This is a genomic window from Alkalicaulis satelles, from assembly GCF_008630495.1.
GTDB lineage: Bacteria > Pseudomonadota > Alphaproteobacteria > Caulobacterales > Maricaulaceae > Oceanicaulis > Oceanicaulis satelles.
Genome location: NZ_VWOJ01000001.1, coordinates 111,784 through 561,233, shown reverse-complemented (window position 1 = coordinate 561,233; position 449,450 = coordinate 111,784). Strand labels below are relative to the sequence as shown.

General features: G+C 67.3%; 433 protein-coding genes, 7 tRNA genes and 1 other RNA gene (1 of these 441 running past the window's edge). 217 read left to right on the top strand and 224 right to left on the bottom strand.

Annotated features, from left to right (window positions below; all coding sequences use genetic code 11):
* Nucleotides 1-13 precede the first annotated feature (13 nt).
* Genes F1654_RS02735 through F1654_RS02720 form a run of 4 tightly spaced genes read left to right on the top strand, consistent with a single transcriptional unit; the run spans nt 14 to nt 4,566 of the window.
* Nucleotides 14-751 (top strand): TVP38/TMEM64 family protein, encoded by a 738-nt coding sequence (locus F1654_RS02735; protein ID WP_199200428.1) that lies wholly within the window; start codon nt 14-16, stop codon nt 749-751.
* On the top strand, nt 748-2,169 hold the full coding sequence (locus tag F1654_RS02730) for a dihydrolipoyl dehydrogenase family protein (RefSeq protein ID WP_150021961.1): 1,422 nt from the start codon (nt 748-750) through the stop codon (nt 2,167-2,169). Before F1654_RS02735 ends, F1654_RS02730 begins: the two co-directional genes overlap by 4 nt.
* A gap of 19 nt (nt 2,170-2,188) precedes the next feature.
* Complete coding sequence (locus F1654_RS02725) at nt 2,189-3,676, top strand: sensor histidine kinase (protein WP_150021960.1); 1,488 nt, start codon at nt 2,189-2,191, stop codon at nt 3,674-3,676.
* Nucleotides 3,673-4,566 (top strand): 23S rRNA (adenine(2030)-N(6))-methyltransferase RlmJ, encoded by an 894-nt coding sequence (locus tag F1654_RS02720; RefSeq protein WP_150021959.1) that lies wholly within the window; start codon nt 3,673-3,675, stop codon nt 4,564-4,566. Before F1654_RS02725 ends, F1654_RS02720 begins: the two co-directional genes overlap by 4 nt.
* A 15-nt stretch (nt 4,567-4,581) precedes the next feature.
* On the opposite strand, the gene F1654_RS02715 is transcribed toward F1654_RS02720, so the two are convergent.
* Together F1654_RS02715 and F1654_RS02710 are read right to left on the bottom strand one after the other, a co-directional pair.
* Entirely contained in the window at nt 4,582-5,826 is a 1,245-nt protein-coding gene (locus tag F1654_RS02715) for a multidrug effflux MFS transporter (RefSeq protein ID WP_233205080.1), read from the bottom strand.
* Between the two features lie 96 nt (nt 5,827-5,922).
* Nucleotides 5,923-6,798, bottom strand: a complete 876-nt coding sequence (locus tag F1654_RS02710; protein WP_150021958.1) for an enoyl-CoA hydratase-related protein — start codon at nt 6,796-6,798, stop codon at nt 5,923-5,925.
* A 255-nt stretch (nt 6,799-7,053) separates the two neighbouring features.
* On the opposite strand from F1654_RS02710, the gene gatC reads away from it, so the two are divergent.
* From gatC to F1654_RS02620, 19 genes are all read left to right on the top strand, one after another.
* Complete coding sequence (gene gatC / locus F1654_RS02705; protein WP_150021957.1) at nt 7,054-7,341, top strand: Asp-tRNA(Asn)/Glu-tRNA(Gln) amidotransferase subunit GatC; 288 nt, start codon at nt 7,054-7,056, stop codon at nt 7,339-7,341.
* A gap of 5 nt (nt 7,342-7,346) precedes the next feature.
* Complete coding sequence (locus F1654_RS02700; protein ID WP_150021956.1) at nt 7,347-7,670, top strand: hypothetical protein; 324 nt, start codon at nt 7,347-7,349, stop codon at nt 7,668-7,670.
* Between the two features lies 1 nt (nt 7,671).
* Nucleotides 7,672-9,150: an Asp-tRNA(Asn)/Glu-tRNA(Gln) amidotransferase subunit GatA gene (gene gatA / locus F1654_RS02695; RefSeq protein ID WP_150021955.1), complete on the top strand. Its 1,479-nt coding sequence runs from the start codon at nt 7,672-7,674 to the stop codon at nt 9,148-9,150.
* A 71-nt stretch (nt 9,151-9,221) separates the two neighbouring features.
* A complete protein-coding gene (locus F1654_RS02690) occupies nt 9,222-9,479 on the top strand; it encodes a hypothetical protein (protein ID WP_150021954.1) in 258 nt (85 codons plus the stop codon).
* Nucleotides 9,476-9,685 carry a hypothetical protein gene (locus tag F1654_RS02685; RefSeq protein WP_150021953.1) on the top strand — a complete coding sequence of 70 codons (210 nt, stop codon included), beginning with the start codon at nt 9,476-9,478 and terminating at the stop codon, nt 9,683-9,685. The genes F1654_RS02690 and F1654_RS02685 overlap by 4 nt, the downstream gene beginning before the upstream one ends.
* Nucleotides 9,682-9,846: a hypothetical protein gene (locus tag F1654_RS13840; protein ID WP_199200427.1), complete on the top strand. Its 165-nt coding sequence runs from the start codon at nt 9,682-9,684 to the stop codon at nt 9,844-9,846. Before F1654_RS02685 ends, F1654_RS13840 begins: the two co-directional genes overlap by 4 nt.
* Nucleotides 9,843-10,436, top strand: a complete 594-nt coding sequence (locus tag F1654_RS02680; RefSeq protein WP_150021952.1) for a hypothetical protein — start codon at nt 9,843-9,845, stop codon at nt 10,434-10,436. Before F1654_RS13840 ends, F1654_RS02680 begins: the two co-directional genes overlap by 4 nt.
* Complete coding sequence (locus tag F1654_RS02675) at nt 10,433-10,687, top strand: hypothetical protein (protein WP_150021951.1); 255 nt, start codon at nt 10,433-10,435, stop codon at nt 10,685-10,687. Before F1654_RS02680 ends, F1654_RS02675 begins: the two co-directional genes overlap by 4 nt.
* The gene (locus F1654_RS02670) at nt 10,684-11,259 is read left to right on the top strand and encodes a hypothetical protein (protein ID WP_150021950.1); all 576 of its coding nucleotides are present in this window, start codon (nt 10,684-10,686) and stop codon (nt 11,257-11,259) included. The genes F1654_RS02675 and F1654_RS02670 overlap by 4 nt, the downstream gene beginning before the upstream one ends.
* Nucleotides 11,256-11,468 (top strand): hypothetical protein, encoded by a 213-nt coding sequence (locus F1654_RS02665; protein WP_150021949.1) that lies wholly within the window; start codon nt 11,256-11,258, stop codon nt 11,466-11,468. The genes F1654_RS02670 and F1654_RS02665 overlap by 4 nt, the downstream gene beginning before the upstream one ends.
* A 103-nt stretch (nt 11,469-11,571) precedes the next feature.
* The gene (gene proS / locus F1654_RS02660; protein ID WP_150021948.1) at nt 11,572-12,903 is read left to right on the top strand and encodes a proline--tRNA ligase; all 1,332 of its coding nucleotides are present in this window, start codon (nt 11,572-11,574) and stop codon (nt 12,901-12,903) included.
* Nucleotides 12,900-14,231: a lipoprotein-releasing ABC transporter permease subunit gene (locus F1654_RS02655; protein WP_150021947.1), complete on the top strand. Its 1,332-nt coding sequence runs from the start codon at nt 12,900-12,902 to the stop codon at nt 14,229-14,231. Before proS ends, F1654_RS02655 begins: the two co-directional genes overlap by 4 nt.
* A complete protein-coding gene (locus F1654_RS02650; RefSeq protein WP_150021946.1) occupies nt 14,224-14,916 on the top strand; it encodes an ABC transporter ATP-binding protein in 693 nt (230 codons plus the stop codon). The genes F1654_RS02655 and F1654_RS02650 overlap by 8 nt, the downstream gene beginning before the upstream one ends.
* Nucleotides 14,917-15,248: 332 nt before the next feature.
* Nucleotides 15,249-18,692, top strand: coding sequence for a DNA polymerase III subunit alpha (dnaE, locus tag F1654_RS02645; protein ID WP_150021945.1), 3,444 nt, complete (start codon nt 15,249-15,251; stop codon nt 18,690-18,692).
* 100 nt (nt 18,693-18,792) lie between these two features.
* A complete protein-coding gene (locus tag F1654_RS02640; protein WP_150022532.1) occupies nt 18,793-19,659 on the top strand; it encodes an ABC transporter permease in 867 nt (288 codons plus the stop codon).
* Between the two features lie 49 nt (nt 19,660-19,708).
* Nucleotides 19,709-20,890, top strand: a complete 1,182-nt coding sequence (locus F1654_RS02635; protein WP_150021944.1) for an aspartate aminotransferase family protein — start codon at nt 19,709-19,711, stop codon at nt 20,888-20,890.
* Entirely contained in the window at nt 20,887-21,864 is a 978-nt protein-coding gene (locus tag F1654_RS02630; RefSeq protein ID WP_150021943.1) for an Hsp33 family molecular chaperone HslO, read from the top strand. Before F1654_RS02635 ends, F1654_RS02630 begins: the two co-directional genes overlap by 4 nt.
* Before the next feature lie 168 nt (nt 21,865-22,032).
* Entirely contained in the window at nt 22,033-22,275 is a 243-nt protein-coding gene (locus F1654_RS02625; protein WP_150021942.1) for an AbrB/MazE/SpoVT family DNA-binding domain-containing protein, read from the top strand.
* Nucleotides 22,272-22,634 (top strand): type II toxin-antitoxin system PemK/MazF family toxin, encoded by a 363-nt coding sequence (locus F1654_RS02620; protein WP_199200426.1) that lies wholly within the window; start codon nt 22,272-22,274, stop codon nt 22,632-22,634. Before F1654_RS02625 ends, F1654_RS02620 begins: the two co-directional genes overlap by 4 nt.
* A 4-nt stretch (nt 22,635-22,638) precedes the next feature.
* Here F1654_RS02620 and F1654_RS02615 read toward each other — a convergent pair whose 3' ends face one another.
* Nucleotides 22,639-23,445 (bottom strand): SDR family NAD(P)-dependent oxidoreductase, encoded by an 807-nt coding sequence (locus F1654_RS02615; protein ID WP_150021940.1) that lies wholly within the window; start codon nt 23,443-23,445, stop codon nt 22,639-22,641.
* Nucleotides 23,446-23,673: 228 nt separating this feature from the next.
* Here F1654_RS02615 and F1654_RS02610 point away from each other — a divergent pair, with 228 nt between their 5' ends.
* Complete coding sequence (locus F1654_RS02610) at nt 23,674-24,618, top strand: oxidoreductase (protein ID WP_150021939.1); 945 nt, start codon at nt 23,674-23,676, stop codon at nt 24,616-24,618.
* Here the strand turns inward: F1654_RS02610 and F1654_RS02605 are convergent.
* Complete coding sequence (locus F1654_RS02605) at nt 24,615-26,615, bottom strand: alpha/beta hydrolase family protein (protein WP_199200425.1); 2,001 nt, start codon at nt 26,613-26,615, stop codon at nt 24,615-24,617. The two genes, F1654_RS02610 and F1654_RS02605, sit on opposite strands and share 4 nt — an antisense overlap.
* Before the next feature lie 220 nt (nt 26,616-26,835).
* Here F1654_RS02605 and F1654_RS02600 point away from each other — a divergent pair, with 220 nt between their 5' ends.
* The 4 genes from F1654_RS02600 to F1654_RS02585 are packed head-to-tail and all read left to right on the top strand — an operon-like array spanning nt 26,836 to nt 30,537.
* On the top strand, nt 26,836-27,483 hold the full coding sequence (locus tag F1654_RS02600; RefSeq protein ID WP_199200424.1) for a cupin domain-containing protein: 648 nt from the start codon (nt 26,836-26,838) through the stop codon (nt 27,481-27,483).
* A 44-nt stretch (nt 27,484-27,527) separates the two neighbouring features.
* Nucleotides 27,528-28,211, top strand: coding sequence for a DUF6134 family protein (locus F1654_RS02595; protein ID WP_150021937.1), 684 nt, complete (start codon nt 27,528-27,530; stop codon nt 28,209-28,211).
* Nucleotides 28,211-29,755, top strand: coding sequence for a cryptochrome/photolyase family protein (locus F1654_RS02590; RefSeq protein WP_150021936.1), 1,545 nt, complete (start codon nt 28,211-28,213; stop codon nt 29,753-29,755). The genes F1654_RS02595 and F1654_RS02590 overlap by 1 nt, the downstream gene beginning before the upstream one ends.
* Nucleotides 29,752-30,537 carry an SDR family NAD(P)-dependent oxidoreductase gene (locus tag F1654_RS02585; protein ID WP_150021935.1) on the top strand — a complete coding sequence of 262 codons (786 nt, stop codon included), beginning with the start codon at nt 29,752-29,754 and terminating at the stop codon, nt 30,535-30,537. Before F1654_RS02590 ends, F1654_RS02585 begins: the two co-directional genes overlap by 4 nt.
* A 27-nt stretch (nt 30,538-30,564) precedes the next feature.
* On the opposite strand, the gene F1654_RS02580 is transcribed toward F1654_RS02585, so the two are convergent.
* Complete coding sequence (locus tag F1654_RS02580) at nt 30,565-31,701, bottom strand: trans-sulfuration enzyme family protein (RefSeq protein ID WP_150021934.1); 1,137 nt, start codon at nt 31,699-31,701, stop codon at nt 30,565-30,567.
* A complete protein-coding gene (hemB, locus tag F1654_RS02575; RefSeq protein ID WP_150021933.1) occupies nt 31,694-32,680 on the bottom strand; it encodes a porphobilinogen synthase in 987 nt (328 codons plus the stop codon). The genes F1654_RS02580 and hemB overlap by 8 nt, the downstream gene beginning before the upstream one ends.
* 81 nt (nt 32,681-32,761) lie before the next feature.
* On the opposite strand from hemB, the gene F1654_RS02570 reads away from it, so the two are divergent.
* Nucleotides 32,762-33,898: an isobutyryl-CoA dehydrogenase gene (locus F1654_RS02570; protein ID WP_150021932.1), complete on the top strand. Its 1,137-nt coding sequence runs from the start codon at nt 32,762-32,764 to the stop codon at nt 33,896-33,898.
* Between the two features lie 51 nt (nt 33,899-33,949).
* Here the strand turns inward: F1654_RS02570 and F1654_RS02565 are convergent, their stop codons facing one another.
* Together F1654_RS02565 and F1654_RS02560 are read right to left on the bottom strand one after the other, a co-directional pair.
* The gene (locus tag F1654_RS02565) at nt 33,950-34,372 is read right to left on the bottom strand and encodes a type II toxin-antitoxin system VapC family toxin (RefSeq protein ID WP_150021931.1); all 423 of its coding nucleotides are present in this window, start codon (nt 34,370-34,372) and stop codon (nt 33,950-33,952) included.
* Between the two features lie 12 nt (nt 34,373-34,384).
* On the bottom strand, nt 34,385-34,639 hold the full coding sequence (locus tag F1654_RS02560) for a FitA-like ribbon-helix-helix domain-containing protein (RefSeq protein ID WP_150021930.1): 255 nt from the start codon (nt 34,637-34,639) through the stop codon (nt 34,385-34,387).
* A gap of 228 nt (nt 34,640-34,867) precedes the next feature.
* Between F1654_RS02560 and F1654_RS02555 the strand changes: the two genes are divergently transcribed.
* The 8 genes from F1654_RS02555 to F1654_RS02520 all read left to right on the top strand — a co-directional run bounded on the left by F1654_RS02555 (nt 34,868) and on the right by F1654_RS02520 (nt 41,389).
* Nucleotides 34,868-35,314, top strand: a complete 447-nt coding sequence (locus F1654_RS02555; RefSeq protein ID WP_150021929.1) for a type II toxin-antitoxin system Phd/YefM family antitoxin — start codon at nt 34,868-34,870, stop codon at nt 35,312-35,314.
* The gene (locus F1654_RS02550; RefSeq protein ID WP_150021928.1) at nt 35,311-35,733 is read left to right on the top strand and encodes a PIN domain-containing protein; all 423 of its coding nucleotides are present in this window, start codon (nt 35,311-35,313) and stop codon (nt 35,731-35,733) included. The genes F1654_RS02555 and F1654_RS02550 overlap by 4 nt, the downstream gene beginning before the upstream one ends.
* 17 nt (nt 35,734-35,750) lie before the next feature.
* Nucleotides 35,751-36,797 (top strand): enoyl-CoA hydratase/isomerase family protein, encoded by a 1,047-nt coding sequence (locus F1654_RS02545; protein WP_150021927.1) that lies wholly within the window; start codon nt 35,751-35,753, stop codon nt 36,795-36,797.
* A 69-nt stretch (nt 36,798-36,866) separates the two neighbouring features.
* Nucleotides 36,867-37,448, top strand: coding sequence for an NAD(P)H-dependent oxidoreductase (locus tag F1654_RS02540; protein ID WP_150021926.1), 582 nt, complete (start codon nt 36,867-36,869; stop codon nt 37,446-37,448).
* Between the two features lie 75 nt (nt 37,449-37,523).
* Nucleotides 37,524-37,841, top strand: coding sequence for a hypothetical protein (locus tag F1654_RS02535; protein ID WP_150021925.1), 318 nt, complete (start codon nt 37,524-37,526; stop codon nt 37,839-37,841).
* A 165-nt stretch (nt 37,842-38,006) separates the two neighbouring features.
* Nucleotides 38,007-38,384, top strand: coding sequence for a hypothetical protein (locus F1654_RS02530; protein ID WP_150021924.1), 378 nt, complete (start codon nt 38,007-38,009; stop codon nt 38,382-38,384).
* 138 nt (nt 38,385-38,522) lie between these two features.
* On the top strand, nt 38,523-39,320 hold the full coding sequence (locus tag F1654_RS02525; protein WP_150021923.1) for an enoyl-CoA hydratase-related protein: 798 nt from the start codon (nt 38,523-38,525) through the stop codon (nt 39,318-39,320).
* Between the two features lie 80 nt (nt 39,321-39,400).
* Nucleotides 39,401-41,389: an acetyl/propionyl/methylcrotonyl-CoA carboxylase subunit alpha gene (locus F1654_RS02520; protein WP_150021922.1), complete on the top strand. Its 1,989-nt coding sequence runs from the start codon at nt 39,401-39,403 to the stop codon at nt 41,387-41,389.
* A 19-nt stretch (nt 41,390-41,408) separates the two neighbouring features.
* On the opposite strand, the gene F1654_RS02515 is transcribed toward F1654_RS02520, so the two are convergent.
* The 3 genes from F1654_RS02515 to uvrC form a co-directional block, all read right to left on the bottom strand.
* Complete coding sequence (locus F1654_RS02515) at nt 41,409-41,624, bottom strand: hypothetical protein (RefSeq protein ID WP_150021921.1); 216 nt, start codon at nt 41,622-41,624, stop codon at nt 41,409-41,411.
* 151 nt (nt 41,625-41,775) lie between these two features.
* Entirely contained in the window at nt 41,776-42,387 is a 612-nt protein-coding gene (locus tag F1654_RS02510) for a CDP-alcohol phosphatidyltransferase family protein (protein ID WP_150021920.1), read from the bottom strand.
* A complete protein-coding gene (gene uvrC / locus F1654_RS02505) occupies nt 42,368-44,278 on the bottom strand; it encodes an excinuclease ABC subunit UvrC (protein ID WP_150021919.1) in 1,911 nt (636 codons plus the stop codon). Before uvrC ends, F1654_RS02510 begins: the two co-directional genes overlap by 20 nt.
* A 167-nt stretch (nt 44,279-44,445) precedes the next feature.
* Between uvrC and F1654_RS02500 the strand changes: the two genes are divergently transcribed.
* Nucleotides 44,446-45,366 carry a phytanoyl-CoA dioxygenase family protein gene (locus F1654_RS02500; protein ID WP_150021918.1) on the top strand — a complete coding sequence of 307 codons (921 nt, stop codon included), beginning with the start codon at nt 44,446-44,448 and terminating at the stop codon, nt 45,364-45,366.
* 11 nt (nt 45,367-45,377) lie between these two features.
* Nucleotides 45,378-46,160 (top strand): TylF/MycF/NovP-related O-methyltransferase, encoded by a 783-nt coding sequence (locus F1654_RS02495; protein WP_150021917.1) that lies wholly within the window; start codon nt 45,378-45,380, stop codon nt 46,158-46,160.
* A 1-nt stretch (nt 46,161) separates the two neighbouring features.
* On the opposite strand, the gene F1654_RS13980 is transcribed toward F1654_RS02495, so the two are convergent.
* The 3 genes from F1654_RS13980 to folB all read right to left on the bottom strand — a co-directional run bounded on the left by F1654_RS13980 (nt 46,162) and on the right by folB (nt 47,529).
* The gene (locus F1654_RS13980; protein ID WP_233205079.1) at nt 46,162-46,410 is read right to left on the bottom strand and encodes a hypothetical protein; all 249 of its coding nucleotides are present in this window, start codon (nt 46,408-46,410) and stop codon (nt 46,162-46,164) included.
* Nucleotides 46,411-47,049: a sterol desaturase family protein gene (locus F1654_RS02490; RefSeq protein WP_233205077.1), complete on the bottom strand. Its 639-nt coding sequence runs from the start codon at nt 47,047-47,049 to the stop codon at nt 46,411-46,413.
* 66 nt (nt 47,050-47,115) lie between these two features.
* Entirely contained in the window at nt 47,116-47,529 is a 414-nt protein-coding gene (gene folB, locus F1654_RS02485) for a dihydroneopterin aldolase (RefSeq protein ID WP_150021916.1), read from the bottom strand.
* A gap of 88 nt (nt 47,530-47,617) precedes the next feature.
* On the opposite strand from folB, the gene F1654_RS02480 reads away from it, so the two are divergent.
* On the top strand, nt 47,618-48,388 hold the full coding sequence (locus F1654_RS02480) for an SDR family oxidoreductase (RefSeq protein ID WP_150021915.1): 771 nt from the start codon (nt 47,618-47,620) through the stop codon (nt 48,386-48,388).
* A 6-nt stretch (nt 48,389-48,394) separates the two neighbouring features.
* On the opposite strand, the gene F1654_RS02475 is transcribed toward F1654_RS02480, so the two are convergent.
* The 4 genes from F1654_RS02475 to brnA form a co-directional block, all read right to left on the bottom strand.
* A complete protein-coding gene (locus tag F1654_RS02475) occupies nt 48,395-48,706 on the bottom strand; it encodes an FtsB family cell division protein (protein ID WP_233205076.1) in 312 nt (103 codons plus the stop codon).
* Nucleotides 48,707-48,968: 262 nt separating this feature from the next.
* Nucleotides 48,969-49,292, bottom strand: a complete 324-nt coding sequence (locus tag F1654_RS02470; protein WP_150021913.1) for an FAD assembly factor SdhE — start codon at nt 49,290-49,292, stop codon at nt 48,969-48,971.
* Nucleotides 49,293-49,334: 42 nt separating this feature from the next.
* A complete protein-coding gene (locus F1654_RS02465; protein ID WP_150021912.1) occupies nt 49,335-49,685 on the bottom strand; it encodes a hypothetical protein in 351 nt (116 codons plus the stop codon).
* Nucleotides 49,673-49,888 carry a type II toxin-antitoxin system BrnA family antitoxin gene (gene brnA / locus F1654_RS02460; protein WP_150021911.1) on the bottom strand — a complete coding sequence of 72 codons (216 nt, stop codon included), beginning with the start codon at nt 49,886-49,888 and terminating at the stop codon, nt 49,673-49,675. The genes F1654_RS02465 and brnA overlap by 13 nt, the downstream gene beginning before the upstream one ends.
* Before the next feature lie 125 nt (nt 49,889-50,013).
* Between brnA and recG the strand changes: the two genes are divergently transcribed.
* The 4 genes from recG (at nt 50,014) to F1654_RS02440 (ending at nt 56,534) form a co-directional block, all read left to right on the top strand.
* Nucleotides 50,014-52,104 (top strand): ATP-dependent DNA helicase RecG, encoded by a 2,091-nt coding sequence (gene recG / locus F1654_RS02455; protein WP_150021910.1) that lies wholly within the window; start codon nt 50,014-50,016, stop codon nt 52,102-52,104.
* Between the two features lie 547 nt (nt 52,105-52,651).
* A complete protein-coding gene (gene pdhA, locus F1654_RS02450) occupies nt 52,652-53,686 on the top strand; it encodes a pyruvate dehydrogenase (acetyl-transferring) E1 component subunit alpha (protein WP_150021909.1) in 1,035 nt (344 codons plus the stop codon).
* Between the two features lie 4 nt (nt 53,687-53,690).
* Nucleotides 53,691-55,139, top strand: a complete 1,449-nt coding sequence (locus F1654_RS02445) for a pyruvate dehydrogenase complex E1 component subunit beta (protein ID WP_150021908.1) — start codon at nt 53,691-53,693, stop codon at nt 55,137-55,139.
* A gap of 6 nt (nt 55,140-55,145) precedes the next feature.
* Nucleotides 55,146-56,534 carry a pyruvate dehydrogenase complex dihydrolipoamide acetyltransferase gene (locus F1654_RS02440; protein WP_150021907.1) on the top strand — a complete coding sequence of 463 codons (1,389 nt, stop codon included), beginning with the start codon at nt 55,146-55,148 and terminating at the stop codon, nt 56,532-56,534.
* A 47-nt stretch (nt 56,535-56,581) separates the two neighbouring features.
* On the opposite strand, the gene recO is transcribed toward F1654_RS02440, so the two are convergent.
* From recO to folK, 10 genes are all read right to left on the bottom strand, one after another.
* A complete protein-coding gene (gene recO, locus F1654_RS02435) occupies nt 56,582-57,310 on the bottom strand; it encodes a DNA repair protein RecO (protein ID WP_150021906.1) in 729 nt (242 codons plus the stop codon).
* Nucleotides 57,310-58,230 carry a GTPase Era gene (era, locus tag F1654_RS02430; protein WP_150021905.1) on the bottom strand — a complete coding sequence of 307 codons (921 nt, stop codon included), beginning with the start codon at nt 58,228-58,230 and terminating at the stop codon, nt 57,310-57,312. The genes recO and era overlap by 1 nt, the downstream gene beginning before the upstream one ends.
* Nucleotides 58,227-58,907 carry a ribonuclease III gene (gene rnc / locus F1654_RS02425; protein ID WP_150021904.1) on the bottom strand — a complete coding sequence of 227 codons (681 nt, stop codon included), beginning with the start codon at nt 58,905-58,907 and terminating at the stop codon, nt 58,227-58,229. Before rnc ends, era begins: the two co-directional genes overlap by 4 nt.
* Nucleotides 58,904-59,704 carry a signal peptidase I gene (gene lepB, locus F1654_RS02420; RefSeq protein ID WP_233205074.1) on the bottom strand — a complete coding sequence of 267 codons (801 nt, stop codon included), beginning with the start codon at nt 59,702-59,704 and terminating at the stop codon, nt 58,904-58,906. Before lepB ends, rnc begins: the two co-directional genes overlap by 4 nt.
* The gene (gene acpS, locus F1654_RS02415; protein ID WP_150021903.1) at nt 59,701-60,117 is read right to left on the bottom strand and encodes a holo-ACP synthase; all 417 of its coding nucleotides are present in this window, start codon (nt 60,115-60,117) and stop codon (nt 59,701-59,703) included. The genes lepB and acpS overlap by 4 nt, the downstream gene beginning before the upstream one ends.
* On the bottom strand, nt 60,114-60,872 hold the full coding sequence (locus F1654_RS02410) for a pyridoxine 5'-phosphate synthase (protein WP_150021902.1): 759 nt from the start codon (nt 60,870-60,872) through the stop codon (nt 60,114-60,116). The genes acpS and F1654_RS02410 overlap by 4 nt, the downstream gene beginning before the upstream one ends.
* A complete protein-coding gene (gene pyrE, locus F1654_RS02405; protein ID WP_150021901.1) occupies nt 60,869-61,456 on the bottom strand; it encodes an orotate phosphoribosyltransferase in 588 nt (195 codons plus the stop codon). Before pyrE ends, F1654_RS02410 begins: the two co-directional genes overlap by 4 nt.
* Nucleotides 61,453-63,711: a RelA/SpoT family protein gene (locus F1654_RS02400; protein ID WP_150021900.1), complete on the bottom strand. Its 2,259-nt coding sequence runs from the start codon at nt 63,709-63,711 to the stop codon at nt 61,453-61,455. Before F1654_RS02400 ends, pyrE begins: the two co-directional genes overlap by 4 nt.
* Nucleotides 63,712-63,716: 5 nt before the next feature.
* Nucleotides 63,717-64,082, bottom strand: coding sequence for a DNA-directed RNA polymerase subunit omega (rpoZ, locus tag F1654_RS14155; protein WP_150021899.1), 366 nt, complete (start codon nt 64,080-64,082; stop codon nt 63,717-63,719).
* A 72-nt stretch (nt 64,083-64,154) separates the two neighbouring features.
* Nucleotides 64,155-64,715, bottom strand: a complete 561-nt coding sequence (gene folK, locus F1654_RS02390) for a 2-amino-4-hydroxy-6-hydroxymethyldihydropteridine diphosphokinase (RefSeq protein WP_233205073.1) — start codon at nt 64,713-64,715, stop codon at nt 64,155-64,157.
* A gap of 3 nt (nt 64,716-64,718) precedes the next feature.
* On the opposite strand from folK, the gene F1654_RS02385 reads away from it, so the two are divergent.
* Together F1654_RS02385 and F1654_RS02380 are read left to right on the top strand one after the other, a co-directional pair.
* Nucleotides 64,719-65,303: a LabA-like NYN domain-containing protein gene (locus F1654_RS02385; protein WP_150021898.1), complete on the top strand. Its 585-nt coding sequence runs from the start codon at nt 64,719-64,721 to the stop codon at nt 65,301-65,303.
* The gene (locus tag F1654_RS02380) at nt 65,284-65,949 is read left to right on the top strand and encodes a uracil-DNA glycosylase (protein ID WP_233205072.1); all 666 of its coding nucleotides are present in this window, start codon (nt 65,284-65,286) and stop codon (nt 65,947-65,949) included. The genes F1654_RS02385 and F1654_RS02380 overlap by 20 nt, the downstream gene beginning before the upstream one ends.
* Here the strand turns inward: F1654_RS02380 and F1654_RS02375 are convergent, their stop codons facing one another.
* Nucleotides 65,950-68,001, bottom strand: a complete 2,052-nt coding sequence (locus tag F1654_RS02375; protein WP_233205071.1) for a lytic transglycosylase domain-containing protein — start codon at nt 67,999-68,001, stop codon at nt 65,950-65,952.
* A gap of 244 nt (nt 68,002-68,245) precedes the next feature.
* On the opposite strand from F1654_RS02375, the gene dapA reads away from it, so the two are divergent.
* Nucleotides 68,246-69,118, top strand: coding sequence for a 4-hydroxy-tetrahydrodipicolinate synthase (gene dapA / locus F1654_RS02370; RefSeq protein ID WP_150021895.1), 873 nt, complete (start codon nt 68,246-68,248; stop codon nt 69,116-69,118).
* Entirely contained in the window at nt 69,115-69,585 is a 471-nt protein-coding gene (gene smpB, locus F1654_RS02365; RefSeq protein WP_150021894.1) for an SsrA-binding protein SmpB, read from the top strand. Before dapA ends, smpB begins: the two co-directional genes overlap by 4 nt.
* 63 nt (nt 69,586-69,648) lie before the next feature.
* Here the strand turns inward: smpB and F1654_RS02360 are convergent, their stop codons facing one another.
* The 3 genes from F1654_RS02360 to F1654_RS02350 are packed head-to-tail and all read right to left on the bottom strand — an operon-like array spanning nt 69,649 to nt 71,488.
* Complete coding sequence (locus tag F1654_RS02360) at nt 69,649-70,236, bottom strand: phage tail protein (RefSeq protein WP_150021893.1); 588 nt, start codon at nt 70,234-70,236, stop codon at nt 69,649-69,651.
* Nucleotides 70,237-70,250: 14 nt separating this feature from the next.
* Nucleotides 70,251-70,856, bottom strand: a complete 606-nt coding sequence (locus F1654_RS02355; protein ID WP_199200423.1) for a phage tail protein — start codon at nt 70,854-70,856, stop codon at nt 70,251-70,253.
* A 23-nt stretch (nt 70,857-70,879) separates the two neighbouring features.
* Nucleotides 70,880-71,488: a phage tail protein gene (locus F1654_RS02350; RefSeq protein WP_150021891.1), complete on the bottom strand. Its 609-nt coding sequence runs from the start codon at nt 71,486-71,488 to the stop codon at nt 70,880-70,882.
* 171 nt (nt 71,489-71,659) lie between these two features.
* Here F1654_RS02350 and lpdA point away from each other — a divergent pair, with 171 nt between their 5' ends.
* From lpdA to F1654_RS02330, 4 genes are all read left to right on the top strand, one after another.
* Nucleotides 71,660-73,075 (top strand): dihydrolipoyl dehydrogenase, encoded by a 1,416-nt coding sequence (gene lpdA / locus F1654_RS02345; RefSeq protein WP_150021890.1) that lies wholly within the window; start codon nt 71,660-71,662, stop codon nt 73,073-73,075.
* A 198-nt stretch (nt 73,076-73,273) separates the two neighbouring features.
* Nucleotides 73,274-74,530, top strand: a complete 1,257-nt coding sequence (locus F1654_RS02340) for a bactofilin family protein (RefSeq protein ID WP_150021889.1) — start codon at nt 73,274-73,276, stop codon at nt 74,528-74,530.
* A 71-nt stretch (nt 74,531-74,601) separates the two neighbouring features.
* Entirely contained in the window at nt 74,602-75,570 is a 969-nt protein-coding gene (gene lipA / locus F1654_RS02335) for a lipoyl synthase (RefSeq protein WP_150021888.1), read from the top strand.
* Between the two features lie 2 nt (nt 75,571-75,572).
* Nucleotides 75,573-76,085: a type II toxin-antitoxin system RatA family toxin gene (locus tag F1654_RS02330; protein WP_150021887.1), complete on the top strand. Its 513-nt coding sequence runs from the start codon at nt 75,573-75,575 to the stop codon at nt 76,083-76,085.
* 99 nt (nt 76,086-76,184) lie between these two features.
* Here the strand turns inward: F1654_RS02330 and F1654_RS02325 are convergent, their stop codons facing one another.
* Nucleotides 76,185-77,399, bottom strand: coding sequence for a DUF3089 domain-containing protein (locus F1654_RS02325; RefSeq protein ID WP_150021886.1), 1,215 nt, complete (start codon nt 77,397-77,399; stop codon nt 76,185-76,187).
* A 110-nt stretch (nt 77,400-77,509) separates the two neighbouring features.
* On the opposite strand from F1654_RS02325, the gene F1654_RS02320 reads away from it, so the two are divergent.
* Nucleotides 77,510-78,196, top strand: a complete 687-nt coding sequence (locus F1654_RS02320) for a DUF502 domain-containing protein (RefSeq protein WP_150021885.1) — start codon at nt 77,510-77,512, stop codon at nt 78,194-78,196.
* On the opposite strand, the gene F1654_RS02315 is transcribed toward F1654_RS02320, so the two are convergent.
* Nucleotides 78,193-79,017, bottom strand: coding sequence for a tetratricopeptide repeat protein (locus tag F1654_RS02315; RefSeq protein ID WP_199200422.1), 825 nt, complete (start codon nt 79,015-79,017; stop codon nt 78,193-78,195). The two genes, F1654_RS02320 and F1654_RS02315, sit on opposite strands and share 4 nt — an antisense overlap.
* 128 nt (nt 79,018-79,145) lie before the next feature.
* Between F1654_RS02315 and F1654_RS02310 the strand changes: the two genes are divergently transcribed.
* From F1654_RS02310 to F1654_RS02270, 9 genes are all read left to right on the top strand, one after another.
* On the top strand, nt 79,146-80,522 hold the full coding sequence (locus F1654_RS02310) for a leucyl aminopeptidase family protein (RefSeq protein ID WP_150021884.1): 1,377 nt from the start codon (nt 79,146-79,148) through the stop codon (nt 80,520-80,522).
* 2 nt (nt 80,523-80,524) lie between these two features.
* On the top strand, nt 80,525-81,292 hold the full coding sequence (locus F1654_RS02305) for a C40 family peptidase (protein ID WP_150021883.1): 768 nt from the start codon (nt 80,525-80,527) through the stop codon (nt 81,290-81,292).
* Nucleotides 81,293-81,331: 39 nt separating this feature from the next.
* Nucleotides 81,332-81,619, top strand: a complete 288-nt coding sequence (locus F1654_RS02300; protein ID WP_150021882.1) for a type II toxin-antitoxin system RelE/ParE family toxin — start codon at nt 81,332-81,334, stop codon at nt 81,617-81,619.
* A complete protein-coding gene (locus F1654_RS02295; RefSeq protein WP_233205069.1) occupies nt 81,603-81,914 on the top strand; it encodes a HigA family addiction module antitoxin in 312 nt (103 codons plus the stop codon). Before F1654_RS02300 ends, F1654_RS02295 begins: the two co-directional genes overlap by 17 nt.
* Nucleotides 81,915-82,001: 87 nt before the next feature.
* Nucleotides 82,002-83,192 (top strand): LL-diaminopimelate aminotransferase, encoded by a 1,191-nt coding sequence (locus F1654_RS02290; protein ID WP_150021880.1) that lies wholly within the window; start codon nt 82,002-82,004, stop codon nt 83,190-83,192.
* A gap of 63 nt (nt 83,193-83,255) precedes the next feature.
* On the top strand, nt 83,256-85,358 hold the full coding sequence (locus tag F1654_RS02285) for a ComEC/Rec2 family competence protein (RefSeq protein ID WP_150021879.1): 2,103 nt from the start codon (nt 83,256-83,258) through the stop codon (nt 85,356-85,358).
* 76 nt (nt 85,359-85,434) lie between these two features.
* Nucleotides 85,435-87,678: a DNA topoisomerase IV subunit A gene (gene parC / locus F1654_RS02280; protein ID WP_150021878.1), complete on the top strand. Its 2,244-nt coding sequence runs from the start codon at nt 85,435-85,437 to the stop codon at nt 87,676-87,678.
* A gap of 121 nt (nt 87,679-87,799) precedes the next feature.
* Entirely contained in the window at nt 87,800-88,348 is a 549-nt protein-coding gene (locus tag F1654_RS02275; RefSeq protein ID WP_150021877.1) for a LemA family protein, read from the top strand.
* A gap of 67 nt (nt 88,349-88,415) precedes the next feature.
* Nucleotides 88,416-89,381 carry a M48 family metallopeptidase gene (locus F1654_RS02270; protein WP_150021876.1) on the top strand — a complete coding sequence of 322 codons (966 nt, stop codon included), beginning with the start codon at nt 88,416-88,418 and terminating at the stop codon, nt 89,379-89,381.
* Here the strand turns inward: F1654_RS02270 and F1654_RS02265 are convergent.
* The 8 genes from F1654_RS02265 to F1654_RS02230 all read right to left on the bottom strand — a co-directional run bounded on the left by F1654_RS02265 (nt 89,360) and on the right by F1654_RS02230 (nt 100,171).
* A complete protein-coding gene (locus tag F1654_RS02265) occupies nt 89,360-90,472 on the bottom strand; it encodes an AI-2E family transporter (RefSeq protein ID WP_150021875.1) in 1,113 nt (370 codons plus the stop codon). The two genes, F1654_RS02270 and F1654_RS02265, sit on opposite strands and share 22 nt — an antisense overlap.
* Nucleotides 90,465-92,039, bottom strand: coding sequence for a TRAP transporter large permease (locus F1654_RS02260; RefSeq protein ID WP_150021874.1), 1,575 nt, complete (start codon nt 92,037-92,039; stop codon nt 90,465-90,467). Before F1654_RS02260 ends, F1654_RS02265 begins: the two co-directional genes overlap by 8 nt.
* A 3-nt stretch (nt 92,040-92,042) precedes the next feature.
* Nucleotides 92,043-92,825 (bottom strand): TRAP transporter small permease subunit, encoded by a 783-nt coding sequence (locus F1654_RS02255; protein ID WP_150021873.1) that lies wholly within the window; start codon nt 92,823-92,825, stop codon nt 92,043-92,045.
* A gap of 5 nt (nt 92,826-92,830) precedes the next feature.
* Nucleotides 92,831-93,952, bottom strand: coding sequence for a TRAP transporter substrate-binding protein (locus F1654_RS02250; RefSeq protein ID WP_150021872.1), 1,122 nt, complete (start codon nt 93,950-93,952; stop codon nt 92,831-92,833).
* Between the two features lie 50 nt (nt 93,953-94,002).
* Nucleotides 94,003-94,767, bottom strand: a complete 765-nt coding sequence (locus tag F1654_RS02245; RefSeq protein ID WP_150021871.1) for an arginyltransferase — start codon at nt 94,765-94,767, stop codon at nt 94,003-94,005.
* A gap of 78 nt (nt 94,768-94,845) precedes the next feature.
* Nucleotides 94,846-96,651 carry an SLC13 family permease gene (locus F1654_RS02240; protein WP_150021870.1) on the bottom strand — a complete coding sequence of 602 codons (1,806 nt, stop codon included), beginning with the start codon at nt 96,649-96,651 and terminating at the stop codon, nt 94,846-94,848.
* Nucleotides 96,652-96,742: 91 nt separating this feature from the next.
* A complete protein-coding gene (gene trpE / locus F1654_RS02235) occupies nt 96,743-98,251 on the bottom strand; it encodes an anthranilate synthase component I (RefSeq protein WP_150021869.1) in 1,509 nt (502 codons plus the stop codon).
* A gap of 6 nt (nt 98,252-98,257) precedes the next feature.
* The gene (locus F1654_RS02230) at nt 98,258-100,171 is read right to left on the bottom strand and encodes a peptidylprolyl isomerase (RefSeq protein ID WP_150021868.1); all 1,914 of its coding nucleotides are present in this window, start codon (nt 100,169-100,171) and stop codon (nt 98,258-98,260) included.
* 151 nt (nt 100,172-100,322) lie between these two features.
* On the opposite strand from F1654_RS02230, the gene tpiA reads away from it, so the two are divergent.
* From tpiA to der, 7 genes are all read left to right on the top strand, one after another.
* Nucleotides 100,323-101,054, top strand: a complete 732-nt coding sequence (gene tpiA / locus F1654_RS02225) for a triose-phosphate isomerase (RefSeq protein ID WP_150021867.1) — start codon at nt 100,323-100,325, stop codon at nt 101,052-101,054.
* 73 nt (nt 101,055-101,127) lie between these two features.
* A complete protein-coding gene (locus F1654_RS02220) occupies nt 101,128-102,132 on the top strand; it encodes a response regulator (protein WP_150021866.1) in 1,005 nt (334 codons plus the stop codon).
* Nucleotides 102,133-102,179: 47 nt separating this feature from the next.
* A complete protein-coding gene (secG, locus tag F1654_RS02215) occupies nt 102,180-102,563 on the top strand; it encodes a preprotein translocase subunit SecG (protein WP_150021865.1) in 384 nt (127 codons plus the stop codon).
* 50 nt (nt 102,564-102,613) lie between these two features.
* Nucleotides 102,614-103,441: a 3-methyl-2-oxobutanoate hydroxymethyltransferase gene (gene panB / locus F1654_RS02210; protein ID WP_150021864.1), complete on the top strand. Its 828-nt coding sequence runs from the start codon at nt 102,614-102,616 to the stop codon at nt 103,439-103,441.
* Nucleotides 103,442-103,543: 102 nt separating this feature from the next.
* Nucleotides 103,544-104,428 carry a tetratricopeptide repeat protein gene (locus F1654_RS02205; protein ID WP_150021863.1) on the top strand — a complete coding sequence of 295 codons (885 nt, stop codon included), beginning with the start codon at nt 103,544-103,546 and terminating at the stop codon, nt 104,426-104,428.
* Nucleotides 104,425-105,828: an outer membrane protein assembly factor BamB family protein gene (locus F1654_RS02200; protein WP_150021862.1), complete on the top strand. Its 1,404-nt coding sequence runs from the start codon at nt 104,425-104,427 to the stop codon at nt 105,826-105,828. The genes F1654_RS02205 and F1654_RS02200 overlap by 4 nt, the downstream gene beginning before the upstream one ends.
* A gap of 30 nt (nt 105,829-105,858) precedes the next feature.
* Nucleotides 105,859-107,277: a ribosome biogenesis GTPase Der gene (gene der, locus F1654_RS02195; protein ID WP_233205068.1), complete on the top strand. Its 1,419-nt coding sequence runs from the start codon at nt 105,859-105,861 to the stop codon at nt 107,275-107,277.
* A gap of 62 nt (nt 107,278-107,339) precedes the next feature.
* On the opposite strand, the gene F1654_RS02190 is transcribed toward der, so the two are convergent.
* Both F1654_RS02190 and F1654_RS02185 read right to left on the bottom strand, forming a co-directional pair.
* The gene (locus F1654_RS02190) at nt 107,340-108,068 is read right to left on the bottom strand and encodes an RlmE family RNA methyltransferase (RefSeq protein ID WP_150021861.1); all 729 of its coding nucleotides are present in this window, start codon (nt 108,066-108,068) and stop codon (nt 107,340-107,342) included.
* Nucleotides 108,065-109,177 (bottom strand): Ppx/GppA phosphatase family protein, encoded by a 1,113-nt coding sequence (locus F1654_RS02185; protein ID WP_150021860.1) that lies wholly within the window; start codon nt 109,175-109,177, stop codon nt 108,065-108,067. The genes F1654_RS02190 and F1654_RS02185 overlap by 4 nt, the downstream gene beginning before the upstream one ends.
* A 215-nt stretch (nt 109,178-109,392) precedes the next feature.
* Here F1654_RS02185 and hspQ point away from each other — a divergent pair, with 215 nt between their 5' ends.
* Nucleotides 109,393-109,743 carry a heat shock protein HspQ gene (gene hspQ, locus F1654_RS02180; protein WP_150021859.1) on the top strand — a complete coding sequence of 117 codons (351 nt, stop codon included), beginning with the start codon at nt 109,393-109,395 and terminating at the stop codon, nt 109,741-109,743.
* 16 nt (nt 109,744-109,759) lie between these two features.
* Here the strand turns inward: hspQ and F1654_RS02175 are convergent, their stop codons facing one another.
* The 7 genes from F1654_RS02175 to F1654_RS02145 all read right to left on the bottom strand — a co-directional run bounded on the left by F1654_RS02175 (nt 109,760) and on the right by F1654_RS02145 (nt 117,545).
* The gene (locus F1654_RS02175) at nt 109,760-112,327 is read right to left on the bottom strand and encodes a PAS domain-containing sensor histidine kinase (RefSeq protein ID WP_233205067.1); all 2,568 of its coding nucleotides are present in this window, start codon (nt 112,325-112,327) and stop codon (nt 109,760-109,762) included.
* A 28-nt stretch (nt 112,328-112,355) separates the two neighbouring features.
* Nucleotides 112,356-112,871: a response regulator gene (locus tag F1654_RS02170; RefSeq protein ID WP_150021858.1), complete on the bottom strand. Its 516-nt coding sequence runs from the start codon at nt 112,869-112,871 to the stop codon at nt 112,356-112,358.
* Nucleotides 112,872-112,934: 63 nt separating this feature from the next.
* Complete coding sequence (locus F1654_RS02165; protein WP_150021857.1) at nt 112,935-113,495, bottom strand: hypothetical protein; 561 nt, start codon at nt 113,493-113,495, stop codon at nt 112,935-112,937.
* Between the two features lie 71 nt (nt 113,496-113,566).
* Nucleotides 113,567-114,697 (bottom strand): DNA-processing protein DprA, encoded by a 1,131-nt coding sequence (dprA, locus tag F1654_RS02160; protein ID WP_150021856.1) that lies wholly within the window; start codon nt 114,695-114,697, stop codon nt 113,567-113,569.
* A complete protein-coding gene (plsY, locus tag F1654_RS02155) occupies nt 114,694-115,293 on the bottom strand; it encodes a glycerol-3-phosphate 1-O-acyltransferase PlsY (RefSeq protein WP_150021855.1) in 600 nt (199 codons plus the stop codon). The genes dprA and plsY overlap by 4 nt, the downstream gene beginning before the upstream one ends.
* A 3-nt stretch (nt 115,294-115,296) precedes the next feature.
* Nucleotides 115,297-116,565 carry a dihydroorotase gene (locus tag F1654_RS02150; protein ID WP_150021854.1) on the bottom strand — a complete coding sequence of 423 codons (1,269 nt, stop codon included), beginning with the start codon at nt 116,563-116,565 and terminating at the stop codon, nt 115,297-115,299.
* On the bottom strand, nt 116,565-117,545 hold the full coding sequence (locus F1654_RS02145; protein WP_150021853.1) for an aspartate carbamoyltransferase catalytic subunit: 981 nt from the start codon (nt 117,543-117,545) through the stop codon (nt 116,565-116,567). The genes F1654_RS02150 and F1654_RS02145 overlap by 1 nt, the downstream gene beginning before the upstream one ends.
* Nucleotides 117,546-117,693: 148 nt before the next feature.
* Between F1654_RS02145 and F1654_RS02140 the strand changes: the two genes are divergently transcribed.
* From F1654_RS02140 to F1654_RS02130, 3 genes are read left to right on the top strand one after another with little or no spacing between them, the layout of a single operon-like run.
* Nucleotides 117,694-118,824 (top strand): homogentisate 1,2-dioxygenase, encoded by a 1,131-nt coding sequence (locus F1654_RS02140; protein ID WP_150021852.1) that lies wholly within the window; start codon nt 117,694-117,696, stop codon nt 118,822-118,824.
* 7 nt (nt 118,825-118,831) lie between these two features.
* A complete protein-coding gene (locus tag F1654_RS02135; RefSeq protein WP_150021851.1) occupies nt 118,832-119,494 on the top strand; it encodes a carbonic anhydrase in 663 nt (220 codons plus the stop codon).
* Nucleotides 119,491-120,504, top strand: a complete 1,014-nt coding sequence (locus tag F1654_RS02130; protein WP_150021850.1) for a fumarylacetoacetate hydrolase family protein — start codon at nt 119,491-119,493, stop codon at nt 120,502-120,504. The genes F1654_RS02135 and F1654_RS02130 overlap by 4 nt, the downstream gene beginning before the upstream one ends.
* A gap of 12 nt (nt 120,505-120,516) precedes the next feature.
* Here F1654_RS02130 and F1654_RS02125 read toward each other — a convergent pair whose 3' ends face one another.
* Nucleotides 120,517-120,708, bottom strand: a complete 192-nt coding sequence (locus F1654_RS02125; RefSeq protein ID WP_150021849.1) for a (2Fe-2S)-binding protein — start codon at nt 120,706-120,708, stop codon at nt 120,517-120,519.
* A 196-nt stretch (nt 120,709-120,904) separates the two neighbouring features.
* Between F1654_RS02125 and F1654_RS02120 the strand changes: the two genes are divergently transcribed.
* Together F1654_RS02120 and F1654_RS02115 are read left to right on the top strand one after the other, a co-directional pair.
* A complete protein-coding gene (locus F1654_RS02120) occupies nt 120,905-121,957 on the top strand; it encodes a strictosidine synthase family protein (protein WP_150021848.1) in 1,053 nt (350 codons plus the stop codon).
* A gap of 22 nt (nt 121,958-121,979) precedes the next feature.
* The gene (locus tag F1654_RS02115) at nt 121,980-122,756 is read left to right on the top strand and encodes an enoyl-CoA hydratase (RefSeq protein WP_150021847.1); all 777 of its coding nucleotides are present in this window, start codon (nt 121,980-121,982) and stop codon (nt 122,754-122,756) included.
* On the opposite strand, the gene F1654_RS02110 is transcribed toward F1654_RS02115, so the two are convergent.
* The 7 genes from F1654_RS02110 to F1654_RS02080 all read right to left on the bottom strand — a co-directional run bounded on the left by F1654_RS02110 (nt 122,742) and on the right by F1654_RS02080 (nt 127,480).
* Entirely contained in the window at nt 122,742-123,014 is a 273-nt protein-coding gene (locus tag F1654_RS02110; RefSeq protein ID WP_150021846.1) for a DUF2442 domain-containing protein, read from the bottom strand. The genes F1654_RS02115 and F1654_RS02110 overlap by 15 nt on opposite strands.
* Nucleotides 122,995-123,153: a DUF4160 domain-containing protein gene (locus F1654_RS02105; RefSeq protein ID WP_233205149.1), complete on the bottom strand. Its 159-nt coding sequence runs from the start codon at nt 123,151-123,153 to the stop codon at nt 122,995-122,997. The genes F1654_RS02110 and F1654_RS02105 overlap by 20 nt, the downstream gene beginning before the upstream one ends.
* 79 nt (nt 123,154-123,232) lie before the next feature.
* Nucleotides 123,233-124,699 carry a hypothetical protein gene (locus tag F1654_RS02100; protein WP_150021844.1) on the bottom strand — a complete coding sequence of 489 codons (1,467 nt, stop codon included), beginning with the start codon at nt 124,697-124,699 and terminating at the stop codon, nt 123,233-123,235.
* Nucleotides 124,696-125,925 (bottom strand): CCA tRNA nucleotidyltransferase, encoded by a 1,230-nt coding sequence (locus F1654_RS02095; RefSeq protein WP_150021843.1) that lies wholly within the window; start codon nt 125,923-125,925, stop codon nt 124,696-124,698. The genes F1654_RS02100 and F1654_RS02095 overlap by 4 nt, the downstream gene beginning before the upstream one ends.
* 9 nt (nt 125,926-125,934) lie before the next feature.
* Nucleotides 125,935-126,258 (bottom strand): hypothetical protein, encoded by a 324-nt coding sequence (locus tag F1654_RS02090; RefSeq protein WP_150021842.1) that lies wholly within the window; start codon nt 126,256-126,258, stop codon nt 125,935-125,937.
* Complete coding sequence (locus tag F1654_RS02085) at nt 126,255-126,929, bottom strand: NUDIX hydrolase (RefSeq protein ID WP_150021841.1); 675 nt, start codon at nt 126,927-126,929, stop codon at nt 126,255-126,257. Before F1654_RS02085 ends, F1654_RS02090 begins: the two co-directional genes overlap by 4 nt.
* Nucleotides 126,926-127,480, bottom strand: a complete 555-nt coding sequence (locus tag F1654_RS02080; RefSeq protein ID WP_150022525.1) for a DUF1285 domain-containing protein — start codon at nt 127,478-127,480, stop codon at nt 126,926-126,928. Before F1654_RS02080 ends, F1654_RS02085 begins: the two co-directional genes overlap by 4 nt.
* A 93-nt stretch (nt 127,481-127,573) precedes the next feature.
* On the opposite strand from F1654_RS02080, the gene F1654_RS02075 reads away from it, so the two are divergent.
* The 6 genes from F1654_RS02075 to F1654_RS02050 all read left to right on the top strand — a co-directional run bounded on the left by F1654_RS02075 (nt 127,574) and on the right by F1654_RS02050 (nt 137,109).
* Complete coding sequence (locus tag F1654_RS02075; protein WP_150021840.1) at nt 127,574-128,572, top strand: AAA family ATPase; 999 nt, start codon at nt 127,574-127,576, stop codon at nt 128,570-128,572.
* A 27-nt stretch (nt 128,573-128,599) separates the two neighbouring features.
* Nucleotides 128,600-129,487, top strand: a complete 888-nt coding sequence (locus tag F1654_RS02070; RefSeq protein ID WP_150021839.1) for a DUF58 domain-containing protein — start codon at nt 128,600-128,602, stop codon at nt 129,485-129,487.
* Entirely contained in the window at nt 129,484-132,204 is a 2,721-nt protein-coding gene (locus F1654_RS02065) for a DUF4159 domain-containing protein (protein ID WP_150021838.1), read from the top strand. The genes F1654_RS02070 and F1654_RS02065 overlap by 4 nt, the downstream gene beginning before the upstream one ends.
* Nucleotides 132,204-134,249 (top strand): hypothetical protein, encoded by a 2,046-nt coding sequence (locus tag F1654_RS02060; protein WP_150021837.1) that lies wholly within the window; start codon nt 132,204-132,206, stop codon nt 134,247-134,249. Before F1654_RS02065 ends, F1654_RS02060 begins: the two co-directional genes overlap by 1 nt.
* A gap of 68 nt (nt 134,250-134,317) precedes the next feature.
* The gene (locus F1654_RS02055; protein WP_150021836.1) at nt 134,318-135,997 is read left to right on the top strand and encodes an amidohydrolase; all 1,680 of its coding nucleotides are present in this window, start codon (nt 134,318-134,320) and stop codon (nt 135,995-135,997) included.
* 53 nt (nt 135,998-136,050) lie between these two features.
* Nucleotides 136,051-137,109, top strand: coding sequence for a phosphotransferase (locus F1654_RS02050; RefSeq protein ID WP_150021835.1), 1,059 nt, complete (start codon nt 136,051-136,053; stop codon nt 137,107-137,109).
* Nucleotides 137,110-137,112: 3 nt separating this feature from the next.
* Here F1654_RS02050 and eno read toward each other — a convergent pair whose 3' ends face one another.
* Complete coding sequence (gene eno / locus F1654_RS02045; RefSeq protein ID WP_150021834.1) at nt 137,113-138,390, bottom strand: phosphopyruvate hydratase; 1,278 nt, start codon at nt 138,388-138,390, stop codon at nt 137,113-137,115.
* A 904-nt stretch (nt 138,391-139,294) separates the two neighbouring features.
* A complete protein-coding gene (locus F1654_RS02040; protein WP_150021833.1) occupies nt 139,295-140,938 on the bottom strand; it encodes a thiamine pyrophosphate-dependent enzyme in 1,644 nt (547 codons plus the stop codon).
* Nucleotides 140,939-141,129: 191 nt separating this feature from the next.
* On the opposite strand from F1654_RS02040, the gene F1654_RS02035 reads away from it, so the two are divergent.
* Both F1654_RS02035 and F1654_RS02030 read left to right on the top strand, forming a co-directional pair.
* Complete coding sequence (locus F1654_RS02035) at nt 141,130-142,539, top strand: amidohydrolase (protein ID WP_150021832.1); 1,410 nt, start codon at nt 141,130-141,132, stop codon at nt 142,537-142,539.
* On the top strand, nt 142,539-143,825 hold the full coding sequence (locus F1654_RS02030) for an amidohydrolase family protein (RefSeq protein ID WP_233205066.1): 1,287 nt from the start codon (nt 142,539-142,541) through the stop codon (nt 143,823-143,825). The genes F1654_RS02035 and F1654_RS02030 overlap by 1 nt, the downstream gene beginning before the upstream one ends.
* A 13-nt stretch (nt 143,826-143,838) precedes the next feature.
* On the opposite strand, the gene F1654_RS02025 is transcribed toward F1654_RS02030, so the two are convergent.
* The 4 genes from F1654_RS02025 to ffs all read right to left on the bottom strand — a co-directional run bounded on the left by F1654_RS02025 (nt 143,839) and on the right by ffs (nt 146,674).
* Nucleotides 143,839-144,261, bottom strand: coding sequence for a hypothetical protein (locus tag F1654_RS02025; RefSeq protein ID WP_150021831.1), 423 nt, complete (start codon nt 144,259-144,261; stop codon nt 143,839-143,841).
* Between the two features lie 74 nt (nt 144,262-144,335).
* The gene (locus F1654_RS02020; protein ID WP_150021830.1) at nt 144,336-144,677 is read right to left on the bottom strand and encodes a YbaB/EbfC family nucleoid-associated protein; all 342 of its coding nucleotides are present in this window, start codon (nt 144,675-144,677) and stop codon (nt 144,336-144,338) included.
* Complete coding sequence (locus F1654_RS02015) at nt 144,674-146,512, bottom strand: DNA polymerase III subunit gamma/tau (RefSeq protein ID WP_150021829.1); 1,839 nt, start codon at nt 146,510-146,512, stop codon at nt 144,674-144,676. The genes F1654_RS02020 and F1654_RS02015 overlap by 4 nt, the downstream gene beginning before the upstream one ends.
* A 63-nt stretch (nt 146,513-146,575) precedes the next feature.
* An RNA gene (gene ffs / locus F1654_RS02010) (signal recognition particle sRNA small type) lies at nt 146,576-146,674 on the bottom strand.
* 317 nt (nt 146,675-146,991) lie between these two features.
* On the opposite strand from ffs, the gene F1654_RS02005 reads away from it, so the two are divergent.
* Both F1654_RS02005 and F1654_RS02000 read left to right on the top strand, forming a co-directional pair.
* Complete coding sequence (locus F1654_RS02005; RefSeq protein WP_150021828.1) at nt 146,992-147,324, top strand: hypothetical protein; 333 nt, start codon at nt 146,992-146,994, stop codon at nt 147,322-147,324.
* Between the two features lie 152 nt (nt 147,325-147,476).
* Nucleotides 147,477-148,346, top strand: a complete 870-nt coding sequence (locus tag F1654_RS02000; RefSeq protein ID WP_150021827.1) for a 50S ribosomal protein L11 methyltransferase — start codon at nt 147,477-147,479, stop codon at nt 148,344-148,346.
* 83 nt (nt 148,347-148,429) lie between these two features.
* On the opposite strand, the gene F1654_RS01995 is transcribed toward F1654_RS02000, so the two are convergent.
* On the bottom strand, nt 148,430-149,128 hold the full coding sequence (locus tag F1654_RS01995; RefSeq protein ID WP_150021826.1) for a c-type cytochrome: 699 nt from the start codon (nt 149,126-149,128) through the stop codon (nt 148,430-148,432).
* Between the two features lie 133 nt (nt 149,129-149,261).
* Nucleotides 149,262-150,128, bottom strand: a complete 867-nt coding sequence (gene nudC / locus F1654_RS01990; RefSeq protein ID WP_150021825.1) for an NAD(+) diphosphatase — start codon at nt 150,126-150,128, stop codon at nt 149,262-149,264.
* Between the two features lie 294 nt (nt 150,129-150,422).
* On the opposite strand from nudC, the gene F1654_RS01985 reads away from it, so the two are divergent.
* From F1654_RS01985 to mfd, 4 genes are all read left to right on the top strand, one after another.
* On the top strand, nt 150,423-150,935 hold the full coding sequence (locus F1654_RS01985) for a porin family protein (protein WP_150021824.1): 513 nt from the start codon (nt 150,423-150,425) through the stop codon (nt 150,933-150,935).
* A gap of 195 nt (nt 150,936-151,130) precedes the next feature.
* Nucleotides 151,131-151,598: a porin family protein gene (locus tag F1654_RS01980; RefSeq protein WP_233205065.1), complete on the top strand. Its 468-nt coding sequence runs from the start codon at nt 151,131-151,133 to the stop codon at nt 151,596-151,598.
* A gap of 139 nt (nt 151,599-151,737) precedes the next feature.
* Entirely contained in the window at nt 151,738-151,956 is a 219-nt protein-coding gene (locus F1654_RS01975; RefSeq protein ID WP_150021823.1) for a hypothetical protein, read from the top strand.
* Between the two features lie 110 nt (nt 151,957-152,066).
* Nucleotides 152,067-155,549: a transcription-repair coupling factor gene (gene mfd / locus F1654_RS01970; protein WP_150021822.1), complete on the top strand. Its 3,483-nt coding sequence runs from the start codon at nt 152,067-152,069 to the stop codon at nt 155,547-155,549.
* On the opposite strand, the gene F1654_RS01965 is transcribed toward mfd, so the two are convergent.
* Together F1654_RS01965 and F1654_RS01960 are read right to left on the bottom strand one after the other, a co-directional pair.
* Nucleotides 155,546-156,025, bottom strand: coding sequence for a CinA family protein (locus F1654_RS01965; RefSeq protein ID WP_150021821.1), 480 nt, complete (start codon nt 156,023-156,025; stop codon nt 155,546-155,548). The genes mfd and F1654_RS01965 overlap by 4 nt on opposite strands.
* A complete protein-coding gene (locus tag F1654_RS01960) occupies nt 156,022-157,167 on the bottom strand; it encodes a bifunctional 2-C-methyl-D-erythritol 4-phosphate cytidylyltransferase/2-C-methyl-D-erythritol 2,4-cyclodiphosphate synthase (protein ID WP_150021820.1) in 1,146 nt (381 codons plus the stop codon). Before F1654_RS01960 ends, F1654_RS01965 begins: the two co-directional genes overlap by 4 nt.
* An 84-nt stretch (nt 157,168-157,251) precedes the next feature.
* On the opposite strand from F1654_RS01960, the gene dusB reads away from it, so the two are divergent.
* The 9 genes from dusB (at nt 157,252) to hflX (ending at nt 168,787) form a co-directional block, all read left to right on the top strand.
* Nucleotides 157,252-158,274, top strand: coding sequence for a tRNA dihydrouridine synthase DusB (gene dusB / locus F1654_RS01955; protein WP_150021819.1), 1,023 nt, complete (start codon nt 157,252-157,254; stop codon nt 158,272-158,274).
* On the top strand, nt 158,271-159,320 hold the full coding sequence (locus tag F1654_RS01950; protein WP_150021818.1) for a two-component system sensor histidine kinase NtrB: 1,050 nt from the start codon (nt 158,271-158,273) through the stop codon (nt 159,318-159,320). The genes dusB and F1654_RS01950 overlap by 4 nt, the downstream gene beginning before the upstream one ends.
* On the top strand, nt 159,317-160,582 hold the full coding sequence (locus F1654_RS01945) for a response regulator (protein ID WP_150021817.1): 1,266 nt from the start codon (nt 159,317-159,319) through the stop codon (nt 160,580-160,582). Before F1654_RS01950 ends, F1654_RS01945 begins: the two co-directional genes overlap by 4 nt.
* Before the next feature lie 86 nt (nt 160,583-160,668).
* Nucleotides 160,669-162,891, top strand: a complete 2,223-nt coding sequence (locus F1654_RS01940) for a sensor histidine kinase (RefSeq protein ID WP_233205064.1) — start codon at nt 160,669-160,671, stop codon at nt 162,889-162,891.
* Nucleotides 162,892-162,896: 5 nt separating this feature from the next.
* On the top strand, nt 162,897-164,309 hold the full coding sequence (gene ntrX, locus F1654_RS01935; protein WP_150021816.1) for a nitrogen assimilation response regulator NtrX: 1,413 nt from the start codon (nt 162,897-162,899) through the stop codon (nt 164,307-164,309).
* Nucleotides 164,306-165,679: a Trk system potassium transporter TrkA gene (trkA, locus tag F1654_RS01930; RefSeq protein WP_150021815.1), complete on the top strand. Its 1,374-nt coding sequence runs from the start codon at nt 164,306-164,308 to the stop codon at nt 165,677-165,679. The genes ntrX and trkA overlap by 4 nt, the downstream gene beginning before the upstream one ends.
* 18 nt (nt 165,680-165,697) lie before the next feature.
* A complete protein-coding gene (locus F1654_RS01925) occupies nt 165,698-167,092 on the top strand; it encodes a potassium transporter TrkG (protein WP_150021814.1) in 1,395 nt (464 codons plus the stop codon).
* A 106-nt stretch (nt 167,093-167,198) separates the two neighbouring features.
* Entirely contained in the window at nt 167,199-167,456 is a 258-nt protein-coding gene (gene hfq / locus F1654_RS01920) for an RNA chaperone Hfq (RefSeq protein WP_150021813.1), read from the top strand.
* Nucleotides 167,453-168,787 carry a GTPase HflX gene (gene hflX / locus F1654_RS01915; RefSeq protein ID WP_150021812.1) on the top strand — a complete coding sequence of 445 codons (1,335 nt, stop codon included), beginning with the start codon at nt 167,453-167,455 and terminating at the stop codon, nt 168,785-168,787. The genes hfq and hflX overlap by 4 nt, the downstream gene beginning before the upstream one ends.
* A gap of 8 nt (nt 168,788-168,795) precedes the next feature.
* On the opposite strand, the gene mazG is transcribed toward hflX, so the two are convergent.
* From mazG to bcmE, 3 genes are all read right to left on the bottom strand, one after another.
* Nucleotides 168,796-169,578, bottom strand: coding sequence for a nucleoside triphosphate pyrophosphohydrolase (gene mazG, locus F1654_RS01910; protein WP_150022521.1), 783 nt, complete (start codon nt 169,576-169,578; stop codon nt 168,796-168,798).
* Between the two features lie 351 nt (nt 169,579-169,929).
* Nucleotides 169,930-170,019, bottom strand: a tRNA-Ser gene (locus tag F1654_RS01905).
* 78 nt (nt 170,020-170,097) lie between these two features.
* Nucleotides 170,098-171,621, bottom strand: coding sequence for a thiamine pyridinylase (bcmE, locus tag F1654_RS01900; protein WP_150021811.1), 1,524 nt, complete (start codon nt 171,619-171,621; stop codon nt 170,098-170,100).
* A gap of 217 nt (nt 171,622-171,838) precedes the next feature.
* Here bcmE and F1654_RS14080 point away from each other — a divergent pair, with 217 nt between their 5' ends.
* From F1654_RS14080 to F1654_RS01865, 7 genes are all read left to right on the top strand, one after another.
* Nucleotides 171,839-172,390 (top strand): septal ring lytic transglycosylase RlpA family protein, encoded by a 552-nt coding sequence (locus tag F1654_RS14080; protein ID WP_269844596.1) that lies wholly within the window; start codon nt 171,839-171,841, stop codon nt 172,388-172,390.
* 95 nt (nt 172,391-172,485) lie between these two features.
* On the top strand, nt 172,486-173,655 hold the full coding sequence (locus F1654_RS01890) for a D-alanyl-D-alanine carboxypeptidase family protein (RefSeq protein WP_233205062.1): 1,170 nt from the start codon (nt 172,486-172,488) through the stop codon (nt 173,653-173,655).
* 7 nt (nt 173,656-173,662) lie between these two features.
* Nucleotides 173,663-174,295: a dTMP kinase gene (gene tmk, locus F1654_RS01885; RefSeq protein ID WP_150021809.1), complete on the top strand. Its 633-nt coding sequence runs from the start codon at nt 173,663-173,665 to the stop codon at nt 174,293-174,295.
* Nucleotides 174,292-175,317: a DNA polymerase III subunit delta' gene (locus F1654_RS01880; protein ID WP_150021808.1), complete on the top strand. Its 1,026-nt coding sequence runs from the start codon at nt 174,292-174,294 to the stop codon at nt 175,315-175,317. The genes tmk and F1654_RS01880 overlap by 4 nt, the downstream gene beginning before the upstream one ends.
* 6 nt (nt 175,318-175,323) lie before the next feature.
* The gene (locus F1654_RS01875) at nt 175,324-176,109 is read left to right on the top strand and encodes a TatD family hydrolase (RefSeq protein ID WP_150021807.1); all 786 of its coding nucleotides are present in this window, start codon (nt 175,324-175,326) and stop codon (nt 176,107-176,109) included.
* On the top strand, nt 176,106-176,957 hold the full coding sequence (locus F1654_RS01870) for an MBL fold metallo-hydrolase (protein WP_150021806.1): 852 nt from the start codon (nt 176,106-176,108) through the stop codon (nt 176,955-176,957). The genes F1654_RS01875 and F1654_RS01870 overlap by 4 nt, the downstream gene beginning before the upstream one ends.
* Nucleotides 176,958-177,333: 376 nt before the next feature.
* A complete protein-coding gene (locus tag F1654_RS01865; protein WP_233205061.1) occupies nt 177,334-177,585 on the top strand; it encodes a helix-turn-helix domain-containing protein in 252 nt (83 codons plus the stop codon).
* Nucleotides 177,586-177,674: 89 nt separating this feature from the next.
* Here the strand turns inward: F1654_RS01865 and F1654_RS01860 are convergent, their stop codons facing one another.
* From F1654_RS01860 to F1654_RS01840, 5 genes are all read right to left on the bottom strand, one after another.
* Nucleotides 177,675-178,244, bottom strand: a complete 570-nt coding sequence (locus F1654_RS01860; protein ID WP_150021804.1) for a hypothetical protein — start codon at nt 178,242-178,244, stop codon at nt 177,675-177,677.
* A gap of 121 nt (nt 178,245-178,365) precedes the next feature.
* Nucleotides 178,366-178,839 (bottom strand): cupin domain-containing protein, encoded by a 474-nt coding sequence (locus F1654_RS01855; protein WP_150021803.1) that lies wholly within the window; start codon nt 178,837-178,839, stop codon nt 178,366-178,368.
* 150 nt (nt 178,840-178,989) lie between these two features.
* The gene (locus tag F1654_RS01850) at nt 178,990-179,430 is read right to left on the bottom strand and encodes an SRPBCC family protein (protein WP_150021802.1); all 441 of its coding nucleotides are present in this window, start codon (nt 179,428-179,430) and stop codon (nt 178,990-178,992) included.
* Between the two features lie 7 nt (nt 179,431-179,437).
* Complete coding sequence (locus F1654_RS01845; protein WP_150021801.1) at nt 179,438-180,151, bottom strand: DUF1428 domain-containing protein; 714 nt, start codon at nt 180,149-180,151, stop codon at nt 179,438-179,440.
* A 44-nt stretch (nt 180,152-180,195) separates the two neighbouring features.
* Nucleotides 180,196-180,543: a DUF1801 domain-containing protein gene (locus tag F1654_RS01840; RefSeq protein ID WP_150022519.1), complete on the bottom strand. Its 348-nt coding sequence runs from the start codon at nt 180,541-180,543 to the stop codon at nt 180,196-180,198.
* A 112-nt stretch (nt 180,544-180,655) separates the two neighbouring features.
* Here F1654_RS01840 and F1654_RS01835 point away from each other — a divergent pair, with 112 nt between their 5' ends.
* Nucleotides 180,656-181,111, top strand: coding sequence for a MarR family winged helix-turn-helix transcriptional regulator (locus F1654_RS01835; protein WP_150021800.1), 456 nt, complete (start codon nt 180,656-180,658; stop codon nt 181,109-181,111).
* A 4-nt stretch (nt 181,112-181,115) separates the two neighbouring features.
* Here the strand turns inward: F1654_RS01835 and F1654_RS01830 are convergent, their stop codons facing one another.
* From F1654_RS01830 to F1654_RS01790, 9 genes are all read right to left on the bottom strand, one after another.
* On the bottom strand, nt 181,116-181,370 hold the full coding sequence (locus F1654_RS01830; protein WP_150021799.1) for a GlsB/YeaQ/YmgE family stress response membrane protein: 255 nt from the start codon (nt 181,368-181,370) through the stop codon (nt 181,116-181,118).
* Nucleotides 181,371-181,521: 151 nt separating this feature from the next.
* Nucleotides 181,522-182,142: a bifunctional phosphoribosyl-AMP cyclohydrolase/phosphoribosyl-ATP diphosphatase HisIE gene (gene hisIE, locus F1654_RS01825; protein ID WP_150021798.1), complete on the bottom strand. Its 621-nt coding sequence runs from the start codon at nt 182,140-182,142 to the stop codon at nt 181,522-181,524.
* Nucleotides 182,139-182,906, bottom strand: a complete 768-nt coding sequence (hisF, locus tag F1654_RS01820) for an imidazole glycerol phosphate synthase subunit HisF (RefSeq protein ID WP_150021797.1) — start codon at nt 182,904-182,906, stop codon at nt 182,139-182,141. The genes hisIE and hisF overlap by 4 nt, the downstream gene beginning before the upstream one ends.
* Complete coding sequence (locus F1654_RS01815; protein ID WP_150021796.1) at nt 182,900-183,622, bottom strand: 1-(5-phosphoribosyl)-5-[(5-phosphoribosylamino)methylideneamino]imidazole-4-carboxamide isomerase; 723 nt, start codon at nt 183,620-183,622, stop codon at nt 182,900-182,902. Before F1654_RS01815 ends, hisF begins: the two co-directional genes overlap by 7 nt.
* A complete protein-coding gene (hisH, locus tag F1654_RS01810) occupies nt 183,619-184,215 on the bottom strand; it encodes an imidazole glycerol phosphate synthase subunit HisH (protein ID WP_150021795.1) in 597 nt (198 codons plus the stop codon). Before hisH ends, F1654_RS01815 begins: the two co-directional genes overlap by 4 nt.
* A complete protein-coding gene (gene hisB, locus F1654_RS14075) occupies nt 184,216-185,358 on the bottom strand; it encodes an imidazoleglycerol-phosphate dehydratase HisB (protein ID WP_150021794.1) in 1,143 nt (380 codons plus the stop codon).
* Nucleotides 185,355-186,653, bottom strand: coding sequence for a histidinol dehydrogenase (gene hisD / locus F1654_RS01800; RefSeq protein ID WP_199200420.1), 1,299 nt, complete (start codon nt 186,651-186,653; stop codon nt 185,355-185,357). Before hisD ends, hisB begins: the two co-directional genes overlap by 4 nt.
* A 1-nt stretch (nt 186,654) precedes the next feature.
* The gene (gene hisG, locus F1654_RS01795; RefSeq protein WP_150021793.1) at nt 186,655-187,539 is read right to left on the bottom strand and encodes an ATP phosphoribosyltransferase; all 885 of its coding nucleotides are present in this window, start codon (nt 187,537-187,539) and stop codon (nt 186,655-186,657) included.
* On the bottom strand, nt 187,536-187,856 hold the full coding sequence (locus F1654_RS01790) for a YerC/YecD family TrpR-related protein (protein WP_150021792.1): 321 nt from the start codon (nt 187,854-187,856) through the stop codon (nt 187,536-187,538). The genes hisG and F1654_RS01790 overlap by 4 nt, the downstream gene beginning before the upstream one ends.
* A 138-nt stretch (nt 187,857-187,994) precedes the next feature.
* On the opposite strand from F1654_RS01790, the gene F1654_RS01785 reads away from it, so the two are divergent.
* A complete protein-coding gene (locus tag F1654_RS01785; protein ID WP_150021791.1) occupies nt 187,995-188,765 on the top strand; it encodes an EAL domain-containing protein in 771 nt (256 codons plus the stop codon).
* Nucleotides 188,766-188,777: 12 nt separating this feature from the next.
* On the opposite strand, the gene F1654_RS01780 is transcribed toward F1654_RS01785, so the two are convergent.
* From F1654_RS01780 to F1654_RS01770, 3 genes are read right to left on the bottom strand one after another with little or no spacing between them, the layout of a single operon-like run.
* Nucleotides 188,778-189,974: an osmoprotectant NAGGN system M42 family peptidase gene (locus tag F1654_RS01780; protein WP_150021790.1), complete on the bottom strand. Its 1,197-nt coding sequence runs from the start codon at nt 189,972-189,974 to the stop codon at nt 188,778-188,780.
* A gap of 19 nt (nt 189,975-189,993) precedes the next feature.
* Nucleotides 189,994-191,781, bottom strand: a complete 1,788-nt coding sequence (ngg, locus tag F1654_RS01775) for an N-acetylglutaminylglutamine synthetase (protein ID WP_150021789.1) — start codon at nt 191,779-191,781, stop codon at nt 189,994-189,996.
* Nucleotides 191,782-191,800: 19 nt separating this feature from the next.
* Nucleotides 191,801-193,576 (bottom strand): N-acetylglutaminylglutamine amidotransferase, encoded by a 1,776-nt coding sequence (locus F1654_RS01770; protein ID WP_150021788.1) that lies wholly within the window; start codon nt 193,574-193,576, stop codon nt 191,801-191,803.
* 260 nt (nt 193,577-193,836) lie between these two features.
* On the opposite strand from F1654_RS01770, the gene F1654_RS01765 reads away from it, so the two are divergent.
* Nucleotides 193,837-194,382: a DJ-1/PfpI family protein gene (locus tag F1654_RS01765; protein WP_199200419.1), complete on the top strand. Its 546-nt coding sequence runs from the start codon at nt 193,837-193,839 to the stop codon at nt 194,380-194,382.
* Nucleotides 194,383-194,472: 90 nt separating this feature from the next.
* Here F1654_RS01765 and F1654_RS01760 read toward each other — a convergent pair whose 3' ends face one another.
* Both F1654_RS01760 and F1654_RS01755 read right to left on the bottom strand, forming a co-directional pair.
* Nucleotides 194,473-195,861, bottom strand: a complete 1,389-nt coding sequence (locus F1654_RS01760) for a spinster family MFS transporter (RefSeq protein WP_150021786.1) — start codon at nt 195,859-195,861, stop codon at nt 194,473-194,475.
* Between the two features lie 141 nt (nt 195,862-196,002).
* Nucleotides 196,003-198,285, bottom strand: coding sequence for a TonB-dependent receptor (locus F1654_RS01755; RefSeq protein WP_150021785.1), 2,283 nt, complete (start codon nt 198,283-198,285; stop codon nt 196,003-196,005).
* A 195-nt stretch (nt 198,286-198,480) separates the two neighbouring features.
* Between F1654_RS01755 and F1654_RS01750 the strand changes: the two genes are divergently transcribed.
* From F1654_RS01750 to F1654_RS01740, 3 genes are read left to right on the top strand one after another with little or no spacing between them, the layout of a single operon-like run.
* Nucleotides 198,481-199,188, top strand: a complete 708-nt coding sequence (locus F1654_RS01750) for a TetR/AcrR family transcriptional regulator (RefSeq protein ID WP_150021784.1) — start codon at nt 198,481-198,483, stop codon at nt 199,186-199,188.
* Nucleotides 199,185-200,048: an alpha/beta fold hydrolase gene (locus F1654_RS01745; protein ID WP_150021783.1), complete on the top strand. Its 864-nt coding sequence runs from the start codon at nt 199,185-199,187 to the stop codon at nt 200,046-200,048. Before F1654_RS01750 ends, F1654_RS01745 begins: the two co-directional genes overlap by 4 nt.
* A 28-nt stretch (nt 200,049-200,076) precedes the next feature.
* Entirely contained in the window at nt 200,077-201,018 is a 942-nt protein-coding gene (locus F1654_RS01740; protein ID WP_150021782.1) for an alpha/beta fold hydrolase, read from the top strand.
* Here F1654_RS01740 and F1654_RS01735 read toward each other — a convergent pair.
* Nucleotides 201,015-202,373, bottom strand: a complete 1,359-nt coding sequence (locus tag F1654_RS01735) for a mechanosensitive ion channel family protein (protein ID WP_150021781.1) — start codon at nt 202,371-202,373, stop codon at nt 201,015-201,017. The genes F1654_RS01740 and F1654_RS01735 overlap by 4 nt on opposite strands.
* A gap of 79 nt (nt 202,374-202,452) precedes the next feature.
* Complete coding sequence (locus tag F1654_RS01730) at nt 202,453-202,875, bottom strand: DUF1761 domain-containing protein (protein WP_150021780.1); 423 nt, start codon at nt 202,873-202,875, stop codon at nt 202,453-202,455.
* Nucleotides 202,876-203,064: 189 nt separating this feature from the next.
* Between F1654_RS01730 and metG the strand changes: the two genes are divergently transcribed.
* On the top strand, nt 203,065-204,774 hold the full coding sequence (gene metG, locus F1654_RS01725; protein WP_150021779.1) for a methionine--tRNA ligase: 1,710 nt from the start codon (nt 203,065-203,067) through the stop codon (nt 204,772-204,774).
* On the opposite strand, the gene F1654_RS01720 is transcribed toward metG, so the two are convergent.
* The 6 genes from F1654_RS01720 to F1654_RS01695 all read right to left on the bottom strand — a co-directional run bounded on the left by F1654_RS01720 (nt 204,771) and on the right by F1654_RS01695 (nt 209,782).
* Nucleotides 204,771-205,139 carry an Mth938-like domain-containing protein gene (locus F1654_RS01720; RefSeq protein ID WP_150021778.1) on the bottom strand — a complete coding sequence of 123 codons (369 nt, stop codon included), beginning with the start codon at nt 205,137-205,139 and terminating at the stop codon, nt 204,771-204,773. The genes metG and F1654_RS01720 overlap by 4 nt on opposite strands.
* Entirely contained in the window at nt 205,129-206,118 is a 990-nt protein-coding gene (secF, locus tag F1654_RS01715) for a protein translocase subunit SecF (protein WP_150021777.1), read from the bottom strand. Before secF ends, F1654_RS01720 begins: the two co-directional genes overlap by 11 nt.
* A gap of 10 nt (nt 206,119-206,128) precedes the next feature.
* The gene (gene secD, locus F1654_RS01710; protein ID WP_150021776.1) at nt 206,129-207,760 is read right to left on the bottom strand and encodes a protein translocase subunit SecD; all 1,632 of its coding nucleotides are present in this window, start codon (nt 207,758-207,760) and stop codon (nt 206,129-206,131) included.
* A 59-nt stretch (nt 207,761-207,819) separates the two neighbouring features.
* On the bottom strand, nt 207,820-208,302 hold the full coding sequence (yajC, locus tag F1654_RS01705) for a preprotein translocase subunit YajC (RefSeq protein WP_150021775.1): 483 nt from the start codon (nt 208,300-208,302) through the stop codon (nt 207,820-207,822).
* Between the two features lie 94 nt (nt 208,303-208,396).
* Nucleotides 208,397-209,176: a M23 family metallopeptidase gene (locus tag F1654_RS01700; protein WP_199200418.1), complete on the bottom strand. Its 780-nt coding sequence runs from the start codon at nt 209,174-209,176 to the stop codon at nt 208,397-208,399.
* 189 nt (nt 209,177-209,365) lie between these two features.
* On the bottom strand, nt 209,366-209,782 hold the full coding sequence (locus tag F1654_RS01695) for a hypothetical protein (protein WP_150021773.1): 417 nt from the start codon (nt 209,780-209,782) through the stop codon (nt 209,366-209,368).
* A 208-nt stretch (nt 209,783-209,990) separates the two neighbouring features.
* Here F1654_RS01695 and F1654_RS01690 point away from each other — a divergent pair, with 208 nt between their 5' ends.
* A complete protein-coding gene (locus F1654_RS01690) occupies nt 209,991-210,503 on the top strand; it encodes a pentapeptide repeat-containing protein (protein ID WP_150021772.1) in 513 nt (170 codons plus the stop codon).
* A gap of 37 nt (nt 210,504-210,540) precedes the next feature.
* A complete protein-coding gene (locus tag F1654_RS01685) occupies nt 210,541-211,752 on the top strand; it encodes a pentapeptide repeat-containing protein (RefSeq protein ID WP_150021771.1) in 1,212 nt (403 codons plus the stop codon).
* Between the two features lie 15 nt (nt 211,753-211,767).
* Here F1654_RS01685 and aspS read toward each other — a convergent pair whose 3' ends face one another.
* Nucleotides 211,768-213,582, bottom strand: coding sequence for an aspartate--tRNA ligase (gene aspS / locus F1654_RS01680; RefSeq protein WP_150021770.1), 1,815 nt, complete (start codon nt 213,580-213,582; stop codon nt 211,768-211,770).
* A 133-nt stretch (nt 213,583-213,715) separates the two neighbouring features.
* Here aspS and F1654_RS01675 point away from each other — a divergent pair, with 133 nt between their 5' ends.
* Nucleotides 213,716-214,435 carry a lysophospholipid acyltransferase family protein gene (locus tag F1654_RS01675; RefSeq protein WP_150021769.1) on the top strand — a complete coding sequence of 240 codons (720 nt, stop codon included), beginning with the start codon at nt 213,716-213,718 and terminating at the stop codon, nt 214,433-214,435.
* Here the strand turns inward: F1654_RS01675 and F1654_RS01670 are convergent.
* Nucleotides 214,432-214,869 (bottom strand): DUF1036 domain-containing protein, encoded by a 438-nt coding sequence (locus F1654_RS01670; protein WP_199200417.1) that lies wholly within the window; start codon nt 214,867-214,869, stop codon nt 214,432-214,434. The two genes, F1654_RS01675 and F1654_RS01670, sit on opposite strands and share 4 nt — an antisense overlap.
* Nucleotides 214,870-215,160: 291 nt before the next feature.
* On the opposite strand from F1654_RS01670, the gene F1654_RS01665 reads away from it, so the two are divergent.
* The 5 genes from F1654_RS01665 (at nt 215,161) to F1654_RS01645 (ending at nt 219,598) form a co-directional block, all read left to right on the top strand.
* Nucleotides 215,161-215,796, top strand: a complete 636-nt coding sequence (locus F1654_RS01665; protein WP_150021767.1) for a TetR/AcrR family transcriptional regulator — start codon at nt 215,161-215,163, stop codon at nt 215,794-215,796.
* A gap of 28 nt (nt 215,797-215,824) precedes the next feature.
* Complete coding sequence (locus F1654_RS01660; protein ID WP_150021766.1) at nt 215,825-216,538, top strand: lysophospholipid acyltransferase family protein; 714 nt, start codon at nt 215,825-215,827, stop codon at nt 216,536-216,538.
* Nucleotides 216,535-217,836 (top strand): MFS transporter, encoded by a 1,302-nt coding sequence (locus F1654_RS01655; RefSeq protein WP_150021765.1) that lies wholly within the window; start codon nt 216,535-216,537, stop codon nt 217,834-217,836. The genes F1654_RS01660 and F1654_RS01655 overlap by 4 nt, the downstream gene beginning before the upstream one ends.
* A gap of 61 nt (nt 217,837-217,897) precedes the next feature.
* On the top strand, nt 217,898-219,052 hold the full coding sequence (gene rnd, locus F1654_RS01650) for a ribonuclease D (RefSeq protein WP_150021764.1): 1,155 nt from the start codon (nt 217,898-217,900) through the stop codon (nt 219,050-219,052).
* Nucleotides 219,053-219,085: 33 nt separating this feature from the next.
* Nucleotides 219,086-219,598, top strand: coding sequence for a paraquat-inducible protein A (locus tag F1654_RS01645; RefSeq protein ID WP_150021763.1), 513 nt, complete (start codon nt 219,086-219,088; stop codon nt 219,596-219,598).
* Nucleotides 219,599-219,611: 13 nt separating this feature from the next.
* Here F1654_RS01645 and F1654_RS01640 read toward each other — a convergent pair.
* From F1654_RS01640 to F1654_RS01615, 6 genes are all read right to left on the bottom strand, one after another.
* Nucleotides 219,612-219,689 (bottom strand) — tRNA-Pro (locus F1654_RS01640).
* Nucleotides 219,690-219,799: 110 nt separating this feature from the next.
* On the bottom strand, nt 219,800-220,309 hold the full coding sequence (locus F1654_RS01635) for a MerR family transcriptional regulator (RefSeq protein ID WP_150021762.1): 510 nt from the start codon (nt 220,307-220,309) through the stop codon (nt 219,800-219,802).
* Between the two features lie 12 nt (nt 220,310-220,321).
* Nucleotides 220,322-220,624: an integration host factor subunit alpha gene (locus tag F1654_RS01630; protein ID WP_150021761.1), complete on the bottom strand. Its 303-nt coding sequence runs from the start codon at nt 220,622-220,624 to the stop codon at nt 220,322-220,324.
* An 80-nt stretch (nt 220,625-220,704) separates the two neighbouring features.
* The gene (locus F1654_RS01625; protein ID WP_150021760.1) at nt 220,705-221,679 is read right to left on the bottom strand and encodes a beta-ketoacyl-ACP synthase III; all 975 of its coding nucleotides are present in this window, start codon (nt 221,677-221,679) and stop codon (nt 220,705-220,707) included.
* Nucleotides 221,676-222,749, bottom strand: a complete 1,074-nt coding sequence (plsX, locus tag F1654_RS01620) for a phosphate acyltransferase PlsX (protein ID WP_150021759.1) — start codon at nt 222,747-222,749, stop codon at nt 221,676-221,678. Before plsX ends, F1654_RS01625 begins: the two co-directional genes overlap by 4 nt.
* Before the next feature lie 92 nt (nt 222,750-222,841).
* Nucleotides 222,842-223,384: a ubiquinol-cytochrome C chaperone family protein gene (locus F1654_RS01615; RefSeq protein WP_150021758.1), complete on the bottom strand. Its 543-nt coding sequence runs from the start codon at nt 223,382-223,384 to the stop codon at nt 222,842-222,844.
* A gap of 112 nt (nt 223,385-223,496) precedes the next feature.
* Between F1654_RS01615 and F1654_RS01610 the strand changes: the two genes are divergently transcribed.
* The 4 genes from F1654_RS01610 (at nt 223,497) to F1654_RS01595 (ending at nt 227,046) form a co-directional block, all read left to right on the top strand.
* A complete protein-coding gene (locus tag F1654_RS01610; RefSeq protein ID WP_150021757.1) occupies nt 223,497-223,991 on the top strand; it encodes an outer membrane protein assembly factor BamE in 495 nt (164 codons plus the stop codon).
* 11 nt (nt 223,992-224,002) lie between these two features.
* A complete protein-coding gene (locus F1654_RS01605) occupies nt 224,003-224,689 on the top strand; it encodes a fumarylacetoacetate hydrolase family protein (protein ID WP_150021756.1) in 687 nt (228 codons plus the stop codon).
* Between the two features lie 98 nt (nt 224,690-224,787).
* Complete coding sequence (kynA, locus tag F1654_RS01600) at nt 224,788-225,636, top strand: tryptophan 2,3-dioxygenase (protein ID WP_150021755.1); 849 nt, start codon at nt 224,788-224,790, stop codon at nt 225,634-225,636.
* Between the two features lie 27 nt (nt 225,637-225,663).
* Complete coding sequence (locus F1654_RS01595; RefSeq protein WP_150021754.1) at nt 225,664-227,046, top strand: L-serine ammonia-lyase; 1,383 nt, start codon at nt 225,664-225,666, stop codon at nt 227,044-227,046.
* Nucleotides 227,047-227,050: 4 nt separating this feature from the next.
* On the opposite strand, the gene F1654_RS01590 is transcribed toward F1654_RS01595, so the two are convergent.
* Both F1654_RS01590 and F1654_RS01585 read right to left on the bottom strand, forming a co-directional pair.
* Entirely contained in the window at nt 227,051-227,968 is a 918-nt protein-coding gene (locus F1654_RS01590; protein WP_150021753.1) for a hypothetical protein, read from the bottom strand.
* Nucleotides 227,969-228,040: 72 nt separating this feature from the next.
* Nucleotides 228,041-228,448, bottom strand: coding sequence for a MerR family transcriptional regulator (locus tag F1654_RS01585; RefSeq protein WP_150021752.1), 408 nt, complete (start codon nt 228,446-228,448; stop codon nt 228,041-228,043).
* 95 nt (nt 228,449-228,543) lie between these two features.
* Between F1654_RS01585 and F1654_RS01580 the strand changes: the two genes are divergently transcribed.
* Nucleotides 228,544-230,598: a TonB-dependent receptor plug domain-containing protein gene (locus tag F1654_RS01580; RefSeq protein ID WP_150021751.1), complete on the top strand. Its 2,055-nt coding sequence runs from the start codon at nt 228,544-228,546 to the stop codon at nt 230,596-230,598.
* Here F1654_RS01580 and F1654_RS01575 read toward each other — a convergent pair.
* From F1654_RS01575 to F1654_RS01550, 6 genes are all read right to left on the bottom strand, one after another.
* Nucleotides 230,525-231,562: a CPBP family intramembrane glutamic endopeptidase gene (locus F1654_RS01575; RefSeq protein ID WP_199200416.1), complete on the bottom strand. Its 1,038-nt coding sequence runs from the start codon at nt 231,560-231,562 to the stop codon at nt 230,525-230,527. The genes F1654_RS01580 and F1654_RS01575 overlap by 74 nt on opposite strands.
* The gene (locus F1654_RS01570) at nt 231,559-232,542 is read right to left on the bottom strand and encodes a hypothetical protein (protein WP_150021749.1); all 984 of its coding nucleotides are present in this window, start codon (nt 232,540-232,542) and stop codon (nt 231,559-231,561) included. Before F1654_RS01570 ends, F1654_RS01575 begins: the two co-directional genes overlap by 4 nt.
* Nucleotides 232,539-233,522: a hypothetical protein gene (locus tag F1654_RS01565; protein ID WP_150021748.1), complete on the bottom strand. Its 984-nt coding sequence runs from the start codon at nt 233,520-233,522 to the stop codon at nt 232,539-232,541. Before F1654_RS01565 ends, F1654_RS01570 begins: the two co-directional genes overlap by 4 nt.
* Before the next feature lie 70 nt (nt 233,523-233,592).
* Nucleotides 233,593-234,444, bottom strand: a complete 852-nt coding sequence (locus F1654_RS01560) for a hypothetical protein (RefSeq protein ID WP_150021747.1) — start codon at nt 234,442-234,444, stop codon at nt 233,593-233,595.
* A 48-nt stretch (nt 234,445-234,492) separates the two neighbouring features.
* Complete coding sequence (locus F1654_RS01555) at nt 234,493-235,197, bottom strand: hypothetical protein (protein WP_150021746.1); 705 nt, start codon at nt 235,195-235,197, stop codon at nt 234,493-234,495.
* Nucleotides 235,198-235,202: 5 nt separating this feature from the next.
* A complete protein-coding gene (locus tag F1654_RS01550; protein WP_150021745.1) occupies nt 235,203-236,414 on the bottom strand; it encodes an energy transducer TonB in 1,212 nt (403 codons plus the stop codon).
* A 123-nt stretch (nt 236,415-236,537) separates the two neighbouring features.
* Here F1654_RS01550 and trmFO point away from each other — a divergent pair, with 123 nt between their 5' ends.
* The gene (gene trmFO / locus F1654_RS01545; RefSeq protein WP_150021744.1) at nt 236,538-237,935 is read left to right on the top strand and encodes a methylenetetrahydrofolate--tRNA-(uracil(54)-C(5))-methyltransferase (FADH(2)-oxidizing) TrmFO; all 1,398 of its coding nucleotides are present in this window, start codon (nt 236,538-236,540) and stop codon (nt 237,933-237,935) included.
* Nucleotide 237,936: 1 nt separating this feature from the next.
* Here the strand turns inward: trmFO and F1654_RS01540 are convergent, their stop codons facing one another.
* The 5 genes from F1654_RS01540 to F1654_RS01520 all read right to left on the bottom strand — a co-directional run bounded on the left by F1654_RS01540 (nt 237,937) and on the right by F1654_RS01520 (nt 242,278).
* Nucleotides 237,937-238,584, bottom strand: coding sequence for a CoA transferase subunit B (locus F1654_RS01540; protein WP_150021743.1), 648 nt, complete (start codon nt 238,582-238,584; stop codon nt 237,937-237,939).
* A gap of 128 nt (nt 238,585-238,712) precedes the next feature.
* Nucleotides 238,713-239,204 carry a hypothetical protein gene (locus F1654_RS01535; RefSeq protein ID WP_150021742.1) on the bottom strand — a complete coding sequence of 164 codons (492 nt, stop codon included), beginning with the start codon at nt 239,202-239,204 and terminating at the stop codon, nt 238,713-238,715.
* A gap of 113 nt (nt 239,205-239,317) precedes the next feature.
* Nucleotides 239,318-240,013, bottom strand: a complete 696-nt coding sequence (locus F1654_RS01530; protein WP_150021741.1) for a CoA transferase subunit A — start codon at nt 240,011-240,013, stop codon at nt 239,318-239,320.
* A gap of 137 nt (nt 240,014-240,150) precedes the next feature.
* Nucleotides 240,151-241,047: a YihY/virulence factor BrkB family protein gene (locus F1654_RS01525; RefSeq protein ID WP_233205057.1), complete on the bottom strand. Its 897-nt coding sequence runs from the start codon at nt 241,045-241,047 to the stop codon at nt 240,151-240,153.
* A 73-nt stretch (nt 241,048-241,120) separates the two neighbouring features.
* Nucleotides 241,121-242,278, bottom strand: coding sequence for a CaiB/BaiF CoA transferase family protein (locus F1654_RS01520; protein ID WP_150021740.1), 1,158 nt, complete (start codon nt 242,276-242,278; stop codon nt 241,121-241,123).
* A 91-nt stretch (nt 242,279-242,369) separates the two neighbouring features.
* On the opposite strand from F1654_RS01520, the gene F1654_RS01515 reads away from it, so the two are divergent.
* Nucleotides 242,370-243,620: a diguanylate cyclase domain-containing protein gene (locus F1654_RS01515; protein WP_150021739.1), complete on the top strand. Its 1,251-nt coding sequence runs from the start codon at nt 242,370-242,372 to the stop codon at nt 243,618-243,620.
* 18 nt (nt 243,621-243,638) lie between these two features.
* On the opposite strand, the gene F1654_RS01510 is transcribed toward F1654_RS01515, so the two are convergent.
* Nucleotides 243,639-244,745 carry a glycoside hydrolase family 5 protein gene (locus F1654_RS01510; protein ID WP_150021738.1) on the bottom strand — a complete coding sequence of 369 codons (1,107 nt, stop codon included), beginning with the start codon at nt 244,743-244,745 and terminating at the stop codon, nt 243,639-243,641.
* A complete protein-coding gene (locus F1654_RS01505) occupies nt 244,742-245,824 on the bottom strand; it encodes a GNAT family N-acetyltransferase (RefSeq protein WP_150021737.1) in 1,083 nt (360 codons plus the stop codon). The genes F1654_RS01510 and F1654_RS01505 overlap by 4 nt, the downstream gene beginning before the upstream one ends.
* Before the next feature lie 134 nt (nt 245,825-245,958).
* Between F1654_RS01505 and F1654_RS01500 the strand changes: the two genes are divergently transcribed.
* From F1654_RS01500 to F1654_RS01485, 4 genes are read left to right on the top strand one after another with little or no spacing between them, the layout of a single operon-like run.
* The gene (locus tag F1654_RS01500; protein WP_199200415.1) at nt 245,959-247,410 is read left to right on the top strand and encodes an oligosaccharide flippase family protein; all 1,452 of its coding nucleotides are present in this window, start codon (nt 245,959-245,961) and stop codon (nt 247,408-247,410) included.
* Entirely contained in the window at nt 247,407-248,357 is a 951-nt protein-coding gene (locus F1654_RS01495; RefSeq protein WP_150021735.1) for a glycosyltransferase family 2 protein, read from the top strand. Before F1654_RS01500 ends, F1654_RS01495 begins: the two co-directional genes overlap by 4 nt.
* Complete coding sequence (locus F1654_RS01490; protein WP_150021734.1) at nt 248,354-249,130, top strand: polysaccharide deacetylase family protein; 777 nt, start codon at nt 248,354-248,356, stop codon at nt 249,128-249,130. The genes F1654_RS01495 and F1654_RS01490 overlap by 4 nt, the downstream gene beginning before the upstream one ends.
* Nucleotides 249,127-250,035, top strand: coding sequence for a glycosyltransferase family 2 protein (locus F1654_RS01485; protein WP_150021733.1), 909 nt, complete (start codon nt 249,127-249,129; stop codon nt 250,033-250,035). The genes F1654_RS01490 and F1654_RS01485 overlap by 4 nt, the downstream gene beginning before the upstream one ends.
* Here the strand turns inward: F1654_RS01485 and F1654_RS01480 are convergent.
* Genes F1654_RS01480 through F1654_RS01470 form a run of 3 tightly spaced genes read right to left on the bottom strand, consistent with a single transcriptional unit; the run spans nt 250,032 to nt 253,447 of the window.
* Nucleotides 250,032-251,285: an O-antigen ligase family protein gene (locus F1654_RS01480; RefSeq protein ID WP_150021732.1), complete on the bottom strand. Its 1,254-nt coding sequence runs from the start codon at nt 251,283-251,285 to the stop codon at nt 250,032-250,034. The genes F1654_RS01485 and F1654_RS01480 overlap by 4 nt on opposite strands.
* Nucleotides 251,282-251,896, bottom strand: a complete 615-nt coding sequence (locus F1654_RS01475) for a P-loop NTPase family protein (RefSeq protein ID WP_150021731.1) — start codon at nt 251,894-251,896, stop codon at nt 251,282-251,284. The genes F1654_RS01480 and F1654_RS01475 overlap by 4 nt, the downstream gene beginning before the upstream one ends.
* Before the next feature lie 42 nt (nt 251,897-251,938).
* A complete protein-coding gene (locus F1654_RS01470; protein ID WP_150021730.1) occupies nt 251,939-253,447 on the bottom strand; it encodes a GumC family protein in 1,509 nt (502 codons plus the stop codon).
* Nucleotides 253,448-253,537: 90 nt separating this feature from the next.
* On the opposite strand from F1654_RS01470, the gene F1654_RS01465 reads away from it, so the two are divergent.
* Nucleotides 253,538-254,269, top strand: coding sequence for a polysaccharide biosynthesis/export family protein (locus F1654_RS01465; protein WP_233205055.1), 732 nt, complete (start codon nt 253,538-253,540; stop codon nt 254,267-254,269).
* Nucleotides 254,270-254,278: 9 nt separating this feature from the next.
* On the opposite strand, the gene F1654_RS01460 is transcribed toward F1654_RS01465, so the two are convergent.
* The 3 genes from F1654_RS01460 to F1654_RS01450 form a co-directional block, all read right to left on the bottom strand.
* Complete coding sequence (locus F1654_RS01460) at nt 254,279-254,551, bottom strand: SEL1-like repeat protein (RefSeq protein ID WP_150021729.1); 273 nt, start codon at nt 254,549-254,551, stop codon at nt 254,279-254,281.
* Between the two features lie 182 nt (nt 254,552-254,733).
* A complete protein-coding gene (locus F1654_RS01455; protein ID WP_150021728.1) occupies nt 254,734-256,215 on the bottom strand; it encodes a hypothetical protein in 1,482 nt (493 codons plus the stop codon).
* A gap of 65 nt (nt 256,216-256,280) precedes the next feature.
* Nucleotides 256,281-257,003 carry a glutathione S-transferase N-terminal domain-containing protein gene (locus F1654_RS01450; RefSeq protein WP_150021727.1) on the bottom strand — a complete coding sequence of 241 codons (723 nt, stop codon included), beginning with the start codon at nt 257,001-257,003 and terminating at the stop codon, nt 256,281-256,283.
* A 108-nt stretch (nt 257,004-257,111) separates the two neighbouring features.
* Between F1654_RS01450 and F1654_RS01445 the strand changes: the two genes are divergently transcribed.
* Together F1654_RS01445 and F1654_RS01440 are read left to right on the top strand one after the other, a co-directional pair.
* Nucleotides 257,112-258,062 carry an isopenicillin N synthase family dioxygenase gene (locus F1654_RS01445; protein ID WP_150021726.1) on the top strand — a complete coding sequence of 317 codons (951 nt, stop codon included), beginning with the start codon at nt 257,112-257,114 and terminating at the stop codon, nt 258,060-258,062.
* A complete protein-coding gene (locus F1654_RS01440) occupies nt 258,059-258,478 on the top strand; it encodes a hypothetical protein (protein ID WP_150021725.1) in 420 nt (139 codons plus the stop codon). The genes F1654_RS01445 and F1654_RS01440 overlap by 4 nt, the downstream gene beginning before the upstream one ends.
* A gap of 62 nt (nt 258,479-258,540) precedes the next feature.
* Here the strand turns inward: F1654_RS01440 and typA are convergent, their stop codons facing one another.
* Complete coding sequence (typA, locus tag F1654_RS01435) at nt 258,541-260,367, bottom strand: translational GTPase TypA (protein ID WP_150021724.1); 1,827 nt, start codon at nt 260,365-260,367, stop codon at nt 258,541-258,543.
* A 159-nt stretch (nt 260,368-260,526) separates the two neighbouring features.
* Between typA and F1654_RS01430 the strand changes: the two genes are divergently transcribed.
* Nucleotides 260,527-263,124: a M14 family zinc carboxypeptidase gene (locus tag F1654_RS01430; RefSeq protein WP_150021723.1), complete on the top strand. Its 2,598-nt coding sequence runs from the start codon at nt 260,527-260,529 to the stop codon at nt 263,122-263,124.
* Here F1654_RS01430 and F1654_RS01425 read toward each other — a convergent pair.
* Nucleotides 263,121-263,753, bottom strand: coding sequence for a trimeric intracellular cation channel family protein (locus F1654_RS01425; protein ID WP_150021722.1), 633 nt, complete (start codon nt 263,751-263,753; stop codon nt 263,121-263,123). The genes F1654_RS01430 and F1654_RS01425 overlap by 4 nt on opposite strands.
* 170 nt (nt 263,754-263,923) lie before the next feature.
* On the opposite strand from F1654_RS01425, the gene F1654_RS14070 reads away from it, so the two are divergent.
* Both F1654_RS14070 and F1654_RS01415 read left to right on the top strand, forming a co-directional pair.
* On the top strand, nt 263,924-264,991 hold the full coding sequence (locus tag F1654_RS14070) for a bifunctional transcriptional activator/DNA repair enzyme AdaA (RefSeq protein ID WP_150021721.1): 1,068 nt from the start codon (nt 263,924-263,926) through the stop codon (nt 264,989-264,991).
* Nucleotides 264,988-265,752 carry an isocitrate lyase/PEP mutase family protein gene (locus F1654_RS01415; protein WP_150021720.1) on the top strand — a complete coding sequence of 255 codons (765 nt, stop codon included), beginning with the start codon at nt 264,988-264,990 and terminating at the stop codon, nt 265,750-265,752. The genes F1654_RS14070 and F1654_RS01415 overlap by 4 nt, the downstream gene beginning before the upstream one ends.
* A 15-nt stretch (nt 265,753-265,767) precedes the next feature.
* On the opposite strand, the gene guaB is transcribed toward F1654_RS01415, so the two are convergent.
* The 10 genes from guaB to F1654_RS13835 form a co-directional block, all read right to left on the bottom strand.
* Nucleotides 265,768-267,240: an IMP dehydrogenase gene (gene guaB / locus F1654_RS01410; RefSeq protein WP_150021719.1), complete on the bottom strand. Its 1,473-nt coding sequence runs from the start codon at nt 267,238-267,240 to the stop codon at nt 265,768-265,770.
* Between the two features lie 67 nt (nt 267,241-267,307).
* Nucleotides 267,308-267,505, bottom strand: coding sequence for a DNA gyrase inhibitor YacG (locus F1654_RS01405; protein WP_150021718.1), 198 nt, complete (start codon nt 267,503-267,505; stop codon nt 267,308-267,310).
* Nucleotides 267,502-268,566 carry a ribonuclease E/G gene (locus F1654_RS01400; protein ID WP_233205054.1) on the bottom strand — a complete coding sequence of 355 codons (1,065 nt, stop codon included), beginning with the start codon at nt 268,564-268,566 and terminating at the stop codon, nt 267,502-267,504. Before F1654_RS01400 ends, F1654_RS01405 begins: the two co-directional genes overlap by 4 nt.
* Nucleotides 268,563-269,141 (bottom strand): Maf family protein, encoded by a 579-nt coding sequence (locus F1654_RS01395; RefSeq protein ID WP_150021717.1) that lies wholly within the window; start codon nt 269,139-269,141, stop codon nt 268,563-268,565. Before F1654_RS01395 ends, F1654_RS01400 begins: the two co-directional genes overlap by 4 nt.
* Before the next feature lie 4 nt (nt 269,142-269,145).
* Nucleotides 269,146-269,364 carry a translation initiation factor IF-1 gene (gene infA / locus F1654_RS01390; protein WP_150021716.1) on the bottom strand — a complete coding sequence of 73 codons (219 nt, stop codon included), beginning with the start codon at nt 269,362-269,364 and terminating at the stop codon, nt 269,146-269,148.
* 96 nt (nt 269,365-269,460) lie between these two features.
* A complete protein-coding gene (locus tag F1654_RS01385) occupies nt 269,461-269,895 on the bottom strand; it encodes an arsenate-mycothiol transferase ArsC (RefSeq protein ID WP_233205053.1) in 435 nt (144 codons plus the stop codon).
* The gene (locus F1654_RS01380) at nt 269,892-270,365 is read right to left on the bottom strand and encodes a UPF0262 family protein (RefSeq protein WP_150021715.1); all 474 of its coding nucleotides are present in this window, start codon (nt 270,363-270,365) and stop codon (nt 269,892-269,894) included. The genes F1654_RS01385 and F1654_RS01380 overlap by 4 nt, the downstream gene beginning before the upstream one ends.
* A complete protein-coding gene (locus tag F1654_RS01375; RefSeq protein WP_150021714.1) occupies nt 270,362-270,823 on the bottom strand; it encodes a DUF2948 family protein in 462 nt (153 codons plus the stop codon). Before F1654_RS01375 ends, F1654_RS01380 begins: the two co-directional genes overlap by 4 nt.
* Nucleotides 270,824-272,092, bottom strand: a complete 1,269-nt coding sequence (murA, locus tag F1654_RS01370) for a UDP-N-acetylglucosamine 1-carboxyvinyltransferase (RefSeq protein ID WP_150021713.1) — start codon at nt 272,090-272,092, stop codon at nt 270,824-270,826.
* Nucleotides 272,093-272,179: 87 nt separating this feature from the next.
* Nucleotides 272,180-272,350 (bottom strand): hypothetical protein, encoded by a 171-nt coding sequence (locus tag F1654_RS13835; protein WP_199200414.1) that lies wholly within the window; start codon nt 272,348-272,350, stop codon nt 272,180-272,182.
* Nucleotides 272,351-272,453: 103 nt separating this feature from the next.
* Between F1654_RS13835 and F1654_RS01365 the strand changes: the two genes are divergently transcribed.
* A tRNA-Thr gene (locus tag F1654_RS01365) sits at nt 272,454-272,528 on the top strand.
* Between the two features lie 36 nt (nt 272,529-272,564).
* On the opposite strand, the gene F1654_RS01360 is transcribed toward F1654_RS01365, so the two are convergent.
* Nucleotides 272,565-274,553: a polysaccharide biosynthesis protein gene (locus tag F1654_RS01360; protein WP_150021712.1), complete on the bottom strand. Its 1,989-nt coding sequence runs from the start codon at nt 274,551-274,553 to the stop codon at nt 272,565-272,567.
* Nucleotides 274,554-274,735: 182 nt separating this feature from the next.
* On the opposite strand from F1654_RS01360, the gene F1654_RS01355 reads away from it, so the two are divergent.
* Nucleotides 274,736-275,098 (top strand): hypothetical protein, encoded by a 363-nt coding sequence (locus tag F1654_RS01355; protein ID WP_150021711.1) that lies wholly within the window; start codon nt 274,736-274,738, stop codon nt 275,096-275,098.
* A 7-nt stretch (nt 275,099-275,105) separates the two neighbouring features.
* Here the strand turns inward: F1654_RS01355 and F1654_RS01350 are convergent, their stop codons facing one another.
* The 3 genes from F1654_RS01350 to F1654_RS01340 form a co-directional block, all read right to left on the bottom strand.
* Entirely contained in the window at nt 275,106-276,956 is a 1,851-nt protein-coding gene (locus F1654_RS01350; protein WP_150021710.1) for an SLC13 family permease, read from the bottom strand.
* 102 nt (nt 276,957-277,058) lie between these two features.
* Complete coding sequence (locus tag F1654_RS01345; RefSeq protein WP_150021709.1) at nt 277,059-277,241, bottom strand: hypothetical protein; 183 nt, start codon at nt 277,239-277,241, stop codon at nt 277,059-277,061.
* Nucleotides 277,242-277,244: 3 nt separating this feature from the next.
* Complete coding sequence (locus F1654_RS01340) at nt 277,245-278,852, bottom strand: DUF2793 domain-containing protein (RefSeq protein WP_150021708.1); 1,608 nt, start codon at nt 278,850-278,852, stop codon at nt 277,245-277,247.
* Nucleotides 278,853-279,010: 158 nt separating this feature from the next.
* On the opposite strand from F1654_RS01340, the gene F1654_RS01335 reads away from it, so the two are divergent.
* Nucleotides 279,011-280,834 (top strand): methylmalonyl-CoA mutase family protein, encoded by a 1,824-nt coding sequence (locus tag F1654_RS01335; RefSeq protein ID WP_150021707.1) that lies wholly within the window; start codon nt 279,011-279,013, stop codon nt 280,832-280,834.
* Nucleotides 280,831-282,960: a methylmalonyl-CoA mutase gene (scpA, locus tag F1654_RS01330; protein ID WP_150021706.1), complete on the top strand. Its 2,130-nt coding sequence runs from the start codon at nt 280,831-280,833 to the stop codon at nt 282,958-282,960. Before F1654_RS01335 ends, scpA begins: the two co-directional genes overlap by 4 nt.
* A gap of 3 nt (nt 282,961-282,963) precedes the next feature.
* On the opposite strand, the gene F1654_RS01325 is transcribed toward scpA, so the two are convergent.
* Both F1654_RS01325 and F1654_RS01320 read right to left on the bottom strand, forming a co-directional pair.
* A complete protein-coding gene (locus tag F1654_RS01325; protein WP_150021705.1) occupies nt 282,964-283,812 on the bottom strand; it encodes an HAD family hydrolase in 849 nt (282 codons plus the stop codon).
* Nucleotides 283,809-284,384 (bottom strand): hypothetical protein, encoded by a 576-nt coding sequence (locus F1654_RS01320; RefSeq protein WP_150021704.1) that lies wholly within the window; start codon nt 284,382-284,384, stop codon nt 283,809-283,811. Before F1654_RS01320 ends, F1654_RS01325 begins: the two co-directional genes overlap by 4 nt.
* A 755-nt stretch (nt 284,385-285,139) precedes the next feature.
* Between F1654_RS01320 and F1654_RS01315 the strand changes: the two genes are divergently transcribed.
* A complete protein-coding gene (locus F1654_RS01315; protein ID WP_150021703.1) occupies nt 285,140-286,381 on the top strand; it encodes a M23 family metallopeptidase in 1,242 nt (413 codons plus the stop codon).
* A 61-nt stretch (nt 286,382-286,442) separates the two neighbouring features.
* The gene (locus F1654_RS01310) at nt 286,443-286,931 is read left to right on the top strand and encodes a bactofilin family protein (RefSeq protein ID WP_233205052.1); all 489 of its coding nucleotides are present in this window, start codon (nt 286,443-286,445) and stop codon (nt 286,929-286,931) included.
* 106 nt (nt 286,932-287,037) lie between these two features.
* Here the strand turns inward: F1654_RS01310 and prfB are convergent.
* The 3 genes from prfB to F1654_RS01295 form a co-directional block, all read right to left on the bottom strand.
* Nucleotides 287,038-288,157, bottom strand: a protein-coding gene (gene prfB / locus F1654_RS01305; RefSeq protein ID WP_150021701.1) for a peptide chain release factor 2 whose coding sequence is annotated in 2 segments (ribosomal slippage) — nt 287,038-288,087 and nt 288,089-288,157 — 1,119 coding nt in all. Because the reading frame shifts where the segments join, the coding sequence is not laid out codon by codon here.
* A 70-nt stretch (nt 288,158-288,227) separates the two neighbouring features.
* Nucleotides 288,228-290,747, bottom strand: coding sequence for a penicillin-binding protein 1A (locus F1654_RS01300; RefSeq protein ID WP_150021700.1), 2,520 nt, complete (start codon nt 290,745-290,747; stop codon nt 288,228-288,230).
* 103 nt (nt 290,748-290,850) lie between these two features.
* Complete coding sequence (locus F1654_RS01295) at nt 290,851-292,080, bottom strand: N-acetylmuramoyl-L-alanine amidase (RefSeq protein WP_150021699.1); 1,230 nt, start codon at nt 292,078-292,080, stop codon at nt 290,851-290,853.
* Nucleotides 292,081-292,593: 513 nt separating this feature from the next.
* Here F1654_RS01295 and F1654_RS01290 point away from each other — a divergent pair.
* The 3 genes from F1654_RS01290 to F1654_RS01280 all read left to right on the top strand — a co-directional run bounded on the left by F1654_RS01290 (nt 292,594) and on the right by F1654_RS01280 (nt 297,509).
* On the top strand, nt 292,594-295,215 hold the full coding sequence (locus tag F1654_RS01290) for an Rne/Rng family ribonuclease (RefSeq protein ID WP_150021698.1): 2,622 nt from the start codon (nt 292,594-292,596) through the stop codon (nt 295,213-295,215).
* A gap of 116 nt (nt 295,216-295,331) precedes the next feature.
* Nucleotides 295,332-296,738 carry a M48 family metalloprotease gene (locus F1654_RS01285; protein WP_150022513.1) on the top strand — a complete coding sequence of 469 codons (1,407 nt, stop codon included), beginning with the start codon at nt 295,332-295,334 and terminating at the stop codon, nt 296,736-296,738.
* 30 nt (nt 296,739-296,768) lie between these two features.
* Entirely contained in the window at nt 296,769-297,509 is a 741-nt protein-coding gene (locus F1654_RS01280) for a DsbA family protein (RefSeq protein ID WP_150021697.1), read from the top strand.
* Nucleotides 297,510-297,521: 12 nt separating this feature from the next.
* On the opposite strand, the gene F1654_RS01275 is transcribed toward F1654_RS01280, so the two are convergent.
* Nucleotides 297,522-298,154, bottom strand: a complete 633-nt coding sequence (locus F1654_RS01275) for a glutathione S-transferase family protein (protein WP_233205050.1) — start codon at nt 298,152-298,154, stop codon at nt 297,522-297,524.
* Between the two features lie 17 nt (nt 298,155-298,171).
* Entirely contained in the window at nt 298,172-299,902 is a 1,731-nt protein-coding gene (locus F1654_RS01270) for an amidase (RefSeq protein ID WP_150021696.1), read from the bottom strand.
* A gap of 224 nt (nt 299,903-300,126) precedes the next feature.
* On the opposite strand from F1654_RS01270, the gene F1654_RS01265 reads away from it, so the two are divergent.
* The 5 genes from F1654_RS01265 to F1654_RS01245 all read left to right on the top strand — a co-directional run bounded on the left by F1654_RS01265 (nt 300,127) and on the right by F1654_RS01245 (nt 305,354).
* Nucleotides 300,127-301,098: a hypothetical protein gene (locus F1654_RS01265; protein WP_150021695.1), complete on the top strand. Its 972-nt coding sequence runs from the start codon at nt 300,127-300,129 to the stop codon at nt 301,096-301,098.
* Between the two features lie 92 nt (nt 301,099-301,190).
* Nucleotides 301,191-301,982 carry a hypothetical protein gene (locus F1654_RS01260; protein ID WP_150021694.1) on the top strand — a complete coding sequence of 264 codons (792 nt, stop codon included), beginning with the start codon at nt 301,191-301,193 and terminating at the stop codon, nt 301,980-301,982.
* Nucleotides 301,983-302,850: 868 nt separating this feature from the next.
* Nucleotides 302,851-303,855, top strand: coding sequence for an MDR family NADP-dependent oxidoreductase (locus F1654_RS01255; protein WP_233205049.1), 1,005 nt, complete (start codon nt 302,851-302,853; stop codon nt 303,853-303,855).
* 46 nt (nt 303,856-303,901) lie between these two features.
* Complete coding sequence (locus F1654_RS01250; RefSeq protein ID WP_150021693.1) at nt 303,902-304,267, top strand: hypothetical protein; 366 nt, start codon at nt 303,902-303,904, stop codon at nt 304,265-304,267.
* 4 nt (nt 304,268-304,271) lie between these two features.
* Nucleotides 304,272-305,354 carry an alpha/beta hydrolase gene (locus F1654_RS01245; RefSeq protein ID WP_150021692.1) on the top strand — a complete coding sequence of 361 codons (1,083 nt, stop codon included), beginning with the start codon at nt 304,272-304,274 and terminating at the stop codon, nt 305,352-305,354.
* Nucleotides 305,355-305,357: 3 nt separating this feature from the next.
* Here the strand turns inward: F1654_RS01245 and F1654_RS01240 are convergent, their stop codons facing one another.
* Nucleotides 305,358-306,470, bottom strand: coding sequence for a DUF2891 domain-containing protein (locus tag F1654_RS01240; RefSeq protein ID WP_150021691.1), 1,113 nt, complete (start codon nt 306,468-306,470; stop codon nt 305,358-305,360).
* 185 nt (nt 306,471-306,655) lie between these two features.
* Between F1654_RS01240 and F1654_RS01235 the strand changes: the two genes are divergently transcribed.
* A complete protein-coding gene (locus tag F1654_RS01235) occupies nt 306,656-308,269 on the top strand; it encodes a phosphoenolpyruvate carboxykinase (protein WP_150021690.1) in 1,614 nt (537 codons plus the stop codon).
* 1 nt (nt 308,270) lies between these two features.
* Nucleotides 308,271-308,735, top strand: a complete 465-nt coding sequence (locus F1654_RS01230) for a GNAT family N-acetyltransferase (RefSeq protein WP_150021689.1) — start codon at nt 308,271-308,273, stop codon at nt 308,733-308,735.
* Between the two features lie 511 nt (nt 308,736-309,246).
* Here F1654_RS01230 and F1654_RS01225 read toward each other — a convergent pair.
* Nucleotides 309,247-310,989 (bottom strand): sensor histidine kinase, encoded by a 1,743-nt coding sequence (locus F1654_RS01225; RefSeq protein WP_150021688.1) that lies wholly within the window; start codon nt 310,987-310,989, stop codon nt 309,247-309,249.
* A gap of 182 nt (nt 310,990-311,171) precedes the next feature.
* Between F1654_RS01225 and F1654_RS01220 the strand changes: the two genes are divergently transcribed.
* Nucleotides 311,172-312,212, top strand: a complete 1,041-nt coding sequence (locus F1654_RS01220; RefSeq protein WP_150021687.1) for a hypothetical protein — start codon at nt 311,172-311,174, stop codon at nt 312,210-312,212.
* Nucleotides 312,213-312,394: 182 nt separating this feature from the next.
* A complete protein-coding gene (locus F1654_RS01215) occupies nt 312,395-312,766 on the top strand; it encodes a hypothetical protein (RefSeq protein WP_150021686.1) in 372 nt (123 codons plus the stop codon).
* A gap of 63 nt (nt 312,767-312,829) precedes the next feature.
* Here the strand turns inward: F1654_RS01215 and F1654_RS01210 are convergent, their stop codons facing one another.
* From F1654_RS01210 to hppD, 3 genes are all read right to left on the bottom strand, one after another.
* A complete protein-coding gene (locus tag F1654_RS01210) occupies nt 312,830-313,492 on the bottom strand; it encodes an alternative oxidase (protein ID WP_150022510.1) in 663 nt (220 codons plus the stop codon).
* A gap of 130 nt (nt 313,493-313,622) precedes the next feature.
* Nucleotides 313,623-314,111 carry a MarR family winged helix-turn-helix transcriptional regulator gene (locus tag F1654_RS01205; protein ID WP_150021685.1) on the bottom strand — a complete coding sequence of 163 codons (489 nt, stop codon included), beginning with the start codon at nt 314,109-314,111 and terminating at the stop codon, nt 313,623-313,625.
* Nucleotides 314,112-314,125: 14 nt separating this feature from the next.
* Complete coding sequence (gene hppD / locus F1654_RS01200; RefSeq protein WP_150021684.1) at nt 314,126-315,193, bottom strand: 4-hydroxyphenylpyruvate dioxygenase; 1,068 nt, start codon at nt 315,191-315,193, stop codon at nt 314,126-314,128.
* 138 nt (nt 315,194-315,331) lie between these two features.
* Between hppD and maiA the strand changes: the two genes are divergently transcribed.
* The gene (gene maiA, locus F1654_RS01195; RefSeq protein WP_150021683.1) at nt 315,332-315,976 is read left to right on the top strand and encodes a maleylacetoacetate isomerase; all 645 of its coding nucleotides are present in this window, start codon (nt 315,332-315,334) and stop codon (nt 315,974-315,976) included.
* Nucleotides 315,977-315,980: 4 nt separating this feature from the next.
* Here the strand turns inward: maiA and F1654_RS01190 are convergent, their stop codons facing one another.
* On the bottom strand, nt 315,981-316,379 hold the full coding sequence (locus tag F1654_RS01190) for a gamma-glutamylcyclotransferase family protein (protein WP_199200412.1): 399 nt from the start codon (nt 316,377-316,379) through the stop codon (nt 315,981-315,983).
* The gene (locus tag F1654_RS01185) at nt 316,376-317,593 is read right to left on the bottom strand and encodes a DUF418 domain-containing protein (RefSeq protein ID WP_150021681.1); all 1,218 of its coding nucleotides are present in this window, start codon (nt 317,591-317,593) and stop codon (nt 316,376-316,378) included. Before F1654_RS01185 ends, F1654_RS01190 begins: the two co-directional genes overlap by 4 nt.
* Before the next feature lie 182 nt (nt 317,594-317,775).
* On the opposite strand from F1654_RS01185, the gene F1654_RS01180 reads away from it, so the two are divergent.
* The 4 genes from F1654_RS01180 (at nt 317,776) to msrB (ending at nt 322,724) form a co-directional block, all read left to right on the top strand.
* Nucleotides 317,776-318,024: a hypothetical protein gene (locus F1654_RS01180; RefSeq protein WP_150021680.1), complete on the top strand. Its 249-nt coding sequence runs from the start codon at nt 317,776-317,778 to the stop codon at nt 318,022-318,024.
* Nucleotides 318,025-318,125: 101 nt separating this feature from the next.
* On the top strand, nt 318,126-320,162 hold the full coding sequence (locus tag F1654_RS01175) for a hypothetical protein (RefSeq protein WP_150021679.1): 2,037 nt from the start codon (nt 318,126-318,128) through the stop codon (nt 320,160-320,162).
* Between the two features lie 570 nt (nt 320,163-320,732).
* Nucleotides 320,733-322,106, top strand: a complete 1,374-nt coding sequence (locus F1654_RS01170) for an alpha/beta hydrolase family protein (protein ID WP_199200411.1) — start codon at nt 320,733-320,735, stop codon at nt 322,104-322,106.
* A gap of 90 nt (nt 322,107-322,196) precedes the next feature.
* On the top strand, nt 322,197-322,724 hold the full coding sequence (gene msrB / locus F1654_RS01165; protein WP_150021677.1) for a peptide-methionine (R)-S-oxide reductase MsrB: 528 nt from the start codon (nt 322,197-322,199) through the stop codon (nt 322,722-322,724).
* Here the strand turns inward: msrB and F1654_RS01160 are convergent.
* From F1654_RS01160 to F1654_RS01150, 3 genes are all read right to left on the bottom strand, one after another.
* Nucleotides 322,721-323,101, bottom strand: coding sequence for a DUF5615 family PIN-like protein (locus tag F1654_RS01160; protein ID WP_150021676.1), 381 nt, complete (start codon nt 323,099-323,101; stop codon nt 322,721-322,723). The genes msrB and F1654_RS01160 overlap by 4 nt on opposite strands.
* Before the next feature lie 16 nt (nt 323,102-323,117).
* On the bottom strand, nt 323,118-323,702 hold the full coding sequence (locus F1654_RS01155) for a DUF433 domain-containing protein (protein WP_150021675.1): 585 nt from the start codon (nt 323,700-323,702) through the stop codon (nt 323,118-323,120).
* Nucleotides 323,703-323,767: 65 nt separating this feature from the next.
* A complete protein-coding gene (locus tag F1654_RS01150) occupies nt 323,768-324,649 on the bottom strand; it encodes a VOC family protein (RefSeq protein ID WP_150021674.1) in 882 nt (293 codons plus the stop codon).
* Nucleotides 324,650-324,806: 157 nt separating this feature from the next.
* Here F1654_RS01150 and F1654_RS01145 point away from each other — a divergent pair, with 157 nt between their 5' ends.
* Entirely contained in the window at nt 324,807-325,550 is a 744-nt protein-coding gene (locus tag F1654_RS01145; protein WP_150021673.1) for a hypothetical protein, read from the top strand.
* A gap of 3 nt (nt 325,551-325,553) precedes the next feature.
* Here the strand turns inward: F1654_RS01145 and F1654_RS01140 are convergent, their stop codons facing one another.
* Nucleotides 325,554-326,180 carry a S24 family peptidase gene (locus F1654_RS01140; protein ID WP_150021672.1) on the bottom strand — a complete coding sequence of 209 codons (627 nt, stop codon included), beginning with the start codon at nt 326,178-326,180 and terminating at the stop codon, nt 325,554-325,556.
* Between the two features lie 150 nt (nt 326,181-326,330).
* Here F1654_RS01140 and F1654_RS01135 point away from each other — a divergent pair, with 150 nt between their 5' ends.
* The 8 genes from F1654_RS01135 (at nt 326,331) to F1654_RS01100 (ending at nt 335,546) form a co-directional block, all read left to right on the top strand.
* Nucleotides 326,331-326,681: a DUF952 domain-containing protein gene (locus F1654_RS01135; RefSeq protein WP_150021671.1), complete on the top strand. Its 351-nt coding sequence runs from the start codon at nt 326,331-326,333 to the stop codon at nt 326,679-326,681.
* Nucleotides 326,678-327,712, top strand: a complete 1,035-nt coding sequence (locus F1654_RS01130; RefSeq protein ID WP_150021670.1) for a quinone-dependent dihydroorotate dehydrogenase — start codon at nt 326,678-326,680, stop codon at nt 327,710-327,712. The genes F1654_RS01135 and F1654_RS01130 overlap by 4 nt, the downstream gene beginning before the upstream one ends.
* The gene (locus F1654_RS01125) at nt 327,713-327,898 is read left to right on the top strand and encodes a hypothetical protein (protein ID WP_150021669.1); all 186 of its coding nucleotides are present in this window, start codon (nt 327,713-327,715) and stop codon (nt 327,896-327,898) included.
* Nucleotides 327,899-327,970: 72 nt separating this feature from the next.
* On the top strand, nt 327,971-328,852 hold the full coding sequence (locus F1654_RS01120; protein ID WP_150021668.1) for a glycine--tRNA ligase subunit alpha: 882 nt from the start codon (nt 327,971-327,973) through the stop codon (nt 328,850-328,852).
* The gene (locus F1654_RS01115; protein ID WP_233205047.1) at nt 328,852-329,448 is read left to right on the top strand and encodes a glutathione S-transferase family protein; all 597 of its coding nucleotides are present in this window, start codon (nt 328,852-328,854) and stop codon (nt 329,446-329,448) included. The genes F1654_RS01120 and F1654_RS01115 overlap by 1 nt, the downstream gene beginning before the upstream one ends.
* Before the next feature lie 12 nt (nt 329,449-329,460).
* Nucleotides 329,461-331,854, top strand: a complete 2,394-nt coding sequence (gene glyS / locus F1654_RS01110) for a glycine--tRNA ligase subunit beta (protein ID WP_150021666.1) — start codon at nt 329,461-329,463, stop codon at nt 331,852-331,854.
* A gap of 41 nt (nt 331,855-331,895) precedes the next feature.
* The gene (ppdK, locus tag F1654_RS01105) at nt 331,896-334,562 is read left to right on the top strand and encodes a pyruvate, phosphate dikinase (RefSeq protein WP_150021665.1); all 2,667 of its coding nucleotides are present in this window, start codon (nt 331,896-331,898) and stop codon (nt 334,560-334,562) included.
* Between the two features lie 231 nt (nt 334,563-334,793).
* The gene (locus F1654_RS01100; protein WP_233205046.1) at nt 334,794-335,546 is read left to right on the top strand and encodes a cell wall hydrolase; all 753 of its coding nucleotides are present in this window, start codon (nt 334,794-334,796) and stop codon (nt 335,544-335,546) included.
* Nucleotides 335,547-335,622: 76 nt separating this feature from the next.
* Here the strand turns inward: F1654_RS01100 and F1654_RS01095 are convergent, their stop codons facing one another.
* From F1654_RS01095 to F1654_RS01025, 15 genes are all read right to left on the bottom strand, one after another.
* Nucleotides 335,623-336,996, bottom strand: coding sequence for a sodium-dependent transporter (locus tag F1654_RS01095; protein WP_150021664.1), 1,374 nt, complete (start codon nt 336,994-336,996; stop codon nt 335,623-335,625).
* A 145-nt stretch (nt 336,997-337,141) separates the two neighbouring features.
* The gene (gene rodA / locus F1654_RS01090; protein ID WP_150021663.1) at nt 337,142-338,287 is read right to left on the bottom strand and encodes a rod shape-determining protein RodA; all 1,146 of its coding nucleotides are present in this window, start codon (nt 338,285-338,287) and stop codon (nt 337,142-337,144) included.
* Between the two features lie 3 nt (nt 338,288-338,290).
* Nucleotides 338,291-340,168 carry a penicillin-binding protein 2 gene (mrdA, locus tag F1654_RS01085; protein ID WP_150021662.1) on the bottom strand — a complete coding sequence of 626 codons (1,878 nt, stop codon included), beginning with the start codon at nt 340,166-340,168 and terminating at the stop codon, nt 338,291-338,293.
* Nucleotides 340,169-340,211: 43 nt separating this feature from the next.
* On the bottom strand, nt 340,212-340,739 hold the full coding sequence (mreD, locus tag F1654_RS01080; RefSeq protein ID WP_150021661.1) for a rod shape-determining protein MreD: 528 nt from the start codon (nt 340,737-340,739) through the stop codon (nt 340,212-340,214).
* On the bottom strand, nt 340,736-341,680 hold the full coding sequence (gene mreC, locus F1654_RS01075) for a rod shape-determining protein MreC (protein WP_233205045.1): 945 nt from the start codon (nt 341,678-341,680) through the stop codon (nt 340,736-340,738). Before mreC ends, mreD begins: the two co-directional genes overlap by 4 nt.
* 29 nt (nt 341,681-341,709) lie before the next feature.
* Nucleotides 341,710-342,750, bottom strand: a complete 1,041-nt coding sequence (locus tag F1654_RS01070) for a rod shape-determining protein (RefSeq protein ID WP_150021660.1) — start codon at nt 342,748-342,750, stop codon at nt 341,710-341,712.
* 57 nt (nt 342,751-342,807) lie between these two features.
* The gene (locus F1654_RS01065; protein WP_150021659.1) at nt 342,808-343,569 is read right to left on the bottom strand and encodes a TVP38/TMEM64 family protein; all 762 of its coding nucleotides are present in this window, start codon (nt 343,567-343,569) and stop codon (nt 342,808-342,810) included.
* 48 nt (nt 343,570-343,617) lie between these two features.
* On the bottom strand, nt 343,618-344,610 hold the full coding sequence (gene ilvC, locus F1654_RS01060; protein WP_150021658.1) for a ketol-acid reductoisomerase: 993 nt from the start codon (nt 344,608-344,610) through the stop codon (nt 343,618-343,620).
* On the bottom strand, nt 344,607-345,536 hold the full coding sequence (gene miaA / locus F1654_RS01055) for a tRNA (adenosine(37)-N6)-dimethylallyltransferase MiaA (RefSeq protein ID WP_199200471.1): 930 nt from the start codon (nt 345,534-345,536) through the stop codon (nt 344,607-344,609). The genes ilvC and miaA overlap by 4 nt, the downstream gene beginning before the upstream one ends.
* 14 nt (nt 345,537-345,550) lie before the next feature.
* Nucleotides 345,551-346,948, bottom strand: a complete 1,398-nt coding sequence (locus F1654_RS01050; RefSeq protein WP_233205044.1) for a trypsin-like peptidase domain-containing protein — start codon at nt 346,946-346,948, stop codon at nt 345,551-345,553.
* 69 nt (nt 346,949-347,017) lie between these two features.
* Nucleotides 347,018-347,209: a DUF2065 domain-containing protein gene (locus tag F1654_RS01045; protein WP_150021656.1), complete on the bottom strand. Its 192-nt coding sequence runs from the start codon at nt 347,207-347,209 to the stop codon at nt 347,018-347,020.
* Nucleotides 347,210-347,279: 70 nt separating this feature from the next.
* On the bottom strand, nt 347,280-348,188 hold the full coding sequence (hflC, locus tag F1654_RS01040) for a protease modulator HflC (protein ID WP_150021655.1): 909 nt from the start codon (nt 348,186-348,188) through the stop codon (nt 347,280-347,282).
* Between the two features lie 6 nt (nt 348,189-348,194).
* Nucleotides 348,195-349,343 carry an FtsH protease activity modulator HflK gene (gene hflK, locus F1654_RS01035; protein WP_150021654.1) on the bottom strand — a complete coding sequence of 383 codons (1,149 nt, stop codon included), beginning with the start codon at nt 349,341-349,343 and terminating at the stop codon, nt 348,195-348,197.
* Between the two features lie 135 nt (nt 349,344-349,478).
* Complete coding sequence (locus F1654_RS01030) at nt 349,479-349,985, bottom strand: dihydrofolate reductase (protein WP_150021653.1); 507 nt, start codon at nt 349,983-349,985, stop codon at nt 349,479-349,481.
* Entirely contained in the window at nt 349,982-350,824 is an 843-nt protein-coding gene (locus F1654_RS01025) for a thymidylate synthase (protein WP_150021652.1), read from the bottom strand. Before F1654_RS01025 ends, F1654_RS01030 begins: the two co-directional genes overlap by 4 nt.
* A 167-nt stretch (nt 350,825-350,991) precedes the next feature.
* On the opposite strand from F1654_RS01025, the gene F1654_RS01020 reads away from it, so the two are divergent.
* The 5 genes from F1654_RS01020 (at nt 350,992) to F1654_RS01000 (ending at nt 355,037) form a co-directional block, all read left to right on the top strand.
* A complete protein-coding gene (locus F1654_RS01020; RefSeq protein ID WP_150021651.1) occupies nt 350,992-351,990 on the top strand; it encodes a DUF6624 domain-containing protein in 999 nt (332 codons plus the stop codon).
* A gap of 75 nt (nt 351,991-352,065) precedes the next feature.
* Nucleotides 352,066-352,455, top strand: a complete 390-nt coding sequence (locus F1654_RS01015) for a VOC family protein (RefSeq protein WP_150021650.1) — start codon at nt 352,066-352,068, stop codon at nt 352,453-352,455.
* Nucleotides 352,456-352,571: 116 nt separating this feature from the next.
* Entirely contained in the window at nt 352,572-353,417 is an 846-nt protein-coding gene (locus F1654_RS01010; RefSeq protein WP_150021649.1) for an AAA family ATPase, read from the top strand.
* 18 nt (nt 353,418-353,435) lie between these two features.
* Nucleotides 353,436-354,611, top strand: coding sequence for a vWA domain-containing protein (locus tag F1654_RS01005; protein WP_150021648.1), 1,176 nt, complete (start codon nt 353,436-353,438; stop codon nt 354,609-354,611).
* Between the two features lie 75 nt (nt 354,612-354,686).
* Nucleotides 354,687-355,037, top strand: coding sequence for a chorismate mutase (locus F1654_RS01000; protein ID WP_150021647.1), 351 nt, complete (start codon nt 354,687-354,689; stop codon nt 355,035-355,037).
* A gap of 7 nt (nt 355,038-355,044) precedes the next feature.
* Here the strand turns inward: F1654_RS01000 and F1654_RS00995 are convergent, their stop codons facing one another.
* Nucleotides 355,045-355,377, bottom strand: a complete 333-nt coding sequence (locus F1654_RS00995; RefSeq protein ID WP_233205041.1) for an Hpt domain-containing protein — start codon at nt 355,375-355,377, stop codon at nt 355,045-355,047.
* 123 nt (nt 355,378-355,500) lie between these two features.
* On the opposite strand from F1654_RS00995, the gene F1654_RS00990 reads away from it, so the two are divergent.
* Nucleotides 355,501-355,953: a MaoC family dehydratase gene (locus F1654_RS00990; RefSeq protein ID WP_150021645.1), complete on the top strand. Its 453-nt coding sequence runs from the start codon at nt 355,501-355,503 to the stop codon at nt 355,951-355,953.
* Between the two features lie 80 nt (nt 355,954-356,033).
* On the opposite strand, the gene F1654_RS00985 is transcribed toward F1654_RS00990, so the two are convergent.
* From F1654_RS00985 to F1654_RS00975, 3 genes are all read right to left on the bottom strand, one after another.
* Nucleotides 356,034-356,693: a DUF2497 domain-containing protein gene (locus F1654_RS00985; protein ID WP_150021644.1), complete on the bottom strand. Its 660-nt coding sequence runs from the start codon at nt 356,691-356,693 to the stop codon at nt 356,034-356,036.
* A 92-nt stretch (nt 356,694-356,785) separates the two neighbouring features.
* Entirely contained in the window at nt 356,786-358,132 is a 1,347-nt protein-coding gene (locus F1654_RS00980) for a TolC family outer membrane protein (RefSeq protein ID WP_150021643.1), read from the bottom strand.
* Between the two features lie 139 nt (nt 358,133-358,271).
* Entirely contained in the window at nt 358,272-358,925 is a 654-nt protein-coding gene (locus F1654_RS00975) for a protein-L-isoaspartate O-methyltransferase family protein (RefSeq protein ID WP_150021642.1), read from the bottom strand.
* A 171-nt stretch (nt 358,926-359,096) separates the two neighbouring features.
* Between F1654_RS00975 and F1654_RS00970 the strand changes: the two genes are divergently transcribed.
* A tRNA-Cys gene (locus F1654_RS00970) sits at nt 359,097-359,170 on the top strand.
* 25 nt (nt 359,171-359,195) lie between these two features.
* On the opposite strand, the gene F1654_RS00965 is transcribed toward F1654_RS00970, so the two are convergent.
* The gene (locus F1654_RS00965) at nt 359,196-359,552 is read right to left on the bottom strand and encodes a DUF962 domain-containing protein (protein WP_150021641.1); all 357 of its coding nucleotides are present in this window, start codon (nt 359,550-359,552) and stop codon (nt 359,196-359,198) included.
* A 327-nt stretch (nt 359,553-359,879) separates the two neighbouring features.
* Here F1654_RS00965 and F1654_RS00960 point away from each other — a divergent pair.
* Nucleotides 359,880-359,955 (top strand) — tRNA-Asn (locus F1654_RS00960).
* A 53-nt stretch (nt 359,956-360,008) separates the two neighbouring features.
* Here the strand turns inward: F1654_RS00960 and F1654_RS00955 are convergent.
* The 4 genes from F1654_RS00955 to F1654_RS00940 form a co-directional block, all read right to left on the bottom strand.
* Nucleotides 360,009-363,179, bottom strand: coding sequence for an efflux RND transporter permease subunit (locus F1654_RS00955; protein WP_150021640.1), 3,171 nt, complete (start codon nt 363,177-363,179; stop codon nt 360,009-360,011).
* Complete coding sequence (locus tag F1654_RS00950; protein ID WP_150022506.1) at nt 363,179-364,198, bottom strand: efflux RND transporter periplasmic adaptor subunit; 1,020 nt, start codon at nt 364,196-364,198, stop codon at nt 363,179-363,181. The genes F1654_RS00955 and F1654_RS00950 overlap by 1 nt, the downstream gene beginning before the upstream one ends.
* A 126-nt stretch (nt 364,199-364,324) precedes the next feature.
* Nucleotides 364,325-366,190 carry an ABCB family ABC transporter ATP-binding protein/permease gene (locus F1654_RS00945; RefSeq protein ID WP_150021639.1) on the bottom strand — a complete coding sequence of 622 codons (1,866 nt, stop codon included), beginning with the start codon at nt 366,188-366,190 and terminating at the stop codon, nt 364,325-364,327.
* Nucleotides 366,191-366,232: 42 nt separating this feature from the next.
* Nucleotides 366,233-367,207 carry an Ig-like domain-containing protein gene (locus F1654_RS00940; protein WP_150021638.1) on the bottom strand — a complete coding sequence of 325 codons (975 nt, stop codon included), beginning with the start codon at nt 367,205-367,207 and terminating at the stop codon, nt 366,233-366,235.
* Nucleotides 367,208-367,345: 138 nt separating this feature from the next.
* Here F1654_RS00940 and F1654_RS00935 point away from each other — a divergent pair, with 138 nt between their 5' ends.
* Entirely contained in the window at nt 367,346-367,924 is a 579-nt protein-coding gene (locus F1654_RS00935) for an LOG family protein (RefSeq protein ID WP_150021637.1), read from the top strand.
* Between the two features lie 51 nt (nt 367,925-367,975).
* Here F1654_RS00935 and F1654_RS00930 read toward each other — a convergent pair whose 3' ends face one another.
* The 5 genes from F1654_RS00930 to queF form a co-directional block, all read right to left on the bottom strand.
* Nucleotides 367,976-368,467, bottom strand: a complete 492-nt coding sequence (locus F1654_RS00930; protein WP_150021636.1) for a hypothetical protein — start codon at nt 368,465-368,467, stop codon at nt 367,976-367,978.
* Nucleotides 368,468-368,575: 108 nt separating this feature from the next.
* Nucleotides 368,576-369,088, bottom strand: a complete 513-nt coding sequence (locus F1654_RS00925) for a curlin-associated protein (protein WP_150021635.1) — start codon at nt 369,086-369,088, stop codon at nt 368,576-368,578.
* Between the two features lie 144 nt (nt 369,089-369,232).
* On the bottom strand, nt 369,233-369,427 hold the full coding sequence (locus tag F1654_RS00920) for a helix-turn-helix transcriptional regulator (RefSeq protein ID WP_150021634.1): 195 nt from the start codon (nt 369,425-369,427) through the stop codon (nt 369,233-369,235).
* Nucleotides 369,424-369,810, bottom strand: a complete 387-nt coding sequence (locus tag F1654_RS00915; protein WP_150021633.1) for a hypothetical protein — start codon at nt 369,808-369,810, stop codon at nt 369,424-369,426. The genes F1654_RS00920 and F1654_RS00915 overlap by 4 nt, the downstream gene beginning before the upstream one ends.
* A gap of 197 nt (nt 369,811-370,007) precedes the next feature.
* Nucleotides 370,008-370,472: a preQ(1) synthase gene (queF, locus tag F1654_RS00910; RefSeq protein WP_150021632.1), complete on the bottom strand. Its 465-nt coding sequence runs from the start codon at nt 370,470-370,472 to the stop codon at nt 370,008-370,010.
* Nucleotides 370,473-370,581: 109 nt separating this feature from the next.
* On the opposite strand from queF, the gene F1654_RS00905 reads away from it, so the two are divergent.
* Nucleotides 370,582-372,291, top strand: a complete 1,710-nt coding sequence (locus tag F1654_RS00905; protein ID WP_199200410.1) for a cation:proton antiporter domain-containing protein — start codon at nt 370,582-370,584, stop codon at nt 372,289-372,291.
* Here F1654_RS00905 and radC read toward each other — a convergent pair.
* A complete protein-coding gene (radC, locus tag F1654_RS00900) occupies nt 372,269-372,967 on the bottom strand; it encodes a RadC family protein (protein ID WP_150021630.1) in 699 nt (232 codons plus the stop codon). The genes F1654_RS00905 and radC overlap by 23 nt on opposite strands.
* 140 nt (nt 372,968-373,107) lie before the next feature.
* Here radC and F1654_RS00895 point away from each other — a divergent pair.
* From F1654_RS00895 to purB, 4 genes are all read left to right on the top strand, one after another.
* Nucleotides 373,108-373,196: transfer RNA gene (locus F1654_RS00895), tRNA-Leu, on the top strand.
* A gap of 381 nt (nt 373,197-373,577) precedes the next feature.
* Entirely contained in the window at nt 373,578-374,921 is a 1,344-nt protein-coding gene (locus F1654_RS00890) for a hypothetical protein (RefSeq protein WP_150021629.1), read from the top strand.
* Between the two features lie 97 nt (nt 374,922-375,018).
* Nucleotides 375,019-376,305, top strand: a complete 1,287-nt coding sequence (locus F1654_RS00885) for a spinster family MFS transporter (protein WP_150021628.1) — start codon at nt 375,019-375,021, stop codon at nt 376,303-376,305.
* Nucleotides 376,306-376,387: 82 nt separating this feature from the next.
* Nucleotides 376,388-377,692, top strand: a complete 1,305-nt coding sequence (purB, locus tag F1654_RS00880; protein WP_150021627.1) for an adenylosuccinate lyase — start codon at nt 376,388-376,390, stop codon at nt 377,690-377,692.
* 5 nt (nt 377,693-377,697) lie between these two features.
* On the opposite strand, the gene F1654_RS00875 is transcribed toward purB, so the two are convergent.
* The 3 genes from F1654_RS00875 to serS form a co-directional block, all read right to left on the bottom strand.
* A complete protein-coding gene (locus tag F1654_RS00875; RefSeq protein WP_150021626.1) occupies nt 377,698-378,345 on the bottom strand; it encodes a protein-L-isoaspartate(D-aspartate) O-methyltransferase in 648 nt (215 codons plus the stop codon).
* Nucleotides 378,342-379,118 (bottom strand): 5'/3'-nucleotidase SurE, encoded by a 777-nt coding sequence (gene surE, locus F1654_RS00870; RefSeq protein WP_150021625.1) that lies wholly within the window; start codon nt 379,116-379,118, stop codon nt 378,342-378,344. The genes F1654_RS00875 and surE overlap by 4 nt, the downstream gene beginning before the upstream one ends.
* Nucleotides 379,119-379,301: 183 nt before the next feature.
* Complete coding sequence (serS, locus tag F1654_RS00865; protein WP_150021624.1) at nt 379,302-380,576, bottom strand: serine--tRNA ligase; 1,275 nt, start codon at nt 380,574-380,576, stop codon at nt 379,302-379,304.
* Nucleotides 380,577-380,710: 134 nt separating this feature from the next.
* On the opposite strand from serS, the gene F1654_RS00860 reads away from it, so the two are divergent.
* Nucleotides 380,711-382,033 (top strand): MFS transporter, encoded by a 1,323-nt coding sequence (locus F1654_RS00860; protein ID WP_150021623.1) that lies wholly within the window; start codon nt 380,711-380,713, stop codon nt 382,031-382,033.
* Nucleotides 382,034-382,038: 5 nt separating this feature from the next.
* A complete protein-coding gene (arfB, locus tag F1654_RS00855) occupies nt 382,039-382,452 on the top strand; it encodes an alternative ribosome rescue aminoacyl-tRNA hydrolase ArfB (RefSeq protein WP_150021622.1) in 414 nt (137 codons plus the stop codon).
* A 6-nt stretch (nt 382,453-382,458) separates the two neighbouring features.
* On the opposite strand, the gene F1654_RS00850 is transcribed toward arfB, so the two are convergent.
* Nucleotides 382,459-383,478 (bottom strand): 2'-deoxycytidine 5'-triphosphate deaminase domain-containing protein, encoded by a 1,020-nt coding sequence (locus tag F1654_RS00850; RefSeq protein ID WP_150021621.1) that lies wholly within the window; start codon nt 383,476-383,478, stop codon nt 382,459-382,461.
* 157 nt (nt 383,479-383,635) lie between these two features.
* Here F1654_RS00850 and apaG point away from each other — a divergent pair, with 157 nt between their 5' ends.
* Genes apaG through F1654_RS00835 form a run of 3 tightly spaced genes read left to right on the top strand, consistent with a single transcriptional unit; the run spans nt 383,636 to nt 385,958 of the window.
* Nucleotides 383,636-384,028, top strand: coding sequence for a Co2+/Mg2+ efflux protein ApaG (apaG, locus tag F1654_RS00845; protein ID WP_150021620.1), 393 nt, complete (start codon nt 383,636-383,638; stop codon nt 384,026-384,028).
* Between the two features lie 31 nt (nt 384,029-384,059).
* Nucleotides 384,060-385,520, top strand: coding sequence for a TrkH family potassium uptake protein (locus F1654_RS00840; protein WP_150021619.1), 1,461 nt, complete (start codon nt 384,060-384,062; stop codon nt 385,518-385,520).
* 60 nt (nt 385,521-385,580) lie between these two features.
* Nucleotides 385,581-385,958 (top strand): TIGR02301 family protein, encoded by a 378-nt coding sequence (locus F1654_RS00835; protein ID WP_150021618.1) that lies wholly within the window; start codon nt 385,581-385,583, stop codon nt 385,956-385,958.
* On the opposite strand, the gene F1654_RS00830 is transcribed toward F1654_RS00835, so the two are convergent.
* Both F1654_RS00830 and F1654_RS00825 read right to left on the bottom strand, forming a co-directional pair.
* Entirely contained in the window at nt 385,955-387,292 is a 1,338-nt protein-coding gene (locus F1654_RS00830) for a dihydroorotase (RefSeq protein WP_150021617.1), read from the bottom strand. The genes F1654_RS00835 and F1654_RS00830 overlap by 4 nt on opposite strands.
* On the bottom strand, nt 387,289-388,248 hold the full coding sequence (locus F1654_RS00825; RefSeq protein ID WP_150021616.1) for a glycosyltransferase family 9 protein: 960 nt from the start codon (nt 388,246-388,248) through the stop codon (nt 387,289-387,291). Before F1654_RS00825 ends, F1654_RS00830 begins: the two co-directional genes overlap by 4 nt.
* Here F1654_RS00825 and ygfZ point away from each other — a divergent pair.
* Entirely contained in the window at nt 388,247-389,155 is a 909-nt protein-coding gene (gene ygfZ, locus F1654_RS00820; protein ID WP_199200409.1) for a CAF17-like 4Fe-4S cluster assembly/insertion protein YgfZ, read from the top strand. The two genes, F1654_RS00825 and ygfZ, sit on opposite strands and share 2 nt — an antisense overlap.
* Nucleotides 389,156-389,165: 10 nt before the next feature.
* Here the strand turns inward: ygfZ and F1654_RS00815 are convergent, their stop codons facing one another.
* Nucleotides 389,166-391,163: a PhoX family protein gene (locus tag F1654_RS00815; protein ID WP_150021614.1), complete on the bottom strand. Its 1,998-nt coding sequence runs from the start codon at nt 391,161-391,163 to the stop codon at nt 389,166-389,168.
* Between the two features lie 136 nt (nt 391,164-391,299).
* Here F1654_RS00815 and F1654_RS00810 point away from each other — a divergent pair, with 136 nt between their 5' ends.
* Both F1654_RS00810 and F1654_RS00805 read left to right on the top strand, forming a co-directional pair.
* Entirely contained in the window at nt 391,300-392,265 is a 966-nt protein-coding gene (locus F1654_RS00810) for an L-threonylcarbamoyladenylate synthase (protein ID WP_150021613.1), read from the top strand.
* 43 nt (nt 392,266-392,308) lie between these two features.
* Nucleotides 392,309-392,632 carry a GrlR family regulatory protein gene (locus F1654_RS00805; protein ID WP_150021612.1) on the top strand — a complete coding sequence of 108 codons (324 nt, stop codon included), beginning with the start codon at nt 392,309-392,311 and terminating at the stop codon, nt 392,630-392,632.
* 4 nt (nt 392,633-392,636) lie between these two features.
* Here F1654_RS00805 and F1654_RS00800 read toward each other — a convergent pair whose 3' ends face one another.
* From F1654_RS00800 to F1654_RS00785, 4 genes are read right to left on the bottom strand one after another with little or no spacing between them, the layout of a single operon-like run.
* Nucleotides 392,637-394,157 (bottom strand): Ppx/GppA phosphatase family protein, encoded by a 1,521-nt coding sequence (locus F1654_RS00800; protein WP_150021611.1) that lies wholly within the window; start codon nt 394,155-394,157, stop codon nt 392,637-392,639.
* Complete coding sequence (locus tag F1654_RS00795) at nt 394,157-396,340, bottom strand: RNA degradosome polyphosphate kinase (protein WP_233205039.1); 2,184 nt, start codon at nt 396,338-396,340, stop codon at nt 394,157-394,159. The genes F1654_RS00800 and F1654_RS00795 overlap by 1 nt, the downstream gene beginning before the upstream one ends.
* The gene (locus F1654_RS00790) at nt 396,337-397,008 is read right to left on the bottom strand and encodes an AAA family ATPase (RefSeq protein ID WP_150021610.1); all 672 of its coding nucleotides are present in this window, start codon (nt 397,006-397,008) and stop codon (nt 396,337-396,339) included. Before F1654_RS00790 ends, F1654_RS00795 begins: the two co-directional genes overlap by 4 nt.
* The gene (locus tag F1654_RS00785) at nt 397,005-398,090 is read right to left on the bottom strand and encodes a DUF2066 domain-containing protein (RefSeq protein ID WP_150021609.1); all 1,086 of its coding nucleotides are present in this window, start codon (nt 398,088-398,090) and stop codon (nt 397,005-397,007) included. Before F1654_RS00785 ends, F1654_RS00790 begins: the two co-directional genes overlap by 4 nt.
* Nucleotides 398,091-398,252: 162 nt before the next feature.
* On the opposite strand from F1654_RS00785, the gene purM reads away from it, so the two are divergent.
* Together purM and purN are read left to right on the top strand one after the other, a co-directional pair.
* A complete protein-coding gene (gene purM, locus F1654_RS00780; protein WP_150021608.1) occupies nt 398,253-399,287 on the top strand; it encodes a phosphoribosylformylglycinamidine cyclo-ligase in 1,035 nt (344 codons plus the stop codon).
* Between the two features lie 3 nt (nt 399,288-399,290).
* Complete coding sequence (purN, locus tag F1654_RS00775; protein ID WP_150021607.1) at nt 399,291-399,944, top strand: phosphoribosylglycinamide formyltransferase; 654 nt, start codon at nt 399,291-399,293, stop codon at nt 399,942-399,944.
* A gap of 4 nt (nt 399,945-399,948) precedes the next feature.
* On the opposite strand, the gene F1654_RS00770 is transcribed toward purN, so the two are convergent.
* Together F1654_RS00770 and F1654_RS00765 are read right to left on the bottom strand one after the other, a co-directional pair.
* Nucleotides 399,949-400,263, bottom strand: a complete 315-nt coding sequence (locus F1654_RS00770) for a hypothetical protein (protein ID WP_150021606.1) — start codon at nt 400,261-400,263, stop codon at nt 399,949-399,951.
* Complete coding sequence (locus F1654_RS00765; protein ID WP_150021605.1) at nt 400,260-401,504, bottom strand: Y-family DNA polymerase; 1,245 nt, start codon at nt 401,502-401,504, stop codon at nt 400,260-400,262. The genes F1654_RS00770 and F1654_RS00765 overlap by 4 nt, the downstream gene beginning before the upstream one ends.
* 284 nt (nt 401,505-401,788) lie before the next feature.
* Between F1654_RS00765 and F1654_RS00760 the strand changes: the two genes are divergently transcribed.
* The 4 genes from F1654_RS00760 (at nt 401,789) to F1654_RS00745 (ending at nt 407,007) form a co-directional block, all read left to right on the top strand.
* Entirely contained in the window at nt 401,789-403,027 is a 1,239-nt protein-coding gene (locus tag F1654_RS00760; protein ID WP_150021604.1) for a hypothetical protein, read from the top strand.
* A gap of 26 nt (nt 403,028-403,053) precedes the next feature.
* Nucleotides 403,054-403,569 (top strand): hypothetical protein, encoded by a 516-nt coding sequence (locus F1654_RS00755; RefSeq protein ID WP_150021603.1) that lies wholly within the window; start codon nt 403,054-403,056, stop codon nt 403,567-403,569.
* A gap of 122 nt (nt 403,570-403,691) precedes the next feature.
* Nucleotides 403,692-405,356 carry an energy-dependent translational throttle protein EttA gene (ettA, locus tag F1654_RS00750; RefSeq protein WP_150021602.1) on the top strand — a complete coding sequence of 555 codons (1,665 nt, stop codon included), beginning with the start codon at nt 403,692-403,694 and terminating at the stop codon, nt 405,354-405,356.
* A gap of 106 nt (nt 405,357-405,462) precedes the next feature.
* Nucleotides 405,463-407,007, top strand: a complete 1,545-nt coding sequence (locus F1654_RS00745; protein ID WP_150021601.1) for a carbon-nitrogen hydrolase family protein — start codon at nt 405,463-405,465, stop codon at nt 407,005-407,007.
* A 37-nt stretch (nt 407,008-407,044) separates the two neighbouring features.
* On the opposite strand, the gene lexA is transcribed toward F1654_RS00745, so the two are convergent.
* From lexA to F1654_RS00725, 4 genes are all read right to left on the bottom strand, one after another.
* Entirely contained in the window at nt 407,045-407,710 is a 666-nt protein-coding gene (gene lexA / locus F1654_RS00740) for a transcriptional repressor LexA (RefSeq protein ID WP_150021600.1), read from the bottom strand.
* 82 nt (nt 407,711-407,792) lie between these two features.
* Nucleotides 407,793-408,584: an indole-3-glycerol phosphate synthase TrpC gene (gene trpC / locus F1654_RS00735; protein WP_150021599.1), complete on the bottom strand. Its 792-nt coding sequence runs from the start codon at nt 408,582-408,584 to the stop codon at nt 407,793-407,795.
* The gene (trpD, locus tag F1654_RS00730) at nt 408,581-409,603 is read right to left on the bottom strand and encodes an anthranilate phosphoribosyltransferase (RefSeq protein WP_150021598.1); all 1,023 of its coding nucleotides are present in this window, start codon (nt 409,601-409,603) and stop codon (nt 408,581-408,583) included. Before trpD ends, trpC begins: the two co-directional genes overlap by 4 nt.
* Nucleotides 409,603-410,187, bottom strand: coding sequence for an anthranilate synthase component II (locus F1654_RS00725; protein WP_150021597.1), 585 nt, complete (start codon nt 410,185-410,187; stop codon nt 409,603-409,605). Before F1654_RS00725 ends, trpD begins: the two co-directional genes overlap by 1 nt.
* A 90-nt stretch (nt 410,188-410,277) precedes the next feature.
* Between F1654_RS00725 and F1654_RS00720 the strand changes: the two genes are divergently transcribed.
* Complete coding sequence (locus F1654_RS00720; protein ID WP_150021596.1) at nt 410,278-411,228, top strand: divergent polysaccharide deacetylase family protein; 951 nt, start codon at nt 410,278-410,280, stop codon at nt 411,226-411,228.
* 3 nt (nt 411,229-411,231) lie between these two features.
* On the opposite strand, the gene F1654_RS00715 is transcribed toward F1654_RS00720, so the two are convergent.
* On the bottom strand, nt 411,232-412,137 hold the full coding sequence (locus tag F1654_RS00715; RefSeq protein WP_150021595.1) for a flagellar motor protein MotB: 906 nt from the start codon (nt 412,135-412,137) through the stop codon (nt 411,232-411,234).
* Nucleotides 412,138-412,226: 89 nt separating this feature from the next.
* Between F1654_RS00715 and F1654_RS00710 the strand changes: the two genes are divergently transcribed.
* Complete coding sequence (locus F1654_RS00710) at nt 412,227-412,697, top strand: flavin reductase family protein (protein ID WP_233205038.1); 471 nt, start codon at nt 412,227-412,229, stop codon at nt 412,695-412,697.
* A 3-nt stretch (nt 412,698-412,700) separates the two neighbouring features.
* Nucleotides 412,701-413,570 (top strand): NAD(P)-dependent oxidoreductase, encoded by an 870-nt coding sequence (locus tag F1654_RS00705; RefSeq protein ID WP_150021594.1) that lies wholly within the window; start codon nt 412,701-412,703, stop codon nt 413,568-413,570.
* A gap of 135 nt (nt 413,571-413,705) precedes the next feature.
* Here the strand turns inward: F1654_RS00705 and F1654_RS00700 are convergent, their stop codons facing one another.
* Together F1654_RS00700 and F1654_RS00695 are read right to left on the bottom strand one after the other, a co-directional pair.
* Nucleotides 413,706-414,026 carry a hypothetical protein gene (locus F1654_RS00700; RefSeq protein ID WP_150021593.1) on the bottom strand — a complete coding sequence of 107 codons (321 nt, stop codon included), beginning with the start codon at nt 414,024-414,026 and terminating at the stop codon, nt 413,706-413,708.
* 396 nt (nt 414,027-414,422) lie between these two features.
* Nucleotides 414,423-414,498, bottom strand: a tRNA-Lys gene (locus F1654_RS00695).
* Between the two features lie 128 nt (nt 414,499-414,626).
* Here F1654_RS00695 and F1654_RS00690 point away from each other — a divergent pair.
* Entirely contained in the window at nt 414,627-415,229 is a 603-nt protein-coding gene (locus F1654_RS00690) for a hypothetical protein (RefSeq protein WP_150021592.1), read from the top strand.
* Between the two features lie 83 nt (nt 415,230-415,312).
* Entirely contained in the window at nt 415,313-416,551 is a 1,239-nt protein-coding gene (locus F1654_RS00685; RefSeq protein WP_150021591.1) for a threonine synthase, read from the top strand.
* Here the strand turns inward: F1654_RS00685 and murD are convergent.
* From murD to pdxH, 3 genes are all read right to left on the bottom strand, one after another.
* On the bottom strand, nt 416,548-417,873 hold the full coding sequence (murD, locus tag F1654_RS00680) for a UDP-N-acetylmuramoyl-L-alanine--D-glutamate ligase (RefSeq protein ID WP_150021590.1): 1,326 nt from the start codon (nt 417,871-417,873) through the stop codon (nt 416,548-416,550). The two genes, F1654_RS00685 and murD, sit on opposite strands and share 4 nt — an antisense overlap.
* 73 nt (nt 417,874-417,946) lie before the next feature.
* Nucleotides 417,947-418,912, bottom strand: a complete 966-nt coding sequence (locus tag F1654_RS00675; RefSeq protein ID WP_150021589.1) for a DUF1499 domain-containing protein — start codon at nt 418,910-418,912, stop codon at nt 417,947-417,949.
* A 65-nt stretch (nt 418,913-418,977) separates the two neighbouring features.
* Entirely contained in the window at nt 418,978-419,643 is a 666-nt protein-coding gene (pdxH, locus tag F1654_RS00670; protein WP_150021588.1) for a pyridoxamine 5'-phosphate oxidase, read from the bottom strand.
* A 93-nt stretch (nt 419,644-419,736) separates the two neighbouring features.
* Here pdxH and F1654_RS00665 point away from each other — a divergent pair, with 93 nt between their 5' ends.
* The 4 genes from F1654_RS00665 to aroC are packed head-to-tail and all read left to right on the top strand — an operon-like array spanning nt 419,737 to nt 422,216.
* A complete protein-coding gene (locus F1654_RS00665; protein WP_150021587.1) occupies nt 419,737-420,306 on the top strand; it encodes a J domain-containing protein in 570 nt (189 codons plus the stop codon).
* Nucleotides 420,307-420,352: 46 nt separating this feature from the next.
* Nucleotides 420,353-420,529: a hypothetical protein gene (locus F1654_RS13830; RefSeq protein ID WP_199200408.1), complete on the top strand. Its 177-nt coding sequence runs from the start codon at nt 420,353-420,355 to the stop codon at nt 420,527-420,529.
* A gap of 3 nt (nt 420,530-420,532) precedes the next feature.
* Entirely contained in the window at nt 420,533-421,120 is a 588-nt protein-coding gene (locus F1654_RS00660) for a hypothetical protein (protein ID WP_150021586.1), read from the top strand.
* Nucleotides 421,121-421,124: 4 nt separating this feature from the next.
* The gene (aroC, locus tag F1654_RS00655; protein WP_150021585.1) at nt 421,125-422,216 is read left to right on the top strand and encodes a chorismate synthase; all 1,092 of its coding nucleotides are present in this window, start codon (nt 421,125-421,127) and stop codon (nt 422,214-422,216) included.
* A gap of 87 nt (nt 422,217-422,303) precedes the next feature.
* Here the strand turns inward: aroC and F1654_RS00650 are convergent, their stop codons facing one another.
* The 4 genes from F1654_RS00650 to F1654_RS00635 all read right to left on the bottom strand — a co-directional run bounded on the left by F1654_RS00650 (nt 422,304) and on the right by F1654_RS00635 (nt 427,979).
* Nucleotides 422,304-424,748 carry a TonB-dependent receptor gene (locus F1654_RS00650; RefSeq protein ID WP_233205037.1) on the bottom strand — a complete coding sequence of 815 codons (2,445 nt, stop codon included), beginning with the start codon at nt 424,746-424,748 and terminating at the stop codon, nt 422,304-422,306.
* Nucleotides 424,749-424,980: 232 nt separating this feature from the next.
* The gene (locus tag F1654_RS00645; protein ID WP_150021584.1) at nt 424,981-425,865 is read right to left on the bottom strand and encodes a DUF1838 family protein; all 885 of its coding nucleotides are present in this window, start codon (nt 425,863-425,865) and stop codon (nt 424,981-424,983) included.
* 108 nt (nt 425,866-425,973) lie between these two features.
* The gene (locus F1654_RS00640; RefSeq protein ID WP_150021583.1) at nt 425,974-426,720 is read right to left on the bottom strand and encodes a GntR family transcriptional regulator; all 747 of its coding nucleotides are present in this window, start codon (nt 426,718-426,720) and stop codon (nt 425,974-425,976) included.
* On the bottom strand, nt 426,717-427,979 hold the full coding sequence (locus F1654_RS00635) for an acetyl-CoA hydrolase/transferase family protein (protein WP_150021582.1): 1,263 nt from the start codon (nt 427,977-427,979) through the stop codon (nt 426,717-426,719). Before F1654_RS00635 ends, F1654_RS00640 begins: the two co-directional genes overlap by 4 nt.
* A 64-nt stretch (nt 427,980-428,043) precedes the next feature.
* Between F1654_RS00635 and F1654_RS00630 the strand changes: the two genes are divergently transcribed.
* The 6 genes from F1654_RS00630 (at nt 428,044) to F1654_RS00605 (ending at nt 437,115) form a co-directional block, all read left to right on the top strand.
* Nucleotides 428,044-429,423, top strand: coding sequence for an MmgE/PrpD family protein (locus F1654_RS00630; protein WP_150021581.1), 1,380 nt, complete (start codon nt 428,044-428,046; stop codon nt 429,421-429,423).
* A complete protein-coding gene (locus F1654_RS00625; RefSeq protein ID WP_150021580.1) occupies nt 429,420-430,799 on the top strand; it encodes an MmgE/PrpD family protein in 1,380 nt (459 codons plus the stop codon). The genes F1654_RS00630 and F1654_RS00625 overlap by 4 nt, the downstream gene beginning before the upstream one ends.
* A 14-nt stretch (nt 430,800-430,813) precedes the next feature.
* Complete coding sequence (locus tag F1654_RS00620; RefSeq protein ID WP_150021579.1) at nt 430,814-432,217, top strand: phenylacetate--CoA ligase family protein; 1,404 nt, start codon at nt 430,814-430,816, stop codon at nt 432,215-432,217.
* Nucleotides 432,217-433,587 (top strand): amidase, encoded by a 1,371-nt coding sequence (locus F1654_RS00615; protein ID WP_150021578.1) that lies wholly within the window; start codon nt 432,217-432,219, stop codon nt 433,585-433,587. Before F1654_RS00620 ends, F1654_RS00615 begins: the two co-directional genes overlap by 1 nt.
* Nucleotides 433,588-433,761: 174 nt before the next feature.
* Nucleotides 433,762-436,080: an ATP-dependent helicase gene (locus F1654_RS00610; protein ID WP_150021577.1), complete on the top strand. Its 2,319-nt coding sequence runs from the start codon at nt 433,762-433,764 to the stop codon at nt 436,078-436,080.
* A 102-nt stretch (nt 436,081-436,182) separates the two neighbouring features.
* Entirely contained in the window at nt 436,183-437,115 is a 933-nt protein-coding gene (locus F1654_RS00605; RefSeq protein ID WP_150021576.1) for a ribose-phosphate pyrophosphokinase, read from the top strand.
* Between the two features lie 25 nt (nt 437,116-437,140).
* Here F1654_RS00605 and F1654_RS00600 read toward each other — a convergent pair whose 3' ends face one another.
* On the bottom strand, nt 437,141-438,871 hold the full coding sequence (locus tag F1654_RS00600) for a cation:proton antiporter (protein ID WP_150021575.1): 1,731 nt from the start codon (nt 438,869-438,871) through the stop codon (nt 437,141-437,143).
* A gap of 182 nt (nt 438,872-439,053) precedes the next feature.
* Here F1654_RS00600 and F1654_RS00595 point away from each other — a divergent pair, with 182 nt between their 5' ends.
* The 5 genes from F1654_RS00595 to F1654_RS00575 all read left to right on the top strand — a co-directional run bounded on the left by F1654_RS00595 (nt 439,054) and on the right by F1654_RS00575 (nt 443,109).
* The gene (locus tag F1654_RS00595) at nt 439,054-440,052 is read left to right on the top strand and encodes a DUF3137 domain-containing protein (RefSeq protein ID WP_150021574.1); all 999 of its coding nucleotides are present in this window, start codon (nt 439,054-439,056) and stop codon (nt 440,050-440,052) included.
* Nucleotides 440,053-440,106: 54 nt separating this feature from the next.
* Entirely contained in the window at nt 440,107-440,325 is a 219-nt protein-coding gene (locus F1654_RS00590; protein ID WP_150021573.1) for a hypothetical protein, read from the top strand.
* Nucleotides 440,326-440,480: 155 nt separating this feature from the next.
* The gene (locus F1654_RS00585; protein ID WP_150021572.1) at nt 440,481-441,125 is read left to right on the top strand and encodes a 50S ribosomal protein L25/general stress protein Ctc; all 645 of its coding nucleotides are present in this window, start codon (nt 440,481-440,483) and stop codon (nt 441,123-441,125) included.
* A gap of 99 nt (nt 441,126-441,224) precedes the next feature.
* Complete coding sequence (gene pth, locus F1654_RS00580) at nt 441,225-441,821, top strand: aminoacyl-tRNA hydrolase (protein WP_150021571.1); 597 nt, start codon at nt 441,225-441,227, stop codon at nt 441,819-441,821.
* Nucleotides 441,822-441,882: 61 nt separating this feature from the next.
* A complete protein-coding gene (locus F1654_RS00575; protein ID WP_199200407.1) occupies nt 441,883-443,109 on the top strand; it encodes a Glu/Leu/Phe/Val family dehydrogenase in 1,227 nt (408 codons plus the stop codon).
* On the opposite strand, the gene F1654_RS00570 is transcribed toward F1654_RS00575, so the two are convergent.
* The 4 genes from F1654_RS00570 to F1654_RS00555 all read right to left on the bottom strand — a co-directional run.
* Entirely contained in the window at nt 443,102-443,989 is an 888-nt protein-coding gene (locus tag F1654_RS00570) for a hypothetical protein (RefSeq protein WP_150021569.1), read from the bottom strand. The two genes, F1654_RS00575 and F1654_RS00570, sit on opposite strands and share 8 nt — an antisense overlap.
* Nucleotides 443,990-444,059: 70 nt before the next feature.
* Nucleotides 444,060-446,723: an alanine--tRNA ligase gene (gene alaS, locus F1654_RS00565; RefSeq protein ID WP_150021568.1), complete on the bottom strand. Its 2,664-nt coding sequence runs from the start codon at nt 446,721-446,723 to the stop codon at nt 444,060-444,062.
* Between the two features lie 173 nt (nt 446,724-446,896).
* The gene (gene recA, locus F1654_RS00560; RefSeq protein WP_150021567.1) at nt 446,897-447,982 is read right to left on the bottom strand and encodes a recombinase RecA; all 1,086 of its coding nucleotides are present in this window, start codon (nt 447,980-447,982) and stop codon (nt 446,897-446,899) included.
* 142 nt (nt 447,983-448,124) lie between these two features.
* Nucleotides 448,125-449,450, bottom strand: the 3' portion of a protein-coding gene (locus tag F1654_RS00555) for a hybrid sensor histidine kinase/response regulator (protein ID WP_233205036.1). It continues 1,263 nt past the right edge of the window; 1,326 of the gene's 2,589 nt are visible here — the last part of the coding sequence; its start codon lies off the right edge, out of view; it ends in the stop codon at nt 448,125-448,127.

Below are 449,450 nucleotides of genomic sequence, written 5' to 3'. Positions count from 1 at the left end.
GGAGCCGCCCGACATGGCAGACACTGATAACATCGCGCCGCGCCAGACCCCGCTCTGGCGCCGGCTGGCGCCGCTGGGCGTGCTGGCCCTGGCGCTGGGCGTCTTTCTCCTGGCGGGGGGAGGACAATATCTCGATCCCGACCGCGCGCGGGCGCTTCTTGAGGCGCTGGACGGGTGGGTGAGCGACAATCTCCTGCTGGCAATCCTCGCCTACGGGGCGTTTTATGCGCTGGCGGTGTCCATCTCGGTGCCCGGCGCGGTGTGGTTCACCATCGGGGCCGGGTTTCTGTTCGGGCCCTATCTGGGAACCGGGGTGGCGGTGGTCAGCTCCACCATCGGCGCAACCATCATTTTCCTGGCCGCCCGCTATGCGCTGGCCGACTGGGTGAGGGCGCGCTTCCCGCAATATATCAGCAAGCTGCAGGACGGGTTTTCGCGCGACGCCTTCACCTATGTCCTGATCCTGCGCCTGATTCCGGTGCTGCCGTTTTTCGGCATCAATCTGGCCACGGCGCTGCTGAACGTGCCCTTGCGCGCCTATGTGCTGGCGACCCTGATCGGGGTGATTCCGGCGGCCTATGTATTCGCCACGCTGGGCGGAACCTTGTCCCGGGTGGCCGAAGAGGGGATACCGTCCTTCTGGTCGCTGCTGACCATCGAGGTGATCGTGGCCATCGCCGCCTTTGCAGCCCTGGCCCTGGCGCCCATGGCGCTCAGGCGCTTGCGGCGTTCGCCGGAGCAGGCGTCATGAGCCGCGACTCCATCCGCGCCGATCTCGCCGTCATCGGCGCGGGCGCCGCCGGTCTGGTCACCAGCGCGGGCGCGGCCATGCTGGGGCGCAAGGTGGTGCTGTTCGAGGCCGGCGAGATGGGCGGGGACTGCCTCAATTACGGCTGCGTGCCGTCCAAGGCCCTGCTCACCGCCGCCCACAAGGCCCATGAGGTGCGCCAGGCTGCGCGCTGGGGCGTTCAGGCCGAACTCAAGGCGATCGATTTCGCACAGGTGCGCAAGACCATAAGCGCGGCCATCGCCGCCATCGAGCCCAATGACAGCCAGGCGCGATTCGAGGGGCTGGGCGTGAAGGTGGTGCGCGAGCGCGCCCGCTTCACAGGTCCGCGCACGGTGGCGTCAGACAGCGTCTCGGTGACGGCCAGGCGCATCGTCATCGCCAGCGGCACGCGCGCGCGCATACCGGCCATTGAAGGATTGGATGCGCTCCCGGTTTTAACCAACGAATCAATCTGGTCGCTGGAAAGCCTGCCGCAGAGCCTGATCATACTGGGCGCCGGTCCTATCGGGGTGGAGCTGGGCCAGGCCTTCGCCCGGCTGGGCTCTCAAGTCACGATCATCGAGCCCGGCGAGCCGCTGGCGCGCTTCGAGCCGGAGCACGCCGCGCTGGTCCTGGAGACGCTCAAGGCCGATGGCGTGACGCTGATCACGGGCGAGGCGCCCATGCGCGCCTCGGGCGGGCCGGGCGCCGTGGAGATCACGCTGGCCGACGGGCGCAGCGTGACCGGCACGCATATCCTCGCCGCTGCGGGGCGCGAACCCGTGCTGGACGGGCTGGGTCTGGACGCGGCGGGCGTTCAGACCGACGCAGGCGGGCTGATCGTGGATGACCGGCTGCGCACCACCAACAAGCGCGTGCTGGCGGCGGGCGATATCGCAGGCAAGGGCGGGCTGACCCATCTGGCCGGCTGGCACGGCTCGGTAATCATCCGCAATCTCTATTTCGGCCTGCCCACGCGCCAGTCCAGTCAGCCCATTCCCCAGGCCGTGTATTGCGATCCGCCGCTGGCCAATGCAGGCCTGACGCAAGGCCAGGCGCGTGAGATTCACGGCGCCAAGGTGCAGGTCACCCGCTGGCCGTTCGCGGACAATGACCGCGCCATCGCCGAGGGCGATACGCGCGGCGGGGTGATCCTGGTCAGCGGCAAGGGCGCAAAGCTTCTGGGCGCCCATGCGGCCGGCGCGCGCGCCGATGATCTGATCCACCTGGCCAGCGCCGTTATGGCGCGCGGCGGCACGGTGCGCGATCTGACCAATATGGTCGCGGCCTATCCCACCCGCGCGGAAATTTTCAAAAGGGCGGGCGGAAAGTATTATGAATCAGCGGTATTCGGTCCGTTCGCCAGAACGCTGGCCGGGGTGTTGAACGCGTTTCACTGACGCCGGAAGGGGGCGCAGATTGAGCAGGGACCGCCAGCGCAGGGCCTCGCGCCCCGCCGCCTGGATGCAGGCGGCGGCGGGCCGCATTGCGGGCGCGGCGCGCTCCCTGCCGGGCAAGCTGCTGGCCTTCACCGTGCTGGTGGTGCTCATCGCCCAGGTGATGATCTTCATCCCGTCCGCGGCCGGCTTTCGCACCGAATGGCTCACCACCCGGGCGGAATCGGCCCATCTGGCTGCGCTGGCGGCTGAAACCGCCGAAGCCGAGGGTCTGAGCGAGGCGCGGGTGCGCGAGCTGCTGGCCGGGGCTGAGGCGGTGGCGGTGGCGCGGGTCTATGGCGGGGTCACCGAGCTGGTGCTGGGCGGCGATATCAGCGCGGCGGACATGATCGTGGCCGATCTCACCCGCGAAACCGTTATCCAGCGCCAGTTCGCCCTGTGGGGCACGGTGTTCGGGCCGGACGGGCGTTATATCCGCATCATCGCCTCGCCGCGCACCCGCCCTGACGAACAGATCAGCGTGATCGTGCCCGAAGCGGGCCTGCGCGAGGACCTGATCGCCTTTTCGGTGCGGATTTTCGGGATATCGCTGTTCATTGCCGGGGTGACCGGGGGGCTGCTCTATCTCTTGCTCTTGTTTGTTTTCGTGCGGCCCATGCGCCGGCTGGCCAAGGCGATCACGGCCTTCCAGCAGGATCCGGGCAATGCCTCCAACGCGTTCCGCCCCTCAGGCCGGCGCGACGAGATCGGCGAGGCGGAGACCGCCCTGGCCGCCATGCAGGACGAGGTGCGCGCCGCCTTCCGCCAGCGCGAGCGTCTGGCGGCGCTGGGCGGGGCGGTGGCGCGGATCAATCATGATCTCAGAAACGTGCTGGCCAGCGCCCATCTGGTCTCAGACCGTCTGGCCATGAGCCCGGATGCGCGCGTGGCCAATATGGGCGCGCGCCTGGTGCGCGCCGTCGACCGGGGCGTGCGCCTGTGTCAGGAGACGCTGCAATACGGGCGCGCCGAGGAGCGCGCGCCGGTGATGAGCCGGCTGATCCTGCGCGCGGCGCTCGATGACGCCGCCAGCGACGCCATGGCCGCCACGGGCCGGGCGGGGTGGGACAACAAGATTGACGAGGCGGTGGCGGTGGAGGCCGATCCCGACCATGTGCACCGGATATTCCTCAACCTGTTCCGCAATGCGATCCAGGCCATGGAGGGCGGGGGCCGCTTCACCGCTGCGCTGGACCGGCGCGAGGGCGGGTTTGTGGTGATTGCGGTGGCCGATACCGGTCCGGGCGTGCCGGACAAGGTGCGTGAAACCTTGTTCGAGCCTTTCGGGCGCAGCGGCGCGCCGGGCGGGGCGGGACTGGGCCTGTCCATCGCGCGCGAGCTGACCCGGGCCATGGGCGGGGATGTGACGCTGGCGCGCTCTGGTCCGCAGGGCGCGGTGTTCGAAGTGAGCCTGCGCGCCGTGCAAGGCGCTCCCCAAACGCGCGCCAAGGCGCTAAAGCCCGCATCATGAATTACCGCCACGCCTTCCATGCCGGCAATTTCGCCGACGTGCTCAAGCACGCCGTGCTGGCGCTGTGCCTCAATCACCTGATCCGCAAGGACAAGCCTGCGCGCTATATCGACACCCATGCCGGGACCGGGCGCTATGACCTGACCAGCGACGCCGCCCGGCGCAGTCCCGAATGGCAGGCGGGCGTGGCGCGCGTCATGGACGCGTCCCGCCCTGAAGCGGTGGAGGCGGCGCTGGCGCCCTGGCTGAAGACGGTGCGGGCGTGCAATCCGGACGGGGGTTTGAGCGCCTATCCCGGCTCGCCCGATATCGCCGCGGCGATACTGCGCGAGCAGGACCGCATCCATCTGTGCGAGTTGCACGAGGCCGACTGCCGCACGCTGGACCAGCGCTATGCCCGCGACGCCCGCATCAAGGCCGAGCAACGCGACGGCTACAAGGCGCTGGCCGCGCTCTTGCCCCCGCGCGAGCGGCGCGGCCTGGTGATGATCGATCCGCCGTTCGAACAGCGTGACGAGATGGCGGCCATGGCGCGCGCGGCCCGCGCCGGGCTGGAGCGCTGGCCCACCGGAACCTTCATCTTCTGGCGGCCCCTGAAGGATTTATGGGCCTGCGACCGCTTCGATGAGGGGCTGGCGCAATGGCTGTTGTTCGAAGAGGGCTTTGATCCGGAGAAGGTGCTGCGCGCCGATCTGTGGGTGCGTGATCTGGAAAGCGAGGGCAAGCTGGCGGGCGCGGGCGTGGTGGTGGTCAATCCGCCCCATACGCTGGAGGCCGATCTCCTCGCCCTGCTGCCCTGGCTGTGTGATGTGCTCAAGCAGGGCGAAGGCGCAGGCTGGCGCCTGGACGGCGCGCTGACCGAAGCCAGCGTGGACCTCGACACTCTCTAGGGCCGTCAGGCGCGATCAGCTCTCTTCATCGCCATAGGGCTCGCCGGCGCCGAACATCACGCCGCGCTCGGTCCAGATCACCACCGCGATCGCCAGCACGCCCATCACCACAAAGCCCAGGATCAGCGGCGCCACCGTGCCGTCATAGGCCAGCCCGATGAGGGCCCCCAGCACCGCGCCCGACATGGAGGTGACCGCGCCATAGAGCGCGGCCGTGGTCCCGGCGCGCTCCCCGGCGGGCTCCATGGCCAGCGCCGAGAAATTGGCGCCCACCATGGCGAACAGCATCAGGGCCAGGGTCAGAAGCGCGTAATAGAGCCAGAAGGGCGGGTGCATCATCAGCGCAATCGCCAGATGGATCAGATTGACCGCCGTGAACCCGGCCAGCGCGGCATGGGAGATGCGCCGCATGCCCAGCCGGCGCACGATGCGCGCATTGACAATGTTCGCCCCCGCCAGTCCCAGCGCCACCGCGCCGAACGCCACCGGGAACCAGGCCCCCAGGCCATAAAGCTCGGCCATCACCTGTTCGGAGCTGGCGATGAAGGCGAACAGGGCGCCGAAAATCAGCGAGGACGCAGTCATATAGCCCAGCGTCATGCGGTGGCTGGCGGCCAGCACGTAATTGCGCCAGGCCGACGCCGGATTGAGGCTGATGCGGTATTCCGGGCGCAGGGTTTCGGGCAGGCGCAGCGCCATCCACACCGTGAGCCCTGCGCTCATGACGAACAGCGCGCCGAAAATCGCCTGCCAGGGCGCGACGAACAGGATGAGCTGGCCCAGGCCCGGCGCCAGGATGGGCGCGATCATGAACACGGTCAGGGCAAACGACATGATCTCGGCCATGCGCCGGCCCGACACCAGATCGCGCACCAGGGCGATGGCCACCACACGCGTCGCGGCGGCGGCCACGCCCTGCAGGAAGCGCGCGATCACCATCAGCGTCATGTCCGGCGCCATGATGCACAGCGCTGTGGCGGCGAGATAGGCGATCAGCGCGCCCAGCAGCGTGCGCCGCCGGCCCAGCGAATCGGCCAGCGGGCCGAACAGGAGCTGGGCCGCGCCAAAGCCGAACAGATAGGCGGTGATGATCAGCTGGCGCTCATTGCCCGGGGCGCCCAGCGCCTCGCCCGTCACGCCCAGGGCCGGCAGCATGATGTCGATGGACAGGGCGTTCAACGCCATTAGCCCGCCCACCATGGCGATCAGCTCAACGGTCGTCAGGGACGGCCGTCTGGGGTCGGGCGAGGTCAGGCGCAAGGGCGCGAAATCTCCGGCGAGGGGCGGGACGCGTTGATCAAAACGCGTGGCGGTTTCGCCCCTTATGGCATGGATGCAGGGGGGTCAAGGCGCGGCTCAGTAGTCCGGGTCTTCATCCCAAGGCCAGCCAGGCGGGTAGCTTTCCGGCACAGTCCCGGGGAAGGCGGCGGGGCGCTTTTCCAGAAAGCTCATCACGCCTTCGGCCGCGTCCGGGCTCATGCCCCGGTGCAGGATGGCCCGGCTTTCCAGACGGTGCGCCTCCATGGGATGGGATGCGCCCAGCATGCGCCATAACAGGCGCCGGTTCATGGCCACGGACACCGGCGCGCCGCCGTCAATCAGGCGCCGGGCGCGCTCAAGCGCCAGCTCCATAACAGCGCCCGGCGTGTCGGCCAGGGCGCTGACAAGGCCCGCCTCATGGGCTTCCTCGGCCAGGAAGGTCCGGCCTGACAGGCCCCAGTCCAGGGCGGTCTCCACCCCCACCACGCGCGGCAGGAACCAGCTGGCGCAGCCGTCCCAGGCAATGCCGCGCTTGGTGAAGGGGTAGGCGAATTTGGCGCCTTTCAGGGCGATGCGCGCGTCCATGGGCAGGATCATGGTGGCGCCAATGCCCACCGAGGCGCCGTTGATGGCGGCCACGACAGGCTTGTGGGAATTGAAGATTCGCAGGTTCAGCCGCCCGCCGGAATCGCGCCATTGCGGGTCGCGGTCATCGAGCGTTCCGCTGGCCTGGGCCTGGGCGACGGCGTTGAAGGTTTCAGCCCCGGTGGACAGGTCGGCGCCCGCGCAGAACGCCTTGCCCGCGCCGGTGACGATGACGGCGCGCACGCTGCCGTCAGCGTCGGTCTCGTCAAAGGCGGCGCGCAGCTCAGCCCCCATCTCGAGGGTGAAAGCGTTCATCGCGTCCGGCCGGTTCAGCGTGATGACCGCCAGCGGTCCGTCGCGCTCCAGCGTGATGGTGGTGTAGCTCATGCGCCTCCCCGTCGTTTTTGTGTTGGTCGCCAGACTAGAGCCTCGTCACGGCGCAGCCTACCCGTCAGGCGCAGGCTTATCCCCCGGTCAGGCGGGCCGCTATCGTCCCGATTGCGTGTTGAAAACGGACTTTTGGGCGCCAGGGCGGTTCATCGCCCGCCGCCCGTTCGCCTTGCGCCGCAACACGGTGATTGCTACTCGACGCGCAAGCCTGTTCACTGATGTCCGACTTCGCTTTTTTCCGGAGACCTGCCCATGCCGGTGACCCCTGAGGATGTGCAGCGCATCGCGCGTCTGGCGCGCATCGCCGAGCCCGCCGACCGCCTCGACGCCCTGACCGGCGAACTCAACGGCATTCTCAAATGGGTTGAGCTGCTCAACGAGGTGGATGTGGCCGGCGTGGAGCCCATGACCACGGCGGTGCAGACGCCCTTGCCGCTGCGCGAGGATGCAGTCACCGACGGCGCCATGCGCGAGGCCGTGCTGAAAAACGCGCCCCGGTCCGAAGAGGGCTTCTTCGTAGCGCCCAAAAGCGTGGAGTAGGGGCCGTGGGGTGGCTCTTTCCAGTGATCGCCCTTCTGATTGCAGCCTTCGCCGGCGTTGTGGCGGCTTTAACCGCACGCCATATGCGCGAAACCTGGGGCGTTCCCACCCGTCACTGGCTGTCCTGGTATGTGTCGCTGGCCAGTTTTTGCGTGCTCTTCTTCTTGCAAGTTTACGGTACTTCGCCGGTCACTGAAAATTGGCGGATGGTCGAGCTGGACCGGGTTGATGGCTGGATGACCGCCGGGGCGATTCTGACCGGCCACGCCGCCGCCTACTGGTTCGTCAATTCAAGACCGCCCAAAGACAGCGGTACGAAAGAAGACTGAGATGACTGATTTCTCCTCCCTGACCTTGCATGAGGCCGCTGAAGGCCTGCGCGCCAAATCGTTTTCCGCTGTGGAGCTGGCTGAGGCGACCGTGGCGGCGGCGGAGGCCGCGCAAGGCGCGCTCAACTGCTTCACCTCCATCGATGGCGAGCGGGCGGTGGAGATGGCGCGCGCCAGCGATGCGCGTCTGGCCAAAGGCGAGGGCGGGGCGCTGGAAGGCGTGCCGGTGGCCATCAAGGATCTGTTCGCGGTCAAGGGCGTGGAGACCACGGCCTCGTCCAACATCCTCAAGGGCTTCAAACCCGAATACGAATCCACCGTCACGCAGAATCTCTGGGATGCGGGCGCGGTGTTCTTCGCCAAGACCTCCATGGACGAGTTCGCCATGGGCTCGTCCAACGAGACCGCCGCCACCGGCCCGGTGGTCAATCCGTGGCGGGCGAAAGGCTCTGAGGCGAAGCTGACGCCGGGCGGGTCGTCGGGCGGCTCGGCTGCTGCGCTGGCCGCCGGGATCAGCTATGGCGCCACGGGCACCGATACCGGCGGCTCCATCCGCCAGCCGGCGGCCTTTACCGGGCTGGTGGGGGTGAAGCCCACCTATGGGCGCTGCTCGCGCTGGGGCGTGGTGGCGTTTGCGAGCTCATTGGATCACCCCGGCCCGTTCGCCAAAACGGTGAAGGATGCGGCCCTGCTGACCCAGGTCATGGCGGGCCATGACCCCAAGGATTCCACCTCCTATCCCGGCGCGGTGCCGGACTTCGCCGCGTCCGCCGGGCGTTCGGTCAAGGGCCTGCGCATCGGCATCCCCAAGGAATACCGCGTCGACGGCATGCCCGGCGAGATCGAGACGCTGTGGCGCCAGGGCGCAAAATGGCTGGAAGAGCAGGGGGCCGAGATCGTCGACATCTCCCTGCCCATGACGAAATACGCCCTGCCGGCCTATTACATCATCGCGCCCGCCGAGGCGTCCTCGAACCTGGCGCGCTATGACGGCATTCGCTATGGCGCGCGGGTGGAGGGCGCCGACCTCATCGACACCTATGAGAAGACGCGCGCAGCCGGGTTCGGGCTGGAGGTGCAGCGCCGCATCATGATTGGCACCTATGTGCTCTCGGCGGGCTATTATGACGCGTATTATCTCAAGGCTCTGAAAGTGCGCCGGCGCATCTATGAGGACTTCACCGCCGCGTTCGGCCAGGTGGACGCCATCCTCACCCCCGCCACGCCCAGCGCCGCCTTCGAGATCGGCTCCAAGGCCAAGGCCGACCCGATCGAGATGTATCTCAACGACATTTTCACGGTGACCGCCAATATCGCCGGCATCCCGGCCATGAGCGTGCCCGCCGGCCTCGACAAGTCCGGCCTGCCGCTGGGCCTGCAGGTCATCGCCCCGGCGCTGGAGGAAGAGACCATGTTCGCCGTGGCCGGCGCGATCGAGCGCGCGGCGGGGTTTGGGGCGAAGGCGGAGACGTGGTGGTAGGGATGGGCTGTAGCGCCCATCCAGACGCGCGGCGGCTTCCCCTGAGGCGCGTATCGGTCTAGCTTGCGTCTATGGTCTGGCGCATCCTCATCCCTGCCGTTTTGAGTGCGATTACGGGCGCGCTGCTGATCGCCGGCGCCGTCTGGCTGCCGCACGCGTGGGATGAATTCGGCCTGCGCTTCGTGATGGGGTTTGCGGGCGTCTGGCTCTTCGGCCTTGCTCTGGTGACGCGCGGGCTGATGCGCCGCCCTCCACAGGCCTGGCGCTCGCGCTTCGAACAGAGCCGGGCGCGTGCGCGCCGCTCACGCCGGCAGCGACGCCCGTCATGATGGCGCCCCACGCCCAGCTCTTCCGCGACGCCTTCCACGCCCTGTCGCTGGGGTGTTTCGGGTTCGCCATGTTTGGCCAACCTGACGACTGGGTTGCGGTGGGCTATATTATGCTTGGCGTGGTGCTTCATGCTGGAGCGCACGCCGTGGTCAGGCTCAGTGCGATGATTGAACGCAACCGGGCGCACGCAGGAGGTTCGTCATGAACAATCTGGTCGAATGGATCATGCTTGCGGTCCTCCTGAGCTTCGCGGTGGCGGTGGTCTCGGGCTATGCGTGGCGCTTGCACAGGCTGAAGCTGGAACTGCGCCGCCGCGATGGCGCCGGCGCGGCGGACGGCGGCGGCGAGCCGAAGGCCACCACATGATCCTGCCAGCCTGGCGCTTTTTCACCCACCCCGCCGCGAAGGCGGGGGCGGTCTTCGCCGCTCTGGTCTTCGCCTATTACGTAATCACCGCCTTTGTTGAGTTGCTGACGCTCCTGACGCCCCAAACGGCTGAAATCGCAGGCCGCCCGATCCAGTTGAGCCGCCAGCTCTCCCTGTTCAATCTTGTCAGTCCGCTCTCATACGCCTTCATCATCCTGGCCTTCGCCCTGATGGTGGAGCTGGGCATGCGCATAGCCAGGCGCGCGCCCGCTGCGCTGCGCGCCGGACATCCGGGCCAGACTTCGGATCTGACCGGGAGGATGAAGCTCATGACCGCGCCCTCAGGCGTGATCATTGGGGCCGGGCTGGTGATTGTCGCGGCCTTTGTAATTGATTGCGCACTGTTTTTCGTCTTCCCCCAGAATGATGACTTCATCATTGGCTGGGGTCCGGTGTTCGAGGTTTCGCGTGAGGTCGGCATGCTGGATACGGGGCTATTGCTGATCGTTCTGGGGGTGATCATCGCCTATCTGGCGCGCATCGCGGCGCGGCTGCAGGTGTTGGCGGGCGGCGCGGAGGCAGAGCTGTGAGAGCCAATTTCTTCACCAGCGTCCATGCCCGCGCCGTGGCCTTTCTGGGCCTTCTGATCGTGGTGATCGCCGTGGGCGAGGCGGTCTACAAGATTGTGGAAGAGAATTCCGTATCGATCGGGTTCAGCTTCTTTATCCTGCCTCTGGCCGTGATCTTCCTGGCGCTCTCCCTGGTGATCGAATATCTGGCGCGCATCGCGGCCGCGCTGGACAGGCGCGCCGCGCCGGCCCGTCCGGAGGGCGGATCATGACCGCGTCGTCCTGGCGCTTCTTCACCCATCCGATTACACGTGCTGCGGCGATCATCGGCGTGGCGATGATGACCTTCCTGTTCGTCATCACGTTCGCCCAGGCGGTCGTCATGATCGTATCGCCGCCCTCTGATCCTAATTCTTTTCGTGACTCCCTGCTGGATGAAGGCGGCCAACAGCTGCGTCAGGCGCTGGCTATGCTCGGCGGCTCTGTCCTTTGGTCCCTGGCGCCAGGCCTGCTGGTTCTGTCCGGCGCCATTCTGATCGAATGGGCTGTGCGCGTCGCCCGGGCTGCAGGCGTGACGGGCAGGCCGGGCCTGTTCGGGTTCTTCACCCATGGCGTGGCGCGCCTCATGATGATCGCGGTCTTGCTTTACATAACAGTCTGGATCGCCCTCAACCTGCTTGCGGCCGTCATGGAAGGCAGGCCCGGCTTCATGTTTTTCATGCCGCTCATGATAACATTCGCCGCCCCGCTATTGATCCTCGCCGTCCTGATCGAATATCTGTCGCGCATCGCTCAAGCGCTCGAAAAGCCCGTCCGCGCAGATCGGCAGGATTCAGCCCCATGACTCTCGTCCGCCTGCTCATCCCCGTCTTCGGGCTCATCGCCATCCTGGGCGCGCTCATGGCGTCGGGGCGGTTTGGCGAGGCGGGCTGGCTGACCGCAGTGGGCATCACGCTGATCGTGGCCGGGGCGGTGGGCATCCTGAATGTGATCGTGTTCCGGCGCCTGAAGGCCAGCATCGACCGCATGGCCGAAGATGCGCGCAAGCGCTGAGAGGGAGGGGCGCCGCACAGCCCCGCCCGCCTTGTCCTGACGCGCGCGGCGGTCTAATGCTCGAAGGCTCAAACTCACCTCCAGCGCCCCGAGTGCCGACCCCATGCGTCTCAGCCGATTTCTGCTTCCCGTCCTGAAAGAAACCCCGGCTGACGCGCAGATCGTCTCGCACCGGCTGATGCTGCGCGCCGGGCTGATCCGCCAGGAGGCGGCGGGCATTTACGCCTGGCTGCCGCTGGGCCTCAAAGTGCTCAGGAAGATCGAGCAGATCGTGCGCGAGGAGCAGAACCGCGCCGGCGCCATCGAGATCCTGATGCCGACGCTCCAGCCGGCCGATCTGTGGCGCGAGAGCGGGCGCTATGACGCCTATGGCAAGGAGATGCTGCGCATCACCGACCGCCACAAGCGCGACCTGCTTTATGGCCCCACGAACGAGGAGATGGTGACCGCCATCTTCCGCAATTACTGCAAGTCCTACAAGGATTTGCCCAAGAACCTCTATCACATCCAGTGGAAGTTCCGCGACGAGATCCGGCCCCGCTTCGGGGTCATGCGCGGGCGCGAATTCCTGATGAAGGACGCCTATTCCTTCGATCTGGACGAGGCTTCGGCGCGCGCGGCCTATAACCGCATGTTCATCGCCTATCTCAACACCTTCGCCCGCATGGGGCTGAAAGCGGTGCCCATGCGCGCCGACACCGGCCCCATTGGCGGCGATCTCAGCCATGAATTCATCATCCTGGCCGAGACCGGCGAGAGCGAGGTGTTCTGCGACAGCCAGCTCATCGATATGGGCGCGCCGGGCCCGGAGGTGGACTTTGACGGCGATCTGCAGCCGCTTGTGGACCAGCGCACCGCGCTCTACGCCGCCACCGAGGAAATGCACGATGCGGCCCGGTTCGAGGCCGAGACGCCTGCAGACCGGCGTCTGAGCGCGCGCGGCATCGAGGTGGGTCATATCTTCTATTTCGGGACCAAGTACTCAGCCCCGATGAAGGCTCATGTCACCCATCCCGACGGTCAGGACCGCCCGGTGCATATGGGCTCCTATGGCGTGGGCGTGTCGCGCCTGATGGGGGCCATTATCGAGGCCCATCATGATGACAACGGCATCATCTGGCCCGAGGCGGTGGCGCCGTTCGGGGCCGGGATCATCAATCTGAAAGCCGGCGATCCGGACACCGATGCGGCGTGTGCGCAGGCCTATGAGGCGCTGTCGCTGGCCGGGCTGGAGCCGCTGCTGGACGATACGCCCGAGCGGCCGGGGGCGAAATTCGCCACCATGGACCTGATTGGTCTGCCCTGGCAGCTGGTGATCGGCCCGCGCGGGATCAAGGAGGGCAAGGTGGAGCTCAAGCGCCGCGCGACGGCTGAGCGCGAGGAGCTGAGCCTGGCCGACGCGGTGGCGCGCATCATCGCCGGGCGCACGCCATGAGCGCTTCGCCGCCCAAGCAAGCCGTGGCTGGCGGCGCCGGGCCGTTCAGCGGCTTTGAGTTCATGCTGGCCTTGCGTTACTTGCGCGCCCGGCGCCAGCAGGCCGGCGTCACCCTGGTGGCCGTGATCTCCTTTGTCGGCATCATGCTGGCGGTGACGGCGCTGATCGCGGTGATGTCGATCATGAACGGCTTCCGCCACGAGCTGCTGACCCGGCTTCTGGGCGCGCAGCCCCATGTCTATGTGCAGCTGCCTCATGACATGAACGCCCAGACCAGCGATCTGGCCGACGCCATCGCCGCCCTGCCGGGCGTGCGCCAGGCCGGTCCGGTGACGCTGGGCCAGGCGCTGGTCACGTCTGCGCGCGGCCAGGCGGCGTTTGCGCAGGTCAATGGCGTGCGCGCCTCGGACTTCGTCAATTTCGACATCGTCACCGGCGAGGGCGGCGTGCGCGAGGCGGGCGGGGGCATTATTTACGGCTCGGCGGAAGGCTTCGGCGAGGGCCGCCATGGCGGCGACATCATCGTCATCGGCACGGCCATGGCCGCGCGCCTGGGCGTGACGGCAGGCGACGAGGTGACGCTGGTCACCCCGCGCGGCGCCCAGACGGCGCTGGGCGTGGCGCCGCGCTCCAAGACCTATCTGGTGGGCGGGGTGCTGACCGTGGGGGTGCAGGATCTCGACGCGATCCTGGTCTATATGCCCATCGAGCAGGCCGCCCTGTTCTTCAACCGCTCCTCGGCGGGCGATTATATCGATGTGCGCCTGACCCATCCCGACGCGCCCGAGACGGTGATGAACCGGATCAACGCCATGGCGCCGCCGGGCACGGTGGTGTTCGACTGGCGCGCGGAGAACGCCGCCTTCTGGAACGCCCTGCAGGTGGAGCGCATCGCCATGCGCCTGATCCTGTCCATCATCGTGGCCATCGCTGCGCTGAACATCATTTCGGGCGTGGTCATGCTGGTGAAGAACAAGACCCGCGACATCGCCGTATTGCGCACCATGGGCGCCACGCGCGGGGCGGTGATGCGCATCTTCCTGATCTCGGGCGCGGCCATCGGCTCGTTCGGCACCGCCTGCGGCATCGTGCTGGGGCTGTTATTCGTGGCCTTTATCGGCCCGATCCAGGACGCCATCGCGCTGACGACGGGCGTCAATATCTTCGATCCCACCGTCTACAAGCTCTACCGCCTGCCCGCGCGGGTGGACTGGGCGGAGGTGGTGTTCGTGTCCGCCTGGGGCTTCGCCATGGCGCTGCTGGCCACGCTTCTGCCCAGCTGGCGTGCGGGCCGCATCGATCCGGTGGAGGCGCTGCGCAATGAGTGAGCCGGTTCTGTCCATCCGCGCCCTGCGCCGCGTCTATCAGAGCGGCGCCGAAGAGCTCGAAGTGCTCGACGGCGCCGAGCTTGACCTCTATCCCGGCGAGCTGGTCGGGCTGGTGGGGCCGTCCGGGTCGGGCAAATCCTCGCTGCTGCACGCTGCGGCCCTGCTGGAGACGCCCACTGCGGGCCAGGTGATCATCGCCGGTCAGGACGGGCTGGCGCTGGGCGAGCGCGCGCGCACGGCGCTGCGCCGGCGCGAGATCGGTTTCGTCTACCAGTTCCACCACCTTCTGCCCGAGCTCAGCGCGCTGGAGAACGCCGCCCTGCCGCTGCGTATCGCCGGGCGCGGCGCGGGCGCGGCGCGCGAGGCGGCGAAGGCGAAGCTGGAGGCGCTGGGCATGGGCGGGCGTCTGGACCACCGCCCGGGCCAGCTCTCGGGCGGCGAGCAGCAGCGCGTGGCCATCGCCCGCGCCCTGGTGAACAATCCGCGCGTGGTGCTGGCCGACGAACCCACCGGCAATCTCGATCCGGCTCATTCCGACCAGGTGTTCGAGGCGCTGGCCTCGGCCTGCCGCGAGGCGGGGGCGGCGGCCCTGATCGCCACCCATAATCTGGCGCTGGCCGAACGCATGGACCGGGTGCTGACGGTGGAGCAGGGGCGTCTGACCCCTTGGACCCCGGACGCCTGAGCGCCGGCGACCCAGTGTTCATTGTCGCGGAAATCACCTGCCTGGCAGGTGATTCGTTTTTCGCTTGACGGGCGGAACAAAAGGCGAATAGGGTGTGGGGAACAAAACAGGAATAGCCGCGTCGGGCGGCGTCAGACCTAGGGAGTTCCGCCATGCGCAGCCTCATCGAAGATATCGCCTCGGCCGCCGTCATCGCCGGTTTCGTCACTCTGGCCCTGACGGTTTCAGCCGCCATGGCCGCCTGAAGCGGCCACACGCGGGTGACCGGCCCGCCCGGCCTCGTCTAGGGTAGGGGCCGTCCCGATTCCCGCCCCTCTCGCGGAGCTCGCCCCATGAGCCAGCGCCCCTTTGTCCATCTGCGTGTGCGCTCGCCCTATTCGCTGCTGGAGGGTGCGCTGCGCATCGGCGAGATCGCCGAGCTGTGCCGCACCCATGACATGCCCGCCGCAGCGCTGACCGACACCAATAATCTGTTCGGCGCGCTGGAATATTCCGAATATCTGGCCGGGGCGGGCGTGCAGCCCATCATTGGCTGCACCCTGTCGGTGGAGCTTGAAAACGCGCGGGCCGGCGAGCGCGGCGGGCCGGACGGCACGCTGGTGCTGCTGGCCCAGAACCAGGCCGGATACGCCAATCTGATGGCGCTGTCCTCCGCGGCATGGCTTGATATCGACCCGGCCGAGCCCGCCCATGTGAGCCTGGAGGCGGTGCTGGCGCGCGCGGACGGCCTCATCTGCCTGACCGGCGGGCATGACGGATTGATCAACCGGCTGGTCTGCGCAGGGCGCACGGGACCGGCCGATGCGCTGCTGGACCAGCTCGGCGCAGCCTTCGGCGACCGGCTCTATCTCGAGCTCCAGCGCCATGGCCGTCCCGATGACCTGACCGCTGAAGACTATCTCATCGACCGCGCCTATGCGCGCGGCCTGCCGCTTGTGGCCACCAATGAGCCGTTTTTCGCCCGGCCTGACCAGCATGGCGCCCATGATGCGCTCCTGTGCATCGCCCAGGGCAGCTATGTCAGCCAGTCGGACCGGCGCACCGTCACGCCGGAGCATTATTTCAAGTCCGGCGAGGAGATGGCGGCGCGTTTCGCCGACCTGCCCGAAGCCCTCGACGCCACGCTGGAGATCGCCCGGCGCTGCGCGGTGCGCGTGCACACCGCCGCGCCCATCCTGCCGCGCTTTCCCACCGAGGGCGGGCGCGATGAGGCTGAGGAATTGCGCGCGCGTGCGCGAGAGGGGCTCGACGCGCGGCTGGCGCGCATCGAGCTGGCCGCGCCGCGCGAGACGTATGAATCCCGGCTCGACTTCGAGCTCTCGGTCATCGAGACCATGGGCTTTCCGGGCTATTTCCTGATCGTGTCGGACTTCATCCAGTGGTCCAAGGCCCAGAATATTCCCGTCGGGCCGGGCCGGGGCTCAGGCGCGGGCTCGGTGGTGGCCTGGGCGCTCACCATCACCGATCTTGATCCCTTGCGCTTCGGCCTGCTGTTCGAGCGGTTTCTGAATCCCGAGCGGGTGTCCATGCCCGACTTCGATATCGATTTCTGCCAGGACCGGCGCGGGGAGGTGATCCGCTATGTCCAGCAGCGCTACGGCGCGGACCGGGTGGCCCAGATCATCACGTTTGGCACCCTGCAGGCGCGCGCCGTGGTGCGCGATGTGGGCCGGGTGCTGCAGCTGCCCTTCGGGCTGGTGGACCGCATCGCCAAGCTGGTGCCCGCCAATCCGGCCGCGCCGGTGACTTTGGCCCAGGCGCTGGAAAGCGAAAGCCGGCTGCAGGACTTGCGCGACAGCGACCCCATGGTGGCGCGGCTGATCGAGGTGGCGCTGCAGCTTGAGGGGCTCAACCGCAACGCCTCCACCCACGCCGCCGGCGTGGTGATCGGCGACCGCCCGCTCACCGAGCTGGTACCGCTCTATCAGGACCCGCGCGCCGATCTGCCCGCCACCCAGTTCAACATGAAATGGGTCGAGCCTGCGGGACTGGTGAAGTTCGACTTCCTGGGCCTGAAAACCCTGACCGTCATCCAGCGCGCGCTGGACTATATTCAATCATCCGGCGCCGAGCGCCCGGACCTTGATGCGCTGACCTTTGACGACCCGGCCAGCTATGAGCTTCTGGCCTCGGGCGCGTCCATCGGGGTGTTCCAGCTGGAAAGCACGGGGATGCGCGACACCCTGCGCAAGGTCAAGCCCGACACCATCGAGGACGTGATCGCGCTGATCTCGCTCTACCGGCCCGGGCCGATGAAGAACATCGACACCTATGTGGAGCGCAAGTCCGGGCGCGCCGAGCCGGACTATCTCCACCCCGATCTCGAACCGGTCCTGAAAGAGACCTACGGCGTCATCATCTACCAGGAACAGGTGATGCAGATCGCCCAGATCCTGTCGGGCTATTCGCTGGGCGAGGCCGATCTGTTGCGCCGGGCCATGGGCAAGAAGAAGAAAGAGGAGATGGACCAGCAGCGCGTGCGCTTTCTGGACGGCGCCGAACAGCGCGGCGTGCCGCGCGCGCGCGCCAATTTCATCTTCGACCTGGTCAATGAGTTCGCCGGCTACGGCTTCAACAAGTCCCACGCCGCCGCCTACGCCGCCATCGCCTACCAGACCGCCTGGCTGAAGGCCAATCATCCCGTGGCCTTCATGGCCGCGCTGATGAGCCTGGACCGGGCCAATACCGACAAGCTCGCCGTGTTCTTCCAGGAAGCCCGGCGCATGGGCATCACCGTTCTGCCGCCTGATGTGAACGCGTCCCAGGCCGATTTTTCGGTGGAGGACGGCGCGGTGCGCTATGGCCTGGGCGCGGTGCGCAATGTGGGCTTTTCGGCCATGGAGCATGTCGCGCGGGTGCGCGGCGAGGGCGGGCCGTTCCGCGATCTGTTCGATTTCGCCGGGCGCGTCGATCCGCGTCAGGTCAACAAGCGCGCATTTGAAAATCTCGCCCGGGCCGGGGCGTTCGACGCGCTTGAGCCGGACCGGGCGCGCGCCCTGGCCGCCGCCGAGACCCTGCTGGCCTTCTCCCAGCACGCCCTGTCCGAGCGCGAAAGCGCGCAGGTCTCCCTGTTCGGCGGGGGCGGCGGCGGGCCGGGACTGCAACGCCCGCGCCTGCCCGAGGGGGAGTTCTGGGACCCGGTGCGCCGTCTGGACGAGGAATTGTCGGCGGTGGGATTCTATCTGTCCGGCCACCCCCTTGATGATCTGCGCGACGGGCTGGCCCGGCGCGGCGTGGTGCTGTTCGCCGATCTGCCCGCCCGGGCCGCCGAGGGCGCGCGCGCCGCGCGCATGGCCGCCATCGTGCGTGCGCGCCAGGAAAAGGTCTCGCGCCGCTCGGGCGAGAAATTCGCCTTCCTCACCCTGTCCGATCCGTCCGGCGAGTTCGAGGCGCTGGTCCCGCCCAAAATCCTGTTCGCCGTGCGCGACCGGCTGGAGCCGGGATCGGCGGTGATGGCGGTGATGAAGATCGAGGAACAGGAAGAGGGGCTGCGCCTGATCATGGAGAGCGCCGAAACCATCAACACCGCCGCCCTGGAGGCCGAGGGCCGCAGCCTGCGCATCCATCTCGACGGCCCTGGTCCGCTGGAGGGGGTGGCTGCGCGGCTGGCGCACGCCGCCGCCCGGCCCGGCCCGCGCGGGCAGGTGCATCTGGTGATGGCGCTGGCCGACGGGCGCCGGGCCGAGCTGCGCCTGCCGGGCGAGCACGCCCTTGATCCGGCTGCGCGCGCCGCGCTCAAGGGTCTCGATGGCGTGGCCGGGGTGGAGCTGGCGTGAGGCTCCGCCTGGCATGCGTGTGCAGCCTGGGGGCGCCGGGGCGCGCCTGCGCGTGCTAGACAGGAGCGCTCTCGAGCAAGGGCGGGCGAGGACCGTGACGATGGATGACCTGCAGGCCTCTGTGACCACTTCGCGCGATGGGCGCGCGCGCGGTGAAGCCGGCGCCGCCGCCCATGCCGGCCTCACCCCGCGCGCCTTCGGGCCGGTCAACTGGCTGGGCCTGTGGACGCTCTACAAGAAAGAGGTGCGCCGCTTCCTCAAGGTGCATTTCCAGACCGTGCTGGCGCCGGTGGTCACCTCGCTTTTGTTCATGATCGTGTTCTCCATCGCCATCGGCTCCCAGCGCGGGGAGATTCTGGGCGTGGCCTACGCCAGTTTCCTGGCGCCCGGCCTGGTGATGCTGGGCGTGCTCAACAATTCCTTCGCCAACGCCTCGTCCTCGCTGATCGGGGCGAAGATGCAGAACAACACCGTCGATTTCCTGATGCCGCCCCTGTCGCCGGGCGAGCTGGCGGCGGCCTTTATCGGCGGGGCGGTGACGCGCGGGGTGCTGGTGGGGCTGGCCACCGCGATCTGCATCGCGCCCTTCGTGGACGTGAGCGTGGCGCACTGGTGGGCGGTGATCTATTTCGGCCTGTCGGCGGCCCTCATGCTGGGCGTGATCGGGGTGATGGCCGGGCTGTGGGCGGAGAAATTCGATCATCTGGCCGTGGTGACCAATTTCGTCATCATGCCCTTGGCGTTCCTCTCGGGCACGTTCTACTCGGTGGAGATCCTGCCCGAGCCCTTCTACACCATCAGCCACATCAACCCGGTCTTCTTCCTGATCGACGGCTTCCGCTACGGCTTTATCGGGGCGGGCGACAGCCATCTCATGCTGGGCGTTGCGGTGATCGGCGCGCTCAATCTGGCGCTCATCACCGCATGCTATCTGCTATTGCGCTCCGGCTGGCGCTTGAAGAGCTGATCCAAAGGGGCCTAGATCAGGGTTTCACGCACACCGTTTGGGGGCACGCATGGCCAGACCGCTGATGGATACCTATTCGCCGCCCGATATCGATTTCGAGCGCGGCGAGGGGGCGTATCTGCATGCGCGCGGCGGCGCGCGCTATCTCGATTTCATTTCCGGGATCGCGGTCAACGGGCTGGGCCATTGTCATCCTGCGGCGGTCAAGGCGCTGCAGGACCAGGCCGGCAAGCTGTGGCATACCTCCAACATGTTCCGCGCGCCCGGCCAGATCGAACTGGCGGAGAAATACTGCCGCGACAGTTTCGCCGACCGGGTGTTCTTCACCAATTCGGGAACCGAGGCGGTGGAGTGCGCGCTGAAAACCGCGCGCCATTACCATTTCGCCCAGGGCCGCCCGGACCGTTACCGCGTCATCACCTTCACCGGGGCGTTTCACGGACGCACGTTCGGGGCCATCAATGCAGGCGGCAATCCGGCCTATCTCGAAGGCTTCGGGCCGCGCATGGAAGGCTTTGACCAGGTCGCGTTCGGCGATCACGAGGCGCTCAAAAGCGCCATCACCGAAGAAACCGCGGCCATCATCGTGGAGCCGGTCCAGGGCGAGGGCGGGGTGCGCGCGATCCCCGATGTCTGCCTGCGCGGCCTGCGCGAGCTGTGCGATGAGCACGGGCTGTTGCTGATCTATGACGAGGTGCAGTGCGGCGCCGGGCGCACCGGCAAGCTGTGGGCCCATGAATGGTCGGGCGCGGCGCCCGATATCATGGCCGTGGCTAAGGGCGTGGGCGGCGGCTTTCCCATGGGCGCGTGCCTGACCACTGAAGCGGCCGGCGCGCACATGAAAATCGGCACTCACGGTTCGACCTTCGGGGGCAATCCGCTGGCCATGGCGGTGGGGCATGCGGTGTATGACGCGCTCACCGCGCCCGGTTTCCTCGATCATGTCACCGATATCGCCAACACGCTGCGCCAGCAGCTCTCCGGACTTGTGGACGCCCATGCGGACAAGGTCGCCGAGCTGCGCGGGCGCGGGCTCCTGATCGGGCTGAAGCTGAAGGACGGCTATGTCAACAAGACGCTGGCCGCCCATGCGCGCGCCCAACACCTGCTGATGGGTGCGGCGGGCGATAATGTGGCGCGCCTGGCGCCGCCCCTGATCATCGACGAGACCCATGTGCGCGAAGCGGTGGCGGCGCTGGACGCCGCGCTGGGCGCGCTGGAGCCGCAATGACGCCCGCCGGCGCGCCTGGCGCGCCAGGCCTGACCGGCGCGGGTGATGACCGCGTGACCGGTTTCCAGCTGGAAGGCCGGCCCGTGCGCGGGCGCCTGGTCCGGCTGGGCGCGGCGGCTGATGCAATTCTGTCGGCCCATGACTATCCCGTCAGCGTGGCCCGCCTGGTGGGCGAGGCGGCGCTGCTGGCCGTGCTGATCGGGGATTCGCTCAAATTCGACGGCAAGCTGATCATCCAGGCCAGCGGTCCGGATTCAGGCGGGCGCCAGATCGAGGGCACGGGCGCGGTGGCCTTCGTGGTGGCCGATTTCGTGCCCGGCCAGGGCGTGCGCGCCTACGCCAAATATGATGGCGATGCGGTGGCGGCGCTGGAGGCGGCCAGCCGCACCGGCGCGCGCGACCTGTTGGGGGATGGCCATTTCGCCATGACCCTGGATCCCGGCCCGGGCAAGGAGCGCTATCAGGGCGTCACAGCCATCACCGGCGACACGCTGGCCGACAGCGCAGCGCATTATTTCGCCCAGTCCGAACAGACGCCCACGCGCCTGCGCCTGGCGGTGGGCCGCCAGATGCTGGACGGCGGCCATATGGTCTGGCGCGCCGGGGGCGCGCTGATCCAGCGCATCGCCGGGGATGAGGCGCGCGGCGAGACGCAGGATTCCTTCGAACACGCCCAGGTCCTGTTCGACACGCTGGGCGATGATGAATTGCTCGATCCGGCCCTCACCGCCGGCCAGGTGCTGTTCCGCCTGTTCCATGAGGACGGCGTGCGCGTGGAGGAGGGCCGCCCGGCGCCGCGCCGGTGCAGTTGCGAGCGCGCCTCGCTCGCCCGCCTGCTGGCGCGCTTTCCCAGCGATGACCGCGAGCATATGAGCGGCGCCGACGGCTCGGTGGCCATGACGTGCGAATACTGCAATCGCGAATGGCGCTTCACCGCCGGCGAGATCGACGCAGCAGCCCGCGCGAATGATTAGCGGGCGGGGCCAGCGCGCGCAGCTTCTCGCGCGCCTCATATTGAGACTCATGGATGACGCGCCTGGCGCAAGGCGCAATGCCTGCGGTTCCCATGAAGGCCGCCGGGATGGCGGCGGGCTCCGGCATCTGATATCTTGCGGATATCAGATGCCGCGCGGAGCCATGTGATGACCAAGGTGCAGATAGGCAAGTGGGGCCAGAGCGCAGGCGTGCGCATCCCCAAAGACCTTCTGGAGCGCACCGGCCTGGCGCCGGGCGATGCGGTTGAGCTGAGCTATGAGGGCGGGCGCCTTGTCATGACACCGGCCCGTCAGGCGCTGGACCGTGAAGCGCTGTTTGACGCGATGCGCGTTGAGGAGACACCGGAGCTCGAAGAGTGGGGCGCGCCAGTCGGCGCAGAGCCCTGGTGAGCGGTTCTGGCGTTTACGAGCCCGGTGATGTGATCTGGCTCGAACTGGACCCCGCGCGGGGGCGCGAACAGGCCGGACGCCGGCCCACCGTGGTGGTGTCGACCTATCGTTATAATGCAGGCTCCAGCCTGGTCTTGGTCTGTCCCGTGACTTCAAGTGAGCGGCCCTGGCCGTTCAAATTGGCGCTGGACGCCGAGGATCCGGTGGCGGGTTATATCCTGTGTGACCAGATCCGCACGATTGATCCTGAAGCTCGTCACGCCCGTCGGGCCGGGCAGGTCTGCGCGGACACGCGCCTTGCGCTGTTCCAGCGCATCGCCGCGATCCTGGACCTGCCCGACCCGACCCGCCCGGCTTGATCTCTTACTCCCCTTGCCCCGGCGCGGCTTCGGCGCCGGCCAGTATCCCGCCGTCGAGATCGAGACCGGTTCCGGTCATATAGCTGGACGCATCACCCGCCAGAAACACCGCCGCTTCAGCCACTTCCCGGGGCGTGCCGAACCGGCCCATGGGCACGCCTGCAGCGATCCCGGCCAGTATCGCATCGCGCTGCGCTCCATCGCCCAGCATGGCGTCCCACATGGGGGTGAGGATGGCGGCGGGCAGCAGCGCATTGCAGCGGATGGGATAGCCCATCTGCGCGCAATAGAGCGCCACCGTGCGGGTGTGATTGCGCACCGCCGCCTTGGACGCGGCGTAGGCCGCTGCGCCGGGAATGCCCACTACGCCCGAACGCGAGGACATGTTGATGATCGATCCGCCCTTGCGGTGCTTCATCAGGGCGATGGCGGCGCGGCAGCCCAGGGCCAGCCCGTCCAGATTGACCCGGTGCACGGCGCGCCAGCTCTCCAGCCTGAAATGCTCGGGATCATGGGGCCCTTCGGTCTCCAGAAACCCAGTGATGCCGGCATTATTGACCAGAATGTCCAGCCCGCCATGGCGGGTGGTCACGTGAGCCTGCACCTTAAGCCAGTCGCCTTCCTCGCCCACGTCCAGCGCCAGGCTTTCAGCGCGTTCGCCCAGTTCGGCGGCGAGGGTATCGGCGCTTTGTTGATCGATATCGGTGACGAGGACATGGGCGCCCTCGCGGTGAAAGGCGCGGGCGATGGCTTCGCCAATGCCGCGGCCTGCGCCGGTGACCAGCGCGATGCGATTATCCAGTGATGGCATGATGACAGTCCTGATGAACCGCGCCGGGAAGGCCCGGCGCTAATCCCGCCGCCCGTCAGGGGCGGCGGCGCGACGTAGTGGTCAGCGCGGCTGGTTCATCGGCGGGGTCCTCCCCAAGTGAGGCGCGCAGCACTAGCGCGGCGCGCGCGGGCGCGCAAGCGGCGTCTTGGCAAGGCGGGCGCGAGGGCGCAGGCTGCGCGCCCAATCGCGTTTCAGGAGCCGAAGCCCATGTCCATCGAGAACCAGCGCCGTGTCGACAGCCCGTATGGCGCGCGCTCCACCGCCGGTGAAATCGCCGCGAGCCATGATCTCAAGGGCCGTGTGGCGCTGGTGACAGGCGGGTATTCGGGCATCGGGCTGGAGACGGTGCGCGCGCTGGCCGGGGCGGGGGCGAAAGTGCTGGTTCCCGCCCGTGACAGCGCGAAAGCCGAAGCGGCGCTGGCGGGGCTGGGCCAGGTGGAGACGCTGGCGCTGGACCTGTCCGATCCGGCCAGCGCAGCGGCGTGTGCGCAGGCGGTGCGCGCGCGCACCGACGTGATCGATTACCTCATCTGCAATGCCGGCATCATGGCCTGTCCCGAACAGCGCACGGCGCAGGGGCGCGAGCTGCAGTTCGCCACCAATCATCTGGGCCATTTCGCGCTGGCCAACGCCTTGAGTGATCTCATGACCCGGCCCGGCGCGCGGCTGGTGGCGCTGTCCTCGGTGGCGCACATGATCGCGCCAGCGAACCTTGATGATCCCGATTTCGTCAAAACGCCATACGACAAATGGCAGGCCTATGGCCGCTCCAAGAGCGCCAATGCGCTGTTCGCGCTGGGCTTCAACGCCCGCCACGCCGCGCGCGGGGTGGAGGCGTTCTCGGTGCATCCCGGCGGCATCATGACCGCCCTGCAGCGCGACATGGACGAGGCGGAGATGCGCGCCATGGGCTGGATCCGCGAAGACGGCTCTCTGCACCCGGTGTTCAAGAGCGTGGAGGAGGGGGCGGCCACCACGGTATGGGCCGCGCTCTCGCCCTTGCTGACCGGGCGCGGGGGCGCTTATTGCGAGGACTGCAATATCGCCGAACCCGCGCAAGAGCGCGGCTGGTCGGGCGTGCGCCCCTATGCAGTGGACCCGGACGCCGCCGAAGGCCTGTGGGCGCTCAGCGAACGGCTCCTCAATCCTTAAGGCGCGCCCAGATGGGCGGTGAGGAAGGCGCCCAGCTCTTCCAGCATGGCCACGCGGGTTTCGGGCAAGCTCAGCCAGTGATCCTCGCCGTCCAGGCGCACCAGGCGCACATCCTTGCCCGCGCCGGCGAGCGCGCGTTGCATCAGCTCGCTCTGGCTGACGGGCACTACCGTGTCCTCCACCGGGTGGATCAGCAGCACCGGGGCCTGAACCTGCGCGGCGAAGCGGGCCGGTGAGCGCGCTTCCAGCATGGCCCGCTCGCGATTGGGATCGCCGATTGAATTGCGCCAGTAATCGCGCTGGCGGCTGCGCCGGCTGCTGCGCGCGCCGATATCGCCGGCGAACACCCACAAATCGCTCACCGGCGCGATGGCCGCGGCGCAGCGATAGAGATCGGGCGTGAACGCCGCCCCGGCCAACGCCGCATAGCCGCCATAGCTCGCTCCGGCGATGCACACGCGCGCCGGGTCCGCCGCGCCGGTCTCCACAAGATGGGTCAGGGCGTCGGTGACATCGTCCTGCATGCGTCCGCCCCATTCGGTCCAGCCCGCCCGTTCGAAGGCCCGGCCATAGCCGGTGGAGCCGCGGAAATTGGGCTGCACCACGCGATAGCCCAGCGCGGCGATGAAGCCGGCGATATAGTCAAATCCCACATCGTCCTGGGCGGCCGGTCCGCCATGGGGCAGCACCACCAGCGCCCGGCTCTCGTCCGGCCGTGCGCCGGGCGGATCTGTGATGACGGCTTCCAGCGTGACGCCGTCGCGGGTCTGGTAGGTGATCAGGCGGCGCGGGGCCACAAGCTCTTCATCGGCGACGGCCGGGCGCACGTCGCCAATCGGCGCGATCTCGCCGGAGGTGCGCTCGACCAGCAAATACGTGCCCGGTTCTCCCGGCGTCGCAATATGGACCAGGGCGCGGGTGCGCGCGGCGTTCCAGCTGCTGACATTAATGATCAGGCCCGGCGCGCGCGCGGCCACCAGGTCATGAATGGCGGCCAGGTCCGGGTCGATGAAGACCTGGCGCGGAGCGCCGTCCACATAGGTTCCACCCACCGGGGAACGCGTGACAGGGTCAATGATGACCCCTGACAGGTCCCGGCCCGGAGGGGCGCTGAGCGCGGTATGCGGCTCGCCGCCGTTCGCGGGATAGCGCGCCAGCGTCCGGAAACCGCCCGACCAGCGCAGGGAATAGAAGCCCGAGCCGTCGCCATCCACGCCCGCCACGCTGCCCGCGGGAGACTGATTGTCCCAGTGGGGATGGGCGCGCCAGCGATTGCCCTCGCTCAGCTCCAGCGTGGAGCGGTCATTGGCGTTGTCGAATCTCAGACGGGCGATTGCATTGCCTTGGGCGTCAGCGATCCAGTTCATGATGGGCGTTTCCGCCGATCGCTGGCGCTCGGTCACGAACACCCGGCCTGTGCCGCTGGACGGATCGACGCTGAACAGGGTGGATTCCAGCATGGGCCGCCCGCCGCCGCCGCCCAGACGGAAAGCGGGCATCAGCACCCGCCCGTCACGAACGCCCGACACACGCGAAAGCGAGCTTTGCGGCAGGAGGCTGGGTTCGCGGCCCAGCATCTGGACCGATTGCATGGTGCGGGTGTCCACAGCAAACAAGGTGAAATACTCGGTATCGGAGAGCCATTGGTCGAACAGATTGCGCCCCTGGCCCGCCACCTGGACATTGCCCGAATAGGTGCTGATCGTGGCCATCACGAACCGGTCGTCGATCCAGTACAGATCGCGGATCTTGTTGCCGGACACATCCATGGAGCGGGTATCGGGATCGCCTTCCAGCGACATCACCGCCAGCAAGGTGCGGCCCTGGCTGCGGGTGAGGAACGCCAGGCGGTCGCCGCTGCGCGACAGGGCGGGCAGCATGAGGTCAGCGTCCTCGCCGAACATCTGCGCCAGACGGGTGACGGGAACAGAAGCTTGGGCGCTGGCGCAGAAGGCGAGGACAGTCAGGGCGGCGGTCAGAGCACGCAAAAGATTCATGACGTTAGCTTTCACATGAGGGCGTGTGGGCACTCTGGCAGGCCCGCATGGGCCTGACAATCTGAAACTGAAACCTATATCCGTTTCGCCATTTTTTCGTGACAGGCCTGCAATGCCGGGCGCCCGCATAAGCCCCTGTCTGCTGCGGTCCGGCGCCCATGGTGATCCGCCTGACAGCGGGGTGCGTAAACAATTCAGAATAACAAAGACAAGCGGATTGATGACGATGCTTGATGATGGCTGGATTCTTGATTGCGCCACCGGCGCAGCGCCAGACGCTGTGCGCGTGCTGGCGGCCTGCCAGGGGGCCATGGCGCCGCGCGCGGCCCAGCGTCTGGCCGGAGTTGAAGCTGCGTTTGGCGCGATGCTGGAACGCGAGCCGGGGGTGGCGCTGGCGCCTGGCGCGCTCACGCGCGCGCTCGACCGGCTCGATGATGACGCCGTTGCGCCTGTTGCGCATGATCCGCGCCCCGGATTATTGCCGTCCCCGCTGGCCCGGGCGCTGGAGGTCCAGGGCGACCGGCGCTGGCGCCGGCGCCTTGGCGGATACAGCGAGATTGTCGTGGAAAGCCTGTGTGCGCCCGGGGTCGACGCGCGCCTCATCTCCATCCCGCCTGGCAAGGGCGCGCCCGAGCACGATCATTCCGGCGAGGAACTGACCCTGGTGCTGACCGGTTCCTTCCATGACGGCCGCGGCGCCTTCGCGCGCGGGGATGTGTGCCGCGTCGAGCCCGGCGATGTGCACCAGCCGCGGGTAGACAGCGCGCAGACCTGCGTGTGTTTTGTGGTGGAGCTGGGGCAGGTGCGCCTGACCAACAAGGTCTATGCCGGCATAGACCGTATCAGCCGGCTGACGCGCCGTTTCTGATCATGCGCCCCGATAATACGCCTCTCAGACGAAAGGATGTCTCCATGTTACGCCTTGCCGCCGCCGCCCTCCTGATGTGCGCGCCTGCGCCGCTGGCGCTGGCCTCGGCGGATATGTCCGCGCGACCGGGTGAGACGATCAAGTTCGACGTTTATCGCGGGCGCAATACGAGCTTTGGCGCCCATGAGGTGCGCTTCAGCGAGAATGATGACGGCGAGCTGATCGCCGAAGTGTCCATCCGCTTGCGCGCCGGGATCGGGCCGGTGACGGTGTTCCGCTACGAACATGATTCAACCGAGCGCTGGGATAATGGCCGCCTGGTCGCGTTCGAGGGCCGCACGCTGAAAGACGGCGACACTTTCCGCGTGGAGGGGCGCGCCAATGGCGAGGGGTTTGATGTCACCGGGCGCGATCCCGGCGGCGACGATGTGTCCAAGACATTCCCCTCTGACATCCTGCCGTCCTCCCACTGGGTGCGCTATCCGCCGGGCACGGAGTCCGTGCTCAACACCGAGCACGGCACGCTGATGGAGGTGGAGGTGGAGTTCCTGGGCGAGGAGGAGATCGAGGCCGATGGCGGCAAGATCCCTGCGCGCCGCTACCGCCTGACCAGCTCGCTGACCCTGGACCTGTGGTATGACGAAAACGGGCGCTGGGCGCGCACCGAGTTCGAGGCGCGCGGCCAGCGCGTCACCTATGTGCGCCGCGCCAATCCCGCCGACGCCTGATGAGCGCCTTGCGCCTGATCCTGGGCGACCAGCTGACGCGGTCGCTGGCCTCGCTGCGTGATTATGCGCCAGGCGATACGGTGCTGATGGCCGAAGTGGCCGAGGAAGCCGGCTATGCGCCCCATCACAGGAAGAAGATCGCCTTCATTTTCTCGGCCATGCGCCATTTCGCCAAAGGGCTGGAGGACGAGGGGTTAGACGTTCGCTATGTCCACCTGGACGCGCCGGGCAATACCGGATCGCTTGAAGGCGAGGCGCGCCGGGCGCTTCTTGAAGGCGGCCATGACCGTCTGATTGTGGTGGAGCCGGGCGAATACCGTCTGATGGCGGCGATGAAGACCTGGACAGACCAGCTGGGCGCTCCGGTGGAGATCCGGCGCGATGACCGCTTCATCTGCACCCATGAGCGATTTGACGCCTGGGCGCAGGGGCGCAAGCGCCTGACCATGGAGTATTTCTACCGCGAGATGCGCCGGGAAACGGGCCTCCTGATGGAGGGCGATGAGCCCGCGGGCGGGCAGTGGAATTTCGACAGCGAGAACCGCAAGCGCCTGCCCGAGGGCCTGGACATCCCCGAGCGCCTTAAAATTGCGCCCGACCCCGTCACGCGCGAGGTGCTGGCGCTGGTGGAAGCGCAGTTCCCGGACCGGTTCGGCGATCTGGAGGATTTCTGGTACGCGGTCACGGCTGAGGACGCTGAAGCCCAGCTGGACTGGTTCATCGATCGCGGGCTTGAAAACTTTGGCGATTACCAGGACGCCATGAAGGCGGGCGAGGCCTTCCTGTTTCACTCGGTCCTGTCGCTTTACATCAATTGCGGCCTGCTGGATCCGCTGACCGTTTGCCGCAGGGCGGAGGAGGCGTGGATACAGGGCCGCGCGCCGCTCAACGCCGTGGAGGGCTTCATCCGCCAGATCCTGGGCTGGCGCGAATATGTGCGCGGCGTCTACTGGCGCTTCATGCCCGAATATCTCGAACGCAATGTGCTGGAGGCGCGCCGCCCGCTGCCGGACTTCTACTGGACGGGCGAGACGGAGATGGCGTGCGTGCGCGACTGCGTCCTGACCACAAAGCGCCACGCCTACGCCCACCATATCCAGCGCCTGATGATCACGGGCAATTTCGCGCTGCTGGCCGGGATCGATCCGGCGCCAGTCAATGAATGGTATTTGGCGGTCTATGCCGACGCCTATGAATGGGTGGAAGCGCCGAATACGCACGGTATGGCGCTGTTCGCCGACGGCGGGATCATGGCGACCAAACCCTATGCTGCGTCAGGTGCTTACATCAACAAGATGAGCGATTACTGCAAGTCCTGCCGCTATCAGGTGAGCGTCAGGAACGGGCCGAAGGCGTGTCCGTTCAACTATCTCTACTGGAATTTCCTGATGGAGAACGAAGACCGGCTGAAGGGCAATCAGCGCCTGTCCATGATCTACAAGACGCTGGAGCGCATGGACGAGGACAAGCGCCGCGCGGTGCGCGAGGACAGTGCGCGCTTCCTGCGCCGGATCGGCATTGAAACGCAAAAGGTGAGCGCATGACACGGCCTGTGAAGCCTGCAGACGGGATCGTCTGGATCACCGGCGCCAGTTCGGGCATCGGCGCCGCGCTCGCCCGCCGCCTGGCGCGCAAGGGCTGGACGGTGGCGGTCTCCGCGCGCGGGGCCGGGGCGCTGGAAGACCTGGCCAAAGAGCATCCCGGCAAGATCATCCCCGCTCCGCTGGACATCACCGATGCGTCCGCCGTTGCGGCCTGCGTGGAGCGTCTGGAGGCCGAGCACGGCCCCATCGCCTGCGCGGTGCTTAATGCGGGCATCTATATCCCGGTGAAGGCCGAGGCGCCGTCCTATGAGGACTACGCCAGAACCTTCGCGGTCAATCTCAACGGCACGGCCGCCTGCGTCAGCGCCCTGACGGGGCGCATGGCCGAGCGGCGCAAGGGCCAGATCGCCATCGTCTCCTCGGCCACCGGCTTTGGCGGCATGCCCACCGCCTCGGCCTACGGGGCGACCAAGGCGGCGCTGATCAATATGGCCGAATGCCTGGCCATCGAGCTGCACCGCTATGGCGTGCACATCCAGGTGGTGACGCCCGGCTTCGTGGAAACTCCGGCCCAGGACGATAATGAATTTCCCAAGCCCTTCATGGTGAGCGCGCAGACGGCGGCCAGGCGCATCGCCTCGGGCCTGAAATCACGCCGGTTCGAGATCACTTTCCCGCGGCGCTTCACCCTGGTGCTGAAAGCCATCTACGCCCTGCCGCGCAGCTGGCACATCGCCCTGGTGCGCCGCCAGACCGGCTGGAACAAGCCGCCTGAAGATTAAATCATTCAGGGTGTTGCTGAAAAATATTCACACCCGCTCTAGCGCCGTCATCAGGTCGGCCATCAGGTCATCGGCCGCTTCCAGGCCGCAGGACAGGCGCACCAGATCGTCCGGGGTGGGGCTTTGCGGGCCTTCAATGGGCTTGCGGTGTTCGATCAGGCTCTCCACCCCGCCAATGGACGTGGCCTGGATGAAAACCTCAGTAGAAGCAGCCAGTTGCGCCGCCGCCTTCGCGCCACCCCTGAGGCGCAGGGAGAGGAGGCCGCCATACCCGCCGGTCATCTGGCGCGCGGCGATGGCGTGGCCGGGATGGGCGGGCAGGCCGGGATAGAGCACCTGAGCGATGCCCGGATGGCCTTCGAGGGACTGCGCAAGGCGCAGGGCGTTGGCGCTCTGGCGCTCAAAGCGCACAAACAGCGTGCGCAAACCCCGGATCAACAGCCAGGCCTCGAACGCGCCGGGGACCGCGCCGGTCAGGCTGTGATGGTCGCACAGGGCCTGCCAGGCCTCGTCCTTGGCGCGCGTGACCACGGCGCCGGCCAGCACATCGCTATGGCCGTTGAGGTATTTGGTGGCCGAATGCACCACATAATCGGCGCCCAGATCGAGGCTGCGCGTAGTGCAGGGCGGCGCGCTGGTGCTGTCCACGGCCAGTCTGGCGCCGGCTGAGCGGGCGGTCTCTGCAGCGCGCGCGATATCGACCACGGACCAGAGCGGATTGGCCGGCGTCTCGATCCATATGAGCGCCGTGGCGCCTGGCTTAACCGCCCGCGCCAGCGCATCGGGGTCGTCCGGATCGAAAAACGCAAGGACGATTGCGCCTTTGGTTTCTAGCGATTGCAGAAGCTTCTTCGCGCCATAATACATCTTGGTCTGCGCCACCACATGGGCTCCGGCGGGCAGGGTGGCGAAGACGGCGGCGGCGGCGGCGAGGCCTGAGCTGAACAGGCGCGCATCCGCGCCGCCTTCCAGCGCGCAGATCAGGGCGGCGGCGTGAGCCTGGGTCGGGCCTTCGGGGCGGATATAGTCATGGGCGCCGATGAGGGCGTTGGCGCCATCGCGGGCATAGGTTGTGGCCAGATGAACCGGCGGGATGACCGCGCCGGTCTCGACATCGATCCGGTGCAGCGCCTGGGCGGCGAGGGTTTCGGGGCGCCTAGCCATTCAGGATTTTCGCCGCCCGCGGCGCGAAATACGTCAGCACGCCATCAGCTCCGGCGCGCCTGAACGCCATCAGGCTCTCTAGCATGGCGCGCTCGCCGTCGATCCAGCCGTTTGCGGCGGCCGCTTCGATCATGGCGTATTCGCCCGAGACCTGGAACACATAGGTGGGCAGGGCGAAGGCGGTCTTCACCCGCGCCACGATGTCGAGATAGGGCAGGCCGGGTTTGACCATCACCATGTCGGCGCCCTCGGCGATGTCCAGCTCCACCTCGCGCAGGGCCTCGTCGGTATTGGCCGGGTCCATCTGATAGGTCTTCTTGTCGCCCTTGAGCGCCGCCGAGCTGCCGATGGCGTCGCGATAGGGGCCGTAGAAGGCCGAGGCGTATTTGGCCGCGTAGGACAGGATCAGCACATGCTCGAAGCCTTCCGAATCCAGCGCCGCGCGGATCTCGCCCACACGCCCGTCCATCATGTCGGACGGGGCGATCACGTCGCAGCCCGCGCGCGCCTGCATCAGGGCCTGGTCGCACAGGCGCTCCACCGTGGCGTCATTGAGGATGACGCCGTCTTCCATCAGCCCGTCATGGCCGTGATCGGTGAAGGGATCGAGCGCGACATCGCAGATAATCCCCACTTCGGGCGCGGCGTCCTTCATGGCCTTGATGGCCTGCGCCACCAGGCCGTCGGGATTGCCTGCCTCGCTGCCTGCAGCGTTTTTCAGCGCCGGGTCGATATGGGGAAAGAGCGCGATGGCCGGGATGCCCAGCGCGCGCGCCTGGCGGGCTGCGTCCGCGGCGGCGGCGGGCGAGAGCCGGTCCACGCCGGGCATGGAGGCCACCGGCTCGCGAGGGTTCGCGCGGTCGGACACCACCAGCGTCCAGATCAGGTCCGAGGGCGTCAGCGTGGTCTCGCGCATCAGGCGGCGCGTCCAGTCATGCTGGCGCATCCGGCGCAGACGGGTGGTGGGAAACTGGGCCATCTCGGTGTATCTCGCGCTGCATAACAAAACGGTGGCGCGCACAACACCCGCCCCCGCGCGCCTTGTCTAGGAGGATTTGCCATGCGCTTCGAGCTCACCGAGGACCAGAGCCTGATCCGGGAGGCGGCGCGCAAATTCGCCGAGGACCGCCTCAAGCCCCACGCCGCGCAGTGGGACGAGGACAAGCACTTCCCCGTCGATGTGCTCAAAGAGAGCGCCGCCATGGGCTTTGCGGGCATCTACACGCGCGAGGATGTGGGCGGATCGGGCATGAGCCGGGTGGACGCCGCGCTGATCTTTGAAGAGCTCTCGCGCGGGTGCGTATCCACCGCCGCCTTCATCTCCATCCACAACATGGTGTCGTGGATGATCGACAGCTGGGGCAGCCAGGAGCAGCGCCAGCGCTGGCTGCCGCGCCTGACCGCCATGGACATGATCGGCTCCTACTGCCTGACCGAGCCGGGCGCCGGCTCGGACGCGGCGAGCCTGCGCACCAAAGCGGTGCGCGATGGCGATCACTATGTGCTCAACGGCTCCAAGACTTTCATCTCCGGCGCCGGGACCAGCGATCTCTATATCGTCATGTGCCGTACCGGCGGCGAGGGCGCCAAGGGCGTGTCGGCTATCGTGGTGGAGAAGGGGACGCCAGGGCTCTCCTTCGGGGCCAATGAGAAGAAGATGGGCTGGAACTCCCAGCCCACCGCCGTGGTCTCGTTCGAGGACTGCCGGGTGCCGGTGGAGAACCGGCTGGGGGATGAAGGCCAGGGCTTCCTGTTCGCCATGAACGGGCTCAATGGCGGGCGCATCAATATCGGCGCCTGCTCGCTGGGCGGCGCGGCCGAGGCCACCGATCTGGCCATTGCCTATGCAAAAGAGCGCAGCCAGTTCGGCAAGGCGCTGGCCGATTTCCAGGCGACCCAGTTCAAGCTGGCCGACATGGCCACCGAGCTGGACGCCAGCCGGCTCATGCTGCTGCGCGCCGCAGACGCGCTGGACCGCAAGGACCCGGCCGCGCCGTCCTATTGCGCCATGGCCAAGCGCTTCGCCACCGATCTGGGCTTCCGCATCGCCAATGAGGCGCTGCAGATCCATGGCGGCTACGGCTATCTCAAGGACTATCCCATCGAGCGCATCGTGCGTGATCTGCGCGTCCACCAGATCCTGGAAGGCACGAACGAGATCATGCGCGTGATCATTGCAAAGGAATTGCTGAAATAGCGTCAGGCGGCTGGGACCGGCCAGCGGAGCAGGCTGACGCTCCGGAACGGATCAGGCCGGCTCAGTCCAGGGATCGATCACCGTCAGGCCCGCGGCCCGGAAGGCGCTGGCATCGCGCGACGCCACGGCGAACCCGTGCGCGGCGGCGATCCCCGCGATAAAGCCGTCGGGCATTGGGAAGCCTTTTCCGGCCGCCCGGGCCTGGACCGCGAGGGCGGCGTAACTCTGCGCGGCAGGAACGTCGAAGGGCAGAATCCGGGTGGTGAATTCGTCCAGCAGGGCATCAACCCGGGTCGCCAGCAGGTCCTTCCGTTTGCCCTCCGGCAGGACGCCAACACCGAATAGAAGTTCGGCCACCGTGACGCTGGACAGGAACAACGCCTCGCCCGCGTGCGCGTCCATCCACGCACGCACCAGAGGGTGGGGTTCAGGCTTGATCGCCTCGGAAACGACATTGGTGTCGAGGACGATCATTGGAGGCGTCCGTCAGTCAAACTTCATGGGCTCGGCCGGGCGCCTGTCGCGGACCAGTTCCAGCGCCTCGATGTCGGCGTTGGTCAGGCCCAATCTCCGGCTTGTTTCCGCCAACGCCGTGCCCAGCCCCTTGCGCCCTTCGGGACGAACCGCGGCCTCCAGAATGGCGCGCATTTCCGCTTCCGTGCTGCGATTGTGTTGCGCGGCGCGGATTTTCAGCGCGCGATGCACGTCATCGGAAAGATTGCGAATGGTGACAGCCGCCATGATGGCGCCCTCCAGAACTTGATAGCATTGCTATCATTATGATGGCAATGCTGGCGTTTTTCAATCCCGCCTCGCTCCGATGACGTTCAATAATGGCCATGCGGCGGCTGTTTGGGCCGCAGGATTAGCGCAGGCCAATGGCCTTCTGATTGAATCTGGCTCGATTTTAAGTCATTATGGTCAGATATCTGATCAGATGTCTGACCAGAAAGCGCAAAGGCCTGGGCGATGAAATTTGTCGGCGTGCTGGAAGCCAAGACCCATCTGTCCCGCCTGCTCGACGAGATCGAGGCGACGGGCGAACCGCTGGTGATCACCCGTCATGGCAAGCCGGTGGCGACAATTTATGGCGCCGGCGCCGGCGCCGGACCCGTCAGAGCTGCGGGCGTAGCCGATGGCGATGGCCAGGCCGCCTTCCAGGGCGAGGCCGAAGCGCCGTCTGATCCGTTCGCCGAGGCCGAAGCCATGCTGAAGGCCGATCCCGGACTGCGCGACCGGCTGCGCGCCAGCCTGAAAGCGGCATCCACCAACGCCAGACGCCCCGAGCCGTGCCCGCGCAAGCTGTCCGGGCCGGAGCTGGTTGAGCTGTTCAGGCAATTACGGGAAACCCAGCCCACCGACCCCGTTCTGGACGCGATGAGCTGGGAAGAGCTTAAAGAGCTTGCCCGCTCGTGAGCGCCCAATCAAAGCTGATCGTGCTGGACGCATCAGCCGCGCTCGCTTTCATCCTGCCATCGAACATGACGCAGGCCTCAACCGCCTTCTTCGATACCATTGAGGCCGCCAGCCTGACTGCACCGCATATATTCATGTGGGAAACCCTCAACATTTTGGCTCGCCACAGCCTCCATGCCCGGCGCGACCTGGACAGGGATGTCGCGGCTCTCGAAAGGCTTGAGATCGAAATTCAGGGCGCGCTCGACATATCACAGCTATCCGCGGTTCTGGCGTTGGCGATGAAACACACCCTCTCCCTCTTCGATGCGGCCTATCTGGCGCTTGCCGCAGAGCTTGACGCGCCGCTGGCGACGCGCGATGCGGGGTTGTTGCGCGCCGCCGCCCTGGCGGGGGCGCCGTGTCTCGACCTGCGCTGAAACAGGACCGTCCTTTCATGACTGATGATGTGATCATCCGCCGCGCGCGCGATTGCGGGCGCATTACGCTCAACCGCCCCAAGGCGCTCAATGCGCTCAATCAGGACATGGTGGACGCCATGTACGCCGCCCTCAAGGACTGGCGCGAGGATGACAGCGTCAAGGCCGTGGTGGTGGACGGCGCCGGGGAGAAGGGCTTTTGCGCGGGCGGCGACATCCGCATGCTGGCCGAGAGCGGCAAGGCGGGAGACGGGCGCGCCTGGCGCTTCTGGCGCGACGAATACCGGCTCAACACGCTGATCGCCGAATATCCCAAGCCCTATATCGCGCTCATCGACGGCATCACCATGGGCGGCGGGGTCGGCGTCTCGGTGCATGGCGATTTCCGCGTGGCCGGCGACCGCACCACTTTCGCCATGCCCGAGACGGGCATCGGCTTCCATCCCGATGTGGGCGGGGCCTATTTCCTGCCGCGCCTCATCGGCGAGGTGGGGACCTGGATGGGCCTGACCGGCGCGCGCCTGAAGGCCGCTGACTGCATCCTGACAGGCGTCGCCACCCATTACGTGCCCAGCGAGCAGCGCCCCGCCCTGATCGAGGCCTTCGAGACCCGGACGCTCGATAGCGATGGCGAGGCGGCCGAGGCGCTGCTTGATGAGTTTTCCGGCGACCCTGGACAGAGCGATCTGGCGCTGACGCGGGGACTGATCGACAGCGCGTTTGCCGGGGATGATGTGGCGGCCATGGAGGCGCGGCTGGAAGCGGCGGGCGATTCCTGGTCCTTGCGCCAGCTGGACGTCCTGCGCAGCAAATCGCCCACCGCTTGCACCGTGACGCTGGCGGCGCTGCGCCGGGGCGCGTCGATGAATTTTCGCGAGGTGATGGCCCAGGATCTGCGCGTCTCCATGCGCTTTCTCGAGGACGGTTCGGACTTTTATGAGGGCGTGCGCGCGGTGATCCTGGACAAGGACAACGCCCCGCGCTGGGCCGCGCGCGCAGGCAATGCGGCCCCCTGGTTCGCGCCGCTGGCCGATGATCAGGAAATGAGCTTCGAGAACGCCTGAAGCATTGCGTCATGCGTGCCCAAGGGGCGGTGATGGGTTAGACTGGACGCCTCGTCCACGGAGGCGCTCATGTCCCGCATCTGCCTGATCAACGCTCACCCTGATCCTGCGCCCCAGCGCTTCTGCCATGCCCTGGCGGACGCCTATCAGCAAGGCGCTGAAGGCGCGGGCCATGAGGTGAGCCGGTTTGACGCCGGCGCGCTGGACTATGGCTTCCTGACCAGCGCGGCCGCATTCTCGGAGCCTGCGCCCGAGCCGCTCCAGCCGGTGCAGGCGGCGCTGCAGGCGGCCGACCATGTCGTGCTGATCTATCCGCTCTGGCTGGGCATGCTTCCGGCGCGCGCCAAGGCGCTGCTGGAGCATCTGGGGCGGGCGAACATGTTCCTCGACACCGGCGCCGATTCCTCGCGCTGGCCGGCGCAGAAAATGCGCGGCAAGTCCGCGCGCGTGATCGTGACCATGGGCATGCCCGCCGCCGCCTACCGGATATTCTTCCGCTCCCATTCGCTAAAGGCGCTGGAGACGGGCGTGCTGGGCATGTCCGGCTTCAAACCGGTGCGCAGCACGGTGTTCGGCATGGTGGAGGGCAGTGCGGAGCGGCGCACCCGAATGCTCGCCGATGCGCGCCGGCTGGGCGAACAGGCGCGCTGAGCGCCGAAGCTGCGAACTTGATCGCAAGGGCCAAAGCGGCGATGCTGGCGTTAACCATTGCTCGGGGAGGGGAATATGGAACTGCTTCAACAAGCGCTGGATTTTTTCCGCGCCGGCTTCAACCAGGTCAATGCGGTGCAGGGCCTGATCATCGCTCTGGTGGCCGCCGTGCTGCTGCCCAAACTGGCGCGCCTGCCCGTGTTCGTGGTGGCCGCGACCCTGGTGCATGTGGTGGTGGATGCGCTGCTGCCGGTTCTGACAGGGCGTTCGGCCCTGGTCCTGCCCCAGGTGCTGGAACTGCCCTTCTGGCGCTATGTGGCCACCCTGCTGGCGGGCTATCTGGTGGTGATCCTGATTCTGGCCCTGCTCAAGCGTGTGCTCTTGCGCCGTTAACCCTGCAAGTGCGCTCTGAAACGACATCATCCGTGCTTTCGAGGTCACGCCCGGAGTCCTAACGAAGGGTGAACGGGTTTATTTTTCCTTGCAATTTGTTAAGCTTTGGGCAGTCTTCCGGGCGTGTGAACGGTCCGAGGGAGGCCGTGGAGCGAGGGGTTTATTATGGAAATCGTGGATATGATCTGGGGTTACATAGCGCCGGTCTGGAACTGGTTGCTTGAAGGTGTAGCCGCTTATGGCCCGCATACCGCGGGCGGAGACATCAACTGGATGTTTCTGGGCCTGCAGATGGGCGTGATCGCCCTGGTCATGGCGCTGCTCATGCAGCAATTCGGCGCTATCCTGATCTTCACCGTGGTCGCTGTTATCGTCCACGTGGCTGTGGATATTGCGCTGCCCATGGTGCGCGCGGGCGCTGGCTTTGAAATGCCGCCGGTGACCGACATGGCCTATCTGCAATATCTGGCTTTTGCTGCTGTGGGCTATCTGATCGCCATTACGGTGCTGTCCATGATCAAGTCGATCGTTCTGCCTCGCTAACGGGGCGTCTGGTTGCACGTTTCAAGGCCGTTGGAGCGCGGGGGGCGCTCCAGCGGCCTTGTTGTATGGGATCACCGGTATCTTGGCGCGGCGCCGGGGGCGCGTTAAAGCTCTGTCCCTGAACAGGGAGAGCGCGCCATGAGCCAGAACGAAGACGTCCTTTTGCAGGTCACGCCCGGCGGCGCGGCCATCATCACGCTGAACCGTCCAGACAAGCACAACGCCTTCAACGCCGACATCATCGCGCGCCTGTCGGATATTTTCGACATCCTGCGTTCAAATGCTGAAGTGCGCATCGTGTTCCTGCGCGGCGCCGGACGCAGCTTTTCCGCCGGAGCCGATCTGGACTGGATGAAGGCCGCCGCCGACTGGACGCGCCAGGACAATGAGGAAGACGCGCTGGGCCTGGCGCGCATGCTCCACCGCCTCTACGACCTGCCCCAGATCACCGTGGCGCTGGTCCAGGGCGCGGCTATGGGCGGGGGCGCCGGTCTGATGGCGGCCTGCGATATCGCCGTGGCGGTCAAGGACGCCAAAATCCGCTTTTCCGAGGTGCGCCTGGGCCTGACGCCGGCCACCATCTCGCCCTTCGTGGTGCGCGCCATCGGCCCGCGCTGGGCGCGCGCCCTGTTCGTGACCGGCGAGGCGTTTGACGGGACGTTCGCCCACCAGATCGGGCTGGTCCAGCATCTGGTCGACAGCGCCGAGGATCTCGACGACGCCATGGAGCACATTGCCCGCCATGCCTTTGACGCCGCCCCCGGGGCGGTGCGCGACGCCAAGGCGCTGGTGGACATGGTGACCGGCGAGGAAATCGATGACGGTCTGATGCGCAAAACCGCCCACAAAATCGCCGAGCGCCGCGTCAGCGACGAGGGCCGCGAGGGCCTGGCCGCCTTCCTGGACAAGCGCAAGCCCTGGTGGGTGAAGAACTGACCGCACGCTTGCACCGCGCGCCCGCTTGGCTCAGAACCGGCCCAGCCTAAACGCCTGTCCTTTCCTGACCGGGACCGATCATGATCAAGACGCTGCTCATCGCCAACCGGGGCGAGATCGCCTGCCGCATCATGCGCACCGCGCACCGCTTGGGCATCGCCACGGTGGCGGTCTATTCCGATGCGGACGCGCACGCGCCCCATGTGCGCTTGGCCGGGCAGGCGGTGCGTCTGGGCCCGGCGCCGGCGCGCGAGAGCTATCTCAAGGCTGACCTCATCCTGGAAGCGGCCAGACAGACCGGGGCGGACGCCATCCATCCAGGCTACGGCTTTTTGTCGGAGAACGCCGATTTCGCCCGGGCCTGCCAGAAGGCGGGGATCGTGTTTGTCGGCCCCGATCCGGACTCCATCGAGGCGATGGGCCTGAAAGACCGCGCCAAGGCGCTGATGGAAAAGGCCGGCGTGCCGGTCACGCCCGGCTATCACGGAGCCGATCAGGACCCGGAATTTCTGGCCAGGGAGGCCGGCAAGATCGGCTATCCGGTCCTGATCAAGGCGGTGGCCGGGGGCGGGGGCAAGGGCATGCGCAAGGTGGAGGCGCCGGGCGATTTCGCCGAGGCGCTGGCCAGCTGTCAGCGCGAGGCCGCATCCAGCTTCGGCGATGACCGGGTGCTGATCGAGAAATTCATCGCCAGCCCCCGCCATATTGAGGTGCAGGTGTTCGGCGACCGGCGCGGGCGCGTGGTGCATTTCTTCGAGCGTGACTGCTCGCTGCAGCGCCGCCACCAGAAAGTCATCGAGGAAGCCCCCGCGCCCGGCATGACGCCCAATGTGCGCGCGGCCATGTGCTCAGCCGCCGTGCGCGCGGCCGAGGCGGTGAATTATGTGGGCGCTGGCACGGTGGAGTTCATCGTGGACGGGTCCGGGCCTTTGCGCGAGGACGGCTTCTATTTCATGGAGATGAACACCCGCCTGCAGGTGGAGCACCCGGTCACCGAGGCCATTACCGGCTATGATCTGGTAGAGCTGCAGCTGCGCGTGGCGGCGGGCGGACCGGCGCCCGAACAGGACCGCATCGCCATCAGGGGCTGGGCCATGGAGGCGCGCCTTTATGCCGAGGACCCGGCCTCGGGCTTCCTGCCCTCCATCGGGCGGCTGGACCGCCTGACCCTGCCGGGCGACCCCGAAGGCGTTCGCGCCGATTCCGGCGTGGAGGAGGGGGGCGAGGTGTCGCTGCACTATGACCCCATGATCGCCAAGCTGATCACCCACGGCGGCACCCGTGAGGAGGCGATTGACGTGCTGGTGGCGGGACTGGATGCGCGCACGCGCGTCTGGCCGGTGCGCACCAATGCCGGCTTCCTGCGCCGGGCGCTGACCCATCCCGATTTCCGCGCAGGCCGCGTGGACACCCGCTTCATCGATCAGCGTCTGGACGCGCTGGCGCCCCAGTCGCCCCCGGCGCTGAGCTTGATTGCGGGCGCGCTGGCCCTTGCCGATGGCGGGCCTCTGGCGGCGCTGGCGCGCGATCCCTGGGATGTGCGCGACGGCTTCCGCGCCAATGGCGCGCCGGTGATCGAGGCCGGGCTGGACCATGCCGGCGCGCGCCTCGCCGTGCGCCTGAGCTATGCTGAGGGCCGTCTGGAGGCAGCGGTCGGCGGCGAAACCCTCACCCTTGATGGCCCGCGCTTTGAGCCGGGCCTGTTCACCGCGCGCCTGGACGGCCAGCCGGTCAGCGCCCGCTTCGAGATGTGGCCCGGCGGCGGTGCGCTGGTCTCCGCCCAGGGCGAAACCCATCTTGTCACGCCCTATAACGCCGCCGCCCAGGCTGAGGGCCTGGAAGGCGGCGGCGCGGTCCTGGCCCCCATGCCCGGCAAGGTGCTGTCGGTCGCCGTGAAGCCGGGCGATGCAGTCAAGAAGGGCCAGACCCTGGTGGTGCTCGAAGCCATGAAAATGGAGCACGCCCTGGCCGCCCCCCGCGACGGGGTGGTGGAGGCCGTCAACGCCGAAACCGGCGCGCAAGTCAGCGACGGCGCGGCCCTGGTGGTGCTGAGCGAGGCGGAGGGGTAGGGGGCGGGCGTGACCGGGATCAGTGAGCGCCTGCCCGGCGGGTTTCCTCGTCCGGGCGGGCCTGACAGCGATAGCTGTTGCGGTCCACACTGAGCACGTTACCGGCGCCGCACTCATCCAGCGCTAGCGCCGCCTGGCTCCGGATATCGTGGGTGGCCCAGTACGCCTGACCGACAAGCAAACCGGCGGCTGCAAGCGCCATGAGGCACGCAATTGCGAGTATGGTCTGGATCATGGCGAAACCCTAGCAAGGCGTAATCTGGACATCACTCAGGCTATGCCCGCCAGACAGCGGCGGCAACTTTTATATTGTCCGGTCTCCCCTGAGGCGTGTTCCTTTCCGGCGCGCGTGACCGGCCTGCGCTGCCGCCGGACAGTCTGAAACCCTAACCCCGCCCCAGCGCCGCCCTCACATAAGGAAACGCCGTCCAGGCGGTGAGCAGGGCGATGAACCAGACGCCGCCGACCCAGTAGAAGAACCAGGCCTCCACCGGCAGGCGGGCCGGCGTCGCCAGATCGATGGTGACCAGCACGAAGGGCGCGGCGGTCATGATCATGGCCAGCGCCGTCTTGGTGCGCGCCTCTGACGTCACGGTCAGCGTGGCCGGGGCGGGGCGGGTGAAGCGCAAGATCGTGACCAGCCCATCGCGCCCGACGATGATGGCGACGGGCAGGACCAGCCAGATCATCCAGCCGCTGATCGCGGCGAACGCCAGCAAATAGGCGCTCACCAGCACCTTGTCGGCGATGGGATCGAGAAGCGCGCCCAGCGCGCTGCGCGCGTCCAGAACCCGCGCCAGCCAGCCATCCAGCCAGTCGCTCAGCGCCGCCAGGATAAAGATCGCAAACGCCGCTGCGCCCCAGGCCAGCGCTGCGCTTTCGGCCTGCTGTCCCGCGCTGGCCAGGAGGCAGTACGCGCCGAACACCCCTGCGGCCATGCGCGCGAAGGTGACCAGATTGGGCAGATGGCGCAGGGCGTTATTCGTGGAAGTGGTCATAGATCGTCCTTGCCATGGTTCTGGACACGCCCTCAACCGCTTCAAGATCGGCCAGATTGGCCCGCGCCACCGCCCGCGCCGAGCCGAAATGCTTCAGCAGCGCGCTCTTGCGCTTGGCGCCGATGCCGGAAATGGCGTCCAGCGGATTGTCATGCATCTGGCGCTGGCGCCGCGCGCGGTGGCCGGTAATGGCGAAGCGGTGCGCCTCGTCGCGCAGGCGCTGGATGTAATACAGCACAGGATCATTGGGCGGCAGGCGCACGGGCGGCTTGCCGGGCAGGTAGAACACCTCGCGCCCGGCATCGCGGTCGGGGCCCTTGGCCACGGCGGCGAGGGGAATGTCTGAAAGGTCCAGCTCGGCCATCACCGCCTGCACCGTGGAGAGCTGGCCCTTGCCGCCATCAATCAGCACCAGACCGGGCGCGGGCGCGCCCTCGGCCCGCTCGCGCGCCAGCCGGGCGAAGCGCCGGCGCATCATGGCGGCCATCATGGCGTAATCATCGTCGGTGGCCGCGTCCTCGCCCTTCATGTTGAAGCGCCGGTAGGCGGTTTTCTCGAACCCCTCCGGCCCGGCGACGATCATGGCGCCCAGCGCATTGGCGCCCTGGATATGGGAGTTGTCATAGACCTCGATGCGCGACGGCGGCGCGGCCAGGCCGAACACCTTGGCCACGCCCTTGAGAAGCTGGGCCTGGGAGGCGCTTTCGGCCATCTGGCGGGCCAGCGCCTCGCGCGCATTGCGCAGCGCCTGCTCGACCAGCTGTTTCTTGGCGCCGCGCCGGGGCGCGCGGATCTCCACCGGGTGACCGGCGCGCAGGGCCAGCGCCTCGGCCAGAAGCTCGGAATCCTCAGGCGCATGGCTGGTCAGGATCAGGCGCGGGGCGGGCTTGTCGTCATAGAACTGGGCGAGGAAGGCGGTCATCACGCCCGCCTCGTCCGCATCGGCTTCATGGCGCGGATAGAAGGCCCGGTTGCCCCAGTTCTGGCCCGCCCGGAAGAAGAAGACCTGCACGCAGGAACGCCCGCCCTCGGAGTGGACGGCGACCACGTCGGCCTCCTCCACCCCGTCCAGATTGATGTCCTGCCGGGTGGTGACGGCGGCCAGCGCGCGGATGCGGTCGCGCAGGCGCCCGGCCTGTTCGAAGTCCAGGGCGTCGGAGGCGGCGCTCATCTGCGCCTGGAGCGCTTCACGCAACTGGTTGGAGCGCCCGCGCAGGAAGCTGTCGGCGTCGGCCACCAGAGCGGCGTATTGCGCCTCGTCCACATAGCCCACGCACGGCGCCGCGCAGCGCTTGATCTGGTAGAGCATGCAGGGCCGGGTGCGGCTGTCATAGACGCTGTCGGTGCAGGTGCGCAGAAGGAACGCTTTCTGCAGCGTGTTGAGCGTGTCATTGACCGCGCCGGCGCTGGCGAACGGGCCGAAATACGCGCCCTTGGCCTTGCGCGCGCCGCGATGCTTCATCAGCTGGGGCGCAGCGTGGTCGGTGCGGATGAGGATATAGGGAAACGACTTGTCGTCGCGCAGGATGATGTTGAAGCGCGGCTTGAGGCGCTTGATCAGATTGGCTTCCAGCAGCAGCGCCTCGGTTTCGGTGCTGGTGACCACGAACTCCATGGCGCGCGTCAGCGCGATCATCAGGGCGATGCGGTTGGTGTGGCCGCCGGTCTTGGCGTAGCTGGCCACACGGTTTTTCAGCTTCTTGGCCTTGCCCACATAGAGCACCTCGCCGTCCGCGCCATACATGCGGTAGACGCCGGGCTTGAGGGGCAGCTGTTTGACATAGTCGGCAATGATCTGCGGCCCGGAACGCGCCTCACCGCCCGCCCCGTCCGGGGCGGCGTCGCCTGCCCCATTCAGGGGCGGCGCATCAGGTCGGGCAGCCTTGGCCATGGGGGAGAAGATAGGACGCGCAGTGCGCCGCGTCAGCGGTCAGGGGCAGGGGGCCCTCCAGCGCAAATCCTTAAGCCGGGCTTTACCAAATCAGCGCTCCGCTGGGATCACACGTCCGGCCTGCCTGCACCGGCTCTTGCAGGCGCGTTGCATTCGGGCCCTGTCCCATGAGCTTTGAAGCCCTTGGCTATGACCGCATCGACTGCCGTTTCGCGCCTGCGCAGCTGTCAGCCCTGCTGGAGGCGGTGGGGCGCACGCGCCGGTTTGACGCCTCGCTGTTCCTGACCGAGGCCGAGTATGAGGCGGACCCGGTGCACCGGGGCACAAATCCGCGCCCGGGGCGTAATCTGGCCGAGGCGCTGGACGCGCTGATCGCGCCGCTGGAGGCTGATGACGCCCTGACCGGCGCGCTGCGGCGCGTTCTGGGGCCGGGGCACAAGGTGATGGACCGCAAATTCGTGGTCGGCATGCCCCACAGCGAGATCCCGGTCTGGCTGCGCGCGCGCATCGAGAACAATAACGTCAATAATCTGGGCGCTTACATCCGGCCCGAATACCGCGACATGACCTATTTCTGGGGCATAGACCTGCACCAGGACCTGATCGACTGGTCGGCGCGCGAGGCTGATTTCATCACCGTCTATGTCTATCTCGAGGACGTGGGGCCGGGCGATGCGCCGCTTTATCTCCTGCCGCGCAGTCACCGGCTGGGCGCCGATATCTTCCCCCATGAGCTCACCCTTCTGGACAAGGCGCAGGGGCGCTCGCGTTATACCGCCCACGGGGATGCCATCGAGGAAAACACCGTGCGCCTGACCGGGCCGGCGGGCGCGGTGCATTACTGGCACGCCTGCCTGTTGCACGGCACCCAGCCCACCGCCGGGGACCGGCGCCGGATATCGCTGCGCTATCTCATCGAGATGGACCCCGACGCGCATGATTGCGCGCTGGCGCGGCTGAATGCGTCCATCCCCTATCCCCTGAGCATTGACCAGACCCGGCGCGATCTCGCGGCCAGCGGGGTGGCGGTGATGAAGGGCAATTTCGTCAACACCCAGGCCGGCCAGTCCGGCCTGTCGAGCGTCTGAGGACTGACATCATGAGCAAGACAGCGTCCTGGCGCGAGGCCAATCCGGTGGCTGCGGACATGCGCCCGATGGATGCGCGCTATGGCGATGTGCTGCGCCGCCATGCGGGCGACGAGGACATCATCCACCAGCTCAACGCCTTCCAGCGGCGCATGTATGCGTCCAAGGCCTTTGGCCACTGGGAAGTGTTCAAGATGGTCGCCAATCTGCCCGGTCATGTCGTGGAGTGCGGCGTCTACAAGGGCGAATCCCTGTTCAATTTCGCGCGCTTCCTGGAAATCCTCTGCCCCGGCGACCGCACCAAGCAGGTGATCGGATTTGACCATTTCCAGGGCCTGACCGGCCGGTCGCAGGCCGACGAGACGGAGAAGGACGGGGCGGTCAACCGGGGCAATTTCGACGGCGGATGGGAGTCTGCGGGCTTCCGGGACACGCTTCTGGAACTCATCGATCTGTTCAATGCCGACAGTTTCGTGCCGAAAAAGCCCCGGATCGTGCTGGAAGAGGGCGATATCGTGGAGACCGCGCCGGCCTATGTGCAGCGCCATCCGGGCCTTCGCATCTCGCTGCTGCATCTCGACTGCGATATCTATGAGCCGACGCTGGCGGCGCTGAAGGCGTTTTATCCCCACATCGTGCCGGGCGGGATCGTGCTGCTGGACGAGTACGGCATCACCGAATGGCCAGGTGAATCGCGCGCGGTGGAGGAGTATTTCGGCGGCAAGCCGCCGGTGATCGAGAAATTCCCCTGGCTCTCCGCGCCGGGCGGCTGGATCCGCAAGCCGGCGGGGTGAGCTATTCGGCCGGGACGGCAGCCGGGCTTGCAGACCTTGGCGCGTCATGGCGCCATTCGGGCGGGCGCCAGAGATAGGCGAGCTTGTCCTGCCAGCGCTCCGCCGAGGCGATCTTCGCCGCGAGTTGCCGCACGCCGGTAAATTGCGCGGTGAGGGGATTATTGTCCGTCACCGGCTCGATCAGGCCCACGCGCGGGCGCTCCTCATAGGGCTGGAACGTCCCCAGCAGCCGGTCCCAGACGATCAGCACCTAGGAATAGTTCTTGTCGATATATTTGGCTTCTGTGCCGTGATGGACCATGTGATTGCGCGGCGTGGCGAACCAGCGCTCCATCCATCCCATATCGCCCACATAGCTGGCGTGGTTCCAGATGCCGTAGGCGCTCTTGAGCCAGGCGGTCGCGAAATAGACCACAGGCGGCACGCCCAGGCAGGCGGCGGCCAGGCCGAACAGCCCTTGCAGCTGGCCGTCGAGCACGAATCCCCGCGCCGCCGTGGTGTGATTGAACTGGTTGGCCGAGTGGTGGATCGTGTGAAACGCCCAGAACAGCCCCACACGGTGGGAGATGCGGTGCTCAAAATAATACGCCAGCTCGTGCACCACGAAGGCCAGCACGATGGCCAGCCAGAGCGCCTCCACGGTGAACAGGCGGGCATGCTCGAATACGGTGAGATACAGCGCGATGGGGATGATGATGGCCAGACCCAGATGGATCAGGCTGTTCATCAGATTGAGGGCCACCGAGCACAGCGCCTCGCGATTGTCATAGACGCCCGGCTGGCGCAGGGCCGCCCAGACCCGCTCGCCGATGACCAGCGAGAAATACACTCCGCCCAGCGCCCACAGCCCCCACGGACCGGATGCAAACTCGATGAAGGCGTCGATCATGGCGCGCGCGCTCCCTCACGGATGACGGGAGCATGCATTTGACTGATCGATCTGTCAATGAATGTCCTAGCGCCAGCGCTCCAGCGTCACGCCGACGCTGTCGGCGTCGTCCAGGGCGGTGAGCTTGTCGATCTCGAGGTTCAGGCGCGTGATGCGCGGATCGGCGAACAGGGTGTCGGCGATCAGCTGGGCGAGGTCTTCCAAGAGGTCGTGATGGCGTGACAGCACGATCTGGCGCACGGTTTCGGCGAGCGCGGCGTAATTGACCGCTTCAGCCAGGCGCCCGGAGGGGCTGGCGGCGCTGGCGTCCACTTCGGCGGTGAGATCGATGCGCACTGGCTGGCGCCGGCCGCGCTCTGAGTCGTACACGCCCACCTCCGCCTCCAGCCTGAGCCCGCGCACGCGCACGCTGGTGCGCTCGCCGGCATGGGCGGGGCGGGCGGCCGGTGCGGCGCCGGGGCGGACGGGTTCAAGTTTCATGGGGCCTTCTGTTTTCTCGCTGCGTCACGCTATATGCCCGCTTGAGCGCATAATGAACACCTGGCTTGGCGCCCGAGGAGACACGCCCATGAGTGCCGCCGTCAAGAAACCCGAAGGCGCCGCCCTGGTCACCGGCGCGGCCAGGCGCATCGGGCGGGCGCTGGCTGAAGCCCTGGCCGAGGACGGCTATGCGCTGGCGGTCCACTACAACACCTCGCGCGAGGAAGCTGAAGCCTTTGCGCAGGCCATTCGCGATGCGGGCGGGCGGGCTGAGGCGCTGGGAGCCGACCTGTCTGATCCTGACGCCGCCGGGGGTCTGATCGATGCAGCGCGCGCGGCGCTGGGGCCGGTCAGCGTGCTGGTCAATTCCGCCTCGATCTTTGAGGACGACGGTTTCGACACCATCAGCGCCGACAGCTTCCGCCGGCATATGGACGCCAACACGCTGGCGCCCGCGCTCCTGAGCCGGGCGTTCGCGGCCCAGGCGCCTGAAGGATCGATGATCTTCAACCTGCTGGACTACAAGCTGTTCAATATCAACGCCGATTTCTTCTCCTACACATTGTCCAAGGCCGCGCTGATGACCATGACGCAGATGCTGGCGCGCGCGCTGGCGCCGCGCGTGCGGGTCAACGCGGCCGCGCCGGGCCTCACCTTGCCCAGCCCCTATCATTCGGTGGAGCAGTTCGAACGCCTGCATCATGACAACCCGCTGACACGCGGGCCCACGCCGGACGATCTGGTGCGCACGCTGCGCTATTTCCTGAATACGCCCTCGGTCTCGGGCCAGATCGTGTGTGTCGATGGCGGGCAGCATTTCGACCCGCGCCTCACGCGCGACGTGTTCGGAGCGCTTTGAACCTGCCTAGAACCCGCGCTGCGGGTCGGTCATCACCACGATTTCATTGGGGTGGGCAAAACGCAGCACGGCGCGGGCGCGCTCTTCGAGATAGTCCACATCCACCGCGCCGGTGCGGTCGTCCAGGCGCGCGACCCGGTCTTCCATGGCCATGCGCTGCGCTCGCGTCTCGGCCAGCACCGCCTCGGCGGAGGCGATGTCGGCCTTGATGCGCGCATGATTGATCACGCCCTGCTCCCCGTGCAGGGCGTGGTAGGCCAGATAGGCGATAAACACCAACAGGCCAATCGTCAGGCTGAAGCGCTTTAGCGCAGTCACAGCCGCCTCCATCCACCGTCCGCCTTTTGCGGATCGTACGGGCGGAACGCTAGCGCGCCAGGGTAAAGGAAGCGTTAGGCGAATCGAGTCCGCCGGTGATTCGTTGTGAGGCGTGGGCGCCGGCGCAATCCAAAAAGCGGGAACCGGTTTTTGGATAAATTGCGCCGCCGCTTAAAACCGGCGGCCGTCAGGCTCGCCGCGCAAACCGAAAAGTGGGGACCGGTTTTCGGATAATTTGCGCGGCCACGAAAAAACCGTCGGCTTAAGCCGACGGCCCGTCGCCGCTGGCGGCCTCGGCGTGGAAGCGGAAGGCTTTGAGCGCGTCCAGCACCGGCGTGTCGAAATTGCGCGGCGTCTCAATCGTGCCGGTGATCCAGCCATAAACCTCGGTGTCTGGTGCATCGAGCAGGCGCTCGAACGCGTCCAGCTCGTCAGAAGAGAGCGTCTCCAGCCGCGCCTCGGCGAACCGCCCCATGATCAGATCAGCCTCCTTGAACCCCCGCCGCCAGGCGCGGAACAACAGCCGCTTGCGCCGGTCAGCCGCGTTGATGGGACGGTTCGGATCGGAAAACGGATCATCGCTCATGGGTGGGCGATATAGGGGAGGGGGCGGGAGGGGGGAAGGGAGTTAATCCTCTTTGAGCAAGTTAGGTAGCAGGCTCAAAAAAATCACATATGCGGCAAATGCAATATAAATTAAAAAGGCCCACCCAGGCGCATATATAATAGTGGTCGAAAGTTCGCTCATCGGAATGTTGTAATTTGGGCTAATATCAATTACTTTTGTTCTTAATCTGCTTTGGCCATCTATAAACCCTACCCAGTAAATAGTAACGCCTAAATATATTGTCCCTCCTAGGAGCAGAATTTTCCCATAAATTCGCTGATATCCCTTCGGATGTTTATATGCGATCCAGGCTAGTGCAGAAACTGCCGCCAAAACGAGCCCAGAAACTAAAACTTCAATCATAGGCACCATGCTCCAATCCACAGCCTTATCAGATCCTCCCGCGTCATGCCCAGATTGCGCGCCTTCCGGTCTAGCGCATCAATCATCCATTCAGGCAAATCCACTGAAATCCGTTGGAGCATTTCGTTCGGACGCCGCGCATTCGACCAGTCAATTGCTTCACTAACGTTGTAGCCATCATCAAACTCCGCATCGAATTCATGAGCTTTCATCGCCAGCGCTCCCAAGACCAAATTCACCTATATCAGCGCCCCGGCAGCGCTTCAATTTGAGGTGAAACGATTTCCCCCGCCACTCACCCCTTCCCCTCCATCCCCGGCGCGGCTTAACTCCTCCCATGCGCCCCCAATCCCTATTCCCTCTGTTCGCTGACCTCACCACGCTGAAGGGCGTGGGGCCGAAGCTGGCCGAGTTGATGGCGCGGGCTGTGGGCGGGCCGCGGGTGAAGGATGTGCTGTTCACACCGCCCACCGGCCTGGTGGACCGCACGCGCCGGGCGCTGATTTCGGATGCGGGCGATGCGGGCGGGGTGGTGACGCTGGAAGGCGAGGTGGAGGCCCATGTGCCGCGCCCCACCATGAAGCAGCCCTATATAGTCCGCCTGCGCGACGAGACGGGTTTTCTGCATCTGGTGTTCTTCAACGCGCGGCCCGATTACCTGATGCGGGTTCTGCCTGTGGGCGCGCGCCGGGTGGTGTCGGGCAAGGCCGAGCGCTTCGGCTCTGAAATCCAGATGGTCCATCCCGACCTGATCGCCGTCCCCGGCGAGATCGCCGACGCGGACTTGCTCCAGCCGGTCTATCCGCTCACCGCCGGGCTGTCGGGCGCGGTGATGCGCAAGGCGGTGGCCGGCGCGCTGGAGACCGCGCCGGACCTGCCCGAATGGATCGATGCGGCGCTGGCCGCGCGCGAGGGCTGGGCGGGCTGGCGCGCCTCGCTGCTGGCGCTGCATGCGCCGCAAGGCGCTGACGATCTGGAGCCGCAATCGCCCGCCCGCGCGCGCCTGGCGTTTGACGAGTTGTTCGCCCACCAGCTGGCCCTGAAGCTCGCCCGGCGCGAACGCCGCGCCCGCAAGGGCCGCGCGCTGACCGGTGATGGCGCGAAGGTGAGGGCGGTGCTCGATCACGCGCCCTTCACGCCCACGGGCGCCCAGCTGCGCGCGTTTGAGGCCGTGCGCGCCGATCTGGAAGCGCCCTTGCGCATGATGCGCCTCATCCATGGCGATGTGGGTTCGGGCAAGACGTTTGTCGCGGCGCTGGCCGCCGCTCACGCTGCCGAGGCGGGCGGGCAGACCGCCCTGATGGCGCCCACCGAGATCGTCGCGCGCCAGCATGCCGGCGTGCTGGAAGCGCTGCTGGCGCCCGCCGGCATCCGCGTCATCGCCCTGACGGGCCGGGACAAGGGCGCGCGCCGGGCGGAATTGCTGGCCCAGATGGCCAGCGGCGAGGCCCATGTGGTGTGCGGCACCCATGCGCTCTTTCAGGACGCGGTGGAGTTCCATGATCTGGCGCTTGCCGTCATTGACGAGCAGCACCGCTTCGGCGTCTCCGACCGGCGCCGCCTGACCCTGAAGGGCGCCGCGCCCGACGTGCTGGCCATGAGCGCCACGCCCATTCCGCGCACGCTGACGCTGGCGGCGTTTGGCGATCTGGACGTGTCGCGCCTGGATGAAAAGCCCGCCGGGCGCATAGCGCCGGATACGCGTGTGGTCTCCGCCAAACGCCTGGCCGAGGTGGTGGAGGGGCTGAAACGCGCGCTGAGCCAGGGCGAGCGGGCCTACTGGGTGTGTCCGCTGGTCGAAGAGAGCGATGTGTCGGATCTGGCCGCCGCCGAGGCGCGCCATCACATGCTGGGCGAGATGCTGCCCGGGCGCCGGGTGGGTCTGGTCCATGGCCGCATGCCCGCGCGCGACAAGCAGAAGGCGGCCGAGGATTTCCGCGCCGGGCTGATCGATGTCCTCGTGGCCACCACCGTGATCGAGGTGGGCGTGGACGCGCCCGACGCCACCATCATGGTAATCGAGCACGCCGAGCGCTTTGGCCTGGCCCAGCTGCACCAGCTGCGCGGGCGGGTGGGGCGCGGCGACAAGGCGTCCACGTGTTTGCTGCTCTATCACGGCCAGCCGGGCGAGACGGCGCGCGCGCGCCTGGACATCATGCGCCGCACCGATGACGGGTTTGAGATCGCGGAAGAAGACTGGCGCCTGCGCGGTTCGGGCGATCCTCTGGGCCTGCGCCAGTCGGGCCTGCCCGACTATCGCCTGGCCGATCTCGCCGCCCACGCCAGCCTGCTAACCCTGGCCGATGAAGCCGCCCGCTATGAAACCGCGCGCGAGGACGTGTTTGCCGGTGAGCGCGGGGAAGCGCTGCGCACGCTGCTCTATTTGTTCGAGCGCGATGAGGGCGTGAGACTGATGCGCTCGGGGTGAGGAAGCGAACCTTTCAGAGCCCGGCGCAGCACCCCTCACCTTACCTCTCCCCTCAAGGAGGGGAGAGGAGGCTTTGACGCTGAGTTCTATTCGGAAATGCCTGATCACTAGCTCAAAGGATAACGCTCAGCCTCAGAAGCCCCCTCTCCCCCATGACCATGGGGGAGAGGATAAAGGTGAGGGGGTGCGGGAGATCATCTGGACGCCACTACCGTCCACCCCACCCGAGCCGGAGCAAAGCTCCGGCCCACCCTCCCCATCAAGGGGAGGGAAGAAGAACGCCGCATCACGCTTTCTCCACCCCTTGCGTTTCCCCGTCGAAAGACGGGGCCCAGCTGCAGCCGTGGTCCTGGGTCCCGGCGTGCGCCGGGAAAACGCATATTTGAGATGTGAGGAGGCAACCGCCTGATGCTGGCGCCTGCCTCCCCACCCCATTACTTCGCAAGCGCAGCAACACCGTTCAGCCTTTACGCCGCGCCCCGGGGCCTGCTACAGGGCAGGCAAGCTCAACAGGGAGAGCGCGACAACTAATTCGCGTGTGAAATACATGGCGTCGAAATCCTCCTCCTCGTCTGCGTCCCGCTCCGGCGGCGCGTCCAAGAAGCCTGCCAAACTGCCGGTCACCAAAGAACAATTGCTGGCCTGGTATCAGGACATGCTGCTGATCCGCCGGTTTGAAGAGAAGTCCGGCCAGCTCTACGGCATGGGGCTCATCGCCGGCTTCTGCCATCTCTATATCGGCCAGGAGGCCGTGGTGGTGGGCGTGCAGGGCGCGCTGGAGGCGGGCGATCAGGTGATCACCGGCTATCGCGATCACGGCCACATGCTGGCTGCGGGCATGACCGCCAACGGCGTTATGGCCGAGCTGACGGGGCGCGAGGGCGGCTATTCGCGTGGCAAGGGCGGGTCCATGCACATGTTCTCGCGCGAGAAGCAGTTCTTCGGCGGCCATGGCATTGTGGGCGCGCAAGTTCCCATCGGCACCGGGCTCGCCTTCGCCAACAAATACCGGGGCAATGGCAATATCTGCGCAGCCTATTTCGGCGACGGCGCGGCCAATCAGGGCCAGGTCTATGAGAGCTTCAACATGGCCAAGCTCTGGAACCTGCCGGTGGTCTACATCATCGAGAACAACCAGTACGCCATGGGCACCAGCGTCAAGCGCGCCAGCTCCGAGACCGAACTTTACAAGCGCGGCGCCAGCTTCGGCATTCCCGGCGAGCCGGTGGACGGCATGGACGTGATCGCGGTGTATGAGGCCGCCAAGAAAGCCGCCGCCCATGCGCGCGGGGGCAAGGGGCCGTTCATCCTGGAGATGAAGACCTACCGCTATCGCGGCCACTCCATGTCCGACCCGGCCAAATACCGGACCCGCGACGAGGTCAACGAGTTCCGCGATCACAAGGACCCGCTCGATCTGGCCCGCAAAAAGATCATCGACGCAGGCTGGTCGGACGAGGAGGCGCTCAAGGAGATGGACAAGGAGGTCAAGCGCGTCGTCAACGAAAGCGCCGAGTTCGCCAAGACCAGTCCCGAGCCGGACCCGAGCGAGCTGTATACCGACGTGCTGGTGGAGGTCTGAGGCGATGCCCATCGAAGTTCTCATGCCCGCCCTGTCGCCCACCATGGAGGAGGGCACGCTGGCCAAATGGACCGTGAAGCCCGGCGACACGGTCAAATCCGGCGATGTCATCGCCGAGATCGAGACCGACAAGGCGACCATGGAAGTCGAAGCCGTCGAGGAAGGCGTGGTCGGCAAGCTGCTGGTGGAGGAAGGCGCCGAAGGCGTGAAGGTCAACGCCGTGATCGCGCTGCTGCTCGAAGACGGCGAGGATGAAGGGGCGCTGGAGGGGGCCGGGGCTTCATCGAAGACAGAATCCCCCCCTCCGTCAGCGTCCGACGACGCTGACACCTCCCCCGCAGGCGGGGGAGGAAAAGAATCCTCGGGCGACGACGAAACCCTTTCCTCCCCCGCGCGCGGGGGAGGTGGGCGCGAAGCGGCCGGAGGGGGGAAAACCCTCTCCGACCCAGACATCCCCGAAGGGACCTCCATGAAGGAGATCACCGTGCGCGACGCCCTGCGCGACGCCATGGCCGAGGAGATGCGCCGGGACGAGACCGTGTTCGTGATGGGCGAGGAGGTGGCCGAGTACCAGGGCGCCTACAAGGTCACGCGCGAGCTGTTGCAGGAGTTCGGGTCTGAGCGCGTGGTGGACACGCCCATCACCGAGCACGGCTTTGCCGGCCTGGGCGTGGGCGCGGCGTTCGGCGGGCTGAAGCCCGTGGTCGAGTTCATGACCTTCAACTTCGCCATGCAGGCCATCGACCATCTCATCAACTCGGCGGCCAAGACGCTCTACATGTCCGGCGGCCAGATGGGCTGTCCCATGGTGTTTCGCGGGCCCAATGGCGCGGCCAGCCGCGTGGGCGCCCAGCACAGCCAGGATTTCTCAAGCTGGTACGCCCATGTGCCGGGCCTCAAAGTGATCGCGCCCTATGACGCCGCCGACGCCAAGGGCCTGCTGAAAGCCGCGATCCGCGATCCCAACCCGGTGGTCTTCCTCGAACACGAGCTGATGTATGGCGAGACGTTCGAGATCCCCGACCTGGACGACTGGGTCCTGCCCATCGGCAAGGCCAAGGTGCGCCGCGAGGGCTCTGACGTGACCATCACCGCCCATTCGCGCATGGTGGGCTTTGCGCTCAAAGCCGCCGAACAGCTGGCTGAAGAGGGCATCGAGGCCGAGGTGATCGATCTGCGCACATTGCGCCCGCTGGACACCGATACGGTCATCGAGAGCGTGAAGAAAACCCACCGCATCGTGTGCGCCGAGGAAGGCTGGGGCCGCATGGGCGTGGGCGCGGAAATCGCTGCGGTGGTGACGGCCGAAGCCTTCGATTATCTCGATGCGCCGCCATTGCGCGTGCACCAGAAAGACGTGCCGCTGCCCTATGCCGCCAATCTGGAAAAGCTGTCGCTGCCGGGCGTTGAGGATATCGTGAAGGCGGTCAAAGCCGTCTGCTACGCGGAGTAAGCCGTTATGCCCATCGAAGTTCTCATGCCCGCCCTGTCGCCCACCATGGAGGAGGGCACGCTGGCCTCCTGGCTCGTCAAGGAAGGCGACGAGGTCAAGTCCGGCGATGTCATCGCCGAGATCGAGACCGACAAGGCGACCATGGAAGTCGAGGCCGTGGACGAAGGCGTGCTGGGCAAGATCCTGGTGGAGGCCGGAACCGAGGGCGTGAAGGTCAACGCCGTCATCGCCCTGCTCCTTGAAGAGGGCGAGGACAAGAGCGCGCTGGAGGGGGCGGGGTCCGGTGGATCGAAGTCGTCCAAGTCTGAGACGGCTGAAAAGTCCGATCCCCCCTCCGTCGGCTCCGCCGACACCTCCCCGGCAGGCGGGGGAGGAAAAGACGCTCAGGCCTCCAAGGATGACGCTTCATCCTCCTCCGCGCGCGAGGGAGGCAGCCGCGAAGCGGCCGGAGGGGGGAAAGGCGGTTCAGACCGTATCAAAGCCTCCCCGCTGGCCCGGCGCCTGGCCGAACAGGCGGGATTGAAACTCGCCGATATCGACGGCTCCGGCCCCGGCGGGCGGATCATCAAGCGCGATGTGGAGGCGGCCTCCAAGGACGCGCCCAAGCCCAAATCCGCCGCGCGCGATGAAGCGCCCAGGGCGCCCGAGCCCGCCCGTGCGGAGATCAGCGAGGACGAACCGTTGGCGCGCTATGGCATCGCGGCGGACCGCTATGAGCTGCGCAAGGCGGACGGGATCACGAAGATCTCGGCCAAGCGCCTCACCGAGTCCTTCCGCGACGTGCCGCACTTCCCGCTCAATGTGGATTGCCGGCTGGATGCGCTCTTGGCCTTCCGCAAACAGGTCAATGACAAGGCGCCCGACGGCGTGAAGGTGTCGGTCAATGACATCCTGATCAAGGCGTCGGGGCTGGCGCTGAAACGCGTGCCCGAGGCCAACGCCAGCTGGATCGAGGATGGCCGCATCGCCCTGCACAAGCACGCCGACGTGTCGGTGGCCGTGGCCATCGAGGGCGGGCTGATCACCCCGATCATCTTTGACGCCGACGCCAAGGGCCTTATCCAGATCTCGTCCGAGATGAAAGACCTCGCCGCCCGTGCGCGCGAGCGCAAACTCAAGCCTGAAGAGTTCCAGGGGGGCACGTTCTCGCTGTCCAATCTGGGCATGTTCGGGATCAAGTCCTTCGCCTCCATCCTCAATCCGCCCCAGGGCATGATTTTGAGCATTGGCGCGGGCGAGGAGCGCGCGGTGATCACCGACGGCGCCATCGCCAAGGCCACGGTCATGACCGTGACCCTGACCTGCGATCACCGCGTGGTGGACGGCGCCACCGGCGCACGCTGGATCACCGCCTTCAAGGGCTTCATCGAAGACCCGGTGACGATGTTGATGTAAGGGCGCGCCTTGCGCGCCAGGGTTGTTGTGATGGCGCGCCGGGCGGCCTAAAGCCGCCCCGCCGCTTCCAGCCGTTCGATCATCCGGGCGCGCGCATCGGGCAGGCGCTTGTCGGCGGGCCAGAGCACGCGGCGGTCGAGGAAATGGGCGGACAGCCTCAGCCCCGCCGCGATATCGCCCGGCGCCAGCGCGCCCGATCCGGTGAGGAAGCCCGGCAGGGCGAGCATCTTGTCCTTCCACGGCGCGCCGCCTTCGGCGCTGACCGCGCGGCCCGATTTGGGGCTCACATAGACAAGGTTCTCCGTGGCGCCTGTGGCCGCGCAGCGCCTGAGATCAAGGCCGTATCCCAGATCCGCCAGCACGCCGAGCTCCCAGCGTACGTAAAGCGCGGGCCAGACATCGGGTTCAGACAGCTGTTCGGCCACCAGCTCGAACGCGCCGGCCACATTGGGATGGGGCTCGCGTTCGGGCAGGCAGAGCGAGGCCATGGCGCACAGCGCGTTCAGGCCGGAGAGCGCCAGCGCATCCTCCATGATCGCCCCGGCGCTCAGCTCTTCAGGCTCGATGGTGAGCGCGCCCAGATGCTCTTCGAGCCGCGCGCGCCAGACCGCGCGCACCTTGTTGCCCGGCTGCAGCACGGGGCGCAGGGCGCGCGAGCGTCCGCCGCGCACCAGGCCCGCATGGCGGCCATGCTCGGTGGTGAGCACCTCGACCACGGCGCTGGTTTCCCCGTGCGGGCGCACCGCCAGGATGCGGCCTGACGCCGTCCACTCCATTACACGTCAAACTCAAGGCCCAGGGCGGAAAAGCGCGCGCGCTCCTCGCTCCAGCCGGGGCGCACCTTCACATGCAGGAACAGATGCACCCGCCGGCCCAGATCGGCCTCCAGCTCCTGGCGGGCGTGCTCGCCGACCCAGCGCAGCGTGGCGCCGCCCTTGCCGATAATGATCGGCTTGTGGCCGTCGCGCTCCACATAGACGGTCTGCTCGATGCGCACCGAGCCGTCCTTCTGCTCCTTCCAGCTCTCGGTCTCCACGGTGAGCGCGTAGGGCAGCTCCTCATGGACGCGCAGATAAAGCTTCTCGCGCGTCACCTCGGCGGCGAGCATGCGCTCGGGCAGGTCCGCGATCTGGTCTTCAGGATAGAGCCATGGGCTTTCGGGCATGGCGTCGGCGAGCGCCTGGGCCAGATCATCCGTGCGGTCGCCATTGGAGGCGCTGATCATGAACACGTCGGTATAGACGCCGGTCTCATAGAGCTGGCGCGACAGCTCCAGCAGGGCCTCGCGCTTGACCAGATCGATCTTGTTGATGGCCAGGATCGCCTTGAGATCATGGGTCTTGAGACCTTCAATCACCCGCTCCACATCCTCCACCGACTTGCCCGACCCTTTCAGCTGGGCGGGCGCATCGACCACATGGACGATGATATCGGCCTCCGATGCGCCGTCCCAGGCGGCGGCGACCATGGCGCGGTCCAGCCGCCGGCGCGGGCGGAACACGCCGGGCGTATCCACCAGCACTACCTGGGCGCTTCCGCGCAGCATCACGCCGCGGATCTGGAAGCGCGTGGTCTGGACCTTGGGGGTGACGATGGAGACCTTGCGCCCCACCAGGGCGTTCACAAGCGTGGATTTGCCGGCATTGGGCGCGCCGATAATGGCGGCGAAGCCGGCGCGGGTGGGGGTGTCGCTCATAAACGGGTCTCCGCAGTCAGGATGAGATCGGCTGCCGCACGCTCGGCGGCCTGTTTGGAGGCGCCCTCGGCCTGCGCATTCAGCGCGCCGACACTGACCTCCACGGTGAAGACGGGGCGGTGATCGGGGCCGGAGCGGGCGATCACGCTGTAGACGGGGGCCGGGCGCCCGGTCCGGGCGGCCCATTCCTGCAGGCGCGACTTGGCGTCGCGCGGGCGCTTGGCGAGATTGTCCAGCGCCTCGCCCCACTGGGCGAGGAAGAAGCCGCGCGCCGCCTCCAGCCCGCCATCAAGATACAGCGCGCCGATCACCGCTTCGCAGGCGTCGGCCAGGATCGAGGCTTTCTCCCGTCCGCCCAGGCGCGCTTCGGCGGGCGACAGGCGCAGGGCTTCGCCCAGATCCACCTGGCGGGCCGCGCGCGCGCAGGCCTCCTTGTTGACCAGCGCATTGAGCCGGGAGGCGAGCCCGCCCTCGTCAAGGCCGGGAAAGCGCTCATGCAGGGCTTCGGCGGCCATCAGGCCCAACACCCGGTCGCCCAGGAATTCCAGGCGTTCATTGGAATCGCTACGCGAGCGCCCGTCGCCGTGGGAGGCGTGGGTGAGGGCGCGCTCCAGAAGGGCCGGATCGGTGAAGCGGCGCCCCAGCCGGGCTTCGAAATCCTTGATGCGGTCGCTCATCTCGGCTCCGGGTCGAGGGAGAGGAAGGTGCGCCCGGTGCGGATGCGCGTCCAGGTCCAGGGCTTCCACAGGCTGAAGTCGGGACGCACCGATAGCAGAACCCGGTCGGCGCGTCCGATGATATGATCCACCGGCGCCATGCCCGGGCCTTCAGGCGCCGCGGCCCGGCTGTCGCGCGATTCGCTGCGATTATCGCCCAGCACGAAGACATGGCCGTCTGGCACCAGAACCGGTCCGAACTCGGTCAGCGGGCCGGGGCCTGCGTCGTGGACCAGATAGCCGCGACCGCCTTCGAGGATTTCCTGCCAGACCTGATAGCGCGTCATTTCGCCATCGGAGCTGAGCCGGGTCTCCTCACCGACAAGGCCGCGCGGCACGGGCGCGCCATTGATATGCACCACCGCGCCAGAGACCGTCACCATATCGCCCGGCAAGCCGATGACGCGCTTGATATAGGCGGTGCGCGGGGCGTGGGGCGGGGTGAAGACCACGATATCGCCGCGCTCCGGCAGGCGCTCGAACACCCGCCCGCGCGGCAAGGGCGGCGCCAGCGGCAGGGACAGGCGCGACCAGCCATAGGGCCATTTGGCCACCGCCACGTAATCGCCGGGCTCCAGCGCCGGGCGCATGGAATCCGAGGGAATGGTGAAGGGCTGGAACACCAGGGTGCGCACCGTCAGCGCGATCACGCCGGCCAGAACCAGCGTCCATAAAAGGCTTGAATTGGCGCGCATGCGGCGCAGGGCCCGCTTGATGCGCCGGGCGCGGCGCGCGCGGTCCTGATCTTTTCCCGTCACGCCGCCTCCGGCGGGGCGGGCGGACGCGCATCGATCATCACAATGGCCTGCGCCCAGGGATGGTCGTCGGTCAGGGTGACATGGATATGGGCTTCCAGCCCGTCCGGCGTCAGGAAGGCCAGGCGCTCGGCCGCGGCGCCGGTGAGCTTGAGCGTCGGCTTGCCGCCCTTGAGATTGATCACTTCGATCTGGCGCCAGGTCACGCCGCGGTAAATGCCGGTGCCCAGCGCCTTGGCGCAGGCTTCCTTGGCCGCGAACCGCTTGGCGTAGGTGTCCGCAGACCGGCGGCGGCTGGCGGCCTTGGCCTGCTCGATCTCGGTGAAGACGCGGGTGCGGAACTTGTCGCCAAAGCGCTCCAGCGAGCGCTCGATGCGGCGGATATCGATGATGTCGGTTCCCACCCCGATGATCATGCCGCGCTCTCCGCGCGGGCTGCGGCGATCAGGGCGCGCATCTGGCCGACGGCTTCGGCAAGCCCGGTGAAGATCGCCTCGCCGATCAGGAAATGGCCGATATTGAGTTCGCGCACCTGGGCGATGGCGGCCACCGGCTGGACGGTGTCGAAGGTCAGGCCATGGCCGGCATGTATCTCAAGCCCGCGCTGCGCGCCTTCTTTCGCCGCGACAGTAAGGCGCTTGAGTTCGGCGGCGGCCTTCTTGCGCCGGCCGGCGAAGCAATGCTCGCAATAGGTCCCGGTATGCAGCTCCACCACGGCGGCGCCCAGCGCCTCGGCCACCGCGATCTGCACCGGGTCAGGCTCGATGAACAGCGAGACCCGGCATCCGGCCTTGTTCAGCGCGGCGATATAGGGGCGCAGATGGGCGTGATGGGCGGCCACGTCCAGCCCGCCTTCGGTGGTGCGCTCCTCGCGCTTTTCGGGCACCAGACAGACCGCATGCGGCGTATGGCGCAGGGCGATCTCCAGCATCTCTTCGGTCGCCGCCATCTCCAGATTGAGCGGCACCGACAGCTCCTTGGACAGGCGCTCGATATCGGCGTCGGAGATGTGGCGGCGGTCTTCGCGCAGATGGGCCGTGATGCCGTCCGCGCCCGCCTCGACAGCCAGATGCGCCGCGCGCACCGGATCGGGCAGGGCGCCGCCGCGCGCATTCCGGATGGTCGCGACATGGTCGATATTGACCCCGAGCCGGACCTTTTGCGCGCTCACGGCGTTAGCCCCCGGCTGCCCGGCTTGATGGCGGGGATGCGTTCAAGCTCGGGCGGCAGCTTGTCAGCCGGATAGGCCGGGAAATTCACCGTCGCCAGCGACACCAGCGGCACGCCCACGCTCGCCTTGCCGCCCGAGCGGTCCACCAGGCAGCCCACCGCCATGACCTTGGCGCCATGGGCCTCGATGGAGGCGATGCATTCGCGCGAGGACAGGCCGGTGGTGACGATGTCCTCGATCACCAGCACCTTGTCTGCGGCGGTCAGCTCGAAGCCGCGGCGCAGGGCGAACTCACCCTGGTCGCGCTCCACGAACAGGAAAGGCAGGCCCATCACCCGCGCCGTCTCATAGCCGGGGATGATCCCGCCCAGCGCGGGCGACACGATGGCGGTGAAGGGGCCGTGGCCTTCGCCGGTGATTTTCGCCGCCAGGGCCTGGCACAGGCGCGCGGTGCGCGCGGCGTCGCGGAACACCAGCGCCTTTTGCAGGAAGACGGGGCTGCGCAGGCCCGAGGACAGGATGAAATGGCCCTCCAGAAGCGCGCCGGCCTGGCGGAATTCCTCAAGCACATCGTCGGTGGTCATGCCGGCTCCTGCTGGGTCTCGCTGTCATAGTCCGGGGCCTCGCCCGGCGTGCGTGCGCGCTCGGCTGTCACCACGCGGTCGCTGGTTTTCAGCGCTGCGACAATATTGGACAGGTGACGCGCATCAAACACTTCCACATCGAACGCCATCTCGAAAAAGTCACGCGTGCGCTGCAGGGTTTTGACATCGGTGATATTGCCGCCCGCTTCGCCCACGGCGCCTGCGATCTCGGCGAGCACGCCGGGCTGATTGCGCACGGTGGCCAGAATCCGGCCTATGGAGACCGCATTGGCGCTGGCTTCAGCGGTCCATTTGAGGTCGATCCAGTTCTCCAGATTGTCCTCGTCTTCCAGCGTGGCCAGCCGCTCGCAGTCAATGACGTGGACCTCCACCCCCTTGCCCGGGTCCATCACCCCCACAATCCGGTCGCCAGGCATGGGCGAACAGCAGGGGGCGAAATGCAGGCTGACGCCGGGGGTGAGCCCGCGTCCGTGGACATAGAGGCCGGCCTTGGCGTCGGCGATGCGTTCCCGGTCCTGCGGGCGCCGGCCGCGCATTTCCCGATGGCCGGGATAGACCGCTTCCAGCAATTCCACCGAGGTGACCCGGCCCTTGCCCAGCGCCAGATAGAGCGCTTCGGCGTCCTCCAGCTCCAGCCGGCGCAAGGCCTCGCCCAGGGCAGATTCGCGGAACACCTTGCCCTCGCGCAGGAAGGCGTGCTCGGCGATCACCTTGCCGATGCGGATGAATTCTTCGGCTTCCGACGAACGGATCAGGCGCCGGATGGCCGCACGCGCGCGCCCGGTGATCACCAGATCCTCCCAGCCCGCCGGCGGCTGGCGCACCCCGCCCTTGATGATCTCCACCACATCGCCGTTATTGAGCCGGGTGCGCAGCGGGCGTTCACGGCCATTGATCTTGGCGCCGATGGCCGAATGGCCCAGCTCGGTGTGGACTGCATAGGCGAAGTCCAGCGGCGTTGCGCCGCCGGGCAGGGCGATCAGCTCGCCCTTGGGCGTGAAGCAATAGACCTCGTTGGCGAACATTTCGAGCTTGGCGTGCTCGAGGAAGTCATCGGGATCGCCGCCCTGCTCCAGGATTTCCATCAGCGGGCGCAGGCGTTCGAGCGGATCGCCGCCCGCCGCTTCGGCCGCGTCTGCGTCATAGGCGTAGCCGCCCGCCTTGTAGCGCCAGTGGGCCGCAACGCCGGTCTCGGCCACGCGCTCCATGTCATGGGTGCGGATCTGCAGCTCGATGCGGGTGTTGGACGGGCCGATAATGGTGGTGTGCAAGGAGCGGTAATTGTTCGGCTTGGGTGTGGAGATATAGTCGCGGAAGCGCTCGGGCACGCTGCGCCAGCGCTGATGGACCAGGCCGAGCGCGGTATAGCACTCAATCGGCGACGCGGTCAGGATGCGAAACGCGTAGATGTCGGCGATCTCGTCGAACGACACGCCCTTGCGCTCCAGCTTGCGCCAGATGGAATAGGGGCGCTTCTCCCGGCCAAACACCACGCAATCCATGCCCTTGTCGGACAGCAGCTGGGAAATCTCGGCAGACACCGCGGCCACGGCGTCATGCCGGACGATGCGCATGGCTTCCAAGCGGTGGTGTATGGATTCATAGGCGGCCGGGTTGAGATTGCGGAAGGCGAGGTCTTCCAGCTCCACGCAGACCCGGTTCACCCCGATGCGCCGGGCCAGGGGCGCATAAATCTCAAGGGTCTCGCGCGCGATGCGCTCGCGCTTGTCCTGGCGGGAGTGGAAGTGGAGGGTGCGCATATTGTGCAGCCGGTCACACAGCTTGACCAGCAGCACCCTCACGTCGCGGGTGATGGCCACCACCAGCTTCTGCAGGTTTTCAGCCTGTTTGGTGCGCTTGGAGCCCAGCTCCATCTGGCCCAGCTTGGTGACACCGTCCACCAGCTGGGCGATGTCCTCGCCAAACAGGTCCTGGACCTCTTCCAGGGTCGCGTCGGTGTCTTCCACCGTGTCGTGCAGCAGGCCGGTGCAGATGGTGGCCGCATCCAGCCTGAGATCGGCCAGCAGCATGGCCACAGCCACGGTGTGGCCGTAATAGGGCTCGCCCGACTTGCGAAATTGCCCCTGATGGTGGTGCTTGGAATAGGCGTAGGCGCGCGTGATCAGATCGGCGTCTACCTGGGGGTGGTAGGCCTGGACGCGCGCGATGAGTGCGTCGGCGCTGGGGATGGCGTCGGCGGGCGGGGGCGCAGACGGGGTCGCCAGCGCGCTCACCGGAGCTAGAGCCGGCCGTCCGCCGGGCCGTCGCGGTCGGACTGCAGCGCCTTGAGCATGGCCGCCTCGTCCATTTCCGGCGCCGGCAGGGCCGGGCGCTCTTCAGCGCGGCTCTCGCGTTCGGCTTCTTCCTCGTCATCAGACGGGATCACGCGCTGCAGGCCGGTGATGAGATTTTCAGTCAGGCCGTCCAGATCAATCTTGCTTTCGGCGATCTCGCGCAGGGCCACCACCGGATTCTTGTCATTATCGCGGTCCACCGCCAGCGGGGCGCCGGCGGAAATGGTGCGCGCGCGGTGCGCGGCCAGCAGAACCAGCTCAAAGCGGTTCTCCACCTTCTCGATGCAGTCTTCGACGGTGACGCGGGCCATGCACGGGGCTCCCAAATTCAAGCGATCATGTGAACCCGTGCTGATAACCCAGCGCGCTGCAGGCTTCAAGGCTCACGCCGCAGTGCACAACACGCCGCCCGCGCGCCGGCAGGCCTGGCGCTCGGCCAGGGGCAGGGCGCCGATCAGGGCGTCAATGCGCGCGCCGCTCGCCGGATCGCGCCAGTGCGGGGCGATCTCGCGCAACGGCAGCAGCACGAAAGCGCGCTGCGCAGCGCGCGGATGCGGCAGGACAAGCCCGCCGGGGAGGACCTGATGCAGGCGGTCATAATCAATCAGATCGAGATCCAGCGTGCGCGGCGCATTACGCGCGCCGCGCTGGCGGCCATGCGCCGTTTCGATTGTATGGAGCGCGGCCATCAGATCGGGCGGCTGCAGCGCAGTGCGCACCTTTATGCAGGCGTTCACAAACGGCGGATCGGACGGGTCCGGCCAGGCTGGCGTGCGCCAGGGACGCGAGGCGGCCAGGGTCTCCACGCCCGCTGTATGAAGCGCGCGGATCGCTGAATTGAGCGTTTGAAGCGGGCTGGCGCCCCGGTATGCTTGGTTCGCGCCGAGAGCGATATAAATCCCGGTGTGCATGGCATTATCCATCAGCGATTGACCGAAAGGCATCCCATGACCTTCTATCCCAACGAGCGGCTGGGCCTGTTCATTGATGGCGCGAACCTCTATTCGGCGGCGCGCTCGCTCGATTTCGACATCGACTACAAGAAGCTTCTGGAGGAATTCCGCAAGCGCGGGCGGCTGATCCGGGCCAATTATTACACCGCGCTGCTGGAAAACGAGGAATACACCCCGATCCGGCCGCTGATCGACTGGCTGGACTATAACGGCTTCAAGATCGTCACCAAGGCCGCCAAGGAGTATTCCGACGATACCGGACGGCGCCGGGTTAAGGGCGACATGGATGTGGAGCTGGCCGTCGATCTGATGGAGTCAGCCTCCTATCTCGACCATATCGTGCTGTTCTCCGGCGATGGCGATTTCCGCAAGGTGGTCGAGGCCGTGCAACGCCGCGGCGTGCGCGTGTCGGTGGTCTCCACCCTGAAATCCTCACCGCCCATGGCCTCGGACGATCTGCGCCGCCAGGCCGACTCCTTCATCGAACTGGCCGAGCTGGGCAAGCTGGTCGGCCGCGAGCGGCGCTATCGTGATTATGACGACAGCGCTGACGAGGGTGATGACGGCGATGAGGGCTGAGGCCGAGCCGGCGCGCGATTGCGCGCTGTGCCCGCGCCTGGTCGAATACCGCCGCGAGAACGCCCGTGACGAACCGCGCTGGTTCAACGGCGCGGTGCCAAGCTTCGGCGATCCGGATGCGCGGCTTCTGATCGTGGGCCTGGCGCCGGGGCGCACCGGGGCGAACCGCACCGGACGGCCCTTCACCGGCGACTGGGCGGGCGATCTGCTCTATCCCACCCTGGCGCGTTACGGCCTCAGCGCCGGGACGTTCGACGTCAATGGCGAGGATGATCTGCGTCTGACCGGCGCCATGATCACCAACGCCGTGCGCTGCGTCCCGCCGCAGAACAAGCCGGTGGGCCAGGAAATGAATAATTGCCGGCCCTTCCTGGCCGCGCGCATCGCCGCCCTGCCGAATCTCAAGGCCGTGGTGGCGCTGGGCGGCATCGCCCACCAGAACACCTTCAAGGCCCTGGGGCTGAGGCATGGCGCCTATCGCTTCGCCCATGGCGCGCGCCATGATGTGGCGGGGCCCAACGGCCCGCTGGCGATTTTCGACAGCTATCACTGCTCGCGCTACAACACCAATACGGGCCGGCTCACCGAAGCCATGTTCCATGCGGTGTTCGAGCAGGCGAGCGCGTATGTGAGGGCGGCGGGCTGATCAGCGCCCGCTGGGTTCCTCAGTCTGAATGTCGGCGTCGTCGAACTCCGCCTCTTCGGCAGCCATGGCTTCAGCCTCGCGCAGGGCGGCGATGAAGTCGGGCGGCAGGGCCGGCAGATCACGCCGGAATTGTCCGCCCACCATGTCGCTTTGCAAGGTCAGCGGGGCGGAGCGGTCTGAGGACATGCGCGCGCGGTAGACCTGCACATTCTCGATCACGCGCTGGACATAATTGCGCGTTTCGGAGAACGGGATGCTCTCCACCCAGTCGATGGGATCGATCTCGCCGGTGCGCGGATCGCCGTAATTGGCCACCCAGGTGCGCACCCGGTGCCCGCCCGCATTATAGGCCGCCAGAGCCATCACCAGCGAACCGTCATAGGCGTTCACCACCTGGTCGAGATGGGCCATGCCCAGCACCATGTTGTACTGGGGATCATCGGTCAGCCAGTCGAGATTATAAGGCATGCGCAATTGCGCTGCGGTCTGGCGGGCGGTGGCGGGCATCATCTGCATGATGCCGCGCGCCCCGGCGCCGGAAATGGCGCGGGCGTCAAACTCGGTCTCCTGGCGGATCACTGACAGGGTCAGGGCCGCATCAGGGAAGATGGGCGCATTGCGTGGCAGTTCGATCACCGGATAGGCCCGGTCCGCCAGCGCCGTGCCAGAGGTGCGGCTGGCCTTGGCCGCGCGCACCGCTTCACGCAGGCGCATATGGTCCATGGCGATATCGGCCACCATGGCGACCTCTTCAGGCGTCTCGGCGGTGTTGGCGAAATGGAAGACGAAGACCCGGAAGAAATACTCCGACCCGATCTCGGCCAGCAGGCGCGTGGCGCGGATGCCGCTGCGCGCCTCGAAGGCTGCGCGCACGGCCGGGCCGGGGTCAGGGTCGGGCGGCAGATTGATTTCGGCTGCGTCCGGACCCAGCGCCAGAATGGCCAGCTGGCCGTAATAGGCGGTCGGGAATTCGGCGGCGGCCAGGAAGCGCTCGCGCGCCAGCTCCAGCTCGCCAGCCGCTTCAGCGGCCCGCCCCTGCCAGTATTTCGCCCGCGACAGCGAGACCGGCGTGCGCACGCCCTCTTCCAGCGCCAGGAAATGCTCCAGCGCCACGCGCGGCTGGTTGAGGCCGGTCAGGGCGATCCAGCCGGCGTTGAACTCGGCGTCGGCGAAGTCCACGCCCGCGCTCATGCCGTGGCCGGAGGCCAGCGCATAGGCGGTCTCCCAGTCACGCTCGCGCACCCGGTCCAGGATCATCAGCTTGCGTTCTGTCCACATGGAGGACAGGGCGCCGGTGTTCTGGTGCTGGTCGGGCAGCTCCAGAAGCAGGGGCAGGGGATCGCCCGAGCGGCGCTGGCGGCGCCAGCGCGCGCGCTCATAGAGCAGGCCGGGATGGGCCTGGAGATCGCCGGGTACGGCGTTCACAGCCGCATCCACGCCCGCCTGGCGCGCGGCCAGGCGGATGCGCGCCTGGGCCAGGCGCTGCTCGCTCTGGGTCAGTTCCGGGATCAGGCGGCTGGCGGCGGTGCGCTGACCGGCCCACAAGAGGAAGTCCACCCGCTCGGCGTGATCGTCGCGGGTCAGGATGGAGCGGAACTCGCGCAAAGTGTCAGTCTGGAAGCTCAGGCGCATGGACTGGCTGCGCCAGGCGGTGCGGATCTGCTCACGGCCCTCGTCTGCGCGGCCCAGCGCGATGAGGGCGCGGCCCAGCGCCACCCGGCCCTCGCCGGTGAGCGGCTCGCGATTTTCGAACCAGGCCGCGATCATGGCCGGGCTGAAGCCGGACTCCTCGATCTTCCACTCCGCTTCGCGCTGGATCGCCGCCTGGCGGGGCCAGCCCTCCAGCCGGTCGAGCGCCATGTGCAGATCGGAGAAGGAGGCGCGTGCATCGCTGACCGCCATGCGCCACAGCACCAGATTGCGCGCGGCTTCGTCCTCGATCTGGAAAATGGCGCCGCGTACGAAACTCCAGTCATCCTCACTGGCCGCGCGCATGGCCTGGCGCAGCAGGGAGAAGTCGGCGTCTGACAGCGATGCCACGTGATTGGGCACGGGCGGCGCTAGGCGCGGGACAGGGTTTTGCGCCTGCGCGGCCGCGCTCATCGCGCAGCAAGCAGCCAGCATTATGGCGATACGCATGAACATGGCGGACTTGACGCCTCCGGAAGGGCCCCTCAGTTGCAATGCTGATGCAGGACGGGCCGTCTGTCCACGTGCTTGAGCGCCCTTGGCGCAGACGGGCTGCAGTCGTATGGTCCGCGCCCCGAAATTTCCAAGGCTTCTCACAGGATTTTCCATGCTGCGCGGCTCCATGACGGCACTCGTGACGCCATTCAAGAACGGCGCCGTGGACGAGGCGGCCTTCGCCGCCCTGATCGAGCGGCAGATCGCGGCGGGAACCCATGGCCTGGTGCCGGCCGGCACGACAGGCGAGACGCCCTGCCTGACAAGCGCCGAGCGCCTGCGTGTTGTGGAGCTGTGCGTGGAGGCCGCTGCGGGGCGCGTGCCGGTGATTGCGGGCACCGGCTCCAATTCAACCGCCGCCACTATCGAGCTGCAGCAGCACGCCAAAAAGGTGGGCGCAGACGCCGGACTGGTGGTCGCGCCGTACTATAACAAACCGTCCCAGGACGGTATCGCGGCCCATTTCGAGGCGGTGGCCGAGGCGGTGGCCCTGCCCATCTTCGTCTACAACATTCCCGGCCGCTCGGTGGTGGACATCCTGCCTGAAACCATGGCGCGCATGGCCCGCCATCCCAATATCATCGGCAGCAAGGACGCCACTGCGCGCATGGAGCGGGTGACCGATCATCGTCTCATGATCGGGACAGATTTCATTCAGCTGTCCGGCGATGACGCCACGGCGCTGGGCTTCAACGCCCATGGCGGCGTGGGCGCCATATCGGTCACGTCCAATGTGGCGCCCGAGCTGTGCGCACAGTTCCAGACGGCCATGCTGGAGGGGCGCTGGGACGCGGCGCGCGCGCTCAATGACCGGCTGGCGCCGCTCAATGCGGCCCTGTTCGCTGCGCCCAGCCCGGCGCCGTCGAAATACGCGCTGTCGCTTCTGGGGTTGTGCTCCGAGGAGGTGCGCCTGCCGCTGACGCCGTGCCCGGAGCCGGTCAAGGCGCGCGTGCGCGCGGCCATGGAAGGGTGCGGCCTGATATGAGCAGTTCAGGACCTGACAAGGGCCTGGTCGCCGTCAACCGGCGCGCCCGGTTTGATTACGAGATCCTGGAAACCTTCGAGGCCGGGCTGGTGCTCACCGGCACCGAGGTGAAAAGCCTGCGCATGGGCAAGGCCAATATCGCCGAGGCCTATGTCAGCCCGGAAAAGGGCGAGATCTGGCTGATCAATTGCGACATCCCGCCCTATGGCCACGGCAATCGCTTCAATCACGAGCCGCGCCGGGCGCGAAAACTCCTCCTGCACAAACGCGAGGCCAACAAGCTGGCCGGTTCGGTGCAGAAGGACGGGCTGACCATCGTGCCCCTGCGCCTGTTCTTCAACGCGCGCGGCATCGCCAAGCTCCAGATCGGCCTGGCCAAGGGCAAGAAGACCGTCGACAAGCGCGAGACCATCAAGCAGCGCGACTGGAACCGCGACAAGCAGCGCATCCTGAAGAATTTCGGGTAAGGCGCGCGCGTGCGAAAACCCCCGGCCGCCAGGGCCGGGGGTCTGCTTCAGGCGTGACAGGCGTTAATCGGGCGGCGTGGGATAAACGCCGGTTATGACCATGCAGAAGCGCAGGCCCAGTGTGGGGGCGTGGATGTCCACCGGCTGAGAGCCGCCGGTATGGGAGATGGTGTCGTCATCCATCGTCACATCAATGCCGCCGGTCTTGTAGCGGTTCTGGGCGAAAGTGGGCGGTGACGCGTTCTCGGGGCTGACTGTATCGGCCAGCGTGCTTGACCCCAGCACGGTATGGGTGTGAGGCGCCAAATTGCTTTGTGTCAACGTCACTTGCCCAGCGCCATAGGACTGGCCCCTCGTCACGGGGCTGAGGCCAGGACCGGTTCCGGCGCCAACCGGAATGCGGCCGCGCAGATCAGGGACGGCGAAGGTGGTGACGCCATTGCCGCCATAGGTGCTCCCGATCAGGGAGTACAGGGCCTGGTTCTGGGCGATGCTCAGGATTTGCCCATTGGCTTCAACCGTATCCTGAGGACAGAAGTCATAGCCCACGAGGATCACATCCGCGATGTAGTAATCGGCCTGGGCATGGCTCTCGCCCTGGCACAGGGCGGCGGCGGCAAGGCCGGCAGCCATCATCATCATGCGTTTCATGGAATTGGTCCTTTTCAATCGGGCCGCGAGGGATAGAGGCCTTGCATGGCCACGCACCAGCTCATCGCCAGATAGGGCTGACGCAAGGGTATGGGCGCGCCAGTGCCTGCGGGCGGAATCACGGCCGGGTTCAGGGCGACGTCAGACAGGCCCGCTTCGGCATAGGCCACGGACTGCGGCGGATATGTCGCATAGCTGCCGCCCTCCGGGTCCGGTGAGTCAGGCGCCTGGCTGGACGCGTGGAAGCTGTGATTATGCGCCGGCATCTGGTCGATCGTCAGAGACACGGACGTCTGGCCGAAGCTCTGGCCTCGCATCACCGGGTCAAGACCGGGGCCCTGACCGGCGCCGGCGGCATGGCGGCCGGACAGGTTCGGCAGGGCGAATGTCGTGACGCCATCGCCGCCATAGGTGGCGCCATAGAGCGAAAACAGCGCCGTATACTGCGAGACGGACAGTATCTGGCCGGCTGCAGGGGCCCATCCCTGAGGGCAGAAATCAAAGGCGTAGCTGGTGATCTGGCCAAGATACGGATCGGCCTGGCTGTGCGCCGGGCTGGCGAGCCCCGCCATGGCGGCGGCTGAGCCTGCGGCCGCCAGCAGGATTTTGAACGATTTCATGATCTTGATCTCCATTGTGCGGCTTACGGACGGGGCGGGTATATGCCCGTGTAGGCGATGCAGTAGCGCATGCCGAGCGAGGGCTGGACGATGTTGAAGGGCTGGGCGTCGCCGGTGACGCCGATAATGCCGGTCGCCATGGGCATGGGCGAAGTCGGCGCTCCGCCGGCATAGGAATTGACCCCGGTGCCGCTTTGCTCGGCCAGGTCGGCGCCCGCCGGCGAATTGGTTGTGCCGGGCCGGTCAGCGGCCATCAGATTGTGCGTGTGGGCGGGCATCTGGGATATGTTCATCACGGCAGTTTCCTGACCGCCTGACTGACCGGTGACATAGGGGCCGACAGGCGTCGAGCCGGTTCCGACAAGGGCGCGCCCGCGCAGGTCGGGCAGCGCAAATGTGGTCTGGCCATTGCCGCCATACTGTGTGGAAAGCAGCGAAAACAGCGCGACGTTCTGGTTGATCTGCAGGATTTGGCCATTGGCCTCATACCATCCCTGAGGACATTGCGCCTGGCCGACGAATGCAACCTGTCCGAGATAGGGGTCAAAGCCGGTCTGCGCGTGGGCGGCGGGCGCGTGGACAGCCAGACAGGCCGCCGCGCCTGTAAGGGCAAGTATGCGTTGTATGGTCATGGATAACCTCCCCTTGCCTTGTTGGCGTTCAAACCCTGACGCGAGTCGGGGGCGGGGCGAAGGTGAATTTTGCCGGACGATCAATCCTCGGAGGGGAAACGCCCGGGCGGTTGATTTTCCCCCTGCTCTGGGGGATGACCGCACAGGCCAGGAGAACGGAGCGCGCATCCCATGTCGGCAACGCAATTTGACCTGATCGTGATTGGCGGCGGACCGGGCGGCTATGTGGCCGCCATCCGCGCCGCCCAGCTGGGGCTGAAGACCGCTGTGGTCGAGCGCGAGCATATGGGCGGCATCTGCCTGAACTGGGGCTGCATCCCCACCAAGGCGTTGTTGCGTACCGCTGACGTCTATGAGCTGTTCCACCGCGCCGAAGAGTTCGGGCTGAAGGCCGAGAAGGTCAGCTTTGACATATCCGCCGTGGTCAAGCGCTCGCGCCAGGTCGCCAAGCGCCTGTCCACGGGCGTCTCCGGCCTGATGAAGAAGCACAAGATCACGGTGGTGGACGGCGAGGCGCGCCTGACCAAGGGACAGGGCGCGCCCGGCGTGACCGTGCGCGGCAAGGACGGCAAGGAGCAAAAGCTTGCGGCCAGACACGTGATCCTGGCCACCGGCGCGCGCGCGCGCACCCTGCCCAAGGCCGGGCTGGAGCCGGACGGCCAGTCGATCTGGACCTATAAGGAAGCCATGGTCCCCGAAACCATGCCCAAATCGGTGCTGGTGATCGGTTCGGGCGCTATCGGCATGGAATTCGCCAGCTTCTATCACGCCATGGGCGCCGAAGTGAGCGTGGTGGAGATGGCGGACCGCATCCTGCCGGCCGAGGACGCGGAAATCTCCGCCATGGCGCTCAAGACTTTCCGCAAGAAGGGCATGACCCTTCTCACATCCGCCCAGGTGGACAAGCTCGACAAGCGTGACAAGGGCGTGCGCGCGACCGTGAAGGCCGGTGACGGCAAGGAAAAGACGATCGAAGCCGAGAAAGTGATTCTCGCCATCGGGATCACCGGCAATGTGGAGAATATCGGCCTGGAGGCGCTCGGCGTGGAGCTGGACCGCGGCCATGTGAAGACCGACGGTTACGGGCGCACCAATGTGAAGGGGCTCTACGCTATCGGCGACGTGGCCGGCGCGCCCTGGCTGGCCCACAAGGCTTCCCATGAAGGCGTGATCTGCGTGGAGGCCATCGCCGGGCTCAAGCCCCATCCCATGAACAAGGCGAACATTCCCGGCTGCACCTATTGCCACCCCCAGATCGCCTCTGTGGGGCTGACCGAGGCCAGGGCCAAAGAGGCCGGCCATGAGCTGAAGATCGGGCGCTTCCCTTTTGTGGGCAATGGCAAGGCGATTGCGCTGGACGAGGATCAGGGCCTGATCAAGACCATATTCGACGCCAGGACCGGCGAGCTTCTGGGCGCCCACATGATCGGCGCCGAGGTGACCGAGCTCATACAGGGCTATGCCGTGGGCATGGCGCTCGAAACCACCGAGGCCGAGCTGATGCACACCGTCTTCCCCCATCCGACCTTAAGCGAGATGATGCATGAGAGCGTGCTGGACGCCTACGGGCGGGCCTTGCATATCTGACGCAGGGGTGACGGCGGGCTGACCTGGACTTCATGAAATTGCTGTCATCCGGCACATTCCGCTTTCTTATCGAGTTTCGATATGATATCGAGTTTCGATATGGTTGGTCCATAACAAGAGACCGCCGCCGATCCGGACCGGACAACAGGGCATAAGCCCGCGCCGGCCGGTCCGGCGGTTCGCTCAGGAGAAACGCCCATGAAGACGGTGCTGCGTGCAATCCTCTCCGGCCTGGCTGGCGCCATGACCGCCGGCGCCCTGCTGGCTGGCGGCGCCTCGGCGCAATATGTCGGCGGCAATCTGCAGCTTGATCTGGACGAGCGCGGCGATGTGAACATCGCCGGGGCCAATGTGCGGCTGAGCGGCCGGGTCGGCGGTTCGGTCTCGGCCGCCTCGGCTGATTTTTTCTCCAGCGCTGATATCGGCGGAGACCTGGATCTGGCGGCGGCCAACGTGACCATCGCCGGACCCGTTCATGGCGATATTTCCGGCTTTGCCGCCAATATCACCATTGATGCGCCGGTGGGCGGGGACGTGTCCGCCGCGGGCGCCAATATCACCGTGCTCAATACGGTCGCTGGTGAAATGAATGTGCGCGGCGCGCTGATCACGCTGGGCCGTGACGGCGAGGTTTCAGGCCCGGCGGACTGGGCCGGACGCGAGATCATCATCGAGGGCGCGCTGGTGCGCGGGGGCAAGCTGTCGGCGCGCGATGTGCGCATTTCCGGCGTTGTGAACGGCCCGCTGGAGATCGCCGGGCGTCATGTGCGCTTCACCAGCAGCGCCAGCATCACCGGCCCGGTGACCGTGCGCTCGCCCAATCCGCCCGAGCTGTCCGAGGGCGCGGATGTGGCCGACCTCAATTATATCGAAGCGCCGTTTGAAGACAGCCGCCGGGCGCGCCGGGGAACCGGACCGGAGATTTCCATGCGCTTCCTGCCTTCGCCCTGGGCGGTGGGCGGCGTATTGGGCGCCAGCGCCTTCCTGTTGGGCCTTCTGGCCTCCATCGTGGCGCCGCGCGGCGTCGGCGCCGTGGCGGCCTCTTTCCGCCGGCGTCCCTTCGTATCGGGTTTCCTCGGCCTGGTGGTGCTGGCCCTGCTGCCGGTGCTGACCTTGACCCTGTTCGTGCTGCTGGCGGTCACCATTATCGGCATCCCGCTGGCCATGCTTTTGTTCCTGGCCTTCCCGATCGTGCTGTTCCTGGCCTTCGCCTTTGGCGGGCTGGTGGTGGGCGACGCGGTGATGAACCGCACCGGGACGGTGGCCGGGCTGGGCTTGCGCACCGTGTCCTTCTTCCTGGCCATCATCGCCATCATTGCGCTCAGCGCGGTGCCGGTGCTGGGCTTCATCGTTCTGCCGCTGGTCCTGTGCATCGGGCTGGGCGCCTGGACGCTGGCGATCTTCGGGCGCGAATCGCTCAAGGGTCTGGAAACCAGCTCCGCCAGCGAAGCCTGACCGCCAGGTCTGCTGTTTCATGAAGCACCGCGCGCTTGAACGGCGCGCCCGCGAGGTCCATCTTCCGCGCCATGACAACGCTCATCGACGCCCGCAACGCCCGCGCCCAGCGCCATCCGGAAAAGCAGAAGCGGCCTGATACGCCGGTCCTGCGCAAGCCGGAGTGGATTCGCGTACGCGCGCCCTCGGGCGAGGTGTTCGACGAGACCCGCAAGCTGGTGAAGGAAAAGAACCTCGTCACGGTGTGCGAAGAGGCCGGCTGCCCCAATATCGGCGAGTGCTGGTCCAAGAAGCACGCCACCTTCATGATCATGGGCGACACCTGCACGCGCGCATGCAGCTTTTGCAATGTGAAGACCGGCATGCCGGACGCGCTGGATGCCGACGAGCCGCGCCGCGTCGCCGAGGCGACCGCCACCATGGAGCTGGAGCATGTGGTCATCACCTCGGTGGACCGTGATGATCTGGCTGATGGCGGCGCGCAGCACTTCGCCGATGTGATCGGCGCCATCCGCGCCGCCTCGCCGGGGACCACGATCGAGATCCTGACCCCTGATTTCCTGCGCAAGGCCGGCGCGGCCGAGCAGGTGATCGATGCGCGCCCGGACGTGTTCAACCACAATCTCGAAACCGTGCCGCGGCTCTATCTCTCCATCCGCCCCGGCGCGCGCTATTACCACTCGCTGCGCCTGTTGGAGCGGGTCAAGGAGCGCGATCCTTCCCAGTTCACCAAGTCCGGCCTGATGGTCGGCCTGGGTGAAACCCGTGAAGAGGTGATGCAGGTGATGGACGACATGCGCTCGGCGGGCGTGGATTTTCTGACCATCGGCCAATACCTGCAGCCCACCCGCAAGCACGCGGCCGTGGAGCGCTATGTGACCCCCGACGAGTTCAAGGGTTATGAGACCATCGCGCGCGCCAAGGGCTTTTTGATGGTGTCGGCCTCGCCGCTGACCCGCTCGAGCTATCATGCCGGCGAGGATTTCCAGCGCCTGCGCGCTGCGCGCGAGGCGGCCATCGCTTCGGGGCGCACGGTCTAGCGATGGCGGCCGAACACGTCGAACGCCTGCGGTTGCGACACCGCCCGGACGATCTGTTTGATCTGGTCAGCGATGTGCGCGCCTATCCCCGTTTCATCCCGTTGATCAGCGCCATGCGCGTCACCCGCGAGGACGTGCGCGCCGGAGTGGGGGAGCTGGACGCCGAGGCGCGCGTGCGCTTCCGCTTCGTGCGCGAGCGCTTCACCACCCGCGTCACCCTGGACCGCCCCGGCCGGCGCATTGATGTGGCCTATCTGTCCGGCCCGTTCGACGATCTGGCCAATCAGTGGCGCTTCCATGCGCTGGAGGACGGTTCAACCCTGGTGGATTTCTGGATCCGCTATCACTTCCGCAATCCGCTTTTGCAGATGCTGGTGGACACCAATCGCTCGCGCGCGATCCGATTTCTGGTCAACGCCTTCCAGACCGAAGCCAGGGCGCGCTACGAAACCGTCGGCGCCAGCGATTACGCCCTGACCGAAGCCCTGGGCCAGATCCCAGCAGCGGGGCGTTAGAGCCTGGTCCGGCCAGACGGCCTCAGTCCGGACGCTCTAACGCCATGACCTGGAGCGCAATGTATCAAAAAACCGGTTCCCACTTGTTTTGATTGCGCTCTAGCCTCCATTCCTCATCGGCACGATGGGGGCGACCTCAACCTCCTCCATGTCCTCCAGAGGCGGCGCCCAGCGGCGCTCTTCTTCCAGAACGCGCGCCAGCGTGTCCAGACGCCGGGCCGCATCGGTGCGGATATCCATATAGAACAGGTTGAAGGGCGGAGTGCGCCGGTCCTCGCCCACGCGCGACGGGCGGCGCAGGGCGCGCGTGCGCGGCTGGTCGATCATCAGGACGCCGGCCTGGCACTGGGCGCCGGTCTGGCCGGCCATGGGCGAGGGGCTGTCGGTCAGGGCGAGCCCTTCAGCCGCCGCGCCGCCGCGGTGCAGGCGGGCCGGCGCGAAATCCTCCGCCGTGGTCCACAGCACCGGATTGACGCATAACAGCTCCCGTCCGGTGACCGGCGCCAGCGCGCCATCGGCATCCCAGGCGCGGGCGCGCTGTGTGATCGCCTCGATCCGGCCGCGCTCGTCCTGGCGCGCTGACGCCCAGGCGATCACGCAGCGCACATCTTCCGGGGTGTGGCAGGGCGGCAGACCGGCGAGCGGGCCGGAGAACAGATCCAGCGGTACAGGCGATTCCATCAGATAGGCCGCCGCCAGACGCTCGCGCACATCGGCGCGGGGCGCGACCTCGTCGATCAGCACGCCCAGCGCCTGGCTGGCGCCCTGGCCTGCGCCCGCGATCAGGAAGGGCCGGTCGGGACCGATCTCGTCGAGGAAGGCCAGGAAAGCTGCGCGCACGTCCTGATAGGCGAATTCGCGCGCCTGCACCGAATCCTCGCGGTTGTTCATGAAGGTGTAGAGCGCCGCCTGGCGGTAGTGGGGCGCGAACAGCACGGCGTCGCTGACCAGGAAGGGCGCGGCGAAATTGGGCAGCACGGTGCGCGCCAGCACCTCAGCCTCCTGCGGGCGGTCAAACGGCGCATTCCAGTGTGATCCGCCTTCATACGTGGTCGGGTGCACGAAAAAGACCGCTGGGATATCCGGGTCTTCGGGAAGCGCATCAGGGCGCACGGCCCAGGCCTCGGATGACGTATAATCGGGCGCGGGCGGGCGCTCATAGGTCTGAAACGGAATGCCCGGGTCCAGAAAGGTCTGCAAGATCTGCTCGCGCATGATCCATGCGGCGGCGGCCAGCAGGATCAGAAAGGCGGCGGCGCCGGCCAGGACGAAGCGCCAGAACCAGGTGCGGGCAGGGGCGGGGGCTGTGCTCATGGCCGACAGCTAAGCGCGGCGCGCACGCCCGGGCAAGTGCGGCCATGATTTGGCCAAAGCCTCAAAGCAGATCATGGTGGCAAGATCATTCCGTTCCGGAGGCTTTCCCCGTGCTGCGCTGGATTCGCACCCGTTTCCTCACCGGCGTCGCTGTCGCTGCGCCCCTGGCGATCACCGTCTGGCTGATCGTCACAGTGGTGAGCTTCATCGACAATACGATCAAGCCGCTCATCCCGTCCCAGTATAATCCCGAGACCTATCTGCCCTTCGCCATTCCGGGCATGGGGCTGCTGATCGCGATCCTGGCGCTTACCCTTCTGGGCGCGCTGGCGGCCAATATTCTGGGCCGCACGGTGATCTCCATCGGCGAGCGCATCGTCAACGGCCTGCCGTTCATCCGCAATGTCTACGGCGCGTTGAAACAGATCATTGAAACGGTGTTTCAGGGTCAGCAGCACTCCTTCAAGGAAGTGGTTCTGGTGGAATATCCCCTGGAGGGCAGTTTTGCTGTGGCCTTCGTGGCGTCGGAGGGGCGCGGCGTGATCCGTCAGGTGGTGGGCCAGGGCGAGCCGGTGATCGGCGTGTTCATTCCCACCACGCCCAACCCGACCTCGGGCTTTCTCCTGTTCGTGCCGCGCTCACGCACGGTGAAGCTGGATCTGACCATCGAGGAAGCGGCCAAGCTGATCATCTCGTTCGGCATCGTGCAGCCCGACCGGCTGCCGGCCGGGGCGATCCCGGATGATCATCCGCTCAGTCAGGAAATCGCCGCCGGGCAGGCGGCGGACAAATCCTAGCGCAGGCCGGACAGCTCCGATTCGCGAAGCCGGTCCCAGCTGCGATTGGTGCTCATCAGCGCGCGCACATAATCCATGTTCGCCGCCGCCTTGTCTGCGGGCACATCCGCGCGCGCAATATCTTCAGCTTCTGCGAAACGCCCCTGCAGGGCGAGCGCGAGCGCGAGATTCTGGCGGGTCTCCGGTCCGGCCCGGTCATGGTCGGCGGCCTGGCGCAACAGGCGCTCGGCTTCTTCAGGATCGCCCGCCAGCATGTGGCTCATGGCCAGATTGGTCAGGATCGCCGGTTCGCCGGGGCTGAGGTCCAGCGCTTCGAGGAAGCGCGCGCGCGCGCGTTCGCTGCGCCCGGCCTGTTCCAGCGCCACGCCATAGGCATTGTGCAGGCGCCAGTCATCGGGGCGCGCTGAGAGCGCGCGGTTGAAGCTTTCCACCGCCTGCGCGCCCTGTCCCGAAGCGGTCAGGGCCAGCGCATAGCGGGCCTGTAACTGGGTGTCGTCGGGATAGAGCGCCAGCGACTGGCGTGCGACTTCCGCCGCGCGCGCAGCGCTGCCTACCTGACGCAACACGCCCGACAGCTCGATGGCCGCCTCGCGGTCAGCCGGGTTCATCTGATAGGCCTCGGCCCAGAACGCAGCCTGGGTCAGCAGATCCTGATTGCGGATGGCGGCGCGCTCGTCCGGCGTGGCCGGCGCGAGAGAGCGATCCTGCATCTGGCGCGACAGGGTCTCTTCCTGATCAGTCAGGCGGGTTCCCCCCGACGTGGCCCCGCACCCGGAAAGGGTCAGGCTTACAAGGGCGATTGCAGACACGGCCGCGCGCATGCTCTACCTCATAGACGGCATTACAGCCTTCTTGTGCGCTGCGCTGGTCAAGAAGGCGTTAACATATCGCCCGCGCCGCGCCGCAACCGGCCAGAGTGCTTAAGCCCGCCTGAACTGGAACGCCCCTGATGACCGACGCCCCCGATCTTTTCGCCGCCCCGTCCGAAGCCGCGCGCACCGCGCGGATCGTGCTCCAGGAGGGCCTCGGCTCTGCCCTGGACGCGCTGCCTGAAGCTGTGCGCCAGCATGTGCGCGATAGCGGGTTTGAGGGCGCGCCGGGCCAGGTGGTGATTCTGCCCCAAGATGCGGGCGTGGACGCGCTGGCGGGCGGGGGGAGCGGGCGCAGCCCGTTTGAGGCCGCAGGCGCCGCCATGGCGCTGCCGGAAGGCGCCTGGCGCTTTGAGGGCCTGCCCGAAGGCTGGGATCCGACCGTGTTCGCCACTGCGTTTGCGCTGGGGGGCTATCAGTTCACCCGCTACAAGCAGGCCCGCCGCGCCCCGGCGCGTCTGGTTCCGCCTGACGGCGCGGATATCGCCGAAGCGGCGCGCGTGGCGTCCGGCGCCATGCTCACCCGCGATCTGGTCAATACGCCCGCCGGCGACATGCTGCCCAGCCATCTCGAAGCCGCCGTGCGGGGCCTGGCCGCCCGGTTCAAGGCGAAAGTGACCGTCATCAAGGGCGATGCGCTCCTGAAAGAAAACTATCCGCTTATCCATGCCGTGGGCCGCGCCTCGGCGGATGCGCCGCGCCTGATTGAGCTGCACTGGGGCGAAGCCAGCCATCCGCGCCTGGCGCTGGTGGGCAAGGGCGTGTGCTTTGATTCCGGCGGACTCAATATCAAGCCGGGCGACGGCATGCTCCTGATGAAAAAGGACATGGGCGGCGCGGCGAGCGTGCTGGGCGTGGCGTCCATGATCATGGATGCGCGCCTGCCTGTACGCCTGCACGTGCTGATCCCGGCGGTGGAGAACGCCATTTCCGGCAACGCCTTCCGCCCCGGCGACATCCTGCCTTCGCGAAAAGGGCTGACGGTGGAGATCGGCAATACCGACGCCGAAGGACGCTTGGTGCTGGCCGACGCGCTGACCCGCGCCATCGAGGACGATCCCGATCTGGTGGTGGACATGGCCACGCTCACCGGCGCGGCGCGCATTGCGCTGGGCCCCGAACTCGCCCCGCTCTACACCGATGACCGGTCTGTCCGCGACGGCGTGATCGCCGCGGGCGAGGCGGCGGATGATCCGGTCTGGCCCATGCCCTTGTGGGATGGCTATGACGTCCAGCTCGACAGTCCCATGGCCGATCTCTCCAACACCGGCGGCAAGCTCGCCGGCTCGGTGACGGCGGCCCTGTTCCTGCGCCGGTTTGCGCGCGAGGCGCGCGCCTGGGCCCATTTCGACATCTTCGCCTGGAACCCGTCCGCGCGTCCGGGGCGTCCCGCAGGGGGCGAGCTCTTGGGTGGGCGAGCGCTCTGGGGCTATCTGAAACAGCGTTACAAGGTCTGATCATGAGCGCGTTCCAGGTCACCGCCGGGGTCGCCCCGATCCGCAAGGCGCCGGCTGATGACGCCGAGCAGATCAGCCAGTTGCTGGCCGGCGAGGTGTTCGAGGTCGAGCGCGAAGAGGACGGCTGGGGCGAGGGCGTGTCACGCCATGACGGCTATCGCGGCTGGGTGGCCATGGAGGCGCTGTCGGCCCCGGTCCTGATCGCCACCCACACGATCTCTGCGCTGCGCACCTATGTGTTCTCAGACGCCCATCTCAAATCCGCGCCGCGCTTCCTGTTGTCCATGAACGCCAAGATTTCCGCCGGGCGGCGAAGCGGGAAATTTGTGGAGGCCCAGCGGCTTGGCTGGGTTTTTGAAGGTCATCTCGCCGCTCTGGGCGCCCATGAGGACGATCATGCGGGCGTGGCCGAACGCTTTGTCGGCTCGCCCTATCAATGGGGCGGCAAGGAGAGCCTGGGGTTGGATTGTTCCGGCCTGGTGCAGATTGCGCTGGAGCGCTGCGGCATCCTCATCCCGCGCGATAGCGGCCAGCAGGAAGCCTGGGCGCGCGAGCACTGGCAGGCGGTCGCGCCCGGCGAGGACCTCTCGGGGCTGCAGCGCGGCGATCTGATGTTCTGGCCCGGCCATGTGGGCATTCTCACCGCGCCGGACACGCTGATCCACGCCAACGCCTTTCACATGGCCACAGTCGCCGAGCCCGTCGCCCGCGCCGTCCTGCGCATCGCCCACCACCACGCCCCGGTGAGCGGGGTGTTTCGCAAAATATAGCGTGCAAGGTATTCCTTTTCGCGTTATACTCCACGCGTTATGATCAAGTCGTGGCGGAACAAGTCTCTGGAAGTCTTTTTCCGCTCGGGCCGGGTTCCAGCGCGCGCAGGATGGGCGGCGTCAGCCGCGGTGGCGGCCCGCAAGCTTGATATGATTGAAGCCGCAGACCGCCTGGATGACCTGCGGGCGCCTCCGGGCAATCGTCTGGAAGCCCTGAAAGGCGATCTGGCGGGACGCTATTCAATTCGTGTGAACGCGCAATGGCGGATCATATTCGCCTGGCGCGACGGCCATGCCGAGGAGGTGGACCTTGTCGACTATCACTGAACCCGTCCGGCTGCGCACGCATCCTGGCGAGGTCTTGCGCGAGGAGTTCATGAAGCCGCTGGGCGTTTCGCGCAACCGGCTCTCGCGCGAGGCGGGCCTGCCCCTGTCAGCCGTGTCCGCGATCGCAGCGGGACGGCGCGCGGTGACGGCGGAGACGGCGCTGCGGCTGGCGCGCTATTTCGGCACCAGCGCACAATTCTGGGTGAATTTGCAGGGCGCCCATGATCTGGCCGCCGCCGAGGCGTCCGTGGGCGGAGAGATCGCGCGCCACGTCCGCCCGCTCAACGCCGCCTGACGCCTCCAGCAGCCCGTTGGCGTTGACGCGGGGGCCATTGCGGCGGAAAGCTGGGCGCTTCATTTCGCCCGGCCAGAAGAACCCGTCATGACCTCGTCCCCCAGCGATCTCTATTACCGCGAGCGGCGCCTGCCGCCTTATGTCTTCGCCGAGGTCAACCGGATGAAGGCCGCCAGCCGCAAGGCCGGGCGCGACGTGATCGATTTCGGCATGGGCAATCCCGATCTGCCGCCCGCGCCGCATATCGTGGACAAGCTCAAGGAGGTCGCCGCCGATCCGCGCGCCCACCGTTATTCGGCGAGCCAGGGCGTGCCGTCCCTGCGCCGGGCGCTGGCGCGCTATTACGAGCGCCGTTTCAACGTGGCGCTCAATCCCGACACCGAAGTGTGCGTGACGCTGGGCTCCAAGGAGGGGCTGGCCAATCTCGCCCAGGCGATCACCGCGCCGGGCGATGTGATAGTGACCCCTGATCCGTCCTATCCCATCCACATGTTCGGCTTCATCATCGCGGGCGCGGCGGTGCGGGCGGTGAAGTTTGACGATCCCGAGCAATTCCTGCGCGACGTGACGCTGGCGTGCAAACGCTCCATCCCCGCGCCGTCCGCCATGGTGCTGAACTTCCCGTCGAACCCGACCGCGCGCATTGTCGGCCTCGATTTCTACGAGGAGGCGGTGAAGGTGGCGCGCGCCAATAATCTCGTGATCATCTCCGATCTGGCCTATGCCGATATCTGGTTTGACGGCGGGCCGCCGCCCTCCATCCTGGAGGTGAAGGGCGCGCGCGATCTGGCCGTGGAGTTCACCTCCATGTCCAAGACCTATTCCATGCCCGGCTGGCGCATCGGCTTCGCCACCGGTTCGGCCCGGCTGGTCGATGCGCTCAAGCGGGTGAAATCCTATCTCGATTACGGCGCCTTCACCCCGGTCCAGATCGCTGCGGTGGCCGCCCTCGACGGTCCGCAGGACACGGTCGAGGCGGCGCGCGAGACTTACCGCAAGCGCCGCGATGTGATGGTGGAGAGCTTTGCGCGCATCGGCTTCGACATCCCCAGCCCGCCGGCCACCATGTTCGCCTGGGCGCCGATCCCGGAGCGGTTTGCCCATATGGGTTCGGTGGATTTCGCCAAGCTGCTGCTGGAACAGACCGATGTGGCCGTAGCGCCGGGGCTGGGCTTTGGCGAGCGCGGTGATGCCCATGTGCGCCTGGCGCTGGTGGAGAACGAACAGCGCATCCGCCAGGCCGCCCGGGCCATGAAGGGCTTTTTTTCCAAAGCCTGATCGCTCTCCCGTAAGGCGAATCATCGCTTGCGGGCGCCCGCCTGAGGGGCAAGAGTGGCGCGCGTGGAGGCTGTCTTTGACCCTTCCAGGCGCACGCCGGGACCCTGGGCGCAGCGCGTCATGGCCGTGCTGGGCGCCGGGCCGGGCCTCAGCGCGCCCGATCCCTCACGCCTGATCCTGTGGCTGCCGTGCGCGCTGGCGGCGGGGGCGGCGCTCTATTTCGCCCTGCCCGGCGAGCCGCCGGGCTGGGTTCCGCGCGCGCTTCTCGCAGCCGGGCTGGTCCTTCTGGCGGGCGGGGTGATGCTGCGCAGCCGCGCCATCGCGCTCTATGTGCTGATCCTTGGCGCCATGGCCCTGATCGGGCTGGCCCACGCCCAGCTGCGCACCGAGCGCACGGCCCCTCCGCCGCTGGAGGTGACGGGCCGGGCGGTCAGCGCGGAAGGCTGGATCGAGCGGGTGGAGCGCGGCGGCTCGCGCCCGCGCCTGCTGATCCGGGTGAGCTGGCTGGAGGGGGCCGATACCCCGCCCAGACGCATCCGCGTGCGCGCCGGGCTGGGGGATTTTGCGCCCGGTGACGGCGTGCGCGTGCGCGCCGTCCTCAACCGCCCGCCGGGCCCGGCCGCGCCGGGCGGATATGATGGCGGACGCGCGGCCTGGTATGACCAGGTGGCGCTCACCGGCTATGCCGTGACCGCGCTGGCGCCCGCCGATGTGGAGACGGGCGGCTTCTCCCGCTGGCTGGCGGGTCTTCGATGGCGGCTCTCCCAGCGTGTGGGCGAGGCCGCCGGAGAGCGCACCGGCGCGGTGGCCGCCGCGCTGCTGACGGGTGAACGCGCCGGGGTGGAGGAGGCCGACGCCGAGGCGCTGCGCCTGTCGGGCCTGGGCCATATCCTGGCGATTTCCGGCCTGCACATGGCGCTGTTTGCCGGCGGGGTGTTCTTTGCGGTGCGGCTGCTCCTGGCCAGTATCGAGCCCTATGCCCGCGCCCATGATCCGCGCAAGCCCGCCGCCCTGATCGCGATCCTGGCGGCCACCGCCTATCTCATCCTCTCCGGGGCGGCCGTCTCGACCCAGCGGGCCTGGATCATGGCCTGCGTGGTGCTGATCGGCGTGCTCATCGACCGGCGCGCCTTCTCGCTGCGCTCGCTGGCGCTGGCGGCGCTGGCCGTGCTGCTGATTTCGCCCGAGAGCGTAATCCATGCCGGGTTCCAGATGAGCTTCGCCGCCGTGGCCGCCCTGATCGCGGTCTATGAGGCCTGGATGCGCGTGCGGCCCGCGCCTGAAGGCCGCCCCGGCCTGATCGGGCGGGCCTGGGGATCCTTCGCCGGGCTCACCGTGACCTCCCTGGTCGCAGGCGCGGCCACGGGCGCCTTCGCCGCGTTTCATTTCCAGCGCATGGCCGCCTACGGCATGATCGCCAATCTCACCGCCATGCCGGTCTTCACCTTCTGGGTCATGCCTGCGGGCGTGATGGCGCTGGCCGCCGCGCCCTTCGGGCTGGAAGGGGTATTCCTCTACGCCATGGATCAGGGCCTGCGCGTGGTGCTGGCCATCGCCCACTGGACGGCGGGCCTCGATGGCGCGGGCGTGATGGTCACGGCCGCCGATGGCCGCGCAGTGGCGCTCTACGCTTTCGGCTTCGCGCTGCTGACGTTGGGCCTGGGCGCTGCGCGGCTGATGGGCGGGGCGGTGACGCTTATGGCGCTGGCGCTGTGGAGCGCCCAGAGCCCGCCGGACATGATGATCACCGATGGCGGGGTGGCGCTGGCGCGGTTCGAGGACGGGGCGGGCTATCAGGCCACCAACACCCGCCGCGCGCGCTTCGCCGCCACCGTCTTCCTCCAGCGCGCCGGGGAGGGCGGGGCGCGGGCCGAGCGGGCGGGCCTTGCCTGTGATGCGCTGGGCTGTGCGGGGCGCACGTCAGAAGGCGTGCTGATCGCGGTGACGGGCTCGCCCGAAGCGCTGGCGGAAGATTGCGCGCGCGCCGACATCATCCTCTTTGAGGGCCGCGCCAGCGCCTGGCGCAAGCGCCGCTGCGCCGCCATCCTCCTGGACGATCCCGCCCGCGCCGAGCTCGGCGGCGCCGAGCTGTGGATCCGCGACGGCCGCCTGATCCGCCTGCGCGCGGCTAATGATGCCCGGCGGGGGCGGCCGTGGGAGGTGTGAACAACGCTGCACCCCGCACCCCATCCCATCCCCCGCGCTGGCTTATACTCACCCCTGACCGAATCGCGAGGATCATATGGGCGAGCAGTTTCCCGGCGAGGGCGGGCGGATTTTCGAGGAGAGCTTTGAGGACGCGCTGTCCTCGCGCTATCTCGCCTATGCGCTGTCCACCATCACACAGCGCGCGCTGCCTGATGCGCGCGACGGGCTGAAACCCGTCCACCGGCGCCTGCTCTACGCCATGCGGCTTTTGAAGCTGGACCCGGACTCGGCGTTCAAGAAATGCGCGCGGGTGGTGGGCGATGTCATCGGCCGTTTCCACCCCCATGGCGACCAGGCGGTGTATGAGGCCATGGTGCGCCTGGCCCAGGATTTCGCCAGCCGCTATCCGCTGGTGGAGGGCCAGGGCAATTTCGGCAATGTGGACGGCGATGGCGCGGCGGCCATGCGCTATACCGAAGCGCGCCTGACCGAGGCCGCGCGCCTGATCCTGCAGGATTATGACGCGGGCACGGTGGATTTCCGGGCCACCTATGACGGCGAGGACGAGGAGCCGCTGGTGCTGCCTGCGGCCTTTCCGAACCTGCTGGCCAACGGCTCGGCGGGGATTGCGGTGGGCATGGCCACCAATATCCCGCCCCATAACGCCGCCGAGCTGTGTGATGCGGCCCGCCACCTGATCAAGACGCCGGCCGCGCGCACCGAGACGCTGCTCAACTACGTCAAGGGTCCGGACTTCCCCACTGGCGGGGTGTGCGTTGAGCCTGCCGCCTCCATGCTGGAGGCCTATGAGACCGGGCGCGGGGGCTTCCGCCTGCGCGCGCGCTGGGTGGTGGAGGAGCTGACCCGCGGCCAGTGGCGCGTGGTGGTCACGGAAATTCCCTATCTGGTCCAGAAATCGCGCCTGATCGAGCGCATCGCGGCGCTGATGGAGCAGAAGAAGCTGCCCCTGCTGGCCGATGTGATGGACGAGAGCGCGGAGGATATCCGCGTGGTGTTCGAGCCCAAAAGCCGCAGCGTCGATCCTGCGCTGCTGATGGAATCGCTGTTCCGGGTCACCGATCTGGAAGTGCGCTTTGCGCTGAACATGAACGTGCTCGACCCCACCGGCGCGCCGCGCGTGGTGGGGCTGAGAGAGGCGCTGCAGATCTGGCTCGATCACCGGCGCGTGGTGGTGGTGCGCCGCGCCCGCGCCCGGCTGGAGAAAGTGGAAGACCGGCTGGAGGTGCTGGCGGGCTATCTCATCGCCTTCCTCAATCTCGACGAGGTGATCCGCATCATCCGTGAGGAAGACGAGCCCAAGCCTTCCCTGATGGCCGCTTTCGGCCTCAGCGAGCGTCAGGCTGAAGCCATCCTCAATATGCGCCTGCGCTCGCTGCGCAAGCTGGAGGAGATGGCCCTGCGCACCGAGGAGAGCGAGCTTAGAAACGAGCGCGACTCGCTGCAGGACCTGATCGCCGACGAGGCCGTGCAATGGCGCGCCGTGGACGCCGAGATCGCCGAGGTCAAAAAGCGCTTCGGGCCGGACACGGCGCTGGGCAAGCGCCGCACCCAATTCGCCGACGCGCCGTCCGCCGATCTGGCCGACGCCGTGGAAGAGGCCCTGATCGCGCGCGAGCCTGTGACGGTGGTGCTCTCGCGCATGGGCTGGATCCGCGCTCTCAAGGGCCATGTGGACGATCTCTCCGCCCTCAAGCACAAGGACGGGGACGAGACGCTGTTCGCGGTCAAGGCCGAGACCACCGACAAGCTCCTGCTGTTCACCACGGACGGGCGCTGGTTCACGCTGGACGCTTCCAAACTGCCCGGAGGGCGGGGCTTTGGCGAGCCGGTGCGTCTGATGGTGGATGCGGCCGACGACGCTGCGCCGGTGGCGCTGATCCGCCACGATCCGCAGCGCAAGCTCCTGCTGGCGTCAAGCTCGGGCCACGCCTTCATCGTGGCCGAAAGCGAGCTGCCCGCCTCCAAACGGGCCGGGCGCCAGGTGCTCACATTGGGCGAGGGCGCGCGCGCGGTGGCCGCCGTGCCGGTCACGGGCGACCGGGTGGCGGTGCTGGGCGAGAACAAGAAGCTGCTGGTCTTCCCGCTCGGCGACATGCCCGAGATGGTGCGCGGCAAGGGCGTGCGCCTGATGGGCGGCTCCAAGCAGTCGGGGCTGGCCGACATCACGGTGTTTGACAGCGCCGAAGGCCTGATCCGCATCGATCCGGCGGGCCGGCGCCATCTGGTTGAGGACTGGAAGCTCTTTGAAGGCAAGCGCGCCCAGGCGGGCAAGCTGGCGCCCAAGGGTTTTGCGTCCAAGCGCTTTGACGGGCGGTAGGCCGCGATCGGCTTGACCGGCCATTGACCCTGTCTGTCTTGTCAGTTGGCGCTGGGGCGCGCGCGCGTTACACACTGGTTCAGGACAGGCGCGCATCCGCGCCAGGCATAAGGAGTGCGGCATGGAATTCATGGTCTTTCTGGCGATCATCGTTGTGGTCGGCCTGGTCGTCATCCTCATCTACAACCGGCTGGTGGCGCTGCGTCAGACCACGCGCCAGGCCTGGGGCGATATCGATGTCCAGCTCAAGCAGCGCCACGATCTGGTGCCCAATCTGGTGGAGACCGTGAAGGGCTATGCCGCTCATGAGCGCGAGACGCTGGAGAATGTGGTCAAGGCGCGCCAGCAGGCGGTGGACGCCGGCTCGGTCAAGGATCTGGCCCAGGCCGAGAACATCCTGACCGGCGCGCTGCGCCAGCTCTTCGCCCTGTCGGAAGCCTATCCGGACCTGAAGGCGAACCAGAACTTCCTCAAGCTCCAGAACGAGCTGGCCGATATCGAGAACAAGATCGCCGCCGCGCGCCGCTTCTTCAACAACGCCGTGGCCGAATACAACACCGCGATCGAGCAATTCCCGGCGGTCGTGCTGGCGGGCATGTTCGGCTTCACCGCCAAGGAGTTCTTCGAGATCGCCGGCGGCGAACGCGCCGTGCCGAGCGTCTCGTTCTGACCAAGACCCGTTCCGGGCGGCGCGGCCCTTGAAAGGGTGCGCCGCCTGAGTGTTCAAGAGGCCGTCCATGATCGCTGCGGCGGGTCTGCGCACGCATATCTGGAACAATAACCTGAAATCCATCGCCCTGATGGCGGGGTTTCCGGTGTTGCTGCTGGCGCTGACCTATGCAGGGGCGCTCCTGATCATCGCCTATTCGGTGGATGCGCCCTCATCGGCCGAGTTCCTGCTGGCGTGGGACTGGACCGTGGCGGCGATCCCGTGGGCCATCGGCGCGGCGGCGATCTGGTTCGTCATCGCGTGGCTGGGCTATCAGAAGATGATCGACGCGGCCACCGGCGCGCGCGAGGTCACCCGCACGGCCGAGCCGCGGCTCTATAACTTGCTGGAAAACCTGTGCATCTCGCGCGGCATCACCATGCCGTCCTTGCGCATTATCGAGACGCAGGCGCTCAACGCCTATGCCAGCGGGCTGTCGGACAGGCAGGCGGCGGTGACGGTGACGCGCGGGCTGATGGACAGCCTCAATGATGAAGAGCTGGAGGCGGTGCTGGCCCACGAGCTCACGCACATCCGCAACCGCGATGTGCGGCTTCTGGTGATCTCGGTGATCTTTGTGGGGATCATCTCGTTTCTGGGCCAGATCTTCGCGCGCGGCATGCTGCGCGGCTCGCTGATGCGCGCGGGCGGCGCGCGCCGGGGCGGGGGCGGCAATGCCGGCGCGCTGATCCTGGTGGCGCTGGCGATCGTGGCTCTGGCCTACGTGCTGGCGCTGGTGATCCGCTTCGCCATGTCGCGCAAACGCGAATTCATGGCCGACGCCGGGGCGGTGGAACTGACGCGCAATCCCGACGCCATGATCTCGGCCCTGCGCAAGATTTCAGGGCGTTCGGCGATTGATGATGCGCCCGAGGAAGTGCGCCAGATGTTCCTGGACAATGACACCGCCTCGTTTGCGGGTCTGTTCACCACGCACCCGCCCATCCCCAGGCGCATCGCAGCGCTGCAGGCCTATGCGGGCGGATCGGCCTGAGGCGGTTCGTCCTCGCGCAAAAGGTCCTCATAGGTGCGCGCGTAGATGAACCAGACCGAGGTGAACAGGGCCGCGATCACCGGGCCGATCACCAGGCCGATAAAGCCGAACAGGGTCAGACCGCCCAGCGTGGACAGGAGCACCATCAGATCGCTCATCTTGGCGTCCTTGCCCACCAGGGTGGGGCGCAGCACATTGTCCACATTCATGATCACCACCGCGCCGAACAGCGCCACCGCGCCAGCGGCGATGGGCGAGCCGGACATGAACAGCCAGACCGCCGCCGGTCCCCAGACCAGCGGCGTGCCGATGGCGGGAATGATGGAGATCAGCCCGGCCACCGCGCCCCAGAACACCGCGCCGGGCACGCCGGCTATGGCCAGCGCCCCGCCGGTGAGCGTGCCCTGGATGAGGGCGATGACGAAGGTGCCTTTCACCGTGGCGCGGATGGTCGACAGGGTGCGCTCGGCCAGCAATTGCCGGTCGCTGGCGCGCATGGGCAGGAGTTTGAGCGCCTCGCGCAGGGAAGTTTCGCCCGCCGTGAGCAGGTAGAACAGGGCGAACAGGAAGACGATGGCGCCCAGCGCAAAGCCCAGCGCGCCGCCCGTGGCGCGGGTGAGCCCGTTGATCAGCGCCCCGCCCAGGCCCGAGGCCAGCTGGCTGAGACGGCTGGCCAGTTCGGTCTGATAGGGCGCCATGGCGTCCTTGAACGGCACCCAGTCGGGCAGGCCGGCCAGGCCTTCCTCGCGGAAATTGCGGATCTGCTCCTGCAGCCAGGGCAGGGCGGTCTGGCCCACCTCGACCGCCTGCTGGGCGACCACGGCCAGCACCGCCATCAGCGGCAGCAGGATCAGGAAGACCGACAGGATCAGCAGCAGCGAGGCGGCGATTTTCGTGCGCGGCTGGCCCTTGCGGGCCATGCGCACAGACAGCCAGCGCTGCACCGGCATCAGGAACATGGCCAGTATGGCGGCCAGGAACAAGGCGCCGAGAAAATCGCGGATCATCCACACGAAGACCGCACTGAGCGCCAGCGCCAGGGCGGCGATGAAGATCCGTTGCAGCTGGAGGCGGCGCGCGTCGCTAGCCATAGAGCATCCTCGGCAGTCCGGTCGCCAGCCAGGGCAGGGCGATCACGGCGATAATGGCCGCCAGTTGCAGGCCCACAAACGGCAGCGCTCCGCGATACAGCGCGCCGGTGGTCACCTGGGGCGGGGCGACGCCGCGCAGATAGAACAGGGCGAAGCCGAACGGCGGCGTCAGGAAGCTGGTCTGCAGGTTGAGCGCCATCAGAACGCCCAGCCAGATCGGGTCCACGCCCATGAACAAAAGGATGGGCGCCACGATGGGCACCACCACGAAGGTGATCTCGATGAAATCGAGGAAAAAGCCCAGAAGGAACATGATGATCATGACCACGGCCAGCGCGCCGTAGACCCCGCCGGGCACCGCTTCCAGGGCCGCGCGCACGGTCTCGTCGCCGCCCAGCTCGCGGAACACCATGGCAAACAGGCTCGCCCCGATCAGGATCACGAACACCATGGCCGAGATTTGCGCCGTGGCGCGCATCACCGCATCCAGAACGCCCGATTTATGCAGGCGCCACAGCGCCGCCGCGCCGCCCGCCGCGGCGAGAGCTGCGAGGATATAGGCCAGGGTCAGGGCCGGCCCCGGCGCGCCCGAGCGCAGATTGATCACCAGCACCGAGGCGATGAGCGCGGTGAGCGCCAGCGCGCCTGCGCCCACGGCCAGGCGCCCCATAAGCGGATTGACATTGGTCCCGGCATTGCGGAACCCGGCCAGCAAGGTTGCGCCCACCGCGCCCACGCCAGCGGCTTCGGTGGGGGTGGCCAGCCCGCCCAGGATCGAGCCGAGCACAGACGTGATCAGCACCAGCGGCGGCAACAGGGCGGAGAGGATCTTGCCCCAGTCGGCTTTTGCCTCGCTGGGCGGCGCGGCCGGGGCGTGGTGGGGCCGGGTCACGGCGACGAACACCTGATAGAGGATATAGGCGCCCACCAGCATCAGGCCGGGGATCAGCGCCCCGGCGAACAGATCGCCCACCGAGATGATGTCCGGCGAGAATATCCCCTGGCGCCGCTGGGCGTCGGCATAGGCCGAAGAGAGCTGGTCGCCCAGCAGCACCAGCACGATGGAGGGCGGGATGATCTGACCCAGCGTGCCCGAGGCCGCGATGGTTCCGGACGCCAGGGCCGGATCATAGCCGCGCTTGAGCATGGTGGGCAGGGACAGAAGCCCCATGGTCACCACCGTGGCGCCCACAATCCCGGTGGAGGCGGCCAGCAGCGCGCCCACGATCACCACCGAGATGCCCAGCCCGCCGCGCAGCGCGCCGAACAGCGCGCCCATGGCTTCGAGCAATTCCTCGGCGATGCGTGATTTCTCCAGCATCACGCCCATGAAGACGAACAGCGGCACGGCGACCAGGATCGCCTTGTCCATCTCCATGATGTTGCCGTAGATGCGCTGGGGGAAGGCGCGCATGTGCAGCGGATCAAACAGGTCCAGCGCCAGCCCGATCAGGGCGAAGGCCAGCGCCACGCCCGCCAGGGTGAAGGCCACCGGATAACCCCGCAGCAGCGCGGCGAAGGCGGCGGCGAACATCAAAAACGGCAGGAGATCGATCAGCCAGTTCATGGGCTAGAGCTCCTGTCCGGCGTATTCGCCCGGCGAGGGCGGCGCGGTGCGCCCGGCCAGCGTCAGCGCGGCGCGCGCGGCCATGGACGCGCCTTGAAGGATCATCATCACGGCGAAGACCGGGATCAGGGTTTTGAGCAGGAAGACCAGCGGCAGGCCGTCGCCCTCGCGCGAGCGCTCCAATATCCGCCAGGCCGCGCCCACATATCCGCTGGAGGTGATCAGGATCAGAATGCACATGGGCATCAGGGCGAGATAAGTCCCGGCCAGATTGGTCCAGGCCCGCGCACGCATGCTGAGACGCGAATAGAAAATGTCCACGCGCACATGCGACCCGTTCAGGAGCGCGGCTGCGCTGGACAGCAGGAACAGCGCTGAATGGAGATAGATGACGCTCTCCTGCAGGCGCGTGAAGGACAGGCCGAACACATAGCGCTGGATCACGATCACAGCGGTCACCACCACCAGCGCCAGCGCGGCCCAGCGGGTCATGTCGGCGATGGCGGTGCTGACCGCGTCTATCGCGAGCGCAGACCGGCGCAAGCCTTCGGCCAGCGCTCCGGGCAGGCCGGCGAACCGGCCCCAGACTGCAGCCAGCAGCGGGACCGCCAGCAGGGGCGAGAGGATAAGGCCGATCCAGCCCAGCGCCGCGCCCGCCTGACGGCCAAGCCCGGACAGATGGGCCTGCAGCCAGGCGCCAATAGCGCCGCCGGTCAGGGCATCCACCGCCAGCCCGGTGAGCACCAGGGCGAGCAGGATGAGCAGCAGCGCGTCGCCTGCGCGCATGAGGGTCAGCCCCCCAGGATCATGTCGCGGCGTTGGAGATAGGGCGCTTCGGAGACCGAGCCCCAGGCGCGCATCACGCGGCGGGCCTCGATATAGCTGTCATAGACCCGCCGGGTGAGTTCGTCATTGCGCGCGCTGTCGGCCACCACCTGTTCGGACACGCGCCCGATCTCGCGCCAGATCTCGTCGGAGAAATCGCGCAGCTGCACGCCGTGGCGGGTGCGCAGGGTCTCAAGCGCGATGCCGTTCTGATAGGTGAATTCGGCCACGCTCTGATTATTGGCCGCGCGGCAGGCGGTGCGCACGATGGCCTTGTGATCCGATGACAGGGAGTCCCAGACGCCCCGGTTGATGCCCACCGCCAGCGCCGCGCCGGGCTCATGGAAGCCCGGCCCGTAATAGAAGGGCGCCTCGCGGTAGAAACCGAAGGCCATGTCGTTCCATGGGCCGACCCATTCGGTGGCGTCGATGGCGCCGGACTGGAGGGCCTGGTAGATCTCGCCGCCCGACAGCGCCACGGCGGCGCCGCCCAGCTCGCGGATCACATTGCCCGCAATGCCCGGAATGCGCATGCGAAGGCCGCGGAAATCGGAGATGGAATTGATTTCGCGCTTGAACCAGCCGCCCATCTGGTGGCCGGTATTGCCCGCCTGGAAGGCGATCAGATTGAACTGGCCGGCCAGCTCGTCCCACAATTGCTGGCCGCCGCCATATTCCACCCAGCCCATGATCTCGGTGGCGGTCAGCCCCATGGGGACCGAGCAGAAGAAATTATAGGCCGGCGAACGGCCCTGCCAGTAATACTCGGCGGCGTGATACATGTCCGCGACGCCGCCCGAGACCGCGTCAAACACCTCGAAAGCGCCGACAATCTCGCCTGCGCCATGGACGCGGATGTCCAGCTCGCCGCTCGACATCTCGCGGATATAGTCCGCGGTGCGCTCGGCCGCCGTGCCCAGGCCCGGAAAGCCCGCCGGCCAGGTGGTCACCATGCGCAGGCGCCGGGTGCGCCGGCGCGCCACGGCGGGCGCGGCCGGTCCGTTCTGGGTCCCATTATCCTGGGAGCAAGCGCTGGCGGCGCCCGCGGCGACGATCGCGGCGCCCGACAGGAATGTACGGCGGTCCATATGTGTCCTCCCCCGAGGTGTGTGATCTTTGTTTGCGGGCCGCGCGGTGATCAGCCGGCGCGGCTCATGGGTTCGGGCGCGGCGAGCCGGTCGCTTTCGGCCAGCATGCGCCAGCCGGACGGTTCAAGCACCTCAAGCGGATGATAGCGCGCCTTGTAATCCATCTTGCGGCTGCCCTGCACCCAGTATCCCAGATACACGTAAGGCAGGCGCGCCTCTCTCGCGCGCGCCACATGATCGAGAATGATGAAGGCGCCCAGGCTGTCGCGCTCGCGTCCCGGCTCGAAGAAGGAATAGACCAGCGAATAGCCGTCCTGCAGGCGGTCGGTGAGGGCGCAGGCCACCAGCACCCCGGCGCTGTCGCGGTATTCCACCAGCTCGGTGCGTGCTGCGCCTTCCTCCACCATGGTGGAGAAGTCGAAGAAATCCATGCCCGCCATGTCGCCATCGCTGTGACGGGCTTCCAGATAGCGGCTCAGCAAGGCGTATTGTTCGGGCGTGGCCTCGGGCTGGCGCGGCAGGCGCAACAGATCGCTATTGCGCTTGAGGATGCGGCGCTGATTGCGGCTGGGTTCGAAAGCCTCGGCGGGAATGCGCGCTGACTTGCACGCTGCGCAACGCTCGCAGGCCGGGCGGTAGAGAATGGACTGGGAACGCCGGAAACCGGCATGGGTCAGGGTGTCGTTGAGGCCCGGTCCGTCCAGCACGTCCACGCGCGTGAACACCTTGCGCTCCTGACGCCCGGGCAGGTACGGGCAGGGCGAGGGCGCCGTCAGGAAGAAGGGCAGCTGGCGTGTGGTGAATGGCCGGGTCACGGTCGTTCCTGCAAGGTCCTTGTCTGCCCATCCTAGCGCGCGCGGCGCGGCGCGGAAACGGGGTGCATCGCTCTTTGCCTACAGCGGCCAGAAGATCGGAATCACTATCACGGCCACAATCGCCAGAAGCACGTTAAGCGGCAATCCGATTCGCACGAAGTCCATGAATTTGTATCCGCCCGCATTATAGACCAGCGTATTGGTCTGATAGCCAATGGGCGTGGCGAAGCTGGCGCTGGCGGCGAACATCACGGCGACCACAAATCCGCGTGGATCCACGCCCAGCTCCACCCCCAGCCCCATGGCGATGGGGGTCAGCAGGATGGCGGCGGCGTTGTTGGAGATGGTTTCGGTCAATGCCGATGTGACCAAATAGATCAGCGCCAGCACGGCGATGGGGCCCAGGTTTGCGGCGTGCTGGGCCAGGAAGCCGATGATCAGCGCCGCTGCGCCCGTCTTTTCCAGCGCCAGGCCTACCGCCAGCATGCCGAAAATCAGGATCAGGATATTCCACTGGATGGAATCATAGGCGTCCTTGGGATCAAGGCAGCCCGCCGCGATCACCACGCCCGCCGCGATCAGGGCCAGCGCCACGATGGGCAGCACCTCGAACGAGGCCAGCACCATCACGCCGATAATGGCGGCGATGGCGATGGGCGCCTTCTCGCGCCGCCAGGGCCGGTCCTGGGGCTCGGCGAGATTGTTGAGCAGGCCGTCATCAAACATGGTGCGCAGATCGCCCGGCGCGCCTTCCACCAGCAGCGTGTCGCCCACTTCCAGACGCAGGGCCTCGCCCTTGCGCGAGACATTCTCCCCGCGCCGGTGCACGGCCAGCACATAGACGCCATAGAGCCGCGCCAGGCCCAGCCGGCCCAGCGGGCGCCCGATCAGGCCCGAATTGGGGCCGATCACGCCCTCGCGCATGACGGTCTCGCTGGCCTCGATCGGCTCGAAGGCGTGTGTGCCGCCGGTGACGCCCAGCGCCACATCGCCCTGTTCGCGCAAGGACAGCATTTCCGACATGCGTGATTTGACCACGATGCGGTCGCCGCCTTCGATCACCACGTCCGACAGGGCGTGGCGCAGGGAGTGGCGCTTGCGGATCACGTCCACAACGGAAAAGCCCTTGGGCGTGGTCAGTCCGGCCTCGCGCAAGGTCTTGCCTACCATGTCGGAATCCACCGGCACGGCGAGATGGGCCAGGAAGCGCCGCTCCTTGGGATCAGGCAAAAGGCCGGCCAGCGTGTCGCGGTCGGGCAGAAGCAGAGGCCCCGCCACCGCCAGATAGACGCAGCCCACGCCCGCCATGATCAGGCCGGCCATGGTGATCTCGAACATGCCGAACGCGGCCATGCCGCCGGTCTGGGCGACGCCGTCCACCAGGAGATTGGTGGAGGTGCCGATCAGGGTGGTGGTGCCGCCGAAAATGGCGGCGAAGGACACCGGAATGAGAAAGCGCGACGGCGCCACGCCCAGCGAGCGCGCGAGGCCTATGGCGATGGGGATCACCACCACCACGATGGGCGTGTTGTTGATGAAGGCGCTCATCACGATCACGCCGGCCATCAGGGCGATCAGCGCCATGGCCGGGTGCGAGCCCCTGGACAGGCGCGAAACCAGCTTGGCGGCCGCGTCTATGACCCCGGTTCGCTCCAGCGCGGCGGACAGTACGAACAGGGCCGCCACAGTGATCGGCGCGGAGTTGGAGAACACCGACAGCGTCTCGCCGGCGGTGAGGATGCCGGTGATCAGGAGCAGGCCCATGGCCAGCAGCGCGATCACGTCAGGCGGCAGAATCTCGCGCGCAAAGCCGAAGAACACCGCGCCGACCAGCGCCAGCACGAACACGATCTGAAGCGTCTCGATGGTGAACCAGTCCGGCATGGTTGTCCCTGGGCGATCAGGTTGCGTCAGCCTGAGAGGCTAAACGAGACCCGCGTCCCGGCGCGAGCGCTTTTCTTGCCCTGCAGCGCCATCACACGAAACGCCAGGCCTCGGCGGCGGCGCGGAACAGGGCGCGGGCCTTGTTGACCGTCTCCTGGCGCTCGGATTCGGGATCGGAATCCAGCACCACGCCGGCGCCGGCCTGCACATGCATGCGCCCGTCGCGGATCACGGCGGTGCGCAGCGCGATGCACACATCCATATCGCCCTGGGCGCCGAAATAGCCCACTGCGCCGGCATACACGCCGCGCCGGTGCGGCTCGAGCTCGTCAATGATCTCCATGGCGCGCACCTTGGGCGCGCCCGACACCGTGCCGGCGGGAAAGCCCGCCATCAGGGCCGAGACCGCATCCTCGCCCTCGGCCAGCTCGCCCTCCACATTGGAGACCAGGTGCATGACATGGCTGTAGCGCTCGATATTTTCGCGCTCGGTGACGCGCACGCTGCCCGGCTTTGCCACCCGGCCCACATCATTGCGCCCCAGATCGAGCAGCATGAGATGCTCCGAGCGCTCCTTGGGATCGGCCTTGAGATCGGCCTCGAAAGCCGCATCCGCGTCCGGCGTGGCGCCGCGCGGGCGCGTGCCGGCGATGGGGCGCACGGTGACCGTGCCGCCGCGCAGGCGCACCAGGATTTCCGGGCTCGACCCGGCGATGGCGAAGCCGGGCAGGTTGAAGAAGAACAGGAAGGGTGACGGATTGGTGCGCCTGAGCGAGCGGTACAGCGAGAAAGGCGGTGCGGTGAAGGGGGTGGAGAAGCGCTGGCTGGCCACCACCTGGAACACGTCTCCGGCCCGGATATAGTCCTTGGCGCGCTCCACCTTCGCCTTGAATTCGGCCTCGCTCATATTGGCCTGGGGTTCGGGCAGGGGCGCGCGCGCGGCGCCGGAGGGCAGGGGGGCGGGGGAATCGAGCCGGTTGAAGACCGCTTCAATGCGCCGGCGCGCCGCATCCACAAGCAGGGCCGGATCACCGTCCTGCGCCGGCCAGACCGGGGCGGCGGCCAGGATTTCCTGACGCAAGGCGTCGAAAATCACCATCACGCGCGGGCGCACCAGATAGCCTTCCGGCGTGCCCAGCGGGTCCGGCAGGGCGTTATCGGGCAGGCGCTCGGCCAGACGGATCATGTCATAGCCCAGATAGCCGAACAGGCCCGCTGCCAGCGGCGCCACGCCCGAGGGCAGGTCCATGCGGCTGTCTGCGATCAGGCGCTTGAGCGAGGCCAGCGGGGGCTCGGGGCAGGGCTCGAACCGGCCCGGCGCCACGCCAGGGGCGGGCGCGCGCGCGATTTCAGAGCGCTCGCCCTGGCAGCGCCAGATCAGATCGGGATCCAGGCCGATGGCCGAATAGCGCCCGCGATAGGCGCCGCCTTCCACGCTTTCGAGCAGGAAGGTGTTCACATGGGCGGCGGCCAGTTTGAGATAGGCCGAGACCGGGGTTTCGAGGTCATCCACCCGGCGCGCGGTGAGAAGCACCGGGCGCCCGGCTTCCAGCTCGGCGCGCGCAGCGGCCAGATCCGGCGCAAACTCGGGGTTCGCCATAGCGGCTTACAGATTGGGATCAACGCGCCCGAGGGCGATGTCGATCAGGCGCTGGTCTTGATGCACCTCATAGCTGTCCAGAAGCGCGTTCTGCAGGATGATCGCCAGATCATTCTCCAGCTCCTCCTGCATGCTCTGAATCTGCTCCTGGCCGGGCGTGGCCGGACGCGGCGCGATGATTTCATCCACGATGACGACGGCCCGGGTGCGTTGATCGCCTGCACGCGCCGCAAAGGGTGTTCCGGGCGAGGCGTTGAAAGCCTGGCTGACCAGATTGCGGTTGAACGGGCCGGCGGATTCCTCCCGGCCCAGGGTGGCGATCTCCACACTGGCGCCGTCGCCGATGACGGCGGCGGCCGATTCCAGGCTGTCGCCCGCCTGGATGCGCTCGAGCGCTTCGTCGACGATCACTTGCAGGCGTTCGTCCACAGTGCGCAGGCGCCAGAAGGCCTCGGCGTCCTCACGCACCTCATCCACTGTCGGCAGCCGGGCTTCTTCAATGGAGTCCACGCGCGCGACCACATAATTGCTCTCGCCGAACAGCTCCAGCTCGCTGTCGAGACCAGGGGTCAGGGAGAACACCAGTTCCAGGATGGCTTCGCCGCCTTCCTCCAGCAGGCTGGCGGCAGGCGCGCCGTCCAGGGTGAAGGCGTTGGAGGTCATATAGTCGAAGCGTTCCAGCGGCACGCGCGCCGCCTGGGCGGACGCTGACAGATCCAGCCCGCTGCGCCGCGCACTCTCGAACTCGTTCATCGCCGTGAACATGGCCTCTTCGGCCAGATCGCGCGCCAGTTCGGAGCGCAGTTCATCGCGCATGTCTTCAAGAGAAGGCGGCGCCGGGTCGATGGCCTGCGTGACGCGCACGACGCGCCAGCCCAGCCGGCTGTCCACGGCGCGAACCTCGCCTTCGCCCATGTCGAACACGGCGTCGGCAATGGCGCGGTCGGGCACTTGGGATTGCTGCAGCTCGGTGAAATTGACCCGCTCGGCCAGGCCGTGAGCCTCGCGAACGCTGGACGCCGATTGGCCTTCCAGGAGCATGCGCGCTGCGGCTTCAGCGCTGGTCTGATCGGGGGCGGCCCATTGCTCATAGGAGCGCTCGGCCGGTTCGGAGATATCGCCCTGGCTCAGCCGGAAGGCGTACAGGTCCTCGATATCCTCCTCGCTCACCTCCACATTGCGCTCGAATTGCTCGGGGGTGAACCGGATCAGGGAGAATCGGCGCTGCTCGGGGCGCTCGAACACGCCGGCATTGGAGCGAATGAACTCTTCGAGCATGGCGTCGTCAGGATCGCCCACGTCTCCGGCCAGCCGCGGCGGGATCAGCAGGGCGCGCAGGGCGCGGCGCTCATTGCGCCAAGCCTGGCGTGTCTGGACGAACAGCAAAGGCGCGTCCACCGCGCCAATGATGGCATCGACAAACTGGCCCTGGCGCAGGCCGCGGGCCATGTCGCGCTCGAACTGGCGGTCAATTCCGGAGCCGGTATAGCCTGACTGTTGCAGCACATCCATGAAGGTGGAGCGCTCAAACCGGCCCGTGAACGGGTTCTGGAAGGCCGGGATCTCGCGGATGGCGTCAAAAACCGCCTGGTCGGAGATGGACAGGCCCAGCTCGCCCGCCTTGGCGGCCAGGGCGGCCTGCAAGGTCATCTGCTGGACCACCTGGTCGCCGAATCCGGCAGCATCGGCTTCCTCCCGGGTCAGGCGGGGATTGTCCATCTGCAGCTGGCGCAGCTGACGGTTGAAGGTGCGCTGCAAATCCTGCGCGCTGACCCGTTCGGGACCGACCGTGATCGCAGAGGTGCCGCCGCCGCGGATGACGTCCGTGACGCCCCACAGCGCAAACGCCGCCACCAGAAGGGCGATGATGATCCCGCCGATCAGCGGGTTCTTGGCCATTTGTCGGATAAGGGTGAGCATGCTCTTGCAACCGGTCCCGAGCCGTTTCAGGGAGGGCGAACCTAGCTGGGCGCATCCGGGGCGGCAAGCCGCGCGCGCGGCGCGTCCTGCATTGCAGCTGCCGATGAGCGCTGCTATCGCTCGCCCCCCGGATCAGGTGGGAGGACCACGCATGGCGCGGCGCAAAATCATTGCCGGCAACTGGAAAATGCATGGCCGCAGCGCCGATCTGGGCTGGGCGGAGCGGCTGTCGGCACTGTTCGACGCTCCGCCAAGCAGCGAAGTGCTGGTGTTTCCGCCCGCCACGCTGCTGGCGCCCCTGTCCGTGCGGCTGCCCGGTTATGTGGCGATCGGCGGGCAGGACTGCGCGGACGCCGCCGAGGGCGCGCGCACCGGCGATATCTCGCCTCTGATGCTGTCCGATCTGGGCGCGCGATATGTCATCACCGGTCATAGCGAACGCCGCATGCTGCATGGCGAAAGTGATGCGGTGGTCAGGGCCAAGACCGAAGCGGCGCTCAAGGCCGGGCTCACCCCGGTCGTATGCGTGGGCGAAACCCTTGACCAGCGCCGTTCGGGCGAAGCGCAAAACATTGTGTTGCAGCAGCTCCAGGCCAGCCTGCCCGAGGCGGCGGCGGGCCATGTGATCATCGCCTATGAGCCGGTCTGGGCCATTGGCACGGGCATGACGGCGTCCCCCGATGACGCCGAGGCCATGCATAAGGCCATCCGCCAGGCCTTGCGCAGCGGTTCGGGCGACGAGCTGCGCATACTGTATGGCGGCTCCGTCAATCCCGCCAATGCGGCTGAGCTGTTATCGCGCGCGCAGATTGACGGCGCGCTGGTGGGCGGGGCGAGTCTCGACCCCGAAAGCTTCGCCTCGATTATTCGCTCCGCCGGGTAAGGCGTTCTTCAGACTTGTCCTTTACAGTCCTTTCCATCCCATGAGACCCGCAGAGCGGGCGTTGGAGGGGCGGATGGCCGAGCTGGACTATCGCCGCGCGAGCGTGGCGCTATTCGATCCTGTTCATGTGAACTTGCGCACCACGCGGTATGCGCTCCATGAGATCGGATTCCGGGACATCGTGTCCCTTAACGTCATGGCTGAACTCAAGCGCCGTCTGCAGGACGAGGCGCCGAATCTTCTGGTGATCGAAACCGCCGATCACGAAGCCGAAGTGTTCCGCCTGGTGCGCGCCATCCGCGCGGGCGAGGTGACCAATAACCCGTTCTCGGCCATCCTCCTGACCACCTGGCGGCGCGATACCGGCCTGGTGCGCGAGGCGATCGGGTCGGGCGCGGACGATGTGATCATCCGTCCCTTCTCGACCTCGTTTGCAGAAGAGCGCATCCGCACACTGGTCAAAGCGCGCAAGCCCTTCATTGTGACCAGCGACTATATCGGTCCGGACCGCCGGCGCGATTCCGCGCGCGGGCCGGGCGCAGCGCCGTCCATTGTCGCGCCCAACGTGCTCCAGGCGGTGGTGGAAAATGACGAGGACGCGCTGATGCGCGCCCGGGCCTGGATTGATGAGGCGCGCCGGACGGTGGATGGCGAACGCCTGCGCCGGCTGTGCATGCGCGTCATTATCGGCGCAGAGGCCGCCAGCGGTGAACTGCGCGCCGGGCGCGAGCCGGTCATGGATGTCAATGATTTCGAGCGCGGCGCGCGCGAGGTGCGCGCCCGCCTGTCCCGCACCCGCTCAGCGGAAGCCAAGCGCGTCGCCCAGGCCCTGTGCGAGGTGTCGGCGGAGCTGCGCGAGCCGGGCGGGTTCACCCTGGCCAATCTCTCCCTGGCGCGTGAGCTGGCGATGGCGGCCTATGTGGCTTATGCGGGCGATGACGGCATGGAGCGCTCGCGCGCCGAGATCGAGAACGCCGTGGGGCTGCTGCAGCAGCGCATGGCCAGCGCTGCTGCACGCAAGGCGCAGCCCGATAGTGGCGTTGTCGAGGAGGCTGAGCTAAAACGCGCGGCAAGTTGAGCGCGCCGGACTTCCGGCGCGGCTATTGAACACGGGATCGCGCCCACATGATTGCAGTGCTTCTGATTATCCATCTCTTGCTGATTGCAGCGATGGTGGCCGTCATTCTGATGCAGCGCTCCGAAGGGGGCGCGCTGGGCATTGGCGGCGGTCCGGGCGGGATGATGTCCGGGCGGGGTTCGGCCAATCTCTTGACCCGCACCACAATGATTCTCGGCGCGCTGTTCGTGGGCAATTCCATTTTGCTGGCCGTGCTGGCGAGCGTGGATGACAGCGGGCGTTCCGTGATTGATCGTCTGGGCGATGATCCCGCCACCCAGCGTCCGTTCGATTTCTCCGGCTTCGACGATATTGAGGAGGAGGGCGAGGAGATTCCTGACGAATCTCAGCCCGAGCCCGCGCAAGACGATCCGGAAATTCCGGGCCGCTAAGCCGTTCAGTGCGTTCATGAGCCGGAACTGTCCGGCGCGCGAGGCGATCCATGTCGGCCCAGGCCAAACCGGATGTGAAGCGTATCACGCCCCCCCAGGTGCGCGCGCGCAAGGGTGGGGAGCCGCTGGTCTGCCTGACCGCCTATGACGCGCCGACGGCGGCGCTGCTCGATCCCCATTGCGATCTGCTTTTGGTGGGGGACTCGGTGGGCATGGTGGTCCATGGCCTGCCCAACACCCTGCCGGTGACGCTCGACATGATGATCCTGCACGGCCAGGCCGTGATGCGCGGATCGCACCGGGCGCTGGTGGCGGTGGACATGCCGTTCTCCACCTATGAGCGTTCGCGCGAGCAGGCGTTTGACAACGCCGCACGCATCCTGCGTGAGACCGGCTGCCAGGCGGTGAAGGTGGAAAGCGGCGTCTATATCGCCGAGACCATCCGCTTCATGGCCGAGCGCGCGATACCGGTGATCGGTCATGTGGGCCTGCGCCCCCAGGCGGCTCTGGCGGATGGCGGCTTCAAGGCCAAGGGCCGGGACGCGGCCAGCCGGGCCAAGGTGATCGAGGAAGCTGTCGCTGCTGATGAGGCGGGCGCCTTCGCCATTGTGATCGAGGGTGTGGCCGAGGACCTGGCCGCCGAAATCACAGCCAGGGTGAAGGCCCCGACCATCGGGATCGGCGCGTCGGCGGCCTGCGACGGCCAGATCCTGGTCACGCCCGACATGCTGGGCCTGTTCGACTGGACCCCGCGCTTTGTGAAGCGCTACGCCGATCTCAAGGGCCAGTTTGAAGACGGTGTGAAAGCATATGCCGCCGACGTGCGCGCGCGCGCCTTTCCCGGCCCCGATCAGGTGTACAAGCCCAAATCGGGCTGAGCGCTGGCCCTGACCGGGCGCCAGCGGCATGGGGTTGTTGCCCGTAACTGACGGCGCGGCTAGGGTCGCGCCATATTTTGAAGACCAACCCGGAGCCCTGTCTTGGCTGACGCTTTCGACGAAGTCGAAGAAGAACTGCGCCGCGAGCGCTATCAGGCCCTGTTGCGCAAATGGGGGCCGTGGGTGGCCGCCGCCGCCGTGGCGATCGTGCTGGGCGCTGCTGGCTATCAGTACCAGTCCTACGCTTCACGCCAGGCGTCCGATGCGGCTTCCGACGCCTATCAGGCCGCCGCCTCGCTATACGAGGCCGGTGCGATCAATGAAGCTGACAATGCTTTCGCCGCCCTGGCCGAAAGCGGTCCGCGCGGTTACGCCGCCCTGGCCCTGATGCGCCGGGCCGCCATCGCCCAGTCCATGGGTGACATGGCGGAAGCGGCGCGCCTGTATGAACAGGCCGCCGAGCGCTCGCCGGAGTCCCTGTCGCGTGATCTGGCGCGCTACCGCGCTGTTCTGGTCCTGTTTGACGAGCTCTCGCTGGACGATCTCAATCTGCGTCTTCAGCCCCTGACCCGTCCGGAATCCAATGTCGGCCCGCTGGCGCGCGAGCTGATGGCCGCCGCCGCCCTGCGCGATGAGCGCTGGGAGGATGCCCGCCGGCGCTATGAATTGCTGACCTTCGCCCTGGATGCGCCCCCGGGCGTGCAGCGCCGGGCCCAGGAGGCGCTGGCCTTCATCGCCCAGAACGCGCCGCCGGCCGAGGCCGAGCCGGAGATCATCGGGGACAGCGCGCCGGAGACGGACGCGGCGCCTCTGGACTTGCCTGGCGAGGCCGATGACGGCGCGGCGCTTGAATTGCCCGAAACACTGCGCCGGGTGGCCGGTGAGACTGCAGACGAGGAAAGCGAGGATCCGCTGGAGATGATCCGCCGGATCCAACAGCAGAATGCATCAGGCGAGGGGTCTGATGATGAGGAGGACGGGCGATGAGCCTAGGCAAATTTTTTCCGCTCGCGCTTGCTTTATGCGCCGGCCTGGCGCTCTCGGGCTGCGGTGCGGGCGAGCGCCTGAGCAGCATCAATCCGTTCTCCGGCGGTGATCGCGAAGACCCCAACGCGCCTCCGCGCGACCAGCGGGTGCCGGTATTGCAGCTGGATGACCGCCTTGTGGCGCCCGAAACGGCCGGAACGGTCAATCTGCCGCGGTCCTATGTGAACAGCGCCTGGCCGCAATCGGATGGTTTCCCGACCCACGCCATGCAGCATACGCGCGCCTCGGGCGCGCTGGAGCGTCTGTGGCGGGTGGATATCGGGTCGGGCTCAAGCCGGGACCGGCGCGTGCGCGCCCGGCCGGTCATCACTGACGGCGTTGTCTACGCCATGGACGCCGAAGGGCGTGTTTCCGCGCGCGATCTCGACACCGGTTCGGAGCGCTGGCGCAAGCATGTGCGCGATGACCGAAGCGCCTCTGCAGGCGGGTCCTGGGTGCCGTTTACCGGCGGATCGGGCCATCCGCCCACTTTTGGCGGCTCCATCGGCTATGATTCCGGGCGCATTTTCGCCCATACCGGCGGCCGTTTCCTGGTGGCGCTGGACGCGAGCACGGGCGAAGAGCTGTGGCGCCGCCGCGCCCTGACGCCCTATCACTCCGCCCCGACCATTTCTGAAGGCCGGGTTCTGGTGACCACCGACGACAATGAATTGCTGGCTCTGGACGCCTCAAATGGCGAGGTGATGTGGTCGCACCGCTCCATCGCGGAGACCGCGCGCGTCTTGGCCACGCCCAGCCCCGCCGTGCTGGGCGAAACCGTGATCGCGCCTTACAGCTCGGGCGAGGTGGCGGCCCTGCGCGCGCCCAACGGGCGCGAATTATGGACCGAGGCGCTGACCCGCGCGGGCGGGCTGACGCCCATGTCCAGCATCAATGATATCGCCGCCAGCCCGGTGATTCTGGGCGACCGGGTTTACGCCATGAGCCATTCCGGCGTTATGGCGGCGCTCGATCTTCGCACAGGCGAGCGGAGCTGGACGCTGCCGGCGGGCGGGGTGCACACCCCGGCTGTGGCCGGCGATTACATCTTCCTTGTGACCACTGAGGCCCAGCTGGTCGCCATTAACCGCCATGAGGGCGAAGTGGTCTGGCTGACCCAGCTGCGCCAGTTCGAAAACGAGCGCCGGCGCCGCAACCGTGTCGCCTGGGCTGGTCCGGTGCTGGCGGGCGACCGCCTGGTGCTGGCGTCGTCCCAGGGCGAGCTGGCCATTGTGGATGCGTCCAACGGTGAGATCACAGCCACGCGCAATCTGGGCGATCCGGTATTCGCCGCGCCTGTCATCGCCGCCGAAACCGTCGTGGTCGTCACCAATAACGGACGCCTGATCGCCCTGCGCTAGGCGGGGACGGATCATCCAACGGAGCCACCGGTGCGACGCCTGCCAGCCCTTGCCATTGTCGGGCGCCCCAATGTGGGCAAGTCCACCCTGTTCAACCGCCTGGCGGGCAAGCCGCTGGCGATTGTGGACGACCGTCCCGGAATCACCCGCGACCGGCGCGAGGCGCGCGGGCGGCTCGGCGATCTGGATCTGCGCCTGATCGACACCGCAGGCTATGAAGACGCCGCTACGGGAATCGAGGCGCGCATGCGCGCCCAGACCGAGCGCGCGCTTCAGGACGCCGATGTGTGCATTTTCCTGATCGACGGGCGCGAGGGCGTGACCGCGCTGGACCAGCGCTTCGCCGATCTTCTGCGCAAGGCCGGCCGGCCCGTCATTCTGGCGGTCAACAAGTGCGAGGGCGCGCGCGGCGAGGCCGGGCTGGGCGACGCATGGTCGGTGGGCCTGGGCGAGCCGGTGCCCATCTCCGCCGCACACGGGGAGGGGATGAGCGATCTCTTCCAGCGCCTGATCGTTGAGCTTGACGGCATCAATCTCGATACCCGGCCCGAAACGGACCCAGACGAGGCGGAAATCTCCACCGACGCCGAGGATCCCGGGTTTGATCCTGATTCCGATGACGCCCCGGACGAGGGCGCGCCGCTGCGCATTGCCGTGGTGGGCCGGCCCAATGTGGGCAAGTCCACCCTGGTCAACGCCCTGATCGGCCAGGAGCGCGTGATCACCGGCCCGGAAGCGGGTCTGACGCGCGACGCCATTGCCGTGGAGTGGGAGTGGGAAGGCCGGCGCGTGCGCCTGCACGACACCGCGGGCCTGCGCAAGCGCGGCAAGGTGGATGACCGTATCGAGCGCATGAGCGCCGCCGACACGCTGCGCGCCATCAAGTTCGCCGAGATCGTGCTGCTGCTGGTGGACGCCGAGCGGCCGTTCGAAAAGCAGGACCTCAATATCGCCGCAAGGGTGGAAGCCGAGGGCCGGGGCCTGATCGTGATCCTGACCAAATGGGATCTGGTCGCTGACAAACAGGCGCGCCTGGCCGAAATGCGCGAGGCGTTCGAGCGGCTGCTGCCGCAGGTGAAAGGCGCGCCGCTGATCCCGCTATCGGCGGTGACCGGGCGCGGGCTCGACCACATCATGCCGGCGGTGAAGGGGCTGCACCGCAACTGGAACGCCAAGGTCAAGACCCGCGATCTCAATGACTGGCTGGGCGAAATGACACAGCGCCATCCCCCGCCGTCTGTCGATGGCAAGCGGGTCAAGCCGCGCTACATGGCCCAGACCAAGGCCCGCCCGCCCACCTTCGTGCTGATGGCCTCGCGCGCAGCCTATCTGCCAGAAAGCTACAAGCGCTATCTGATCAATGGCTTGCGCGAAGCTTTTGATCTGCCCGGCGTGCCGATCCGCCTGATCGTAAAGGCGGGCGCCAACCCGTACGCCAAAAAGTCCTAGAGCATTATCAGAGGCCGGCTTTTCGAACCGCAAAACCGGTTCCCACTTTTGCTGAAAAGCCTTTAACCCTTAAAACCCTGGGCGATCAGGAAGGTTTCCGCACTCTCGGTGCGGCTGGCGGGCGGCTTGTAGTGGCGCACCTTGTCAAACCGGGTCTTGAGCGCGTCGAGCACGTCATGGGACGCGCCCCCCTGGAACACCTTGGCGACGAATGTCCCGCCGGGTTTGAGCACGTCCATGGCGAACAGCGCTGCGGTCTCCACCAGGGCGACGATGCGCAAATGATCGGTGGCCTTGTGACCGGTGGTCCAGGGCGCGAGATCTGACAGCACCAGATCGGCCGGGCCGCCCAGCGCCTCTTTGAGCGCTTCGGCGGCTTCAGGCTCGGTGAAGTCCATATGCAACAGGATGGCGCCGGGAATGGGGGCGATCTCCAGAAGATCCACGCCCGCCACATGGCCGGCGCCGCGCTTGAGCGCCACTTGCGCCCAGCCGCCCGGCGCCGCGCCCAGATCAGCCACCCGCATGCCGGGCCGGATCAGGCCGAACTTGTCGTCCAGCTCGATCAGCTTGTAGGCGGCGCGCGAGCGATAGCCTTCCTGCCGGGCGCGGGCCACATAGGGGTCGTTGAGCTGGCGGTCGAGCCAGCGCTGGGAGGAGTGCTTGCGCCCGCGCGCGGTCTTCACCCGGGTGCGCAGCTGCTTGGCCGCGCGCGCATCCCCGCCCTTGGTGACCGGACCGGACCGGCGCCGGCGGCGCGGTTCGTCTTCATCATCGCCTGCGCCGCTCATGATTTCGCCTTGCCTCTTCGTGAGCGGGTGCGGCCGCGCGATCCGCGCCGCTTGCGCGGGCGCATGAGGCCCAGAAGTATGCCTTCGCGCAGGCCCCGGTCGCCGACCCGCACGCGCTCGGTGGGCCAGGCGTCCATCACCGCTTCATAGATGGCGCAGCCCGCCAGCACCAGATCGGCGCGGTCATCGCCGATACAGCCCTGGCGCGCGCGTCCGGCCCGGTCCTGCACCGCCAGGCGCAGGCAGGCCTCGCGCGCTTCGGCGGTGCTCATCCACATGCCGTCGACCTTGTCGCGCACATAGCGCTCGAGATTGAGATGCACGCCCGCCACAGACGTCACCGTGCCCGACGTGCCCACCAGATGGGCGCGCCCGGCATTGAACACAGGGCGCAGGCGCCGGGCCCCGCGCGGCGGGCGCAGATGCTGGGCCGCGCACGCTTTCATGTCCTGATACCAGGTTTCACGCAAGGCCGGGTCCGACGGTTCGGGGAAGCGGTCTGACAAGGTCACCACGCCCAGCGGCATGGTGGACCAGCCGCGCAAGGGCGGGCGGCCGCCGGATTTGAGCCCGCCGCGCGTGCGCCATTCGGCCAGATCCACCCAGCACAACTCGGTTGAGCCGCCGCCAATATCCAGCACCAGCGCGGCGTCCATCTCGGGATCCAGCAGGTCCAGGCTGCCCTGGACAGCCAGGCGCGCCTCTTCCTCGGCGGTGATGATCTCAAGCTCCAGCCCGGTGGCCGCGCGCGCGCGCTCAAGAAATTCATCGCTATTGTCGGCGGCCCGGCAGGCTTCTGTGGCGATGGCGCGCAGGCGCGTCACATTGCGGCGCTTGACCCGGTCTGCGCATACGCTCAGCGCCTCGATGGCGCGGGTCATGGCCGGTTCGGAGAGGCGTCCGGATGACAACAGGCCTTCGCCCAGCCGGACAATGCGCGAATAGGCGTCGATCACGCGAAAACCGCCCGGCGACTTGCGCGCCAGCAGCATGCGGCAATTATTCGTGCCCAGATCAATCGCCCCGTAGACCGTATCGGGCGGACCCTTGCGGGACGGCCTTGCGGTGTCCGGGCGCGGCGAATCGGGCCCTGCGGCGTCCTTCGCCATCATGCGCGTCCCTGTAGCGCCAGCCCGTACGCAGCGCGCCGCCTGGAACAGGGGCGCAGCCATAGCGCAGCACAACCAGCGCTGACTTCAATTATCTGTCAGGATAACACGCTTCTGAGATCACGTAAGCTATGCGCGGCGCCCGTCTGTGAAGCCGCTAGCTGGAACCGGCGCGCAAATTGCTTATCTGAGCGTCCTGAAGGAGGCCAAGTGTGATGACCCAGCCGGACGCGCCGCTCAGACACGCCAGATTCGCGCTTGGCGACGTGGTGCGCCACCGCCTGTTTCCTTTCCGGGGTGTGGTGTTCGACGTGGATCCGCAATTCGCCAATAGCGAAGAGTGGTGGCTCTCCATCCCCGAGGCCATCCGGCCGCGCAAGGACCAACCCTTTTATCATCTGCTCGCGGAAAACTCGGAAAGCTTTTACATGGCCTACGTGTCTGAGCAGAATCTTTTGCCCGACGCTCACAATGGCGCGGTGGGCCACCCTTCTGCGCCGGAATTCTTCGATGGATTTGACGGCGAGCGCTATATCGTCAAGGCCCGCCCTGGCGGTGTGAACTGAGCCCGGGTCAGCGCGCTCAAGCCTGACCGGCTTGCTGCAAGCCCGCAGGATCGCTCTCAACCGGGGCCGGGGCTTCCAGGCGTGCGGGCAGCGAAAAGGACACGGTGGTGCCCTTGCCCGGCGCTGAGTCGATGCGCAGCGTGCCGCCATGCAGCTCGATCAGTGATTTGGACAGGGCCAGCCCCAGGCCGGAGCCCTGATGGCTTTTGGCGGTCTGGCTTTCAATCTGTTCAAACGGCCTGCCCAGACGGGGCAGATGCTCGGCGGGGATGCCGATGCCGGTATCGGCCACCTGCAGCACCACGCCGTCGGCGGCGTCGAACCCGCGCACTTTCACCGCGCCGCCCTCGGGGGTGAACTTGACCGCGTTGGACATGAGATTGAGCAGGACTTGCTTGAGGGCGCGCGGATCGGCCTCGATCTCGGGAAGGCTTTCGGCTTCCACGGCAAGCGTGATGGATTTCTCCTCGGCGCGCGCACGCATGATGCGCACGCACTGCTCGATCACATCGCCGGGCAGGATCAGCTCGGTCTGGAGCTGCATCTTGCCCGCCTCGATCTTCGACATGTCGAGGATGTCGTTGATCAGGGACAATAAATGCTGGCCGGACCCCAGAATATCGGTGACATAGCCCTTGTAGCGCTCATCACCGAGGGGGCCGAACATTTCCCCCGCCATGATCTCGGAGAAGCCGTTGATGGCGTTGAGCGGCGTGCGCAGCTCATGGGACATATTGGCCAGGAATTCCGATTTGGAGCGATTGGCTTCCTCGGCGCGCACCCGCTCCTGCTGGTGGGCCTCGGCCAGCTCCTCCACGCGCGCCTGGCTGAGCTTGAGATTCTCCACCGTGCGGCGCAGGGCGCGCTCATTGTCGCGCAGGGCGGTTTCCTGGGTCTTCAGGGCGGTGATGTCCGCGCCCACACTGACGATGCCGCCATCATTGGTGCGGCGGTCGGAGTAATGCAGCCAGCGCCCGTCCTTAAGCTCCAGCTCGTAGGAATCCGCCCCTGGTTCGCCATGCACGCGGGCAATGGCCTTGGCGGCCATCGCCTCCACTTCCTCATAGCGCATATTGCCGCGCAACGCGGTGTCGGAGAGGCCGAAAAACTCGCGAAACTTGCGGTTCCAGAGCATCAGCCGGCGCCTTGAATCCCACAGCACAAAGCTCTCGGTCATGGATTCCAGCGCCGCGCGGAGCCGGCTTTCGGCGGCCTGGACGCGCGCCTGGGCGCCCTTGCGTTCGGTGATGTCGATGGCCACGCCCACCAGGCGGCGCGTGCCGTCCATGATGCGCCCGCGCATCTGGAACCAGACCGCCAGCTGGGCGGCGCGCACCATGACGTCGAGCTCGTCTGTCTGGGCTGCGCTGCGCAAGGCGGCGCGCACCTTGTTGCGGTCCTCCTCGCTGATCAGCAGCAGGAATTCCGGCCCGGACACTTCCTCGGCCCGGGTGCGTCCGAGAATCTGGGCGAAGGACTCCGTCAGCAGCACGCTGTCGGATTCCAGATCCCAGTCCCACACCCCGACCCGCGCGCCCTCCATGGCGAGGGTCAGCCGGTTCTGGGATTCGCGCAGCATGCCTTCAGCCACCCCCAGCTCGCCGATGCGCTTTCGCAGCACCAGGAACAGCGCCACCGACGCCCCCAGCGTGGCGGCGAACAATAGGAGATTGAACAACAGCGTCTGACGCCATGTGGTGCTATTGACCGCGCCAGGCCCCAGGGTGAGGGCGTGGAGCGGCGCGCCCGCCACCGAGGCCGCGCCCAGGACGCTGTCTGCGCCCGCCAGCTGCGCGCCGCGCATGGCGCCGCCGCGCTCGGCCATGCGCGCGACTGCGCCGGGATCGAGCCCTACGCGTTCAGCGGCCAGAGGCGCGCCGTCAAAGGAGGCTGCGGGCTTGAGCGCCAGGAGCCGCCCGGATGCATCGGTGAGGAAGGCGATCTCTTCACCGGCCTGGCCCGGCAAAAGGGCGTTCGGGTTGATGAAGGCGAGCACGGCGCCCACCGTGCCGTCGGCCAGGCGCACCGGATGCGCCGAGACGATGGGGTGGGGGCTGCCAGCGCGCGCCGCCACGCCCTGTCCGGCCGCCAGGGCGTCATCTGCGGCATTGCGCAGGACGGTGTCGGGCAAGTCCAGACTGGAGATGATCCGCCCGTCGGGCAGGAGCAGCGCTGCGCCCTCAACCCAGGCGGGGCGCGTCAGCGTCTCCAGAGCCTGGCTGGCGTTGCGCGCCGCCCCGGCGGGGGAAAGGGCGTCCAGCTGGGCGGCGGTCATGGCCAGGGCGCTGCGCACTTCGGCGATCCGCCCCGACAGGCGCTCGGCGATGAAAGCGGCGTTGCGGGTCTGGGCGGCTTCCACGGCGGATTCAGCGGCGCGCCAGTCCTGATAAAGCTTGATGGAGATGACCCCGCCAAACGCCAGCACAAACCCCATGACCAGCATCAGCGCCAGCCGTGAAGACGCACCCCGGCGCAGGCTCTGGGCCGTCTTTCGCGCCCCGGTCCGGCCGCGCCTGGAGTCGCGTTTGAGAATCATGAAGCCGAAAGTAAAGCGCGTGCGTGTACGGCGTCCAGCGTGGCGCACGCGATCAGGCCCTGACCAGCGGGCGGTGTTACTCCTGAGCCTCGTCAGGCGCGCTTGCCCCGGCCGGGGCCCGGCGATCCTCGCCCTTGTAGGGCTCGGTGCGCCGGCGCCGGTCGGGACCGCTATACTGGCGCGCCCGGATAAAGGGGCGGGGCTGATTCACAACCGCGGCGATCTTGGTCCATATTTCCTTGGCGTTGATGGGCTTGGCGCACACTTCCGTCACACCAGCGTCCCGGGCGGCGATCACGCGCGAGCGTTCGGTATGCGCGGTGAGCAGGATGATCGGGATGAAGGGATTGGCGATATCATCGCCGGTGCGCACCAGACGGGTGAATTCAAGTCCGTCCAGCAAGGGCATCTGATAATCGGTGATGACGATATCAACCGGCTCGTGACGCACGATTTCCAGCGCTTCAGCCGCGTCGCGCGATTCCCATGTCTTGGTGATGCCAAACCCGAGAAGCATGGTGCGCACGATGGAGATCATGTGCGAATTGTCGTCGACAATCAGCACTGACAGGCGATGCAAGCCCGGTTTCATCCGTCATCACCCTGACTGACTGCTTAGTTAGATTGTATGATTTATCAGAGGGGTGACAAGGCGTTATACTGCTGCGCGCAAGGGTTTTGCACTGTCATCGCTGTCTGCGTCGGGCCGGGCCTTGACGGCGCGGACCGTGTCGCGCGCGCGCCGGGCCAGATTGATCCAGTCCGGACTGGCGTCCGGATCTTCCGCGCCCAGGCGCGCGATGGCCTCGGCCAGCGCCATGAGGCGCGGGGCCTGTACGATCAGCCGGGCCTGCTGCTCGATCCGGGCGGGGTCGCGGTCATATTCCGCTCCCGGCACCCGCCAGCCGCCCCAGTTCTGCTGGTCGGTGACCACAACCGGATAGGTGCCCGGCTGGGGATGATGGGCGCATTCTTCCGGCGTTTGCCATTTATTGCGCGCGCGCATCAGGCGCCACTGGCCCGGATCGCCCTGTTCGACGGCTTCGGCGCTGAGCTCATCGGTGGTGAAGTCACGTCCCAGTCCGCAATCATAATAGATGCGCACCGGCTCCTCGACATCCTTCACCCATTGCGGCTTGACGCGCTCGATCAGCGCCCAGGTGCCCACGGGACGCACGAAAACGCGCTGATGCTTGTGAAAGACAGCTTTGGCCATGGCGTGCTCCTTCCATTGGAGCTTGCCCCTAACGCCTCAAATCCGGGTTAAGGGCCATGGTAAGCGTCCGGTTAATCATCAGGATAGGCCGCCCGCACCATGCCGCCCGGCTGAACCTCGCAGCGTCCGGCCAGTTCCAGCTCCACCAGGGCGGCCAGCACAGCCGAGGCGGGCGCGCCGGTAAGGCGGGCCAGCTCGTCCTTGGACACCGGTGCTGGGGAAAGCAGCTCTGCAATGCGTTCGCGTACAGCGTCGGCAGCCTCATCGGATGCACGCCGATCGCCCGGCTCGTCCTCATACTCCCAGCCGCCGGGCTCCTTGAGGGCGGGCGGACGGGTGTTCTGCAGCACCGCGATCACATCCTCGGCGCTTTCGATCAGGGCCGCGCCTTCGCGCAAGAGCCGGTTGGTTCCCCGCGCGCGGGGGTCCAGCGGCGAGCCGGGCACGGCCATCACCTCGCGGCCCTGTTCACCGGCCAGGCGCGCCGTGATCAGCGAGCCGGAGCGTTCGGCCGCCTCGACCACCAGCACCCCCAGCGACAGGCCTGAAATCAGGCGGTTGCGGCGCGGGAAATCACGCGCCTGGGCGACATGGTCGGGCGGGGTTTCGCTGATGATCAGACCCTGGCGGGCGATGGCGTGATGCAGTTCATGATGTTCGGGCGGATAGATGCGCGCCACGCCGCCGCCCACCACCGCGATAGTGCCGGTGTCAAGCGCGGCGGCGTGGGCGGCGCCGTCTATGCCGCGCGCCAGGCCCGAGACGATGGTGACGCCGCGCTGGCCCAGCTCGCGCGCCAGGTCGCCGGCGAAGCGCAAGCCCACGGCGGAGGCGTTGCGCGCGCCCACCAGGGCGCAGGCGGGCTGTGCGTCCGGATTGAGGGGACCCAGCAGCGTCAGGACCGGGGGCGGGATGTCCAGCGCCGCGAGCAATTTGGGAAAATCCGGCTCGCCTGTGCAGACCAGACGCGCGCCCAGTTCGTCATGGCGCTCCAGCTCGGCCTCGGCGGCCTCGCGCGTGACGATGTCCAGCCGGCGGGTGCGTCCGCCCCGGCGGGCCAGGCGCGGCAGTTCGGCCAGCGCGGCTTCCGGCGTTCCAAAGCGGGTGATGAGCTCTCGGAAAGTGACGGGCCCGACCCCGGATGTGCGCGCCAGCCTGAGCCAGTCCAGCCGGCCGGCCCGGGTCAGGCGCGCCGCATTCATGTCTTGGCGGCGCCGATGCGCGGTTCGGTTCCGCTCAAGAGCCGGGTGATATTCTCCCGGTGGCGCCAGTAGAGGGGCAGGGTGAGCAGCAGCGCCAGCAAGGCCACATCGTGGCGCCCAAAGGCCAGCGCCAGCGCCGGTGCGGCGGCGGCGGCCACAAGCGCCGACAGGCTGGAAATGCGCATCAGCAGCGCCATGCCCAGCCAGGTGAGGCAGGTCAGCACGCCCACCGGCCAGGCGGCGGCGAGCAGCACGCCCAGAAAGGTCGCCACGCCCTTGCCGCCCTTGAATTTGAGCCAGACCGGGAAGCAATGGCCGAAAAACGCCGCGCCGCCGGCGATCAGCCCGGCTTCGGTGGAGTGGAGAAATGTGAAGGCCAGGCACGCCAGCCCTGCCTTGCCGCTGTCCAGGACGAGGGTGGCCAGCGCAAGATCCTTGCGGCCGGTGCGCAGCACATTGGTCGCCCCGATATTGCCCGAACCGATTGAACGGATATCGCCCAGCCCGGCCAGGCGCGTCAGCAAAAGGCCGAACGGGATGGAGCCGAACAGATACCCGCCGGCCAGAGCCAGCAGAAGGAATGAGTCAAAGGGCATGGCTTAACTCTCAGGTTGATGAATGATCGCCCCTTCCACGACCGTGAGCAAGAGTTTTCCGGTCAGGCGGCGATTATCGAAGGCGCTGGACGCGGCGCAGACGCGCGCGCCGGGGGTATGGATCACGGGATGGTCCGGATCGAAGGCGATGAGATCGGCCGGCGCGCCGGGCGCCAGACGGCCCTGATCCAGCCCGAACAGCTCGGCGGGGCCGGCCGTGACGGGCCAGAGCGCGTCCAGCAGATCAAGCCGGCCTTCGGCGCACAGGGTCAGGAGGGCGGGCAGGAGGGCTTCCAGATTGGCCGAACCCGGTTCGGCTTCAGGGAAGGGATGGGCCTTGGCTTCGCCGGTGCAGAAGCGGTGGTCGGACACGATAGCGCTGATGGCGCCGTCTTTCAGGGCGCCGATCAGGGCGAGGCGGTCGGCCTCGCTGCGCAGGGGCGGCTCCAGCCGGTAGCGGGCGTCAAACCCGCCTGCATCCAGCTCATTGAACATCAGGTGGGTCACCGGAACGGTGGCGGCCATGTCCAGTTCGCGCGCGCGGGCCGCGTCGAGGGCTTTAAGCGCGGCGCTTGTGGTGATCCGGTCAAGAAGAATGCGCGCGCCGGTCAGCTCGGCCAGCACCGCGGCGCGTTCGGCCGCCAGGCGCTCCCCGGCGGCCGGGCGGGCGGGCAGGCCCATGCGCATGGACAGATCGCTCTCATGGGCGCAGGTATTGCGTGCAAGCGCGGCATCCTCACAGGTGAGCGCCGTCCAGGCGTCAAATCCGCCGGCGTAAGAGAGGGTGCGGCGCACCAGCCGGGTGTCGGGCTCGGGCCGTCCGCCATCGCCCACATAGACCGCGCCTGCGCGCAGCATCAGGCCGATCTCGCCCATCTCGCCGGCGCTGTCGATGGCAAGGCCCGCCGGCAAGAGCCGGACCGGGCTGGTCAGGGCGGCCGCTTCCAGCGGGGCGAAATGTTCAGGCCGCGACAGCCCTGCGCCGCTATCGGGCGCCAGGATCAGCGTGCCGATCCCGCCTGCGGCGGCGGCGCGGGCCGCGGCCTCGATCCCGGCGGCGCCGGTGCTGGCCGGATTGACCCGGCAGCGCGCATCGATGAGGGCGGGGGCCAGGACCATGCCGTCCAGATCGATCACGCGCTCGCCCGCTTCAGGCGCGATATGGGGCGCGATCTCGGCGATCACCCCGCCGCGCACGCGCAGATCGCCGGGCGCGTCATGGCGTGAGGCCGGATCGATCAGGCGCGCATTGGCGAACAGGAGCGCGCTCATTATGCGTCCCCGGAATCAGACACATAACGCTGGTTGGGCGAGGCCGAGCTGATCAGCTCCAGCACCGCCATGCGCACCGCCACGCCCGCTTCCACCTGTTCCAGGATCACCGCGCGTTCGCGGTCATCGGCCAGCGCGCCATCAATCTCCACGCCGCGGTTCATGGGACCGGGATGCATGACCAGACAGCCCGGCGCCGCCCGCTCCAGCCGGGCATGGTCCAGGCCGTAAAGGGCGCGGTATTCGCGGTCGGACGGAATCAGCCCGCCGCTCATGCGCTCGCGCTGGATGCGCAGCGCCATCACCGCATCGCAGCCCTCAAGCGCCTCGTCGAGATCATGGAAGACCTGCACGCCCCAGCGGTCGGCGTCTTCCGGCAGCAGCGTCGCGGGCGCGCACAGGCGCACATCCGCATGCAGCATGTTGAGCAGCGCCACATTGGAGCGCGCCACGCGCGAATGGAGAATGTCGCCGACGATCAGGATGCGCCGTCCGCCCACTTCGCCCCAGCGGCGGGTGAGGGTGAAGGCGTCCAGCAGGGCCTGGGTGGGGTGTTCGTGGGCGCCGTCCCCGGCATTGACGGTGGAGACCCCGGTGACCCGGGCGAAATACTGGGCGGCGCCGGCTGCGCTATGGCGGACGACCTGCAGGTCCGGGCGCATGGCGGCCAGGGTCAGGGCCGTGTCTTCAAGGCTTTCGCCCTTGGAGATGGAGGCGCTGCCGGCGGAGAAATTGATCACATGGGCGCCCAGGCGCTTGGCCGCGATCTCGAAGCTGGCCAGGGTGCGCGTGGAGTTCTCGAAGAACAGATTGATCAGCGTGGCGCCGTCCAGCGTGCGCTCGGCGCGGGTTCCGGCGCGGTTATTGTCGAAATGCACGGCGCTGCGCTCGAATATCATGCGCACATCGAGCGGGTTGAGATCGCCGATGGACACCAGGCTGGCGTGGGGGAAATCGTAGCTGAAACCGGTCCGGCTCATGGGCCCTCGCGCATGCATCGGGCGGGGTATAGGCGCGCTCGGGTCCAGGAGCAAGACACCGGCCCGGACCGGCGCGGCCTGACGCTTCCATTTGGTTTCAAATGTAACTAATTTGACCGGCAAAGCCGCTTCGACCGGGAGACCCCTCATGGCCCGCAAATGGATCTATGCCTCGCGCACCGAAGGCATCGCCTCGCGCCAGGCGCACGCCGACCTGCCCGAAGGCACGTATGAGCGCGAAATGAGCAAGGAGGGGTTTTTCGGCCCCGCCGCCTTCCTGCACCACAAGCGCCCGCCCACCGGCTGGTCGGACTTTGAAGGCCCGCTCAAGCCCCACGCCTTTGATCTCAACAAGCTGCAGGGCGGCCAGGCTTCGCCCTGGGGCTCTTCGCAAGTGCTGTTCAATGCTGCGTGCGATGTGCGCTTCTGGCGCCTGGACGGGGCCATGCCCGCGCTGGCGCGCAACGGCGACGGCGACCAGATCCTGTTCATCCATCGCGGCGAGGGCGCGCTGTTCTGCGATTTCGGGCATCTGGAGTTCGAGGCGGGCGACTATATCGTCCTGCCGCGCGGAACCATGTGGCGCCTGGCGCCGTCAGGGCGCGCCGACATTTTGATGATCGAGGCGACCAACAGCCATTACACCTTGCCCGACAAGGGCCTGGTGGGGCCGCACGCGATCTTTGATCCGGCCCTGTTCGATGTGCCGGCCATGGACGAGGCTTTCCGCGCCCAGCAGGCGGACGCCGATCATGAATGGCGCGTGGAGGTGAAGAAGCGCGGCCAGGTCAGCGTCATCACCTATCCCTACAACCCGCTGGACGCGGTGGGCTGGCATGGCGAGCTGCATCCGGTGCGCATCAATGTGCGCCATATCCGCCCGTTGATGAGCCATCGCTATCACGTGCCGCCCAGCGCCCACACCACCTTCCTGGCGGACAGGTTTGTGGTGTGCACATTCGCGCCGCGCCCTTTCGAGACCGATCCGGGCGCGCTCAAAGTGCCGTTTTTCCACAATAATGACGATTATGACGAGGTGCTGTTCTATCACGCGGGCGATTTCTTCAGCCGCGACAATATCGATGCGGGCATGATGACCTTCCACCCGTCGGGCTTCACCCACGGACCGCACCCCAAGGCGTTGAAAAACATGCTCACCCAGTCCAAACCGGCGACGGACGAATATGCGGTGATGATCGACACCCGCGATCCGCTCAATGTGGGCGCTGATGCGGCGGGGGTGGAGAATCCCGAATACGTGAATTCGTGGAAGGGGTAGGGGCGTTTTGATACCCGATCAGCTGAAGACCGGATACGCGCAGTTCCGCGCCGAACGATTTGAGAAGAAGCAGCGTATCTGGCGCAATCTGGCCAAGGGCCAGTCGCCGCGCGTGCTGGTGATCGGCTGCGCCGACAGCCGGGTTGATCCCGCCGCCATTTTCAATGCCGGGCCGGGCGAGCTGTTTATCGTGCGCAATGTGGCCAATCTGGTTCCGCCCTACGAGCCGGACGGCGCGCACCATGGCGTGTCGGCGGCGCTGGAATTCGCCGTCAAGTCGCTGAAAGTCGAACACATCGTGGTGCTGGGCCACCGCCAGTGCGGCGGCGTCCATGCTGCAGCCACCGGCGCGGCGAAGGGCACCCAGTTCATCGAGCGCTGGCTCGACCCGCTGGCGCCAGCCTGTGCGGAGGCGCGCGCTGCGCTGGGTGCAGACGTGGATGAAGAGACGTTGTGCGATGATCTGGAGCTGCGCTCCATCCGCCATTCCCTTGTCCGGCTCACCGGTTTTCCGTTCGTGGCCGAGGCGGTCGAGACGGGACGGGTGACCCTGCACGGCGCCCGCTTCGGCATTGCCGACGGCGCGCTGGAGTGGATGGATGGCGAGGGCCGCTTCGTTCCGGTAGAGATTGAAGACGCCGATGATGCCGGTGCGGAGGAACACTCATGAAACTCGCCACACTGAAATCCGCCAGCCGTGACGGGCGCCTGGTGGTGGTCTCGCGTGATCTGGCCTGGTGCGCGGACGCGTCCCATATCGCGCCGACCCTGCAGGCGGCGCTGGATGACTGGGCGCAAGCCGAGCCGGCCCTGCGCACCCTGGCGGACGAGCTGGAGCGCGAGACCATCCCGCGCGAGCGTTTCCATGAGCGCGACGCGCTTTCGCCCCTGCCGCGCGCCTATCAGTGGGCGGACGGCTCGGCCTACGTCAATCATGTGGAGCTGGTGCGCAAGGCGCGCGGGGCGGAGCTGCCCGAGAGCTTCTGGACCGATCCGCTGATGTATCAGGGCGGCTCGGACGCCTTCCTGGCGCCGCGCGAGGATATCCCGCTGGCTGATGATAGCTGGGGGCTCGATTTCGAGGCGGAAGTGGCCGTGGTCACCGGCGATGCGCCGCAAGGGTGCTCGGTGGAGGAGGCCGCCGGCGCCATCCGTCTGATCATGATCCTCAATGATGTGAGCTTGCGCGGCCTGATTCCGGGCGAGCTCGCCAAGGGGTTCGGTTTCTTCCAGTCCAAGCCGCCCACGGCGTTTTCGCCCGTGGCGGTGACGCCTGATGAGCTGGGCGAGGCCTGGGACGGGCGCAAGCTGCATCTGCCCCTGCGCTCCTGGCTCAATGGCGCGGTGTTCGGCGAGCCCGACTGCCAGGTCGACATGACGTTCGATTTCGCCCAGCTGGTGGCCCATGTGGCCAAAACCCGCCCGCTGACGGCCGGAACCATCGTGGGATCGGGCACGGTGTCCAACAAGCTGGGCGACGGGCCGGGCAAGCCGGTCAGCGAAGGCGGGAAGGGCTATTCCTGCATCGCCGAGATCCGCATGATCGAGACCATTTATGACGGCGCGCCCAAGACGCGCTTCATGATCCCGGGCGATCAGGTGCGTATTGAAATGCTGGACCGGTCCGGAAAATCGATCTTCGGCGCGATCGAACAGACCGTGGTGCGTTACGCCCGCTAGATCTGACCGGGACTACTCGGCCGGGACCATATGGGCGGGCGCTGCGCCCATCGCCGTGATCATGCGCGTGGCTTCTTCCAGACACCGGCCGCAGCGCGGCTTGGCGCCGCAGGCCTTGAACGCCGAGGCCGCATCGCGCGCGCCATTCTCGGCGGCGGACTTGATGTCGCGGCATTTCAGGGCGTTGCACAGGCACACATACATGGGCGTCGGGTCCGGTGAGGGCCTGAAGGCGGATGAGCCTTGCAGGCGCAAATCATTCGCAGGAACATAAGGCCTGTTTTGCGAATGAATGTCAACTGCGCGCATGCAGAGGCAAGTTTCAGGTTTTGTCCGCGGCCTGGACCGGCTAGTGTGAACGCCGTTTACCGATAGCGCTTGTGCGGCGAGGGAGGGCGTCATGCGTTTTGTATGGATCGGGCTGGGCGTGATCGTGGCGCTGATCGGCGCGCGCATGGCCTATGTGGTCATTCCGGCGTCCGGCGCGCTGACGCCGGTCAGCGAGATCGGGACTGAGGGCTGTGTGCGCGTGCCGGTGGCGCCCGGGACCGAGGATGTGACCATCGATCCGGTCACCGGGCTCGCCTTTGTCTCCGCCCAGGACCGGCGCGCAGGAAGCATGGCCCAGACCAACGGGATTTACGTCTTTGATCCGGCCAATCCGGACCTGGTGCGGCGGGTGTCCAATGATGCGCCCGCCGATTTCCGCCCCCACGGCATCAGCCTGTGGCGCGGGCAGGGGCCGGACGGCGAGGCGATGGCGCGCCTGTTCGTGATCAGCCATCCCGCCTCGGGCAGCCAGGTGCTGATCTATGATATCGGCGAGGGCGGCGCGCTCACCCATCTGGAAACCGTCACCGATCCGGTGATCCGCAGCCCCAATGATGTGGTGGGGGTGGGGCCGCGCCAGTTCTACATCACCAACGATACCTATTTCGGCGATACGCCCATGGGTTATCTGGAGGCGTTTCTCGGCCTGCCGCTGGGCAATGTGGCCTATTTCGACGGCCGCTCGGCGCGCAAGGCGGCGGGCGGCTTCATCTACGCCAACGGGATCAATGTCAGCGCAGACGGGCGCCAGCTCTACGCCGCCGCCTTCCTGGGCCGCGAGGTGCAGGTGTTTGACCGCGATATCGCCAGCGGTGAGCTGACCCGCACCGCCCGCCACCGCATGCCGCTGGGCGCGGACAATATCGAGATCGGCCCGGACGGCGCGCTCTATGTGGGCGGCAATGTGCAGGTCTTCGCGTTTCTGGCTCATGCCGAGGACGAAAGCGCGCTGGCGCCGTCGATCGTCATGCGCCTGGACCCGCAGACCGGCGAGCAGCGCACCGTGTTCATGAATGATGGCTCGCTGATCAATTCGGCCAGCGTGGGTGCGGTGCATGACGGGCGCCTGGCGGTGGGCGCGGTGTTTGACGCTCACGTCCTGCTCTGCCCCTATGACGGCTGATTCATCCATCCAGGAAGGCCCCATGACGCACGATATCCAAGCCGGGCTTGACGCCGGGATCATGACCCTGCGCTTCAACCGCCCGACCAAGAAAAACGCCATCACCCGCGCCATGTATACGGCGCTGGCCGAGGGGCTGGAGCGGGCGGATACGGACAATTCAGTGCGCGTGGTGGTGATCGCAGGCGCGCCCGGCGTGTTCACCGCAGGCAATGACCTGATCGATTTCATGGAGGCGCCGCCCCATATCGGCGGCGGCGACGCCCCGCCGGTGGAGCGCTTCATGCGCGCGCTGATGGCCTGCCGCAAGCCGGTGATCGCGGCGGTGGACGGGCTGGCCATCGGGATCGGCGTGACCTTGCTGCTCCATTGCGATCTGGCTTACGCCAGCGACCGCTCGGTGTTCCGCACGCCGTTCGTGGATCTCGCCCTGGTGCCCGAATTCGGCTCGTCGGTACTGCTGCCGGGCCTGGCGGGGCGGGTTGTGGCGAACGAATTGTTGATGCTGGGCGAAAGCTGGGATGCGCAGCGGGCCGCTGCCAAGGGCCTGGTCAATGCGGTTCATGCGCCGGACGATCTGGAGCGCGAGGTGATGGCGCGCGCGCAAATTCTGGCCGCCAAGGCGCCCGAGGCGCTGCGCCAGACCAAGGCGCTCATGACCGCCGGTCAGGACGCGCTGATGGCCGTCATCCGCACCGAGGGCGAGGTGTTCGCCCGCCAGCTGTCCTCGGCCGAGTTCAGCGAGGCGGTCAACGCCTTCCTCGAACGCCGCGCGCCCGATTTCTCAAAGACAGGGTGAACGGCTTTCCGGGCTGGGCGCGCCGCGCAGCAGACCCTCAACGCTGATGTCCTCGTCTAGCTCGGGCCAGTGCAGCCCGTAACCGGCGCCGGCGATCTCGAAGCGCTGGCGAGCCTCCGGCTCCGCCTTCGCAAGCCGTGGAAACCAGCTCAGCGGCGCAGAAATCGAGCGCCCGTCGATCAGATCGACGACCAGAGCCTCCTCCACGATGCGCGCACCGGCGATCCGGATATCGGCGTTAGCGGCCAAAGAAGTCATGCCATCGCTCCAGACAGTCGGCTTGATGTTGCGAAATCAGGCGGTGAAGCCGTGTCAGTTCTCTTGTGCCGAAACCGGCGTTCCGCGCTAGAGACACGGGCGTTAGCCAGAACTTTGCGCTCAAATCATCACGATCCACGTGCACGTGCGGCGGTTCATTAGGTTCGTGACTGTAGAAGTATACCCTATACGGGCCATGTCGGAACAGGGTTGGCAATTTACAGCCGCGTTCCGGCGATCAGGCCGAGGCCGACAAGGCCGGCGGCGCAGATCAGGAGCAGCGCGCCATAGCCCACGCGCCGCCAGAAAATCTGGCGGGCGAGATCGGCCTGGCGGGGATGGCGCGAGAAGGCGGCGGCGGGCAGCTCTCCGGCCATGTCGCCCTCGGGATGGCTGGTGGCCGCGCCGGTGGCGAACTGGCTCAGCCGCGCCATCAGGTCGACCGCCAGGCGCGCCGTGGCCTTGTCCTGAAGCTGCAGGTGAAGGCTGCCCTCGCCATGGCCGAGCTTGCGCCCGCCGATGGCAGGCGGCGTCTCGGTGCGGGTGAGCCTGGAATAGCGGCGCACCTCATCGGATTCGGCGTCATCGGCGTCGGGCTTGTCGGGGGGCAGGCCGAACAGCACCAGTCGCATGACGAATTCGGCCAGATTGGCCCGTTCGAGCAGTTTCAGCCGTTCGGCGCGTTCAATGCCGTGGCCCTGGGCCAGCGCCTCGCCCAGCCGCTTGATGCGGTAGGCGGCCGCCAGCGGCTCCTCGGGGCCTTTCATCACGCCTTTCGCGGGCGTTTCGCTGCGCCGGGCGGCGATCCCGAAGCGCCGGCGCGGCTCGCGCGGCGGCTTGGCGCGCACGAAGGGCCCGCGCACCACCCCGCCAAAGCTTTTCAGGCAGGCGTCGAAGGCCTGGCGCGCGGCGCGCACGGCGGCGGCGTGGCGGATCTTGTCCGACAACAGGTCGGAGGAAAGGAGCTGGTCGGCCTCCCACAGCCGGCGCGCGGCTTCCTTCAGCGCCGCAGCCGCGGCCTGGGGATCGAACGCGACGCTCTCGCCGGAGCTTTCCAGATTGGCCTTGCGGCGTAGCGCTGCGTCCGACTGGAGCTTCAGCGACAGGAGAATGTGGTCGAACTGGCTGTCGCGGTCGTGCGGCCAGTCATTGCGCCGCCAGCGGCCGAGCTGGAAATACCAGCGCGACTGGCCCTGCTGCAGGCGTGCGTTGAGATCGCGGCTGAAATCCAGCTGCTCCTCGCCCGGCAACAGGTCGAAGAACATCTCCACGAAATCAAAGACCAGCAGATTGGCCGGCAGGCCGTAAGGATCATCCTTGACCGGTTCGATGGCCGGCGGCTGCCCGGAATATTCGAACAGCCAGTCCAGGCCCGCCATGGCGACCTCGGACAGCGCGTGTTCGCTGCGCTGCTGATAGGCGTCGGCCATGCGCTTGGCGGCGCGGCGCGGCAAATCCTTGACCGCGCGCTGCTCATTGACGTTGCCGATGGCGCGCTTGACCTGCTCGCGCATGTCGCTTTCGCGCTGGACATGCTCTCTCAGGCGCGATGCAGGCGTCTCGCTGGTTTCGTCAGCGCTCTGCTCCACCGCGCGGTAATCGTGCAGGTGCAGGTCTTCCAGGAACAGATCGCCGCATCCGATGCGGGCCTGATAGCGCTGGCTGAACAGCTCGGTCACGCTCATGCCGGGTCCTCCCGGCCAAGAAGATCCTCACGGGTGAGGGTGAAGCCCGAGGCCACCCAGCGCTCCTCCAGAGCCTCCAGCCGCGCGCCCAGCTCAGGGCCGGGGGTGAGGCCGGCGCGGATCAGATCCTCGCCCGAGACCGGAAAGCGCGGCTTGCGCCACTGGGCGGCCTGCGCCAGGGCGGGGCTGGCGTCATCGCCGGTGCGCGCTTCATCCAGCCGCAGGCGGTCGCTGACGGCCTGCGCGCCCAGATGATAGAGCGCCCGGCCCAGATCGGACTGACTCATGCGCGCGCGCACCGGACCGGCCTTCTCGGGCGCCGGGCCGGTCATGGCGGCCAGACGGGCGTGTTCAGCCCGTGAAGCCTTCATGCGCTCGCATAAAGTCGCCACTATGTCCCCATCCTGTCCCGCCAGCGCCGCAAGGCGCACAAGCGCATCGGGCGGGCGTGACTTCCCTCGATCACTGTTAATTATGCTTAAGAAAAGCTTGAAGTCGAGGGCGGCGGGCCAGACCACGTCCAGAACGTGACCTTTGTGCATCGCTTCAATGACAGCCCCCGGATCGGGCGCCGAGAGCAGGCGTTTGAGCTCTTTCCAGACCCGTTCGGCCGAGAGGGAGGCCAGCTTGGGCGCCAGCGCCTCGCACGCCTTGCGCCCTATCGGGTCAAGGCCCTGAGCCATCCAGGCGCTGAAGCGGTAAAAGCGCAGGATGCGCAGATAATCCTCTTCGATGCGCGCTTGCGCCTGGCCGATAAACACCACGCGGCCCGCCTGGGCGGCGGCGGCGCCGTCGAAGGGATCAAAGAGGCTGCCGTCCCGCCGGGCGTAGACAGCGTTCAGGGTGAAATCGCGCCTGGATGCGTCTTCGGCCCAGTCTTGCGTAAACGCCACCACCGCCCGGCGCCCGTCCGTGGACACATCCCGGCGCAGGCTGGTGATCTCCACCGGCTGGCTATTGACGACCGCTGTCACCGTGCCGTGCTCGATCCCGGTGGGGACCGCCTTGATTCCGGCGGCCTCCAGCGCAGCCGTGACCGCGTCCGGGGCGAGCTGTGTGGCGATGTCGATATCGCCGACCGGCTCGCCGCGCAGCGCGTCGCGCACGCAGCCGCCGACGAAACGCGCCCGGTCGCTTGCGCCCGGACTGATCGCCTCCATCACCACGCTGGCCGGGCCGGTCTGGAGCCAGTCATGTGTCCGGGGATCGAGACGGGCCTTGCTCATGACCCGCTCCTAGCCGCCGGGATCGTCAGAATCAGACGGCTCTTCAGGCTCAGACGGCTCTTCGGGCTCTGGCTCGCGCACGCGCGGGCCGAGATGGCCCGGCGGGGTGGGGGAGCGCTCGATGCGCGGCGGCGCGTGGCCCTCGCCGCGATCAGCGCTGCCGCCGGTGGTCATCGCCAGTATGGTCAGGGTCAACAGCGCCGTCACCGCGCCCGCCGCCGATAGCCAGCCCAGCGGCGCGCGGCCCTCGAAACCGCGAGCACGGGCCGCGATCTGCCACACGATAAAGGGCACAATGAAGGCCAGGGCCGTGATCAGGATCATGCGGATCATCGTGCAGCCTTCCCCGCGAATTGCAGACCGCCCGGGCGGCCCTCGGCATAGCGCCGCGACAGGGCGCGCAGCATGCCCGCCGTGGCGCCCCATATATAGCGTCCCTGCCAGGGCATGGCGTAATAGCGCCGCAGCATGCCCCGGAATTCACGCTCTTCCAGCCGGTGGTTAGCCGGATTCATCAGGAAATCGAAGGGCGTCTCGAACACCTCGGCCACCTCGCCGGGATCAGGCGTCAGGGTGAACCCGGCCTCGGCCACGCCCAGAAACGGCGTCACCTCAAACCCGGTCACGGTTTCATAGCTTTCCCACCGACCGATAAGTGAAATATTCGATGGCGCTAAACCGATTTCCTCATGTGTTTCACGAAGTGCGCATTCGGCCAGGCTTTCCATGCCCGCCAGCTGGCTCCCGCCGGGAAAGCTGACCTGTCCGGCATGGGCCTGAAGGTGATCGGCGCGGCGGGTGAACAGGATGCGCAAAACATCCTCCTCGCGCACCAGCAGCGCCAGCACGGCCGCCGGGCGCAGCTTGCGGCCCGTGGGCGAGGGCGCGCCGTTGAGATCGCCATCGCCATAGTGCGGCGCACTGACCCGCGCATCCACCGGATCGAGCACGCGCGTCAGCCGGGCGAGTATGGCGTCTGCGCCCGGCGCAGGCTTCGCGCTCACGGGGCCGGCCCCAGCGGAAAGAAAACGCCCCGGCTCCACACGCCCATCACCTTGCGGCCCTGATCATCCTGGCCGGGTACGGCCAGGGCGGCCAGATCATAGAAGGCGGCGCGCGTGATCAGCGCGTCCAGCCGCCCGCGTACCCGCACAAAGGGCTCGGGCTCCCCGTCCGGGCCGGTTTCGACCCGGATGGGATGATCGGGGCCGGCGGGCACGGCGTCGTCCATATTGGTCAGAAAGGCGAGTTTCTGATCGCGGCCTTCGCCCTCGTGATCGACGCGCACGGCGATGAAGGGCGCGGCCTCCACCTCGATGCGGATCTTCTCAACGGGCGTGACCAGATAGGTCTCGCCGTCCTCATCCTTGCGCAATATGCGCGCGAACAGGCGCACCAGGCGCTCGCGCCCGATGCGCGTGCCCTCATGCCACCAGCTGCCATCGCGGCGGATCACCATGTCCATCTCGCCGCAATATTCCGGCTCCCAGCGCTCTACGGGCGGATAGCCTTTCGCGCCGCCAGCGGCCTCGGCCGCCTTCATCAGCGACTGCATTGCATCTTGGTCATGGTCAGGCGTGGCCATGGACACCTCGGCAGGCTGCGGCCATGTTTGGCCTCAAGGTCTTGCTCTGAAGGATTTAGGGTCATGTCCAGCTCGATGAAAGACTCCGCAGACATCGCCGCGCGCGCAGATGCGGCTGCGGCGCGCCTGGCCGAGGCGCGTGCATCCCTTGCCCGCTCCATTATCGGACTGGACGAAGTGGTCGAGCGCACGCTGGCGGTGATCCTGTCGGGCGGCCATGGCCTGCTGGTGGGCGCGCCGGGTCTGGCCAAGACCCGGCTGGTCCATGCGGTGGCCGTGGTCACGGGGCTCGATGACAAGCGCGTGCAGTTCACCCCCGACCTGATGCCGGCTGATATTCTCGGCTCTGAAGTGCTGGAGGAGGGCAAGGACGGCAAGCGGGCTTTCCGCTTCATTCCCGGCCCGGTCTTCTGCCGGCTGCTGATGGCTGACGAGATCAACCGGGCGAGCCCGCGCACCCAGGCTGCGCTCTTGCAGGCCATGCAGGAAGGCTTCGTCACCGTGGCCGGCCAGCGCCATGACCTGCCCAGGCCCTTCCATGTCCTGGCCACCCAGAACCCGATCGAGCAGGAGGGCACCTATCCGCTGCCCGAAGCCCAGCTCGACCGTTTCCTGATGCAGATCGACGTGCCTTACCCCTCGCGCGAGGATGAGCGCGCCATCCTTCTGGCCACCACCGGGACCGATGAGGATCAGGCCGTCGCCGTGCTGACGCCGGACGAGATCGCCGCGCTGCAGCAGCTGGTGCGCGCCATGCCGGTGGGCGAGACGGTGCTCAATGCCATCCTTTCCCTCATGGAGCGCGCGCGTCCCGACCGGTCTTCGCACGCCGATGTGCGCGAGGGCGTCGCCTGGGGGCCGGGGCCGCGCGCCGGCCAGGCCCTGATGCTGGCGGTGCGTGCGCGCGCGCTTTTGCAGGGCCGTCTGGCGCCGTCCACCGAAGACGTGATCGCGCTGGCCGAGCCGGTGCTGAAACACCGCATGGCGCTGACGTTCGCTGCGCGGGCCGATGGCCTGGCGGTGGAGACCCTGATCAACCGGCTCGCCGCCGAAGCGGCCTGAACGCCATAAGGATAGCCCATCGCCTCCATGGCCCCGACCCGCGCCCCCTCGCGACCCGACAGGCTCCGCCGCGAAGCGGAGCGGGCCGCGTCACGTTTTCCCGCACTGCTGGCCGAGGCTGAACGCATTGCGTCCAGCGTGGCGCTGGGCGCCCATGGCCGGCGTCAGGCCGGATCGGGCGAAACCTTCTGGGAATACCGCCGTCACCGCGCCGAGGATGGCGCCAGAGCCGTGGACTGGCGCCGCTCGGCGCGGGGCGACCATCTGTTCGTGCGCGAGACCGAATGGGAGGCGGCCAACGCCATCTATCTCTGGCGCGACGGCTCGCCGGGCATGTCGGCGGGCAGTGCGGGCCTGCCCACCAAACAGGATCGCGGTGCGGTGTGCCTGATGGCGGCGGCCAGCCTGCTGGTGCGCGGCGGCGAACGGGTGGCGGCGCTGGGCGAGACAGGCCGGGCGCGGGGCGGCCGGGCCGGGCTTGAAATCACGGCGCGCGCCCTGGCTGACGGTCCGGGCTCGGTCTCCAGCGTTGAGGCGCCTGATCTGCCGCGCCATGCGCGGCTTGTACTGGCCAGCGATTTCCTCGATCCGCCCGAGACCTGGGCGCAGCGGCTCTCCGCACTGGCGGCATCGGGCGCGCGCGGGGTCTTGCTGCGGCTGGTCGATCCGTCCGAAGAGGCCTTCCCCTTCCAGGGCCGCACCCGGTTTGAAACCGCGGGCGGGGGCGACACACTCTTGTTCGGCAAGGCGGAATCGGCGCGCGAGGGCTATGCCCGGCTGTGGGCTGAGCATGGCGAGGCGCTGCGCGATCTCGCCCGGCGCGCGGGCTGGCGCCTCATCACCCACCGCACCGACCGCCCTGCGGGCGCGGCGGTGATGGCGCTCTATCAGGCTCTGGATCCGGAGCGATCATGATTTCTCTGGGACCACTCGCCTTTGCTGCGCCCTGGGCGCTGTCCGCGCTGATCGCGCTGCCTCTGCTATGGATGCTCTTGCGCGCCACGCCGCCTGCGCCGCGTTCGGTGGTGTTTGCGCCCATCCGCCTATTGCAGCGTCTGGCGCGCACGCCGGAAAGCCCGCAGACCACGCCCTGGTGGCTGGTGGCGCTGCGCCTGTTTCTGGCCGCCATCATCATCCTGGCGCTGGCGCGCCCGGTCTGGCAGCCCGATACGGGCGCAGGCGGCGATGAGCCGCTGCTTGTGATCATTGATGACGGCTGGACCTCGGCGGCGGCCTGGCCGTCGGTGCAGGCCGAGGCGCGCTCAAGGCTGGAGGGCGCGCGGGCCGATGGCCGCCCGGCGGCGCTGATCTTCACCGCACCGTCGCCGCGCCCGGTTGATGCGCCGCGCTTTGGCGATGCGCGCGAGGCGCTGAGCCGTCTGGACGCCCATCAGCCGCGCGCCTGGGCGCCGGACCGGGCCGAAGCGGCCGAACGCGTCAGCGCGGCGCTGGAGCAATCGGGCGCGCCTGCCCGGCTTGAAACCCTGTGGATATCCGACGGCGTGTCGGGCGGGGAGGGCGACCGGGCTTTGAGCCGCGCCGCCTATCAGCACGGGCCCGTGCGCGTGGTGACGCCCCAGCCGGGGACCGGCGCGCTGGGCCTGGCCGCCATCGAGGCCGAGCCGGACGGCTTCGCCGCCGTGATCCGGCGCGCTGACAGCCGCGGCGAGCTGCCAGTGTCCGTCACCGCGCTGGGCGCTGACGGGCGGGCGCTGGCGCGCGCGCAGGCCGTTTTCGCGGCGGGCGCCAGCGCAGTGCGGGCCGAGGCGCGCCTGCCGCTGGACATGCGCAACCGCATCACCCGGGTGGTGATTGACGGCGAAGCCTCCGCGGGCGCCGTGCAGGTGATGGGCGACCGCTGGCGCCGGCCGCGCATCGGCTTGCTGCAGGCCGAGGGCGGGGGCGAGGACGGCCAGCCGCTGCTCTCTGATCTGCATTATGCGCGCCAGGCGCTGGCGGGCATATCCGAACTGGTGACCGGCGATCTCGACCGGGTGCTGGAAGCCGAACCGGCAGGTCTGGTCATCGTGGACGCCGCCAATGCGCAGGACCCGCGCATCGCTGCGTTTCTGGAGGCGGGCGGGCTGGTGGTGCGCTTTGCCGGACCGCGCATGGCGGTGCGCGGCGGCGATCTGATCCCGGCGCCCTTGCGCGAGGGCGGACGGCTGTTTGGCGGCGCCATGGCCTGGGACGCGCCCCAGCCCGTGGCCGCCTTCGCGGACGACACGCCGTTTGCCGGGCTTTCGGTGTCTGAAGAGGTGCGCGTGACGCGCCAGGTGCTGGCCGAGCCCGGTCCGGCGCTGGATGCGCGCGTCTGGGCGCGGCTGGAAGATGGCACGCCGCTGGTCACCGCCGACCGGCGCGGCAATGGCTGGCTGGTGCTGTTTCACGTCACCGCAGGGCCGGACTGGTCGAGCCTGCCTTTGTCAGGGCTCTACCCGGCCATGCTGGAGCGGGTGCTGGCGCTGGCAGGCGGGGCGCAGGCGCAGACGCCCTCCATCGAGGGCGGCGCCTGGCGGCTGGAGCGCATGCTGGACGGGGCGGGCGCCCTGACCGATGCGCGCGGCGATGCTGATCCCATCCCGGCGGACGCCTTCACCGAAGCGCGTGCGGGCGCGCGCACCCCGCCGGGGATTTATACGCTCGGCGCGGCCAGCGCCGCGCTCAATGTGATGCGGCCGGGCGATGAACTGGCGCCCCTGGCGCGCGATCTGCCCGGGGCGAGCTATGAGACGCGCGGCGAGGCGCGCGAGCGGCGCCTGACCGGCGTGCTGCTGGCGCTGGCGCTGATCATTCTGGCCGCCGACGTGCTGATCGCGCTGGCGCTGTCGGGACGTCTGCCGCGCGTGCCTTTGCGCAGCGCCAGCACGGGCGCGGCGATGCTTCTGGCCGCCGGGCTGGCGATGCAGGGCGAGGCGCTGGCGGATGACGCGGAACACGCGCTGGAAGTGCGCTTCGCCTATGTCATGACCGGCGATGCGCGCATTGATTCCATCAGCCGGGCGGGCCTTGCCGGGATTTCCCGAGAGAGCCGGCGGCGCAGCGCGGTGGAGCCGGGCGCGCCGGCGGGCGTGAATATCGAGACCGATGAAATCCTGTTCTTCCCGCTGGTCTACTGGCCGCTGACGCCGGACGCGCCGGCTCTTTCCGAAGCGGCGGCGGCGCGCGTGAGCGCCTATCTCCAGTCGGGCGGGATGATCGTGTTCGACACCCGCGACGGGCGCGATGCGGCCAGTTCCCGCCAGCCCCATCCGGGACTCCTGCGCACGCTGGAGCGCCTCAACGTGCCGCCCCTGCAGCGCATCCCCAGCGATCATGTGCTGGGCAAGACCTTCTATCTTCTGAGCGATTATCCCGGCCGTTTTGCGGGCTCGGAGGTGTGGGTGGAGGCCAATCCCGACGGCTCGGCCCGCGATGGCGTATCGGGCCTGATCATCGGCTCGGCCGACTGGGCCTCGGCCTGGGCGGTGGATGAGGCGGGCCGCCCGCTGGCGCCGGTTGAAGGCGGCGAGCGCCAGAGGGAGATGGCCAACCGCTTCGGGGTCAATCTGGCCATGTACGCCCTGACCGGCAATTACAAGGAAGATCAGGTGCACGTGCCCGCCATCCTGCAACGTCTGGGGCGGCGCTGATGGACGCGGCCAGCCTCGTCCTCTCGCCCCTCCTGCCGGTCCCGCTCATCGCAGGTCTGACAGCTGTTGCGGTGGCGGCTGCCGCGCTGGCGCTGGCGCGGGGCTTGCGCGGCTGGCTGTGGCGGGCGCTGGCGGCGGCGGGTCTGGCGATTGCGCTTCTGAACCCCGCCCTGGTGCGCGAGGCGCGCGATCCGCTGACCGATATCGCCCTGGTGGTGATCGATGACAGCGCCTCCATGGATGTGGACGGGCGCGCCGGGGCCGCCGAGGCTGTGGCGGATTCGGTGCGCGATCTCTCCGAGCGCGACGCCACGCTGGAGATGGTGGAGGTCAGGGGCGGGCGCGCGCCGGACGGCACCCGCCTGATGGACGTGATCCAGCGCGGTCTCGCCGGTATTCCGCGCGAACGGCTGGCGGGCGTGGTCATCGCTTCGGACGGCCAGGTCCATGACGCGCCGTCCGATGGCGATGTGTTGGGCCTTAATGCGCCCTTGCATCATCTGATGACCGGTGATCCGGACGCGCGCGACCGGCGCCTGATCGTCTCGGAGGCGCCCCGCTATGGTCTGGTGGGTGAGCAGGTGACCTTCACCCTGCGCGTGGAGGACGAGGCTGATCCCGGCGGCACGGCGGTGGTGACGCTGTCAGTAGATGGCGGCGAACCGATACAGGCCCGGGTGGCCATCGGGCGCGAAGTGCAGGTGCAGGCCGAAATCCGCAATCGCGGCCCCAATGTGGTCCAGCTGGAAGTCGAGCCCGGCGAAGAGGAGCTGACCCTCATTAATAATCGCGCCGCGGTGAGCGTCACCGGCGTGCGCGACCGGCTGCGCGTGCTGCTGATCACCGGAGAACCCCATAATGGCGCAAGGGCCTGGCGCAATCTGTTAAAGTCCGATCCGAGCGTGGATCTGGTCCATTTCACCATTCTGCGCCCGCTGGACCGGGACGACTCGGTGCCCGCTGACGAGCTCGCCCTGATCGCCTTTCCGGTGTTCGAGCTGTTCCAGCTGCGCCTCAATGAATTTGATCTGGTGATCTTCGACCGCTACCGGCGCCGGGGCATTCTGCGCCCGCTCTATTTCGAGAACATCGCGCGCTATGTGGAGGATGGCGGCGCCTTGCTGGTCACCACCGGGCCGCCCTTCGCCGGACCCGACAGCCTGGCGCGCACAGCGCTGGCGGGCGTGTTGCCCGCTTCACCCGACGGCAATGTCATTCCCGGCCGCTTCACGCCGCGCATCTCCGAGGCTGGCGCGCGCCATCCGGTCACCGCGCCCATGGCGGGCGGGGAAGCCGACTGGGGCCCCTGGCACCGGCGCATTGGCGGGCGGGCGGTCTCTGGCGAGACCGTTCTGGAAAGCCCGGACGGCGCACCCTTGCTGACGCTGGCGCGGGCCGGAGAGGGGCGCGCCGCCGTGCTGCTCTCCGATCAGGCCTGGCTGTGGGCGCGCGGCTATGAGGGCGGCGGCCCGCATGACGAGCTGTTCCGGCGCGTGGCGCACTGGCTGATGGGCGAGCCCGAACTGGACGAGGAGCGTCTTACAGCGAGCGTCTCGGGCGGCCAGCTTTCGGTCACGCGCACCACGCTGGACGAGGACGCCCCGCCGCTGGAGGTGGAATGGCCGTCCGGCGCCAGCGAGACGCTGGAGATGAGCGAGGCCGAGCCGGGGCGCTTCACCGCTTCGACCGAAGCCAGCGAACAGGGCCTGGTGCGCCTGCGCTCGGGCGATCTCACCGCCGTCACGGCTTCCGGACCGCTCAATCCGCGCGAGTTCGCCGATCTGCGCCCGGACCCGGAAGGGCTCTCCATGCTCACTGACGCCAGCGGCGGCGGGGTGTTCACGCTGGGACCCGGCGTCAATCTGCCTGATTGGCGGCGCACCCGTGCGGGCGCGCGCCAGGCCGGACCGGACTGGGCCGGGCTGCAGCGCAATGAGGCCTATGTGGTGATGAGCGCCGAGCGCACGCCGCTGGCGCCGGGCCTGTTGCTGGCGGTGCTCATGCTGGGCCTGCTGGCGGGCGCCTGGCGCCGGGAAGGGCGCTAGAGGCTGGCCGCGCCGGGCGGCGCGCGCTAGCGTGCGCGCCTCATTGGCCGCGCCGGGGAGGGCGATCCATGCGCATCATGCTGACAGGTCTGGCGATTCTGGCGCTGGGCGCGTGTAATGAAACACCCTCTCACACGCTCGCTGAAACCGTGTTTTCAGGCGGGGTCATCCATACCGGCGGGCCGGACAGCGCTGAAATCGAGATGGTGGCGACAGCCCGGGGCCTGGTCCTGTGCGCCGGGTCCGAGACTGAATGCAGCGTCCATATCGGCCCGCAGACCGAGCGGATTGATCTGGCCGGGGCGGCGATGTTTCCCGGCTTCACCGACGCGCATGTACATATCCTGGGCGTGGGCATGCGCGAGCTGACGCTCAATCTCGAAGACGTGCGCTCGGTGGCCGAGCTGCAGGCTGCGGTGGCTGACGCGGCGCGCGAAACCTCCGACGTGATTTCCGGGCGCGGCTGGATCGAGACTCACTGGCCCGAAGGGCGCTTTCCCACCGCCGCTGATCTCGACGCCGTGGCGCCGGACACGCCCGTGGTGCTGGTGCGCGCGGACGGGCACGCGCTGGTAGCCAATTCGGCGGCTCTGGCCGAGGCGGGCGTGACCGCGGATACGCCCGATCCCGAGGGCGGGGAGATCCTGCGTGACGAGACCGGCGCGGCCACCGGCATGATCATCGACACCGCCATGGCGCCTTTCTACCGCTTCCTGCGCGAGCCCGAGGGCGAGGCGCGGGCGCGCGCCTACGAGATCGGGGCGCAGGTGCTGGCCGCCTCGGGCTGGACCGGCGCCCACACCATGACCATGCGCTTTGACGATGTGGACATATTGATCGCGCTGGCCGATCAGGGCCGCCTGCCTCTGCGCGTGCACGCCTACGCCAATCCGGAGGATTATGACGCGGTGGCTGCGCGCATGGTGCTCAATGAGGGCGGGGGCCGCGTCACCGCGCGCGGCATCAAGTTCTATATGGATGGCGCGCTGGGCTCGCGCGGTGCGGCGCTCTTGCGTCCCTATGACGATGCCCCGGCCTCCACGGGCCTATTCATCGCGCGCGACGAGGACACGTCCGGCCTGATGCGCCGGGCGCTGGAGGATGGCGTGCAGCTGGCCGGTCACGCCATTGGCGATGCGGGCAACCGCCGCCTGCTGGACTGGATGGAGGCGGCGTTCGAGGAGACCCCGCCCGAGGCGCGCGCCTTTGCTGACCCGCGCTGGCGCATCGAACACGCCCAGGTGCTGCACCCCGACGACATCCCGCGCTTTGGCCAGATGGGCGTCATCGCCTCCATGCAGCCGAGCCACGCCATCGGCGATCTGCATTTTGCGCCCGCGCGCATCGGCATTCAGCGCCTGGAAGGCGCCTATGCCTGGCGCTCGCTGGTTGAGAGCGGGGCGGTCATCGCGGGCGGGTCCGACGCGCCGGTGGAGCGCGGCGAGGCGCGCATCGAGTTCTACGCCGCCGCGGTGCGCCGCGATCTGGACGGGTTTGCCGGCGAGGGCTGGAATCTCGATCAGGCGCTGGACCGGGTCACGGCGCTGCGCCTGTTTACGCAATGGCCGGCCTTCACCGTGCGCGAGGAAGCGCGCCTGGGCCGCATCGCGCCGGGCTTTATCGCCGACTTCTCGGTGTTCGACACCGATCTGATGGCCGCGCCCGATCTCGATCTGCGCCATGCGCGACCGGTGATGACCGTGCTGGACGGGCAGGTGGCCTGGCGCGCCGCTGACAGCCAGCCTTGAGCCCCTGATCGGTAACCGTTTGAATTGAAGTCAACGTTTTTTGGAGTACGCCCATGTCGCAACTGGAAGAGGCCTTTTCGGGCGTCAAGCAGGTCGCCGATGCGCTGAAATTCGACGAGGGCGCCCTTGAGGCCTGGATGGCGGCCCATGTGGACGGCTTCGCCGGGCCGCTCACCGTCGAGCAGTTCAAGGGCGGCCAGTCCAATCCCACCTACAAGCTCACCACGCCGGGCCGCGCCTATGTCTTACGCCGCAAGCCGCCGGGCAAGCTCCTGCCGTCCGCCCATGCGGTGGATCGGGAATACACCGTGATGAAAGCCCTGGAGGCGCAGGGCTTTCCCGCCCCGCTCATGCATGCGCTGTGCGAGGACGAGGCGGTCATCGGCACGGCCTTTTATGTAATGGATTTCGTCGAGGGCCGGATTTTCTGGGATCCCTACCTGCCGGGCCTCCAGCCGGCGGAACGCGCGGCGATCTATGACGCCTCCAACGCGGCGCTGGCCCAGCTGCATTCCATCGATATCGCGGCGGCGGGGCTGTCGGACTACGGCAAGCCGGGCAATTATTTCGAGCGCCAGATCGGGCGCTGGTCCAAGCAGTACAAGGCCGCCGAGACCCAATCCATACCGGCCATGGACAAGCTGATCGAATGGCTGCCCGCCAACGCGCCTGAGCAGGACCGGGTGAGCGTCGTCCACGGCGATTTCCGCCTGGACAACATGATCTTCCATCCCACCGAGCCGCGCGTCATCGCGGTGCTGGACTGGGAGCTCTCCACGCTGGGCGATCCGCTGGCCGATTTCACCTATCAGCTGATGCAGTGGCGCACGCCCAAGGACATCCGCTCGGGCTTCCTGGGCGTCGACCTCAAGGCGCTGGGCATCCCCACCGAGGATGAATACGTGGCCGCCTATTGCCGGCGCACCGGCCGGGACGGCATCCCCAAGCTGGATTTCTATATAGCCTACAACATCTTCCGCCTGGCCGGCATCGCCCAGGGCGTCTATGCCCGCGCCCTGCAGGGCAATGCCTCCAACGAGCGCGCCAAGGAACTCGGCGCCCTGGTGGGGCCCATGGCCGATTATGCGTGGAGCATTGCGGAGAGGGCGTAAGCCTTACCCCGCCGAGATCGCCGTGCGCCCGGCATAGGCCGCCGCCGAGCCCAGCTCCGCCTCGATGCGCAGGAGCTGGTTATACTTGGCGGTGCGGTCCGACCGCGCCAGCGAGCCGGTTTTGATCTGCCCGCAATTGGTGGCGACGGCCAGATCGGCGATGGTGGAATCCTCGGTCTCGCCCGAACGGTGGCTCATCACCGCGCCATAGCCTGCGCGCAGGGCCATCTCCACCGCGTCCAGGGTTTCCGACAGCGTGCCGATCTGGTTGACCTTGACCAGAAGGGCGTTGGCCGCGCCTTCCTCGATCCCGCGCCACAGGCGCTCAGGGTTCGTCACGAACAGATCATCGCCCACCAGCTGGCACTGGCCGTCCAGCGCTTCGGTGAGCGCGGTCCAACCCGCCCAGTCATCCTCGGCCATGCCGTCCTCGATGGAGACGATGGGGTAGGCCTCCACCAGTTCTTTGAGATAGGCCGCGAACTCGTCCGAAGAGCAGGTGCGGCCCGCGCCTTCCATCACATAGCGCCCGTCGCGGAAAAACTCGGTGGAGGCCACGTCCAGCGCCAGCACCACATCCTCGCCCGGCTTGTAGCCGGCGGTCTCGATGGCGCCCATCAGCACGTCCAGGCAGTGCTCGGCGCTTTTCAGGTCCGGCGCGAACCCGCCCTCATCGCCCACATTGGTGGAATAGCCGCCCTGTTTCAGGGTGGATTTGAGGGCGTGGAAAATCTCCGCCCCGCAGCGCAGCGCTTCGGAAAAGCTGGGTAGGCCGGTGGGCATCACCATGAATTCCTGGAAGTCTACGGGATTGTCGGCATGGGCGCCGCCATTGATGACGTTCATCATCGGCGCGGGCAGGATGCGCGCATTCACCCCGCCCAGATAGCGGTAGAGCGGCAGGCCGCGCGCCTGGGCCGCCGCCTTGGCCGCGGCCAGCGACACGCCCAGGATCGCATTGGCGCCCAGGCGCGCCTTGTTGGGCGTGCCGTCCAGCTCGATCATGGCTTCGTCAATGACGCGTTGTTCGGCCGCGTCTATGCCCACCAGCGCCTCGAAAATCTCGGTCTCCACGGCGCTGACAGCCTCACGCACGCCCTTGCCGCCATAGCGCTGGCCGCCATCGCGCCGTTCCACCGCCTCATGGGCGCCGGTGGAGGCGCCAGAGGGCACCGCCGCGCGGCCCATGGAGCCGTCATCGAGCAGCACATCCACCTCAACGGTGGGATTGCCGCGGCTGTCGAGAATCTCGCGCGCCTTGATGTCGATGATTGCGCTCATGGTCTGGGCCCCCTTGGAGATGATGGCGCGCGTGATACCCCAGCCCGGCTCTTGCGCAAAGGCCCCCGCGCGCACGGGCGGCAGCGGGGGAGGGTGATTTTGCTTAAAGCTTCGAACCATGCGTTTCCCCGGCGCAAGCCGGGGCCCAGGGGCGCCGGTGAATCTGGATCCCGGCGTTCGCCGGGAAAACGCGAGGGGAATGGATGGCGTGAAAACACTTCAAACGCGGGCGCGAAGCCCATTCCTCTCCCTTGATGGGGGAGGTGCGCCGAGCGAAGCGAGGGGCGGAAGGGGTGAAGGCGCTGTCATTTGGAAAGCTGAGCGCCGCACCCCTCACCTTTATCCTCTCCCCTCAGGGAGGGGAGAGGGGGCATAAGCGTTGAGTCTATTTTCGGAAATGCCAGGTCCCAAGCCCAAAGGAACAAGTGCGGCGTGGAAGCCCCCTCTCCCCCATGACCATGGGGGCTGAGCTCACAAAGATTGATCCGGTGGATCAATCGACTGAGCGAAGGATAAAGGTGAGGGGGCGCGGGAGATCATGTCGCGCCCGGCCTCTCCATCACGGGGAGGGAGAAGAACGCTGCGCTGGAGATATCTCAACTCAACCCTCTCAATCTGCGTTTCCCCGGCGAAAGCCGGGGCCCAGTTGCAGCCGCTCTTCTGGATCCCGGCTTTCGCCGGGAAAACGCGAGGGGGAGATGGATGGGGACAGTTTTCAGGCGTCTGCGCCGCCTTCTTTCCTCCCCCTCGATGGGGGAGGTGTCCGCGCAGCGGACGGAGGGGGTGATGGCGCGGTCCTCTCAGTGGATGGCGCCCGGCCTCTCCACCCCACCCGAGCCGTGGCTTCGCCCCGGCCCACCCTCCCCATCGAGGGGAGGGAAAAAGTGCGCTGACCCGGAGCGCCCTAGTCCGACAGCCTCTTGCCCGGAGCGATATCATAGGGGGACTGGCGCACATGGATGAGGGCGGGGCGCCCGGCCGCCAGCGCGGCATCCAGCGCCGGGGCGAATGCGTCTGTCGTCTCCACATAGAACGCCGCCATGCCAAAGCTCTGCGCCAGCGCCTTGAAGTCGGGATTGACCAGGTCGGTCCCCGACACACGGCCGGGATAGTCGCGGTCCTGGTGCATGCGGATGGTGCCGTAGACGCCGTTATCGAACACGCATGCCACAATGTTCGCGCCGTGCTGGACGGCGGTGGCCAGTTCCGGCGCGGCCATGAGAAAATCGCCATCCCCGCACACCGCAATCACCGGGCGTTCGGGATGGCGCAGCTTGGCGGCGATGGCGGCGGGCAGGCCGTAGCCCATGGCGCCGGATGTGGGCGCCAGCTGGCCGGGAAAGGCGCTGTGATCGAAGAAGCGATGCAGCCAGGCGGCGAAATTGCCCGCGCCATTGGTCATGATGGCCTGATCGCCCAGCTTCGCCGAGACCGCGCGCCAGATTTCAGACGGATTGACCGCGCCGGTGACGGCCACGGGCTGCACCCAGGCCTCATAGGCCGCGCGGCGGGCTTTCACCCACGCCTCACGCGACGCGGCGTTGGAAGTCTTCAGCGCCTCCGCAAGCGCCAACGCCGCCGCGCCGGGCGAGGCGGTGACGGCCATGTCGGGGTGATAGACCCGGCCCAGCTCCTCGCCGCCGGGATGGACATGGATCAGCCGGTCGGCGGCGCCACCAGGAACCTCGAACAGATCATAGCTCTGGGTGGTCATTTCGCCCAGGCGAGGCCCCAGGGCGAGGATCAGGTCCGCCTCGCGCAGCGCATCGCGCAGGGCCGGATTGACGCCAATGCCCGCCTCTCCGGCGTAATGGGAATGGGTGTTATCGAACAGGTGCTTGGCGCGGAAACTTGTGGCGACGGGATAGTTGCCGCGCACCGCGATTGTCTGCAAGGCCGCGCGCGCCGCTGCGCTCCAGCCCGGCCCGCCGGCCAGGATCACCGGGCGCTCGGCAGCGTCCAGCCGCGCCACGATCTCGCGCACGGTGTCCGCGCCCGGCTCGCTGCGCGCGCGGGTGAAGGCGCGAGGGGCGGGGGCTTCGGCCACCTCAGTCAGCATGTCTTCGGGCAGGCCCACCACCACCGGACCGGGGCGGCCATGCAGGGCCAGGGCGAAGGCGCGCATGATCTGCTCAGCCACGCGCGCCGGATCGCGAATCTCGAAGGCGGCCTTGGCGATGCCGGCGAAGGCCTGGGCGTAATCGAGCTCCTGGAACGCCTCGCGCCCCTCGTCCTCGCGCCGCACCTGGCCGACCAGAAGCAGCATGGGCGTGGAATCCTGAAACGCGGTGTGCACGCCCACGGCGGCCTGGGTCGCGCCGGGCCCGCGCGTGACAAAGCACACGCCCGGGCGCCCGGTCAGCTTGCCGTCGGCCTCGGCCATATTGGCGGCGCCCGCTTCGTGGCGGCAGGTGATGAAGGCGATGCCGCTGTCCAGAAGCGCATCCAGCGCAGCCAGATAACTCTCGCCCGGCACGCCGAAAATCCGGTCCACGCCCTGGGCGGCGAGCGCGTCAATGAGATGCTGGGCGCCAGTGCGCAGGGGCATGGGAATGTCCTTCAAACGCAGCGCAAGCTCAAACGCTCACGCCTCTGTGATGCCCGCGTTTTCCCCCGATGGAGCGCGGGCGTCCAGCCCCGGCAGGCAGGCGTTACAAATTAACCCCTTCCCACACAGCGTGGTTTCCGTGAGGCTCGCGCGGATTCTGGCGGATTCTGTACCGGACGGGAGGGTTTGAAATGGCGCGACTATGGAGCGCGTTCGGCGCGGGGGCGGCGATGCTGGCCCTGCTGGCCGGATGCAATGAACAATCGAACGGCGAGGCCGCCAATGGCGGCGAGCTGGTGCGGTTTGATCCTGATCCCTATCCGTCCACCTATCAGCCCTTGCCGTCGGGCGTGACGCTGATCCGGGGCGCGAATGTGTTCGATGGCGTCGACCAGCTGCTGGAAGACACCGACATCCTGATCGAGGACGGGCGCATCGCGGCGGTCGGGCAGGGGCTCGCCGCGCCTGACGGCGCCAGCGTGGTGGAGGCCGAAGGCCGGTTCGTGACGCCGGGCGTGGTGGATATCCACTCCCATCTGGGCGTCTACGCCAGCCCCTCGGTCAGCGCCCATGCCGACGGTAATGAGATCCGTCATCCGGTGACGGCCGAGGTCTGGGCCGAACATGGCGTCTGGCCGCAGGATCCCGGCTTTGACACGGCGCTGGCTGCGGGCGTGACCACGCTGCACATCCTGCCCGGCTCGGCCAATCTGTTTGGCGGGCGGGGCGTGACGTTGCGCAATACGCCTGCGCGCACCGTTCAGGCGATGAAATTTCCCGATGCGCCCTACACGCTGAAAATGGCCTGCGGGGAAAACCCCAAGCGGGTCTATGGCACTCAGGGCCGCGCCCCGGCCTCGCGCATGGGCAATATGGCCGGCTATCGCGAAGCCTGGCAGCGCGCGGTGGAATACCGCGCCGCCTGGAAGCGTTACTGGGACGCGGATGATGCGTCCGCCACCCCGCCCACCCGCAATTTCGAGCTCGATACGCTGATGGGCGTGCTGGACGGCGAAATCCTGATCCAGATGCACTGCTACCGCGCCGATGAAATGGCGCTGGTGCTCGATATGGCGCAGGAGTTCGACTATCACGTGGCGGTGTTCCACCACGCGGTGGAGGCCTACAAAATCCCCGATCTGCTCGCCGAAGCCAATACCTGCGCGGCCGTGTGGGCCGACTGGGGCGGGTTCAAGATGGAAGCCTACGATTCCATCATCGAGAACCTGCCCATCACCCATGCGCTAGGCGCGTGCGGGATGATCCATTCCGATTCCGATCTGGGCATCCAGCGCCTCAATCACGAGGTGGCCAAGGCCCTGGGCGATGGCCGGCGCATGGGGCTGGAGATCACAGACGCCGAAGCGGTCTCCTGGTTCACCTCCGCGCCGGCGCGGGGGCTGGGGATTTTCGATGAGACGGGCTCCATCGAGACCGGCAAGCGCGCGGACATCGTGCTCTGGTCGGCCCATCCCTTGTCCAGCTACGCGCTGGCGGACCATGTCTATATCGACGGCGCGCTGCTTTACGACCGCGCCGATCCCGATCAGCGCACGGTGCGTGATTTCATGCTCGGCCAGCCCGGCCAGGAGGTGCGCTGATGACCGCTCACATGCTTCGTATGGCGGCGGCAGGCCTGACGGCCTGCTTCTTGAGCGCTGCAACGGCGCTGGCCCAGACCATCGCGGTCACCAATGGCCGCGTGATCACCAATGCCGAGGCCGGGGTGATCGAAAGCGGCACGGTGCTGATCCGCGATGGCCGCATCGCCGAGGTGGGCGCAAATGTGCGCATCCCGTCGGGCGCGCGCGTGATTGACGCTGAAGGCGGCTGGATCACGCCGGGGCTGTTCCATCCCCAGACCGAGCTGGGCCTGGTGGAAGTGGCGCTGGAGGCGGCGGCGCGCGACAACGCCGCGTCGGGCTCTTCCTTCACCGCCGCCATCGACGTGGCCGACAGCTTCAACCCGGCGGGCAATCACATTCCTTCGGCGCGGGTGAAGGGCGTGACGCGCTTCGCCGTGCATCCGGCGGTGGGCTCAGCCATCATCGCCGGGCGCGGCGCGCTGGCCGATGCGTCTGGCCGCCCCGACAGCCTGTTCGCCGACCGGCAGTTCATGCTGGTGGATCTGTCCGTCTCCGGCGCGCGCACGGCCGGCGGCGCGCGCAGCGCGGCCTGGGCCTATTTGCGCGCGGCCATCGAGGATGCGCGCTTCTATCCGGGCCGTTTCATGTCCCATCACGAAGGCGACGCCATCAACCGGTTTGACGCTGCGGCCATGGTCGATGTGGTGCGCGGGACCATCCCGCTGATCATGCGCATGGACCGGGCCAGCGATATCCGCCGGGCCATCGCCTTCCAGGCGCGCTATCCCGCCATACGCCTCATCATCGCCGGGGGCGCTGAAGCCCATCTGCTGGCTGATGAAATCGCCGAGGCCGGCATTCCGGTCATCCTGGATCCCATGCGTAATCTGCCCGCCAGCTTCGACACGCTGGCGGCCAGCAACCGCGCGGCGGGGATACTCCATGAAGCGGGGGTGGAGCTGGCCTACACCACGCTGGGCTCGGACCTCTACTGGAACCCGCGCCTGCTGCGCCAGCACGCCGGCATCGCTGTCGCTCATGGCGCCAGCTGGGAAGATGCGTTTAACGCCATCACCCTGGCGCCTGCGCGCATTTATGGCGTGGCGGACCGGTTCGGCTCGCTGGAAACCGGCAAGACGGCGGATGTGGTGGTGTGGGACGGCGATCCGCTGGAGGTGCTGAGCGCGCCCACAGCCGTGCTAATCGACGGGCGGGTGACCTCGCTGGAGACGCGCCAGACGCGTCTGCGCGACCGCTACGCCCAGATGCGCCGCGAGGGCGAGCACGGCTTTGCGCACTGAACAGTAAGAGGCGTCAGCCCAGATGGGCGATGAACGGGGCGGCCAGGGCCAGCGCCATGGCCGCCTCGAACACGATGGCGCCGGCATTATAGCCGGTGACCGTCTCGTGCTGGCGGTCCATCACCATGGACATGGCGCGCCCGATGGCCATGCCGCCCCAGTAGAGACCCACGGCGAAGCTGGCGCCCATCACCGCGCCCGATCCGGCCTGGGCGCTCATGGCCAGCGTCAGCAGCACCGCGCCATGGGCGAGCGCAATGGCGCCGCCATAGCTGGCGCGGAACTCGGCATAGCCGCCTTTCCATCGCGGGTCGGGCGCCAGGCGCACCACGCTGGCGCCCCAGCGCGGCACGGCGAGGCTCAAAATCCCCATGCCCGTCCCGATCAGGGCGGCCAGCGCGGCGATCATCCAGCTGATTGGGAAGTCTGCGCCCATGGGTCCGGTGTCCTGTCAGAAAGCTTTGCGCTTTCAGATAGGCCGGACAAGGCGGGAGAAAAGCGCCCGTATCGCTAGCCGCCGGGCTTGATGCCGAAGGGCATGTCGAAGCCGGGCGGCAGGCCGATGCCCTGGGTGGCCTCGGAGAGCACTTTCTGCTGGGCGGTTTCGGCCTTGCGCCGGGCGTCGGCATGGGCGGCCTTGATGAGATCCTCCAGCACTTCAGGTTCGGCCGGGTCGATCAGGGACGGGTCGATGGCCAGGGCGCGCATCTCGCCCTTGGCGGTGAGGGTCACCCGGATCAGCCCGGCGCCGGATTCACCGGTCACCTCCAGCGTCTCCAGGCGTTCCTGCGCCTCGCGCATGCGCGATTGCATCTCCTGGGCCTGCTTCATCAGTCCGGCGAGGTCTTTCATCTCTTGGTCTCCTGACGGTCGGAGGCCGCACGCTCAGGCGCAGCCTCGCCTTCCACCCCGATCAGCTCGGCGCCGGGGAAAATCTCCAGGGCGCGCGCCACGCCCGCATCACTCAGGACCGACTGGCGCTCGGCCTCGGCCCGGCGCTGGCGGCGCTCGTGGATGGACGGCGCCCCGCCGCTGCGCACCGAGGCGTCCACCAGCCAGCGATGGCCGGTATAGTCCTGCAGGCTGCGCGACAGGCGCGCGCCCAGATCCGAGGGCGCCCCCGGCGCCGGTTCGAAGACCAGCGCGCCGGTGCGCAGGGACACCAGCCTCACATAGCGCTCCACATCCAGCTGCAGGCCGATATCGCGCTGGCGCTCCAGCATGCCGGTGAGGTCTTCCAGCGTCTCGAACTCGCTGTCGTTCTCTACGCCCGTGAGCGGCGCTTCCCCGCCGTCCTCATCATCGGTCACATCCGGCTCTGGCTCAGGCGGACGGGTGAGGGGCACCACATTGGCGCGTGCGCTTCCCGCTGGCGCAGCTTCACCCTCTCTGTCAGGCGCAGGCCGGGATGGAGCAGGACTCGCGGACGGCGCCAGGCCCGCGATCAGCCGGGCGGCGTCCTCGGGCGAGGGCAGGCTGGCTGCGCTCATCAGGCGGATCACCGCCATCTCCACCGCCGCTGCCGGGTCCGGCGCCTGGCGCACATCATCCAGCCCGGTCAGCGCGGTCTTCCACAGACGCCCCAGCGCGGCGATGGAATGGGGTGCGCTCAGCGCTTCAAGACGCTCGGTGGTCTCGCGCGCCTCGCCCAGATCCGCACTGGCGCCGGCCGCCTTCAGGCGCGTCATGGCGTGGAGATAATCGAGCAGGTCGCGCATCAGCACGAACGGGTCGGCGCCTGCGTCATACTGGTGGCGCAGCTCGGCCAGTGCGTCGCCGGCGCGGTGCTCCAGCGCTGCAGCGAGCAGATCGAGCACGCGCGAACGGTCCGCCAGGCCCAGCATGTCGCGCACCTGGGCCGCCGTCACCGGTCCGCCGCCTTCGGCCTGCACGATGGCCTGGTCCAAGAGGGACAGGGCGTCGCGTACCGAGCCCTCAGCGGCGCGCGCTATGGCGGCCAGACCCTCGGCCTCCACTTCAGCGCCTTCCTTCCGGCAGATGCCGGCGAGATGGCCCGCCAGCTCATCACGCTCCACCCGGCGCAGGTCAAAGCGCTGGCAGCGGCTGAGCACGGTGACCGGCACCTTGCGGATTTCGGTGGTGGCGAAGATGAATTTCACATGCGGCGGCGGCTCTTCCAGCGTCTTGAGCAGCGCGTTGAAGGCCGAGGTGGACAGCATGTGCACCTCGTCAATGATATAGACCTTGAAGCGCGCGCTCACCGGCGCATAGCGCACGCCATCGAGAATTTCGCGGATATCGCCAACCCCGGTGCGCGAAGCGGCGTCCATCTCCATCACATCCACATGGGACGAGCGCGCAATCGCCTGGCAGTGCCGTCCGGGCGGATCGAGCGTGATGGAGGGCGCCTTGACCTCGTCGGTCTCGTAATTGAGCGCGCGCGCGATCAGGCGCGCCGTGGTGGTCTTGCCCACGCCGCGCACCCCGGTGAGCATGTAGGCGTGGGCGATGCGCCCGGCGGCGAACGCATGGGTGAGCGTACGCACCATCGGTTCCTGGCCGATCAGATCGGGAAAGGTCTGGGGACGGTATTTGCGCGCCAGCACCTGATAGCCCGGATCGGGCGCAGGCGGGGCCTCGAAGCCGGGCAGGGCCGGGCCGTCCGGAGCAGACGCATCCTCAACGCCGTCAGCGGCCTCATTTGAGGTGTCAGCGTCGTCGATCATGGGATCGCATCACTCCCGCAGGACCGGGCCCGCGAGGGGCGGTCTTCAGAACCGGCGGAAGGCGGCGGAAGGCCGGACGGCGACCCGAACCGAAACTCGTTACGGCTGCTTCCTTCCGGACCTGACCGGGTTGGCGAGGGGCTCGTCCGCCGCCGACCTTCCTGAGCCTGATTATCGGCTTTGGCCCGGGTCAATGCAAGCCAGCGCCCCAGCCGGGCGCAGAGGCTCAACGGACAATTCCCACACTCCGCGCAAGTTTTTTGTGCGCTGCCGCAAGATGGCCGCGTTTGCGCCTTCTTTTATGAATATAAGACCACCCTGAACAGGCGCCCCTGTGTCTTGTGGCTATCGTGTCCCCTGACCTGTCAAGCGCCATGGGGGCTGACCTGGCGCTTGCATCCAAGCCCGCCATCGACGCCAGACAGATGAAATAACAAAGCCTCGCGCGACGCTTCGCTGCGAGGCATGGAGTGTCAGCTATGGAACAGGACAGCCGCTTTATCGAGCTCGCTTTCCGCATGTGGCGTGAGATCAAGGAAAAAGACGGCGCCGATACGCCGCGCTATCTGTTGTCGGCCGTTTCCAGCGTGCCCAGCGCCGACTGGGATGATCTGGTGCTGAAACTGGCGCTGTGGCGCTGGGTGCACGAGGGTCTGGAGCGTCCTGCCTCGCGTCCGGATCAGATGGACCAGCTGGTCTATTCGATCTATCGCGACGCGCTCAAACTCGCGGGCCGCGAGGACTACGCCAAGCCCGTGGACAACGAGACGGAATTCTTTTCCGAAATGCTCTCGGACTCCCGCGCGGCGTAAGTCATTGCCCAATCATGACGGCCAGACGCACACTGGCCTTTCCTTGGCCGCGGCAGGGCGCCATAAGCGCGTCAGCCGCGCCGCCGGGCGTCATGCGTCCTCCGGCATGCCGCGGCTGGCTGTGCAGCCCGGCCCGAGCTGGAGAATGGGATATGAGCGTGTTGTGGGTAATGGATGCGCGCGGTGCGATGGATCGCCTCAAAACCATCCAGACAGCGCTGGACAATGAACCCGAACCGCCCGCCCTGAGCTGGTCGCTGTTCGAGGACGGGTCACAAGACCGGGGCCGGCTGAGCCTTTTGTTCCAGACCATGGGTGAAGCCGAGCGGATGGCTGGCCAGGGCCTGTTCCAGCACGAGGCGCTGGCCGTGCGCATCGCGCCCTTGCCCGAAGAAGACTGGGTGGCGCTCTCGCTTCAAGGCCTGCCGCTTGTGCGGGCCGGGCGCTTTGCGGTTTATGGCGCCCATGCCGCCGGGGATGCGCCCGAAGACGCGATCGGGCTTGAGATCGAGGCCGGCCCGGCCTTTGGCACCGGCCATCACGCCACCACGCGCGGCTGTCTGGAAGCGGCGGACGAGCTGGAAACCGAAGGGTTTTCGCCTGAGCAAACGCTCGATCTGGGGACCGGATCGGGGCTGCTGGCCATCGCAGCGGCCAGGTTGTGGCCGCATGCGGACATTCTGGCCACCGATATCGATCCCGAATCAGTGGAGGAGACCCGCGTCAATGCGCTCAAGAACGCGGTCCTTGACCACATCGAGGCTGTCGAGGCGGACGGGTTCAGCCATCCTGTCTTCGAGGGGCGCCGTTTTGATCTGATCTTCGCCAATATCCTGGCCGGACCGCTGATCACGCTGGCCGGCGACATCGCTTCGCGCCTGAACGCGGACGGGCGCGTGATCCTCTCCGGCCTGCTCGACGAACAGGCCGGCAAGGTCAGCGCCGCCTATCGCGAGGCGGGCCTCAAGCCCGCCGGCTCGCGCTCGCTGGACGGCTGGACCATTCTGGTGTTCTCGGCCTGACAGGCCATCACCGGCCAAAACACAAAGGGCGCGGATGATGCATCCGCGCCCCGGTGTTTCCAGGCTTTCAGACGGGCGGCGGTTTAGTCCTCGCCGTTGTCGCCTTCGCCCTCATCATCGCCATAGTCGCCAGCGCCGTTCTCATCGGCCTCAGCCTCAGCCATGTCCGCCGCGGCGTCTTCAGCTTCAGCGTCCGCCATTTCGGCTTCGGCTTCGGGCTCTTCGGGCAGGGGCTCGGGCAGATCGATGGGGTCATCGGCCTGATTGCGCATATAGGCGATGATATTGATGCGGTCGTCCTGGCTGCGCAGGCCGGCGAAGCTCATGGACGTGCCCGGCACATAGCGGCGCGGATTTTCCAGATACTCATACATGTTCTGGAACATCCACTGCGTGCCGTCAGAGCCATAATCGCTCATGGCGCTGGAATAGTTGAAGCCGGAAATGCTGGCCACGGTGCGGCCCATCACATTCCACATATTCGGCCCGGTGCCGTGGGCGCCGCCCTGGTCAAAGGTATGGCAGGCCACGCAGCGGCGCGCCACGCGCTCGCCCGCCGACAGGTCAGCGCCCGCCAGCAGCAGACCGAAATCCACCGGGCCGCTGTCATCAGCGGCCGCCGCCGGCGCCGCCGCGTCAAGCGCGGCCAGATCGATCGGGAAGGCCAGCTCGCCCGTTCCGCGCGTGGGGAACAGGATGCCGGACAGCTCATTGAGCGCCATGATGAAGAGGCCAACCGCCAGGATCGCGCCCGCCACCTTGTTGAAGAAAAGATCGCCCATCAGCGTCCTCTTTGGGATTCCAGTGATGTTATGGGGCCGGTGTTTGGCATGCTCCGCCCGTGGTGGCAACCGGTCTGCATGTCTTTGGCCTGCAGGTCACGGACAATTCGTTGCGCCGCGGCATTCCGCCGCGTCATGGGCCATTGAGCCAGCGCTCGATCAACAGGCGCGAAATGGAGAAATGAGGCGGTATCCAGCGGCCCATTTCGGTATCCAGCAAGGCGCGGACTTCATCGCGGGTGAACCAGCGCGCATCTTCCAGATCGTCATCTGGCCTGACCTCGCCAGGTTCAACCTCGGCCATGAAGCCCAGCATGAGCGAGGACGGGAAGGGCCAGGGCTGGCTGGCGACATAGTCCGCACTCAGGACCTTGAGATGGACTTCCTCCATGGTTTCGCGCGCGCACGCCGCCTCCAGCGTTTCGCCCGGCTCCACAAATCCGGCCAGTGTCGCGTACATGCCCGGCGGCCAGGAGGGCTGGCGGCCCAGCACGCATTTATCGCCCGCATAGGGCAACAAGATCACGGACGGGTCGGTGCGCGGATAGTGCTCCATGCCGCAGGACGGGCAGACCAGGCGCAAGCCGCCATCGGCCGGCTCGTTCGATCCGCCGCAATTGGAGCAGACCTTGCGCCGGGCAAGCCATAACAGAATGGCGCGCGCCCGCCCGAATATGCAGGCCAGCTCTGGCGGCGCCTGCATGGCCGACATCCGGAAGTCCGGCCCGCGTTCGGCCACGCCCGGCTCCAGCGAGGCGGCGAACCACGGCGCGCCGTTCTCAAGCCCCAGAAAAACGAGGCCCGGCCATTTCAGCGGCAGACGCCCGGCCTCGCCCACAGGCAGGACCAGCGGTCCGCCCTGGGCGTCCAGCGCCAGCGAGCCGCCCGCGAACAGGACGGCGCGCGCACCGGGATGATCGTGCTGAGCCTGGATCCAGGCGGGATCGCCACGCATCAGGCCAGCGTGGTCAAGGGGGGAATCGGTGAAGGTCAGTTGCATGGCGGCAGGTGTAGACCGGCAGGACCCTGACGGCCAGCCGGCGGACGGGATTCGCCGGGGCGCCCGGATGTATAAAAATTCATTAAATTACTGAAATAACACCGTATATTTTGCCCTGATTTTGCCTTGATTGAGCGGATTCAGCCTCAGTTCGGCCCCGGTCCGTTTTTTGTTCGCCACGGCTCAGGCTCCGTGCAGCGCCACCCTGCTCAGACCCGCTTGCGCAGCGCATTGGACAGGCGCACCTCTCGACGCGCACCGGAGCTGATCCGGGATTACAACAAGGATAAAACAATGAAGACGATCCTCCTCTCCACCGCTGCTGCTCTGCTCGTCGTTTCGGGCGCTTCGGCTCAGGACGGCCGCATTCATCTGGGCGGCGGCGCTCTGCACATCGATGCGGACGGCGCAAACGTTTCCGGCGCGTATGTGCGCGGCGGTTATGACTTCACTCAATTCTTCGGCGCCGAGCTGGAAGGCCATCTGGGCCTGAAAGACGACACCGTCAATCTGGGCGGCGGCGTGTTCGCCGATGTCGGCCTGAACTATGGCGTGGCCGGCTTCCTGAAAGCCCAATACCCCGTGTCCGAGCAGTTCTCCGTGTTCGCCCGCGGCGGTTACGCCTGGGCCGAATTCGATGCCAGCGCGGCCGGCCTGAGCATTAAGGAAGATGACGACGGCTTCGCCTATGGCGTGGGCGCCGAATGGGCTTTCGCCGGTCCCAATGCGATCCGTTTCGACTACACCCGCGTCAATTTCTCTGAAGATGCGAACGTGTGGACCATCGGCTATGTGCGCCGCTTCTAGGTCCTGAATGACGGCAAGCCTTTACTGGCTTTCAGACACGGCAAACCCCCGCGTTCCGGCGCGGGGGTTTTTCGTGCCGGGACGAATTTCCTTGTAAATTATGTGACAATATCATTAATATTACCCGCCTTGTCTTGAGCAGGGAAAAACAGGGGGTTTGATATGTTGAAAATGCTTTTGAGTGCAAGTGCAGCAATGGCTGTTCTTTCCGGTGGTGCTTATGCACAGATCAGCCAGGCCTATGTGGGCCTTGGAGGCAGCCGGGTCGACGCTGATGACGTCAATCTCAATGCGTTCAATGTCCGCCTGGGCGCTGATCTGAACGAGTTTTTCGCTATTGAAGGCGAGGGCCTGATCGGTGTGGGCGACGACACAGCGGGCGGTGTGAAGGTCAAGCTGAACTATGGTGTGGCCGGTTTCGTGCGCGCCCGCGCACCGCTGGGTGACGGGTTCTCGGTGCATGCCCGCGCCGGCTTTGGCTGGCTGGAAGCCGAGGCGACAGCCGGCGGCATGACGATGTCTGAAGATGAAAGTGGTTTCGGCTATGGCGCAGGGGCCGAGTGGATGTTCGCTGGTCCCAATGGCCTGCGTTTCGACTATACCCGCTACAACATGTTCGATGACATCAATGTGTGGACCGTGAGTTATGTGCGCCGCTTCTAAGCGCTGATACACGGCTCGGCATGCAAGACCCCCGCACGTCCGGTGCGGGGGTTTTTCGTACGGAGCCTGAACCTCCGCTTGACGCAAATGAGAATGAGTCGCAACATGCAGGCATGGCCTCCCGACACAGAGGATTCTCATGCCCCCCGCCAGCGCCCATGTCATCGCCTTTCCATCAACTCCATGCGTCAGGACCAAGCCCTATGACCTGTCCATCGCCGTGCAGGACTGGCTCGACGCCCAGCTGCGCGTGGCCGAGCATGTGCGCGAACGGCTGGTGGCCGATGGGGCGGACTGCCGCCTGATCGCGATTCTCGATCAGCACGCGGCCTTTCTGCGCGAGGCGCGCAGCCTATAACCGCCACCGCCGTCTTGACCTTGCGGGCCGGGCGGCGTTGAAACACACCGCTTGGACCCGGGGGCGAAACCGCCTCTCGGGCGCCGGTGCGTGCGGGAAGGGCTGAAGACGTGTCAGATTTCAAACATATCGCCGGAGCGCCAGGCGCCCTGACCGTATGCGGCGCCCCGGACGGGTTTGACGCGCTGATCTTCGCCGACGCCTTGCGCAACCGGGGCGGGGCAGGCCTGTTCATCGCCGCCGATGAAGCCCGCGCCAGCGCGTTTGACGCCTGCCTGCGCTTCTTCGCGCCCGATCTGGACCGGCTGCGCCTGCCGGCCTGGGACTGCCAGCCCTATGACCGGATCAGTCCCAGCCCGCGCACCGCGGCGCGCCGGGCCGGGGCGCTGCACCGCCTGGCCCTGCGCCAGTCTGACGAGGCGCCGCTTCTGGTGATCGCCACTATCAATGGCGCGGTCCAGCGCTGCGCGCCCCGCGAAGCCATGGCCGCAGGCGGGCTCGCTGCGCGTCCGGGTGATGTGATGGACAGCGAGGCGCTGAAATCCCACCTCGTCATGAACGGCTATTCGCGCGCAGCCACCGTCACTGAACGCGGCGATTACGCGGTGCGCGGCGGGGTGATCGATGTGTTCCCCGCAGACGCCGCAGAACCCGTGCGCCTGGATTTCTTCGGCGATACGCTGGAAAGCGTGCGCGCCTTTGACCCCGAGACCCAGCGCACCACCCGCCAGCTCAAGGCCGTGCGCTTCACGCCGGTGAGCGAGGTCTTGCTGGACCCGGCCGCCATCTCCCGCTTCCGCTCCGGCTTCCTCAAGCGCTTCGGCGCGGCCGGGTCGGGCGATGTGGTCTATGACAGCGTCAGCGCGGGCGCGCGCCCGGCGGGCGTGGAGCACTGGCTCGCCCTGTTCCACGAGCGCCTGGACACCGTGTTCGACTATGCCGGCGAGGGGGCCCTGATCGGGCTTGACGCCCTGGCGCGCCCGGCGCTGGAAGAACGCCTGGAACAGGTGCGCGATTATTACGCCGCCCGCCAGGAGGCCCAGTCATCCGGCGGTACAATGGGCGCGCCGGCCTATCGCGCCATCGAGCCTGAAGCCATGTTCCTCAGCGAAGCCGAGTGGGATCAGGCCCTCTCCAGCCGCGCCGTGCGCCGCTTCACGCCTTTCCGGGAGGCCGACGAGACCGCCGTTGACATGGGCGGCAAGCAGGGCCGCACCTTCGCCGCCGAGCGCCAGAGCGATCAGAACGTGTTCGACGCCGCCGCCCGCCACGGCGCGGACTTGCGCAAGGCGGGCAAGCGCGTCCTCTACGCCAGCTGGAGCGAGGGCGCGTCCGAGCGTCTGGGCGGGGTTCTGGGCGAGCATGGGCTGGCGCCGGTGCAGGCCGCAGCCAGCTGGAGCGAGGCGGCGCGCCTGCCGGCCAAATCAATCGCGCGCGTCGTCCTGCCGCTGGAGCGCGGGTTCGAGACGCCTGATTTCGTCATCATCTCCGAGCAGGACGTGCTGGGCGACCGGCTGGCGCGTCCGCGGCGCAAGCGCAAGGCCGCCGATGTCATCGCCGAGGCGGGCAGCCTGACGCCCGGCGATCTGGTGATCCACGCTGATCACGGCCTGGGCCGCTATCTGGGTCTCAAGACCCTGTCTGTCACCGGCGCGCCCCATGATTGCCTGGAGCTGGAATATGCCGGTCAGGCCAGGCTCTATCTGCCTGTGGAGAATATCGAGCTGCTCTCGCGCTATGGCGCCGACAGCGAGACCGCCCAGCTGGACCGTCTGGGCGGGGCGGCCTGGCAGGCGCGCAAGGCCAAGGCGAAAAAACGCCTGCGCGACATGGCCGGCCAGCTCATCGCCATCGCTGCAGCACGCAATGCCCGCGATGCCGAGATCATCGAGGCGCCGTCCGGCGTCTATGACGAGTTCGCTGCGCGCTTCCCCTATGCCGAGACCGATGACCAGCTCTCGGCCATCGAGGACGTGTTCGAGGATCTCAAGAAAGGCCGGCCCATGGACCGGCTGATCTGCGGCGATGTGGGTTTTGGCAAGACCGAAGTGGCCCTGCGCGCCGCCTTCATCGCCGCCATGAGCGGGCGTCAGGTGGCGGTGGTGGCGCCTACAACGCTGCTGGCCCGCCAGCACTACGCCACCTTCGCCGAGCGCTTCCGCGGCTGGCCGGTGGTGGTGCGCCAGCTCTCGCGCCTGGTCCCCGCCAAGGACGCCGCCCAGACCCGCGCCGATCTCGCCTCGGGCCAGTGCGATATCGTGGTGGGCACCCATGCGCTGCTGGCCAAGAGCGTGGAATTCAAATCGCTGGGCCTGCTGGTGATCGACGAGGAGCAGCATTTCGGGGTCAAGCACAAGGAACGCCTCAAAGAGCTGCGCTCTGACGTGCATGTGCTGACCCTCACCGCGACGCCCATCCCGCGCACGCTGCAGCTGGCCATGTCGGGCATTCGCGACCTGTCCATCATCGCCACCCCGCCCGTCGACCGTCTGGCGGTGCGCACCTATGTGACGCCGTTCGATCCGGTCACCGTGCGCGAGGCGCTGCTGCGCGAGCGCTATCGCGGCGGGCAGAGCTTCTTCGTGGCGCCGCGCATCACCGATCTGGATGAAATCGCAAAGTTCATGCGCGAACAGGTCCCCGAGGTGAGCTTCACGGTGGCCCATGGCCAGATGGCCGCCACCCAGCTCGAAGACATCATGACCGCCTTCTATGAGGGCCGCTATGACGTGCTGGTCTCCACCACGATCGTGGAATCGGGCATCGACATTCCCACCGCCAACACGCTGATCGTGCACCGGGCCGACCGGTTCGGCCTGGCGCAGCTCTACCAGCTGCGCGGCCGGGTGGGCCGGGCCAAGGCGCGCGCCTACGCCTATCTCACCACGCCGGCCAGCGCCGCCATCACCGAAGGCGCCGACAAGCGCCTCAAAGTCCTGCAATCGCTTGATAATCTGGGCGCGGGCTTCACCTTGGCTAGCCACGACCTGGATCTCAGGGGCGGGGGCAATCTTCTGGGCGAGGAGCAGTCGGGCCATATCAAGGATGTGGGCGTGGAGCTCTATCAGGCCATGCTGGAAGAGGCTGTGGCCAGCCTGCAGGGCGAGGATGCGCGCGAGAGCCGCGACTGGTCGCCGGCCATCAATATCGGCGCGGCGGTGCTGATCCCGGACGATTACGTGCCCGATCTCGACGTGCGCATGGCGCTCTACCGCCGCCTGTCGGGGCTGGAGGACAAGGCGGGCCGCGAGGGCTTCGCCGCCGAACTGATCGACCGTTTCGGCCCGCTGCCCGAAGAGGTGGAAAGCCTGATGCAGGTTGTGGCCATCAAGGCGCTGTGCAAGCGCGCTGGCATCGCAAAGCTCGACGCCGGGCCCAAGGGCGCGGTGGCCACCTTCCGCGAGCACGCCTTCGAGAACCCGGCCGCGCTCATCGATCTGATGACCCGGCGGCCCATGGACTACAAGCTGCGCCCGGACAATTCCATGGTGCTGCGTGGCGACTTCCCCGACGTGGCGGGCCGGCTCAAGGGCGTGCAGCGCCTGCTGGCGCCCATCGCCGACGCCGCCCGCAAGGCGCGCGAGGCGGCTTAATCGGCCAAGGCGTCTTTCAGAAGGGTGAGGGCGATCTCTACGCTGGCCGCGCGCACGCCTGCGCGGTCGCCTGCAAACACCTCGCGCCGGGTGAGGGTGTCGCGTCCGGCTTGCGCCAGACCAAACCAGACCAGGCCCACCGGCTTGCCGTCTGACCCGCCGCCCGGCCCGGCGATGCCTGTGATGGAGACGGCAAGCTGGGCGCGAGACTGCGCCAGCGCGCCCTCGGCCATGGCCCTCGCCACGCTCTCGCTGACCGCGCCGTCCGTCTCGATCAGCGCCATGGGCACGCCCAGCATCTCGTGCTTGGCTTCATTGGAATAGGTGACAAAGCCGCGCTCCACCACGTCCGAGGAGCCGGCAATTGCGGTCAGGGCCGCGCTCACCATCCCGCCCGTGCAGCTTTCGGCCGCGGTGATCATCACCCCGGCGCGCCGGGCGCGGTCGAGCACGGATTCAGCCAGATCGCCGGTCATGAGCGCGTGCGCATGGTCATCACGGCTTCAGCCGCCAGGCCTTCGCCGCGGCCCGTGAAACCAAGTTTCTCGGTGGTGGTGGCTTTCACATTGACGCGGTTTTCAGGCAGGCCCGTGAGCGCAGCCAGGCGCGCCTTCATGGCCGCCTTGTGGGGGCCGATCTTCGGGCGCTCGCAGATCAGGGTGACGTCACAATGGACCGGGGCAAGCCCTTCACGGGCCGCCAGCTCCAGCGCATGGGTCAGGAACATCGCCGAATCCGCGCCCTTCCAGCGATTGTCACTGGGCGGAAAATGATCGCCGATATCGCCCAGCCCCGCCGCGCCCAGAATGGCGTCGGTGAGGGCGTGCAGGCCTGCATCCGCGTCCGAATGGCCGACCAGCGCCAGATCACACGCGATGAACACCCCGCACAGCGTCACGCCGTCGCCCGGCGCCAGGCGGTGCACGTCATAGCCCGATCCGGTCACGGTCACGCTCGCAGCCCCCGCCATCTGTTCGGCGCGGACGAAGTCTTCGGGGAAGGTCAGCTTGAACGCCATCTCCTCGCCTTCGATCAGGGTGATGTCCAGCCCCGCCGCATGGGCCAGCGCGGTTTCGTCCGTATGGCGCGGATCGCCATGGCTTGCGAAGGCCGCGCGCAAGCGGTCCGTGCGGAAGCCTTGCGGGGTCTGCAGCCGGCGCAGGGGCGCGCGGTCTTCCGGGACGGGACCTGTACCGGTCATCCGCGCGACAGAATCGGCGAGGGGGAGGGCAGGTATCGCGCCTTCATGGCCCTCCAGCGCCTCCAGCAGCCGGTCAATGAGGGCTTGAGACAGGAAGGGCCGGGCCGCGTCATGGATCAGCACCAGCGGCGCGCGCGCCGCCGCCACCCCGCAGCGCACCGAGTCATGGCGGGTCTCGCCGCCCTCCACCAGCGTGCAGCGGTCAGCCAGTTCGCCCAGCGCTTCAAGGGCCTCTGCGGCCGCGCCGGGAGCGTGGACGATGATGATGTCGCAGCACTCAGAGTGACGGGCGAACGCCTCGACGCTCCATGCGATCACGGGCCGGCCTGCCAGGGGGCGGAATTGCTTGGGCATGCCCCCGCCCGCGCGCGCGCCGCGACCGGCGGCCATGATGCAGGCGGCGAAACGGCGATCCATGCCTGGCGGCCTCCTTCAATCTAAAGGGCCTTCATCCGTTAAGCCGTCTGGCCGCGCGCGTCCAGACAGGCTATCTGCACCCTCATGACAGTGCGCGTCACAGGCTTGAAGGGCTTCAGTATCGGACCGGTTCGGGTGGACCGGCCGGTCCTGCTTGCGCCCATGTCGGGCGTCACCGACTACCCGTTCCGGCGTCAGGCCTGGGCCTTCGGGGCGGGGCTGGTGATCTCTGAAATGGTGGCCTGCGAGACCCTGGCCCAGGGCCGCGAGGACGTGATCCGGCGCATGAAGGGCGATGCGGGCTGCGGCCCCCATGTGATCCAGCTCGCCGGGCGCGAAGCCCGCTGGATGGATGTGGGTGCGCGCATCGCGCAGGAGGCGGGCGCCGATATCATCGACATCAATATGGGCTGCCCGGCCCGTCAGGTGACAAAGGGCCTGTCCGGTTCGGCGCTGATGCGCGACCTGGACCACGCCCAGGAGCTGATCGAGGCGACCATCGGCGCCGTGAGCGTGCCGGTCACCGTCAAGATGCGCCTGGGCTGGGATCACGAGACGATGAATGCGCCCGACCTCGCCGCCCGGGCCCAGCGCGCGGGCGCGGCGATGATCACCGTCCATGGCCGCACCCGCCAGCAATTCTATACCGGGCAGGCCGACTGGGCGGCGGTCCGGGCGGTGCGCGAGGCCATAACCCTGCCGCTGGTGGTCAATGGCGATATCGGGTGTCCGGACACGGCGCGCGCCGCGCTCGACGCCTCGGGCGCGGATGCGGTGATGATCGGGCGCGCCGCGCAGGGGCGGCCCTGGCTGCCCGGCGCGGTGGCGCGCGCGCTGATGACCGGTGAACGCCTGACCGAGCCGCCCTTGCATGCCGGCGCGCAATCGCTGGCCGAAGCCCTGGAGGACAGCATCGCGCTTTATGGCGAGGAGCTGGGCGTGCGCATGATGCGCAAGCATCTGGCGAGTTTTGTGGACTGGGCCGTCAGCGATCCCGACCTGGCTCGCGAGTGGCGCGGCGCGCTGTGCCGGGTGCGCTCCGCGGCAGACGTGCACGCCGCCCTCAAGGCTTTCGTATCCGCCCGTCAGGACCGGGACGCCGCATGAGCGGGCCGGAAAGCGCCGCCGACCGGCTCGCCGAAGCCGCCCCGGTGGGGCTGGTGCTGGTGGACGCGGGCTGCCGCATCCTGCACCTCAACGCCCGCGCCGAAATGCTGTTCGGCCGGTCCCGGCGCAAACTTGCGGGCGTCTTGCTGGCCGAATGCGGGCCTGCAGGCGCGGCGGCGGCGGCGCTGGCCCTGCGCGCCATGGCCGAGGAGCGCGAGGTGTTCGCCCATGACCTGACCCTCGAGGGCGAGGAGGGCGCCATGCGCCTGGCCGTGGACGCGGCGCCGGAGGGCGAGGGCGCCTGTATCGTGTTGCGTCCCTGGCCGGACACCACATCGGTCTCGCGCGGGGATGCGGCGGCCAGCGCCGCGGCCGGATTCGGGCGCATGCTGGCTCATGAGCTGAAAAACCCGCTGGCGGGCGCGCGCGGCGCAGCCCAGCTGATCGCGGCCGGCGCCGATGACGAGACGCGCGAGCTGGCCGGCCTGATCATGACCGAGACCGACCGCGCCCGGCGCATCGCCGAGCGCTGGTGCAGCATTGGCGATATCGCGCCCCAGGCCTTCGAGCCGGTCAATCTGCACGCCCTGGTGCGCGAGGCGGTGCGCTCGGCGGCGGCGGGCGCAGGGGGCGCCGTGCGGTGGGTGGAGCGGTTTGATCCGTCCCTGCCCGACGCGCTGGCGGATCGTGACCTGGTGCTGCAGGCCGTGCTCAATCTATTGGTCAACGCCGCCGAAGCGCTGGAGCCTTCGGGCGGCGGCGAGGTGGAGGTGATCACCCGCTACCGCCAGCCCCGGCCCGGCGCGCCTGCGCCCGAAGCGCGCCTTGAGATCGCTGTGAGTGATAATGGTCCTGGCGTGCCGGAGGCCTTGCGCGAGGCGGTGTTCAATCCCTTCGTGACCGGCAAGCCGGCCGGGGAGGGGCTGGGCCTTGCCCTGACCGCGCGGATCGCCGAGCTTCATGGCGGCGGCGTGGCGTTCGACAGCCGTCCGGGCCGGACCGTGTTCCGGCTCTATGTGCGTGAAGCCGGGAGCCATGCGCCATGACCCGACGCGTGCTGGTGCTCGAAGACGACGATTCCTTGCGCTTTGTGATCTCCAAGGCGCTCTCGCGCGCCGGGTTTGACGTGCGCGCCACCGCCTCGCCGGACGTGGCCGTTGAGCGCATGATCCGCAAGGAAGCCGACGCCCTGGTGGCCGATGTGCTGCTGGGCCGGGAGAATTTCCTCGACCGGCTGGAGGAGCTGGCCCGCCTGCGCCCCGATGCGCCCGTGGTGGTGATGAGCGCCCAGACCACTGCCGCGACAGCCCTGGGGGCCGCCCGCCATGGCGCTTACGAATATCTGCCAAAACCCTTTAATCTCGATGAGTTGGTGGAAGTTCTTGAGCGCGCGCTTAAAGTGTCCGGCGCCAGCCCCTCGGCCCGCGCCGCCGGGGACGGTCTGATCGGGCGCGCCCCGGCCATGCAGGAGGCGTTTCAGGCGCTGGCCCGGCTGGCGCGCGGGCGCACGCCGGTGCTGATCACCGGGCCTGAAGGATCCGGGCGCGCCGCGTCCGGGCGCTGGCTGCACCGGCAGGCGGGCTCTGGCCCGCTGGTCGAGGCCGGGCCTGACCGGGCGCGCCGGGAAGGCCCGGCCTTGCTGGACGCCGCTGCGGGCGGCGCGCTGCTCATGCGCCGGGCCGAACACTGGACGCCCGACACTGCCGCCTGGGTGCTCGAAGCGCTGGAGATCCCGCCCGCTGACGCCCCGCGCCTGATCGTCACCGCCGCGCCTGATGTGCGCACGCATCTGCCTGGCATACTGGTGGAGCGGCTCTCAGCCGGCTTCGTCACCCTGCCGCCGGTGCGCCAGCGCGGCGATGACCGCGCACGCCTGTTCGCCTTCTTTCTGGAGCGCGGCGGGGAGGGCGGCTGGAGTCTGAGCCCGGCGGGCGCCGATTTCGTCAACGCCCAGCCCTGGGAGGGCGAGGTGTTGCAGATCGAGCGCACGGCCCAGCGCATCCGGGCCCAAGGGCCGCGCGGCGAGGCCGGCCCCGATGTGATCGCAAGGGCCATGACCGGTCCGGTGCCGCCCGGTGCGCGCGAGGCGCTTGAAGACGCCGCCCTGGGCTTTCTCGCCGAATCCTGGGCGGCCGGCGATGACGCGCCCGCCCGCTTGCTGCTGGAGGCTGCGGAACGCGCCGCGCTGAAAGCCGCTCTGGAGGCGTCGGGCGGGGTGCGCCAGGAGGCCGCCCGCCGCCTGGGCATGAACCGCAATACCTTCGCCCGGCGGCTTGGCGCGTTGGGGCTGGATGACGGGGCCGATTGAGAGGAATGGGTCCTGAGCGTCACAGGTGTTGAATTCCGGTCACAGCTCAGCCATGATCCGCGCCGTCCAGAGGTGGGAGTTCCCATTTGACGCACGTCACGTCCCGGCTGAACGGGGTCCGGCGCATTTCCTGGTTTGCTGTGGTCTTCGTGATCGCAGCCTCAAGCGTCATCGCCCTGGCCCTGATGTCGGTCAGCACGGGCACGGTCTGGCAGCCTTCGGGATTGTTGTTCCGCTCGCTGCTGGCGCTCACCGTGCTGATGGTCGGCGGGCTGGCGATTGCGGTGGTGCTGCGCGCGGCCAGCCGGCTGCGTGCGCGCAAGAGTTCCGAACCTGCGCCACGCCTGCAGATGCGCTTCATCACCCTGTTTGCGGTGGCCGCCATTGCGCCTGCGCTCTTGATGGCCAGCTTTCACACCCTGGTGCTCAATCGCGGCATCGAGTTCTGGTTTGGCGAGCGGGTGACGGTGCTGGTGGAAGCCTCCACCGAGATGGCGCGGGGCTGGCCCAGCGTGGCGCTGAGCTTCGTGGTCCTGCAATTCCAGTCCATCGCCGACAATCTGTCCGATCCTGAAGCCATGCAGGCCCTGCAGGACAGCCGCATCCTGTACCGCAATTATCTGACCCAGCAGGCCATGGTGCGAAACTTCCCCGCGCTCTACGTGATCGACAGCCGCGCCACCGTGCTGGCGCGCAGCGAAGAGGCGCCCGGCACGCCCGAATTCGCCGCGCCCACCCGCTTCATGTTCGAGGCTGCGGACGAGGGCGATATCGGCGCCTCCGATCCGGTGGTGCGCCAGGATGGTCCGGACTATATGCGCCTGCTTATCCGCATGCCGGCCTATGAGGACGCCTATCTTTACGCGGTCTGGTTTGAAGACTTCTCCATGCTCGTTGCGCCCGAAGCGGCCATCGCCTCCTTCCGCGAGGGTGTGGATCTCGAACAGCAGATGCGCAACAGCTTCCTGACCGTCTATGCGCTGGCGGCGGTGCTGATCCTGGTGGGCGCCATATGGCTGGCCTTGAGCGCCTCGCACCGGGTGACGGCGCCGGTCAGCCGGCTGGTCTCGGCCGCCGAGCGCGTGCGCCGGGGCGATCTGGATGCGCGCGTCAACGTGGCCCGGGACGATGACGAGATCGCGGCTTTGGGCCGGGCCTTCAACCGCATGACCCGCCAGCTCTCCAGCCAGCGCAAGGCGTTATTGGAGACCAATGCCGAGAACGAGCGCCGGCGCGCCTTCATCGAGGCGGTGCTGACCGGCGTCAGCGCCGGCGTGATGGGCCTCGACCACGAGCGGCGCATCACCCTGGTCAACCGCACCGCCGCCATGATGCTGGGCTTTGAGCCGTCCGATCTGGTGGGGCGCGAACTGGCCGAGGCCGCGCCGGTGTTTGTGGACGTGGTCGAGGAGGTCTCGCGCCGTCCCGCCGACATCGCCGAGCGCCAGATCGACCTGCCGGGCGAGGATGGCTCTGTGGTCAATCTCAATGTGCGCGCCGGACATGATGATCAGGACGGGGTGGTTCTGACCTTTGACGATGTAACCCGCCTGGTCGCCGCCCAGCGCAACGCCGCCTGGCGCGATGTGGCCCGGCGCATCGCCCACGAGATCAAGAACCCGCTCACCCCGATCCAGCTTTCGGCCGAACGTCTGCGGCGCAAATACCGCAAGACGGTGATGGACCATGACGTGGAGACGTTTGATCGCTGCGTGGAGACCATTGTGCGCCAGGTCAGCGATATCGGGCGCATGGTGGACGAGTTTTCCGCCTTCGCGCGCATGCCTGCGCCCAAGATGGAGGCGGCTGATCTCAGCGAGATCGCCCGCGCCAGCGTGTTCGCCCAACGTGTCGCCTCGCCGGGCGTGAAGGTCAGTTTCGAGGGCCCCGATCCCGGACCGCTGGTGGAGTGTGACAGCCGCTTGGCCGGCCAGGCGCTGGCCAATATCCTGAAAAACGCCGCCGAGAGCGTCAGCGCGCGCATGGAGCGCGACAACGCCAAATCGCCCGGCCTTGTCGCCGTGCAGGTTTATGAACAGGACGGGTTCGGCGTGATCGAGGCGCGCGATGACGGGCTGGGCTGGCCGGTGGCCGACAAGGCGCGCCTGACCGAGCCCTATATGACCACGCGCGAGAAGGGCACGGGGCTGGGCCTGGCCATCGTGCGGCGTGTGATGGAAGACCATGGCGGACGGCTGGATCTGGACGATCCCGCACCCGGTGAGACGGGAGCGGTGGTCAGACTGGCCTTTCCCTTGCTTGACAGCCGCGGGAGCCTGTCCGGCTCGGTGGCGCGTGCGGAGGCGTAAACGATATGTCCCGGGACATACTCATTGTGGATGACGAGGCCGATATCCGCGAGCTGATCGGCGGATTGCTCGAGGATGAAGGCTATGAGGCGCGTTACGCCGCCGATGCAGACAGCGCGCTGGGCGCCATCCGCCAGCGCAAGCCCTCGCTGGCCGTGCTGGACGTGTGGCTGCAGGGCTCGCGGCTCGATGGCATCGAACTGCTGGACGAGATCAAGCGCGCCGATCCGCTCCTGCCGGTACTGGTGATTTCCGGCCATGGCACCATCGAGACGGCGGTGGCGGCCATCCGCAAGGGCGCCTACGATTTCATCGAGAAGCCTTTCAAGTCCGACAAGCTGCTGATCACGGTGGAGCGCGCCCTGGAGGCCAGTCAGCTGCGCCGGGAAAACGCCGAATTGCGCGCGCGCTCGGAAATGCACAATGAGCTGGTGGGGCAGTCGGCGGCGATGCTGGCCATGCGCCAGACCATCGACCGGGTCGCGCCGACCAATTCGCGGGTGCTGATCGCAGGTCACCCGGGCACGGGCAAGGAACTCATTGCGCGCATGATCCACAACGCCTCCCACCGCGCGCGCGGCGGCTTCGTGCCGGTCTCGTCTGCGCTGATGGACCCGGACCGGGTGGAGCTGGAGCTGTTCGGCGCCGAGCGTGACGGGGTGGTCGAGCGCATCGGCCTGCTGGAAGAGGCCCATGGCGGCACGCTGTTCCTGGACGAGGTGGGCGATATGCCGCTGGCCACCCAGGGCAAGCTGTTGCGCATGCTGGTCGAACAGCGCTTCAAGCGGGTGGGCGGCGCGGCGGACGTGGAGGTGAATGTGCGCGTCCTGTCCTCCACCGCGCGCGACTTGCGCGCCCTGATCGCGCAGGGGCGCTTTCGCGAGGACCTCTATCACCGCCTGGCCGTGGTCCCCATCGACGTGCCCGCCCTGTCGGAACGGCGCGACGACATTCCGCATCTGGTGGAGCATTTCATCGAGCGTCTGACCACCATGTCCGGCCTGCCGCGCCGGCGCATCGGGGCGGACGCCATGGCCGCCCTCCAGGCTCACGACTGGCCGGGCAATGTGCGCCAGCTGCGCAATAATGTGGAGCGCCTGCTGATCCTGGCGGCGGGCGATCCTGACGAGCCGGTGACGCTTGATCACCTGCCGGGCGAGGTGGCGGGCCGCTCGGGCGGGCACAGCTCCGGCTTTGATACCGAGCGCATGATCGCGCTGCCGCTGCGTGATGCGCGCGAGAGCTTCGAGCGCGAATATCTGCGCGCCCAGATCAACCGCTTTGGCGGCAATATCTCGCGCACCGCCTCCTTTATCGGCATGGAGCGCTCGGCGCTGCACCGCAAGCTCAAGACCCTGGGCGTGGCCGGGCCCGGCCGGCGCGAGGACGAGGACGCGGATACGGAAGAGGCCTCATGAAAGCGGTCATTTGCGGCGCTGGACGGGTCGGGCACGGCATTGCGCGCGAGCTGGCCGGCGAGGGCAATGCGGTCACGGTGGTGGACTGGTCGCGCGAGCTGATCGACCGGGTGACCACTGATCTGGATGTGCGCGGCGTTGTGGGTCACGGCGCCCATCCCGACGTGCTGGAGCGCGCAGGCCTGGCCAATGCCGATCTTCTGGTCGCGGTGACCTATTCGGACGAGACCAATATGGTCGCGTGCCAGGTGGCCAAGACCCTGTTCGACACGCCCACCCGCATCGCGCGCGTGCGCGCCCAGAGCTATCTGGACCGGCGCTGGAGCGAGCTGTTTTCGTCTGACGGCCTGCCCATCGACGTGACCATCTCTCCCGAGCTGGAGGTGAGCCGCTCCATTCTTCAGCGCCTGGAAACGCCCGGCGCATTCGCCACCGCGCCCTTCGCCAATTCACGCGTCCAGCTTCTGGGCCTGCAGGTGGACGAGAACTCCCCCGTGGCCGGCAGCCCGCGCGGCCAGTTGATCGATCTGTTTCCCGACATGGGGTTCGACATTGTCGGCATACAGCGCGACAAGACCCTGTTCATCCCCGAAGACACCGATCCGCTGATGAGCGGGGATGATGTCTATGTCTGCGTCCAAGCCGCCCACGTCAAACGCGCGCTGGACATGTTCGGGCGTTCTGCGCCCCGCGCCCGGCGCGTGGTGATTGTGGGGGCGGGCAATATCGGCCTGTACGTGGCGCGCGCGCTGGAGCGGGTGAGCGGGGTGCGCGTGCGGGTGATCGAGCGCGACAAGGGCCAGGCCGAGCGCGCGGCGGACGTGTTGCGCAAGACCGTGGTGCTCCACGGCGATGCGCTGGACCGCGAGATTCTCAGCGAGGCGGGGGTGGAGGATGCAGAGCTCGCCCTGTGCCTGACCAATGACGACAAGGTCAATCTTCTGAGCGCCGTCATGGCCCGGCGCGAGGGCGCGGAGCGCTCGGTGTGCCTGGTCAATGACGAGGCGTTCAAGCCGGTGCGCGAGTCGCTGGGCATCAATGTGATGATCGACCCGCGCGAAGTGACCGTGTCCACCATACTCCAGCATATCCGGCGCGGACGCATCACCGGGCTGCAATCGCTGGCGGGCGGCGGCGCGGAGGCGCTGGAGGGCGTGGCGCTGGCCACCTCGCCGCTGGTGGGCAAGGCGCTCAATGCGCTCGATCTGCCCGAAGACGTGGCCGTGTGCGCGCTGGTGCGCGGCGATCATGTCCATTTCGCCCGCGAGCGGGTGGTGATCGAGGAAAACGACCGGCTGATTTTCTTCGCCCTGAAAGGCGCTGTTTCCAAGGTCGAACAGCTCTTCCGGGTGAGCCTGCAATATTTCTAGCCGGGGCAGGGAGGCGCCATGGCCCAGTTACAGCGCCTGATTCGCGCCCTGGGCTGGTGCGCGCTGTTCATCGGCGCAGCCGCCATCCCCTTCATCTTTTTCGCCTGGGCCGAAGGCGCGCCGCATGAGGCGCGCGGCTTTTTTCTCACCGCGCTGGCGGGCCTGTTTATGGGCGGGGTGAGCCTGGCGGGCACGGTGAACGCATCCGGCCCGGCGGCCGCTTCCGCCTCGTTGCGCCTGGCCCTGCTGGCCTGGCTGCTGACGCCCCTGCTGGCCGCGCCGCCCTTGGCGGCCGGGGCAGGGGGCGTGATAGAGGGCGTGTTCGAGGCCTATAGCGCGCTGACCACCACCGGGGCGGTGATCGCGCCGCCAGAAGACATCTCACGCGCCGCCGTTTTATGGCGCTGCCTGCTGGCCTGGCTGGGCGGGCTGGGCGGTCTGGTGCTGGCGGTGACGGTGTTTGCGGCGCTGGACGACCCGGCTTCGGGCCTGCGCCGCACCAGTCTTCTGACCATTGAGCGCGCCGACCTGTTCACCAATTTCGGACCTGCCGTGCGCCGTCTGGGCGGAGCGTATCTGCTGGTCACTCTGACCGGGTTCCTGCTTCTGGCCGCCGGCGGGGCGCAGGCGTTTGAAGCCGCCTGCCTGGCCCTGTCGGGCATGGCCACGGCGGGGCTGGCGCCCCATAGCGGGCCGCTGGCGGGCTGGCTGACGCCCGGCGCGATCTTCATTCTGGCGCTGCTGTGCGTGCTGGGGGCGTGGAATTTCGCCGTGATCTACGAGATCCTTCTGCGCCAGCGTTCGCGCACCGCCTCGGGAGAGCTGCGCGCCATGGCCGGCGTGAGCCTCCTGATGGCCGCGCTCGCTGGTCTGGCCTATGGCGTGCCGGCCATGGCGCCGGCGGGCCTGGACGCCCTGTTCGCCATCACCACGAGCGGTTTCCAGACGAATGAAACGGTCATCCTGCCCGTGCCCGTCCTGATCCTGCTGGCGCTGATTGGCGGGTCGGCGGTGTCCACGGCCGGGGGCATGAAGCTGTCGCGCGTGCTGATCCTGGTGCGCCGCGCCTGGGGGGAGGTGGCCTTGCTGGCCCACCCTTCGGCCGCCGTGCGCTCGCGCTTTGGCGGGCGCACGATCACCGATGACATGCTGGCGGGGGTGGCGGTCTATGCGCTGGCCTATCCTGTGGCGCTGGCGGGCGGTGCGGTGCTGATCGCGCTGGCCGGCAGCGGGTTTGACGCCGCCTGGCGCGCCTCGGGCGCAGCGCTGGCCAATGCCGGCCCGCTGGCGGGGACCGCTTTTTCCGCCATGGAACCGGCTGGCCTGATGATCAGCGCCGGGCTGATGGTGCTCGGACGGCTGGAGATTCTGGCCGCCATTGCGGCTTTCGCAGCCCTGATAAGGCGCGGATGAGCCTGCATGCGGCGCCGCAACACGGGTTGCAGTGCCGCGCAAGCGTGGTTACCTGTTGGGCTGTGGGGCTGGCCGCGGGCCGGACAAGCTGGGTCAATTAGGGCTGATGTCTAACGATAAGAAACAGAACCTTCAGGACGTCTTCCTGAACACGGTGCGCAAGAACAAGACCGCCTTGACGATTTTCCTGGTCAATGGCGTCAAGCTGCAGGGCGTGGTCACCTGGTTTGACAATTTCTGCGTTCTGCTCAAGCGCGAGGGCCAGATCCAGCTGGTCTACAAACACGCCATCTCCACCATCATGCCCAGCCAGCCTGTCCAGCTGTTCGACAAGGATGAGGGCGAGGACGAGAGCGCCGATTGATCGACCGTCAGGCCAAAACCGATCACGCCCTGGTCTTGCTGCCGCAATTTGCGGACATGGATTCCTCACGCGCCGAAGCCCGGCTGGAAGAAGCCTGCGGCCTGGCCGAGGCGCTGGACCTGGTCACCGCCGAGGCGCGCATAGAGCCTGTGCGCAAGCTGGATGCGGGCGCCTTTTTCGGCAAGGGCAAGCTGGACAGCCTGAAGGAGCGCGTGGACGAGCTTGAAGCGGGCGTGGTGATCATCGACGCCGCGCTGAGCCCGGTGCAGCAGCGCAATCTGGAAAAGCGCCTGAACGCCAAGGTGGTCGACCGCACCGGTTTGATTCTGGAAATCTTCGGCCGCCGCGCCCAGACCCGCGAGGGCCGGTTGCAGGTGGAGCTGGCGCGCCTGTCCTATGAGCGCTCGCGCCTGGTGCGCACCTGGACCCACCTGGAACGCCAGCGCGGCGGACGCGGCTTCCTGGCCGGTCCGGGCGAAAGCCAGATCGAGACCGACCGGCGCCTGCTCTCCAACAAGATGGCCAAGCTGCGCCGCGAGCTGGACGAGGTGGTGCGCACCCGCACCCTGCACCGCAAGCGCCGCCAGGCCGCGCCCTGGCCCACGGTGGCGCTGGTGGGCTACACCAATGCGGGCAAGTCCACCCTGTTCAACCGTTTGTCAGAAGCCCAGGTGCTGGCCAAGGACATGCCCTTCGCCACGCTGGACCCCACCGTGCGCGCCATCCGCACCGGCACGGGCCGCAAGCTGCTGATCTCCGACACGGTAGGCTTCATCACCGATCTGCCCACCGAACTCATCGCCGCCTTCCGCGCCACGCTGGAAGAGGTCAGGGAGGCCGATGTGCTGATCCATGTGCGCGACATGGCCGATCCCGACCATGAAGGGCGCAAGGCCGATGTGTTGTCGGTTCTGGAGGCCCTGGGCGCAGGCGCCGAAGCGGGGCAGACCCTTATCGAGGCGTGGAACAAGGCCGACCGGCTGGACGACGAGGCCCGCGAGGATCTGATCTGGCGCGCGCGCGTGATCCGGCCCGACGCGCCGCGCGCGATACCGGTTTCCGCCATCACAGGCGAAGGCGTGGAAGCGCTGTTATCGCTGGTAGATGAGGCCCTTGGCTCGGATGACTTCATCCTACGCATCAAGGCGGGACCTGATGACGGGGCGGCGATCGCCTGGCTGCATGAAAACGGCGAAATCCTCGATGAGCGCACCGATCCCGAGACGGGTCAGATCCATGCCGTGGCGCGCCTGGGCCAGGCGGACGCCGGACGCTTCAAAGTGCGCTTTCCGGGCCTGGGCCAGTCGGCCAAGGTGATGGCGGACGGGTAGGGCGCGCCTCAGCCCTTGCGCTCGGTGCGCTTGGCCGCCAGCCAGAGCGCTTCCATCTCATCCAGGCTGGCTTCAGCACATGTCTTGCCCTGACCTTCAAGCGCATCTTCTATCTGTCTGAAGCGGCGCTCGAATTTGGCGTTGGCCGCGCGCAGGGCGGCTTCCGGATCGGCGCCCAGCTTGCGCGCCAGATTGGCGATCACGAATAACAGATCGCCCAGCTCCTCGGCCACATGGTCCTGGTCGCCCGCGGCCAAAGCCTCACGCACTTCGGCCAGCTCCTCATCGAGCTTGTCAAACACGCGCTCGGCCGAGGGCCAGTCAAAACCGACGCGGGCTGCGCGCTTGGTCAGTTTTTCAGCGCGCACCAGGGCGGGCAGGGCGAGGGGAATATTGGCCAGCAAGGAATTGTCTTCATTGCTTTTTCCGGCGCGCTCCTCGGCCTTCTGCACCTCCCAGGCGCGGGTCTGTTCAGCCGCATCGCGCACGCTGGCGCCAGCGAAGACATGGGGATGGCGCCGGATCATCTTGTCCGTGATGGCTTCGGCCACATCCTCGAACCGGAAATGCCCCGCCTCTTCAGCCATCTGGCTGTGAAACACCACCTGCAAAAGGAGATCGCCCAGCTCCTCGCGCAGATCGCCCATATCGCCGCGCGCAATGGCGTCACAGACCTCATAGGCCTCTTCCAGCGTGTAGGGCGCGATGGAGGCGAAATCCTGCTCCAGATCCCAGGCGCAACCGCCGTCCGGATCGCGCAGCGCCTCCATGACCGACAAAAGCCGCTCCATGGCCGGCGCCTGCGCCGCATCCACGGGCGTCACCGCGCGGCGGCGTTTGGCGCCGTGCGTATCCGGCGCGCCTGAACCGGGCGGGGCATGGCCAGTGGCGTGCGTCATCTCAGACATCCATGTGCCGCAAAAAAAGGGAGCCTCTGCACAGGGTGCGTACGCTGTTCGGCTGTGAATTCAAGCGATGCGGGGATTTGTGCGTAGACGCAAGGCTTCATACGTCCCGGCGCATCGCCAACGCGGCGCCTGACGCGCGCACATCCTCGCAAGCGAAGGCCGTGCTGACCGGGCCAATCAATGCCTTACCCATCAAAGGCGAGGTCCGATTCTGCGTCGGGCGTTTTGAGCTAATGGCGGAGGAGGAGGGATTCGAACCCCCGGAAGGCGTTAACCTTCAACGGTTTTCAAGACCGCCGCATTCGACCGCTCTGCCACTCCTCCGGCCCGCAAGGGTTTAGCGCCAGGCATGCAGGCGAGGCAAGCGGGCAGGACCGCTGGCGGCGGCGAACACGGGCGTGTTCAGTTGCGCTGATAGCGCCGCACGCCGTCAGTCGGCGCGATGGACGCGCGCATCGGGGAGAAGGCGCGCATTCCGGTCCCGTCAGCCGCAGGCGGCAGCGGGCTGTCAGCGGTGCACACGGCACACCCGCACGCCGAATATTGCGGCCAGGCGGGCGGCGCCACATTGGTCCAGGAACCGATCCATCCTCCGCTATCGGCGCAAACTTGCGGGCAGATGGTCTGGGCCTGGGTGTTGGAGTTGATGAATTGCGGGCTCTCCAGATCGCAATGCCCCTGGAAAGCCTGCTTGACCGCACTGCGCACCGTCCCGCCAAAGGCGTGGAAGGCGTCGCGGTCTGATGTGGGCATGGCGACCAGCTCGGCGGGCTTGCTGTTGAGAACGCCGGCCATCTGGGCGTAGAGCGGATCCTGTTGCGCCAGTGAATTCAGAACGCTGACCCGCGCGGGGAAGAGATAGGATAGCGGCCCGCCCGGCGGGGCGATGGAGTCCTGCAACACCGCCTCCCGGGTCATCAGATTGGCCAGCCTGAACGGCAAATCGCCGCCATCGGCCAGGAAGGAAGATTGCGCGTTCACCCCCGCCACATCAGCATAAAACAAATTGTTGGCGTCAGCATGATCGCTCCAGGGGAAGGCGCTCAGCCTCACGCGGCTGCGCGTGTCGTCAGACATCTGCGACATGCTTTCGGAAAACCCGATGGAGGTGCGCCCATAGCCCTGGCTGAAATAGCCGGCGCGCACATACTGATCTTCGACATCGGGCAGGCTGGGAATGGCGCCTGTGAGCGCATTGTAATAGCTCGCCGATTCAGAAAGGCGCGCCAGCGGGGTGATGATAGCGCCGTCCAGCGGACCCATATCCGGCCAGGCGCCGTTCTGCAGATATCCCCGGACCATGTAGTCCACGCCGATCGTGGTGCTGCCAGACATGTCCAGCATGGCGCCCGATCGGCCAAAGGGGACCGGGCTGATATAGACGCCAGCGGGATTGACGTCGAAAAACTGCGCCAGCGTGCTGACGCCTTCCATGCCGCTATCGCCCTGAAGATAGAACATGATGTTCGTGCAGCCCAAAACGGGCAGGGCGGTCATGGAGCCGTCAGATCTGACCAGCGCCGTGCGGGCGTACTCAACGAAATCACCGGGATCGCTGATCTGGTCCGCCGGCACCGGAACGGTCTGTTGCGCCCAGTAATTGAGATACATGGCGTCATAGACAAACACGTCGATGGGGGTCTGGGCCCCGCTGCCATTGGTGTAGACGGGGTCGGATGAATACCCTCCGTCCCATACCGATTCATCAGCGATCAGATAAAGCTTCTCGGTATATCCGGCCTGGCTCCAGGCCGAACAGATCGCCGATGCGAAGGCCGTTGTGTCGGGAACATAAGGGTAGAGCGCGGCGGCGATGCAGGTTTCACCTTCAACACAGACCGAGTCACAGTTTTGTGCGGCGGCTGGGCCTGCAAACAGGCTGATGCAAGCAGCCAGCGCGGACATCCTGATGCGGAATGTGTTCATGATGGGTCCCCGGTATGAGTTGCTTCACCTGGCTGGCGGCGCATTGCCAGCCATGACGGCGCAAATACCACATTAAGTTGTTATGGTCCATCATTGCGCCGCCTTATTGGCGCTCACTGATAACGCACAGGATGAGTTCCCATGGGCGCGTCAGGTCATTTCCGGCTATCCGGCCGGCGTGTATGCTTGATGCTCTGGAAGCCGAGCGAGATTGCCCGTGAGATTGAGCGCAGCGCTCCTGAGCGCGTCCATCCTGCCGGTCTGCCTGCTCACCGCCTGCGCCGGCGCGCCGGTGGAAGCGCCGCTGGACACGGTCCGCGCAGGGCCGCCGCCCGCGCGCACGCCCGCCCCCGCGCCTGGCGCGGACCGGGTGAAGGTGGAGGGCGACTGGCTGGCGGTGCGCGGCGTGGAGGAGGGCACAGCCTCCTGGTACGGGCCGGGTTTTCATGGCCGGCTCACCGCCAATGGCGAGATTTTTGATCAGGACGCGCTGAGCGCCGCCCATCTGACCCTGGACCTGCCCAGCCTTGCCCGCGTCACGCGCCTGGACACCGGTGACAGCGTGATCGTGCGGGTCAATGACCGCGGGCCCTATATTGACGGGCGCATCATCGATCTCAGCCGTGCGGCGGCTGAGGCGCTGGATTTTGTCGAGGAGGGCCTGGCCGAAGTGCGCATCGAGGTGCTGGGACCCGCCGACCGCGAGGACCGGGCCGCCGTCTCTCGCATCGTGCGCGGGCCGGGCGCGCGGGTGAGCGCGCAGCGCTGAACGGTGGACATTGCTGGCCGACAGCCTTTCAGCCCGGCGCCGGGGCGGTTACTCTGTGCGCCTGTGATCCCACGCTTGTCCGGAGACTGGCCCCCGTGTCCTTACCCGCCCTGAAGCCCCTTGCCGCCATCATGGTTCTCGTCTGGGCCGCCGCCAGCCTTGCGCCCGGCGCTGAAGCGCGCCAGAGCGCGTTCGACACCCGCGCCAGCCATGCGGTGATCATGGATTACGAGACCGGCGCGATCCTGTTCTCCAAGAACGGCGAGGAGCCCATGCCGCCGGCCTCCATGTCCAAGCTGATGACCGCCCTGATGGCGTTCGAGGCGCTGGAGGACGGACGGCTGACGCTGGATGCCGAACTGCCCGTCAGCGAGACCGCCTGGCGCCGGGGCGGGGCCGCCTCGGGCTCGTCGACCATGTTCCTGGAGGTCAATTCGCGCGCCACGGTGGAAGATCTCTTGCAGGGCATCATCGTCCAGTCGGGCAATGACGCCTGCATCGTCATCGCCGAGGCGCTGGGCGGCACCGAAGAGAATTTCTCGGCCATGATGACCGAGCGCGCGCGCGAGCTGGGCCTGGAAAGCGCGACCTTCGCCAACTCCACCGGCTGGCCGGACCCGGAACACCGCATTTCGGCGGCCGATCTGGCGCGCCTGGCGCAGATCATCATCCGCGACTACCCCCAGTATTACAGCTTCTACGCCCAGCCGGTGTTCACCTATAACGGCATCCGCCAGTTCAACCGCAATCCCCTGATCGGCGTGATGCAGGGCGCGGACGGTCTGAAAACCGGGCGCACCAGCGAGGCGGGCTTCGGCCTGACCGCGTCTGCGGTGCGCGACGGCCAGCGGCGCATCGTGGTGTTCAACGGCATGGAGACCGAACGCGCGCGCGCCGACGAGGCCGAACGCCTGATGCGCGCCGCCTTCACCGAGTTCGAGCTGGTCAATCTGGTCGAAGCGGGCGGGGGCGCGGGCCAGGTGGAGGTGTTCCTGGGCCAGGCTGAAACCGTGGCCTTGCGGGCGGTGGAGGGTTTGAGCTTTGGCGTGCACCGGCGCGACCGGGCCGGAGTGCGTGCCGAGATCGTCTATGACGGCCCGCTGCGCGCGCCGGTGCAGGCGGGCGATTCCGTCGGGCGCCTGGAAGTGACCACGCCGGACGGGCGGATCTTTTCCGTGCCGGTGGAGGCGGCCGAGGACGTGAACCGCCAGGGCCTGCTGGGCCGGGCCGGGACGGGCCTGGTGCGCCTGATCCGGGGCGGCTGAGCCCATCGTGGCGCGCGGACGGTTCATCACGCTGGAAGGCGGGGAGGGGGCGGGCAAGACGACGCTGGCGCGCGCTCTGCGTGACGCTCTGCAGGCGCACGGCCTGGAGGTGGTGCTGACCCGCGAGCCCGGCGGCACGCCCAATGCCGAGGCCCTGCGCGAGCTGCTGCTGGAGGGCGAGACGGGCCGCTGGTCGCCGGTGGCCGAAACCCTGCTGCTCTTTGCGGCGCGCGAGGATCATGTGCGCCGGCTGATCGAACCGGCGCTGGCGCGCGGCGCCTGGGTGATCTGTGACCGGTTTTCCGATTCCACCCGCGCCTATCAGGGCGCAGCCGGAGGGCTGGAAGCGGCGCGCATCACGGCCATCGAACAGGCCGCGCTGGGCGCCATGGCGCCCGACCTGACCGTGATCGCCGATCTGGACCCGGAAGACGGCATGGCGCGCACCCGTGCGCGAGGCGAGGCGGTGACCCGCTTCGAGGCCCATCCGCCCCAATTTCACGCCCGCCTGCGCCAGGCCTTCCTGGACATCGCCGCCGCCGAGCCCAAGCGCTGCGTGGTGCTGGACGCCAGCCAGACGCCCGATGCGCTGGCGCGCGCCGCGCTGGACGCCATCGAAACCCGGCTGGGCCTGCCATGAGCGAGACGCCCGAAGCCGACCGTGAGGGCGAGCTGGCCCATCCGCGCACCGTGTATGAGCTGTTCGGCCATACGCGCGCCGCAGCGGCCATGGAGGATGCGTTCACGCGCGGGCGCATGCATCACGCCTGGATGATCACCGGCCCCAAGGGCGTGGGCAAGGCGACGCTGGCCTGGCGCCTGGCGCGCCGGGTGATGGGCGCTCCTGCGGCCGGGCCTGAGCCGTTGTCGGCCGATCCCGCCCATCCCGCCTGCCGGCGCATCGAGGCGCTGTCGGGCGCTGACCTGCTCTTGATCCGGCGGCCCTTCAATGACAAGACCGGCAAGCTCAAGGGCGAGATCCCGGTGGACGAGACCCGCCGGGTGTCCGAATTCTTCTCCAAGAGCGCAGGCGAGGGGGGCTGGCGCGTGGCCATCGTGGACAGCGCCGATGATCTCAATCCCAACTCGGCCAATGCGCTGCTCAAAACCCTGGAAGAGCCGCCCCGGCGCGGGCTTCTCCTGCTGATCGTCAATGCGCCGGGCCGGGTGCTGCCCACCATACGCTCGCGCTGCCGCCAGCTGGCCCTGCGCGCGCCGTCACCCGACGAGACCGCGCGCTGGCTGACGCAAACCCATGGCGTGGAGGCAGGCGCGGCCCAGCGGGCGAGCGCGCTGGCCGATGGCGCGCCGGGCCGGGCGCTGGCGCTGGCGGCCACGGACGCGCCGGGGCTGAAAGACGTGATCGATGCGGCGCTCTCGCGCCTGCCGGAGCTGGACGCCAGCGCCGCGCGCCGGCTCGCCGACAGCGTGGCGCGCAAGGACGCCGAGGGCCTGCGCGAGGTGCTGATGGGCTTTCTCATCAGCTATGCCCGCGAGCGCGCCCGCGACGCGGCGCTGGCCGGTCCCGGCGGCGCCGAGCCCTGGATCGAGGCGGCGGGCCAGCTGGCGCGTCTGGCCAGCGATACCGAAAACCTCTATCTCGACCCGCGCCAGTCCATCCATTACGCCCTCGGCCTGATGCGAACCGCCGCCGCCAGCTGACCTGCCATGCTCATCGACACCCATGTGAACATTCACGGCGAGGACTATGCCGGGGACCTGGACGCGGTTCTGGAGCGCGCGCGGGACGCCGGCGTGTCGCCCATGATCGCCATTTGCTGCCGGCTCTCCGACTTTGACGCCGTATCGGCCATCGCCGAAGCCCATGAGGATGTGTGGTGCACCATCGGCGCCCATCCCCATCACGCCAAGGACCGCCCCGACATCACCGCCGAAGAGCTGGCTGAAATCGCGCGCCATCCCAAGGTGGTGGCCATTGGCGAGACCGGGCTGGACTTCCATTACAATTATTCGCCCGCCGACGCCCAGTATGCGAGCCTGCGCGCCCATATCCAGGCCGCGCGCCTGACCGGCCTGCCCATCATCCTGCACTGCCGCGAGGCCGATGAGGCCATGGCTCATCTTCTTGAAGAGGAGATGGGGAAGGGGGCCTTCCGAGCGCTTTTGCACTGCTATACCGGCGGGGCGGAGCTGGCCCGGCGCGCCGCAGCGCTGGGCGTCTATTTCTCGGCTTCAGGCATCATCACCTTCAAGAAGGCCGAGGATGTGCGCGCGGTGTTCCGTGATGTGATCCCGCAAGACCGGATCATCGTGGAGACCGACTGTCCGTATCTGGCGCCCGTGCCGCACCGGGGCCGGCGCAATGAGCCAGCCTTCCTGCCGCACGTGGCCGAAGCCTTGGGCGCGCTGAAAGGCTGGAGCCTGGAAGAGACGGCCCGGCGCACGACCCAGAGCGCGCTCGCCCTGTTTGACCGCATCCGCGTGCGCCCATGAGCGCGGTGCTGCGCGCGCGCATCCTCGGCTGCGGCTCATCGGGCGGCGTGCCGCGCGTGGATGGCGACTGGGGCGCGTGCGATCCAGAGGAGCCGAAAAACCGCAGGCTTCGCTGCAGCTTGTTGCTGGAAGCCGCTGACTCCATGAGCGATCTGGTTTCAGGCAAAGTCACGCGCGCGCTTATAGACACCGCGCCGGATCTGCGCGCGCAATTGCTGGCCGCGCATGTCACAACGCTCGATGCGGTGGTCTATACCCACGCCCATGCCGACCAGGCCCATGGCATTGATGATGTGCGCGCCATTGTCTACCGGCGCGGCGAACGCTTGGCCGCGCATATGAGCCCTGAGACCGCGCGCGAGATCACCCATCGCTTTGACTATATCTTCCAAACCCCTGCAGGATCATCCTATCCGCCGCTCATGACCGCGCATGCACACCGCCCGGGCGAGGCCTTCGAGGTGACGGGGCCGGGGGGCGCGATGGCTCTGAGCCTGTTCGATGTGGAGCATGGCGGGGCGGCCTGCAGCGGCGTGCGCGCCGGGCCGCTGGCCTATACGCCCGATGTGAGCGGGCTGGATGACCGGGCGTTCCAGGCGCTGGAGGGCGCGCAAGCGTGGATCGTGGACGCGCTGCGCGACAAGCCGCACCCCAGCCACGCCCATCTGGCGCGCACGCTGGACTGGCTGGAGCAGGTGAAACCGCAGCTCGGCGTGCTGACCAATCTCCACATCGATCTCGATTACGCCGCGCTGCTGGCGCGCCTGCCGGACGGCGTGCGCCCGGCCTATGACGGTCTGGAGATCGTGATCGAAGACGGCAAGTTACGCCAGGTGAGCGCGGTGTGAGGGGCGGGGCTAATTCGATGACCGTTTACGATCTGGCTCAAGGGCCTCGTATCTGGAGCGCAGGCGCTCCAAAACATCCATTGCCGGGCTCGATCGCCCGTTCAGATCATCCCTGATGCCTTGTGCTATGGCCCTGTCCAGTTCGGCCAATCTCTCAGCCATGCGATTTGCCTGTCCATCTGTCGGCATGAATGACTCCCAAAGGCCAAGAGCGCTCTTGTAGATAAATATGATATTGCCTGATGAAGCTATATTCATTATTTCTCATAATATATCTTATGCGTCTAATTGATGTCCGGGGCTGCGCGCCACACTGGCCCATGCCCTGCCGGGACACGCCGCGTCAGACGATCGCGCATTCCTGCGGGCAAAGGCAGTGAGCCCGTCTTCCCTGCATGATCATTTCAAGGCGATCACCACGCTGACGCCGCTGGAATTCCAGAAGCGCCTGCGGCTTGAATCGGCCCGCGCCCTGATGATCTCGACCAATGCCAGCGCCGCTGACGCCGCCTTCGCGGTCGGCTATCACAGCCCCTCCCAGTTCAGCCGTGAATACCGGCGCGTGTTCAGCGCCTCCCCGCGCCAGGACGCCGAGCGGTTGAAAGCCTCGGGCTATGTGGGCGCCTGAGCGCCCTGCCCCCTGCTCCCTGCCCGTCAACCATTGCCTGGTAGCTGGCCGGGACGGGCATGGGCGCGCTTGAGACTGCGCCGTCAGCGTCAGGGCACGTCCAGCTCGTGGTAATCGCCACGGCGCTCGATGCGGCCCATGGTGATGTCGAACGGCGCGCCCATGCGATTTTCCGATACCAGCACGGCGTCGCCGAACAGCACCCTGTCGACTGTGTCGGGATCGGCGCGAATGATGAAGGACCGGCGCTGGATCAGATGCGTCTGCCAGCCGCTGCGCGGACCCTGGCCCTCGACAGCGATGCGGTAGCCGATATAGGGCCGCTCATAGACGTCCGGGTTCCAGCGGATCACCAGCCGCTCGGTTGTGCCGGTCTCGAACGTGACCGGCTCGCGAAACTCCTGGCGGTTCGGGTCGGAAATGGAGCCTTCAAACCGCACCGCCTCCACCACCAGACCCTCCGGCAGCGTGTCGCTGGTGTGCAGATAGCTGGGCTCTGTCCCGCGTGAGACCGGCAATCCGTCGACCGAGACTTCATACCGCCACCCCTCGGTGTGATCCCAGGACAGTTCAAGGAAGGCCTCGCGGGTGAGGGAAACATCGTCCTCCGGCTGGGCCGCTATCGCAGGCGCAGCCGGAAGTGCAATGGCCAACGCCATCAAAGGCGCCCGCCAGAAAGGGGGGATGTGATGTGTCATGCCCCGAACGATAACCGGCGCCCGGGCGGTGACTAGACCCGAACGAGGCTGATGGCGCGGCCTGCGCTTGCCGCCGCCATCCCTATCTCAGGCGCGGATCGTCCTCGTCTCGAATATAGGTGATGGTCCACGGTCCGGTGGAGTTGAGCTGCACCACGGTTTCGCCCTCGGCATAGGCGAAATGGACCATGCCGGGCGGGAAGGCGAAGAAACCGCCGGCTTCCAGCGCCGTGGCGGTTTCGATATCGGCGTCCTCGCCCATGCCGATATGGAAGGTCCCGGAAATCACCGTGACGATTTCGGGCTGGCCATGGGTGTGGGGCGCGATGTGGAAGCCGTCCGGCAGGCGCAGGCGCATGGCGAACACGCCGTCTTCGCCCGGATGACCGTAGAGGATGGCGAACTCGGCCCCCGCCTCCAGCGAGCCCGGACCGGGCATGTATTCAAATTCGCCGCTCTGGATCAGGACGTGATGATCATCCAGCGCCTGCGCGCCGGGCGCGGCGATCAGGGCCGCCGCTGCCGCGGCGCTTGTCAGGAACAGGGGATGGGGCATGCCGGTCTCCTCCGTCTGGGTTTGCGCGCCTTGAAGGGGCGCGCGCCCGTCCGGTCCCGGACCATGCTGTGCGTCTAACCGTTCGGGCCGGGCCGTCCGGTCGTGGCGCGCGCCAGCATGACGGCTTGGCCCCTTGATATCAAGACGGCGCTAGCCGGCATTGGCCTCCACCAGCCGGGCGAGAAGGTCCAGCGAGCCCTGCCAGCCCAGGCGGCAGGCTTCCGGCGGGATCATGTCGGGGATGCCGGACTGGGTGATGGTCAGCTCGGTTCCCATGGAGACCTGGCGCAGCTCAAACACCGTGACGAAGGCGCCGGGCATGTCCGGGTCATCGAAGCTGTCATCGGCCACCAGGCGGGCTTCGGGCACGATCTCGCGATAACGGCCGGTGAACGGATGGGCCTCGCCGGTCGCCAGATTGCGGAAGGCCATCTTGAAGCCGCCACCTTGCTGGAAGTCGAGCCGGGCGATCTCGCACACGAACCCGTCAGGCGGATTCCACTTGGCGATCGCCGCCGGGTCCGTCAGGGCGCGCCAGACCAGCGCCGGGGGCGCGCGCAGCACGCGCACGAAGCTCAGATCATAGGGCATGGGTTCCTCACCGCATCAGCACAGGTTCAAACCCGCCATGGATCAGGCGGGTCATGTCAAACGGGCAGTCATGGGCGGCAAGGCGCTCATCGGCCATGATGGCCGCATTGCCTGCATCGCGCGCAGCCCGGTTCGGCCACTGCACCCAGGACACGACGATGGCCTCGTCCGGTTTGGCGGCGACGGCGCGGCGAAAGTCGGTCAGCTTGCCGTCCGGCACCTCCAGCTCCCAGGCCTCCATGATCCACACCGCGCCATGCTCCATGAACACCGGGTCGCAAACCTTTGCGAAGGCCTCATAATCGGCGCGCGCATCCTTGGGCACGGCCACGACATAGCCGTCGACATAGCCGCCCGGCTGCGCTGCGCCGAATTCCAGAACCGGCTCGAAATGGCCATAGACCACCCGCTTGCCGTCAAACGGCATGGGGTTTTGCTCCGGGCCGGCGCGCGGATCGGACATGACTTTCTCCATCACCTCTTCCTGCGCAGCCTTGGACGGCCAGCCATACCAGGAGAAAATCACCGTCTCGTCGGGCTCAGCCAGCACCGCGCGGCGGAAATCGGTCAGCTTGCCCTCGGGCACGTCATCGCCCCAGCATTCGGCCGCCGAGCTCAGCCCGTATTCCTGAAACACGTCCGCAGCGTCATGCACATGGGTGATGAAAACATCGCGATTGGCCGTGGGCACGGCGGCGATGAAAGCGGTGATGCAGCTCATGAATCCGGTCCTTCTTGAATAGCGCGCCAGCGCGGCGCGGCGGATTATTTCAGCCGTTCCAGACGGCCCTTGCGGCGCACGATATTCTTGTAATCCCACTGGATGTCGCGCGCCTTGGCGAGCCAGCGCGCCAGATCGCCATGGGGGATCTGATCGGCGGCGGTGAAACGCGCCTCGGCCGCCTTGAACTTGCCCTCCGGCGACAGGCCCGGCTCGTCAAAGGACTGCCCGCTCCAGAACAACAGGCGCACGCACGATTTCAGGCGGCTATAGCCCGCGACCGGATTGCCATCGAGGAACCAGACCGGATGGGCGTGCCAGATTTTGGCTTCCGCCCCGGGCAGGCCGGCGCTGATCGCGGCGGCCAGCGCATCGCAAACCGGCCGGGCCATGGCGTCCTGCCGGGCGTTCCAGTCGAGAATGTCAGATGGGACAGACGCTTGCGTCACGGATGATCCTGGGGCTGGAATTGAATAACGCGATAAAGTTTGATATCAAAACAAAATGCCGGACACAACCCCTCCCCTCCTGCCGCGCGAAACGGTGGTTGAAATCCGCGATACCTGCCTGTGCCTGGCGGCGCAGCGCGCAGCGCGCCGTCTGGCGCGGCGTTTCGATACGGTGCTGCGCCCGTTCGGCCTGACCAATGGCCAGTTCTCGCTGATGGTGGCGCTCAATCAGCCCGAACCGCCCGCCATGGGCCGGCTGGCGCCATTTCTGGGCATGGACCCGTCCACCCTCACCGCCGCGGTCAAACCGCTGGCGCGCCGGGGGCTGGTGATCGTGGAGCCCGACCCGGCCGACCGCCGCTCACGTCGCCTGCGCATCACACCCGACGGCGTGGCCCTGATGATCGAGGCGGCGAAAGTCTGGCGTGACGCCCACGCAGCGCTGGAGGCGGAACTGCCGCCGGGAACCGGCAATCAGCTGCGCGCCGGGCTCAATACCATCGGGGGATGACCCCTCACGCGCGTTTGATCAGGCGAATGAGCAGAAGCAGGATCACCGCGCCGATGGTGGCGTGAATGATGGATGCGATAATGCCGCCGCCCAGCGACACGCCCAGGAACGGAAACAGGAAGCCTGCGATGAAGGCGCCGACGATCCCGACCACGATATTGCCGATGATCCCGTAGCCATACCCCTTCACGATCAGCCCCGCGAGCCAGCCCGCCACGCCGCCAATCAGGATGATGATGAGAATGGCTTCAATGGTCATGGCAAATATCCTTTCACGCTGATCGGGGCGGCAACCGCCGCGCGTCAAAGGCTAGTCAGGCCCATGAAAAGGGTCAAATCCGGGCGGGGCGTGTGCTTTGCGAAGGGTTGCGGAGCAATCGAATAGCGTCATGCTGAAAAGCGATTGCCCCCTACCCGCCATGCCGCTGCGCCAGCACCTTGGCCACATCGCCAAGCCCTAAGCCCCGCGCGCGCAGCAGCACCATCAGGTGGAAGATGAGGTCGGCGGCCTCGCCGGTCAGCGCGTCATCACCCTCGCCCACGGCGGCCAGCGCGGTTTCAACGCCCTCCTCGCCGACCTTCTGGGCGATCTTGGCGACGCCCTGGCTGAACAGCCGGGCGGTATAGCTGGTTTCGGGGTCTGCGCCCTGGCGATCGGCGATGATGCGTTCCAGCCGGGCCAGGAAGCCCAGCGCGCCTTGCGTCTCTTCACCCCAGCAGGTCGGCGTGCCCAGATGACAGACCGGGCCTTCGGGCCGGGCCTGGATGAGCAGGGTATCGCGGTCGCAATCAAGGCTCACAGAGACCAGGCGCAAGACATTGCCGCTGGTCTCGCCCTTGGTCCACAGACGGTTTTTCGAACGCGACCAGAAGGTGACCAGGCCGCTTTCACGGGTCTGGTCCAACGCCGCGGCGTTCATATAGCCCAGCATCAGAACCGCGCCGGTATCGGCGTCCTGGATCACCGCCGGGACGAGCCCGGCGCCCTTCTCCCAGTCCACGTCGAGCGCATTATCGAGAGCATCACTCACGGGCGCACCTCCACACCCTGGCTCAATAGCCAGACTTTCAGTTCGGGAATCGCGATCACGCCCTTGTGGAACACGCTGGCGGCCAGCGCCCCGTCCACTTGGGCGGTTTTGAACACGGTGGCGAAATGCTCTTTGGCCCCCGCCCCGCCCGACGCGATCAGCGGCACCGGGCAGACGGCGCGCGCGGCGGCGAGCTGGTCGAGATCATAGCCCTCGCGCACCCCGTCCTGGTCCATGCAGTTGAGCACGATCTCGCCCGCGCCCCGGTCTGCGGCTTCGGCGATCCAGTCCAGCGTGGCGCGCGCTTCGGTGACGGTCTTGTCCGGATCGCCGGTATTGCGGTGGACGCGCCACTGGCCGTCAATGACCCGGCTGTCCACCCCCACCACCACGCACTGGCTGCCGAACTCGCGCGCCAGCGCATCGATCAGGGCGGGGTTTTCCAGCGCGGGCGAATTGACCGAGATCTTGTCGGCGCCGGCGAACAGCCGCGCGCGCGCATCATCGACGCTGCGTATGCCGCCAGCGACGCAGAACGGGATGTCGATGCGGCGCGCCACCTCGCTGACCCAGCGCGGCTCCACCGTGCGCGCCTGCGGGCTGGCGGCGATGTCGTAGAAGACCAGCTCGTCGGCGCCTTCTGCAGCGTAGCGCGCGGCCAGCCCTGTGATATCGCCCACATCCTCATGGTCGCGAAAGCGCACGCCCTTGACCACGCGGCCATCCTTGACGTCCAGGCAGGGAATGATGCGCCGCGCTAGCATGCCAGCGCCTCGGCCAGATCAATCCGGCCCTCGAACAGCGCCCGGCCCATGATGGCGCCCGACAGCCCGGCGGCTTTCAGCGCGCGCAGATCATCGAGCGACGCCACCCCGCCCGAGGCCTGCCAGGCGATGTCGGGCCGGGCCGCGATCAGGTTGTCATAGAGGGCTTTATTCGGCCCCTCCAGCATGCCGTCGCGGGCCACATCGGTGACCAGGGCATGGATCAGCCCGGCCTCGCGATAGGCTTCAAGGAGCGCGTCCAGCGTCTGGTCCGAGCGCTGCGTCCAGCCGCGCACCACGGGCCACGCCACACCGTCCTCCAGCTTGACGTCAAACGCGGCGGCCAGGCGCTCAGGCCCGAAAGCTTTAAGCCAGCCGATCACCGTGCGCGGTTCGCTAATAGCGAGACTCCCCACCACCACGCGCGCCGCGCCCGCGTCCAAAAGGGCGGCGATGTCCTCGCGCGTGCGCACCCCGCCCCCGGTCTGGATCTTCAGCCCCGCGCCGGCCACCGCCTCCACGAGGCCCGTCTGGCGCCGGGTTGCGTCGCGTGCGCCGGACAGGTCCACCAGATGCAGCCACTGCGCCCCCGCCGTGCGCCAGGCCTGGGCTGCGGCCAGCGGATCGCCGCCATAATCGGTGACGGCGTTGAAATCGCCGCGGGCCAGACGCACCACGCGCCCGTCCAGCACATCAATGGCCGGATAGAGGATCATGTCCGCGCCTCCAAGAAGTTTTGAAGAATCCGCGCGCCAACCGCGCCGGAGCGTTCAGGGTGAAACTGGCAGCCGGCCGCATGGCCCCGGCGCACAATCGCCGTCACCGGCCCGCCATAGTTTGTGATGACGCTGGCGTGGGGTCCGGCGGCGGCGTGATAGCCGTGCACGAAATAGACATGGGCGCCCTCGTCCACGCCCGCCATCAGCGGCTCGTCGCGCACCGTTTCCAGCCGGTTCCAGCCCATGTGCGGCCACGGCCCGTCCGCGCCGGGATCAAGCCGGGTGATCCGGCCCGGAATGAGCCCCAGACAGTCCACATCGCTCTCGTCCGAGCCCTCGAACAAGAGCTGCATCCCCAGGCACAGGCCCAGAAGCGGGCGGGTCTCGCTGCGCAGCGCATCCGCCCAGCCCGAGGCTTCCAGCCGCGCCATGGCGGGGCCGGCCGCGCCGACGCCGGGCAGGATCAGCCGGTCTGCGTCCCTGGCCTCATCGGGCGTCGCTGCGATCACGGGATCGGCGCCCAGCCGCTCCAGCGCAAAACGCACCGAGGCGATATTGGCCGTGGAGGTGTCGATGATGGCCAGCGTCATCTAGAGCACGCCCTTGGTCGATGGCAGCGCCTCGCCTTCGATGCGCGCGGCCATGCGCAAGGCCCGGCCGAAGGCCTTGAAACAGGATTCGATCATGTGGTGGGCGTTCTCGCCGTCCACGCTGACATGGATCGCCGCCTTCATGGATTCAGCCAGCGAGCGGAAGGCGTGGGGGCACATCTCGACGGGAAAATCGCCCACCCGTTCGCCCGGGATCACCCCGTCAAAGCGCGCGAAAGGCCGCCCCGACAGATCGATCCACACGCCCGCGCGCGTTTCATCCATGGGCGTTTCAAAGCCGAAGCGGGCGATGCCGCGCTTGTCGCCCAGCGCCTGGCCCAGCGCCTCGCCCAGCGCCAGGCACACATCCTCGATGGTGTGGTGGGCGTCCACCTCCACATCGCCTTCGCAAGTGACGTCCAGCGCAATGCCGCCATGGCGCGCGATCTGCTCAAGCATGTGGTCGAAGAATTTCACGCCGGTATCGACCCGCGCGCCCTCCCCGTCGAGATCGACGCTCAAGGCGATATCGGTCTCCTTGGTGGTGCGCCGCACGCTGGCGCGCCGCCCCGAGGCGCGCGCGCCCAGATGTTTCGCCAGCGCCCGCGCCGCCGCCGCGTCGGGGATGAACAGCGTTCCGTCCTGCGCCGTCACCAGACCGAGGCCCGGCGCTAGCGCAGGGTTGATCCTGACACCGTGCTCCGTGATCTGCGCGCCTGCGCCCAGCAGCGGCAGGACCTCGTCCAGCACCCGCGCGCGCGCGTCACGGTCCGCCTGTGCGGCGGCCAGCGCCGCCGGACGCAGGGCATCGATCCCGGCTTCCAGCAGCACCAGAGGCGGCGCGGCGAGCGCAGCTTCCGCCTCTTGGACGTCCTTTTGCGTCTCCAGCACCAGCGCCGTCACCGGCGCGCGCGGCGGGCCGAGGCGGATCAGGGCGGGCGCAGATACGCGCTCGGCCGTTACATCGCTCAAGGGCAAACCGGCCAGATCGGGCGCGGCGCGGCGGGCGTCTTCGGGACAGCTCGCCAGCACGATGCACGCGGCCTCAACGCCCAGAAGGGCGGCGAGATGGTTTTTAAGCGCTGCATGAGCTTTTTGCGCCTGAGCGCTGGCGTCATTGGAAAAATCGATCTGATAGCTCATGACGCCTTCTCCCGCCTGACCGCCATGGCGAGGCGGTGGGCGTCCAGCCCCTCCAGCGCCGCCAGGCGCTCCACCACCGGGCCAAGAGCCTTGGCGCCTTGGGCGTTCATCTCAAGGATGGTGGTGGTTTTCTGGAACATCTCCACGCTCACCCCGCCATAGGCCCGCGCCGCGCCCGCCGTGGGCAGGGCGTGATTGGGGCCGGCGGCGTAATCGCCCGCCGCTTCCGGCGTCCAGGGGCCGAGGAAGATGGAGCCGGCATGGCGGACTTTCTCAGCAAACCCGCGCGGATCGGCGGTCTGCACGATCAGGTGCTCGCTGGCATAGGCGTTGACCGCCTCCAGCGCCTCGGCCTCATCGGCGACGATCAGGGCGCGCGAGTTCTTCAGCGCCGCGCGCGCCACATCGGCCCGGGGCAAGCGGGCGAGCCAGTCGGCGATGGCCGCTTCCACCCGCGTCACGAAGTCATCCGACCAGGCCACCAGCACCACCTGGGCCATCACGTCATGCTCGGCCTGGCTGAGCAGATCGATGGCGGTCAGGGACGGATCGGCGCTGTCATCGGCCACCACCATCACCTCGCTGGGTCCGGCGGGCAGATCGGCCGCCGCCCCGCCCGGGCTCTGGGCCAGCAGCGCCTTGGCCGCGGCCACATAGGCGTTGCCGGGGCCATAGATCCGGTCGGCTTTCGGAAGCCCCGCCGCGCCATAGCCCAGCGCCGCCACGCCATGAGCGCCGCCAAGGGCGTAGACTTCATCCAGGCCCAAGAGGTGCGCAGCGGCGAGAATGGCGGGCTCCACGCCCTCACCCTTTCGCGGCGGGGCGATCACCGCGATGCGTTTGACGCCCGCGATCTGCGCCGGGACCGCCAGCATGATCAGGGTCGAGACCAGCGGCGCGGTGCCGGCCGGCACATAGAGCCCGGCCACATCAATCGGCCCGGCCCGACGCTCGGCGCGCACGCCCGGCCATGTCTCCACCGAGACGGGGCGGTAGCCCTGCTCTGCGTGAAAGGCGCGCACGGCGTCGGCGGCGGCCAGAATGGCGCCGCGATCGTCTGCGGCAAGCTGCGAAGAAGCCGCCTCAAGCTCATCTTTTGAAACGCGAAACCCGTTCTCAGGGGCCCACTGGTCGAGGCGCAGGGCGTAATCGCGCACCGCCGCCTCGCCGCGTTCGCGCACATCGGCCAGGATGGCGCGCGCCACCTCCATGGCGTCGGACGCATCGGAAGGGCGCGCCATCACGGCGGCGCGGGCGGCGGCGTCCAGCTCATTCCATTGATATCGCGCCAGCATGTCAGGCCATCATCTTTTCAATCGGCATCACCAGGATGGAGCGCGCGCCGGCGGCTTTGAGCCGTTCCAGCGTGGTCCAGAACACCTCCTCGGTGCACACCGCATGGACCGCCACCACGTCATCGCGGCCTACAACGGCGGCGACGGTGGGCGCATCGGCGCCGGGCAGCACGGCGCGCACCTCGTCCAGCCGGTCACGCGGGGCGTTCAGCAGGATGTATTTGGTCTGGCGCGAGGCGATCACGCCCTTGAAGCGCTCGATCAAGAGGCTGGCCAGATCATGCAGCGCCGCCGAGCGCGGCTCGGGCCGGCGCACCAGCACCGCCTCGCTCTCCAGCACCGTCTCGAAGGCCTTCAGCCCATTGGCTTCCAGCGTGGCGCCCGACGAGACCAGATCGCAGATGGCGTCGGCCACGCCCATGCGCGGCGCCACTTCCACGCTGCCGCCCATCTCCACAATCTCGGCGCTGACGCCGCGCGCCTTGAGGAATTGCGCGGTCAGGCCGGGATAGCTGGTGGCCACGGTCTTGCCGTTCAGATCAGACAGCGTGCGGATCGCGCCGCCCTTGGGCGCGGCCAGTTTCAGCGAGCAGCGCGCAAAGCCCAGCTTGAGCGCCACTTCGAGACCTTTAAGCCGGCCGTGGCGCGCCTGGGCCTCATAGAGGACGTTCTCGCCCACAATGCCGTAATCGCACGCGCCCGAGGCCACGAAGCTGGGGATGTCGTCATCGCGGATCAGCATCAGGTCCAGCGCCACATTCTCCGCCCGGCGCAGCAATTCATCGCGGCCCCAGGCGAGCTTGACGCCGGCCTTGGCCAAAAGCTCGAACCCGCCTTCGGCCAGCCGGCCCTTTTTCTGCACCGCCAGTGTCAGGCGCTCGCTCATGATGAGGTCTCCCGCGTGCGGTCCAGCACCAGCCGGTAGCCGCGATGATCTTCCTGGCTCAGAAACCGCGCCACCCGCGTCACCGTGGTGGTGCTCACGCCCGTCTGCGCGCTGATATCGCGATAGGACTTGCCGCCCTCGTCCAGCATGCGCGCCACGCGCCAGCGCTCGGCCAAAGCCTGCAGCTCGCCCGGCGTGGTCAGATCACGCAGGAAACGGCGCATCTCGTCAGGCGTCTTCAAGGTCAGAAGCGCTTCGCACAGCGCCTCGATATCTTGCGCGCCGCCCGCCCTGTCCGGATTGTCCGCAACCGCCATGGCCGCCTCCTTCGCATCATCGGAAGGCGTTATAGCGTGTTATCGCGTTAAAACAATGGGCGGGCTGCAGCGCACGGCGTTAAGGGTAAATTCAGTCATGGCGGCAATACCTTGCCTTGCGCCAAGATGGGGATAGCCATGAAATGCACCGCATGCCGGGACGGGGTCAAAGCTCCGTTTGACTTCACCATGGCCTTCCAGCCCATCGTCAGCCTGTCGCGGCGAAATGTCTGGGCCTATGAGGCGCTGGTGCGCGGGCCTGACGGTCAGGGCGCGCCCTGGGTGCTCGACCAGATCAATGACGAGAACAAATACGCTTTTGACCAGTCCTGCCGGGTCAAGGCCATCGAGCTGGCCGCCGGGCTTTTTGGCGGTGACGCGGACGGCGCGCGCCTGTCGATCAATTTCCTGCCCAATGCGGTCTACACGCCCGCCGCCTGCATCCGCACCACGATGGAAGCGGCTGACCGCACAGGCTTTCCCGCTCACCGGATCATGCTGGAGTTTACCGAGGGCGAGAAGATCACCGATGTCGATCACGTCAAGTCCATCATCCGCGAATACAAGGCCCGCAAACTGATCACGGCGATTGATGATTTCGGCGCCGGGTTTTCCGGCCTGGGCCTGCTGGCCGAATTCCAGCCCGATGTGATCAAGCTGGACATGGGCCTGATCCGCGGGATTGATGATCACCCCGGCCGCCAGGCCATTGTCAGCGGCATTCTCTCCACCAGCAGGCTTTTGGGCCTGACCGTCATCGCCGAGGGCATCGAGACCCTTGATGAGATGCAGACGCTGCAAGGCTTGGGCATTGATCTGATGCAGGGCTTCCTGTTCGCCCGGCCGGCCCTGGCCGCCCTGCCCGATATCCGCTGGCCGGACGCGCCGCCCGCCGCCCTCACCGCCTAGAGATTTCGCCGGTCAGTTCTGACCGCCCAGATTGCCCTCGCCGGACGGGGTTTCGGGCGCCTCGTCGCGGCCATCCCAGGGGGTTTCCTCGGCCGGGTCCATGGGCAGATCGGTAAAGCCGGTCAGATCCGACAGCTCCTGGCTGTCGCGGCCTATCTCAACCCGGCTCAGCGCATAGCTGCGGATCAGGCGCGCCACCGAATGCAGGGCGTGGATATGGATGCGCTCATAGCCATGCGAGGCGTCCACGCCAAACGTGACCAGCGCCGTGCGCACATCGGCGCCCGCCTCGATCGCGCTGGCGCTGTCGGAGCGGTAATAGCGGAAGATGTCGCGCTGATGCTCGATCCCCTCGTCCCGGCACAGGCGCAGCAGCTTCTGGGTCAGGTGATAATCGAACGGGCCGGTCTGGTCGGCCATGGAGATGGTGACGCCGAACTCGCGGCTGTTCTGGCCGGGCGCAGCGGCGCCGTTATCGATGGTGACCATGGAGGCGATGTCCTGGGACAGGACCGAGCTGGCCCCGTGGCCCACCTCCTCGGTGATGGTGAACAGGAAATAGGTGTCCACCGCCAGCGGCTCCTCGCCCTCCACAATGGCCTTGAGCGCGGCGAACATGGAGGCCACGCCCGCCTTGTCGTCGAGATGGCGCGAGACGATGAAGCCGTTGTCGAGAAATTCCGGCTGCGGGTCGATGGCGACGAAATCGCCGATATTGAAGCCCAGCGCCTCCAGATCGGCCTGGCTGGCGGCCACCACGTCCGGGCGCAGCTCCACCTGGCGCCAGTTCACCGGCTGGGTGTCCACTTCCTCATTGAAGGTATGGCCCGAGGCCTTGAGCGGCAGGATGGAGCCCCGGAACGCGCCATGCTCGGGCGTGAACACCGTGCAGCGCGCGCCTTCCGCGAAACGCGAGGACCAGTGGCCGATGGGGACCACCTCCATGCGGCCATTGTCCTTCAGCGCTTTGATCTGGGCGCCCAGCGTGTCGATATGGCCGACAATGGCGCGCGCAGGCTTGCGCCGTCCGCCCTGGATGCGCGCGCGGATGGCGCCGCGCCGCGTGATTTCGAACGGCACGCCCAGCCGGGTCAGCTCCTCGCAGCACAGCCGGGTGACCGCATCGGTAAAGCCCGACGGGCTGGGCGTGGCGAGCAGGCGCGCCAGGATGTCCTTGAGATAGGCGTCGTCGATAACAGGCGTGGACAAGGGTCAGCTCCTGGACAGGTCAGCGCGGGCCGGACAGAGGAAACAGCAGATCAATGAAGCGCTCGGCGGTGGGCTGGGGCTCGTGATTGGCCAGGCCCGGGCGCTCATTGGCCTCGATGAACACATGATCGGGCGCATCGGGCGCGGTGACGATGAAATCCACCCCCACCACCGGAATATCAATGGCGCGCGAGGCGGCGATGGCGCTGCGCGCGATGTCGGGATGCAGTTCATCGGTCACGTCATGCAGCGCGCCGCCGGTGTGCAGATTGGCGGTGCGCCGCACACGGATGATCTCGCCCGAACCGGGGACATCGTCCCAGCCATAGCCGGCGCGTTTCAGGGTGCGTTCGGTTTCGCCATCCAGCGGCACCACCGATTCCCCGCCAGTGGCCGCGGACCGGCGGCGCGAGAGCGCCTCGACCAGCGCGCGCACCGTCTTCACCCCGTCGCCGCGGATTTCCGGCGGCTTGCGCAAGGCGGCGGCCACCACCTCGTGATTGATCACCACCACGCGCAGATCATCGCCGGCCACGCATTCCTCGATCAGCACCCGGCCGCCGCCCTCGGCGCGGGCGCTGGCTATGGCGCTCTTGAGATCTTCCAGGCTCTCAACTCCGACCGAGACGCCCCGGCCCTGTTCGCCGCGCGCAGGCTTGACCACCACCGAGTCATGAGCGGCCAGGAAGTCCGCCACCGCGTCAGGCATGCCCTGGCTTGCCGCCAGATCAGCCTCTTTGGGCGCCAGACCGAGCTGTTTGGGGACCGGAACGCCCGCCTTGATCATCAGCCGGCGCGTGACCGCCTTGTCATCGCAGCGGCTCATGGCCACGGCATGGGTGAGCTCGCTGAGGGATTCCCGGCATGTCACGGCGCGTCCGCCATGGGTCAGGCGGAAAAAACCGCCCTCATCATCAAGCACTTCCACCGATATCCCGCGGCGGCGCGCCTCGTCGGTGATGATGCGCGCATACGGGTTCAGCCCCTCTTCCGGCGCGGGGGCGATGAAGAGCTTTTCATTGATCGGGTTTTTGCGCTTCAGGGTGAAATATGGCGCGCGCCTGAAATTCAGCTTTTCATACAGCGCTATAGCCGAGGTATTATCGTGCAGCACTGAAAGGTCCATGAAGGCGCAGCCGCGCGCCTGGAAGAGTTCGGCCAGGCGCCGCACAAGCGCCTCGCCTATGCCCGGGTGCGGCGCGCGGGCGTCCACCGCCAGGCACCACAGGGAGCTGCCTCGTTCGGGATCGTGAAAGGCGCGGCTATGGTCCACGCCCGTCACCGCGCCGAGAATATCGCCGCTCTCGGAATCCTCGGCCACCAGGAAGGTCAGGGTGCGGCTGTCGCGCTGGCGCCAGAAAAAGTCCGGCGCCACCGGCACCATGCCCCGCCCGGCATAGATGGCGTTGACGGTCCGGGCGTCGGCTTCCGAGCACAAACGGCGCACGAAAAAACCCTTGGGCTGACGCCGGGACGCCCGATAGGTCGCCAGATCAAGGCGGTAGGTGTGGGACGGGTCGAGGAAAACCTCCTGGGGCGCAGCGGCCATGGCCACGTGGGGATCGCGGATATAGACCGCGATATCGCGCTGGCCGCGCTGCTCGTCGCGCAAGGTGTCGATCAGCGTCTGAGCGCTGTCAAAGGTCTGGGCGAAGATCAGCCGTCCCCAGCCCGCATCCAGAACCGCCTCGCGGTCCGGCTGGTCCTTGTCCTGACCTGAAATAGGCTTCTTGAGGCCATGCTCGCGCAGGCGTTTGAGCCGGTGGGTCACGGCCCGGCGCGGCGCTTCGGAACTGCGAGCGGTCATGCGCCCTCCTTGCCTGGGCCTAACCGGCGCCATGGGCTTCCAGCCACATGGCCAGAAGTCCGATCTGGTAGAGCTTCGAGCCCCTTAGCGGGGTGATATGGGCTTCGGGATCGGCCAGAAGCTGGTCCACATAGCCGCGCCGCACGATTCCCATCTCCTCGAAGCGCTTTGAGGTGACAGCATCACGCACCCGCTCAAGATACGGCCCGCGCAGATATTTCAGCGCCGGCACGGGGAAATAGCCTTTCGGCCGGTCGATCACCTCATGAGGGATCACATCACGCCCCACCTGTTTGAGGATGCCCTTGCCCTCCTCGGCGGTCTTGAGCTCGGCGGGCACGCGCGCCGCCGCCTCCACGACCTCATAGTCAAGGAAGGGCGTGCGCGCCTCAAGCCCCCAGGCCATGGTCATGTTGTCGACCCGCTTGACCGGATCGTCCACCAGCATGATCTGGGTATCCACCCGCAGCGCCTTGTCGATGGGCCGGTCCGCGCCCGGACGGGCGAAATGCTCGGCGACAAAGTCGCGCGGCCGGTCGCCATTGAGCCAGCGGTCCTGCAAGAGCTCGCCCATTTCCTGACGCCCGCGATCAAAGAAGGATTTGGCGTAAGTCTCCAGCGCATCATTGGTTTCCAGCATGGGCGGATACCAGTGATAGCCGGCGAAAATCTCGTCGGCCCCCTGCCCGGACTGCACCACTTTCACATGGCGCGAAACCTCCTGGCTGAGCAGGAAGAATCCCACGCAGTCATGGCTGGTCATGGGCTCGCTCATGGCCGCGATGGCTTCCTCCAGCGCCGGCAGGGCGCGGCCGGTATCGATGCGGATCTGGTGATGATCGGTGGCGAAATGTCTGGCGATAATGTCGGAATACTGGAACTCGTCGCCCTGTTCCTCGCCCACGCTCTCAAACCCGATGGAGAAGGTGGACAGGCCCGTCTGCCCGGCCTCGGCCAGAAGCCCCACGATCAGCGAGCTGTCGAGACCGCCCGACAAAAGAACGCCCACAGGCACATCGGCCACAAGGCGGCGCTTGACCGCCGTGCGCAGCGTATCGGCCACCAGCGCCTTCCAGTCAGCGGCCGAATAGCCGCGCTCGTCGTCGCGCGGACCGAAGCTCACATCCCAGAACTGGCGTGTGGTGCGCCGGCCATCGGGCTCGATGCGCATCAAGGTGGCGGGCGGCAATTTGCGCACCCCGCGCACCATGGTCCAGGGGGCCGGCACCACGGCGTGGAAGCTGAAATAGAAATTCAGCGCATCAGGATCGAGCGATGTGTCCACATCCCCAAAAGCGGTGAGCGCCTGAAGCGTGGAGGCGAACCGGAAAGCGCCAGCGGTTTCAGCATAGTAGAGCGGCTTGATACCCAGCCGGTCACGCCCGATCAGGACCCGGCCCGAATCGCGCTCGGCGATGGCGAAGGCGAACATGCCGTTCATGCGGTGCACGAAGTCCTCGCCCCAGGCATGATAGGCCTTGGCGATCACCTCGGTGTCGCCGGTGGAGAAGAAGCGATAGCCCTTGGCCTCAAGTTCGGCGCGCAATTCCTTGTGATTATAAATGCATCCGTTGAAGACAACGCTCAGTCCCAGCTCGGAATCCACCATGGGCTGCTGGGCGGCGTCGCTCAGATCAATGATCTTCAGGCGCCGGTGCGCAAGGGCGATCCGGCCTTGGGCATGCAGGCCTGACGCATCAGGCCCGCGCCGGTTCATCGTGTCAGCCGCCCGGTCCAGAGCCGCCAGATCGGGCGCCTGGCCATCAAAGCGAATTTCACCGGCTATGCCGCACATACAGTCAATCCTTTCAGGTAGGCACTTGCCCCAGTATGCATATGCATAATGGCGCAAACAGTTTCATGACGGGTTGGCCGCCTATGTCGTGGGTTTCGGCTGAAAAATCAAGTTTTGCAGGCTGTCACGGCGGCCTCACGGGTAATTTATCCTGAGATATCATTAGGCGATGTTGACCTTTGCGCGCGGATTCCTATCTTCATCGCTGTCGCCCTTTTGTTGAAATCTGTGGAGCGCCGCGCGCGGCGCCAGGAGGAATTGTGGCCTTTAATAAACCGCACACCCGTCAAAAGCGTATTGATCTGGCCCAGATCGGAGAAGCCGGCGATATCGCCGTGCTGATCACTGACGGCTTCGCCGCATCCGATCTGACGGATGTGGCTACGGCGGCTGAGCGCAGCAGCTATCGCACGGTGATCGTCAGCCCCAATAAATCGCTGGTGAGCGGACGGTCTGCGAGCAATGAGGAAATGAATTTTGTCGTGGACGCCCATCCCGGCGACCGGGGTCCGGAAGCCTTTTCAGGCCTGTTGATCCCCGGCGGCGCCCATGGGCTGACGCGTCTGATCGAAGACCAGGACGCGCGCCTTCTGATCCAGGCGTTCATCAAGGCCGGCAAACCGGTTCTGGCCATGGCCGAAGCCGCGCCCATACTGGCCGAAGCCGCCGGCAAGACGCCGGGCGAAGCCGGTCAGGCTGCGCTGGCCCTGCGCGGCGATTTGTTTGCGGCCGGAGGCGAAGAGGCCCGCGAGGACGCCATCTCCACCTTCATCAAGACGCTGGACATGGTTGAGGAAGCGGCCTGAACCGCGGCTGCACCGACCTGAATGAAGAAGGGCCGCAGCCTGGTGCTGCGGCCCTTTTCATATGCATTGTAAGGGGGTTGCAGGAGCCCCCTACTTCTCCCAGTCCCGCTCGATGGTGCGCGAGGCCAGCAGGAAGAGCACGCCGGCGACCGCATAGAGCGAGGCGCCGATGGCGATGGAATAGCGCAGCGATTGCTCGCCAAATGTGGGGGTGAGCAGGGTCGAAAGCTCGCCCAGCACATACACCCCGACCCCGATCCCCAGAAGATTGTTGATCAGCAGGAAGATGGCCGAGGCCATGGAGCGCATATTGGCCGGCGCCAGATGCTGGAAGGCCGACAGCACCGGTCCCAGCCAGCTCAGCCCCAGCGCTGTGGGAATCAGGAAGAGCAGAACCGCATAGAACGGTGTCGGCGCAAACGTGCCGAGCACGTACATCGGGAAGGCCACCAGGAAAGCCAGCGCCGGAACAATGGCGTAGGCGGTTTTCTTCGCCTTGCCCAGCCGGTCGGCCAGGATGCCGCCGAACAGAATGCCCAGACTGCCGCCCACGAACAGCACGCTGCCGAACACCCAGCCGGTGTCGATAATGCCCAGTTCATAGGTGCGCGAGATGAAGCTCGGCATCCAGAAGAACACGCCATAGCCCATCATGGACGAGCACGACGCCCCAAGCGTCAGCAGCCAGAAGGACGGCTTGGTGGCGAGAATGCGCAGCACATCGATAATGCCCGGCTTTTCAGCCGCTTCCTCGATGGCTTTACCCGCCAGCCCTTCGCCCTGCTGGGGCGGATGCTTGGCCACGGCGGCTGCGGCGGCTTTCTGACGCTCGCTGACCGGATCCAGGCCGCCGCGCTTGGGCTCGCGCATGGTCAGCTTGAAGATCGGGGCGATGACCACACCGGCCAGGCCCACAATGATGAAGGCGGCGCGCCAGTCGAGATCCTTGCCAATGGCGCCGCCCGCGATCTGGGCGCCTGCGACCACGCCGAAGGCGCTGCCGATGGGGATGCCCAGCGAATAGATGGCCAGCGCCCTGGCCCTAGCGTCCGGCGGAAAATAGTCCGCGATCAGCGAATAGGACGGCGCCACGCCGCCGGCCTCGCCCACACCGACGCCCACCCGGGCGGCGAAGAGCTGCCAGAAATTCTGCGCCATGCCGCACAGGGCGGTGAAACCGCTCCACACGGTCAGCGAGACGGTGATGATCCAGGTGCGGTTGGTGCGGTCGGCCAGCCAGGCGATGGGCACGCCCAGGGTTGAATACAGCGCGGCGAACGCAATGCCGCCCAACAGGCCCAGCTGGCGGTCGTCCAGGCCCAGCTCTTCACGGATGGGAATGGCCAGGATCGAAATGATCTGCCGGTCCAGAAAGTTGAACGCATAAACGATGAACAGCATGAACAGCACCCAGACGCGGTAGCGCGTGCTGGGCGGCGCGGGCTCGTGAGCCCCCGAAGACTGGCTGGCGGCGGTCATGATGCTCCCCGTATGCTGTTCTGATCTGTGCGTCCGGACGGCGCACGGCGCCATGATGGAACCGATCTGACGGAAACTGCAAAGAAAAAGCGCCGCTGGCCCGGTTGCGGGCGCAGCGGCGCTCTCCCCGTCGCCCGCCCTCTAGTAGCGGAAGGCGATTGTGGCGGTGACGGTGCGCGGATCGCCGTAGAAGGCGGTCAGCGTGCCCTCAAGACCCAGGTTGGGCGTACCGTCGGCATTGATGAAGTTATAGCCCGACACCTTGTAACGCTCGTCGGTCAGGTTGCGGCCATGCACGCCCGCCTGCCAGCGGCCGTCATTGGAGTTCCACACCACCGACGCGTTCCACAGCGTGTAGCCGTCCTGGTCCAGGGTCGGGTTGGGGATCTCGAACTGGCTGTAGCTGCCGCGATAGGCCAGCGTATTGATGACCGAGAGCGCGCCATTGGACAGCGGCACGGTGTAGTTCAGCGTGCCCGACGCCATCCATTCAGGCGTGTTCTGGATCACGGCCTGGTCGGAAATGTCCACGCCGAAGGCGTCGATGAACTCGTCATACTCGCCGTTGAGATAGCCAATGGCCCAGTTGAGATCGAGCGTGTCGCCGCTGGTGAAGGCGTCTTCGGCCAGCCCCAGGAAGCCCTCATACTCAATGCCCCACAGCGTGGCGGCGCCGGCATTGGTGGTCACGCCGGTGAAGGTGTCGAACACCCCGTCCCCGGTGGTGTCCACGCCGATGGAGCCGGGCACCTGCACGTCGGTATAGTCATTGTAGAAGAAGGCCAGCGCGTGGCGGTAGCCGCCTTGCGTGAACTTCCAGCCGGCCTCATAGGCGTTCACCGTCTCCGGGTTGAAGCGCATGAACTCGAACTCGTCGATGCCGGCCGCGGCCGCCGCCGTGGTCTGGCCGCGCGGGTCGAAGCTGCCGCCTTTGAAGCCCTGGGAGAAGCTGGCGTAGAAATTATTGGCCGCATCAGGCTGGTAGGAGACAGAGATGCGCGGGCTGAAATCGGTCCAGCTGTCCGACCCGTCAAAGTCGGAGGTGACGGCCACCAGGGTCGGCGAGCCGCCGAAGAATTCCGAGAAGCCGCCGATATAGGTCCGGCGCAGGACGCGCGAGGCGCGCTTGTCACTGGTATAGCGCGCGCCCAGGGACACCGACCATTCCGGGGTCAGGTCATAGGTGAAATCGGCGAAGACCGACCAGGTCTCGGTTTCCACATTGCCGAAGGTCTGGGCATTGAGGCCCGGCAGGCCGAGCACGTCGCCCGTAGTGGCCAGCAGCACGTCGAACACGGTGGAGGCTTCAGCGTCGAGATAATAGGCGCCGATAATGCCGTTCAGCCGGTCGCCGGAATAGACCAGCTGGAATTCCTGGCTGAACTGCTCGTTATCATAAAGCGCGGGCACATCCAGATCGGCGCCGGGCAGCGAGTCGAAGTCGATGGGCGTGGTGGAGCTGTCTTCACGCCAGGCGGTGATGGAGCGGAAGGTCCATTGATCATTGATCTGGATATCGCCCGACAGCGACACGCCCTGCCCTTCGATCTTCTGGTCCACCACATCCAGGCCGCCGCGGGTGTCGAACACATTGTCCAGCACCGGCGCGCCGGTCAGCAGCGAGGGGATCAGGCGGTGGCCGCCGCGCGGATTGGAGGTGTCTTCGATACGGTCATAGACCGCGCGGATGAAGATGCGGTCATCAGGCTCGAACTCAGCCGAGATCCGGCCGGCCAGCACGCGCTTGTTATAATTGTCCTGGCCCGTGGTCAGGTTGGTTCCGAAACCGCTGCGGGTGAGATTGGCCACCGCCCCGCCGACGCGGAACGCATCGGACAGCGGCGCAGAGCCGGACACGATCACGTCGAACTGGTCATAGGAGCCGACATTCATGCGCGCCGAGAAGCTCGGCTCATCGCTCAGGCGGCGGGTGACGTATTTGACGGCGCCGCCCACGGTGTTGCGGCCGTAGAGCGTGCCCTGGGGCCCGCGCAGAACCTCGATGCGCTCCACATCAAAAATGTCCAGCACCGCAGCCTGGGGACGGTTGAGATAGACATCGTCGATATAGATGCCCACGCCCGCCTCGAAACCGGCCACCGGGTCCTGCTGGCCGATGCCGCGGATGAAGGCGGTCAGGGTGGAGTTGGTGCCGCGCGAGACTTCCAGCGTCACGTTCGGCGTGGTCTGGGCGATGCGGGTGATGTCCTGGGCGCCGATGGCTTCCAGCTGGGCGCCCGAATAGGCGGTCACCGAAACCGGCACGTCCTGCAGGCTCTCCTCGCGGCGGCGCGCAGTCACCGTCACCACATCGCGGGTTTCGCTTGCCCCGGCCTCCTGCGCAGCCGCGGCGGCCGTGACGGGCAGCCAGGAAACGCTGGCCAGAAGCACAGCAGAACTGATCACTTTACGGCGGATGGTCATCGGACTCCCCTCCCTGAGAAGCTATGTCTTGCGCCCGGCTGACGGGGCGCTGATGGCGGGGATAATTTCAACGTTGAATGAAAAGTCAATGCCAATTAGACTTTCCACAAGTGCTGAAATATTCATGTGAGGCGCATGCGCCACACATATCCGACACAGAGCGGCGGCGCCCGCTCACAATCCAAGCGAGGCCTAATGGCAGTCGCCCGCAAACTGAGCCGCGGTGAAATCACCCGCGAGAAACTGCTGGATTCAGCGGAAAAACTGTTCGCGCTGAAGGGCTTTCATGGCGTCACCGTGCGCGCCATCGCCCGCGAGGCCGACAGCGATCCGGCCCTGGTGGCGTATTATTTCGGCGGCAAGCGCGAACTGTTCGACGAGGTGCTGCTGCGCCGGGCCGAGCAGCTCAACCAGATTCGCCTGCAGGAGCTGGAGGCGTGCGAGCGGGCCGCCGGGCCGGAAGGCCCGACGGTGGAGGAAATCATCGCCGCCTTCACCCATCCGCTGCTGGACCGCTCCATCCACGGCGATCCGGGCTGGAAGAGCTATTTCGCCCTGATCGGCCAGATCACCAACGCGCCCGATTGGGGCGGGGCGGTGATGTCGAAATATTTCGACCCCATCGTGCGCCGCTTCCTGCAATCGCTGCGCAAGGCGCTGCCCGATTGCCGCGATGAGGAGCTGTTCTGGAGCTATCACTTCCTGTCCGGGGCGCTGGTGCTCACCTTCGCCGAGACCGGACGCATTGATTCGCTCTCGGGGGGCTTGTGCAAATCCTCCGACATCGAAGCGGTGGCCGACCGGCTGCCGGAGTTTATCGCGGCGGGCTTCCGCCGTCTGTGCGCCCGGGACGCCGCCGCCCGGGCCGAACGCGCCAGAGCAGAACCAGGACAGGACGCATGACCGATTTCGCCGCCCGCACCTTCACAGCCCCTGACGGGATCAAGACCTGGTACCGTTTCTACGACGCCGGAACAGACCGCCTGCCCGTGCTGTGCATGCACGGCCTGACGCGCAATAGCCGCGATTTCGCCGACATGATCCCCTCGCTCACGCAGGCCGGCCGTTCGGTGATCGCGGTGGATGTGCGCGGGCGCGGCCATTCGGACTACGACCCCCGTCCGGAAAACTATAATCCGGGCGTCTACGCCCAGGACATGTTCGGCATTCTCGCCCAGGAAGGCTGGGACAGGGTGATCACGCTGGGCACCTCCATGGGCGGGCTGATGTCCATGGTGATGGCCGCCAGCCGCCCCGGCCTGATCGAGGCGGCGATCATCAATGATATCGGTCCCGAGCTCGACCCCGCCGGCCTGACGCGCATCCAGGGCTATGTGGGCGGCGCTGGCGGCCCGTTTGAGGACTGGAACGCCGCCGCTGAAGCGGTGCGCGCGATTAACGGAACCGCCTTCCCCAGGGAAACCGGCCCGGACTTCTGGCTCGCCTTCGCCCGGCGCACCTGCCGGGAACTGGAAACAGGCGGCGTGGTGTTTGATTATGACAAGGCGATTTCCGAGCTGGCGCGCACGGGCAATGTGGCCCCGCCCGATCTGTGGCCCTTCTTTGATGCGCTGACGGCCTCGCCCATCCTGCTGATCCGCGGGGCGATCACCGATCTGCTGGCCATGAGCTGCGTGGATGAGATGCGCCGGCGCGCGCCGCGCATGGCCTATTGCGAAGTGCCTGATGTGGGCCACGCCCCGCTGCTGACCGAGCCTGAAGCGGCCTCGGCCATTGACGCCTTCCTCGCCGGCCTCGACTGAAGGCCTCGTTTTTTCAAGGATGCCCGCCATGCTTTTGCGCCTGCTTGGAGCCCTGATCCTGATTGCGGTCCTGGTGATCGCGCTTGTGGCGTTTCTGACGCGCAGCCCCGGGCCGGCGCCCGTTGACGCAGACCTGCCCGCCAGCGCCGACCGGCTGGTGGAGGCGGCGGGCCAGACCTGGCGGGTGCGCGAGGAAGGCCCGGCGGATGCGCCGGCCCTGATCCTCATTCACGGCTTCAGCCATTCGCTGGAAACCTGGGACGCCTGGGCTGAGGATCTGACGGCGGACTATCGCGTGATCCGCTTTGATCTGCCCGGCCATGGCCTGACCGGCCCGCGCGAGGATGAAGCCTATTCCGTCAGCGACACGGTGGACCAGGTCGCAGGCCTGCTCGCGCAAATCGCCCCGGAACGCTTCATTCTGGGCGGCTCCTCGCTGGGCGGGCTTGTGTCCTGGCGTTATGCGGCGCTCCACCCCGAGCGGGTGGAGGCGCTGGTGCTGGTCAGCCCGGGCGGCTATCCCATCCACGGCGTCAGCGATGAGCCCGCCCCCCTGCCCTTGCCGGTGCGGATCTATCTGACCACCGCGCCGGAAGTGGGCGTGCGCGCAGCCACGCGTTCGCTTTACGCCGATCCTTCCCTTGTGACGGATGAGCAGGTGGCGCGCATCCGCGCCATGATGCGCACGCCCGGCGTGCCAGAAGCGCTGGTGGCGCGCATCGAGCAGTTCACCCTGCCCGACCCCGAACCGGACCTGGCGCGCGTCACGGCCCCGGCCCTGCTGTTGTGGGGCGCTGCCGACGCGATGGTGCCGGCCGAGCACGGCCCGCGCTTCGCCGCCGCCCTGCCCGATGCGCGCCTGGTGGTGCTGGAGAATGTGGGCCACATGCCCATGGAGGAAGCGCCGCAGGACAGTCTTCAGGTGGTGCGCAATTTCCTGGCGGGCCTGACCGCCGGCCTCGACGATTAGGCCGGAGCGCTGACGGCGGGCGTTTCCTTGACGTGCAGGTCGATCTGCGGGAACGGGATCTCGATCCCTTCCTCGTGCAGGGCCTCCCACAGGGCGAAATAGACCTCGCTGCGCACATTGGAGAGCCCGGCTTCCGGATCGGCGATCCAGAAGCGCAGTTCGAAATTGACCGAGCTGTCGCCGAACTCCATCAGATTGCAGGTCGGTTCCTTGTCAGGCACGACGCGGGCTACGCTGGCGGCGGCCTTCAGGGCGATCTCCTGCACCTTGCGCAGATCGCGGGTCTTGTAGGACACCCCGAACGGCGCATGCAGGCGCACGATGCGGTCCGAGCGCGACCAGTTGATCACGCCATTGGCGATGAAATGCTCATTGGGGATGAGCATTTCCGTGCCGTCGCGGGTGCGGATGGAGACATAGCGCGACTGCATCTCCGAGACCCAGCCGAACGTGCCGTCCACCTCGATCGCATCGCCGGGCTTGATGGATTTGTCGGCCAGCAGGGTGAAGCCGGCGGCGAAGTTCGCCACGGTCTTCTGCAGGCCCAGGCCCACGCCAATGCCCACCGCGCCGGAGAAAATGGCCAGCGTCGCCAGATTGAACCCGGTCATCTGCAGCGCGATCAGCAACGCCGTGACCGGCAGCACCACGCCCAGCACTTTCGAAATCAGCGCCTTGAAGGCCGGCGACAATTCCTCGGACCGGTCCAGCTGGGTGTTGATCGCCCGGCCCGCCAGCGAGGCCAGCCAGAACAGCACGCCGAAATAGACCAGCGTGCGCACGATATCGAACAGGGAGAGCTGGATCGCAGAGCCGTCATCAGCCACGCCCAGCGGGATGGCCAGCGCCTGCATCTGGGCGATCACCGGCACCAGCAGGCCGAACACGTCCAGCACCGCGATCGGCCAGGCGATATAGAAGGCGATATTGGACCAGAATTTCGACTGGATCACCAGGCTGACGGCCCGGATCACGATCCAGGCGGTCATCAGGCTGGTGGCGGCGTTGACCAGCGCATAGGGCCGCTCCAGCGCGGCCAGCACCACCTGGAACAGGGTCAGCGCCGCCAGCAGGGCCAGCGGCGTCATCAGCATGGCCGCCGCATTGATCAGGCGGCGCGGCCAGCCGGTTTTCAGGAAGCCCGAGGTGGACTGAACGATCAGCGCGCGCAGGCGCGGGCCGAAGATCAGCGCCGGGATCACCGCCGCCGTGATCAAGGCCAGCTGGACGCCGTTATCCCAGTTGAGCACGGACTGCTCGAACCAGTCATAGGCGGCGATCAGGCGCGCCTGAAGTTCGTTCAGGGGCACGATATCGTCTATGGCCGATCCCGGCTGGCCCTGAGGCTGCGTCATGGCTGGCTCACGCATAAAGGCTTCTCAAGCACGCGAACCTTGCGCGTTCAGGCCGGTTTGTCGAGCCGTGATCGCCCTGTCAGGCGGCTTTGGGGACTTTGCGCCAGACCAGTATGGCGCTCGCAATGAGGGCCGCCGCCAGCAGATGGCCGCCATCCATCACAAGCAGGCCCAGCGGATAATTCACCCCGTAGGCATAGCCGTACATCAGGCTCGGAAGCATGAAGAACAGCCAGGCCGCAAAGCCCAGGCTCACATGCCCGGTCAGGTTTGACCGGCGCGAGGCCTGCAGCATGAAGGCCAGGCCTGTGACGATGAGAATCGGCATGACCGGCCCCAGGACAATCTTCCACTCATGGCCGGCGAAATCCTGCGGGCTGTAGCCGGCCAGCGACATCCACAACGCATTGAACACGAGGCCGTAAATCACAAACCCGACAGCGTAGAACGCGATGACCGCGGCGATGAACGCCAGCAGGTCGTGACCGAATATGCGCGGCATGACCGCCTCCCCTGTCTTGGTGAGCGGCGCTGCGCCGCTTCATGGCGCGATCATAGACCTGAGTGCGTTCATTGGCTTCAGAAATGTGACAGACCGGCCGGGCGCCCGCCCCGGTTCCCCTTGAGGACTTGCGGGAGTATGCATGCGCCCTGAACCATCCAGCGCCCTCACCTGATCACGGACACGTCCATGGCCCGCATCCTCGTCACCAGCGCCCTGCCCTATATCAATGGCGTCAAGCATCTGGGCAATCTGGCGGGCTCCATGCTGCCGGCGGACGTGTATGCGCGCTTCCAGCGCCTGCGCGGCCATGAGGTGCTGGCGATCTGCGCCACCGATGAACACGGCACCCCCGCCGAGCTGGCCGCCGCCGAGGCCGGCCAGGACGTGCGCGCCTATTGCGACGAACAGCACGAGATCCAGAAACGCATCGGCGAAGCCTTCGCGCTGGACTGGGACTGGTTCGGGCGCACCTCGCGCCCCCAGAACGCGGCGCTGACCCAGCATTTCGCCGAAACGCTGGAGGCCCGGGGCCTGATCGCCGAGGTCACCGAGCGCCAGATCTATTCCATTGATGACGCCCGCTTCCTGCCCGACCGCTATGTGGAAGGGACCTGCCCCGAATGCGGCTATGAAAAAGCGCGCGGCGATCAATGCGATAATTGCGGCGCGCTGCTGGACCCGGTCGATCTCAAGGATCCCTATTCGGTGATCTCCGGCTCGCGCAATCTGGAGGTCCGCGAGACGCGCCATCTCCAGCTGCGCCAGAGCGAGATGGCCGGCCGGCTGCGCGCCTGGGTGGATGCAGCCCAGGGCTGGCCGTCCCTGGCCAAATCCATCGCCTATAAATGGCTGGATGAAGGCCTGCGCGACCGCACCATCACCCGCGATCTCAGCTGGGGCGTGCCGGTGACGAAAGACGGCGCACCGAGGCCCGGCTTCGAAAGCAAGGTGTTCTATGTCTGGTTCGATGCGCCGATCGGCTATATCGCCGCCACGCGCGAATGGGCCGAGGCCACGGGCGGGGACTGGGAAAGCTGGTGGCGCACCGACAAGGGCGCTGGCGATGTCAGCTATGTGCAGTTCATGGGCAAGGATAATGTGGCCTTCCACACCGTCAGCTTCCCGGCCACCCTGCTGGGCTCTGAAGAACCCTGGAAGACGGTGGACAAGCTCAAGGCCTTCAACTGGCTGACCTGGTATGGCGGCAAGTTCTCCACCAGCCAAAAACGCGGCGTGTTCATGGATCAGGCGCTGGATCTGCTGCCGGCCGATTACTGGCGCTGGTATCTGACCGCCTATGGCCCGGAAGGCGCCGACGCCCAGTTCACCTGGGAAAGCTTCCAGTCGGCGGTCAATTCCGATCTGGCCAATGTGCTGGGCAATTTCGTCAACCGGATCACCAAATACTGCGCCGCCAAATTCGATGGCCAGGTTCCGTCCGCCGGCGCGCCCGGCGAGGCGGAAAGCTGGATGGCGGACGAATTGTCCCGGCGGCTCAAGGCCCTGACCGCCCATTATGAGGCCATGGAGTTCCGCAAGGCGGGCGCCGAAACCCGCGCTTTGTGGGCGGCGGGCAATGAGTATCTCACAAGGGCCGAGCCCTGGGTGAAGTACAAGAACGATGTGGACGCGGCGGCTGTGGGCGTGCGCACGGGGCTCAATCTGGCGGCGCTGTTCGCCATCATCGCCCAGCCGGTCATTCCCGGCGCCGCCAAAGCCGTGCTGGATGCGCTGGGCGTGCCCGAGGACAGGCGCAGCTGGCCGGACTGGCAGGATCAGTCCTTGCTGGACGCCCTGCCCCACGGCCACGCCATCACGCCGCCGGACGTGCTGTTTGCGAAAATCGAGGACGCGCAGATGGCCGAATGGACGCAGCGCTTCGGCGGCGCCGTCTAAACCGGCAGCAAGGCCGCATAGACCCGGCGCGCTTCGGACGCCAAGAGGTTATAGGCCCGGCAGGCCGAGCCGGTATCCATCACTTCCAGCCCGATGCCGGCCTCGCGGAAGGCGCGCCGGACGTCTGCGGGCGGATGGACCAGGCGGGCGCCCGCGCCCAGCACCACCACATCCGGGCGCAGGCGGGCGCCGATCAGATCGTCAAAATGCTCCGGCGCAAGACCGGCCGGGCTGTCGGGCGCACCGGTCCAGGCCCGCGCAGCGCCGTCCAGGATCAGCGTCGCGCCGTCCTTGCGCACGCCGCCGATGCGGAATCCTCCGTCACCGAAAGCGTCAATGGCGGGGACGCGGAGTTCAGACGCCATGGGCGCGCGCGCCCTCCTCCTCGCCGCTATCGCGCTTGACGCCGGTCAGGGTCAGCAGCGGCGCGGCGACGAAGATGGAGGAATAGGTGCCGATCGCCACGCCCCAGATCAGCGCCAGGGCGAAGCCCTCCAGCGCCGGGCCGCCAATGATCGCCATGGACAGGATCGCCACCAGCGTGGTGCCCGAGGTCAGGATCGTGCGCGACAGGGTGGCGTTGATGGCGATGTCCAGCACCTCGGCGGTGGGCTTGGTCTTGTATTTGCGGAACATCTCACGGATGCGGTCATACACCACCACCGTGTCGTTCATGGAATAGCCCACAATGGTCAGGATCGCCGCGATGGTGGGCAGGTTGAATTCCAGCTGGGTGACGGCGAAGAAGCCGATGGTCAGGATCACGTCGTGGATCAGCGCCAGCACCGCGCCCACCGAGAACTGCCACTCAAAGCGGAACCAGATATAGAGCAGCATCAGCACCAGGGCGACGATCACCGCCGTGGTGCCCGCCACCACCAGCTCCCCGGAGACCTGCGGCCCGACCACCTCGATGCTGAGATACTCCACATTGGCCAGGGTGTCGTTGAGCACGCCCTGCACCGCCCGCCGGGCGGCCTGCTGGGCGGCTTCGAAATCCTCGACCGGCGCGCCGGTGACCCGCTCGGCCGTGTCCACATCCACCATGGCCACGCGCACCAGCACGTCAGAGGGCCCGCCGAACTCCTGCACCTGGACATCGCCCAGATTGAGCGCGCCAAGGGCGGTGCGTATCTCGCCCAGATCGGCCGGTTCCGGCGCGGTGCTCAGCGCGATCACCGTGCCGCCGCGAAAGTCGATCCCCAGATTCAGCCCGAAGGTGAAAAACGCCCCCACCGAGCCCAGGATCATCGCCATGGACAGGATGAACGCGCCCACCCGCATGCGGATGAACTGATAGCGCGTCTCGACCGGCAGCAGGCGCACGAATGGAAAGAAGTTCATGACCTGGCTCCTACATCGGCAGCGATTTGGGCCGCATCACGCGCAGCCAGGTGGCGATGATCAGGCGTGAGAACACAAAGGCCGTGAACACCGAGGTCAGAATGCCGATGCCCAGCGTGACGGCGAAGCCGCGCACCGGACCTGCGCCCATCATGTAGAGCACGGCGGCGGCCACGAAAGTGGTGATGTTGGCATCCAGAATGGCCGACAGGGCGTGATTATAGCCGTTCTCGATGGCGCTCGCGAGCGTTCGCCCGTTGCGGTATTCCTCGCGGATGCGTTCAAAGATCAGCACATTGGCGTCCACCGCCATGCCGATGGTCAGCACGATGCCGGCGATGCCAGGAAGGGTGAGCGTGGCCTGCAAGCCGGACAAGGCGCCCAGCAGCAAGAACACATTGGTGACCAGGGCCGCTGTCGAAACCAGGCCGAAATAGCCATAGGCCAGCCACATGAACACGATCACCAGGCCAAAGCCGATCAGGATCGCGATCTGTCCGCGCTCGATGGAATCCTGACCCTGGCTGGCGCCGACCGTGCGCTCCTCAATGGGCGACAGGCCGGCGGGCAGCGCGCCGGCGCCGATCATGGTGGCCAGATCGGTCGCCGTGCGGACGGTGAAATTGCCCTGGATAATCCCCGATCCGCCCAGAATGGCCGAGCGGATCACAGGCGCGGTGATGATCTCGTCGTCCAGCACCACCGCAAAGCGCCGGCCCACATTGCGCGAGGTCGCCTCGCCAAACGCCCGCGCGCCGGACTGGTTGAAGGTGAAGGCCACCACGGGCTGGCCGTTCTCGTCAAAGCTCTGCCCGGCCGAATTGAGCTGATCGCCCGTCACCAGCGCACGGCGCTGAACCGCCAGGCAGGGCTCATTGGGATCATCGGTGGGGTAGATCACGATGCCCGGAGGGGTGCGCGCACGGCAATCGGCCCCCGTCTCAACTCCTGATTCCACCATGTGGAAGGTCATGCGCGCGGTGGTGCCCACCAGATCGATAATGCGCTGGGGATCGCTCTCGCCGGGCACCTGCACCAGCACCCGGTCATCGCCCTGACGCGCAATCACCGGCTCGGTGGTGCCCATGCCGTCAATCCGGCGGCGAATGACCGAGATCGATTCGCGCACCGTGCGGCGGCGGATGGAATCCAGCTCCGCCTCGGTGATCTGGATGGTGATGGTGCGGCCGTCAGAATCACCCTGGATGCGCAGCGTGCGCGCAGTCCCGGCCTGGCCACCCGGGCCGGACACCCGCTCATTGACCTCTTCAAGACGCTCCAGCGCCCGGTCCATGTCCGCTGCATCGGTCAGGCGCACCACAATACGGTCATCCACCACGGCCGGCGGCGCGGACAGAATGGGAGGCGCGCGCCGGAACAGCGAGCGCACATCATCTTGCAGATTGCTCAGCCGGTCCTGCTTCACGCCATCCATGTCCACCTGGAACACCAGATGCGACCCGCCCTGGAGATCCAGGCCCAGATTCACGGTCTGGTTCGGCAGCACCGACCAGACGCCCTGGGGCCGCCCGTCCTCGCCGTGCCGGACCGTCTCCGGTACGAAATTGGGCAGGGTGAACGACAGGCCGATCAGGATGACGGCCAGGATGAGAACCGTCTTCCAGGGTGGGAAATACAGCATAGGCGTTCCGCTATGGCTGGCGCGGCGCCGGGATCAATCCCGGCGCGCACGCGGCGCGATTATTCGCTGGGCTTGTCGCCGCCGGACTTGGCCGGCGCCTTGCGGGCGCGCGGCTTGCGCGCGGCGGCGGGCTTGGCGGCGGCGCGCGACGTGCTGCGGGCCGCCGGTTTGGCGGCGGGCTTGCGCGCAGGCTTGTCTTCGGGCTCGTCATCATCGGAATCATTGGCCGGCTCGGTGCGCGTGCGCACCTGGGTGATGGTCGAGCGGATCACTTTCACCCGCACGCCATCGGCCAGCTCGACCGTGGCCTCTTCATCGGTCAGGCGCGTGACCTTGCCGATCAGGCCGCCGCCGGTGACGACTTCATCCCCGCGGCGCAGATTGGCCACCATCTCGCGATGGCGCTTCACCTGCTGCTGCTGGGGACGCAGAATCAGGAAGTAGAAAATGGCGACGAACGCCACCAGCATCAGAAGGGTCGGAAACAGGCCTCCGCCGCCAGCAGCGGCGGCTATAATCAGGGTATCGGTCGCGGCGGTCATGGTCGCTCCGTGGTCAAGGGGGTGTCGTACGGGCCGCGACTATATCGGTGCGCGCCCGTGTTGCAACAAGGGGTGACGGCTGGGACCGGCTGCGTCAGCGGCGCGGCAGGCGCTCCATCGGATCAACCGGGGTGACCCCCCGCCGTATCTCGAAGTGCAAAACCGGACGGTCGCCCGGCCCCGGCCCGCCCGCATCGGCGATATGATCGCCGGCGCGCACTTGCTGGCCCTGCTCCACCCGCAAGACGGCGTTCAAGCCATAGGCGGTGACCCACCGGTTCTCATGGCGGATCAGCACCAGCTCGCCATAGCCCGGCAATTCATTGCCAGCGTAAACCACTTCGCCGGCAGCCGCAGCGCGCACCGGTTCGCCTGTACGCGCCGCAATGCGAATGCCGTCAATGCGGCGCCCTGATGAACTGCCGAATTGTCCCACCACCTCGCCCTGCAAGGGCCAGACAAACTCAGGCGCCGTTTCAGCGGCCGGCGGCGGCGGTGGCGGCGGCGGCGAAGCAGCGCCGGACGTGCGCTGCTGGGGCGGACGGTCCGGCGCTGAAGCCACGCTCTGGCGCGGTTCGCCGGAGACGCGCAATTCCTGGCCGGGATGAATGACGGCGCTTTCGCTAATGCCGTTCAGACGCGCCAGTTCGCGCGTGGTCATGCCGTGATTGAGCGCGATGCGGTACAGATTATCGCCCCGGCGCACCACATAAACCGACGGCCCGGGCATGCGCAGCGTCTGGCCCTCGCGCAGCGTATAGGGAGAGGAGAGACTGTTTTCCACCGCCAGCGCCTGGACGGTCGTGCCGCAGCGCTGGGCGATGGCGCTGAGCGTATCGCCCCGGCGCACGGTATAGCTTGCCTGACAGGACACGGCCTGGGGCGGCGTTCCGCGCCCGCCGTGATCAATGGGCGCAGGCGCCCGCGGCTGCGTGCCGCACGCGCTGAGCGACACACAGACGCATCCAAGCAGCCAGAGCCGGACGCTCGCGCGCATGGTCTATACCCTCGCTGGTAAACCCTTGAAGGCGATCATGACGTGCGAGCGTTAACCGGGCGTTGACTAAGCGCCGGTGTCTGCGGCGTCGGTCTGTGCGCGCTCGAGCTGCTGGTAATCGCCCAGCCCGCAGGCGCCGCGGGTCATGCGCGTGGACTGGTCCTTCACCTGTATGATCTCGCCGCGGCACAGCTGCCCGCCGGGCACGCGGTATTGCAGATAGGAGAACGGGCTGGACGCGCCGAAACAGCCCCGGCTGACTTCATTGAGCCAGGTCTCGCCGCCGCGCAGCTCCACCATCCAGCGCCGGTCGTCAATGGGCGTGATATGCCGGATGCGGTGGGTGGCGATGCAGGTGCGCGTTTCCCCGGTAGGCGCAAATTCCGCCAGCCGCGCTTCAGCGCGCTCCTGGGGCGATTGGGCCAGCCCGGCCGCGCCGGCGCCGGCCGCCAGCAATGCCGCACACATCACATGCTTGATCATGACAGCCTCCTTTGAGCCTTTTCAGCGCCCCTGGGCCAGCGGCGCCAAGGCGCTTTGCAGTCAACATGATAGCACGATTGAACCCGGTTCGCCCGGTCGCGTGCTGTCCGCAGCATTAAATCGTGCTCATCGCCCGTTCATATGACGCGCGGCGCGGGTTTTGCTAGCAGCCCCCTTATGAATTCTCAGTCGCCGCAAGAGGTGCGCCATGTTGAGACAGTTCATCAGCGCCTGCGCCGTGATCGCGCTGGCCGCGACCGGCGCCTGGGCGCAGAACCCGTCCCAGATCGCCCGCGCCCAGTCGGGCGCGGACTGTGCGCAATGCAATCTGTTCCAGGCGGACCTGTCCTATCGCACGCTTGACCGGATCGATCTATCCCGCGCCCGTCTGCGTCAGGCCGATCTGAGCGTTTCGACCTTCAACCAGGCGCGCTTTGACGGCGCGGACCTGTCTGTGTCCAATCTCTTTGCGGGACGCTTTACGGGCGCGCGCTTCGACGGGGCCGATTTGCGCCAGGCCACGCTGGTGGGCGCGCATTTCGGCGGCGCGCGCTTTACCGGCGCCAATCTGTCGGGCGCCAATCTGTCCGGCGCCGAGCTTGAAAGCGCCCGGGGCCTGACCCAGGCCCAGCTCTCCACCGCATGTGGAGACGCGCGCACAACCCTGCCGCCCGGTCTTGTCATTGCGCCGTGCCGCAACAGCGCCCTTACTGACAATTAAGTCGCAAACGGAAGAACTGCACGCTAGCTTCCACGCCATGATCCTGCGCGTGTGTCTTTCCGCCGCTTGCGCCTTGATGGTGGCTGCAGTCAGTGCAGCGGCCCAGGAGCCCTACCGCCGTCTGGTGATTAGCGGCGACTGCATGCAGTGTGATTTTTCCGGCAAGAACCTCGCCGGCGTCCACATGCTCGGCGGCGATTTCAGCAGTGTGAACCTGTCCAGCGCCGAGCTGCTGGGCGCGCGCATACTGGACGTGCGCATGGACGGCTCGAACCTGGCCGGCGCCTCTCTCATTGAAGCCCATCTGGCCGATACCGTGCTGGCGGGCGCGGTGCTCAACGGCGCGCAGCTGAACCGGGCGCGCCTGCACCGGGTGGATCTGCAACACGCTGCGCTGGAGGGGGCCTTCCTGGACGGCGCGGTGCTGCTGCTGAACGATCTCACCCATGCCCGGATGCGCGGCGCCAGCCTGACAGGCGCGGTGCTGCGCCAGACCGGGCTGGAAGGCGCGGACTTGCGCAACGGGCAATTGTCCGGGGTGCACATTGTCGCCGGTCATCTGTCGGGCGCAGACCTGCGCAACGCCGACCTCACCCGGGCGATCATTGAAAACTCCGATCTGAGCGGCGCGGATCTGCGCAATGCCAGCCTTCAGGACGCCCGTTTCATTGCGGTCAATCTGTCGGGCGCGGACTTTCGCAATGCATCAGGCCTGAGCGCGCAGAGTTTCCGGCTGGCCTGCGGGGACGAGGCCACCCGCCTGCCTGACGCCCTTACCCTGCCGGCCTGCGGCGAGCCGGTTCAGCTGAATGATTTCATGAATATCAACCGCACGGCCCGGCGCCCTGTGGAGCCGCGCGTCCGTTCCGAAGATGTGCGCGCGGCGCTGGAACAGGCCCTCGCCCAGTCCGAACGGGCCTTCATGATGCGCCATCACGCCCCGTCAGACGCCTTGGCGGCCGCTCATAACAGCCTGCGCGCCGCCGCGGAGGCCATGAGCGACCATGAGCATGGCTCTGAGCATATGAGCTGGCGCTTCGAGATGCGCCGTTCGGAGATCGGCGAACCGCTGCGCGTGATCATCGAGCAGTCCGGCGCCGCCCCGCCCCAACAGCGCCGCGCCCCGGCCCTTGCGCCCATGGCGCCGGTCCGCACGCCCGGCCGTGACTTGCCGCGGCCTCAATCGCAAAACGAGCGCCCGGAGCCCCCCTCCCAGGCGCGCCCCTCGCCGGAGCGCAACCGCAACTGACCGGGTGAGCCGGGCTCAGGCCTTTTTCGGCTCCGGCGTAACCGTGCGCAGGTGCAGCTCGCGCAGCTGTCTGGGTTCGGGCAGCGCGGGCGCGTTCATCATCAGATCGCGCGCCTGCTGATCCTTGGGGAACATCACCACCTCGCGCAGATTCTCCACGCCCGCCAGCAGCATCACGATACGGTCCACGCCCGGCGCGATGCCGCCATGGGGCGGCGCGCCGCAGCGGAAGGCGTTGAGCATGCCGCCAAAGGCGGTCTCGACCACATCGGGGCCGTAGCCTGCGAATTCGAACGCCTTGAGCATCACGTCCGGTCGGTGGTTCCGGATGGCGCCAGACGACAGCTCCACCCCGTTGCACACGATGTCATACTGCCAGGCGTTCAGGCCCAGCAGCGTCTCGTGATCGTCTTTGGACAGCGCCATGAAGGCGTCGGCGTCCATCTGGGGCATGGAGAACGGGTTGTGGGAGAACTCCACCTTCTTGTTCTCCTCGTCCCACTCATACATGGGAAAATCGATGATCCAGCAAAAGCGGAACACGTTCGCCTCGAACAGGCCCAGCTCGCGGCCCACCACGTCGCGCGCCTTGCCCGCAAAGCTGTAGAACGCCTTGGGATCGCCCGCGGCGAAGAACACCGCATCGCCGGCCTCCAGGCCCAGCTGGGTGCGGATGGCCTCGGTGCGCTCAGGGCCGATATTCTTGGCGATGGGACCGGCGCCTTCCAGGGCCCCGCCCTCCTCGCGCCAGAAGATATAGCCCAGACCCGGCTGGCCCTCTTTCTGCGCCCAGCTATTCATCCGGTCACAGAACGCGCGTGAACCACCCGTCGGCGCCGGGATCGCCCACACCTCCACCTTCGGGTTTTTCTCGATCATGCCGGCGAACACCTTGAAGCCGGATCCGGCGAAGTGCTCGGTGACCGCCTGCATTTTAATCGGGTTGCGCAAATCGGGCTTGTCCGAGCCATAGCTGCGGATCGCCTCGGCGTAAGGGATGCGCGCAAACGCCTCGTCCGGGACATGGCGCTCGCCGGCGAATTCCTGGAACACGCCGTGCAGCACCGGCTCGATGGCGTTGAACACGTCTTCCTGGGTGACGAAGCTCATTTCCATGTCGAGCTGGTAGAACTCGCCCGGCGCGCGGTCGGCGCGCGCGTCCTCGTCACGGAAGCAGGGCGCGATCTGGAAATACCGGTCAAAGCCGGAGACCATGATCAGCTGCTTGAACTGCTGGGGCGCCTGGGGCAGCGCGTAGAACTTGCCCGGATGCAGGCGCGAGGGCACCAGGAAGTCGCGCGCGCCTTCGGGCGAGGACGCCGTCAGGATCGGCGTCTGGTATTCCAGGAAGCCCTGATCGGTCATGCGCCGGCGCAGCGAGTCGATGATCTGTGAGCGCAAGACGATGCGCTTGTGCAGGCTGTCGCGGCGCAGATCGACATAGCGGTGCTTCAGGCGCACCTCTTCAGACCAGTCCGGCTCGCCGAACACCGGCAGGGGCAGCTCCTCGGCGGCCGACAGCACCTGGACGTCAGACACGCGCAGCTCCACCGCGCCGGTGGGCAGGCCGGTATTGACCGTGTCGTCCGTGCGCGCGACCACCTGGCCGGTGACGCACACCACGCTTTCGACCCGCAGGCGCTCCAGCGTGGCGAAATGGGCGTTATCGGGCTCCAGCACGCACTGGGTCAGGCCGTAATGATCGCGCAAGTCCACAAACAACAGCCCGCCATGATCGCGCTTGCGATGGATCCAGCCGGACAGGCGCACCTGAGCGCCGACATCGGCCTTGCGCAGGGCGCCGCAGGTATGGGTGCGATAGGCGTGCATGGCGGGATATCCAATCGGACTAAGGAATGAACCGGCAGGGCGGAGCGCGGGTTTTGGCGGCGCCTGAGCGCGCTTGTCAAGGAAGCCTGCACTGACTTGTGAAGCGCACAGAACCCCGCCAGCATGCGCGCCCATGCGCGCTCACATCTTCAATGCCGGGTTCTGGGGTCTGTCCGCGGTGATGGCGATCCTGTTTTCCCCTGTCCTGCTGCTGCCAGGCCGGGCGGGCGTGGCGTTCGTCATTCACTGGCATGGGCGCGCGTTCCGCGCCTGGCTGCGCCTGTGCGGGGTGAAGGTGGAGTATCGCGGCCTGCACCATGTGCGCGCCATACCCGCCGCGGTGTTCGCCGCCAAGCATCAGAGCTGGGGCGACGGTTTGCTGCAGGTCGCGCGCGACCGGGAGCTGGCCTATGTGATCGGCGATCACATGCTGGCCTTCCCGCTGGTGGGCTTCTACCTGAAAAAGGCCGGCGCAGTGGTGGTGGACGCCACGGGCGGCGGACGCCGGGCGCCCGGCGCATTCGAGGCGGGGGTGGCGCGCCTGACCCGCGAGGGGCGCGCGGCGCTGATCTTCCCCGAAGGCGGCATCGCCGACATCGGATCAAGCCTGCGCTACCGCAAGGGCGCGCACAAGCTGGCCCGCGCCCTGGAGCGCGACGTGATCCCGGTGGCCACCAATCTGGGCTGTTTCTGGCCGCGCAAGGACTGGACGCTGACGCCCGGCGTGGCGGTGATCGAATTCCTCGCCCCCATGACGCCCGGCCCGCATGCGCGCACCTTCATGGCCGAGCTGGAAGAGCGCATCGAGACGCGCACCCGCGCCCTGGAGGCCGAAGCCCTGCGCGCGCGCTAGCGGATGCGCCAGACCGTGTGATTGCTGTCGATGGTCAGGCGCTGGAAATACCCCGCCGCCTCTCCGCGCTGGCAATTCGTGCGCGCGCCCTCATAAACGAAATTCTCACCCGGCGTGACGCACAGGCGCGCATCGGCGCTCTCGGCGGCCGGGGACGGCGAGGTCCAGCCATCAAACCGGCCCGCATCAAGCCGGGCGTCCTCTACAGCAAAGACATGGACTCCGGGCCCATCCACAATGCCCAGCGAGACGCACCCGTCCGGCGCCACCTGAAGCCAGCCTTCGGTGAACCGCTCCCCCGCTATGGCGCCGGACACGGCCACGAAAGCCGGCGCCGTCCGGTCATTGCAGACCTCGATCTCGGAGTGCTGCACGTCCTGACCGTTCAGTCCGGCCGCGGCCAATACAGTTGCGGCCGTCATCGCTGTCATCATGAGGATCATCTCCTTGAGCTGCTGCGCGGCCCGCATGCCTCGCAGTCAGGCGAGTTTCGCCGGGCCGATGGGATGATCATCACTCTATCACCTCCCCCGCGCGAACTGAAGGAAGCGCAAGCCCGCGCCTGAAAGCGGATTATCAGCAATGACTTAAACGTCCTGCATCAGTCCTGACGCGTGGCCGATCCGCTATAAGTGAGCGCTCACTCATTTTTTGTTGACGCCCGGAATGCGCTCCCGTACAAGAGTGAGCGTTCACTCTCATTTGATGGATTCACGGACCCGCCCATGACCGATCAACCCGCCACCCGGCCCCGCACAGCAAACGTTTCCGCCGATGCGCGCGGGGTCACTGCGCCCGACGGCACGGCCATGGCGCGGATCGAGCGCGCCGCCCTCACCTTGTTCGCCCGCAAGGGCATTGACGGGGTGACCACCCGCGAGATCGCCGCCCTGGCCAGCGTCGCCGAAGGCTCGATCTACCGCCATTACCCCAGCAAGGAAGCGCTGGCGCGCGCCCTGTTCGAAGCTATCCACTCGCGCCTTTTCGCCCTGATCGAGGACGCCCTGACCGGCGCAGGCGATGATTTCGAGACCGCCGTGACCCGGGTTGTGGAGGTCTATTGCCACGCCGCTGACGCCGACCGGGTCCTGTTCGAATACCACATCACCCAGATGTTCCGCTTCGCGCGCGAAGACGCCGCCGGGCGCCCTGATCCCACCGGCCTGATCGCCCGGCGCATCGCGCGCGCCATGGCCGAGGGCGACTGCCCGCGCGGCGATGCGGAACTCAAGACCGCGGCAGCCCTGGGCGTGGTGCTCCAGCCCGCCGCCCACCGCATGGCCGGACGCCTGTCCATCGCGCTCAGCGATCACAGTCAGGCCCTGGCGCTCGCCGCGCTCAGCGCCCTGCGCGCCGCCTGACCCCCACCCTCATCGCCGGAGCCCCGTCATGGTCCGCAGTCTTTTGCATTTCGCCGTCTACTGGCTGATCACGATCTTCGCCGCCATCATCTGCGCGCTGCTGGCGCTGTGGCCGTCCCGCGCCCCGCTGGCTGTTGGCCTGCATCTCTATGGCAAGGCGCAAGTGCTGGTCCTGTACTGGATCGCCGGGATTCGGGTCGAGGTGCGCGGGCGCCAGCGCCTGCCGGACGAACCCCTGATCATCGCGGCCAAACACCAGAGCTGGGGCGATGGTTTCGTCATGGTGGACCAGTTCCCGGGCCTGGCCTTTATCGCGGGCGATCATTTGCTGAAATTTCCGCTGGTGGGCTGGATCCTGCACCGCATCGGCGCGATCGTGCTGTCCAATCAGGGCGGCGCGGCCGAACGCGAGCGCATGGACAAGGCGCTGCAAGGGCTCAAGCGCTCGCGCCGTCCGTTGCTGATCTATCCTGAAGGCCATCTGGCCGCGCCGGGGCAATCGCATCGCTACCGCAAGGGCGTCTTCCATCTCTATGACACGCTCAAGCGCCCTTGCGTGCCTGTGGCGACCAATCTGGGCCTGAGCTGGGACCGCAGGAGCTTTAAGAAACGTCCCGGACGCGTCACTGTGGAATTTCTCGATCCCATCGGGCCAGGCCTGTCCAAGGAGGACTTCATGGCCAAGCTGGAAACCGTCATCGAAGCGCGCACCAACGCCCTGATCCGCGAGGCCCGCGCATGACCCCCATCGCCGTTTTCGCCCTGCTGGGCCAGCGCCGCTACTGGCCCATCTGGGCCGGCCAGACGCTGGGCGCCTTCAACGACAATCTGTTCCGCTACGCCCTGGTCACCATGGCCGCCTATCAGGGCCTGACCATTCTGGGCCTGCCGCCGGGAGAAATGGCGCCCATCGCGGCCACCGCATTCACCCTGCCCCTCTTCCTGTTCTCGGCGGTGGCCGGTCAGGTGGCCGACAAGTTCGACCGCATCAAGATCATGCGCATCGCCAAGTTCTGCGAGATTTTCCTGATGGCGCTGGCCGGCGCGGGATTTCTGCTGGGCGAAGCCTGGATATTGCTGACCGTCCTGTTCCTGATGGGCGTGCAGACCGCCTTCTTCGTGCCCGCGCGCACCGCCGCCATGCCCAACGTGCTCGACCGCACCGAGCTGGTGGGCGGCAATGCGCTGCTGTCGGGCGCCATCAATGTGATGATCCTGGCCGGCGCCATCGGCGGCACGCTGCTGGTGGGCGAAGTCTGGGGGCCGGGCGCCATCGGGGCCATCCTCATTGGCTGCGCGGTGCTGGGCTGGCTGGCCATGCGTCAGGGCGTGCCCGCCCCGGCCAGCAATCCGGACATGAAGATCAGCCCGGACATTTTCAGCCAGACCGTCCGCATGCTCAATTTCGGGTTCAGGGACAAGCTGGTGATCGGTCCGCTGCTGGGCGTGGCCTGGTTCTGGCTGCTGGCCGCTTCGGTGATCACCGTCCTGCCGGTGCTGACCGAAAGCGTGCTGGGCGGCGCGCCGTCCGTGGTGGCGCTGTTCCAGCTTCTGTTCACGCTGGGCGCCGCTGCCGGCGCGGTCCTGTGCGCGGTGCTCTCGCGCGGCGGCGAAGCGCGCTGGCTGTCCATTGCGGGCGCGGCAGGCCTGGTGATCTTTCCGCTCGACCTCGCCCTGCAGGCGCTGGGCCGCACGCCGGGTCCCGAACTTGTTGAGGCCGCGGCCTTTATCGAGGACCCCGAAAACCGCCGCTTCCTCTTCGGGCTTGTCCTGTCGGCCATCTCGGGCGGCCTGTTCCTGGTGCCGCGCCAGGCCATGATCCAGGGCCGGGCCCTGCCCGAACGGCGCGGACGCGTGATGGCCGCCAGCGGCATCCTCAACGGCGCCTCGGCCACCATCGGTCAGCTCATGCTGCTGGCCCTGTCCAGGCTGGGCGCGCTCCTGCCCTCCATCTTCATCCTGATCGCCATCGGCTCGGCGATCATCGTTCTCACCGATGTGCTGCGCCCCAGAGAGGATCCGCCAGCGGGCGAAGGCTGAAGCGCGCGCATGTGATCAGCCCCCTCGCCAAAAGGCGCGGGCAGGTCTAAGTCGGCAATTGATGGAATGGATATCGGACACCGCTCACCTCGACGAGGCCTGCGCCGACATGCGCCAGGCCGGCTTTGTCGCGGTGGACACCGAGTTCATGCGTGAAACAACGTTCTGGCCCCAGCTCTGCCTGATCCAGGCGGCGGGCGGCCAGCGCGAAGTGCTGATCGATCCGCTGGCCGAGGGCATCGATCTCGCCCCGTTCTACGCGCTCTTGCGCGACCCGTCCGTGCTCAAGGTCTTCCACGCCTGCCGTCAGGACCTTGAAATCTTCTTTCACATGGCCGGCGGCCTGATCCCCGCGCCCTTGTTCGACACCCAGATCGCGGCCATGGCGGTGGGGCTGGGCGATTCGATTTCCTATGACAATCTGGTGCGCGCCTGCCTGGGCCAGAGCGTGGACAAGGGCTCGCGCTTCACCGACTGGTCGCGCCGGCCCCTGTCCGACAGCCAGAAGGCCTATGCGCTGGCCGACGTGACCTTGCTGCGCGATCTGTTCCCGGGCCTGCAGGCGCGCCTGGCCAAAACCGGCCGCGAGGCCTGGCTGGCCGAGGAGATGAAAATCCTCACCCGGCCCGCCACCTACGAGATGAAGCCTGAAGAGGCCTGGCGCCGGCTCAAGCTGCGCAAGATGACGCCCAAATGGCTGGCCGCCCTGAAGGCCGCCGCTGAATGGCGCGAGCGCGAGGCCCAGACCCGCGATATCCCGCGCAACCGCATCATGAAGGATGACGGGCTCTATGAGCTCGCCCAGGCCGCGCCCACCAGCGTGGACGAGCTGGGCGCCCTGCGCGCCGTGCCGCGCGGCTTTGAACGCTCGCGCCCGGCCGAACGCCTGATCGAGCTGATGCAGCAGGCCATGGCCGACCCCAAGGCCTACGCCCCGCGCCCGGACAAACCCGAGCCCATCCCCTCCAATCTCGGACCCGTGGTGGAATTGCTCAAGGTTCTGCTCAAGGCCGTGGCCGAGGACGCCGATGTGGCGCCGCGCCTGATCGCCACCTCGCCCGATCTCGAACTGATCGCGGCGTCCGATAACGCTGACGTGCCGGCCATGTCCGGCTGGCGGCGCAAGGTGTTCGGCGACAAGGCGCTGCGCCTGAAGCGCGGCGAGCTGGCGCTGGTGCTGGAAAACGGCAAGGTGGAAGTGGTCGAGCTGGAATAGCGCAGGCCATTTCTTTCTGTCACAGTGCGGCCCATGAGCGACGCCGCCCTCACCCCCCTGTCACGCAAACGGCCTGCAGGCGGCGCGCTGGCCCGGGCGCTGCTGGCGCTGGGCGTGATCTTCTTCCCGCTGGGCGTGACCTTGCCGGTGATGGAGACCACGCGCTTTTGGATCTTCAAGGACAGCTATTCGCTCATCGCCGCCGTGGCCAAGCTTCTGGAGGCGGGCGAATGGCGCCTGGGCGCGGTGATCGCCGCCTTCTCCCTGGGCGCGCCGGTGATGAAAATGATCATGGTCGCCGCCCTGCACGCCAGACCCGCCGGCGCGCCGGGCGGATGGCTGGCGCGCTGGGTGGAGCGGCTGGGCAAGTGGTCGCTCACCGACGTGCTGGTGGTCGCCCTGCTGATCGTGATCTGGTCGGGCGGCGGCATGGTCGCGGTGGCCAGCCAGCCCGGACTGTGGTTCTTCGCGCTCAGCGCGGTATGCCTGATGCTGGCCTCAGGCCTGATCGTGCGCGATCTGGCGCCGGGCCGGTCACAGGCCTGATGTCAGAAGAAAATGGTCGGAGCGGCCGGATTTGAACCGGCGACCCCTGGTCCCCCAGACCAGTGCGCTAACCGGGCTGCGCCACGCTCCGCCACCAATGACCGGCCTTGCGGCCGGGCCCCGGCCCACGGCGCCGGGAGCGGTCTTATAGGCGCGCGCGAAGCCTGCGGCAACCGGCTGCGGCGCCCGGCGCCGGCGGGTTCAGCTGCGGGTTTCCAGCGCCTGGTTCAAGCGTGCGCGCGCGGCGCGCACATGGCTCAGCGCCGCCTCGGCCTGCTGGCGCGCACCAGGCGTCAGCCCGGCGCCAGCCGCCGTCTCCGTATCCGGTTCCGTCTCGGGCTCATCACGCCGGGCGGGCGCTGCGCGCGGCGTCTCGAACAAGAGGCCGGGCGTCTCATCGGGCGCGTCATCCACAACAGGCGCCGCCATCGCCCCGGCGCTGTCGCCCAGCGCGGCCACTGACGTCACGCCCTGCTCGCGCAGGAATTTCTGCGCGCCCTTGATGGTGTAACCCTCTTCATAAAGAAGCCGCTTCAAGCCCTTGATCAGGCTGATATCCTGAGGGCGGTACATGCGCCGTCCGCCGGCGCGCTTCACGGGCTTGAGCTGAGCAAACTTGCTCTCCCAGAAGCGCAGCACATGGGTGGGAAGGCCGGCTTCCTCGCCAGCCTCGGAGATGGTGCGGTAGGCGTCCGGCGACTTCCCGCTCATGGCAAGGCGTTCCTATCGCGACAGGGCCGCGTCGACCCGGTCCTTGAGCACCTGGGAGGGTTTGAACACCAGCACGCGCCGGGGTTCGATGGGCACTTCCTCGCCGGTCTTGGGATTGCGTCCGACCCGGCCGTTCTTGTCGCGCAGGACAAAAGACCCGAAGGACGACAACTTGACCGACTCGCCTGCAACCAGCGTATTGCTGATCTCATCAAGGACGGCTTCAACCAGTTGCGCGCTTTCCTGACGTGACAGACCGACTTCGCGATGGACGGCGTCGGCCAGATCAGCCCGCGTGAGAGTTTTTGACCCCATAAAATGCCCCTAAACCTGCCTGAGTTCCCGAGGTTACGGCCAGTGACGCGTCAAGGTCAATGTTAACCATAAGCCCAGGCTTAATACCGGGCTAAAGCCGCGCCCCAGGTGAAGCCGCCGCCCAGCGCTTCCATCAGCACCAGATCGCCGCGCTTGATGCGGCCGTCGCGCACCGCCTGCTCGAACGCCAGCGGGATGGAGGCGGCCGAGGTATTGCCGTGCATGGACACGGTGGAGATCACCCGCTCTTCGGGAATGCCCAGCCGGCTGGAGACGCCCAGGAGGATGCGCTGATTGGCCTGGTGCGGCACGAACCAGTCGATATCGGCGATGGCCACGCCCGCCATGTCGGCCAGCTCGGTCATGGAGCCAGCGATCTTGGTGACGGCGTGACGGAACACCTGATTGCCCTGCATGCGCAGATGGCCCACCGTCTTGGTGCGCGAGGGCCCGCCATCCACATAGAGCAGATCGCAGAAACTGCCGTCCGAGCGCAGATGGGTCTTCATCAGGCCCTTGCCGTCTTCGGGCGCGCCGGCTTCAGCGCTCAGCACCACAGCGCCGGCCCCGTCGCCGAACAGCACGCAGGTGGTGCGGTCGGTCCAGTCCAGGATGCGCGAGAAGGTCTCGGCCCCGATCACCAGCGCCGTACGCGCCTGGCCGCAGCGGATGAAATTGTCCGCCACGCTCATGGCGTAGATGAAGCCCGAACACACCGCATGCACATCGAACGCGCAGCCATGCCTCACGCCCAGCTTGTGCTGGACGATGGTGGCGGTGGCCGGAAAGGTCAGGTCCGGCGTGGCGGTGGCCACGATGATGAGATCAATATCGTCCGGGCCCAGCCCGGCGTGATCCAGCGCGCGCCGCGACGCCTCCACGCCCAGATCGGACGTGTACTGGCCGTCCGCCGCGATATGGCGCTGGGATATGCCTGTGCGCTCGCGGATCCACGCATCCGATGTCTCCACGATGGCTTCCATCGCGGCGTTGGTCAGCACTTTTTCGGGCAGATAGGCGCCGATGCCGGCGATGCGGGAGAAATATTCGGTCACGCGGATTCCTTTTGCGGCTCGCCGGCGCCTGCGTCCGGATTATCCTGGATCGCGGCCAGCCGGGCGAGATTGGTTTCGATCTCGCTCAGGAAGGCGCTGTCGGCCATTTCAAGGGCGATTCTCAAGGATGTGGCGAAGCCCTGCGCATCCGTGCCGCCATGGCTTTTGACCACCACGCCATTGAGGCCCAGAAACACGCCGCCATTGACATTGCGCGGGTCCATGCGCGCGCGCAGCTCCTTGAGCGCGCCCAAGGATAACAGCGCCGCGCCGGCCTTGGCCAGAAGCGAGCCGGTCATGGCCGAGCGCATCCAGTTGGCCACCAGGCGCGCCGTGCCCTCGGCGGTCTTGAGCGCCACATTGCCGGTGAACCCGTCGGTGACCACCACATGGGTGGTGCCCGCCGAGATATCATCACCCTCGATGAAGCCGCGATAAGCCATGTCCAGCCCGGCGGCGCGCACCAGCGCGTCCGCATCGCGGATCACCTGGCTGCCCTTGAGCTCTTCCTGACCCACATTCAACAGCCCCACCGTAGGGCGCTCAACGCCGCGCAGGGCGCGGTGGAAGGCTTCGCCCAGCACCGCGAACTCCACCAGCATGGCGGGCGTGCAGTCCACATTGGCGCCCACGTCCAGCACCGTGGAATAGCCCGACGGCGCAGGCCAGCTGGCGGCGATGGCCGGGCGGTGCACCCCCGGCTTCATGCGCAAGATCACCTTGGATATGGCCATCAATGCGCCGGTATTGCCCGCCGACACCGCCACCTGGGCCTCGCCATCCTTGATGGCGTGGACCGCATTCCACATGGACGATCCGCGCGACCGGCGCACCGCCTCGGACGGCTTGGCCGACATGTCGACCTCGCTGTCGGTATGGCGAATCTCGCTGACGGCGGACAGACCCGGATGGCGCGCCACCAGGGGCGCCAGCAGGGCTTCATCGCCATGGAACAGCAGGCGGACATGACGGCGGCGGCCCTTCAGGAACAGGGCAGCGCCATCCACCACGCTTTGCGGCGCGTGATCCCCCCCCATGGCGTCCAGGGAAAGTACAAGACCTGTCGTCATTTCAAATCCGGACAAAATGAACATTCACACGGGGACATCCGTGCGGCGCGGGCACCTTACCGTGTGAGATTGATGATGGAAACCGCGCCGCGTCAGACCGGCAGGGCGTCAGGGAAGGCCGGCCTTGCGCCGGCGATCAGCTCTTCAGGCGGCTGGCGTGACAGCAATTGCGCTGACGCCAGCGCATATCCGGCCAGGCGCCGCGAAGCCGCCGCCGCCTCGCGATCATCATTGAACATATTGCGCGAGATCGCCCCGGCCAGCGCGTCCGCATCGCCTTCCGCCAAGGGCGATTCGTAAGCCTTGGCGCGGCCATAGAAGGCTTCGCCCATGGCCCGGATCCGCTTGCCCACCGAGAGATCGCCCGTGCCCATCTCGCGCAGGGCGGCGCCGAAATCGTCAAACATGATGTCGAACACCAGCTGGGCCGCATCCTGACCGGCCTCACCGCCCTGGCGCAGGCGCCGGATCAGCAAAATGGCGTGCAGCACGATCATGTCGAACCGGCCATCCACCGTGTCATCCACGCCCTGAGCCCCGTAGAGAAAGGGCCGCCGGGCCGCCTCCACCAGCTGGTCATAGAGCACGCGGGCGCGCGCTTTCAGGGGGTTTTTGCGGAACAGGCGGGTGAACATGCGCGTGCGTCTCCCATTTGCGGCGGGTTGAAGCTAAGCTAGGACCCATGTAGGTCAACAAGGCGCGCCGCCGCAGGCGCCGCCCTTATGACAGCGCCTTATGGAGACTTCCATGGCTTTTCGCCGCGCCCTTATCGCCTCGGCCATTGTGCTGGCCGCCGGTCTTGTGTCGGCCTGCAACCCGACCCTGCGCAGCCACGGCTTCCGCTTCCCCGACGGGGAGGTTCCGGTGATCAATGTGGGCGAGGACAACCAGGCCAGCATTCTGGCCAATCTGGGCAGCCCGTCCACGCGCGGCATGTTTGACGATGATGTCTGGTATTACATCGCCGACACCCGCGAATACCTGGCCTATCTGCGCCCCGAGACCCGCGAGCGCCGGGTGATCGCCGTGCGCTTTGACGCCGACGGCGTGGTCAAGGGGGTCGAGGAGTACGGCCTGGAGGACGGCCGCATCGTCGCCGTGGTGGGGCGCGAGACGCCCACCCGCGGGCGCGAGCTGTCCGTGCTGGAGCAGTTGCTGGGCAATGTGGGGCGCCCTTCCGTCGACCAGTTTGACGGCCAGCAGAACCTGCCCGGCGGCGCCGGCGGGCCGCGCCGCCGCTAGGCGTCTGCTTGATGAGCCAGCCCCTGGCGTTTGATCCGCCCGCGCCCGTTCTGGCGCCGGTGAGCGGCGGACAGTTTTTTCCGGTGCGCCGCATCTATTGCGTGGGACGCAATTACGCCGACCATGCGCGCGAGATGGGCGCTGATCCGCAACGCGAGGCGCCGTTCTTCTTCTCCAAGCCGCGCGATGCGCTGGTGACGGGAAACGCCGCCCCCTACCCGCCGGCCACCAACGACCTTCATCACGAGGTGGAGCTGGTGCTGGCGCTCGGGCGCGGCGGCGCGGATCTGTCGCTGGAAGACGCCCAGGCGGCCATCTGGGGCGCGGCGGTGGGCATTGACCTGACCCGGCGCGATCTGCAGGCCCAGGCCAAGAAGGCCGGCCGCCCCTGGGACACCGCCAAGGGATTTGACGCCTCGGCGCCCATGGGCGTGATCCGGCCCGGCCCGGCGCCGTCATCCGGCCCCATCACCCTCAACGTCAATGGGCAGCTGCGCCAGAGCGGTGATCTGGCCGACATGATCTGGTCCGGCCCGGAGATCATCGCCCATCTGTCGCGCCTGTTCCGGCTGGAACCGGGCGATCTGATCTTCACCGGCACGCCAGCGGGCGTGGCTGCCGTGTCGCCAGGCGATGTGCTGGAGGCCCGGGCCGCTGACCTGGCGCCCTTGAGCTGCACCATCACGCCCCCGGCCTGACCGCCAGGCCCGCCAGCGCCTGATCTTGCACGGGCGAAACCGGTTCCCCCGGACCTTGAAAACACGCTAAACCCCGCTCGCCAGCCAATGAGGTCATGATGAGCGAGCGCATCCGCACGGCGGTTGATCTGGACGGCGAGGACATCCACTGGGATCCGCGCGATGGGCTGTCCTATGGCCGCTATCTGAAGATGGACACGCTGCTGTCGGCCCAGACGCCGCTGACCGGCGAGCATGACGAGATGATGTTCATCATCATCCACCAGGCCAGCGAGCTGTGGATCAAGCTGTGCCTGCACGAGCTGGACGGCGCCATCGCCCATGTCCAGCGCGACGAGGTGCGCCCGGCGCTGAAAATGCTCGCCCGCATCGCCCGGGTGCAGGAGCAGCTGGCCCAGTCCTGGGCGGTGCTGGCCACCATGACGCCGTCCGATTACATGCGCTTTCGCGACAAGCTGGGCCATTCCTCGGGCTTTCAGAGCTGGCAATACCGCTGCATGGAATACCGCTTCGGCAACAAGAACCCGGCCATGGCCCGGGTGTTCGCCCAGGAACCCGACGCCCTGGCGCGTGTGAAGGCGGCGCTGGACGCGCCCAGCCTCTATGACGAGACGCTGTATCTGGCCGCCCGGAAGGGCCTGGACGTGCCTCAAGCCGTGCTGGAGCGCGACGTGACCAGGGCCTATGAGCCCTCGCCCGAGGTCGAGGCGGTCTGGCGCACGGTCTATGAGGACACCGCGCGCTGGTGGGAGCTCTACGAGTTCGCCGAGAAGCTGGTCGATCTCGAACAGAAATTCGCCCAGTGGCGGTTCAATCACATGAAGACCGTGGAGCGCATTATCGGCTTCCGGCGCGGCACCGGGGGCAGTTCGGGCGTGTCCTACCTGGTCAAGGCGCTGGATCTGCGCCTGTTTCCTGAGTTGTGGACCGTGCGCACCGCGCTCTGAACCGAGCCAGACAGAAGGCCCTGACCGATGCATTTTGGCGTGTTCGACCTGTTCAAGATCGGCGTGGGCCCCTCCAGCTCCCACACGGTCGGGCCGATGAAGGCTGCACGGGCGTTTCTGGAGCGCGTGGAGGCTGATAACGGCCTGAGCGCTGTCGCCCGCGTGCAGGCCGAAGCCTATGGCTCGCTGGCGCTGACCGGCTCGGGTCACGCCACCGACAAGGCCATGCTGTGGGGGCTGGAAGGCGTGCGCCCCGAAGAGGCCGACGCCGACGCCCTGCCCGGCATGATCGCGCGCATTCATGAGACCGGGCGGATGAATCTGCTGGGCGCTCACGAGATCGCCTTTGATCCCCAGCGCGACCTGATCCTGGATGGTTCAAAGCGCCTGCCCTTTCACTCAAATGCCATGAAATTCATGGCGTTCGACGAACATGGCGATGTGCTGCGCGAGGAAATCTGGTATTCCATCGGCGGCGGTTTCGTCATTGATGAGGCCGAGGCCGGACGCAATTCCGCCGCCGAGGCCCATGCCGGCGAGCCCTACCCGTTCGACAGCTGTGACGAGCTGCTGGCCATTTGCGAGCGCGAGGGCCTCACCATCCCCGATGTGATGATGGCCAATGAAACCGCCTTCCGCCCCGAAGCCGAGGTGCGCGGCCATATCGCGGCGGTGGCCGGGGCCATGGAGGCGTGTATCGAGCGCGGCACGCGCATCGACGGCGAACTGCCCGGCGGCTTGCGGGTCCAGCGCCGCGCGCCGGGCCTGCGCCGCAAGCTGATGGCCGCTGCGGCGCGCGCCGAGACCGATCCGCTGGCCTCCATGGAATGGGTCAATCTGTGGGCCATGGCGGTCAATGAGGAGAACGCCGCCGGCGGCAAGGTGGTGACCGCGCCCACCAATGGCGCGGCGGGCATCATCCCGGCCGTGGCGCGCTATTTCGACCGCCATCACCGGCGCAGCGGGGACGAGGACGCGCTGGTGCGCTTTTTCCTGACGTCTGCGGCCATCGGCGCGCTGTACAAGAAAAACGCCTCCATCTCCGGCGCCGAGGCCGGCTGTCAGGGCGAGGTGGGCGTAGCCTGCTCCATGGCCGCGGGCGGGCTCGCCGCGGCGCTGGGCGGTTCCAACCGCCAGATCGAGAACGCCGCCGAGATCGCCATGGAGCATAATCTGGGCCTGACCTGCGATCCGGTAGGCGGGCTGGTCCAGATCCCCTGCATCGAGCGCAACGCCATCGGCGCCATCAAAGCGATCAACGCCGCGCGCCTGGCCCTGATGGGCGACGGCGCCTACAAGGTCAGCCTGGACCAGGTGATCGAGACCATGCGCCAGACCGCGCTGGACATGTCCGACAAGTACAAGGAAACCGCCACTGGCGGCCTGGCCGTCAACGTGCCGGTGTGTTGAGCGCTCAGGCAGGCGCTGGGGCGGCGTTCTCATCCTTGCGCGGCGAGGGCGAGACCGGGCCCAGATGGGCGGTGACCAGGGCGGATTCCATGAACAGGCCGCGCATGATGTGATAGCCCGCAGCGTGGAGCGTCATCCAGGCTATAGCGGGAAGCCAGGCATCAGGCATGTTCGCGCGGCCGATATTCATTCCCCCAAAATTAAAGGAGAAATCCGTCCCGCGGGTCATGTCGAACAGGGCGGGAGCCCCGGCCGTCAGAACGGTCAGCGCGATCAGGGCGCCCACAAAAGGCCATAGATGCCGCTTCACCCCGGAAAACCCGTCAAACACGGACATGCGCCCCTGCGCCATGGTCAGGCTGATCCCGCAGTAGAAGCGCTGCACCACAACGAATAAAACCAACGAAACAGGTACAAGCAAAAACAGAAGCGCGGGCCGGATTGCGGGTAAGGCCTGACCCAGAACAACTATCGGGAAAACCACAGCCATAACCATCAGGCCGATTGCGAACATCAACATTGCCAGCATGATCCAGGCGCGGAACTGAAGCATCTCGTCGGCGCCCAGACGCCATGGGATAAGAGCGGGCGTGGGCTTGCCGCTCAGGAAACGCTGCCAGGCGGTATCCCACACCAGAAGGGCCAGCAGGAAAAGGCAAAGGGCTGTGGGCTGCACCAGACCGGTTTGCCAGCTCTCAAGGCCGAGCCCCTTTAACATGGGCCACACCCACAGGACGCTGGCGAGAATGGCCAGGATGAACAGCCCATCCATGGCCAACAAACGCCCTGCATCCGCAGGCCGGGCCGCGACGGAGCGGAAAAACCGGGTCGCGCCGCCCGCAAATGTGAAACGCTCAACCTTATGAATGCCTGACATGCCGATGTCTCCCCTATAGGGGGATAATGGCCCCGGATGCGGCATGCATCAAGCCCTGGATTGCCTCCGGCGCGCCCTTTAGGCGTTTTTCCCAGCCTCCGGGACGCTATTCGCCCCTCACGCGCCTTGCGAGATCAACGCATCCGCAACAGCGCACTGGGCCCGCGTTGTCTGGCGGCAGGCGCCCAGTGCGGTTTCCAGCCGGGCCTCGATGGCGCGCAAATCGGCGATCTTGGCGCGCACTTCGTCGAGATGGCGCGAGGCCATGATGTCGATCTCGGCGCAGCCCGCCTGGTCATCCTCAAGCAGGTCGAGCATGCCCGCCAGCGTCTCCAGCGCAAAGCCGAGCGCGCGGCCCTGACGGATGAAATTGAGCCGCTCAAGATGGGCGCGCGCATAGATGCGCCGTCCCCCGCCCGTGCGCGCCGGCGCCGGCATCAGCCCGGTCTGTTCGTAATAGCGGATGGTGACGACCTTGCAGCCCGTCAGCCGGGCCAGTTCGCCAATGCTCATCGTGTCGTGCATGTGAGGTCTTGCACCTATAGCAGCTATAGAAAGCACCATAGCCCCGGCACTGATTCCGGCAAGCGCCCGCTTGCCTTGAAAAACCGGGGTAAATGATGACACCGCACGCCGTTTCACCACGCAAGGGCGCACTGGCGCTGTTCTGCGCGCCGGCAGCTCTGGCGGTGCTGGTCACAGGGCTCAGCCTGCCCGCGCCCGCTTACGCCGCCCTCAGCCCCAGCGCCGAGGAGATCGATCAGGTGGTGGTGACCACCACCCGCACCCGCCGGCGCGTGCAGGACGAACCGATCCGGGTGGAGGTGCTGCCGCGCGAGGAGATCGAGGAAAAAGCCATCATGGCGCCGGGCAATATCGCCATCATGCTGGCCGAGACGGGCGGATTGTGGGTGCAGGCCAATTCCGCCGCTCTGGGCTCGGCGGGCGTGCGCGTCCAGGGCATGAGCGAGCGCTACACCCTGCTGCTGGCTGACGGCCTGCCGCTCTATGGCGGACAGGCCGGCTCCATCGGCCTGTTGCAGATCCCGCCCACCGATCTGGGCCGGGTGGAGGTGATCAAGGGCGCGTCCTCCTCGCTCTATGGCGGGGCGGCGCTGGGGGGCGTGATCAATCTGATCAGCCGGCGGCCCGGCGATGACTTCGAGGGCGAGGTGCTGGCCAATATCACCGGCGAGCGCGGGCAGGACCTGACCGCCTACGCCGCCGCGCCGCTCTCTCATTCATGGAGCGCCTCGCTGACCGCGGGCGGGCACTGGCAGGAGCGCCGCGATCTGGACGGCTCGGGCTGGGCGGACATCCCCGCCTATGAGCGCTACACCCTGCGCCCGCGCCTGTTCTGGACCGGCGCCGGCGGCGGCGAGGCGCTGATCACGCTGGGCCATACGCGCGAGACCCGCCGGGGTGGAACGCTCCCGGGCGCCACAGTGCCGGACGGTGCGCCCTTCATGCAGGGCCTGGACACCGAGCGGGTGGATGCCGGGCTCAATCTGGATGTTCCGCTCAGTGACGCCCTGTCCTTCGGCGTGCGCGCCTCGGCCATGCAGACGCGCCACAAGCTGATTTTCGGGCCCGAACGCGAGCGCGACCGCCATCGCACCGGCTTTGCCGAAGCCTCCCTGACCCGCACGGACGGACGCCATACGCTGGTCGGGGGCCTGGCCGTGCAGGTGGATGATTATGTCTCGGACGATTTTGCCGTCTTCGATTACCGCTTCACCGTGCCCGGCGTGTTCGCCCAGTATGATGTGGATGTCAGCGAGGCGCTGACCGTCTCGGCCAGCGTGCGCGCCGATTCCCATAGCGAGTATGGCGAATTTCTCAGCCCGCGCCTGTCCGCGCTGTGGCGCGCCGGGCCCTGGTCGCTGCGCGCTTCGGCGGCCCGCGGCTATGTCGCGCCATCGCCTTTCATCGGTTCGGTGGAGGAAACCGGCCTGTCGCGGCTGGAGCCGCTCTCGGGCCTGCGCGCCGAGGAAGCCGATACGATGTCGTTTGATGTGGGCCGGCGCTTCGGATCGCTGGAGACCAATATCGTGGCCTTCCGCTCGCGCGTGACCCATGAGGCCGCCCTGATCCCCACCGGCAATGTCCAGCCGGACGGCACGGACATCATGCGCGTGATCAATGCGCCCGGCGCCAACGAGACTTATGGCGCAGAGCTTCTGGTGCGCTACCGCTATGATCATTTCGTGGTGACGGGCAGCTATATGCACACCCGCTCCACCCGCACCGATCCGGTGACGGGCTTGCGCGGCCCCACGCCCCAGACCCCGCGCCATTCGGCGGGCTTCGTGGCGATGTGGGAGGATCATGACCGCGGGCGGCTGGGATTCGAGGCGTATTACACCGGCGGGCAGGATGTGGACGACAATCCCTACCGCACCCGCGCGCGGCCTTTCGTGAACATGGGCATACTCGGCGAAATCGTGCTGGGCCGTTTCAGCGTATTCCTCAACGCCGAGAACATCCTGGACATCCGCCAGAGCCGCTATGACCCGCTGGTGCGCCCCTCACGCGCGGCGGACGGGCGCTGGAGCGTGGACGCCTGGGCGCCCACGGACGGGTTCGTGGTCAATGGCGGGATCAGGGTGCGTTTTGGCGCTGCGGCCCATCATGGCCATCATCATGATCATGAGGATCGCCGCCACGATCATTGAGACGGCGCCCGGCCAGCATGGCGTAAAGCCAGGCGGCGGCGGCGGCCATCACGATCAGCTGGGCGTAAACCTGCGGCGGGATGCCGGCGGCCTCGCCCGCCAGGCCGGTGGCGGCGCTGAACACTGATTGCACCACCTCGTCGCCTGACAGGTCCGGGCGCGTGACATAAAGGGCCAGCGCAGGCAGCGTCACCGCCAGGGCGTTGAACACCCCGTGAGCGCCCGCCGCCTCCCATATCGAGCCGCGCAACAAGCTGGCCAGCGCGAACACCAGCCCCATCAGCCCGATGGTCGCCAGCGCCAGGGATCCGAACGCCAGCCCGGAGGCGAACACATGGACATGGAAGATCATGAAGATCAGGCTGGAGACCAGGACGCCGGCGCGCACGCCCCAGCGCGCGGCCAGCGCGCTCATCAGCCAGCCGCGGAACACCAGCTCCTCCACCGCGCCCTGGATCAAAAAGACCAGGCCGATAAAGCCCAGCATGGCCAGGAAACCCGCTGACAGCGGGCGAAAGCCTGCAGCCTGCGCGCCCTCGTCCTGAGCGGCGCCCGGCGCATCGGCCGCGCCCACAGCGGTGAGACTGTCTCCGGTAATCGCCGATATCCCCGCCCCGGCCATGGCGGTGAAGCCGATCAGCGCCAGCGCCAGTCCCGCGCCCAGCAAGAGCCGGCCCGGAACGCCGCGCCCTTCAAGACCCAGGCTCGCCGGGCCGCGCCGCTCCATAACGCCCGCCCACACGCCCGTCAGCACCCCCCAGATGACAAATTGCGCCAGCAGGAGCGAGAACATCATCAGGGGCGGCGGCAGGGCCTCGCCCGTGGCGATCACATGAGCCGCCGTGGCGATGATCACCGGCAGATTGGCCAGGGCGTAAAACCCCACCAGCACCGCGATGGAGACTGCGCCGGGATAGCTGCGCGCCTGCTCGGGCCAGGGCGCAAACAACGCCGTGCGGATCATGCCCCGGCGCCCTGCAGGTGAGCCTGATCCCTCACCGGCGCACGCCATGCCAGCGTCACGCCGATCCCGCGCATGATGGCGTAGGTCACCAGATAGAGAACGGACACAACCAGCGAGTCCACCACCAGCCACACAGCCGTATCCGGCGCTCCGGACAGGCTGGCGAAAGCGATGTAGGGCTGGAAGAAGCTCTCCGCGTCCAGAGCCGGATCAAAGCTGGCCGTCATCATCTCCACATGGGCGCGCAGCACCGGGGACCAGTTCTGCCCGATCAGGGCATACCCCCCGATCAGCCCGCCATAGAGGCCTAAAGCGATGATCCAGGCCGCCACCGTGCGCCAGAGCGCGCCCTTGGTGGCGCGCCAGGCTGCGCCCAGATCGAGCGTGCGGCGCATCACCGCCAGCGCCGGGAGGGCGGAGAATTTGGCCAGCAGGACCCCTGTGACGATGAGCGGAACGAGCACGATAGTGACCATCATGGGAGCAGAAAAAAACGATCCATCCACATCGCCGCCAATCACCATGAAGATGCCCGCGATCATCATGAGAACCATCATCAGGATGAACGATACGATCAGCGCCGCCATATAGATGGCGAACAGAACCAGATGGGACAGCGCCAGATGACCCAGCTCCGCCCAGTGGAAGCGCCAGGGCCGTTCCTCATTGTTGAAAAGGCGCAGCCAGATCGTTTCGAGCCAGAGCCAGAAGGGAAGGAACACTATCATGTACAGCCATGACATCAGGTTGGCGCGCTGCAACTGGCCGCTGACTTCGTCCCAGCGCTCACCTGCGTTCTCCAACGCCAGTGCTATGTCGATATAAGCTTGCGTGGTCAGCCAGAACAGGCCGGCCTGGGTCAGCACGGTCACCAGCGACACACTCATGAAAGCCGCCGGCCGGCGGCTGAGCACGGTCAGCCACAGCCCCAGCGCCGCGCGTACGGAAAACCGCGCCGGCGCCGTCCCGCCAGCGCTCATCCCGCCGTCTCCGGCGCCGGCGCGGCGGCTTCAGCGCCAATGGCGGCGTCCGCGTCGCCATGGCGCTTGGCCACATAGGCGCCCACGCCATGCCACAGGCCCTCGAACGCGATCTGGAACAGGTACTGGCTCAGGATAATGACGCTGAGAACCACGATCCCGGTGGTCGAGGTCAGGGTCTCGCCCAACAGGGCCAGCATGACCTGCGGATCGCCGCCTTCATCCAGCCGCATGAGCTGGGCCATCAGATCGGCGGCGCCGAACAGGATGGCCACCTGCTGGATCATGGAGATCACGACCGCCCCGGCGATCCAGACAACGATCAGGGTGAGATAGGACAGGAACATCATGCCGGCGACATTTTTCGATGCGCTGACCGCTTCGAACAGGCGGAAGCGGCGCTGATGCACGCTCAGGGCCGGCGCAGCAGCGAAGCGCAGGCAGATCATGATGATCGCGACCAGAGCGGCGATCACGGCGATCGTGCCTGCCAGCGCCACCGCCGCCGTGCCCCCAAATCCGTCAGCGCCGCCCGCAACGGCCACAATGACGGCCACCAGGGCGATGGTCAGCAGATAGGCCAATGTCCAGAAGGCGATGAAGATCAGATTCACGCCCAGAAGGCGGATCTCGTCGCCGCCGAGGCGGAAGGGTATGCCCGGCTTGATCTCGTCGCGGGTCAGCAGTCTGAGCCAGGCGCCCTGGAACATCAGGGCGAACACCAGGAATGCAAGGGTAATGAGTATGATCAGGCCCATGACCTGCATGACCACCGCGGCCATCTCGGCCTCGACATCCATCTCTCCGGCCCGGGACATCAGCTCGAAGAGCGGCCAGAAGACGGCGATCATGGCCGCTGTGGCCGCGCCGATCAGCACAAGCTGCCAGGCGGCGATCCAGAGCGCGCCCATGGGGCGGCGCCCTACCGCGATGAAAAACTGGAACGTTCCCGCAGCGAAATCATAGCGTGGCTGGCTCATGGCGCACCCCCTTCGTCTTGACCCCAGAGGCGGGCAGATTAACGCGCGCCTGCGCCTGCGTCTCGGGAAATTACGCCTCCAGAGGGGAATCTGACTGATATTTCACGTACAGCGCCCCCAGCGCCGCACAGGCCGGCGCAGCGGCCAGCGCGATCTTCAACAGGCCATGGAGCGCGCCCAGCCCCGCGATCAACGCCAGCGGCGCCGCCTCGCCCTCAGCGCCCTGATAAGGCAGGCCCGGCCATATCCCTGTCAGGGACGCCGCAGCGGCGTTCCAGGCGATGAGGATGACAAGCCCCGGCGCGGCGGCGGCCAGCAGGGTCAGGCCGATCTCCACCCAGCGTCCCGACGAGGCCGGCCAGATCGACAGAACACGGATGCGCGCCGAATCCACCGTCGAGGGCAGGCTGAACGCCAGCCGCGCGGCGAACCACAGGGAGAAACCGGCAAAAGCGGCCATGATCACGATGGCCACAATCCACTCTCCGGTTCCGAACAGGGCGAAAATATCCACCGGTCCGGCGGGCGGCTGGGCGGTGACATCCACATTGATGACCGCCAGCGCCGTGATCATGAACATCAGCGCCAGCCCGGCCGTGCCCAGCACAGTGAACAACAGCACCCAGATCAGCGCCATCACGCCCAGCAGCCGGCGCTCGTCCTGGCCAAGCGAGAGCCGCGCGCCCTGCCCCAGACCCAGGCGCACAAAGGCGGCTGCGGCCGGGATCACCGCAACGAAGCCCGCCAGCATGGCCAGCAGCCAGTGCCAGAGCGGACCCTCTGCTGCCGACAGGCGCGCAGCGGTCACCGCTTCCAGCGCGTAGGCCAGCGCATAGACGCCGCCTGCGAGCAGCGCGAGGCGGGCATGGCGCACCGTCAGGGCGAGCCCTGTGCGGGCGCTGGTCATATCCAGAAGTTTCATGGCGCGGGAGTTAGCGTGAAACGCCCCTTGCGCCAAGGCGGTGCGCCATCAGGGCGCAGACACGCCCTCGGGACACAGCTCGCTGCGCACGCCCCGGTCATCCTGCACGAACAGGCAGGGGGTGAATTTGAAGTGAATGATCATGTTGTGCCTGGCGACGCCTTGCATGTCATACGTGCCCTCAATCTGCGCCGCCATATCGCGCAGGCTGTCAGGATAGGCGTAAACGGGCCGCACCACGGCATACCGGTTCGACGGATTGCGGGTGCGGGCGAAGAGAATGCCGGCCTGGTGAGAGGCTGACGCCGCATTCAGCTCGGGAAGCACCGCTTCACACCCGCGCGCGCGGCGCGGACGGGGCGTATGCAGGAAAGGCGAGCGCGCGAAACGCGGGTCCAGACCGGGCGACAGCCCCGGTTCGATGGCATAATCGCGCGCGATCCGGCGCTGCTGCCCGTCCAGGCCGCGGGCCACACGGTCCAGCCGGCTGGCCGCCCAGAAAAAATACCCGTGAGGTTCCTCGATCTGACCGGCCTTGGCGGCGATGGCGGCCATGAACGCCAGGCGCGCGCCATCGGGCGTGCCCAGGCAGTTCGTTGCGGCCAGCCCATCATAGGCCTGGGCCGCGTGAGCGCCCGCCTCGGCCAGGCGTCCTTCATTCCACGCAAGCGCGGCGTCCCGGGCCAGGGCGCGCACATCGGCTTGCTGCGGCTGCGCGGGCGTTGCGAGCGCCAGGATCAGCAAGATCAGCATGGCGCTCATCCTCTCAGGCGGAAGTCCAGCATGGTCTGCACGCCCTCATGATCGACGGGCTGCCCATCCACCATTCGCGGCTCGTAGCGCCATCGGCGCACGGCTCTCAGCGCCTCTTCGCCGAAGATGGTATGCGGGGCCGAGAACACGACCTCGGCGTCCTTGACGCGGCCATCTGCGCCGACCGTGAACGAGACCAGCGCCACGCCTTCCAGCGAGGCCTGGGCGGCCGCCATGGGATAGCTGGGCGAGGCCCGGGAGATGGGCCGGGCCGGGCGGTTATTCGGGTCATAGGGCGCCGATTGAGCGCTGGCCCGGCCGTCCGCCTCTTCGGCGGCGTCGTCTTCGGCGCCGTCCTCTTGGGCGTCATCATGTTCATCGTCCGTGATGAAACCGGCCTGATAAAGCCGCGTGATCAGTTCGCGGCGCTGGCCTTGGGTCATGCGCGAGCGGGCATAGCGCGCCCAGGCCTCGGACACCGTTGACAGATGCGGGCTGGAGCCCCGCAGGCGGAACTGGTGATCGGCGGCGGCGAACCACCAGGCCGACTCGGCGTGGCGGCGCTGGAGCGCGCTCTCCACCCCGGCATAGAACGCCATCAGTCCCGACAGGACAAATTGGTCATAGCCCGCAGGCTCCATCAGCTCGAGCGCCTCACGCGCCGTGCGGCCGGCATCATTGATCGAACTCTGCCGCCACTGGGTCCGGGAGCGCACCACCAGAGCGTCTGCAATCGCGCGGTCACGCACCGGATCGGCGCCCGCCGGCCCGGCAGCCTCCAGGACCTGGTTCACATAGTTCAGGGCCTGCCGGAAATTATCCTCGCTGTGATAGGCGTCCGCGATCAGGCCGAGCACGCGCACCCGGCTGTTCAGATGGCTGTCGTCCAGGCCTTCATAGAGGCTGGCGGCCAGGCTCAGCTTGGCGCGCGCGCCGGGAAAATCCTGACGCAAATAGACATACTGGCCCGCCGTGTCGGCCAGGATCGCGCGGGTCAGCGCATCGGCGCCGTCGCGTTCAGCGGCCAGATGCGCCTCGATGGCCGCATCGCCAGCGGCTTGCCTATCGCCCGCCTCGCGCGCAGCGAGATGGCGCGCCCAGGCGTCAGATACCGCCTGGGAGAGATAATCTCCGTCCTCGTCGGCGAAGGCCGGCGCCGGCACAAGTGTGGCCGCCAGCACGAGGGCTGCGGCCAGACAGGCAGCGATGTGTTTCATGGCGGATCCCCTTCCCGGTCACTCTCCCGGCAAGGGAAGCGCACCCAGGCCTGCACCGTCAACTTGAAACGCCCTGATCGTGATGCTTTTGATCGGGACGCACGGCGCGTATACCTGCCTCCCATGACAGACCCGATACACATCATTGGCGGCGGCATGGCCGGTTCCGAGGCCGCCTGGCAGGCCGCCGAGGCCGGCGCGCGCGTGGTCCTGCACGAGATGCGGCCTGTGCGCGGGACCGAGGCGCACCAGACCGACGGCCTGGCCGAGCTGGTGTGCTCCAACTCCTTCCGCTCGGACGATCACGAGACCAATGCGGTGGGCTTGCTCCATGAGGAGATGCGCCGGGCCGGGTCGATCATCATGGCCAAGGCGGCGATCGCGCGCGTGCCCGCCGGCGGCGCGCTGGCGGTGGACCGCGAGGTGTTCAGCCAAGCCGTGACGGCGGCGCTGGAAGCCCATCCGCGCATCGAGATCGTGCGTGAGGAGATGGCGGGCCTGCCGCCGGAGGACTGGGACAGCGTGATCATCGCCACCGGCCCCCTCACCTCGCCGGCCCTGGCCGAGGCGGTGCACGGGCTCACCGGCGAGGGGGAACTGGCCTTCTTCGACGCCATCGCGCCCATCCTCCACGCCGACAGCATCGATATGGACGTGGCGTGGAAACAGTCGCGCTATGACAAGGGCGACACGCAAGAGGACAAGGCCGCCTATATCAACTGCCCCATGGACCGCGATCAGTATGAGGGCTTCATCGACGCGCTGATCGCCGCGCCCAAGACCGAGTTCAAGGACTGGGAGAAGTACACGCCCTATTTCGACGGCTGCCTGCCGGTCGAGGTGATGGCCGAGCGCGGACGCGAGACGCTGCGCCACGGGCCGATGAAGCCGCGCGGCCTGACCAACGCCCACAAGCCGGACGAAAAGCCCTACGCCGTGGTGCAGCTGCGCCAGGACAATGCGCTGGGCACGCTGTTCAACATGGTCGGCTTCCAGACCAAGATGAAATATGGCGCGCAAACCGATGTTTTCAGACTGATTCCGGGACTGGAGAATGCCAGCTTCGCGCGTCTGGGCGGCATTCACCGCAACACCTTTCTGAACTCGCCGCGCCTGCTGGACCCGGTCATGCGCCTCAAGGCGCGGCCCTCCTTGCGCTTCGCCGGACAGATCACGGGCGTGGAGGGTTATGTGGAAAGCGCGGCCATGGGCCTGCTGGCGGGCCGCTTCGCCGCCGCCGAGCGCCTGGGCCAGCCGGTCAGCGCGCCGCCGCCGGACACGGCGCTGGGGGCGCTACTGGCGCATATCACCACCGGCCACGTGCCGGGCAGGAAGGGCGCCTTCCAGCCCATGAACGTCAATTTCGGCCTGTTCCCGCCCATGGATGCGCCCAGCCGCGGCCCCGATGGCGAACGCCTGCGCGGCGCGGCCAAGACTCAGGCGAAAAAACGCCTGATGACCGCCCGGGCGCTGGCCGCTTGCGATGAATGGCTGGGCGTGACGGCGCAGGCGGCGGAGTGAGCTAGGCCGCCACGCCTTCCTTCACCCGGAATTTCGCTTCGGTCTGGGCTTCGATCAGCTCCAGCGTCACGTCCGGCGCCATTTCGACCAGCTCCAGCCCGTCCTCGACCACGTCGAACACGCCCAGCGTGGTGATGATGCGGTCGACACACGCCTTGCCGGTGAGCGGCAGGGCGCATTCTTTCAGGAGCTTGGGCTCGCCGGCCTTGTTGGCGTGATCCATGATCACCACCACGCGCTGCACGCCGGCCACCAGATCCATGGCGCCGCCCATGCCCTTGACCATCTTGCCCGGGATCATCCAGTTGGCGATGTCGCCCTTCTCCGAGACCTCCATGGCGCCCAGGATGGACAGGTCGATATGGCCGCCGCGGATCATGGCGAAGCTGTCGGCCGAGCTGAAATAGCTGGTGTGGGGCAGTTCGGTGATGGTCTGCTTGCCCGCATTGATCAGGTCGGGATCGACCTCGTTCTCGCGCGGGAACGGCCCCATGCCCAGCATGCCGTTCTCCGACTGCAAGGTGACGTCCATCCCGTCGGGGATGTGATTGGCCACCAGGGTGGGAATGCCAATGCCCAGATTGACGTAAAAGCCGTCCTGCAGCTCCTTGGCGGCGCGCTCGGCGAGTTGGTCGCGGGTCCAGGCCATGGTCAGTCTCCTTATGCGGGCGCGGCGTTGCGGCCCGGTGTCATTCAACGCGGCCGGCCCGGCCGGACTCAACCGGACGGACCGTTATTCAAGTCAGACCCTGCCTGCGCCCGAAGGGACGCCGGGGGTCAGCGCGAGGCGCCGCGCAAGGCGTCGGCGGCCTGGCGGTTATCCTCTGGCAGGCTGGCGCCCCCGGCGCGCGCCCGGTCGAGCTGGATGCGCAGGGCGAGATCGCGGGCTGCGGCCTCATTGGGCACCACATAGAGATTTTGCGTGCGGCACTGGCGCGTGCCCGAATACACGGTGCGCGGCGCGCACAGGGCGGCGCTGGCGGGCAGAACCCGGCGGCCCACGTCCAGCATGCGGCACGAGCGCTCGAACTCGATCAGCACGCTGCGCGCCTGACCCGACACCTCCACCCAGTGGAAGCGCTGGTCATAGACATCGTCGGTCAGCCAGGCCTCGCGGCGGAAGTCATTGGGCGCATTCAGGCAGCGCTCGGCGACCTTGAATTCGGCCGGCTCGGCATTGAGGAAATCGGTCTCGCCCGCAAGAGCGGACGGGACAAAGAGAAGAGCGGCGGCGGCGGACAGGGCCGCCAGTGCGGTGAGCGAGCGCATGGATTTGGACCTCCGGCAGGATGAGCGGGACCTGGCCATGATAGCAGAGATACTCCCCTGACGCCTTATTCCAATTGTGACAGTTTCCCTGCACAGGCGCTTTGGTGTGCGCGTCAGCTGCGCACCGTGCGCTGTTCGATGCGCTTCTCGTGCTGGCCCTGGATCAGGCGCTGCACGAAAATGCCCGGCGTGTGGATGGCGTCGGAGTCCAGCGCGCCCACCGGCACGATCTCTTCGACCTCGGCCACCGTCACCTTGCCGGCCGTGGCCATCATCGGATTGAAATTGCGCGCGGTCTTGCGGAAGACCAGATTGCCCGCCGCATCGGCCTTCCAGGCCTTGACCAGGGAGACATCGGCGATCAGGCCGGTCTCCATGATATAGGTCTCGCCATTGAAGTCCTTGTGCTCCTTGCCCTCGGCCACCAGCGTGCCCACGCCGGTCTTGGTGTAGAAGCCGGGAATGCCCGCTCCGCCGGCGCGGATGCGCTCGGCCAGCGTGCCCTGGGGATTGAATTCCAGCTCCAGCTCGCCGGAGAGATATTGCTTCTCGAAGGTCTTGTTCTCCCCCACATAGGACGAGATCATCTTCTTGATCTGGCGGGTGTGCAGCAACAGACCCAGGCCGAAATCATCCACCCCGGCATTGTTGGAGATGACGGTCAGATCGGTGACGGCGCTGTCGCGCAGGGCCGTGATCAGGTTCTCGGGGATGCCGCACAGGCCAAAACCGCCGGCCATCAGCGTCATGCCGTCAAACAACAGCCCATCAAGCGCGGACGCCGCATCGGGATAAATCTTGTCAGCCACGCGAGGGCCTCCCTGAGATCAGAATTTCAACGCTCGTTGTATAATGCCCCGGACGGGGCGAAGCCAAGCGGCGAACCGCACCTTCCAGAGCGGGCTGGCGCGGGGATAACCGATCTGGCTGGCGCGGTCCATGAGGGCTATTGATCATTCTGGCGGAAGTAATGCTTGTCGGTTTCCACTGCGATGGCCCCGCCGAAGAACAACACATAGGCCGCCCAGTAGATCCAGATCAGGAACACGATCACCGCGCCCAGCGAGCCATAGATCGAGGCGTTCACGAAGGCGGTGACATAGCTGGTGAAGCCCGCTGACAGCGTCAGCCACAGCAGCGTGGACGTGCCCGCCCCGATCAGGCAGGCCGCCCAGCTGGTCTCGCCCGTGCGCTGCATGACATAGCGGTACAATAGCGCCAGCACCAGGAACATGCCGCCCAGCGACAGCGTCACCGGATTGATCACCGTGTCCACATCGCGTCCATCCAGGCCCAGCGCGTCCAGCGCGGGATGCAGCAGGGCCGGCACGAAGATCACCGTCAGATTGGCCGCAATCAACAGCCCGATCCCGACCAGGACGGCCATCAGGGCGACGAGATTATAGCGCACGAGCGATCGCAGCCCCTCGCGCCCGGCGATGGCGTTGAGGCCCGTTATCACGGCCTTGGCGCCTCTGGAGGCGGCGAACAGCGCAATCACCAGCGCAATGGCGCCCTGCAGGGTCAGCGCCGTGGAGGAGGTGGTGGCCAGAAGCGACAGCTGGTTCATCAGGAAGCGGCCGACATCGTCGGGAAGCAATTGCGCCATCTCGCTCACCTGCTCATAGGCGCCCGCCTCGTCATGGATCAGCCCGTAGACCGAGGCCAGCACGGCAAAGGCGGGAAACAGGCCCAGCAGCGCAAAGAAGGAAGCGCCGCCCGCAAACAGCATCACCTCGCGCTGGAAGATGCGCTGAAAAGCGCGCACGGGGATCGCCACCGGGCCGATGCGCATGATGGCGCCGGTCAGGGGCTTGAGCCGGTCTAGCTGTGCTTTCAGCACGATGCAGGGCCTTCCGCGTTGCGCGCCACCGTTCTAGGGCGAATAGCGCCCGGATTGAAGCGCCGGGCCGGAGCTAGCTGCGCGGGCCGAGCGCGCCCCCGGCCTCAAGCGCGGCGATCTCGTCTGCGCCAAAGCCCCAGTCGGCCAGCACCTCCCGGGTATGCTCTCCCGGGCGGGGCGCCGGACCCTGTATGGCGCCAGGCGTGCGCGAGAAGCGCGGCGCAGGCGCGGCCTGCATCACCCCGTCCACCTCGGTGAACACGCCGCGCGCCTGCATGTGAGGATGGTGCGGCGCCTCGCGAATATCCAGCACCGGCGCAAAACACGCATCGGCGCCCTCCAGCAGCGCCGTCCAGTGATCGCGGGGCCGGGAGGCGAATACATCCGCCAGCGCCTGGCGCAGGGCCGGCCATTGGGCGCCGTCATATTGCGCCGCAGCCGCCGGGTGATCCTTCAGGCCCAGCCGGTCCATGAGCAGCGTGTAGAATTCAGGCTCCAGCGGCGCGACGGACACGAATTTGCCGTCCGCGCAAGGGTAGGTGTCGTAAAACGGCGCCCCGCCATCGAGCAGGTTCTCCCCGCGCGGCGCATTCCACAGCCCCATGGCGGCCAGCTGGTGCACCGCCGCCATCAGATGGGCGGTCCCGTCCACAATGGCGGCATCCACCACCTGGCCCTCGCCGCTGGCGCGGGCATGATGCAGGGCGGCCAGCACGCCGACGGCCAGATACATCGACCCGCCGCCGAAATCGCCCACCACATTGACCGGCGGGACCGGCTTGTCCTTCGGGCCGATGGCGTCCAGCGCGCCGGTCAGCGCGATATAATTGAGATCATGGCCCGCCGTATGAGCCAGCGGCCCGTGCTGGCCCCAGCCGGTCATGCGTCCATAGACGAGCCCCGGATTGGCCTTCAGGCACACATCCGGCCCCAGGCCCAGACGCTCCATCACGCCGGGGCGATAGCCCTCCAAAAGGATGTCAGCGGACTTTATGAGTTTGACGCAAGCGGCTACCGCATCTTTGTTTTTCAGATTGAAAGCGGCGCTCTTGCGGCCCCGGGCCAGCACCTCGGCGGCCCCGCCCCCGCCTGCGCCGGGCCGGTCGATGCGGATCACCTGCGCGCCCAGGTCCGAGAGCAGCATGGCGCAGAAGGGCGCCGGGCCCAGCCCGACAAATTCCACCACTTTAACGTCATGCAAAGGGCCTTGTGCTTTGTTCTGTCTGGACATTCCAATTTACCGGGGCTGAGAGACGGGAAAACGGGTTGTGGCGCCGAAGCAAGACAGACACAATACGCCCGGGTCAATCCGCGGGGGGAGCATGGGCCGTGCGTATTCGATCCTGGTCCTGGCGCAAGGCGATCTCGCCATCGAGGCGTCCGCCGGCCTGAAAGGGCTGGGCTTCGCTGTCACTATGGCTGCGCCGGACGCTGCGCCGGGCGGCGCGTTCGAAGCTGTCGTCTCTTTCAGCCCTGTACGGTCAAGCGTCGTGGCTGACCGCATCCATCTGGCTGTCGGCGATCATGCCGCGCCGGGAGCGGGCGCGCGCCTGCAAACCGGCGCCCATCCCATCCAGATCGCCGCGCGCCTGCGCGCCCTGATACGCCTGAGCGTTCTGGAGGATGCTGCGGACCTGCGCGCCGCCGATGCGCGGGCGGCAGGCGTGAACCCGGCCGCAGCGCCGGTGAGCCATGATAGCGGCGGCGTGCTGTTCGTGGGCGCGCCCTGCCCGGCCTTTCTGCGCCTGGAGCACGCCCTGCGCGGCGCCAATGTGGACACCATCGCGGCGTTCTCCACCTTCACCGCCTTTGACTATCTCCATGAGCGCGCGTTTGACGCGGTGGTGCTCAATACCGAACCCGACGCCGAACTGGCCCATACCGTGTGCTCGGCCATGCGCCGCAATACCCGGCTCTATCACACCCCGGCCATCCTGCTGACGCGCGGCGAAGCCTATGCCGGCGCGGATGAGGCGTTTGCGCGCGGGGCGTCCGATCTGTTGAGCGCCCGCGCCGGTGATGACGACATGCGCCAGCGGGTCACCGCCCTGGCGCTGGAGCGCCGCCGGCGCCGGCGCGCCAAGGCGCTGCTGGAAGCCTGCCGGGCCCCGGCCTTTCTCGATCAGAGCACCGATCTGTTCGCCCTGGCCTTTGGCGAGCGCCATCTGGCGTCCCTGCTGGAGCGCATGGCGGCGCGCGGACAGGCCCTGTCCCTGGTGGCGCTCACCGCCGAAGCGCCTGCCCATTGCGGCGCATCGCACGTCTCCGCCGCGCTCGACCAGTTCGCCTCCATGCTGCGCCATTGCGTGCGGGCCGAGGATCTCGCCGTGCGCGCGGACGCCGGACGTTTCTGGCTCGCCCTGCCCAATACGCGCCCCGAAGACGCCCAGCTGGTAGCGGCGCGCGTGGCGGCCATCGCCGAATGCACCGCCTATGAGGGCCGCGACCCGCTGCAGCCCTTCCGTCTGGACGTGATCAGCCATGTGTTCGAGCCCGCACCCGGCGGCGATGTGCCCTCGGTGCTGGCCAGCGCGTTCAGCGCACAGCCCGCCATGCGCGCCGCCGCAGGCTGATCCGCCCCTAAAGTGATATCAGGACGGACGGCGCGTATTGCCCGACCAGGCGCGGCGCATGACAGTCATGGCCGTCTCGCTATGGGCCATGTTCATGGAATCCTCGCGCGCCTCATAGGCCTGCCAGCCATGGGTCCAGCGAAAGGCCGCCCAGTTGGCGCCGGAACGCTCGAACGCGGCGATGCGGTCTTCGAGATAGTCGCCCAGATCCGGCGCATAGCGCACCGCGCCGAACTCCAGCATGGACCAGGCGCCCAGATCGTTATCGGGCAAGGTCACCGGCTCCAGGCTGGCGCTGAATCCCAGACGGTCGCCGGAGGCCTGATGGGTGTATTCCCACGGCTCGTAATCATGCAGCGCCAGGATCGGGCCGGGTCCCACCGCCGCGCGCAGATCACGCGCATGGGCGGTGCGCGCCCAGCGGTCCGGGCTCAGCAGAAGCGGCGTATCCCGGTCGGCGTCAGCGGCTGCGACCGCCCCGGCGATGCGCGCGGCGAGCGGCTCCCAGACGCCGGGCCTGCCCTCATCAATGCCGTTGGGCTCGTCCATGGCCACCACGCCCGCCAGCGCCGGATGCGAGCCGAATGTGCGCAGCGTCCAGGCCGTCATGGCCGCCCAGGCCGCCTGCTTGTCCTCATCGGACCAGATGGAGACATCATATAATTCAGGCGGAAACCATGTTTCATCGGGGTGGAAGGCAAACGCGCTGCGCCCCGGGCCTGAGCGCAGGCACAACGTGGTGTAAAGCCCGCGCGCGCGGCAGCGGTCCAGCCAGTCAGCGATATGATCCACCACGGCCGGGTCGGGATCATGGGGCGCGGTCTCGGCGAACGGGCCCGGCCCGGACCAGCTGATCAGATTGGCGCCGGCCTCGGCCAGCGCATCCAGCGCAGCATTGGTGACCGGCGCGCCAATGGGCCCGGCGCCCAGAAAAGTATCGCCATCCAGGGAAGGATAGACCCGGCGCTGGACGATCACCGCGCCGCGCAGATGCGGCCCGGAGACCATGTTCCACAGCGCGCGCTTGGGCGAGGTCAGGCGTAATCCGCCCGGCGCCGCGCCCGCAGCGCCCGTAACAGCCGCGCTGGCGCTGAGGCCGGTGAGAAGGCTGCGCCGCGTGATCATGCCGCGTGGAACCCGGCCATCACGTCAATGCGGCGGAACGCCTTGCCCGGCAGGCGCGAGACCGGCCCCAGGGGCAGGCGTTCGGCGCGCAATTCCAGCGCCCGCGCCGCGCGCTGCACGGCCAGCGGCGCGCCCTGCCCGGCAAAGCCGGACAGCAGCGCAAATTGCCACGAGCCCAGATGCTGCTTGAACATGAAATCGCCCGGCCCGAGATGGATCTCGCGCACGCCCTCGCCCGGCATGGCGCTGGCGATCTCCAGAAGCAGGCTCAGCCCCGGCCCCACCGCGGAGAACTCCGGATCATAGACCGGGAACCAGTAATGGAGCACCTGCGCCGAGCGCATGCCCACATGGGCCGCGGCCAGCTTGCCGCCAATCTCCAGGCTGGAGACCAGAAGCCGGCAATCGTCCTGATGGCGCAGGGCCTTCAGAAGATCGCGCGTCCAGCGCACCGAGAAGGCGTCAAACACGCCGGTGCGCCGGTACTGGGCCGATTTCCACGCCAGCGCCGCAGCGAACACGTCCTCGCGCCGGTCATCTATGCGGAATTCAAATCCGCCCTCGGCCGATTCCAGCTTGCGGCGGCGGGCGCGCAGATTGCGGAACGCCTTGGGCTCAACAGCGGCGCGCGCATCGGCATACGCCTCGAACCCTTCAGATAAATCCATCACCCAGCTGCCGTCCCGGGCCAGGGCATGGGGCGCGAACGCCCCCTGCCCGCCCAGGGCGCCGAAAAAGCTGAACAATCCCACTCCGCCCGCCTTCAGGACATCGCTCAGGGCGATGTCGGATCCGGGCTCGGCGATCAGTCCGTGATGATCGCCCAGCGGCCCGCCCAGCGGACGGGCATGGCCCATAAAGCCGGCATGCAGCGGCAGGAAACCGGTCACGGAGCCGCCGCGGCGGATCACCAGCACGCGCACATCGCGCCGCGCCGACGCCGCAGCGTCGAGAAAACCCAGGGTGAAATAGGGGCTGGCCAGATCGCGGCCGCCCGCCGTGAAGGCGCGCCAGGCCTCGCGCTCGGCGGCGGTCAGATCGCCGGCCTGTTTTTCGTCCACACTCAGCATGGCGCTCATCCATTGCAGCCTGACCCTGTTATGAAACAGATCAGGTTAAGGCCGTCTTCAGCCTGATCATGCACGCTCTGTTCCAGTCCTGCGCCCGGCCCCGGCCTTGCACACATGGGGCGCAAACCACGACCGGACGTGCCATGCTGAACCGACATCTGCTTGCCTATCTGCCGGTCTACGCCGCCCAGGCCGTGGTCGGGTTCGGCTCGGTGATCGTGTTCACCCGCCTGCTCACGCCCGACGAATATGGCCGCTACATGCTGCTGCTGGCCGGCGCAGCCCTGATCGGCACCGCCGTTTTCACCTGGCTGGACGCCGCCGTGGCGCGCCACCATGCCCGCTGCGAGGCGCGCGGGCGCATGCCCGGACACCTGTTCACCGCCTGGCGCATCTATGGCGTGCTGGCGCTCGTATCGGTGCTTCTGGCCGGCGCGGTGATCGCGCTCATCCCCATGGATCCGGCCCTGCGCACCGCTTGCGCGTTTGCGCTGGCCTATACCGTGATCCGCTCCGGCGTGACGCTGGCCATGGAGACCCGGCGCGCCGCACGCCAGGCCGGACGCTTCAGCGCGCTGGAAACCTTCACCCTGGCCGCCGGGTTCGGGCTTGGCGTGGTGTTCGCCCATGCCGGGCTCGGCGCAGCGGGTCCGTTTGCCGGCATGGCGCTGGCCGGGCTCATCGTGCTGCTCATCGAAGCGCCGATCCATCTGTCCCGCGCCCGGCGCGACCGGGCCGACGCCCCGCGCGCCATCGCCTATTTCGCCTATGGCGGGCCGGTGGCGTTTTCGCTGATCTTTGAACACCTGCTGTCGGTGGGCGACCGCTTCCTGATCGCCGCCTTCATGGGCGAGGCGGCGGTGGGCGCCTATTCGGCGGGATACGCCCTGGCCGACCGCTCGCTGTCCATCATCTTTTTGTGGCTGGGCATGACCACGGGGCCGCTTCTGGTGGCCGCGCTGGAGCATGAGGGCCGCGAGGCCGCCCGGGCCGTGGCCCGGCGCACCGGCGCGCTGATGGGCCTGCTGGGCTTTCCCGCCGCCTTGGGGCTGATCCTGGTGGCCGAGCCCGCCGCGCACTGGCTGATCGGGGCGGAGATCGCGGGCGAGGCGGCGGGCATCATCCCCTTCATCGCCCTGTCAGGGCTGATGAACGGGATCATGACCTTCTATTTCCACGAGGCCTATGTGCTGGGCCGGCGCCCGCGCGCCATGGCCGCCGTGATGACCGCCGCCGCCGGGCTCAATCTGGCGCTCAATCTCGTGCTTATCCCGCTCATGGGCCTCACCGGCGCAGCTTTGGCCACGGTCATATCCTATGGCGCGGCGCTGAGCGTCTGCGTGATCCATGGCCGCAGCGTCTTTCCCCTGCCTATCCCGTCGGGCGACTGGCTGCGCGCCGGCGCGGCGGCGCTGGTGATGGGCGCGGCGATACTCGCCTTGCCCGATCTGGGCAGCGCGCCCGCCGACCTGTTCGCGCGCATCGCCGTGGGCGCTATCGTCTACGCCATCGCCGCCCTGGCGCTGGACGCCGCCGGTTGCCGCAGCCAGCTGGCCGCGCCCATCCTTTTGCGCCTGACCGGAGCGCGGGCATGAACACGCTTGCCCTGGACCCCGGCCTCACCGGCGTGCGCGAAACGCGCAATAACGCCGCCCGTCAGGCGGGCGCGCCGGTTCTGTCCGTGCTGATCCCCACATATCGCGATGATCCGCGCGATCTGATCGCCGCGCTCGCCAGGGACGGCTCCCACGAGGTGGAAGTGGTGATCTATGAGGACGGCGCGCCGGACCCGGCCCTGTCCGAGGCGCTGCGCGCGGCTGCGCTCTACGCCCCCGTGCCTGTGCGCGTGCTCACCGCGCAGGATAATCTCGGCCGGTCGGCGGCGCGCAACCGGCTGGGCGGCGCAGCGCGCGGCGCGTGGCTTTTATTCCTGGACGCCGACATGCGCGCCGGCGAAGGCTTCCTGCCGCGCTGGCTCGACATTCTGGCCAGCTGTCAGGCGGACGCGGTGTTTGGCGGCTATGAGCCCTGCGAACCGCGCAACGCCAGCCAAACCGTTCATGCCGCCCTCGCCCGGGCTTCCGACGTGCGCAGCGCGGTGGAGCGCAATGAGATCGGCGCTGTGGCCGTGTGCTCGTCCAATCTCGCCGTGCGCCGGGATTTCTTCGCCCGCATCCCCTTTGACGAAGGTTATGCGGGCTGGGGCTGGGAGGATGTGGACTGGGCGCTGCGCGCCGCCGAAGCGGGCCGCGTGGTCCATGCCGACAACCCGGCCCGTCATGGCGGGCTGGAGGATGTGGAGCGCCTGATCGCCAAATTCGCCGCCGCCGGACCCAATTTCGCCCGTCTGCTTGAGCGCCATCCTGATTACGCCAGACAGCCCGGCGCAAGGCTTGCAAGGACGCTCAAGCGCTGGCGCCTGGCCGCTCCGGCGCGTCTTGCGGGGGCCATGACGGCGCGCACGCCGCTCCTGCCGCCGCGCCTACGCGTGCTGGGCCTGAAACTCTTCCGGGCCGGCGCCGCTGCAGGAGACCTGCCATGACCGCATTGGCCGACGCGCCTTACATTCCCGCTGGCGGACTTGCCGGCAAGCTGCGCCGCCTGGCCGCGCGCACGCTGGCCGTAACGCCGCTCAATGTCCGGCTCACAAGCCCGCTGATCAGCTTCAGTTTTGACGATGCGCCCCTGTCGTCCCTGACCAATGGCGCGACGATCCTGCAAGGTTTTGGCTGGCGCGCCACCTATTACATCGCTGGCGGGTTTGACGGGCGCACCACCCATCTGGGGCCCATGCATGACGGCCCGGCGCTGAAGGATATCGCTGCGCGCGGCCATGAGATCGCCTGCCACACCTACGCTCATGACGATCTGTCGCGCGTCAGCGCGCAGCAAGCGCTGTCCGGGTGCGGCAAGAACCGGGATTATCTGTCTTCCCAAGGGCTTGGAAGCCATCCTGAAACCTTCGCCTTCCCCTATGGCGAGGCGTCGCCGGGCGCCAAGCGTGCGCTTCTGGGCCCCTATCGCGCCCTGCGCGGGGTGCGTCCGGGCATTAATCGCGGGCGCACCGATCGCGGGCTCCTGAAAGCCGTGCCGCTGGATGGCGGCGAGGCCGGGCTGGGCCAGGCGCTGCAGGCGGTGGCCGATGTGAAGGCCGAGCCGGGCTGGCTGATCTTCTACGGCCATGACGTGCGCACCGGCCCCAGCCAGTGGGGCTGCTCGCCCAATTTTCTCGAAACCGTCTGCCGCGCCTGCGAGGGGCTGGACGTGCGCCCGGTGGCCCGCGCGCTGGATCTGGTCGAGGGGCTGAGCGGATGAAAACCGCGGTGATGATCCCCACCTTCCGCCGCCCGGACAGTCTTGCGCGGGCGCTGACAAGCGTGTTCGCGCAGACCCGTGCGCCTGACGAGATCATCATCGCCGACAACGATCCCGCCGCTTCGGCGCGAGACATGGTGGAGGGGCTGAAAAGCCGCGCGCCCTGCCCGCTGGTCTATGTGCACGCGCCGGTCCCGGGCGTGTCCAATGCGCGCAATGCCGGCTTCGCCGCCACGGACGCCAAGCGCATCGCCCAGCTTGATGATGATGAAAGCGCGCCGTCGCACTGGCTGGCGGCCTTGATCAAAGCCCATGAAGCCTCGGGCGCGGGCGTGAGCTTCGGGCCTGTGCTGGCGCGCGCAGACGGCGCCGGGCCGGTGGCGAACGCCTGGCTCAACCGGCTCTATTCGCGCGATCCCGGCCATGATGAAGGCCTGATCGCCAAGCCCTATGGCTGCGGCAACAGCCTGATCGACCGCACGCGCTGCGCCCTGCCCGATCCGCCCTTTGACGCCAGCGCCAACCAGACCGGCGGCGAGGACGACATATTGTTCGCCGCGCTGAAAGCCCGCGGCGTGCGCTTTGGCTGGGCGCCGGAGGCGGGCGTCACCGAGCATGTTGAGTCGACGCGCGCCAGCCTCGCCCACGCCGCCGCGCGCAGCTTCGCCTATGGCCAGGGCCCCAGCCAGACCGCGCGTCTGGAGCGGCGCTATGGCGCGCTGGCGGGATGGATGGCGGTGGGCGCTGCGCAGACGGCCGTGTTCAGCCTCGCCTTGCCCTTCGCCTGGCTGGCCGGACCTCAAAAGGCGGCGGCCTGCCTCGACCGGCTGGTGCAGGGCGCGGGCAAGGTGATGTGCCTGGACGCTGTCGCCCCGCGCTTTTATGGCGAGGCGGCGGCGCGCTAGCGCTTGTCCGCGGCGAGCTTGGCCAGCGTCGCGGTCAGTAACAGCCAGACAAAGCCGTTCTGCTGCAACAGATTGCTTTCCGACAGGCTGATCACGCCCCAGGCGGCCAGGAAGGGCAGCGTCCAATAGGTCTCGAGCCCGGTCCTGAAGCCCCGCCCGGCGCGCCACAGCCCGGCCAGATACACCCATAGCGCCAGCACGGTTCCGGGTATGCCGATGGCCAAAGCCGTTTCCAGCCAGGCGTTATGGGCGGTGGGCACCGGCCATTGCGTGACCTGCAGCACCCAGAAGACCGGCCCGCGCTCATCGCCCCAGAAGGCGCCATAGCCGTAACCGGTCCAGGGCCGCTCGGCGATGGCCCGGCCCAGCGCCTCCCAGATATCGGTGCGCCCGGTGAATGTGGCGTCCCGCCCCAGCATCTCCAGCAGCACCGCCGGGCCGATCATCAGGACGGTCAGAAGGCCGATGGCCGCCACGGTGACGCCAAACCCGGTCAGGGCCGCAAAGCTGAAATCGCGCCGTGACAGCGCAATCGCCAGCGGCCCGCCCAGGGCGATCGCGGTGGCCAGAAACGCGGTTCTGGAGGTGGCCAGCAGCACCAGCAGCAGCGCCAGCGGCACAAGGGCGAACCAGAGGCGCTGTTCGGTGACGCCGCGCGCGCACGCCGCGGCCGCCAGAAACGCCAGCGCGCCCCAGGCCATCATGGCGCCCAGCGTGTTCTTCTCCCACCACAGCCCGCGCCAGGCGCCGGGATGGACCTCCTGCATCACGCCAAAGCCGGGAAACACCGCCCCGGCGATCAGGCTGCCCACGGCCAGGATGGCGAAGGTCAGGGCGATCAGCCGGATCAGATCGCGCCATGAATAGCGCGCCGCCAGCCACAGCCCGAAGGCCAGCGTCATCACCACGGCGAGCCCTCTGCGCACGCTCACCTCGGGATCAATCGACCAGGCCGCCGAGATCATGGTGAGCAAGGCCAGCAGCACCAGCGGCCAGGACCGCAGCGTCACCCGCCACACCGCGCCCGGCGACAGCGCCATCAAAAACAGGGTCAGCGCATAGACCGGCGGCCAGACCAGGCGCAGCGCCTCGGCGTCGTCCGGGCGGGCGGGATCGGCCAGCAAGGGCGCAATCAGCGCGTTGGAGAACAGCAATAGGCCGATGAGCGCCAGCCCGGCCTCGGCTGCGGGCCAGACCGTCAGGCGCGGCGCCGCATCGCGCCAGCGCGCGGCGCGGGCCAGCGCGCTCATGACGCTGCGCGCATCTGGATGCGGTTGACGATCACGCCCAGAACGCGCCCGCCCGCCGCCTCGATGCGCGCCGCCATGGCGTCGGCTTGCGAGCGGCGGGTGGCGCGCGCATCGCCCACCAGGATCACCCCGTCCATATCGCGCGCCAGCGCGGTGATGGCCGGACTGCCCGAAGGCGCATCGAGAATCGCCAGCGCGCAGGCGCGCCGGGCCTGCTCCCAATAGGCGGACGAGGGCTGGAACACCACGCGCTGCACCGCGCCCGGCGCGCGCTCGAAGCGCGACAGCCAGACCCGCGCGCCTTCCGGACGGCGCAAGGCCAGCCGCCCCGCCCCCGCCGGCTCACAGCGCCAGAATTGCGATCCGTTGAGCGCGCCGTCATAGGCGTCCTCGCTGAAAGCGAGACCCGACGACAGCGGGTTCTTTGCGAAATCAAGATCATAGAGCCAGACGGCATTTTCATTCAGCCGCGCCGACCGGCGCGCCAGCCCGCACGCCACGAAGGACGCGCCCGCGCCCGGCGTCACCGGCGCAACCATCACCGCGATCCCGCGCGCGCCGCGCGGGACCAGGGTGCGGGCCAGCCCGTCCAGTTCAGTTTCAAGACTCATACGCGCGCCCTCTCTGGGGCGTTAACCCTAGTCGCCAACAGGTTAACGAGGCGCTGACGGCGCGTAATCGGACACCCGCGCCAGCACCGGCAGGCGCGAAGCCCGCGCAGGCGCGTATTGCGGCTCAGGCGCTGCGGGCGCGGAAGGCCTGGCCTGAGCGGGCGCGCGGCGCGGCTCAGGCGATTGCGGAGCGGGTTGATAGCCTCTGACTTCAAGGAGATAGCCGCGCAACAGCCCGGCAAACGCGCCCACGGCCAGGGCCAGCATCAGCCCGGCGGCCAGCACCACATTGCGCAGCGAGCGCGCCTCGGATGGCGGTTCGGCCCGCTCCACGATGCGCACCGAATCAGCGGCGCCTGGCGGGGCGGTGCGCCGCGCGCTGGCGTCGGCGGCCTGGGCGGACAGGCGTCCGGCGGCTTCGGCGCGGGCCTGGGCCGCGCGCACCAGCCGGTCATGCTCGGGCGCCAGAGCGCGCAGGCGGTCGGCTTCGCTGCGCGCCGAATCGATCTGGCGGCTCAGGGACTGGACCAGCTGGGCCTGACCGGCGGCGGCGGCTTCCTGCTGCAGGCGCGCGGCTTCGAGATCCTGCCAGATGGGATTGACCCCGGTGCGCCGCTGGCCGCGCCCTTCCGCGCCGCCCGCGGCGATAAAGCGCTCCAGCGCCGCGATCTCGCGCTCTACCGCCTGCACCGGCGGGGCGTCGTCCTGATAGCGCTCCAGCAGCTCCACCCGGCGCACCTGCAGGTCCAGCAGCTGGCCCGTAACCGAATTTTCCACATAGAGCTCGATGGACAGCGGGATGGCTTCGAGCCGCTGGGCCAGGGTGCGCGCCAGGGCGCGGGCCTGGGCGGTCTCGGCCTCGGCGGCCATGCGCCGGGCTTCCAGATCACTCAGGCGCGCCAGCACCGAGGTGCGCTCGGTGGCGAAATCGGTGATCTCGTTCTCGCGCAGGAAACGGCTGAGCTCCACCTCGGCCATGGCCGAGGCGATCTCGGCGCGCGCCAGGCGCTCCTCGATGCCGCCCTCGGGCCCGCCCACCAGCACCTCGATGCGGTAGGCCAGATAGGCGTCCACGATGGCATTGAGCGTATTGGCCGCCACCACCGGATCGCGATGGCGGTAAGTGGCGGTCAGAAGGCTGGCGCTGGGCGAGCGCGTGACATTAAAGCCTGTGCGCAAGGTTCTGATTTCAATGGGACCGGCCGATCCGTTGCGCATCTCGATGGCGCGCCGGCGCACGGCGTCGGAATTGAGGATTTCGGCCTCCGACTGCATCACCTGATCCAGGGTGAAGGCGCCGCCGGACCCGGCTGCGCTGGGCGCCAGATCGTTTTCGTCCTGGATCACCAGAAGCCGGCTCACCGCCTCATAGCTGGGCGTCAGGCGCGTGATGGCGAGCACCGCAATGGGTGCAAACACGATCACAGCGATGATCAGGGCGAAGAGTTTTTGCGACCATAACAGGGCGATCAGATCGAACAGGTCGAGATCGCGCCGGGACGCCCCTGTCCCGCCGCCGCGCCCGCCGTGATGATCTGCGCTGCTGGTCATGACCGCATGTGGACGGAACGCGCTTAATTTTTCCTTAGCCGGAGCACGGGACTTTAACCGCCAGTCAGTCTGACGCCGGAGTAACAGACCATGAGCGAGATGACCCGCCGCGGCGCAGTTCTGGGCGCGCTGGCCCTTGCGGGCCTGGGCGCCTGCGCCTCACAACCCCGCGCCGCCGACCCGGCCGGGTTTGATCCGTCGCGGTTTTCGCCCTGGACCCATGAGGCCCCGCCCTACCGTGTCTATCCCGGCGACACGCTGGCGGTGACCGTTCATACCGCCCAGGAATTGTCCGGAGACTATGAGATCGGGCCGGACGGCCGCGCCAATCTGCCGCTGGCGGGCGCTGTGATGCTGGCCGGGAAGACCGCGCCGGAGGCTGCGCGCGCCATCGCAGAGCGCTATGCGCGCACCTTGCGCGACCCCATTGTCGAGGCGCGCGCCAGCGGGTTCGGCTCCCAGCGCATACTGGTGGGCGGCGAGGTCAGCTCGCCGGGTCTTTACGACCTGCCCCATCACCGCATCGCGGTGATGGAGGCGCTGATGCTGGCCGGCGGCCCGTCCATCCGGGCCCGGCGCAGCCAGATCGCCGTCCTGCGCCGCGACGAGGCGGGCGGGCTGATGATGCGCACCGTCGACATCACCCGCGCCGAACGGGGCGGCCCCGCCGACAACGTGCCCCTGTCGCGCTTCGACATCGTCTTCGCGCCGCGCCGGGGCATCGCCGAAGTCAACGACTTCATCGAGCTTTACGTGCGCAATATCCTGCCCATCGACAGCGCGTTTGCGTTCGCGCTGGCCAATGCGGCGTTCAGCGACTGATATCGAGGCCTAGTGACGGGTGGCCAGCCACTGGCGCGCCGCGCTGAGCGCGTTGGCGATCTGGACGGTATCCATCTCCAGCGCCACTTCGGCGCGGTAATGCTTGGCCGCATCGGACCCCATCAGGGCCGCCAGATTGAACCATTTATGGGCCTCGACATAATCGACCACGCCACACTGGCCGGTCGAATACAGAAGGCCGAGCTTGCACAGATCCTCTCCGTTCGGATCGGATTTGATCGCGTCATGAACCTGAGCGGTTTCCACGTCGGTGAAGGCCATTGCCGTCTTCCCTGCTTGCTGGACAGACGGGAAAGGGTCTTGCGCCCTTTGTCCCGCCCGTCATCCCACCATGCACGCCAAGCCTCTTCGTGAGCCGGTCGTACGAGCAGGATGATGCGCGCGGACGGTAAGCGCAGGGTTAAAGCGAATCAGGAATAATGCGAATTAACCCTTTAAATGCGTTAGGAATTCCTGCCGAGAATTAACCGGCTCATGGCCGCGTCGAGCCGCGCCAGCACGCCTGCGCGGCCCGTGCGGCGCGCCAGCGCAGCTCCCGACAGGGCCGCCGCCACCAGCAGAAAGGCCAGCGCGGCCAGCGCGAAGGCGGCCAGCCGCAAGCCCTGGTCACGCGGCGCCGGAGCGCGCGCGCCCGCAAGGACCGGCGTGCGCACGGCATGAAGAATGTCCGGGCCGGCCAGCGCGTCCAGCGCCAGCATTTGGCCCGGCGCGGCGCGGGCGATGCGCGCCAGCCGCTCTGCGTCGCGTGGCGAAGACAGCCAGCGCGTGCTGCGCAGGGCGGCGATGGCGCCGTCCGAGCGCCGCACCGCGTTGAGGGCATGGGCGATGGCGTGGGCCTCTTCAACGGGCAGGCGCGCAGCGCGCGCGTATTCATCCGCCGCGTCCGCAACCGCGTCCTGATAGCGCCAGGGCTGGGACCACACGCCGCCGGCCTCCACCAGCAAGGGCATGAGCGAGGCCATCAGCGCCTCGCGGCCCAGCGGCGCATCCGGCCCCAGCGCCAGCTGGCGGGCGAGATCGGGATCGAGATGACCCGAGACATAGGCGCCGGCGATCAGCCGCCAGCCTGGGGCGGCCTCCCCCGCTGCGCTCACCGTCTGAAGCAGAAGTCCGGCCAGCACCGGATCCGCCCGGCCCGCCGGCAATGATGCGCAGGCGCCCGGCCGCCGGCCCTGCGCGGCAAGCAGCGCGCAGCCATGGACGGCCAGATCACGGCCATCGCCAAACACGATCGCCGCGCCCTCCCCGCCCCAGCCCGGCAGGGCGGACAGATTGAGCGCGGCGCCGCGCGGCGCCAGGAACCAGGCTTCGGCGCTGTCCAGCGCCGGGCCATACAGGGCGCGCGCACGCTCCAGCCGCTGCACAAGAGCGGGGCTGGCGAAGATCAGTTCAGGCGGATCGAGATGGGCGCCCTGGCCCAGCCGCCGGGTCAAAGCGCTCTCCAGGCGGCTGGCCCTTTCCCAGGCCGGGCGGGCGCGCAGGTCCGCATTCACATGGGCCGGGCTGCGATTCCGCGTCAGCACATGGAAGGCGAGCGCATCACGGCCCTTCAGTCCGGGCAGCGCACGCGCCAGGCTGGCGGCCAGGGGGATGTCGGGCGGACGCCCGGGCGCGCTGGCCAGCGCCTGGCCCATGGCGGCGTTCCAATAGTCCAGCGGGCGGGCGCCGGCCGGGACGGAAGCGGCCAGCTGCGCCTCGATCCTTGTTTCTACAGAGTGGTCCGGCGCCAGCGGCGCCATGGGCGTCCCGCTCCAGCCTTCGCGCGCGCTCAAGGCGGCGCCCGCCAGCAAAGCGATGAACACCGCCGGGCGGATCAGCGCGATGACGGCGCGCCAGACCAGATACAGGCCCGCACGCGGCCACGGCGCGAGCCAGGGCTCGCGCGCGCCATAGCGCACACTGTATGGATAAGCCTGCCCGGCCATGGCCCCCTCAAGCCTTCAACCGACCCTCAGCCCGCAATCTAGCCAAGGGGCGGGGCAAACGCCACTCAGGGGCGTGCGCGCTGGCCGAACAGGATGTCGCGGGCCTTTTTCATCTCTTCGGTGTCGTCGGCGAGCTGGACGCGCATCTCCTTGCCCGCCGCCCGCCCGCGCTGCACGGCGGGGCGCTCGCCCACGCGCGCATGCCAGGCCTTGAGATGGGGGAAATCGTCCAAAGTCTGCCCCTGCCCCTCAGGCAGGATCCAGGGCCAGGACGCCATATCGGCGATAGAATAAGGCCCGGCGAGGAAGTCGCGGTCGGCCAGCCTGCGCTCCATCACGCCATAAAGCCGGTTGACCTCATTGGTGTAGCGCGTCTTGCCGTATTCCAGCTTGGTCAGGTCCGGCTCGATCTTGGGCGCATAGCCGCGGAAATGGTGCGCCTGGCCGGCCATGGGGCCGAGCCCGCCCATCTGCCAGAACAGCCATTGCTCCACCTCGACGCGCTCGCGTTCGGTCTCGCCATAGAACTGCCCGCTCTTGCGGGCGAGATATTGCAGGATGGCGCCGCTTTCAAACACGCTCACCGGCTCGCCGCCGGGACCATCGGGATCAACGATGGCGGGCATGCGGTTATTGGGGCTGATGGCCAGAAACTCCGGCCGGAACTGCTCGCCCGCGCCGATATTGACCGCCTTGAGCGCATAGGGCAGGCCCATCTCCTCCAGCGCAATGGTGATCTTCCAGCCATTGGGGGTGGGCCAGTAATGCAGCTCGATAGGGGCGGTCATGTCGGTCTCCGGCTCTGATGAGTATGCCCCCACATGTCGGCGCCTGCGACAGTCTGGTCAAGCGCGACCCGCTTCACGCGCGCATCAGGCCGCGATAAAGACACGCTCATGACAAACGCCATCCTGACCGAGACCATCCGCCCTGTGTCCTTCGCCAGCGCCCGGCGCGACCCGGACGGCTTCGCCGCCGCCCTGGGGCGCAGCTTCCGCGAGACCGGCTTCGCCGTGGTCAGCGATCACCCGGTCGATACCGGCGTGATCGAGCGCGCGCTGGAAGACACCCGCGCCTTCTTCGCCCTGCCCGAGGCGGTCAAGCGCGCCTATTTCCAGGACGGCGGCGGCGGTCAGCGCGGCTACACCCCGTTCGCCATGGAGAACGCCAAGGGCGAGGCGCAAAAGGATCTCAAGGAATTCTGGCACCGCGGCCGCGACCTGCCCGCCGGCCACCCCTATGAAGCGGTGATGCCGCCCAATGTGCCGGTCGCCGAGATCGCCCGCTTCGACGCCAGCACCAAAGCCCTCTACGAGGCGCTGGACGCCATGGGCGGGGTGCTGCTGGAGGCCATCGCACGCGATCTGGGCCTGCCCGACGACTGGTTCGCCCCGGCGGTGGATAATGGCAATTCGGTCCTGCGCCTTTTGCACTACCCGCCCATAGACGGCGACCCCAAGGGCGTGCGCGCGGGCGCCCATGAGGACATCAATGTGATCACGCTGCTGCTGGGCGCCGAAGAGGCCGGGCTGCAGGTCAAGACCCGCGCGGGCGACTGGCTGCCCATCCAGCCGCCCGAAGGCGCGCTGGTGGTCAATATCGGCGACATGCTCCAGCGCCTGACCAACCATGTCCTGCCCTCGACCACCCACCGGGTGGTGAACCCCAGCCGGGAGCGGATGAAATTCCCGCGCTACTCCACGCCGTTTTTCCTGCACTTCAATCCCGATTTCGAGATCCGCACCCTGCCCGGCTGCGTGACGGCGGCGAACCCGGACCGGTATCCGCAAGCGATCACGGCCCATGATTATCTTCTGGAGCGGCTGCGCGAGATCGGACTGAAATGACGGACCTCGCCCTACAACTGCGCGGGCGGATACGCCTGTTTGCGCTGATCAATGGCGCGGCGATTCTGGGCTGGCGCGTGGGCGAGGCGATGGCGGCGCATATGGGCGCAGGGGCAGGCTTCATCCTGTCGGGCATCGGCATGGCGCTGTGGATCGTCAGCGTGATCGTGCTGTTCGGCCAGGGCTGGCATGCGCGCAAGGCCGGCGTGTTCGATCTCGTCGGCGATGCGTGGGCGCGCCGCCTGCACCGCGATGCGCTGGCGGGCGCGGCCGCAGGCGCGGCGCTGGGCTATGGCCTGGCCATGCTGATCGACGGAACCGGCGCCGAACGCCTCACCCTGCCCCTGGCGGGCGCGGCGGCGGGCTTCCTGTTCAGCTGGGTGGCGCTGGACGTGCGCCGGCATGGCCGGGGCTGAAACGAAAAGGGCCGGCGCCCGAAGCGCCAGCCCTCCTCATCGTCTCCATGCAATCAGGCCCCTCACGCGCTGGCGCGGCTGGCCTTCTTGCGTTCGTGCTCGAGCAGGAGCTTCTTGCGCACGCGGATGGACTGGGGCGTGACTTCCACCAGCTCGTCGTCATTGATGAATTCCAGCGCGTATTCCAGCGTCAGCCGGATGGGCGGGGTCAGCACCACCGCCTCGTCGGCGCCCGCAGCGCGGATATTGGTGAGCTTCTTGCCCTTGAGCGGGTTGACGATCATGTCCTCCTCGCGCGCGTTCACCCCGATCACCATGCCCTCATAGACCTCCACGGCGTGGCCGATGAACAGCTTGCCGCGCTCCTGGATATTCCACAGCGCATAGGCCAGCGCCTTGCCGGTCTCCATGGAGATGATCGCGCCCTTGGGCCGCTGGCCCACCTCGCCGGCCACGCGCGGGGCGTAGTGGTCGAAGGCGTGGAACATCAGGCCCGAACCCTGGGTCAGGGTCAGGAATTCGGAGCGGAAGCCGATCAGGCCGCGCGTGGGCGCCATATAGTCCAGGCGCACCCGGCCCTGGCCGTCGGGCACCATGTTCTTCAGCTCCGCCTTGCGCGAGCCCAGACGCTCCATCACCGCGCCCTGGTGGATTTCCTCCACATCGATGGTCAGGGTCTCCCACGGCTCGGACAGGACGCCGTCAATCTCCTTGGTGATGACCTGGGGACGGCCCACGGCCAGCTCGAAGCCTTCGCGGCGCATGGTTTCGATCAGCACCGACAGGTGCAGCTCGCCGCGCCCGGAGACGGAGAACTTGTCGGCATCGTCCAGCTGGCGCACGCGCAGGGCCACATTGTGGATCAGCTCGCGGTCGAGCCGCTCCTTGATCTGGCGCGAGGTGACGAACTTGCCCTCGCGGCCCGCGAAGGGTGAATCATTGACCTGGAACACCATGGAGATGGTCGGCTCGTCCACGGTCAGCGGCGGCAGCGCCTCCACATGCTCGGGATCGCACAGCGTGTCCGAGATCTGCAGCGGGTCCACCCCGTTGAAGGTGATGATGTCGCCGGCGCTGGCGCCCTCGCGCTCGACGCGCTCCAGACCGTGGAAGCCGAACACCTGCAGCACCTTGGCCCGGCGGGTCTTGCCGTCGGCGCCCACCACCGTGACCAGCTGGTTGCGGGTCAGCCGGCCGCGGCGGATGCGGCCAATGCCGATCACGCCGGTATAGGAGGAATAGTCCAGCGCCGAGACCTGCAGCTGCAGCGGTTCGTCCGGTTTCACGTCCGGCGCCGGCACCCGGTCCACAATGGTCTGGAACAGGGCGGTGAGATCGTCCTGCGGGCTGCTGGCGTCCAGCGTCGCCCAGCCCTGCAGCGCCGAGGCGTAGACCACCGGGAAATCCATCTGCTCGTCATTGGCGCCCAGACGGTCGAACAGATCGAAGGTCTGGTCCACCACCCAGTCGGGCCGCGCGCCGGGGCGGTCGACCTTGTTGACCACCACGATGGGTTTCAGGCCCAGGGCCAGCGCTTTGCGGGTGACGAAGGTGGTCTGGGGCATGGGCCCGTCGACAGCGTCCACCAGCAGCAGCACCGAATCGACCATGGAGAGCACGCGCTCCACCTCGCCGCCAAAATCGGCGTGGCCGGGCGTGTCCACGATATTGATCGCGTAATCGCCCCAGGTCACCGCCGTGTTCTTGGCCAGGATGGTGATGCCGCGCTCTTTCTCCAGATCATTGGAATCCATGACCCGCTCGATCTCGCCTGCGCGATCTCCGAGCGTGCCGGACTGCTTGAGCAGCTTGTCGACCAGCGTGGTCTTGCCGTGGTCCACGTGGGCCACGATGGCGATATTGCGAATGCGCTCGACCGGAGCGGTCATGGGGAGTTCCTTCTGGCGGGAGGCCTTTTGCGGGGCTTCATACAGGCGACCGGGCCGCAGCGCCAGCATTGGCGGCGGCGATGCGCATCCGCTAAGGTCCGGGGCTCACAAAAGACGCGCGCCTGGCGCGCCGCCACGACTGCCTCGCGGGGAGACATCATGATCAAGACCTGGCGCGCCGCCCTCACGGCGCTGACCGCTATCGCTTTTGCAACGCCGGCGGCGCTGGCCGAACCGGCCAGCTTCTTCCAGGTGGAGGGCGTGGAGTACGATCCGGCGGTCACGGTGTTTGAAGATCACGCCGGTTACGAGATCGGCGAGCGCGTGGTGGGCTATGAGGACCTGCTTGGCTATGTGCGCTATCTGGCGCAAGCCTCGGACCGTCTCATCGTCAACGAGATCGGGCGCTCCCATCAGGGCCGTCCGATCCTGAAATTCACCATCACCAGCCCCGAAAACCACGCCCGCCTGGACGAGATCCGCGCCGCCCACCTGGCCCGCCTGCGCGGCGACGCCCCGGCGGACGCCGCGCCCATCGTGGTGTGGATCAATTACGGCGTCCACGGCGCGGAAACCTCGTCCATGGACGCGGCCATCCCCTTCCTGCATCACTTCGCAGCCGCGCGCGGCGAGGAGATCGAGGAAACGCTGGCCAATACCGTGATCCTGGCCACCGTCACCCATAACCCGGACGGCCATGCCCGGCGCATCGACCATGTGGAGCGCTTCTCCAGCCGCGTGCCGGTCACCGACCCGGCCCACGAGATCCATAATCTGTGGGGTCTGGCGCGGGTCAATCATTACGGCTTTGACCTGAACCGCCAATGGCTGTTGCTGACCCAGCCCGAAGCGGTGGCCATCACCACCGCCTGGCAGAGCTGGAAGCCCATGGTGACCGGCGATTATCACGAGATGGGTCACAACTCGCCCTATTATTTCCATCCCGGCGTGGAGACCCGGCGCAATCCGCTGATCAATGTGCGCGCCCGCGAGCTGACCTATGAGATCGCCCGGCGCCACGCCGCCTTCATGGATTCCGAGGCGCGCCTCTACGCCACCCAGGAAGTGTTCGACAATTTCTATATCGGCAAGGGCTCGACCTATCCCCAGCTCTCGGGCTCGCTGGGCATATTGTTCGAGGCGGGCGCGGCGCGCGGCGGCCAGATCATGTCCGAGCATGGCCTGGTGACCAATGCCGACAATGTGCGCACCCAGTTCCGCACCGCCCTGACCACGGTTCAGGGCGCGCTGGACATCCGCGACGATCTGATCGCCTTCCAGCGCGATTTCTTCGCCGAAAACGCCCGCCAGGCCGCCCGCGCCAACGCCCAGGCCTGGGTGTTCACCGCGCCCGGCGATCCCGAGCGCGCGCGGCGTTTCGTGCGGCTATTGCGCACCCATGACATCGAGGTCTACGCCGCCGCGCGCGATATCCGCGCCAGCCGCGGCGCCTACCGGGCTGGCGAGAGCTTCATCGTCCCGGCCCGCCAGCTCCAGCACCGGCTGATCCGCGGCATTTTCGAGCGCTTCACCGAGTTTGAGGAGAATGTGTTCTACGATGTGTCGGGCTGGACGCTGCCGCTGGCCTATAATCTTCAATATGACGCCCTGCCCGGCGGCATGTTCTCGCCCCTGCCTCTGGGTGATCTGGCCGAGGGCGCGTTCCAGAGCGCGCCCGCGCCCGACCGCGCGCCCTATGGCTATGTATTTGACTGGTCGCACACATTTGCGCCGCGTGCGCTGAACCGCGTGCTGGAGGCCGGGCTGATGGCGCGCGCCGCGCGCGAGCCCTTCACCCTGGTCACCACCCAGGGCGACCGCGAGTTCGGGCGCGGCTCGGTGTTCGTGCCGCTGGCCCGCCAGGACCAGACGCCGTCGCAAATCCACGCCCTGATGGAGACCATCGCGCGCGAGGACGGCGTGCCGGTGGCCGCCGCCGCCACGGGCCTGACCCGCAATATCGGCCGTGATCTGGGCGCCTGGACGGTGTTCCGCACCCTGACCGCGCCCAAGGTGGTCATCGCGTTTGATGACGGCATCTCCTGGAATGACGCCGGGGAGATGTGGTGGACGCTCGACCACCAGCATGAAATGGCCGTGCTGCTGGTTCCGGCCAGCCGGCTCGCCCGGCTGGACTGGACCAACTACACCCATCTGATCCTGCCCGGCGGCAATCCCTCGATGGATGACGCCACAAAGGACATCCTGTCGCGCTGGGTGCGCTCGGGCGGAACCGTGATCGGCGCCCGCCAGGGCGCCCAATGGGCCGAGCGCCGCCTGCTCGATATCGAGGCGCCCGAACCCGCCCGGCCTGAAAACGACAGCCCGCTGCGCCTGGACTTCAACCAGATGCAGGTGCGTGACGCCGAGCACATTCTGGCCGGGGCGATTTTCGAGACCGATCTGGATGTCACCCACCCCATCGGCTGGGGCTATGGCGCGCGCAAGCTGCCGGTCAACCGCAACACCGCCTTCACCCTGACCCGGCCCGACGATCCCTTCGCCACGCCGGTGCAATACGCGCAGAACCCGCTTCTGAGCGGTTACGCCTCGCGCCATCGTCTTGAGGAGATTGCAGGCACGCCCGCCGTCACCGTGCGCCGCCAGGGCCGCGGTTCGGTGATCCTGTTTGCTGACAATCCGGTCTTCCGCGCCACCTATCCCGGCACGGAGCGCCTGCTCATGAACGCCATCTTCTTCTCATCGGTGATGGATGGCAGCCGCGGGCTGTATGAGGATGAGGCGGAGCTGAACTAATCCAGCTTGCCGATCGTGGGGATGCTCCAGCCGAACCGGATGGCGCATCCCCGGATCACAAACGCGCCCAGCGCCCCGGCGATGGCCGCCGTCCCCTCGCCCAGCCCCAGCGCCACCGCCAGCACGTAGAGCCCGGCGCCGAACAGGGCGGCCAGCGCGTAGATCTCGGCGCGCAGGATCAGCGGCACGTCATTGAGGATCACGTCGCGCAACAGCCCGCCAAAGGCCGCGCTCATCACCCCGGTGAGCATGGCGATGGACCAGTGCGCGCCCACCGACAGCCCGGCCTGCGCGCCGATCACGCAGAACACCGACAGGCCGATGGCGTCGGCCCAGATCATCGCTGCACGCCGCGCGCCGATCTCGCCGCGCACGATCTCCGAGCCGTAATAGCCGATGATCCCGCCGGCCACCGCGACGGCGAGATATTCAGGCGATTCAACCCAGTAGACCGGCAAACGGCCCAGCACGATATCGCGCACCGTGCCCCCGCCCATGCCCGTCACCGCGCCGATCACGGCGGCGCCGAACGGGTCCAGCTGCTTGCGCGCCGACAAAATGCCGCCGGTGGCCGCAAAGAAGAAAATCCCCGCAAAATCGAGGATGGAGAACACCAGCGCCACGCTCATGGCCAGACCCTTGCGGCTTCACCGCCAGCCATAGCCGAGCGTGCGCGACTGCGCCAGCATAGCCAATGCCGGGCGTGAATTGACCTGCACTCTCTGTGACCGACTAATTCTTCGAATAAACGCCCGAATTTCGTCGATGTCAGGATCGGAACACTGCTAGGCCAGCTTGCATGAAAAACGTTTTGCCGTCTGACGCCGAGCTTTATGAAGCCCTGATAGCACGGGAAGTGCGCTGGGATGGCCGCGCCTTCGTGGGCGTTACAAGTACGGGGATTTTCTGCCGTCTCACTTGTCCGGCTCGTAAGCCCAAGCGCGAGAATTGCCGGTTTCTCGACAGCGCCGCAGCTTGTTTAGAAGCTGGCTTTCGCCCATGCAGGCGCTGCAAGCCGCTAGAACACGGGATGGAACCGCTCGTGGCGTCGCTGGTTCAGGCGCTGGAGGCCGATCCGGGCCGCCGGTGGCGGGAGAGCGATCTGATCGCCTTGGGCCATGATCCATCTACCGTCCGCCGGGCCTTCCGGCGCCAACTTGGCTTAACTTTTCTGGAGTTGGCGCGTCTTCGCCGGGTGCAGGAAGGCCTCTCAGCCCTGGGCGGAGGCGATAGCGTGATCGGCGCACAGCTGACCGCAAACTACGAATCCGCGAGCGGGTTCCGCGCGGCTATGGCCCGTTTCCTGGGCCTTGCGCCCGGCGCGTTCCGAACGGACGCAAGCCTGCAGGCAACACCCATCCCAACGCCTCTGGGGACAATGATCGCGGTTTGCGATACGGACCGGCTTCACCTGCTGGAGTTCATGGACCGCAGGGCGCTTGCAGGCGAGTTGCAACGCCTCGCCAATTCCAGCCCGGACGGGCTGGGATGCTCACGGCGCCCGATCCACGACCTGATAGAGATGGAGCTGAATGCTTATTTTGCCGGTGAAGCGGTGAGTTTCAAGACGCCTTTGGCCCTGCATGGCGGCCCGTTCGAGCGGGAGGTATGGCGCCATCTTCAGGATATCCCGCGCGGCGAGACTCGCAGCTATGGGCAGATAGCCTCCGCCATGGGCCGTCCCGGCGCCAGCCGCGCTGTCGCGCGGGCCAACGGGCTCAATCAGATCGCGATTATCATCCCCTGCCACCGGGTCATAGGCGCGGACGGCGCTCTTACCGGCTATGGCGGCGGACTGCACCGCAAGCGCGCTCTGCTGGACCTCGAACACACGCCTCAACCTCAAACCGGGATACCCGCACCATGACAACCTTGGCCGCCCGATTTAGAAGCCTGCATGCCTCCGCCGCGCCCCTTGTACTGTTCAATGTCTGGGATGCGGGCAGCGCCAAGACGATCGCCGAAAGCGGGGCCAGCGCCATCGCCACCAGCAGCTGGGCTGTGGCTGCGGCGCAAGGGTATGCCGACGGTGAACACCTTCCGTTCGACCGCCTAGTGGACTGCGCGCGTCGCATCGCCGCCACAGTCAGCCTGCCTGTCAGTATGGACGTGGAGACCGGCTATGGCGCTAGCGCGGAGGCTGCGGCGCGCAGCGTGGTGACCATCGTCCAGGCGGGCGTGGCGGGCATTAATCTGGAGGATCGCAACCCCTCAGGCGACGGACTGGTGCATGTGGAAGCTGCAGCCGAGCGGATCGCGGCCATACGCAAGAGCTTGACTGCGCACGGGCTGGACGCCTTCATCAATGCGCGCTGCGATGTGTTTTTTAGCGGCGGCGTGGATGACGCCGCATCGCAGGCTAGCCGGCTGACCGAATCGGTGCGGCGTGCCGAAGCCTATCTCGCCGCTGGCGCAGACGGCATATTCCTGCCCGGCCTGTCCGACCTGACCCTCGTGGCCGAGGCCGTGTCGGCGATCGCAGCGCCACTCAATATTATGGTCAATGCTCCTGATGCCATTAGGCCCCTGCGCGAAGCTGGCGTGCGCCGGATCAGCTTCGGTCCTGCGCCATTTATCACGGCGATGAACGGGCTGAGCAGCGCGTCGCGCGCGGCATTCGCCGCCTGACGGGCTCGCTTTGGGTCAACCCGGCGTGGGATAGTTGGGCGCCTCGCGGGTGATGGTCACGTCGTGGACATGGCTTTCGCGCAGGCCCGCATTGGTGATGCGCACAAATTCGGCCCTGGCCTGGAAGTCGGCGATGGTGGCTGCGCCGGTATAGCCCATGGCGGCGCGAAGCCCGCCGACCATCTGGTGCAGGATCGGCCCCACCGGGCCCTTGTAGGGCACCTGGCCCTCAATGCCTTCGGGCACCAGCTTCATGGCGTCGGTGACTTCCTTCTGGAAATACCGGTCCGCCGAGCCGCGGGCCATGGCGCTGACGCTGCCCATGCCGCGATAGGCCTTGTAGGAGCGGCCCTTGAACAGGAACACCTCGCCGGGCGCTTCCTCGGTGCCGGCCAGCATGGAGCCCATCATCACGCAATCGGCGCCCGCCGCGATGGCCTTGGCGAAATCGCCTGAATACTTCACCCCGCCATCGGCGATCACCGCGCCGTCAAAGCCCTGGCGGGCGCGCGCGGCGTCCATGATGGCGGTCAGCTGGGGCACGCCCACGCCCGCCACCACGCGGGTGGTGCAGATCGAGCCCGGCCCGATGCCCACTTTCACGCAGTCCGCGCCCGCATCGAACAAAGCGCGCGCGCCGTCATAGGTGGCGATATTGCCGGCCACTACTTGCGTCTTGTTGGAGGCTTTCTTGATGCGGCGCACCTGTTCAATGACGCTGGCCGACATGCCGTGGGCGGTGTCGATCACCAGCACGTCCACGCCCGCATCCATCAGCGCCTCGGCGCGATCAAAGCCCGCATCGCCCACCGTGGTGGCCGCCGCCACGCGCAGGCGCCCGTGCTCGTCCTTGGCGGCGCTGGGATGGGCCTGGGCCTTTTCCATGTCCTTGACGGTCATGAGACCGACGCAGCGCCCGCCCTCGTCCACGACCAGCAGGCGTTCAATGCGGTGCTTGTGCAGCAGGCGGCGCGCCTCGGCCTGATCGACGCCGGGCATGACCGTGACCAGATTCTCGCGCGTCATCAGCGAGGCGACAGAGGCGCTCAAGTCATCGGCGAAGCGCACATCACGATTGGTGATGATGCCCACCAGCTTGCCATTGGGCCCCGCGCCCGCCTCCACCACCGGAATGCCGGAGATGCGGTGGCGCTCCATCAGGGCGCGCAAATCGGCCAGCGTGGCTTCAGGCGTGATGGTGATGGGATTGACCACCATGCCGCTCTCAAAGCGCTTGACCCGGCGGACCTCCTCGGCCTGCTCCACATTGGTGAGATTGCGGTGGATCACGCCCATGCCGCCGGCCTGGGCCAGGGCGATGGCCAGATTGGCCTCGGTGACCGTATCCATGGCCGCCGACAGGATCGGGATGTTCAAGGGGATAGACGCGGTCACGCGGGTGCGCACGTCAGCCTGGGCGGGCAAAACCTCGGACGCGCCGGGCTGCAAGAGCACGTCGTCAAAGGTGAGCCCCTCGCGAATCTGCATGGGGAGGCCTCCTTCTCTCTTGCGGGGCCGACTTAACAGGTCTGGCGCAAAGGGCAAGGGGAGGCGCTCAATCGCGCTCAGTCCCCTCCTGGGGCGCCGGCGGCAGATCGGCCGGATCCACCGGCTCGCCCGGCACCGCGTAGGCGCCCGAGAACCACCGCCCCAGATCCGCATCGGCGCAGCGGCGCGAGCAGAACGGGCGGTAGGCTTTCACCACGGGCTGGCCGCAGATCGGACAGCCGGACTTGTGACGGCGCGCGCTCATGACGCATGGGCCTGATGGGCGCGGGGGCCGAGCGCGGCCGCCAGCTCCAGCGTGAATCGCTCGCCCAGACGCGACTTCATGGCCTTGCGCCAGCCGATGGGGTCGGCGTCCAGCCAGGCGTGAATATCCGCGCCGACTTGCAGGGTCAGGCGCGCGCCGCGATTGGCCGCGCCCTCGCGCTCCAGCCCGCGCAGGGCGGCCAGCGCTGCGGTCTCCACGCTTGCAACGCCATAGCGCTCCCAGCTGATCTCGTGCAGCGCCCGGCCCAGGCGCTGGCGGGCCAGCTCGACGATGGCGAAGCGCGAGGCCGGGGCGATGTCCACCTTGGCCGGATCATTGCGGAAAGCCCCGCGCAGGGCCTGGTCCAGGGCGGCCTGATCGGCGCGCTTTTTCAGCGGCAGGAAATCGATGGCCACCACCCCGCCAATGCCGCGCAGGCGGATCTGGCGGGCGGCCTCGCGCGCAGCCAGCTTGTTGAGATCCATGGCCAGACGCCCCGCCCCGCCCGGATTGGCGCGCGCGCCGGCATCCACATCAATGGCGGTGAGCGCGGTGACCGGCTCGATCACCAGACGCCCGCCGCCAGGCAGCGCAACCACCGGCTCCAGCGCCTCGTCAAACAGGGCGTCCAGATCGATGCCGGCTTCTTTCGGGCTGCGCACCGGCGCGTCGAACGCCATGGACAGGCGCTCGGCCAGAGGCGGCGCGGTGATCACGGCTTCAGGCGCTTCGCCGGGCGCCACCTCGAACAGGGCGAGCGTGGGGCCTTTTTCCTGAAACGCCTCGCGCTGGACCTGCACGCCAATCGCTGCACCTTCGTGCAGCCCGTCCGGGCGGCCCGCCTTGCCAAACGGCAGGAAGCCCGCCGGCCCCCGGCCCAGCTCGCAGAAGGCGCCATTGAGCCCGGCTTCCACCTTCACCACCCGCGCGCGATAGACCTCGCCGCGCTGCGCGCGCTGGCCGCGCTCGCTCCAGCGTTCGAGATGCAGCTCCACGGCCCGCTCGCCATCGATGACGGCGGCGCGGGTCTCACCCACATGATCGGCGGCGACGATTCTCAAAACCTGTACCCCAGTCCGGTCAGCAGCTGGCGGGTCTCATAGACCGGCAGGCCGACAACGCCCGTATACGATCCGGTCAGCGAGACGATGAACGCCCCGGCCCGGCCCTGAATGCCATAGCCGCCCGCCTTGCCCTGCCACTCGCCGCTGTCGAGATAGGACGCGATCTCCGCCTCGCTCAGCGGTTTCATCTTCAGCCGGGTCTCGCTCAGCTTGCTGGCGGCGCGCCCGTCCGGGGCGCGCACGGCCACAGCGGTGAAAACCTTGTGATTGCGCCCTGAAAGCAGCCGCAGGCAAAGCTCGGCTTCAGCGCGCGCCAGCGTCTTGGGCAAGATGCGCCGGCCCACCGCCACCACGGTATCGCTGGCCAGCACATAGCATCCGGGATGATCTCTGGCGTCCAGCTTGCCGCGCGCCAGCCGGCCGGCATGCTCGCGCGGCGTTTCCCCGGCCAGCGGGCTTTCATCGATATCGGCGGGCGCAATCTGGTCCGGCGGCGCGCCGATGCGCGTCAGCAGCGCCTGGCGGCGCGGCGACGCGCTCGCCAGCACCAGGGGCGCGCGCGATGCGGTCACGGGATTACTTGAAGCGATAGGTGATGCGCCCCTTGGTCAGGTCATAGGGCGTCATCTCGACCAGCACCTTGTCACCGGCCAGCACGCGGATGCGGTTCTTGCGCATCTTGCCGGCGGTATGGGCGATGATCTCGTGTTCGTTCTCAAGGCGGACCTTGAAGGTCGCGTTGGGCAGGAGTTCGACGACTTCGCCGGGAAACTCGAGCAGTTCTTCCTTCGCCATGCGGCTCCTCTTGTTTTTGCGCCGGTCTGATGCGGCCCAGCAGCGCGACGGCGCTATATAGTCCGCTCTCCCCGCCCGCGTCGAGCCTCCAGAGCGTCAGGGCGCATCGCGCCAGCGCGCAACCCGCTCGGCGATCAGGTCACGGGTGGCGCGATAAGCGTCCAGGCGCGCCTGGCGCACGCCCTCCACCCGGGCCGGATCGGCCACCGGCCAGAACTCGTACGCCGCCCCGCGGCGCTCGGCGAAAGCACTGGCGGCCTCGGCGGCCTCGGGCGCCAGGCACACCACCAGCTCCACCGGCGCGTCGGCGGTGGATTCCATGTCGCGGCATTCGAATGTGCTGAGGTCCTCGCCCAGCTCGTCCATCACCGCAATCATGAACCCGTCCGGCCAGGGCGCAGGCTCCACGCCGCAGGACATGACCAGGGCGCGCGGACCGAAGCGGCGCCGCCACAGGCGCTCGGCCATGGGCGAGCGCACCGCATTGCGGGCGCATACAAACACCACGGTCGGGACGTCAGCCGCGCTCACGCGCCTCTCCGGTGCAGGGCGCAGATCAAGGTGAACAGGCGCCGGGCGGTGTCGAAATCCACCTCGATCTTGCCCGCCAGACGCTCGCGCAACAGCGAAGAGCCCTCATTGTGGACCCCGCGCCGGCCCATATCGATGGCTTCGATCTGGGCCAGCGGCGCATCGCGCACCGCGGCGTAATAGCTGTCGCACATCAGGAAATAGTCTTTCAGGATGCGCCGCAGCGGCCCCAGCGAGAATACGAACATGCGCACCGGACGTCCGTCCTGCGTCTTGACGTCGAACACCAGGCGCTGGTCCTCGATGGCCAGGCGCAGCGCATAGGGGCCGCCCTCGGCGCCGGCCGGCTCGAACACGTTGGAATCCAGCAGGTCAGCGATGGCGACCCGGCGCTCATGCTCGACCGCCTCATCGGCCTTGCCGATGGAGATCTGGTCCAGCTCCACCGCGATCAGGCGATGCTCGCTCATGAGGGCGCCGCCTTGCCGCCGGACGCGTCAGGATGACCGGGACGGGCCATGGCGCGCCAGGGACGCGACACATCGGCCAGCGCCGCGTCGATGCATTCCACCTCCAGGCGCAAGGCGCCGCCGCCGGAGAAGGTGAGGATCAGCGCGCCGCCGGGCGCTTCGCCCGGCTCGAAGCTGAGCGCCAGGAGATTGACCACCGCATCGCGCGCGCCCTGTTTCAGGCGCTGGGAGCGCACCGAGAGCACCGAGCCGATCTGCAAGGCGGCGCGCACCCGCTCGCCCCGCCCGCGCGCCGGGCCTTCCCAGCGATAGCGGTTGAGCGCCAGGGTGAAGCGGCGCGCCTTTGGCTCATACTGGAAATCGCCCAGCGTCCCGGCGGCGTCCTGCAGCGCCGCCGACAGCACCGGCAGATCTTCAGGGTTCTGGGCGATCAGGCGCAGCGCACGCTCGGATGACATTCAGGCGGTCTCCTCGCTGCGGCGCGCGATATCGGCCCCGCAGGCGGACAATTTGTCTTCAAGCCGCTCGAACCCCCGGTCGAGATGGTAGATGCGGCTCACCACGGTCTCACCTTCCGCCGCCAGCGCGGCGATGACAAGGCTGACCGAGGCGCGCAGGTCCGTGGCCATGACCTGGGCGCCCTTGAGCTTCACCGGGCCGCGCACGATCGCCTCATTGCCGCGCACATCAATGCGCGCGCCCAGGCGCGCCAGTTCGGGCGCATGCATGAAGCGGTTCTCGAAAATGGTCTCGCGAATCACGCTGGCTCCGTCAGCCTGGGTCATCAGCGCCATATATTGGGCCTGCACGTCCGTGGGAAAACCCGGAAAAGGCTCGGTCTGCATGTCCACGGCGCGTAAAGGCCCCGAGCGGGCGATATCGACATGGTCAGCCCCCAGGGCGATCTCCACGCCCGCGCGGCCCAGCAAGTCCCATAATGCGTGATTATGATCGGGAACCACGCCCTCCAGGCGCACCCGCCCGCCCGCCGCGGCGGCGGCGATGGCGTAGGTGCCGGTCTCGATCCGGTCGGGCGTGACGGTCCAGTCCGCGCCGTTCAGGCGCTCCACGCCCTCGATGGTGATGGTGTCGGTTCCCGCGCCGGTGATTTTCGCGCCCATGGCGTTGAGGCAGCCGGCCAGATCGGCGATCTCGGGCTCGCGCGCGCAATGCTCCAGCACGCTCTGGCCCCGCGCCAGCACGGCGGCCAGCATGGCGTGCTCGGTGGCGCCCACCGAGACCATGGGAAAGACGATGTGCGCACCGGTCAGCCCCTTGGGCGCGCGGGCGTTCACATAGCCTTCCGACAGCTCGATTTCAGCGCCCAGCGCCTCCAGCGCCATCAGGTGCAGATTGACCGGGCGCGCGCCGATGGCGCAGCCGCCGGGCAGCGAGACCCGGGCGCGGCCCTGGCGCGCGATCAGGGGGCCGAGCACGTTGAAGCTCGCGCGCATCTTGCGCACCAGATCATAGGGCGCGAACGGCTCGTTCAGATCGCGCGCATGCAGGCGCAGGCGCGCGCCGGCCTGTTCCTCCACCTCAACGCCCAGACGCGCCAGCAGCTGGCCCAGAAAGCGCACATCGGCCAGGCGCGGCATGCGCGACAGAACCAGCGGGCCGTCGGTGAGCAGCGCGGCGGCCATCAGCTTCAAGGCGGAGTTCTTCGCGCCGGAGATGGGAATGACGCCCTGAAGCGGGCGTCCGCCGCGAATGACAATCTGGTCCATGAAGCCAAAACCGCCCTGTGCTGAAACCGTGGATGAAAAATCAGACCCCATGTGCGCGCGTCCGGCGCGGCGCGCAAGGGGCGCAGCTTACTCAGCCTGTGATGACGGCGCCGGGCCCGGCCCGGCCTGAGCCCCGGCTTCGGCCTCATCGCGGCGCGGCGCCTTGCGCCGGCGCAGATTGGCGCGCAGGGCCTCGGCCAGGCGCACCTCGCGGCTGTCAGGCGCAGGCGGAGCTGTATCGGGTGCAGAGCGTGTCATGAGACTGGAATGGCGCCGCCTGCAACTGGGGTCAAGCCCGGCCTTGGCGGGAGTGAAACGATGCGCTATAGCCCCTGCTCCGCCGACAGGGCGGCCCCGATTTGCTGCCGTAGCTCAGGGGTAGAGCACTCCCTTGGTAAGGGAGAGGTCGAGAGTTCAAATCTCTCCGGCAGCACCAGGGATTTTCACCGGCATCGCCAACCGCCCTCGCCCGCTACTGCGCCGGGCGGTTGTCCTGTGCGGGGCTTGCGCTGGCCGGGGCCGGGCGGGCGCCGGGGCGGGGGTCGAGCTTGACCACGCCGGGGCCGGACAGGGCGTCGGGATCATAGCCGATCTCGGGCTCGCTCATCAGGGCGACCACGCCGGGCGCATCGCCGGCCTCGCAGGCGGCGGCGATGCGGTTGATCAGCGCCTCCATATCGGACAGTTCGGGGGCGATGGCGGTCTCGCTGAGAATGCGCGGATGACGGGTGGGTTCGGCCGCCTCGCCGATCAGCAATTCCTCATGGAGCTTCTCGCCCGCGCGCAGGCCGGTGAAGCGGATCTCGATATCGCCCGGCGCCATGGAGCCCTTGAGAAAGGGCCTCTGCCCGGCCAGACGCACCATGCGGAAGGCCAGATCCACCACCCGCACCGGCTCGCCCATATCCAGCACATAGACGCCATTGCCATTGGACAGGGCGCCGGCCTGGATCACCAGCTGGGCGGCTTCGGACATGGTCATAAAATAGCGCGTCACGTCCGGGTGGGTGACGGTCACCGGCCCGCCCTGCCCGACCTGCTGGCGGAAGAGCGGCATCACCGAGCCGGAGGAATCAAGCACATTGCCGAAGCGCACCACGGTAAAGCGCGTCGTGGTCTGGGATGCGGCCAGGGCGTGGCAGATCAGCTCGGCCAGGCGCTTGGTGGCGCCCATGACGCTGGCCGGACGCACCGCCTTGTCGGTGGACACCAGGATGAAGGCCGACACGCCCGCCGCCACCGCCTGACGCGCCAGCGCCAGCGTGCCCAGCGTGTTGTTGCGCACCGCGGCGATGACATTGTCCTCCACCAGCGGCACATGCTTGTAGGCGGCGCAGTGGAAAATGGTGTTGACCCGGTAGCGCTCCAGCAGCGTGGCCACGCGCGCATCATCGCCCACCGAGCCCAGCTTGGCGATGATCTCGCACTCGGCCTTGCGCGCCTTCAGGGCGCGCTCGATCTCGTAGAGACCGTATTCAGACTGATCGAGCAGGACGATGCGCGCGGGCGCCTGGCTGAGGATCTGCCGGCACAGCTCCGATCCGATAGACCCGCCCGCCCCGGTGACCATCACGGTGAGCCCGCGAATGGTGGCGCCCATCAGCTCCGGGTCCGGCGCGATGGGATCGCGGCCCAGAAGGTCCTCGGCGGTCACCTCGCTGATCTGGGACACCGCTGCGCGGCCCGACAGGATGTCATGAATGTCCGGCACGGTCTGGATGCGCAGATCATAGCGCTCGAGCTGGTCGAGAATGCCCTTGCGGCGCGCCCGGCTGGCGCTGGGCAGGGCCAGGAACACCGCATCGGCGCGCACCAGGCCCGCCGCATGGCCGATATCGGCCGGATCAAACACTTCCAGCCCGCCTATGCGCGCGCCATGCAGAAGGGGGTCGTCATCGAGAAACCCCACCGGCGCATGCTCGCCCCGCTCGCGCAGGGCCGCCAGCAGCTGGCGCCCGGCATCGCCCGCGCCATAGATCAGCACGCGCTCCTTGGCGCGCACCTGATGGTCGCAGAACAGCGCGCGCACAGCCACGCGCACCCCGCCGGTCAGGCACACCGCCAGCGACAGATAGATAACCGCCGCGCCCAGCGGCAGGTCCACCGGCCCCGTGGCGCTGAGCAATAGCAGCAGCAGGGCCGAGACCAGCGCGCCCAGCCCCGAGACCCGCAAGATATCCACATCCCGGTCCACGCCCAGGGACGCATAGAGCCCGCCTTGCATGAACATGATCAGGGCCGTTGCGATCACCAGGGCCAGCACGCCCCACACCTGCCAGTCCGAGGCGAAGGCCAGGCTTTGCGAATACAGCGCCATGGCCAGCACGAAAGCGGCGGCCAGGCTGGCGGCGTCGAACAGGACTTTCAGGGTGCGCTTGTGCGAGGCGCGCAGCGCGATGAGCCGTGCAAATGCTGATTGCGCCAGCGCGCCCGCTGATAATGACGTTTTCAGGCGTTTCATTATGGTCCAGCCGGTTCGTGTTCCCCTCAGAACGGTTCTAGACCGCAATCGCACTCAGGGCAAAGCCTGATCGCCTCGCCGGTCCCTCGCCGGGAAATCGCCGCAATTGCGCCACAGTACCGCGCCGGTGCGCCGCGAAGGTTAGGGCTGACGCCGCTGGCGGCGGGACCGGGGAGGGTGCGATGCCGAACATGTCTGAAATCCATGCGCCTGCGCCTGCATCATCTGCAGGGCCAGCAGCGGCCTTCACCGGATGGGCGGTGCGCACCGGGCTGACGCTGATGGCCATCCCGGCCACGACGCTGGTGCTGTTTTTATGGCTCGAAAACGACAATCCGGGCGTGCTCAAGGCCCTGTTCAAGGCCGGCAACTGGGTCTCGAACGTGATCCTCAACTCCCCGCTGGGCGCCGGGGATGCGGCCCGGCTGACGCTTTATCTGTCGGGCGCGCCGGTGATGTTCATGTTGCTCATGCTCGCATCCACCGTGCTGGTGCTGGGCGCCATGGCGCTGATCCGGGCCGTGACCGGCGCGCTGGCGCGCTGAACGCGCCTCACAGCGGCCAGATCCACAACAGCATGGGCAGGCTGACCGCCACCACCACGGCTTCCAGCGGCAGGCCCAGACGCCAGTAATCGCCGAAACGGAAGCCCCCCGGCCCCAGGATCAGCGTATTGTTCTGATGGCCGATAGGGGTGAGGAAGGCGCATGAGGCGCCGATGGCCACCGCCATCAGGAAGGCGTCCGCATTCACTCCCAGCACCGCCGCCGCGCCGATGGCCACCGGGCACATCACCGCGGCGGTGGCGGCGTTGTTCATCAGGTCTGACAGGAACATGGTCACGATCAGGATCGCCGCCAGCGCCAGAATGGCGTTGCCCATGGCCACCGTGCCGATGAGGCCGTCGGCGATCAGGCCGGCCACGCCCGTGGTCTCCATGGCGCCGGCCACCGGGATCAGCGCGGCCAGCAGCACCACCACCGGCCAGTCAATCGCCTGATAGGCGGTGCGCGGCGGCACGGTGGCGGTGATCATCGAAGCCGCCACCCCCATGGCGAAGGAGATGGCTGCGGGCAATAGCCCGAACGCCGCCCCGCCCACTGCGCCGGCCATGATCACGCTGGCGATGATGGCCTTGCGCGGTTCGGGCACGCGCAGTTCGCGCTCGGCCAGCGGGGCCAGGCCCATATCGGAGGCGAAATCGGCCAGCGCCTCGGGCGCGCCTTCCAGCAGGAGCAGATCACCGGCGCGGATTTTCATGGTGCGCAGGCGCGCGCGCGAGCGCTGGCCGTCACGCGACACCGCCAGCAGATTGATGCCGAACCGGGTGCGCAAGTGAAGATCGCGCGCCGAGCGGCCCGTCATCAGAGCTTCGGGCAGCACCACGAACTCGCGCAGGACGATTTCATCAGACCCGTCATCGCGCGTGCGCGCGCCCTCCCCGTCCTCGCTGTCGCGGGCCTTTGACCGGGTGGAGGCGGTGTCGCGCGCCTCGGCGCGCGCCGGTGTGGAGGCGCCGCGCTCCTCCAGCTTCACCCCCAGGGCCGAGAGCACATCGGGCAGATCCTCCACATCGGCTTCCAGCACCAGAATATCGCCGGCCAGCACCTTGCGCCGGCGGTGGGGCGCGGTGATGCGCACATCCTTGCGGATAATGGCCAGCACCTGGGCGTCCGCATCCTCAAACAGATCCTCCACCTGGCGCAGGGTCAGCCCCGCCGCCCGGCTTTTGGCGCCCACGCGCGCCTCGGTCATATAGGCGCCGGTGGTGAACTCGTCCTCGCCGCCCGAACGATTGGCCGGCACCAGCCAGCGCGCAGCCAGCAGCACGAACACCAGGCCAGCGCCCGCCACCGCCAGCCCCACGGGCGTGAAGTCGAACATGGCGAAGCCCTCGCCGGCCAGATCGGCGCGGAAGCCCGACACGATCAGATTGGGCGGCGTGCCGATCAGCGTGGTCATGCCGCCCAGTATGGTCCCGAAGGCCAGCGGCATCAGCACCTGGCCCGGCGCCATGTCGAAGCGGCCCGCCAGGCGCACCGCCACCGGCATCAGCAGCGCCATGGCGCCCACATTGTTCATGAAGCCTGACAGCACTGCGCCCAGCGCCACAAGCGAGCCCATGGAGACCAGAAGCCCGGCCCCGGACGGCAGGGCGTGGCGGGCGATCACGTCCACCGCGCCGGAGGTCTGCAATCCCTTGCTGAGCACCAGCACGCAGGCCACGGTGATCACGGCGGGATGGCCGAATCCGGCAAACGCGGTTGCAGGCTCAACCAGCCCGGCCAGCACGCACGCCATCAGCGCGCACAGCGCCACGATGTCATGGCGCAGCCTGCCCCACAGGAACAGGCCCATGGCGCAAGCGAGGATGAGAAGGATCAGCCCCTGATCGAGGGTCATGCCGGCAGCGCCCCGTCTGCTTCAGTCAGACGCGCAAACTGGCATATTTTCACGCCGCGCCAACCCGGCAAGGGCGCCCTGGCCCGGCCTCCAGCGCCCCGCTCAGTCCGGGCCGGTCTCTTCATAGGGTTCAATCTCCACAGCCGGCGCCCCGTCCTCGCCCGTCAGGACCCGGTAATCGGCATTGGCCGGGTCTGGCGGGATGAACACAATGGACCCGTCCGCGCGCTCGGCGCGGATCATGGTCTGGCTGTCATCGCTCCATTCGGCCCGGATATAGCTCATCGCTCACAGCTCCGCAGAGATATCGATATGAACCGTTTCGTCATTGGCCGCGCGCAGCATGGCGCACAGGCCCGAAGACGCGCTGCCGCCCGTGACATGGGCGACCAGCTCCACCCGGCCCGTGGCCGGACGGGAGAAAGACAGAGAATCAATGTCGCCGAGCAGGGAGGGCAGGAACTCAAACCCGCCCGAGGCGCTATAGCTAGGCGTGGCGCGCTTGGGATGGTGGGTCAGCAAGGTCCGGCTTTGACTGGCGTTGACCGAATACCCCAGCGCAAAACACCCATAGGCATGGAGGGCCTCGAGACGCTCGAAATAGCGCAGGCACAGCTGGCGCTCCAGCGCTATGGGGCGATGCTCGAACAGGCTGGCCAGCGGGCCGGCTTCAAGCTGGATCAGATCAAAGTCACAGCTCAGGGCCTCGGCCGCCCCGGTGACGCGCACCTCGAGAAAACTGCCTGGCCCGATGGTCTTGCCCGCGACCGAAGGCAGGCTGAACACCAGCACCACACGGCGCCAATCGCCATCACAGGCCACGACCTGGTCAGCCAGATGCACGCCGGGTGAACCGCCCGACCCGAAATTCTGGATCAGCCGGACCTGCAGCGTGCGCTCTGCATCGCTGCGCACGTAAAAACTCAGCGCCGCCTGGCCGCCCGACAGGGTGCGCGCATCCTCGATGCGCGTGGCGATGGCCGGCGCCGATGAGGGCGAGCCGGCCACGCTCCAGCGCAGAAAATGCGCGCCGCCGCCCGGGACATCGCTCTGGCCGGATGGATGATCCTCACGCGACGCGCTGACGCTTCCCCCGCCGCTGCTGAGCTGGCGCCACATATCGGGATAGGCCGAAGGCCCGCGCTGCCACACATCGAAGCGGCCATTGATCACCTGATTGCGCAGGCCCGCCAGCTGTCCGCCATTGAGCGCCTCAAGGCTGAGCGCGCCCATATGCGCTGCGCCGGTGGCGCGCTCCACGCGCAGCGCCTCGAACCACTCAGACCCGTCCGGCGAGACGCGCAAGGAGACGTCATCGGTCCCCGTCAGGCCCAGCTCGGCCCGCCCGCTCCAGCCCGACTGGAACAGGAGCGAAAGCACATGTTCCGGCCCTTCCTTGTTGAGCGTGTAGCGCAGATCGCCCGTGCCGCCCTCGCCTTCGGTGAGCGCGGTCCAGAGCGCGGTGTTGAGCTTGGCGGCGAAGCGGTTGACGTCATCGGGTTCGGTCCCGACGCCCAGGCGCTGCAGATTGGACAGGATGGCGATCAGCGCGCCCGCATCGCGCCAGGCGGTCCCGTCATGGACCTTTAGCGCGCCATCGTCTTCGACAAACGCCACCAGCCCCGCGCGCGGCGCGACCGCCTCCCAGACGCCGTCCTGGAACCAGGCCAGCGCGCCGGGCGCGAATGCGTCCCAGGCCTCGCCCCCGGCGCCGTCGGGCAGGATGTAGCAATCGCCGTCCTGGGGGCCGGACGGTTGCGCCGTCACGCTGGCGCTGAGCGCGCGCGCCTGCACCAGCGCATCCAGGCGCGACAGGGTCTCGTTGACCGTCACATGCTTCTGGGCCTGGGCCGGCATCAGCCAGGGCAGGCCCAGGCGGGGGGTGGCGTCGCTCATGGCGCGTCCTTCGCGGGAGGATATGTCATGGGCCGCAGCCTAGCTGCGCCGGACCGGCACGCGGACAGACGCGCGCCCTATCCCCGCCTGCCCTGCCCGCGCTTCAAGCCGCCCCCACCGCTTGGCGGCGGGGCGCACGCGGTGTAATCCCCGTGGCCATGACGCATTCTGTACGCCCCCTGGCCGAGGGATTTGCGGCCCCTTCCCTAGAGGACTGGCGCGCGCTGGCGGACGGCGCGCTCAAGGGCGCGCCCTATGAGAGCCTGGTGCGCCAGACGCTCGACGGGCTGGCACGCGGGCCGCTTTTTACCCGTGCTGACCTCGATGAGGCCTGCGATCCCGGCGCGCCGGGCGCGGCGCCCTTCATCCGGGGCGCCAGACCTGAGCGCGACGCCTTCCTGCCCTGGGCCATCCGCCAGCGCGCCGATCTCGCTGATCCGCAGGACGCCAACGCCGCGATTCTCGATGATCTGGCCGGCGGGGTCAGCGAGATCACGCTGAGCCTTGATCCCACGGGCCGCGCGGGCGTGGCGGTGCGTTCCTACGACGATCTGGCCCGCACCCTGGACGGCGTGATGGCCGATCTCGCCCCGGTCTGGCTGGCGCCCGCCTTTGATGCGCCGGACGCGGGCGCGCATTTCATCACCTGGCTCAAACAGCAGGGCTATCAGCGTGATGGCGTGCGCGGCGGGCTGGGCCTGACCCTGCCCGATGGCGCCCATGTGCAAGCCGCGCTGCTGGCGCTGGGCGCCTTTCCGGCCCTCACCCCGGTCACCATCCGCGCCCATGACGTGTATGAGGCCGGCGCCAGCGAGGGCCAGGAACTGGCCTATGCCTGTGCGGCCGGGGCGGCGTGGATGCGCGCGCTGATCGATGCCGGGCTGGACGCCGATGCGGCGGCGGGCGCCATAGAGGTGACGCTGGGCGCCGACGCCGATGTGCACCTGACCATCGCCAAACTGCGCGCCCTGCGCCGGCTGTGGTCGCGCATTCTGGAAGCTTTCGGCGTCAGCGCTGACGCGCGCGCGCTGAAACTCCACGCGGTCACCGGCGCGCGCATGCTGTCGGCGCGCGATCCCTACACCAATCTCATCCGCAATGCCTGCGCCGGGCTCGCCGCCGCGGCGGGCGGGGCGGACAGCGTGGAGGTGCGCGCCTTCACCCACGCCATGGGAGCGTCCACGCGCTTTGCCCGGCGCCTGGCGCGCAATCTCCACATCCTGCTGATGGAAGAGAGCCATGTGGGCCGCACCGCCGATCCGGCGGGCGGCGGCTATCTGCACGAGACCCTAGCCGAGCGCCTGGCGCAAAACGCCTGGACCCGTTTCCAGGCCATCGAAAAGGACGGCGGCGCGGCCCGCATCATCGCCTCGGGCGCCTTCGCGCGAGACGTGGCGGAGATGGCGGCCAAACGCGCCGCCCGCTACGCCAGGGGCTCTGACGCCCTGATCGGCGTCACCGCCTATCCCGAGCTGGACGCGCGCAAGGTCGAGACCGGCCCGGCGCCGGCGTCCTTCGGACCCGCGCCGGACGCGCCCCGGCCCTGGCCGGCGCTGGAGCCGGTGCGCTTCGCCGCCCCGTTCGAGGCGCTGCGCGAGGCGGCCGAGCCCGTGCGCCCGAAAGCCTTCCTCGCCACCATCGGAGAGGCCGCAGCCTATAGCGCGCGCGCCAGCTTCGCCGCCAACCGGCTCGCCGTGGCGGGCGTGGCTGCCATCCCGGCTGAAGCCCATGACACGCCGGACGCCTGCCTTGACGCCTTCAAAGCCTCGGGCGCGGCGCTGGCGGTGATCTGCGGAACCGATGCGGCCTATGGCGAGCACGCCGCGGCGCTGGCCGCCGCACTGAAATCCGCCGGCGCGCGCGAGGTGTGGCTGGCCGGGCGCCCCTTGGACATAAGCGGTATCGATCATTTCATTCACATGCGAAGCGATGCGCTGGCCGACGGCGCGCGCGCCCACGCCGTGACGGGAGTTGCGTCATGAGCCGCCATCCCGATTTCACCACGCTGGAGCTGGGCCAGCCCGACACCGCGCCCGCGCCGCAATCGAACGCGCCCGCTTTCGAGACCGCCGAAGGCATCGCCATCGCGCCGGCCCATGACCGGGAGCACATCGAGGGGCTGGACTTCACCGCCGGCCTGCCGGGCCTGGCCCCGTTCCACCGGGGCCCCTACCCCACCATGTATGTCCAGCGGCCCTGGACCATCCGCCAATATGCCGGCTTCTCCACGGCGGCGGAGTCCAACGCCTTCTACCGGCGCAATTTGGCGGCGGGGCAGAAGGGCCTGTCGGTGGCTTTCGATCTGGCCACCCACCGGGGCTATGACAGCGATAATCCGCGCGTCATCGGCGATGTGGGCATGGCCGGCGTCGCGATCGATTCCATTCTGGACATGCGCCAGCTCTTCGACGGCATACCGCTGGACGAAATGAGCGTGTCCATGACCATGAACGGCGCGGTGCTTCCCGTGCTGGCGCTCTATATCGTGGCCGCCGAGGAACAGGGCGTGAAGCCCGCCCAGCTCTCGGGCACGATCCAGAACGACATCCTCAAAGAATTCATGGTGCGCAACACCTATATCTTCCCGCCTGCGCCCTCCATGCGGATCATCTCCGACATCTTCGCCTTCACCGCCAAAGAGATGCCGCGCTACAACTCCATCTCCATCTCCGGCTATCACATGCAGGAGGCCGGCGCCCCGGCCGATCTGGAGCTGGCCTACACCCTGGCCGACGGGCTCGATTACATCGCTGCGGGCGTGAAGGCGGGGCTGGACGTGGACGCCTTCGCGCCGCGCCTGTCCTTCTTCTGGGGCATTTCCATGAATTATTTCATGGAAATCGCCAAGCTGCGCGCGGCGCGCCTGCTCTGGGCGCGGCTGGTGAAGGCGCGCTTTGCGCCCAAGAGCGACAAATCGCTGTCCCTGCGCGCCCACTGCCAGACCTCGGGCTGGTCGCTGACCGCCCAGGACGTGTTCAACAATGTGGCCCGCACCGCCATCGAGGCCATGGCCGCGGTGGACGGCCACACCCAGTCTTTGCACACCAACTCGCTGGACGAGGCGCTGGCCCTGCCCACCGACTTCTCCGCGCGCATCGCCCGCAACACCCAGCTGGTGCTGCAGTCCGAAGCGGGGATGACTGAGGCGATCGACCCCTGGGGCGGCTCCTATTTTGTCGAGCGCCTGACCCATGATCTGGCTGCGCGCGCGCTGGACCATATCGCCGAGATCGACGCGCTGGGCGGCATGGCCAAGGCCATCGAAGAGGGCGTGCCGAAGCTGCGCATCGAGGAAGCCGCCGCCCGCGCCCAGGCGCGTATCGATTCGGGACGCCAGACCATTGTCGGCCTCAACAAGTTCCGCCTGACCGAGCCCGAGGACGTGCCGGTCCTGAAAGTCGATAACCGCAAGGTGCGCGAGCAGCAGCTCGCCAAGCTCAAGCGCCTGCGCGCCGAGCGCGACGAAACCGCCTGTCAGAACGCGCTGGACGCGCTCTCGCGCGCCGCCGCCGCAGACGGCAATCTGCTCGCAGCGTGTATTGACGCGGCGCGCGCACGCGCCACGGTGGGGGAAATGTCAGACGCCATGGAAAAGGTGTTCGGGCGCCACACCGCGGAGATCCGCTCGGTCCAGGGGGTGTATTTGAAAGCTGCAGGCGATGACGAGGCCGTGCGCCGCGCGCGCGAAGCCGCCGACACATTCGCGCAGGCCGAGGGCCGGCGCCCGCGCATTCTCATCGCGAAAATGGGCCAGGACGGCCATGACCGCGGCCAGAAAGTGGTCGCCAGCGCATTTGCCGATCTGGGCTGGGACGTGGATATCGGCCCGCTCTTCCAGACGCCCGAGGAAGCCGCCCGCCAGGCGGTGGAGAACGATGTCCACGTGGTCGCCGCCTCGTCACTGGCCGCCGGCCACCTCACCCTGGTTCCGGCCCTCAAGGCCGCCCTGGAAGCCGACGGGCGCGGCGACATGCTGATCGTGGTCGGCGGCGTCATCCCGCCCGAAGACGTGCCGGAGCTGAAATCCATGGGCGCGGCGGCGGTGTACCCGCCGGGCACGGTGATCGCGCAGAGCGCGGTGGAGCTTATCGGCTTGCTGGGGGGGTGAGGCTTACGCGTAGTCGAGCAATAGCTCTTCCAACTCGCATAAGGAGTGCTCAAGGATCAGGTCGGGAATGGGGGGCGGCCTGCGCGATTGCGCCTTGAATTCTTCAATCTCGGCAGGTCCCCAATGCGAAATCCTGATCAGAAAATCCGAGTTTTCTTGCTTATGATGCGTCCCGTATTTGGCCCACGCGGACCGGACCTGGGAATAATTTGCCATGGACACATCTTTATATAGACTATCGCCTACATACACAATTATTTTAGATTCAGAGTCTTTTGATATTCTTCCCAGCACATGAGGCGATGGCTTTCTTAGCGTTGAATCCAGAAGAGAGTATTTGCCGCCATCAAGGCCAGAAAGCACCCTGCCAAACCGGGCCTTCTCTTCGTCATCTGCATGAATATCTCCACAGTAAACCTTTGAAAAATATTTTTCCAAATCAAGCTTTTGCAGCCTGTATGACGTGCCCAGAACATGGGATTCGGTATATGCGACGAGACTGAACTCGCTACAGGCCTTGGATAAAAATTCGACAACACCTGGATAAGGGCGCAAACCACTTTGACGGACAACGTTGAACGCCTCAAAAGCAGGCATCAAATTATCTTTAATATGCTTAAACGAAGCTCCCTGATAATATGCCTTCATTATATCGGTTTCAGCCAACGTGTAGGGATGCTCAACAGAGTGCCTTTTCCTATTTTCCTTTTGCAAAGAATTTACAATATGATCAAAATTTAATCCGGTTATATTGCTCGCCTCGAAAATCATTTCACGGATGGCGGGCACAATAGTATCAACCCAGTTGAAAAGGGTATTGTCTACATCAAGTGCAATTATTGGCTTTTTCATTTTTCGGCGCCAGAGCCTGATGCGCCAGTTGATGGCTCAACCAAGAAGAAAATCAATAAGGTAACCGCCAGCAAGAAGCCTTTTGTTGACCAATAAAATAAGGACACTTTGTTAGCCGCCGTTCTCACAGACCCCATACTTACCTTGCCCGCATCATCGAAGCTGGCCCCTTCAGAGCGGCTATACGCGCTGATATATTTGGTCATCCCATCAGGCATGCCAAAGAGATCCTGCGACAATCCTTTCGCGTCTGCGGCTTGTTGAAATGCTACGCTACCTCGCAGCATGCGGTGATAAACGCCAAGATCGAGCGTTCTGACAGCCATGATCGCAAGTATGCATGCTGCCGTCAAAAAACCGGAGACATGCCAAAAGCGCCCCATCGAATTCAGCCCCGCGTCTGGGAATTGAAGGACGATAACTACCGATAGGCCCAAGGTCGCCACCACAAACGTCAAGCCAAGCTGGCGCGAGCGCACAGACAGATCATTAAAATGCATCTGCGTTTGAATAACCTGCTTCCACGCTTCGACGCGCGCAGGCAAATCTTCAGGTCGGAAGTCTTGGGGCATAGGGCATCGCTCTGTGTGGCGTTCGGCAGAACCATTTCGTGCGCGCAATGCGGCGTCGATCCCACAGGAACGATCTGTTGATCGACCGCTAGTTTCTTCCCTTTCACCCAGAACGTTACAGGAACATGTGGCGTTTGAAAACAGTCTAATGCGAATCTGACGGGATAAAACAGTCAAATCCCCCTATCCCCGCCCCTATCCCCCTCCCCCCTTGGCGACCTTATTCTGCCCGTCTTCCCGCACGCGAGGTCGGTCCGGAGCGTCCTGGCCGGGCGGGAAGCGGGATGTCCCGAGCGGGGCCGGATTAACGCCCCGGCATCCGCAAACAGGCGGTGAAGTGGGAAAGCGAGCGGGCCGCCTGCGTGACAAGCGCGCACGGTCAAAGCCGGCAGCGAAACACCGTCACCCACCGTAAAATCGTCCCGCAGCGCGGGAGCCCTTGCCGGGCTCGACCATACACCGCACCACCCGTAACGGCCCGGACTGGCTCCCGCGCGCCTCGCAGGCCTTGCCCCTTGCGCCCCCTTATGGCGCAAGGGCTTGCCGCGCTGGCGCAGCGCGCTAGCGCCGAGCTCTCCGGCCCCATCCTTGCCGCCGCATGACAGAGTCAGCGGTCCCGCTGGCGTTAAAGTCGACAATATCTTAACGTCCGGCCCGCAGCTTGCAGGGCGTGTGTTGAAAACGGTCACAGAATTGTGCTTGATGTGGCGCGCCTGTGAGGGGACGCCAGTAACAAAGCGGGGCGACGCGAGCGGATGGTGAAACGTCTTCTGGCTGGTCCGTGGGAGCATATTAAGGAACGCTTCCCCGACCGGCAGATCTATCACCGGACAGAAGGTCAGGTGCGGTATTTCGCCGTCACCACCGAGATGCAGCTCGCTGCAGTGGCGGGCGTGTGCCTGATGGCGGTGTGGCTGGCCATCACATCGGTCAATATGGTGCTGAGCGCGCGCGCCGAGGGGCGCGCCGAGCAGGAAATGCGCATTATCGCCGAGCGCCACCAGCAACAGCTCGACGAGGCCCGCGCCGCCGAGGCCGCCGCCATCGCCTATGTGGAATCACGCACCAGCGCCTTTGACCGCACGGCGGGCGAGCTGCAGATGCGCACCAATACGCTGCGCCGCCTTCTGGATTTCGCCGACGACCTGTCCATCACCCGCGAGCGCGCCAGCCCCAGCCTGGACGAGGGCCGCATATTGATGGCGGCCACCACAAACGACCCCTCGCCGCGTCAGGCGCTGGTGGAGCCGGCGCGCACGGCCATGGATCCCAACGCCGATCCGGCTCAACAGCGCGTGGCCGCGCTGCTGGCCGATCAGGAATCGGCGCTGGCGCTGGTGGAGGAGAGCGCCGAGAACCGGCTGGAGAAGCTGCGCGCGGTCCTGCGCCTGACCGGCATGCGGGTGGACGAGGCGGCGCGCGCCGGCCCGCTGGACGCCGAGGGCGGCACGGGTGGACCCTTCATTCCCATCGACCAGGCGCCGATCTTCTCGGGCGGGCTGGACATGGACGATCCGTTCAATGCGCGCATCGCCCGCATAGCCGCGCGCCTGGTGGAGGCCGAACAGGTCGAGCAATTGCTCACCGCCACGCCGCTGGCCCTGCCCATTGAAGGCCCGCACCGGCGCACGTCGCCTTACGGCTCGCGCATCGATCCCTTCACCCGCCGCCCGGCCTTCCATGCCGGCGCCGACTTCGCCGCCTACCGGGGGGCGCCAATTGTGTCGCCCGCGCCCGGACGGGTCGTTTACGCGGGCTGGCGGGCGGGTTATGGTCGCACGGTGGAGGTGGATCATGGCTTCGGTTTCCGGACCCGATTCGCCCATCTCCATTCCATCGACGTGCGCCGCGGCGATGATGTGACGACCGGCCAGCGCCTGGGGGGGATGGGATCGACCGGCCGGTCCACAGCGACGCATTTGCACTACGAGATTTGGTTCCGCGGCGCGCATGTGGACCCTGAAGATTTCATCAGAGCGGGACGCTATGTTCACTAAGAAAGACTCCCCTGCACCCGAAGCCGCCGCCCCGGCGCCGGCGCCGTCCAAGAGGTCGTCCATGAAAAGCCGAGCCCCGTCCATCCTGAGCGCGGATCTCACCGTTCAGGGTTCCATCGTCTCTGAAGGCGAAGTGCAGCTCGACGGCGCTGTCGAGGGCGACGTCAAGGCCGGTTCGCTGACCATTGGCGAGGAAGCCACCGTGAAGGGCGAGGTTGTCGCCGAGACCGTGGTGGTGCGCGGGCGAATCAATGGTTCGGTGCGCGCCCGCCAGGTGCAGCTGGCCTCCACCGCCCGCGTCGAGGGCGATGTGATCCACGCCACGCTCGCTATTGAAAGCGGCGCCTATTTCGACGGGCTGTGCCGGCGCTCCACCGATCCGCTCACCGACAAGGGCTCGGGCAATCGTGCGGCGGCGCCGTCTTCGCCGCCATCCGCTGCGCAGCAATCCTCCACGTCCCAGAGCCCGCAGCCGTCTGCGCCCAAGCCGCCGTCGGCCACGCCGTCCGCGCCGCCGCCCTCCGGCTCGGCCCAGCCGGCCAAGGCCTGACGCCGCAGCACCGTCCGGGCGGACGCTGAAAACACCAACGGGCGCGCCATGGGCGCGCCCGTTTTGTTTGGCCGCAACGCAAATGCGCACGCGCAAGGCCCGCGCCTTACGAGGCCGCGCCCTCCTCCAGCCCCACGCGCGCCGCCAGCGCAGCCGCCATGAAATCATCCAGATCACCGTCCAGCACGCCCTGGGTGTCGGAGGTCTCCACCTGGGTGCGCAGATCCTTGACCATCTGATAGGGCTGCAGGACGTAGGAGCGGATCTGGTGGCCCCAGCCGATATCGGTCTTGGAATCGGCCTGGGCCTGGGCTTCGGCCTCGCGCCTTTGCAGCTCCTGCTCGTACAGGCGCGCGCGCAGCATGGTCCAGGCCTGGGACCGGTTCTTGTGCTGGGAGCGTTCGGACTGGCAGGCCACCACGATGCCGGACGGGATATGAGTCAGGCGCACCGCTGAATCGGTCTTGTTGACGTGCTGCCCGCCCGCGCCGGACGCGCGATAGGTGTCGGTGCGCACGTCCTTTTCCTGGATCTCGATCTCGATGGTGTCGTCCACCAGCGGATAGGCCCACACGCTGGCGAAGCTGGTATGGCGCCGGCCCGAGCTGTCATAGGGCGAGATGCGCACCAGGCGGTGCACGCCCGCCTCGGTCTTCAGCCAGCCATAGGCGTTCTCGCCCTTGACCAGCAAGGTCACCGATTTCAGCCCCGCCTCCTCGCCGGCCTGGGCCTCGACCACCTCGACCTTGTAGCCGGCCTTCTCCGCCCAGCGCGTATACATGCGCGCCAGCATCTCGGCCCAGTCCTGGGCCTCGGTGCCGCCCGCGCCGGGATGGATTTCCACATAGCTGTCATTGGCGTCGGCCTCGCCGGACAAAAGCGCCTGCAGCTCGGCCTTGCCCGCGCGCGCCTTGACCGCGCGCAGGGCCACGGCCGCCTCGTCATAGAGGGCGTCATCACCCTCGGCCTCGGCCATTTCGGCCAGCTCGACGGTGTCGGCCAGCTCGGCTTCGATCTCGGACACCTCACGGATGGCCGCATCCAGCCGGTTGCGCTCGCGCATCAGCGACTGGGCCTGATCGGGATTGTTCCAGAGATCGGGATCCTCGGCGCGCGCGTTCAGCTCGTCCAGGCGTTTACGGGCGGTATCCCAGTCAAAGACGCCTCCGTAACAGGAGGGCCGATTGCTCGACAGCCAGCTTCAGCTCGGCGATTTCAGCGCGCATGGGATCATCCCCCGTGTCAGGATTTGAAGGGCTTCAAGAACGTGTCAGGCTCGATAGCGGGACGCCCGGCTCAATACAAGCCGCCCAGCTCATCGTCTTCGTCCTCGTCATCCTCGCTGGACGTGCGCAGCCCGCCCGGCGGGCGGCTGATGGCGCCGAAGCCGAAGCTCAGCGTCTCTTCGGCCGCCGTGGCGCCGCGGCGCGGCTCGGTGCCGGGGCGGAAGGCTTCCAGAATGGCTCCGGGACGGCCCAGAACCGACGGCGCGCCGGTCTCGCGGTCCACCGGCGCCAGCGACACCTCATTGGGCACGCGGAAAGCGGCCACCGGATAGCCCTCCAGGGCCGGGCGCAGGAAATCGCGTGCAATGGGCGCGGCCAGCACGCCGCCCGCCTCGCCCTGACCCAGCGGAGCGGGCGTGTCAAAGCCGACATAGACGCCCACCACCAGGTCCGGGCTGAAGCCCACGAACCAGGCGTCGCGGAATTCGTTGGTGGTGCCGGTCTTGCCCGCCAGCGGACGGCCCAGCGCGCGCAGGGCCGAGCCCGTGCCGCGCGCCACCGCGCCTTCAAGCATGTGCACGACCTGATAGGCGGTGACAGGATCCACCGCTTCCTCGCCCATAGCGGCCAGGTCCGGCTCGGCCATATCGGGCGCCCATTGAGGCGCATTGCACCCCTCGCACTCACGCTGGTCAGACAGCCAGATGGTGCGGCCCTGACGGTCCTGCACCCGGTCGATCAGGGTGGGCGGCACGCGCCGCCCGCCATTGACCAGCGCGCCATAGGCGCCGGTCAGATTCATCAAGGTGGTCTCGCCCGCCCCCAGCGACATGGCCAGCGTGGGCTGGAGATTGTCGTAGAGGCCGAACCGGCGCCCGTACTCGCTGACCGGGCGCATGCCCATGTCCTGGGCCAGGCGCACCGTCATCACGTTGCGCGACAGCTCCAGGCCCCGGCGCAAGGTGGAGGGACCGTAGTACACGTTGGAATAATTGGTCGGGCGGTAGAAGCGGATCTCGGCGTCCCCGGACGCCACGAACGGCGCGTCCAGAATGATGGAAACCGGGGTGTAGCCATTGTCCAGCGCCGCGGCGTAGACGAAGGGCTTGAAGGACGAGCCGGGCTGGCGGCGCGCCTGGACGGCGCGGTTGAACTGGCTCTGGGCGAAGGAATACCCGCCCACCATGGCCAGCACCCGGCCTGTGAACGGGTCCATGGCCACGATGGCGCCATTGACCTCGGGGATCTGGCGCAGGCCGAAATGGTCCTCGGCCACGCTCTCATTGGGCGCATCCTCGGCGGTCAGTTGCTCCACCAGCACCACATCGCCCAGTTCCAGCACCGCGCCGGCGCGCGATATGGCCGGGCCCAGGCGCGGCATATTGCTCTCGCGGTCACGCGACGGGCTGCGCGCCCAGCGCAGGGCGTAGAGCGGGATGCGCCCGCGGGTGCGGTCGGAAAAGCCGATCACCGCCTCTGAATCGCTCACCTCCAGCACCAGCGCGATTTGCCAGCCTGAATCGATATCGGCGGGCGGGCGGATGGCGGCCAGCCGGGCGGGCCAGTCGTCGAAATCCTCAAACCGCTCCAGCGGGCCGCGATAGCCGTGGCGCCGGTCATAGGCGTGCAGGCCGTCCCTGAGCGCGCGGCGGGCGGCCAGCTGCAGCCGGGTGTCCAGCGTGGTGCGGATCGACAGCCCGCCTTCATACAGCTCTTGATCGCCATAGCGGTTGAACACCTCGCGGCGCACCTGCTCGACGAAATACTCCGCCGCCAGATAGGTCTCGCCCGCCAGACGCGTGGTGGCCTCCAGCGGCAGGACGCCGGCCTCGGCGGCGCGCGCCTCGGTGATGAAATCATTGGCGGCCATGCGCGAGAGCACCCAGTTGCGCCGGCCCACCGCCGCTTCCGGGCGGCGCACGGGATGGTAATTGTTCGGCCCCTTGGGCAGGGCGGCCAGATAGGCGATCTCGTGCAGCTCCAGCTCGTCGAGCGATTTGTCGAAATAGTTCAGCGCCGCCGCCGCCACGCCATAGGCCCGGTTGCCCAGATAAATCTCGTTGAGATAGAGCTCCAGTATGCGGTCCTTGGTGAAGGCGCGCTCCATGCGCCGGGCCAGCACCATTTCCTGCACCTTGCGCGCCACCGCCTGCTCGGAGGACAGAAGGAAGTTCTTGGCCACCTGCTGGGTGATGGTCGAGGCGCCTTCCAGCCGGCGCCCGCGCATATAATTGGAAATATTGGAGATCGCGGCGCGCGCAATGCCGGTGAAATCCAGCCCGCCATGCTGGTAGAAATTGCGGTCCTCGGCGGCCAGGAAGGCGTTGATCACATCCGGGGGGATGTTCTCGATGGGCACGAAGACGCGGTGCTCGCGCGCATATTCGGCGATCAGAAGCCCGTCGCCGGCATGCACCCGGCTCATAATGGCCGGTTCATACTGCGCCAGCTGCTGATAATCGGGCAAATCCCCGGTGACGCGCACCACATAGACCGCCGCCGCAATCGCGCCCGCCACAGCCAGCACCGCAGCCAGAGCGCCGCCCCAGACGACGGTGCGCAGCGCGTTCTTCCAGCTCAACAGCTTCATCTGATCCTCATGCGCCCGGCTCAATATGCCGCGCCTGCCTTCTGCCCCTCGATGCGGGCGCCATTATGGCGCGCACTGCGCAGAAGCCAACTCTATCGCGCGGTCAGCGGGCGCTGGCGCCGGACGCGGGCGATCCGCCCGAAGCCCAATAGGTGCGCCCGGGCGCGCGGCAGCCGGAGAAATGGCTGTCAATCGCCGCCGCCGCCGCCTGCATCAGGCGCCGGCGCTCGCGCACATCATTGAGACGGCGCGAATCCTCGCGATTGGTCATGAAGCCCATCTCGAACAGCACGGCGGGGATCTCGGCGTCGGTGAGCACGGCGTAATTGGCTTCCATGGGCGTGGAGCGCCACAAATTCGCCGTGCGGCCCACCTCGGTGCGCAGCGCCTCGGCGAACAGCTCGGACTGGCTGCGCTTATTGCTGATCGCCATCTCCACCAGGATGCGCGAGACCTCCTCGGTGCGGTTCACATCCACCCAGTTGCCCTCATTGATGGCGCGGCTGCGCGCCCGGTTCTCGGCGCGCGCATTCATGGAATAGATGGTCGCGCCGCTGGGGCCGGCATTGCCGCCCGCTGAATCTGCGTGCAGCGAGATGAACAGGTCCGCGCGCGCCTGGCGGGCGATGCGCACCCGGTCCTCCAGCGAGACATAGACATCGCGGTCGCGGGTCATGATGACCTCATAGCGCCCGGTTTCATTGAGGATGTCGCGCAGCTGCAGGCCCGCGGCCAGGGCGATGCCCGCCTCGTGCATGCCGCCAAAGCGCGCCAGCGCGCCCGGGTCGCGCCCGCCATGACCGGGATCGATCACCACCCTGATGCGCTCGCACCCCGCCGGGGTGAAATCAATGCCCGCATCACGCACCACCAGCTCGGTCAGGGTGGCCGGCGCCTGGGGAAAGCCGGAGACGCTGGCGAAGGCCGCCGCGCTGACCGGCTCCACGTCGATCACGGTGCGATAGCCGCCGCCCGCCGGGTCCAGGCTCATCTGCTGGCGGATGCTGGCCGGGCCGGTCAGGGTGAACACCAGGCGCGGATGGCTGGCCGCGGCGTCAAACCGGAACACGCCCACCAGGCCTGCGCCAAAGCCGGCGCCGCCGTCCAGGCCGTCCACCGACCATGAGGCGTCCTCAAACGACACCACCAGCCGCGGGGCCGGCTCTGACAGGGTGTGAGCGCGCGACTGCACGGGCGTGCGGGTCTCGATGACGATGCGGGTATGGCCCTCATGCTCGCCAAAGCGCACGGCGGTGATGTCCGACGCCTGCGCGCCGGCAAGCCCCGCCAGCGCCGCCGTCAACGCCAGGAACATGGCTGCGATTGTCCGCATGGCCTGATCCACCCTCGCCGTCCCTCGTTTTGCGCCGCTTTGTCAAGCGGACGTCAGTTGAGCCCACCCTAGCGCGCCAGCGTTTCGATTCGGTTAGCGGACTGTTGACGCTTTCCTAGCACGCACAAGCTTGCTTTTCATCGCCCCGGGAATGGTGCAATGTGCGCAGCGCCGGGACAGGTGACTCGCGTGCGACCCGCACCACCCCCGGCGAAACGCCTCCTTCACCCTTTGAAGGCGGGCGCCAGTGAAACACGTTCAGGACGACGCGCGACCCCGGAGAGCCGGGCGCGCCGGCGCCGGAAACACCAGAATACGGGCGCGCCCGCCCGCATCCCTGCACGGGAGCAGTCGGCGCCGTCCGGAGGACCAACCCCATGCGCGCTGCGTACGCGAGCGTCTTGACATCATCAGACCATCGCTCCGCCGCGCGCTCCAACGAACGCCGCCGCACGACGCCGCCCGGTCCCCGCCGGGCCGCGAACGCTTGCGCGCGGCCTGGAGACTTTGTGAATGTCCCGCAAGATGCTGATCGATGCGGCCCACCCGGAGGAAACCCGGGTCGTGGTCGTGGAAAACAACCGCGTTGAGGAATTCGACTACGAGTCCGCCGCCAGAAAGCCCATCAGGGGCAATATCTACCTCGCCAAGGTGACCCGTGTGGAGCCTTCGCTCCAGGCCGCCTTTGTCGAATATGGCGGCAACAAGCACGGCTTCCTCGCCTTCAACGAAATTCATCCGGACTATTACCAGATCCCCCACGCCGACCGTGAGGCGCTGCGCGCCCAGGAAGCCGAGCTGACCGCCTCCATGGGCGAGGACGCCGGCGGCGATGAGGATGCCGATCCGGTCCAGGACGAAGACGACCTGATCGACGAGGCGTCCCGGCGCCGGCGCAATTTCATGCGCAAATACAAGATCCAGGAAGTCATCAAGCGCCGCCAGGTGCTGCTGGTCCAGGTGGCCAAGGAAGAGCGCGGCAACAAGGGCGCGGCGCTGACCACCTATCTGAGCCTGGCCGGACGCTATTGCGTGCTGATGCCCAACACCGCGCGCGGCGGCGGCATTTCGCGCAAGATCACCAATGCGCCGGACCGCAAGCGCCTGAAATCGGCGGTGTCGGAATTGTCCGTGCCCGGCGGCATGGGCCTGATCATCCGCACCGCGGGCGCCTCGCGCACCAAGACCGAGATCAAGCGCGATTACGAATATCTGATCCGGCTGTGGGAAAACATCCGCGAGACCACGCTGAAATCCATGGCGCCCTCGCTGATCTATGAGGAAGGCAATCTGGTCAAGCGCACCATCCGCGATCTCTATGACAAGGATATCGACGAGGTGCTGGTGGAGGGCGAGGAGGCCTACAAGGAGGCCAAGGCCTTCATGCGCATGCTGATGCCCAGCCACGCCAAGAAGGTCCAGCACTACAAGGACGACGCCCCGCTCTTCCTGCGCCACCAGGTGGAAAGCCAGCTGGAGGCCATCCACTCGCCCACCGCCCAGCTCAAATCGGGCGGCTATATCGTCATCAACCCCACCGAGGCGCTGGTGGCCATCGACGTGAACTCGGGCAAGTCCACCAAGGAGCGCGGCATCGAGCAGACCGCCACGCGCACCAATCTGGAAGCCGCCGAGGAGGCCGCCCGCCAGATGCGCCTGCGCGACCTGGCCGGCCTGGTGGTGATCGACTTCATCGACATGGACGAAAGCAAGAATGTCCGTGCGGTGGAGAAGAAGATGAAGGACGCGCTCAAGCGCGACCGGGCCCGGCTGCAGGTCGGGCGCATCTCCCAGTTCGGCCTGATGGAGCTGTCGCGCCAGCGCCGGCGCACCTCGCTGGTGGAAGGCTCCACCGGCGTGTGCCCGCATTGCGAGGGCACGGGCTATATCCGCTCCATCGAATCGAGCGCGCTGGTGGCCCTGCGCACGCTGGAGGAAGAGGGTGTGCGCGGGCGTTCGGCCCATGTGCGCATCAACTGCCCCACCGAGGTGGCGCTCTACCTGCTCAACGAAAAGCGCGATCATCTCAACGCCATCGAGCAGCGCTACGCCTTGCGCGTGACGGTGAAGGCCGACGATGGGCTCAACCGCCCGGCCTGCACGCTGGAGCGTCTGGAAGCGGCCCGTGAAGGCGCGCGCCCGGCCGTCCGGCCCGCCGCCGCCAGCCAGATTGATGAAGCCGCCGAAGCCGCGCTGGACGCCGCTGCAGAGGCCGCCGCCGCCGCCGATGAAGCCGCCGAGTCCCGCCAGGACCAGGACGTTGAAGAGGCGCCGGCCGCCAAGCCCCGGCGCGCCGAACCTGCTGAGCGCGCCGAGGCTGAAGGCGATGACGAAGGCGGGCGCAAGCGCCGCCGCCGCGGACGCCGGGGCGGCCGCAACCGCCGCCGGCGCGACGGCGCGGACGGCCCGGATGCGACCCAGGATGCGGACAACGCTCCGGGCCAGGACGGTGAGGACAGCGGCGTGCTGAACGTCGTCGAGCCCACGGGCGGTGATGCGTTTGATTCCGGCGAAGCGCCGCCCCGGCGCGAACGCCCGGCCCGGCGCCGGCGCAGAGGATCTGGCGATGCGCCGGAAACCGGCGCCGCCGCTGACAGCGCCGCTGCGCCTGCAGACGCTGCCGAGGCTGAGATTGAGAGCCTTGCCGATGAGGCGCCGGCGCCGAAAACCCGCCGCCGCCGCCGCAAGGCCGCGCCGGCTGAGGCCGCTGAAAGCGCTCAGAGCGATGTAAAGGCTGACGCCGCGCCTGAGGCCGGGGCGGATGCGCCCGCGGCAGAAGCCGAAGCGGCGCCCGCCAAGCCCAAGCGCCGCACGCGGGCCAAGAGCGCCGCGGCGGACAAGGCGGACAAGGCCGAGACCCCCGCCAAGCCCAGGGCGAAAGCGAAAGCCAAGGCCAAGCCAGAGCCGGAGGCCGGTACTGAGGCCAAGCCGGAGGCCGGGGACGAAACGGCCAGCAAGCCGCGCCGCACCCGCGCCAGGCCCAAGGCCAAGCCCGCCGCCGAAACGGCCAGCTCTGATGCACCTGAAACATCCGAACCGGCCAGCCCTGCGCCTGAAAAAGCGGAGCCGGCGGCGGACGAGCCGCGCCGGACGGGTTGGTGGCAGCGCTCCAGCAAGATACTGGGCCTGAAGTAAAACGCCTGTGAGGCGGCGCGCCGGGGACTAGTCGCGCCGCCTCATATCCGTCTACATTGCACGCAAGAACGCTGAGGGGTCAGCTGACGGGGGAAGGAGATTTGGCCTTGCCCATTATGCCGTTCATCCGCCGCACCACTGCGTGGCTGGCCGCTGCGGCCGCCAGCGCGGGCCTGACGTGCGCGCCCGCCCTGTCCCAAGGCCTGGTGCGCGATGCGGAAATCGAAGAGGTGATGCGCGCCTGGTCCGATCCGATGATCGAGGCCGCCGGGCTGAACGTGAACTCGGTGGACATGTATCTGATCGGGGACATGGAGTTCAACGCGTTCGTCACGCGCGGCCAGAAGATCTTCCTGCATACCGGCCTCATCGTTCAGGCCCATAATCCAAACGAGATCAAGGGCGTGATCGCCCACGAGATCGGCCATATCGAGGGCGCCCATCTGGTGCGCATGCAACAGGCCGAGCGCAGCGCCATGGCCACCATGGCCGCCGCCATCGGGGTGGGCATTATCGCCGCCCTGGCCGGCGCGGGCGATGCGGGCGCGGCCATCATCGCCTCTTCGCCCCAGTTCGCCACGCTGGACTTCATGACCTATACCCGCGCCCAGGAAGCGGCCGCCGACCAGGCCGCCGTGCGCTTTCTGACCGCCACCGGCCAGTCCGGGCGCGGCCTGGTCAGCACGTTCGAGCGCCTGGCCTATCAGGAGCGCCTCTCCTTCCAGCGCCGCTGGCAATACATGCGCTCCCACCCGCTCTCGTCCGACCGCGTCAGAGCCCTGCAGCGCAATGTGGAGGCCTCGCCTTACGCCGATGTGGAGGACAGCCCGGAAGACATCGAGACGCTCGAGCGCATCCAGGCCAAGATCATCGGCTTCATGGTCCCGCCCGCCCAGACCTTCGAGCGCTATCCCGAAAGCGACACCTCCATCCCGGCGCGCTATGCCCGCGCCGTGGCCTTCTACAAGCAGGGCCTGATGAGCCGCGCCGAGGAGGTGGTGCTGACCCTGATCGCCGACGAGCCGGACAATCCCTATTTCCACGAACTGCACGGCCAGATGCTGTTTGAAAGCGGGCATATCGAGCGCTCGCTGGAGCCCTATCGCCGCTCGCTTGAGCTGGCGCCCGGCCAGCCGCTCCTGCAGATCGGCCTGGCCACGGCGCTGATCGCCCAGGGCGGCCAGGACGAGGTCAATGAAGCGGTGCGCCTGCTCAGCCAGGCGCTGGTGTCCGAGCCGAACAATCCCTTCGGCTGGTTCCAGAAATCGCTGGCCCATACCGAGCTGGGCCAGATCGCCCACGCCGAGCTGGCCACCGCCGAGCGCTATTTCGCCGTCGGCGATTCCATGCACGCTCACCTGTTCGCCCGGCGCGCCCATGACCGGCTGGAGCGCGGCACCGAAGCCTGGGTGCGCTCAGCCGAGCTGCTCTACGCCACCGAACCGAGCGCGCGCGAGATCCGTGAATGGAACCGGCGCGAGCATCAACGTCCCAATTTCGGCCGGGGCGGACAGCGCCCCTGACACCGCCCTGCCCCAAGCACTGGAGTATCCATGATCCGCTTTCTGGGAGCCGCCGCGCTCGCCCTGACCGTATCCGCCTGTGGCGAAGCCGCTGATCCAGAGGCCGAGCGCGCCGAGATCGAAACGGTGGTGCGCGAATACATTCTGGCCAATCCTGAAATCATCGAGGAAGCGCTGGTCAGCCTGCAGCGCCGCGCCGAGGCCCGCGAGACCGAGGCGCGCGAGGCCGCCCTGCCGTCCCTGACCGATGCGCTGTTCGGTGACGCGCGCGATCCCTTTCTGGGCGCGGCGGACGCGCCGGTGACGGTGGTGGAGTTCACCGACTATGCCTGCGGCTTCTGCAAGCGCGCGCAGGAATGGAAGGACATGATGCTGGCCCTGCATCCCGGCCAGGTGCGCTTTGTGCACAAGACCCTGCCCTTGCGCGGTTCGGGCTCGGACATGACCGCCATGGCCGCCCTGTCGGTCTGGGAAGGCCAGCGCGAGCGCTATCAGGGCTTCCATGAGGCGCTGATGGCCCATCGCGGCGAGATGACCCCGGAAGAGCTCAGCGATATTGCGCAGGAGGCCGGCGTGGATGTGGCGGACATGCTGGCGGGCATGGAGAGCGAGGCGGTGGACGGCCATCTCGACCGCGCCTTCGAACTGGCCAACCAGCTGTCCTTGCGCGGCACGCCCATGTTCCTGTTCGAGGACGGCACCATCATCCCCGGCTACGCCCCGCCCGCCCTGACCGCGGCCGTGCAAGAGGCTCTGGACGCGGCGCAATAGCGCTTCAGCGCCTCACACCTGCCCGCTGGGCCTGGCCCGGCAGGCCTCGCGCCAGGCTTTGAGCGCGTCGAGACCGGGTTCAGGCTCCATCTTCACCCAGCCTGCGAAGTCGACGAACACCAAAGCTGAAATATCGGCGAAGCTGAAGGCGTCGCCGGCCAGCCAGGGCGTCTGGCGCAGGCGCTCATCCATCACCGAGAAAAAGCGCTGGCCCCGCGCCCGGCCGCGCTCGGCCAGCTCGGGGATCTGGGGCACGGGATCGGGACCCGGCAGGGCGCGGTCTTTCAGGGCTTTGGAGGAATTGCGCAGCACCTCCATGATCGCCATCAGCCCCTCGCTCTCCACCCGCCATACCCATTCGGCCGTGCGCGCCTGTTCCAGCGGCGAGCGGCCCAGCAAGGGCGGGTCGGGATAGAGCGCTTCGAGATAGCGCACGATGGCCGCATTGTCGCACAGCGCCTCGCCTTCCTCAGTCACCAGCACCGGCACGGTGCAGCGCGGATTGATGGCCTGAAACTCCGGCGAGAAATGCTCGCCATTGCGCAGATCGATCTCCACGCGGGCCACGTCCACGCGCTTTTCGGCGATCACCATGCGCGCGCGGCGCGGCGAAGGCGCGGTGGCGCAGTCATAGAAGGTCATCATGGCAAAGCTCTCACTGTTCAGGAAAACGCCGGCGGGCGTTCATCGGCCACACCCAGGCGCGCTTCAATCGCCGCGCCCAGCGCCAGCATGACGCCCTCCTCATAGAGCGGCGCCCACAGGCTGGTGGCGTAGGGCACGCGGTGTACATCGCCGCTCTCATCGGCGGGCTCGCCGAAAATCGTGCGGGTGGGCGCTTCGATGAAACCGGAGCGGAAAGCCAGCTGGGGATGGCCGGTATAATTGGTGATCAGCAGCATTGAGCCGGCGAAATTCGGCCCGATCACCGCGTCCAGCCCCTCCATGCGCGCGTCCATCATCTCCATGGCCTGACGGCGCAGCCGGTCGGCATTGACCAGATCCACCGCCGAGAGGAAGCGCGTGCGCCGCCAGGTATTGGGCCAGGCTACGTCGTCCTGCCAGCGCAGGCGCTCGTCGAGACCTTCCAGCGTGAGATGCTCGAACGCGGCGGCCGCCTCGGCTTCCAGCTGCATCAGCAGCGCGTCCCAGGGCCGCTCATCCACCTCGAACGCAACCAGCTCCACGCCCAGGCTGCGCGCCGCCTCCAGCGCGGCGCGGTCCGGATCGGCGCCGTTTTCGAACCAGTCGGCATTATAGCCCAGGCGAAGCCCGCTCAGATCGCGGGCGAAATCAGCCTCGAACCCGTGATCGCGGCTGGCGGGGTCAGTGACGTCCGCGCCATTGATGGCGGCCAGCACCAGGGCGGCGTCGGGGCTTGAGCGCACCATGGGGCCGATCTTGTCCAGCGACCAGCACAGCGCCATGGCGCCGGTGCGCGCCACCCGCCCGAATGTGGGCCGCAGCCCGGTATTGCCGCAGCGGTGGGAGGGCGAGACGATGGAGCCCAGCGTCTCGGTGCCGATGGCGAAACCGCACAGCCCCGCCGCCACCGCCGCCGCCGGTCCGGCCGACGAGCCCGAACTGCCTTCGGCCGGGTTGAACGGATTGCGCGTCACCCCGTCAAACCAGATGTCGCCGTAAGCGATGGCGCCGGTGCTGGCCTTGCCCAGCAACACCGCGCCCGCCTCTTCCAGGCGCCGCGCGACAATGGCGGTCTCCTCGCCCATGCGCTCCGAATAGACGGTCGCGCCCCAGGTGGCGGGCAGGCCCTGAACGTCGATAATATCCTTCAGCGCATAGGGCACGCCATGGAGCGGCCCGCGCACCTGTCCCGCTGCGCGCTCGGCGTCCCGGGCGGCGGCTTCGGCGCGGGCGCGGTCCGCGCTGACATGGATGAAGCATTCCAGCGCAGCGCCATGGGCCTCGATGCGGGCGAGATAAAGCTCTGTCAGCTCCGCGCTTGAAAGCGCGCCGCGCGCCATCCACGCGCCCAGCTTCCAGGCCGGCGCATAGGCGATGTCCACCGGATCGGACGGCAGCGGGCCGGGATCGGCGGAGAGGCCGGTGACGGCGTTGTCCTGCACGCGCATCGTGCGCCCGGGCAAAACGGGGTTGAACACCAGGCCCGGATGCAGCGCATTGGGCTTGTCCAGGGCGCGCAGACGCTCGGCCCGCGCCTGCCAGGCTTCAATCCCGGACAGCATTTGCTGGCGCTGGGCCGGGCTGTAGCGCACGCCCGCCAGCGTCTCGGCGCAGGACAGCGTGTTAGCGGTGAGCCCTTCGGGCCGGGCTTGAGGCGGCGAACAGGCGGCCAGCGCGCCGCCTGCGCCGGCCATCAGGGCGAGCACGCCGCGGCGTGTGGCGCGCGGCTGGTCCGGCGATGTGGTCATGACGGTCTCCCCAAAGCTGAAGGCGCGTTCAGATCAGGTTCAGCCGCGCCCGCGTTAAGGTTCATGAACGGCTGCGCCGCCCGGCGCGTCAAGGGTTGAAGGCCAGGAGATCAATTGTGGCGAACTTGGCCCAAATGTCCTCCAAATCGCCCTTGTTCCGGACCAATCGGCTGTTTGGTTAATAGTCAGGGCTGTCGACTCAAGTTTTATGAAAGGGGCTGATCATGCGTGACGCGATTGAAAGCAGGCAGGCGATGAAGAGCGATTACCGCCTGCGCCGCACTCTGACCGGCGCGCAGGGCGAAGAGGGCGAAGCCATCGAGCAGAAGCCCGGCGTCGACAACCGTCTGGATGCGGCCTGGAAGAACGCCGCCGCCGCGTTTTCGGCCTATACCGACTTCCGCGCGCGCCACAAGGTGCAGCGCGCGGCCTCCTATCCCGACAGCCATATCATGCACTTCTCGATCCTGGCCGCGCTGGTCCTGTTCGAGGGTCTGGCCAACGCCTATTTCTTCTCCAAAGGCTCGGACCTGGGCCTGCTGGGCGGCTGGATCCAGGCCATCACCGTGGCCTTCACCAACGTTATCGCGGCCTTCTTCCTGGTGGGCTTTCTGGGCCTGAGGCTGTTGCAGAACCCGGTCAGCCGGCCCTTCTCCTTCTGGGCCGCCGTTGTGGGCGTGCCGCTGGCGCTGGCCTTCATCATCTTCCTGAACTTCTCCGCGGCGCATTATCGCGACCTGCTGGAGGTGCAGGCGGCGATGATGACCGTCAACGGGGAGTTCGCCCCCAATGGCGAGATCCTGACGCCGGTGACCCGCGCCCTGACCTTCCAGCCCTTCGAGACGCTTGAAGCGCTGCTCCTGTTCATCCTGGGCATCACGTTTGCGGCCATCGCCGCGTTCAAGGGCGCCACGTTTGACGACTCCCTGATCGGTTATGGCGCGGTGCAGCGCCGGGTGGTGGCCGCGTCGGCCCATCTGTCCGAGCTGATGAAGCGCCAGTACCGCAAGGATGACCGCGACGAGCTGACGCTGGAGCGTTCTGAAATCCTGAAAGAACGCATGGACGAGTTTTTTGCGCGCGATTACGAGCGCTCGGCGGTGCGCTATGACGAGATGTCCCAGCGCCGCTCCTCGCCCGGCCCCGCGCAGGAAGCCGAGTATGACGCCGAGCCGCCGCCCTATGCGCGCAGCTAAAAAGTGACCCGGTCCGGGGTGGCGCAAGCCGCCCCGGCGCGGCATGCTGACGCCGCGAGGCCTGGCGCAGCGCACACACGGGGGAGCACGCCATGCGATCAAAAGACCTGATCGGTTTTTTCAATATCCTGGTGGTGATCGGCGTGCTGGGCGCCATCAGCTACGCCGCGGTGATGCTGCAGCCGGCCGAATACGATTCCGAGACCTTGTGCCTGGCTGACGAGCAACCGCCCCATGTGGTGGTCATGATCGACCGCACAGAGGTGATCTACACCCCCGCCCAGGCCGGCCAGATCCGCCAGACCATCATCGATGCGCGCAATGGGCTGGAGGTCGGCGAGCGCCTGTCGGTGTTCGAGCTCAATCATCGCGGCGAGATCCGCAACACCAACCGCTTCTCGGTGTGCAATCCGGGCCGGGGCGACCAGATCAACCCGCTCTACCGCAATCCCCAGCGCGTGCAGGCGCGCTATGACGCCCTGTTCGAGCGTCCGCTGGACCAGGCGCTGGAGGGGCTGTTCGATCTCATCGATTCCCCCATCACCCCGCTGCTGGAATCGCTGGCCGAGCTGGGAACCCGCCCGGAGTTTGACCGCACCACCCCGCGCCGGCGCGTGGTGCTGATCTCGGACATGTTCCAGAACACCCGGCTCTACACCGTCTATGGCTGGACCCGCCAGGACCTGGAAAACCGCCTGCCGCCGCCCTCTGACGTGGCCGAAGCCATCCGTGAGCAGTATGGCGACGTGCTCTGGGGCGTGGAGCTGGACGTCTATTATGTCGACCAGCCCGGCTGGAACGCCCGCGAACGCGCCATCATCCGCGCCCACTGGCGCGAGATCTTCCGCGAGCTGGGCGTGCGCGACCGCTGGACGGAGTTCTAAAGGCCGGCGGGGCGGATTTGCGCCTGCCGCTCACCTTGCGTTTTCCCGGCGCAGGCCGGGACCCAGGGCCGCAGCCAAGCTAGCCCCGTCTTCCGACGGGGAAACGCCCGGTGGAGGGGCTTGGAGTTCAAGTGATCTTCGCTCTCCCCCTCACCTTACCTCTCCCCCATAGTCATGGGGGAGAGGAGCATCCACGCCGCGCTCTTTCTTGTGGGCTTGAGATCATGCTTTTCCGAAAGAGTTTCAACGTCAAAGCCCCCTCTCCCCTCTTCAGAGGGGAGAGGATAAAGGTGAGGGGTGGAGAGGCAGCGCGCCAGCACCGGCAGAGTGTCCCGCTTCATCCCCCCATGCGTTTTCCCGGCGCACGCCGGGACCCAGGGCCACGGCTGCAGCTGGGCCCCGTCTTTCGACGGGGAAACGCCAGGTGGAGGGGCTTGGAGTTCAAGTGATCTTCGCTCGCCCCCTCACCTTACCTCTCCCCCATAGTCATGGGGGAGAGGAGCATCTACGCCGTGCTCTTTCTTGTGGGCTTGAGATCATGCTTTTCCGAAAGAGTTTCAACGCCAAAGCCCCCTCTCCCCTCCCTGAGGGGAGAGGATAAAGGTGAGGGGTGGAGAGGCAGCGCGCCAGCACTGGCAGAGTGTCCCGCTTCATCCCCCCATGCGTTTTCCCGGCGCACGCCGGGATCCAGGGCCACGGCTGCAGCTGGGCATCGTCTTTCGACGGGGAAACGCCAGGTGAAGCTCTGCGTCATATCACCTGCCCTGGCAGACGATCCCTCCTCATGAAAACCCGGCTTGGCGCGGGGGCGGGCTTGGCCGATATTGGTCCGGACAAAGCTTTGCGTGATCGTGAAAGGCGGGCCTGGATGACATCCACCATGCAGCAGGGCGTGTTGCGCGCGCCGGTTCAGGGCGTGCCGCAGGCGCGCGACTTCGCCCTGATTGATGCGCCGCGGCCGCAATGCCCCGAGGGCGGCGTGGTAGTCCGGCTCAGCCATGTGTCCATGGACCCGTATGTGGGCGCGCGCCTGCGCGGGCGGCATATGGGCGAGGCGGCGCCTGAACCGATGACGCAAGCGATTCCGGGCCATGGCGTGGGCGTGGTGATCGAAAGCCGCTGTGCGATTGCCGAAGGCGCCTATGTGCATCTGATGGAGGCGGGCTGGCGCGAGTTGGCTCCGGCGCTGGACGCTGAAGTCAGGGTGATCGAGCCGGGCGGGCTGTCGCCGTCGGTGTTTCTCTCCAGCCTGGGCATGCCGGGCCTGACGGCCTGGGCGGGCATGACGCAGCTGGCCCGGGTGCGAAAGGGCGATTGCGTGCTGGTGGACGCCGCAGCGGGCGCGGTGGGCGGCGCGGCGGGCCAGATCGCCCGCGCGCAGGGAGCAGCACGGGTGATCGGCATTGCCGGCGGGCCGCAAAAGGCTGCGCTGGTGCGCGACACATACGGCTTTGACGCCTGCATCGATTACCGCACGGACGGGTGGAAGGATGAACTGGCCGGGGCGCTTTCCGGCGGGCTGGACGTGCATTTCGAGAATGTGTCCAGCGAGATCCTGACCCTGGCCCTGACCCATATGAACCCCTATGGCCGGGCGGTGCTGTGTGGCCTGGCCGCCCATTATCACGACGACCAGTCCGCGCCGGGCGTGCCCTTCGGCCTGATCATCGGCAAGCGCGCCAGCCTGCACGGGCTGGTGGTGTATGATTTCTATGACCGTTGGGACGCCTTCCTCGCCAAGTGCCGCCCGCTGGTAGAGACCGGCGCGCTGGTCATCGCCGAGGATGCAGCCGACGGCCTCGCCGCCGCGCCCGAAGCCTTCGAGCGCCTGATGACGGGGCGCAATCTTGGCAAGGCGCTTGTGAAGCTCTAGCGCAGGTGTAGCATCACCTCATCGGATACGGGGCGGGAGACCGGGCATGGAAGCGCTGACCAAGCTGAGCTGGGGATTGCTGGCTCTGGTGCATGTGCCCCCGGCGCTGGTGCTCGCCATGCCCTCTTTGACCCAACGGCTTTACAGCGTGCCCGCCGATGGCGAGGCCGGCGTGCTGCTGGTCCATCGCGGCGCGCTGTTCGCCGCCGTCATCGCCGCCTGCCTGATGGCCCTTTTGGATCCCTCCTTGCGCCGGGCCATGAGCGTGATCGTGGCGATCAGCGTGATCGGCTTCCTGTTCACCTACTGGCGCGCGGGCATGCCGGCAGGGAGCCTTCGCACCATCGCCATCATGGACCTGATCGCGCTTCTGCCGCTGGCCTTCGTGGCGCTGCGCGCCTGGCGCGGCTGATCGCGTGACCGGAGCGCCCGCACACGCCTGGGGCCGGCGCGGCGCGGTGCGCGTGATGGATCGCGCGGTGCATTACCGGCGCGCCGGACCGCCGGGCGCGCCGGTGGTGATCCTCCTGCACGGCTCGCCCGAAAGCGCCAGTGCGGTCCATGAGATCGCAGCGCTTTTGTTGCAAACCGCCTGCGTCATCGCGCCCGACACGCCCGGCAACGGTTTGTCTGCGCCGCTCGATCACGCCGACTCGGACCGTGAGGATTATGCGCGCCAGCTTCTGGCCTTCATGGACGTGATGGGCGTGAGCCGCGCCGGGCTTTACGGCTTTCACACCGGCGCGGGCACGGCCATGGCGGCGGCCTTGGCGGCGCCGCAGCGCGTCAGCGCGCTGGCGCTGGATGGCCTGGCGGTGTGGACGCCGGACGAGCGTGCGGCGCTGCTGGCGGACTATTGCGTCACCTACCCGCCGGTCTGGGACGGCTCGCATCTGGCGCGCATCTGGGCGCGGCTGGAGGAACAGCTGGTGTTCTTTCCCTGGCATCACGCCCGGCTGGACGCGCGCATGGCCCTGCCGCCCACGCCCATGGAGACGCGCCTGCGCCGGCTGCGCGACTGGCTGACCGCCCATGCGCACTATCCCGCGCCCTATCGCGCCGCCTTCAAGGCGAAGGGCGAGGACGGGCCGGACCGGGTCAGCGTTCCCACCCTGATCGGGGCGATGGGCCGCGATCCGCTGAGCGCGCATCTGGACCGCCTGGGAAAGCTGGCGCCGGGGGTGAAAGTGGAACGCTGGGGCGATGACCGGGCGGGCGCGCTGGCCTCCATCGCCGGCCACTTCAGCGCCCATCCCGGCGCGCGCGCGGACCGGCCTGACCCGTCTGACGCCGCCTTGCTGGCGGGCCTCGCCGCGCCGCAAGCGCGCCCTGACTGGGCGCCGGATGATCATGGCGGCTTCCTGCTGAAGCTGTGGCGGGATGTGCGAAATGAGGTGATCGCCAGCGCAGCCGATCAGGCCGCGCTGGACGCCGGGCTGGACCCGCACGCCCTGCACGCGCGCGTCACCGCCGCGATCCAGGCGCGCACTGGATTGTAAGTCTCAGGGCGCCGCCGCCTCGCGCGCCTTGCCGCTGACCAGATAGACCGCAAAGCTGGCCAGCCAGTGGCTGCCCTCGTAATGCTCGTCCGACACAGCGGCCAAGCCCTCCTGCGTATGCACCGCTTCCGCCGCCCGCAAGGAGTCGATGCGCGGATCGTCTGCAGGCAGGCTGGCGGCGATGCCCTGCAGGTTCCAGGCGCGTGACAGATTGACCCCGTCGAGATGGACCAGATGGCCGTCGGACGGGTCCAGCACCACGCCCGGCGCCAGCCAGTCCGCAGACCCGTCTTCGGGAATGCCGGGCAGGAAGGCGGCGAGCCAGCCGGGATAGTCTTCGGCCGGGATCACCCGGCGCATCAGATCGGCCGCCATCAGGCAGGGCGACAGGAAATCGGTCCCCGAAGGCTCGTAATGAATCGGGCAGGCCCGGTCTTCCAGATGAAAGGCGCGCGATTTGGCGGCAAGCGTGTCGGCCAGCGCCTCTCGCCCCGCCGCGCGCGCCCAGTCCAGCGTCAGGGCGAAGCCGAAAGCGGTCTGGTTATGAGTGCCCGAGCGCACCGGATAGACCAGATTGGGCAGCCAGGTCAGGAAGCGATCCTCGATCACGTCTTCCAGCGGCGCCAGCACCTGCGCCCACTCTTGCGCCTGCGGATCATCCCAGGCGCGCAGCTCGGCGGTGAGCTGGAGATACCAGGCCAGGCCATAAGGGCGCTCGAACGAGGCCCGGCCCTCGCCTTCAAAGTAAGCCAGCTCGCCTGCCATATTCTCGTGCGTGAAGCTTTGGGCCAGCGCGGCGCGGGCCTGTTCAGCGAACGGCGCATCGGGAAACAGGCGGGTCAGGCGCGCCAGCAGCCAGTGGCCATGCACCGCCGAGTGCCAGTCAAAACAGCCATAGAAAATCGGCGTCAGTTCGCGCGGCGGCAGGGCGTCTTCGTCCGAGATCATCACATGGGCGATCTTGTTGGGGTATTCGCGATGAACGCAGCCCAGCGCCAGGGCTGCAAACCGCTCTGCCGCGCGCGCGTCCAGCATGCCCGCTTCTCCTGTCCCGCTTGAGTTTTCCGCTGCGCCGAGCACCATCGCCCCGGCCATGATCATTCCCGCCAGCATCATCGGACCCTTCCGTGCTCCATCAATCCGCGACGGTATCGCGGCGCGCGCAATGTGCAAAATCGATTGCCGTGCTGCGGCGTGCGGGGGTGATTTTTGCCGCGCCGGGGTCTAGAACACTCCTCATGGACCGCCCCGGCAGAGGGTGGCCGGAGACCAATTATACTTACCCGCAAGGGGGGAGAGACATGGCTGATGGTCTGTTCGCAGGCCGGGATCTGAGCGATCTCGGCGTTTCAGGCGCTGTACTTCATTACAACTGGAGCGAGGAAGCGCTTTACGAAGAGGCCGTGCGCCGCGGCGAGGGCCGCGTGGCCAAGGGCGGCGCGCTGGCGGTCACCACCGGCTCGCACACCGGCCGCTCGGCGCGCGACAAGTTCACCGTGCGCGACGCGTCGACCGAAAACACCGTGTGGTGGGACTTCAACGCGTCCATGACGCCGGACCATTTCCAGACGCTGTGGAGCGATATGCGCGCGCATATGAGCGGGCGCGAACTATTCGTGCAGGAGCTGTTCGGCGGCGCCGACCCGGCCTGCCGCCTGCCCGTGCGCGTGGTCACCGAGCTGGCCTGGCACTCGCTGTTCATCCGCCATTTGCTGCGCCGTCCCGAACGCAGCGAGCTGGACGGGTTCGAGGCGGGCTTCACCATCGTCAACCTGCCCAGCTTCAAGGCCGACCCGGCGCGCCATGGCGTGCGCTCGCAAACCGTCATCGCGGTCAATTTCGCCGAACGCCTGGTGCTGATCGGCGGCACGTCCTATGCCGGCGAGACCAAGAAATCGGTCTTCACCATCCTCAATTATCTGCTGCCCGAACAGCGCATCATGCCCATGCATTGCTCGGTCAATGTGGGCGAGGACGAGGACGCAGCCATCTTTTTCGGCCTGTCGGGCACCGGCAAGACCACCCTGTCGGCCGATCCCAAACGCCGGCTCATCGGCGATGACGAGCATGGCTGGTCGAAGGACGGCTTGTTCAATTTCGAGGGCGGCTGCTACGCCAAGATGATCCGCCTGTCGCGCGAGGCCGAGCCGCAGATCTACGCCACCACCTCCATGTGGGGCACGGTGCTGGAAAATGTGGTGATGGACCCGGCCACCCGCGAGCTGGACCTGGACGACGCCACGCTGGCGGAGAACTCGCGCGGCGCCTATCCGCTGCACTATATCCCCAATGCGTGCGCGAAGAATGTGTGCGGCCATCCGCGCAATATCGTCATGCTGACATGTGACGCGTTCGGGGTGATGCCGCCCATCGCGCGCCTGACCCCGTCGGCGGCCATGTATCACTTCCTGTCGGGCTATACCGCGAAAGTGGCGGGCACCGAAAAGGGCGTGACCGAGCCCAGCGCCACCTTCTCCACATGTTTCGGCGCGCCCTTCATGCCGCGCCATCCGGCCGAGTATGGCGCGCTCCTCAAAGCGCTGATCGCAGAGCACGGCGCGCAATGCTGGCTGGTCAATACCGGCTGGACGGGCGGGCCCTACGGCGTGGGCGAGCGCATGCCCATCAAGGTGACGCGCGCGCTTTTGAACGCGGCGCTGGACGGCTCGCTGGCCGACGCCGAATTCCGCACCGATCCGGTGTTCGGCTTCCAGGTTCCCACTGAAGTGGCCGGCGTGGACGCCCGGCTGCTGGACCCGCGCCAGACCTGGTCGGACCCGTCCGCCTATGACGCCCAGGCGCTCAAGCTGGCTGACATGTTCACCGCCAATTTCGAGAAATTCGAATCCCATGTGGACGAGGCGGTCCGCGCCAGCGCCCCGCGCCCCGATGCGGTGAGGGCGGCGGCGGAGTAGCATGGAGATCGTTCAGCTCCGCCCCGGGCAGGCCGCGCGCTACGCCGCCTGGCTTTCCCTGTTCGGGGCGGCGTTTGACGAGGCCGACACCTATACCGGCGCTATGCCGTCCGAGGCTTATCGCGATGGGTTGCTGGCCAATGGCGATTTTCTTGCGCTCGCCGCCCTGGACGGAGAGCGCGTGATCGGCGGCCTGGCGGCCTATGTCATGCGCAAGTTCGAGCGCGAACGCTCAGAGATCTATATCTACGACCTGGCCGTGGCCGAAGACTGGCGCCGGCGCGGCGTGGCCACCGCCCTCATCAACACCGTGCGAAAACGGGCGCCGGAATGGGACGCCTGGGTGCTGATGATCCAGGCCGATCACCAGGATGAAGCGCCCGTAGCGCTCTACTCAAAGCTCGGCCAGCGCGAAGACGTGCTCCATTTCGATATTCTGCCGCTGGAGAGTGAGCCGGAGATTTAGTGGCGGCACAACGCAACGCACTGCGCGCAAACGCCTTCTCTCGTCATTCAAATCTAGCGTTTTCCCGGCGCAGGCCGGGACCCAGGGCGACGGCGCATCTGGACCCCGTCTTCCGACGGGGAAACGCGAGAGGGGTGAAGTAGCTTTCAGGTGATCGCCCGCACCCCCTCACCTTACCTCTCCCCCATGGTCATGGGGGAGAGGGGACTTCTGGCGCTGCGCTCTCTCCTTTGAGCTAGGGGTCAAGCATTTCCGGAATAATCTCAACGTCAAAGCCTCCTCTCCCCTCCCAGAGGGGAGAGGTAAGGTGAGGGGTGAGGGGGCCAGCGTTTGAAGCCTTTTTCTCTACACGCCCACCCTGCTTTCCCGGCCGAGCGGAGCGAGGGCCGGGACCCATCCACCACTCACTGGCCACTGTTGAGGCGGCTGGAGAATATGGGGGATGGATCCCGGATATGGGCTTACGCCCATTCCGGGAAGGCATGTGATCTCGCGAAGTGGGAAAGCGGCCTCAAGCCGCGCCCTCGCCGGTGCGGGCGAGCTCGGCGCCGGCGGCCTGGGCGGCGCGGATGCGCTGGTGGACTTCCAGGGGCTCGACCGCGCCGGCCGGTTCGCCGGCCTCATTGACCAGCACAGGCAGGCGCACGGTGACGGTGGTGCCCTCGCCCGGCTCGCTGTCGATCTCCATCACCCCGCCATGCAGCGCAGCCAGCTGGCGCACCAGCACCAGGCCCAGGCCGGAGCTGCGCTCGGCGGACTCGCGGCCTGACTGGCTCTGGGCGTAGGGCTGGCCCAGCCGGTCGATTTCTTCTGAGCTGATGCCCACCCCGCTATCGCCCACGGCCAGCAGCAAGTCGCCGCCGTCACGGCGCGCCATCAGGGCCACGGCGCCGCCATCGGGGGTGAATTTCACGGCATTGGACAGAAGATTGAGCAGGACCTGGCGCAGCGCCTTGCGGTCGGCGTGCACATGGATGGGCGCATCGCCCGCATCGAGATGCAGCGTCACGCCCTTCTCGCTGGCGCGCAGGCGCATCATCTTGGCGCAGATATCGGCCACATCGCGCACATCGAAAACCTCGGTGACCAGCTCATAGCGGTCCGCCTCGATCTTGGACATGTCCAGCACGTCGCCGATCAGCTCCAGCAGATGACGCCCGCTTTCGTGAATGAGGTCGCCATACTCGGCGTAGCGCGCGGGCAGCGGGCCGAACAGGCGCTGCTTCATCACGTCGGAAAAGCCGATAATGGCGTTCAGCGGCGTGCGCAGCTCATGGCTGACGGCGGCCAGGAATTCAGACTTGGCGCGGCTGGCGGCGATGGCCGCGTCGCGCTCGGCGGCCAGACGCGCCGTGGTTTCGGCGTCCGCGCCAGCCGGCTCGTCCAGCGAGACCACAAACCCGGCGGGCGTCGCCACGGCCCGGGCCGAGAGCACGCTTTCACGCCCGCGCGGGCCGCGCACGGTAAAGCTGAACCGGCCGCCATCCGCCCCGCCGCCCTGGCGCGCCTCATGGAGCGCGGCGCTCAGGCGCACGCCCTGATCGCCGTCAAAGCCCAGCCCCTCTGCGGGCAGGCCGGTCAGATCGCGCGGCGCGCCCGGCGCGGCGCGGCGTACAGCGCGTGAGGCGGCGGTGATCACGCCCGCCTCGTCCAGCATCAGCAAGGGCGCAGGCGCATGGGCGAAACCGTCCGCCGCCGGGCGCAAGGCCTCGGCCTCGCGGCGGGCCGCCTTGAGCCGGCCCAGCAGGCGCGCGCGGGCGGTCACGCCGGTCAGGGCGAAGAAGGCGGCAAGTACGGCGAATCCGCTCAGGGCGCCCAGCGGCAATTGCGATCCGGCGGGCGGCCCCATTAGGCTGAAACCGGCCGCCATGACAAAGGCGCAGGCCGACAAGACCGCACTCAGGCGCGCCGCACGCTCACTGCCCGAAGCGGCCAAAGCGGCGGGACCGGCGAGAAACACCAGGGCGGCCGGCGAGAGCGCGCTGGCGAACGCCATGGAGGCCGACAGGCCCGGCAGACACCAGGCCAGCGCCATCACAGCCCGCCCACCCTCGCGATCAAGGCGCGCGCCCAGCACCAGCCCGATCAGGCCCGGCGCCAGGGCGGCCAGAGCAAACGCCCATCCGGCCAGCTCCAGCGGCGCCAGCATCCAGATCACGGCGGCGCACGCCGCCAGCCAGGCGCCATGAATGGCGGGACCGGCGGCGCGGTCCAGCCAGCGGGCCAAGGATGAGAGCGGTACGGGAGCGGACATCGAATCAGGCACTCGCAGGAGACACCACGGACGTCCGCACGCTGCGCGCCCGGCGTTAACAATTATTGAATCGCGGTTAATCCGCACACGCGCTCTTGGCGGCGGGGCCGATTTGAGGTCATCATCTTCCAATGCGCCAGATGCGCCGCTCTCAAGATCAGCCAAGGTTCGTAAGGTCCGCCATGATCAACGCCTGGATCGCCGCCGCCCTCGCCGCCGCTCTCGGCGCCGCTCACGCCCTGGCCGACGATGAGGAACCGCCCGCTGAAGCGCCCGCCAGCGCCCCGGTGCTGGCGCTTGACGCGCCGCCGTCCTCGCCGCTGACGCAAACAGCCGAGGTCTATGCCGCCTTCCATCAGGATGTGAACCGGGCAGGCCTGCGCGAACTGCGCTCGGGCCATGATCTCGACGCGGTGATGGACTCGCTGGCCGCCTATTACCAGGGCGACCGGCTGGTGGACGCCCAGATCGCCTACGCCGCCCTGGTGGCCGCCCAGCATCCCGAGTTTATCGACGCGGTGCGCGCCGTGGCCGATTATTACGGCATGGAGACCGCGCGCGCGGCGCTGATGCATGATCCGATCTTCGTCACCGGCTTCATGGGCGCTGATCTGGCCCAGGACAGCGTGGTGGGCGCCATTGAGGAAGACGTGGCGCATATGCGCCAGGTGGGCGAGCGCTACCGCCAGGAATCCTACAGCCTCCAGCGCCAGGCCTGGGCCATGCGCCGCGAGCGCGACCGGCGCGAGCGCAATGAGGCGCTCAACACCGCCCATACCCGCCTGCAGGCCCGCTTCCGCCGCTCCGGCGAGGAGGCAGAGGGCGAACCGCGCCTGCGCCGCAGCGGGCGGATGGGCTCAGCGGTGTCCATGTTCGCCGAGCGCCCGGCCAATCTGCCTGACCTGCCCGAGTTGTCGGTGAGCGTGGGCGAACGCCAGATCACCCCGGACGAGCGCCGGGTGGGCCGCTTCCTGGCCGTGGCCGCCCTGCAATCCATCGAGAGCGGCGATATGAGCGCGCTGGACACGCTGCTCTCCGAACCGGCGGTGGAGCGCTGCATCGAGTGGTCGCGCCTGATGCTGCAGCAATGCATCGCGGCGGGCAGCTTCCGCTATGAGGACAGCTTCTGCATCGCTGCCCATGCGCTCAATGACGTGGCCCAGTGCCTGAGCACCGCCCAGCGCCAGCGCCGCAATCTCGACCATATCACGGTCTCGAACTGAGCCCTGCCCGGCCTTTGCGTGCCAGTCTGAAACAGGTTCAGGCCCGCAGTTAACACCTGATTCATATTGCCCTTTCACGCTTAATGCCTCGTTTACCCATTGGCGTGGAAGCGCTGGATATATGGCGCTTGTCCGGGTTAGCCTCGTTCTTGCTTGGATTGGGCAAGTGCGATGAGGCGAGCATGCTTTTCATCATCAGGGCCGCATTCTGGATCGCCGTGGTCGCCGCGTTCGCGCCGGCCGGCTTCACTGCGCCTGAAGACGGCGCCTTCGCCCGCGAAGCCCGCGCCATCCTCTCCACCCCGGCCCGCGAGGCGGCCGAGGCTGCTTCCGGGACCGGAGAGATGGCCGCCAGCGGCCTGTGCGCCGACCATGGCGAGCTGTGCGCCGTCGGCCGCTCTCTGGCGAGCTTCGCCGGCGCCATGACCGAACTGGCCGCCGACCGCACCCGCTCCGCCCTGGATGCGCGCGCCGAGGAGCGCCTGACCTCCGAGGCCGAAGCGCGCCGCATCGAGGCGGCGTTCGCGCGCGCCGCCGGCGAGCCGCATGGCTGACCGAACGGCGCTGGCGCGCGCAGGTTATCTTACGGCTGTCCCCGCTTTACAGCGCCCGGCGCCTTATCCCCGCCCCTGCGCTCCGGCGCTGACCGGATTGCGTGATCGGGTGAGCTGATCGGCGAAGCCGTGATTGGCGTCGCGGTGGCGGGCCTCGTCAGCGCGCACCTCGATCACCACATCGCGCAGGCGCGCATCCTCGGCCAGCTTCCAGTAATCACGGGCAATGGCCGGCGCAGCCACATTCTCGATCGCGCCCGCATCGATGGCGTTGAGATACTGGGTGTAGCTGATCACCGCCTCCTCTTCGAGATAGGCCACGAAGCGGTGGGCCGTGCGCGGCGCAAACAGGTAGAGGAAGAAATAGGCGTTATAGAAAATCGCCTGCGCAATCATGATCATGCCGCGCTCGACGACGCTGGGCTGCGCGATCCTGACAAAGGTCATCAGGTGCATGCGCTCGTTCTCGGCCTCGTCAAGAAGCTCGCGGATCCAGCCCTGGTCGTCGCGGATATGGCGCAGGCATTTGAGATGCTGGAGCAGCCCGCCCACCATGCCCGGCACCGCCGCCACCGTCTCCAGCACCACCGCCCGGTGGCCATAGCGCTTGCGGAAGAACAGGTCGGCGAAAAAGCGCATGAAGCGCACCATGGACAGGGCGATCCGGTCGCGCACGCCCTCCGGCGTCCGGCGGGCGCCCAGATCGAGGTCAGCGTGCGGGTTCATGATCGTGCCTCCTGCATCCAGAATGTCTGTGCTCATGGATGTGGGCGCCCGGCGTGAAAAGCCAAGACCAGGGTCAAAAATGCCGCAGGATGAGTATTGCGTGATCAGATCGGCGCGACTTGGCTCGACTTCACCCGAACCCGCCCGCGTCCAGCCGCGCTTCCAGCTTGGACAACAGGGCCATGAGCCGGGCGCGCTCGTCCGGGCTGAAGCCTTCCAGCAAAGCGGCCTCATAGCGCAGGGCCAGCGGGGCGACCTCGGCATAGATCGCCTCGCCCTCGGGCGTCAGCGTCACATCGCTGGCGCGCCGGTCGTGTTCATTGGCGCTGCGCCGCACCAGCTCGCGCGCGTCCAGCGCCCGGATGGCCCGGCTGACGGTCACCTTGTCCATGGCGGTGGCCTCGCACACGCCCTGGGCCGTGCGCGGCGCGCCTTCGCCCAGCACCGCGATCACCCGCCATTCCTGGATCGACAGCCCGAAGCGGGCCTGATAGGCGCGCGCAATCAGGCCCGACGCCCGGTTGGACGCCACCGACAGGCGGTAGGGCAGATAATCGGCCAGCCTCAACCGCCCCGCAGCAGCGGGGCGGGAGCCGGGCCGGGCGCCGTCGCGGGCCATCACACGCGCGCCCCTCAGGCGCTGGCGGTCTTGATCACGCCGCGCCGGATCTGGTCGAGCTCGATGGATTCAAACAGGGCTTTGAAATTGCCCTCGCCAAAGCCCTCATTGCCCTTGCGCTGGATGATCTCGAAGAAGATCGGGCCGATATTGGTGGTGGTGAAGATCTGCAACAGCAGGCCGTCGCCCTTCTCCGGGTCGCCATCGACCAGGATATTGTTCTTCTTCAGCCGTTCGAGATCTTCGCCATGGCCGGGCACGCGCTCGTCCACCAGCTCGTAATAGGTCTGGGGCGTGGACTGGAATTCCAGCCCGGCGGCGCGCAGCTTTTCCACCGTGTCATAGATGTCCGGCGTGGTCAGGGCGATGTGCTGGATGCCCTCGCCATTGTATTCGCGCAGGTATTCGGCGATCTGGGACTGGTCGTCCGAGCTCTCGTTGAGCGGGATGCGCAGCTTGCCGCACGGGCCGGTCATGGCCCGCGACAACAGGCCGGTATGCTGGCCCTTAATGTCGAAATAGCGGATTTCGCGGAAATTGAAGACGCGCTCATAAAAGCCCGCCCAGGTGTCCATATTGCCGTTATGGACGTTGTGGGTCAGGTGATCGAGCACTTCCAGGCCGACGCCTTTTGTGTCCGCAGCGCCCGGCAGGGGCTCGAACACGCCGTCATAGATGTTCGCATCGCCATACTGGTCGACCAGATAGAGCACCGAACCGCCAATGCCGCGCAGGGCCGGAACCTGATCGCCATCGGCCCACACGCCCTCGCCGAACGGCTCGGCGCCGCGGGCGATGGCCTCGCCATAGGCTTTCTTCGCATCGCGCACCCGGAACGCCATGGCGTTGGCGCTGGGGCCGTGCTTGGCGCGGAACTCGGCGGCCTGGCCGGTGGTCTCGCGATTGACCAGGAAAGTGATGTCGCCCTGGGCCCAGCGGGTGATGTCGCGGCTCTTGTGGCGGCTGACAGGGGTGAAGCCCAGCGTGGTGAAGAGCGCTTCGAGCTTTTCCGGCTCGGGGCTGGTGAACTCGACGAACTCGAAACCGTCCGTGCCCAGCGGGTTCTCGAACAGGTCAGCCATGGCGCAGCTCCTTTGCATATGGGTGTGGCGCGCGCCGCCTGAAGGGCTTGAAATCAGCCCGGCGCCGCGTGCATCGTCATCAGGCAGAATAGTATCATTTGCAACTAATTTCACCCCGTTCGCGCAGGAGCGCCCGTCATGAAGCTTGTTCTCCACGGCTATTTCCGCTCCGGCACCAGCTACCGGGTGCGCCTGGCGCTGAACTGGAAGGGCCTGGCTTACGAGACCGCAGTGGTGAATCTGGTCGATGGCGGCCAGCGCGCGGCCAGCTATCTGGCGCGCAATCCGCAAGGCCTGGTTCCGGCGCTGGAAGCGGACGGGCGCATCCTGACGCAAAGCCCGGCGATCATCGAATGGATCGAGGAAACCTGGCCAGAGCGCCCGCTCCTGCCCGCCGATCCCTATCAGCGCGCCCGGGTGCGCGCCTTCGCCGCCGCCATTGGCTGCGACATCCATCCCATCCAGAACCTGCGGGTGATGAAGAAGCTGCGCGCCGATCACGGCGCCGACCAGGACGGCGCCACGGCCTGGGCGCGTCACTGGATCGAAACCGGTTTCACGGCGCTTGAAGTCCTGGCCGCGGACGCAGGCGGGCAAGGCGGGTTCATCTTCGGCGACGGCCCGTCGCTGGCGGAGATTTATCTGTTGCCGCAAATGTTCAATGCGCGCCGCTTCGGCGTGGACCTGGCGGCGTTCCCGCGCCTTGTCGCCGCTGATGAAGCCGCGCGCGCCCTGCCCGAACTGGCCGCCGCCGCGCCTGAGCTTCAGCCCGATGCGGTTTGACCCATCAGCGCGCCAGCCAGTCGCCTGAAGCGATCGCGCGCGCGCCGGTGAGCGGACGCACCCAGATATAGACCCAGGCCTCCAGCCCTTCAGGCTCCACAAGCCTAAGCCGGCGGCGCTCATAGCGCGTGCGCGCCTTGTCGCCGGGCCAATAGTCCTCAAACGCATCCAGTCTGGGCATGACCTGCGCATCACGCACCGCGAACAGCTCGCCGCGCACCTGGCCCGGCCCGCCGGTGAGACCGGGATAATCGCCCAGATCATAAAGAAGGCCGGGGATCAGGCAGGGGCCACGCGCCTCGAACGCGCCGGCCAGGCCAAAGCGGGCGAACCCGCTCTGCCCGGCGCGAAGCAGGCCGTAGACCGCGATCAGATCGCCGTCCGAAACGCCCGCCCCGTTCACGCCGCCGCCCGCTCCTTCAGGATCGGATGCAGCTTGCCGTAGGTCAGCGCCCGCCACAGCCATTCAAACGGCCCGTATCGGAAGACCTGCAGCCACAGCACGGAGACGATGAGCTGGGCGATCCATACGGCGATCACCAGCTGGACCTGTTCGACGCGCTCCATCGTGCCGTACAGGCCCAGGCCCGGCGGGCCTACGAAGATGAACACCATGACGATGGACTGGGTGAGATAATTGGTGAAGGCCATGCGGCCCGCAGCCCGGAACGGCGCGCGTATGATCGCCATCCAGGGCGCCTTGCAGGCCAGCATCACCAGGGCGGCGTAGCCGAACGCCATCAGCAGCGAACCCACATAATTGGTGGTGGTGTGCACCCACATCCCGCCCAGCGCGAACCCGGTGGCCAGCGCATGCTCCGCGCCCCACCAGACCAGCGGCAGGCCAAGTCCCAGGCCGATCAGGGCGTAGATGAAGTAGCGCCCGGCAGACCATTTCGCGAGCAGAAAGCCGCTCTTGAACAGCGCCATGCCGATGAACATCACACCGATTATGCGCCCGGCGAACGCCAGTGCGCCAAGCTGGCCTATGATGGCTCCAAGGGCGTTATAGCCCCGGCTGTCCAGCCAGCCGGCCTGATAGGCCGCCACCTGGCTGGCCAGCGCCTCGGCGCCAAGGGCCATGTTTACATCTTCCGCGCCCATGCCTTCCGGCAGGAGGGCGAAACTGCCGAACATGGCCAGCATCAAAAGCCCTGTCAGCGCGGTCCAGAACAGGCCCCAGAACACCAGCTTGCCCACGCTCATCCTGCGGAACAGCACCACGATCATGCCCGCCAGCGCATAAGTGAACAGGATGTCGCCGAACCACAGCGCATAGGCGTGCACCAGCCCGAATGCGAGCAGCCACAGCATGCGGCGATAGTGGACTTTGGTGGAGCTGTCCGGCCCGTCACCCACCATCAATACGATACCCGCACCGAACATGGCGGAGAACAAGGTGATGAATTTCATCTCGAAAAAGACGTGCTGGAAGAACCAGGCGGTCTGGTTGGCGCCGGTGAAATCCATATGGGAGGGCGGGTTCTGATAGGCGGTGAACACCATGGCGAACGCCTGGACATTGACCATCAAAATGCCCAGCACCGCGATCCCGCGCAGCACGTCCAGGCTTTCAAACCGGTCTTTCGCCGCCACCGGCGCTGCTGTGATGCTCATCCCTGCCCCCTGTTCAACATCCTGACCTGACGCTCACGCTGTCGGGTTCTGCGCCTTCATGCAACGCTTTGATAGGAGCCTTGGCGGAAGATTACCAAGAATTCACCGCTTTGTGAGACGGTTCCGCCTTGTCAGCGCGTATGCGCGCCCGCATAAGGGCCAGACTCGAAAGGATGACGCCCATGTCTCTCCTCATCGATCTGTTGCATATCCTGGTTGCGGCCATTCTAGCCGTGCTGGGCCTGACCTATGAGCGCGACGACAGCGACTGTCCGCCCGTGCGGTTTGAACCCGCCGCCCATTACAGCACTGAGGCCCCCCCGTTCGCCATGGAGCCTGCCGTGAACCAGGCCGGTCAGGACGCCCGCTGGCGCGCCATCACGCGCGAGTGCGAGCCCCGGCGCATCAGCGCAACGCTTCCTGTGCTTTAACTCCAAGCCCGCAAGGCCTAAAACAGAGTCGCACAGCGTCCGGTTCCGTCCGGACGCGAACCGTGCGCATGGCGCGCACAGCTTTGAAACCGCGGGGCGCAATGGCCGCCAAAGACCTGAAATCAAAAGACAAACCGGCACACACTGCGCCGGATGCTCACGCCCTTGAGATTGCCGAAGCCAGCGGCGGCGCCCTGTCAGCGGCGTCCGCCTCGACCGATGTCAGCGCGCCTCCTGCGCCCGCCGACATCCCGCCCGCACGCGGCGGAGGATGGCTGGCGTTTCTGGGCACGGCCTTCGGCCTGCTCTGGCTGGGCGGCGCCGGGGCGTATCTGGCCGGCTATACCGATCTGGCGGCGCTGACCCCGGCGCAATTGGCGGGCCTGTCCGTGTTCGCCGTCGCGCCTGCCCTTTTGTTCGTTCTCGCCGGCCTTCTGGGCCGCGAAGTGGCGCGCGCCGGCGCCCGGGCCCGGCGCCTGGATCTGGCGGTCGCGCGCCTGGCCGCGCCTTCGGGTCATGCCGAGGCCGACACGGCCCGTCTGGCCGACGCCATCTCCATGCAGATCGACCGGGTCAACGCAGCCATGGAAAGCGCGCTGGCGCGCCTGGCGGCCATGGAAGAGGTGATCACCCATCACGCTGACAGCCTGGAGGACAGCTCGGGCAAGGCGCGCGAGCGCGCCGAATCGCTGGTGGACTCCTTGCGCTCGGAGCGCCAGAAGCTGTCTGACGTCTCTGAAAGCCTGGATGACAAGGCCGCCCTCATCGCCGCGGCCATCCAGGACCAGTCGAAAATGGTGGCCGCCGCCGCAGAACTGGCCGAATCGCGCGCCGCTGACGGTGAAAAACGCATCCGCGCGGGCGCAGACCGCCTCAAGTCCGCCGGCGAGAGCGTGGAGGATGCGAGCAACCGGGTCACCCTTTCGCTGGACGCCCGCTCCACCGAGCTGCGCGACATGGCCGACGCCCTGAAAGCCCGCAGCGAAGGGCTGGAGGCGGCCTATCTCAAGCACCGCGAGCGTCTGGGCGAGGCCAGCGAGGTCCTGCGCAAGGAGCAGGAGAAGATCGCCGCCTCGCTGGACTTCCACAAGGCCGAGCTGGAAACCATGACCCGCACCGCGCGCGGCGGCGCCGATACGCTCAAGGCCGCGGCGGAAAAATCCGGCGAGGTGTTCGAAAGCGCTGTAGAGGCCGCCCTGAAGCGCGCCGAGACCCTGGCCGATCTGGTGCGCAAGGAAAGCGAGTCCGCCGCCCGCGCCCAGGACTCCGCCCTGAAACGCCTGCGCGAGGCGGCTGAAGCGGCGCGCGAAACCGCCGAAGCGGCCAAGGCGAGCCTGGACGCCCAGGCCGGCGCCGCCGAAGCCGCGCTGGAGCGTGTGAGCGAGGCCGGATTTGAAGCCGCACGACGCTCTGACGACGCCTTCCAGGCGCGGCTCAAGGAAGCCGAGGTGCTCACCGAAAAAGCTGCCCACGCCGCCGAGACCGCCTCTGAAGCCGTGCGCAAACGGCTCGCCGACACGCTGGAAGCCTCGCGCGCCGAGACCGAGCGGGTGGAGCGCCAGCTGGCCGAGCTGCGCCGGCGTCTGGAATCGGCCCCCGATGCGGCGCGCGGCAGCGCCGAAGCCATCGAGCGCGCCCTGTCGGACGGGCTGGAGCGCCTGACACAGACCGCCGCCGAGGCCAGCGACAACGCCCGCGAAATCGACGCCCAGTTCCAGGCCCGCATCCGCCAGAATTACGAATTGCTGTCCGATTTCATCCTGCGCATGGGCTCGGTGGCGGGCGGACGCAAACCCATCGATCTGCCCGTCAATGAACTGCCCGACCCGCTCAGCGCCCGGCGCAGCGGCGAACCGCGCGCCAAAGCGCGCAGCCCGCGCGGCGATGAGGACGCAGATGACGGGGCGCCAGCCTCTGACCCTGAAGACCGCCGCCCATCCGCCGCACGCGCCGCAAAGGACGGCCGCGAGGACGCCCATCGCGATGCGGATGAGGATGACGATGACGCCGCAGAGGCGGAACGAGAGGGCAGCCAGAGCCCGGGCGGACGCGATCCCGGCTGGCGCTGGCGCGACCTGCTGGCCAGCATGGATCCCAAGGACGAAGACCCCGAACCGGGCGCCAGGAAACGCCGCTAGGGCGATACCGGCGCGCCCGGGGATTGCGCACGATGTGTGTTTGCCTGATCATACAAATCAGGACCTGAGACTGACGTCTCAGGCCGCCAGCAAAGCGGGCGCGCGTCCTTGACCCTAGCAGCACTTGTTTTTGCGGCTCTTGTATTTGAGCTGAGCGATGCCCCCCTCATCCCCGTCGCGGGCGGGGAGGCAGCGCTGTCCCGTCAAGGACTCGAGTTGGTCTGGAGCGGCGACACACCAGCGCGCCTCGATCTGACGCCCCTCACCGAAGGGGCGCCGGAAGACTGGCGTCTTGCCCGCGTGACCTGTGGCGCGCCTGATTGCTCATGGGGATTCGCCGGCATCAGCCATGTGTTTGATACCACACGCGGACGCCTGGCCGGCTTCGACCGCAGGCAGGGGATGCACGCACACCTTCTGATCCGGCGTGGGTATTATCCACAGACCCGGATCGCACCCCTGACAGACACAACTGCTCTGCTCCTCTCGCCCGGCCGGGTGCTGTTTGACAGGCCTGGCCCCTGCGGAACGCGTGCGTGTCAGTCCCTGTCCGCCTCGCTCAGCATGGTCATGCGCTCGGGTCCCGCGAACTGGGCGCCCCATACAGGCCTGAGACTTTACGAGACGGCTGCAACACAAACCGGCCTGTTCGCCCTGTCGCGGGGCGCCGGCCACGTTCTGGTTCAGGAGATCGAGGCGGACTCGATCAACTGGACGCTTTTCGATCCCTTTAGCGGTCCGCGGCCTGTTGATTTGCCGGCTGGTCCGGTTTTCGCCTCCCATGAAGGCCGCGTCCTGTTCGACGCCAATCCCGGCGGGGATGCCGCCACATTTGGCCTTATGCCTGGTCACTGCATCACCAACGGCTGCGAGGACAGCGAGATCATCCATTTTGCGCCCTTGACCCCGGACCGCCAGACCCCGGCCCTGAGCCTTGGAGGCGACGGGCGCCTGTTCATGATCCGCTGGGAGGATGGCGCGTCCGTGCTCTACAGCGCACCTGCCGAACCAGGCGGCGCCTTTTCAAAGGTTGGCGGCGCCCCACAGGGCGTTCACCTCCAATTCGAGGTGCTTGCAGGCTTTTCCGGTGTTGGTCTCAGCGCCCAGGCGCCCGCCGGAGACCGGCGCTGGATTCATCTGGAAATCCGTGACGGCGAAACGTTCATTCACGATCTCGCCCTGCAACCCAGCTGGTTTGAGGTCCGGACGAGCTCCGGACGAGCCCAAAGCGCTGATGGACAAGCCATTCCCTACACCTTGTTCGAGCCCTTGGAGCCAGCCTCTGACCCATGCGCCCCGCTTCTGGTCCATGTTTACGGGGGGTACGGCGCGCCCAGCCAGCCAAGGCCCTTGTTTGGCGCAGAACGCCAGTGGATCGAAAATGGCGGACGCGTGGCCATCGCCCATGTGCGGGGTGATGGCGCCTTCGGCGCTGAATGGGCGGCATTGGGAGAATCCGACCGCTGGCGCACGATTGAGGATTTGCTAGGCGTAATCAGGCATTTCCATGAAGCGGGCTTGGCCGCGCCGTCCTCAACCTTGATCACGGGCGGCAGTTTTGGAGGCGCTCTGGTATTGGCGGCCGCTGCACACGCACCCGACCGCATCGCAGGCGCTGATGCCGGCTCTCCTCCCTTGCGAGGCGGGACGTTAGATGAATCCCTGACAGCCTATCTTGCGCTTGATCCACCGTTGCAAGGGCGGCTGGAGGGCATGCCGGTCCTGATCCGGGCCGGCTCGCACGACCGTGTCACGTCGCCCGATGACCTTCAGGCTTGGAGGGCGATTTTGTCCCGCAACGGGGCAGAGGTCACCGCCCTCATATTTGATGGCCTGCCCCATGAATGGCGCGGATCAGATCATCCTGCCGGACATGCCGCTGAAGCGCGCATCGCGTCATGGATGCTTGAACGCGTGACGCCCGAGACTGCCTGCATGCCATGAACTGGCGCCGATCCGGGCTGTCACTGGCCGGGCCGCTCGTGCGGAATAGATCATGGGACGGGGCTTTGGGGCTTTGAGGAGCGCGCCGCCATGCTGACCCGCCGATCCGTGTTTGCCGGCCTTGGCCTGATCACCGCCGCCGCGCCCGCCTGGGCCCGGCGCGATGACCCTGACCTGTTTGAACACCCGGACATCACGCCCTGGGGCGCCGAAACCATCGATTACGCCGCCCTCACCGAGGCCCAATGGCGCGAGCGCCTGACCCCGGACCAGTTCCGCATACTGCGCCGCGAGGGCACGGAGCGCCCGGGCTCCAGCCCGCTCAACCGGGAAACCCGCGACGGGATTTATGTGTGCGCGGGCTGCGCCCTGCCGCTGTTTTCCTCGGCCGCGAAATATGAGAGCGGCACGGGCTGGCCGAGCTTCTGGGCGCCCATTGAGGGCGCGCTCAACACCAAGATCGACTGGCGGCTATGGACCCCGCGCACCGAGTATCACTGCGCGCGCTGCGGCGGCCATCAGGGTCATGTCTTCGAGGACGGCCCCCGCCCCACCGGCCAGCGCTGGTGCAATAACGGCCTGGCCCTGAACTTCGTGCCCCGGCCCGCGCAGGGTTAGTGCGCAGGCAGACGGTAGAAAACGATCTCCCCGTCGCGGCTGATCTCCAACACGTGATTGATCATGACGCTCATGGGATCGCCATTCGCCGACAGAAATCTCATCGCCTGATCCAGCAGATCCCTGGCGCCTTGATAGCCGAGATTGGGCAGGATGATCAGGCCGGGATGGAGCGTCGTCCGGCCAACCAGCTTGCGGAAATCACGGGCGTTTTCTGTCACGATGACCAGGTCTTCGGCCAGAGCGCGCGCCAGCACCTCGTCATCGCGCTGCCCGCGCCCGCCCTGATCCAGCGGATGGATGGCGTAACCCAGTCCCTCAGCGTTGATCGCCCGCGCCAGCCTGGGTGGCAGACACTCGTCTATGAACAGGCGCAAAGCCCCCGCGCCCGGCTCAGCGCGCGCCCGGCGCGCGGCGCGCGCGGGGACCGCGGCGCGGGTGGGTGCGGGCGAAAATCTGCGCCGCTTCAAAGGCCTCGCGCGGGATATCCGGGTAATCACCCGTCAGCTCGTCCAGCGTTTCACCATCAGACAGCCGCCCCGCGAGCGCATAAACCGACAGGCGCGTGCCCCGGATCACGGGCAGCCCGCCCAGAATGTCAGGGTCGCTGATGATCCAGTCATCGCGCAGGCGCGCATAATTGAGCGCCGCCACATAGCTGGCCGCCGCCAGCCGGTCCACATCAAGGATAAGGCCTTCGGCCACTTCAACCGGCGCCAGCACCGGCCCCATCGCCCTCAGCCGGCTGGCGATCCGCTTCTTGTGGCGCACAGGCAGATCGGCGAGCCCCGCCCGTCGGATCGCAGCAAAATAGGCCACATCATGGGCCGATACATAACGCGTCTGGCCACCCTTCATGCGCGCTGCGCCTTGTGCGGGCCTGATCACCTTGTGCTCGATGGCCTTGGCCACATCACCGCCCGGCACGCCAGCCAGCACGGCGGCTTCGCGCAGCGTGAGATTTGAGGCTGGCGCCATAATTCACTCCCTTTCAGGATTGAATTATGGCCACGCCCGCCCAAAGCTGCAAGGCGCAGCCGGTACTAAAGCTCGATCATCTCCACCAGCAGGCCGTCCGGGCCGCGCAAGGTTCCCGAGCGCTTGCCGTTATAGGGCGCGCCGTCGCGCACTTTGGGGGCGGTGACCCACTCGCCCTGGATCGAGTCGAAATCGGGATGCAGGAAGCTGCCCACGCAGCAGCCCGGGACCAGCATGCCCTCATGCTGGGGGCGCACGGTGGCGGCGGGCGGATACTGGTCGAGCTCCAGGAACACGTCGCGGCCATGAATGCCGGTGGAGATGGTGTGCAGCTCGTTGCGCGGCGTGCCGAAGGCGTCGGCCAGCATGTGATACTCGATCTCCATCACCCGCCCCGTCTCGAAGCCCAGCGTGTCATCGAACCATTTCAGGCTGGCGTGCATGTCCGAACAGCCGATCACCAGGATGAACAACCGGTCGATGGGCGCGGTGGCGCGCGGCAGGTCATAGGCCGGCAGGTCATCGCGGATCTGGGTGAGATAGACGATCTCGCCATCCGGCCCCTTCATCTGCATGGGATAAATCGCAGGCAGGCCCTCGATCTCGCGCGGCGGACCAATCACCTCGAACGGCGAGGGCTTGATGCGCTCATGGGCGGCCAGCACGTCCTGGACGCAGATCTCGATGGAGTTCCATCCATAGGTGGTCAGCGGCTTGTAGCCCGGCACGGGCGGCTGCTCGACCAGGCGCAGATAGATCTCCGCGCCCGAGGCCGGCGCCATCACCAGGCTGCGCGCATCCGCCGATTTGGGCGCTGCGAAACTGGCGGCCAGATCGGCCCCCAGCGTCCCGCGCGACACCGTGGAATAGTCCAGATAATCGCGATAGAGCGCCTCGGCGGCGTCCAGATCGGCGACGGTCAAGGTGGCGGCGCGCAACAGCTTCATGATCAGACCTTTCTCTACCGGCGCGGTTTCGCGCCGAACCAAGCACCAGCCGGGCTCGCCACGGCCCGTTTAATTGATATACCATTTACGCTGCGCCGGTGCGCAAGTCATGACCTGCGTTTTGTCTGAAGGCCGAGAACACTCCGGAGAGACATCCATGCTGATCCCCCTGCTCGCCAGCCTGGCTCTGGCCGCCTCCCCGCCCGCCATGGCGGCGCCTGACTTGCTTACCGGTTCCGAGATCGTGGCGCGCGCCCATGAGGCGGCGGGCGGCGAAGCCTGGCGCGATCCCGGCTCGCTCTACATGGAAGGCTATGGCCTGTTCTGGCGCGGGGGAGCGGACTTCGTGCGCTATGAGCCCTACCGCATGTGGCGGGTGTATGAGAGCGACAAGCCCGATGCGCGCCAGGCCAGCGGGCGGGTGCGCATCGAGGCGTTCCGGGAGGGCGAGATCGTGTTCCAGCTCGCCTGGGACGGCGAGCGCTCCTACAATCAGGACGGCCCGGTCGAGGCCGGGTCGGACGAGTGGGCCTCCAATTTCGGCTTCGGCGCCATCCGCCACGCGTTTGACGCGGGCTGGACGATTGACCGCCTGCCCGATGATCTGGTGGATGCCCAGCTCGCCTACACCGTGCGCCTGAATGATCCGGCGGGCAGCGCCACGATCTTCTCCATCCGTCAGGACGATTTCGCCATCGTGCGGGTGGGCTTCGACACGCCGCGCGGCTGGCACGAGCGCCTCTATTCGGATTTCTACGCCAACACGCCCGGCGGCTTTGTCCAGCCCGGCCGCGTGCGCCTCTATTACAATGGCGTGAAAGCCAACGAGGTCCACTGGACCGCCTTCACCACCGGCGAGAGCTGGGACGATTCCCTGTTCCGGCTGGGAGTGGAGGACTAAAGCCTACTGGCTGGCCCAGACGATGCGCGCCATCCACACGATGTCGGCGGTGTCCAGCACCCGGTTGTCATAGGCCGGGTTGAGCGAGACGAGCTCCACGCTCTGATTGGTCACCCGGCCCAGCTCCTTGGCCATCACCTCGCCCGACCGGGTCTTGACCACCACCCGGTCGCCGCGCCGGGGCGCGGCGTGGGGGGCGACCACGATACGGTCGCCATCACGATAGACCGGCGCCATGGAGTCGCCTGCAATCTCCAGCGCATAGGCGTCCTCGTCATCGACGCCCGGAAAGCGCACCTCTTCCCAGCCCGCGCCTACGGGAAAACCCGCATCGTCGAAATAGCCGTGACTGCCCGCCTGGGCGAAACCGATCAGGGGCACCGAGCGCCCCCCCGCCGCCCCCGCGGCCAGAGCGGCGAAATCCTCAAATCCCAGACGCGCCGCCGCCAGCGCCTTGGCGATGCTTTCGGTGGAGGGCCAGCGCAGCTTGGTCCCGTCGGCGCTGATACGCTTGGACGGGTTGAAGGTGGTGGGATCCAGGCCTGCCTGACGCGCCAGTCCGGACGGGCTCAGGCCCGTGCGCTCGGCCAGCCGGTCAACGCCGCGCCAGATCTGGGAATGGGTGAGCATGCCTTCCCCCGTGCGGAGAACAGAACCCCTGCATAGCAGGACTATTTTCCTTTTCCAAGCGCACATCACGGACCGTAATCGGATCAGGAGGCGGGGCGCGGCGCGCTTGGCCCTTGCCTGCGCTGCTCTGGCGCCGTACCGCCATGGTCCATGAGCGAGACCCTGATCTACCGCATCGCCGAACCGGGCGCCCTGGCCGCAGCCTCCGTCTCCGGCGCCTATGAGGGCGAGGCCCATGACCGGGCAGACGGCTTCATCCATGCTTCCAGCCTGGCCCAGCTGGCCGGCACGCTGGAAGCCCATTACGCGGACCACCAGCGCCTGGCCGTTGCGGTGATTGACGCAGGGGCGCTGGGCGGGACGCTGAAATGGGAAGCCTCGCGCGGCGGCGAGTTGTTCCAGCATATTTACGGCCCCCTGCCCTTCAGCGCGGTGCGCGCGGTTCATCTGATCACCCGCGGCCAGGACGGCTGGCGCCTGCCCCAGGAGCTGTGCCCATGATCACCGGCGCCGCCGCCCGACTGATGACGCTGCTGCCGTCCGAGCGCGCGCATCGCGCCGCGCTGGACGCGCTGGCCAGAGGGCTCGGGCCCAAGGTGAATACCGCGCCGGACCCGGCGCTGGCGTGCGCGCTGGCGGGACTGGAGCTGCCCCATCCGGTGGGGCTGGCGGCCGGGTTTGACAAGAATGCCGAGGTTCCCGACGCGCTGCTGGCCGCCGGTTTCGGCTTTGTGGAGGTGGGCGGGGTGACCCCCCGGCCCCAGGCTGGCAATCCCGCCCCGCGCCTGTTCCGCCTGCGCGCCGACAAGGCGGTGATCAACCGCATGGGCTTCAATAATGAGGGCCTCGACGCGGTGAAGGCCCGGCTGGAAGCCCGTCAGGGCCGGGCGGGCGTGGTGGGCGTCAATCTGGGCGCCAACAAGGATTCTGAAGACCGCGCAGGCGATTACGCCATCCTTCTGAAGTCCCTGTCCGGGCTGGCGGACTTCTTCACCCTCAATATCTCCTCGCCCAACACGCCGGGCCTGCGCGATCTGCAGGGGGCTGACGCGCTTGATGATCTGCTACAGCGCATCAATGACGCGCGCTGGGCCGAGCCGGTGTTTCTGAAAGTGGCGCCGGACCTGGAAGACGATGATGTCGCCATGATCACCGAGGCGGCCCTGCGCCACCGATTGTCAGGCCTCATTGTCTCCAACACCACGCTGGCGCGCCCTGACACGCTCAAGAGCCGCCACAGGGGCGAGACCGGCGGGCTGTCCGGCGCGCCGCTTAAAAGCCGCTCCACTGCGCTCGTGCGCGCTTTTCACAAGCGTTCAGGCGGCGCCTTGCCGATCATAGGCGTGGGCGGGATCGACAGCGCTGAGGCGGCCTATGAGAAGATCCGCGCCGGCGCCAGCGCGGTCCAGCTCTACACCGCCCTCATCTATCAGGGGCCGGGCCTGGCCGTGCGCATCCGCGACGGCCTTGCCGCCCTCCTAAAACGCGACGGCTTCGCCCGGCTGTCGGACGCGGTGGGCGTGGACGCATAGATGCTGGAGCTCACCCTCATCCTCGTCATCGCCGCCGGGGTGCTGTTCGTGCTCTTGCGCCCGCGCGCCAAACGCCTCACGGGCAAGGCCGAGGACGCCGCGCGCAAGGCGGTGGAGCGCCGCCTGCAGCAGGACGGTCAAGACCGCGATGAAACGGGCGGAAAAGGCGCAGACCCGCGTTCTTGATTGAGCCCCGGTGCGGGCCTAGTGTCGCGCCGCACTCGCCTGCCTGTCTTCCAAGCCCGCCCCGGACACGCCATGACCGCCCGCACAGCGCCCTCGTTTCAGGACCTGATCCTGACCCTGCACCGTTACTGGGCCGACCAGGGCTGCGCCATTCTCCAGCCCTATGACGTGGAGGTGGGCGCCGGCACGCTGCATCCGGCCACCACGTTGCGCTCGCTGGGGCCGAAGCCGTGGCGGGCGGCCTATGTGCAGCCCTCGCGCCGTCCCGGCGACGGGCGCTACGGGGAGAACCCCAACCGGCTGCAGCACTATTACCAATATCAGGTGCTTCTGAAGCCCTGCCCGGCCGATATTCAGGACCTCTATCTGGGCTCGCTGGACGCCATCGGTATCGACCGCAAGCTCCATGATGTGCGCTTTGTGGAGGATGACTGGGAGAACCCCACCGTGGGCGCCTGGGGGCTGGGCTGGGAGGTCTGGTGCGACGGCATGGAGGTGAGCCAGTTCACTTACTTCCAGCAGGTCGGCGGCCTCGATGTGGAGCTGGTCTCGGGCGAGCTGACCTACGGGCTGGAGCGCCTGGCCATGTATGTGCAGGGCGTGGAGAACGTCTACGATCTCGACTTCAACGGCGCCGGGCTCAGCTATGGCGACGTGTTCCTGGAAAACGAGCGCCAGCACTCGGCCTTCAATTTCGAGCATGCCGATGTGGACATGCTGATCGAGTGGTTCAAGGGCGCCGAGAAACAGTGCATGGCCCTGCTCTCGCTGGAGACGCCCCTGCCCCTGCCCGCCTATGACTGGTGCCTGAAGGCGTCCCATCTGTTCAATCTGGTCGATGCCCGCGGCGCGATATCCGTGGCCGAACGCGCCAGCTGGATCGCGCGGGTGCGCGAGCTGGCAAAGGGCTGCGCCAGCGCCTGGGTGGACCAGCAAAAGCGCGAGGCGGCGTGATGAGCGACCTTATCGTCTGGCATGGCCCCAATACCCGCTCCACCGGCACGGTGTGGCTGGTGGAGGAGCTGGGCGCGCCTTACGAGCTGCGCAAGGTCGATGTGTTCGGCGGCGCCACGCGCGAGCCTGACTTTCTGGCCGTGAACCCGGCGGGCAAGGTTCCGGCCATCCGCCACAAGAACAAGACGCTGACCGAGATGGCCGCCATCTCGCTCTATCTCGCCGACGCCTTCCCCGAGGCAGGCCTGGCGCCCGCCATCGATGACCCGTTGCGCGGTGATTATCTCTACTGGTCGGTGTTCCGCCCCGGCGTTCTGGAGCCGGCCATCATCACCAAATCGCAAGGCCTGGAGCTGGATCCGCGCATGGTCGGCTGGGGCGACTGGGAGACGGTGCTGTCCCTGGTCGAGCGCCAGCTGGCCAGCGGAGACTATATCCTGGGCGACAATTTCAGCGCCGCTGACATATTGATCGGCGGGGCGCTGGGCTGGCTGAAGCATTTCAAGCTGATGGGCGAAAACTCGTCCATTGACCGCTATATCGACCGGCTGCACGCGCGCCCCGCCTATGCGCGCATGCAGGCGGCCAACACCTGACGGACCGGACGCGTGGCTGAGCTTCTGATCGAATTTTTCTGCGAGGAAATCCCCGCGCGCATGCAGGCGCGGGCCGAGGCTGATCTGGCGCGCCTGATGGGCGATGCGCTCAAAGGCGCGGGGCTGGGCTGGGACTCCCTTGAAACCTTTTCCGGCCCGCGCCGCCTGGGCCTTGTGATCAATGGCCTGCCGCTCAAGACCGACGCCGTGCGCGAGGAGCGCAAGGGCCCGCGCACCGATGCGCCCGAACAGGCGCTGCAAGGCTTCCTGCGCGGGGCGGGGCTGGCGAGCCTCGACGCCTGCGAGGTGCGCGAGGACAAGAAGGGCGCGTTCTATATCGCCGTGATCGAGACGCCCGGGCGCGAGACGGCCGATGTCATCAAAGCCGCCCTGCCCGACATCGCGCGCAATTTCCCCTGGCCCAAATCCATGAAGTTCGGCGAGGGCGAACGCGCCCAGCGCTGGGTGCGCCCGCTGCACCGGCTGATCTGCCTTCTGGACGGACAGATCATCCCGGCTGAAGTCTTCGGCCTGACCGCCGCCAACATCACCGAAGGCCACCGCATCCATGGCAATGGCCCGTTTGAAGTCTCCTCCTTCGCCGATTACGCCGCCAAGCTCAAAGCCAATGGTGTCCTCCCCACCCGCGCCGAACGGCGCGAGGCGATCCTGGCCGGTGCGCGCGATATCTGCGCGAACGCCGGCCTTGAACTGATGGAGGATGAGGGCCTGCTCGAAGAGGTGACGGGGCTTGTGGAGCATCCGTTTGCCGTGCTGGGCGATATGGACCCGGCCTTCCTGGACCTGCCGCCCGAGGTCATCACCCTGACCATGAAGACGCACCAGAAATATTTCGCGGTGCGCGATCCCAAATCCGGCGCGCTGGCGCCCAAATTCGTGACGCTCGCCAACCAGACCGCCCCCGATGGCGGCGCGGCCATCGCTGCGGGCAATGCGCGCGTGCTCTCGGCGCGCCTGTCCGACGCCCGCCATTTCTGGGACCTCGACCGCGCCAAGGGCCTCGACGCCATGGCGCAAGAGCTGTCCAAGGTGACGTTCCACGATCAACTTGGCACGATGGCCGACAAGAAAGAACGCATCGCCGCGCTGGCGCGCGAGCTGGCGCCGGCCGTGGGCGCCGACCCGGACCTGGCCGAAACCGCCGCACGCCTGGCCAAGGCCGATCTGGTCAGCCAGATGGTCTATGAGTTTCCCGAGCTGCAAGGCGTGATGGGCCGGTATCTGGCGCTCGACGCCGGGATGGACCCGCACATCGCCGACGCCATCCGCGATCACTACAAGCCGCAAGGCCCTTCCGACGCCGTCCCCACCGCGCCGGTCAGCGCCGCCGTGGCGCTCGCCGACAAGCTCGACACGCTGGTGGGCTTCTGGGCGATTGATGAAAAGCCGACGGGATCGAAGGACCCGTTTGCGCTGCGGCGGGCAGCGTTGGGAGTTATTCGGGTGCTTTTGGCTTCGAACATTACAGTTTCACTTAAGGATATCCTTCCCGAACATGTCCTGTGGCTCAGGCGTCGTGTCGAGCTTGTACGATTTGACAGAATTTCCGATAGCATCAGCAGGAAGTATCAAAGCGGTGAGATCGATGGTGAAGAAGCCAATCGTCAAATGGGGGCGGTGCCGAGGCCGACTTTACTCACTGAAGAACAAAAGAAATTCTATGTATTTGAGCAGATCGATGCTGGAATTCTCGCCTTCTTCGCCGACCGCCTGAAGGTCCACCTGAAGGACGAAGGCATTCGCCATGACGTGATCGACGCGGTGTTTGCACTGGGCGATGACGATCTGGTGCGCGTCACCAACAAGTCGCGCGCGCTGCAGGCCTTCCTCGACACGCCCGACGGCGCGGCGCTGCTGGCCGGTTACCGGCGCACGGCCAATATCCTGTCGGCGGAGGAGAAGAAGGGGTTTGATCTGAGCGCAGCGATCGCTGAAGCGCTTCCCCCCTCCGTCCCGGGCGGGGCCCGGGACACCTCCCCCGTAAACGGGGGAGGAAAGAATGCCGGCGCTTCGGACGGTTTTCCTCCCCCGCCTGCGGGGGAGGTGGCTGGCGCGCAGCGCCAGACGGAGGGGGGAGACCTTTCCGAAAGCCCGTCCGCCGCCCTGCTCATCGCCATCGCGAAAACCGCCGCCGCGCCGGAAGAGCGCGCTCTGATCAGCGAAATCCAGGCGGCCGAAGCGGTCGCTGCGAAAGCGCTGGGCGACGAGGACTTCGAATCGGCCATGGCCGCCCTCGCCCGTTTGCGCGAACCCGTGGACGCTTTCTTCGAGGCGGTTGTCGTGAACGACAAAGACCCTATTGTGCGCCGCAACAGATTATTGCTTTTGTCCCGGATTCGCGCAGCGGCGGACGCTGTGGCGGACTTCTCCCGGCTGGAGGGCTGAAACGCCCGGACCGGCTGTGACTTGCGTGGTGAGGCCTTGAGATGACGAAGTGGGTGTATGCGTTCGGCGCGGGCTCCTCTGACGGGGACCGCAATGACAAGAACCTTCTGGGCGGCAAGGGCGCCAATCTGGCCGAAATGGCGCGCCTGGGCCTGCCGGTTCCGCCGGGCTTCACCCTGAGCACCGCGGTGTGCACCGCCTATTACGCCAATGAGCGCGCCTACCCCGCCGAGCTGGACGCCCAGGTGGAAGAAGCGCTGGCCGCGCTGGAAGCCCAGGTGGACAAGCGCTTTGGCGATCCGGCCAATCCGCTGCTTGTGTCGGTGCGCTCGGGCGCGCGCGCGTCCATGCCGGGCATGATGGACACCGTGCTCAATCTGGGCCTCAACGACGAGACCGCCGAGGGCCTGGCTGCGCTGTCGGGTGACCGCCGCTTTGCGCTGGATTCCTACCGGCGCTTCATCACCATGTATTCCGATGTGGTGCTGGGCGTGCCTCACGAGACGTTCGAGGACATCCTCGACATGTTCAAGGAGGATCACGACTACACCCTGGACACCGAGATCACCGCCGAACAGTGGGAAGAGGTGATCGCCCAGTACAAGCAGGCGGTCCAGGACGCGCTGGGCCATCCCTTCCCCACCGATCCGCGCACCCAGCTCTGGGGCGCCATCTCGGCGGTGTTCGGCTCGTGGATGAATGACCGCGCGGTGACCTACCGGCGCATGTATGACATCCCGGCCAGCTGGGGCACGGCGGTCAATGTCCAGGCCATGGTGTTCGGCAATATGGGCGAGACGTCGGCCACGGGCGTGGCGTTTACCCGCGACCCCTCCACCGGCGATAGCGGCTATTACGGCGAGTTCCTGATCAACGCGCAGGGCGAGGACGTGGTGGCCGGCATCCGCACGCCCCAGTGCCTGACCAAATCCATGCGCGAGCGCATGGGCGACACCCAGCCCTCCATGGAAGAGGCCCTGCCCGAGGTGTTCGCCGAGCTGACCAAAGTCTTCGACCAGCTCGAGCGCCATTATCGCGACATGCAGGATATCGAGTTCACCGTGGAGCGCGGGCGGCTGTGGATGCTGCAGACCCGCTCGGGCAAGCGCACCGCGCGCGCCGCGCTGAAAATCGCCGTGGACATGGTGGCCGAGGGCCTGATCGGCGAGGAGGAGGCGGTGCTGCGCGTTGACCCCTCCCAGCTTGACCAGCTGCTCCATCCCACCATTGACGACGCCTATCAGCGCGATGTGCTGGCCAAGGGCCTGCCCGCCTCGCCGGGCGCGGCCAGCGGCAAGGCGGTGTTTGATTCCGACGAGGCCGAGGCGATGGCCGGCCAGGGCGAGAAAGTCATCCTGGTGCGCGTGGAAACGAGCCCCGAAGACATTCACGGCATGCACGCCGCCCAGGCCATCGTCACCGCGCGCGGGGGCATGACGTCTCACGCCGCCGTGGTGGCGCGCGGCATGGGCCGGCCTTGCGTGTCCGGCGCGGGCGAGATCCGCATCAATGCGGGCGAAAAGCTGTTCACCGCGCGCGGGCGCACCATCCGCCAGGGCGATGTGATCACCGTGGACGGCGCCACCGGCGAGGTTTTGTTCGGCGCAGCGCCCATGATCAAGCCGGAGCTGACCGGCGATTTCGCCGCCCTGATGGTGTGGGCCGACAAGGCCCGGCGCATGAAGGTGCGCACCAATGCCGAAACCCCCGCCGACGTGCAGACCGCGCGCGAGTTCGGCGCCGAGGGCATCGGGCTGTGCCGCACCGAGCACATGTTCTTTGACGCCGACCGCATCGCGGCGGTGCGCGAGATGATCCTGGCCGACAGCCAGGCCGGGCGCGTCAAGGCGCTGGCGAAAATCCTGCCCATGCAGCGCGACGATTTCGCCGACATCTTCCGCATCATGGAAGACCGGCCCTGCACCATCCGCCTGCTGGACCCGCCCTTGCACGAATTCCTGCCCCATCACGCCGATGACGTGCGCGCCGTGGCCGAGGCCACGGGCGTTGCGCCCGAGGCGCTGATGGAACGCGCGCGCGACCTGTCTGAATCCAACCCCATGCTGGGCCATCGCGGCTGCCGGCTGGGCATCACCTATCCCGAAATCTACGAGATGCAGGCGCGCGCCATTTTCGAGGCGCAGGCGCTGGTGGAGCGCGAGACCGGCGTGAAGCCCGTGGCCGAGGTGATGATCCCGCTGGTGGCCGCCGCGCGCGAGCTGGAAATCCTCAAAGTGCGCGTGGCCGCCGTGGCGCGCCAGGTGGAGGCCGAGACCGGCGTGGCGCCCATCTATCTGATCGGCACCATGATCGAACTGCCGCGCGCGGCCCTGCGCGCCGCCGACATCGCCGCTCACGCCGAATTCTTCTCCTTCGGCACCAATGACCTGACCCAGACCACGTACGGCCTGTCGCGCGACGATGCAGGCAAATTCCTGGGCGACTATCTCGAAGCGGGGATTTTTGAAAAGGACCCGTTCGTGTCCATCGACCAGGACGGGGTGGGCGATCTCATCCGCATCGCTGTCGAGCGCGGCCGCAGCGCCCGGGACGACCTGAAACTGGGCATTTGCGGAGAGCATGGCGGGGATCCGGCCTCCATCGGATTTTGCGAATCAGCCGGGCTCGACTATGTGTCCTGTTCGCCATACCGCGTCCCGATTGCGCGCCTTGCCGCCGCCCAGGCCGCCCTGCGCGCCAAGTCGTGATCGCTTTGACTGGCTGGGGACTTGGGGCGTTATTGCCGCAGCGCACAAGAGCTGCCCAATTTTCGCCCCACCTTCCCACTATTGACCGCGGCCCTTGAGCGGCATACCTGCTCGTTTCATGGTTCATTCCTTGCAAAGAGTTGTCACTGACACTCTCGATGACAAGGCGACGTCCGGCGCTGATTCGCATTCACGCGAACCCGCACGCCGGGCGCCATTCACGGAGGCTGCATGCTGGCCGCCAAAAACCTGATGCGCCGTTCGCGGATCGCGCTGCAAAGCGCGGGCGCTGTATGCGCTTTCGCGCTGGTGGCCGGGGCTGTGGCCCTGGCGCCCGAGCGCGCGCGCGAGCAGGACGAGGCTGCCGTCTGGCGCGCCCTGGCCGCCGCCTATCTCGAAGCGGGCGACACCCATGACTGGGACGCGCCGCAGCCGCTGGTGTTCGCGGCCTTCACCATCCATCCGGACGCCGATCAGGGCGCCTTTGTGCTGACCCGTTCGCTCGATGACCTGCGCACGTTTGACGCCGGACACCTGCAATCGGCCCGCATGAACGCGCGCGAGCGCCAGTGCCTGGCCGAGGCGGTGTTCTATGAGGCGCGCGGGGAAAGCTTCGCCGGCCAGCTGGCCGTGGCCGAAGTGGTGCTCAACCGGGTGCGTCACCGCGCCTGGCCGGACACGATCTGCGGCGTGGTGTTTGAAGGCGCTGACCGCGTCACGGGCTGCCAGTTCTCCTTCACCTGCGACGGCTCGCTGGAGCGCGCGCCCTATGGCCGCTCCTGGCGCCGGGCCGAGCTGGTGGCCGATCACGCCCTGATGGGCTTCGCCCGTCCGGTGACCCGGTCCGCGACCCATTTCCACACGATTGCGGTAGACCCGTACTGGAACAGCTCGCTGGTCCAGACCCGGCGCATCGGCGCCCATATTTTCTACCGCGAGCCCAATCTGTCAGAGCGCCGCCTGCTCAGCGAACGCGAGCTCTGAGCCCTTAAACAAGCAATCAATAAAAACCCCGGCGCAGACCTGCGCCGGGGTTTTTTGTGCTGGCGTGAGCCCGCGGTCAGTCTGTGGCCACCTCCGGCTCTCCGAAGTAAGGCAGGCTGATATCGGCCATGTCGGCCAGCCCCACAAGGATGATCAGGGCCACCGCCACCGGCGCCAGCCAGCGGATGGTGAAGCGCCAGTAGGCGAAGAAGGCCGCGCTGGCCTGGTTGAGCTCGGTCAGCATGAGCTGCTTGGACACCACCCAACCGGTGAACACAGCAATCAGCAATCCGCCCAGCGGCAGCAGGATATTGCCCGACACCTTGTCGAGCACGTCGAAGAAGCCGTCCACCGAGAAGGCCGCGCCCACGCCGAACATGAAGATGATGGCGCCGAAGAACAGCGACGAGCCGACCCGTCCAAAGTCGGTATGTTCCTCACCGAACGAGACGATCACCTGCAAAAGCGAGATCGAGCTGGTCAGGGCGGCGATGAAGGCCAGGGCGAAGAAGGCCGTGCCCAGCCACTGCCCGCCAGGCATCTGGGCGAAGACCGAAGGCAGGGTCTCAAAGAACAGGCCCGCGCCCGCCGCCGGGTCCAGGCCGAAAGCGAACACGAAGGGGAAGATAGCCAGACCCGCAATGATCGCCACCATGGCGTCGGCGCCGGTGATGATCCCCGCCGACTGGGGCAGATTGTCATCACGTCTGAGATAGGAGCCGTAAGTGATCATGATCGCCGAGCCCACCCCGATGGAGAAGAAGGCCTGGCCCAGGGCCGCGATCACGGTCTGCCCTGTCACCTCGCTGAAATCGGGCGTGAACAGGTAAGTCAGCGCCGCGCCCATATCCCCGGTCACGCCTGCATAGACCACCAGGCCCACCAGCATCAGGAAGAAGATCGGCATCAAAATGGTGACGGCGCGCTCAATACCCTTGGTGACGCCAAAACACACAATGGTGATGGTCACGGCCATGAACAGGGTGTGCCAGCCGATCACGGTGGACGTGTCGCCCACCAGCGTCCCAAAAGCGGAGGCCACCGCCTCGGGCTCGGCGTTGACGAAAGCGCCTGACGCCATCTGGAACACGTAGGCGGCCACCCACCCGGCCACCACCGAGTAGAAGCACAAGATCATCACCCCGCCGGCCATGGCGACCCAGCCGGCGATGGACCACATCTCCGAAGCGCCTGCATCGAACGCCATCTTGCGCGTGGAGCCCACGGCCGAACGCCGGGCGTGACGGCCCACGGACAGCTCGGCGATCAGGATGGGAAAGGCGATCAGCGCCACGCAGGCCAGATAGATCAGCACGAAGGCCGACCCGCCGTTTTCGCCCGCCATATAGGGAAAGCGCCAGAAATTGCCCAGGCCGACGGACGAGCCGATGGCCGCCATCAGAAAACCGAAACGCGTATTCCAGGTGATCGTCCCGCCGCTGCCGGCCATCGCCGTCTCCCCCTCTGGCGCTGGCGTCCAGCGTGTGTCACGCGCCGCGCCGTGTGTCTGATTCCCCCGCTGCTGCGGGGCTTTCTGGCGCGGAAAGGTGGGCGATCAGGCGCGCGGGGTCAAGCTGGCCAGGGCGCCGGAAGCTTCAGCCGAACAGGCCGGCCCCCTTGGGCGGCTCGGCGCCGCGGTGCACGTGGGCGCCCAGAATCAGGCCGAGACCGAACAGCACGGTCAGCATCACCGATCCGCCATAGGAGATCATGGGCAAGGGCACGCCCACCACCGGGAACAGCCCCATCACCATGCCCGCATTGATGAACACATAGAAGGCGAAGGTGGACGCCACCCCCATCACCACAAGGCGGTGGAAGGCGGACCTGCACGCGCCCGCGATCATGACGCAATTGGCCAGCAATATCGCATACAGCCCCAACACTACCATGCAGCCGAAAAAGCCGAACTCCTCACCCAGCATGGTGAAGATGAAATCGGTCTGTTTTTCGGGCAGATAATTGAGGTGAGCCTGGCTGCCTTGCATATATCCCTTGCCCGTCAGACCGCCCGATCCCAGCGCGATCTTGGACTGGAGGATCTGATAGCCCGAACCCAGAGGGTCGGATTCAGGATCCAGGAAGGTGAAAATACGCTCGCGCTGATAATCCTTGAGCGCATAGGTCAGGACGGCCCAGGCGCCCGCCGCGCCGAACACGGCGCCCACGCCGATGATCCGCCAGGACAAGCCCGCCAGAAACACCATGATCATCCCCGTCGCCCCGATCAGCACCGAGGTGCCAAGATCGGGCTGGCGCGAGACCAGAAGCACCGGCGCAGCGATCATCAACAGGGGAAGGATCAGGCCGGCCAGGCTCGACACCCGGTCCTGGGGCAGGTCGTGATAATAACGCGCCAGCGCCAGAACGAGCGCGATCTTCATGATTTCAGACGGCTGCATGCGGATCGGGCCGATCTCAAGCCAGCGCTTGGCGCCCATGGCCGTGACGCCGAACAGCTCCACCCCCACCAGCAGGATCAGAGCGCCCAGATAAGCCGGATAGGCCACGCCCATCCAGAATCGCGGCGGCGCCAGCGCCACCCCCAGCATCACCGCCAGTCCGGCCGCGAAGCGCACTGAATGGCGTGAGGCGTACGGGTCCCAGGCCCCGCCCTCCACCGAATACAGCATGCCCACGCCGATGAGGCCGATCAGGATGATCAGCAAGACGAAGGCCCAGTTGATCTCGTAGAGCTTCTCGCGAAGGGTGCGCGGCACGCTCTGGGCAAAGACACCCATGGCTCAGCCCCCCTCTCTGGACAGCGCCGTCAGCGCCGCCAGCGGGCCGGTCTCCCGCGAAGCCGGATCACGCGACACCAGATCACGCAGTATGTCGCGCGCCGGGCGCGCCGCAGTACGGGTGCCGCCCATGCCGTGCTCGACCACGATGGCCACGGCGTAACGCGGATTGTCCTCCGGAGCGTAGCCGATGAACAGGCCGTGATTGCGCAGCCGCCAGGGCAGGTCTTCCTGATTGCGCACGCCACGCGCGCGCTCTTCAGGCGAGATGGAATAGACCTGGGCCGTGCCGGTCTTGCCGCACATGCGCGCGCCCTCGACGCCCAGCCCCGGACGCAGCGTCCAGTAGGCGGTTCCGCCCGGCTCATTGACCACCCCGCTCATGGCGCGGTGAACGGTTTCCAGATTGTGCGCGGCGAAGCCCAGGGATTCAAATTCAAAGCCTGGAGGACGCAATTGCAGGGTGGGCGTCACCGCCTTGCCTGTGGCCAGCCGTGCGGTCATGACCGCCAGTTGCAGCGGCGAACTCAACATATAGCCCTGCCCGATGCCGGTATTGAAGGTATCGCCCGTGGTCCAGGGCTGGCCGCGCCGGGCCCGCTTCCAGGCCGCGCTCGGCACCAGGCCGGAGGCGCGCTCGGGTATGGGCATGCCGATATCGAACAATTGCCCCAGCCCGCAGCGCAGCGCTGTCTCGCGGATGCGCTCAATGCCCAGACGGCGCGCCACCTCGTAATAATACGTGTCGCAAGACACCTTCATGGCGTCATGCATGTGCACATGGCCGTGCCCTTCCCGCCGCCAGCAATGGAAGGTGCGGTTACCCAGCTGGACCCGGCCTGTACAATGGATGCGCTCGGACGGGTTGATCACCCCGTGCTCCAGCGCCGCCATGGAGATCAGGCCCTTGATGGTGGAGGCCGGGGCGTAAAGCCCGGTGGTCGCCTTGTTGAACAGCGGCCGGTAGGGGTTGTTGTTCAGGGCGTTGAACTCGGACTGGCCAATGCCCAGCACGAAAGCATTGGGGTCAAAGCCCGGCGTTGAGGCCAGCACCAGGATCTCGCCATTGACCATGTCCAGCGCCACCGCCGCCGCCGCCTCCTGACCCAGGGCCTGCATGGCCACGCGCTGGGCGCGCAGATCAATGCTCAGATGCACGTCAGAACCCGGACGCGAGGGGATGGATTGCTCGGGCAGTTCGCGGATCACCCGGCCAAAGGCGTTGACCTCCACCTTCAGCTGGCCGGCCGACCCGCGCAGCTTGTTCTCATTGGCGATCTCGGCGCCCGTGCGTCCGATGCGAAAGCCCGGATGCAGCAATAGCCGGTCTCCGCGCGCCATCTCGGGCGGCGCCACCTGCACATAGCCGGTGACATGCGACATGGTCTGGGCGTGGGGATAGGTGCGCACCTCGCCCACATCGGGCAGGATGCCGGGCAGTTCGGGCAGATGCAGATTGATGCGCGCGAAGGTCTCCCAGTCGAGATCCTCGGCCACCGTCACCGGCTGGAAGCGGGGCGTGCGTGAAATCTGGGCCAGCAGGCGCTCCATGCGCGCCTCGGTGATCGGCAAATGCCGCGCCAGCCGCGCCAGCGCGCGCGCCGGATCGCCGGCCTGCTCGGGCACGATGAAAAGGCGGTAGTTGTCGCGGTTCTCCGCCAGCGCCTCGCCGGCGCGGTCCAGAATGCGCCCGCGCACGGGCGGCTGCAGGCGGAAGCTGAACTGATTGCTGTCCGACAGGGTGCGGTAGCGCTCCTGCTCCAGGATCTGCAGCGAATAGAGCTGTGCGCCCAGACCGCCAAACATCAGTGCGCCCGCGCCGCCCAGGAGGAGGACGCGCCGGTTGAACTGGGCCTGGGTTTCCTGTTTGTCGCGCCGCATGCGCCGGCGGGCCTCTTGGTCTGGACGTTCCTGGAAGCGCGGCCTAACCGCCGCGCCCCGAATTGAACATGGCCGAGCGGTCTTTACGTCTGGCAAACAGCCATCCAAGGACCGGGAACACAAGGATGGTCATGATCGCCTCGGTTATCAATGGCGCCACGCCAGCCCAGGCGCCAATGGCCGCCGATCCCGCGCCCCAGCTCAGAGCGTAGGCGATCGCGCACAAAATGGCGAAACGGACGACCAGCGGGCCGAAATCGGCGCTTCCCTCCTCGCTGCGCGGCCGGGCCAGGGCGAAGGCGGCCAGATAGGCCAGCGCCCACACCCCCAGCACCCCGCCGCTGATCAGATCCTGCAAGAGCCCGACCAGCAGAATGACCGGCGGTGAGACGAACCAGGGACGGCGCACCGACCAGATAAACAGGACGATCAGCGGCCAGGAGGGCGTCAGATCCGGCAGGCCGCCCACGCTGGAAGGCGCACTGTAGAGCACCAGCGCAAACCCCAGGGTCAGCACGTAGGCTGTCACGGACGGCCACAAGGCCTCCCTGTCGCGCGCCGCGCCCATCATTGTCCCGTCTCCGTATCTGGCGCTGCCGGTTGGTCCGGCGTCCCGGTCACACTGTCCGGCAAGGTTTCGGGCAAGGCCGGGATGGCTACAGGTTCGGCTTCCGGGTCAGCCACCGCGTCAAACGGCCAGATCCAGACCAGATCCAGCGGCGCCGCGTCACTGTAGAGCGCAACGCGCCAGCGGCCCTCACGGTCCAGGAAGGCCTGCCCCACAGGCAGGCCGCGCGGCAGCACATTGTCATCGCCCGATGTGACGATGCGGTCGCCCTCCAAAAGGTCCGGGTCATGGCTGAGAAAGTCGAGCCGGGGATAGTCCGTATTGTCCCCCAGCAGCAATGCGCGGGCATTGGAGCGGTCAGCCATCACCGCCACCCGGCTGTTGAGATCGGTCAGCAGGAGCACCCGTGAAGAGGTGCGGCCCACCTCTACGGTGCGCCCGATCAGGCCGTAGATATTGACGGCGGGATAGCCGGTCCGGACGCCGGCATCGGCGCCCGCCCCCACCAGCCGGGATTGCACGAAAGCGTTGGAGCGGTCGGCCACCGTCCACGCAGTAATGCGCTCGGCGCCGGCTGGCGCCTGGAGATTGAGCGCTTCGCGATAGCGCGCATTGCGCTCCTGCAGCGACAAGGCCACATCGCGCCAGGCGCGCAGCTCGGACGCCCGCAGGCGCAGCTCGCGGTTTTCCTCGGCCAGTTCCAGCTGATTGCGCCACCAGGGGCCGGTATTGGCCACGCCGCGCAACGGGCGGGCGGCCAGTTCCAGCACCGGGGCGGCCAGATCATTGAACGCGGCGCGCATAGCCGCCAGCGGCTCCAGGCGGGCGTCGGGACGGTCGAGAAAGGTCAGGACGATGGCGATGATGATACAGGCGCCGGTCAGGGCCGGCGCAAAGCGCACCCCGTCATCACCCTGCCATCGAGCGGACCTGTGCTGCGCCAATCCTCACCCTCGCCTGCCACGTACGGGGATCACACCGCTTCAGCCAGAATCGGACGCCACAGGCGCAGATTCTCCACCGCCTTGCCGCATCCCAGCACCACGCATGACAAGGGCTCATCGGCCAGGCTGACCGGCAGACCGGTACGGTCGCGCACCTCGGTGTCGAGATTGCGCAGAAGCGCCCCGCCGCCGGTGAGCACAATGCCCTTGTCCACAATATCGGCGGCCAGTTCGGGAGGCGTCGCCTCCAGCGCCTGCTTGACCGCCTCGACGATCTGCTCGACCGGCTCGGCGAGCGCGTCGGCGATCATGGCTTCGGTGACCACGATCTCGCGCGGCACCCCGTTCATCAGGTCGCGGCCCTTGATATCCAGCGTCAGCCCCTCGCCCTTGAGCGGCGGCGTGGCCGAACCGATTTCCTTCTTGATGCGCTCGGCGCTGGTCTCGCCGATCAGAAGATTCGCCGAGCGGCGCACATAATTGATGATCGCCTCGTCCATCTTGTCGCCGCCCACGCGCACCGAGCGCGCATAGACGATGCCCGACAGGCTCATCACCGCCACTTCCGTGGTGCCCCCGCCGATATCGACGATCATGGAGCCGGTGGGTTCATCGATGGGCAGCCCGGCGCCGACGGCGGCGGCCATGGGTTCATCAATGAGATAGACCTTGCGCGCGCCAGCCATATTGGCGCTTTCATGGATCGCGCGGCGCTCCACAGCCGTGGCGCCGGAGGGCACGCAGATCACCACTTGCGGGCTCACAAAGGTCTGGCGGTTGTGAACCTTGCGGATGAAGTGCTTGATCATTTCCTGGGCGACTTCGAAATCGGCGATGACGCCGTCGCGCATGGGGCGGATCGCCTCCACATTGCCCGGCGTCTTGCCCAGCATGAGCTTGGCTTCCGCGCCCACGGCCTGGACCTGCTTGCGGCCCTTTTCCACCTTGTAGGCGACCACGGAGGGCTCGTTCAGCACCACGCCGCGGCCCTTGACATAGACCAGCGTATTGGCGGTCCCCAGATCAATGGCGATATCGGCGGAGAGCAGACCGAACAGGCTTGAGAACATGTTTTGACCCGTATGATCTGGCGCGCGCGCCGGGCGCGCGCACACCTGCGGCAAAAATCAACTGTGTCCCTTGTGCGACGCTCCGTCCTTATTTGCAAGCGCATCGCCCTCATCAGCCTCAGCAGGGCCAGACAGCCAGCGCCGCGCAAACAGCATCGCGCCCAGCCACCCCAGCGCGGCCAGCAGCGCAGAGGCTGCGAGCCACAAGCTGCCTCCGCCCGCCAGCTCAATCATGCCGCGCCCGGCGAACGCCACCAGGGCGATTTTCGGGATGATTCCGATGGCGGTGCCGGCGGAAAACGCGATCACGCTCATGCGCGACACGCCTGCGGCCATATTGACCATGATGAACGGCCCGCTGGGCACGTTGCGGATGATCAGGCTGGCCCAGAATCCATTGCGTCCGACAAATTCGGAAATGCGGTTGATGGTCCGCCCGCCATAGCGGCGCACCACGTCCGCGCCTGCGAAGCGGCCCGTGTAGAACGTGATGAGCGCCGAGACCATGGTCGCGATCCAGGCATAGGCCGATCCGGTCCAGGGTCCGAAAGCCAGCACGCACGCGGCGATCAGCGCAAACTGGGGCGCGCCGACATAGGCCAGCACGGTGAAGGCCGCGATAGCCACCGGAAGGGCGTAATACCAGTGACGCGCGGCTGCGCCGAGCCACTGGTCGAGCATATCAGCGTCCACAAGCCCGCTGCGCCCGATGAGAAACATGGCTGCGACCATCACGAACAGGGCAAGGGAGATCACCACCGCGCGCACCGCGCGGGCGTCCATGTTGGAAAAATAGCGGATCACATGGTCCAGCTGCATGCGGTCACGTCCTGGCGTCCTGGGTCAGCGCCTGCAAGCCCGGCGCCGTCACGGCGTGCGGCGCGCAGAGCCCGCGCGAATATCAGCCCCGGCCGCCTCCACAGGATGATCCGCCGCCGCGCGCCGCCGGGCCATAAGGGATTTGCGGCCCGCTTCATAGTCCGCGACCCAGCGCCGGGCGAAGTCGCCCGAGATCACATCGGCGGCCACCGCCTCGAACACCGGGCGCACCGCCTCACGGATCGCGCCTTCCACCTCATGGGCGCCGAACTCGGCGGTGTCGGAGATGGCCTCATACATGCCGGCCATGCCACGCGTATGGATAAGATCGGCGATGTATTTGATTTCATGGACCGTATCGATATAGGCCATCTCAGGTCTGATGCCGGCGCGCAACAAGGTTTCAAACCCCTCGCGGGCCAGCGCGCAGACCCCGCCCACCAGCACGGCCTGCTCGCCGAGAATATCGGCCAGCGCCTCTTCGCGGAAACTGGTCTGGCGTATGCCCGCCCGCCCGCAGCCCAGCGCGGCGAGATAGGCCAAAGCCAGATCGCGCGCCCCGCCGCTGGCGTCCTGATGCACCGCCCAGAAGCCCAGAAGCCCGCCGCCGCGTTCAAACGCCTCGCGCACCGCCCCGCCCGGCCCCTTGGCCGCGGCCAGAACCACATCGGCGTCTGCAGGCGGATTGATCAGTCCATATTCGATGGAAAATCCGTGGCACAGGATCAAAGCCTGACCCGGCTTGCGGTTGGGCGCGATATGAGTGCGCCAGATCTCGCCATGAGCCTCGTCGGCGGCCAGCAATGACACCGCATCGGCCCGCACAGCCGCCTCGGAAAGCCCCGTGACCTCGAAGCCGTCGGCTTCAGCGCGCGCGCGATTGGGCGAGCCCTCGCGCAGGGCGACGATGACGCGCTCCACGCCCATATCGCGCAGATTGAGCGCATGGGAGCGGCCATGATTGCCATAGCCGATAATGGCCAGCGTGCGCGTGCGCACCGGCGCCAGATCGATATCGGCCTGGTACAGAACCGCGCTCATGGCTGTGCTCCTTCGAAGCCGGCCTCCAGAAGGGCGTCAAGCTCGGCGCGCGCGCCTTCCAGGTCAAGCCGGGTGATGCGCGCCCAGTCCGGGTGCTGGTTGGAAAACCAGGTGTATTGGCGCTTGGCGTAGCGCCGTGAGTCCCGCTTGGCGGTCTCGATCGCCGCGTCCAGCGAGACCTGCCCGCCCAGATGGTCCAGAAGCGGCGGCAGGCCCACCGCCTTCATGGCCGGCAAATCCGCCGCCAGACCCCGTGCCGCCAGCGCCCGCGCTTCATCCAGAGCGCCCGCCGCCATCATGGCGTCAAAGCGCGCTTCAATGCGCGCATAAAGCGCGGCGCGGTCCGGCAGGATCGCCACGCCCAGAACGCGCGCCGGATCGATCAGCGGGCGGGTGTCCGCCTGCAACTCGGACAAGGGCCGCCCGGCCGTGCGCGCCACGGCGATCAGGCGCATCAGACGCTGGCGGTCGCCCGGCTTCACCCGCGCTGCGCCCTCAGGATCAAGCGCTTCAGCCCCTGCGCGCAGGGCTTCAAGCCCGCCCTCATCGGCCAGCGCCTGCACATCGGCGGCGATATCTGCGGGAATGTCGGGAACCGGCGCCAGCCCGTCCAGAAGCGCCTTGAAATACAGCCCCGTGCCGCCGGCCAGAATGATCCGGCGGCCCCGGCTGCGAATATCGCCGATCACCTCCAGCGCCAGACGCGCCCAGCGCCCTGCGGAGCACCGCTCTGACGGGTCGATCACGCCGAACAGGTGATGGGGCGCTGCAGCCAGCTCCTCGGCCGAGGGCCGCGCGGTCAGGACAGCCAGCCCGTCATAGACCTGCATGGAATCAGCGTTGATGATCTCGGCGTTCAGCCGTCGCGCGGCGTGCAGGGCGAGCGCGGTCTTGCCCGAGGCGGTCGGGCCGCCGAGCAAGAGCATGTCGCGCGGCGCGCTCACCCGCGCAGGGTCTGCAGGAGATACTGGCCCTGACGGTTGAGAGTGACCAGGACCGGCCCGCCCGCACGCGCCGTCTCGGCCAGCTCGCGCGCCTGCTCCAGCCCCTCCACCCGCGTCCAGGCGATCTCCTCGAGCACGTCGCCCACGCGCACCTTGCCCGAGGCGTCGCTGTCGGGGTCCACCTCGGTCACCACCAGGCCATCGGCGTCGGGATGGATGCGGTATTGCCGGCGCAGGGCGTCGGTGATGGGGGCGAGCGTCAGGCCGAACACGCTGGCGCTGGCCGGCGCGCGCGGCTCGCGTTCGGGCGCGCCCTGCCCGCCCGGACGCGCCGGCGCTGCGCGCTCCTGCAGGCGGGCGATGGTCACGTTGAGGGTCAGGCTCTCGCCTCTGCGGAACACCTCCAGCGCCACGCGGGACTCAGGTTCGGTCTCGGCCACGATCCGGGTCAGGCGCCGGTCATCGGCCACGGCGCGCCCGCCAATCGCCAGGATCACGTCACCAGGCTGAAGCTCGGCCTCGGCGGCGGGACCATCCGGGTCGATACGCGTAACAACGGCGCCGCGCGCCGATGACAGCCCCATGGCGCGGGCCATGTCGGCGGTGACGGGCTGCACATTCACGCCCAGCCAGCCCCGGCGGGTCTCGCCAAAGCTGATGAGCTGGTCCACCACGGGCCGGGCCACTGCGCTGGGCACGGAAAACGAGATGCCTACGCTGGCCCCGGTGGGCGAGAAAATGGCGGTGTTCACCCCGATGACCTCGCCATCCAGATTGAACAGCGGGCCGCCCGAATTGCCCCGGTTGATGGACACATCGCTCTGCAGATAATCGTCGTACTGGCCGCCGATATCGCGCCCGCGCGCGCTGATCACGCCCACGGTCAGCGAACCGCCCAAGCCAAACGGATTGCCGATGGCCACCACCCAGTCGCCCACGCGTGCGCCATCGCTGTCGCCGAAGGGCACATAGGGCAAGCCCTCGCCCGCCTCCACACGCAGGACGGCCAGATCGGTGGCCGGGTCGCGCCCGATGATCTCGGCGGCCAGCACCCGGCCGTCCTGGAGCACCACCTCAACCGCGTCCGCATCCTCGATGACATGGTTATTGGTCACCACCAGCCCCTCAGGGTCGATGATGAAACCCGACCCCAGAGAGCGCGCCATGCGCGGGCCTTCGCCCAGCATGTCGTTGAACCGCTCCAGCGGCGAACCCGGCGGGAACACCGGCAGGCCGTCGCGCGGCCCGACCCTCTGGGCTGTGGCGATATTGACCACAGCCGGGCTCAGCCGGTCATTGAGGTCGGCAAAGCCCTCCCGGGGCTGGGCCCACGCCCCGCCCTGCCCGCTCATGACAAGCGCGAAACACATGGCGGCGAAGGCGAACAGGCGCATGGCGGGCTCCGGCGGGCTGGACCGCTGCAAGACTTAACGCGCCCGGCCCGGTTGCGCCAAGGGGCGCTCTCAGGCGCGCCCGGTCACAAGCGCGACAATGAACACGCCAACGGCCACGGCGAACAGCCCCGCGGTGCGCAAATGGGAGGGTCTGGCTTCACCGATCAGGGCCGCCATGCGCTGCATGGCGCCCGGGGCGGCGGCGTAGCACACGCCCTCAAGGACGAGCGCCACGCCAAGCCCGATCAGCAGCCATTCCATCGCCTGTCGCCTTTCGCCGCAAAACGGGGAACCGGCTTTGCGGTTCTAAACGGCGGCCGCCTGAGCGCCTCTAGCGCGGTGACCCTCTCTCGCTGCGGAAGTAGCGGAAGAACTCCGAGTCCGCCGGCACGATGATCGGCGTGCCGTCGCGCAGCGCGGTCTCATAGGCGATCATGCTGCGATAGAAATCGAAGAAGTCCGGATCCTGGTTAAAGGCGGCGGCGAAGATGCGGTTGCGCTCGCCATCGCCTTCACCGCGTATGCGCTCGGATTCGGCACGGGCATTGGCCAGAATCACCTCCACCTGGCGGTCTGCATCGGCCCGGATTTCGCGCGAGCGCTGTTCGCCCTCGGCGCGGATCTGGGCGGCTTCCTGCTGACGCTCGGCGCGCATGCGCTCGAATACCTGGTTGGCGATCTGCTGGGGCAGGTCAGCCCGCTTGATGCGCGCATCGATGATCTCGATCCCGAGATCCTGATTGCGCGCCTGGGTTTCCACGGCGACCCGGATGCGCTCCATGAGGTCGGCCCGCTGGCCGGAGATGATCTCGGACGAGGGCAGCGAGGCGATCACGCCACGCACCGAGTCATCCATGATCGAGCGCAGACGCTGGCGCAGGCCCGTCTCGTCACGCACGGTCTGGAACACCCGCAGCGGATTGACCACGCGGTAGCGCAGGAAGGCGTCCACCACGATCCGCTCCTGGTCAGAGGCCAGGATTTCAGACGGCGGGGTGTCAAACTCCAGGTTCCGCTTGTCGAAGAAGGTGACGGTGGTGATGAAGGGCGTGCGGAAATGCAGCCCCGCCTCGCTGGGCCGCGGCTCGTCGGGGTCCACGATGGCGTTGACCACGGCCATGGGCTCGCCAAAGCGCAGCACCAGGGCCTGCTGACGCTCCGAGACGATATAGATGGAATTCATCAGGACGATAACGCCCAGGATGACGACGCCGATAAGGGCGTAAATCACAGTGCGCATGGCGGCTTACTGGCCTCCCTGATTGCCGCGCGACTGAACCGCGCTGCTCTGGGGCGCCCGGCCCCTGTTCTGTCCCAGACGGTCAAGCGGCAGATAAGGCACTGCGCCGCCGTCCTGTTCGAGGATGATGAGTTCGGACCGGCCCAGCACCTGCTCCATGGTCTCCAGGAACATACGCCGGCGGGTCACGTCGCGGGCCTGCTGGTACTCAGCGAAGATCGAGTTGAAGCGGTCGGCCTGGCCGTCCGCCTCGGCGATCACCCGTTCGCGATAGCCGCGGGCCTGCTCGTCAATGCGGGCCGCTTCACCGCGCGCCTCGGGGATGATGCGGTTGGCGTAGGCGCGCGCTTCCAGCTCCAGCCTGGCGCGGTCCTGACGGGCCGCGTCCACGTCGCGGAAGGCGTCAATCACGGTGGCCGGGGGGGTGGCGTCCTGCAGCTGGACTTCCAGGATCTGGATGCCTGCAGTGTAATTGTTCAGCGTGGTTTGCAGAATATCGCGCGCCCGGCGGCCCACCTCGGCGCGGGCCTGGGTGATGATCGGCTGCAGGTCATTGGTGCCGACAACCTCGCGCATGGCGCTTTCGGCCACGGCCTTCACCATGCCTTCGGGATCGCGGACATTGAACAGGAAGTCGCGCACGCCTTCGGGATAAGCCAGATCAACGCGCCACTGCACCGTGAAGGTGATGTCCACGATATTCTCGTCGCGGGTCAGCATCAGGCTTTCCTGCGGGGTGCGGCCCACCACCACCTCGTTGACCGTAGTCACCGCAGGCAGCTCAACCGTCTCCACCGGGAAGGGCATTTTCAGGCGCAGGCCCGGCAGTTCGGTGCGGTTATACTCGCCAAAGCGCAGCACCACGCCGCGCTGCTCGGCGCCGACGAAGTAGTAGAAATTGCCCGGGACCGCGACCCAGACAAACAGGGCTGCGACGATCAGAAGGCCCGCAAGCCCGCCGCTGCCGCCGCCGCGCCCGCCGAACAGCCCGCCCAGCCAGTCCTGGAATTTGCGAACCGCATCTTCCATGTCCGGCTCGGGTCTGCGGCCGGGCCCGTTCTGGCCGCGCCCGCCCCAGGGATTGTTATTGCCTCCGCCGCCGCCGGCCGATCCCCACGGACCGCCGCCGCCGCCTGTATTATTGTTCCAGGGCATTCCTGTTTCCCGTCTCCTGGCGTGAAACCGCTGCGCGCCCGATGGGCTGCGCTGTCGAGGGAGTATCTGAACGTTCACACGGCCCGGTTCAAGAGAAACCGGTGCCGGGCGGGCAACGGGCCGCAGTTTGGCGCCTCAGCGGCGCTCCAGAATCCGGGCGGTGAAACCAGCCTCATCGCCCGGCGCCGGATCGAAACGCTGCGCTGACGCCTCGCGCCAATGGGCGGGATCGAGCGTGGGAAACAGCGCATCGCCCTGAGGCTCCAGATCGACCTCAGTCAGATAGAGACGGGCGGCTTTGGCAAGACAGGCCGCGTAGATCTGGGCGCCGCCAATGACGCAGATTTCCTCAGCCCCCTCGCGCCGCGCCACTTCATCAGCCAGCGCCAGCGCCGCGTCCAGATCACGCGCCACGCGCGCGCCCTCCACATCAGGAAGCGAGCGGCTGACCACGATATTGACCCGCCCCGGCAGGGGCTTGCGCGGCAGGCTGTCCCAGGTGCGCCGCCCCATCACCACCGGCTTGCCCAGCGTGACCGCCTTGAAATGCTTCAGATCAGACGGGATTCGCCAGGGCAAATCCCCGTCCCGCCCGATGACGCCATTGCGCGCCACGGCGACCACGAGGGCGATGGGGGTCATACGGCCACCGGCGCGGCGATGCGCGGATGGGGGTCATAGCCCTCCAGCGCGATGTGCTCGTATTCAAACGCGAACAGGTCGGTGACCGACGGGTCGAGCTTCAGCCGCGGCAGGGGCCGGGGCGCGCGCGAGAGCTGCTCGCGCACCTGATCGGTATGGTTTGAGTAGATGTGCGCGTCGCCAAACGTGTGGACATATTCGCCTGGCTCATAGCCGGTGGCCTGCGCGGTCATGGCCAGCAACAGCGCATAGCTGGCGATATTGAACGGCACGCCCAGGAACATGTCTGCGCTGCGCTGGTAGAGCTGCAGGTGCAGGCGCCCGCCCAGCACGCGGAACTGGAACAGGGTGTGGCAGGGCGGCAGCGCCATGGACGGCACGTCCGCCGGGTTCCAGGCCGACAGCACCAGGCGCCGGCTGTCGGGCGTTGAACTGATCGCCGCGACGAGATCGGCCAGCTGGTCGATCTGGCGCCCGTCCGGACCGGTCCAGCGCCGCCACTGCTTGCCATAGACGGGGCCCAGCTCGCCGTGCTCATCGGCCCACTCGTCCCAGATGCTCACCCCGCGCTCCTGCAGCCAGCGCACATTGGTCATCCCCTTGATGAACCAGAGGAGCTCCACCGCGATGGATTTGAAATGCACTTTCTTGGTGGTCAGCAGGGGAAAGCCGTCGGCCAGATCGCAGCGGATCTGGCGCCCGAACACGGCGCGCACGCCGGTACCCGTGCGGTCGCTCTGATCCTCGCCCTGCTCCATGATCTCGCGCAGCAGATCAAGATAGGCCGCTTCAACGCCGTGCGGGGGAACGAGGCTGGACTGAGTTTCGGCAAGGACCATGGGAACCGCCTGATTCGCTGGTGGCTGGCCTGGCAGTGTGCCGCCAAGACGCGCCGCCGTCACGCGCCGGCGCCGCCTGTCCACAGGCTGGCGCACCTGCCCCCACGCTTGCAACTCAATCATAATGCAGTACGGTTTTCCCCACCCAGCCATATGCGGAGGCCGTCATGCATGCCCTTGTGATCGCTGTTCTGGCCTTGACCCCCGCTGCATCCCTGCCTGAGCCTGTTGAGACGCGCATTGAGGCCATCGCTTCGGGCGAGCTGGCCTTCTGGGAGAGCGGGCTGGAGGCCTGGCGTTTTGGGGATGAGGAGCAGCAGGCGCTCTACGAGGCCTTCGAGGCGGAGACGCTTGCGCGAGCTCAAGCCTATGCGGCCCGGGTGCGCGCTGATCGCAATCTGCCAGAAGACACCGATCAGATCATCGGGTGTCAGCCGGCGGAGTTGATCCGTCTATCAGCAGCGCGCCAGTTCAGCGGACAAGGCGAAAACGCCGCTGACCACGCCGAGGCGCGCGCCGAGGCCATGCCCCTTATCACGCAATGGCATGAGGCCCACGCCAATCTTATGGATGCCCCGCGGGAGGCCGACACCGCCTGGGGCTACTTTATCAACGCGGCGGAACAGGAAAACGACCCGGTCTTGCGTGAACTTCTGATACGCGCAGCCAGAGACCAGTATGCGCGCGGCCTGTTCGGAGCTTTCACAAACGGGCAGGCCTCTCCTGGCGCCCGATCCCTGCTGATGACCGCCAATATGCACCTGGTCTGCACAACGGATCGCGATAACACGCCATGGCTGGCCACACATGTCCGCGCGGGCCGCTGGTTCACAATCACTGACCATGGGTCCACAGCAGCCCAAGCCGCCTGGGTAATCGCCCAGCACGCTGATCATGACCCGGAGTTTCAGCGCCAGGCGCTCACCCTGATCGAGCCTCTGGCCCGTGAAGGCGACATTCGTCAGAGCGAATTCGCCTTGTTGTTCGACAGGGTTCTGGTCAACATGGGCCAGCCGCAAATCTATGGCACGCGAGGCTCTTGCGTGGACGGACAGTGGACGGCCCGCCCGATTCAGGACGAGGCCGGGCTTGATGAACGCCGAGCGCAGATGGGACTTCAGCCCATGGAGGCGTATATCGCCCGCTTCGCAAACAGCTGCCCCTGACGACGTGATTCCCGCTTGCCAGCTCCCTCATCCGGCGCCATGGTGATCATCCTGGAACAAAGGGAGAATATTTCAATGATTGGGTATGTGACTGTCGGCACGCGCGACCTGCAACGCGCGGCGCCGTTCTACGACGCGCTGGCGAAAGAACTCGACACGCCGCGCATGATGGAGAGCGACAGCTTTATCGCCTGGGCCAGGGCGGACGGACAGGCGGCGGGCATCGGCCTGACCCTGCCCTATGACGGCCAGCCGGCCACGGTAGGCAATGGGGTGATGGTGGCTCTGGCCGCCCGCGACGAGACGCAGGTGGACCGGCTCTACCAGATCGCCCTGGATCAGGGCGGGACGTGCGAGGGCCCGCCCGGACCGCGGGGCGAGGGCTTCTATGCGGCCTATTTCCGCGATCTGGACGGCAACAAGCTGAACGCCTTCATCATGACGCCCGGTTTCCAGCCGGAGTAAAACTCACCCCTCCACGGTGTGGGTGCATTCCAGGCGCGCCTGTCGGTTGCATGCCGGCATGGCGCGCTTCACTATGGCCGGTCTGAGTGAACACAGTTGGCAGGCTTGATTTCACAATGCGTTTTGAAGGCACCAAGGCCTATGTGGCCACCGAGGAACTGGCTGCGGCGGTCAACGCCGCCATCATTCTGGAGCGTCCGCTCCTGGTGAAGGGCGAGCCGGGCACCGGCAAGACCGAGCTGGCCCGCCAGGTGGCCGAAGCGCTCGGCGCGCCCTTGCTGGAGTGGCATATCAAGTCCACCACCAAGGCCCATCAGGGGCTCTATGAATACGATGCGGTGGCGCGCCTGCGCGATTCCCAGCTGGGCTCGGACAAGGTCCATGACGTGCGCAACTATATCCGCAAGGGCAAGCTGTGGGAGGCCTTCACCGCGCCCGAGCGCCCGGTGCTGCTGATCGACGAGATCGACAAGGCCGATATCGAGTTCCCCAACGATCTCCTGCAGGAACTCGACCGGATGGAGTTCCATGTCTACGAGACCGGCGAGACCATCCGCGCGCAGCAGCGCCCCATTGTCATCATCACATCCAATAACGAAAAGGAGCTGCCCGACGCCTTCCTGCGCCGGTGCTTCTTCCACTTCATCGCGTTTCCCGACGAGGAGACGATGGAGCAGATCGTCAAGGTCCACTTCCCCGACCTCAAGGGCCGGCTGCTGTCCGAAGCGCTGGGCGCGTTCTTTGAACTGCGCACCGTGCCGGGCCTGAAGAAAAAGCCCTCCACCTCGGAATTGCTGGACTGGCTCAAGCTGTTGCTGGCCGAGGATGTGGACCCGGCGGTGCTGCGCGAGCGCGATCCGCGCAAGCTGATCCCGCCCATGCACGGCGCGCTCCTGAAGAACGAGCAGGACGTGCAGCTGTTTGAGCGCCTGGCCTTCATGGCCCGGCGCGACGGCGGGTGAGCGGTCAGGGCCGCGCCCATGTTCCACCGCTTCTTCACCGAGCTTCGCATGGCGAAAATCCCGGTCTCCACCCGGGAATACCTCACCCTGCTTGAAGCCCTGTCCAAGGGCGCCATCGATACCGATATCGACAGCTTCTACGCCGTCAGCCGCGCCGCCCTGGTCAAGGACGAGCGCCATTTCGACAAGTTCGACAAGGTGTTCGCCCATTTCTTTGAGGGCGTGGAGGCGCTGGGCGATCTGTTCAAGGCCGAGGACGTGCCCGAGGACTGGCTGCGCGCCGAGCTGATGCGCCACCTGTCCGAAGAGGACAAGGCGGCCATCGAGGCGATGGATTTCGACGCCCTGATGGAGACCCTGCGCGAGCGCCTGAAGGAACAGTCCAAGCGCCATGAGGGCGGCAATAAATGGATCGGAACAGGCGGAACAAGCCCCTATGGCCATTCGGGCTGGAACCCGGCGGGCGTGCGCATTGGCGGCCAGTCGCGCAACAAGCAGGCGGTGAAGGTCTGGGAGAACCGCCGCTTCAAGGACCTTGATAGCGAGCGCGAGCTGGGCACGCGCAACCTGAAAGTCGCCTTGCGGCGCCTGCGCCGGTTTGCGCGCGAGGGCGCGGAGGAGGAGCTGGACATCGCCGGCACGATCGACGCCACCGCCCGCCAGGGTCATCTGGACGTGAAGATGCGCCCCGAGCGGCGCAACGCCATCAAGGTGCTGGTGTTTTTCGATGTGGGCGGGTCCATGGATCCCTATATCGACCTGACCGAGCGCCTGTTCTCCGCGGCGCGTTCGGTGTTCAAGAATCTCGAATATTTCTACTTCCACAACTGCCCCTATGAGGCGGTCTGGCGGTCCAACCGGCGCCGGCGCCAGGAGGGCGTGCCGGTCAGCGAGCTGATCCGCACCTATCCGGCCGATTACAAGGTGGTGTTCGTGGGCGATGCGGCCATGTCGCCCACAGAGATCACCCATCCGGGCGGTTCGGTGGAGCACTGGAACGAGGAGGCCGGCGGGGTCTGGCTGCGCCGCATCGCGGAGACCTATCCCCATATGGTCTGGCTCAATCCCACGCCGGAAAGCTGGTGGCCGCACACCTATTCGGTCCAGCTGATACGCGAGATCATCGGCCCCCAGCGCATGTTCCCCCTCACCCCCCAGGGCGTGGACCGCGCCATGAAGGAGCTGGCGCGATAGCGCGGCCTGGTTTGGCGCCCCTGCGGCGCCGCAAACCCTTGGGCCGGGCCGCGCGCCAGCCTATAACCCTGCGCCATGACACATCACTTGCCGCCCCTTGGACTGGACCTGGACGATCTGGCCGCGCGCACCGCGCCCGAGGCCTGTCAGGACATGAATGAGGTGCGTGACGGCGTGGACCGGCTGGACCGGGCGCTGGTCGCCCTGATCGCCGAACGCACGCGCTATATGGAAGCTGCCGCGCGCATCAAGCCGGACCGGGACGCGGTGCGCGACGAGGCGCGTATCGCCGACGTGCTGGAAAAGGTCCGCCAGGCCGCCGAAGCGGCGGGTGCGCCCGCCGCCCTCACCCAGCCGGTCTGGCGCGAACTGGTGGAGCGCTCCATCGCCCATGAAATGAGCGTGTTCGACCGCACCCGCAGCTGACGCGCCCTCACCCGCCCCGGAGCGCCGCGATTTCACGGCTCACAGCGCCCGCCGCCTTTTCCACCTGCGCCAGCGCCTGACCATCACGAGGCTGGTCCTCCGCCCTGGCGCACGCCTCGCCCAGCGCCATGGCGCCCACGCCGCGGGATGCGCCCTTGAGCGTATGGGCCGCCCGGCGCCAAGCCTCGTCATCATCGGCAGCTTTCATCGCCGCAAGACAAGCCCCCATCTGGGATTCCAAAAGCGCAAACAGCTCTGCCTCCAGCGCCGCATCCCCGCCGCTATAGCGGCGCAGATGAGCGCGATCGAGCACAGGCAAGGCTTGGTCTGGATGGGTCACGCTTCGCCTCATGACGGAACCGGGCGCGCCCGCGACGGGATGCGCGCTGTAACGCTGACATGGCCAGCCTGTACGGACAAGCCCGGCTTGACGGCGCGCACCGGTAGGGCTCAACTGGCGCGCATGACCCTGATAGATGAATACAAATCACGCATCGGCGAAACGCGCACATCGGACTGGCTCCTGATCGATCAGGGCCGGGTCAACGCGTTCGCTGACATCACCCTGGACCATCAGTTCATCCATGTGGACCCCGAGCGGGCCAAGGCCGAGACGCCGTTCGGCGGCCCCATCGCCCATGGATTTCTGACCCTGTCCATGCTCAGCCATTTCGCCGCTCAATGCATGCCGGCCTTTCCGCAAAAGGCCATCGGCATCAATTACGGCTTCGACAAGGTGCGCTTTCTCAGCCCTGTGCCCGTGGGCGCACGCATCCGGGGCAAGTTCACACTGGCGGCCGTGGAGCAGCGCAAGCCGGGTCAGATCCAGCTGTCTCACGACGCCGAGGTGGAGATCGAGAATGCGCCAGCGCCGGCCCTGGCCGCGCGCTGGCTGAGCCTGGTGGTGACCGGTTGACCGGCTTCTCCATATCCCGCGCAACAAAAAAACCCCGGACCCTGCGGTCCGGGGTTTTGAATATGTGAGGCCGGAGGGCTCTAGCGGCGCCGGCGTGCGATCCGGTCCACTTCCGCCTGGACCTTTTCTTCCACGATGGCCGGCAGGTTCTCGTCCAGCCACTGCTTGAGCATGGGCCGCATCAGTTCGCGCACAATGCCCTCCAGCGTCTGGCCCTGCTCGGAGGACACACGCAGATTTTCAGACAGCGCCGCGAACATGCTCGACGCCGCGCTGGCCGGCGCCTCATCCAGCAGTGAGTCGTCTTCCGGCCCGGGCGCAGGCTCGGGGGCGGCCGCCTGCACCGGCGCAGGCTCTGGCGCGGGCTCAGGTTCGGCTTCGGGTTCAGGCTCGTCCTCGCGGTCCACGATCATGAGATCGTCGGACACGGCCAGCGGCGCCGTGCCGCCGGCAACCGCATCATCCTCGACCCGGTCGGTCAGTTCGAGCACATCGTCCTCGAAATCCGGCTGGGGCTCCGGCGCAGGGTCAACCACAGGCGCGGGCTCCGGCTCGGGAGCGGGCTCAGCTTCCATGGCCGCTTCAGGCTCAGCTTCCATCTCAGGCGCCGGTTCGGGCTCGGAGGCGGTCTCGGCCGTTTCAGCAGCCGGCTTTTCCTCTTCGTCCTCATTGATGATCCGGCGGATGGAGGCGAGAATCTCCTCCATTGTCGGTTCTTGTTCGGCGGTGTCCTGAGCCATGGCGGTATCCTTGTTCCGTCGAGGGGAAACGGTCGGCGCAAACCTACGCGCGACCATACGCCCCTGTCCAGCTTGGGGACGCCGTCACAGTGTTAGTTCCAGGGAATTAAGCTGAAGTTAGGCCACCGCGTCCGGCTGTCGGCGCCGATATCCTCATCCGCCGCCACCGCCAGCTGAAGATCGCGCGCGCTGAGCATGCCCAGGGTCTGCAGCAGGCTGTAGCTGGCCACCGCCAGATCACGCTCGGCGCGCACCAGCTCCAGGCGCGAATTGAGCAATTCCTGCTCGGCGTTGAGCACGTCCAGCGTGGTGCGAAGCCCCACAAAGGCCTCCTGCTCCACGCCTTCAAACGCGATTTCGTTGGCGCGCACCGCCTCGCGGCTGGATTCGATCACAGCCTGGGCGGCCAGATAGGTGTTCCAGGCATTGGTCACCGACTCAACCACCTGCCGGCGCGCGGTCAGGCCCGACAGGCGCGCCTCGTCGGCCGAGGCTTGCGCCTCGCGCACGCGCGACTGGTTCAGACCGCCGGTGAAGATCGGCACGCTCACGCGCGCCTGCACCTGGGCCGAACCGCGGGCCTGGCCGGAAAACGCCGAATCCCGGCCTTCATTGACCGAGGCGCTTAACGAGACTTCCGGCAGCATGGCGCCGCGGGCCACACGGATATTTTCGCGCGCGGCGATCTCGTTGAATTCAACCGCCCGCAGGTCGGGATTATTGTCCAGCGCCGTCCCCAGCGCCCCATCCAGCGCATCAGGCACCGCATCCGCCGGGCTCACCGAATCAGGCTCGACCGGGTCAATGCCCGTCACACGCGCGTATGCGGCGCGCGAAGCGGCCAGCGCCGCCTGGGCCGCTGAAAGCTGGGCGCGCGCGCCAGATAGGCGCGCTTCGGCCTGAGCCACGTCCGTGCGGGTGATCTCACCCACCTCGAAGCGGTCGCGCGCCGCGCGCAGCTGCTCGGCCAGCACCTCGACATTATTGGAGCGGATGCCCACGATCTGCTGGTCGCGCGTGACATTGGCGTGGGCCGAAACCGCATCAAGCAGCACGCCCTGCTCCACCGCGCGCAGGCGCTCGCGCCCGGCCTCGAAGCGGGCCTGGGCCGCATTGATGGATCCGCGCGTGCGTCCGCCACGATAGATGGGCTGGCTCAGCGAAGCGCCCACACTGCTCGAACCCGCATTACCGCCCACAGGGCTGGCGCCCCAGGTTTCCGATTCGCTCAACGTCCCGCTGGCCGAAAGCTGCGGCAGCTGGACCGAGCGGGCCTGCACCACGCCCTCCGCACTCTGACGCAAGCGCGCGCGCTCGGCCTGGAGCTGGGGGTTGGAGCGGTAGGCCGCCGACAGGGTTTCCTCCAGCGACTGGGCGTGAACCTGCGCCCCGCCCGCCATAAGCCCCGCAGCCAGTGCCGCTGTAATCCAGTACTTCATGGCGCCCTCACGTCCTTGTCCGCAGCGATAACTTGTACCCGGGCATACACCAGATACAGTCCCGGCGGGCGAGTGAACAGTGTTCACTTCATTAAATTTTGGCGAGCGTGTGATACACGCCACGGCAAATGATACGCGCCTAGAACACAAAACCCGGCGCGGGTTCGAAGCCCGGCAGATAGGGCGGCGCGGCGTCAAACACAGCCCGCTCGCCCACGGCCTGTCCGGCGCGGGTGTAAATTCGCGCCCGGCCCACTTCGCCCTCGCGCACGATCACTGCGAGGCGTCCGCCATCGGCCAGCTGGTCCAGCCAGGCCTCCGGCACTGTGGAGACCGCGCCATTGACCACGATCACATTGAACGGGCCCTGCCCGGGCACGCCCTTGTCCAGCGGGCCGTCGACCACCACCGCATTGTCGGCGCCGGCTTCAGCCAGCCGGTCGCCCGCCTTCGCCGCCAGCGCCGCGTCATCTTCCAGGCCCACCACCGTCTCGGCCATGCGCGCCAGAACGGCGGTGGAATAGCCCAGCCCGCAGGCGATATCGAGCACCACATCGCCCGGCTTCACCCCTGCAGCCTGCACCAGCTTGGAGAAATCACGCGGGCGCAGCAGGGCGCGGCCATTATTGAGCCGTATCTCGGCATCGGCATAGGCGCGCGCGGCCTGGGCCTTGGGCACGAAGCGCTCGCGCGCCACCACGGCCATGGCGTCCTGAAGGCGCGTATCGGTGACATCGCTGGGGCGCACCTGGCTGTTGACCATGGCGAGGCGGGCCTGGGTGAAATCAAACACGGGCGCGACCTTGTGGCTGATCCGGCAGTTCCGGAAGAGGATACGAATGGCGGCTTATATCCCGCGCCTTTCGCCTGCGGCAAGGCGGGGCTGCGCATCGGTGCAGCCACGCGCAGTCAAGCGCGTTGCAGGCCGGGCGCGCCTTGGCTATGAGAAAGCTTCGCTCAGGGCGGCGCCATGGCGGAGTGGTGACGCAGAGGACTGCAAATCCTTGTACCCCGGTTCGATTCCGGGTGGCGCCTCCAGAGCCCCTTCCCTTTCGGCTGATGACTATTGCGCCGGGCGCGCCTGGGGATGATCGATCACGCCCGCTTCCACCAGATGGCGGCGCAGCTGGCCGGTGAAGGCCAGGAAGGTCATGCGATAATCACTGATCAGCGACCACAGCGGATGATCGAACGTGGCCGGCTTGTTGCGTTCGATGAAGGCGTGGCTGACCCAGGCGAAGCCATAGCCGAACAGCGGAAACAGGATCAGCGCCCACCAGGTCTGGGTGGCCAGCGCAAAGATCAGCGCCGACGTGGCCAGCACCGTGCCCGCGTAATGGAAATAGCGCGTGGGCGCCAGCGCGTGCTCGCGCAGATAATAAGGCCAGAACTCGCCATAGGTATCAGCCTTCCTGGCCATCGTCTCCTCCTTCATGCTCCGGTCTGACGCCGGGTCCGCCATCGTCGGCGCCATTGTGTGACAGCGTCAGGCTTCGCGCAATCTCTCTGGCGTTAGCGTGAACACGACGCGTTAACGTTAGGGGGATGTTAACCGGTGATTCTGTATTCCTTTACGGGTCTTCCCTCGAAGACACCCCACCATCCACCCAAAGCCTTTTCGGGAGCCCCTTCGGCTCCCGACTTTTTTTGTGCGCCGGTGATCCGGGCTGCACTTGCGGCGCCGCGAGCGGCTTGCACGGGGGCCGCGGCATTGCTAAAGACCTGCCTCCGCCACACGGCGGCGCGTTCCCCGGTAGCTCAGTTGGTAGAGCAATCGACTGTTAATCGATCGGTCGCTGGTTCGAGTCCGGCCCGGGGAGCCACTTCTCTCTCAGACATCGCCAATTAGGCTGGTCCGGTCATGCGCCGCCTGCGTCTATCCGCGCGGCTGACCCGTCACGCCGGCGCTGATCCAGCCCGCCATCCGGCGCGCAGCGCGGTCGACGATGGCGTAGAGGCACGGCGCCACCAGCAGAGTCAGCACCATCGAAACCAGCAGTCCGCCGACCACGGCGAGCGCCAGGGGCTGCATGATCTCTCCGCCCGGTCCGGCGCCAATGGCCAGGGGCGTCATGCCCAGCACCGTGGTCGCGGTGGTCATGATCACCGGGCGCAAGCGCGCCCCGCCCGCTGAAACAATCGCCCGCCCCGGCCCAAGCCGTCCGCCGCGCCGGCCCTTTTCAATATATTCCACCAGCAAGATGGCGTTGTTGACAGCGATGCCGATCAGCAAGATGGCTCCGATCATCACCGGCGCCGAAACCGGCGTGCCGGTCAGATACAGCGCCAGCACAACGCCGATCAGCGCCATGGGTGCTGTGGACAGGATCACCAGCGGATTGGACAGGCGCTCATACTGCACTGCGAGCACCACGAAGACGAGAAACAGCGCCAGCAAGATCACCGTCACCAGCTCGCGATTGGTGTCCTCTATAGTGCGCCACTGACCCTCGAACACCAGACCGATCCCGTCAGGCACGTCCATCTGCGCAATGCGCGCCTCCACCTCGGCCATGATGGCGCCAAGGTCGGAGATCTCGGTATTGGCCGTACCGTTCACGCGCACCACGCGGTTCTGGTTGTCGCGCTCGATATGGGCCGGCCCGGCCCCCAGCGTGATGTCGGCCACTTCACGCAGCGCCACCGGCCCGCCCTCCTGGCGGAACACCAGAAGATTGCCCAGCGTCCCGGCGTCGCGGGTGTCGGCGCGCGGCAGGCGCACGCGCACATCATATTCAAGGGCCCCGCTCATGAAGCGGGTCGGGGTGGCGCCGTCCACGGCCCAGCGCACCGCCTCGCCAATCTCCGAGGTGCGCAAGCCCAATGCCGCCGCGCGTTCAGGATCGATGCGGATGCGCATCAGAGGGCTTTCATCCTCGCGCCCCACCTCCACGCCTTCGAGCCCGGGAATGCCCTGCAAGCGCGCCGCCAGCGCGCGGGCGAAGCGCCGCGAGGCCTCCAGATCCTCGCCCGTGACCGATATCGACAAATCATCACCCGATCCGCCGAACTGCAGCCCGCCAATGCGCGGCGGCGAGACCCATATGCGCCCGCCTGGAATATCCAGCGCTTCCAGCTGGCGCTGCATATCGGCCACCCACTGTCCGGCGCTGACATTCGGGCGGTCGCGCAGATCGGTCAGCTGGACGCTCATCCGCGCCGTGCCGGGGCGCTCATTGACAATACCGCCGCCCAGATGCCCGCCTGACAGGGTGAACATGGACACCACGTGCGGGTCAGCCGCCAGCACCGCCTCCATGCGCCCGGCGGCGGTATTGGTCACTTCCGGGGGCGTGCCGGGCGGCAGGCTCAGCCCCACCGAGACCTGACCGTCATCGACCTGGGGCAGGAACTCGCTGCCCAGCTCCCCCGACAGCCAGATCGCGCCGGCGAAAGCGGCCAGCGCGCCCGCAACCACCGCAAAGCGCCAGCGCAGCAGGCGCACCAGGGTCTTTTTGTAGGCCCGCCGCAGCCTGATCACGCCGCGATCCACGCCGCGGATCAGGAAGGAGCGGTCAAACCGGCTCTCGAACCCCACGCGGCTGACCAGCATGGCCAGCATGGGCGTGACCGTGAGCGCCGCGGCCAGGGTGGCGATGATGGCGAAAGAAATGGTGATGATCAGTTCACGGAAGATCAGCGCCATCAGGCCGGTGATCAGCAGGAAGGGAATCACGGCGGCCAGATTGGTCAGCGTGCCCGCGATGATCGCGCCGCTGACCTCGCCCGCACCGTCATGGGCGGCGTCTTCAGCCGACTTGCCCAGCTCCTTGCGGTGGCGATGAATGTTCTCCAGCATCACGATGGCGTTGTCGAGCAACAGCCCGACCCCCAGCGCCAGCCCGCCCAGAGAGACGATGTTGAGCGTCAGTCCGCCCATGCCCATCAGGGCGAAGGTGGCCATCAGCGCGATGGGGATGGAGAGCCCGATCACAAAGCTGCGCCGCAGGCTGCCCAGGAAGAGCAGCACGAACAGCATGGACAACACCCCGCCCAGTATGGCCGCAGCGCCCACGGCCGTCACAGAGCTGCGGATGAAGAAGGCCTGGTCTCCGATCACCTCATAGGTGATGTCGTCGGGAAAGAAGCCCGAGCGCTCCAGGCTGGCGATCACGGTGTTGACCCCGTCAATCACCTCGACCGTATTGGCGCCGGGCAGTTTGAAGATCGACACCTGCACCGCCGGCGCGCCGTTCATACGGGCGAACAGGCGTTGTTCGCGATACGTGTCGCGCACCTCGGCCAGCTCCGACAGACGAATGCGTGCGCCATCGCCGCCTGGCAGGGTGACCAGCACGTTGGCGATATCTTCGGCCGAGGTGAACAGCCCGTCGGTCTTGGCCATCACGTCGAACGTGTCCGACGTCACCCAGCCGGCGGCGATATCCACATTCTCCGCCGCCAGCACGCGGTTGAGATCGCCCAGCGTCAGCCCGTAGGAGGCCAGGCGCTCCTGATCGACCAGAACCTGGATTTCGCGCTGCTGCCCGCCCGCCGCCTCCACGCCCGATACACCCTGGACGGCCAGCAATTGCGGCGCGAGGGCGCGCTCCACCCAGTCATTGACGTCCACCTGGGCGCGCACCGGCGAGCTGAAACCGGCTGTCCAGACCGGGCGCTGGCTGGGATCGCGCTTGTAGATGCGCGGCGGATCGATATCGGGCGGCAGGCGCGTGCGCGCCAGCTCCAGATAGCGCGAGGCGTCCTGCAGCGCGATGTCCAGATTGGTCCCGTAATCAAAGTGCAGATTGACATTGGTGCGCCCTTCCGAGGCGCGGCTGTCGATGCGGATCAGGTTTTCCGTCGCCGCCAGCGTGCTCTCCAGCACCCGTGTGACCTGCTGCTCCATCACCTCGGGCGCAGCGCCGGGATAATTCACCGTCACGGTGATCATCGGATATTCGATGCGCGGCAGCAGATCGATGGGCAAACGGTTCAGGAAGAACAGGCCCAGCACGAACACCACCGAGGCGATGGCCAACGTGCCCACGGGCCGGCGTATGGCGTGACCGGCCAGGCCTGTGCGCGGCGCGCCTCCTTCCGCCATCAGCCTCTCCATCCGACAATGCGCACCGACTGACCCTCGGCCAGCTCGGCCGGATTGGTGGCCAGCACCACTTCGCCCTCTTCCAGGCCGGATATAATTTCGGTCCAGTCGCCGCGCGTCACCCCGCGTTCGATCACCCGCTGTTCAAGACGGTTATCGGCGATAACGAAGACATAGTCGGCGCCATTGTCCTGCGCGATGCCCGCCGCCGGTGCGGCGAGCACATCGGGACGCGGATCAATGGCCAGGCGCACGCGCGCCAGAAAGCCGGGGCGCGCGCCGCGCGCCCAACTGTCTTCCGGCAAGGCCAGCTCCACTGTCACCAGCCGGCTCGACGGATCGGCCAGCGGGAATATGCGCCGCACGGTTGCGGGCAAAGGCGCGCCGGGCAGCGCATCGAGATGCACCGGAATGTCCTGTCCGGTCTCAAGGAACGCCACATCAAGCTCCGACACGCCCAGGCGCACCACCAGAAGATCGGTCCGGGTCAGCTCGAACAGGCCGTCGAGCGCCTGCACCCCCTCGCCCACCTCGATGTGGCGGGCGGTGATCATGGCGTCCATGGGCGCGGTGATCTCGCCAAAGGCGATGCGCGTGCGCCACAGATCGGCCTCGCGCGCCAGCACGTCGCGATCGGCGCGGGCGCGCTCATAGGCCTCGGCGGCCAGAAGCCCGCGCTCATGCAGGGTGGCGCTGCGCTGATAATTTGACTGGGCCTGGGCGCGGCGCGCCTCGGTGCGCGCCAGCTCTGCGCGCTGCTCGCGCATGTCGAGCCGGGCCAGCACCGCGCCCGCCTCCACCAGATCCCCGGCTTCGGCCAGCACCTCTGCGACCGTGCCCGCCGTGCGCGCCGCCAGGCGCGAATGGGCGTAGGCCTCCACCCGGGCGGAGGCTGAAAACTGGCGCGACAGATCGCGCCGGGTGATCTCGGCGGCGGCGGCGGGATGACGGAAGCTCTCCCCCGCCCCGGACGCGTCCTGGCTGTCCGGCGCAGCGCCGCCGCAAGCGGCCAGAACCATCAGCGCGAACCCGCTCAGCGCCAAAACCAGAATGTGTGCTGGCTGGATCAAGAGGTGTGTCTTTCGTGTCTGATCCCCACTGACATAAGCCAGATAGGCTGTCAGACCAATCCCTTGGCCGCCCGGTCAGACCGAGGGCGCAGGCGCAAGGACCGCCGGCGCCGCTTCGCCCGCCTCGATCTGGGCGGCCCACATGGACGCGTAAAGCCCGCCGCGCGCGAGCAGTTCGGCGTGGGTTCCGGTCTCGGCGATGCGCCCGCCATCGAGAATCACCAGCCGGTCGGCGCGCGCGATGGTGGACAGACGGTGCGCCACGGCGAGCGTGGTGCGCCCGCGCACGGCTTCGGCGATGGCGGCCTGCACCTCGGCTTCGGTGCGCGAATCAAGCGCCGAGGTCGCCTCGTCGAGGATCAGGATGGGCGGGTCTCTCAGGATGGCGCGGGCCAGGCCAACGCGCTGCTTCTCCCCACCCGACAACTTCAGCCCGCGCTCGCCCACCCGGGTCTCAAGCCCCAGCGGCAGCGAGTCCACGAAGGCCTTGAGCCGCGCGCGCGTCACGGCGTCCCACAACGCCGCCTCGTCCGCGTCGGGGCGGCCATAGAGCAGGTTCTCGCGCAAGCTGGTGTTGAACAGCACCACGTCCTGCGGGACGAGGCCCAGCTGGCCGCGCAGCGAGGCCTGGGTCACATCGGCGATATTCTGCCCGTCAATCTCGATGCGCCCGGTGGACGGATCGTAGAAACGGAACAAAAGGCGCAGCAGGGTGGACTTGCCCGCCCCCGAGGGGCCGGCGAAGCCGATAAACGCGCCCGCCGGGATGTCGAGATCAATCGCCTCCACCGAGCGATCACGGCCGTCATGGGCGAAGCTCACACCGCTGAAGCGCACCGCCCCGCCAGTGATGTCCAGCGCCGCTGCGCCAGGCTTGTCGGCCACTTCGGGCTTCAGGCGCAGCACCTGGAACAGGCGCTCGAGATCGACGCTGGCCTGTTTGATCTCGCGATAGGCCCAGCCCAGGATGTTCAGCGGCTGATAGACCTGCATCAGCATCAGGGTCAGCGCCGCGATATCGCCCACCTCCAGACGCCCCTGCAGCGCCATCCACACGCCCAGCAGCGCGACGGCCAGAAGCCCGCCATTCATGATCGCGGCCTGGGCGGCGTTAAGGGCGGCCAGGCTCTGCTCGGACTTGACCGCCGCCTTGGCGTAGCGGGTCTTGGCCTCGTCAAAGCGCCCGGCCTCGCGCACCTCGGCGGCGAAGGCCTTGACCGTCTCGAAATTGGTCAGCGCATCCACCGAGCGGGCATTCACCTCGGTGTCGGCCTCGTTCATCTGGCGCCGGATCTTCACGCGCCACTGGGTCATCTGGAAGGTGATGAAAGCGTAGGAGACCACCGCCGTGACGATGATCACCGAGAACTCCCAGCCATACAGCACCGCAGCCACGGCGGCGGCGAGCAGCAGCTCGGCCAGGGCGGGCAGGATGTTGAACACCAGGAATCGCAACAGATAGTCCACGGCGTTGGCGCCGCGGTCGATCACCTTGTTGACTGCGCCCGTGCGCCGGGTCTGGTGATAGGTCAGCGAGAGCGACTGCACATGGGCGTAGGCCTGTACGGCGGTCAGGCGCTGGGCGTCGTTGGAGACCGGCGAGAACAGCGCGTCGCGCAATTGCGGCACGCCTGTGGCGGCGAAGCGCAGCAGGCCATAAGCGATGATCAGCCCGCCCGCAGCCCAGAACGCGCCGGCCGGCGGGCCGCCTTCGAGATTGAGCCCGCGGCTGAGGATGTTGATCCCCTCTCCGAACGCCACTGGCGCCGCCACGGAAAAACCCTTGGCCAGCAAAGTGATGGCGAAGGCCACCGCCATCCGGAAACGCCAACGCGCCATGTCCGGTCCGGACATGATCGCCCACAGCCGGGCCAGCGCCTCGGAGAGGCGTCCTTCAGGGGCCGGACCATCCAGGGGATCGTGAGAAGGAGGCGGAGACATGCGACCTAGTTAGGGCGCCGCAGGCCATCCGGCCAGATGCGATCAGCCGTCCGCGCCGTTGGAGGATGGCGTGGCAAACACCTGACCGGGATAAATCAGGTCCGGATCGCGGATCTGGTCACGATTGGCCTGATAGATCACGGTGTACTGGATGCCGTCGCCATACAGCCGGCGCGCGATGCGCCACAGCGAGTTGCCCGGCTGGACGATCACACGGCCCGCCTCGCGCGCAGACAGGGCGTCCTCGGCGCTGGCGCGCTCGAAGGGCAGCGCGATCACGGCGGTCACCCGCCCGTCTTCATCGATCTGGTCGATCTGCAAATCATAGACGCCCGGCGCGAAATCCCGGCCCGCCTGCACGCTCCAGCGGCCATTGGCGCCGGCGCGGGTTTCACCGACCATCTGCCCGTCGGCGATGACACGCACCGTAGTCCCGGGTTCGGCCCGGCCGGAGAAAATCACCGAGCCGCTCTCGTCATAATCCACCGTTTCAAGGCTCAGCGGGCCCATGGACACGCCGTCGAACGGGCTTTGCAGCACGCGGCTGGCCTCGCCGGGCCGGCCCAGCACCACAAGCGGGGTGCGGTCGCGGCTTTCAGGCACGGAGACCACCACCACCTGGTCGGAGCGCACTTCCTGGCCATCGGGCGTCACCATGATCAAGGACAGCTCCACGGAGCCCGCCGGCAGGGGGCGGTCCACGATCATCACCCATTCGCCCGCCGCATCGATCTCCACCGTGGCGATCTCTCGCTCACCCGACATCAGCGTCACGCGCGATCCCGGCGCGCCGCGTCCGGCCAGCACCGCCGTGCCGCGCGGGTCGACGCGCACAATGTCGAATGTGGGCGCCGTCAGCGACGAGACAGGCGCGGACGTCTCGACGGGCGTCGTGACCGTGTCAGGATCAGCTGGCGCGGGGGCGGGCGCCGGGCGCATGACGATAAACGCCGCCGCCGCCGCTATCGCGGCGATGAACAGGATGATGCAGATCACAAATGTACGCGTGGCGGCCATGTGCCGTCTCCTGACAGGGCGGATGACCTGAGCGGCAAGCAAGGCTCGCGCCAGTCCGCCCCCATTGCTAATGCTTAACTGCGCCGTCGCGCGAAAGAAAGCGCGCTCAAGGCCATGATGCAGCGTGATGAGGCGAAAATGCGGAGTATCTGCCTGTTCTGCGGTTCGGGCGCAGGTCGCGACCCCGCCTTCACCGGTCTGGCGCGCGAAACGGGGCGTCTGATCGCGCGCGCGGGCCTGCGCCTGGTCTATGGCGGCGCCGAGAACGGCCTGATGGGTGAGGCCGCGCGCGCCGCGCTGGCCGAGGGCGGGCAGGTGCTGGGCGTCATCCCTGAATTCCTGATCCCGCTGGAAGGCGCCCAGGAGGGCGTGGAGCTGCGCATCACCGCCACACTGGCCTCACGCAAGGCGATGCTGATGTCGGAGGCGGACGCTTTTCTGATCCTGCCTGGCGGTGCGGGCACGCTGGAGGAAGTGTTCGACATGATCATGCAGCGCCAGCACAGCCTGCACGCCAAGCCCGCTGCTTTTGTCGGCGCGGATTTCTGGTCGCCGCTGGAGGCGCTGCTGGCCCATGTGGGCGAGGCCGGATTCGCCGACGCCGGGGTGCTGGAAGGGCTGAGCTTTCATCACGATCCGCAATCTGCGCTCAATACCCTGACGGCGATGACGGCGGAAGCATCCGCCGCCAATGCCGGAGCCCGCGCCCCATCCTGAGCCTGAACGTTCAGGATGGGAGCACAGGCCGTCGTGAGCGTTTCATCGCCCCTAGCGCCAGTATTCGCGCTGGCTGCAGATCAGGCGGCCTGACGTGTCATAGACCCGCAGGTCCGCACGGAAGCCGTAAGCCTGGACCGGCAGGGCGCCGGGCGCGGCGCGCCGGTCGTTTGAGCTGGCGATGATCGTGGTGCCCGGACGGGCCGCCCACGCATTGGTCCAGAAATCCGGCTGGTGGGGGCGCAGGGCGTTGGCGCCCACGACCACGCGCGAGAGATTGGTGGGCCAGAAATTATACGGCGAGAACGTGCCAGACTGCTCGGCCACAAGCTCGCCATTGCCGCCATCCTGACGCACGCGCAGCTCGAACGAGCCTGCAAGGCGCGGTGCGGCATAGGCCTGCAGGACGCCATGCGAGCGTCCACTGCCCACTTCAAGCCAGCAGGCCTGGGCCGGGTTGGCGGAGGCCGCGCCCGCCGCAGCGGCGAGCGCCGTTGCGCCAGCAGCCAGCATCAGAGCGGTTTTCTTCAAAAATGCGGTCATGACCGATCTCCTTTCACGATCACTGAGGGGCGAGCCAGGGGCGGGCGGACTTTGGCGCCCGCCCCCGTGTCGCCGGGGAACCAGACCCTCGCCTTGAGGGGCCAGCCCCTAGTGGCTGCCCTGGATCACCAGGGCCACATTGCCATTACCGGACTGGCGCACATTGGCGCGCTGGCCGGAGCCGACCTGGATCACGCCCAGCGAATTATTGGCGCCGGTCTGGTTGGTGGCGGCGCTATGGCCGGACCCGATCTGGGCGACACCCGCCGTGTTATTGGTTCCGGTCTGGATCGCGCCGGCATTGTTATAATTGCCCTCCTGGCCGATCACGGCGGTGTTGTTGCGGCCCAGCTGGTCAGCGTAGGCGCTGTTGGCGTAGCCCGCCTGGCCCACGGTGACGCCGTTGCGCGCCCCGTCCTGGATGGTCTGGACGTAGTTGTAGGCGCCGCGTTGTTCGATATAGAGCCGGTGCTGCGGGCCCACCTGGCGCGCGGACAATTCGTTGGCGTAGCCGGCCTGGTTGATGTTCACGCGATTGCGTTGCTGGGCTTCGGCCGCCGACACGGTTCCCGCCAGCATGGTCAGGCTCAGCCCCGTGGCGATCATGAGTTTGTTCAGCATGGTCAGTCTCCTCTGGTTTCATCCCGGCGGCTGTGGCGTCCGCCAGTGATCAGGAGACTGCATCGCGCCGTCTGAACGCCTGCAGAGCGCTGCGTTCACCCGGCGTTTTGCCAGATGAACGCAGAGTGATGGTGTTTCAGGGGGTTATCCGTGAGGGTCGAAGATATCCTCGATGCGCAACCCGAACGCCTCGGCGATCTTGAAGGCCAGCGCCAGTGAGGGATCATGCTTGCCCGTCTCCACCGCGTTGATCGCCTGACGCGACACGCCGACCCGCTCGCCCAGCTCGGCCTGGCTCCAGCGCTGCTCCGCGCGCAGGACGTGGATCCGGTTCTTCATTTGAAGCGCCTCGACACGAAGATCACCGCCACGCCCCACACCAGCGCCATAGCCGGCAGGACATAAATCACGGAGATGGCCGGCGCATCGGCCCAGCTTTCCAGGAACCCCCAGCTGAAGCTGGCGAAGCTCACCACCCCTGCCGCAATCAGGAGCGATTCGGCGTGGATGCGCGCCTGCACCTCGTCCATGGCGCGCCAGAAGATGATGAATTCGCGCAAGGCCAGCAGGGCCGGCAGCACCGGCGCCAGCGCCAGCATCACCCGCACCGGGCCTGACGGATCAAGCTGGCGCAAGAAATAGGTCACGCCCACCACCGCCAGGCTGTAGATCATCATCAGCGCAATAAAGCGCATCGAATAGCGTTTGGCTGCGGGTGTCATGCGCGCGCCTCCCGCACAAAAGCCGCCGCCAGCGCCTGCGCGCCCCACCATAACCCCGTCACCTGTCTCGTCCGGTCCGCCATCATTACCTCCATCAGGTTAGCTTGACTGTATGTCATGCATACCTGACATATGCGCACCCGTCAAGAAAACCTGACATTTAATCAGGCAGGCCTGTCACATGCCGGAAGGAGCGCTCACCCCCGCCCGCGATAGGGGGCCACACCCTGGTCGGGAATCCACAGGCCCTTGGGGGCTTCGCCCCACTGGGCGAACACGTCGATGGGGATGCCTCCGCGCGGATACCAGTAGCCGCCAATGCGCAGCCATTTGGGCGCCAGCGCATCGACCAGCCTCTGGCCGATCATGGTGGTGCACGCCTCGTGAAACGCGCCATGATTGCGGAAGCTCTGCAGGAAGAGCTTGAGCGATTTGGATTCCACGATCCACGGGCCGGGCGCGTAATCGATCACGATATGGGCGAAATCGGGCTGGCCGGTCACCGGGCAGATCGAGGTGAATTCCGGACAGGTGAAGCGGATCAGGTAATCGCCGTCCCGGGCCGGATTCTCCACCCGCTCCAGAACCGCGTCCTCGGGACGCTGCGGCGCCGCGCCGGCGGAGCCCAGCTGTTCAAGTTTCTCATAGCGCGCATCGGTCATGGCCGCGCATGTAACGCCGGGACCACGCATCGGCAATGGCGTTCACATCAAAACTGCTTATCTTGGCGCCATACGGGCCGTTTTTGGCGCCAGATTGGCTGATCTCAGCATGAACGAAGCCCTCGCCATTCTGCCTGCTGTCACCCTTCTGGCGGTGGGGCTGGCGTGCATCCTGATCGCCCGCGCCTTGCGGCTTTCGCCCATCGTGGCCTTCATTGCGGCGGGCGTCCTGATCGGCCCCAACGCGCTGGGTCTGGCGCCGCTGAACGCCACGACCGCCCTTCTGGCCCAGCTGGGGGTGGCCTTCCTTCTGTTCGAGATCGGGCTGGGTTTCTCCTCGCGCACTATCCGCGAAAGCGGGCGCGATCTGGTGGTTCTGGGCCCCTTGCAGATGCTGATCTGCGGCGCAGGGTTCACACTGGCGGCCAGATTTTTCGGGCTGGACTGGCCCGTAGCGCTGGTGATCGGACTGGGCGCAGGCATCTCGGCCACCGCCGTGGTGACGGCGACGCTGGCTGAACGCGGCATCGCCACCTGCCCGCTGGGCCGCTCCTCCACCGCGCTTCTGGTGTTCCAGGATGTGGCGGGCATTTTCCTTCTGGTGTTCGCTGTCTCGCTGGACGGATCGGGGCCGCTGGGCCTGGCCCTGGCCGAAGCCGCCGCCAAGGCGTTCGCAGCCGCCCTCGCCGCGGTTCTGATCGGACGCTTCGCCGCGCGTCCGGCCCTGGCCCTGCTGGCGCGCACCAATATGGCCGAGGTGTTCACCGCCGCCGCCTTGCTTCTGGTGCTGGCCACAGCCGCCGCGACCGGAGCGCTGGGCCTGTCGCTGACGCTGGGCGCGTTTCTGGCCGGCGTGATCGTGGCCGAAACCCCCTACCGCACGGTGGTCAAAACCGAGGCCCGCCCGTTCGGCGCGCTGCTGCTGGGCTTTTTCTTCATCACCGTGGGCATGGGCCTGGACTGGCGCGATATCGCCGCCCAGGCGCCCTGGATCGCACTGGCCATCGCGGCGCTGATTCTGGGCAAGACGATCCTGACCTTCATCGCAGCGCTGGCTTCGGGCTGGAGCCGTCCGGGCGCCACGCAACTGGCCTTCGTCACCGCGCAGGGCTCGGAGTTTGGCCTCGTCCTGCTCGCCCTGCCCGGCGTCGCCAACGCGCTGGGGCCGCAGGCTGCAGGCGTTCTGGTGGCCGCCAGCGCCCTGTCGCTGGCCCTCACCCCGGCCTGGACAGCCCTGGGCATGAAGCTCGCGCGCAAGCTGGCCCAGGCCAAGGCCGCCCCCTCGACGCCCGCCGCCGATCCCGAGGCCCAGCGTCCCATCCTGGTGTTTGCCGCGACGCCAGCCGGGCGCCTGGCCATGGACGCGCTGACCCGCTTCAAGATTCCATTTGTGGCGATTGAGTTTGACGCTGACCGCTTCCTGTCCGCCACCGCCGACGGATATGACATGACGTTCGGCGATCCCAGCGATGTGCGCCTGATGACGGCGGTGGGGGTGACGCGCGCGCGGGCGCTCGCGCTGGGCCAGTCGCGCTATGAAATATCGAAAGAAATCACGCCCTATATCAACGCCACCTATCCCGACCTTCAGCGCATCGTGGCGGTGCGCACGCCCGAGGAAAAAGCCGCCCATGAAGAACTGGGCATGATCGCCGTGATCACACGAGGCCAGCCGGAGGGCGTGGATTTCGCCCTGGCCGTGCTGCGCTTCGCCGGTGTCGAGGAAGCCGCCATCGCCCGCTGGCTGGCCGACGTGCACGAGGCCCATGCCGGCGCCCGCCCGGCGCCCCTGCCCGCTACAGCAGACCCAGCGCCTTGAAGCTCGCCGTGCGTTCGCGCCCGATCACGATGTGATCATGGACCACGATATCGAACGGCTTGCCCGCCTCGCAGATGCGCTTGGTCATGTCGATATCGGCGCGTGACGGCGTGGGATCGCCGCTGGGGTGATTATGGACCAGGATGATGGCGCTGGAATCCAGCGCCAGCGCCCGCTTGACGATCTCGCGCGGATAGACCGGGGCGTGATCAACCGTGCCGCGCGCCTGGAACTCGTCGGCCACTAGCCGGTTCTTCTTGTCCAGGAACAGGACCCGGAATTCCTCGGTGGTGGCGTGCGCCAGCGCCGCGCGCAGATAATCCAGCAGCGCCGACCAGGACGAGATCAAAGGCCGGCCCGTCACCTGCTCGCGCGCCATGCGCACGGCCAGCACCTGGATGAGCTTGAGATCCAGCGCGGTCTTTTCAGATACGCCCCTCACCTCGGTGAGCTGGTCTGGTGACGCTGCGCACACCCGGGCCAGATCGCCAAAGCGCGCCAGCAGGGCCTTGGCCAGCGGTTTCACATCCCGGCGCGGAATGGAGCGGAACAGGGCCAGCTCCAGCAATTCATAATCGGCCAGCCCCTCCCCGCCGGTCTCAGCAAAGCGCGCGCGCAAGCGGTCACGATGGCCGTGATAATGCGGCTCCTGGGGGATGTCGGATACGCCCGTCATGTTCGCGCACTCGCTGACCGGATTTCGCCTCACACGATGCTAGCGCTCCGCAGCTTCGCCCGCCAGACGAAACCGGCGCGCCTTGCAGGGCGCATCTCCCCCTTGGCCTGACCGCCGGGCGCGTATAACGATTGAGGCGCGCGGGCGTGGCGGAACTGGTAGACGCACCGGACTTAAAATCCGTTGGAGGGCAACCTCCGTGCCGGTTCGATTCCGGCCGCCCGCACCATTTTTCCTGTCCTTCCTCGCTCCGCTCGGTCGGTCCTCGCTAACGCTGCGGGCGCGCGGTCGCGCTCTCGAACCCTTACGGGTTCGGTTGTTTCCCTGTGCTCAGACCCGTCCGGGTCTTCGCGTCCTCGCTAACGCTGCGGGCGCGCGGTCGCGCTCTCGAACCCTTGCGGGTTCGGTTGTTTCCCTGTGCTCAGACCCGTCCGGGTCTTCGCGCTCTCGCCTCGGCGAAGCCGGGGCTTCGCTCCGGTGTAGCCGGGTGCGAACCCTTGCAAGGGTTCGGGGTGTTGCATTCAATCTTTCTCCCAACCGCCCCGCGCCATAGCTTGCTTGTGCGCATCACCCTACACTCGCGCGGCATGCCTGCCGGAGCCTTGGCTGAATGAGTGAATTTCGCATCCTGGCGCCGCATCTGGACCCTGAGGCCAATGCGGTGCGTTTTGCTTTTGAGTGCCCGCGCTTCGGACGGTTCGAGGAGGCGGTGCGCTTTGCGCCCCACGCCCCGCTGGCGGGGCTGGAGGCGGATGTGCGTGACCGGCTCCTGACGCTGGCGGCGATCCTGATCGGCACCAGCTATTACAAGGCCGCGCCTGCCGGGCGGGTGCAGGTGGAGACCGGCCTGACCGGCGCCGCGCGCCATCTGGCGGGGCTGGCTTACGGGCCGGGCCTTGGCGAGTTTTATGTGCGCAACGCCCTGCCCTACCCGCCGGCGCTGGAGATCACGGGGCCGGATCTGGCCGATGCGCCCGCCGCGCCCTCCGGCGAACCTGCGCATCCCCGCGCCGTGTGCGCCTTTGGCGGGGGCAAGGACAGCCATGTGGCCCGCGCCATGCTCGAAGCCGCCGGGGCGCAAACCGAGCTGATCAGCGTCATCCTGTCGAATCGCGTCGGCGCGCGCCTGCAGGCCATGGCCGGCGCGCTGCTGACCCTGATGACCCGCACCATCGATCCGCGCCTCATCGCCCTGTCGCGGTCGGGCGAGGCGCTCAACGGCCATATCCCCATCACCGGGATCAATTCGTGCCTGCTGGCTCTGCATGCCGCGGCTTCGGGCCAGGACTGGGTGGCGTTCGCCAATGAGCGCGCGGCCAGCGAACCCACCCTGATGACGCCTGAGGGCCATGAGGTGAACCATCAATTCTCCAAATCGCTGGCGTTCGAGGACGCGCTGCGCGCCGCCTTCCAGGCTGCGGGAGCGGGACTGGAGTATTTCTCCGTCTTGCGTCCGGTGAGCGAATTGTGGACCGCCCATTATCTCGCCCGCCGCGCGCCGCATGCGCTGGACGTATTCGCCAGCTGCAACCGCAATTTCGTCTTCGCCGGAGAGGCCGCGCTCGCGGATGGCCAGCGCTGGTGCGGGACGTGCTCCAAATGCGTCTACACGAGCGTCCTGATGGCCTGCTGGCTGGCGCCAGGCCGCCATGAAACCGTGTTTCAAGGCAGCCCCCTGCACGATCCGGCCAATCTCGCCCATGGGTTGGATATCGCCGGGCTGACAGGCGCCAAACCCTGGGAGTGCGTGGGCGAAACGCGCGAGGTGGCCGCCGCCTTCCTGCACCTGTCTGCGGATTCGGCATGGTCGGACGCGGCTGTCGTGGCGGGCGTGCGCGACGCGCTTTCAAAGCGCTGGGAGCTTGGCGAGCTGGAAGCCGCGTTCGCCGGGGCGCTGGATGCGCGCAGCGAGCACCGCATGCCCGCCCGGGTCGCCGCAGCGATGAATGCTTAATGTTTCGTCATGAACCGCGCCTTGCCATGATGGGCGGCGCAGTCAAGTTTTGTCCGGTGTCCTGACTTCCCACCTTCCACGGCCCGGAGCCGCTGACATGACAGAGACGACCGCCGCGCCCCAGGTGGATTCGCCTGCGAACAGCGCGTGGACCGCCCTTTTCATGCTGGGCGTGGTCTATCTGATCAATTTCATGGACCGCCAGCTCTTTGCGGTGCTGCAAGAAGACATCCGCGCCGATCTTGCCTTAAGCGACACCCAGCTTGCGCTGCTGGGCGGAACCATGTTCGCGGTCTTCTACGCCACGCTGGGCCTGCCGCTGGCCTGGCTGGCTGACCGCACCAACCGGGTGCGCCTGATCGCGGCCTGCTGTGCGGTGTGGAGCGTGTTCACCGCCTTGTCCGGCATGGCGGCGGGATTCTGGACCATGGCTGTGGCGCGCATCGGCGTCGCCTCGGGCGAGGCTGGCGGCGTCTCGCCGTCCTATTCGGTGATCTCGGATTATTTCCCTGCCGGGCGGCGGGGTCTGGCCATCGGGCTGTTCTCCATCGGCGCGCCCCTGGGCATTGCCGCCGGATCGGCGCTGGGCGCGTTCATCGCGGCGTCTCTGGGCTGGCGCTGGGCTTTCATTCTGCTGGGCATTCCCGGGCTATTCGCTGCTTTGGCGCTGGTCATGCTGGTGCGCGAGCCCCGGCGCGGGCGCCTTGACGGCCCGGTCAAGGCCGGCCCTCCGCCCCTGCCGCTGGATGCGGCGCGCGCCGTGCTGGCATCACCAACGCTGATCCTGCTGACGCTGGCGGCCGCCTGCACTTCATTCGCCGGCTACGGCATGTATCAGTGGCTGCCCTCCTTTCTGATCCGCAGCCAGGGCCTGATGATGGCCGAGATCGGCCAGTTCCTGGCGCCGCTCTTCCTGCTGGGCGTGCTGGGCGCCATTGGCGGCGGCTGGCTTGCCGACCGGTTCGGGCGCACCCATCCGGCGGCTTACGCCCTTATCCCCGGCATCGCAGTCGCCATCATGACGCCCTTCTTCCTGGCTGCGCTGATGGCCGATAGCGGTTATGTCTCGTTGGTCCTGCTCGCTATTCCCATCAGCCTGGCCTATGCGTGGCTGGGGCCGGGACTGGCGGCGGTGCAGACCCTGTCAAAGGCCGAGCACCGCGCCACCACGGCGGCGATCATCGCCTTTTTCAACAATCTCATCGGCATCGGGCTGGGGCCTCTGGCCATCGGCGCGATATCGGATTGGCTGCGCAACTTCATGAGCGAGGGCGAGGCCCTGCGCTACGCCCTGATGGCGGGGGTGGTGATGTTCATCCTGGCTGCAGGCCTGTTCACCGCCGCCGCCTTCACCCTGCGCCGCGAGATCGCACGCACGCCTTGAGCGCCGCCCCGGGCTTGCCCCGCGCCTGCGCGCGGCGTATGCCCGCGCCCTGTCCTGTCATCTGCCAGCGCGCCGAGGCGTCATGATCCCCCGCTATACCCGTCCTGAAATGGCCGCCATCTGGTCGCCCGAGAGCCGTTACCGTATCTGGTTCGAGATCGAGGCCCACGCCACCGACAAGCTGGCCGAACTGGGCGTCGTCCCGGCTTCGGCCGCCAAAGCCGTGTGGAAAGCCAGGGACATGGAGTTTGACATCGCGCGCATCGACGAGATCGAGCGCGAGGTGAAGCATGACGTCATCGCCTTCCTCACCCATCTTTCAGAGCTGGTGGGCGAAGAGGCGCGCTTTGTCCATCAGGGCCTGACCAGCTCGGACGTGCTGGACACGTGCCTGGCCGTCCAGATGACCCGTAGCGCGGACCTCCTGCTGGAGGGGATGGACCGTGTCATGGCGGCGCTGAAAGCGCGCGCGTTCGAGCACAAGACGACCATCTGCATCGGGCGCAGCCACGGCATTCATGCCGAACCGACCACGATGGGTCTCAAATTTGCGCGTTTTCATGCTGAATTCGCCCGCAACCGGGCGCGTCTTGTGTCAGCACGCGCCGAGATCGCCACCTGCGCCATATCCGGCGCGGTGGGCACGTTCGCCAATGTGGACCCGGCGGTGGAGGCCCACGTTGCAAAGAAGCTCGGTCTCACCGTGGAGCCCATTTCCACCCAGGTGATCCCGCGCGACCGCCATGCGGCCTTCTTCGCTTGCCTGGGCCTGATCGCCTCGGCGATCGAGAATTTGTCGGTGGAGGTGCGTCACCTTCAACGCTCCGAAGTGCGTGAGGCGCAGGAGTATTTCTCCCCCGGGCAGAAGGGCTCGTCAGCGATGCCCCACAAACGCAATCCGATCCTGACCGAAAACCTGACCGGTCTCGCCCGCCTGGTGCGTTCAGCCGTGACGCCGGCCATGGAGAATGTCGCCCTGTGGCACGAGCGCGACATCTCCCATTCCAGCGTGGAGCGCGGGATCGGGCCGGATGCGTGCGTGCATCTCGATTTCGCCCTGCACCGGACCGCCTCCATGATCGAAGGGCTGATCGTGCATGCAGATCGCTGCAAAGAGAATCTGGACGCCTTTGGCGGCATCCACAATTCCCAGCGCGTGCTGCTGGCCCTGACCCAGGCCGGCGCCAGCCGCGAGGAGTCCTACCGGCTGGTCCAGCGCAACGGCATGAAGACCTGGGACGAAGGCGGGCGCCTGATCGACCATCTCAAGGCCGATACGGACGTGATGGCGCTACTGGGCGCGGATGGCATCGCGGCATGCTTTGATGACGCCTGGCACCTTCGCCATGTAGATACGATTTTCGCGCGGGTGTTCGCTGACGCCTGACCGCCCTAAAGCGCCTTGGCCTCGCCGGGCACCAGCGGCACGAAGCGCACATCGAACAGGGCTTCTTCGTGCAGCGGCCCGTCCTCGCCGCGCCGATAGCGCATCAGGGTCTGGACCGGGCCGTTCTGCACCGGCGCCACGCACACGCCACCCGGCTTCAATTGCGCCAGCAGCCCATCCGGGCGCTCTGACGCGCCGGCTGTCACCATGATCCGGTCGAACGGCGCCTGCTCGGGCCAGCCCTTGGTGCCGTCGCCTGTGCGCTGGACGATATTGGTCAGGCGCAGCGCGGCGAAGCGCGCCTCCGCCTCGCGCGCCAGCGTGCGGTAGCGCTCGATGGTGTAGACCCGCCGGGCCAGCCGGGCCAGCACGGCGGCCTGATAGCCCGAGCCGGTGCCGATCTCGAGCACCTTGCAGCGGTCATCGACCTGCAGCGCCTCGGTCATGGCCGCAACCACGAAGGGCTGGGAGATGGTCTGGCCGCAATCAATGGGCAGGGCGCGGTTCTCATAGGCCTGATCGGAAAAGCCTTCCGGCACGAACAGGGCGCGCGGCGTGCGCTCGATGGCGGCCAGCACGCGCTTGTCCGACACCCCGGCAGAGCGCAGAGCCATCACCAGCTGGATCAGGCGGGTGTCCGGCGCGCCGGTCATTTCAGGGCCTGCTCCAGCCGCGCGCGGGTGTCGTGATGGGTCAGATCGAGATGCAGCGGGGTGATGGAGATGCGTCCCTCATAGATGGCGCGCAAATCGGTGCCGACCGCCGGGTCGGACTTCTTGCCCGAAAACCCCATCCAGAAATATTCCCGCCCGCGCAGATCCATACGCTTTTCGGCGTGGACCACATTATGGTCGCGCATGCCCTGAACCGTCACCTCCACCCCCGCCACATCGTCCGGCGCGCGGTCGGGGAAGTTGACGTTCATCAGAACGTTCTCGCTCCACGTGGCCGAGAGGAGATTCTGGACGATGGCCGGCCCGTGGGCGCGCGCGGTCTCCCAGCGGATCGCGTCCCGCCCTGTAAAGCCATAGGCCTGGGACAGGGCGATGGAGGTGATGCCGAACTGCACGCCCTGCATGGCGCCGGCCACCGTGCCGGAGAATGTCACGTCCTCGGCGATGTTCTGGCCTGAATTGACGCCGGACAGAAGGAGGTCGGGCTTTTTGCCCGCCATGATGGTCTGCACGGCCATGTGCACGCAGTCGGTGGGCGTGCCCGAGACCGCAAAGCGCTTCTCGCCCAGCTGCAGCACGCGCAAGGGCGCGGTCAGGGTGAGCGCCCGGCTCATGCCCGATTGCTCGCCCTCGGGCGCGACGATCCACACATCATCGGACAGGGTGCGCGCGATCTCTTCGAGCACCGTCAGCCCCGGCGCATGCACGCCGTCATCATTGACCAGAAGAATGCGCGGATTGTCAGGGATCATGATGGGTTCTCAAGGGTCTGGCGCGACGGGCGAAGTCTGCCTTCCCGGAAGCCGCGCAGCGGCTATCCGGGATCCATCCACCATGACTGTCAGCCGCTGCAGCGGCGGGAAGGCCCGCAGGATGGGTCCCGGCTCTCGCTCCGCTCGGCCGGGAAAGCAGGACGGGAGCGATACGAGCACCCATCACGGACGTATAGCCTCAACCCCGCCCATATAGGGGCGCAGGGCCGCCGGGATGGTGACCGAGCCGTCGGCGTTCTGGTGGTTTTCCAGGATCGCCACCAGCGCGCGGCCCACGGCCACGCCCGAGCCGTTGAGGGTGTGCAGGAAGTCCGGCTTCTTCTCGCCCTCGCGGCGGAAGCGCGCATTCATGCGCCGGGCCTGGAAGTCGCCGCAGTTCGAGCACGAGCTGATCTCGCGATAGGTCTTCTGGCTGGGCAACCAGACCTCCAGATCATAGGTCTTGCGCGCGGCGAACCCCATATCGCCCGAACACAACGCCATCACCCGGTAGGGCAGCTCCAGCGCGCGCAGTACGGCTTCGGCGCATCCCGTCATGCGCTCCAGCTCATCGTCAGACTGCTCGGGCGTGGTGATGGAGACCAGCTCCACCTTGTGGAACTGGTGCATGCGGATCAGCCCGCGCGTATCACGCCCCGCCGACCCAGCCTCGGAGCGGAAACAGGGGGTGAGCGCGGTCAGGCGGATGGGGAAATCACCCTCGGCATGGATGGCCTCGCGCACCAGGTTCGACAGCGGCACCTCGGCGGTGGGGATGAGCCAGAAGTCATTGGTGGTGCGGAACTGGTCTTCAGCGAACTTCGGCAGCTGGCCGGTTCCGAACAGGGCGTCATCGCGCACCAGATACGGCACGCTGGTCTCGCGATAGCCGTACTCTGTCGTGTGCATGTCCAGCATGAACTGGCCCAGCGCGCGCTCCAGCCGGGCGAGCGGGCCCTGCAGCACCGCAAAGCGCGCGCCCGACATGGCCGCGGCGCGCTCGAAATCCAGGCCCAGGCGCTCGCCCAGCGTGACATGGTCGGCAGGCTCGAAATCCATCGTCCGGGGCTCGCCCCAGCCGCGCACTTCCTCATTGTCGTGCTCGTCCGCCCCGTCGGGCACGTCGTCGGCGGGCGTATTGGGCAGGGCGGCGAGGGCCTGATTGAGCACCTCTTCAGCGCTGGCCGCCTCGCCAGTGCAGCGCTCCATCTCACCTTTCAGCGCCTCCACCTCGGCGCGCAGGGCCTCGAAGCGGTCATTGTCTCCGCGTCCCTTGGCGATGCCGATTTCCTTGGAGGCTGCATTGCGCCGGGTCTCCAGCTCCTGCAGGCGCGTGGTGGCCTCACGGCGGCGCGCGTCCAGATCGATCAGGCGTTCAGCCTGCGGCGTCAGGCCCCGGCGGGCCATGGCAGCGTCGAACGCGCCCGGATTGTCACGGATCAGGCGGATATCATGCATGGCGGAGCGACTCGGGATCAGACGGAAAAAAAGAGGGCTGGCCGGGTGATACAGAAGCCGCGCGGGTGCGTCCACCGTGGCGCGGCCCGCCCGGTGTGCTTGAATGGCGGGCGTTGCATTTCAGGGATTCGCCCATGACCGCCCGCCCCGCCCCGGCTGACCAGCTGGCCGCGCGCATCTATGAAGCGCTCTATGACGACGCCGAGGCGCGGGTATGCAAGGACATTCCCGAGGACGCCTGCCGGCATCAGCCGCGCAATTTCGTCTTCTCCGCCATCGCCCTGGCGCTGACCAAGAGCGGCGACCGGCTGGTGGACCCCAAGCTGACGCTGGCCTGGCTGATCTCAGGTCTCGGCGCGCCGGGCTATCTCATCGGCCTCATCGCCCCGGTGCGCGAGGCCGGCTCCCTCTTGCCCCAGCTGTTCATCGCGCGCTGGATTCGCGAACGCGAGCGGCGCAAATTCGTCTGGGCGGGCGGCGCTATCGGACAGGCCCTGGCCCTGTTCGCCATGGCGCTGGCCGCGCTGGCGCTGGAGGGCGAGGCGGCGGGCTGGGCGCTGATCGGCTTGCTGGCTCTGTTCGCGCTGGCGCGCGCCTTCTGCTCGGTCAGTCACAAGGATGTGCTGGGCAAGACCGTGTCCAAGACGCGGCGCGGGGCGGTGTCGGGCTATGCCTCTTCGCTCTCGGGCCTTGCCGCGCTGGGCTTTGGCGCATTGCTGATCGCCGCGCCGGAAACCGAGCCGTCCGTAATCGCGCTGATCCTGGCCGCTGGCGGCGTGCTGTGGGTCATCGCCGCGCTCGCCTATCTCCAGCTCGCCGAAGCGCCCGGCGCCACGCAAGGCGGCGCCAACGCCATCCCCGAAGCCTTCGCACAGCTTGCCCTCCTGAGAACCGATCCGGCTTTCGCCCGCTTCGTGCTGGCGCGCGCCTTCTTCATGGCCACCTCTCTCCTGCCGCCCTTCTTCGTGGCTTACGCGCAATCCCTGACCGGAACCGATCTGGCCGGGCTGGGCGCCTTCCTCATCGCGTCCAGCGCCGCCGGTTTCGCCAGCGGCTGGGCCTGGGGGCGGTCGGCTGACACATCGGCGCGCTGGGTGCTGGCGGTCGCAGGGGTGACGGCGGCGCTCGCCTGCGCGCTGGTGGCCGGCGCCGGGCTGGCGGACGCCGCGCTGGCTGACAGCATATGGTTTCACGCCGTCGCCCTCTTCCTTCTGGCCTTCGCCCATCAGGGCGTGCGGCTGGGGCGGGCCACCTATGTGGTCGATCTGGCCACGCAAGAAACGCGCGCGGCCTACACAGCTGTCTCCAACACGGTGATCGGGGTTTTGCTATTGGTGTTTGGCGCGCTGGCCGGCGCGGCCTTCGGCGCCTTTGGTCCGCTGGCTATCGCCGGACTGGGGATCATATGCCTGATCGCCGCCGCGCTGGCGCTGAGCCTCAAGCCTGTGTCAGGCTGAGCCTCATGCGCATCACAGACGAGATCATGATTGACGAACGCCTGATCGAGGAGCGCTTCGTGCGCGCCTCCGGTCCGGGCGGCCAGCATGTGAACACCACGTCCAGCGCCGTGCAGCTGCGCTTTGATCTGGCCGCCAGCGATCTGCCCCAAGCGCTCAAACAGCGCCTTATCCGGCTGGCCGGGTCGCGCATCACGGCTGAGGGCGTGCTGGTGCTGCATGCCAGCGAGCACCGCTCCCAGGCGCGCAATCGCGAGGCCGCGCGCGAGCGCCTGCGCACCCTGATCCTGCAGGCCAGCCGCAAGCCCAAGCCGCGCAAGGCGACCCGGCCCAGCCTCGCCTCCATCAAACGCCAGAAAGCGGCCAAGGCGGCGCGCAGCCGCACCAAGGCCCTGCGCGGGAAACCTGCCGAGGATTGAGCGCCCTCAGCTTTTGAAATGCTTGGAAAGCTTCAGGCCCTGGGCCTGATAATTCGAGCCGGCCGCGCCATAGGGCTGACGCACGCCGCCGGCCATGGGCTCATAGACCAGACGCGCCACGGCCTGGCCGTGATCGAGGATGAAGGGCACGTCGCGCCCGCGCACTTCCAGCACCGCGCGCGATCCCGCCCCGCCGGCTTCGGCGACGCCGAAACCGGGATCAAAAAAGCCGGCGTAGTGGGCGCGAAACTCGCCGATCTCCAGCGCCACCGGCGCCATTTCGGCCGCCTCGTCCACCGGAACGCTCACCGCTTCGCGGCTGGCCAGGATGTAGAATTCGCCCGGATCGAGCACGATGCGGCCGTCCTCGGCGTAGAGCGGCTCCCAGAAGCGCGCGGCCTCATGGGCGCCTACGCCTGACAGGTCCACCAGCGGGCTGTGGCGCCGGGCGCGCCAGCCCGCCGGGCCGCCGCCATTGAGCACGTCCACCGACAGCGTGATCGAGCGAAGCGGGGCGTGCTCGCCCCGGCGCAAGCGCAGCTGGGTCAGCCGGTCGCCGGGCCGGGCCAGCACCGAAAACGTGCGCGGGGAAATCTCCACATAGAGCGGGCCTTTATAGCCGGCCGGCAGCTGGTCGAACGCCGTAGAACCGTCCCCGATCACCCGGGTGAACACGTCCAGACGCCCGGTGGAGCTCTTGGGATTGGCCGCCGCGGTCAGATCGGCGGGCAGCTCAAGGCTCTCCTCCAGCTCGGCCAGATAGACGCAGCCCGTTTCCAGCACCGCACCATCATCAAGATCGAGCGCATGCATGACGATATTGTCGCCCAGCCGGTCCGCGACGGTGCGCCCCGGGCCGGGCAGGAAGCTGGCGCGCAGCCGCCAGACCTTGCGGCCCAGGCGCAAATCCAGGCTGGCGGGCTGGATCTGGCCCGGCTCCAGCGCACGGCCCGCACGGATCCAGCCCGCCTCAAAGGCGGCCTCAAGGGCCTGGTCGGGCAGGACGCCGCTGGGTTTGGCGCTCATGGCAAGGTCTCGATCAGCCAGAATCGGTCCGGGGGCGGGCCGTTTACTGTCTGCAGCCCGGCGGGGCCTGTCCAGTTCGCAGCGCGGCGGGAAGCGCTTGATTCGCAGGCCGCGCGGGTGTGAACTCATCATCCGGGGGCGCTGTCGGGAGACGGACATGTATACGCAGGAGACAGGCGGCGTGGTGATCAAGGTCGAGCCGGCCTTTCTGGAGGCCGAATCCGATCCCCAGTCCGGCCGCTTCGTCTGGTCCTACACCGTGGTGATCGAGAACACCGGCGGCGGGCCGGTCCAGCTGATGGAGCGCGAATGGCGCATCACCGATGCGGCCAACCGCACCGAAGTGGTGCGCGGCGAAGGCGTTGTCGGCGAACAGCCTGTCATCCGTCCCGGAGACGCCTTCCGCTACACCTCGGGCGCGCCCTTGCGCACCCCGTCGGGCTTCATGCGCGGCGCCTATATCTTCCGCAGCGAGGATGGCCGGCGCTTCAGCGCGGACATACCCGCCTTCGCGCTCGATTGCCCGTTCGCCGCCACCACCCGGCATTGACCTTTCGCGTGGTTGAGCGCACTGCGGGACCATGACCCAGAGCGCCCGCACGGTTCTGTTCGCCCTTGGCGTGATGCTCAGCGCCCTGTCGCTGGGCATGCTGGCGCCTGCGCTGGCCGATCTCGATCATGACGGCGCCTCGGCGCATGCCTTTTTCGGCTCGGCCATGCTGGGGCTGGGCGCTGGCGGCATCATGGTGCTGCTGGGCCGTTCGCCCGAGCACCGGCTGACCGCGCGCAGCGCCATCCTGCTGACCGCCGGCGCCTGGGCGGTGCTGGCGTTTGCCGCCGCCCTGCCCCTGAAACTGTCGGGCATGGAGATCAGCTGGACCGACGCCATTTTCGAAACCACCTCGGGCCTCACCACCACCGGCGCCACCGTGCTGACCGGGCTGGATGATCTGCCGCGCGGCCTGCTTTTGTGGCGCTCCATCCTGCAATGGATTGGCGGTATCGGGATCATTGTCACGGCCATGGCCATCTGGCCCATGCTGGGCATTGGCGGCATGCAGCTCTTCCGGCTGGAAAATTCAGAAAAGTCCGAAAAGGTGCTGCCGCGCGCGGGCCAGATCGCGCTGGCGGTGCTGCTGATCTATCTGGCGCTGACATTCGCCTGTTTCCTGGCCTATCTGGGGGCGGGGCTGGGCGCTTTCGATGCAGTCAATCACGCCATGACCACCATCGCCACCGGCGGCTTCTCCACCCGTGACGCATCACTCAGCGCATTTGCGGGCACGAACGCCGATCTGGTGGCCGCGCTCTTCATGGTGCTCGCGGGCCTGCCATTCGTGCTTTATGTGCGCGCCGCGCAAGGACGGCCGGACCTCTTGCTCACCGATGTGCAGGCGCGCGGATTTTTGATGGTGATCGCCGCCTTCGCCGCGCTGCTCACCCTGATCATCACCCTGTCGCCGGAGATCGCCCACGACAGCGCCAAACCCGCCTGGCGCCTGGCTCTGGTCAATGTGATCTCCATCCTGACCGGCACGGGCTACGCCTCGGCTGATTTCTGGGCCTGGGGGGGCGCCAGCGCGGCGGTGTTCTTCATGCTGATGTTCATTGGCGGCTGCGCGGGCTCGACCACCTGTTCGGTGAAGATCTTCCGCTACCAGATCGCTTTCTCGGCCCTGACCAGCTACATCCGGCGCATGACGCGACCGAACATGGTGGCGCCGGTGCGCTATCGCGGCACGGTGCTGCCGCCGGAAACCGTGCGCTCGGTGTTCGTGTTCATCTTCCTGTTCTTCGCCACGTTTGCCGTGTCAGCGGTGCTCTTGTCCTTCACCGGGCTGGACACGGTGACGGCGATTTCGGGCGCGGCCACCACCATCGCCAATGTCGGACCGGGCCTGGGCGACATCATCGGCCCGGCGGGCAATTTCGCCCCCCTGCCAGATGCCGCCAAATGGATCATGACCGTCACCATGCTGATCGGACGGCTGGAAGTGCTGGTGGTGCTGGTCATGCTCACCCCCGGCTTCTGGCGGCGCTAGACGTCATCAGGACGCCATGATTGGCCGACAGACAGGGCCGCACTGATGGAGGCTTATGCGATGAGAGCGCGCCTGATCCTTTTCCTGACCGGTCTTTCGGTCCTCCTGGTGAGCGCGCCTGCGGGCGCGGTGCAGGAACGCGACGCCTATCCGGTGGAGAGCCTGGCGCGGATCATGGGCGAGCTGCACGCCATCGCTTTCATCTGCGACGGCCGCCAGACCCAGGTCTGGCGCAACGCCATGGTGGAGCTGCTCGATCACGAGGCGCCCGCCGCCGGCCCGTTCCGCAGCCGGCTTATCGACCGCTTCAATGAGGGCTTCCAGCATCAGGAGCGCCTGCGTCCGCGCTGCGGGGCGGAGAGTGAGATGGCCCGCGAACAACTGGCCGAGCGCGGCCGCGCCTTCTCCGAACAGCTGCGCCGGACCTATCTGGATTAGGCCGGCGCCAGAGTTTCCATGAAGCGCGCCGGGGCGCCGGTGGACGGCGTCAGCAGCTCATCCTCACGCATCACAGCGCGCCCGCGCACGATGGTGGCCATCGGCCATCCTTTCACCGTCTGGCCGGTGAAGGGCGACCAGGCGCAGCGCGAGGCGAGCCAGCTTTCGTCGATGGTGCGCACCGCCTTCATGTCCACCAGCGTGAGGTCCGCATCATAGCCCGCCGCGATGCGGCCCTTGCCCGCCAGGCCGAAAATGCGCTGCACGCCGTGGCTGGTCAGGTCCACGAAGCGCTCCAGCGTCAGCCGCCCGGCATTGACGTGGTCGAGCATGAGCGGAACCAGCGTCTGCACCCCCGGCATGCCCGACGGGCTCTGGGGATAGGGCTTTGATTTTTCTTCAATCGTGTGGGGGGCGTGGTCGGAGCCGATGACATCGGCGACGCCCTGCTCCACCCCGCGCCACAGCCCGGCCCGGTGCGCGGCGCTGCGAATGGGCGGGTTCATCTGGGCATAGGCTTTCAGGCGCTCATAGGCGTCCGGCGCTTCAAGGGTCAGGTGCTGGGGCGTCACCTCCACGCTCGCCACATCGCGGTGGGCGGCCAGGAACGCCATCTCTTCAGCCGTCGAGATGTGCAGCACATGGATGCGCTTGCCCGCCGCGCGCGCCAGGCGCACCAGGCGCTCGGTGCTCATCATGGCGGCTGTGGCGTCGCGCACCTCTTCATGACTGGTCCAGTCGCCGCGCCGGGCCAGCCCGCGCCGGTCGGCCAGGCGGAACTCGTCTTCGGAATGAAACGCCGCCCGGCGCTTGATGGCGGCCAGCACGGCGGCCACGCCTTCATCATCATCCACCAGCAGATCGCCGGTGGAGGCGCCCATGAACACCTTGACCCCGCAGCACCCCTCCATCTGCTCCATCTCGGCCAGAAGATGCGGGTTTTCCTTGGTGGCGCCGGCATAGAAGGCAAAATCGCAATGCATGCGGTCCCGGCCCCGCGCGACCTTGTCGGCCATCAGGTCCGGGGTGATGGTGGAGGGATTGGTGTTGGGCATCTCGAACACGCACACCACCCCGCCCATGATGGCGGCACGGCTGCCCGATTCCAGGTCCTCTTTCCACTCCAGCCCCGGTTCGCGGAAATGGACCTGGCTGTCGATGACGCCGGGCAGGACATGCAGCCCCTTGGCGTCGATCACCTCGCCCGCAGAGGCGCGCGAGAGATCGCCCATCTGCGCGAACTTGCCGTCGCGTATGCCGATATCGGCCTCGGCCCGCCCGGCATGGCTGACCACGATGCCGCCCTTCACGATCAGGTCAAAGGTCTCGCTCACGCTTGGCTCTCCTCAATCAGGGCTGCGGCGGCCGCCAGCACGCGCTCCAGGTCCAGCCCGCCCATGAGCGAACTGTCCGCATGGCGCAGGCGCTCGCGGTCAGCCTCATCGGCCGGCCCGCCTGCGCGCACGCAGCGGGCTTTGGGGCCCCAGGGACCATATACACGCTCATCGGTCGGCCCGAACAGGCCCAGCACAGGCGCGCCCGCCGCCGCGGCCATGTGCATCAGGCCGGAATCATTGCCCACAAACAGCCGCGCACGCTTCAGGCAGGCCGCAGCCTCAACCAGATCCAGCGCGCCGGTCAGGTCCGTGACCTCTGCCTGCGTGATCTGCGAACGCACCGCATCAGACACCGCCTTGTCGCCCGGCCCGCCAAAGATCGCCACGCGCGCGCCCTGAAGCGCGCCGCCCGGACCCGTCAGGGCATTGGCCAGCGCAGCAAAGCGCTCTGCCGGCCATTCCTTGAACGGCGCGGCGGCGGCGGGCGCCAGCGCCAGCACCGGCGCATCGCCCGGCAGGCGGCGTTCCGCCTCGGCCTCAGCCTGGGCATCCACCCACAGCTGCGGCGCGGGTGGATCGGCGTCGAGGCCCAGCACGGCGGCGGCCTCGATCACGCGGTGACGATGGCCCTCGCCCGGACGGCGCCAGTTGACCCGGAGCTCGCGCGCTCTCAGGAACCAGCCGGTCAGCGAGGCGCGCATGTCCACCACCAGATCCCAGCGCGTCCCGGCTGTGCGCCGCCACAGATCCAGCCAGTGACCGCCGCCCTTGCGCTTGGCCATCACGATGACCTCGCTCACCCCCGGCGCGGCGCGGAACAGCGGCGCGGCCAGCGGGCCGCAGGCCACGGTGATGCGCGCATCCGGCCAGCGCCGGGCCAGATGGGCCAGCGGGCCGGAGAACAGGACCGCATCGCCAATGCGCGTGGCGGTGATGAACAGGATGCGCTTCATGAATGAGCGGCTTAGCCGCTTCGCGCACGCTGCGCCAGTGGCGGGCGCGCCAGACGCCTTGTCCAAGCCCGGCGCACAGGCCAAGTATGCGCCCATGAGCACGCCATTCCTCACCGCCCTGCCCGCCCGCGCCGTTATCGCCCTCACCGGCCCGGAGGCGCGAAGCTTCCTGCAGCGTGTGATCACGCGCGGACCCGAAGGTATTGCACCGGACTCCGCGATGTTCAGCGCGCTGCTGACGCCCCAGGGCAAGGTGCTGGCCGATTTTCTCGTGTTTGATGATGGCGGGGACGGACTGCTTTTCGATGTCCCGGCCAGCGAGGCGGAGAGCCTGGTCAAGCGCTTCACCCTCTACCGCTTGCGCGCGAAAGCCGACATCGTCCTGCGCGAGGACCTGTCCGCCGCTGCAGCCCTTGGCGAGGGCGAGGCGGAGCTGAAAACGGTGGCGCTCGCCAGTGCGCCTGATCCGCGCTCGGACCGCATGGGCCTGCGCGCCATCGTCCCGGCGGGCGGACCGGTGGAGGCCGCGCCCTATCACGCCGCGCGCATCGCTGCGATCATCCCGGAGTTTGGCGAGGATTACGCCGCGAGCGAGGTGTTCTCCACCGACGTCAATCATGATCTGCTCAACGGCATCGACTACCGCAAGGGCTGTTTTGTCGGTCAGGAAGTGGCTAGCCGCATGCACCGCAAGGGCGGCGTGCGCAAACGCACGGTGCGGCTGGACTTTGACGGCGATGCGCCTGCGCGCGGGACGCAGGTCATGACAGGCGAGACCCCGCTGGGCGCGATCACGTCTGTGAGCGCGCGCCAGGCGCTCGCGATTCTTCGCATTGACCGGCTGGAAGCGGCAGGCGGCGGGCCGGTGACGGCGGACGGACTATCCGCCCGCGTCACCCTGCCCTGATCAAGCTGAATTAGGCGCCGATCACGCCGCGATCGGTGCGCCGGATCATCACCGTGGCCGAGCGCGGAATGGCGTTGCCGCCATCCGGCCAGTGGCTGGCATAGTTTGCGGACGCGAAATCCTCGGCGGAGGTGGTGGCGCCGGGGTGCTGGACATTGACGAAGATGGTGCGGTGATCGGGCGTGGTGACCACGCCGGTGATCTCCTGGCCGACAGGGCCGGTCAGGAAGCGCTTGATCTCGCCGGTCTCGGGATTGGCCGCCAGCATGGCGTTATTGCCGAACACCGTGTGATTGCCCCGGTACATCACGCTTTCGGAGATGTCGGTCTGGATCCACAGGCGCCGGTTGGCGTCCATCCACAGCCCGTCCGGGCTGGAGAAGATATTGTCGTCGGTGAGCGCCTCGCCATGCATGTCGGCGCTGTCTTCATGCGGGCCGGCTATGACGAACAGGTCCCAGGTGAAGGTCTGCGCCTCCTGGCCGCCATCCTCATGCCAGCGGATGATATGGCCGAACGGGTTCGGCCCGCGCGGATTGGCGCCGTCAATATCGTCCGCCGTGCGCTGGGAGTTGTTGGTGAGGGTGAAATAGACCGCCCGGGTTTCCGGATCGACCGTGCCCCATTCGGGCCGGTCCATGGGCGTGGCGCCGACGAAATCGGCCGCCAGGCGCGTATTGACCAGCACATCGGCCTGGCTGACGAAGCCATTGCTTTCGTCCAGACCATTCTGGCCATGGACCAGAGCCAGCCACTCGCCCGTGCCATCATCGTGGAATTTCGCCACATAGAGCACGCCCTCGTCGAGAATCTCGCCGCGCGTCACGCCGCGCCGGAATGTCCCGGCCGAGACGAATTTGTAGATGTATTCGTTGCGCGCATCATCGCCGGTATAGCAGACGACCTTCTCGCCATCGTTCACCGGCGCGAACACCACGCCCTCATGGGCGCAGCGGCCCAGCGTGGTGCGCTTGACCGGCGTGCTGTCAGGATCGAACGGGTCGATCTCCACCATCCAGCCGAAGCCATTGGGTTCGTTGCGGTAATCGCCTTCCGCGCTGTCGGCCTTCGTGGAAGCGTCAAAGCGCACGAAACCGTCCGCGCCGTCCGCTGCAAGGTGCCAGTTGGGACGCGACATGCCCTGGCGCACGCCATAGCGCGCATGTTCGCGCGGCAATTCGGCGTCATTGTTCACAAACGCGCCCGACCAGTTCTCTTCAGCCGCCATATAGGTGTTCCAGGGCGTCACGCCGTGGGCGCAATTGGCGAAGGTGCCGCGCGTGCGCTCGCCCTCGGGGGAGAATTTGGTCTTTACCAGATCGCTGCCGCGCACCGGGCCGGCGATTTCCATCTCGGTCAGGGCGGTGATGCGCCGGTTGCGCGGGTCGGGAACAATGCGCCATTCGCCGTCCGCATCCTCGCGGATGCGCGCCACCGATACGCCATGGGCGTTGAGTTCTTTCAGCACCATGTCCGGATCGCGCGGACCGGCATGGTCCGGCACCGACCAGGCCGTCATGGCCTGGCCTTCCACCTTGCCCGCATGCAGGAAGCGCGGCTCGATATATTCGTGATTGACCACCAGAAGGCCGTCCGTGGAGCTGCCCTGCCAGGGGTCTTGGCCCTCGATGGGGAAGAAGTGCATGCCGTCATGATGCATGCCTGCCTGCTCGCCTTGTTCAGCGCCGGTATTGTGCGGACTGAATTCAGGCATGGCGCCGGTGACGGGATCACCCCAGCGATAGATCACCTTGGCCTCATAGCCTTCCGGCACGATGAAGGCGTCGGATGTGTCGACGGGAACCGGCTCGAAGTTCAGCGCCGGTCCCGCACCTGCTTCGAGCGCGCGCGCCACGCCGGTGGTGGCGAACAGCCCGCCCACCGCCGCGCCCAGCGAGCCCTTCAGGAAGCCGCGCCGGCCAAACCGCGCCGCCATGATCTCGGCGAAGGGTTTATTGTCCGAGGCGTTGCATTCCGGCTCATAATCGGGATCGAGCATGTCGCGCATGTGATCAGGGCTCCAGTCTGGATGTAATGGGTATGACGCCAACATGTCAGAGCAATGTGACGGAGGCATGATCGGTGCTGAGTCCTCCCGCCGCAAGTGCGTTTCCAGCGGGCTTCAGGCGCGCTAGACCGGCGACATGACGCGCACCCTGCCCGCCCATGACACCACCGCGCTTGATGACGCCGCCGGCATTTTGTCGCGCGGGGGGCTGGTCGCGGTCCCGACCGAGACCGTATACGGCCTCGCCGCTGACGCCATGCGGGGCGAGGCTGTGGCGCGAATCTATGAGGCCAAGGGCCGGCCGCGCTTCAACCCGCTGATTGTCCATGTGGACAGCCTCGCACGCGCAGAACAGCTGATCGAACTGAACCAGACGGGCCGCCGGCTCGCTGCCGCGTTCTGGCCCGGTCCGCTGACCCTGGTGGCGCCGCTGCGCGCAGACGCCGGAGTGGCGGACCTGGTCACGGCCGGTCTCGAAACCCTGGCCGTGCGCTGGCCGGATTCCGAGGCCCTGACCGGCCTCGTCGCGCGCCTGGACCGCCCACTGGCCGCGCCCAGCGCCAACCGCTCCGGCGCGGTCAGCCCGACCCGGGCCGCCCATGTGCTCGAAAGCCTGGGCGGGCGCATTGATCTCATTCTCGATGGCGGCCCCTGCCGTGTGGGACTGGAAAGCACGATTGTGGACGTGACCGGCGCGCAGCCTGTCCTCCTGCGTCCGGGAGGCGTGACGCGCGCCGCGCTGGAAACGGTGTGCGGCCCCCTCGCCTCAGCATCCCCCGCCCCGGACCGGCCCAGCGCCCCCGGCCAGCTGTCCAGCCATTACGCGCCAAAGGCACCGGTGCGCCTGAACGCAACCAGGCACCATCCCGGAGAGGGTTTTCTGGCGTTTGGAAAACCACCTGAGGGTGTTGGTTTTGACGTCATTAACCTTTCTGAACGATCAGACCTAGCCGAAGCAGCCGAAAGACTGTTTTCTGCTTTGCGCCGTCTGGACGAACGCTTTAGCGCCATCGCGGTCGCGCCAATCCCGGACGAAGGTCTGGGCGAAGCGATCAATGACCGGCTCCGGCGAGCGGCGGCAGATCGCACCAACACACGCTGAACGTGCAATACGCTGCACTGCGTGGCACTATGAAGGAATGGGCATGCAATCTGGCCTCTATGTCAGCCGTTTCAGAACCCCGCTCGATGATGCGGGCGGGGTCATCTACATAGACGGAAACCGGGTCTATGGCGGCGATACCGGCATGTATTATGTCGGCGAAATCATCAGCGAGGGCGAGGAAGTGCGCGTCACCTTGCGCGTGCGCCAGCATGACGACAGCCGCCAGTCCGTTTTCGGCGATCACCGCGATTTCAGACTTTCCCTGACCGGGCGCAAGCGTGGCGCCGAATACGTGTTTGAAGGCCGCGCTGACAAGGCGCCCTCCATCCGCTTTGAGGCCACGCTGCGCCTCGCCCCGCTTTGAGCAATCAGATCACTTGCGGCTGAAGGCCCAGCGCGCCGGCCAGCGCGTCAAACCGCGTGCGCGCGCGCTCGATCACCAGGCCTTCAGAGCCCGGATCGACCCTGAGCACCAGCTCCTGACCGGACCGGTCCAGGCGGAACGCCTCCAGCACCGGAGCCGATCGCCCGGACAGGGCCGCGCCCAGGCGCAGGGCCAGGCCCAGCTTCATGGCGCCCGTCTCTTGCGACTCGTCCAGCAGGCGCCGGGACGGGCAGGTCTCGTCGCGCAGCTTGCGTCCCGCATAGCGATGATGCATGGCCAGCGCCAGAAAGCCGCGCTCGGCATGGTTCACGCCGCCAAACGGGGCGTAGAGAGTCTGGGTGCTGGCCAGTTCGGCGCGGTGATCAGGATGCATGCGCCCGCCCAGATCGGCCAGGCGCGCACAGGCGCCGCGCAGAACCCGGTCGCGCTCCGGCCCGAACAGCACCGGCTCGCCGGCGAAAGCCGGCTCGATCCACTCGGCCAGGGCCGGGCCGAAATCGGGCTCGGGCGAAGCCTGGCTGGCCAGCGCCTCGGCGCCCGCCAGCAGCGGATCGCCCTCGGTAATCAGGCGCAGATCGCGCGCGCACACCACGCCTTCGCGCAGGCCGAAGGCTGAGAACACCACCTTGTCAAACCGGCCTTTCTTGAGGATCCGGCGCATGAGCAGCGCAGCATAGGGCAGAAGCGCGGCGCGCTTGGAGGACACGCCCGGCACGGCGGCCAGCGAGGCCTCGCTCTGGGTGATGGCGAAATCGGCTGCGCGCGCCACCTGGGCGGGGGTGAGCGCATACTGGTGCAGCAGCACCAGAGGGTAATCATCAAGCGCCATGGCCAGATGGGCCAGGGCGCGCCAGGCCCCGCCCACGGCGTAGAATGTCGGACCCGACAATTCCAGCTGGGGCGCGGCGCTGGCCAGCGCCGCATCGATCGCCTCTTTGAGGGAAGGTTCCGAAATGGAGCCGTTGAGCATGGCCAGCGGCCCCAGAGGCAGGGTGACCGCCGGGCCGGCCCGGCGGCCCTCGACCGGGGTCAGCTCCAGGCTCGACCCGCCCAGATCGCCGGCCAGGCCATGACCCTCGCCAATGCCCGCCAGCACGCCCAGCGCCGAGCGCCGCCCCTCCTCCTCGCCCGAGAGCACCTCGATCTCCAGCCCGGTATCGGCCTGCACCCGGGCGATGAAACCGGGTCCGTCGGCGCAATCCCTCACCGCCGCCGTGGCGGTGACGTGACGGTCCTCTACGCCCTTTGCGTCGAGCAGATGGGCGAAACGGCGCAGCGCCCGCAGCGCCGTCTCCACCCCTTCAGGATTCAGCTCTCCGCTCTGGCGGGCGCCACGGCCCAGGCCCGCCATCACCTTTTCATTGAACACCGGCCACAGCGCGCGCCCTTCCAGGCGGAACTGCACCAGACGCACCGAGTTGGAGCCCACATCGATCACCGCCACGTCGCGGCGTGAGACCTCCTCCGGCGCGGGCGCCGGCGGGCGCGGTCGGAAACGGCGCATCACCGGCGCGGCCCCACAAACGGAAAGGCAGGCGGCTGGTCGGTCTTGAGCGCCTGGCCCCGGCCCGACAGGCTGGGATTGGTCATGAAATAGGCATGGGCGTTGAACGGGTCGGCCACGCCCTCGATATCCACCCGCTGGTATGCGCCATCAGGCTGCATATACCAGCTCTGGGTCTCGTCATTGAGATTGGCCACCATGATCTGGTCGAGGACCTGGCGGTGCACGGTGGGGTTCTCGACCGGGCACAGCGTCTCGATGCGCCGGTCCAGATTGCGCGGCATCCAGTCGGCCGAGGAGATGTATATCTCCGCCTGCGGCGAGGGCATGGGCGCGCCATTGGCGAAACAGGCGATGCGCGAGTGCTCCAGGAAACGGCCCACGATGGATTTGACCCGGATATTCTCCGACAGGCCCGGCACGCCTGGGCGCAAACAGCAAATGCCCCGGATCACCAGCTCGCAGCGCACGCCCGCCTGGCTCGCCTCATAGAGCCTGTCGATCACGGCCGGATGGACCAGCGAATTCATCTTGGCCCACACCGCAGCGGGCTTGCCGTCGCGGGCGTTGGCGATTTCGCGGTCGATCCGGGCCAGGATGAATTCCAGCATGGAGATGGGCGAAATCACCAGCTTCTCCAGGCCCGTCGGACGGGCATAACCGGTGACATAGTTGAACACACGGCCCGCATCGCGGCCATAGGCCGGATCGGCGGTGAACAGGGACAGATCGGTATAGATGCGCGCCGTGATCGGGTGGTAATTGCCGGTGCCGAAATGGGCGTAGGTGCGCAGCTCCCTGCCCTCCCGGCGCACCACCAGCGAGATCTTGGCGTGGGTCTTGTACTCGATAAAGCCGTAGACCACCTGCACGCCCGCCCGCTCCAGATCACGGGCCCATTTCAGATTGGCCTCCTCGTCAAAACGGGCCTTGAGCTCGACCAGCGCGGTGACGTTCTTGCCGTTCTCGGCCGCCTCGATCAGGGCGGCGACGATGGGGGAGTCCTTGGAGGTGCGGTAGAGCGTTTGCTTGATGGCGACAACGTCAGGATCACCCGCCGCCTGGCGCAGGAACTGCACCACCACGTCAAAGCTTTCATAGGGGTGATGGACGATCAGGTCCTTGGCCCGGATGGCCGCAAAGCAATCACCGCCGAAATCGCGGATGCGCTCGGGGAAGCGCGGCTCATAGGGCTCGAATTTCAGCTCGCTGCGGTCATCGGGGATGAGCTGTGAGAGCTGGGACAGGCCCAGAAGGCCGTCGACCAGGTGAACATCCTGCTTTTCGGCGTGCAGGTGCTGGATGATGAAGCGGCGCAGGTCCTCGGGCATGCCGGCGTCCATTTTCAGCCGGACCAGCACGCCCCGGCGGCGCTGTTTGAGCAATTGCTCGAACTCGCGCACCAGGTCCTCGGCTTCCTCCTCGATCTCGATATCGCTGTCGCGGATAATCCGGAAAGCGCCCTTGCCCAACAGGTCATATCCGGGAAAGAGCGCGTCCACGAACAGGATCAACACCGTTTCCAGCGCGATGAAGCGCTTGGCGGGACGGCCTTTCTCGTCACGGGTCTCGCATGGGATTTCAATGAAGCGCTTGACCCCCGCAGGCAGCGGGACCAGCGCATTCATCACCTTGCCGTCGCTCTGGCGCTTGAGCTTGAGCACCACGGCGAAACCCAGATTGGGGATGAAGGGAAAGGGATGGGCCGGATCAATCGCCAGCGGCGTGATCACCGGCAGGGTGTGGGCGAGAAAATCATCGCGCAGCCAGGTGCGTTCGGTCCGGGTCAGCGCATTGAGCTCGACCAGCTCAATGCCCTCGCCCTGCAGCACGGCGCGCACCTCGCGCCAGCACTCAAGCTGGGCCTTCATCAGCCCGCCCGCCGCCGTATCGATCATCTCCAGCTGCTCTGACGGCGTCAGCCCGTCCAGGCCCGGCCGGTCCATCCCGTTGCGGATCTGGGCGCGCAGACCCGCCACCCGCACCATGTAGAACTCGTCAAGATTGCTAGCCGAAATGGACAGAAAGCGCAGACGCTCCAGCGCCGGATGGCGCGCATTGCCGGCCTCGTCCAGCACACGCCAGTTGAACTGAAGCCAGGACAGCTCCCGGTTCAGAAACCGCCCCGGCGAACTCATCAGGCTGGCGCCGTCCACACTCTCAGGCACGGGCTGAACACTCATGGCGAGCTCAGGGCCTCAAGCCCTTCCCTGGCCAGCGTGCGCGTCACCGGCCCCTTGCGGGCCAGGGCTTCACGATCCAGCCAGGCGACCAGGCGCCGGGCGAACTCCACAGAGCGCTCCATGCGGGTCAGCAGATAGTCCAGAACCCCTGGGGTCATGGGCGTGCGCCGGTCGCGGATCAGCTTTTCCATCACCTGGCGCAGCAGGGCGTCATCGGGCTCGTGCAGCACCGCCGTCTCGGCGGCCTTCAGGCGCGAGGCGAGATCGGCCAGGCGCACCGGCCAGTCCTCGGGCGCGCGCGCTGCGGTCATCAGCACCGTCACGCCGGCATCGCCCGCCGCCCGGTTGATCAGATGAAACAGCGCCGCCTCCTCCACGCCCAGATGACAGTCCTCCACCAGCACCGCGCTGCCGCGCCCGACCTGGGGCAGGCTGGCGGCCAGCGTGGCCGGATCGAGGCGCAATGCATCGGCGCGCGCCGCCCAGATGGTGGACAGATGGGTCTTGCCCGCGCCCGCAGGTCCAATGAGCATCAAATGGCCATGCCGCCATCGCGGCCAGCGATTGACCAGCGCCAACGCGGACGCATTGGCTTCGCTCACCGCATAGCTCTCGGCCCGGTAATCGGGCGCGAGGGCGAGATCAAGGGCGAGCTGGGTGCGGTTCATCGCCGGCTTCGCACCGTCCAGCCCAGTTCGGAATCGCGCTCCAGCCGCGCGCCGCGGGCGGCCAGTTCAGCTTCCACCTGATCACGCGCGCCGCGATGGGTCAGCATCATGGCCGCTCCGGTGCGCGACAAGGCGTCCAGGCGCGCATTCTCGATCAGGGCCGCGCCCGCCACAGCGCCCTGCAGGGCGCGCCATTCACTCAGGTTTGAAAACAGCACCGTGACTTCCAGCTCGGCGCTCTCGCCGCCACGCACGATGGCGCGGCGCTTGAAGGCGTCTTCCTGCCGCTGGACCATGCGCCGGGCGGCTTCACCAAAATCGCCCGCGCCGGCGATGCTGGCGAGATCCTCGCGGCGCGTATCGGCTCCATCGAAATGCATGATCACACCGGCGGTGCGCACCTGACCGCCACCCGCGCGCGCCAGGACCACGGCGACTGAATCCACCTCATAGGCCCGCGCCAGCGCCCTCAGGGCCGTCTCGTCCAGATTGCGCGCCTCGGAGCTGGAGATCAGGCCGCGGCCCAGCGGCTCGCCTGCCTCGCTCTGACGCGAGCCCAGTGCGATGAAGGGGGTCAGCGCGTGCTGATGCCCGCCTTCGAGCCAGGCGTCATGCCAGCCTCCACGCCAGAGCGAATCGCCGCTCTCGCCTTCCATGACCGGGACCACCAGCACCGGCGAGGCCTGGCTTTCCACGAAGGCTGCGCCGCGCTGGGCGAAGAAGCTGCGCACGGCGCGCGGATCAAATTGCAAGGTCAGAACGCCCCGGTAGCGCGTGGCCGAGCGCTGCTCATTGGCGATGCGCAGGCCCCCGATCATGGCGGCTGCGTCTTCCGCGCTCACGGTGTGCAACCCGGCTTCGTCGCGGTCTTCAGGCAGGGTCAGGCGCTCGATCAGGCGCATCGCGCCGCGCACCTGGCCGTCGGACATGGCCCGCCGCTGGGCCTCGAACGCGGTGTCGGCGGTGGCGTCGATCTCCACGCCCGTGACCGTGAAGGGTGAGCGCGCTTCGGCGGGGCTGAACAGCGCCAGCGCAGCGGCTGCCAGGGCGGCCAGCACCGCCTGCCCGATTTTCAAGCTCATCACCGCCTCTCCCTTGCCGCACCTTGCTTGGCCCGACTATACGCTGCGCGGCGCGCGGGTGAAGCCCTGGCGGCGCCTGCGAGCGCGGCGCCCGGCCCTCGCCATGGCGCGCATTCAGCGGTATGCACCGCGTTCATGTCTGCTGAATGAAGGAGGCTGGCCTTGTCCCGTCCGGACGCCCCCCAGGAGGGCCTGACCTATGCCGGCGCCGGTGTTGATATCGACGCGGGCGACGCGCTGGTCGAGGCGATCAAGCCGCTGGCGAAAACCACCGCCCGTCCCGGCGCCGATGTGGCGCTGGGCGGTTTTGGCGGCGCCTTTGATCTCAAAGCCGCCGGTTTCAACGATCCGGTGCTGGTGTCCGGCACGGACGGGGTGGGCACCAAGCTAAAGCTGGCCATCGATACCGGCCGTCTGGACACGGTGGGCATTGATCTGGTGGCGATGTGCGTCAACGACGTGCTGGCCCAGGGCGCCGAGCCGCTCTTCTTTCTCGACTATTTCGCCACGGGCCGCCTCGACCCCGTGCGCGGCGCGGCCATCGTATCAGGCGTCGCCGAGGGCTGCCGGCGCGCGGGCTGCGCCCTCATCGGCGGCGAGACGGCTGAAATGCCCGGGCTCTATACGGGCGATGATTTCGATCTGGCGGGCTTTGTCGTCGGCGCCGCCGAGCGCGGGACGCTCTTGCCGCGCCTTGACGCCATGAAGCCCGGCGATGCGCTGATCGGGCTCGCCTCGTCGGGCCCTCACTCCAACGGCTATTCCCTGATCCGCAAGATCGCCGCGCACGCCGGGCTGGGCTGGACCGATCGCGCCCCGTTCGCGCCGGAATTGACGCTGGGCGAGGCGCTGCTGGCGCCCACGCGCATCTATGTCAAAGCGCTCCTGCCGCTGATCGCTGAGGGCCGCATCAAGGGCCTGGCCCACATCACCGGCGGCGGCATCACCGAGAACACCCCGCGCATGCTGCCTGACCATCTCGATTTCGAGGTGGATTACGCCGCCTTTGCGCGGCCTGAGGTGTTCAACTGGCTGCAGCAGGCCGGCGGCGTGGCCGAGGCCGAGATGCGCCGCACCTTCAATTGCGGGATCGGCATGATCGCCGCGGTGGAGGCCGGTGAGGCCGAAGCCATATGCGCCGCCCTCAACGCGGCGGGCGAGGATGCGCGCGTGATCGGCGCGCTGAAGGCGCGCTAGGCCATGGCGCGCGTGCGCACAGCCGTGCTGATCTCCGGGCGCGGCTCCAACCTGCAGGCCTTGCTGGACGCGGCGGCCGATGCGTCTTTCCCCGCCGAGATCGTGTGCGTGATCTCCAACCGCCCCGGCGCGGGCGGGCTGGCGCGCGCCGAAGCCGCTGGCGTTGCGGCGCTGACGCTTGATCACAAGGCCTATAATGCGCGCGAGGCGTTCGAGGACGCCCTGCACGCAGCGCTGACCGATCAGGGCGCTGAGCTGGTGTGCCTGGCCGGCTTCATGCGGCTTCTGACCCCCGGTTTCGTCCAGCGCTGGCAGGGGCGGATGATCAATATCCACCCCTCCCTCCTGCCTTCGTTCAAGGGCGTGGACACCCACCAGCGCGCGCTGGACGCCGGCGTGAAGCTCACCGGCGCCAGCGTGCATTTCGTCAGCGCGGAGATGGACGCCGGGCCGGTCATCGGCCAGGGCGCGGTTCCGGTCCTGCCCGGCGATGACGCTGCAGCGCTGGCCGCGCGCGTCCTGACGGTGGAGCACAAGCTCTATCCTGAATGCCTGCGTCAGGTGGCCAGCGGGCAGGCGCGCCTTGTGGACGGGCGCGTGGTGATCGCACGCGGCGCGCCCGCGTCCGCCATGCTTCTCAACCCGCCGCCCATCTGAGCCTTCAGCGCCGCCGGGGCGGGGCGGACGGCAGCACCATGCCGCCCTGAAAACCCAGCATGGCCCGCGCCGGACGCTCCAGCGCCAGGCGCCGGCGCACCAGCGCGCCGGTCACCTCCTCGTCCGGCGCGATCAGGCGCTTGCGGCAGCGCGAGCAGCTCAGCCGCGCCGCCAGCTCGCCTTGCGTCCAGTAGCGCGCGTCGGGATCGGCGGCGATCACCGCAGCCGGGTCGATCACAGCCTTGTAGCCGCAGCGGCAAGCGGCCACGAAGCGGTAGCCGTCCAGATCGCGCAATTGCAGGGGATGGGCGCCGGTCATGTGAAGTCCCTGAAGTCGGGGATGCGGGTATAGGCGATCTTCCCGCCCGCATACTGGCCGGGCGGCGGGCGCAGCGGGCCGACTGACACCACCGTGCGGTGATATTTCTGGTTCAGCCGGTCGATGGCCTCGGCGATGGTCTCCCAGCGCGCCTGGTCGCGCTCTTCGCGGGCGAACAGGTCCAGCTGGCGCTCGCCCTTCCACAGATCGGACAGGAACACGCCCACGCGCACCGGCCGGCTGCGCGCAGGCAGGACGTCATGGGCCTGGCGCCAGAGCTGGTCGAGCCGTTTGAGGCAGGTGCGGTCGTCATGGGCCGCCGGGCGCAGGGGCAGACCATCGCCCCAGGAGCGGTCCTTCAGCGACAGCCAGATATCGAGCCGTCCGGCCGCATAGCCTTCCGCGCGCATGCGCCGGGCCGCCTTGATCAGCAGGAAGGTGGAATAGTCCTGCGCCTGGGCCAGCGTGCGGTGGCTGGGCGGCAGCACCCGGCCATGGCCGAACATGGCGCGCCGGGACGCCTGGCCAGGCACGTCATAGCCGTGGAGCACATACCAGAAGCGCTCGCCGGCCACCGAGCCCCAGATGGCGCGCAACTGCTTGGGCTGGCTGTTCCACAGCGCGGTCATGTCGGTGATCCCGGCGCGCTCCAGGCGCGCCACCATGCGCGCGCCCAGGCCGGGAATATCCTCCAGCCGCTCCTGCAACAGGCGCCCGGGCATGTCCCCGGGGTGCAGGATGGTGATGCCGTCAGGCTTGTTCCACTTGCAGATGATCTTGGCCAGATGGGCGTTGGGCGCGAACCCGATGGAGCCGGTGATCACCGGCGCCACAGCGGCCATCTCGCGCTTGATCGCCCGGCCCAGCGCCGCCGGATCGCCGCGCCAGCACGGCTCCACCGGGGCGGCCAGCTCGTCAATAGAGCATGCACCTTCAATGGGCGCACAGCGCTCGATGGCCTCCAGCAAGGCGTGATGGGCGCGCACATAGAGATCCGGCTTCTGCTGCACGAAAGCGATGTCCGGGCACAACTGGCGCGCCTGCGTGCACGGCGTGCCGGTCTTCACCCCGGCGGCCTTGGCCTCCTTGGACACCGCGATGCAGATGGAGCGCTCGGTCTCCTCGAACGGGACCACGCCTACCGGACGCCCGCGCAGGCGTCTGTCGGCCTGTTGCTCGACCCCGGCGAAGAAGCCGTCAAAGTCGATATAGAGCCATTCAATGGCGTCGGGCTTGCGCATGAGGTTTGCGTCCGGGCGCTTGGAACATATGCGGAACATTGTGGGTCGGCGGCGCGCAAAGTCAATCGCCGCCCCTGCACCGCCCCGGGGACAAGCCGCCCTGCCGGCGCCCTCAAGCGTGGCATTCCTGCCGCGCCGCACAGGTGAAACAATCGCGCGGACTTAACACCGGGGCATGCGCGCGCTAACGTTTCGTCAAGACTTGTGGCGGGATGTCCGCGCGCCGAGGGGGCGCAAGGGCGCCGGTCCGCCAGTGCGGTTTCACAAGGGGGGATGGACGCGCAATGACGTCGGAAGTGATGATCATGAACCGCCAGGCGGTCGTGCTGGCGGCGGACAGCGCGGTCACCTATGGCGGCGGCCCCGATCCGGTGGTGACGCTGGAAGCGGAGAAAATCCTGCGCCTGGGGCCGAACATGGCCGTCATGGTCTATTCGCGCGGCGACGTGCTGGGCCGCTCCTGGTCGCATATCGCCCACGCCTTCGTGAAGCAGCATGACAACGCCGAATACGCCTCGGTGGACGATTGCGCGCGCGCCTTCTTCTCCTTCATCGACCATAACCGGCGCCTGTTCCCGGAAGACGAGGAGATGGAGGAGTTCGAGCACCTGATGCGCGCAGCCTTCCTGACCGTGCTCAGCCACGCCAAGGCCATGCGGCGCTACCCCGCCGGCGGCTACGATAATGACGCCGCCGCCTTCGAGGCCGCGCTCGATCTCTATCGCGAGCATCTCATCCATGACGAGGCGGGCGCCGAGCGCCAGTCCCTTGAGGTGTTCGCCGAGTTCGACCGCACGCGCTTCTACGAGCGCTATGCGGCCATGCTCGACGGTCTGATCGAAGAGGCGCTGGGCGCGTTCGGCATGCAGGCCGAGATGCGCGACAAGCTGTTTGACTTCGCCTATATGATCGCCACCCGCCCGGCCTTTCTGGAGCCTTATGCGGGCCTGGTCTTCGCCGGTTTTGGCGAGGGCGACGTGTTTCCGGTCTACGCCCATTACTACGCCTCGATCCTGGTGGACGGAGTGATGAAGCGCGCCCATGACGAGACCATGCGCGTGGGCGTGGAGGACGGCCCCAACGCCTATCTGCGCACGTTTGCGCAGGCGGAGATGACCCACGCCTTCCTGCGCGGCATCCATCCCCTGATGTTCGACGTGATGCTGTCGCTGAACTGGATCACCAATGAGTCCGCCGCCGAGGCCGCGCTCAAACAGGCCGGCGTGCCCGATGAACAGGCCGAACCGGCCATGGACGCCCTGCGCGAGGGCCCCCTGCCCAGCCTGACGACGGAATTCGCCCGGGCGGTCCAGGAAATCTCCCAGGAGGAGTTCATCAATCCCTTCGTCCAGGTGGTGGCCGCCTCGGGCAAGCGGCAGCTGGCCGAAACCGCCAAGTCTCTGGTCGAGCTCAATATTCTCAAAAGCGCCCTGCACATGACCCAGACCGGGGTGGGCGGAGACGTGGATGTGGCCATGATCTCGCGCACCGGCGGGCTGGAATGGTATGCTCTCAAGTCCTGATGACGCGCCCCGCCAAGGAGGCTGACATGACCGATACGCCCAAGCCGCTGGATCTCGAGGAAGCGCGCGCCGCCATGACGCGCGCACGCCAGGCCGTCGCGCCCGCCGCCGTGCGCGCCCCGCGCCCGGCCGATCTGTCCCGCCTGCAGGAGGCTGAAGCGCGCGCGCTGAAGATCGACGCGCGCGCCGGCGCTTTCCGTGACTCCGTGCGCGATGTGCTGGGCCTTGGCGGCTATGCCGGACCGGTCAGCTCGCCTTCACGCCGCGCCGCCCACGCCATGAGCGCGCCCCTGTGCGACGCGGACATGTGCGCGCCGGTGCGCATCGAGCCTGCGCCCGCGCGCAGCGCGGACCTCGCCCCGCCACCGCCCTCGCCGTCCCAGGCGGACGGGCCGTCTGACGCCATGGAAGCCGAAGGCCCCGGCCCGGACGGCGCTGCGGACCTGTCCTCCGCCGACGCCAGCGCCGAACCCGGCCCCGCCGACATCGCCCCGGACAGCGAACCGCGCAAGACACGCAAGAAATTCCTGGGGATTTTCTAGGGCGGGGCGCTCTCCCTTCAGATACAAGACAGCCCGCCCCGATTGCCTCGCGCGGGGCTCATCCGCTATAGGCTGGCGCGATCCACTGTCCCGGCTCGTCACGCAAGGGAGCGCCCCCGCTCATGGCCGCCTATCAATACGTCTACCATATGGACAAGCTCGCCAAGACCTATCCGGGCGGCAAGCAGGTCTTCTCCGGCATTTCGCTGCACTTCCTGCCTGACGCCAAGATCGGCGTGGTGGGCGTCAACGGCGCGGGCAAATCGACCCTTCTGCGCATCATGGCGGGCCTGGACACCGATTTTACCGGCGAGGCCTGGCCGGAAAAGGGCGTGCGCGTGGGCTATCTGCCCCAGGAGCCCAAGCTCGACGAGTCCAAGACGGTCTGGGACAACGTCATCGAGGGCTCTGAGGACAAGCGCATCTATGACGCCTACAACGCCATCGCGGTCAAACTCGCCGAGGATTATACCGACGAGCTGATGGAGGAGATGACCGCCCTGCAGGAGCAGGTGGATGCGCGCGATGCGTGGGACATCGATTCCAAGATCGAGATGGCTATGGAGGCCCTGCGCTGCCCGCCGGGCGAGGCGTCGGTCACCAATCTCTCCGGCGGCGAGCGCCGCCGCGTGGCGATCTGCCAGCTGCTTTTGTCCAAGCCCGACATGCTGCTGCTGGACGAACCGACCAACCATCTGGACGCCGAGAGCGTGGCCTGGCTGCAGCACCATCTGGAGAATTATCCCGGCGCGGTGCTGATCGTCACCCACGACCGCTATTTCCTGGACGCCATCACCACCTGGACGCTGGAGCTCGATCGCGGCCAGGGCGTGCCCTACAAGGGCGGCTATTCCAGCTGGCTGGAGCAGAAAACCAAGCGCCTGGCGCAAGAATCCCGTGAGGAAAGCGCCAAGCAGCGCGCACTCGCCCGCGAGCTGGACTGGATCCGCGCCAGCCCGAAAGCCCGTCAGGCCAAGTCCAAGGCGCGCATCAAGGCCTATGAGGAAATGCGCGACAAGGCGGATCGGGAGAAAATCTCCACCGCCGTCATCCGCATCCCGCCGGGCCCGCGCCTGGGCGGCAATGTGGTGGCGTTCGAAAATGTCTCGAAGGGCTTTGACGACCGGCTGCTGATCAAGGATCTCGAATTCAAGCTGCCCCCGGGCGGCGTGGTGGGCGTGATCGGCCCCAACGGCGCGGGCAAGACCACCTTGTTCAAGATGATCATCGGCGAGGAAAAACCCGATAGCGGATCGGTCACCCTCGGCGAGACGGTGAAGCTCGGCTATGTCAACCAGAGCCGCGACGCACTCGATCCCTCCAAGACCGTCTGGGAGGAGATTTCCGGCGGCAATGACATGATCCTGCTGGGCGAGGCCGAAGTGCCCAGCCGCGCCTATGTGGGCGCCTTCAACTTCAAGGGCGGCGACCAGCAGAAAAAGGTCGGCGTTCTGTCGGGCGGTGAGCGCAACCGGGTGCATCTGGCCAAGATGCTCAAAGAAGGCGGCAATCTGCTCCTGCTTGACGAACCGACCAACGATCTGGACGTAGAGACGCTCTCGGCGCTGGAAGCGGCGCTGGAGGACTTCCCGGGCTGCGCGGTGGTGATCTCTCACGACCGCTTCTTCCTGGACCGCATCGCCACCCACATCCTCGCCTTTGAAGGCGACAGCCATGTGGAATGGTTCGAGGGCGCGTTCTCCGACTATCTCGAGGACAAGAAGCGCCGTCTGGGCACCGACGCGCTGGTGCCCAAGCGGGTCAAGTTCCAGAAATTCGCGCGCTGATCACAGACGAAGGCGAAGCGATAAAAGTCCAATCTCAGGCGCAAGGGGTGATGAACCCTCTGCGCGGGCTATAATTTGAGGTGAGACAAGCTGCCACTGGAGACCCATGACCCGCACCCAACGCACCGCCAAGCTGAAGCTGCGCAACGCCACGCTGGAGGATGTGGACGCCATTCTGGCGCTGCAGGCGCGCGCCTATCCGTCCATGCAGCCCGACCCGCCCTCCATGATCCGCGGCCAGATCTCCGCCTTCCCCGAAGGCCAGTTCATCGTGGAGTTCGAGGACGAGGTGGTGGGCTGGTGCGCCAGCTTCATCATCGACGAGGCGGCCGCGTTTGCGCCCCATGACTGGGCGGGCATCACCGGCAACGGCTTCGCCGCGCGCCACGACCCGGACGGGGAGTGGGTGTATGGCATGGAAGTGGCGGTGGACCCGGCCCGCCGGCGCCTGCGCATCGGCGAGCGGCTCTATGTGGCGCGCCAGGCGTTGTGCGAGGACTGGAGCCTGAAGGGCGTGGTGTTCGGCGGCCGGCTGTCGGGCTACCGCCGCAAGAAGCGCATCTATCCAACGCCCGAGGCCTATCTGGCCGCCATCGAGGCGCGCGAGATCCGTGACGGCGTGCTGAATTTCCAGATGCGCATGGGCTATGAGCCCGCGGGCGTGTTGCGCAATTATTACCCCGAGGATGGCGAGGCGGGCGGTCACGCCGCCCTGATGGTCTGGCGCAATCCAGCCTGGGCCGAGGGCCAGGGGCCGGGCCGCCTGCCCTCGCCCAACACGGTGCGCGTGGCGGCGGTGCAGCTGAAAACCCGCGAGGTGGAGACCGTGGCCGAGTTCGAGCGCACGGTGGAGTTCTTCGTGGACGCCTGCGCCGAATACGACGCCGATTTTTGCGTCTTCCCGGAAATGTTCACCGTGCCCTTGCTGTCGCTGGAAAAGCGCAAGCTGACGCCCGAGGAGAGCATTGCGGCGCTGACCCGCCACACCAAGCGGTTTGTGGAGTTCATGAGCGCGCTGGCGGTGCGCTACAATATCAACATCATCGGCGGCTCCCACCCCACCAAACTGGAGAACGGGACCATCCAGAACGTCGCCTATGTGTTCTTGCGCGACGGCTCGATCCACACCCAGGAAAAGATACACCCCACGCCCAATGAGCGCTTCTGGTGGAATATCAAGGGCGGCGACACCGTGGCCGCCATCCCCACCGATTGCGGGCCGATTGGCGTGCTGATCTGTTATGACAGCGAGTTTCCCGAGCTCGCCCGGCGCCTGGCCGACGAAGGCGCGAAAATCATCTTCGTGCCCTATGCCACCGACGACCGTCCGGGCCATTTGCGGGTGCGCTATTGCGCCCAGGCGCGCGCCATCGAGAACCAGCTCTATCTGGTAACTGCCGGCAATGTAGGCAATCTGCCGGGTGTGGCCAATATGGACGTGAACTACGCCCAGGCCGCCATCATCACCCCGTGCGATTTTCCCTTCGCCCGCGACGGCCTGGCCGCCGAGGCCAGCGAGAATGTGGAGACCATCGCGGTCGCCGATCTGCACATGGATTCGCTGGCCGAAGCGCGCCGCTCCGGCACGGTCAGAAACCTGCGCGACCGGCGCTTTGATCTCTACCGGATTGTGTGGACGGACAGGGGGTGAGGGCCTGCACCCCCAGCCCCCTCAAAAATCACAGCGCCTAGTGATAGCGGCGGATGAGGCCGACCAGACGGCCCTGCACCTTCACCTCGCCAGGGCCGAAAATGCGGGTTTCATAGGCGGGGTTGGCCGCCTCCAGCGCAATGGACCCGCCCTTCTTGCGCAGTTTTTTAAGCGTGGCTTCCTCGTCGTGGACCAGCGCCACCACGATATCGCCGGTATCGGCGGTCTCGGAGCGCTTGATGATCACCAGATCGCCTTCGAGAATGCCCGCCTCGATCATGGAATCGCCGCGCACTTCCAGTGCGAAATGCTCCCCGCGCGACATCATGGCCGCAGGCACTGAGAGCCGGTCCACCTCGTGCTGGATCGCCTCGATGGGCACGCCCGCCGCAATGCGCCCGAGCACGGGCACCTCGATGCTAGCGCCCTCCCCGCCCCGGCGGGAGAAATCGGCCTCCACCACATTACCGGCAGGCTTCGGCGCGGCGCTGTCGGGCATTTTGAGCACTTCCAACGCGCGGGCGCGGTGCGCCAGGCGGCGGATGAAGCCGCGCTCCTCCAGCGCGCTGACCAGGCGGTGCACGCCGGACTTGGACGCCAGCTGCAGCGCATCCTTCATCTCGTCAAAGGAGGGCGACACGCCGTCCTCGCTCAGGCGCTTGTGAATGAAGAGCAAAAGCTCGTGCTGTTTCTTGGTTAGCATTGCGCCCTCGGCAGGTCAGAACAAAACCGGAAAACCTGATAATGTTCTACGCCTGTTCCGGGTTAACGTCAAGTGAAGGCGGCTATGCGCCCATCAGTGCGCGAGTGGCGGCGCTCACATCGTCCTGCCGCATCAGGCTTTCGCCGACCAGCAGGGCGCGCGCGCCGGCGCCCTGCATGCGCATCGCGTCGGCACGGGTGAAAATGCCGCTTTCAGCCACCAGCAAGATCTCCGGCCAGGCCATGGGCGCGAGCGATTCGAAGGTCTCCAGCCGGGTCTCGAAGCTGCGCAGATTGCGATTATTGACCCCGATCAGGCGTGAGGGCAGCGCCAGCGCACGCGTCATTTCCTGCGCGTCGTGCACCTCCACGAGTGCATCCATGCCCAGCGCCTGCGCGCCCTCAATCAGATCACGGGCCAGCGCATCGTCCACCGCGGCGAGAATCACCAGAATGCAATCAGCGCCCAGCGCGCGCGATTCGGCCAGTTGCCAAGTATCGTAGAGGAAGTCCTTGCGCAGCACCGGCAGGTCTACGGCTGCGCGCGCCGCTGCCAGATAATCCTCATGACCCTGAAAACTCGGCGCATCGGTGAGCACGGACAGGCACGCCGCGCCCCCGTCCTGATAGGCGCGCGCCAGGGCGGGCGGATCAAAATCAGCGCGGATCAGGCCCTTGGAAGGGCTCGCCTTTTTGACTTCGGCGATCAGGGCAAGCCCGGCCTGCGCGCTTTCGCGCTCCAGCGCGTCCAGAAAGCCGCGCGGGGCCGGAGCAGCCTTCACGGCGGCGTCAAGCTCGGACGCTGAGATGGCAGCCTTGCGCGCGGCGATCTCCTGGCGCTTGTAGGCCTCGATGCGCTTGAGGGCGTCGCTCATGGCTCGCCCCGGCTGATGGCGCCCAGACGCTCCAGCACTGTGCGCGCGCGCCCGTCATCAATGGCCGCGCCGGCCAGCGCCGCGCCCTCCTTGAGATCGCCCGCCAGCCCGGCGAGCTTCAGCGCAGCAGCGGCGTTCAGGATGACGATGTCGCGATAGGGGCCGGGCGCGCCGTCCAGCAGCGCGCGCACAGCAGCTGCGTTCTCCTCCGGCTCACCGCCCTTGAGATCGTCCAGGCGCGCACGAGGCAGTCCGGCGTCTTCGGGCGTGATCTCGTACTGGCGGATGGCGCCGCCGGGGCCGAGCTCGGCGGCGTAAGTCACGCCGGTGGTGGTGATTTCATCCAGCCCGTCCGCGCCATGGACGATCAGCGCCGCTTCAGCGCCCAGATCGCGCAAGGCTTCGGCCATGGGGGTGAGCCAGGCCCGGTCGAACACGCCCAGAAGCTGGCGCTTTGCACCGGCCGGATTGGAGAGCGGGCCCAGGAGATTGAACACGGTGCGCACGCCCAGCGTCTTGCGCGCCGGGCCCACATGACGCACAGCGCCGTGATGGGCCGGGGCGAACAGGAATCCTGCGCCCGCCTCATGAAGCGCACGCTCCACCCGGTCCGGGCCGGCGGTCAGATCCACGCCCAGCGCCGCCAGCACTTCGGCCGAACCCGATTTCGACGATGCCGCCTTGTTGCCATGCTTGGCCACCACAGCGCCCGCGCCCGCCGCCACGATCGCGGCCGCAGTGGAGATGTTCCAGGTGCCGCGCGCATCCCCGCCCGTGCCGCAGGTGTCGATGGCGCCCGCGGGCGCGTTCACTGGCGTCATGCGCGCACGCATGGCCTCAGCCCCGATGCGCAGGGTCTGCGGGCTTTCACCCACCGCGGCGAGCGCCAGCAGGAAGCCGCCGGTTTCCACCGGATCGGCCTCGCCGTCCATCAGGGCGTCAAAGGCGGCGCGCAGGGCGGTCTCATCAGGCTCGCGCCCGGCGGCCAGGGCGGCGATGGCGGAACGCATGCGGCTCATCAGGCGGCGGCCTTCTTAAACCCGGCGATATCGAGGAAATTGGCCAGCAGGTCGTGACCGTGCTCCGAAGCAATGCTTTCAGGATGGAACTGCACCCCGTGCACAGGCCGGCTCTCATGGGCCAGGCCCATGATCTCGCCATCAGCCGTGCGCGCCGTGACGCGCAAGGGGCTGTCATCGGGCAGGGATACTGCCAGCGAGTGATAGCGCGTGGCGGTGAAGGGCGAGGGCAGTCCGGCGAAAATCCCGGTCCCGTCATGGCTGATAGGGCTGGTCTTGCCATGCATGATGTCGCGCGCCTGCACCACCTTGCCGCCATAGACCTGCCCGATGGCCTGATGGCCAAGGCAAACGCCCAGGACCGGCAGGGTTTCCGGCGCGGTTTCGATCAGCTCCAGGCAGATGCCCGCCTTGTCCGGATCGCACGGGCCGGGGCTCAGCACCACGGCGCGCGGGTTCAGGGCCAGCGCCTCGGCCGCGCTCATCACGTCATTGCGGATGACATGAGTGGGCGCGCCCAGCTCCTCGAAATAGTGCACGAGGTTGAAGGTGAAGCTGTCGTAGTTGTCGATGATCAGCAGCATGGCGGCGCTCGGTCCTCGTGCCCGGGTGGCAGGGGAATTTAGGCAAGCGCGCGCCGTGCGCCAACCGCGACTCGCTGTAAAGCTCTGATCATGATCCGGTGTGCGGCATATGCGCCTCATCTGGGCGCGGCTCTGGGCGCGGCGCTGATGGCGGGCGCGTTGGTGGCGTTCAGCGCCGGAGAACGCGCGCCGCTGGCTGAAAAAACTGCGCCCCAGGCCGGTATCGTGCTGGCAGAGCAGCATCTTGACGGCCCGGCCCTGCCTGGTCCGCATACGGCGCCCCACGTCACTGCGGCTCCGCAGATCACGCCTTCCCCCCTCCCCGCCCCGGACGCCGCAGATCCCGCGGCAGCGCCAACCGGCCCCATGCTGGCGGTGATCATTGATGATGTGGGGCTCGACCGGGCGGCCGCGGAGCGTCTTATGGAGATGCCGGTGACGCTGGCCATCCTGCCTTATGCCGCAGGCGCACCGGAACTGGCCCAGGCTGCGAACTCCGCCGGGCGCGAGGTGTTCGTACATCTGCCCATGGAGCCGGGCGGCGTGGATGATCCCGGCCCGTTTGCGCTGAGCCGCAGCCAGGATGCGCGCGCCATCGCGGCGCGGGTGCGCTGGGCGTTTACGCGCGTGCCGGGCGCGTCCGGTTTCAACAATCACATGGGCAGCGGCTTTACCGCCGACCGCGCCGCCATGGACGCGGTGTTCGCCGCCCTCGCCGGGCAGGAAGGCCAGCTGGTGTTTGTGGATTCGCTCACCGGTCCGCGCTCGGTGGCGGCGCGCGCGGGTTCGGATGCGGGGTTCGCCGCCCTGCGCCGGGATGTGTTCCTGGATGTGGAGCGCAGCGATGCCGCGATCTCAGCGCGGCTGGACGAGGCGCTGGAGATGGCGCTGGCGCGCGGCCACGCCGTGACCATCGGCCATCCCTATCCCGAAACGCTCAGCGTGCTGGAAAGGCTGGAGGAACGCGCCGCAGCGCGCGGCGTGAGGCTCGTCAGCGTGAGTACGCTGGCGGGCGCACTGGAGGCGCGCCCGCCATCATGAGGCTCAGCGCATGTGTTCGGGCGGCACCACCGGCGCTTCGCGCAGAAGCGTGATGGACAGGCGCCGGTTGCCGGGCAGATAGGGATCGTCGGGATAGAGCGGTTCGGCGCCTGCACGCCCGCGCACCTCGGCGATGCGGTGATCGGGAATGCCGGTCCCGGCCAGCACGCGCAGGGCGGAATTGGCCCGGTCAGAGGACAGTTTCCAGTTGGTCGGCGCGCCCTGCGGGACCGGGCTGGAGTCGGTGTGGCCTGATATGGTGATCCTGTTGGGCAGGCGCGCCGCGATCTCGCCCACAGCGGCCAAGAGCACCCGCGCGCGCTCATTGGGCTCCACCGAGCCCGGATTGAACATCGGGCGGCCTTCCTGGTCGATCAGCTGGATGCGCAGGCCCTCAGGCGTGTCCTCGATCAGCACGTGATTGGACAGCTCGGCGAGCTCGGGCATCTCCTGCAGCGCCTGGCGCAGGGACTGTTCGGCGCTGGCGAACTCCACCGATTCGCGCCGGGCGATGGCGCCGGCCATGGCGTCCACGGTCACCTCGGGCTCATCGCCTACCGAGCCGCTGGACGAGGTTTCCTGTTCGCGCAGCTGCTCCTCGGCGGGGCGCGGCGCCAGACGGTCGACGATCGCCGCCGTGCCTGACGATCGCGGGCCTTCCTGGCCGAAGCTGGTGCCGCCCAGCACCCCGCCCGAACCGGACATGGACTGGCTGACGCTGGCGGGGGCGAAATAGTCAGCGATGCCCTGACGCTGCTCGGGTTCGGTGTTATTGATCAGCCACAGCATGAGGAAGAACGCCATCATGGCCGTCACGAAGTCGGCATACGCCACCTTCCACGCGCCACCATGGTGGCCGTGCGCAGCCTTCTTGATCTTCTTGATGATGATCGGCCTGTCGTTCGCCATTTCCACCCACCCAAGGCGTATTATGTTTGCGCCCATCATGCCGCGTCAGGGTTAAGGCGGGGTTTCCCCAAAGGCCAAGGAGCCGCATTTTGAGTACCGAACGGGCCTATCGTGACGCGCTGGCGCGCTTTCCCACCGGCGTGGCGCTGGTCACCCGAACCGAGGATGGACAAGGGCGGGCCATGACCATCAACTCCTTCGCCAGCGTGTCGCTGTCTCCGCGCCTGGTGCTGTGGTCGCTGGCGCGCGACAGCCTGCGCTATGGCGCTTTCCTGGCCGCAGAGCATTACGCCATCAACGTGCTTGCGGGCGACCAGGCCGGGCTGTCGGCGGCGTGCGCGCTGGATGACGATATGGACGCTGCAGGCGCGCGCTGGACGCCCGGCGCTCATGGCGCGCCGCTGGTGGAAGGCGCAATCGCGCGGTTTGAATGCACGCGCGTCGCGGTGCATCCTGGCGGCGACCACATGATCATCCTGGGCGAGGTGACGGCTTTCGATGCGCCGCGCGCGGCTCCGGCCCTGGTCTTCCATCAGTCAGGCTATTCGCAGGCAGGGTGAACGATGGCGCATGCAGCATTCCTCGGGCTCGGCGTAATGGGCTTTCCCATGGCCGGCCATCTGGCCTCGAAAGGCCATCAGGTCCGCGTCTGGAACCGCACCCGCGCCAAGTCGGACGCCTGGACGCAGGCGCACCCCGGTGCGGCGGCGGATACGCCTGCAAATGCTGTAGGCGGCGCCGACTTCGTCTTCATGTGCCTGGGCGATGATCCTGATGTGCGCGCCGTAGCCGTCACGGTGCTTGATCACATGAAGCCGGGGGCGGCGCTCGTCGATCACACCACCGCCTCGGCGGCGCTGGCGCGCGAGCTGGATGCGGCGTGCGCGCAGCGCGGCCTGCTCTGGCTGGACGCGCCGGTCTCGGGCGGTCAGGCGGGCGCGGAAAACGGTCAGCTTTCCATCATGTGCGGCGGGTCTGACGCCGCCTTCGCCGCCGCCGGGCCTGTGATGGCGGCCTACGCCAAGTCCATGGTCCATGCCGGACCGGCGGGCGCAGGCCAGCTGGTCAAGATGGTCAACCAGATCTGCATTGCCGGCCTGGTTCAGGGCCTCGCCGAAGGCCTGCACTTCGCCGAGGCCGCCGGGCTCGACGCCGAAACCGTCATCAACGCGGTCTCCAAGGGCGCCGCCCAGAGCTGGCAGATGGACAATCGCTGGCAGACCATGGCGCAGGGCGAATTCAATTTCGGCTTTGCGGTGGACTGGATGCGCAAGGATCTGCGCATTGCGCTGGAGGAAGCCCGCGCCAATGGCGCGCACCTGCCCGTCACGGCCCTGGTCGACCAGTTCTACGCCGAGATCCAGTCCATGGGCGGCGGCCGCTGGGACACCTCCAGCCTGATCGCAAGGCTGAACGCGGCCAAGGGCGAATAGACAGGCAGCGGGCCGGGGCGGAGTTTTGGTTCAAACGATCTCCTGAGCCCCGGTTTGCCGGCCCTTGTGAATCAACAGGCCCCGCCTGCTGTGTTGCAAACGGGGCCTGCCGGATCACCAGCAAATGCTAAGGGGTCATTCGCTCTTGGCGGGCATCAGGCGCTGGACGGTGACCACCACGATCACAGTCACGCAGGCCGCCGACAGCACGTTGGAATAGCTGCCAAGAATGGCGTTCAGATGCTCGCCGAGCACCGGAATGGCGCCGAGCGCTTCATGGCCCAACAGCAGGAAAATCGCCGCAACAAGCAGGCCGCGGCGGTGGTCGGCGGATACGAAATAGCCGCTCGCCAGACCCAGCACGGCCAGGATGGCGCCGGCATATTCGAAGCTGACAAAGGCGAACACGAGCGCCGCGAGTATGCTGACGGCCCAGACGATCTTGGCTATAGACATGAAATTCCTCCCCAGTTCTCTTGTTTTTTACCGGATCAAATCCGACTCCGATGGTTAACACTAGACGGAAGAAGCAATAAAATTCAAGGAAATGTTATAAAGTAAACGGCGCTCGTTAAATAAACAATGATTACGTATTTGGAGATTGCTTGAGGGGCGCCGTTTTGCGCGCCTGCGAAACAAGCCGAAGGCGTTTCCCGGGGGACTCGGGAATGAGGTGGAGAAACGAATTCGGGATCGGCTCCGGCGTCCGCAAGCAGAAGATGTGGCGGCGCGCATCGCAGAGGCGGCGCCATCAGAAGGAGCCGAAAACATAGCGGGTCGAATTCGATACCCAGCGTATCGAACCGCACCTGATCCGTTCCTCGGCTATCGGACTTAAATGATTGAAAAACTTGGTGAGCCGACAGGGATTCGAACCCTGGACCTACTGATTAAAAGTCAGTTGCTCTACCAGCTGAGCTATCGGCTCTGACCCCTTCGGGAGAGGCGCGGAACCTATAGGCGCCCCTGCGCCTGGTCAAGCGTTCCGGCGCCGCACCCGCAGCATGATTTTTCACGCCTTTCTCTTGCCGGATTCAACGCTGTAAGATCACGTCCATGATCACGCGCAACACCCTCATTTCGACCCTTGCCTGCGCTGGCCTTCTGGCCGCCGGGGGCTGTGTCAACCGGGCCACGGACGGGATGGACGTCATGGTCACCGATACGCGCGAGGCGGGCGCCGACGCCATCGGCCTGCCGCGCGAACGTCCCGGCGCCATCCGGGTCGATGAGGGCGACGACACCGTACCCACCCCTTATGGCGGCAAGGGCGCGCGGCGCACCTGTTCGACCACGGCGCGCGACATCGCCCGGCTGACCGTGGTGCTGGGCCCCGACCGCGAGGCGCCGCCGTCCGAAGTTGAAGAAGAAACCGACGAGGACGACCCCACCCTGGCCGAGCGCAGCCGGGATCTGGCCGCCGATGCGCCTGATCTGGCGCGCGACCAGTACCGCTCTTTGATCGTCAGCCTGAACCCGATCCGTCCTGTGGTGCGTTTTGTGGGCCGGGCCAGCGAGATCGAAAGCGCCGCACGCACCGAGCGCGAACTGGCGCTGAAGCGCAGGTCTTACTTGCGCGGCCTGCATGCCGGCTTTGGCTGCGGCCCGCGCTATCTGGAGCGCGCCTTTGAAGCCTACGGGCTGACGCAAACCGAGTAAGGCGCTGACAGCCCGGCTTGCCTCAACGCCTCCACGCCATAGGCTCCACGCTTCCTGGCCCTGCATCCGGAGCGCGCCCTGACGTGACCGCCCTCAACGCCTTTACCCACCTGGAATGCTCCATGACCGGCGCGCGCGTGGACGCTGGCCGGGCCCATAATCTGTCACCTAAGGGCTGGCCGCTGCTGGCGCGTTATGATCTCGAAGCCCTCAAGCGCACCGCCGACCGCGACGCCATCGCTGCGCGCAATCGGCTCACCCATCCCGGCTTCTGGAAATGGCGCGAGCTGCTGCCTGTGGCGGACGACGACCATGTCACCAGCCTGGGCGAAGTGGATACGCCGCTGATCGAAACGCCCCATTCGGCGCACCAGCTGGGGCTGGCAGGCCAGCTTCTGGTCAAGGATGAGGGGCGGTTGCCCACGGGCAGTTTCAAGGCGCGCGGGCTGGCGCTGGCGGTGTCCATGGCGCGCCGGTTTGGCGTCACGTCCATGGCCATGCCCACCAATGGCAATGCGGGCGCGGCGCTGGCGGCCTATGGCGCGCGGGCGGGGATGCAGACCTGGTCCTTCTGCCCCGCAGACACCCCCGAGGTGAATGTGCACGAGATCGCCGCCCAGGGCGGGCATGTGTTCCGGGTCAACGGCCTGATCCATCAGTGCGGCGCGCTGGTGGGCGCCCTGAAAGAGGAGATGGGCTGGTTTGACGTCTCTACCCTGAAGGAGCCCTACCGGATCGAGGGCAAGAAGACGATGGGGATCGAGCTGGCTTGCCAGCTGGGCTGGACCCTGCCCGATGCGATCTTCTACCCCACCGGCGGCGGCACCGGACTGATCGGCATGTGGAAGGCGTTCGACGAGATGGAGGCGCTGGGCTGGATCGGCTCTGAAAGGCCGAAAATGTTCGCCGTCCAGGCTGAGGGCTGCGCCCCTATCGTGCGCGCCTTCGAGGCGGGCGAGGAGCATGCACCCGAATGGCTGGACGCCGCCACGCTGGCGGCGGGGATCCGCGTGCCCAAGGCCATCGGCGATTTCCTGATCCTGCGCGCCGTGCGCGCCAGCGGCGGAGCGGCGCTGGCGGTCAGCGAGGATGATATTGAACGGGTGCGCGCCTTGTGCGGGATCGTGGATGGGCTGTTGCTCTGCCCTGAAGGCGCAGCCGCCATGGCCGCCATCGCTGAGGCCCGCCGGCGCGGGCTGGTGGAGGCCGATGCGCGCTGTGTCGTGTTCAATTGCGGCTCGGGCCTCAAATACCCCCTGCCCGAGCGGGTGCGCGATCTCGACCGGACGAAGCCGGTCACGCGGGCGATGCTGGAGGGCTAACCCGCCAGCGCCTGCGCCGCCGCGGCGAACGCCCGCCCGCGCGCGCCGAACACCGTGAACTGGCGCCCGCGGGGAGCGGCGGGGGACAAGAGGACCACGCCGGATGTTAGCGAGGCGGCAGCGCGCGCGACGGCCGCCTCGAAATCCTCTTCGTACGTCACCACGCCCGCATGACGCCCGCCCGCCAGCGCGGCGGCGATGCGCGGGCCGTTCTCCGGTATGGTCACGATGGCGCGGATGCGCTCATGGCGCTCCAGGGCGGCGGCCAGGCCCTCATAATCCTGCTCGCGCTCCTCCCCGCCCAGGATCAGCGCCACGTCCTCACCGGGAAAGGCGTCCAGCGCCAGGAGGAGTGATTCCGGCGTGGTGGCCAGAGAATCGTCGACAAAGCGCACCGCCCCCTTCACCGCCACCGTCTGCAGCCGGTGGGGCAGACCGTGAAAGCCCGAAAGGCTGTCGAACGCAGCGCGCGCATCCAGCCCCATATCGGCGATGATGGTCAGCCCCGCACAGGCGTTGAGCGCATTGTGCGGCCCGGGCACGGACGGGACCGGCCCCCAGGTCTCATCTCCAAAATGGATCACGCCGCCCGGCGCGTGGAAGCCCTCGGGCGTATTGAACCAGAGCGTATTGGGCCGGGCCGAAAAGCGCGCGGCGAGATTGGAATCGCCGGCATTGAGGACCGCGCGGGTATTGGGGTCCAGGCTGATGAGCCGCGTCTTGTCGCGCTGATAGGCCTCCAGCGAGCCATGCCAGGGTATGTGTTCGCGCATCAGGTTGAGCACCACGCCATAATCGGGCCCGTGGACCAGATCGGCGCACTGATAGCTCGACAGCTCCAGCACCACGGCGGGCGCATCCGGCGGCGTCTCGATCACCGGATCGCCGATATTGCCCGCCAGCGCGGCGTCCTCGCCGATGGCGTTCAGCATATGGTGCAAAAGCGCGCTGGCGGTGGACTTGCCCTTGGTGCCGGTGATCGCCAGCACGCGCTGGGCGGCGGGCTTGCGCGCGAACCACAGATTGGTCTGGCTGGTCAGATGCGCGCCTGCGCGCAGCGCCGCGTCCAGGCGCGGGTGATAGAGCGGCACGCCCGGGCTCTTGACCAGCAGCACCCGCCCGCCCGCGCGCACAGCAGCATCCAGCCCGTCTTCGGCGATATGGGCGACGCCATCAGGCATATCCTCCGGCGCGGCGCGGTCAATGACCGTGAGCTTCACTCCGGGGGCTTCAGCGCGGGCGAGCGCGAGCACGGCCCGGCCCTCCTTGCCATAGCCCCAGACCAGGACCGTGTCATACTCGCTGAACCGTCCCGTACGCATGCGCCTGTGATCCCTAGCCTAGACGGCTCAAGGCAAGCGTGTTTCGCGCAGGCGCGCAAGCGCGTCGCGCGGCTCAACCTTCGTGATCGTCAGCTGGTTCAGGCCAGGATTCAGACCCGACCTCAGGCTCTGGCGCGCCGTCGCCCTCTTCAGCCGGGACCGGCAAATCAGGTTCCTCTTCACTGTATCCCAGGCTCGCTTCCAGCGTGGCGAAGAAGGCCCGCAAGCGCGCTGCATTGGCGCCCAGATCCGACACTCCCACCCGCGAGACCGACCGCGCATCTACCCGCGCCCCGTCCTCATGGGCGCTCACGCGCACCACCACATCATCAACGAAGCCGAACCAGAACGTCACCGCCTGTGCCTCGAACATCAGCGCAGCTTCGGATGCGGTGGAGACCCGCCAGCCCTTGTCGCGCGCTGCGCCCAGAGCCGCGCGGTAGGCCAGCACCGGTTCAGCCTCGGTATAGAAGGGCGCGATGTCAGGATAGGCTTCGGCCTGCACCTCCGGCAGCGGGCGGCCCGAGCGCGGGTCGGTCTTGGCGTGATAGTCCACCGGATTGGCGTTTTCACCGCGCCGCTCGATCAGGGCGGCGGTGAATTGCGGCGGATTGACCGTATCTGTCGTGATGTCGTGGATGGGTGGTATGCCTGCGCGCTGTTCAGCACCGATGGTCACCAGCACTAGCGGCGCCAGCCCCACCGCCAGGGCAGCCACGCCAGCCACATACCCGCCAGGACCGGGCGCATTGGCGCGCCCGAAAATCAGCCTGAAACCGATGGCGATGATCAGCGCAGCCAAGCCCAGCCCCGCCGTCAACGGCAGGATGAATCCGCCCCCGAATCCGCCGGGCAGGCCGAACCAGTCCAGCGCATTCAGACCCGCCAGGCCCATTACATGGCGAAAACCGTCGATCGGCGTCCAGAAGCCGAACTTGCCGCCAAAGGCCGCAATCACGAACCAGATCGGCGTGGCTATGGCGGCGAAGGCCGCGAACCCGACGATCAGGTGGCGCAATACTCTCAAAGCATTCATCATCGCTTGGGTCCCCTTCCAGCCTTGGCGCCCTTATAGCGCGCAGCGGGCGGCAAAGGGGATGAAGATCACGGGTAGAGCCGCAACACGCGCCAGGGCGTGTCCTCACGGTCACGCTCGAACACCATCCGGTCATGCAGGCGGAAGGCCCGGTCGCGCCAGAATTCAATGCGGACCGGCGCTATGCGGTAGCCGCTCCAGTGGGGCGGGCGCGGGATCGGGCCGATATGATATTTCGCCGTATGGGCCGCCACCGCCTTTTCCAGCGCGAAGCGGCTTTCCAGCGGGCGCGACTGGGCGCTGGCCCAGGCGCCGATGCGGCTGTCGCGCGCGCGGCTGTCGAAATAGGCATCGGCCTCTTCGGCGCTGACGGGGCTGACCGCGCCGCGCACGCGCACCTGGCGGCGCAGGGATTTCCAGTGGAAGCACAGGGCGGCGCGGGCATTGCCGGCCAGCTGCTCGCCCTTGGCGCTCTCGGTATTGGTGTAGAACACAAACCCGCGCGCATCCACGTCCTTCAAAAGCACCATGCGTACGTCCGGCATGCCGCCGGCGTCTGCGGTGGCCAGCGCCATGGCGTTGGGATCATTGGGCTCGCGCTTGCGCGCTTCGGCCAGCCACTCGCCGAACAGGGCGAACGGGTCATTACGGGTGAAGATATCCTGCGGCGCCTCCGCCTCGCGGGCGTAATCGGCGTCGCCAGGACTGGGAGGGATCGCGTCACGGCCGCTCATGGGAAAACTCTTTCTCATTTGGTGACTTTGACTTAGCCCCCCTGCTCAGCCGGTCAACCGTTTGACAACCTGTCCCAGCCTAGCGTGTGCATCATGAGCGCCAAGCCTGATGCCTTACTGGCCGCGTATCGTGCGTTCGGCCTGAATGGAGACGAGGACTTCAGTGAAGTCCGCGCCCGCTTCCGTGCGCTCGTCAAGACCGTTCATCCGGACGTGACCCCGTCCACGCCCCAGACCATCGCCAAGCTGCAGCGCCTGCTCAAGGCCTATGAGGTGCTGCGCATTCACGCCCCGCGCCGCCATGACCTGGTGATCACGCCGGAAGATGCGCGAAAAGGCGGCATCCGCACCATCAAGATCGAGGAGCGCGAGGCGCTAGTGCGCGTGCCGGTGGCTGTGAAAAGCGGGACTGTTCTGATTCCCATCGGAGACCCCCACTGGCGCGTGCATGTTCATGTGCGCGATGTGATGGTGGAAACCGAGCTCTCGGTCAGCGATACCGAGCGACAGGCCCGCGAGGCGCGCGCCCGCGCCTTCGCCGAAACCGCCGCACGCAAGGAAACCGAGGAAACCGCCGGGGTGCTGAGGAGTTTCTACGAGAAATTCGTCAAGGCCTCTCCGGCCGCGCGTCTGGCCCGCTGGGCCCGCAAGGGCGCGGCATGAGGCTGGCGCGTTGCCAGCCCATGATTTTCACTCTATGTTCTTCACCATGACTCGCAAATCCCGCCTGCCCGGCCTCACCGATGAAGACGTGAAGGCCTTCCGCGCCTCCACTCAGGCGGCGATACGCGAGCATGCGCACTCCCAGGAATCCGCTCAGGCCTATCTCATCAAGCTGGGCATATTGACCCCCAAGGGCAATCTCAAACGGGTCTATGCGCGATAGATCATGCTGGATCTGTCGCATGGTCTGGTTCTCGGCTATCACGGATGCGACCAGAGCACGGCGGAACGCTTGCTGTCAGGCGCAGACTTCAAGTCTAGCGAAAATGATTATGACTGGCTCGGTCACGGCATTTATTTCTGGCAGCACAATCCCAAGCGCGGCCTGAGCTTCGCCCACGAGTTGGCCCATCACCCCACACGCAAATCCACCATCAAGAGCCCGGCGGTGGTGGGGGCGGTCATCCATCTGGGTCATTGCCTCGATCTGATGACCGAGCAGGGCCTGAGCATGCTGGCTGACAGCTACGCGATGCTTGAGGCCATGTTCCAGGCCAACCCGATGGCCAAAATGCCGGTCAATTCACCTGACCTTCTGCGCCGCAACCTCGACTGCGCAGTCGTCAACGCGCTCCACATTCAACGCAAGGAAACGGGCCAGCCGCCCTTCGACACGGTGCGCGGCGTGTTCGAGGAGGGTGCGCCACTGTATCCGGACTCGGCTTTTCGTCAGAAGACCCATATTCAGATAGCGGTCCGTGAGCGAGCCTGCATTCTCGGCGTATTCCGCGTGCCCAAAGCCCATCTGGATTGATCCCATGTCCCACAACACGTTCGGCCATCTGTTCCGCATCACCACCTGGGGCGAAAGCCACGGGCCGGCGCTGGGCTGTGTGGTGGACGGGTGCCCGGCGGGCATCGCCCTGACCGAAGCCGACATCCAGCCCTGGCTGGACAAGCGTGCGCCCGGCCAGTCGCGCCATGTCACCCAGCGCCGCGAGCCCGATCAGGTGCGCATATTGTCCGGCGTGTTCCAGGACGAGCGCTTGCCGCAGCAGGTGACCACCGGCGCGCCCATCTCGCTGATGATCGAGAATATGGACCAGCGCTCAAAGGATTATTCCGATATCCGCGATTCCTGGCGGCCCGGCCATGCCGACTACACCTATGACGCCAAATATGGCGTGCGCGATTATCGCGGCGGCGGGCGCTCCTCGGCGCGCGAGACCGCTGCGCGCGTGGCCGGTGGCGCCGTGGCACGCAAGGTGCTGGGCGAGGCCGTGACCATCCGCGGCGCGCTGGTGCAGATCGGCCCGCGGGCCATCGACCGCTCGCGCTGGGACTGGGACGAAGTGGCGCGCAATGATTTCTTCTGCCCGGACGCGCAGACCGCCGCCCTCTGGGCCGAAGACATGGACGCGGTGCGCCGTGACGGCAGCTCGGTGGGCGCGCTGGTGGAAGTGGTGGTCAGAGGGGTTCCCGCCGGCTGGGGCGCGCCGGTCTATGGCAAGCTCGACCAGGACATGGCCAGCGCCATGATATCGATCAACGCCGCCAAGGGCGTGGAGATCGGCGCGGGCATGGCCGCGGCCGCCTTGCGTGGCGAGGACGCCGCCGATGAGATGGTTCTGGGTCCTGACGGGCGCCCGGCCTTCACCTCAAACTTCAATGGCGGGGTGCTGGGTGGGATTTCCACGGGCCAGGATCTGGTGATCCGGGTGGCGATCAAGCCCACCAGCTCCATCCGCATCGAGCGGCGCACGCTGAACCGCGATCTGGAAGAGACTGCCATCGCCACCAAGGGCCGCCATGACCCGTGCGTGGGCATTCGCGCCGTACCGGTGGCCGAAGCCATGGCCGCCCTGGTGCTGGCCGATCACAAGCTGCGCGCGGAGGCCTATCGCGGCTGAGGCCTGCTCCAGACAGAAGAACGGCCGGACCTGATGGCCCGGCCGTCCAGTTCCCTTGCCCCTAAGGACGGTCCTTAAAGGAGTGTCCTAGAAGCGGTAGCGGGCCTCCACGCCATAGCTGGCGCCCCGGCGCAGCGTGCCGAAGAAGGCGCGCGGCGCGCCCGTCGCCGCGCCTGCCGGTGCGGTGTTGGGCGAGAAGGTCGGGCTCAGATACGGCGTCTGCAGCCAGCGGGTCGCCATCACGATGGAGTCTTCATCCAGGATGTTGCGGCCATAGGCCATCAGGGTCCAGTTCTCGCTCTGGATGCCGAACTGGGCGCCCAGGATAGAGGCCGAGCCGGTCTCGGCCAGGTTATGGACCTGCACATATTTGGACGATTCATAGGTGAAGTCGCTGCGGGCGAACCACTCCAGGCGTCCATTCTGGCCCAGCGGCGCGCGCAGCTCGCCATTGAGCGAGAGCTGGTGCTCGGAGGTCAGCGGGATGCGATTTCCGGCAATGGAGCAATTACCGGTCTGGCCAAAGAACTCGGTCCCGGTGCCCGGGGCGGTGGAGTTGCCCGCGATCACGCCGCCGCCCGAGGTCAGCTCCCACTGCGCATCATCGCAGCCCGAGGTGAATTCGGGACGGGTCCAGGCATAGCTCGCGCCGATGGACAGCATGTCATTGACCTGCTGACGGTATTCCAGCTCAAGACCCCAGATTTCCGCCGCGCCCTGATTAGTGGCGACCGAGTTGAGCGCGCCAGTGGCGCTGGCGACCGCGGTGGTCAGCTGCACATCCTTGGCGTCGATGTAGTAGGCCGAGGCGGCAAAATACCCCGCACCCCCGAACAGGGAGCGCTTCACGCCAAGCTCGAAATTCTCCGAGGTCTCCTGATCATAGGTCGGGTTGCCGACGCTCTCGCCCAGCGAACCGTTCTGGCCGCCCGGCTTCACGCCGCGCGCATAGACGCCGAAGATCGTGGTTTCGGGATCCACAGACCAGTTCACGGTCAGGCGCGGGGTGAAGTTGGTGAACGTGTCGGCCCGGAAAAACTGGGTCGGGTCGCTCAGCCCGTCCAGGGTCGTCTTCTCTTCTTCTGCATAGCGGCCTTCGAATGTCACCGTGAGATTTTCGGTGAAGTCGTACTCGAGCAGGCCGAAAATCGCCTGATTGGTGGTGGTCAGGCGGTTGGACGGATTGCCCGACGGATTGGAGAAGGTGATCGAGAACTGGCGGCTGGTCTGATCGTAATAGTATGCGCCGATCATCCAGCGGAACGGTTCGTCGACCGGAGAGGCCAGCCGCGCTTCAATGGAATGGTCGCGGACCTCGTTCCGGTTGGTGTTGGCGAAGAAGGCCCCGGTGTCGGCCATGCCCACCGGCTGCAGCACGAAATTGATCGAGCTGTGGTCGGAGTCAGACCCGAAGCGGCGCTCCTCGTCGCGGTAACCGCCTGACAGGGTGAAGACATAGCCCGAGCCGCCCACATCCCAGTTCATGATGCCCGAGAACAGCCAGGTCTCGTTGGAAACGCCGTCAAACGCCGTGCCGTCCGCGGTGGAATAAAGCTGGAAGGGCAGGAACGGGTTCAGCGCATCGGCCGGTACGCCCGGCACGATGGCCGGCTGGCCCGGCAGGGCGGGCCCGGTGTTCAGCGCCACCGGAGCCGGTTTGATCACGCCGCAGAAATACTGATTGTTATTCGTGCTGCCCGAGCGGGACCAGGAGGCCAGCGAGCGATGGCCCGGCGCGCAGTTATTGCTGGCGGCCGACTGCAGGAAGAGCGGCAGCGTGCCGTCGCGGGAATCCGAATACTGGGCGCGGACGCGGAAGTCGAGATTGTCCACCGGGTTGAAGTCCAGAACGCCGGAGAGCGAGGTGGTGGACTGGGAACCGACCGTCTGGCCGGTCACGGTATTGGTCCACTCGCCGTCATAATTATAGTCACGCACCGAGAGGCGGAAACCGGCGCGGTCGCCCAGCGGACCGGAAATACCGCCCGACAACTCATATTCGCCATAGCTGCCGGCGCGGGCGCGGACATTGCCTTCCAGTACGTCCGAGGCGCCGCGGGTCACGAAATTGATGGCGCCGGCATAGGTGTTGCGGCCATAGAGCGCGCTCTGGGGTCCGCGGATCACCTCCACGCGGGCCAGATCATTGGGGTCCAGGTTCTGGATAGAACCGGGATAATAGACCCCATCGATGAAATAGGCGGTGCCTGATTCAACGCCGAACTGCACGCCGGCCAGCACATTGGCCTGTCCGCGGATCACCGGGCGTTCCGAGGTGCGCCCGAAGGCTGCTGAGAAGGACAGGCCCGGCGTGAAGCGGGCCACGTCGTCAACCGATTGCAGGCCGAGATTGAGGATGTCCTCCTCGCCGAACGCGGTCACAGCGACCGGAGCGTCCAGAATGGTTTCCTCGCGCCGGCGCGCGGTCACCGTGATGACATCGCGCGCCTGCTGAGCGCCCTCTTCCTGGGCGGATGCGGCGGCTGGCATAGCCGTCAGGCCCGTGGCCATGACTGCCGTCGCCGTGGTCATAAGAATCTGCTTTTTCACGCTTCGCTCTCCCCTTGCGCGGCCTTGTCAGCCTTGTGAGCCTGCTGCACGCGCGCCGCCCGAACCCTTCGGACACACACGTGTCAGCCAATTGATATATCATTTGCACCGATCACGCGCCTGTGATCTTGCGCTTGTCCGAACAAATGCGCGCCGGTGTTGCATTTCAGTGACAAACCCGGACGCCGAAGCGCCCGGGTCCCGGTGACCGCGCTCAATCGCGCTGCGGAGGGCTAATCTCGCCCGCCGCGATGTCGCGGTAATAGGTCCAGCTGGTGACGTTGGGCCGGTCATCATCCAGCGGCGGCGGATCGGTGTATTCAGGATAATGGCGGGCGATCTCGTCCTTGAAGAAGTCCGGCAGCTCGTCCCAGCTGTCCAGCTTGGTTCCGGCGGTGTGGAAATAGATCAGCCCGTCACGCCCGCGCATCTTCATCCATGGCAGCCAGTCGGACATGCGCACCCAGCCCACCTCCACATCGGCGGTGGTGGCGGCCGGATCGGTCAGGTCGGACACATTGCCAAAGAAATTGAACATCTCGGTGGCGTGATAGACCCCGCCCACCTCGTTCTGGAACGCGCCCGCCAGCGGGTTGGGGTAGAAAAGCGGCACGGTGGTGGTCTGCCAGAAATCATCGCCCTTGATCGAGCCGGTCCAGCGCGCCGGGTCGTCAGGGCCGTTGGGAAACCCGCCGCGGAAATTGACCGGATCATTGGCCACATGCAGCACGTCCACCGTCTCCCCGGTCCACGGATTATCCCAGGTGGACAGGATTTCGCGGGTCTCCGGATCCAGATAGAGCAGGATTTCGCGCGAGACGAGCCGGTAGCCTGCCCCGTATTCGGGGTGCTCCACCGTGGCGCAGGCGCGCACATTCATGCCCTCCACCCGGAACAGGCGCCGGTCCGGCTCCCCGGCGCGGCGCGAGAAGGCGTAGCCGTGCCAGTAATAGGTGATGGGCTCGCCATCCACCGTCGAACACGCGACCTTGCGGTTCATGGTGATGACATCGTCAGGATTGTCGAAGCTCAGGCGCTCCTGCGCCAGGGCTGTGGCGCTCATAGCGCCCGCCCCCAGCGCGGCGATCAGAATTTTCATGGCGTGTCTCCTCCGCACGGAGCCGGTGCGTCCGGCTCTCGAAATGGTATATCATTTCTTTTCGTGCGCAGGATCAAGCAAAACCGCCAGCGGCGGGCGGTAAACGGCCTATTCGGCTTCGCGCATCAGCACCATGTCATAGGTGAAGCGCTCGCCGGGATGGACGCTGTCGGACAGGGCGATGATGCGCCCGCCCTTGTCGTAATAGCGCCGCCGGGTTCGCAGGGCGGCTTCGCCCGGTTCGGCGTCCAGCGGCTCGGCCTCGCGCTCGGTCAGGGCGCCCGCGCTGATGGACTGTTCGATGCGCGCTGTTGGCACGCCGCGCTCGCTGGCGATCCATTCAGTGACCGATCCGCCCATCTCCACAATCGTCTCCACCGGCGGGGCGATATCGGCGCGGATATACACGTCCGTGAGCGCGATCGGGGTCTCGCCCGGGCGCCCGCGCACCCCGGCCACATGGAAGAACTCCCCGCCGGTCGCAACGCCGAAGGCGCGCGCCACAGCCGCGTCCAGAGGACCGCTGCGGGTATGGCGGGGCTGCAGCTTGGCGTCGCGCGCGTACTGCATCAGATCGTCCACCCCGCCCAGGCGCTGGGTGAAATGGGCGCGCGCCTCGGCGGCGACCACCACCGTGCCCGCCCCGCGCCGTCGGGCGATCAGCCCGGCCTCGGCCAGCAAGCGCAGCGCCTCGCGCACAGTGTGGCGTGACACGCCATAGGTCTCGCACAGGGCGTGTTCGGTGGGCAGAAGCTCGCCTATGGCCGGGTCTCCGCCTGCGATTCGCGCCCTCAAAGCCTCGGCCAGCGCCATGTAACGCGGTGCGCCAGAGGCGTTTTCCAGCATGACGGTCATAGCGTCCTCCGAAGCTCGGTCCATGCGCTCTCTAGCATAGCGCGGTGATCAAAGTGAGCGATCTGTATGAGCGCCTGCGCGCGCGCATCCAGATCGAGCCCGCTCAGATCCGCCGCGCCCTGCTCGGTGACGACATAATCCACCTCCGAGCGGCCTAGACTCACGGCCGGCGCAGACAGACGCGGCACGATGCGTGACAGCGTTCCGCCCTTGGCCGTAGAGGCCAGCGCCACGATGGCCTTGCCCCCGGGACTGGCCTGCGCCCCGCGCAGGAAATCGGCCAGCCCGCCACCACCCGAAATCTGGCGCCCGCCGACAAACTCGGCATTGGCCTGGCCGAACAGATCCACCTCGATGACCGAATTGATGGCGGTAAAGCGCGCCAGCCCCGCCAGCACGCCCGCCTCATGGGTGGCGCTGACCGGCGCCATCATCAGGCGGCGATCGCCGGCAAGCCGCTGCGCCAGCGCGCGCGAGCCCAGCACCGCCCCGGTGCGGATGGCGGCCACGGCCTCTCCATCGAGAATCTCCATCAGCGGATCGGACACCATGCCCGAGTGGATCGTCAGGGCCTTGTGATCTTTGAGGGCCGGCAGGACGGCGAGCTGCACCTTGCCCAGGCCGAACTGCACCGCCGCCCGGTCCTCCACCAGCCCGGCGATATGGCTCGCAATAGCGGCGAACGCCTCGGGCAGATCGCCCGCCTCATAGCCGCGCGGCTCGCTCTCCACCTCGCACACCGCATCAAAGGCGCTCAAGGGTATCCAGGGCGCGCCGGGCATGACCGGCAGGGCCGGATTGATCTGCGCTACGCGCACCTTTGCGCGCGCCCACACCGCCGGCGTGAAGTCGCAGCTCAGCGAGAGCGAGCAACGGCCCTCCCGGTCCGGCGGCGCCACTTGAAGGATCGCGCCATCCACCGGGCACGACGCCAGCCAGCGCCAGGCCTGGGTATAAGTGAGCGGGCGGAAGATCATCTTGCCCACTTCAAAACCGGCGCGCAGTTCCGGCGCCAGAAAGATCGTCTCGAACCGGGCCGTGTCATGGAGTGCGCTCCAGTCTGTACGGTTCACGCCGGGGATCCAGACACCGAAGAAGGTCAGCCCCCGCGCCGTCTCCGGATCGATCTTCATGGCCTGCGCCATGACATAGGGTTCACCCGCCACGCCCGGGACATAGACCCGCGCCGCGTCGGGCAGGCGCGCGCGGAAATACGTGGCCAGCGCAGCTGGCGAAAGCAGGTCCGGCCCGGCTGTCATCGGCGTCCCCCACGCTTGACGCGCGGGCTTCACGCCGCGCTCACTGCCATGCTACTAGCAGATTATGTCCGGACAAAGCTCCACGCTCACCCGACGCCTTGCCGACCGCCTGGCCCGCCCGGTGGACGCGGCCGTGCGTGCGCGCGCAGCCCTGCATGTGCTGGACTGGGCGGGGTGTGCGCTGGCGGGCGCGAACAGCCCGGCAGGACAGGCGATGGCGCGATCTCTGGCGGGTGAAGGGCCCGGTCCGTGCACGCTGATCGGCGCGGCAAGAGGCGGCTCGCCGCTGACCGCCGCGCTGCATAATGGCGCGCTGGGCAATGTTCTGGAGATGGACGATGTGGACAAGCGCGCCATCCTCCATCCCGGCCCCGGCGTCATCCCGGCTGCGCTGGCGGCGTGCGAATCGGCAGGCGCAGATGCGCATGCCCTGCTCGACGCGGTGGTGCGCGGCTATGAAGCCGTGATCGCGCTGGGCCGGGCGGTGGGTCCGGGCCATTACGCTTTCTGGCACAATACCGGCACGTGCGGACCGTTCGGGGCCGCCGCTGCGGCGGCCAGCGTGTTCGGCCTCAATGAAGACCGCACCGCCCATGCGCTGGGCCTGGCGGGCACGCAGGCGTCCGGCTTCTGGCAGACCCGCCACGAGCCCGGCTCCATGGCCAAGCAGCTGCACACCGCCCGCGCCGCCCATGCGGGCCTGGCCGCCGCGCGTCTTGCGTCCGAAGGCTTTGACGGGCCGCTGGCCATACTTGAAGGACCGCAAGGGTTTTTCGCCGCCACTTGTCCCGGCGCCGATTCTGAAACCGTCATGGCCGGTCACGGCGAGCCCTGGCTGATTGAACAGGTCAGCTTCAAGCCCTGGCCTGCCTGCCGCCACGCGCACGCCGCCATTGATGCAGCGCTCGCCGCCCGGGCGGACGGGGTGGAGGCCGGCGATATCGCGGGCATCGCGCTTATCACCTATCGCGACGCCCTGACCTTTTGCGACCGGTCCCGGCCCGAAAGCGTGATCGAGGCGAAATTCTCCCTCCAGCACGCCGTGGCCGTCACCCTCCTGCGCGGCGAGCCGCAGCTGTCCGATTTCGAGCCCGACGCGTTCACCGCGCCGGACGTGCGCGCGCTGGCCTCGAAAGTCAGCGTCAGCGCCGGATCGCCTTATGACGGCGCGTATCCGGCCCGCTACGGCGCCGGCATGGGCCTGGTCCTGAGCGATGGCGCGCAGCGCCAGTACGATCAGCCCGACGCGCTGGGCGATCCGGAAAACCCGCTTACAGAGGATAAACTCGCCGCCAAGGCCCGCGCCCTGGCCGTCCATGGCGGGCTGGATGCGGGCACAGCAGACCGTCTCGTGGAGGCCGCGCTGGCGCTGGCTGATGGCGGATCGCTTAACGCCTTCACCGCGCTCATCGCCAGCCCGGCAAGGCCGGGAGAGACACCGTGAGCGCGCCCGAAGCCTTTGCCCGCCATGTGCTGGGTCTCGACTGGACGGCCCTGCCGCCAGAGGCGCAATCAGCCGCCCGGGCCTTTCTTCTGGACACGCTGGCTGTGGGGATCGCCGGACGGCGCGCCTGGCTCGCTGACGAGGTGCTGCGCGTGGCCCAAGGCTGGGGCGCGGCGGACGCTGGCGTTCCTTCCGCCCCCGTGTTCGCCGGGCCGGAATTGCCGGCCGCATCGGCCGCTTATGTCAATGGCTTCCAGATCCACTGCCAGGAATATGACTGCGTGCACGAGCCCGCCGTGGTCCATCCCATGGCCGTCATTGGCGCCGCCCTCACCGCCGAAGCCGCCGCGCGGCCTGTCTCTGGGAAGGACTTCCTGGCCGCCCTCACAGGCGCCGTCGACGTGGCCGCCGGGCTTGGCGTGGCCGCGCTCAGCCCGATCCGCTTCTTCCGCCCCGCCACAGCCGGGCTGTTCGGCGCTGCGCTGGGCGTCGCGCGCCTGCGCGGGGCGAGTCTGGATCAGGCGCTGGACGCGCTGGGCTATGCCCTGGCCCAGGCGGCGGGCACCATGCAGGCCCACGTGGAGGGCAAGCCCGCCCTGCCCCTGCAGATCGCCGCCGCCGCCCGCGCCGCCCTTGTGGCCAATGATCTGGCCGCCGCCGGGATTCCCGGCCCCCATGACGTGTTTGAAGGGCCGTACGGCTATCTCTCCCTGTTCGAGACTGAAAGCGATCTCGCCCCCGTCACCGCCACGCTGGGCCGGGTGTTCCGCATCGCAGAAGTCTCCTACAAGCCCTTCCCCACCGGGCGCGCCGCCCAGGGCGGGATCGTGCTGATGCAGCGCCTGCGCGAACGCGGCATCAGCGCCAGCGAGATCGCCGCCATCCGCCTCATCGCCCCGCCCCTCATCGCGCGCCTGGTCGGGCGTCCGGCCAAGACGGACATGCAGGTCAATTACGCCCGGCTGTGCTTTGCCTATTGCGGCGCGCTGGCGCTGCGCACCGGTGAAGTCCGGCTCCATGGCTTCACGCCTGAAGCCCTTGGCGATTCTGACACCCTGGCGTTGGCCGCGCGCATTTCGGTCGAGGCCGACGGCTCGGACAATCCCGCCGCCTTCACGCCCCAGACGCTGGAAGCGCGCCTGACGGACGGGAGACTCGTAACGCTCTCGCTCGACGCCCTCTACGGCTCGCCGCGCGATCCCATGCGCGCGCAGGACATCGCCGCCAAGCGCGCCGAATGCCTCGCCTTCGGGCTTGGCGTGGCCCGGCCCGATCTCGACGCCGCCCTCAGCGAGGCCGTCGCCGCCCTGCCCGGCGCGGCCTCCACCGCCACCCTCACCGGCCTGATGGCCGCCCGCCCGCAGTCTCTAACCTGATACGAGGAGCCGCCATGAGCGCCGCCCGCCCTGATGGACACCGCAGCTATTTCGACGCCGCCGACTGGAGCGCGCTGCAGCGCCAGCACCCCATCGGCGCCGATTTCACGGCCTTCGCTGCGTCCATCAGCCGCGACGAACTGTTCGCGCGCCAGAACGCGCTGTTCCTGAAATCGGTGGCGCGCGCCTGGACCACGCCCTTCTACCGCAAACTCTGGGGTGAGGCCGGGGTGGAGCGCGGCGACATCACCGGGCTGGAGATGATTTCCAGCCTGCCCAGCTTCGACAAGTCCGACATCATGGACTCCATCGCGCGCCAGCCCCCGTTCGGCGATTTTGATGCGCTGGACAGCCACCCGGAAGGCCGGCCCAATGTGGTGATGCACACCACCTCGGGCACCACCGGCACGCCGCAAGTGCTGCTGTTCGGGGCCAAGTCGCGCGAAGTGCAGAACCTGCTGCTCGGGCGGCTCTACCGCTTCCAGGGCCTGAGACCTGAGGACGTGGTCCATTCGGTCTATGGCCACGGCATGATCAATGGCGGCCATTACGTGCGCGAGGCGGTCATCCACTGGACCAGCGCGGTGTTCATGTCGGCGGGCACCGGCGTGGAGACCCGCTCGGCGCGCCAGGTGGAGCTGATGCGCGATTTTCGCGCCAGCGTCATCGTGGGCTTCGCCGACTACATCAAGAAACTTGCCCGGGTGGCCGACGAGATGGGCATCGACCCGGTGCGTGATCTCAATATCCGCATGATTTCCGGCCATCTGGGCCGCGAGGACCGCGAAGCGCTGTCCAAGGCCTGGGGTGGGGCCGAATGCTTTGACTGGTACGGCGTGGGCGATACCGGCGTCATCGCGGGCGAAGGCCCGGACCGCGCCGGACTCTATGTGATGGAGGACGCCCAGTATCTCGAAATCGCCGATATCGACACCGGCAAGCCGGTTGCTGAAGGCGCCGAGGGCGACATGATCTGCACCTGCCTCTACAAGGACGATGTCTATCCCATCATCCGCTTCAACACCCATGACGTGACGCGCGAACGCACGGACGCCAGCCCGCTGGGCCTGGCCTTCAAGCGCATTGAGGGTTTCCTGGGGCGTTCGGACAATATGGTGAAGATCCGCGGCATCAATATCTTCCCCCAAGCCATGGGGCCGCTGCTGGAAGAGCATGCCGCGTTTGCGGGCGACTTCATCTGCAAGGCGGTGCGGGACGCCTCGGGACGCGACGAGTTCATCGTCATGGCCGAGGTGCGCGAGCCCGGCGAGCGCGTCCAGGCCGAATTCGCAGACCTGCTCAAGCGCAAGCTCGGCATCGAGGTCGGCGTGACCCTTGCCAAACCGGGCGAACTGGCCGACCTCACTCAAACCGACGTGCGCCAGAAACCCATCCGCCTCATCGACGAACGGTTCTGATGAGCCCTGCTACAAACGATCTGCCTCTCAAAGCCTCGCAGCGCACCTGGGCGGCCCAGGCGGCGGCGTTTGCGCTCGGGCGCTGGAGCCCGCTGGACGTGTTCGACGCCTACGCCCAGCGCATCGCCCGGATCAACCCTGCACTCAACGCGGTTCTGGACACCCGCTTCACCGCCGCGCGCGAGGAAGCCGGCGCCAGCGCAGACCGCTGGGCTCGCGGCGCGCCCCTGTCAGAAATCGACGGAGCGGTGGTGCTGGTCAAGGCCAATATCGCCGTGGAGGGCCTGCCCTGGCATGCCGGGATCAAGGCCTATGAGCGCCGCATCGCCCGCGATGACGCCGCCTGCGTGGCGCGCCTGAAAGCCGCCGGCGCCATCATCGCGGGCACGGTGAACATGGAGGAGGCCGCCCTTGGCGCGGTCACCGACAATCCCTGGTTCGGGCGCACCCTCAATCCCTGGGGCAAGGCGGGCGACGCCCTCACGCCCGGCGGCTCGTCGGGCGGATCCGGCGCGGCTGTGGCCGCGGGGCTGTGCGTGATGGCGCTGGGCACCGACACCATGGGCTCGGTGCGCATACCGGCGGCCTATTGCGGCGTGTCCGGCCACAAGCCGGGCCGCGGCCTGGTGGAGACTGGCGGCGTGATGGCCCTGTCCACCACGCTCGATCATGTGGGTCCGCTGACGCGCTCGGCGCGCGATCTGTCCGCCTTCCTCGCGGCCCTCTCCGGCCAGCCCCAGCGCCCCCAGAAGGGCCTGACGGGGCTGACCATCGGGCGCTGGCGCTTTGAAGACGAACTGACGTGCGACCCGGACGTCATGGCCGCGTTCGAGATCGCGCTGGCCCGCCTGGACAATGCCGGCGCGCGCATCGTGGATGTGACGCCGTCCCATTACGCCTATGGCCGCTCGCGCCGGGCGGGGCTTCTGATCAGCGAGATCGAGGGCGCGCGCGCCCACGCCGCCCAGCTGGCCGAGACACCCGAGGGCTTCTCCGAAGGCCTGCGCAAGCTGCTCGGCTGGGGCGCGGCCCAGAGCGCGGACAAGGTGGAGGCCGCCTATCAGCTGGTGCGCGCCAGTGAGACCGACGCGCAGGACTGGTTCGCGCAGTGTGATCTGGTGGTCTCGCCCGTGGCGCTGGAGCCCGCCTTCGCTTTTGGCGCGCCGGTTCCGGCCGGACAGGCTGATCTGACCGCCTTCGCCGCCATGGCGGGCCTTCCCGCCACGGCCGCGCCCATGGGGCTGACGCCGGCGGGGCTGCCCTGCGCCATCCAGTTCATGGCGCCCCAGGGCCGCGACGGCCTCGCCCTGCGCGCCGCCTCCCAGTTTGAAATGCTGGCCGGGGGCCCACTCATCCCGCCGGGATATTGAGAGGAAAGGCCCCAGTTCATTTCCGAAAAGGCTATTGATCATACGTCGCAGAGCTTGTGATCATTGACGCCGCCCTGCGCCTGCAGCCATGCACGCCGCAGGTCGCCCCCTGCCCTTGGCGCGGGGGCGTGCTAGTTTCGTTCCAGCTTTTCGAATCGATCCCGGACATGCGCCATGGGCTCCGCCCCACCTTCCCAATCTGACGCCGCCCTGCCCTTGTCGCAGCGCGCAGCGGCGCGTGCGCCGCAGGGTCAGGCGGCCTATCTCGACGGGCTGAACGCCGAACAGCGCGCCGCCGTTGAGGCCATCGAAGGCCCGGTTCTGGTGCTGGCGGGCGCAGGCACGGGCAAGACGCGGGTGCTGACCACAAGGCTCGCCCACATCCTCGCCACGGGCAAGGCCTGGCCCTCCCAGATCCTGGCGGTGACCTTCACCAACAAGGCCGCGCGCGAGATGAAGCACCGGGTTGCGGCGATCATGGGCGAGCATGTGGAGGGCCTGCCGTGGCTGGGCACGTTCCACTCCACCGCCGCCCAGATCCTGCGCCGCCATGCCGAGCTGGCCGGTCTGAAATCCAGCTTCACCATCCTGGACACCGACGACCAGCTACGCCTTATCAAGCAGATCCTGGAAGCCGAAGGCATCGACATCAAGCGCTGGACGCCGCGCTATTTCGCCAGCCTGGTGGACGGCTGGAAGAACCGCGCCCTCACCCCGGACCGTATTCCCGAAGAGGACAAGTGGAGCTTCGCCGACGGTCGGGCGGGCGCGCTCTACGCGCTCTATCAGGACCGGCTCTCGGTGCTGAACGCGTGTGATTTCGGCGATCTTCTGCTACACGTCATCACGATTTTCCAGAAACACCCGGACGTGCTGGCCGAGTTCCACCGGCGCTTCCGCTACATTCTGGTGGACGAGTATCAGGACACGAACGTCGCCCAGTATCTCTGGCTGCGCCTGCTGGCGCGCGGCTCGGGCAATCTGTGCTGCGTGGGCGATGATGATCAGTCCATCTATGGCTGGCGGGGAGCGGAGGTCGACAATATCCTGCGCTTCGAGACCGATTTTCCCGGCGCAAAAGTCATTCGTCTGGAGCGCAATTACCGCTCAACGGGTCATATCCTGGGCGCTGCGTCCGGCCTGATCGCCGCCAACAAGGCGCGGCTCGGCAAGACGCTATGGACCGAGGACGCGGGCGGCGACAAGGTCCAGGTCAGCGGGCTGTGGGATGGCGAGGCCGAGGCGCGCTTCGTCGCCGACGCGGTGGAAGCCCATGTGCGCAGCCAGGGCAAGCACAGCGATATCGCCGTGCTGGTGCGCGCCTCCTGGCAGATGCGTGCGTTTGAAGACCGCTTCATCATGCTGGGCCTGCCCTACAAAGTGGTGGGCGGCCCGCGCTTCTTTGAACGCGCCGAGATCCGCGACGCGCTGGCTTATCTGCGTCTTGTGCGCTCCATCGATGATGATCTGGCGTTCGAGCGGGTGGTGAACACGCCCAAGCGCGGGATCGGCGACACCACGGTGCAGCGCCTGGCCGCCGCGGCGCGCGGGGCGCGCACATCCATCGCCGAGGCCGCCCGGCTGATGGTCCAGACCGACGAGATCCGCGGCAAGGCGCGCACATCGCTGCAGGTCTTCCTGCGCGATATCGACCGCTGGGCGGGACAGGCCGAGACCATGCGCCATGACGAGCTGGCCGAGATCGTGCTCGACGAGAGCGGCTATACGGCCATGTGGCGCGAGGACAAGAGCCCGCAGGCCGCTGGCCGGCTCGATAACCTGAAGGAACTGGTCCGCTCCATGGGCGAGTTCGACAGCCTGGACGCCTTTCTGGAGCATATCGCCCTGGTCTCGGACGCCGACCGGGCCGAGGATGGCGACGAGGTCTCTCTCATGACCCTGCACGCCGCCAAGGGGCTGGAGTTTCCGCTGGTCTTCCTGCCCGGCTGGGAAGAGACCGTCTTTCCGTCCCAGCGCGCGCTGGACGAAGGCGGCACGGCGGCCCTCGAGGAGGAGCGGCGCCTGGCCTATGTGGGCATCACTCGCGCCCGTGAACGCGCAGTGATCAGCTTTACCGCCAACCGCATGATTTTCGGGCGCTGGCAGTCGGTCCTGCCCTCGCGCTTCATTGATGAAATGCCCCCCGATCACTGCGAGGCCAAGTCCGAGACCGGCTATTACGACGCTGGCCCGGGCTTCCAGGAAGCCGCCACGCCCGCCGACGCCTTCCGGTCCTCTTATGAGAGCCCGGGCTGGCGGCGCTTCCAGGAGAGCCAGGCGGCAGGCCGGCGCGCCGAGGCCTCGCCCGTGATCGAAGGCCAGGCCACGCTCATCTCCAGCGGCAAGCCGGGCAAGTTCGCCCGCGGCCAGCGCGTCTTCCACCAGAAATTCGGCTATGGCCAGGTGATGGAGGCCGACGGCGACAAGCTCACCGTGGCCTTCGACAAGGCGGGCACAAAAAAGGTGGTGGCGAGCTTCGTCGAGGCGGCCTGAGACCCCCCCATCCCGTCCGTCCGCTGACAATATCGTGTCCTGCCCTTTGCGCTTCGGGCTCGCTCTGCTATCAGGCCATCGACCTTGCGAGGGACGATCACCATGAAGCTCATGAGCGGCAACGCCAACCGCCCGCTGGCCCAGGCCATCGCGGACTATCTCGACGCGCCTTTGTCCAACGTCGAGATCGAGCGCTTCGCCGATGACGAGCTGTTCGTGCGCATCGACGAGAACATGCGCGGCGAGGACGTGTTCGTGATCCAGTCCACCTCCAAGCCCGCCAACGACAATCTGATGGAATTGCTGATCTGCATGGACGCGCTCACCCGGGCGAGCGCGAACCGGATCACGGCGGTCATCCCCTATTTCGGCTATGCCCGCCAGGACCGCAAAACCGGCGGGCGCACGCCCATCACCGCCAAGCTTGTGGCCAATCTGATCGCCGGCTCGGGCGCGCACCGGGTGCTGACGCTGGACCTGCATGCCGGCCAGATCCAGGGGTTTTTCGACATCCCCACCGATAATCTCTTCGCCACGCCGGTTTTCGAGCGCGATATCCGCAGAGCCTATGACATCAAGGATTTGATGATCGTGTCGCCGGACGTGGGCGGGGTGGTGCGCGCGCGCGCGCTGGCCAGCCGGCTGGGCGCAGACATCGCCATCGTCGACAAGCGCCGCCCGCGCGCGGGCCAGAGCGAGGTGATGAACATCATCGGCGATGTGGAAGGCCGGCGTTGCATCATCTTCGACGACATCATCGATTCAGGCGGCACGCTGTGCAATGCGGCCAAGGCCATCATGGACCAGGGCGCGGCCCAGGTGTCCGCCTACATCACCCATGGCGTGCTGTCGGGCAAGGCGTGCGAGCGCATTGACGCCTCGGTGCTCAGCGAGTTGGTGGTTACCGACTCCATCGATGTGACCGAGAAGGCCGCCGGATCGAAAAAAGTGCGCACCCTGTCCGTGGCGCCGTTGCTGGGCGAGGCGATCCGGCGCATCGCCAATGACGAGTCGGTCTCCAAGCTGTTCGACTGAGCCGGGGCTGACGGGCGGAGCGCGCTTACTCCGGAATGTCTTTTTGCTCCTCGGCGTCCTCAACCGGTTCGAGGCGCTCGATATTGAGATCAGAGCGCCCGCTGATCAGGTCCACAGCGCGGTCAGCGGCGTCCTGGAAGGGCTGCAGCACCAGATCGGCGCCCGCCTCGATCAGCTCGTCCATGCGTGTGCCGTGCTGGCTGGTGACCGCGATCTTGCCGTTATAGCCGAACTTGCGCAGCGTCTTGATCATGGCGATGCGGCTGTCTTCCAGCGCCACGCCGGTCTCGCGGTCGGTAGCGGTGGAGATCACCCAGCGCACCCCGCGCAAGGGCAGATGGGTGAGGAATTCCTGATCACTCAGATCGCCATAGATCGCGTCCAGCCCGCGCTCGCGCCAGGTGCGCACGGCGGACGGGTTGAAATCGGCGCCCAGCGCTGAAATGTCATTCTTCACAAGGCGCTGGGCGATCGCTCCGCCATAGCGGCCCAGTCCCAGAAGCACCACGTCATAGCGCCCCTTGGCATTGTCCGCCTCGCCGTTTTCGGCCGGCTGGAGCTGCTTGCGCTCAAATATGCCCAAGACCGGCTCCAGCAGCGGATAGAGCCGGTGGGAATAGGTGATCATATAGGTTGAGGCGCCGATCGTGATCAGGCCCACCAGGGTGACCAGGCCCAGCGCCTGATCGCTGACATGGCCGATGGTCAGGCCCATGGCCATGAAGATCAGCGAGAACTCGGAAATCTGCGCCACGGTGAGGCCAGCCAGGAAGCCGGTGCGCTTGCGGTAGCCCATCACGCCCATGATCACCATCACGATGAGCGGATTGCCGATCAGCACGAAGGCGGAGAACACCAGCGCCGCCGGGATATTCTCCCCGATCAGGGACAGGTCGAGCTGCGAACCCAGCGCCACGAAGAAGAACAGCAACAGAAAGTCGCGCAGCGGCGCCAGGCGCGCAGAAATCGCGTCGCGATAGGGGGTCGAGGCCAGCGCCACCCCCGCCAGCAGGCCGCCCAGCTCCTTGCCCACGCCGAACATGTCGCCCACCGCCGCAAAGGCCGCGGCCATGGCGATGGAGAAGGTGATCAACAGCTCCGGCGAGCCCGCCAGCATGGCGGTCAGCGGCGTGGCGGCGAAGCGGATGAAAAGCACGACGACCACTACCATCACCACGCCGGCGGCCAGCACCATCAGCACTTCTTGCCAGCCTGCATCCTCCTGCCCGCCCACGCCCAGGGCGCTGAGCGCGATCATGGCGAACACCACCACGATGTCCTGCACGATCAGGAAGCCCAGCGCGATGCGTCCGTGAAGGGAGTCGATCTCGCGTTTGTCGCTGAGCAGTTTCACGATGATGATCGTGGACGAGAAGGTCAGCGCCACGGCGATATAGACGCTGGTGATCGGGTCGAACCCCAGCCCCAGCGCGATGAAAAAGCCGAAGAAGGAGGTGAAGATCACCTGGCCCAGCCCGGTGAGCAGCGAGACCGGTCCCAGCGACTGGATCAGCTTGATGTCCAGCTTGATGCCCACCAGGAACAGCAAGAGCGCAATGCCCAGCTGGGCGAGCACGCCCACGCTTTCATCCGAGCGGATCAGGTCCAGCACGGACGGCCCTGCGACAATGCCCACCACGATGAAGCTGACAATCAGCGGCTGGCGCAGCATATGGCCGATCAGGCCGATGGCCGCCGCGACGCTAAGCAGGATGGCGATCTCGTAAAAGATCGACTCGGAGATCAGCTCATTCATTATCGCCCGCCCGTATGCTGAACGCCGCTCTGGCGCGCTGCCGCCGCCCTGATGCTCACGAATGCTTGTGAGCATAGTGTTTTGTGCGACTCCTTGCAGGGCGTCAAAGGAAAAGGCTGGTCGCGTCTGGACGCGCAGCACGCGGCGCGGCAGTTTGCCCTCATGAGGCGATGGGGACGGCGATGAAGGATCTCGACAGCGCGATGGCGGAGCTGGGCCCCTGGCTCAGCGAGAAAGAGGCGCGGCGCAAGGCGGCCGTTTCACGCTTCATGAAGGGCACGGCGGGCGCGCTGGGCGCAGCGCTGGTGCTCGGCGCGATACTGGGCCTGTCCGGCCTGCCCGCGCCGGTGGCGGGGATTGCCTCGGTGGCGGCCGCCCTGCTGATCATGGCCTGGGCGGGCCATCCCATGACCCAGCTGCACAAGGATGTGAAGCTGGGTCTCAACACCCGCATGGCTGAAGCCTTCGGCCTGAGCTATGCGCCCAAACCCGCCAGCCCGGCGCGCTTTGACGCCTTCCGTTCCCACGGGCTGATCCCCCATTCCGACAAGCGCGCGTTCGAAGATCATTTCTCCGGCGAGGCCCACGGCGCCGATTTCGAGCTCTATGAAGCCCATCTCCAGCAGCGCCGCCGCAGCCGCAAGCGCACCTATTACGTCACGGTGTTCCGCGGGGTGCTGATCCGCATCACCTTCCCGCGTACCGTGGAGGGCGTCACCCTGGTGACGCGTGACAAGGGTCTGTTCAACGGGCTGGAAGCCTTCTCCCGGCGCCATTTCTCAGGGCGCAGCCTGGAGCGGATCGGACTGGTGGATCTGCGCTTCAGCCGCCTGTTCGAGGTGTATGGCACCGACCAGGTGATGGCGCGCTACCTGCTCACCCCCTCCTTCATGGAGCGGCTCCTGCGCCTTGAGGAGATTCTCAAGGGCAAGAATGTGCGCTGTGTGTTTGACGAGGACCTGGTTCCCGAATCAGGCCGGGGTGAATTGCTGATCGCGGCGCAGACCGGCAACAAGTTCGAGCCCGGCTCGATGTTCGCCCCGCTGGACGACCGCTCGCGCATCGCCCGCCTGTATGCCGAATTCGAGCTGATCGAGGACATCATGCACACCGTGCTTCAGCCCCCTGCTGAAGGCGGCGGGGTCGGCGCCAGCGTGGTCGCCGATCCTGAATCGACATAATGCAAGGCTTGTTGATAGGATTAGTTCCCGTTTGAAAGCGCCCTGGAGGACGAGATGAGCGAGCTGGCGGCGGCCATTGGTGTGTTTTTGACCGCATGTGGCCTGGTCTTCTTGCTGGCGCCCCTGATGCCCGCAGCCGGCGGCGTGATCGGCGCGGCGCGAACCCGTCTTGAGATAAACGGCGGCTTCGAGGCTGGCGCCGCCATGGTCACGGGCGTGCTGTTTGCAACATGCGGCGTGGGACTGCTCATCTGGAGCGCGGGCGCCCTGTAAGCTGCAGCCCCGGGCGCACTGTGCGCCTTGCGCGCCTTGTGCGGATCGGCTATAGCCCGCCGCTCGAAATACGGCGTTGCGCAAAGCATGCGCGACCCACCACGCCGGCGCCGCCGCAGGGCGGCGCTTGCATTTGAACCCTGAGGACCGGACTGATGAGCGATATTGTTCTCTCCGTTGAGGTGCGCGAGCGCACCGGCAAGGGCGGCTCGCGCGAAGTGCGCCGCAATGGCCTTGTGCCGGGCGTGCTGTATGGCGGGGACCGTGATCCGGTAGCCATCACCCTGAAAAACAACGAGCTGGTCAAGGCGATCAACTCGGGCAAATTCCTCTCCCAGATGATCACTATCGATCACAAGGGCGAGACCCAGACCGTGCTGACCCGTGACGTGCAATTTGATCCGGTGCGCGATTTCCCGCTGCACGTGGATTTCCAGCGCGTGAACGAGGATTCGGTGATCTCGGTGGAAGTGCCGGTGCACTTCCTCAATGACGAGAAAGCCCCGGGCATCAAGCGCGGCGGCGTGCTCAACGTGGTGCGCCACGCCATCGAGGTCTACTCCCCGGCAGGCAGCATTCCCGAGGCCATCGAGATCGATATCTCGCACATGAATATCGGCGACTCCCTGCACATCTCGGAAGTGACCCTGCCCGAAGGCGTCACGCCGACCATCACCGACCGCGACTTCACCATCGCCACCATGCAGGGCTCGCGCGCTGTCATTGAAGACGAAGCGAGCGACGAAGACGAGACCGGTGAAGAGGCCGAGGTCGAAGACGAAAACGAGAGCGAGGACTGATCCTCGCCCTGACGGTCCTCAACGGGACCTGATCCAATTTGAGGGCGGCGCGCCGGAGCCAGGCTCCAGCCGCCGCCCTTTCCATGTGCGGAGCGCGCCATGCACCTCATTGCGGGTCTGGGCAATCCCGGCGCGAAATACGCCGCCAACCGCCACAATGCCGGCTTCATGGCGCTGGACGCCATCGCGGCGCACTGGTCGCTGGGCCCGTGGCGCAAGCGTTTCCAGGGCGAGATGTGCGAAGGCGCGGTTGAGACCGCCAGCGGCATGGCCCGGGTGCTGCTGCTCAAGCCCCAGACCTATTACAACGAAGCGGGGCGGTCCGTGGCCGAGGCCATGCGCTTCTTCCGCCTCGAAGCCGGCGATCTCACCGTGTTTCACGACGAACTCGATCTGGCGCCGGGCAAGTTCCGCCTGAAACGCGGCGGCGGACATGCGGGCAATAACGGCTTGCGCTCCATCATGAGCCAAATCCCGGGCGATTTCCGCCGCGGGCGTATCGGCATCGGCCATCCTGGCGACAAATCGCAGGTGACCGCCTGGGTGCTGTCCGACGTGCCCAAGGCTGACCGGGACTGGTTTGACGCCCTGACAGACGCGATTGCACGCTCAACGCCCCTGCTGCTGGAAGCGGGGGGCGATGACGCGTTTCAGACCAGGGTCACCCATCTGGCGCCCGCCCCGGACGGCGCCTGATTTGACATCGCCCGGTCCAGTCCCACCTTTCCAGGTGAGACCGAAGCCGCCCGGAGCGATGATGTTTGACTGGTTAACCCCCGCCCCTGCCGATGAGGTGCGCAAGCGCCTGACCCGCCTGGCGCGCGCTGATGGCGCAAGAGGGCGCATTCTGGCCTCAGAGAGGCTTGCCAGACCGACCCAGCAGTTGGAACGCACGCTGGAGATCAAGGGCCTGGGCCAGCTGCCAGCCTTCCGTGTACGCTTCGAGCAGGGCGGAAACCCCACCAAGGGCGGGGTGCGCTTCGCCCCCGACGCCAGCCTGGCGGAAGCCGAGCGTCTGTCCTTGTTGATGACCCTCAAATGCGCCCTGGCCGGTCTGCCGTTTGGCGGGGCCAAGGGCGCGGTGCGTGTGGAGGCGCGCCAGCTCGATCAGGACCAGCGCGAAGAGATCGCGCGCGCCTATGCGCATGCCTTCGCTGACGTGATCGGGCCGGAAACGGACGTGCCCGCCCCCGATATCGCCACGGGTCCGTTCGAGATGGATGTGATCCGCCGCACGCTGAACGCAGACAAGGGCCGCTCGCGCGCACCTGTCACCGGCCTGCCGCCAGAGACCGGAGGACTCGCCTTGCGCGAGGGCGCCACCGGGCTGGGCGGCTGGCGCGTCTATCAGCGGCTGTGCGAGAGCGGCCATTGCAAGGCGCATCCGCGCATTGCAGTGCAGGGTTTTGGCAGCGCCGGGTCCGCGTTTGCGCGCGCTGCAAACCAGGCCGGCGCAGTGATCGTGGCGGTGTCGGACTCACGCTCCATGGCCGCCAATCGCGGCGGTCTGGACATTGACGCCGTGACAGAGCGCAAGCGCGAGACCGGCAAGGTGGGCGAGGACGGCGATCCGGGCGCGATTGTGGAAACAGACTGTGACGTCCTGGTGCTGGCGGCCTCCGGCGATGTGATTGATGCTGCGGCCGCGCGCAAGCTCAGGGCCGAACGCCTGATCGAGCTCGCCAACGCGCCGGTCACCCGCAAAGGGTACGAGGCGCTGGACGCGCGCGGCATTGAAAGCGTGCCTGACATACTGGCCAATGCCGGAGGAGTCGCGGCGTCCTATTTCGAGTGGCGCGCGTTCGGCGAGCCGGACGCGCCGGACGAGAGCGCCCTGAAAGCGCAATGGAAGCAGGTGATGGACAAGGCCGCCGACGCGGTCAGCGCGCTGGCGTCCAGGACTGGGCAGCCGGTGCACGCCGCCGCCCTCCTGTTCGCGCTCGACCAGCTCGATCCGGATACGCGCCAACTTGCGGTCAGTTAAGCCGGTCGAGCCGGGTCAGTGCGATCGCGCCTGGACCGCATACATCATGGGCGAGCGCGCCAATCAGTGCGCCGCTATCGTCACGTACGGCTTCGTAGAGATAGCAGCCCTCACCGTCCGCCGGCATATGCCCGGGGATAAAGGACGGATCGCCTTCGCCCGGCGCTTCGCCAGCGCGCTCGGACACCACAGTGAAGTCAGCCCTGCCCTGGCGCACCACACAATCCCAGCGGCCTGTCTCGCCTACGCGCAGGCGCACACGGGTCTGTTCTTCATCAGCCCCGGCGTGAATGACATGAGCGCTGCCGCTGCCGCGCACAAAGGCCATGGATGAATTGCGCGCCGAGGCCAGGCACTGGGTGATGGCCGGCATGAGTTCAGGCAGATTCTCGGTCCAGCTGGGGTGCGGCCCCGTCTCGCGCGCACAACCGCGGTAATCGCGCCGCCCCACGGTCACCAGGGCTGTGCGCGGCCAGACGCCATGGGCTGTTTCGCAGGGCTGAACGCTCAGGCGCACGCTGACATGATGAGGCGGCTCAGCGCTGTCATAGACCCGCGCGCCTGCGCGTATCCATGCCTGGTCCAGATCAAATTCGGACTCCACCGCGCCCGCTGCGAAACCCGCGCCGTCAAACTGGGCCACGGCGCGTCCGCGAATCTCGCGGAACACGATGCGGGCGTGAAAATCGCCGCCCTCGATCTCGTATCCGGCGCTGCCGGGCCTGGCCGGACGGGGCGCAGGATCGCGGTCCCCCGCCTCAGGATGATCGATCAGGCTGGAAGGGCGAAGTTCGGGCGCAGTCACGCAGGCGCTGGCCAAGAGGCCGAGCGCCGCAATGGTGATCAGACGCACTGCGTGCGGTCTGGAAATGATGGTCATCAAACCCTCCCCTCGCCGGCCTGGCGCCAGTCTACACTTTTCCGGCGCATGATGCGCGCATGGCAGGCCGTCAGCCCGCCGCTGCGCGCACCGCCTCGCGAATGGCGTCCAGCGCGGCCTCGGCGCCGGACCCGTCCGGGCCGCCGGCCTGGGCGAGATCAGGCTTGCCGCCCCCGCCCTTGCCGCCCACCGGCCCGGCGCCGGCGCGCACCAGCGCGACGGCGTCCAGCGTGGCGGTAAGATCCGGGCTGACGCCCACGGCCACGGCCGCCTTGCCGTCCGCCACGCCGATAAAGGCGGCCACGCCGCTTTTCAGCGACTGGCGCGCCTCATGGACCATGTCGCGCAAATCCTTGCCGCCCACGCCTTCGAGCACGCGGCCCAGGAACTGGATGGATCCAAGGGTTTCCGGCGCAGGCGCGCCGCCGCCCGCGCCGCCGCCCATGGCAAGCTGCTTCTTGGCCTCGGCCAGCTGCTTGTCCAGGGCCTTGCGCTCGTCCTGCAGGGCCGCGATGCGCGCGGCCAGATCCTGGGTGGGGATTTTCAGCTGGGCGGCCGCGGCGCGGGCGATGCCGGCCTCGGTTTCCAGCCACTGGCGCGCGGGCTCGCCGGTCAGCGCCTCGATGCGGCGCACGCCCGCGCTCACCGCGCCCTCGCTGACGATCTTGAACAGGGCGATATCGCCGGTGCGCGCCACGTGCAGGCCGCCGCACAGCTCCACCGAATAGGATTTGCCGTCCGCCTCCAGCGCCTCGCCCATGGCCAGCACGCGCACGCGCTCGCCGTATTTCTCGCCGAACAGGGCCAGCGCGCCCTGATCGATGGCCTCCTGCGGGCTCATCTCCGCCTCGCGTGCAGGCGCGTTCTGGCGGATGACGGCGTTGACCTCGGCCTCGATGGCCGCGATCTCGCCAGCGCTCACCGCGCGCCCGTGGGAGAAGTCAAAGCGCAGCCGGTCCGGGCCCACATAGGAGCCCTTCTGGGTGACGTGCGGCCCCAGCACGCGGCGCAGGGCGGCATGCATCAGGTGGGTGGCCGAGTGATTGGCGCGGGTCTGGCGCCGGCGCGCATTATCAGCGGCCAGGCGCGCGCTCTGGCCCGGCGCGATCGCGCCCTCGCTCAGCACGCCGATATGGGCGTAGAGCGCGCCGGCGCGCTTTTGAACGTCGCGCACGGTAAAGCGCGCGCCATTGGCGAACACGATCTCGCCTGAATCGCCGATCTGGCCGCCGCCCTCGGCGTAGAAGGGGGTCTGGTCGAACACCAGCTCGGCCTCCTGGCCGGCCTCGAGGGCCTCCAGCTCGCCGCCGCCGGCCACAATGGCCATGAGCTCGCCCTCGCCCTCATATCCGGCATAGCCGGTAAAGCCGGTCTCGCCCAGGCGCTCCTTGAGGGCGAGCCAGACCGTGTCGGCGGCCGCATCGCCGGACCCGGCCCAGTGGGCGCGGGCCTGGGCGCGCTGGCGCTCCATGGCGGTCTCGAACCCGGCCTCGTCCACGCCCAACCCGCGCGCGCGCAGCGCGTCCTGGGTCAGGTCCAGCGGGAAACCGTATGTGTCATAGAGCTTGAACGCGGTCTCGCCCGGCAAAGCCTCGCCGGGCTTGAGCGCCGCCACAGCCTCTTCAAGCAGGCCCAGGCCGCGCCCGAGGGTGCGCTGGAAGCGCTCCTCCTCGCCGCGCAGCGTCTCCTCGATGGCGGGCAGGGCGCGCACCAGATCGGGATAGGCGCCTCCCATTTCATCGGCCAGCGTGCGCGCCAGGGTGAACAGCACCGGCTCCTCAGCCCCCAGCATGTGGGCGTGGCGCATGGCGCGGCGCATGATCCGGCGCAGCACATAGCCTCGGCCCTCATTGGACGGGGTGACGCCGTCCGCGATCAGGAAGCTGACCGCGCGCAAATGGTCGGCGATCACCCGGAAGCTCGCCAGCGCCTCGCCTTCGGCTTTGGCTTTGAGCGCCTCTTCAGACGCCGCGATCAGGGTGCGGAACAGGTCAACATCATAATTGTTGTGCACGCCCTGCAGCACCGCCGCGATACGCTCCAGTCCCATGCCCGTATCGATGGAGGGTTTGGGCAGATCGCGCCGCTCGCCGCCGGCCATCTGCTCGAACTGCATGAAGACCAGATTCCAGATCTCGATGAACCGGTCGCCATCCTCGTCCGGGCTGCCCGGAGGGCCGCCAGGCACGTCCGGCCCGTGATCATAGAAGATTTCCGAACACGGCCCGCACGGGCCGGTATCGCCCATGGACCAGAAATTGTCCGAGGTGGCGATACGCAGGATTTTCGAATCCGGCAGGCCCGCCACCTTGCGCCAGATGGCCGCCGCTTCCTCGTCCTCGGCATAGACCGTCACCAGAAGCCGGTCGGGATTGAGCCCGAAATCCCTGGTCACCAGACTCCAGGCGAAATCAATGGCCTCATCCTTGAAATAGTCGCCGAAGGAAAAATTCCCCAGCATTTCAAAGAAGGTGTGGTGGCGCGCGGTATAGCCCACATTGTCCAGATCATTGTGCTTGCCGCCGGCGCGCACGCATTTCTGCGAGGACACCGCGCGCGGCCGGGCGCGGGTTTCGGCGCCGGTGAAGGCGTTCTTGAACGGCACCATGCCGGCATTGACGAACAGCAAGCTGGGATCATCGCGCGGCACCAGCGGAGCGGAGCTCACCACCTCATGGTCGTGCGACTGGAAAAAGCCCAGAAACTGGCTGCGGATATCGGCCAAGGCGGTCATCGGTCACTCCGGGCGCGAGAGGTGCGCCAAAGGCTGCGGGCGCCCCGGCGCAAGAACACGCCGGGCAGCGAGCGCTCATATACGGGCGGGCGCCCGGCTTCGCCAAGCGCCCGCTGCAAATTCTGTGGAGATGTGACGGTCCCGCCGCGCCGTGATGCCAGGGCGGCGGAGCGTCAGCCGGCGGCTTCCTGGCCGTCCCCGTCTTCATCGCCCTCGGGGCCGACCAGCAATTCCTCGGCGATGAGGCCCGCATTGGCGCGCACCTTGGCTTCGATACGCGCGGATATATCGGGATTGTCGAGCAGGAATTTGCGCGCGTTCTCGCGGCCCTGGCCGATGCGCTCGGAGTCGTGGGAATACCAGGAGCCCGATTTTTCGATGATATTGCCCTTCACCCCCAGATCGAGCAGCTCGCCGGTCTTGGAGATGCCCTCGCCATAGAGAATGTCGAACTCCACCTCCCGGAAGGGCGGGGCGACCTTGTTCTTGACCACCTTGACCCGGGTCTGGTTGCCGATCACCTCGTCGCGGTCCTTGATCGCGCCGATGCGGCGGATGTCGAGACGGACGGTGGCGTAGAATTTCAGCGCATTGCCGCCCGTGGTGGTTTCCGGGCTGCCGAACATGACCCCGATCTTCATGCGGATCTGGTTGATGAAGATCACCAGGCAGTTGGATTTGGAAATGGAGCCGGTGAGCTTGCGCAGGGCCTGGCTCATCAGGCGCGCCTGCAGGCCGGGTAGGGAATCGCCCATCTCGCCTTCCAGTTCCGCGCGCGGGGTCAGGGCCGCGACCGAATCGATCACCAGCACGTCCACCGCGCCCGAGCGCACCAGCGTATCGGCGATCTCCAGCGCCTGCTCGCCCGCGTCGGGCTGGGACACCAGAAGCTCGCCCACATCCACGCCCAGCTTGCGCGCATAGATCGGGTCGAGGGCGTGTTCGGCGTCGATGAAGGCCGCCGTACCGCCCGCTTTCTGGCATTCGGCCACGGTATGGAGCGCCAGCGTGGTCTTGCCCGAGCTTTCCGGGCCGTAAATCTCGATAATGCGCCCCTTGGGCAGGCCGCCCACGCCCAGAGCGATATCCAGGCCCAGCGAGCCGGTGGAAATGGCCTCGATATTCTGGGCCGGGCGCGAGCCCAGCTTCATCACCGAACCCTTGCCGAAAGCGCGGTCAATCTGGGTAAGGGCGGCGTCCAGCGCCTTCTGCTTGTCCATATCGGCGTCCTTTACAACGCGCAGCTCGGCCTTGGCCATGATCGCTCTCCTTCTGACACGCCCGCCCGAGTCGGGCAATGCAGGCTTCATGGAGCAATCTGTACACGCTCTGTTCCGGGAACGCAAGCGGAACAAATATCCGCCTGATGCTCCTTCCCAAAACCCGGCTGACGCGGTGCGGCTATGACGCGCCGGTCTCCGCCCGGGCGCGGCCCAGCGCCAGCTCCTGCTTCACGCGCTCGGCCAGGTCCTGGATTTCGAACGGCTTGGGCAGGAAGGAAATCTCCAGATCGGACGAGAGGGTGTCGGAAAACTCCTCCTCGGCATAGCCGGAGATGAACACGATGCGCGCTTCGCCCAGAAGATGGCGGGCCTGTTCAAGCATTTTCGGTCCGCTCAGCCCGGGCATGACCACATCGGACAGGAGCAGATCGAAGCTTTCGGGTTCGGCCTCGAGAATCTCCAGCGCCTCCTCCCCGTCGCACGCCTCGATAACCTCATAGCCTTTGCGGCGAAGAGTCTTGGCGGCCACGGTGCGCACCATCTCCTCGTCCTCGACAAACAGGATGCGGCCATGGCCGGCCTGATCGCGGGGTTCAGGCTTGATCTCGGCTGCGGCGCGCTCGGCGGCGATCTCCTCCACCTCGTCCTCGCTGGGCGTATGGCCGGGCAGATAGATATGGAAGGTGGCGCCCTTGCCAGGCCGGGAGTCCACAAACAGGAACCCGCCCGACTGCTTGATGATGCCGTACACGGTCGACAGGCCCAGTCCCGATCCGCCCTCGGCGGCGCGGGTGGTGAAGAAGGGCTCGAAAATCTTGGCCCGGGTCGCCTCGTCCATGCCGCAGCCCGTGTCAGAGACATGGATGGCGGCCCAGGGGCCTTCGGCCGGATCAGGCGCGCCAGCCTTGCGCACGGCGTCTGCGTCCACGGATTCGGTGGTGATGGTCAGCACCCCTCCGCCCTGGGCCTTCATGGCGTCGCGGGCATTGGTGGCCAGATTGACCAGGATATTGTCGATCTGCACCCGGTCGGCGCGCACCAGCGGCAGATCGCGCCCGTGGCGTATCTCCAGGCGCACGCTCTCTTCCAGGATCTGGTTGAGCATGTGGCTGCAGTCCGACAAGACGTCGGACAGATCGAACACCGTCATGCGGAAGGTCTGCTTGCGAGAAAACGCCAGCAGCTTGCGCACCAGCCCGGCCTGGCGGGCGCTGACCGAGCGGATCTGCTGCAGATCCTGATAATCGGGATCGCCCACCGGGTGGCGGGCCAGCAACTCGCCCAGATGGAACTTCACCACGGTGAGCATATTGTTGAAATCATGCGCCACGCCGCTGGCCAGCTGGCCGATGGCCTGCATCTTGCCGGCCTGGTCGATCTGCTGCTCCAGCTCCTTCCAGCCCGATACGTCCATCACATAGGCTGATCGCTGGCCCTCGCGCGCGGGGGCCAGGAAGACTTGAACGGCTTTCTCCCCCTCTCCGCAGGCCAGACGCGCCTCGCT

Bases quoted from the DNA above. Each gene is read 5' to 3' on its own strand.
- F1654_RS02735 (WP_199200428.1), top strand. From the start codon at position 14: ATGGCAGACACTGATAACATCGCGCCGCGCCAGACCCCGCTCTGGCGC.
- F1654_RS02730 (WP_150021961.1), top strand. From the start codon at position 748: ATGAGCCGCGACTCCATCCGCGCCGATCTCGCCGTCATCGGCGCGGGC.
- F1654_RS02720 (WP_150021959.1), top strand. From the start codon at position 3,673: ATGAATTACCGCCACGCCTTCCATGCCGGCAATTTCGCCGACGTGCTC.
- F1654_RS02710 (WP_150021958.1), bottom strand. From the start codon at position 6,798: ATGAGCTACACCACCATCACGCTGGAGCGCGACGGACCGCTGGCGGTC.
- gatC (WP_150021957.1), top strand. From the start codon at position 7,054: ATGCCGGTGACCCCTGAGGATGTGCAGCGCATCGCGCGTCTGGCGCGC.
- gatA (WP_150021955.1), top strand. From the start codon at position 7,672: ATGACTGATTTCTCCTCCCTGACCTTGCATGAGGCCGCTGAAGGCCTG.
- F1654_RS02690 (WP_150021954.1), top strand. From the start codon at position 9,222: ATGGTCTGGCGCATCCTCATCCCTGCCGTTTTGAGTGCGATTACGGGC.
- F1654_RS02685 (WP_150021953.1), top strand. From the start codon at position 9,476: ATGATGGCGCCCCACGCCCAGCTCTTCCGCGACGCCTTCCACGCCCTG.
- F1654_RS13840 (WP_199200427.1), top strand. From the start codon at position 9,682: ATGAACAATCTGGTCGAATGGATCATGCTTGCGGTCCTCCTGAGCTTC.
- F1654_RS02680 (WP_150021952.1), top strand. From the start codon at position 9,843: ATGATCCTGCCAGCCTGGCGCTTTTTCACCCACCCCGCCGCGAAGGCG.
- F1654_RS02670 (WP_150021950.1), top strand. From the start codon at position 10,684: ATGACCGCGTCGTCCTGGCGCTTCTTCACCCATCCGATTACACGTGCT.
- F1654_RS02665 (WP_150021949.1), top strand. From the start codon at position 11,256: ATGACTCTCGTCCGCCTGCTCATCCCCGTCTTCGGGCTCATCGCCATC.
- proS (WP_150021948.1), top strand. From the start codon at position 11,572: ATGCGTCTCAGCCGATTTCTGCTTCCCGTCCTGAAAGAAACCCCGGCT.
- F1654_RS02655 (WP_150021947.1), top strand. From the start codon at position 12,900: ATGAGCGCTTCGCCGCCCAAGCAAGCCGTGGCTGGCGGCGCCGGGCCG.
- F1654_RS02650 (WP_150021946.1), top strand. From the start codon at position 14,224: ATGAGTGAGCCGGTTCTGTCCATCCGCGCCCTGCGCCGCGTCTATCAG.
- dnaE (WP_150021945.1), top strand. From the start codon at position 15,249: ATGAGCCAGCGCCCCTTTGTCCATCTGCGTGTGCGCTCGCCCTATTCG.
- F1654_RS02640 (WP_150022532.1), top strand. From the start codon at position 18,793: ATGGATGACCTGCAGGCCTCTGTGACCACTTCGCGCGATGGGCGCGCG.
- F1654_RS02635 (WP_150021944.1), top strand. From the start codon at position 19,709: ATGGCCAGACCGCTGATGGATACCTATTCGCCGCCCGATATCGATTTC.
- F1654_RS02630 (WP_150021943.1), top strand. From the start codon at position 20,887: ATGACGCCCGCCGGCGCGCCTGGCGCGCCAGGCCTGACCGGCGCGGGT.
- F1654_RS02625 (WP_150021942.1), top strand. From the start codon at position 22,033: ATGACCAAGGTGCAGATAGGCAAGTGGGGCCAGAGCGCAGGCGTGCGC.
- F1654_RS02615 (WP_150021940.1), bottom strand. From the start codon at position 23,445: ATGCCATCACTGGATAATCGCATCGCGCTGGTCACCGGCGCAGGCCGC.
- F1654_RS02610 (WP_150021939.1), top strand. From the start codon at position 23,674: ATGTCCATCGAGAACCAGCGCCGTGTCGACAGCCCGTATGGCGCGCGC.
- F1654_RS02605 (WP_199200425.1), bottom strand. From the start codon at position 26,615: ATGAATCTTTTGCGTGCTCTGACCGCCGCCCTGACTGTCCTCGCCTTC.
- F1654_RS02600 (WP_199200424.1), top strand. From the start codon at position 26,836: ATGACGATGCTTGATGATGGCTGGATTCTTGATTGCGCCACCGGCGCA.
- F1654_RS02595 (WP_150021937.1), top strand. From the start codon at position 27,528: ATGTTACGCCTTGCCGCCGCCGCCCTCCTGATGTGCGCGCCTGCGCCG.
- F1654_RS02590 (WP_150021936.1), top strand. From the start codon at position 28,211: ATGAGCGCCTTGCGCCTGATCCTGGGCGACCAGCTGACGCGGTCGCTG.
- F1654_RS02585 (WP_150021935.1), top strand. From the start codon at position 29,752: ATGACACGGCCTGTGAAGCCTGCAGACGGGATCGTCTGGATCACCGGC.
- F1654_RS02580 (WP_150021934.1), bottom strand. From the start codon at position 31,701: ATGGCTAGGCGCCCCGAAACCCTCGCCGCCCAGGCGCTGCACCGGATC.
- hemB (WP_150021933.1), bottom strand. From the start codon at position 32,680: ATGGCCCAGTTTCCCACCACCCGTCTGCGCCGGATGCGCCAGCATGAC.
- F1654_RS02570 (WP_150021932.1), top strand. From the start codon at position 32,762: ATGCGCTTCGAGCTCACCGAGGACCAGAGCCTGATCCGGGAGGCGGCG.
- F1654_RS02565 (WP_150021931.1), bottom strand. From the start codon at position 34,372: ATGATCGTCCTCGACACCAATGTCGTTTCCGAGGCGATCAAGCCTGAA.
- F1654_RS02560 (WP_150021930.1), bottom strand. From the start codon at position 34,639: ATGGCGGCTGTCACCATTCGCAATCTTTCCGATGACGTGCATCGCGCG.
- F1654_RS02555 (WP_150021929.1), top strand. From the start codon at position 34,868: ATGAAATTTGTCGGCGTGCTGGAAGCCAAGACCCATCTGTCCCGCCTG.
- F1654_RS02545 (WP_150021927.1), top strand. From the start codon at position 35,751: ATGACTGATGATGTGATCATCCGCCGCGCGCGCGATTGCGGGCGCATT.
- F1654_RS02540 (WP_150021926.1), top strand. From the start codon at position 36,867: ATGTCCCGCATCTGCCTGATCAACGCTCACCCTGATCCTGCGCCCCAG.
- F1654_RS02535 (WP_150021925.1), top strand. From the start codon at position 37,524: ATGGAACTGCTTCAACAAGCGCTGGATTTTTTCCGCGCCGGCTTCAAC.
- F1654_RS02530 (WP_150021924.1), top strand. From the start codon at position 38,007: ATGGAAATCGTGGATATGATCTGGGGTTACATAGCGCCGGTCTGGAAC.
- F1654_RS02525 (WP_150021923.1), top strand. From the start codon at position 38,523: ATGAGCCAGAACGAAGACGTCCTTTTGCAGGTCACGCCCGGCGGCGCG.
- F1654_RS02520 (WP_150021922.1), top strand. From the start codon at position 39,401: ATGATCAAGACGCTGCTCATCGCCAACCGGGGCGAGATCGCCTGCCGC.
- F1654_RS02515 (WP_150021921.1), bottom strand. From the start codon at position 41,624: ATGATCCAGACCATACTCGCAATTGCGTGCCTCATGGCGCTTGCAGCC.
- F1654_RS02510 (WP_150021920.1), bottom strand. From the start codon at position 42,387: ATGACCACTTCCACGAATAACGCCCTGCGCCATCTGCCCAATCTGGTC.
- uvrC (WP_150021919.1), bottom strand. From the start codon at position 44,278: ATGGCCAAGGCTGCCCGACCTGATGCGCCGCCCCTGAATGGGGCAGGC.
- F1654_RS02500 (WP_150021918.1), top strand. From the start codon at position 44,446: ATGAGCTTTGAAGCCCTTGGCTATGACCGCATCGACTGCCGTTTCGCG.
- F1654_RS02495 (WP_150021917.1), top strand. From the start codon at position 45,378: ATGAGCAAGACAGCGTCCTGGCGCGAGGCCAATCCGGTGGCTGCGGAC.
- F1654_RS02490 (WP_233205077.1), bottom strand. From the start codon at position 47,049: ATGATCGACGCCTTCATCGAGTTTGCATCCGGTCCGTGGGGGCTGTGG.
- folB (WP_150021916.1), bottom strand. From the start codon at position 47,529: ATGAAACTTGAACCCGTCCGCCCCGGCGCCGCACCGGCCGCCCGCCCC.
- F1654_RS02480 (WP_150021915.1), top strand. From the start codon at position 47,618: ATGAGTGCCGCCGTCAAGAAACCCGAAGGCGCCGCCCTGGTCACCGGC.
- F1654_RS02470 (WP_150021913.1), bottom strand. From the start codon at position 49,292: ATGAGCGATGATCCGTTTTCCGATCCGAACCGTCCCATCAACGCGGCT.
- F1654_RS02465 (WP_150021912.1), bottom strand. From the start codon at position 49,685: ATGGTGCCTATGATTGAAGTTTTAGTTTCTGGGCTCGTTTTGGCGGCA.
- brnA (WP_150021911.1), bottom strand. From the start codon at position 49,888: ATGAAAGCTCATGAATTCGATGCGGAGTTTGATGATGGCTACAACGTT.
- recG (WP_150021910.1), top strand. From the start codon at position 50,014: ATGCGCCCCCAATCCCTATTCCCTCTGTTCGCTGACCTCACCACGCTG.
- pdhA (WP_150021909.1), top strand. From the start codon at position 52,652: ATGGCGTCGAAATCCTCCTCCTCGTCTGCGTCCCGCTCCGGCGGCGCG.
- F1654_RS02445 (WP_150021908.1), top strand. From the start codon at position 53,691: ATGCCCATCGAAGTTCTCATGCCCGCCCTGTCGCCCACCATGGAGGAG.
- F1654_RS02440 (WP_150021907.1), top strand. From the start codon at position 55,146: ATGCCCATCGAAGTTCTCATGCCCGCCCTGTCGCCCACCATGGAGGAG.
- recO (WP_150021906.1), bottom strand. From the start codon at position 57,310: ATGGAGTGGACGGCGTCAGGCCGCATCCTGGCGGTGCGCCCGCACGGG.
- era (WP_150021905.1), bottom strand. From the start codon at position 58,230: ATGAGCGACACCCCCACCCGCGCCGGCTTCGCCGCCATTATCGGCGCG.
- rnc (WP_150021904.1), bottom strand. From the start codon at position 58,907: ATGAGCGACCGCATCAAGGATTTCGAAGCCCGGCTGGGGCGCCGCTTC.
- acpS (WP_150021903.1), bottom strand. From the start codon at position 60,117: ATGATCATCGGGGTGGGAACCGACATCATCGATATCCGCCGCATCGAG.
- pyrE (WP_150021901.1), bottom strand. From the start codon at position 61,456: ATGACCACCGACGATGTGCTTGAGGAATTCCGCCAGGCCGGCGCGCTT.
- rpoZ (WP_150021899.1), bottom strand. From the start codon at position 64,082: ATGGCCCGCGTCACCGTCGAAGACTGCATCGAGAAGGTGGAGAACCGC.
- folK (WP_233205073.1), bottom strand. From the start codon at position 64,715: ATGCCTTTCGGTCAATCGCTGATGGATAATGCCATGCACACCGGGATT.
- F1654_RS02385 (WP_150021898.1), top strand. From the start codon at position 64,719: ATGACCTTCTATCCCAACGAGCGGCTGGGCCTGTTCATTGATGGCGCG.
- F1654_RS02380 (WP_233205072.1), top strand. From the start codon at position 65,284: ATGACGGCGATGAGGGCTGAGGCCGAGCCGGCGCGCGATTGCGCGCTG.
- dapA (WP_150021895.1), top strand. From the start codon at position 68,246: ATGCTGCGCGGCTCCATGACGGCACTCGTGACGCCATTCAAGAACGGC.
- smpB (WP_150021894.1), top strand. From the start codon at position 69,115: ATGAGCAGTTCAGGACCTGACAAGGGCCTGGTCGCCGTCAACCGGCGC.
- F1654_RS02360 (WP_150021893.1), bottom strand. From the start codon at position 70,236: ATGAAACGCATGATGATGATGGCTGCCGGCCTTGCCGCCGCCGCCCTG.
- F1654_RS02355 (WP_199200423.1), bottom strand. From the start codon at position 70,856: ATGAAATCGTTCAAAATCCTGCTGGCGGCCGCAGGCTCAGCCGCCGCC.
- F1654_RS02350 (WP_150021891.1), bottom strand. From the start codon at position 71,488: ATGACCATACAACGCATACTTGCCCTTACAGGCGCGGCGGCCTGTCTG.
- lpdA (WP_150021890.1), top strand. From the start codon at position 71,660: ATGTCGGCAACGCAATTTGACCTGATCGTGATTGGCGGCGGACCGGGC.
- F1654_RS02340 (WP_150021889.1), top strand. From the start codon at position 73,274: ATGAAGACGGTGCTGCGTGCAATCCTCTCCGGCCTGGCTGGCGCCATG.
- lipA (WP_150021888.1), top strand. From the start codon at position 74,602: ATGACAACGCTCATCGACGCCCGCAACGCCCGCGCCCAGCGCCATCCG.
- F1654_RS02330 (WP_150021887.1), top strand. From the start codon at position 75,573: ATGGCGGCCGAACACGTCGAACGCCTGCGGTTGCGACACCGCCCGGAC.
- F1654_RS02325 (WP_150021886.1), bottom strand. From the start codon at position 77,399: ATGAGCACAGCCCCCGCCCCTGCCCGCACCTGGTTCTGGCGCTTCGTC.
- F1654_RS02315 (WP_199200422.1), bottom strand. From the start codon at position 79,017: ATGCGCGCGGCCGTGTCTGCAATCGCCCTTGTAAGCCTGACCCTTTCC.
- F1654_RS02310 (WP_150021884.1), top strand. From the start codon at position 79,146: ATGACCGACGCCCCCGATCTTTTCGCCGCCCCGTCCGAAGCCGCGCGC.
- F1654_RS02305 (WP_150021883.1), top strand. From the start codon at position 80,525: ATGAGCGCGTTCCAGGTCACCGCCGGGGTCGCCCCGATCCGCAAGGCG.
- F1654_RS02300 (WP_150021882.1), top strand. From the start codon at position 81,332: ATGATCAAGTCGTGGCGGAACAAGTCTCTGGAAGTCTTTTTCCGCTCG.
- F1654_RS02290 (WP_150021880.1), top strand. From the start codon at position 82,002: ATGACCTCGTCCCCCAGCGATCTCTATTACCGCGAGCGGCGCCTGCCG.
- parC (WP_150021878.1), top strand. From the start codon at position 85,435: ATGGGCGAGCAGTTTCCCGGCGAGGGCGGGCGGATTTTCGAGGAGAGC.
- F1654_RS02275 (WP_150021877.1), top strand. From the start codon at position 87,800: ATGGAATTCATGGTCTTTCTGGCGATCATCGTTGTGGTCGGCCTGGTC.
- F1654_RS02270 (WP_150021876.1), top strand. From the start codon at position 88,416: ATGATCGCTGCGGCGGGTCTGCGCACGCATATCTGGAACAATAACCTG.
- F1654_RS02265 (WP_150021875.1), bottom strand. From the start codon at position 90,472: ATGGCTAGCGACGCGCGCCGCCTCCAGCTGCAACGGATCTTCATCGCC.
- F1654_RS02260 (WP_150021874.1), bottom strand. From the start codon at position 92,039: ATGAACTGGCTGATCGATCTCCTGCCGTTTTTGATGTTCGCCGCCGCC.
- F1654_RS02255 (WP_150021873.1), bottom strand. From the start codon at position 92,825: ATGCGCGCAGGCGACGCGCTGCTGCTCATCCTGCTCGCCCTGGTGCTC.
- F1654_RS02250 (WP_150021872.1), bottom strand. From the start codon at position 93,952: ATGGACCGCCGTACATTCCTGTCGGGCGCCGCGATCGTCGCCGCGGGC.
- F1654_RS02240 (WP_150021870.1), bottom strand. From the start codon at position 96,651: ATGCCGGACTGGTTCACCATCGAGACGCTTCAGATCGTGTTCGTGCTG.
- trpE (WP_150021869.1), bottom strand. From the start codon at position 98,251: ATGGCGAACCCCGAGTTTGCGCCGGATCTGGCCGCTGCGCGCGCCGAG.
- F1654_RS02230 (WP_150021868.1), bottom strand. From the start codon at position 100,171: ATGCTCACCCTTATCCGACAAATGGCCAAGAACCCGCTGATCGGCGGG.
- tpiA (WP_150021867.1), top strand. From the start codon at position 100,323: ATGGCGCGGCGCAAAATCATTGCCGGCAACTGGAAAATGCATGGCCGC.
- F1654_RS02220 (WP_150021866.1), top strand. From the start codon at position 101,128: ATGGCCGAGCTGGACTATCGCCGCGCGAGCGTGGCGCTATTCGATCCT.
- secG (WP_150021865.1), top strand. From the start codon at position 102,180: ATGATTGCAGTGCTTCTGATTATCCATCTCTTGCTGATTGCAGCGATG.
- panB (WP_150021864.1), top strand. From the start codon at position 102,614: ATGTCGGCCCAGGCCAAACCGGATGTGAAGCGTATCACGCCCCCCCAG.
- F1654_RS02200 (WP_150021862.1), top strand. From the start codon at position 104,425: ATGAGCCTAGGCAAATTTTTTCCGCTCGCGCTTGCTTTATGCGCCGGC.
- F1654_RS02190 (WP_150021861.1), bottom strand. From the start codon at position 108,068: ATGAGCGGCGCAGGCGATGATGAAGACGAACCGCGCCGCCGGCGCCGG.
- F1654_RS02185 (WP_150021860.1), bottom strand. From the start codon at position 109,177: ATGGCGAAGGACGCCGCAGGGCCCGATTCGCCGCGCCCGGACACCGCA.
- hspQ (WP_150021859.1), top strand. From the start codon at position 109,393: ATGACCCAGCCGGACGCGCCGCTCAGACACGCCAGATTCGCGCTTGGC.
- F1654_RS02170 (WP_150021858.1), bottom strand. From the start codon at position 112,871: ATGAAACCGGGCTTGCATCGCCTGTCAGTGCTGATTGTCGACGACAAT.
- F1654_RS02165 (WP_150021857.1), bottom strand. From the start codon at position 113,495: ATGGCCAAAGCTGTCTTTCACAAGCATCAGCGCGTTTTCGTGCGTCCC.
- dprA (WP_150021856.1), bottom strand. From the start codon at position 114,697: ATGAATGCGGCGCGCCTGACCCGGGCCGGCCGGCTGGACTGGCTCAGG.
- plsY (WP_150021855.1), bottom strand. From the start codon at position 115,293: ATGCCCTTTGACTCATTCCTTCTGCTGGCTCTGGCCGGCGGGTATCTG.
- F1654_RS02150 (WP_150021854.1), bottom strand. From the start codon at position 116,565: ATGAGCGCGCTCCTGTTCGCCAATGCGCGCCTGATCGATCCGGCCTCA.
- F1654_RS02145 (WP_150021853.1), bottom strand. From the start codon at position 117,545: ATGAGCCGGACCGGTTTCAGCTACGATTTCCCCCACGCCAGCCTGGTG.
- F1654_RS02140 (WP_150021852.1), top strand. From the start codon at position 117,694: ATGGCCCGCAAATGGATCTATGCCTCGCGCACCGAAGGCATCGCCTCG.
- F1654_RS02130 (WP_150021850.1), top strand. From the start codon at position 119,491: ATGAAACTCGCCACACTGAAATCCGCCAGCCGTGACGGGCGCCTGGTG.
- F1654_RS02125 (WP_150021849.1), bottom strand. From the start codon at position 120,708: ATGTATGTGTGCCTGTGCAACGCCCTGAAATGCCGCGACATCAAGTCC.
- F1654_RS02120 (WP_150021848.1), top strand. From the start codon at position 120,905: ATGCGTTTTGTATGGATCGGGCTGGGCGTGATCGTGGCGCTGATCGGC.
- F1654_RS02115 (WP_150021847.1), top strand. From the start codon at position 121,980: ATGACGCACGATATCCAAGCCGGGCTTGACGCCGGGATCATGACCCTG.
- F1654_RS02110 (WP_150021846.1), bottom strand. From the start codon at position 123,014: ATGACTTCTTTGGCCGCTAACGCCGATATCCGGATCGCCGGTGCGCGC.
- F1654_RS02100 (WP_150021844.1), bottom strand. From the start codon at position 124,699: ATGAGCGTGACCGAGCTGTTCAGCCAGCGCTATCAGGCCCGCATCGGA.
- F1654_RS02095 (WP_150021843.1), bottom strand. From the start codon at position 125,925: ATGAGCAAGGCCCGTCTCGATCCCCGGACACATGACTGGCTCCAGACC.
- F1654_RS02090 (WP_150021842.1), bottom strand. From the start codon at position 126,258: ATGATCCGCATGATCCTGATCACGGCCCTGGCCTTCATTGTGCCCTTT.
- F1654_RS02080 (WP_150022525.1), bottom strand. From the start codon at position 127,480: ATGCAGTCGCTGATGAAGGCGGCCGAGGCCGCTGGCGGCGCGAAAGGC.
- F1654_RS02075 (WP_150021840.1), top strand. From the start codon at position 127,574: ATGTCCAGCTCGATGAAAGACTCCGCAGACATCGCCGCGCGCGCAGAT.
- F1654_RS02070 (WP_150021839.1), top strand. From the start codon at position 128,600: ATGGCCCCGACCCGCGCCCCCTCGCGACCCGACAGGCTCCGCCGCGAA.
- F1654_RS02065 (WP_150021838.1), top strand. From the start codon at position 129,484: ATGATTTCTCTGGGACCACTCGCCTTTGCTGCGCCCTGGGCGCTGTCC.
- F1654_RS02060 (WP_150021837.1), top strand. From the start codon at position 132,204: ATGGACGCGGCCAGCCTCGTCCTCTCGCCCCTCCTGCCGGTCCCGCTC.
- F1654_RS02055 (WP_150021836.1), top strand. From the start codon at position 134,318: ATGCGCATCATGCTGACAGGTCTGGCGATTCTGGCGCTGGGCGCGTGT.
- F1654_RS02050 (WP_150021835.1), top strand. From the start codon at position 136,051: ATGTCGCAACTGGAAGAGGCCTTTTCGGGCGTCAAGCAGGTCGCCGAT.
- eno (WP_150021834.1), bottom strand. From the start codon at position 138,390: ATGAGCGCAATCATCGACATCAAGGCGCGCGAGATTCTCGACAGCCGC.
- F1654_RS02040 (WP_150021833.1), bottom strand. From the start codon at position 140,938: ATGCCCCTGCGCACTGGCGCCCAGCATCTCATTGACGCGCTCGCCGCC.
- F1654_RS02035 (WP_150021832.1), top strand. From the start codon at position 141,130: ATGGCGCGACTATGGAGCGCGTTCGGCGCGGGGGCGGCGATGCTGGCC.
- F1654_RS02030 (WP_233205066.1), top strand. From the start codon at position 142,539: ATGACCGCTCACATGCTTCGTATGGCGGCGGCAGGCCTGACGGCCTGC.
- F1654_RS02025 (WP_150021831.1), bottom strand. From the start codon at position 144,261: ATGGGCGCAGACTTCCCAATCAGCTGGATGATCGCCGCGCTGGCCGCC.
- F1654_RS02020 (WP_150021830.1), bottom strand. From the start codon at position 144,677: ATGAAAGACCTCGCCGGACTGATGAAGCAGGCCCAGGAGATGCAATCG.
- F1654_RS02015 (WP_150021829.1), bottom strand. From the start codon at position 146,512: ATGATCGACGACGCTGACACCTCAAATGAGGCCGCTGACGGCGTTGAG.
- F1654_RS02005 (WP_150021828.1), top strand. From the start codon at position 146,992: ATGGAACAGGACAGCCGCTTTATCGAGCTCGCTTTCCGCATGTGGCGT.
- F1654_RS02000 (WP_150021827.1), top strand. From the start codon at position 147,477: ATGAGCGTGTTGTGGGTAATGGATGCGCGCGGTGCGATGGATCGCCTC.
- F1654_RS01995 (WP_150021826.1), bottom strand. From the start codon at position 149,128: ATGGGCGATCTTTTCTTCAACAAGGTGGCGGGCGCGATCCTGGCGGTT.
- nudC (WP_150021825.1), bottom strand. From the start codon at position 150,128: ATGCAACTGACCTTCACCGATTCCCCCCTTGACCACGCTGGCCTGATG.
- F1654_RS01985 (WP_150021824.1), top strand. From the start codon at position 150,423: ATGAAGACGATCCTCCTCTCCACCGCTGCTGCTCTGCTCGTCGTTTCG.
- F1654_RS01980 (WP_233205065.1), top strand. From the start codon at position 151,131: ATGGCTGTTCTTTCCGGTGGTGCTTATGCACAGATCAGCCAGGCCTAT.
- F1654_RS01975 (WP_150021823.1), top strand. From the start codon at position 151,738: ATGCCCCCCGCCAGCGCCCATGTCATCGCCTTTCCATCAACTCCATGC.
- F1654_RS01965 (WP_150021821.1), bottom strand. From the start codon at position 156,025: ATGACCGGCGATCTGGCTGAATCCGTGCTCGACCGCGCCCGGCGCGCC.
- F1654_RS01960 (WP_150021820.1), bottom strand. From the start codon at position 157,167: ATGGATCGCCGTTTCGCCGCCTGCATCATGGCCGCCGGTCGCGGCGCG.
- dusB (WP_150021819.1), top strand. From the start codon at position 157,252: ATGACAGTGCGCGTCACAGGCTTGAAGGGCTTCAGTATCGGACCGGTT.
- F1654_RS01950 (WP_150021818.1), top strand. From the start codon at position 158,271: ATGAGCGGGCCGGAAAGCGCCGCCGACCGGCTCGCCGAAGCCGCCCCG.
- F1654_RS01945 (WP_150021817.1), top strand. From the start codon at position 159,317: ATGACCCGACGCGTGCTGGTGCTCGAAGACGACGATTCCTTGCGCTTT.
- ntrX (WP_150021816.1), top strand. From the start codon at position 162,897: ATGTCCCGGGACATACTCATTGTGGATGACGAGGCCGATATCCGCGAG.
- trkA (WP_150021815.1), top strand. From the start codon at position 164,306: ATGAAAGCGGTCATTTGCGGCGCTGGACGGGTCGGGCACGGCATTGCG.
- F1654_RS01925 (WP_150021814.1), top strand. From the start codon at position 165,698: ATGGCCCAGTTACAGCGCCTGATTCGCGCCCTGGGCTGGTGCGCGCTG.
- hfq (WP_150021813.1), top strand. From the start codon at position 167,199: ATGTCTAACGATAAGAAACAGAACCTTCAGGACGTCTTCCTGAACACG.
- mazG (WP_150022521.1), bottom strand. From the start codon at position 169,578: ATGGAGCGGCTTTTGTCGGTCATGGAGGCGCTGCGCGATCCGGACGGC.
- bcmE (WP_150021811.1), bottom strand. From the start codon at position 171,621: ATGAACACATTCCGCATCAGGATGTCCGCGCTGGCTGCTTGCATCAGC.
- F1654_RS01880 (WP_150021808.1), top strand. From the start codon at position 174,292: ATGAGCGAGACGCCCGAAGCCGACCGTGAGGGCGAGCTGGCCCATCCG.
- F1654_RS01875 (WP_150021807.1), top strand. From the start codon at position 175,324: ATGCTCATCGACACCCATGTGAACATTCACGGCGAGGACTATGCCGGG.
- F1654_RS01870 (WP_150021806.1), top strand. From the start codon at position 176,106: ATGAGCGCGGTGCTGCGCGCGCGCATCCTCGGCTGCGGCTCATCGGGC.
- F1654_RS01860 (WP_150021804.1), bottom strand. From the start codon at position 178,244: ATGGCGTTGGCCATTGCACTTCCGGCTGCGCCTGCGATAGCGGCCCAG.
- F1654_RS01855 (WP_150021803.1), bottom strand. From the start codon at position 178,839: ATGCCCCATCCCCTGTTCCTGACAAGCGCCGCGGCAGCGGCGGCCCTG.
- F1654_RS01850 (WP_150021802.1), bottom strand. From the start codon at position 179,430: ATGCCCTATGATCTGAGCTTCGTGCGCGTGCTGCGCGCGCCCCCGGCG.
- F1654_RS01845 (WP_150021801.1), bottom strand. From the start codon at position 180,151: ATGAGCTGCATCACCGCTTTCATCGCCGCCGTGCCCACGGCCAATCGC.
- F1654_RS01840 (WP_150022519.1), bottom strand. From the start codon at position 180,543: ATGGCCCGGCCGGTTTGCGATGCGCTGGCCGCCGCGATCAGCGCCGGC.
- F1654_RS01835 (WP_150021800.1), top strand. From the start codon at position 180,656: ATGCCGGACACAACCCCTCCCCTCCTGCCGCGCGAAACGGTGGTTGAA.
- F1654_RS01830 (WP_150021799.1), bottom strand. From the start codon at position 181,370: ATGACCATTGAAGCCATTCTCATCATCATCCTGATTGGCGGCGTGGCG.
- hisF (WP_150021797.1), bottom strand. From the start codon at position 182,906: ATGCTAGCGCGGCGCATCATTCCCTGCCTGGACGTCAAGGATGGCCGC.
- F1654_RS01815 (WP_150021796.1), bottom strand. From the start codon at position 183,622: ATGATCCTCTATCCGGCCATTGATGTGCTGGACGGGCGCGTGGTGCGT.
- hisH (WP_150021795.1), bottom strand. From the start codon at position 184,215: ATGACGCTGGCCATCATCGACACCTCCACGGCCAATATCGCCTCGGTG.
- hisB (WP_150021794.1), bottom strand. From the start codon at position 185,358: ATGAGCTATCAGATCGATTTTTCCAATGACGCCAGCGCTCAGGCGCAA.
- hisD (WP_199200420.1), bottom strand. From the start codon at position 186,653: ATGCTGGCGCGATATCAATGGAATGAGCTGGACGCCGCCGCCCGCGCC.
- hisG (WP_150021793.1), bottom strand. From the start codon at position 187,539: ATGAGCGAGCGCCTGACACTGGCGGTGCAGAAAAAGGGCCGGCTGGCC.
- F1654_RS01790 (WP_150021792.1), bottom strand. From the start codon at position 187,856: ATGGCGGTTGCGGACAATCCGGACAGGGCGGGCGGCGCGCAAGATATC.
- F1654_RS01785 (WP_150021791.1), top strand. From the start codon at position 187,995: ATGAAATGCACCGCATGCCGGGACGGGGTCAAAGCTCCGTTTGACTTC.
- ngg (WP_150021789.1), bottom strand. From the start codon at position 191,781: ATGACCGCTCGCAGTTCCGAAGCGCCGCGCCGGGCCGTGACCCACCGG.
- F1654_RS01770 (WP_150021788.1), bottom strand. From the start codon at position 193,576: ATGTGCGGCATAGCCGGTGAAATTCGCTTTGATGGCCAGGCGCCCGAT.
- F1654_RS01760 (WP_150021786.1), bottom strand. From the start codon at position 195,861: ATGACCGCCGCCAGCCAGTCTTCGGGGGCTCACGAGCCCGCGCCGCCC.
- F1654_RS01755 (WP_150021785.1), bottom strand. From the start codon at position 198,285: ATGACCATCCGCCGTAAAGTGATCAGTTCTGCTGTGCTTCTGGCCAGC.
- F1654_RS01750 (WP_150021784.1), top strand. From the start codon at position 198,481: ATGGCAGTCGCCCGCAAACTGAGCCGCGGTGAAATCACCCGCGAGAAA.
- F1654_RS01745 (WP_150021783.1), top strand. From the start codon at position 199,185: ATGACCGATTTCGCCGCCCGCACCTTCACAGCCCCTGACGGGATCAAG.
- F1654_RS01740 (WP_150021782.1), top strand. From the start codon at position 200,077: ATGCTTTTGCGCCTGCTTGGAGCCCTGATCCTGATTGCGGTCCTGGTG.
- F1654_RS01735 (WP_150021781.1), bottom strand. From the start codon at position 202,373: ATGACGCAGCCTCAGGGCCAGCCGGGATCGGCCATAGACGATATCGTG.
- F1654_RS01730 (WP_150021780.1), bottom strand. From the start codon at position 202,875: ATGCCGCGCATATTCGGTCACGACCTGCTGGCGTTCATCGCCGCGGTC.
- metG (WP_150021779.1), top strand. From the start codon at position 203,065: ATGGCCCGCATCCTCGTCACCAGCGCCCTGCCCTATATCAATGGCGTC.
- F1654_RS01720 (WP_150021778.1), bottom strand. From the start codon at position 205,139: ATGGCGTCTGAACTCCGCGTCCCCGCCATTGACGCTTTCGGTGACGGA.
- secF (WP_150021777.1), bottom strand. From the start codon at position 206,118: ATGAACTTCTTTCCATTCGTGCGCCTGCTGCCGGTCGAGACGCGCTAT.
- secD (WP_150021776.1), bottom strand. From the start codon at position 207,760: ATGCTGTATTTCCCACCCTGGAAGACGGTTCTCATCCTGGCCGTCATC.
- yajC (WP_150021775.1), bottom strand. From the start codon at position 208,302: ATGACCGCCGCGACCGATACCCTGATTATAGCCGCCGCTGCTGGCGGC.
- F1654_RS01695 (WP_150021773.1), bottom strand. From the start codon at position 209,782: ATGATCAAGCATGTGATGTGTGCGGCATTGCTGGCGGCCGGCGCCGGC.
- F1654_RS01690 (WP_150021772.1), top strand. From the start codon at position 209,991: ATGTTGAGACAGTTCATCAGCGCCTGCGCCGTGATCGCGCTGGCCGCG.
- F1654_RS01685 (WP_150021771.1), top strand. From the start codon at position 210,541: ATGATCCTGCGCGTGTGTCTTTCCGCCGCTTGCGCCTTGATGGTGGCT.
- aspS (WP_150021770.1), bottom strand. From the start codon at position 213,582: ATGCACGCCTATCGCACCCATACCTGCGGCGCCCTGCGCAAGGCCGAT.
- F1654_RS01675 (WP_150021769.1), top strand. From the start codon at position 213,716: ATGCGCGCTCACATCTTCAATGCCGGGTTCTGGGGTCTGTCCGCGGTG.
- F1654_RS01670 (WP_199200417.1), bottom strand. From the start codon at position 214,869: ATGATGACAGCGATGACGGCCGCAACTGTATTGGCCGCGGCCGGACTG.
- F1654_RS01665 (WP_150021767.1), top strand. From the start codon at position 215,161: ATGACCGATCAACCCGCCACCCGGCCCCGCACAGCAAACGTTTCCGCC.
- F1654_RS01660 (WP_150021766.1), top strand. From the start codon at position 215,825: ATGGTCCGCAGTCTTTTGCATTTCGCCGTCTACTGGCTGATCACGATC.
- F1654_RS01655 (WP_150021765.1), top strand. From the start codon at position 216,535: ATGACCCCCATCGCCGTTTTCGCCCTGCTGGGCCAGCGCCGCTACTGG.
- rnd (WP_150021764.1), top strand. From the start codon at position 217,898: ATGGAATGGATATCGGACACCGCTCACCTCGACGAGGCCTGCGCCGAC.
- F1654_RS01645 (WP_150021763.1), top strand. From the start codon at position 219,086: ATGAGCGACGCCGCCCTCACCCCCCTGTCACGCAAACGGCCTGCAGGC.
- F1654_RS01635 (WP_150021762.1), bottom strand. From the start codon at position 220,309: ATGAGCGGGAAGTCGCCGGACGCCTACCGCACCATCTCCGAGGCTGGC.
- F1654_RS01630 (WP_150021761.1), bottom strand. From the start codon at position 220,624: ATGGGGTCAAAAACTCTCACGCGGGCTGATCTGGCCGACGCCGTCCAT.
- plsX (WP_150021759.1), bottom strand. From the start codon at position 222,749: ATGACGACAGGTCTTGTACTTTCCCTGGACGCCATGGGGGGGGATCAC.
- F1654_RS01615 (WP_150021758.1), bottom strand. From the start codon at position 223,384: ATGTTCACCCGCCTGTTCCGCAAAAACCCCCTGAAAGCGCGCGCCCGC.
- F1654_RS01610 (WP_150021757.1), top strand. From the start codon at position 223,497: ATGGCTTTTCGCCGCGCCCTTATCGCCTCGGCCATTGTGCTGGCCGCC.
- F1654_RS01605 (WP_150021756.1), top strand. From the start codon at position 224,003: ATGAGCCAGCCCCTGGCGTTTGATCCGCCCGCGCCCGTTCTGGCGCCG.
- kynA (WP_150021755.1), top strand. From the start codon at position 224,788: ATGAGCGAGCGCATCCGCACGGCGGTTGATCTGGACGGCGAGGACATC.
- F1654_RS01595 (WP_150021754.1), top strand. From the start codon at position 225,664: ATGCATTTTGGCGTGTTCGACCTGTTCAAGATCGGCGTGGGCCCCTCC.
- F1654_RS01590 (WP_150021753.1), bottom strand. From the start codon at position 227,968: ATGCCGCATCCGGGGCCATTATCCCCCTATAGGGGAGACATCGGCATG.
- F1654_RS01585 (WP_150021752.1), bottom strand. From the start codon at position 228,448: ATGCACGACACGATGAGCATTGGCGAACTGGCCCGGCTGACGGGCTGC.
- F1654_RS01580 (WP_150021751.1), top strand. From the start codon at position 228,544: ATGACACCGCACGCCGTTTCACCACGCAAGGGCGCACTGGCGCTGTTC.
- F1654_RS01575 (WP_199200416.1), bottom strand. From the start codon at position 231,562: ATGATCCGCACGGCGTTGTTTGCGCCCTGGCCCGAGCAGGCGCGCAGC.
- F1654_RS01570 (WP_150021749.1), bottom strand. From the start codon at position 232,542: ATGAGCGCTGGCGGGACGGCGCCGGCGCGGTTTTCCGTACGCGCGGCG.
- F1654_RS01565 (WP_150021748.1), bottom strand. From the start codon at position 233,522: ATGAGCCAGCCACGCTATGATTTCGCTGCGGGAACGTTCCAGTTTTTC.
- F1654_RS01560 (WP_150021747.1), bottom strand. From the start codon at position 234,444: ATGAAACTTCTGGATATGACCAGCGCCCGCACAGGGCTCGCCCTGACG.
- F1654_RS01555 (WP_150021746.1), bottom strand. From the start codon at position 235,197: ATGCTGATCTTGCTGATCCTGGCGCTCGCAACGCCCGCGCAGCCGCAG.
- F1654_RS01550 (WP_150021745.1), bottom strand. From the start codon at position 236,414: ATGAAACACATCGCTGCCTGTCTGGCCGCAGCCCTCGTGCTGGCGGCC.
- trmFO (WP_150021744.1), top strand. From the start codon at position 236,538: ATGACAGACCCGATACACATCATTGGCGGCGGCATGGCCGGTTCCGAG.
- F1654_RS01540 (WP_150021743.1), bottom strand. From the start codon at position 238,584: ATGGCCTGGACCCGCGACCAACTCGCCGAGCGCGCCGCCAAGGAGCTG.
- F1654_RS01535 (WP_150021742.1), bottom strand. From the start codon at position 239,204: ATGCGCTCGCTCACCGCACTGGCGGCCCTGTCCGCCGCCGCCGCTCTT.
- F1654_RS01520 (WP_150021740.1), bottom strand. From the start codon at position 242,278: ATGTCCAGACAGAACAAAGCACAAGGCCCTTTGCATGACGTTAAAGTG.
- F1654_RS01515 (WP_150021739.1), top strand. From the start codon at position 242,370: ATGGGCCGTGCGTATTCGATCCTGGTCCTGGCGCAAGGCGATCTCGCC.
- F1654_RS01510 (WP_150021738.1), bottom strand. From the start codon at position 244,745: ATGATCACGCGGCGCAGCCTTCTCACCGGCCTCAGCGCCAGCGCGGCT.
- F1654_RS01505 (WP_150021737.1), bottom strand. From the start codon at position 245,824: ATGAGCGCCATGCTGAGTGTGGACGAAAAACAGGCCGGCGATCTGACC.
- F1654_RS01500 (WP_199200415.1), top strand. From the start codon at position 245,959: ATGCTGAACCGACATCTGCTTGCCTATCTGCCGGTCTACGCCGCCCAG.
- F1654_RS01495 (WP_150021735.1), top strand. From the start codon at position 247,407: ATGAACACGCTTGCCCTGGACCCCGGCCTCACCGGCGTGCGCGAAACG.
- F1654_RS01490 (WP_150021734.1), top strand. From the start codon at position 248,354: ATGACCGCATTGGCCGACGCGCCTTACATTCCCGCTGGCGGACTTGCC.
- F1654_RS01485 (WP_150021733.1), top strand. From the start codon at position 249,127: ATGAAAACCGCGGTGATGATCCCCACCTTCCGCCGCCCGGACAGTCTT.
- F1654_RS01480 (WP_150021732.1), bottom strand. From the start codon at position 251,285: ATGAGCGCGCTGGCCCGCGCCGCGCGCTGGCGCGATGCGGCGCCGCGC.
- F1654_RS01475 (WP_150021731.1), bottom strand. From the start codon at position 251,896: ATGAGTCTTGAAACTGAACTGGACGGGCTGGCCCGCACCCTGGTCCCG.
- F1654_RS01470 (WP_150021730.1), bottom strand. From the start codon at position 253,447: ATGACCAGCAGCGCAGATCATCACGGCGGGCGCGGCGGCGGGACAGGG.
- F1654_RS01465 (WP_233205055.1), top strand. From the start codon at position 253,538: ATGAGCGAGATGACCCGCCGCGGCGCAGTTCTGGGCGCGCTGGCCCTT.
- F1654_RS01460 (WP_150021729.1), bottom strand. From the start codon at position 254,551: ATGGCCTTCACCGACGTGGAAACCGCTCAGGTTCATGACGCGATCAAA.
- F1654_RS01455 (WP_150021728.1), bottom strand. From the start codon at position 256,215: ATGGCCGGGCAGGCTTATCCATACAGTGTGCGCTATGGCGCGCGCGAG.
- F1654_RS01450 (WP_150021727.1), bottom strand. From the start codon at position 257,003: ATGACCGCCCCTATCGAGCTGCATTACTGGCCCACCCCCAATGGCTGG.
- F1654_RS01445 (WP_150021726.1), top strand. From the start codon at position 257,112: ATGACAAACGCCATCCTGACCGAGACCATCCGCCCTGTGTCCTTCGCC.
- F1654_RS01440 (WP_150021725.1), top strand. From the start codon at position 258,059: ATGACGGACCTCGCCCTACAACTGCGCGGGCGGATACGCCTGTTTGCG.
- typA (WP_150021724.1), bottom strand. From the start codon at position 260,367: ATGACCGCTCCGGTCGAGCGCATTCGCAATATCGCCATCGTGGCCCAC.
- F1654_RS01430 (WP_150021723.1), top strand. From the start codon at position 260,527: ATGATCAAGACCTGGCGCGCCGCCCTCACGGCGCTGACCGCTATCGCT.
- F1654_RS01425 (WP_150021722.1), bottom strand. From the start codon at position 263,753: ATGAGCGTGGCGCTGGTGTTCTCCATCCTCGATTTTGCGGGGATTTTC.
- F1654_RS14070 (WP_150021721.1), top strand. From the start codon at position 263,924: ATGAAAAACGTTTTGCCGTCTGACGCCGAGCTTTATGAAGCCCTGATA.
- F1654_RS01415 (WP_150021720.1), top strand. From the start codon at position 264,988: ATGACAACCTTGGCCGCCCGATTTAGAAGCCTGCATGCCTCCGCCGCG.
- guaB (WP_150021719.1), bottom strand. From the start codon at position 267,240: ATGCAGATTCGCGAGGGGCTCACCTTTGACGACGTGCTCTTGCAGCCC.
- F1654_RS01405 (WP_150021718.1), bottom strand. From the start codon at position 267,505: ATGAGCGCGCGCCGTCACAAGTCCGGCTGTCCGATCTGCGGCCAGCCC.
- infA (WP_150021716.1), bottom strand. From the start codon at position 269,364: ATGGCGAAGGAAGAACTGCTCGAGTTTCCCGGCGAAGTCGTCGAACTC.
- F1654_RS01380 (WP_150021715.1), bottom strand. From the start codon at position 270,365: ATGAGCGAGCATCGCCTGATCGCGGTGGAGCTGGACCAGATCTCCATC.
- F1654_RS01375 (WP_150021714.1), bottom strand. From the start codon at position 270,823: ATGTCATCCGAGCGTGCGCTGCGCCTGATCGCCCAGAACCCTGAAGAT.
- murA (WP_150021713.1), bottom strand. From the start codon at position 272,092: ATGGACCAGATTGTCATTCGCGGCGGACGCCCGCTTCAGGGCGTCATT.
- F1654_RS13835 (WP_199200414.1), bottom strand. From the start codon at position 272,350: ATGACACGCTCTGCACCCGATACAGCTCCGCCTGCGCCTGACAGCCGC.
- F1654_RS01360 (WP_150021712.1), bottom strand. From the start codon at position 274,553: ATGAAACGCCTGAAAACGTCATTATCAGCGGGCGCGCTGGCGCAATCA.
- F1654_RS01355 (WP_150021711.1), top strand. From the start codon at position 274,736: ATGCCGAACATGTCTGAAATCCATGCGCCTGCGCCTGCATCATCTGCA.
- F1654_RS01350 (WP_150021710.1), bottom strand. From the start codon at position 276,956: ATGACCCTCGATCAGGGGCTGATCCTTCTCATCCTCGCTTGCGCCATG.
- F1654_RS01345 (WP_150021709.1), bottom strand. From the start codon at position 277,241: ATGAGCTATATCCGGGCCGAATGGAGCGATGACAGCCAGACCATGATC.
- F1654_RS01340 (WP_150021708.1), bottom strand. From the start codon at position 278,852: ATGAGCGACGCCACCCCCCGCCTGGGCCTGCCCTGGCTGATGCCGGCC.
- F1654_RS01335 (WP_150021707.1), top strand. From the start codon at position 279,011: ATGACGCATTCTGTACGCCCCCTGGCCGAGGGATTTGCGGCCCCTTCC.
- scpA (WP_150021706.1), top strand. From the start codon at position 280,831: ATGAGCCGCCATCCCGATTTCACCACGCTGGAGCTGGGCCAGCCCGAC.
- F1654_RS01325 (WP_150021705.1), bottom strand. From the start codon at position 283,812: ATGAAAAAGCCAATAATTGCACTTGATGTAGACAATACCCTTTTCAAC.
- F1654_RS01320 (WP_150021704.1), bottom strand. From the start codon at position 284,384: ATGCCCCAAGACTTCCGACCTGAAGATTTGCCTGCGCGCGTCGAAGCG.
- F1654_RS01315 (WP_150021703.1), top strand. From the start codon at position 285,140: ATGGTGAAACGTCTTCTGGCTGGTCCGTGGGAGCATATTAAGGAACGC.
- F1654_RS01310 (WP_233205052.1), top strand. From the start codon at position 286,443: ATGAAAAGCCGAGCCCCGTCCATCCTGAGCGCGGATCTCACCGTTCAG.
- F1654_RS01300 (WP_150021700.1), bottom strand. From the start codon at position 290,747: ATGAAGCTGTTGAGCTGGAAGAACGCGCTGCGCACCGTCGTCTGGGGC.
- F1654_RS01295 (WP_150021699.1), bottom strand. From the start codon at position 292,080: ATGCGGACAATCGCAGCCATGTTCCTGGCGTTGACGGCGGCGCTGGCG.
- F1654_RS01290 (WP_150021698.1), top strand. From the start codon at position 292,594: ATGTCCCGCAAGATGCTGATCGATGCGGCCCACCCGGAGGAAACCCGG.
- F1654_RS01285 (WP_150022513.1), top strand. From the start codon at position 295,332: ATGCCGTTCATCCGCCGCACCACTGCGTGGCTGGCCGCTGCGGCCGCC.
- F1654_RS01280 (WP_150021697.1), top strand. From the start codon at position 296,769: ATGATCCGCTTTCTGGGAGCCGCCGCGCTCGCCCTGACCGTATCCGCC.
- F1654_RS01275 (WP_233205050.1), bottom strand. From the start codon at position 298,154: ATGATGACCTTCTATGACTGCGCCACCGCGCCTTCGCCGCGCCGCGCG.
- F1654_RS01270 (WP_150021696.1), bottom strand. From the start codon at position 299,902: ATGACCACATCGCCGGACCAGCCGCGCGCCACACGCCGCGGCGTGCTC.
- F1654_RS01265 (WP_150021695.1), top strand. From the start codon at position 300,127: ATGCGTGACGCGATTGAAAGCAGGCAGGCGATGAAGAGCGATTACCGC.
- F1654_RS01260 (WP_150021694.1), top strand. From the start codon at position 301,191: ATGCGATCAAAAGACCTGATCGGTTTTTTCAATATCCTGGTGGTGATC.
- F1654_RS01255 (WP_233205049.1), top strand. From the start codon at position 302,851: ATGACATCCACCATGCAGCAGGGCGTGTTGCGCGCGCCGGTTCAGGGC.
- F1654_RS01250 (WP_150021693.1), top strand. From the start codon at position 303,902: ATGGAAGCGCTGACCAAGCTGAGCTGGGGATTGCTGGCTCTGGTGCAT.
- F1654_RS01240 (WP_150021691.1), bottom strand. From the start codon at position 306,470: ATGATGCTGGCGGGAATGATCATGGCCGGGGCGATGGTGCTCGGCGCA.
- F1654_RS01235 (WP_150021690.1), top strand. From the start codon at position 306,656: ATGGCTGATGGTCTGTTCGCAGGCCGGGATCTGAGCGATCTCGGCGTT.
- F1654_RS01230 (WP_150021689.1), top strand. From the start codon at position 308,271: ATGGAGATCGTTCAGCTCCGCCCCGGGCAGGCCGCGCGCTACGCCGCC.
- F1654_RS01225 (WP_150021688.1), bottom strand. From the start codon at position 310,989: ATGTCCGCTCCCGTACCGCTCTCATCCTTGGCCCGCTGGCTGGACCGC.
- F1654_RS01220 (WP_150021687.1), top strand. From the start codon at position 311,172: ATGATCAACGCCTGGATCGCCGCCGCCCTCGCCGCCGCTCTCGGCGCC.
- F1654_RS01215 (WP_150021686.1), top strand. From the start codon at position 312,395: ATGCTTTTCATCATCAGGGCCGCATTCTGGATCGCCGTGGTCGCCGCG.
- F1654_RS01210 (WP_150022510.1), bottom strand. From the start codon at position 313,492: ATGAACCCGCACGCTGACCTCGATCTGGGCGCCCGCCGGACGCCGGAG.
- F1654_RS01205 (WP_150021685.1), bottom strand. From the start codon at position 314,111: ATGGCCCGCGACGGCGCCCGGCCCGGCTCCCGCCCCGCTGCTGCGGGG.
- hppD (WP_150021684.1), bottom strand. From the start codon at position 315,193: ATGGCTGACCTGTTCGAGAACCCGCTGGGCACGGACGGTTTCGAGTTC.
- maiA (WP_150021683.1), top strand. From the start codon at position 315,332: ATGAAGCTTGTTCTCCACGGCTATTTCCGCTCCGGCACCAGCTACCGG.
- F1654_RS01185 (WP_150021681.1), bottom strand. From the start codon at position 317,593: ATGAGCATCACAGCAGCGCCGGTGGCGGCGAAAGACCGGTTTGAAAGC.
- F1654_RS01180 (WP_150021680.1), top strand. From the start codon at position 317,776: ATGTCTCTCCTCATCGATCTGTTGCATATCCTGGTTGCGGCCATTCTA.
- F1654_RS01175 (WP_150021679.1), top strand. From the start codon at position 318,126: ATGGCCGCCAAAGACCTGAAATCAAAAGACAAACCGGCACACACTGCG.
- F1654_RS01170 (WP_199200411.1), top strand. From the start codon at position 320,733: ATGCGCTCGGGTCCCGCGAACTGGGCGCCCCATACAGGCCTGAGACTT.
- msrB (WP_150021677.1), top strand. From the start codon at position 322,197: ATGCTGACCCGCCGATCCGTGTTTGCCGGCCTTGGCCTGATCACCGCC.
- F1654_RS01155 (WP_150021675.1), bottom strand. From the start codon at position 323,702: ATGGCGCCAGCCTCAAATCTCACGCTGCGCGAAGCCGCCGTGCTGGCT.
- F1654_RS01150 (WP_150021674.1), bottom strand. From the start codon at position 324,649: ATGAAGCTGTTGCGCGCCGCCACCTTGACCGTCGCCGATCTGGACGCC.
- F1654_RS01145 (WP_150021673.1), top strand. From the start codon at position 324,807: ATGCTGATCCCCCTGCTCGCCAGCCTGGCTCTGGCCGCCTCCCCGCCC.
- F1654_RS01140 (WP_150021672.1), bottom strand. From the start codon at position 326,180: ATGCTCACCCATTCCCAGATCTGGCGCGGCGTTGACCGGCTGGCCGAG.
- F1654_RS01135 (WP_150021671.1), top strand. From the start codon at position 326,331: ATGAGCGAGACCCTGATCTACCGCATCGCCGAACCGGGCGCCCTGGCC.
- F1654_RS01130 (WP_150021670.1), top strand. From the start codon at position 326,678: ATGATCACCGGCGCCGCCGCCCGACTGATGACGCTGCTGCCGTCCGAG.
- F1654_RS01125 (WP_150021669.1), top strand. From the start codon at position 327,713: ATGCTGGAGCTCACCCTCATCCTCGTCATCGCCGCCGGGGTGCTGTTC.
- F1654_RS01120 (WP_150021668.1), top strand. From the start codon at position 327,971: ATGACCGCCCGCACAGCGCCCTCGTTTCAGGACCTGATCCTGACCCTG.
- F1654_RS01115 (WP_233205047.1), top strand. From the start codon at position 328,852: ATGAGCGACCTTATCGTCTGGCATGGCCCCAATACCCGCTCCACCGGC.
- ppdK (WP_150021665.1), top strand. From the start codon at position 331,896: ATGACGAAGTGGGTGTATGCGTTCGGCGCGGGCTCCTCTGACGGGGAC.
- F1654_RS01100 (WP_233205046.1), top strand. From the start codon at position 334,794: ATGCTGGCCGCCAAAAACCTGATGCGCCGTTCGCGGATCGCGCTGCAA.
- F1654_RS01095 (WP_150021664.1), bottom strand. From the start codon at position 336,996: ATGGCCGGCAGCGGCGGGACGATCACCTGGAATACGCGTTTCGGTTTT.
- rodA (WP_150021663.1), bottom strand. From the start codon at position 338,287: ATGGGTGTCTTTGCCCAGAGCGTGCCGCGCACCCTTCGCGAGAAGCTC.
- mrdA (WP_150021662.1), bottom strand. From the start codon at position 340,168: ATGCGGCGCGACAAACAGGAAACCCAGGCCCAGTTCAACCGGCGCGTC.
- mreD (WP_150021661.1), bottom strand. From the start codon at position 340,739: ATGATGGGCGCGGCGCGCGACAGGGAGGCCTTGTGGCCGTCCGTGACA.
- F1654_RS01070 (WP_150021660.1), bottom strand. From the start codon at position 342,750: ATGTTCTCAAGCCTGTTCGGTCTGCTCTCCGCCGATATCGCCATTGAT.
- F1654_RS01065 (WP_150021659.1), bottom strand. From the start codon at position 343,569: ATGCAGCTGGACCATGTGATCCGCTATTTTTCCAACATGGACGCCCGC.
- ilvC (WP_150021658.1), bottom strand. From the start codon at position 344,610: ATGAGCGCGGTTCTGTACCAGGCCGATATCGATCTGGCGCCGGTGCGC.
- miaA (WP_199200471.1), bottom strand. From the start codon at position 345,536: ATGCTCTTGCTCGGCGGCCCGACCGCCTCGGGCAAGACCGCGCTCGCC.
- F1654_RS01050 (WP_233205044.1), bottom strand. From the start codon at position 346,948: ATGCGCCTGTTCGCCTTCGCCGCCATGTGTTTCGCGCTTGTCATGAGC.
- F1654_RS01045 (WP_150021656.1), bottom strand. From the start codon at position 347,209: ATGGAATGGCTGCTGATCGGGCTTGGCGTGGCGCTCGTCCTTGAGGGC.
- hflC (WP_150021655.1), bottom strand. From the start codon at position 348,188: ATGCGCACTGTGATTTACGCCCTTATCGGCGTCGTCATCCTGGGCGTT.
- hflK (WP_150021654.1), bottom strand. From the start codon at position 349,343: ATGCCCTGGAACAATAATACAGGCGGCGGCGGCGGTCCGTGGGGATCG.
- F1654_RS01030 (WP_150021653.1), bottom strand. From the start codon at position 349,985: ATGACCCCCATCGCCCTCGTGGTCGCCGTGGCGCGCAATGGCGTCATC.
- F1654_RS01025 (WP_150021652.1), bottom strand. From the start codon at position 350,824: ATGGTCCTTGCCGAAACTCAGTCCAGCCTCGTTCCCCCGCACGGCGTT.
- F1654_RS01020 (WP_150021651.1), top strand. From the start codon at position 350,992: ATGCATGCCCTTGTGATCGCTGTTCTGGCCTTGACCCCCGCTGCATCC.
- F1654_RS01015 (WP_150021650.1), top strand. From the start codon at position 352,066: ATGATTGGGTATGTGACTGTCGGCACGCGCGACCTGCAACGCGCGGCG.
- F1654_RS01010 (WP_150021649.1), top strand. From the start codon at position 352,572: ATGCGTTTTGAAGGCACCAAGGCCTATGTGGCCACCGAGGAACTGGCT.
- F1654_RS01005 (WP_150021648.1), top strand. From the start codon at position 353,436: ATGTTCCACCGCTTCTTCACCGAGCTTCGCATGGCGAAAATCCCGGTC.
- F1654_RS01000 (WP_150021647.1), top strand. From the start codon at position 354,687: ATGACACATCACTTGCCGCCCCTTGGACTGGACCTGGACGATCTGGCC.
- F1654_RS00990 (WP_150021645.1), top strand. From the start codon at position 355,501: ATGACCCTGATAGATGAATACAAATCACGCATCGGCGAAACGCGCACA.
- F1654_RS00985 (WP_150021644.1), bottom strand. From the start codon at position 356,693: ATGGCTCAGGACACCGCCGAACAAGAACCGACAATGGAGGAGATTCTC.
- F1654_RS00980 (WP_150021643.1), bottom strand. From the start codon at position 358,132: ATGAAGTACTGGATTACAGCGGCACTGGCTGCGGGGCTTATGGCGGGC.
- F1654_RS00965 (WP_150021641.1), bottom strand. From the start codon at position 359,552: ATGGCCAGGAAGGCTGATACCTATGGCGAGTTCTGGCCTTATTATCTG.
- F1654_RS00955 (WP_150021640.1), bottom strand. From the start codon at position 363,179: ATGGCGGAAGGAGGCGCGCCGCGCACAGGCCTGGCCGGTCACGCCATA.
- F1654_RS00950 (WP_150022506.1), bottom strand. From the start codon at position 364,198: ATGGTTCTGGCCGCTTGCGGCGGCGCTGCGCCGGACAGCCAGGACGCG.
- F1654_RS00945 (WP_150021639.1), bottom strand. From the start codon at position 366,190: ATGTCTCCGCCTCCTTCTCACGATCCCCTGGATGGTCCGGCCCCTGAA.
- F1654_RS00940 (WP_150021638.1), bottom strand. From the start codon at position 367,207: ATGGCCGCCACGCGTACATTTGTGATCTGCATCATCCTGTTCATCGCC.
- F1654_RS00935 (WP_150021637.1), top strand. From the start codon at position 367,346: ATGCGGAGTATCTGCCTGTTCTGCGGTTCGGGCGCAGGTCGCGACCCC.
- F1654_RS00930 (WP_150021636.1), bottom strand. From the start codon at position 368,467: ATGACCGCATTTTTGAAGAAAACCGCTCTGATGCTGGCTGCTGGCGCA.
- F1654_RS00925 (WP_150021635.1), bottom strand. From the start codon at position 369,088: ATGCTGAACAAACTCATGATCGCCACGGGGCTGAGCCTGACCATGCTG.
- F1654_RS00920 (WP_150021634.1), bottom strand. From the start codon at position 369,427: ATGAAGAACCGGATCCACGTCCTGCGCGCGGAGCAGCGCTGGAGCCAG.
- F1654_RS00915 (WP_150021633.1), bottom strand. From the start codon at position 369,810: ATGACACCCGCAGCCAAACGCTATTCGATGCGCTTTATTGCGCTGATG.
- queF (WP_150021632.1), bottom strand. From the start codon at position 370,472: ATGACCGATGCGCGCTATGAGAAACTTGAACAGCTGGGCTCCGCCGGC.
- F1654_RS00905 (WP_199200410.1), top strand. From the start codon at position 370,582: ATGAACGAAGCCCTCGCCATTCTGCCTGCTGTCACCCTTCTGGCGGTG.
- radC (WP_150021630.1), bottom strand. From the start codon at position 372,967: ATGACGGGCGTATCCGACATCCCCCAGGAGCCGCATTATCACGGCCAT.
- F1654_RS00890 (WP_150021629.1), top strand. From the start codon at position 373,578: ATGAGTGAATTTCGCATCCTGGCGCCGCATCTGGACCCTGAGGCCAAT.
- F1654_RS00885 (WP_150021628.1), top strand. From the start codon at position 375,019: ATGACAGAGACGACCGCCGCGCCCCAGGTGGATTCGCCTGCGAACAGC.
- purB (WP_150021627.1), top strand. From the start codon at position 376,388: ATGATCCCCCGCTATACCCGTCCTGAAATGGCCGCCATCTGGTCGCCC.
- F1654_RS00875 (WP_150021626.1), bottom strand. From the start codon at position 378,345: ATGACCGGCGCGCCGGACACCCGCCTGATCCAGCTGGTGATGGCTCTG.
- surE (WP_150021625.1), bottom strand. From the start codon at position 379,118: ATGATCCCTGACAATCCGCGCATTCTTCTGGTCAATGATGACGGCGTG.
- serS (WP_150021624.1), bottom strand. From the start codon at position 380,576: ATGCATGATATCCGCCTGATCCGTGACAATCCGGGCGCGTTCGACGCT.
- F1654_RS00860 (WP_150021623.1), top strand. From the start codon at position 380,711: ATGACCGCCCGCCCCGCCCCGGCTGACCAGCTGGCCGCGCGCATCTAT.
- arfB (WP_150021622.1), top strand. From the start codon at position 382,039: ATGCGCATCACAGACGAGATCATGATTGACGAACGCCTGATCGAGGAG.
- F1654_RS00850 (WP_150021621.1), bottom strand. From the start codon at position 383,478: ATGAGCGCCAAACCCAGCGGCGTCCTGCCCGACCAGGCCCTTGAGGCC.
- apaG (WP_150021620.1), top strand. From the start codon at position 383,636: ATGTATACGCAGGAGACAGGCGGCGTGGTGATCAAGGTCGAGCCGGCC.
- F1654_RS00840 (WP_150021619.1), top strand. From the start codon at position 384,060: ATGACCCAGAGCGCCCGCACGGTTCTGTTCGCCCTTGGCGTGATGCTC.
- F1654_RS00835 (WP_150021618.1), top strand. From the start codon at position 385,581: ATGAGAGCGCGCCTGATCCTTTTCCTGACCGGTCTTTCGGTCCTCCTG.
- ygfZ (WP_199200409.1), top strand. From the start codon at position 388,247: ATGAATGAGCGGCTTAGCCGCTTCGCGCACGCTGCGCCAGTGGCGGGC.
- F1654_RS00825 (WP_150021616.1), bottom strand. From the start codon at position 388,248: ATGAAGCGCATCCTGTTCATCACCGCCACGCGCATTGGCGATGCGGTC.
- F1654_RS00815 (WP_150021614.1), bottom strand. From the start codon at position 391,163: ATGCGCGACATGCTCGATCCCGATTATGAGCCGGAATGCAACGCCTCG.
- F1654_RS00810 (WP_150021613.1), top strand. From the start codon at position 391,300: ATGACGCGCACCCTGCCCGCCCATGACACCACCGCGCTTGATGACGCC.
- F1654_RS00805 (WP_150021612.1), top strand. From the start codon at position 392,309: ATGCAATCTGGCCTCTATGTCAGCCGTTTCAGAACCCCGCTCGATGAT.
- F1654_RS00800 (WP_150021611.1), bottom strand. From the start codon at position 394,157: ATGCGCCGTTTCCGACCGCGCCCGCCGGCGCCCGCGCCGGAGGAGGTC.
- F1654_RS00795 (WP_233205039.1), bottom strand. From the start codon at position 396,340: ATGAGTGTTCAGCCCGTGCCTGAGAGTGTGGACGGCGCCAGCCTGATG.
- F1654_RS00790 (WP_150021610.1), bottom strand. From the start codon at position 397,008: ATGAACCGCACCCAGCTCGCCCTTGATCTCGCCCTCGCGCCCGATTAC.
- F1654_RS00785 (WP_150021609.1), bottom strand. From the start codon at position 398,090: ATGAGCTTGAAAATCGGGCAGGCGGTGCTGGCCGCCCTGGCAGCCGCT.
- purN (WP_150021607.1), top strand. From the start codon at position 399,291: ATGGCGCGCGTGCGCACAGCCGTGCTGATCTCCGGGCGCGGCTCCAAC.
- F1654_RS00770 (WP_150021606.1), bottom strand. From the start codon at position 400,263: ATGACCGGCGCCCATCCCCTGCAATTGCGCGATCTGGACGGCTACCGC.
- F1654_RS00765 (WP_150021605.1), bottom strand. From the start codon at position 401,504: ATGCGCAAGCCCGACGCCATTGAATGGCTCTATATCGACTTTGACGGC.
- F1654_RS00760 (WP_150021604.1), top strand. From the start codon at position 401,789: ATGACGTCGGAAGTGATGATCATGAACCGCCAGGCGGTCGTGCTGGCG.
- F1654_RS00755 (WP_150021603.1), top strand. From the start codon at position 403,054: ATGACCGATACGCCCAAGCCGCTGGATCTCGAGGAAGCGCGCGCCGCC.
- ettA (WP_150021602.1), top strand. From the start codon at position 403,692: ATGGCCGCCTATCAATACGTCTACCATATGGACAAGCTCGCCAAGACC.
- F1654_RS00745 (WP_150021601.1), top strand. From the start codon at position 405,463: ATGACCCGCACCCAACGCACCGCCAAGCTGAAGCTGCGCAACGCCACG.
- lexA (WP_150021600.1), bottom strand. From the start codon at position 407,710: ATGCTAACCAAGAAACAGCACGAGCTTTTGCTCTTCATTCACAAGCGC.
- trpC (WP_150021599.1), bottom strand. From the start codon at position 408,584: ATGAGCGACGCCCTCAAGCGCATCGAGGCCTACAAGCGCCAGGAGATC.
- trpD (WP_150021598.1), bottom strand. From the start codon at position 409,603: ATGAGCCGCATGCGTTCCGCCATCGCCGCCCTGGCCGCCGGGCGCGAG.
- F1654_RS00725 (WP_150021597.1), bottom strand. From the start codon at position 410,187: ATGCTGCTGATCATCGACAACTACGACAGCTTCACCTTCAACCTCGTG.
- F1654_RS00720 (WP_150021596.1), top strand. From the start codon at position 410,278: ATGATCCGGTGTGCGGCATATGCGCCTCATCTGGGCGCGGCTCTGGGC.
- F1654_RS00715 (WP_150021595.1), bottom strand. From the start codon at position 412,137: ATGGCGAACGACAGGCCGATCATCATCAAGAAGATCAAGAAGGCTGCG.
- F1654_RS00705 (WP_150021594.1), top strand. From the start codon at position 412,701: ATGGCGCATGCAGCATTCCTCGGGCTCGGCGTAATGGGCTTTCCCATG.
- F1654_RS00700 (WP_150021593.1), bottom strand. From the start codon at position 414,026: ATGTCTATAGCCAAGATCGTCTGGGCCGTCAGCATACTCGCGGCGCTC.
- F1654_RS00690 (WP_150021592.1), top strand. From the start codon at position 414,627: ATGATCACGCGCAACACCCTCATTTCGACCCTTGCCTGCGCTGGCCTT.
- murD (WP_150021590.1), bottom strand. From the start codon at position 417,873: ATGCGTACGGGACGGTTCAGCGAGTATGACACGGTCCTGGTCTGGGGC.
- F1654_RS00675 (WP_150021589.1), bottom strand. From the start codon at position 418,912: ATGATGAATGCTTTGAGAGTATTGCGCCACCTGATCGTCGGGTTCGCG.
- pdxH (WP_150021588.1), bottom strand. From the start codon at position 419,643: ATGAGCGGCCGTGACGCGATCCCTCCCAGTCCTGGCGACGCCGATTAC.
- F1654_RS00665 (WP_150021587.1), top strand. From the start codon at position 419,737: ATGAGCGCCAAGCCTGATGCCTTACTGGCCGCGTATCGTGCGTTCGGC.
- F1654_RS13830 (WP_199200408.1), top strand. From the start codon at position 420,353: ATGACTCGCAAATCCCGCCTGCCCGGCCTCACCGATGAAGACGTGAAG.
- F1654_RS00660 (WP_150021586.1), top strand. From the start codon at position 420,533: ATGCTGGATCTGTCGCATGGTCTGGTTCTCGGCTATCACGGATGCGAC.
- aroC (WP_150021585.1), top strand. From the start codon at position 421,125: ATGTCCCACAACACGTTCGGCCATCTGTTCCGCATCACCACCTGGGGC.
- F1654_RS00650 (WP_233205037.1), bottom strand. From the start codon at position 424,748: ATGACCACGGCGACGGCAGTCATGGCCACGGGCCTGACGGCTATGCCA.
- F1654_RS00645 (WP_150021584.1), bottom strand. From the start codon at position 425,865: ATGAAAATTCTGATCGCCGCGCTGGGGGCGGGCGCTATGAGCGCCACA.
- F1654_RS00640 (WP_150021583.1), bottom strand. From the start codon at position 426,720: ATGACCGTCATGCTGGAAAACGCCTCTGGCGCACCGCGTTACATGGCG.
- F1654_RS00635 (WP_150021582.1), bottom strand. From the start codon at position 427,979: ATGACAGCCGGGCCGGACCTGCTTTCGCCAGCTGCGCTGGCCACGTAT.
- F1654_RS00630 (WP_150021581.1), top strand. From the start codon at position 428,044: ATGTCCGGACAAAGCTCCACGCTCACCCGACGCCTTGCCGACCGCCTG.
- F1654_RS00620 (WP_150021579.1), top strand. From the start codon at position 430,814: ATGAGCGCCGCCCGCCCTGATGGACACCGCAGCTATTTCGACGCCGCC.
- F1654_RS00615 (WP_150021578.1), top strand. From the start codon at position 432,217: ATGAGCCCTGCTACAAACGATCTGCCTCTCAAAGCCTCGCAGCGCACC.
- F1654_RS00610 (WP_150021577.1), top strand. From the start codon at position 433,762: ATGGGCTCCGCCCCACCTTCCCAATCTGACGCCGCCCTGCCCTTGTCG.
- F1654_RS00605 (WP_150021576.1), top strand. From the start codon at position 436,183: ATGAAGCTCATGAGCGGCAACGCCAACCGCCCGCTGGCCCAGGCCATC.
- F1654_RS00600 (WP_150021575.1), bottom strand. From the start codon at position 438,871: ATGAATGAGCTGATCTCCGAGTCGATCTTTTACGAGATCGCCATCCTG.
- F1654_RS00595 (WP_150021574.1), top strand. From the start codon at position 439,054: ATGAAGGATCTCGACAGCGCGATGGCGGAGCTGGGCCCCTGGCTCAGC.
- F1654_RS00590 (WP_150021573.1), top strand. From the start codon at position 440,107: ATGAGCGAGCTGGCGGCGGCCATTGGTGTGTTTTTGACCGCATGTGGC.
- F1654_RS00585 (WP_150021572.1), top strand. From the start codon at position 440,481: ATGAGCGATATTGTTCTCTCCGTTGAGGTGCGCGAGCGCACCGGCAAG.
- pth (WP_150021571.1), top strand. From the start codon at position 441,225: ATGCACCTCATTGCGGGTCTGGGCAATCCCGGCGCGAAATACGCCGCC.
- F1654_RS00575 (WP_199200407.1), top strand. From the start codon at position 441,883: ATGTTTGACTGGTTAACCCCCGCCCCTGCCGATGAGGTGCGCAAGCGC.
- F1654_RS00570 (WP_150021569.1), bottom strand. From the start codon at position 443,989: ATGACCATCATTTCCAGACCGCACGCAGTGCGTCTGATCACCATTGCG.
- alaS (WP_150021568.1), bottom strand. From the start codon at position 446,723: ATGACCGCCTTGGCCGATATCCGCAGCCAGTTTCTGGGCTTTTTCCAG.
- recA (WP_150021567.1), bottom strand. From the start codon at position 447,982: ATGGCCAAGGCCGAGCTGCGCGTTGTAAAGGACGCCGATATGGACAAG.